Origin of the sequence: Burkholderia oklahomensis C6786 (assembly GCF_000959365.1) — a bacterium.
Taxonomy (GTDB): domain Bacteria; phylum Pseudomonadota; class Gammaproteobacteria; order Burkholderiales; family Burkholderiaceae; genus Burkholderia; species Burkholderia oklahomensis.
This window is the reverse complement of the sequence record NZ_CP009556.1, coordinates 2,128,097-2,587,846: the sequence shown is the minus strand read 5'-3', so window position 1 is coordinate 2,587,846 and position 459,750 is coordinate 2,128,097. Positions and strand designations below refer to the sequence as shown.

The window sequence follows — 459,750 nt, the reverse complement described above, 5'->3', positions numbered from 1 at the left end:
GCCGGGCTCGAGCTACCTGAAGGGCATGGGGCGCGTGCCGGGCTCGGTGCTCGTCGCGGTGCAGGCGGGCGTGAAGCTGTACGGCGGCGGCGTGCTGAGCGTGACGGTCGATACGCCCGTCACGCATACGTCACGCGGCGTGTCCGGGCACGTCGATCTCGCGGTGCCGGTGTTCAGCGCCGGGCGCCACGAAGTCGTCGTGACGGGCACCGTGCACGCGGCGTCCGGCCGCTACGCGCAGACGTTCTATGGCGTGACCGGCGCGCAGGCGGCCGCGACCCGCTTCGCGCCTTATTCGACGAAGGGCGGCATCGACAGCGCGTCGATGTCGGTCGCGTGGACCTACGCGTTCTCGAAGCACTGGTCGGTGGACACGACGCTCGGCGTCACGCGTCTGCTCGGCCGCTACGGGAACAGCCCGATCGTGCAGCAGAAGACCAACTGCTTCGGGCTGTCGTCGTTGACTTATCGTTTCTGATTCTGAAGAAGGAGGTGGCCATCGTGCTGATCTGGAAAACCGCGCTTTCGCTGACCTGGCGGGCGGGCCTCGTGTCGCCCGCGAGCGCGCCCGCCGCGGCCGCGCATGTCGACCGGGTCGTGCTGACCGGCGCGACCGGTTTCATCGGCGGCGCGGTGCTCGTGTCGCTCGTCAACGCCGGGCTGCTCGATCGCGTCGTGTGCGTCGTCCGCGCGTGCGACCGCGCGCACGCGCTCGCGCGGCTGCGCACGGCGGCGCTCAGGAGCGGCCTCGCGCCGTACTGGGCCGAGCGGCTCACCGAGGCGAACGTGATCGCGGGCGAGCTCGACGGCGCGTTCGCCGACGTCGACGCGGCGCGCCTCGCGTCGGCGTCGCACGTGATCCATTGCGCGGGCGTCGCGTCGCTTGCCGACGCGCACGTCGTCAACGAGACGAACGTCGACGCGACGCTGCGTTTCGCGCGCCGTTTCGCGGGCAGCCGGCGGCTGCAGCGTTTCGTGCACGTCGGCGCGGCGTTCGCGTGCGGGATGAAAGGGCGCAGCATGGTCCATGAGGACGACGCGCCGACGCGCGGCCGCGAAGTCGACTTCGTGCCGTACACGCGCGGCAAGCGCGACGCGGAAGCGCAGCTGCGCGCGCTCGGCCTGCCGCTCGTCGTCGTGCGGCCGTCGTGCGTCGTCGGCCATACGCTGCTCGGCACGCAGCCGTCGGCGAGCACGTTCTGGATGTTCCGGATCGTTCACGCGGCGCGTCGCTTCACCGCGCGGCCGATGGCGCGCATCGACGTGGTCGCGGTCGACGACTGCGCGCGCGCGCTGATGCTGCTCGCGCTGAAGCCGTCGCTCGCGCACGACACGTATCACGTATCGGCAGGCGACGAAGCGCCGACCGTCACGCAGATCGTCCGCGCGATGGACGAGGCGGTGGGCCTCGACGACGAGCCGCGCTACGCGATCTGCTCGTCCGCCGAGTTTCCGTCGATCGCGCGCGACGTGCTCGGCCGCCGCGACGTCGCGTGCGCGCGCGTGATCGAGCGGGCGTTGCAGTCTTACGCGGCTTTCGCCGAGCTCGACTACGTGTTCGACAACGCGCGCGTGCGCGACGAGATCGACTTCGAGCCGCTGCCGTTCGTCGACTACGTGAACGAGTGCATGCGCACGTCGCGCGGCGTCGACGTGCTCGCGCAGATGCCGCGGGCGGTCCGCTGACGGCGCGCGCGGCGGCCGCGCGTCACGAGCCGCCGACTTCGATCAGCTTGTCGAGCGCGGCGTACACTTCGCCCAGCGCTTCCGCGCCGAAGCGCTGCTCGATGAGCCGGTATTGCTCGTCGATACGCGGACTGATCTGCGTGACGAGCTGACGGCTCTGCGGCGTCAGGCTGACGATCAGCCTGCGCTGGTCCTCCTGGGCGCGCGTGCGGCGAATCAGGCCGTCGCGCTCCATCCTCTCCAGCACGCCCGTGAGGCTCGGGCTCAGGATGCAGCAGCGCCTCGCGATCTGCCCGGCTTCGAGCTCATGAGACGGTTCGCCGTCCAGCACGCGAATGATCCGCCATTGCTGCTCCGTCAGCGCAAATTCCTTCAGGATCGGGCGGAACCGGCCCATCAGCGTTTCGCGGGCCTCGAGCAGCAGCATGGCCAGATTGCGGTGATCGAACGTACGATTCATGAGGTTCCTGGAAGGGCGGTTGATCCATCAATCTTAGCAGGGCGAAAATCGTCGGGGACCGCCTTATCGGAGATATCAGGGTTATCGCGGTTGTTCTTTCCGCGCGCTGTAGTTAATATGTTAAGTAATTGGCCCGGCCGCGCGACGCGGCGGAGGATGAATCGTATGGAGCTGTCTCTTGTCGCCGATGGCGCGACGGTCGAAACGGTACGCATCGGCACGGTCTACGGCGCGTTGCTGAACGACCGCGGCGCGCTCGCGGCGCTCGGCGACGCGGTGCATGCGCCGCCGTACAACAAGCCGCCGCAGGCGCCCGTGCTGTACGTGAAGCCCGCGAACACGCACGCGGGCGACGGCGCGGCCGTCGTCGTGCCGGCGGGCGTCGATGCGCTCGAGATCGGTGCGACGGTCGGCGTGGTGTTCGCGCGGCGCACGACGCGCGTGCCGGTCGAACGGGCGTTTGATTTCGTTAAAGGTTTTACGCTTGCAAGCGACGTGTCGATCCCGCATCCCGATTATTATCGGCCGGCGGTACGCTTCAAGTGCCGCGACGGCTTCTGCCCGCTCGGGCCGGCGATCGTTGCGCGCGCAAGCATCGGCGATCCGGACGCGCTCGCCGTGACCGTGCGCGTCGACGGCGAGCGGCGCTACGAGGCGAGCACCGCGAACCTGATTCGCCCCGTCGCGCGGTTGATCGCCGACGTGTCGGCGTTCATGTCGTTCGACGCGGGCGACGTGCTGCTCGTCGGCGTCGGCCCGAACGCGCCGCGCGCGGCGGCGGGCAGCGCGATCGAGATCGAGGCGCCGGGCCTCGGCGTGCTGCGGCATACGTTGACGGCGGAGGACGCACGATGAGGACCGCACGCGTAGTGTTCAACGGCGCGCTGCACGCGGCCGAGCCGGCGGGCGAAGGGCGCGTGCGGCTCGATACCGGGCGCGTGCTCGCCGAGACGGACGTCTCGTGGCTGCCGCCCGTCGTGCCGCGCACGACGTTCGCGCTCGGCCTCAACTACGCCGATCACGCGAAGGAGCTCGCGTTCAAGGCGCCGACCGAGCCGCTCGTCTTCCTGAAGGGACCGAACACGTTCGTCGGCCATCGCGCGCAGACGGTGCGGCCCGCCGACGCGACGCACATGCACTACGAGTGCGAGCTCGCGGTCGTGATCGGCCGCGAGGCGCGCAACGTGAAGCGCGCGCATGCGCTCGACCACGTGCTCGGCTACACGATCGGCAACGATTACGCGATCCGCGATTACCTCGAAAATTATTACCGACCGAACCTGCGCGTGAAGAACCGCGACACGTGCACGCCGCTCGGGCCGTGGCTCGTGACCCGCGACGAGATCGGCGATCCGATGAATCTCGCGCTGCGCACGACGGTCAACGGCGCGGAAACGCAGCGCGGCAACACGCGCGACATGATCTTCGACGTCGCGTCGCTGATCGAGTACATCAGCGGCTTCATGACGCTCGCGCCCGGCGACCTGATCCTGACCGGCACGCCGGAAGGGCTCGCCGACACCAAGCCGGGCGACGAGGTCGTGACCGAGATCGAGGGCGTCGGCCGGCTCGTCAACACGATCGTCGGCGAAGCGGATTACTATCGCGTCGGCTGACGCCGTCGCACAAGGAGAGACGCATGAGCATCAAGCACTGGATCGGCGGCCGGGAAGTCGACAGCCGAGAGACGTTCACGACGTTCAATCCGGCGACGGGCGAGCCGATCGCCGACGTCGCGTCGGGCGGCGCGGAAGAAATCGACGCGGCGGTGCGCGCCGCGAAGGACGCGTTTCCGAAGTGGGCGAACACGCCGGCGAAGGAGCGCGCGAAGCTGATGCGCAAGCTCGGCGAGCTGATCGAGCGCAACGTGCCGGCGCTCGCCGAACTGGAGACGCAGGACACCGGCCTGCCGATCTCGCAGACGAAGAAGCAGCTGATCCCGCGCGCGTCGGAGAATTTCCATTTCTTCGCCGAGGTGTGCACGCAGATGAACGGCCGCAGCTATCCGGTCGACGACCAGATGCTGAACTACACGCTGTATCAGCCGGTCGGCGTGTGCGCGCTGGTGTCGCCGTGGAACGTGCCGTTCATGACCGCGACGTGGAAGACCGCGCCGTGCCTCGCGCTCGGCAACACCGCGGTGCTGAAGATGTCGGAGCTCTCGCCGTTGACGGCCGATCAGCTCGGCCGCCTCGCGCTCGAAGCCGGCATTCCGGCCGGCGTGCTGAATGTCGTGCAGGGCTACGGCGCGACCGCGGGCGATGCGCTCGTCCGGCATCCGGACGTGCGCGCGGTGTCGTTCACGGGCGGCACGGTGACGGGCAAGCGGATCATGGAGCGCGCCGGCCTGAAGAAATATTCGATGGAGCTGGGCGGCAAGTCGCCCGTGCTGATCTTCGACGACGCCGATTTCGACCGTGCGCTCGACGCGTCGCTCTTCACGATCTTCTCGATCAACGGCGAGCGCTGCACGGCCGGTTCGCGGATCTTCGTGCAGCGGACGATCTACGACAGGTTCGTCGCCGAGTTCGCGCGCCGCGCGAACAGCCTGATCGTCGGCGATCCGGCCGACGAGAAGACGCAGCTCGGCTCGATGATCACGCGCGCGCACTGGGAGAAGGTGACGGGCTACGTCAGGCTCGGCGTCGAGGAGGGCGCGCGGCTCGTCGCGGGCGGCGCGGACAAGCCGGCGAACCTGCCCGCGCATCTCGCGAACGGCAACTTCGTGCGGCCGACCGTGTTCGCCGACGTCGACAACCGGATGCGGATCGCACAGGAAGAGATCTTCGGGCCGGTCGCATGCCTGATTCCGTTCGACAGCGAGGAAGACGGGCTGCGCCTCGCGAACGACACGTCGTACGGCCTCGCGTCGTACCTCTGGACGCAGGACGTCGGCCGTGCGCATCGGCTCGCGCGCGGCATCGAGGCGGGGATGGTGTTCGTCAACAGCCAGAACGTGCGCGACCTGCGCCAGCCGTTCGGCGGCGTGAAGGAATCCGGCACCGGCCGCGAGGGCGGCGAATACAGCTTCGAGGTGTTCGCCGAGATCAAGAACGTCTGCATCTCGATGGGCAGCCATCACATTCCCCGCTGGGGCGTGTGACGTCCGCGGGTAACGAACGAAACGCCGCGCGCCGGCGCCGTCGGCCGGCGACGCGGCAGGAGACTCACGATGGGAAAGCTGTCACTCGCCGCGAAGATCACGCACGTGCCGTCGATGTACCTGTCCGAATTGCCGGGCAAGCATCACGGCTGCCGTGCCGAGGCGATCCGCGGTCATCAGGCGATCGGCGAGCGCTGCCGCGCGCTCGGCGTCGACACGATCGTCGTCGCCGACACGCACTGGCTCGTCAACGCCGGCTATCACGTGAACTGCAACGGGCAATTCGGCGGCGTCTACACGAGCAACGAGCTGCCGCACTTCATCCGCGACATGCGCTACGCGTATCCGGGCAATCCGGCGCTCGGGCATCTGATCGCCGCGGCCGCGAACGAGCGCGGGATCGGCACGCGCGCGCACGAGATCGACAGTCTCGAACTCGAGTACGGCACGCTCGTGCCGATGCGCTACATGAACGCCGATCAGCACTTCAAGGTCGTGTCGATCGCGGGCTGGTGCATGTGGCACTCGCTCGACGAGAGCCGGCGCTTCGGCGAGGCGCTCAAGCACGCGATCGAGGCGAGCGATTCGAACGTCGCGTTCTTCGCGAGCGGCTCGCTGTCGCATCGCTTCAACGACAACGGCAGCCCCGAAGAAGCGATCCACATGATCAGCCGCGAGTTTTTCAAGCAGGTGGATCTGCGTGTCGTCGAGCTGTGGAAGCAGGGCGACTTCGCGACGTTCTGCAAGATGCTGCCCGAGTACAACGAGCACTGCTACGGCGAGGGCGGCATGCACGACACCGCGATGCTGCTCGGCCTGCTCGGCTGGGACCGCTACGACAAGCCGATCGAGATCGTGACCGACTACTTCGCGAGCTCGGGCACCGGGCAGATCAATGCGATCTTTCCGTTGCCGTGAACGCCATGCGCGCCGTGCGCGCGTCGCGCGCCGATTCGTTTCGGACGCCGACGGAATCCTGAAGAATACGGAGAGCCGACATGCCCCACATCATCGTCGAATACACCGCGAACATCCGTGACGACGCGCGGATTCCCGTGCTGCTCAAGACGGTCAACGAGACGCTGATCGCGCAGGGCGGCGTGTTCCCGACGGGCGGCATCCGCTCGCGCGCGATCGAGCTGCAGGATTACTGCGTCGCCGACGGCACCGCCGACGACGCGTTCGTCCACGTGACGCTGAAGATCGGCTCGGGGCGCGACGACGCGACGAAGCAGGCCGCGTGCGACGCGCTGTTCGACGCGATCAAGGCGCATTTCGCGGAACTCTACGCGCGGCGCTATCTCGCGCTGTCGATGGAGCTGGCCGAGTTCAGCGAGACGGGCTCGTACAAGCACAACAACATCCACGCACGCTACAAGCGCGGCGCGTGACCCCAACCCCGACAATGACGACCATGCTAGATTCCGCCACCATCGAGTTGCTCGCGCACCGGCTGCACGTCGCCGAGCGCGAGCGCAGGCAGATTCGCCAGATCTCGCTCGACTATCCGGAGATCACGATCGACGACGCGTACGCGATCCAGCGCACGTGGGTCGACATGAAGCTCGCCGAGGGACGCGTGCTGAAAGGACACAAGATCGGCTTGACGTCGAAGGCGATGCAGTCGTCTTCGCAGATCGACGAGCCCGACTACGGCGCGCTCCTCGACGACATGTTCTTCGAGGACGGCGCGCCGATTCCGACGCGCCGCTTCATCGTGCCGCGCGTCGAGGTCGAGCTCGCGTTCGTGCTCGGCAAGCCGCTGAAGGGGCCGAACTGCACGGTGTTCGACGTCTACGACGCGGTCGACTACGTCGTGCCCGCGCTCGAGATCATCGATGCGCGCAGCCAGTCGATCGATCCGGACACGAAGCGTCCGCGCAAGGTGTTCGACACGATCGCCGACAACGCGGCGAACGCGGGCGTCGTGCTCGGCGGGCGCCCCGTGCGGCCGATGGACGTCGATCTGCGCTGGGTCGCGGCGATCATGTCCCGCAACGGCGTCGTCGAGGAGACGGGCGTCGCGGCGGGCGTGCTGAACCATCCGGCGAACGGCGTCGCGTGGCTCGCGAACCGGCTCGCGCGCTTCGACGTGTCGCTCGACGCGGGCGAGATCATTCTCGGCGGATCGTTCACGCGGCCGTGCGCGGCGAAGAGCGGCGACACGTTCAACGTCGATTACGGTCCGCTCGGCGCGATCCATTGCTACTTCGAGTGACGGCCGACGATGCGCATTCCTGAGAACACGTTCAAGGCCGCGCTCGCGCGCGGCGAAGCGCAGATCGGGCTGTGGCTCGGACTCGCGAATCCCTATAGCGCGGAAGTCGTCGCGGGCGCGGGCTTCGACTGGCTGCTGATCGACGGCGAGCACGCGCCGAACACGGTGCCGACGATCCTCGCGCAATTGCAGGCGATCGCCGCATATCCGTCGCATCCCGTCGTGCGCGTGCCGTGGAACGATGCGGTCGCCGTCAAGCAGGTGCTCGATCTCGGCGCGCAGACGCTGCTCGTGCCGATGGTGCAGAGCGCGGACGAGGCGCGCGCGGCCGTCGCGGCGACCCGCTATCCGCCGCTCGGCATCCGCGGCGTCGGCAGTGCGCTCGCGCGCGCGTCGCGCTGGAATCGCATCGACGACTACGTGCGGCAGGCGAACGACCGGATCGCGGTGCTCGTGCAGGTCGAGACGCGCGCGGGGCTCGATGCGATCGACGCGATCGCGCGCGTCGAAGGCGTCGACGGCGTGTTCATCGGGCCGGCCGATCTCGCGGCCGATCTCGGGCATCTCGGCAATCCCGCGCATCCGGACGTGCAGGCGGCGATCGACCGCGCGATCGCTTCGATCGTCGCGGCGGGCAAGGCGGCGGGGATCCTCAGCGCGGACGAGCGCGCGGCGCGGTGCTATCTCGAAGCCGGCGCGACGTTCGTCGCGGTGGGCGTCGACACGACGCTGCTCGCGCGCAGCGCGGAGCGGCTGGCCGCGCGGTTCAAGTCATCGGCGGACGACGCGGCCCGCGCGGGCGACGGCACTTACTGACCCCGCGCCCCGCACGCTTCGCTCGAACCGGAGGGGCGCGCACGCCGCACGCCGTCCCGATGCTCGTCGGGCTCCGCACTCACGTACTGCCCGGGCGTCGTGCCGAGCGCGCGGCGAAACATGTCGATGAACGCGCTGACGTTGTCGTAGCCGAGGTCGAGCGCGACCGTCGTCACCGTCACGCCGTCCGCGAGCCGTTCGAGCGCGCGCAGCAGGCGCGCCTGCTGGCGCCACTGCGCAAGCGTGAGCCCCGTTTCGGCCACGAAGCGGCGGCTCAGCGTGCGCGGCGCCATGCCGGCCCACGCCGCCCATTCATCGACGCGGCGATTGTCCGCCAGATCGCCGGCCAGCGCATCGGTGATCCGCACGAGCCGCGGATCGCGCGGGCGCGGCAGCCCCAGCGATCCCGCTTTCGCCGTTGCGATTTCATCGAGTATCACGTCCGCGATCCGCGCGCGAGCGCAATCGAGCTCGGCGCCGCGCCAGCTCGCCGCGCGGCGAACCGCCTCGCGCAGCAGCGGCGATGCGACGATCGCGCGCGGCGCGTCGGGTAGGGCCGCGCATCGGTGCTCCGCGATGAAGACGCTCCAGCCGGAAAACGGGCCGAACGAGCGCAGCGAATGCACGCGGTGCGGCGGGATCCAGATCGCGTGGATCGCGGGCACCACCCAGTCCTGGTCGTCGAGCCCGATCGACACGAGCCCGCTCGACGCGCCGACGAGTTGCCCGCGCGCGTGGCTATGCGGCGCGGTCGTGCGTGCGTCGTGCTGCGACAATTCGGCGGCGGCGACGAACGGGCCGTCGGAGGACATCACGAGTTCGACGGGAAGGAGCGGATCGAGCATGGCCTGAATACCGTATCGAATGGCCTTTATACCGGAGGCCGGCCTTGAATGCACGTCTACACTGCGTTCACGTTCATTCGATCCGGCATGCGGTGCGATGCGAGCCGAATCGACCTTCCCTGAATACACCGAGCGACTCGAAGCCGGCGGCGGCATGGCGATCCGCGGCTGCGCCGTCGCGGCATGCCTCGCGAACGCGCGCGCGGCGGCGGGCGTCGCGGTGCGCTGTCCGCGCCGCATGCGATCGATTCGTTCGACCTACTCGAGATCCGCGATGCAGCGCCGCGCGTGCGGCAACGCGCGGCGATCGCGCGATCCCGTTGCCATCCGATGAGCAAGGAGCCTTCATGAAAGCTGCTGTCGTCCAGGGCGCGGGCCAGCGCCCGAGCTATACCGAATTCGATCCGCCGCACGCATCGCCCGGCCATCGCGTGATCGACGTGAGCGCGTCCGCGTTGAGCCGGCTCGCGCAGGCGCGCGCATCGGGCGCGCATTATTCGTCGACGGGCCGTTTCCCGTTCGTGGCGGGCGTCGACGGGACCGGGCGTCTCGACGACGGCCGGCGCGTCTATTTCCTGGGGCCGCAGGCGCCGTTCGGCGCGATGGCCGAGCGCACGCTCGTGCCCGAAGCGAATTGCGTCCCGTTGCCCGATTCGCTCGACGACGTCACGGCGGCCGCGATCGCGATTCCGGGCATGTCGTCGTGGGCGGCGCTGACCGAGCGCGCGCGGCTCGTAGCCGGCGAGACGGTGCTCGTCAACGGCGCGACCGGCGCATCGGGGCGGCTCGCGGTCCGGATCGCCAAACATCTCGGCGCGGCGAAGGTGATCGCGACAGGGCGAAATGCGGACGTGCTCGAAGCGCTGAAGTCGGCGGGCGCCGACTTCACGATCTCGCTGACGCAGGATGACGAACCGGTGGCGCGCGCGTTCGAGACACATTTCCGCGCGGGCGTGGATGTCGTGCTGGATTATCTGTGGGGCGCGAGCGCGCGGTCCGCGCTGATTGCCGCGGCGAAGGCGTCGCCCGACGGGCATCCGGTGCGCTTCGTGCAGATCGGCACGATCGGCGGCGCCGACGTGTTGCTGCCGGGCGCGGTGCTGCGCGCCACGGCGATCACGCTGATGGGCAGCGGCATCGGCAGCATTTCGCTGCCGCGGCTGTTGAACGCGGCGCGTGCGGTGTTCGGTGCGGCGGATGCCGCCGGACTGCGGATCGACACCGAAACGGTGCCGATCGCGCGCGTCCACGCGCATTGGGACGACGCGGACAGCCGGGTGCGCCCGGTGTTCACGATGAATGCGTCCGGGTGACGGCGCGCCGCCGCCCGGACGCGGCGTGCGCCGTCCTGCGTCATCGCGCGTCGGCGCTCAGAACCGCTGCTGCATCCCCACCGTGACGCCGACCTGCGTATCGGCATACCCGACCGAATCGCGCGACAGGCTCACGTTCCGCCCATGCTGCGCGATCGCGAAGCCGCCCGCCGCGTACAGCACCGTGCGCTTCGACAGCGCGTATTGCGCGCGCAGCGACACGAGCGTCGGATCGGCGTCGGTGCCGCCCTTGATGTTCTGGTGATAGACCGCGCCGATCAGCGAGAACGCCGGCGTGAAGTCGTACGAGCCGCCGATCCAGTACATGTCGCTCAGCTGCGTCGCCGCCGTCGTGCGGTATGTGCGGCGATAGTTGCGGTAGCCGGCCATCGTTTTCAGGTTGCCGAAGTCGTAGCTGACGCCCGCATGAATTCCCTGCACGTAGTCGACCGGATCGGCGGGGCTCACGCTGTCGCGTGCGCCGTTCTGGCGGTCGAACGTGACGACCGCGGCGAACGGGCCGCTCTCGTAGCCGAGCGCGAAGTCGTACTTCGAGCTCGTCTTCATGCTGCCCGGCACGTTGCCGAAGCCGTACATCGCGCCGAAGCGGAAGCCGCCGTACGAGCCGTCGTAGCGCACCGCGTTCGACGAGCGCGTGAAGAGGCCGTCCTTGCGGCCGCCCGTCGCCGTCGACGACGTCGCCCACGAGTAGTTCTGCGCGTAGCCCATCGGATCGAACGGCAGCATGTAGTCGTACGTGACGGTGAAGTTGCGGCCGAGCGTCAGCTCGCCCCACTTGCCCTTGAGGCCCACCGTCGCGCGCCGCGCGAAGATCGAGTCGGGGCCGTCGTCGAAGCCGCCGTTCGCGAGGTCGATTCCGCTTTCGAGACGGAACACCGCCTTCAGGCCGCCGCCGAGATCCTCGACGCCGCGCAAGCCCCAGCGCGACGTGTTCTTGTTGCCCGACTTGAGGCGAAGCACGCCGCCGCCTTCGGGCGCCGCGTGGTTCACGTACTCGACGCCGGCATCCATGATGCCGTACAGCGTGACGCTCGATTGCGCGAGCGCGTGGCCGCCCGCCAGGCTCGCGCACGTGGCGAAGCCGGCTGAGATCGCAGTCCTGCCGGCGATGCGGCGTTGCTTTTTCTTTTTCATCTTCGTTGTCTCCGATTGAGTGGTGGTTGTTTTAGGTGGCGCGCGTACGTTCGCCGTCGGGCGGCGTGCGCGCGCCGGGTGCGCAGACGGATGCCGGCGCGGGCTTGCTGCGTGGTGCTACAGGGGTGCTACAGGGGATTTCGCCGGAGCGGCCGGGGAGGGCGTCGTCATGCTTGGCGATCCGAAACGATGGGCGGCGCCGCGTGCGTCGAGCGATTCGTCGCGGCGTTCGCATGCAGCTGATTCCGCGTGCGTGTCGCTCGACATGGCTCACTGCTTACTGCTCACATCGCGTTCGCGCACGCGCACGTCAAAAGCATTGCGTCATCCGATGCATGCGCCGCCGCCCGCCGCGCCCCGTCTCGATCAGCCCGCCTTCGCGAACGCCCAGCAGTCGTTCGCCGGGAACTCGAGCCAGTGCCGGCCCGCCGCGCGCGGCACCGTGCCGAACGCGCGCAGCCGCAGTTCGCCGCAATGGAACAGGTATTCCCAGCGGTCGCCGAGATACATCGACGTCACGAGCTCGGCGGGCAGCCGGTTATCGCCCGGGCCGTCCGCGACCTGCACGCGCTCGACGCGAATCACCGCGTGCGCGTCCTGGCCTTGCCGCAGCGCGCCGCGCGCGAGCGCCGCGAGCCGCCAGCCATCGCCCGCGAGCGTCACGCGCGCGCCTTCGACCGCGTCGACGCGCGCGTCGATCCGGTTGTTGCTGCCCATGAACTCGGCCGTATACAGCGTGCGCGGCTCGCCGTACAGCTCGGCGGGCGTGCCTTCCTGCTCGATGCGGCCGTCGCGCAGCAGCAGGATGCGGTCCGACATCGCCATCGCCTCGGCCTGGTCGTGCGTCACGCAGAGCGCGGACAGCCCGAGCGACACGATCAGCTCGCGCAGCCACGCGCGCGCTTCTTCGCGCAGCTTCGCGTCGAGGTTCGACAGCGGCTCGTCGAGCAGGATCACGGGCGGGTTGTAGACGAGCGCGCGTGCGATCGCGACGCGCTGCTGCTGGCCGCCCGACAACTGGTGCGGATAGCGTTCGGCGAGTTGACCGAGGCCGAGCTGGTCGAGCGCGGTCTGCACGCGGCGCTTGATCTCGCCCGCCGCGACGCGGCGCAGCTTGAGCCCGTAGCCGACGTTGTCGGCGACGCTCCGGTGCGGCCACAGCGCGTACGACTGGAACACGAGGCCGAGCGAGCGCGCCTCGACGGGCAGGTCGACGCGGCGCGCGCCGTCGAAGAACGTGCGCTCGTCGAGCCGGATGCGGCCGGACGACGGCGTCTCGAGCCCGGCGACCGCGCGCAGCAGCGTCGTCTTGCCGCTGCCCGACGCGCCGAGCAGGCACACGACCTCGCCCGCGTTCAATTCGAACGACACGCCCTTCAAGATCGGGTTCGCGCCGTAGCTCAGATGCAGATCGTCGACGATGAGCTTATCCATGCAGTTTCACTCCGAAGCGCAATGCGACGGCGAGTCCCACGCCGACCATTGCGATGTTGATGACGGACAGCGCGGCGACCTGATCGACCGCGCCCGTCGCCCAAAGCGACACGAGGAGCGCGCCGATCACCTCGGTGCCGGGCGACAGCAGATAGACGGCCGTCGAGTATTCGCGCTCGAAGATCATGAAGATCAGCAGCCATGCGGCGAGCAGGCCGAAGCGCACGAGCGGCAGCGTCACGTCGAGCGACACGCGCGCGCGCGTCGCGCCGACGCTGCGGCCCGCTTCCTCGAGCTCCGGGCCGACCTGCAGCAGCGCGCTCTGGATCACGCGCATCCCGTAGGCGAGCCACACGACCGTGTACGCGATCCAGATGCTCCACATCGAGCTCTTCAGCTCGCGCAGGCCGGGCACGAACAGGAAGATCCACAGGAACGCGAGGCCGGCGAGGAGGCCCGGCACCGCGCGCGGCAGCAGCACGATGTAGTCGAGCATGCGCGCGACCCAGTCGTGGCGGCGATGGCCGGCGAACGCGACGAGCGAATAGAAGCCGATCGCGAGCGCGCCGCCGATCACGCCGATGCCGAGCGTGTTGACGATCGCGCGCACGAGGTTGTCCTGCTCGAACAGCTCGACGAAGTTCGCGGCCGTCAGCACTTCGGCGAGCGCCACGCCTTCGCCCCAGTTCGTCACGAACGCGCGCAGCACGATGCCCGAGATCGGCACGATCACGGTGAGCGCGAGCCACGCGGCGACGATCGCGAGCGCGACCCAGCGCCACGCGCGCAGCGGCAGCACGGTCGGGCGGCCGGCCTTGCCCTTCACGGTCACGAAGCGGTTCGCCGACTTCAGCAAGTGGCGCTGCAGCAGCACGAGCGGGAACGTGATCGCGATGATGCACACGGCGACGGCCGCCATCAGGTGATACGACGGCACGCCGAGCTTGTTCGTCAGCTTGTACAGGTACGTCGCGAGCACGAGGTGGCCTTCGGGGTCGCCGAGCACGAGCGGCAGCCCGAACACTTCGAAGCCGAGGAAGAACACGAGCACGCCCGAGAAGAGCAGGGCGGGCATCGTCATCGGCAGGCTCACGTCGAACGCGACGCGGAACGGCCGCGCGCCCGTCACGCGCGCCGCTTCCTCGACGTCCGAGCCGAGGTTGCGCAGCGCGGCCGACGCGTACAGGTACACGTGCGGCACGTGCGTCAAGCCGACGATCAGCGTGATCGCGAAGATCGAGTAGACGTTCCAGGGCACGCTCGATACGCCGAACAGCGCCTTGAACCACACCGAATAGAAGCCGACCGGGCCGGCCGCGACGACGTAGCCGAACGCGAGCACCATCGGCGACACGAACACGGGCGTGAGCACGAGCGGCTCGAGCCAGCGGCGGCCGGGCAGGTCGGTGCGCACCATCAGGAACGCGAGGATCCCGCCGAGTGGAATCGAGATGAACAGCATCCCGCCCGCGATGATGAAAGAGTTCTTCACGGCCGACCAGAAATCGGGATCGGTGAAGATGAAGCGGAAGCCTTCGACGCCGAGCGTCCGGTTCGCGTCGAAGAACGGCGCGGACAGCAGGCTCTGGAACAGGATGAAGCCGAGCGGCAGCGCGACCGCGATCGTCAGGACTGCGACGACGATCCAGCGCAGCATGCCGGCGAGCGGCCAGAGTCCGCCCGCCGCCGGCGCGGGCAGTGCGCCGTCGCCGCGGGCGCGCGTAACGGGCGCGGACGGTCGGCCGGTGCTGGTTGTAAGCATGAGTTCGCCCTTGCGGCCCGCGGGCCGCGTCGATGGAGAAGGAAAGCGAAGGGGGGCGTTCGCGCGGCGGCGGCCGCGCGAACGGTCACGCGCGCGGGCTTAGCGCTTGAGCGATTGCTGCCACTGCTTGAGGAACGCGAGGCGCTTCGACTGGTCGAGGTAGACGAGGAGGCCCGAGCCGATCTGGATCGGCTTCAGCGAATCGCCGAGATCCTTCGCGAGGCTCGTCATCGACGTCTCGCCCGACACGTCCGCGCGGATCGAGTAGAGATTCGCCTGGTTCGCGATCAGCGTCTGGCCGCGCTTCGACAGCAGATAGTCGACCCACAGCTTCGCCGCGTTCGGATGCTGCGCCTGCTTCGAGATCGTCACGAGGCGGCTCACGACGAGCGTGTAATCCGTCGGAAACACGTAGCCGATCGATTTGTCCTTCTTCGCCTTCGCGTACGCATACGAGCCGATGATATTGTAGCCGACGAGGTTCTCGCCAGACGAGATGCGCTCCATCATCGCGCCCGTGCTCGACTGCAGCTTCGGCCCCGTCACGCCGATCGCGCGCACGAGCTCCCACGTCATCTTGTCGTTCACGTGCGCGTCCTGCGTCAGGTAATTGAAGCCGACGCCGGACTTCTCGATGTCGTAGGTCGTCACCTTGCCCTTGAACTTGTCGGGCTGCGACTGCAGCAGCTTGATCAGGTCGGCGCGCGTCTTCGGCACGTCGTTCTCGGGAATCAGGCGCTTGTTGTAGACGATCGCGAGCGGCTCGTAGGTCGTGCCGTACGCCTGCTTCTGGTACTGCGCCCATTGCGGCACGTGCGGCGTCTCGGGCGAGTCGTACGAAGCCATCAGCCCGTCGTTGACGAGCTTCACCTGCAGATCCATCGCCGAGTTCCATAGCACGTCGGCGCTCGTGCTTTTCGCGGCGCTTTCGCTGACGTAGCGGTTGTAGAGCTCGGTGCTGTTCATGTCGTTGTATTCGATCTTCACGCCATACAGGCTTTCGAAATCCTTGATGAGCGGGCGCACGAGCGCGGTGTCGGTCGTCGAGTAGATGACGAGCTTGCCTTCCTGTTTCGCGGCGTCGATCACGCGTTGGTAGTTACCCGGATAACCCGCCGGGACCTGTGCGCCGACAGTGCTTGCGGCGACGAAAAGAACGGCGGCGATGCTTGCCGATGCGTACTGCATGTCTTCCTCCAGTTGCGTTTATGTGTTGTTCGAGTGACGCGGATGGTAATTGCGAGGCACTTTCAGCCCGCTTTCATTTCGGTTCGCGATGGCGCGATTGGCGTCATGGATTTCCCGAGGTCCGGGCGGCGCCGGCCGCGCTTCAGGTTGCGCGCGGCGATGGCCGATGGGGGAGCGGAGGGTAACGGCGGCGGCCGTCGCGACGGTTATTCGGGTTGCGCCAGCAGCTTGCCGAGTATCCGGCCGCCATGCCGCGCATGCGCGGCCGTCAAGGCCGCATAGCCGACGATCACGCCCGCGTCGAGCACGGCGCTCCGGCAAAAACCGCGGATCGGCTGCAACGACACGCCGGCCGCCCGCGTGCGCGCGACGAACGTTGCGTCGTCCGTGCCGGGCGGCAGCCACAGCACGAAGTGAAAGCCCGCATGTTCGCCCGACACCGTGTAACGCCCGTCGCCGTGTTTCGCCAACTGATCGAGCACGATGTCGCGCCGCTGGCGGTACGCGTGACGGCTGGCGCGCAGGTGCTTCGCGAAATCGCCGCGTCCGATGAAGCGGGCCAGCGCGAGCTGCGGCGCGACGCTGACCGAGCGCGCGGTCGCGCGCCACACGGCCGACAGCGCTGGCCGCAGTTCCGCCGGCAAGATCATGAAGCCGATCCGCAGTCCCGAGAACAGCGTCTTGTTGAACGAACCGCAATAGATCACGCGATCGCACGCGTCGAGCGATTTCAGCGCGGGAAGCGGAGCGGTCTGGTAACTGAATTCGCCGTCGTAGTCGTCCTCGATGATCCAGGCACGGTTGCGCTGTGCCCAGTCGAGCAGTTCGAGCCGGCGCGAAACCGACATCGTGATCCCGAGCGGCGCCTGGTGCGCGGGCGTCACGTAGGCGGCGCGCGCATCGGCATGCCGGTCCAGCGCGACCGTCTCGATACCCTCCCGGTCGACCGGTATGTCGGCCACGGCCGCGCCCGCCATCGTGAAGATCTGCCACGCCGACGCGTAGCCGGGATCTTCCATCAGCACCGTCGAGCCGGGTGAGAGCACGGTGCGCGCGACGAGGTCGATCGAATGCCGGATGCCGGTCGTGATGAAGATGTCGTCCGCGTCGCACGGGATGCCGCGGTATTCCCGCAGGTACCCGGCAATTTCGCCGCGCAGGGACTCGTCGCCTTGCGACGGCGTCGAGCAGAGATCGTTGGCCGTGGCGGCAAGCAGGCTTGTCCCGAGGTGCTTCTTCCATTGCTGCAACGGCAGCAATTCGGGGTCGGCGAGCCGCGCAATGAACGGGACGCCCGGGCGCACCGCGTGTTCCGGGGCGCCCGCGCCGGCAGCGCCCGCCGGCGCCGGCGCCGCGCCGGGGCGGCGGGGGCCGCTCTCCCGCGATTGCGTGGCGGCGCGCAGATAGCTGTCCGGCACCACCGCGCACACGCGTGAGCCGGCGCCTCGCGTGCGCGCGATGTAGCCCTCGGCGCACAGCCGGTCGTACGCCGCCTCGACCGTTCCCCGCGCCACGCCCCAGCGGGCGGCAAGCGTCCGGCTGGATGGCAGCGGGCTGTCGCCCGGAAGCAGCCGTTTCAGGATCGCGTCGCGAATCGCGTCGGCAATGCATTCCTGCTTCGAATGCGGGCTGCCCGGCGACAGCCCGGGCGGGCACGGCAGATCGAGCGGAATCGCGGCTTTGCCTCGCGTCATAGTGGTCCGGTCAATATTCAATTTAATGGTCCTTCAGCTTATATCACTTTCCCCCTAAATTTCTGTGACGGCACTACTCATTCCGTCCGAGGGCACGTTGTACATAACAAAGAACACCGAGAGATTGACGCTGGCTGTCGTTGGCGGGGGCGCGGCCAGCGTCGCGTTTCTTCATCACCTGAGTAACCTGGTCACGCCGTCGGTCGCGGCGCGGCTTCAGGTCAAGGTATTCGAGCCGAGGCCGCTGGTCGGCCCGGGTCTTGCGTACCAGCCGGACGTCGATTCGGCGCTGCTGAATCGCGCGGTCGAGACGATGTCGGTCTCGGCCGCCGATTTTTCGACGTTCACGTCGTGGGTACGGTGGAAGTCGCACCATGAACCCGATCTGCACGAACTGGTCCGGCGCGACCTGTCGTCCACCTATGTGTCGCGGGCGCTGTTCGGCCGCTATCTCCACGACTTTTTCAACGAGACGATGTCGACCGCGCGCCGCAAGGGCCTGGCGATCGACGTCGTGCACCGGGAGATTCGCCGGATCACGCGGGACACCCGGTATCGCCTCGTTGCGGACGGCGAAGCGTTCGATGCCGACAGCGTCGTCATCGCAGTCGGCAATACGGGGCCGTGCGATCACTACGGTCTTGCCGGGCACGCGCGTTACATCCATCGCCCGTATCCGCTCGCGCCGGCGCTTGCGCAGCTGGCCGGCGCGAACCGGATCGCGATCCTCGGCGCGAGCCTCACGGCGGTCGACATCGCGGTCAGCCTAGACAGGATGAACAGCCGCGCCGAGATCCACATGGTGTCGAATACCGGCGTGCTGCCGCTCGTGAAGGGGCGGCAGGCCCGGCCGCAGCCGCTGCGCCACCTGACGGCGGAGCGGCTCGACGCGCTGACCTCGGATGGCCGCCGCAAGATCAGCCTGCGCCAGCTCGGACGCCTGATCCGCGCGGAATTCCGCGCAGCGGGCGCGGACTGGCGGGAACTGTTCGCCGAGCCTGGCGATGCGGTCGCGCTGCTGCGCGACGAGATCGCGCAGGCGGACCGCGAACGCGCGTGGCAGACGGTCCTGGTCGCGACCAACGACCTCGTCGAATTCGCGTGGCACGCGCTGGATCCGGTCAGCCAGGCGTTCGCGCTGAAGCGCTTCGCCCGCCACTGGCTCGCCCGCCGGGCGCCGATGCCGGTGGGGAACGCGCGCGTGCTCGCGCGCATGCTCGACGAAGGCCGCCTGAAACTCTTGAAGACGCCGATCGCGTTCGATCGGACGCATCCGCACCGGATTGCGCCGGCGATCGCGGGCCGGGCAGCCGGCGAACCCTACGACTACGTCGTCAATGCAACGGGCGCCGCCAGGGATGTCCGGGAGCCGGGCGACTCGGCGCTGGTCTGGCAGATGCTGCAGGACGGGGTGGCCAGCCGGGACTGGCGGGGCGGCATCCGCGTCGACTTCGAAACGGGCGCGCTGCTCGGCAGTGACGGCGAGCCGGACTATCAGCTCCGCGCGCTCGGCCACATCACGTCCGGGACCTACTTCTTCGTCAGCTCGCTGGAGATGGTCGCCAAACGCGCCCGCCGAATCGCGACCGACATCGCTTCCGCGTTCGCGGAAGAAGACATTGCATTGCGGCCGATCACGCGGACGTTCGGTATTGCTGGAGACGGATTCGCCGTATGAAGCCCCGGTCATTGCCCGAATGGGGCTGGTTGTTCCTGTTGATGCTCGTCGTTTGCCTGCCGCGCGTGACGATCGACGCCTACCTGCCGTCGCTGCCCGCGATGGCGGACGCGCTGCACGGCACCGACGCGCAGCTTCAGCTCACGCTGACCCTGTACATGGTCGGCTATGCGCTTTCGATGCTGGTGTCGGGACCGTTGTCGGATCGATACGGCCGCCGTCCGGTCCTTCTCGGCGGGCTGTGCCTCTACGTGGCCGCGAGCGTTGCCTGCGCGTTGTCGACGAGTATTCCGGCGATTGTCTGCGCGCGCATCTTCCAGGCGCTCGGTGGCTGCAGCGGCACGGTGATCGGCCGGGTGATCGTGCGCGAGCGCTTTCCGACCGCGATGCAGGCCACGATGCTCAGCCGCATCTCGGCGGGCATGGCCCTGTCGCCGGTGATCGCGCCGCTGGCAGGCAGCGCGGTCGCCGAATGGTTCGGGTGGCGCGGCGTGTTCGCGTGGCTCGCAGCCGGCGGCGTCGTCGCGACCGCGATGGTGCTGCGGCATCTGCCCGAGACGCGTGAAAGCGAGACGCGGCGCGAACCGGGCCCGGGGCTGCTGCGAACGTACGGCGGATTGCTCCGCGATCGCCGTTTCCTGCGCTACTCGCTGGCGATCGGTTTCGTCTACTGCACCTACTTCCCGTTCATCGCGGAATCGTCGACGCTGTTCCAGCGGAACATGGGCGTGTCCGGCTCCGTCTACGCGGCGATCTTCGGCCTGACCGTGCTCGGATATCTGATCGGATCGAGCGTGTTCAGGCGATCCGGCGGCAGGTGGAAGGCCGATTCCATCATCGCGGCGGCGGCCTGCGTGAACCTGGCCGGGGCCGCCGCGCTGTGGGCGGCCGGCGCCGTGGCGCCGGCATCCGCCGCGGCCATCGTCGTGCCGATGTTCGTCGTGATGGTGGCGGTCGGAATCGCGATTCCCGCGTGCCAGTTCGCGGTGATGCAGCCCTATACGAAGATCGCGGGCACGGCTTCCGGGCTGTTCTTCTTCATCCAGATGGCGATCACCGCACTGTGCGGCGGCGTGCTGGCGTGGCTGTCGGACGGCTCCGCCCGCCCGATGATTGCCGTGACCGTCTTCTCGAGCGCTGCATTCCTGGCCGTGGTGGTCGCGCTTCGCGCACGCAGCGAAGCCGCGGACCGTGGCGACGCGCGGGGATTCGCGACGGGAAACCAGCCCGCGGCGGAGTGACGGGCGGTGGTCGGGCAGGCGGACGGAAGGAGCGGGCGGCGCGCGAGACAGGTGTTTCCGAGGAGCGTCACGGCGGAAAGGATCGTGTAATGTAGCGGCCTGCGTTTGCCTGACCGGAATACCCATGCGTGTGCTGCTCGTCGAAGACAATCCCATCCTTGCGCAGTCGCTGAACGACGCGCTGAGCGCCGCGCGCTTCGCGGTCGATCACATGGCGGACGGGGAGGCGGCGGACCACGTGCTGCGCACGCAGGATTACGCGCTGGTGATCCTCGATCTCGGGCTGCCGAAGCTCGACGGCCTCGAGGTGCTGCGGCGGCTGCGCGCGCGCCGCAATCCGGTGCCGGTGCTGATCCTCACCGCGCACGGCTCGGTCGAGGATCGCGTCAAGGGGCTCGATCTCGGGGCCGACGATTATCTCGCGAAGCCGTTCGAGCTGACCGAGCTCGAAGCGCGCGCCCGCGCGCTGATCCGGCGCAGCCTGGGCCATGAGCATTCGCGCGTCGAATGCGGGCCGCTCGCGTACGACAGCGTCGACCGCAGCTTCCGGCTCGCGGGCGAGCCGCTGCCGCTCACGCCGCGCGAGCGCTCGGTGCTCGAGGTGCTGATCCTGCGCAACGGCCGCGCGATCAACAAGGAGACGCTGTCGGAGAAGATCTTCGGCCTCGACGAATCGGTGAACGCCGACGCGATCGAGATCTACGTGCACCGGCTGCGCAAGAAGCTCGAAGGCAGCGGCGTCGCGATCGTCACGCTGCGCGGGCTCGGCTATCTGCTCGAGGCGCAGCCGCGATGACGCGGCTCAATCTGCGCGCGCAGGTCGCGCTGTGGCTGCTGCTGCCGTTTCTCGGTCTCCTCGCGCTCGATTCGTGGCTCACGTACCAGCGCGCGATGAACGCCGCGCACGTCGCGTTCGACCGCACGCTCGCGTCGTCGCTGAAGTCGATCCGCGAGGGCGTGCGGCTCGTGGGCGGCGACGTCGAAGTCGATCTGCCGTATCTCGCGCTCGAGATGTTCGAATCGAACGACGGCGGCAAGATCTACTATCTGATCCGCGGCGACGACGGCCGTGCGATCACCGGCTACCGCGACCTGCCGCCGCCTCCGCTGAAAGCGGGCGAGCAACTGTACGCGCTGTCCTTCTACGACGCCGTCTACCGTGGCGAGCGGCTTCGGATGGCCGCGCTGCGGCTGCCCGTGCACGATGTGTCGACCGCGCAAACGCGCGTCGTCTGGGTGATGGTCGGCGAGACGATCGAGGCGCGGCAGGCGCTCGCGCGCGAGATTCTCGTCGGCTCGCTGCTGCAGGAGGGCTTGCTCGTCGTGCTCGCGCTCGGGATCGTGTGGCTCGGCGTCGGGCGCGGGCTGAGGCCGCTGAACCGGCTGTCGGCGAAGGTCGCCGCGCGCGCGGAAGACGACCCGACGCCGCTCGAGACGAGCGGCATGCCGAGCGAAGTCGCGCCGCTCGTCGAATCGATCAACCAGTACATCGGCCGCACGCAGCGGATGCAGGTCGCGCGGCGGCGCTTCTTCGCCGATGCCGCGCATCAGTTGAAGACGCCGCTCGCGGCCGCGCAGGCGGGCGTCGAGCTGGCGCTGCGGCCGGCCGAACACGAGCGCGTGAGCGTGCATCTGCGGCGCGTGAACGGCGCGGTGCGGCAGGCGGCGAAGATCGTCCAGCAATTGCTGTCGCTGTCGCGGCTCGAATCGGACGTCGCGCCGGCGATCTCGCGCAAGCCGGTCGCGCTCGCGAAGCTCGCGCGCAGCGTGACGCTCGACTGGTCGAGCGTTGCCCGCGCGCGCGGCATCGATCTCGGCTTCGAGCAGCACGCGAGCGTCGACGTGATGGGGCGCGCGGATCTGCTCGGCGAGATGATCGGCAACCTGATCGACAACGCGATCCGCTATGCGGGCGACGGCGCGGTGATCACGGTGCGGATCGTGCGCGACGGCGACTTCGCGCGGCTCGAAGTGATCGACGACGGGCCGGGGATCGCGCCTGACGAGCGCGACGCGGTGTTCGAGCGCTTCTATCGGAGCCAGGCGACGCTCGCGGTCGAAGGGACGGGGCTCGGGTTGTCGATCGTGCGCGAGATCGCGCGCGTGCATTGGGGGAAGGTCGAGCTGGACGATGCGGTCGGCGAGGGTGGCGGAAGCGGCGGGCGCCGTGAGAGCGGGGAGCGGTCGAGCGATGGTCCCGCGGACGGCCATGCGCGAGGCCGCGGGCTCGTCGTGCGGGTGACGCTGCCGGTGCATGCGGCGTGAGCGCGCCGCGCTGGAAATATTGGCCGTCGGCCGGTCGTCGGAGCGGGTGGGATGCGGTGCGTCGGATGGAGGTTCGTTCGACGCGTGACATTCGACGCGTGACATTCGACGCGTGACATTCGACGCGTGACATTCGACGCGTGACATTCGACGCGTGACATTCGACGCGTGACATTCGACGCGTGACATTCGACGCGTGACATTCGACGCGTGATGCGACCGATGCGCCGCGCGTGAGTTCTTTCGTCGCGAAGCCGATGCAAGCGACGAGATCGGTGAAATCGTCGAAATCGATCAGATCGACGGACCGGCCGAATCGGTGGAACGGGCGAGATCGTCAACGACAGGCGCCGCTCGCACATTGCCGTTGATCGCGGGCTGCGTCGTCCGCGCCCGGCGGCGCGTCAGATCGCGCCGGCGCATATGGACGCGCACGGACGAGTATCGACGCAAACGCGCTGCCGCCGCACGACGAACCGTAGCCGCACCGTCGCGCGAAGTCGCTGCTGCGCCGTATCCGGGCTTCGCGAACGCGCGCGGCGTCAATCGCCGAACGCGATCTCCGCATCGACCGATTGCCCGATTTCCAGAAACGCGCCTTCGCCGTTCACGACGATCGCGTTCTTGCCGAACGTCAGCGCGCCGTCGAACTGCGCGTTGCCGCGATAGACGCTCATCGTGTCGAGCGGCTCGTTCGGCCAGCCGGGATCCGGCGCGCCGGTGCGCTGGTCGATCGTCGGGACCGGGCAACGCGTGCAGAGCTTCACGAGGCTCAGGCGCACGCCGCCGTTGCCCGTCTGCACGTCGAGGTAGTCGACGTAGTCCTCTTCGTACGCGTCGAGGCCCGTCAGCACGACGTTCGGCCGGAAGCGGTCCATCGGCACCGCGGGCGCGCCCTTGCGGCGCAGCCGCGCGTTCAGGTCGTCGAGCGACGACTGGCCGACGACCATGATCGGAAAGCCGTCCGCGAACTGCGCGTACGACGTGAACGCGCCCGTCCACTTCGCGCCGACCACGCGCCGCGCATTGGGCGCGAAGCGCGCGAGCCGCGCAGGCGTGCCGAGGAATTCGCTGAACCAGCGCGTCGCATGCGCGCCGGTGTCGAGCGCGTTCACGGTGTCGCGCCAGACGGTCGCCGCGAGCGGCTCCGCGCCCGCGCCCGCGAGCGCCGCCGCTGCGAGCGGCGTGCGCAGCTCGGGCATGCCCGGCGCGGCGACGACGAGGTCGCGCTCGCCGATCTCCGTGCGCACGAGCGCGAGCTTCGGATGCGTGCGCTGCGTGATCATCGCGCCCGTCGGGTCGGTGACCATCCAGTTGCGGTCGTATTCGAGCCCCGTGACGAGCAATTGCGCGCGAACCGTCGCAATGCCCGCGCAGGACTTGATCGGATAGACGAAAAGATCGCTGATGACTGGCATGGCGCGCTCGAACACGGAGACCGGTACGGAGTAAGGGAAACGCAGGCGGAATCGTGATTCTGCCAGATTGCCCGCGTCCCCGAGCGTTCGTGTCCGAGCGCGTCCACTAACGCGCCGGGGCCGGCCACGCGAATCCGCGGCCCGCCTCGCGTTCGCGCGGCCGGCCGCGGGACGGCCGATCGTCGCGTCGCGCCGTTCGGGCAAGCGCGCGCCATGCCCGTTGCCGCAATCGTCGGGCCCGGTCTTTGCGCCATCGAACGCGGTCCCGCCGAGAGGATCGCCGCCGATGCGCGTCCGATATCGACGCAAGCCGCCGCTAGCTCGACGCGAGCGGAAAGCCGCGATCGAACGTCGGCCGCACGTCGAGCGCACGCTTCAGCAGGCCCGCCTGCCGATAGAAGTCGGCGCTGCGCTGCTGCTCGGCGACGATCGTACCGTCGATCGGCTGCCATTGCGTGCGGCGCCGCTCGAACTGCAGGCGCGCGGCGGCGGGCGGGATGCCGATGATCCGCGCGAGCGTCGCCGAATACGTGTCGACGTGCCGATACGACCACACCTGCGCGCGCACGACCCGCTGCAGGAAATCGCGCAGCACGTCGCGCTTCGCGGCGATCGCGGCGTCGGTCGCCGCGAGGTAGCTCAAGCCCGACCACAGCCCGCGTCCGTCGACGAGCACGCGCGCGCGGCCGCTCGTCTCCGCGAGCGCGGTGTACGGCTCCCAGGTCGCCCATGCGTCGATCGAGCCGCTCGCGAGCGCGAGCATCGTGTCGGCGGGCGGCAGGAAGCGGAATTCGACGTCGGCGGGCGCGAGGCCCGCTGCGTCGAGCGCCTTCAGCGTGACGAAATGGCCGATCGAACCGCGCGTCGTGCCGACGCGCTTGCCTTTCAGGTCGTCGGCGCGGCGCAGCGGCGCGTCGGGCGCGACGACGATCGCGGTGCCGTATGGATCCGAGCGGTTCGCGCCGATCACTTTCACGCGCGCACCGGACGCGAGCGCGAAGATCACGGGCGCGTCGCCGATCGGGCCGCAGTCGACGGCGCCCGCGTTCAGCGCCTCGGCGAGCGGCGCCGCGGCGGGGAACTCGGACCACTGGATGTCGTATGGAACGCCTGCGAGCGCGCCCGCCGCTTCGAGCAGCGCGCGCAGGCCGCCTTTCTGGTCGCCGGCGTTCAGCAACGGGCGCGCGCCGGCCTGCCCGCCGGTTTGCGCGCGGGCGGCGAACGGCGCGGCGAGTGCGGTCGCGGCGGCGTAGGCGAGGAATTGTCGTCGGCAGGCGTCGCGGGGCGATGTCATCGGGGCGTTGGACGTGCGCGTGTCGGGAGGCGGTCGGTCGAGATTCGGGCGGGCAATGTCGAACGAACTGATCGAGCGGTTCGTGGCGCTTGGGGCGGCCGTGTCCATCGGGGCGTCCGGCGTGCTCGACGGGGCGAGGTTCGTGGTCATGTGGTCGGTGATATCGGAGTTGTCCGAGAAGGTTGGTTTGTTCGATGCATTCGATACGTTCGATGCGCTCGATGTACGCGATGTTTTCGGCGAGCTCGAAACGCTCGAAACGCTCGATCCGACCGACTCCATCGTCCCGATCGATGCCCGCCATCGCGGCCCGCATCGCCCGCGACTTTCGTTCGCGTCATGCCGCGCCCGCCTGCCGTGCAAACCGAGAGCGGCGCGTCATCGCCCAGCCTTCCGCGCATCGTCCGCCGCACCGCCGCCTACCAGCTCGCGTCGAGCCCGAGATGCCGCAGCGCCTCGCGCCGCAGCCCGGCGAGGAGCGGGTCGCCGCGATGGCGCGGATAGGGCAGGTCCACGCGCAGCTCCGCGACGATGCGCGCGGGCCGCGGCCCGAACACGATCACGCGCTGCGCGAGAAAGAGCGCCTCCTCGACGTCGTGCGTGACGAGCAGCGCGGAGAACCGCGAGCGCTGCCACAGCGCGGCGAGCTCGGCCTGCATCGCGAGCCGCGTGAGCGAATCGAGCTTGCCGAGCGGCTCGTCGAGCACGAGCAGTTGCGGATCGTTGACGAGCGCCCGCGCGAGCGCGACGCGCTGCGCCATCCCGCCCGACAATTGATGCGGAAACGCGTCGGCGAACTCGGTCAGGCCGACGCGCGCGAGCGCCTCGTCGACGCGGCCGCGCTCGCGCTTCAGCACGCCGCGCGCCTGCAGCCCGAGCGCGACGTTCGCGCGCACGCGCCGCCACGGATACAGCGTCGGATCCTGGAACACGACGATCCGCGACGGATCGGGCCGCGTGATCGGCGCGCCGTTCTGCTGGAGCGTGCCCTGCGTCGCCGCATCGAGGCCCGCGACGAGCCGCAGCAGCGTCGATTTCCCGCAGCCGCTCGGCCCGAGCAGCGCGACGAACTCGCCGGGCGCGACGGACAGCGTGACGTCGTCGAGCACCTTGAGCGGCCCGCCGGGCGTGTCGAACCAGTGGCTGACGCGCCGCACGTCGATGCGCGCGCCGCTCGGCGCGGCAGCCGACGCTGCCGACGCCGCATTCGCCGGGGCCGATCCTCGGGCATCGGCCGCCCGCGCCGCAATCGCTTCGCTCACCATTTGACGGTTCCTTTCTGCCACGCGAGCGCCCGGTCGCGCACCGCGAACAGCAGTGTGATGAGTCCGGAGAACAAGAGCGCCATCACGATGAGCGCCGCGTACATGTTGACGTACGACGCCCAGCCCTGCGCCCAGCTCAGATACCAGCCGAGGCCGGACTTGACGCCCATCATCTCGGCCGTGACGAGCACCGTGAACGATGCGCTCAAGCCCATGAAGAGGCCGACGAACACCTGCGGCAGCGCGGCCGGGATCGCGACGCGCAGCACGAGGAAGCGCGCGTTCGCGCCGAGCGTGCGCGCGACGTCGTAATACGCGTTGTTCACGCTCGCGACGCCGGACCACGTGAGCACCGCGACCGGAAAGCCCGTCGCGAGCGCGATCAGGAACGCGGCGGCCGAATAGCTCGACGGGAAGAAGTAGAACGTGAGCGGCAGCAGCGCGGTCGCCGGCACGGGGCCGAGCACGCGCAGCACCGGATGCACCCAGTAGCCGATGCGCCGCGACCAGCCGATCGACACGCCGACCAGAAAGCCGACGATCGCGCCGTACAGAAAGCCGATGCCGAGCAGCCTCAGCGTGTTGCCGGCGCTGCCGGCGAGACGCGGCCAGTCGTCGGCGTACACCTCGATCAGCGCCTGCGGCGGCGCGAAGAACGGCGTCGGCAGCAGCGCGGTCTTCGCGGTCAGGATTTCCCATGCGGCGAGGCCGACCGGTAGCGCGACGAGCCACGGGCCCGCGCGCCGCAGCGTCGCGAGCGCGGCGCCGGCGCGCGCGCCGGGTGCGACGCGCACGAACGCGCTCAGCCCCGCGAGCGCCGCCAGCGCGGCGGCGACGATCCACGCGGCGATGCCGAGCGCGTCGGTGTACGCCCAGTCGGCGAAGCCGACGATCCGGTTCGGCCACTGTCGCGCGATCGCGCCGAGCGCGAGCCACGCGACGGCCGCGACGAGTCCCGCGCGCCAGCGTCCGGCTGCGTTCGCGCGGCGCGCGGCGGGCTCGCCTGCCGTGGCGCACGCGCCGCAGGCGGGCGCGTGCGCGCGTGCGGCGCGCCTCGCGGCGGCCGCCGCGCCCCGGCGCCCGCCGTCGACGGCGGCGGACGGCGCCGGGGACGATGCATCAGGTAGCGTCGCCATCGGATCACCCCAGCACGTTCGCGTAGACCTGCTGCGCGAAGCGCTGCGGGTCGGTCGATTTCTTGATCACGCCGATCCGGCGAAAGTCGTCCGCATAGAACGCGATCTCGCTCTGCAGATCGACGTTGGTCGGATGGTGCGCGTACGTGAGCGTCGCGTACAGCTTGCGCAGGTCTTCCGGATCGATCTTCGGCGAATATTTCGCGAACACCTTCGCCGATTCGTTCGGGTTCTCGTGCGTGTAGTCGGTCGCCTGCACGATCGAGCGCGCGAGCGCGGCGGCGGCCGGCCGGTCGTTGCGCACGAGCGCGCCGCGCGCGCCGATCACGCAGCACACCTTGCGCGCGTACTCGCCGGACAGGTTCGTCGCGAGCTCGACGTACGCGCCTCGGCTGCGCTTCTCGAGCAGATAGAGGTTCGGGTCGCCGTCGGCGATCGCGTGAATCTCGCCCTTGTCGGCCGCGACGCCGAGCAGGTCGGCCGGATACTGCCGCCACGTGACGTCGCGCTCCGGATCGATGCCGTGCTTCGCGAGCAGGATCGAGAAGAAGTGCTTGCCGGGCGCGGCGAGGTCGCTCACGCCGACGGTCCTGCCCTTCAGCGCCGCAAGCGACGTGACGCCCGCCGCCTTCGCGCCGACGAGGCGCACGCAGCCGCCGTGCGAGCTGCCGATGATCTTCACGTCGAAGCCGGCTTCGAGCGGCTTCAGCCAGCGGTGGATCATGCCGACCGCGGCGTCGGCCTTGCCGGTCGCGATCGATTCGAGCAGCTGGTCGGTCGAGCCGCTGTAGTTGATCAGGTCGACCGACAGGCCGTTTTTCTCGAAGAAGCCGAGCGCTTTCGCGACGACGATCGGCGTGAGGCAGAACGCGTTCTGGTTCCACGCGAACGTGAGCTTCCTGAGCGGCGGCGCGGACCAGACCCGGCCGCCGAGCGTCAGCGCCGCGGCCGCGCCCGCCGCGCGCAGCAGCTTGCGGCGGCTCGGCGCGGGCGGCGTCGGCGCCTGTGCGGTCGCGTCGCGCGCGGGCGCGGCGTCGGATGAAGCGGCGTCGGACGAAGCGGTATCGGGGACATGTGTCATGGCGAAGATCTCCGGGCGTAGCGAGTGGCGAGGCGACGCGATCGTGCGTCGATCGCGATCAATCGAGCTCAATCGAGCTCAATCGAGCAGCTCGGGCTCGGCGGCGACGAGCGTCGCGTACAGGCTCTCGAACGCGTGCAGCGCGCCTTCGGGGCCGCCGATCTGCCCGTGCGTATGGCGCGCGGTGGCGGCGTCGATCGGGCGGGGCGCGCCCGCCGCCTCGGCAAGCAGCTGCGTGTGCGCGACGTTGTCGAGCGCGATGTACCACCACGCGGCCGCCTCGACGCTCGGCCCCGCGGTCAGGATTCCGTGATTGCGCAGGATCGCGCCCTTGTGCGTGCCGCCGCCGTCCGGCTTCGCGAGCGCGCGCGCGATCCGCTCGCCTTCGCTCGTGTCGACGACCATGCCGGTGAAGTCGTCGAAGAGCGCGTGATCCTCGAAGAACGCGCACGCGTCCTGCGTCAGCGGATCGAGCGGGCGGCCGAGCGTCGACCACGCCTTGCCGTACGTCGAATGCGTGTGCGCGGCCGCGACGACATGCGGATGCGCATCGTGGATCGCCGCATGGATCGCGAACGCGGCCTTGTTGAGCGGCCGGTCGCCGATCACGGTCTCGCCGCGGCTGTTGACGAGCAGCAGGTCGGACACCTTGATCCGCGAGAAATGCACGCCGAGCGGATTGACCCAGAAGTGGTCGGTCAGCTCCGGATCGCGCGCGGTGATGTGGCCGGCGAGGCCGAGATCGAAGCCGTGCCGCGCGAACAGCCGGAACGCGCCGGCGAGCCGCTCGCGCCGATGGCGGCGCTCCGCTTCGACGCCGATGCGCGGCGCGGGCGGCTCGAACCAGAATTTCCGCTGCGGCTGCGGATTGAGCGCGAGGCCGGATGCGGGGCGAGTTTCGGCTAGCGGGACGGCGGACATGGCGCGGATGGCATTGGTTGACTGATGGGCAGGCCGGTCGATCGTTTGATCGGCCGGCTGGCGACGCGAGGGCGGATCGGGCCTTCGCGCGCTCACGCGGCCTTGCGGGCGGCGTCGCGCGCGGCGACGCGCTCGCGCACGCGTGGAATCAGCTCGCGGCCGTAGTCGATCGCGTCGTCGAGCGGGTCGAAGCCGCGGATCAGGAACGTCGTCACGCCGAGGTCGTAGTAGTCGGCGAGCGCGTCGGCGACCTGCTCGGGCGTGCCGACGAGCGCGGTCGAGTTCGAGCGCGCGCCCGTGAGCTTCGCGATTTCGGTCCACAGCCGCTTGTCGACGCGCGCGCCGCGCTCGGCCGCGGCGAGCAGCCGCCGCGCGCCCTCGCTCTGCTGCGGGCTGCCGACGCCGAGCCCCGCCGCCTCGCGCAGCCGCCGCGTCTCGTCGAGGATCCGGTGCGCGCGGGCCCACGCGGCGTCCTCGGTCGCGGCGAGGATCGGCCGGAACGACACCGAGAAGCGCAATTGCCGTCCGTGCGCGGCCGCCGCGGCGCGCACGCGCGTCGTCAGGTCGCGCACCTGGTCGAGCGATTCGCCCCACAGCGCATAGACGTCCGCGTGCCTGCCGGCGACCGCGAGCGCCGCGTCCGACGCGCCGCCGAAATACACGGGCACGTGCGGCTTCTGCGCGGGCTTCACGTCCGAATAGCCTTGCTTGAAGCGGTAGTGGACGCCCTCGTGATCGAACGGCCGGTCCTCGGTCCAGATCCGGCGCAGGATGCCGAGATACTCGTCGGTGCGCGCGTAGCGCGCGTCGTGGTCGAGGAAATCGCCGTCGCGCTGCTGCTCGTCGTCGGCGCCGCCCGAGATGAAGTGGACCGCGAGCCGGCCGCCGCTGAACTGGTCGAGCGTCGCGATCTGGCGCGCGGCGAGCGTCGGCGCGGTGAAGCCGGGACGGTGCGCGAGCATGAAGTGGATCCGCTCGGTGACGGCCGCCGCGTACGAGATCGTCAGCGTCGCCGACGGTCCCGTCGAGTGGTGCGGCACGAGAATGCGGTCGAAGCCGGCGCGCTCGTGCGCTTGCGCGAATGCGCGGACGTAGTCGCGGTCGACCGCGCTGCCGCGCGGCGGGTGGATTTCCGACTGCTTCTGGCTCTGGATCATGCCGATGATCTCGACGCTCATCTGGGTCTCCGATGCGAGGCGCCCGGGCGCGGCCGGGCGGTTCGATGCCGGCCCGGCGCGTGGCTGCGAAGCGAGCGCGCGCCGGGAATCTGGAGCGCAGGTTACCGCCGGGATCATGCAGCGGATAAATAATAAATCTCGGAATCCATATCATATTTGCATGGTTTGCCGGGCGCGGCGGCACGCTTACGCTGTGGACGATCCGTTTCGTTCGCGTGCCGGGCGGACGGTTTTCTTCTTTTGACGATCGACTGGTTTCGAGATCGGCTTCGATGACGGAACGTCCGCAGATGGCTTCTCTTTTTATCGAATCGTCTTTCGCGCGCGAACAGGGCGATGCGCGCCGAGCAGGCTTGCACGACGGCGGATTGGAGACCGGCCGCGGGCCGGGCGACGGCGCGCGGCGGCCCGATGATGCTTGCGTCGATTGCGCATCGAACGAGCGCGCGCCGTCCGCCGCCGTGTGGTCCTCGTCCGAATCGGCGGCGATCGCGGATGCGGAAGACGCGCGCATTGCCGCGAGCCTCGCCGAGCTCGCGCCGCGGATCGCCGAGCGCGCCGCGCGGCACGACGCGGAAGGCCGCTTCCCGCACGCGCATTTCGAATGGCTGCACGCGCACGGCCTCGTCGCGCAGGCCGCGCCGCGCGACTACGGCGGAGGCGGGGCGACGCTCGCCCGCGCGCGCCGGATCGTCGGCACGATCGCCCGTGCGGACGCCGCGACCGCGCTCGTGCTGACGATGACCTACCTGCAGCATCGCGCGCTCGGCCGCGCGGACAGCCGCTGGCCGGAGCGCGTGCGGCGCGCGGTGTTCGCGAGCGCCGCTGCCGACGGCGCGCTGATCAACGCGCTGCGCGTCGAGCCCGAGCTCGGCTCGCCCGCGCGCGGCGGGCTCCCCACGACCGTCGCGCGCCGCAGCGGCGACGGCTGGCGCATCAGCGGCCACAAGCTGTACGGCACCGGCATCCCGGCGCTGCGCTGGCTCGCGGTGTGGGCGCGGACCGACGAAGCGCCGCCGCGCGTCGGCGTGTTTCTCGTGCCGCGCGATGCGGCGAGCGCGCGCGCGGACGGCGACGGCATCCGCGTGATCGAAAGCTGGAATCACCTCGGACTGCGCGCATCCGGCAGCCACGAGGTCGTGTTCGACGACGCGCGGATTCCGTTCGATCATGCAGTCGATCTGCGCGCGCCCGACGCGTGGGCGCCGACGGGCGCGAGCCAGTCCGACGTCGACGCGCATGCCGACCAGCAGGCGTGGATGATCGTGCTGCTCGGCAGCCTGTACGACGCGGTCGCGCGGGCGGCGCGCGACTGGGTCGTCGGGTTCGCGAAGTCGCGCGCGCCGGCGAGCCTCGGCGCGCCGCTCGCGACGCTGCCGCGCGTGCAGGAGATCGTCGGCGAGATCGACGCGCTGCTGCAGACGAACCGCGTGCTGCTCGACGATGCGGCCGCGCGCGCCGACGCCGGCGCGCCGCCCGACGCCGACGCGAGCGGACTCGTCAAATTCACGGTGACGAACCACGCGATCCGCGTGACGGAGCTCGCATTGCAGCTATCGGGCAATCACGGGCTGAGCCGGCACAACCCGCTCGAGCGCCATCACCGCGACGTGCTGTGCAGCCGGATCCACACGCCGCAGAACGATTCGATTCTCGTCGCGGCGGGGCGCGCCGCGTTCGCCGCACACGGCGATGCGCGATGAGTCGAGCGGTGAGCCGCGCGACGCGGCTGGACGGCGCGCGAAGCGCCGCGCCGCAGCGTGCGGCGCGCGCGCAGGAACGGGCGCGGAGAGATTCGAGCTCACGCGGCATCGCGCCGCCGCTTCGCGCCGCGATCGGCTCGTCCGCGCGACGTCCGCGCATCGACTGCCGCCTGCGGCGCGTGCGCATCGCCGAGCGCGCGAAACCGCGTCCGCGCGAGCTGACCGATCGCGCCGGCCGGCGCGGCGAGCCGCGCGGCGTCCGCGCGCCGCAGCGCCCACAGATCGATCTGCGGCTTGAAATCGGCGAGCGGCACGATGTCGAGCGCGTCGCGCAGCGGGCTGATCTCGACGAGCGGCAGCGGCACGAGCCCGAGGCCGAGCCCGTTCGCGACGCTTTGCAACTGCAGCTCGCGCCCGTACGTGTCGAGCGTGACGCGCAGCGTCAGCCGCTGCGCATCGAGCGCGCGTTTCAGGCTTGCGCGGAATCCGCAGCCGTCCGGGTTCAGCACCCAGCCGGCCGCATGGCAATCGGCGAGCCGGTAGCTGCGACGGGGGAAGTCGCCCTTGCGCGCGACGACGACGAGCCGCGTGCCGAGCAGCCGCTCGCCCGCGACCTTCGGCGGCAGCGCGATCTCGCGCGCGAGGAACACGAGCGCCGCGTCGAGTTCGTCACGGCCGAGCTGATCGAGCAGCGCGCCGCCCCAGCCGGTCGCGACCTGCGGCGCGAGCGCGGGCCAGCGGTCGCGCAGCGTCGCGAGCAGATCGAGCAGCAGCAGCTCGCCGATCCCGTGCGTGACGCCGAGCCGGAACGCGCCCGCGGGCGGCAGCGGCTCGGCGACGAGCTCGCGCAGCGCACGCATCTCGCGCAGCACGGCGCGGCATTGATCGTGCACGCGCCAGCCCATCTCGGTCGGGCGGGGCGGCTTCGTGTTGCGGTCGAGCAGCTCGACGCCGAGCGCTTCCTCGAGGTTCTGCACACGGCGCGTGATCGCCGGCTGCGTGAGGCCGAGCTCGGCCGCCGCCTGGCTCAGCGACTGGCAGCGGACCACGGCCGCATAGGCGTCGATGTCGCTTATTTTCATGTTTGTCTTGCATGGAGTTTGAGGTGCATCATGTCGAACAATCATATTCGAAGAGGCCGCCGATGAGCACGCGTTCTTTGCATAACGAATCCTCTCCGGCTGCATTGCGCGCGAGCGTGCCGCTGCGCGCGTTCGTCGCCGCGTTCGAGCGGCTCGTCGACACGCGGCCGGACGAGCCGCGCATCCTCCGCGAAGGCGCGGCGCTGCTCGCGGACCTCGTCGCGCGCGACGACTGGCTGCCCGCCGCGTACGCCCGTTCCGATCCCGAGCGCTACCGGCAATTCCTGCTGCATCTCGATCCGGCCGCGCGCTTTTCGGTCGTGAGCTTCGTCTGGGGGCCGGGGCAGACGACGCCGATCCACGACCATACGGTGTGGGGGCTGATCGGCATGTTGCGCGGCGCCGAGTATTCGCAGCCTTATGCGCTCGCGCCCGATGACGGCCGGCCGCTGCCCACGGGCGACGCGGTGCGGCTCGAGCCGGGCCGCGTCGAGGCCGTGTCGCCCGCGATCGGCGACATCCACCGCGTGAGCAATGCGTTCGCCGATCGCGTGTCGATCAGCATCCATGTCTATGGCGCGGACATCGGCGCGGTCGAGCGCTCGGTCTATCGCGACGACGGCGCGCGCAAGCCGTTCGTGTCCGGGTACTCGCGTGTCGATGTCGCTTGAGCGCTTGCTTCGGGTGGCCGGGCTTCGGCGCGCGCGGCATGATTCGGCGGCGCTGCCGGCGTCGCGCGGCGAGCGGCGCGTCGTGTCGCGTTCGTCGCACGTCGCATGCCGTGCGTCGGCTTGCGCCGGCACCGCGTTGCGCGCCGGGAGTCGATGCGCTTCGGCGTCGCGCCGCACGGCATGGGTCGTCGGTGCGTGTGGAGCGCATGTCGGCATGGCCGATCGTTCGATCCGGCGCGAAGGCGGTGCGCGCGGGCCGCTCGCTTGCTTCGTTTCGCATGTCGTGCGCATATGCGCGCCGTGCCGCGAAGTTTCGCCGCTCGGCGTGTTTTGTTTCGAGCCGGCATCGCGGCGCGCGACGCATGCCGATTCGATTCGGCGACGTCGCGCATGCGTTCGATCGATCGGTTCTTTTCTCGTGCCGCGCTTCGATACGCAGCAACGTCGCGCGGCGCATCGTCCGTCGTCCATACTTTCCATTGTCCTGATCCGATGAGCATCGATTCCGTGACCGATCTTTCATCCGCTTCGCATCGCGATGCCGCTTCCACGTCCGCTTCCACGTCCGCTTCCACGTCCGCTTCCACGTCCGCTTCCACGTCCGATTCCACGTGCGATTCCACGTGCGATTCCGCTGCGGCGTCCGCGTCCGATTCCGCGCACGCGTGCCTCCCGACGCTGTCCGCCGCCGACGTGCGCGCCGCGCTGCTCGCAGGCGCCGAGATCGCATTGATCGACGTGCGCGAAGAGGATCCGTACGCGCACGGCCATCCGTTGTGGGCCGCGAACTTTCCGCTGTCGAAGCTCGAACTCGAAGCGTGGACGCGCATTCCGCGCCGCGACACGACGATCGCGATCTACGGCGAAGCGCTCGGCGAAGATCTCGCGCCGCGCGCGGCCGCCGTGCTCGCGGCGCTCGGCTATACGCGCGTGCATCGGCTCGAAGGCGGGCTCGCCGGTTGGCAGGCGGCGGGCGGCGAGCTCTTCATCGACGTCAACGTGCCGAGCAAGGCGTTCGGCGAGCTCGTCGACGCGAAGCGGCACACGCCGTCGCTGTCCGCGCACGAAGTGAAGCAGCTGATCGACGCGCGGGCCGACGTCGTGATCGTCGACGCGCGCCGCTTCGACGAATACCAGACGATGAGCATCCCGACCGCGACGAGCGTGCCGGGCGCCGAGCTCGTGCTGCGCGTGCGCGAGCTTGCGCCCGATCCGGCGACGCGCGTGATCGTGAACTGCGCGGGGCGCACGCGCAGCATCATCGGCGCGCAGTCGCTGATCAACGCGGGGTTGCCGAACCCGGTCGCCGCGCTGCGCAACGGGACGATCGGCTGGACGCTCGCCGGGCAGACGCTCGATCGCGGCGCGTCGCGGCGTTTTCCCGAGCATGTCGAAGCCGAACGGCGCGAGGCCGCACGGCGGGCGGCGCGCGACGTCGCGCGGCGAGCGGGCGTTGCGCGCATCGCGTTGCGCGATCTGCGCACGCTCGAGTCCGACGATCGCACGCTCTATCGCTTCGACGTGCGCACGCCGGACGAATACGCGGCCGGACATCTGCCGGGATTCGCGAGCGCGCCGGGCGGCCAGCTCGTGCAGGAGACCGATCATCACGCGCCGGTGCGCGGCGCGCGGATCGTGCTCGCGGACGACGACGGCGTGCGCGCCGACATGAGCGCGTCGTGGCTGGCGCAGATGGGCTGGGACGTGAGCGTCGTCGAGCCGGCCGACGCGCGCGAGCGCAGCGAGCGGGGGCAGCCGGCGGCGCGCACGCCGCAGCCGGCGGAAAGCCCGACGGTATCGGTCGACACGCTCGCGGAATGGCTCGGCGTGAAGGCGGCGGAAGGCGATGCGGCGAACCGGCTTGCCGAAGGTCATGCTTCGCGGGCCGGTGCGAGTGCGCAAGATGCGCGCGTGCGCGAAGTTGCTCGCGAAGGTGTCGACGAGAATGCGGGTCGGCGAGCCGACGAACAAGCCGACGAACAAGCCGACGAAGCGCGGCGCGAGTCGCTTGCCGAAGGTTCCGCGCGATCGGCCGACGCATCGGCCGACGTCGCGGTCATCGACGTCACCACGAGCGCGAATTACGTGAAGCGGCATATTCCCGGTGCATGGTACGCGGTGCGCGCGCAGCTTCGCGATGCGCTGACGCGCATTCCGAGCGCGCGCCGCTACGTGCTGACTTGCGGATCGGGACAATTGGCGGCGTTTGCGGCGGCCGATCTGCGCGGGCTGCTTCCGGAAGGCGCATCCGTCTACGTGCTCGACGGCGGCACGCTTGCGTGGCTCGCCGCGGGCCTGCCGGTCGAGGGCGGCGAGACGCGGCTCGCGTCGCCGCGCATCGATCGCTACCGGCGTCCGTACGAGGGCACCGGCAACGCCGCGGAGGCGATGCAGGCGTATCTCGATTGGGAATTCGGCCTCGTCGAGCAACTGGGGCGCGACGGCACGCATCGCTTCGAAGTGCTTTGAATGCGCTGGGCGCGTGTTGCGAGCGGGCGCTGCTGCGAGCTCACGACACGCACCGGGCGATGAGCGGGGAAAGACGACGAGCGTCGTAACGACGTACGGCGCACGACATCCTCGGGCGCGACATCGCGCCACGGCATGGCGCGTGACGGCGGACGAGTTCGGCGTTCGTGGGGATTCGTTCGGGCGCGCTTCGCCGGGGACGGCTCGGTGGTTGAACTTCAAGCTCTGGGCTTCGGGTTCGAGTCCGATATGCCGCGTTCTCCGTTCTCCGTTCTCCGTTCTCCGTTTCAAATCCGAAGTTCAAGTCCCAAGTCCCAAGTCCCAAGTCCCAAGTCCCAAGTCCCAAGTCCCAAGTCCCAAGTCCCAAGTCCCAAGTCGCGGCGTGTGAAGAGAAGAGAGAAGAGGCTCAAACCCCAAGTGTCAAGCCCGAAGTGTCAAGCGCCAAGCCCTTGACATCGGGCATCGTGGCCGCATGGGCCCGGGCGTCGCCAGCCGGGCACTCAAGCTTCCAGGCGCTTGAGCGGCCGAGTTCTTGACCGCATCGGCGCACGGCTCCGGAGGTCTCGAATCGTCACACGAAAGCTTTCTGGAAGGCATCTGGAAGGACTGTGTGAATGTAAATTCGGGTAAATACCGGGTCGGAGGGAACCGGTTCCAACTATTGGCGCATACGCGCGCCAAACCCTTGCCGGTGCAGCGTTAAAACTAACTAGTTAGTGAATTCCTGCGTTGCGCGGAGCCTACGAATCTTTATTCTCCGTTTTGCAACAACGACGAATCGGTGAGAATGGCGGCCGCATGGACAGACCATGCGCATGACACACCAGAAGAATTTCTTGAGGACGGAGAATCAATGAAAAAGCGCACAGCGGTCGCGATGACGGCCGCCGGATTGGCGGCTGTCGCCACGGCGCACGCTCAGAGCAGCGTGACGCTTTACGGTATCGTCGATAACGGTATCGCGTATCAGAACAGCAGCACGTCGCTCGGTTCGACGACGGGCGGCCACTCGGCAGTGAAGATGTCGACGGGCGTGTGGGCAGGCAGCCGCTTCGGCCTGAAGGGCAGCGAAGACCTGGGCGGCGGCTCGAAGGCGATCTTCCAGTTGGAGTCGGGCTTCAGCACGGCCAACGGCACGTCGCAATTTGCGGGCGGCATCTTCACGCGTCAGGCGTGGGTCGGCCTGACCAACCCGGCGTACGGTACGCTGACGGCCGGCCGTCAATACACCGCGTACTACACGCTGCTGTCGCCGTACAGCCCGACGACCTGGCTCACCGGCTACTTCGGCGCGCACCCGGGCGACATCGATTCGCTCGACACCAGCTACCGCACGAACAATTCGCTCGTCTACATGTCGCCGAAGTTCTACGGCTTCACGTTCGGCGGCTCGTACGCGTTCGGCGGCCAGCCGGGCAGCGTGAACGCCGGCTCGACATGGAGCGCGGGCATCCAGTACATGAACGGTCCGCTCGGCATCGCCGCTGCGTTCCAGCGCGTGAACAACTCGACGCCGGGCGGCGGCACCGTGTGGGGCGCGAATTCGGCGACGTCGAACGGCGGCGCGCAGACGGCCATTTCGGCGATCAACAACGGCTATACGACCGCGCAGGCGCAGCAGCGCGTCGCGGTGACGGCGGGCTATCAGTTCTCGTCGGCGTGGGACGTGTCGGTGTCGTACTCGAACGTGCAATACATCCCGGGCGTGAACTCGACGTTCCGCAACACCGCGATCTTCAATACCGCGGGCGCGGTGCTGCACTTCAAGCCGTCGGCGACGTGGGACTTCGCGGGCGGCTACGCGTACACGCGCGCGACCCAGTCGAACGGCATCACGAGCGCGGCGCAGTACCATCAGTTCACGCTGTCGCAGTACTACAGCCTGTCGAAGCGCACCGGCCTCTACGCGGTCGAAGCGTATCAGCGTGCGAACGGCAAGACGCTCGCGGGCGGCAAGATCATCGACGCGACCGCGTCGATCGGCGACGGCTTCAACGCGTCGCCGTCGTCGTCGCGCAGCCAAGTGGGTCTCGGCGTCGGCCTGATCCACCGCTTCTAAGCGCGGCATACGGCGCGGCGCTTGCGTCGCGCGGGAAGTCGAGCGAGCAGCCGGCCTTCGGGCCGGCTGTTTTTTTGGTGCGCGCGACATGTGCGTGCGCGTGTCGTTCGCTCTCGCTCATCCGTGCGGATGGCGGCGATGTCGCGGCGCGCGACGAGTGCGTTCGGTTTTCGTGTGTTGCCGATTGGCGTGCGCGGCGTGCCGTATTCGGCCGCATTCGACAGCGGAAGAACGGCGCATTTTCTTGCGTGGAGGATGTGCACGCCGCGCGCCGCGCGTCGTTCACCCGGCCGTGCGGATGGCGGCGATCACGCGATGCGAGCGGCGTTCGTTCAGCGTTCGTCTATTGGCGACGGGCGCGCATCGATGTGCTGCACCGGGCGCGGGCGGAGGATGGAGGATGCATCGATGATCGGGCCGTTTTGCGGCCCGCATGCGAGGGCGAGGCGATCGAACCGTCTTCGTCGCATCCGCGTGATCGGCTGCGCGTCGACGCGCAGCCGCGATCGACGGCCTTCAGCGCGACACTTCGACGCCGTAGCCCCGCGTGCCGACGCGCAGCACGTTGCCGTCCGGCGTGAATTGGCGGGGGATGTCGGGCGCGGCGGGCGAGGGCGGCGCAGGCGTCGCGCGCGGCATGTCGTCGTCGATCGCGCGCGGCTTCGGCGCGATCTTCACGGCAGTGGGCGGATGATGCATCCGCGCTTCCACGACGCGCGGCGCGACGCGCTTGCGCTTCGCGGCCGGCGCCGGCTTGCGGGCGGACGGATCGTGGCGCGCGCCGGTGCTCGAGCCGGTGCGCGCTTCGGGCGGATTCCAGATCTCGACGTATCGCTCGCTTGCGAACGTCGAGGAAGTGAAAGCCAATAACAGCAACCCGTATCCAACTCGTTTCACTCTGTCTTCTCCGTGGCCCGTCTCGCGATGCCCGATCGACTTCGGCCGCCTCGCCGATGGGCGAGCGGCCCGTCGGACTATCCGGCGGCACGCGATTTTCGCATGGATCGCCGGCGGCGCGAGCTGTATGAATATACAGCTTTTTCCGGCGATGTCCACCGCTCCGGCGATCTCCGGCGGGCGGTGTCGGTTTTTCGCCGCATCGGCGGATCGGCCTGCGCGCATCGCTTGACGCGACGCAGTTTGATTCGGTCGGGATACCGTATACCTTTGTCGAAAACGCGCCGGGCGAGGCCGCGGTCCGCGCCGGCCCGCGCCGGCCCGCACCGGTCCACGTGCCAATCGAGGAGGACGACATGGAACCATCCAGCCAGGCGTCGGCGCCGCCGTTGCTGCGCGACGATCGCGACGGCGTCGCGACGCTGCGCCTGAACCGGCCGTCGCAGTTCAACGCGTTGTCGGAGGCGCTGCTCGACGCGCTGCAGCGCGAGCTCGCCGCGCTCGCCGACGATCCGCACGTGCGCTGCGTCGTGCTCGCCGCCGAGGGCCGCGCGTTTTGCGCGGGCCACGACCTGCGCGAGATGCGCGGCACGCCCGATCTCGCGTACTACCGCGACTTGTTCGGCCGATGCAGCCGCGTGATGCAGGCGATTCAGGCGCTGCCCGTGCCCGTCGTCGCGCGCGTGCACGGGATCGCGACGGCGGCGGGCTGCCAGCTCGTCGCGTCGTGCGATCTCGCGATCGCCGCCGACACGGCCCGCTTCGCGGTGTCCGGCATCAACGTCGGACTGTTCTGCTCGACGCCCGCCGTCGCGCTTTCCCGCAACGTGTCGACGAAGCGCGCGTTCGACATGCTCGTCACCGGGCGCTTCGTCGATGCGGCGACGGCCGTCGACCGGGGGCTCGTCAACGAGGCGGTGCCGGAGGACGCGCTCGATGCGGCCGTCGCGCGCACGGTCGCGGCGATCGTGTCGAAGCGCCCCGCCGCGGTGCGCTACGGCAAGGCGATGTTCTACCGGCAGCGGCAGATGCCGCTCGACGACGCGTACGCTTACGCGTCCGACGTGATGGCGCGCAACATGATGGAAGCGGACGCGTGCGAGGGCATCGACGCGTTTCTCGAGAAGCGGCCGGCGCGTTGGCGGGAGTGAGTGCGCGGGGCGTTCGGGCGCATGCGCGGGCGCGCCGCCGTCCGGCCGATTCCGCTCAGCGCCCGTAGCTTCCCGTTCGCGCATGCTCCGGCTGTGCCGCCGCGGCCGAATACGGATCGACCGCGACCGGCACCCGCCGCGCGAGCGCGCACAACAGCTCGTAGCCGATCGTGCCCGCGGCCTCGGCGACGTCGTCGACGCGCACCTGCGCGCCCCACAGCTCGACCGCCGAGCCGACGCCCGCGTTCGGGCACGGCGTGAGATCGACGGTCAGCATGTCCATCGACACGCGCCCGACGACTTGCGTGCGCACGCCGTCGACCGCGATCGGCGTGCCGGTCGGCGCATGGCGCGGATAGCCGTCCGCGTAGCCGCACGCGACGACGCCGATGCGCATCTCGCGCTCGGCCGTGAAGCGGCGCCCGTAGCCGACCGTCTCGCCTGCCGCGAGCGTCTGCACGCCGATGATCTTGCTCGTGACGGTCATCGCCGGTTGCAGCGGCACGTCGGCGAGGTGGCGGGCGGCGCCTGTCGGCGACGCGCCGTACAGGATCGTGCCGGGCCGCACCCAGTCGCGATGCGCGCGCGGATGCCACAGCACGGCCGCCGAATTCGACAGCGTGCGCTCGCCGGGCAGTCCGTCGGTCGCCGCGTCGAACGCGCGCATCTGCCAGTCGATCTCGCCTTCGTCGGCGTTCGCGAAGTGCATCATCAGCGCGATGTCGCCGATCGACGGCGCGGCGGCCGCGCGCTCCCATGCGGCGCGGAACGCGCCCGGCCGATAGCCGAGCCGGTTCATCCCCGAGTTCATCTTCAACTGGATGTCGATCGGCCGCGTCGTCTTCGCGGACGCCAGCAGCGTCAATTGCTCGTCGCCGTGCACGGCGACCGTCAGCCGGTGGCGGTCGGCGATCTCGACGTCCGCCGCCTCGAAAATCCCTTCGAGCAGCAGGATCGGCTTCGTCCAGCCGAGCTCGCGCACGCGCACCGCCTCGTCGAGGTCGAGGAGTGCGATGCCGTCTGCGTCCGCGAGCGCCGGATAGATGCGCTCGATGTCGTGACCGTAGGCGTTCGCCTTGACGACCGACCAAATACGCGAGCGCGGCGCTTTTTGCCGGACGATTGCAAGGTTGCGCGCGACGGCGTCGGGATGAATTCGGGCGACGATGGGGCGGGGCATGAATCTCTCTGCGAAGTGAAGGCGGCGGGCGTTTCGGTGCGGCTCGCCGCGAGGGTCGATCAGGGGCGCTCGTTCGGTATATAACCGCCGTGCGAAACGCCATTGCCAGTGATGGCCGCTATGGTATTTGCAGAGTGATGGTTTTATTTAATGTATTTGTCGCATTTTTAGTAAAAACTTGCGGGTGCGGCATGTGCGCGATGCGCGGCGGCGCTCGTGAACGGTTCGTTGCGCGCGACGGGCCGGAAGGGAACCTCGGCGAGCGCGGCGGTCTATGCGGAAGAGGCGACGCACGTCGGCCATCGATCGAATGGCTCCGGCCACGCAGGAACGAAATCTGCGAAGACGAGCCTCGGAGCGAACCGCGCGCATCGTCGTCCGATCTCCGCGCGAGCCGCAATTAACGGCGTTCGCAACGGTGATTGTTCGTTCGCTTCAACTTCAGAATTCGCGGCTCGCGCGTCGCCCGCCGCGCCCGAGCGGCGTAGGATGTCGCCGAAGTTCGACGCGTTTCGCAACCGGAGGTGCTTTCATGACCCAGTCAAGCCATACCGTCAAGATTCCTGGCCCGGACCATCCGATCACGATCGAAGCGACGGGCGAGCGTGTCGTCGTCAAGGCGGGCGGCCATGCGCTCGCCGACTCGCGCGACGCGCTCACGCTGCGCGAGGCGTCGTATCCGCCCGTGCAGTACGTGCCGCGCAAGGACGTCGACATGTCGCGGCTCGAACGCACGACGCACACGAGCCATTGCCCGTATAAGGGCGACGCGTCGTACTACAGCGTCAAGGGGGCCGGCGAGCGCGGCGTCAATGCGGTTTGGTCGTATGAAACGCCGCACGACGCGATGAAGCAGATCGCAGGCCATCTCGCGTTCTATCCCGATCGCATCGACTCGATCACGATCGGCTGACACCGTAGCCATCCACACAAACGGGGCGAGCCGCGAAAGCGGTGCTTGTCGCGCGCGACGTCGCGATTCAGGTCGCGGCGTCGCGCGCGTGTCCTATTCTTTGTTGCATGGGTTCGCAGGCGAGGCGTGACGCGCGCGAGCGAACCATCCAGTCGGGACGGTGCACATGACGAAGAACGAAGAATCGACGCGCAGTCTCGCGTCGGACCTCGCGCGCGGCTTCACGGACGTGCGCGGTTACAGCGTCGCGCTCGCGAAGCCGCTGTCCGCGGAGGATCAGGCGTTGCAGTCGATGCCGGACGCGAGCCCGACGAAGTGGCATCTCGCGCATACGACATGGTTCTTCGAGACCGTGATCCTCGCGCGGCATGCGCGCGGCTACAAGCTGTTCGATTCGCGCTATCCATATCTCTTCAATTCGTATTACGAAGCGCTCGGCCCGCGCCATGCGCGGCCGCAGCGCGGGATGCTGTCGCGCCCGTCGCTCGACGACGTGCATCGCTATCGGCGCCACGTCGACGACGCGCTGCTCGATCTGCTGCGCACGGCCGATCTTCCTTCGCTGGTCGCGATGGAGCCGGAGATCACGCTCGGCCTGCATCACGAGCAGCAGCATCAGGAACTGATCCTCACCGACATCCTGCACGCGTTCTCGCTGAATCCGCTGCTGCCCGCCTACCGAAGCGACGCGACGCCGGCCGACGACGCGCCGCGCGCGAACGGCGCCGCGCGCTGGCTGCCGCGGCAGGGCGGCATCGTCGAGATCGGCCACGACGGCCGCGGCTTTTCGTTCGACAACGAGCGGCCGCGTCATCGGACGATCCTGCGGCCGTACGAGATCGCCGAGCGGCTCGTGACGAACGGCGAATACGCGGCGTTCATCGATGACGGCGGCTACTCGCGTCCGGAGTGCTGGCTGTCCGACGGCTGGGCGATGGTCCAGCGCGACGGATTGAAGGCGCCGCTGTACTGGATCGCGTCCGACGGCGGCGAAGGGCTCGGCTGGCGCGAGTTCGGATTCGAAGGGCTGCGGCCGCTCGTGCGCGACGCGCCCGTCTCGCACGTGAGTTTCTACGAAGCGGCCGCTTACGCGGAATGGGCGCGCGCGCGCTTGCCGACCGAAGCCGAATGGGAGGCGGCGTTCGATGCGCCGGGCATCGCGCAGATGACGGGCCGCGTGTGGCAGTGGACGCGCTCGTCGTACGATCCGTATCCGGGCTTTCGTCCGATGGCGGGCGTGGCGGCGGAATACAACGGCAAGTTCATGGTCGGGCAGCAGGTGCTGCGCGGCAGCAGCGTGGCGACGCCGCCGGGACACGCGCGCGCGACGTACCGCAACTTCTTTCCGCCGGCCGCGCGCTGGCAATTCACGGGAGTGCGTCTTGCGAGAGATATCTGAAGGGATGGAAGCCGCCGCGGGCGTGGCGATCGAAACGATGCGCGACAGCGCATTCGGCCGCGACCTGCTCGCCGGATTGCGCCGCTCGCCGCGCAGCATCGCGCCGAAGTATTTCTACGACGCGGCGGGCTCCGCGTTGTTCGATCGGATCTGCGAGCTGCCCGAGTACTATCCGACGCGCACCGAGCTCGCGATCCTGAAACGTCGCGCGTCCGAGATCGCCGCGCAGATCGGCGGCGACGCGAACCTGATCGAGTTCGGCGCGGGTTCGCTGTCGAAGATCCGCGTGCTGCTCGATGCGTGCGCGGCGTCGAATCCGCCCGCGCGCTACCTGCCCGTCGACATCTCGGCCGACCATCTCGCGCACGCGGCCGCCGCGCTGCGCGACGCGTATCCGTGGCTCGACGTGCAGCCCGTGGTCGCCGATTATCTGCAGTCCGATCAAATGCGTGCGATCGAGCGTGTGCGAGGCAGGCGCGTCGGGTGTTTTCTCGGATCGACGATCGGGAATTTCTCGCCTGACGAGGCTTCGGCGTTCCTGCGGCGCGCCGCTTCGTTGCTGAAGGGCGGCGGCCTTCTGATCGGCGTCGATCTCGTGAAGGACGTGTCGATCCTGCATCGCGCGTACAACGACGCATCGGGCGTGACGGCCGCGTTCAATCTGAATCTGCTCGCGCGCGCGAATGCCGAGCTGGGTGCCGATTTCGCGCTCGATGCATGGGCGCATCGCGCGTTCTACGACGTCGAGCGTCAGCGCATCGAAATGCATCTCGTGAGCCGGCGCGCGCAGACGGTGCGTGTGGCCGGGTATGCGTTCCGGTTCGAGGCCGGCGAGACGCTGCATACGGAGAACTCGCACAAGTTCACGGTCGACGGGTTTCGCGAGCTGGCGCGATCGGCGGGGTTTGCGCCGGGGACGGTTTGGGTCGATGACGCACGATTGTTCAGCCTGCATTGGCTCGAGAGCCGCGGGTGAGCGGATAACCGGCCGCGTCGATGCGAGGCCGGACGAATGAGCGATGACGGCGCGCATCGTCGGACGCGCGCCGTCATCGCCGCGGAATGAGCCGGCTTGCTCTTACTTCCAGAAGACGTAATGCGCGTAATACGGCGAGCTGCCGACTTGATGCTCGGCCGAGCACGGCGTCGCGGGCGCGGCGCCGCCCATCGTGTCGAGGCGCTGCACGTAGCGCACGGACGCGAGCGAGCCGTTCGCGGTCGCGCGCGTCGAGAGGAGCAGTTGAGGAATGCTGCCCGCGTTCGGACTCGGCGCGTCGGCGATTTTCTCGCCGACGATGCGGCTGCCGTCCTGCGCTTCCCACGACGGGCCGGCGCCGTGCCGGATCACGGCGACGCCGGACGCGTCGTACAGCGTGGCTTCGGGGTGCTGGAACACCCATGCGATACGGTGGTTGCCGTCGTATTCGCACGAATAGATTTGAAGGCCGGCGGCGGTCGTGGCGAAGGCTTGCTCGGCGTTCTTGGGAATCAGGTTCGATGGAGGCGGGGCCGCGTCGGCCGCGATTGCGCTCGCCAACGAAGCAAGCGCGGTCGCAAGCCGTAGCCGTAGCGTGACGCGCCTGCGGTTTCGTCCTTGGGCGAGGCCCGGCGCGGACAGGGGGGGATTGCGATCGGGTTGGGCGCTTTCGTGCACGATGACGAGCCTCGTCGGGATAGGTCGGTCGAATGAAGCATAGCGCGTCTCGCGGCATGCGAGGCGCGCATGGCGGCGCATGTCGCAAAATCGGCCTTTGTGAATATTCGACACCGTTGAGCGCCGCGGACCGCGAATGCCTGTTGGCACGCGGCGCGCGCGGCAGTCAACGTGTGGAAGCGACATGGGGCTGTCGCCCGGCCAGTTCATCGATCGACACGCTTCCACGTATGTTCGAGACCACGATCGGCAAGCATTTGGCGTGCCCCTCGTCGGCAAGCGTCGGAGTGCATGCGCTCATCGCCTACACTTGATCGTGGTATTGAGGTCCGGCCAAACGTCGCATTCGGCGAAGCAATGCGTTGAAAGCGGCATGCGACTCGGGCAATCGATCGATGGCCGGCCCGGGTTGCGTCGGCGGCGACGACGCAACGGCGCGTGAGCCGCATCATCGACGTCGTATCGGCGGAGCAAATCAGCGGGGCGAGCCATGACCGTGAGTCAGCCAGCACGGATGGAATTGCCGGGGCAAGTCGTTCTCGTATTTCAGGGCGGCGGTGCGTTGGGCGCTTACCAACTCGGCGTCTACCAGGCGCTGGATGAATCCCGAATACGGCCGGACTGGGTCGTCGGCACCTCGATCGGCGCGATCAACGCGGCGTTGATCGTCGGGAATCCGCCGGAGCGCCGCTATCGACGATTGGCGGAATTCTGGAATCGGGTCACCGACCAGACCCGCCTGGACGTGACTGCCGCATGGCTCGGCTGGGACAAGACGCTTGCGGAGCTGATGATCATCGGCGGCGGCATCACGGGGTTCTTCCTGCCCAATCCGGCTTGCTGGCTCGGGCCGCTGGCCCGATTGGGCGTGGATCGCGCGTCGTATTACCTGGCGGCGCCGCTGCGCGAAACGCTGACTTCTCTGGTCGACTTCGACCTGCTGAACGCCGGGCACCCGCGCCTGACCATCGGCGCAGTGAACGCCTGCACGGGCGCCATGCGCTATTTCGACTCGCGCGACCAGCGCCTGACCGTCGAGCACGTGATGAGTTCGGGGGCGCTGCCGCCTGCTTTCCCGGCGGTGCGGATCGATGGCGAGCCCTATTGGGATGGCGGCGTCTATTCGAACACGCCGGTCGAAGTGGTGCTGGACGATCACCCTCGCAAGAGTTCGGTCATCTTCTCGGTGCAGATGTGGAATCCGACCGGCCCCGAACCGGAAAGCCTATGGCAGATATCGGAGCGACAAAAAGACATCCAGTACGCGAGCCGCACCGATAGTCATATCGCGCGTCAGCAGCAGATACATCGTCTGCGCCACGTGATCCGCGAACTGGTCAAGCGCTTGCCCGAAGCCGAGCGGGCGACGGCCGAGGTCAGGGAGCTGGCCGCCTGGGGCTGCCAGACCCAGATGCGCCTGATCAAGCTCGCCGCGCCTCGGCTCGACGGGGACAACCAGTTGAAGGACATCGATTTCACCCCGGCCGGCATCGCTGCCCGCCAGCGTGCGGGCTATGAGGAAGCGATGCGAGCCATCGCGGCGCGTCCGTGGGAGGCGGCAATGGGTCCGATGGAAGGATTGACCGTCTACAGCGCGGACTGAGCCGTATCGGGTGAAAGATGCATTTGACGCTGCACGGCAAAAGGTGCGACGAGCGGTGATCGAACTCCGTCGTCCGTCACCTGTTTCGCTTTCGGCCCCGTTCCACACGAGCAGCGGGGACATTCAACGCGTTCTAGACGACTGGTCTAATCCCGCGCTATCATCCGCCCTCATGAACGCAGCAGCCACCACCGCCGACGTGCGGCAGCACATCCTCGACACCGCCAAGCCCATCATGCTCTGCAAGGGCTTCACGGGCGTCGGTCTGAACGAGATTCTGGCGGCGGCCGGCGTCCCGAAAGGATCGTTCTACCATTATTTCGGGTCGAAAGAGGCATTCGGCGAGTCGATCCTCGAGTCGTACTTCGCCGACTACCTCGCGCATCTCGACACATTGCTCGTGCGCGGCTCCGGCCCGGCGGCCGATCGGCTGATGCGCTATTGGAGCCAATGGCAGGACATGCAAGCGGGCAACGATCCCGAGGGCAAGTGCCTCGTCGTCAAGCTCGGCGCGGAGGTCTGCGATCTGTCGGAGGCGATGCGCGCGGCGCTCGATCGCGGCACGACGCAGATCGTCGCGCGGCTCGCCGCGTGCATCGCGGCGGCGTTCGAGGACGGTTCGCTGCAGGTCGATCTCGATCCGCAGCAGACGGCGGCGACGCTTTACGAGCTGTGGGTCGGCGCGACGCTGATCGAAAAGATCCGGCGCAACGGCGCGCCGCTCGCGACCGCGATGGCGACCACCCGCCGCATCCTCGGTCTGCCAGGGGCGCGCTGAGCACGAATTTCGATGCGCGGCGGCGCGTACGATGAACGTCGCGCCGTCGCGTTTTTTACGATCGTTTTCTAGACGACTGGTCTAATAGCAGGCGCGTGACATGTTGCATTTCGATGATCGCAACGCAGTCCGGATCCGGTTCGGCGCATGGGCCGATGCGGCGATGACGCACACCCGCGCGGGTGGCGAAGGGCTCGACGCGAAGCCGCCGCCGTTCGACGATGACATGGCGGCCGGCGCGCTCGTCCGCGATGTCATGCGGCGGGAGAGGGGTGCGACGGCGGCGCTCGATCGCCGGACGCCGCGCGTCGTTGCGACGCGACCGTCGCGAGGCGACGTGACGTCACGTGGCGTCACGGAGACCGTGACAACGACGCCCGACGTGGCGCGCCGCATGCAGGCGGCGAGCCGTGCGCAGCAAACGAATCTCCGATTGCGTCGCAAACGCGTGACCGGCGGGCCCGGGCGGGCCGCGCCGCTTGAATCCAACGCTTCAAGGAGGGCATCCAAATGAAGATTCTCGTAGTCCTGACTTCGCACGACGAACTCGGCGCGACCGGCAAGAAAACCGGTTTTTGGCTCGAGGAGCTGGCCGCGCCGTACTACGCGCTGAAGGACGCGGGCGCCGAGCTGACGCTCGCGTCGCCGCGCGGCGGGCTGCCGCCCGTCGATCCGAAGAGCAGCGATCCGGCGTCGCAGAGCGACGCGACCCGCCGCTTCGACAAGGACCCCGAAGCACAGTCCGCGCTCGCGTCGACGCGCAAGCTCGCCGACGTGTCGATCGACGATTACGACGCCGTGTTCTATCCGGGCGGCCACGGTCCGCTGTGGGATCTCGCCGAGGACCGTCATTCGATCGCGCTGATCGAGCGCGCGGTCGCGACGAACAAGCCGGTCGCGGCCGTCTGTCACGCGCCTGGCGTGCTGCGCCACGTGAAGGACGCGTCCGGCGCGCCGCTCGTCAAGGGCCGCAAGGTCACGGGCTTCACGAACAGCGAGGAAGCGGCCGTCGCGCTCACCGAGGTCGTGCCGTTCCTCGTCGAGGACATGCTGAAGACGAACGGCGGCGACTATTCGCGCGCGGCCGACTGGGCGCCGCACGTCGTCGTCGACGGGCTGCTCGTCACCGGGCAGAACCCGGCGTCGTCGGAGCCCGTCGCCGAAGCGCTGCTCGAACTGCTCGAGAAGTAACGCGCCGCGCGGGCGGCCATCCAGCGCGCCGCACGCGACGCATGCGTCGCGTCACATCGCATCACCGAATCACCTCACCGACCCGCAACACGAACATCGAAGGAGTAGTAATGGCTGCATTGTTCGAACCGCTTCAGTTGAAGGACGTCAAGCTGCGCAACCGCATCGCGGTGCCGCCGATGTGTCAGTACGTCGCCGAGGACGGCGTCGCCAACGAATGGCATCACGTGCATCTCGCGGGCGTCGCGCGCGGCGGCGCGGGGCTCGTGATCGCCGAGGCGACCGCGGTGTCGCCGGAAGGCCGCATCACGCCGGGCTGCACCGGCCTGTGGAACGACGAGCAGGCGGCCGCGTTCGAACGCTCGGTCGACGCGATCAAGGCGGCGGGCGCGGTGCCCGGCATCCAGCTCGCGCACGCCGGCCGCAAGGCGAGCGCGAACCGGCCGTGGGAAGGCGACGACCACATCGCCGACGGCGATCCGCGCGGCTGGCAGACGATCGCGCCGTCGGCGGTGCCGTACGGCGCGCATCTGCCGAAGGTGCCGCGCGAGATGACGGCCGACGACATCGCGCGCGTGAAGGCCGATTACGTCGCGGCCGCGAAGCGCGCGCTCGACGCGGGCTTCGAGTGGCTCGAGCTGCATTTCGCGCACGGCTATCTCGCGCAGAGCTTCTTCTCGGTGCATTCGAATCGCCGCACCGACGCGTACGGCGGCTCCGCGGAGAATCGCGGGCGCTTTCTCGTCGAGACGCTCGCGGCGGTGCGCGAAGTGTGGCCCGAGCGTTTGCCGCTCACCGCGCGCTTCGGCGTGATCGAGTACGACGGCCGCGACGAGGAGACGCTCGCCGAGTCGATCGAGCTCGCGAAGCGTTTCAAGCAGGAAGGGCTCGATCTGCTGAGCGTGACGGTCGGCTTCTCGACGCCCGAAGCGCAGATTCCCTGGGGGCCCGCGTTTCTCGCGCCGGTCGCCGAGCGCGTGCGTCGCGAAGCGCAGCTGCCCGTCGCGTCCGCGTGGGGGATCGATACGCCGGCGCTCGCGGAGCGCGTCGTCAAGGACGGGCAGCTCGATCTCGTGATGGTCGGCCGCGCGCATCTCGCCGATCCGCACTGGCCGTATCGCGCGGCGCTCGAGCTCGGCGTCGATCGCGCCGCTTGGACGCTGCCCGCGCCGTATGCGCACTGGCTCGCGCGCTATCGCGCGGCGTGACGGGATCGGGCGCGGACGCATCGGGCCGGGCGGCGACGATGCGTCCGCGTTGGCCGCTGCGCCTTCGATGATTCGTTCACTCGACGATTCGACGCCGCGCGCGTGCGAAACGGCTCTCGCGCTGCCGCCCGAGCGGGCTTTCACGGCGCGTCGCGTCGCATTGTGGCGGCGGCAGCATGACCCGGCGGCGGGCGGACGATGTCACGTCGTCCGCCCGTTTTCCTTGGGCGCTCGCGTGCGGCATCGTCCGACATCGTTCGCCCTCGGCGCTTGCCCGCCACGATGCCGCCATGCCCCGCATGCGGCGTTTGCATCGCGCCGCGCAGCGCCTGCTCGCGATGAAGCGGGCCGCTTTCCGCAAGCGAAACGACATCGGCCGAGCCGTGTCCCGTTGATGTCGATCAACACGCGGCCCGCATCGATCGCCGACAGTCGACGGGCGAGCGACGCGCGGCCGCGTGCTGCGCGAGCGCGGACGGCGGCACGGCATTCGTGACGGGCATGTGTCGATTCGCATCGACTCGCCGATCTTCGCCACGCGGCCCGGCCCGGCCCGGCGCGTCGCCCGCACGCCATCGAACGACCGTCGAAGGAGATCCCTATGCGTCTTCAGCAGAAGCGTGGCCTGATCATCGGCATTGCAAACGAAAGCAGCATCGCGTTCGGCTGCGCGAGGGTCATGCGCGAGCAGGGCGCCGAGCTCGCGGTCACTTACTTGAACGCGAAGGCCGAGCCTTACGTCCGGCCGCTCGCGGAGCGTCTCGAAAGCAAGCTCGTCGTGCGGTGCGACGTGCGCGAGCCCGGCCAGCTCGAAGACGTGTTCGCGCGCATCGGGCGCGAATGGGGACGGCTCGACTTCGTGCTGCACTCGATCGCGTACGCGCCGAAGGAAGACCTGCATCGCCGCGTGACGGACTGCTCGCAGGCGGGCTTCGCGATGGCGATGGACGTGTCGTGCCACTCGTTCATCCGCGTCGCGCATCTCGCCGAGCCGCTGATGGCGAGCGGCGGCTGCCTGATGACCGTCACGTTCTACGGCGCCGAGCGGGTGGTCGAGGACTACAACCTGATGGGGCCGGTGAAGGCGGCGCTCGAGAGCGCGGTGCGCTACCTCGCCGCGGAGCTCGGGCCGCGGCGCATCCGCGTGCATGCGCTGTCGCCCGGGCCGCTGAAGACGCGCGCCGCGTCCGGCATCGACCGCTTCGACGCGCTGCTCGAGCGCATCCGCGAGCGCACGCCCGGGCATCGCCTCGTCGACATCGACGACGTCGGCAACGTCGCCGCGTTTCTCGCGAGCGACGATGCGGCCGCGCTGACGGGCAACGTCGAATACGTCGACGGCGGCCATCACGTCGTCGGCTGATGCCGAAGGGCGCGGCGAAGGCGCGTGACGGAGCGGACGCGCGCGTTTGAGCGGACGGCGCGCGCACGCTAAGATGGCCGTCTCAGTTCGCATCGCCTCGATATCCGCCACGCCTCGAAGGATCGCCATGCCACCCGTCACGCTCGTCGTCACCGATCGCCCCGAACCCGCGGAGATCGAATTCATCGGCGCGGGCCTGACCGTGTACAACGTCGAGCGCGCGGGCGTCAACGACGAACGTCCGCTCGCCGTGTTCGCGAAGGATCCGGACACGGGCGCGCTGCTCGGCGGCCTGACGGGCCGCACGTCGCTCGGCCTGATGTTCGTCGACCTGTTCTATCTGACCGACGCGCTGCGCGGCGACGGCGTCGGCCGCGAGATCCTGCGGCTCGCCGAGGAGGAAGGGCGCAGGCGCGGCTGCGGGGCGGCCGTGCTGTACACGATCAGCTTCCAGGCGCCCGCGTTCTACGAGAAGTTCGGCTGGCGCCGCTTCGGCGAAGTGCCGTGCGATCCGCCCGGCACGAGCCGCGTGTTCATGACGAAAACGCTGCACTGAAGGCGGATGCGCGCAACGGTCGGCCGCCGCACCGGCGGCGGCGCGCGCGTCCTTTAAGATGGCGGTGTCGCGGCGCGTGCCGCGCTTTCCCATTTCGCCAAGAGTCCTCATGGTTCAGAACGCGTCTGTCCCGCCGGAGCCGTCCGGCCGTCCGAAGGCCCAGTCGATCGCGCTCGGCGCGCTGTATGCGGCGCTCGTCGCGCTCGCGTTGTGGGTGATCCGCGATTTCATTCCCGCGATCGCGTGGGCATGCGTCGTCGCGATCGCGCTGTGGCCGGCGCTGCGCCGCATCGACGCGCATCCCGGCTTCCACGGCCGCGCGACGCTCGTCGCCGCCGCGCTGACGACGGCGGTCGCGCTGCTCGTCGTCGTGCCCATCGCGGCGGGGCTCGTCGAGGCGGTCGATCAGAGCCACGAGCTGCTCGGCTGGCTGCATCGCGCCGAGCAGACCGGCATCCCCGCGCCCGACGCGCTCGCGCACCTGCCGTTCGGCTCGCAGCAGGCGAGCGGGTGGTGGCACGCTTATCTCGCGAAGCCGCTGCATCCGGAGGCGGCCGTCAAGGGCGTCGACGACGGAGCCGTCGTCACGTTCGGCCGGCACTTCGGCTCGCGGATCGCGCACGCGGCGGTGCTGTTCGGCTTCATGCTCGTCACGCTGTTCGTGATCTTTCAGGCGGGCCCGCGCCTGTCGGGCGCGCTGCTCACCGGCGTGCGGCGCGCGTTCGGCGACAACGGCGCCGCGCTGCTGCAGCGGATGGCGGCCGCCGTGTACGGGACGGTGACGGGGCTCGTCGTCGTCGGCTTCGGCGAAGGCGTGCTGCTCGGCGTCGCGTACGCGTTCGCCGGCCTGCCGCACGCGGCGCTGCTCGGCCTCGTCACGGCTGTCGCCGCGATGCTGCCGTTCTGCGCGCCGCTCGTGTTCTGCGGCGCCGCACTGTGGCTTTTCGTGCAAGGGGCGGTCGGCTGGGCGATCGGGCTCGCGGCGTTCGGCTTCGTCGTCGTGTTCGTCGCCGAGCACTTCGTGCGGCCGGTGCTGATCGGCAACTCGGCGCGGCTGCCGTTCCTGCTCGTGCTGTTCGGCATTCTCGGCGGTGCCGAGACGTTCGGACTGCTTGGCCTTTTCATCGGCCCGGCGCTGATGACGGTGCTGACCGTGTTGTGGGTGGAGTGGGTCGATTGATCGCGCGCGTCGAACGAACGATGCGTTGTTTTTCCGATCGTTTTTAGAAAATTCAACAAAAAGAGAGTGAAACGTCGATTAGCATGCAGTTTTCCACTGCGACGGCATCGTGCCGCACGGCTGAGCAGCATGCAATTCCAGACGACGAACCGCACCGTTCCCGTACTCGCGTTTCCGCTTGCCGCCGCGCTGCTGATGAGCGGCTGTTCGTGGTTCAGCGGCTGGTTCGATTCGTTCTCGTACGCGAGGCTGCCGCTGCCGAAGGCGGCCGCGCAGCCGGGCGCGACGCAGGCGCAGATCGTGACGGCGGGCGGCAATCCGGCGAGCGTCTGGATGGTCCGCAACGGCACGGGCGTCTGCTACAACTACGATCTGCGCCACGGTAACGACCATCGGTCGTACTACGTCGTGTTCGACCGGCGCGGCGTCGTCACGCGGCACGGCTTCGCGACCTGCGCGGAAGCCGACCGCAGCGGGCTGCTGCGCGGCAGCGCGCGCTCGACGCGCGACGAGCCGCGCGCCTGAGCGGCCGCTATGCGATCGTGTCGACGACGCCGCCGTCGACGCGCAGCGCCGCGCCCGTCGTCGCCGACGCCTGCGGCGAGCACACGTAGACGACGAGATTCGCGACTTCCTCGCAGGTCGCCGGCCGCCGGATGATCGAGCTCGAGCGGTGCGTGCGCACGAAATCGACGCCCGCCTGCTCGACGGTCTTGTGCTCGGCGTCGGCCGTCGCCTTCAACATCGCCTTCACGCCATCGGACATCGTCGGACCGGGCAGCACCGCGTTCACGGTCACGCGGCTGCCGGCCGCGAGCTTCGCGAGCCCGCGCGAGATCGATAGCTGCGCGGTCTTCGTGAAGCCGTAATGGATCATGTCGGCCGGGATGTTGAGCGCCGATTCCGACGAGATGAACACGATGCGCCCACGGTCGCGCTCGAGCATTCCCTTCAGGTAGTGGCGCGCGAGCCGCACGCCCGACATCACGTTGACCTGGAAGAAATGCGTCCATTCGGCGTCGTCGATGTCGAAGAACGGCTTTGGGCCGTAGATGCCCGCGTTGTTGACGAGGATGTCGACGGACGGTGCGGCGTCGATCAGGCGCTGCGCGCCTTCGGCGCCGGACAGGTCGGCGACCACGCCTTGCGCGCTCGTGCCGGGCGCCGCGACGCGCAGATGCGCGAGCGTGGCCTTGACGGATTCGTCGCTGCGGCCGTTGACGATCAGGTGGGCGCCGGCGCGCGCGAGCCCCTCGGCGATCGCGAGGCCGATGCCGGCGGTCGAGGCGGTCACGAGGGCGGTCTTGCCGGTCAGGTCGATGTGCATGGGCAGACTTCGCAAAATGAGAGCGGGACCCGCCGCGTGGCGGCGGGCATGAGCGGTTAGCTTAGACGAAAGCGGGATGCGCTGCGTCGGCGCGCGACGCAGCGCCGGTTTCGCGGCCATGCCGCAACGGCATCGAACTCACGCAGTCATCGCGCGCTCCGCTGCGCCGGACCGCGCCGGGTTCGTCCGTCACGCGCTGCGCCGTCCGGCCCGCGCGTCGCGCAGCGCATCGTCGATCGCGACGCCGAGCCGCCGCACGCACGCGTCGATCCGCTCGGTCGGCACCGCGCCGTAGCCGAGCACGAGGCCGTTGTACGCGGTGTGATCGGTGCCCGGCAGACAGAAGCGCGACAGCGGCCGCACCGTGATCGAGCGGGCCATCGCCGCGCGCGCGACGTCCACGTCGGCGACGCTCGCATCGAGCCGCGCGGACAGATGCATGCCGCCCGCGCCGCCCGACACCGTCAGCGCGCCGCCGAGATGGCGCGCGAGCGCGTCCTGCAGCACGTCGCGCCGCTCTTCGTAGAGCCGGCGCATCCGGCGCAGATGCCGCGAGAAATGCCCCGCTTCGATGAAATCGGCGAGCGCGAGCTGCTCGGCGAGGCGGCCGCGCGGCGTCAGCGCGCCGATCGTGCGGCGCAGCTCCGGCGCGAGCGCCGCGGACGTGACGACGAAGCCGATCCGCAGCGTCGGAAACATCGTCTTGCTGAACGTGCCGAGATAGACGACGGGCGCGTCGTCGCCGAGGCTCTGCAGCGCGGCGAGCGGCGCGCCGAAATGGCGGAACTCGCTGTCGTAGTCGTCTTCGACGATCCATGCGCCCGCCGCGCGCGCGTCCGCGACGAGCGCGACGCGCCGCTCGACGCTCATCACCGCGCCGAGCGGGTACTGGTGCGACGGCGTGATGTAGACGAGCCGGGGCGGATGCGCGCGCCAATGCCCGGCGGTCGGCGCGAGGCCGTCGGCGTCGACGGGGATCGGCACGAGCCGCAGGTCGGCCGCCTCGAATGCCGCGCGCGCGCCCGCATAGCCGGGGTTCTCGATCCAGACGGTGTCGCCCGCGTCGGCGAGCGTGCGCGCGCACAGGTCGAGGCCGTGCTGCGTGCCGTCGGTGACGAACACCTGGTCCGCGTCGCAGCCGATCCCGCGCGACACGCGCAGATATTCGGCGATCGCCTGCCGCAGCCGCAGGTTGCCGCCGAGCGGCGCGTGCCCGAGCTGCGCGGGGCCGATCCGCCGCCACGCACGCTCGACCGCGCGCCGCCAGGACGCGAGCGGAAACTGGTCGAGCGCCGGCATCCCGGGGAGGAACGGCAGCGGTTCGTGCTCGTCGTCGATGTCGGTGTCCGGCAGATCCGCGATGCGCCGCGACAGCGCGGGCCGCGCGCGAATGGGCGCCGCGGCGGCCCCCGCGGCGGGCAGGCCGACGCGCGCGACCATCGTGCCTTGCCGCCGCGCGACGACGAAGCCCTCGACGGCGAGCCGCTCGTACGCATGGAGCACCGTGTTGCGCGCGATCCGCAGCGTTTCGGCGAGCGCGCGCGACGACATCAGGTACGTGCCGGGCTCGAGCGTGCCGTTCAGGATCGCCGCGCGCAGGCATGCATAGAGCCGATGCTGCTGCGACGCGCGCGCGAGCGCATCGTGCGCGTTGTCCCGCTCGAAGTTCGACAGCAATACGCCGTAGTCCATCGTGGCTCCAAAAATCACTGATTACATGGATCTATTCATGGTGCCACAGATTTTCTATCGTGGAGCCCGTTGAAACGAACACGCCCATGCAGGAGCCACGCCGATGACCTCGACCGCAGCCGATTCTTCGCCCACCGCACCGACCGCGCGCACCCGCTTGCGCCGCGTCGCCTATCGCGGCCACTACGACCGCGCAACCCTCGAAGCGATTCTCGACGACGCCTACGTGTGTCACGTCGCGTTCGCCGACGAGTCGGGCGTGCATTGCATCCCGACCGCGTGCTGGCGCGAGGACGATCATCTGTACATCCACGGCTCGAACGGCAGCCGGATGCTGAAGCTCGCGGCAGCGGGCGCGCAGGTGTGCGTGACGGTCACGCATCTCGACGGCCTCGTGCTCGCGCGCTCGGCGTTCAATCATTCGATGAACTATCGATCGGCGGTGATCTACGGCGAGTTCGAGGTCGTGCCCGATTCGCACAAGGCGGCCGTGCTCGACACGTTCGTCGAGCGGATCGCGCCGGGCCGCAGCCGCGAAGCGCGGCCGGGCGACGCGAACGAGCTCGCGGCGACGACCGTGATGCGCATCGCGCTCGACGAAGCCGCGACGAAGATCCGCACGGGCGGCCCGAAGGACGACGAAGCGGATCTCGGCTTGCCGGTGTGGGCGGGCGTGCTGCCGATGCGCGAAGCGCACTTCGCGCCGATCACCGATGCCGCGCCCGCCGGCGTGCCCGATTACGTGCGGCGCTGGCAGGACTCGGTGCCGCTCGGCGAGACGGAGGACGAAGAGGCGAGGCGGGTCGCGGTGCGTTGAGCGGCGGGCTTTCCGTGGAGGCATGCGATGGTTTTGGGGCGAACGGAAGTCGCGATCGCGGCGCAAGCCGCCGCGTGCTGCCGCGCGCCTGACGGTTTGCGCCCGCCGTCCGCCGCTCGCCGCCTGCCGCCCGCCGCTCAAGTCGCCTTCAGCGTCGGTCGCCGCGTGGCCGTCGCACGCACGTCGCGCGCCTGCGGCTCGGCGTCGGCCGGCCGCGCGGCGACCGAGAACCCGATCGTGTTCCATCCGTCCGCGCACGTGACGAACACGGTGCCGCCGTGCATCTCGGCGACCGCCTTCACGATCGAAAGCCCCAGTCCGTGGTTCTCGTCGCTGTTCGCGCGCGCTTCCTCGATCCGGTAGAAGCGCTCGAACAGATGCGCGCGCGCGGCGGCGTCGATCGGCTCGCCCGGATTCGATACCGCGATCTCGACCGTCTCGCCGCGCGGCGCGATCGTCACGCGGATCATGTTGTCCGGCCGCGTGTGCTGGATCGCGTTGACCAGCAGGTTCGTCATCGCGCGGCCGAACAGCGACGGGTCGACGCTTGCGCGCGCATCGCCCGCGAGCGCCGGGCGCAATTGCGCGTCGTCGAACGACATCTCGAGGAACGCGAGCATGCGCGTGACCTCGGCCGCGAGCGACACGTCGGCGAGATCGGTCGCGCGCTCGCCGCGGTCGCAGCGCGCGAGGAACAGCATGTCGTTGACGATGATCCGCAGCCGTTCGAACTCCTCGAGATTCGATTCGAGCGTCTCGCGCAGCCGGTCGGCCGAGCGCTCGCGCGCGAGCGCGACCTGCGTCTGGCCGATCAGGATGCTGACGGGCGTGCGCAGCTCGTGCGCGACGTCCGCGTTGAACGATTCGAGCCGCTCGTGCGCGTGCTCGATTCGCTCGAGTGCGCCGTTGAACGACGTCGCGAGATCGTGCAGCTCGCGCGGCAGCGCGTCGGTGCGCAGCCGCTGCCGCCGGTTCGCGGGGCCGAGCGACGCCGCCTCGCGAGACAGCCGCGCGAGCGGCGCGAGCCCCAGACGCGTGACCGCGCGGCTCAGCAGCAGCGTCGCGAGCGTCGCGGCGGCGATCAGCGCGGCGAGCGTCATCATGATGTGCCGCAGCATCTTCTGCGTGCGCTCGCACGCGGTCGACACGACGAGCGTGAGCGTCGGCCGCTCGCCGCTCGCGGGCAGCACGACGGTCTTCGTCATCACGTCGTACTCGCTGCCGGGCGGGCGCAGCCGCAGGAAGCCGTCGGCGGCCGGGCCGTCGGGCTCGCCTTCGACCGGCTTGCCGAAACGGAACGCGGGATCGGCGCTGTCGACGTGATAGCGGGTCGAGCCGTCGGGCGGCTCGAGATCCGCGAGCTTGTCCTGCGTGATCTTGAAGCGCGCGGGCGACGTGCCGTGCGACACGATCATCGCGGCGATCTTCGTGCGCGTGTCGAGCGTCGCGCGCAGCTCGGCGAAAAGCTGCCGCTCCATCATCGCGAACAGGCCGACGCCGACGAGCGTGAAGACGAACAGCGACGCGGCGCCGAACAGGACCGACAGCCGCCGCGAAATCGAGCGCGTCATGATCGCTTGGCCTCCACGTCGGCGTCCGCGCGCTCCTCGAGCACATAGCCCATCCCGCGGATCGTGTGCAGCAGCTTGTCCGCGAACGGGCCGTCGAGCTTCGCGCGGAGCCGCTTGATCGCGGTCTCGACGACGTTGGCGTTGCTGTCGAAGTTTACGTCCCAGACGAGCTCGGTGATCGTCGTCTTCGACAGCACTTCGCCGCGCCGGCGCGCGAGCACGCCGAGCAGCTGGAACTCCTGCGCGGTGAGATCGAGGCGCACGCCGTTGCGCGTCGCGCGGCGGCTGATCAGGTCGACGCGCAAGTCGCCGATCGAGATCAGCGTCGATTCCTGCACGCGCGCGCGCCGCGTCAGCGCGCGCAGCCGCTCGACGAGCTCGAGGAACGAGAACGGCTTCGTCAGGTAGTCGTCGGCGCCGCCGCGCAGGCCGCGCACGCGGTCGTCGACGCGGTCGCGCGCGGTCAGCATGATGACGGGCGTGTCCCTGTGCGCGCGCAGCGCCCGCAGCACGCCGAAGCCGTCGACTTTCGGCAGCATCACGTCGAGGACGACGACGTCGTAGTCGTATTCGACCGCCATCCATGCGCCTTCCTCGCCGTCGGTCGCGGCGTCGACGACCCAGCCCTCGTCGGCGAGGCCGCTCTTCAGGTAATCGACTACTTTCGCTTCGTCTTCGACGATCAGTACTTTCATGTTCTGTCCCGTTGTGCCGGTCGCGTGCCGCTACGACGCGTCGGCCGGCCGCCGGGGCGGGGCGGCGGCCGGTGTCGCCCCGGCGTTCGCCGTAGATTGTGCGCCCATCCCGGCGGATCGTGCAGATTCGGCCGGCGTGATGGCGAGCCATGCGGATGCGGGTGATGTGGACGCGGTTGACATGGATATGGCCGACATGGATATGGCCGACGCGGATGCGGCTGACGCGGATGCGGCCGACGCGGCAGTGGCCGACGCGGCGGCTTCGCCCGTTCCCGCCTCGTTCCCGGCCCCAGCCCCGATTCCGCTCGCCGCCGCGCGCGGCGCGGCATCGCGCGGCGCATCGGCCGGCATCGGCGGCCCGCCGGCGGCCCGCTGGGCCTCCTCCGTCTCCGCCTCGCTCCACCCGCCGCCGAGCGCCTTCGCGAGATACACGACGAGCGCCGCGCGCTGCCCGCGAATCTGCACTTCCTGGCGCTCGCTCGTCAGTAACTGCTGCTGCGCGCCGATCACGTCGATGTACGCGGTCAGGCCGCCCGCATAGCGGTCCTGCGCGAGGCCGACGAGCCGCTGCGCGTCGTCGACGGCCGCCTGCGCTCGGCGCTCGGCCTCGTCGAGCACCGTGAGCCCCGTGACCGCATTCTGCACTTCCTCGAACGCGGTCAGCACCGTCTGCCGGTAATTCGCCTGCGCGGCGGCGTAGCCCGCCTGCGCGTACGCGACGCCCGCCTCGATCCGGCCGCCCTCGAACAGCGGCTGCGCGAGCGACGCGCCGACCGACCACAGCAGGCTCGGCGCCGTGAAGAGGCTTGCAAAGCGGGTCGCGTCCCAGCCGAGCGTCGGCGACAGCGTGATCCGCGGAAAATACGCGGCGCGCGCGACGCCGATCTGCGCATTGGCCGCCGCCATCGCGCGCTCGGCCGACGCGACGTCCGGCCGGCGCTGCAGCAGGTCGCTCGGCAGCCCGGCGGGCAGCGTCGGCGCGGCGAGCGTCTGCACGCGCGGCGGGATCGAGAACGTCGGCGCGGGCGTGCCGGCGAGCGTCGCGATCGCGTGCTCAAGCTGCGCGCGCTGGTTCAGCAGCAACTGCGCCTGCGTGCGCGTCGCGTCGAGCTGCGCCTTCTGCTGCATCAGATTGAGGCCGGACACCGCGCCGAGCTCGTGCTGCGCGGACACGAAATCGAGCGCCTTCTGCTGCAGCGCGACCGAGCGGTCCAGCACGTCGATCTCCGCGTCGGTCTCGCGCAGCGCGAGGTAGCTCGTCGCGAGGCTCGCCGTCATCACGAGGCGCGCGTTCGCGAGGTCGTCGCGCGCCTGGTCGGTCGACGCCTGCGCGGATTCGACCGAGCGGCGAATCCGGCCGAACAGATCCGGCTCGTAGCTGACCGTCGCGCCGATCTGCACGTCGTTCTGCACGGTCGAGTGGTTCGATTGCGCGTAGTTCGTGAGCGGCCGGTCGGCGGAGATCCGCGCGCGCGACGCGCCCGCCGTCACGCCGACGCTCGGCCATTGCGCGGACGCGACCGACGCGAGCGCCGCCTTCGCCTGGCCGTAGCGCGCGGCGATTGCCTGGACGCTCGGGTTGTTCGCGAGCGCGCGGACCTCGAGGTCGTCGAGGCGCGGATCGCCGAACGCTTTCCACCAGTCGGGCGCGAGCGACGCGCGCGCGGGCGCGGCCGGGTGCCAGTACGAGTCGGCCGGGTCGATCCGCCACGCGGCGGGCGTGTCGACGGGCGGGCGATGGTAGTCCGGGCCGACCGCGCAGCCGGCGAGCGCGACGGCGGCGAGCGCGAGCGGGAGGAGCGTGCGGCGCGGCCGGCGTGATTGCGATTCGGGCGGCTCAAGCGGCTCAAGCGGCTCAAGCGACTCAAGCGACTCAAGCGACTCAAGCGACTCAAGCGACTCAAGCGACTCAAGCGACTCAAGCGACTCAAGCGACTCAAGCGACTCAAGCGACTCAAGCGACTCAAGCGACTCAAGCGACTCAAGCGGGCGCTGCGATTCCAGTACGCCGGCTGCGCGCGACGAACCAGGCGAACCAGGCGAACCAAGCGCTCCGAAGGTATCGAACGATTCGGCCGAGGCGTGCGCGCTCGACGATCCTTGCGCCGAGATCGATCCGCGCGGCGCGATCGCGGTGGCCGCCCCGGCCGCCCCGGCCGCCCGAACCCGGCCCAACGGCCCGAACCAGCGGCGCCGGCGGCGCCCGCAGCGCCGACAAATCACGCCAAACGCAACACGCGCGCTCACGTCCGCGCCCCCGCCGCCTGCGCGGGCTTCGGCGCGGCCGGCCCGCGCTTCGGCGGTTGCGCGACGATCACCGCGTCGCCGTTCGCGAGCGAATCGCTCGGATTCAGCACGATCCGGTCGGCCGGCGCGATCCCGCTGTCGATCTCGAGCGTCTGCCCGAGCGTGCGCGCGATCGTCACGCGATGCAGCCGGATCTGCCCGTTCGCCTCGACGACCGCGACGCTCGGCCCTTCCGCGCGAAACAGCAGCGTGTTCGCCGGAATCGTCAGGCTGCCGGCGGGCGCCATCGGCAGCGTCGCCTTCACGTATGCGCCCGGCATCAGCCGGCCGTCGGCGTTCGGCAGCGTGATTTCGATCTGCAGCGTGCGCGTCGCGACGTCGATCGCCTGCGCGGTGTGCGTGATCGTCCCGTCGAACGCCTGCCCGGGCAGCTCGGGCTGCGCGACGCTCACGTGCTGGCCGGGCTGAACCTGCTGCGCATATGCCTGCGGCACTTGCACGTAGAGCCGCAGCCGGTCCGCCTGGACGACCGTGAAGAGCGCGCGGCCCGTGCCGCTGTTGCCCGCGTTGACGAGATCGCCGACGTCGATGTTGCGCTGCGTGACGATCCCGTCGATCGGCGCGACGATCTTCTGGAACGATTTCAGCTCGGACAGCCGCCGCATGTTCGCGTCGGCGGCGGCGAGGTTCGCGACGCCCTGGTTGTACGCGCCCTGGCGGTCGTCGAGCTCCTGCTGCGACACCGCATCGCGCTCGCGCAACTGCCGCGCGCGATCGAGCGACGTCTTCGCGAGCGCGAGCGTCGATTCGACCTGCTGCCGCTGCGCGACCGCCTGCGCGAGCGCCTGATCGAGTTCGGGCGTGTCGAGCTCGGCGAGCAGCTGGCCCTGCTTCACGTGCGCGCCGATGTCCGCGCGCCAGCGCAGCACGTAGCCGCTCGCGCGCGCGTAGATCGGCGCCTCGACGTAGCCGCGCAGCGTGCCCGGCAGCGTCAGGCGGCTCCCGTCCGTCGCCGGGCTCGCCTGCACGATGCTCACGTACCGGCGCGCGTTTTGCGCGGTCAGCGCATCGAGCCGGTTCGCGTTGCTCCAGTCGGCGACGAGCGTGCGGATCCCGCCCGCCGCGAGCAGCAGCCCGACGACGGCGAGCGCCCATTGCGCGCGCTTCCACACCTGCGCGCGCGCGGGCAGGTCGAGGCCCGATTCGTCTACGTGTATGCCGACGGAGCTGTGATGTTTCTCTTCCATGGATTCAACCGGTCATCAATTCGAGTCAACGGAACGGGACGCGTCGTCGGCGGCGGCGCGGCGCGCACGGTGCTTCGCGAGCCGCTGGTGGACGCCCGCGAACACGAGCGGCACGAACAGCAGCGTCGAGACCGTCGCGAACAAGAGGCCGCCGATCACCGCGCGGCCGAGCGGCGCGTTCTGCTCGGCGCCAACGCCTAAGCCGAGCGCCATCGGGATCATGCCGATGATCATCGCGAGCGCGGTCATCAGCACCGGGCGGATTCGCGTCGCGCCCGCCTCGAGCGCGGCCGTGAGCGGCGGCGCGCCGGCTTCGAGCCGCTGGCGCGCGAACGCGACGACCAGAATGCTGTTCGCGGTCGCGACGCCGACCGTCATGATCGCGCCCGTCAGCGCCGGCACGGAGAGGTGCGTGCCGGTGATGAACAGCATCCACGCGATCCCCGCGAGCGCGGCGGGCATCGCGCTCACGATGATGAGCGGATCGAGCCACGACTGGAAGTTCACGACGATCAGCAGATAGACGAGCACGATCGCCATCGCGACGCCCGCGCCGAGCCCGAGGTACGACGTGCGCATCGTTTCGACCTGGCCGCGCATCGTGATCGTCGTGCCGCGCGGCAGCTTGGCGCGCGCGTCGTCGATCACGCGGCCGATGTCGGTCGCGACCGAGCCGAGGTCGCGGCCCTCGACGCTGACGAGCAGATCGATCACGGGCCGGATGTTGTAGTGCGTGACGACCGCGGGCGACACGCCCGGCGCGATGTCGACGAGATTGCCGAGCAACTGGTACGGCGCGCCCGCGCGGCCGTTCGCCGACACGGGCGTCGACAGCAGGTCGCCGACCGAGCCGACCTGGTATTGCGGCGTCTGGATCGTCAGCGGATATTGGACGCCCGTCTTCGGATTCACCCAGAACGACGGCGTCGTCTGCGACGTGCCGGCGAGCGAGATCAGCAGGTTCTGCGCGACGTTCTGCGCGGAGAGGTCGAGCTGCTGCATCCGCGTGCGGTCCATGTCGGCCGTGAGGAGCGGCTCGTCGTTGCGCTGCAGGACGTGCGCGTCGACGGCGCCCGGAATCGTGCGCACGCGCTTCATCAGCCGGCTCGCGATCGCCATGTTCGTTGAGGGATCGGCGCCTTGCACCTGCACGTCGATCGCGGCCGGCTGGCCGAAGTTCAGGATCTGCGTGACGATGTCCGACGGCTGAAAGAAGAACTCGACGCCGGGAAAGCGCGCGGGCAGCAGGCCGCGCAATTGGTCGACGTAGCGCTGCGCGCTCGCGTGGCCGGGCTTGAGCGCGATCAGGATCTCGCCGTCGAGCGTGCCGATCGTGCCGGCGTTACTGTACGACAGGTTGATGCCGCTCACCGGCAGGCCGAGGTTGTCGACGATCGCGCCGAGCTCGGCCGCCGGCACCACTTCGCGGATCGTCTGCTCGACCTGGTCGGCGAGGCGCGCGGTCTCCTCGATCCGGTAGCCGGTCGGCGCGCGCATGTGCAGGCGGATGTTGCCCGCATCGACGGCCGGGAAGAAGTCGCGGCCGAGCGCGAACACGAGGCCCGTCGACAGCACGCAGAAGCCGACGAACAGCGATGCATAAAAGCGCCGGCGCACGAGCAGCACGCTCAGGAGCACGATGTAGCCGGCGCGCAGCCGCTCGAACGCGTGCTCGAACGCATGATGAAAGCGCGCGAAGCGCGACGGCTTCGCGGCGGACGCGGCCGCGTCGGCGTCGGGCCGGTGCTTGCTGAACAGCAGCATCGCGAGCGTCGGCACGAGCGTGCGCGACAGCACGTACGACGCGAGCATCGCGAACACGACCGCTTCGGCGAGCGGCACGAACAGGTAGCGCGCGACGCCCGTCAGGAAGAACATCGGCACGAACACGATGCAGATGCACAGCGTCGACACGAGCGCGGGCACCGCGATCTCGCCCGCGCCTTCGAGGATCGCCTCGCGCAGGCCCGTGCCGAGATGCAGATGGCGCTCGATGTTCTCGATCGTGACCGTCGCGTCGTCGACGAGGATTCCGACCGCGAGCGCGAGGCCGCCCAACGTCATGATGTTGATCGTCTCGCCGAGCGCGGACAGCGCGAGCAGCGACGTGAAGATCGACAGCGGGATCGAGATCGCGATGATCAGCGTGCTGCGCCAGTTGCCGAGGAACAGCAGGATCATCATCGCGGTCAGCACGGCGGCAATCAGCGCCTCGTGGATCACGCCCTGGATCGCGGCGTCGACGAACACCGATTGATCGAAGAGCGGCGTGATCTTCAGATCCTCGGGCAGCGTGTTCTCGATCGACGGCAGCAGCGCCTTCAGCGTGTCGACGACGGCGAGCGTCGAGGCGTCACCGCTCTTCAGCACCGACACGAGCACGCCGCGCTCGCCGTCCTTGCGCACGACGTTCGTCTGCGGCGTGAAGCCGTCGCGCACGTGCGCGACGTCGGACAGGTAGAGCGTCGCGCCGCCCGTCGTCTGCACGGGCAGCCGGTTCAGCTCGGCGACCGTGTCGGGCGATGCGTTGGTGCCGACCCGGTATTCGGTCTGGCCGATTTTCGCGGTGCCGGTGGGCAGCACGAGGTTCTGCGCGTTGACCGCGTTGACGACGTCGGCGGGCGTCAGGCCCTTCGCCATCAGCGCCTGCGTGTCGAGGTCGACCGAGATCACGCGCGTGCGGCCGCCGTACGGATAGGGCACCTGCGCGCCGGGGATCGTGATCAGCTGCGGGCGCAGGAAGTTCATCGCGACGTCGGCGAGCTGCTGCTCGCTCATCGACTGGCTGGACAGGCCGAGCTGGATCACCGGAATGCTCGACGCCGAGTAGCTGATGATGAGGGGCGGCGTCGCGCCCTGCGGCATCTGCCGGACGATCGCCTGCGCGGCCGACACGGTCTGCGCGATCGCGGTCTGCGTGCTCGCGCCCGGCTGCAGGAAGATCTTGATGATCGCGATGCCGGGCAGCGTCTGCGATTCGATGTGCTGGATGTTGCCGACGGTCGTCGTCAGCGTGCGCTCATGGACCGACGTGATCCGGTCGGTCATCTCCTGCGCGGACAGGCCGTTGTAATTCCAGATCACGCTGATGACCGGGATGTCGATCGACGGCAGCACGTCGGTCGGCGTTCGCATCAGCGCGAGGGGCGTGGCCAGCAGGATCATGATGGCCATCACGATGAACGTGTACGGGCGCTTGAGCGCGAGATTGACGATCCACATGGAAGGCGGGGCGGCGACGGGCGGGCGTTGCATCGGTGGGCGGGATCGCATGATAGAAGACCGCCCCGGACGCATGGCTGACGCGAAGATGGCGGAATTGCCAGGGAAGGGATCGTCGGAGGAATCGGGCGGGGCGGACGCGATGCCGACGCTTCGCCGCGGCGGCCGGGCGATTCGTATGCGGGTATTCGGGTATTCGGGTATTCGGCTGACGATTGGCGCGGACGCATCCGCACGGCGGCGGTTCGAGTCGTGTGCCGGCGGCAGGCGTTCGCTATCGGCTCAACGGCTTGCGCGGCGGTTTCTTCGCGCGTTGCGCTTGATGATCGACGACCGGGCGCCGATCGCGTGATGCGGATTGCAGCGCCCGCGTGAAGCGCGGATCGCGGCCGGCGCGCTGCCGCATATCGGTTGCGGGCGTCGGTTGCAGATGCCGATTGCGGGCTCGGTTGCAAGCCGAGAGCCGCGCGCTCCGAAATCAGTGCGTGGCGAGCCGGGCGGTCGAGGGCGTCTCGGAGAGCCGTCGATGCTTGCCTGACGCGCGCGACCGGGCGTCGCGGCCGGCGGCCGTCAGATCTGCTCCATCCCGAACGCCGCGAGCCTCGGCAGATCGACCACCGTGATCTGGTTGTACGCGATGCGCAGCACGCCGAGCCGTTCGAGATGCTGGAGCGCCTGATTGATCCGCTGCCGCGACACGCCGACCAGCATCCCGAGCTCCTCCTGCGAGATCGCGAGCGTCGCGCCGGTGTCCGGATACAGATCCGGATTGAAGAGCTGCGCGAGCGACTGCGCGACGCGCGCGTTCACGTCGAGCAGCCGGCTGTTCTGGATCGATGCGATGAACTCGCCCATCCGGTTGTTCAACTGGCGGATCACGAAGCCGGTGAACGGCAGGCTGCTGTCGAGGAGCGCGTGGAACGTCGCCGTCGGCACGAACAGCACGAGCGAGCGCTGGATCGCGATCACGTCGTACTTGCGCAGCTCGCGCTTGATCACGCTGCCTTCGCCGAACCAGCCGCCCGACGGCACGCCGGAGAACGTGCAGCCGCGCCCGGACGCGTTGTAGATCGCGAGCTTCACGAGCCCGCGATGCACGCCGATCCAGTATTCGGACGGCGCTTGCCGGCGCGCGACCCAGTCGCCCGCGTCGCGATACTCGGCATGCGATTGCGCGACGACGAGCGCCCGATGCTCGGGCGCGAGCGCGTTGAACCAGCCGCAGTGGGAGAAGAGCGCGTGGAGATTGGCGGTGTCGATCGGCTCGGTCGGCTCGATCGGCTCGGTCGGCAGCTCGATCGGCGGCTCGGCGGCGGTGTCGGCGAACGTCGGCGGCGGCGATGGCGTTTGCGTTTGTGTCTGCGTCGCCGTCTGCGTCAGCGTCAGCGTCAGCGGCTGGCGTTGCGTTTGCGCGGCCGCAGACGCGTTCGACGCCGCGCGCCCGGCATGCGCCTCCGGCGCGACCGCGGCGCGCACGCGCATCGGCTCGCCCGACGGCCTGGCGGCGCGTGTTGCCGGCTGCGCGGCGGCTTGCGCATCGGGCGGCGCGTCGAACCGCGGATCGGTCCGCGCGTCGCGTGTCGGCGTGCGGCGCGGGGCCTGGATGTCGTCTGGCATCACACAGGGTTTGGGAGGATAGGGAATACGCGCGGTCGTCGCGGGCGAGTCTGTCGTTTGGGCGACAGACGGCTCACAATGGCCGCGAGTAGGCTTGTGCAATTGGACCACAAACCAACGATATCGAGGCGTACGCCTTGCAGGAGACGACATCATGACGCAGAGGTTCGAGGAGGGGCTGGGCAGGCGCGATGCGAATTACGTGCCGCTCACGCCGATCGATTTCATCGCGCGCGCGGCCGAGGTGTACGGCGAGCGCCTCGCCGTCGTGCACGGCGACGTGCGCCGCACGTGGAGCGAGACCTATGCGCGCGCGCGGCGGCTCGCGAGCGCGCTCGAACGCGCGGGCGTCGGGCGCGGCGACACGGTGGCCGCGCTGCTGCCGAACATCCCGCAGATGATCGAGGCGCACTTCGGCGTGCCGATGGCGGGCGCCGTCCTCAACGCGCTGAACACGCGGCTCGACATCCCGTCGATGCTCTTCATGCTGCGTCACGGCGAGGCGAAGGTGCTGATCGTCGACACCGAATTCGCGGAGTTCGCGCACCGCGCGGCGCTCGAGGTGCCGGGGCTCACGATCGTCGGCGTCGCCGACGCGATGCCCGCCGACCCGGCGCGTTTTCACGGCGCGACCGACTACGAGGCATTCCTCGAAGGCGGCGATCCGGGGTACGCGTGGGCGCTGCCGTCCGACGAATGGGATGCGATCGCGCTGAACTACACGTCGGGGACGACGGGCGATCCGAAGGGCGTCGTCTACCACCATCGCGGCGCGTATCTGGCCGCGATCAGCAACATCCTCGAATGGGACATGCCTAAGCACGCGGTCTACCTGTGGACGCTGCCGATGTTCCACTGCAACGGCTGGTGCTTTCCGTGGGCGGTCGCGGCGCGCGCGGGCGTGAACGTGTGCCTGCGCAAGTTCGACGCGAAGCTCGTGCTCGACCTGATCCGCCGCGAGCGCGTCACGCATTACAGCGGCGCGCCGATCGTGCAGAGCGCGATCGCGAACGCGCCGGCCGAATGGCGCGCGGGGATCGCGCACGAAGTGCATGCGTTCGTCGCGGGCGCGGCGCCCGCGCCCGCGGTGATCGCGAAAATGAAGGAGATCGGCTTCGACCTCACGCACGTGTACGGGCTCACCGAAGTATACGGGCCCGCGACCGTCTGCGCGAAGCAGCCGCACTGGGATGCGCTGCCCGACGACGAAGTCGCGCAGCTGAACGCGCGGCAGGGCGTGCGCTACCACCTGCAGGCGGGCGCGACGGTGCTCGATCCCGACACGATGACGCCGGTGCCGGCCGACGGCGAGACGATCGGCGAGATCATGTTCCGCGGCAACATCTGCATGAAGGGCTACCTGAAGAACCCGCATGCGACCGACGAGGCGTTCGCGGGCGGCTGGTTCCACACGGGCGACCTGGGCGTGCTGACGCCCGACGGCTACATCCGCATCAAGGACCGCCGCAAGGACATCATCATCTCGGGCGGCGAGAACATCTCGAGCATCGAGGTCGAGGACGCGCTGTACCGGCATCCGGCCGTCGCGGTCGCGGCCGTCGTCGCGCTGCCGGATCCGAAGTGGGGCGAGGTGCCGTGCGCGTTCGTCGAGCTGCGCGACGGAATGACGGCGACCGAGGAGGAGATCATCGCGCACTGCCGGCTGCTGCTCGCCGCATACAAGATTCCGAAGGCGGTGCGGTTCGGCGAGCTGCCGAAGACGTCGACCGGGAAGATCCAGAAATTCCAGTTGCGTGCGCAGGTCGGATCGAGTTCGGCGATCGATCTGGCGGGGGCGGCGGGGAAGAAGCGCTGAGCGGCGCGGGCGGCTGGAAAGCCTCGGCCGTCCGGCGTCTTGCGACACGGCAGCGCGGCGCGCGGCGCGCGGCGGTGATCGCGTGCGCCACGCGTACGTGCTGCCGTCGGATACGCGAATTCGACGGATGCGCGCCGCGCCGGCCGCCCCGGCGGTTCCATCGGGCATTCGGCCGGCGCGGCTGCGCTTGGCGGCTTCATCCGCGCTCGTCGTGCGTGGGCTGCCCCGATCGATGCGCGGTCGGCCGTTCAGCGATCCTCCCTTCCGGTCGCTGCCGATCGATCGCGGCGCGCCGCTACCCGACGTTCATCGGCAGCAACACCATCTGCCGCCCCTGCTGGTGCAGCCGCGCCTGCAGTTCGACGGGCGTCTGGTTGTGCAGCCATGCGGTCAGGAAGTTCACGCGCCTGAAGATCAGCTTGCTCGCGAAGCAGACGCTGTTCGGAAACTCGTCCATCGTTTCCTCGGCGAGCCGCATGAATTCCACGATCGGATGCGTGCCGAACGCGATCCGGTAGTCGGCCGCGATGCCGTGGCGGCGGCAGTGCGCGACGTAGTAGTCGAGCGACGACGTGATCGTGCGCCGCAGCCGCTCGAGATGCTCTTCGCCGTCGTAGCTCTTCGCGTCGACTTCGCCGACCGCGAGAAAAATCACGTTGCGGAAATGCCCGGGGAAGAGCCGGTTCACCCACAAGAGCGCATGCATGCTCGCGCCGCGATGCTTGCCGACGAGCAGCACCGCGGTCGGCTGCGCCGGATCGGGCTTGCCGGGCGCGGCGGCGTCGTCGACGGCGGGCGGCGCGTCGCCGAACAGCGCATCCTCCTTCGCGAGCTGCGCGCGGGTGTCCGAGTAGTGCCGCCTGATCAGCAGGCACGCGGCGATCACCGCGCTCGTCACGAGCACCGTCAGCCAGCCCCCCGCCGTGAATTTCTCGACGAGCGTGATCACGAGCACGACGCTCGTCACCGACAGCCCGAGCGCCGACAGCGCGAAATGCTTGAGCCAGCCGGCGTCTTCGCGGCGGCGCCGCCACCAGTACGTGCAGAGGCCGAGCAGCGACATGCTGAACGTCAGGAACACGTTGATGCTGTACAGCACGACGAGGATGTCGACGTTGCCGTGCGTCCACCAGAGGATCAGCAAGCTCGCGACGCCCATCACGACGATCCCGTTCTGCCGGACGAGCCGCGTCGACAGATCGCGGAAGTGGCGCGGCACCCACGAATCGGACGCCATGTTCGACAGCACGGCCGGGCCGTCGAGAAAACCGGTCTGCGCGCCGACGAGCAGCAGTCCCGCCTCGAACGCGAGCACGGCCGCGAGGAGCGCATGCCGAGCGAACGACGAGCCGAGCCCGAGATGGTCGATCACGTTGCCGAACACGACCGCGTTGAGCGTCTGCCCTTCGACGGGCTTCGCGTGCCACAGCATGTAGAGCAGGATGATGCCGCCCGCGGTGAACGCGAGCGACGTCGCCATGTAGAACATCGTCACCTTGCCGCTCGGCACGCGCGGCTCGGCGAGCATGTTGACGTTGTTCGACACCGCTTCGAGGCCCGTGTACGTGCCGCCGCCGAGCGAGAACGCGCGCATCAGCAGCGCGATCATCACGATCGGGCCGAGCGTGTGCGACATCCCGTGCGCTTCGCCGAGCGCGTCGGGCACGACGGCGGCGAGGTGGTCGCCGTGCACCGCGACGCCGTAGACGATGAGGCAGAAGTGCAGCGCGACGAAGCCGACGAAGATCGGCAGCAGCACCATGATCGATTCCTTCATCCCGCGGAAGTTGAGGCCCGTCATCAGCACGATCAGCGTGAGCTCGGTCGTGAGCTTGAACGCTTGCGCGCCGACGGGCAGCAGGCTGAAGAACGCATCGACGCCGCTCGCGAGCGACGTCGCGACGGTCAGCACATAGTCGACGAGGAGCGCCGCGCCCGACACGAGCCCGGGCTTCGGACCGAGCAGCGCGGTCGCGACGCGGTAGCCTCCGCCGCCCGTCGGAAACAGCTCGATGACCTGGTTGTAGCCGAGCGCGATGATGAACACGGTGGCGGCCGTCGCAAGCGCGAGGAAGAGGGCGAGCGGCGTGTGCTGGCCGAGCGCGAGGAAGGCTTCCTCCGGGCCGTAACACGACGACGACAGCCCGTCGGCGCCGAGCCCGACCCACGCGAGGATCGGCGTGACGGCGATCGCATGCCGCGTGCGCGGGTCGAGCGGATCGAGCGGCTTGCCGAACAGGAACTGCCACAACTTGTCGAGCGCAGTCATCGATTCCCTCCGGTGCGATCGCATCTGGCCATGCATCCATGCCGCGAGCACAAGGTAAGGGAGCCGCACGCCGTCTGTCAGTCGGCGTTATCCATGAGACGGAAGGAAGTGCTTTCGGACGCCTGACGATGCGGCCGATAGCTTACGAACGGCGTACGCGCTCAGTGCGTGTCGGCGTACGCGGGCGCTCCGCGCGCCCGCTGCGCGCCTTCATCCGCCGCGAGCTTGAACACGCTGACCGCGTGCGCGAGCTGCGCGGCCTCGTCGCGCAGCGCGGCGGCCGCGCGCTCGGCATCGGCGATCAGCGTCGCGTTCTGCTGCGTCGCCGCGCCGATCTGCGTGACCGCGAGATTCACCTGCTCGATCCCGCTCGACTGCTCGCGCGACGCCGCGCTGATCTCGGCGATGATCGCGCGCACCTGATCGACGCGCGCGACGATGTCCTGCATCGCCGTGCGCGCGTCTTCGGCGATCCGGAAGCCGTGCTCGACCGTCGACGCCGATTCGTCGACGAGCGCGTCGATCTCCTTCGCCGCCGCGGCGCTGCGCTGCGCGAGCGCGCGCACCTCGGACGCGACGACCGCGAAGCCCTTGCCGTGCTCGCCCGCGCGTGCCGCCTCGACGGCCGCGTTCAGCGCGAGGATGTTGGTCTGGAATGCGATCCCCTCGATCACGCCGGTGATTTCCGCGATCTTGCGCGCGACGCCCTGGATGTCGCCCATCGTCGCGACGACGCGCTGCACGGCCGCGCCGCCCGTCGTCGCGGCGGACGACGCGCCCGTCGCGAGCGCGCTCGCCTGCGCCGCGTGGTCGGCGTTCTGCTGAACGGCCGCCGTGATCTGCTCCATGCTCGCGGCCGTCTGCTCGACGCTGCTCGCCTGCGTCGCGATCCGCGCGGCCATGTCGCTGCTGCCGGCCGCGATCGTCACGGTGCCGTGCGCGATGTCGGCCGCGCCGCGCCGCACCTGCGCGACGATCCGCGCGAGGCCGTCGCCGATGCCGTCGACCGCGCGCACGAGCCGGCCGATCTCGTCGCCGCGGCCGCTCGCGTGCGGCCCGTCTGCGCCGTCGTGCGCGCCGCGCGCGGCGATCCGCGCGCTCAGGTCGCCCGCCGCGAAGCGCTCGGACGCGTGCGCGGCCGCGTCGAGCGGCTTGCTGACGACGCGCTTGACGACCGCGACGAACAGCGCCGCGAACGCGAGCACGAACGCGCAGCCGATCGCGGCGAATCGGTTGCGGGTCGCGCGCATGTCGGCCATCACTTCGTCGTCGATCGCGATGCCGCCGACGAGCCACTGCCACTGCGGAACCGTGACGAACGACACGAACTTCGCGCGCGGCCCGCCGTCGCCCGCGGCGCTATCGGTCGACGTGTAAGACAACTGGCCTTCCTTCGCGGCAAGCATCTGCGCATACGGCGCGGCCGCGTCGTCGGCGCGCTGGCCGGCGCGCTCCGGATGGACGATCAGATTGCCGCGGGTCGGGCCGCTCGACGCGTCGAGCACGAAGTAATAGCCGCGCTCGCCGATCTTCAACTGGCGGATGCCGTTCTCGACGAGCCGCATCTCCGCGCCGACGTCGATCCCGACGAAGAGCGCGCCGACGATCGCGCCGCTCGCGTCCGTGACCGGCTTGTATTGGGTGATGTAACGTTTGCCGAACAGCGTCGCGAGACCGGTGTAAGTCCGGCCGGCCATCAGCGGCGCGTACGCGGGGCCCTTGCGGTCGAGCAGCGTGCCGATCGCGCGGCTGCCGTCCTGCTTTTTCAGCGACGTCGTCACGCGGACGAAATCGTCGCCGTTGCGCGCGAAGATCGTCGCGATCGCGCCGCTCTTCTGCAGGAACTGGTCGGGAATCGAGAAATCGAGGTTCAGCGTCTGGCCGCCGGCGGTGAGCGCGGGCGTCGCGACGCCCGCGATGTCGATCGTCCGTGCGGGATCGAGCGCGTAGCCGGGCGGCAGGAAGCTGGCGAAGAGCGTCATCGCGCGGCTCGCCTCGGCGGTCAGCGCCTCGTCGAAGAGCGCGATCATCGCGGCGATCGAGCGGTCTTTCTCGTCGATCCGCGCGTGGACCTGGTCGGCGACCTGGCCGCCGGCGGCGTGGGTCAGCGCCCAGACGAACGCGGCGAAGAGAAGGGCGAAGAGTGCGCTGGACAACGCGGCGAGGCGTGCGCCGACGCTCGCGCGCCGGAAGAGGGGCACGTTCATGATGACTCCGGAGTGCGGGGACGAGGACGTTGGCGGAACGCACGCGTCACCGCTCTCTGATGGCGTGGTTGTCGGCAGGCGCGGCGGATTCTTTAGGGGTTTGTAAGGATCGGAGGGCGGCGAAGCGGCTGAAAGGCGCGGCGCCGGCGGTCCGGCGGGTTCGCCGCGCGTTCGTCGCGTGCGCGATGCATGTTCGTTTTCCGACGGCGCAAGCCTTTGCCGGCTGTCGTGTTGGTGGTCGGACGGCATGCGCGTCGGCGTCGAGCTTCGGCTCGAAGCAGACGCTCGCGGATGAGCGGGCGACGGCGTCCGCCACCCGGATGCGAGCGACTCGGCGCCGGCCGGCGCCGCGCGTCGCTCTTCGGGCGTCGTACGTCTTCACGACGCCGCCGAACCGCGGATCGCCGCGCCGCTCGGCCGGTGCGTTTTCGGCAGGCGCTTGAGCGGCGTGAGCGGCGGGCGCAACGGATCGCGCGCCGTTTGCCTCGGCGGCGGCTCTCGCGCGAGGCAGGCGGCGGCGGGCTATCGAGCGCGCGTGCAAATCCGTAGCCCGCCTCGGCTGCGGGCGACGGCTTTGCAATTCGGCGAGGGCGAGGCGCGCGACGCGCGATATTGGATCGTGTTGTTGCGGCGTGCGGCGCGCCGTCACGTCGCCTGACGTCCGACGTTACTGCTGTATTGGCGGTTGCGTTTGCATCTGAGGTTGCGGTTGCGGCTGAGGTTGCGTTTGCGGATGCGTTTGCGGTTGCATTTGCGGTTGCGTTTGCATTTGCGGCTGCGTTTGCATCTGAGATTGCGTTTGCATTTGAGGTTGCGTCTGCATTTGCGGCTGCGACTGCATTTGCGATTGCGTCTGCACCAGCAATCGCGACGATTGCATTTGCGGTTGCGTTTGAGGTTGGGAACGCGCCTGCGTCCGCTGTTGCGGCTGCAACTGCGCCGTCGCCGGGCCCGTCGATTCGAGCCAGCCTCCGCCCAGCGCCTTGTAAAGCGTCACGCGGCTCGTCAGGCCCGCGAGCTTGTAGGTCACGAGCGACTGCTGCGCGGTAAAGAGCTGGCGCTGCGCGTCGAACACGCCGAAGTAATCGTCGACGCCGTTGCGGAACCGCATTTCGGCGAGGCGCTTGGTCTCGCTCAAATCGCGGATCATCGTCTCCTGCGCTTTCGCTTCCCGCTCGTAGGTGCCGCGCGCGGCCATGCTGTCGGAGACCTCGCGGAACGCGCCCTGGATCGTGCGTTCGTAATTGGCGACGTTGATGTCGCGGCGCACCGTCGCCAGATCGAGGTTCGCCCGGTTGCTGCCCGCGTTGAAGATCGGCAGGGTCAACTGCGGGGCGAACAGCCACGCCACGCCGCCGGAGAACAGCCCGGCCAGGCTCGCGCTCGCCACGCCCAGCGCGCCCGTGAGCGTGATTCTCGGGAAGAACGCCGCGCGCGCCGCGCCGATGTTCGCATTCGCGGCGATGAGCCGATGCTCGGCGGCCATGATGTCGGGGCGGCGCTCGAGCAGCGTCGACGGCAGGCCGGCCGGAAACTCCGCCAGCAGCGTCTGGCTGTCGAGCGGCGCCGCGCTCGACACTCCGCTCGGCAACGGTCCGCCGGTCAGCAGGATCAGCGCGTTCTCGTCCTGCGCGACCTGCCGCGTGAATTGCTCGACGGCGACCTGCGCGGTCTGCACCTGAGTGTCGGCGCGGTGTTCGTCGAGCTGCGCCATCGCGCCCGCCTGCTTGCCGCGATGGATCATCTCGGCCGCGTCCTGCTGGCTCTTGAGCGTGTCCTGCGCGAGCTTGAGCAGCGCGCGGTCGGCCAGCAAGGTCAGGTAGGTGTTCGCCACTTCGGCCACCAGGCTGATGTGGACGCTTCGCCGCGCTTCCTCCGTCGCCAGGTATTGCTCCTGCGCGGCATGGCTCAGGCTGCGCACGCGGCCGAACACGTCGAGCTCGAAATTCGTGAGGCCGACGCTCGCCGCATACGTGTTGATCAGCGCAGACTGGCCCGGCGCGCGCAGGGCGGGGCTCAAGCGCTCACTGGTGAGCCCGGCGTTGGCGTCGATCGCGGGAAACTGGGCGGCGCGCCGGATCCGATACAGCGCGCGCGCTTCGTCGATGTTGAGCGTCGCGATGCGCAGGTCGCGGTTATTGGCGAGCGCCCGCGCGATCAATTGCTGCAATTGGGCGTCGACGAAGAAATTCCGCCAGCCGAGATCGGGCGCGGCCGGGCCGCTTTGCGGCGTCGCCGGGCCGCCCGGCGCGGAATAGGCGGGGCCGCTCGGATACGCGGACGGGATGGGCGCATCGGGGCGCTTGTAGGTGGGCTCCATCGAGCAGGCGGCTATCCCGAGCGCGAGCGCGATGGGCAGCACGCGCAACGGAGGCGAGGGAAACGGTGGGCTTCGCATGGTCGGCGGCTCCAGGACGAGAAGACGGATGGGCGGGGACTGCGACGGCCGGGTTCAGCCCGACAGCGCGCGCTGCATCAGGCGCGAGAGGGCGAGCCGCGGCTGGCCCTGCGCGGCAACGTTGTGCGGCGGATCGCCGAACAGCATGCGGATCAGGCAGTGCCGCGCCGCGATGTCCGCATGGAGCGCGACGCCGACCAGCGAGCCCTGGCGGCGCGCGATGCGGCACGGTATCCAGCCGGTTTGCTCGAGCCACAGCGCGCCTTCGCTGCCGACGGGCAGGGACGGCGCGAGCGGGGTCGTCACGGCGGCGCCGTTGCACGACAGATCGTGCGTGGTGACGGAATATTCCTGTTCGCCCAAGCGCAGCAGCGCACGCACGCGATACGGGAAGCGCTCCTCCTTGCGAGGTCGCGGCAATTCCACGCACACCAGCAGCGACGCGAGGTAGAGCGCGAGCGAAACGCTGGTCCACACCGAGTTGAACACCAGTCCCGGCGACGCCGGATCGACCAGCAGCGCGCGCCCCAGCCCGAGCGCCGACAGCCCGATCAGGCTCGCGTAGAGCGCCACGAACTTGCCATGGACGACGAGCTTCGAGCGGTCCAGCCCTTTGTTCGTCACCTTGAAGGGCCGCCCGAACGGCCGGACGATCGCGCTCGCGAGCGACGCGCTGACTGCCAGCGCACAGACGATCTGCGTGACCTCGGTGAAGATCGGCAGCGCGCGCCGCCCGGTGATCCACATGCTGTAGCCCCAGTAGCCGATCAGCGCGGGCAGGCCGTACGCGAGGAACTGCATCGGCTCGCCGTACAGCGTCGGGACGTCGAAGTACCAGTACAGCAGCGGCCCGAGCAGCAGCATCAATGTGAAGGGGCGGCTCAGCCAGTGCAGCATCCCGTGCACGTAGTGCAGCCGCTCGGTGAACGTGTAGCCGCGGCCGCGCAACGGGCCGTCCCGCGTGAGGGCGACCTGGATCGTGCCGAGCCCCCAGCGGCTGCGCTGGCTGATGTACTCCGGCAGCCCTTCGGCCGACAGCCCGACCGAGAGCCGCTCGTTGAGCCAGCGCGTCACATAGCCGTGCGGCAGCAGCCGATAGGTCAGGTGGATGTCCTCGGTGACCGTGCCGGTGGGGAAGCCGCCGATCAGCTCGACCAGATCGCGCCGCACGACGAACGAGGTGCCGATGCAGAATGCCGTGCCCCACGCATCCTTGGCGGGCTGCATGACGTCGAAGAACGCGCGCTGCTCGTCGACCCAGCATTCGGTCGAGCGCAGGTTGTACTGCACGGGATCGGCGTTGTAGTAGAACTGCGGCGTTTGCACGACGCCGACTGCCGGATCGGAAAAGAGGCCGATCGTGCGCAGCAGGATCTTCCGGTGAGGCGCGAAATCGGCGTCGAGCACCATGATGTAGGGCGCGCCGCCGTCTTCGCTCTGCGCGCTCCGGCGCAGCCCGTTGTTGAGATTGCCGGCCTTCGCGTGCGTGTTGTCCGCGCGCGTGACGTAATGCGCGCCCACCTGCTCGCAGAATGCCTTGAGCCAGTCGCGGCGCGTGTCGTCGAGCACCCAGACGCGGAAGTCCGGATAGTCGATCGCGAGCGCCGAGACGACGGTCTTCTCCAGGATGTCCAGCCCTTCGTTGTACGTGGCGATGAAGATGTCGACGCGCGGCGCCTTCGCGGCGCGCCGCAGCGCGGCTTCGCCGGCATCGGCGTCGAGCGTGTGGTCGGTAGTGCGGGAAAGCACGACGACGGAGATGAGCGTGTAGGCGAGCGCCATGCACTCGAAGCCGAAGAAGACGTGCGCCCACACGCTCGGGAAGTCCATGCGAGGCTCGGGCAGCGTCTGGGTCGCGCGCCAGATCAGATAGACGACGAGCAGCACGACGGTGACGCCGCCGAACAGGATGCGGTCGACGGCGCGCTCGCGCTTGCCGAGCAGCGTCAGCAGCAGCACGACCAGCAGCACGCCGCCGTTGATGTCGAGCAATGACCGGTTTTCGAGAAAGAGATCGAACATCGTCACTCCTGAGTATCCCGGGCATTGGGGGCGGCGGAGCGCGGGCCTGGGCAGCCGCCGGGCAGGCAGCCGCCGGGGCGGAACGGGTTCCAGCCCGCCGCCGCGAGCACGGCCCACGCGGTGGCGCCCAGGTGCGGGAGGTGGAAGTAATAGAAATCCTCGGTGGTCGACGTCGGGCCGATCGGCAGGCCGGTGCGGATGCGCGGCTCGGGCGTCGCATAGAGCAGGCCGGACGGCGCGCGCTGCGCGAGCAGCAGCGCCCACAGCGGCCGGGCCTTGTCCTCGTCGCCGACCGCTTGCAGCGCGAGCGCCGCCTGGCCGGTGCCTTCCGTCCATATGCCGTCCGGATGGGCGTTGAAGCCGTAGCCGCCGTTGATGCGGTGCGCTCGCTCGACCCACGCGAGGCTGCGGCGCCAGTCGGCCGGCGCGTCCGGTATCGCGAGCAACGGCCATAGCGCCGCGTCGAGCGCCGACGGACCGATGTTGGGGCTGTGGCCGTCGTCGCGCGTGCCGATCAGGAAGCGGCCTTCGCGCGCATCCCACATGGCCGCGACGAAGCCTCGCGAACGCTCCGCGGCGGCGCGCCAGCGCGCCTCGCCCGTGCGCTGCTCGAGCCAATGGAAGACCGCGTAGGCATCGACGTTGTGCTCGGTGGATTTCCACCCCTGGCGGATCGGGCGCGGCTCGTGCCCGAACTCGCCGCCGACGTAGCCGGCCGGCGCGGTGGCATCGAGCCGGCCCGGATCGATCCAGCTCATCAGCGCGGCGGCGCCGTCGAGATAGCGCTCGTCGTGCGTCGCTTCATGCACGGCGAGCAGCGACAACGCGGCCCAGGCGACGTTGCCGGTGGCGGTGCCGGCCTGATACGCATCTTCGAACCACCGTTTGCTCGGTGCGTCCCACCAGCCGGACAGCGGCGCCGCACCGGACGGCAGCGCGCCGGCGCGGTAAGCGTTGCGCACGCGCGCGTCGTGATAGTGGCGGTCCTGCCTGCTGGCCTGCAGTATCGCGTCGGCAATGCGGCGCGCCTCGTCGGGGCGGCGACAGGCCACCAGCGCGACGCTGGCGAGCGCGTTGTCGTAGACGAAGGCCGCCTGCGTCAGCGCCGGCGCCAGCGCCGCGCCGCCGGGCGCGGGCTCGTAGCTGCCGAGAAAGACGGGCCCCGAGCCGGGCACGGCCGCGACGCGCTCGGTCAGCGTCTTGCATCCGGCAGCCAGCAGTTCGGCGCGCTGCGGCGGGCTCTCCGCGCCGTGGGCATGGCAGGGGGCGAGCATGACGGGCGCCATCGGCAACATCGCGAGCCATGCCGCCTTGCGCAAGCGGTGCATGATGTGAAGTTTCATCGGCACGTGTCCGCAGGCGCGCTCAGGCGAGCGACTTGAGGTTTTCCAGCCAGTGGCGGCCGCGATCGACGGTCGTCTTCAAGTCGTTCAGCCAGTGTCGGCCGGTCGGCCTGAAATCGTCTAGCCAGCGCCCGCCGCGATCGAGGGTCGACTTGAAGCCGTCCAGCCAGTTCGGGTCGAGGTGGCCCAGATCGGAGACGTTGCTGACGAGCCAGCTCTGGTCGAGGCTCACTTTGGCCCAGTGGCCCATTGCGCAGCGCTCGGCCGGACCGGCGCTCGCGCCGTGGGGCAGCGAAGAGAGCGGCCGGTCCAGCTTCGCGATCACGTAGATCTCGTTCTTCTCGATGGGCGGAAAGGGCACGAAGTAGCGCGCCTGCTCGCCTTCGGACGCGCGCGGCAGCACCTCGGCCACCGAGGCGGGCAGCAGGAACGGCACGCCGTCCATGCGCACGTTCAGGTGCGTGCCGGGCAGCAGGTCGTCGCTCAGGCTGCGCGGGAACACCGCCACCACGCGCGATTGCGCGCAATTGCTCGCGCGGATCAAGGTCGCGCCGGCGGCCACGCGGGTGCCGGGCGGCGCGAGCACGTCTTCCACGATGCCCGGCTCGCTCGAGCGGATTTCGAGATTGGTCAGGCGCTCGAGCCGCTCCTTCTCGGCGTCGATCAGTTTGTTCACCGATTGGCCGTAGGCCTCGAACTGCGTCATCTCGGCCTTGCGCTGCACGATGTCTGCGCTGAGCAGCCGGCTGCGCTGCGCGAGCGACGCGACCGGGCCGTCGGTGGCGGAAGCGTAGACTTTGCTCCGCGACGCGTCGCCGTTGGTGATCGCGTGTTCGAGCTCGGCGGCCGCCGCGGCCTTGGCGTTGGACAGGATCGACAACTGGTAGCGCGAGGCATTCGTGTATGCCTCGCTCACCGCGCCCGCCCACTGCATCGCCTGGTTGCGGTTGACCACGTCTTCCTGCTGGTCGACCTGCGCTTTCGCAGCCGCCAGTCGCGCCTGCAGCGCGTGGATGTCGGCCGCATGTTCCCTTTGCGACGCGGCCTGATAGCGCTGCAGATCGTGCTGAGTCGCGGCAAGCTGGCTCTCGTCGCCCGCGAGCTCGGCGCGCGCCGCGTCGTAGCGCTGCTGATTGTCGAGCGCCTTGCCGGTCAGGTCGATCAGCAGCGCGCGATCGATGTTGGGATTCTGCACCGTCATCAGCGGCTGATTGGCTTCGAACGACTTGCCGATCGCGACGTGCTGCTCGGTCACGATGCCTTCGACCGGCGACGTGACGAGCGTCACCTGGCTGTCGACCACCGCGCGTTCGGAAGAGCGCGTGAAGATGTTGGGGAACATCATGGTCAGCACCATCCAGATGACGAAGAACACCACGCCGTAACCGGCGGTGCGCGGGACCAGATGCCAGAGCGGGCGCCGCGCGCGGCGGCTGCGCGTGACCGATTCGTCGCGCGTCACGAGCGGAGCGGGGCGGGTATCGGCCGGGCGGTTCTCGAGTTGCTGGTCGGACATGCTGCTCTCCTGCATGGCAAAAATGCGAACAAAGAGACAAAGGAATTCGCACGCCCAGTGCCGCCCGTCGGCCTGTGCGCCGTGGTCGAATCGAGCCGGTTCCGCCGCGCATGAGGATGAGCGCGCCGATACCGGCTTTTCGGTCTAGTTGGTTGCCTGCAGAGCGCCGCGTCCGAGCATCGGTCGGATCGACGCACCGTATGAAATGGCCGGCGGTACCGGCCCAAGATCAGCCCCGTAACCGCGCAACGCATGCACGCGGTCTTGAACTTGCAATGACGAATCGAGCGGCCCGTGCAGATCCATGCGGCCAAGGCGCTGCGATTGGAATCAGGCTAGTGAAATCGCAGGTGAGCTACTGTAAGAGTGTGTAAAAGGTGATTTCACCAAGACCCCAAAAGGCGGATGTTCTGTAAGCGCAAAATTCGGCTCGCACGGCATTCGTCATACGTAGCCGACGAGGATGGCGCGGCGCGGGCGTGGCCGCCGATTTTCCAGGTGCGGTGCGGTTTGCGGACGGGATCGCGCTCGCCTTCGATCATCGATCGTCGTCGTCTCGCTCATCGGACGCAGATTCCTGGTATGAAACTCGCAGCGATCGATGCGCGACGGATCGGGCGTGTAGCGCGTCGCCACCGGTGCGCTCGAATGAGGGACGCGCACGCGCGCTGAGCGCCCATCGCTCGATGCCTGCCGACCCGACGCGAGCGCGGTGCCGCCGACGCGGCGCTGCGTTTCGTATTTGAGACGCTCGGCCGCGTCCCGATTGAAACGATACGTGTTACGTAACATCCGTGAATCATTTTGACGATGGCCTCGCGTTCGAATTGCCGGGACAGGGAGCGCGGCGGAGGCGGGCGTCGTCGGTCCCGCTGCGTTCGGGCCGCCCGTTGACGGGCTGGATACGGGGCTGAGCGGCCATCGCCGAGCTGTTGCCGGCTTTCTCGCGATCCCGGTTCTCGACGCTGGCACGGATTCTGCGACGTATCGAGCACGAGGCCCGCGCCGGCCGACCGGCGCGGATACGCGTTAACCGCCGGGCGCATCGACCGTATCCGCTCGCCAAACACAGGACGGAGCAAAACATGGGCGCGCTCCCGAACCAGTCCGACGCACGATTCCGAGCCTTCCTGGCCAAGCTGCTCGAGCAGCCGCAGCCCGCGTGGGGCGAGAAGCAGCAGATCGAACTCGACATGGCGCGTGCGCTGTCCAACGAGATGCTGCAGATCGCCGAGCGCATGCACGCCCATACCGCGGATCTCGAAAGCTGCCTCGTGCTGCTCAAGTACGCGAAGGTGCTCGATTTCATCTTGTCGTCGCTCGCCGCGCGCCGCGATATTCATCCCCGGACGCTCCGCACGATCTTCAAGCTCGCCAAACTCAAGGTCGACGATTCGTATCCGGAGTGAGCCGGGCTCGAACGGCATCGAAGGACGTTCGTCGGCGGCGTCGCGCAAAAGGGGCGAGCGCATCGGTCGCACGGTTCGCCGGGGCATCGGTCGCGACCGGCAAGCGCGCGCTCCCTCTTTCGGCGACGCCGCGCACGGCGTCGCACAACCTCTTCGCCGGAAACGGTCGACACGGGAAAGCACCGGATCGGCGGTGACGTTCGGGCCCTTCGTCGTCTGCGCGATCGGGCCGAACGTCGGGCCGCGATGCGCGTGACCGCAGGCGAATCGCAGAGGTGCATGACGCTTCGAAGGATCGGCGGCCGGCATCGTGCCGGTCGCGCGCGAGCGGCGGCCCGGCCACGGATCGCCGTCGACGCATTCGTCGAGCGCACGACGATCGGACCGCGCCTGGCTTGCGCTTGCGATGCGAGATCGAGCGGCGCGGCGCAGCCTGTGATGATGCGATTGATCGGGCATCCGAAATGACGCGCACCGGCGACGACGCGTGCATTCGGATCGCTAACCGAATCGGATGCGATGTGGCGCGACGCCACCGGCAACGGGCCGCGCAGATTCGCGATTTCATCGCCGACGTCGACGGACGGAATCCTCGAGCGTGCGCGTTGCATCGACGATGCGGCTCAACGGCGGCGTCGTGGAGCCGGCGGCGAACGCCGATGAATTTGTTCGTGTGCTTGGTGCGGAAGATGGAAAGCGTGGGCCGCAGGCGTGACGCACGCAATGAATCGATGCAGCCGATTGTATCGACGCCACCGATTCGGCACTCGAATCGCGCCTGTATGCGGCGGATTGCCATGTCGACGGCCTCGTGCGCCAACCGCGTCGATTCGATTTTCCGGTCGGAGGCGAGATGTCGGTTGCGTCGCCTCGTGAACGAGGCTGGCGATCATTCGTTCGGCGATCGCGCGAATCGCCACGGCGACGCTTTCCCAGGCGCGCCGGTTCGCATGCAGCCGTTGCCGCATCGATCGAGGCGTGCTGGCGCATGAAGCTGACTGTCCTCTTGCCGTCCTCTTGCGGATCGCGTCTGCTCGCGGGCGCGAGCGAGCTCCCGTTTTTTCGTGGTACCCGCCGCAGGGATGCGCGCGAATCTCGCGCGGCGAAAGTTTCGCCGGTTCACCCGTACGAAACGGCGCGATTCGGTGACGCTGCGCATCGAGGATATGGGATGCGCGCGTCCATCGGCAACGGCGAGCCGCCGCTCCGACGGTCGACAGCATCAGTGCTGCGGGGCTGCGGCGCATCGAATCTTGATTGACAGTCGCATGCCGCAGGATTTGCGCGGGCGGATTCCCGCGTACGCGTACATGCCCGTCGGCATGAGAGCCGCTTCGTCGAGCATCCCGGGGAGATCGCTCGCGTATCGCTCGTCGAGCGGCGGATATTGCTATGGACCGCAGAAGGAAAAACCGTGTCGGAGATTTCAAGCATCCTTCGGCTTTCGGTGCGCAACGTCAACTTCCACATTCAAAACGTCGTCGGCAAGCTCGGGGCGACGAACAAGACGCATGCATTGGCCAAGGCGACCCTGGCCGGCTTGATTCCGGTGTAAATGCAAGATGAGCAAAACGCGATCCGAAATCGAAATGGCCGGCGAATCCGCCATCGACAGGCAAGGAATGTTCTCGCTGAAGATCGTCGGCGGATACCGGCCCAACGTGCGGAAGCTGTCGTCGTGAATGGAGGTGTGCCTCGCCGATTGTTCGCGGGGCCGCCATCGGATCGCGTCGAGCCTCGAAACGTCGAAGCATGGCGTCGTCGCGCATATCGACGTGGCCGAAGCTGGTTTCGATGCCGAGGTCGCGGGGAGGAAGGCCGATCTGCTGGCCGCGCTCGACGTGCCGGCGATGCTCGACCATGACGCGCTGCTGGACGACAACGCGATATGCCCCGTCGCCGATACGCGGGACGACGAAGACGGGATCGAGCACGCGCTGTCGGACGAGTTGCGCGACCGGGCGCCGAAGCCGTTGCGCAGGCGGTGCGCATCGGGGTATTGGCTGCCGTTTTGCGAGGAATGTCTCGAGCTCGAAGGCCCGGCCTTCGATGGCAAGCGGATCTCGGCGCGACGCGCGACGTGCAGGGTGATGGGCATCAACAGTCTCGGCGGCGTCGCCGATTGCGACGAAATCGCCTGACGCGCCGCTCGCCGTTTTCCCGGGCCTGCGCCATCCGCGCGCCGCGCGCCCCAGGGGCCGGTGACCGGTCTCGCGCCTGTTCGCGCATGCGTCGCGGCGGACGGGCGGCGTCCGGGCGGCGCCGACGCTGCGATAGCGGACGCGCGCCGCGCGATGATCCGTGGGCGGTGTGATAGTATCGCGGCCGTGCATGGCGGCGCATTCGCGACATTCGATTATTCATTCACGCGCGCATCCCGAATGAATATCGCAAACAGCCGAAAAGCGTGGGCATTCCGACGATAATTCACGTCGAATGCCTGGGAGGCTGCATTTGCAGCCGGAGAAATACAACATGACGAACGTAACGTATCTTGACTTCGAAAAGGCGATCGGCGAGCTGGATGCGAAGATCGACGCGCTGCGTTGTTCCGAGGACGAATCGGCGATCGATCTCTCCGAGGAGATCAACCGGTTGTCGGCGCGCAGCGAAAAGCTGACGAAGGAACTGTACGAGCGGCTGACGCCATGGCAAATCGTCCAGGTGGCGCGGCATCCCGCGCGGCCGTACACGCTCGATTACGTCAATTATCTGTTCACGGATTTCCACGAGCTGCACGGCGACCGCTGCTATGCGGACGATCAGTCGATCGTCGGCGGGCTCGCGCGCTTCAACGACCGGCCGTGCGTCGTGGTCGGCCACCAGAAGGGGCGCAACACGAAAGAGCGCGCGATGCGCAATTTCGGCTATCCGCGGCCCGAGGGATATAGAAAGGCGCTGCGGCTCTTCAAGCTCGCCGAGAAATTCAAGCTGCCGATCTTCACGGTCATCGACACGCCGGGCGCCTGGCCCGGGATCGATGCCGAGGAGCACAACCAGTCCGAGGCAATCGGTCGCAATCTGATGGAAATGGCGGGCCTCCAGACGCCGATCATCACGACGGTGATCGGCGAGGGCGGCTCGGGCGGCGCGCTCGCAATCGGCGTCTGCGACGTGTCGATCATGCTTCAGTTCGCGACTTATTCCGTCATTTCGCCTGAAAGCTGCTCGTCCATTCTCTGGAAGAACCCGAACTACGCGGAGCAGGCGGCAAACGCGCTGGGCCTGACCGCGCACCGGCTCAAGGCGCTGGGCTTGATCGACAAGATCGCGAACGAGCCGGTGGGCGGCGCGCATCGCGATCCGCAACAAATGGCGCTGATGCTCCGGCGCGTCTTGCAGGAAAGCCTGCGAAACGTCGAGTCGCTCGATGCGAAGCAGCTTCTCGCCCGCCGTCACGAGCGGCTCCTGCACTACGGCAAGTTCCGCGAAACGGCGGCATGAACGCATTCGGCCGCGCCGTCGGGCGCCGCGCGCGATAGGCGGCCGGCCGTCACATGCGTGTGTTCGCCGTATCGGATCTGCACGTCGAATATCCGGAAAACGCGCGGTGGGTGGAAGCGCTCTCGCGCCACGAGCACACGCGCGACGTCCTCATCCTGGCGGGTGACGTCGCCACCGATCCCGCCCGCATCGCACGCGTCTTCGACGCGCTCGCGGCGCGATTCGAAGCGGTCGTCTTCGTGCCGGGCAATCACGACTTATGGCTGGGGCCGCACGATGCCGTCGCGACGTCGATCGACAAGTGGCACGCATTGCGCGAGCTCGCACGGGGGGGCGGCGTGCGCGTCGATCCGTTTCATGCGCGCGGCGTCTCGATCGTGCCGCTCTTCGCCTGGTACGACTACAGCTTCGGCGAACCCTCGGACGACCTGCGGCAAGTGTGGGGCGACTATCATCGGTGCGTGTGGCCGGACGACATGACGCCCGCGGACGTCGCGCGGCATTTCGAAGGCTGGAATCGTCAATATTTTGACATCCGAAACGACGTCGTGATCACCTGCTCGCACTTTCTGCCGCGCGCCGACCTGATGCCGTCGATGGCGCCGGCGTGGGTCAAGGCGCTTGCGCCCGTCATGGGCTCGTGGCGGCTCGACCGGCAGATTCGCGCGTTGGGATCGGCCATCCACGTGTTCGGCCATAGCCATCTGAATCAGGCGCGCACCATCGACGGCGTGCGGTACGTCAACAGTGCGCTCGGCACGCCCTCCGAGTCTCACATTTCCCGCAGACGGCTGTCGCTGATCTGGTCCGGTTGACGCACGGCGTCGCCGTGCGTGGCCCAGGCGCGTGCATAAGTGCCCAGCGCCTGCGCCAGCGTCCGCAGCGTCCAGCGAGGATCGGCCCAGTCGAACGACGACACGGCCGGAATCAGCCGTCGAAGCGAGTGCTTCGGAACCTGCGAAGGCATTCCGCGGCATGAGGCGCCCGCTTCCTGCCCGTGCGAATGCGGGGTGGAGGGCGTTGCGCGGATCGTCGCGACGAGGCGTTACTTGAACCAGCGGGGAAGGCAAACATCGCAAACCACGTCACCACCTATCATCACGGAGTCTCGTCTGTCGCACACGCCGACTCACTTCGACAAAGCCGGATGCCGCCGTTCACGGCTGGGCCTAAACGCGAGGCATCGGCGGCGATATGGGAGCGATATGGCTGCGGCGACGCTCCGGCCGTCTTGTTGCGGCGTCCGCTGGTCTACTCGAAGCCGGTGATGACGAACGTCGGCTACATCGAGATTGTCGACGTCGTCGTTTGAACGCTTGCCAATCAGTCCGGGACTCCCTTGAATCCCGAGCTTCAATGAAAGCGAGTGGCGCACTGCGAGCCGGTGCCAGCGCCTCCTGTTTTTCGTCTTTCCGGGATGGGTTGAAAAGAGCGCTGCACGGAGGGCGAAGTTGGCATGCCACGGCGGCACGACGCCATAGGAAAACGAGAGGCGGCCGACCGGCAATCGCCGGTCGGCCGAAAATCAAGTAAAGGAATCAATGGCGGCAGATTTCGCTGGTCGATTGGCCGCTTGGTTATCGAATGGCAAATCGGCTCGCCGGCGACCCATTCGCACATACATTAGCGTAGATATAGAAAATTCTGTTCGTGGAAAAGGATGAGTATATGAGCGAAAAAGTTGCTTTTTCGCTAAATGAGTAAGTGGCGTCGCTGATGGTTACCAGGAGGTTGCCGTCCGTATCGGTTTCGACTTTGGTGATCGGCCCTGATTTGCAGAGTGTATCTGCGGACGCGTAAGACGACGCAAACATCATGGCTGACAAAAGAATGGTCACGATTTTTCTCATGGCTTTCCTCTTGATGAATGAGTTGATGCTTGGGATTGAAGTGCTGCTGACGCTCGGTGCTATATCGCCCGGCTTTCTAAACTGTCGATGCCTGCGTATTTCGTAATGTGCCGTTGACTAATGTAATGACGAGTTTTAAATAAACTCATTCACGATTGTTGATTTGGTGTCGATGTATGGTGCAAAAATTCCGGATACTTTTATCCGTATTGCGGCGCACAACGAAGGTTATGATTTGGAATTGAGGAATTCCAATAATATTAATTTATCGATCTTATGGTTTGATAAGGATGGTGGGTAATTTTGTGATTTTAAAAATCTCGATCCTTATTGTTTAGTGTTTTGTCGATGGATTGTGGCGGTTTTGTAAATGGCGGATATTCGCGTTGAATGCGGTGATCGACGATGGTGTCGAGGAGGCGCGGAGGCGCGTGCGATCGACGCCGAAGCGAGCGAACGGCTCGGCGTGATCCCTGAGCAGATTCGCGTCATCCGGCATCCGCGGATCGAGTGCGCCTGCGCATGCTGCGATCTCGGCATCTAGGTCGCGCCGGCGCCGGCAGGCGTCGTTGCGCGTCCGTACGTTATTCAATCGGCGTCGTTTAGCGGGAAGTGCTCGATGACGGTGGCGAAATGCCGCGGGCGCTCCTGCATCGGGTAATGCCCACAGTTCGGGGCGATCTGCAATCCGGCATTCGGATGCCATGCGAGGCGCGTTTCCTTCATGGCCTCTTCGCCCAATCCCGGGCCCTTGTCGCCGACGACTTTCAGACAGCGTCTCGTCGCCGACTGCCGTCGACGGTCGCGATCAATTGCCGCAACCGGTTGCGGCAAACCGCGTCACGCGCATCAGCGCGTGACGAAAGGCGGTGCGACATCCGGCGTCGTGCGAGCGAACTTGCGTTCGCGCAGCAGCGCGACCCGGCAGTTTTCGCGCGCCGTTTCGTTGCCCGCTTCGTCGAGCAGCACGAGATCACCGCGCATCACGTTGAACGTCACGACCGCGCCCGTCTCCGACGCGATCGCCTCCGGCGTATGGTGCGAGCCCGCCGGCTCGAGCACCGTGCTGCCGGGCCGCGCGATCCAGTCGTATTCGCGATAGCGCCACTCGCCCTGCAACGTGTAGACGAACACCGTGCCGTCGTGCCGATGCCGCGGCAGCGCGAGCCCGACCGGCATCTTGAGCAGCACGGTCATCTCGTCGTCCGCGACGTTGATGCGCAGGTACTTGATCGCGAGCCCCGGCAGGCTCGCGTCCATCGGCAGCCATGGGCGGTCGTCGTCCTGCAGGCACGAGATCGGCGGCAGGGGCGGGGCGGAGGCGGACGGCAACGATGGGTTCATGGCTTGGCGCGGCGCATCATGGGCGCGGAGGAATGCGGGAAAGCGTGATTATCTCAGAGCGGGCGGCGGCGGCGCGCGACGGGCGCGCGAGATCGGCGGAGGCGTTCAAGACCGTCGCCCGGTGAACGAATCGACAATACCCTTTCGCGTCCTCAGTCACGTTTTCTTCCCTATTGACAGGAATCCCAGTATGCCGCTGGGTTTTCTCTGAACGATATCGCCGTCGGCGACGCGTTGTGCATTGCTCGGTATCGATGCGTCGTCCGGAATCTTCGCGGTCGTCACGCCGGCGGCCATCGACAATTGGGCGGGGGCGATGTGAACCTGGAGGTCGCTTGCGGATTGCTGCCGGTCGTGTTGGACATAAACGTTATAGGGCGGTTTGGAGGGCGAGAACGCCTTTTCCGTATCGACAAATCCGACCTCCGCATTCGGGGCCAACTTGTTCAGTTCCGCTGTGATGTTTTTCCGGTTGCCGTATGCCGATTCATCCGTGCGCGCCTTGATCTGCTCGATCGGGCCCGCCACCACGAACTTCGTGCAATCTTGCGCGCCGATCGCCTTGAGCAGCGTATCCATGTCGTCTTTCCTGATGCCTTCGGGGGTGGTCAGATGGCCGCCGCGAAGACTGCCGTTTCTGGACAGACCCGAGACGGTCAGGCACGAGCTGATATTGGGATAGCAGATATTGGCGGTTTCGCCTTGAGGAATCCTGCCGATGTTGTTTTCCGGAACGACGACCCCTACCTTGCCCGACTGGGGCGTACGCAGGAAAACGCGCGCGCCGCTGATTTTGAATTCCGTTCGCTGCAGTGCGTGGAGCACCGCAGGCGTCGTGCGCGGCGCGGACGTGCTGAGGGCCGGCGCCTGGGATTCGTTCGATGTCGGAATGGCGGCGGACGATTGTCCGGCTGCACCTGCTCGCGTAATGCTGGAACTCATCGGATGGTTATGAGCGTCTCCCGGACGTGCAGCGCGCTGTGCGTGACGACTGTCGGACTGTCAGGACAACGGCAATCCCGTTGTCGCCGGGCCGGGCCGTATGCGCGGCCGATCGGGGCGGAGCGATGTTCCGGCTCTGTCGCATTCCTTGTCGAACAAGAAATTTCCATGCTTTGCGCAGACGAGGGAAACTCCGGCCGCATCCGTCCTGCCGTCACACTTGGCGCCTGTGCGCCCTTTCGACGACTCATCCTGTAGTGAAAGTGATCTTCTACGCAACACGCGCCATTGCATTCGCGCTGGCCTGGTGATGACGTAGTCCTTTCGAGCGGAAATCGTCCGGAAAAGGCATGTTGGCTCGCCGGTCTTCGTGCGTGGCGGTGATGTGACGTGTCGTTGGAAAGCTCGATTACGTTTTCACCGTCAAAGCTCATCCGGTTCGAACGGTTTCCGCCCGACCGTCCGCAGTATTCGGCATGCTCCCACGCCTGTTCGCGCAAGAGGCGAAGACCTCGCCGGAAATCCGAACGAGCCATTCGAACCGGAATACGGGAAGGGGGCACCGCGAGCGGACGGTGGCCGTGCAAGCCGAGCGTAGCGTTCGGACGCCTATGGAGGAGATCGTCGGTCCTCGCGCTTTGCACGGGTCGGCCTCGGCGGCCGCATGGAAGCTGTCGGCTTCATCGACCGGGTGCCGGGCGGTTCGGTCCTCGCGCTCATGCTTTCGCCGGCGCCGCCGCATGCGCGACCTCCAGGCAATCCTGGAACAGCAGCGCCGCCCGTGAAGGCTGCGGCGACCGCCGCAGCAGGCTCACGAACCGGCACGAATAATGAAACCGCTGCGGCGCAACCGGCCGCATCAGCCCCTTCGCCTCGAAGCTCTCCGCATAGTGATCGGGCAGAAACCCGAGATACCGCCCCGACAGAATCAGCGTCGCGATCGATTCCTGATCGGACGCCGTCGCGCTGCGCGTCAGCTTCGCGCGGTGACTCAGTTCCATGTTCGGCGAGTGGTAGCCGAGCCCCGCGAACGCGTAGCCGCGCATCTGGCTCCACGTCAGCTTGCCGTGCGGCGCGTCGAACAGCGGATGGCGCTTGCCGCAGTAGAGCAGCATCCGTTCGTCGAAGAGATCCGCGTAGACGAGGCTGCCCGAGCTCCGGTGCGCGGGAATGATCCCGACCTGATAACCGCCGTCGATGATCCCGCGCTCGACCTCGTTGATCGACGCGACGTGCAGGTTCAGCGCGACGTCCGGCGCTTCGTCGTGAAAGCGCCCGATCGCGTCGCCGAGCCGCGCCTTCGGGTTCGTCGCGGTCTTGTCGAACACGGCGATGTGCAGCTCGCCGCCCATCCGGTCGTGAATTCCGTCGACGCGGCTCCTGAACGCCTCGACCGACGCCAAGAGCCGCAGCGTCTCCTCGTAGACGGTCTGGCCCTCGGGCGTCAGCGTGAAGCCCGCGCGGCCGCGCCGGCACAGCACGAGGCCGAGGCGCGTTTCGAGATCCTTCACGTGCCGGCTGATCGTCGAGATCCCGATGTTCAGCTCCAGCTCGGCCGCCGCCATTCCGCCGCACTGGACCACGCTCCTGAACACGCGCAGCAGGCGCAGATCCATGTCGGTGAGCTGGCCGAGGAGTGCGCGGCTCTTCGGTTTTCTTGCTTGCATAAATGCTCAAGTAAACATTGATATTGCGATATTCAAAAGACTATTCGTCGACTCGACAATGCGCAACATCTTCATTCATCCGCGCATTGCGACGCCGACCGACATGAACGCTCTGACCGAACCCACGACCCCCGACACGACTCTCCGCACCGACGCGGAGTGGCTCGACGCCCACTGGATGCCGTTTACCGCGAACCGCCAGTTCAAGCAGGACCCGCGGATCATCGTCGAGGGCAAGGGCGCGTACTACACGGACGCAGACGGCCGCAAGATCTTCGACGGCCTGTCCGGCCTCTGGTGCTGCGGCCTCGGCCACGGCCGCGCCGAGATCTCGGACGCGGTCGCCCGCCAGGTCGCGCGGCTCGACTATTCGCCGGCGTTCCAGTTCGGCCATCCGCAATCTTTCGAGCTGGCCAACAGGATCAAGGCGCTGACGCCCGCCGGCCTCGACTATGTGTTCTTCACGGGCTCGGGCTCGGAGGCGGCGGACACGTCGCTGAAAATGGCGCGCGCATACTGGCGCGCGAAGGGCAAGGGCGCGAAGACGCGCCTGATCGGCCGCGAGAAGGGCTACCACGGCGTGAACTTCGGCGGCATCTCGGTCGGCGGGATCGGGCCGAACCGCAAGCTGTTCGGTCAGGGCATCGACGCCGACTTCCTGCCGCACACGCAACTGCCCGAGAACAAGTTCTCGCGCGGGCTGCCCGAGCACGGCGCCGGGCTGGCCGACCGGCTGCTCGACCTGATCGCGCTGCACGACGCGTCGAACATCGCCGCGGTGATCGTCGAGCCGTTCTCCGGCTCGGCGGGCGTCGTGGTGCCGCCGAAGGGCTATCTGCAGCGGCTGCGCGAGATCTGCACCGCGCACGACATCCTGCTGATCTTCGACGAAGTCATCACGGGCTTCGGCCGCGCGGGCGCCATGACGGGCGCGGAGGCGTTCGGCGTCGTGCCGGACATCATGAACGTCGCGAAGCAGGTGACGAACGGCGCGCAGCCGCTCGGCGCGGTGATCGCGAAGCAGGACATCTACGACACGTTCATGGCGGCGGGCGGCCCCGACTACATGCTCGAGTTCCCGCACGGCTATACGTACTCGGCGCATCCGGTCGCGTGCGCGGCGGGCGTCGCGGCGCTCGACCTGCTCGAGAAGGAAGACGCGATCGGCCGCGTGCGCGCGCTCGCGCCGCACTTCGAGGCGGCCGTGCACGGCCTGAAGGGCGTGCGCCACGTCGCCGACATCCGCAACTGCGGGCTCGCCGCGGGCCTGACGATCGAGCACGCGCCGGGCGAGCCCGCGCGCCGTCCGTACGAGATCGCGATGCATTGCTGGAAGAACGGCTTCTACGTGCGCTACGGCGGCGACACGATCCAGCTCGCGCCGCCCTTCATCGCCGAGAAGCACGAGATCGACAGCCTGATCGGCGCGCTGAACGATGCGCTGCGCGCGACGGCCTGACGCGCCGGGCCGCGCGCTTCGGGCGGCGGCGGGGCGGTCGTCGGCCGCGCTCGGGCGGCGCGACGGCGTTCGCCCGATCCGGTGCGCGCCGCTCGGCGCGATTCGACCGGGTCCGGCCGGATGCGGCCCGGCTGGCGCGGCGCACGTTCGCGCGGCCTCGCGGCCGCAGATTCAACGACACACACGATTGCAGGAAACATCGCGATGAAACACGACAGCAACGTCACCTCCACCCTCGGCCACCTGATCGGCGGCAAGCGCATCGACGGCGGCGACCGCGTCCAGCCGGTGTTCGACCCGGCGACGGGCGCGTCGACGAAAAGCGTGCAGCTCGCCGACAAGCCGACCGTCGAAGCGGCGATCGCCGCCGCGCAGGCCGCGTATCCGGCGTGGCGCAACACGCCGCCGTTGAAGCGCGCGCGCGTGATGAGCCGCCTGAAGACGCTGCTCGAAGAGCATGCGGACGAGCTGTGCGCGCTGATCACGGCCGAGCACGGCAAGGTGCTCGGCGACGCGATGGGCGAGCTGCAGCGCGGGATCGAGAACGTCGAATACGCGAGCTACGCGCCCGAGCTGCTGAAGGGCGAGCACAGCAAGAACGTCGGTCCGGCGATCGATTCGTGGAGCGAGTTCCAGGCGCTCGGCGTCGTCGCGGGGATCACGCCGTTCAACTTCCCGGTGATGGTGCCGATGTGGATGTGGCCGATGGCGGTCGCGTGCGGCAACACGTTCGTGCTGAAGCCGTCGGAGCGCACGCCGTCGTCGACGCTCAGAATGGCCGAGCTCGCGCTCGAAGCGGGCCTGCCGCCCGGCGTGCTGAACGTCGTCAACGGCGACAAGGAAGCGGTCGACACGATCCTGACCGATCCGCGCGTGAAGGCGGTGAGCTTCGTCGGCTCGACGCCGATCGCCGAGGCCATCTACACGACGGGCTGCGCGCACGGCAAGCGCGTGCAGGCGCTGGGCGGCGCGAAGAACTTCGCGGTCGTGATGCCGGACGCCGACATCGATAACGCGGTCAATGCGCTGATGGGCGCCGCGTACGGCTCGTGCGGCGAGCGCTGCATGGCGATTCCGCTCGTCGTCGCGATCGGCGACGAGACGGCGGACAAGGTCGTCGAAGGCCTCACGGCCGAGATCGCGAAGATGAAGGTCGGCCCGGGCACGGGCGAGCACGTCGACATGGGCCCGCTCGTCACGCGGCAGCACTTCGAGAAGGTGACGGGCTTCGTCGACGCGGGCGTCGCCGCGGGCGCGACGCTCGTCGTCGACGGGCGCGGCGTGAAGATCGACGGCCACGACGGCGGCTACTACCTCGGCCCGTGCCTGTTCGATCACGTGAAGCCCGGCATGCCGATCTATCAGCACGAGATTTTCGGGCCGGTGCTCGGCGTCGTGCGCGTCGCGTCGCTCGCCGAGGCGATGGCGCTCGTCGACGCGCACGAGTACGGCAACGGCACGTGCCTCTTCACGCGCGACGGCGAGGCCGCGCGCTTCTTCAGCGACAACATCCAGGTCGGGATGGTCGGCATCAACGTGCCGCTGCCGGTGCCCGTCGCGTATCACTCGTTCGGCGGCTGGAAGCGGTCGCTGTTCGGCGATCTGCACGCGTACGGTCCGGACGCGGTGCGCTTCTACACGAAGCGCAAGACGATCACGCAGCGCTGGCCGTCGGCCGGCGTGCGCGAGGGAACGGTGTTCAGCTTCCCGTCGAGCCGCTGAGCCGCTTTCCAGTTGGCCCATCCAGGTCGTTCGGCGGCGCGTTCCGCCGACGGCCTGTTCGAAGCCCGCGGAAACGCGGGCTTTTTCTTGACTCATCGCAGATTACCGGGGAAGGCGGCGCGGGCGGCGTCGCGGCGCTCTTCGTTCGCGGTCGATCGTCGTGTCGACGTTCGATGATCGGCGGCACGGTGCCGGGCCGAGCGGTCGTCGTAAGAATGTGTAAGGAAAATGTATTGAATGAAGGGCGCGTGGTATCTCTTTTCGGCGTCGCGCGAGGCGCTGTCCTTCGCGCGACGTGCCTTGATCAATTGCAATAGAGAAGTCGATACCGATGATGTCGTTCACGAAGCCAACCAATCTCGCGGAGCAGTCGTTCACGTTTGCACTGCGCGCCGCCTGCGCGGCCGCCGTCGCGGTGCTGGCCGCCTGCGCGACGCAGCCGAACTCGACGCCCGCCTCGGGCCGTTTGGATGCGAAGAGCACGACGGCGCAACTTCCGGCGGCATCCGCCGCGTCGGAAGCCGCAGCGCCGAGCTTCGCCTGGCCGGTGCGCGGCCCGATCCTGAAAACCCCCGATGACGCGAAGCACCCCGGCATCAACATCGGCGGCGCCGGCGGCGAGCCTGTGAAGGCCGCGGCGGACGGCGTCGTCGCGTATGCGGGCAACAGCCTGCGCGGCTATGGCAACTTCGTGATCATCAAGCACGACGACGTGTATCTCACCGCGTATGCGCACAATCGTGCGCTGATGGTCAAGGAAGGCGACAAGGTCGCGAAGGGCCGGAAAATCGCGGAGATGGGCAGCAGCGACGCGGATCGCGTGATGTTGCATTTCGAGATTCGCCGAAAGGGCGTGCCGGTCGATCCGTTGAAGTATCTGCCCGCTCAGTGAGCGCGTAGATGATGGGCCGCGCCTTAGTGCTACAGCCGTAGATATGTTGGAGGCACCGCGCCACGCCGTCGGTAATGGCACTGCTGGGCGCGGTACTGGTGTCGGCGCCGCCACATTGACCACGACATAACATGTTCGATGGAGTGCAGTGTTCGCCATATCAGGCGACACAGTAGCCTGCGGATCTCCTGAACGCTGCACGGTAGCGAACCTTCAGGTGTTTTTTTTGCCCTGTGCCCTCAGGGCAGCAAGCACCGCGTGCGCCAACAAGGCCAGCGTGATGTGACGGTACCAGCCCTGCCAGCGACGAACCTCATATTGATCCAGACCGCATTCACCTTTGGCGGCCTCAAATCCCACCTCAATTTCCCATCGCCTGCCGGCGACGTTTACCAGAGTCCGTCGGGTAACCTTGCTGCGGGGTGCGTAGACGACGTAATAGGCGTGCTCGCGCTTCTCATCGCGACTGCGGCGCACCAGCAGGTAATGTCCGTATCGACGCTCTTCGGCGCTCAGTTTCAGGCGCCATAACGGCGTGAGTGCCCAGTCATACAGACGCTCGCCTTTTGCGCCCATGCCAGCCGAGAGGCGGCGCCAGGCCTGTGGAGGCAAGGCTTGCGCAATCCTGTCGGCGCGCACAGAAGTCGGGCCTTGCCACCACAGCGGTTCGTTCTTCTTGACCGCTAGCACGAACGGTTGCGCGCGCGACTCGAGCCACAGCCGAAGGGGACGGTCACCGCCATACACCTCATCGCCGGTGACCCAGCCGCAGGGAACGCCCGAATCCAGCGCCCGCTCAAGCATCCGGCGCGCGAGTTGGGGCTTGGTTGCGAATTCCACCGTATCGGGCACTCCTGCGGCCTGACAGCGACTGCGATCATCGATCCAGTCCTGCGGCATGTAGAGTTCCCGGTCGATAAACGCGCTGCCCCCGTTACCTGCGTAGCACAGGAACACGCCGATCTGGCTGTTCTCGATGCGGCCTGCCGTGCCGCTGTACTGGCGCTGCACACCAGCAGAGTGCTCGCCTTTTTTGAGGAATCCCGTTTCATCCACGATGAGGACTGCGTCCCTCGCGCCGAGTTGCTCAACGATATATTCGCGCAGGATGTCGCGGGCCGTATCGGCATCCCACCGCGCTCGTTCGAGAAGGTGTTGTACACCATCGGGCGTGGCTTCGCCGATCCATTCTGCGAGTTGCCAGCCGTTCTTGCGTTCGACCGTGCCCAGCAGACCCTTGAGATAAGCTAGCGAGCGCTGTCGCGGCTCGGCACGCCTGAACAGGCCAGCCAGTTTTTCATGCAATAGATCGATTTCATGTTCCCACGCTTTCGCGATCTCTTTCATAGTCCTACATACCGTAGTAATACTAACTTAGTATAGGAAAAAATAACTACGGCTGTAGTATTAAGCGGTGTGGCAAGATTCGTTCATAACGTTTTCCGAGCAACTTTGAGCATGAGAAAAGCCACCCTCTGCGGCCGTCGGCCGCTGACTCGGGCGCAGCTGCTGCCGCTGCCGATCGCCGAGTTGCGTCGGATCCAGCTGAAACACCACGTGGCGCTTGCCGCGCTGCGCGACGGGCAGGCCGGCGCCGCACAGTTGGCGACGCTGCTGAATGCGATCTACCTCGCTTACTTCCTCGATCCGGCGAATCCGGCGTCGTGCCGGCGCGCCGAGGCGGCGATCCATCATTGCGCCGACCGTGCCGAGCGCGGCGAACCGTTGGCACTGGACGACCTCGAACGCGCAGCGGTTGCGCACGTGCTCGCGCGACTGGACACGGAGCTGGCCGCGGTGCCGATGCATTACTACGTTGCCGCATTCGAGCGGCTGCAGCGCGTCACGACATCCGACGCGATCGCGTCACCTATCCCTGCAGGCTGAGCGATGGCCAACCGTCCCCAGCAAGTGGCGCAGATGCCGTTGCGTACCTACAGCCGCACCGAATTCACGGCGCTGCGCGCGCGCGTGAAGGGCCTGTCGCTCGAGACGATCGAGCGGCTGTACTTCGACTCGGACGCCGCCGAGCCGGTCAACGTCGCGCAGCTGCTGCGTATGATGCGCGATGACCTGGTCGCGGCCGCGCTGCGCGACGGCTCGCCGGTGCTGAAGTCGCACCTGCAGGCGACAATCGAGAAATACGGCGAGGCGCGCCTGACGCCCGTGTCGCTGCAGATGATCGAGCAGGTGGCCGGGCAGTGGGCGGTTGCCGCGCCGCAGGCCGACCACGCGGTCGGCCGCTGGTTTCGTCCATTGATCACGGCCCGTTTGCTCGGGGAAGGGATCCACACGCTCGGCGAGCTCGTCGCGTTCGTGAACCGGCGAGGCGGGCAGTGGTGGCGATCGGTGCCGCGCATCGGCGTCGGCCGCGCACGTGTGCTGGTCGCATGGCTGCGCACGCATGCCGCGTCGATCGGCGCGGCGGTTCAGCCCGACGTCGACGCCGGCGACGCGCCGGCGTCCGCGAGCGTGACCGTCGGTGCCGGCCAGTTGGCGCCGCTCGAGCGCCTGACGCTGCCGGTCGAGCTGTCCGGGGCGCAGGGCGCGAACCGGGCACCGACGTTCGCCTATCTGGCGGCCGCGCACGATCTGGACGCGGTGCGCGCGTATCTGCACCGCTACGACGATCGGCCGGCCACGCAGCGCGCGTACCGGTGCAGACCGGACCGGCGTGAAGCACGTATTCGTGAAAGCGGTCGGCCGCGCGAACAACCGTGCCGAAAACAGCCATCAGCCCACCCGTAGGCGCGAACGCAAGATGGGCGGGTTCCGGAATGCGCGTCGCACTCAGGCGTTTCTTTCATGCTTCGGCCCGATCCGGCAGCATTTCGCGTTGCCCAGACGTCATACGAAAGCGGCCTATCATCGGGCGATGCTCAAGGAGCGCATCGCCATATGGTATGACTGGGCTGCCGCCGAAGCGACTGGACCAGACATCCAAAAGGAGCCCATATAGGTTTCAACATTGCCCACTTCCATCGGTCAAATCGACAAAGCCGTAACGGATGATGTCGGGCGGGGAACCGGGATCCCATGAACGAAACCGTCGGCTCGACCGATTACGAGACGGAGGCGGATTTATTTTTCGTGTCCCATTCCATTCGCTTCTCCTGAAAAATCCTGCAATGCCATCCCGGTGTCATAGTCTTGCTGTATAAGCAGCCGCGGATTGCTCAGGGCCAACTAATTATCTTATTTTCTGAAATACACATTTTCATCAAATACCAGCCTCACTATAAGTGCGGCGCGTGGAATTCTGCCTATTTTTACGATAAATTGTTGGACCCAACTTCACGAAAATTATCGGTATGGCCTGCATGTTTCAATAAAATTAATGCATCTTTAATCATGAAAAATATTGGCCGATATCCGGTCAAGTCATCGATGCACAAGATGACGTTGATCATATATTGATGATGGATATCAATATCCGATCTTCTTCGCTCAGCCTATGATGTGTCTTTGCTTTTTTCATCCACCCGGACATTAATTGAGAGAACCCATGAAGACTACGATCCGACTCATACCAGCTTTTTTGGCCGCATTCGTTTCTCTCGCCGTGCAGGCCGATCCGAACATTTCCGCGTCGGCGCCGCAACCACCGGCGGGTGGTTACGACCGCATGTCGTGGGATATCACGCCCGAAGTGGTTCCGACCACGGTTAACCGAAGCTTCTACTGGGCGAACCTGTTAACGTCGGAGCACGGTGGCCATGCCATCTACACCGGCATCCAGCCCCGCACCCAGGGATCGAATCTCGTTATCTTTAGTGCGTTTGACAACGGCACAACGCCGCTCGCGACGAACTGTTCGGGTGGTGCCGACGGCGGCTCAGGAACTTCCTGCTCCCTCGCCCTCGCTTGGCAAACGGGACATACCTATCAGCTGGAGATCACGTACAGTGCGCCGGATTCCGATGGCGGCGATGCAACCCTCGAAGGTTCGATCACGGATAAGGGTACCGGTGTCAAGACGTCGACGGGCAAGATTGCGATTCCTGCATCATGGGGCGGCCTGTCGCGATCGGCCTATTTGTTCGACGAGTACTTTCCATTCAACGCCGGCCCGAAGGATCCCGCGCAGCGAGTCTGTGTTCCATACGTGCGATACACGACTGCCCTTCCGAGCTTCTACCTGAAGGGAGTGGAGTATCCGACGACCGAACAGTCGATTCGTTTGAACACAGGGCAGGATAAGTGCGCGGTTGCCGCCGGTACACCGAATGCGCGCATAACGCTTGTCAACACGGCGACCTACCGCCTCGAGAATGGTTTCCTGCCTGGCAGCAGCGGTGCGCCGAAGTAAGCGGTGCTATCGCGCAGCGCCCGCCACCGGAATGGCGGGCGTCAAGCGAGATCAGCAAAGCGTAGTTGTAGCGGCCCGCAATCATCGGCCACCGGCATCCTCCGCTCCGCCGGCTTGAGCACCGCCACGATCTGCTCCACCGAAAACCGTTTGCGTTTCATCGCCAACCTCCTTCCGAGGGGGGCTCGCGTCAAAACACCAACATCAATTTCGATCCGGTTTTCCTGAAGCAGATCAGCTAGTGTCCCGTTCCGTTGTTAACCGAACTATGTTCGCGTAGCATGTAGACGTCAACGGAACGGGAGACGTCAACATGGCGATGGGACGACCGAAGGCGGAACTGGTGCTGAGCGAAGACGAGCGCTCGCAACTGATGTCGATCGCGCGTTCTCGCTCGATTTCGGCTGCGTTGGTCACGCGGGCGCGCATCGTGCTGGCGGCTGCGGACGGCGAACCCAACAGTGCGATCGCGCAGCGCCTGCAACTCACGCGCGCCACGGTGGGCAAATGGCGCCTGCGATTTCTGGAGCAGCGCATCAACGGACTCTATGACGAAGTACGCCCCGGCAAGCCGCGCACGATTGACGATGAGCGACTGGCCCAGTTGATTCACAAGACCTTGCACACCAAACCCGCGGATGGTAAGCGGTCGATTGACCACGCCCTTGCGCGTTGACGCGAATTAGGCCGCCGTGGTGTCCGTGCGCTGGCCGAGCATCCACGGCAACAGCGCCTCGTCATCGTCGGCGCTTCGCGCGTAAGGCAGCGCTTTGAACAACTCGGTCAGGTAGCGGTAGGCGTCGACGCCGTTGGCCTTGCACGTCTCGACGAGCGAATAGAGATTGGCGCTTGCTTTCGCACCGCCGGTCGTATCCGCGAACAGCCACGCACGGCGTCCCACTACGAATGGGCGAATCGCGTTCTCGCAGGGGTTATTGTCGATTGGCCACGCCGCGTTCTCGACGTAGCGGTTCAGCTTCGGCCATTGTCCGGCGAGGTAGTTCAGGGCCTTGCCTAGCAAGCCGCTGGGGGCCGTCGTCGCCAGGTGCTCATCGAGCAGCGCCCTGATTTGTGCAAGCACCGCACGGCTATAGCGCCGGCGAAGGCGAGCCCGACGATGCGGCTTCTGATCTGCGTGCGATTCTGCTGCATACAGCTTGCCGATCAGCGTGATGAACTGCGTCGATGGCTGATGCGCACCTTGAGCCTTCTTCGGCAGGACCTTCTGCGCTTCTACAAAGTACCTGCGAGCATGCACCCAACAGCCAAGGTGGACGAGACCGTTGGCATCGGCGATCGCATTGTACGGTTCGTAGCCGTCCGTCATAAATACGGCGCCACGGCGAATGCCGGCCCACAGATCGCTGCCGTGTTGTTTGCCGCGCCCCGGCGCGTAGCCGAACAGTCGCACCGGTGGCCCGCTGCCGTTCATCTGCACCCACATGTAGCTCTTCGTCTGTGGCACTCTTCCTGGCTCCTTCAGTACCTGTACCGTCGTCTCGTCCGCGAACACGATGTGGCTATCGAGCAGGTGATCTCGCATCAGGTTGATCACCGGCTGCACGGCTTCGCCTACTCGCACTAAGCTCGCGGCCAGCGTATTGCGCGAGATGTCGCCTCCGAAGCGCTTGAGCAACGCAGCAATTCGATACAGCGGTAGACCGTCCATGTATTTGGAGACGACGAACCACGCCAGCGCCGCTTCCGTAAACAAGCCCTTCGGGATGACGCGCGAGCGTGCCGGCGTCACCTTCAGGCTCTCGTCGCAGCGCGGGCAGGCGTACTTCACACGTTCGTGGCGGATCACCCGCACCTGTTGCGGGATGATGTCGAGCTATTCGCTCACCTCCACGCCGATCTCAACGAGTACCGAGCCGTCGTGAGGGCACATGCGCTCCGATTCCGGCAGTTCATAGCGAATGACTTCGCGCGGCAAAGCCGGATCGAGCGGTTTGCGCCCGGGCTTTTTACGCGCGTGGCCGGCTACCTGCGTTTGGGCTTCGTCTTCCTCTTGTGCCGGAAGCGTTGCCGCCGTCGGCGCCAGCGCTTCGGCCTCGTTCAAGAACAAGTCCCGTTGATCGGCACTGCGGGCTTCGCTCTTGGCGCCGAACAGCCGTCGCTCATAGGCCTTCAACTGCTTCTTGAGCAAGTCGCGTTCGACCTTCGTCACGCGCAGTTCGCCGCGCAGCGCATCGCGCTCAGCAAGCATCGCGTCGCGCTCGGCAATGAGCGCGGCGAGTTCTTCCGCGGTAATCGATGCGGGTTGTGGGGCGCGAGTCATCCCGTAACCATAGCGGGTTTCGACGGGCCATGGGTTTACGTCGCCGCGCCGATCCCGATCGGTATGTTGCGCTCGTGCAACCATGCGCCTGTCCTAGTTGACGCGCGCATAATGCCGCGCTGGATGCTTGCGCATGGCGGCCAGATCGATGCCGTCAAGTAGCCAGTGCAACTGCTCGACGCTCAGTTCGAGAACGTCCGCGGCCTCGCGTGGCCATACGAAACGATCGGCTTCCAGCCGCTTCATCAAGAGCCAGAACCCGTTGCGCTCCCATAGCAGCAGCTTGATGCGATCAGCGCGCTTGTTGCGGAACACGTACACTGCTCGGGCGAACGGGGCGAGCCCCAGCGCTTGCTCGACCAACGCCGCCAAGCCGGTGATGTTCTTGCGGAAGTCGACCGCGTCGCGATGCACGTAGACCTTCAGCTCACTGTCGAGCCGGAACATGGCAGCGCACCAGCGTCTCGATCATCGTCGACATCAGCGCGACATCATGCTCGTTGCAGCCGAGCTTGAGCGTCACACCGTTAGGTAGCTGCGCGACAAGCTGGGACGGCGGCGACATGGACTCTCGCGATTGCGCAATCCCCATGCGAGTCGGTCGCCCTCGAACGTCAGTGACTGATGCCTCGATCTCGCCGATCTGAACCACGGGCACGAATGCCGGAGCTTGGCTCTCGATCGCCTTGCTTGCTGCAGCTCCGTTGCGCTCGCGCTCGTAGTCTCTGATCCACTTGCGTAGCAGGTTCGCGTTCACTGCGTGGTCCAGCGCCATCCTCGCAACTGACACTCCAGGTTGCATGCATGCCTGAACCAATTCCCGCTTGGCCTGCGGATCAAAACGCCGGCGCCGCCCGTCGCGTTCGAAGCCTGTCACCAGGCGTGACTTCAGATCGTTGCCGTGCTCTGTCATTGCGTCCACTTCCTCGTTCAAGTGGACATAAGCGTCGCCGCTCTAGCTTCCCAGGAACAGGGCGTCGATCATTGATCGCTTACGTTTCTCCCGACTTCATCAGGTCCGTCACCGACGAGGTGATGGCCGAGGCGCTGAGCTGGCAGAGCCGCCCGCTCGAGACGATGTATCCGGTGGTGTTCTTCGACGCGCTGCGAGTCAAGATCCGCGACGACGGCGTGGTCAGCAACCAGGCCGTCTATCTGGCCTTGGGCATCCAGGCCGACGGCCAGCGCGACGTGCTGGGGCTCTGGATCGAGCAGACCGAGGGTGCCAAGTTCTGGCTCAAGGTGTTCAACGAACTCAAGACGCGCGGGTGCCAGGACATCCTGATCGCCGTGGTCGACGGCCTGAAGGGGCTGACCGAGGCCATCAGCGCAGCCTATCCGCGGACAACCGTTCAGACCTGCATCGTGCATCTGATCCGCAATAGTCTGGAGTACGCCAGCTACAAGGACCGCAAGGCGCTCGCCGCGGCGCTGCGTCCGATCTACGCGGCCGCCAGCGAAGAGGCGGCGAAACAGGCACTACAGGACTTCGCTGACGGCCCCTGGGGCGAGAAATACCCCACCATCGTGCGAGCGTGGCAGCGTGCCTGGGAACACGTCGTACCGTTCTACGTGTTCCCTCCGGAGATTCGACGGGTTGTGTACACAACGCCATAGAAAGTCTGAACATGCAACTGCGCAAGATCATCAAGACGCGCGGCCACTTCCCGAATGACGAGGCGGCGATCAAGCTGCTCTGGCTGGCGCTGCGCAATGTGCTGGCCAAGACCGTTCGGGCCGCCTTCGACTGGAAATCAGCGATGAACCAGTTTGCTATCCTGTTCGGCGAGCGATTTATGCAGGCGCGTGGATAACGTGCTGTTCAACCGCCTCGCCCACAAAAATGCGGACAGGTTCTCGGCGACTGCCGCGCAAATGGAACGCGCGCGGCGCTCTCGACAGGCTCGGCGCTCGTGCGGCCGTCGCGATCGAAGCGGCGGCGAGCGACGCAACGCGAGAGAAGCGCCATGCTGCCGTGCTCGCGCTCGTTCGCACGCACGCATGCGCGTATGCACGCACGCCGCGCCGGCTACGCCGTCTCGCCTCGCCGCATCTTCCGCGTGCCTATTCCTTCACCGCGTGCCAGACGTCCTTGAAGCCGTCGCCTTTCTTGTCGCCTTTCGCGGCGTCCTTCGCGAAGAAATAGAGCGGCTTGCCCTGGTACGCCCATTGCAGCGTGCCGTCGTCGCGCTTGATGATCGTATAGCCGCCCGTCGGCTGATCGGTCGCGCTCGCCTTGTACGGCGGCCAGTTCGTCGTGCACGGGCCGTTGCACATGCTCTTGCCCGAGTTCGGGGCGTCCTTGTCGAACGTGTAAAGCGTCATGCCGTTGGCGGCGACCAGCATGCCGCCGCTCGGCATCGCGGGCGCATCGGCGAGCGCGGCGACCGGCGCGAATCCGAGCACGAGCGCGTACGCGACATAAGCGGTTCTCATGGCTGTCTCCTTGTCCTGGCGGGCGTGATGAACGCGCGGGCGGCGCCGCATGCGCTTCGAGCCCTTTCAAACCATAGGCGGTTTTTCGGCAGGAGGAAAGGCGATCGTCGCGCGCGCGGCCCGCACGCGCCGCCGCATCAACGCGGGACGTCGTGCCCGAGCGCCTGCAGGAACAGCGAGAACAACTCCGGCTGCGATGAAATTCCGAGCTTCGAATACAAGTGCCGCCGATGCACCTTGACGGTTTCGGGCGAGATCGCGAGCCGCTCGGCGATCGCCTTCGACGAGTTGCCGCGCAGCACGAGCCGCGCGATCGCCATCTCGCGCTCGGTCAGCAGCTCCGCGCCGAAGCTCGCGAGCGCGCGCTCGACGCGCGCGGCGAGATCGTCGTCGGCGCGGCCGCGCGCCGCGTCGCCTTGCAGCTTGCGCTGCTGGCGGATCGCCGCGAACAGCCACGGCGCGCACGTGGCGAGCCGGCCGATCGCATCGGCGCCGAAGCGCGTGTGCGCGCCGAGCGACAGCGACAGCGTCTCGTCGGGCCGCGTGCGCACGATGATCTGCAACTCGTCGTCGCCGACCGCGTCGCGGAAATAGCTGAGGAAATACTCACTCTGCCTGAACAGGTCGGGCGCGACTTCCTCGAGGCGATAGCAGCCGTCCGCGAGGCCGTCGTGCGCGGCCTGCAGGAACGGATCGAGCAGATAGAGCCCGTCGAGATACAGCGGCACGGGCGACGGCCCGCTCGCGCCGCCCGTGTCGTATTCGTCGAGCACGACGGGCGCGCCGTCGCGGCCGAGCGCGGTCGCGAGCGCGTTGTCGAACGGCACCATCTCGTTGAGAAACAGAATCAGAAAGCGCCAGAAGCGCGGCTCGCCGAGGTGATCGAGCGCGCGTCCGAACGCTTGATGCATCGCTACTTCGCTGAACAGTCGGTCCATGTGCGACCCGATTAGGCGTAACCCCAAGGGGGAATGGCGGCGCGCAATTTGGCTTCCTAGACTGCGCTCCATGCGTGGCCCGAGTATGGGCGTTCAAAAATCCCGCGGCAAAGGAGAGCAAGATGGCGATGATATCGGAGTCTTCGAGCGTGGCGTCCGCCGCGCCGGCTGAAGTGCGCGCACCGGATGCGCTCGTGCGCTCGCTCGGCGTGCGCGACGTCGTGATGATCACGGTGTCGGGCGTGACGCCCGCGAGCTCGATCTTCGTGATCGCGCCGTTCGCGATCCAGCAGGCGGGCAGCGGCGCGGTGATGTCGTTCGTGCTGGGCGGGCTGCTCGCGTTCGCGTTCGCGCTTTGCTACGCGGAGCTGAGCGCCGCGCACCGCAGCGCGGGCGGCGAGTACGTGATGGTCAAGCGCGTGTTCGGCGCGCTGCCCGGCTATCTGACGTTCGTCGCGGTGCTCGCCGTCAACGTGTTCATCCCGGCCGTGCTCGCGAGCGGCGCCGCGCCTTACCTGAACGCCGCGCTCGGCACGCATTTCAGCAATCAGTCGGTCGCGCTCGCGATCGTGCTCGCGAGCTATGTTCTCGGAATCCTGAACATCCGGACCAATGCGTGGATCACCGGCGCGTTCCTCGTGATCGAGATCCTCGTGCTCGGGCTGATCGCGTATCTCGGCTTCTCCGAGCCGCATCGGTCGGCGCTCGCGCTCGTGCATCCGGTCGTCGTGAACGGCTCCGCGCTCGTGCCCGCGACGCTCGCCGCGATCATGCCGGCCGTCGGCACCGCGATCTTCTGCTACAACGGCTTCGGCGCGGCGGTGTTTCTCGCCGAGGATCTCGCGGGCGGCAACCGCGACATCGCAAAGGCCGTGATCTGCTCGCTCGCGGTGATCCTCGTCGTCGAACTCGTGCCGCTGACCGCGATCGTGCTCGGCGCGCCGTCGTTCGTCGAGCTCGCGAAGAGCGCCGATCCGATCGGCTATGTGGTGCGCGCGCTCAGCAATCCGGGCGTGTCGCGCGTCGTGAGCGGCGGCATCTTCCTGTCGGTGTTCAACGCGATCATCGCGATCGTCATCATGGTCGGGCGCTTCCTGTACAGCAGCGGACGCCACGCGTTGTGGGCGCGCTCGTGCAACGGCGCGTTCACGCGCATCCATCCGCGCTTCGAGTCGCCGTGGATCGCGACGCTGACGCTCGCGGTGCCGTCGACGCTCCTCGTGTTCGTGTCGAGCCTCGACGAGCTGACCGCGTTCACCGTCGATCTGCTGCTGCTCATCTATCTCGCCGTCGGCATCGCGGCGCTCGCGAGCCGCGTGATGCGGCGCGACGTCGATCATCATTACCGGATGCCGTGGTGGCCGCTGCCGCCCGTCGTCGCGATCGTGGGCGCCGGGTATACGCTGTATACGACGATCGCCGCCGCGACGAAGCCGACCGACCTGTACATCATCGCCGGACTCGCCGTCGTCTCGCTCGCGACCTATGCGCTCTGGGCGCGCCGCAGCACGGCGTTCCGCGAACTCTGACCAACGAACCGAGAGAGAGGACCATCAGCATGCGCACACGAGATCTGGGCATCCGCATCGGCCGCGGCAAGCCGGGACGCTTCAACGCAATCACCGACGTCGCGGGCGTGCGGGTCGGGCATCGCACGTTGCACGTCGATGCGGGCGACGCGTCGGCGCACACGGGCGTGACGGTGATCGAGCCGCGCGCCGGCCGCGCGCGCGACGAGCCGTGCTTCGCGGGCGTTCACGTGCTGAACGGCAACGGCGATGCAACCGGGCTCGAATGGATCCGCGAGGCGGGGCTCTTGACGACGCCGATCGCTTATACGAACACGCATGGCGTCGGCGTCGTGCGCGACGCGCTGATCGCGATCGAGCGCGAGCAGGGCGGCGCGCGCGATCGCGAGCACGTGTACTGGTGCATGCCGGTCGTGATGGAAACCTTCGACGGACTCCTGAACGACATCTGGGGGCAGCACGTGCGAGCCGAACATGTCGCGCAGGCGCTCGCGGCCGCGCGTCCGGGGCCCGTCGAAGAGGGTTGCGTCGGCGGCGGCACCGGGATGATCTGCCACGAGTTCAAGGGCGGCATCGGCACCGCGTCGCGCGTCGTCGCCGATGCGGCGGGCGGCTGGACGGTCGGCGCGCTCGTGCAGGCGAATTACGGGCAGCGCGCCGCGCTGCGCGTCGCGGGCTACCCGGTCGGCGAAGTGCTGCGCGACGCGCATTCGCCGTTCAGCGAGCCCGCCGCGGCGGGCGAGCCCGGGATGGGCTCGATCGTCGTGACGCTCGCGACCGATGCGCCGCTGCTGCCGCATCAATGCACGCGACTCGCGCAGCGCGCGAGCGTCGGCCTTGCGCGCGTCGGCGGCGGCACCGACAACTCGAGTGGCGACATCTTCGTCGCGTTCGCGACCGGCAACGCCGGCTTGCCGGTCGCGAGCTACGGGCGCTCGGGCCCGACGACGGTCGGCGTGCGGATGGTCGCCGACGCGCACATCTCGGCGCTGTTCGACGCGGCGGCGGAAGCGGTCGAGGAGGCGATCGTCAACGCGCTCGTCGCGGCGACCGATCTTGCGGCGCGCGGCGTGCGCGTCGAGGCGCTCGGCGCGGCGCGGCTCGTCGATGCGATGCGCGAGACCGGGTGGCGGCCGCGCACGAACGACGCTCAGCTATAGCCGTGGCAGCGCTTCAGGCCCGCGTAGTCGTAGAAGCGGCTGCCGGGCGCGATTCGCGCGTCGTCGCACGCGGCCTGGAAATCGGTCTCGCGCTCGTTGTACAGCATCTTCACGATGAGCCGTGAACCGTTGCGGTACACGTCCCACTGCAGGTTCGCGGCCATCGGCGACACCGTCTCGCCGCGCCACGGGTTGTTCGCGTACGAGTAGGTCTGCGCCTGCGGCGCGGGCGCGAACACGTTCTTGAGCTTCAGGATCGACGCGAACGGAATCACGACCTCCGCGTGCGTGAAGCGCAGCTTCGCCGCGTTCGTCAGGTCGCCGCGCGCGATCGCGTCGATCTCGTTGAAGAAGTCGTCGACGAGCCCTTGCGCCATCCGGTACGTGACCGGATTCGCCTCGGCGACGCCCGGGCCTTTCTCGTAGAAATCCTCGGCGTCCTGAAGATATGCGAGGTACTCGGCCTGCGGCGCGGCGATGTAGCGCTCCATCGCGACGCCGCCCGTCTCGGCCGTCATCGCGGGCGCGACCTGCAGCAGGTTGTACAGCACGTTCGCGGCGTCGGCGGCCGACTTGATCTTCGTCTTGCCGTCGCCCTTGACCGTGTTGCCGAACTTGCCGTCCGCCGACGCGAATGCATAGGTGCCCGTGTTCGAGAACGTGTAGCCCGTCGTGCCGAGCTTCGCGACGAACTCGGGCGTCACGAGGCCGGCGAGCACCGTCTGCGCGACCTGCGCCGTCTGCGGCGACTGCGCGATCGCATCGAGTTTCGCGGCGACGACGGGGTCGCTCCCGTATGCCTGGTACGCGACGCTGTCGCGATAGGTCGCGTAATACGGATCGGTCGCCGACGTGACGAGATCGGTCGCGGGCTTCAGCGAGTGAAAGTACAGGAGGAAGCGGTTGACGCCGGCGGCTTGCGCGACGGGCGCGCCTTCCGGGTAGCCGGCCGGCGCGGGCGGCAGCGTGATCGACGGCGCGAGCGCGGGGCGCGCGGCGACGAGCGCGCCTGAGAAATACGTCGAGCTGTCGACTGCGCGATCCTGGCCGGAATTGACGACGACGATCCTGCGCGGCGCGCTGCCGGCCGCCGTGCCCGCAATCGTGTCGAACAGCGCGGGCAGCCGCTGCAGCAGCCGCGCGGCGAGCTGCTGATGCTCGCGGATGCCGGCCTGCGTGAGATTGCCGTAGCCGGGCGTCGAGATGCCCGCGACGCCGTAGCCGAGCAGCGCGTTCGCCTTGATCATCGTGAACGTGTCGGCCTTCAGCTGCCGGCCGAGCGGCGTCAGCGCGCCGTCGGCGTCGGCCTTCTGCAGCATGTCGTAAATCGCGCCGTCGTACTTGAAGCCGGACAGCCCGCGCGAGCCGTGGCGCGCGACCATCTCCGTATAGACGGGCGCGTAGCCCGCAGGCGGCGCTTCGTAGGTCGATGCGTCCTGCTGCGGACGATAAGGCGTCTTCGTCTGATAGTAGGTGGGCGTTGCCGGCGCCGGGGACGGCGTCGACGCGGGCGCGTCGGGCGCCGGGTTCGGCTGCGCGGACGGCGGCGAGCCGTCGCCGTTCACGTCATCGGCGCCGCAAGCGGCGAGCGCGGCGCACAGCAGAATTGGAGCGAGGAGGCGGGAGAGACGACGTTTCATCGACACGGGGAGCGAAGGCTGATCGGCTTGAAGGCACCGCCGCTCGTCGGGACGTTGCGCGGGCGGTGAATCGAGCGCGCAGTCTCGCAAAGGAATTTGACAGCTTGAAGTCATGAAACGGAAAGCTCTTCGCGAGCTTTCCGTGCAGGCGGGAGCGCGGCGCGCACGACGCTTAGCTGCCGAAGTAGATGTTGCAGAAGCTGACCGGGCCGACGCATTCGTTCGGGTCTTTGCGGTCTTGATGCGCGGCGGGGACGCGGCCGGCGGATTGCACGGCCTCGGTGCGGTTCGCCGGTTGCCGGCCCGCGTCGGCGGCGGCTTGCGCGTGAGCGGCGGCCATGACGGCGGACAGCGACAGCGCGACGACGGCGATTTGCAGCGACTTCATTTGAATTTCTCCTTGAGGTTTTCCGTCTTGCGTGACGGTGATGAAACTATATGACTCGGATCGGATTGGATTAATCGCCGGGCCTGGGGAGCTTCTTTCCATTTCGCACAACGATCGTTCGGCGCGTCAGCCGCGCCTTGCGCGCACGCGCTCGCGGGCGCGCGAGCCGCGATTGAACGGCGCGTCCTGATCGATCAGCGCGCAGCGGATGAAGTGCAGGCAGCTCACGATGCGCTGCATCTGCCGGTGCTCGCCGGGCACCGCGTACCACAGGTGCTGCGTGTGCTGGACCGCGCGGATCGCGAGATTGACCGACTTCAGCGCGCGCGCGAGCCGATGCGCGTCGGGCGTCTCGAAGAGAGGCGGCAGCGCCTCGCGCACCGCGTCGATCAGGACGGTCCAGCGCAGCGCCTGTGCGGGCTGCGCGGCCGTGAACGACTGCATCTCGCGGCGCAGGTCGATCACCGCGTGGCCGACTTCGAGCGTCGCGAGCATCCAGCGCAGCGCGTCGCGATGTCGTCGCGAGCGCTTCATCAGCAGGTTGCGCAGCTGCGACATCAGATCGTGCGAGCTCGACTGGAAGCGCTGGTCGAGCCCTTGCAGCGGGCCGCCGCATGCGAGCGCGACCTGGCGGCGCAAGTCGCGCGTGATCCGGCCGGTGAGCCACGGCATCTCGGCGGGGAAGATCACCGCGAACGCGAGCGATGCGGCGAGCATCGACACGACGAGCGCAAGCCCGTTGTTCAGCAGCGCATCGGGTGCGTAGGCGATCACGTTGTCGGGCCCCGCGAGCAGGCAGAAGAACACGACGAAGCCGATTCCGTAGCCGGACTTGCCGGGGCGCGTCGCGAGATACGCGCCCGACGCGAGCGTGGGGGCGAGCGCCGCGCACAGCAGCGGAAAGCCGTCGATGTTCGGATACACGTGACAGATGTACAGATAGCCCGCGATCGTCGCGAGTGCCGCGCCCGCGGCCATCTGCGCGACGAAGCGGCTCGCGCGCGGCGCGGTCGAGCTGAGCGCGCATGCGATCGCAGTGCCGATCACCGCGAGCCCGCCGCTCGACCATTCGGACGCGATCCAGAACGCGCTCATCGCGCCCATCGCGGCGAGCGTGCGCAGGAACGTGAAGCCGACGAAGTAGCGGTTGGTCTTCACCGCGTAGCGCGTGACCGAGCGCTCGAGCACGTGGCTGTCGAGCGCGAGCGACGCGTGCGTCTCCGCATAGCCGAGGAAATCGTCGACGAAGCGGTAGAGCAGCTCGATCGCGGTGTCGAAGTCGAGTACGCCGGCGGGCGCGCGCGTCTCGACCGCGCGCCGCGACGCGCGCGCGCGCTTCGGCAGCGCGGCGAGATACGCGCTCAGCTCGACGAGCGCGGGCGTGGGTGCGGGCGCTTGCGCCGCGCGCCGCCGCGCGAGATCGTCGCGCAGCGCGGACAGCGCGACCGGCAGCGCATCGACGTGCGGGCCGATCGCCGCGAGCACTTCGACCGCATGGTTCGCGCGCAGCCGCCTGAGCAACTGATGGAATGCATGGAGCCGTGCGCAAGCGTTCATGAACTCGCTGTTCAATCGCGCGAGCCGCCGGCTGCGCGCGCGGATGTGCGGATCCTCGAACGACGCGAACGCGCGCGTCGCCTCGAAGCCGACGATGCCGTCGACGAAATCGGCGAAGCGCCGCTCGAAATCGCCGCGCTCGACCGAGCCGGCCAGCGTGCTCGCGGCGAACGCGAGGAAATCGGCGTGCCGCGCGTTCAGCGAGCGCATCAGCGCGTCGCTCGATCTGAGGGGAAACACGAGCGCGCTGACCGCGCCCGAGCAGAAGATGCCGACCGCGACTTCGGCCGCGCGCGTGAGCGCGGACAGGAACAGCGTGTTCGGCGCCATCACCGCGGGCAGGCCGATCAGCGCGGCCGTGTAGCCGGCGAGCACGTAGCCGTACCAGCGGAAGTGCCGGTTGCGCACGGCGGCCGCGATGCAGCCCGCGACCCACAGCGTGATGCCCGCCATGTAGAGCTCCGGCTGCTGCGCGAACAGGCCGCCCAGCGCGAGCGCGGCGACGAGCCCGACGCCCGTGCCGACGATGCGATAGAAGCTCTTCGCGAGCACCATCCCGCTCATCGGCTGCATCAGCACGAACACGGTCGTCATCGCGATTCGCGGCTGCGACAGGTCGAGCAGCATCGCGATGCCCATCGCGAGCAGCGCGGCCGCGACCGTCTTCGCGAGATGCAGCCAGACGAGGCCGTCGCGGCCCGCCCAGTCGCGCGCGAGCCCGCCGACGCTTCGCAGCCGCTCCTGCCATCGTTGCGGGTCGATGAGGATTCGCTGTAGCGCGGGCTCGTGCTTCATGGCTTGTGGCAGTGCTTCTGGCGGACGCATGTCGAGGGTCTCCGGCCTGCGCGACGATGCCAGTCCCGACCGGAGAGGCGCCGATTGTAGGAGCCGCGCGCATGCGCATTAACGCAACCGCGGGGAAACCTGAGTTGCCGTGGCGGCAACAATGCGCGTGTTCCGCTGGAGGACAATATCGACTCTTCGGAATGTTTCGGACACGAATGGATACGTTACAGAACATGCGGGTGTTCGCTCGCGTGGTGGAAGCGGGCAGCTTCACGGCGGCCGCGCAATCGCTGAATTCGACGACGGGCGCGATGTCGCGCGCGGTGTCCGAGCTCGAGGCCCGGCTGCGCACGCGTCTGATGAACCGCTCGACGCGGCGTCTCGCGTTGACGCCCGCCGGTGAGCGCTACCTGCTGCGTTGCCGGCAGATCCTCGCGGACGTCGATCAGGCGGAAGAAGAAGCGAGCTGCGCGCACGAGCGACCCGCGGGCGTGCTGCGAATGCACAGCTTCGCGAGCATCGGCCAGCATTACGTATTGCCTGCGCTGACCGCATACCGCGGGCAGCATCCGGACGTGTCGATCGAGCTCACGCTGTCGCAGCGGATGCCGGACCTGTTCGACGGATCGAGCGACATGGCGGTCGTGACCGCGTCGTCGCTGCCCGATTCCGAGCTCGTGTCGCATCTGCTCGGCTCGACGTTCAGCATCCTGTGCGCGACGCCCGCGTATCTGCGTGCGCACGGCGCGCCGCGCACCCCGCGCGATCTCGCGCGGCACGCGTGCCTGACGCTGCGCACGCCCGCGTTTCCGACGCACGAATGGCTGCTCGAAGGACCGAACGGCACCGAGGAGATCAAGGTCGATGGCCCGGTGCAGACCAATACCGCCGAATCGCTCGCGGTCGCGATCCGCGCGGGGATCGGCATCGGCATGCTGCCGCTCTACGCGGCGATCGAAGACCTGCGCTGCGGCAACCTCGTGCGTGTGCTGCCCGCGCATCGGCTGCAGAAGATGAACGTCTATGCGCTCTATCCGTCGCGCCGCTTCATCGACGCGAAGGTGCGGACCTGGGTCGACGCGCTGCGCTTCCACATGCCGAAGATGATCGCGCGCGACGAAGCGATGCTGTCGGCGATCGGCGCCGAGGCATCCGACGCGACGCAAAGCGCGATTGCCGCGGCGCTCGACGTCGGTCTCGAATCGGCGCACGCGCTCAGTCATTGATCGAATCCTTCGGTGTCGGGGCGATGCGCCGCCGTGCTTGATGGACGGCGGCGCGTCGCATGTCGTGTCGCTTGCGGGCTGGTTTCGTTTCGGGCTCGGCGTGTTGCGCTGTCGTGTCGCGAGGGGGCGTTGCGCGTCGCGGTCGAGGGCGGGGTGGATTCGCTGCGTGTTCGCGTCGGCATTGCGTCGTCATTGCGTCAGCATTGGCCGCGCAATGAAGCGATGCGGGGGGGAGCGGTTGCGCAGCGCAACGGTGAAGCGGCAAACAGCAAACAGCAAACAGCAAACAGCAAACAGCAAAGGGACGATGCATCGCGCATCGCCCCTTCATCCGTGATGTCTCCTTGCCCGACGTCTCCCGAGCGATGCTTGCTTATTGCGCGCTCACCGCAGGCTTGCCGGCCTGCGCGGCGCCCGCGACGGCCGGACCGTACGCGGACTCGGCGGCCTTGCGCGCGGCGAGGCGCTTCGCGTCGAGACGGCGCTGCGCGGCCTGAATGTCGTCCGGATAGGTCGTCTCGTTGCCGCGCGACGGCTGATAGCCGACCGATTCCAGATCGACGAGCTCCTGGATGACTTGCGCGCGCGTGAGCGAGCCGTTCGGCGATTGGGCAAACGAGACGACCGGTGCGGCGAGCACGAGTGCGGCGGCAGCGGTGGCGACGATCGATTTCAAGATGACCTCCAGTGTGATTCGATTCGATGCAGTTCGCGATGGACGACGCGAACCGACGAAGCAAAGTCTACGCAGCGGCCGCGCGCGGAAAAACCGGCGGCGCCGGTACGCAGCCTTCCAGATCGCACAACACTGAAAAACAGAAGGGCGCGTCACGCAGCCAATCGGGGTGAGGTTTCGTGACGGAAATGTGTCCGTTCGTTCCGGCCTGCGCAAAGAAGCGCTGCGCGCCGGGCCGCTGATCCTGGACGGACGAATCCCTACACTCGATCGTCGTCGGATCGAGTCGTTTCATTCCAATCAACAAGCAGTTTCGTTGTGAAAAACATCCGGTTTGCATGCGCGACCGCAGGGGTCCTGGCCGCGACGGCCGCACACGCACAGAGCTCGGTCACGCTGTACGGGCTGATCGACGCGGGGATCATGTACACGAACAACGTCGCGAGCGGCAACTCGCACGGCGGCCTCGTGCAGGCGACGACGGGCGCCGTCAACGGCAGCCGCTTCGGCGTGCGCGGCACCGAGGATCTCGGCGGCGGCCTGAAGGCGCTGTTCGTGCTGGAGAACGGCTTCAACGCCGAAAACGGCAAGCTCGGCCAGGACGGCCGCCTGTTCGGCCGGTTCGCGTACGTCGGGCTGTCGGACAATCGTTTCGGCACCCTGACGATCGGCCGGCAATACGATTCGCTCGTCGATTTCGTCGCGCCGCTGTCGGCGACGGCGGGCACGTTCGGCGACGCGAGCTTCGCGCATCCGTTCGACAACGACAACCTGAACCACTCGCTGCGGATCAACAACGCGATCAAGTACACGAGCAACCTGTACGCGGGCTTCAAGTTCGGCGGCATGTATGCGATGTCGAACAGCACCGATTTCGCGACGAACCGCGCGTACAGCTTCGGCGCAAGCTACACGCGCGGCCCGCTGAACGTCGCGGCCGGCTACCTGCAGATCAATGGCTCGAAGGGCACGACGGCGAGCAGCCCGGGCGTGGTCGACATCGTCGAATCGGCGGCGAACGGCAGGGGCGGCTTCTCGCTCGGCGCGGACCGGATGCGCTCGTACGGCGGCGGCATCAATTACGCGCTCGGCCCGGCGACGGTCGGCTTCGCATACACGCGCGCCGAATACGAGAACACCGCATCGTTCGGCTCGACGGGCGGCACGGTCCGCTTCGACAATTACGAGCTGAACGGAAAGTATCAGGTGACGCCCGCGGTGAGCGTCGGCGCCGCGTACACGTATACGGACGGCCACGTCGACGACACCGTCAAGTACGGTTCCGATCCGAAATGGCATCAGGTCGATCTGCAGGCCGTGTACCGTTTGTCGCTGCGCACCGACGTGTATCTCGAAGGGATGTACCAGCATGCGTCGGGACGCAACTACGTCGCGATGATCAACACCGCGGGCGGCGCGTCGTCGACGGGGAATCAGGTCGTCGCGGCAGTCGGTCTTCGTACGCGCTTCTAACCGTTTGGATGCCGCGCCGCGGCACGCGCGGCCGGGGACGGAGCCTGAATTTACGGCTTGACACGACGTGCGGCGTTGACGAAAGTGATTTTCCGTCAACGCCGAAGGAGCCGTTCAAATGCACGCCGCGTTCCGTCGTCCGTCGTTCAGCAGTGCGGTGTTCTACCGCGATCCGCGCGCCGCGCTCGAATGGCTCGAGCACGCGTTCGGCTTCACGCGCAGCCTGGTCGTCAGCGATGCGCAGGGGCGCATCGCGCACGCCGAGATGTCGTTCGGCGACGGCGTCGTGATGATCGGCTCCGGCGGGTGGAGCGACTTCGCCGTCAGCCCGTCGTTGCTCGACGGCAAGAACACGCAATGCGTGCACGTGCAGCTCGAGTCCGACATCGACGCGCATTGCGAGCGGGCCCGCGCGGCGGGCGCCGTCATCGTGCAGGAGCCCGCCGATCAGTTCTACGGCGACCGCACGTACCGTGCGCGCGATCCTGAGCGGCATGTCTGGACGTTCGGCCAGACGGTGCGCCGCGTTTCGCTCGAAGAAGCCGGGCAGGGCAGCGGGCTGACGATCGAAGGCTGGAAGTGAAAACGGGCTGACGATGCGGCGCGCGGTTCGCACTGCGCATCGTCGCATCGTCATGCCGTGACGCCGTTGCGCCGCCGTGCGAACGCGGCGACGTTCATCATCTTCACGTCGATTTCCATCGCGCGGCGCAATCGGTCGCGCGCGGCGTCTGCGCGCATTCGCCCGTCGCCGCCGTTCCTTTTTTCAGCGAACTTTTCAGCAAGCGCCTCGTTAACCGATTGCGCGGGAATAGGGCCGCCAAAATCCCGACATAATCGGCCATTTTTTCAATATGGAGACGAATCGGTTTCCGCTCGATGAATTACCCCTCCTTAATCGCATTATCGCGTTGAGCGATTTGCACAGTAGAATGGCGGCCGGGCGGCGGTATGGTGCACGCCGCCTGTGCAAGGTGAATGACGAAGATTGTCCGCTTTGCAGTATTCGAGTTCGATTCGGTATTCATTGTCCGAATCGGGATGCGGCGGCTTTATTGACCGTGCATCATCCGTTCACGCTGGAATGCTGGAGACCAATAAACGATGGCGACACGGGGCGAATTTTCATTGAGCGAAGTGCCGGCGCACGAGCGCAAAGGCGTGCTGTCGATCACGATGGTGCTGCTCAGCTTCACGTTTTTCACGGGCACGATGTTCGCGGGCGGCAAGATCGGCGTCGCGTTTCGCGTCGTCGACATGCTGTGGGTCGCGGTCGTCGGCAACCTGCTGCTCGCCGTCTACGCGGCGGCGCTCGCGTTCGTCGCGTCGCGCAGCGGTCTGAATTCGGTGCTGATGGGGCGCTTCTGCTTCGGCGAGGTCGGCAGCAAGCTGTCCGACTTCCTGCTCGGCTTTGCCGAGCTCGGCTGGTATGCATGGGGCACCGCGACCGTCGCGATCGTGCTCGTCAAGCTGCTCGGCTGGCCCGCGTCGGTCACGACGCCGCTGATGGTGCTGTTCGGGTTCGGCTTCTCGATCACCGCGATCGTCGGCTATCGCGGGATGGACGCGCTGTCGCGCGTGTCGGTGCCGCTGATGTTCGTGCTGCTCGTCGTGTCGATGTGGATCGCGACGCGCGACGTCGGCGGCTGGCCCGGCCTCGCGAAGATCGTGCCGACGCAGCCGTTGAGCTTCGCCGCCGCGGTCACGATGGTGTTCGGCACGTTCGCGAGCGGCGCGACGCAGGCGACGAACTGGACGCGGCTCGCGAAGAGCGGCCGCGCGGCCGTCGCCGCGAGCATGATCGGCTTTTTCGTCGGCAACGGCCTGATGATCGTCGCGGGCGCGTATTGCGCGATCGTCTATCAGCAGCCGGACATCGTCGAAGTGATGATGCTGCAAGGGCTGTCGATCGCGGCCGTCGTGATGCTCTGCATGAACCTGTGGACGATCCAGGGGCCGACGATCTACAACGTATCGGCGGCCGCGTGCCATCTGCTGCGCACCGAGCGTCGCCGCACGCTGACGCTCGTCGGCGCGGCGGTCGGCATCGTGCTCGCGATCGGCGGCATGTACGAACTGTTGATTCCGTTCCTGATCCTGCTCGGTTCGATCATCCCGCCCGTCGGCGGCGTGATCCTCGCGGACTTCTGGTATCGCCACCGCGGCCGCTATCCGGCGATCGCGACCGCGCCGCTGCCGCGCTTCAACGTCGCGGGGCTCGCCGCGTATGCGATCGGCGCGGCACTCGCGTATGCGTCGCCGTGGATCGCGCCGCTCGTCGGCATCGCCGCGTCGTCGCTCTGCTACATCGTGTTCGTGCAGGTCGCGAGCCGCATCGCGCGTGCGCCGTCGATCCAGGGGGAATGAAGCGATGAGCCTGACCGTCAGCGAGATCCTGCAACTGCCCGGCCTCGAAGACCTCGAGCTGCGCGCGGGCGAGCGCGGCGTGCAGCGGCCGGTGCGCTGGTATTACGTCGCCGAGAACGAAGGCATCGCCGACTGGGTGATGGGCGGCGAGCTCGTGTTCGTCACCGGGATCAATCATCCGCGCGACGAGGCGAACCTGCTGCAATTGATCCGCGAAGGCGCGAAGAGCGGCATCGCCGGGATGGTGATCCTCACGGGCGAGGCGTTTATCCGCCGCATTCCCGACTCGGTCGTCGCGCTCGCCGAGCAGCTCGAGATTCCGCTGATCGAGCAGCCGTATCTGCTGAAGATGGTGATCGTCACGCAGCTGATCGGCACGGCGCTCGTGCGGCACGAGAACACGCTGCGCTCGCAGCGCGACATCGTCAACCAGCTGCTGACGGGCGATTACCCGAGCATCGACATCGCGGCCCATCGCGCGCGCAACCTGCAGCTCGCGCTCGACCGGCCGCGCCGCGTCGTCGCGCTCAGGCTCGCGGGCGTGCCCGCGCTCTTCGACGGCCGCGATCCGGCCGCGGCCGAGGCGCTGCTGCAGGACGCGCGGCGGACCGTCCAGCGCGGTCTCGACGACTGGCTGCGCGACGAGGACGACGTGTTGCCCGTCGTCGAGCAGGGCGAGCTGTTCGTGCTGCTGCTGCCGTGCGACGATCCGCGCTTTCGGAAGAGCAAGGTCGCGCTCGGCGCGCTGCGCGACGCGCTGAACCGGCAGATCGGGCCGCTCGCGCTGTTCGTCGGGATCTCGTCGACGGTCGGCGCCGCGCGCCATTACTGCCGCGGGCTCGCCGAGGCGCGGCAGGCGCTCGGCGTCGCCGAAGGGATGCGGCCGGGGCAGGGCCTGTGCGATTACAGCGAGCTCGGCGTGCTGAAGCTGCTCGCCGCGATCCCCGATCCGACGCTGATCGACAGCTTCGTGAAGGAAACGCTCGGTAATCTGCTCGACAGCAACCGCAAGCATCCGACGATGCTGATCGAGACGCTCGAAGCGCTGCTTCAGGAGAACGGCAATGCGATCAAGGCGGCCGAGCAATTGGCGATCCATCGCAACACGCTCAATCACCGGCTGCGCAGGATCGAGACGCAGTCGGGGCAATCGCTCGCCGATCCGTATTTTCGATTGAACGCATCCGTCGCGCTGCTCGCGTGGCGGATGTCGGACACGCAACGACAGGAGTTCTGATGAAACTCATCAACGCGACGCTGCGCAAGCGCAGCGGCCTTTTCAGCATCGCGCTCGACGGCGGCGCGATCGCGAGCGTCACGCCGCAGGCGGCGTGCGTCGCCGTGCAGGGCGCGGACGAGGTCGACGTCGAAGGCAGGCTCGTGATTGCGCCGCTCGTCGAGCCGCACATCCATCTCGACGCGGTGCTGACGGCGGGCGAGCCCGAATGGAACATGAGCGGCACGCTGTTCGAAGGCATCGAGCGCTGGTCGCAGCGCAAGGCGACGATCACGCGCGAGGACACGAAGACGCGCGCGCACGCGGCGATCGCGATGCTGCGCGATCACGGAATCCAGCACGTGCGCACGCACGTCGACGTCACCGATCCGACGCTCGCCGCGCTGAAGGCGATGCTCGAAGTGAAGGACGAGGCGCGCGGGCTGATCGATCTGCAGATCGTCGCGTTTCCGCAGGAAGGGATCGAATCGTTCGACGGCGGCCGCAGGCTGATGGAGCAGGCGATCGAGATCGGCGCGGACGTCGTCGGCGGCATTCCGCACTTCGAGAACACGCGCGAACAGGGCGTGAGCTCGATCCGGTTCCTGATGGATCTCGCCGAGCGCACCGGCTGCCTCGTCGACGTGCATTGCGACGAGATCGACGATCCGAACTCGCGCTTTCTCGAAGTGCTCGCCGAGGAAGCGCGCGTGCGCGGGATCGGCGCGCGCGTGACGGCGAGCCACACGACCGCGATGGGTTCGTACGACAACGCGTATTGCTCGAAGCTGTTCCGCCTGCTGAAGCGCTCGGAGATCAACTTCATCTCGTGTCCGACCGAGAGCATCCATCTGCAGGGCCGCTTCGACACGTTCCCGAAGCGCCGCGGCGTCACGCGCGTGGCCGAGCTCGACCGTGCGGGGATGAACGTGTGCTTCGGGCAGGATTCGATTCGGGATCCTTGGTATCCGCTCGGCAACGGCAACATCCTGCGCGTGCTCGACGCGGGGCTGCACATCTGCCACATGATGGGCTACCAGGATCTCGTGCGCAGCCTCGACTTCGTCACCGACCACAGCGCGCGGGCGATGCACCTCGGCGAGCGTTACGGGATCGAGCCGGGGCGGCCCGCGAACCTCGTCGTGCTCGACGCGAGCGACGACTACGAAGCGCTGCGGCGGCAGGCGAAGGCGCTACTGTCGATTCGCGGCGGCGACGTGATCATGCGCCGCGTGCCCGAGCGCATCGACTATCCGGTCGCGCGCTGACGCGCGGCGGCGGGGCGCAGGCGGCCCGCCGCCGCACGCGGTCACTCGTGCCCGTGCTTGAGCCGCAGGCTCGCGATCGCGGCGATGACGAGCGCGGCGGCGAGGAACGCGAGGCCGTTCCTCGCGTTGCCGGTCACTTGCTCGATCGTGCCGACGACGGTCGGGCCGACGAAGCCGCCGAGCAGGCCGCACGTGTTGACGAGGCCGAGCCCGCCCGCCAGTGCGCTGCCGGACAGCCGCGACGCGGGGAAGGTGAACACGATCGACTGCACGACGAAGAACATCGACGCGGCGACGCACACGCTGAAGAGCGCGGCCGCGGGCTGCGCATACGCCGCGCAGACGAGTCCCGCCGCCATCACGACGAGCCCCGCGCACAGCATCCGCCGCGACTGCGACGAGTGGCGCGCGAAGCGCGGCAGCGTCGCCGCGCCGAGCGCCGCGGCGATCCACGGCGTCGCGGCCAGCAGGCCGACGACGACCGGCGTGAAGCGCCCCGATTCGCCGATGATGCCGGGCAGGAAGAAGATCATCGTGTAGATCGTCAGCTGATGGCAGAAATACACGAAGATCGCGAGCCAGATCTGCGGATCGCGCAGCGCGATGCCGAACGTATGCGAACCATGCGCGGACGTGCCCGCCGCCTGTTCGCTCGCGAGCGTGCGTTCGAGCGCGCGGCCGACTTCGGGCGCGAGCCAGCGCGCATCGCTCGGCCGGTCCGGCAGGCGGGCCCAGACGACGAACGCGAGCACGATCGCCGGAATGCCCTCGATCATGAACAGCCATTGCCAGCCGTGCAGCCCGAGCGCGCCGTCGAGTTCGAGCAGCGCGCCCGCGAGCGGGCCGCCGACGATGTTCGCGATGCACACGCCGAGCAGAAAATAGCCGGTCGCGCGTGCGCGTTCCTCGCGGCCGAACCAGTAGGTCAGATACAGCATCACGCCGGGAAAGAGTCCGGCCTCGGCGGCGCCGAGCATGACGCGCATCGCATAGAACGACGTTTCGCCGCGCACGAGCGCCATCGCGATCGACAGCGCGCCCCACGTGATCATGATTCGCGTGATCCAGAACCGCGCGCCGACGCGATGCATGATCAGATTGCTCGGGATCTCGAAGAGTGCGTAAGTAAGGAAGAAGAGTCCCGCGCCGAGGCCGTAAGCGGCCGACGAAATGCCGAGATCGATGCCCATCGAGTGCTTCGCGAACGCGATGTTCGTGCGATCGAGGAAGCTGATCACGTATGCGGTGATCAGGAGCGGCATCAGCTTGCGGAACAGCAGGCGGTTCAGCGACGTGCGGGCGTCGCCGGCGGGCGGACAGAGGGCTTCGGCTTGGTGTGCGGACATGAATGCGACTCCGGTGGAAACGAGCCGGCGCGCACGGCAAGCACGGCGCTCCGTGTTCAGATGACGGGCAGATGCATGGGTCGCGCGCCGGCGGCGCTCGTCGGGAGCGGGGCGAAAGGCGGCCTGCCGGGCATCGGCGTGCGCCGATGCCGCGTCTCTGCGCTTGCGTGTCGAATGATCGGGCGGCGCGTCGTCAGAAGTTGACCGCGTCGCCGCCCTTGAGCGCGAGCATCGCGCGCGCGTCGGCGGGCGTCGCGATCGCGAGCGACAATCCTTCGAGCACCTGACGAATCTTGCGTACCTGTGCGGCGCTCGATTCGGCGAGCTTGCCCGGTGCGATCCACAGCGAATCCTCGAGGCCGACGCGCACGTTCGCGCCTTGCGCGGCGCCGATCGTCGCGAGCGGAATCTGGTTCTTGCCCGCGCCGAGGATCGACCACACGTAGTCGCCGCCGAACAGGCGGTCGGCCGTGCGGCGCATGTGCGCGAGATCTTCCGGATGCGCGCCGATGCCGCCGAGGAGGCCGAACACGCTCTGGATGAAGAACGGCGGCTTCGCGAGCCCGCGATCGACGAAGTGCGCGAGGTTATACAGGTGCGAGAGGTCGTAGCACTCGAATTCGAAGCGGGTGCCGTTCGCGCCGCAGCTCGTCAGGATCGTCTCGATGTCCGCGAACGTGTTCTTGAACACGAGGTCGCGGCTCTTCTCCAGATGCTCGCGTTCCCACGGATGCCTGAATTCGCGAAACCGCTCGAGCATCGGATAGAGGCCGAAGTTCATCGAGCCCATGTTCAGCGACGCGACCTCGGGCTGGAAATGATGCGCGGGGCGCAGCCGCTCGGCGACCGCCATGTGCGGGCTGCCGCCCGTCGTGATGTTGATCACCGCGTCGGTGCGCGCCTTGATGCGCGGCAGGAATTCGGCGAACACGGCGGGATTCTGCGTCGGCCGGCCGTCGGCCGGATCGCGCGCGTGCAGGTGCAGGATCGCCGCGCCGGCTTCGGCGGCGGCGACCGCCGCTTCCTCGATCTCGCGCGGCGTCACGGGCAGGTGCGGCGACATCGACGGCGTATGGATCGCGCCCGTCGGCGCGCAGGTGATGATGACTTTGCGAGTGCTGGCCACGTTAGGGCTCCTTTCGATGCTCGACCGTGAATGGCGATGGTTGACGGCGCGTCAGAGCGCCTCGACGTTGCCGCAGACGGAAATCGCCTGCCCGGAAATTCCGTGGCCGCCCGGCGAGCAGAGGAACAGCGCCGTCGCGGCGATTTCGTCCGGGTCGGTCATTCGCCGCAGCGAGATCTTCTCGAGATAGCGCGCTTCCATCTGATCGTAGTCGATGCCGAGCTGCGCGGCGCGCGCCTCGATCACACGGCCCATCCGCGGGCCGCGGACGATGCCCGGCTGGATCGCGTTCACGCGGATGCCGAGCGGGCCGAGCTCGATCGCGAGGCTCTTCACGAGGCCGACGACCGCCCATTTGGTCGCCGAGTAAGGCGTGCGGAACGCATAGCCCAGGCGTCCCGCGACCGACGACAGCGCGATGATCGCGCCGCCGTGCGGCGCGTCGCGCAGCAGCGGCACCGCGCGCCGCGCGAACTGGAACTGCGCGTTCAGGTTGATCGCGACCGTCTGCTCCCATTGCACGGGATCGATTTCGTCGATGCCGCCCGTCGGCCCGGCGATGCCGGCGTTGTTGACGAGCACGTCGAGCCCGCCAAGCGTTTGCACGACGTCGGCGAACACGCGCTCGACGGCGGCCGGATCGGCGACGTCGGCGAGCGTCGTGCCGAGCGCGGCGCGCGACGGGCGGTCCGCGAGCGCGGCGAGCGCCTTCTCGGATGCGTCGCAGACGTGAACCTTGCCGCCGCATTCGGCGAACGCGTCGGCGATCGCGAGCCCGATGCCGGACGCGCCGCCCGTCACGAGTACGCGCAGGCCGGCGTACGGCTTCAGCAGATCGAGTGCGGTCATGAGTGTCTGTCTCCTGTGACGTCTGTCGTTTTTTCTTGATGTCGCCGTGGTTTCCTCGGCGACCGGCGAACGCGCGCCGCGCGGCTTGCCTCGAAGGCTGCATCGCTTATTCGTTCGCGAGCCGGCGCGGCCCGAGCCGCTCGCGTCCGGCCGCGAGCGTCGCGGCGAGATCGTGCGCGGCGCCGCCGATGTCGAGCGCGATGCCCGCGCGCACGCCGGCGCCGTCGCGGCGCTCGAGCGCGTCGACGATCGCGCGGTGCGCGTCCATCGAGCGCCGCATGTGCGGGACGTCGAGCGCGACCATGTTCAGGAACGGACCGATCCGCATCCAGAGGTTCTGGATGATCGCGAGCGTGTTCTCGCTCGCGCCGTGCGCATAGATCGCGCTGTGGAACGCGAAGTTGCTTTGCAGGTACGCGCGGCTTCGGCCGGCTTCGACGTGCGCATTCATCGTCTCGCAGATGCGCCGCACTTCGGCGATCTGCGCGTCGGTCATCCGCGTCGCCGCGCGCTCCGCGACGCAGCCTTCGAGCGCGATCCGCACGTCGCGCAGCTCGTCGAGCATCTCGACCGTCATCGGCGGCACGACGAGCGCGCGGTTCGGGCCGTCGACGAGCGCGCGCTCCGCGCGCAGACGCGTGAGCGCGGCGCGCACCGGCATCGTCGACGAGCCGACCGCCTCGGCGACGCTGCGCAGGCTGAGCGCCTGGCCGGGGGCGAAGCGGCCGCTCATCAGCGCCTGGCGGAGTTGCTGGTAGACCTTGTCGGCCATCGTTTCCTGTTCGACGGCCTTGAGGGCGGGGGGGACGATACGCGGCGCCAAAGCGGACTCCTCGGGGTTTGATCTGTGATCCGTGATCACACTTGCGATGTCACGCAGTGTTGTCGATGCGACGCGCGGAGTCAAGCGCGCGGCGATCAGGGAAAACGCGGGGGGCGTTGGGCCGACGCATCGAGCATGACGTCGGTTCGGCGCGGTGCGGGGTGATCGTGCCGGCCGTCGCGACGTCCGACGCGATTGCTTGCGCGATGACTTTGCGCCATGACGCGAACGGCGCGCGCAACGGAAGCCGCGAGCGTGAACAGCCGCGTGCCTTGCGTCGCCGCGCGACGCGCATTGCATACTTTGGCATCCGGAATGTTTCGTGCCGACGCCGCATGGACGGCGCGGCGTCGATCGGCTTCGTATCTCGCCGGCTTGCGGGCAAGCGAGTTGCCTGCGTATTCGCCGAATCGAGCCGCACGACGGCACCGTCCTCGCCGACGGCGTGGCGAGGCGCCGCGCGTCAGGCCGAATGCCGCGTGCGGATCGCAGGCGGCAAGCGTGACCCGCGGCGCGCAGGACGGCTTCGCCTCTCGCACGTCAGGCGCGTAGCGGCAATGGATCGAAGAAGGGATGCGCCGCGCATGTGCGGCGACAGCGGGCGGCGTGCAGTGACGATCGGCGATGCCCGTTGCATCGAGCATGCGACGGGCATCGCCGAATTTCGCGCGGCGGCACGCCATGCGTCGCTTGGCGCGAGCACGGCGCGCGGTGACGCGTCAGGCGGGGATCTCGGCGATGTACGACAGTTGGAGATTCTGTCCCCAGCCGCTCGTCGTGTAGTCGGCGCCGACATAATCGGTGCGACAGATGTTGACCGTGAAATCGGTGTTGGTGACGCTGATCACGGTGACCGCGAACGTATCGGGATAGGCGGACGTGTGTTTCGGATCCTGCAACGTGCACGCGATGACGATCGGCTTGGACGTGAACGCGGCCGGGAACGGCACCTTGACGGTCAGCGGGATGTTATACCAAGGCTTGCTGGCCGGCAGTTTCTCGCGCGGACCGACCACATGCGTACCGACGATTTTTTGCGTCATGTCGAATTCTCCATGGTTTTGTTGATGTGGAGCGATGCACGGACGCGTCGAGTAACGGGCGCCGTAGGTACGTTATAGAAACCGTACGAAGCGCAGGACAACTAGGAGATCTTGTAGGTTGCGCGTGTCGACTGTCGATGAACGGAAGTCGCGAACGTGGAGCGGGGCGAGCGGGCGAAGCTGCCGTTCCGCGATCGATCGGGGGCACGAGGGCGAGTGCGATGCGCGGGCTCGAAGCCTGTCGCGTGCGGCCTTGGTTTTCGGGGCGGCCGAGACGGAAATCGCGAACGCTGCCGATCGTTCACGATTTCCGTCGCCGCGCTTCGTGTGAAGGTCAGCGCTTCTCGTCGGTCAGCGTCTTCAGAAACGCGACGATGTCGCGCATGTCCTGCTCCGTCATCGCCGGTCGATCGCCGGGCTTGCGGTCGAACGGCGCGTCGGCGACGTCGACGTTCGCGCGGTACGCGGGCGGGATGTCGTCGTATTGCAGCACGCGAGCGTCCGCATCGTGCGGATAGATCTTGCCCGGATCGGTATTGCGCACGTTGTAGAACGCGAGCACCTGGTCGAGCGAGTGATAGACGCCGTTGTGGAAGAACACGCGGCGCGTCGCGACGTTGCGCAGCGACGGCGTCGCGAACATCCCGCAGTATTGCGTCTGCGTCTTGAGGTCCTCGCGAAACGGCCCGCAGATGCCGAGATCGTAGAACGCCGGATCGCGGTTCTGCGCGAGCGCGCGGTTGCGCGGCACGCCGAGCGCCTCGTACTGATAGTCGGTGAACATCGGCGGCAGCCCGTCGACGCTCGGCTTCGACAGATGGCAGCCCGCGCAATTGGCCTTGTGCGGATCGTCGAAGAGCCGCATTCCGCGCAGCTCGGCCTGCGTGAGGCGCGCGTCGCCTTCGAGCCAGCGGTCGTACTTGCTCGAATACGGATGGAACGACCGATCCTCGACCTGGTAGCGCGCGATCGCGAACATCGCTTCGGACACCGCAAGACGCGCGTCGTCGAAGATGCGCGGGCCGAACAGTTGCCGGAGCTGCGGCGCGTACCGCGCGTTCGCGAGCTTGCGCGCGACATCGTCGATGTTCGCGTTCGCCATCTCGATGGGATTCAGCAGCGGACCGAATGCCTGCTGCTGCAGCGTATCCGCGCGGCCGTCCCAGAACATCCCGCCTTGCGGCACGCGTTGCGGCGCGGCGTCGGCGCCCGCCGTCTTCCGCGCGCGCACGACGCCCGCCGCCGACGCGGCCTGCTGCGCGACGCTCGCCGCGTCGTCGTTCTCGGACGCGTCGGGGCCGATGCTGAAGTTCGGCTGGCGGTACAGATACATCAGCGACGGCGGCGGCCGGTAGCCGGGCTGCGACAGCGCGGCGCCGCCCAGTTGCACGTCGAGGTCGTTCGGCGGCCCGTATGCGTGGCCGGGGCTGTGGCACGACGCGCACGACTGACGGCCCGACGCGGACAGCGACGGATCGAAGAACAGCGCGCGGCCGAGCTGCGCGACCGCGCTCAACGGCTCGGCGGCCGGGCGGCGCAGCACGACCGGATGCGGATTCGCGCCCGTCAGGTCTTCGACGATCGCGCCGACCGCGTCCGGCGCGTACTCGGGAAACGCGAGCGCGAACGCGGCGAGACCGAATGCGCCGAGCGCGGCGAGCGACAGCGCGTGGCGCATGGCGCGCGCATTGCGGCGACGGGCGTCGGCCGATGCGGCGGGGCGCGTCGCCGCGGCGGATTCGGAGAGCGGAGCGGACCGGGCGGATCGGGAAGAAGAGGCGGGCTGCGCGGAAAGCGGTTCGGCCATGCTGGAACGTTCGGTCGTCATCGTGCGAATGAAAAATCCGGCGCGTGCCGCGCGGGAACGACGGCCGGCCGGCGCTGCGCGCGCCGGCCGGTTGCGTGTCGGACGCGTCGCGCGGCTGCGCGCCGCGCGACGTCCGGATCGGTCAGATCGAGGGCGCCGTCGCGACCTTCGTGCCGAGCGTCGGATCGAGATACAGCGGCGTCGCGTTCACCGTGCCCGAGAAGTTGAACAGATCGCTGAGGTCGCCCGCCGTCGCATCGAACGAGCCGCCGCCGATCCGCTGGCCGCCCAGCCAGTTGTCCTCGATGAAGCGGACGATCGACGCCTGATCGATCAACGTGTGGCTCACGTAGTTCTGCTTCGCCCACGGCGACACGACGACGAACGGAATCCGCGTGCCCGGGCCGCAGCGGCCGTTGACGGCGGCGCCGCCCACGCCCGTCGTCGCCGCGCCGGAGCCGCACACGCCGTTGCCGTTCAGTTGATCGACCGCGTCGAACGATGCGCGCGTCGGCTTCGTGTACGCATGGTCGTACCAGCCGTCCGAGTCGTCGTACGTGACGATCACCGCGGTGTTCTGCCAGTCGGGCTGCTGCTGCAGGAAGTTGATGACCTTCGCCACGAACTGCTGCTCGTCGAGCGGATCCGAGTAGCCGGCGTGCGCGTCCTGCGCGGCGGGCGCCTTCAGGAAGCTGACCGACGGGAAGTTGCCCGCCTTCACGGCCGCGAAGAAGTCGTCCGAATCGTACTGGTGGTTCGCGGGCTCGGGCGTCTTGCCGTCCGTCTCGACGCTCGCGCCGATCGCGGCGACCGAGCTCGGGCGCGTGTGCTGCGGGTTGGCGGTCGACGCGTAGTACTGGAACCAGTTGTGGTGCGGGATGTAGTCGGCCGTCGCCGCGTTCACCGCGGTCGCGATCGTGCTGCGCTTGCAGCCCGTCGTGCCGTTCGCGTTCGTCGTCGACAGGTTGAAGCCGCCCATGAAGCCGCCCCACGTGATGTTCCGCGCGTTCAGCAGATCGCCGATGTTCTTGCCGGACATCATCGCCTGGTCGGTCGTGCTCGAGCACGCGTCGAAGCCCGGGTCGACGTCGTTGATCATCGTGAGGCCGCCCTGGCCGTCGTTGATGTAGTACGAGGTCTTCGCGAGCGTCGACACGGCCTTCGACGTCTTCACGATCTGCATTCCGTCGGTCTGGCCGGCGATCACGTTGAGCGCGCCCGGCGTCGACGGGCCGTAGGTCGACGTGTATGCGTTGTCGCTCATCGCGAAGCGCTGCGCGTAGTTCCACAGCGCCGTCACCGTGTTGCCGTCGAAGTAGCCCATCACCTGGCCCGTCGTGCCGAACGCGCCGGCGCCGCCGCTTGAGCCGTTGCCCGTGTATTTCGGGAAGAGATCGGCGAGGCCGTTGTCGTACGCCTGCTCTTCGGCGGTGTACGCGTGGTTCTGGTCGGCCGTCGCGGCTTGCGTGCGGTCGAGGCGGAACGGATTCGTCGCGCCCGCGCCGTTCGCCGGATTCGTCGCGTTCGGGTTCGCGGTCAGCAGCAGGCCCGACAGGCCGTTGACCGACGGCGTGCCCGGTGCGGCGTTGAACGCCGGTTCGCCCGACGGGTTCGCGGCGTTCGGATAGGTGCCGAAGTAGTGGTCGAACGACACGTTCTCGCCGTAGATCACGACGAGATGCTTGATCGGCGTCGCGGTCTGCAACGCGTTCTGCGATGTGACAGGAGCGGAGCTGTCGGTGCCGCCGCACGCAAAGAGGGCGATGGCCGATCCGACACATGCGGTGGCGATCAAGGCTCGACGAAACATCTGTTGGGACTCCAATGAATGGCTGCTCGATTGACGAGGATCCGCAGCGGATCGCGCGACGGGAACCTGCTGCGCGGGACGAGCGAGCGTCGCGGACGCGCCGTGCGCCGGATACGAAACGGCTGCATTGGACCAGTTTGGTATGAAGCTATGGAGGCGATGCGCCTTCGACAGAATTACAGGTGGATGTCGTTGGCATTACGAGCGGAAAGAGGAGCGCGGGAGCGTGGGCCGCGCGCTCGACCGGGCGCGCGCGGCTTGCGCGGTGTTGCTGCGCGCCGCGCCGTGCATGCGGCGGCGCCCGACGTGCGACGTGGCTTTACTTCGCGTCGCTTTGCGCGATCGCGCGCGGCATGTCGCGCGCCGCACGCGATCGCATCACCGCAGCAATCGATTCAGCCGCGCCCACTGCTCGAAGAGCGCCGGCCATGCATGCGCGACGCTGCCCGGCTTGCCCATTCCCCAGCCATGGCCGCCCGTCTGGAATGCGTGCAGCTCGACGGGCACCTGCGCGGCGCGCAGCGCGCTCGCCATCAACAGGCTGTTGTCGATCGGCGCGATCGGATCGTCGAACGCTTGCGCGAGAAACGTCGGCGGCGTGCGCGCGCTCACGTGCGGATTGACCGACAGCGCTTCGCCGTCAGCCTGCGTCGGATGCGCGCCGGCGACGTGCAGGCGCGTGCGCGTGCGATCGAACGGCGGCATCAGCGTCAACACCGGGTAGAGCAGCGCGGCGAGATCGGGGCGCGCGGATTCGCGGTCGGCATCGTCGACGCTCGCGTAGCGGCGCGCATCCGGCTCGACGGCGGTCATCCCGGCGAGATGCCCGCCCGCGGAAAACCCGACGATCGCGATCCGCGCCGGATCGATGCCGTCGCGCTTCGCCCGCGCGCGGATCACGCGCATCGCGCGCTGGCCGTCCTGCAGCGGCGCAAGCCGCGACCAGCCTTGCTCGGGCAGACGGTACACGAGCTCGAACGCGGTCACGCCGAGTGATTTCAGCCACGCGCACATCGGCGTGCTCTCGTTGCCGAGCTCAATGTGTTCGTAGCCGCCGCCAGCGATCACGAGCGCCGCGCCGCCGTTGCCGCGTGCGGGCCGATAGACGTTGAGCCGCGGCCGCGCGACGCGCGACACGCCGCCATGCTTGCCGGTCCGCTCGCCGTCGCCCGCGCCGGTTGCGATCGGATCGGGCGCGGGGCCGGGCCACAGCGGAATCGTCTCGTCAGGCGCGATGCGCGGCGCGTCGTCCGGCGATGGCGTCGCGCGCGCGGCGGCCTGCGCGTGCGCGGACGGCACGGCCGCGTCGAGCGCGCCGGCGAGCGTGACGCCGAGCAGGGTGCGTCGGGTGAGGTTCATGTCGAAGGCTCCGAATCAGAGAGCGACGCCGTTCGGCCTGCATCGGCGTCGCATGTAGGCGTGTCGGCTTGCCTGCCGGCTGTGCGTGGTCCCGCTCGACGATCCGCTTGGTCCGTTCGATCCGTTCGATCGGCGGCGACGCCGCGAGCTTGCCGATGCCGTCGATCGGATCGTCGTCAACGCGGGCGTCGTGTCCTTCGCGAAAGTCCGGTCGCCGCAGCCGATCACGCGCCGCCGCCGTGGCGCTGCGATTCCGCGATGGCTCGCCTTCATCAGCACGTCGAGCGCGAGGACGTCGGCACCGCGGAGGATCGCGTCGATGTTCGGCGTGCGCTCCGGCGGCGCGCCCGCACGTTCATCGTGATCGGCATCGACATTCTGATGTTCGCGTATGGCGCACGCAAGCTCGCGAGCCCATTTCTTTGGGGCGGGGGGCGCGGTGCGCTCTCGGAGCATTGCATGTCGCGCTTCGTGCGCCGAATGCCGAATGCCGAATGCCGTGCGCCGACCGTCGTGTCCGCCGCGCCAGTCGCCAGTCGCGCGTCGCGTGGAGCGCCGCGGCGGGCGATTGCGCCGCGGCGGAGCGAAGCCAGTCGCGCAGCCGAGCCGCATACACCCGCGCACTGCAGCGCACGGCCGCACCTAATCGCGCGGCTGCCGCGCGGCTTCCGATTCGACCGCGCTCACAAAGGCTCGCCGATCCGATGCGCGACCGCGTAGCGGACGAGCGCCGATTCGTTCGGCAGTTCCAGCTTGTCGAGCACGTGCGCCTTGTAGATCCGGACGGTCTTCGCGCTGATCCCGAGCGCCTGTGCGATCTCGGCGGGCGTATCGCCGGACGCCAGGTGGCGGAACACCTCGAATTCGCGCTTCGACAGCCGCTCGTGAAGCGGCGCGTCCGACTGCGAATGAAGGTTTTCCGCGAGTTGCTCGGCGACGTGCATGCTGACGTACACGCCGCCCGACGCGATCTTGTGAAGCGCGGCGATCAGTTCCTCGCAGCCGCTTTGCTTCGTGAGGTAGCCCGATGCGCCGGCCCGGAACACGTCGGCCGCGTGCCGCTGGTTCATCTGTGCGGTCATCACCAGGATGCGCATCGACGGCGCCGCCTGGCGGATGCGATGGATCAGGTCGGCGCATTCCCGTCCGACGGTGGTCTGATCGAGTATCGCGATATCGGCATGACCGTGCTTGACGAGCTCGAACGCGGATGCCGCGTCGCCCGCTTCCCCGTCGATTTCGAAATCACCCGATTTTTCGAGAATATGTCGCAAGCCGTCGCGCAGCACGACGTGACGGTCGACCATCAACAGCTTGATCATCAGTGAAGTCTCGTAGCTCCAACATGCTTATGGCCGTCGTGTCCCGGTAGTCGGCACGCGTTCGCGCCGCGTCGCGACGAGGCGCGAACGCATGCGGCGATCCGGCCGAGCTCCGGACGCTCGTTCCCCGGGCCGTTGCGTCGCGCCAGGCGGCGAGCGGGTTTCCCCGAGCGCGTCGCACGTGTCGCGACAGGTCGCCACGGCTTGAAAAGCAAAGTCGAGACCGCCGCTTCGAGCAAGCCGCGCGGCGCTGACGATACCCGTCGGCATGCGATGCGACGCATGCCGCGCAGGTTCTTGTTCATATCATCGGGATCGTCGCCCGCCGGGTGGCGGACGCGTGGCCAAAACGCGAACGCCACGTTTCGATCTTATGCCGGAATGCTTACGCAATCCTGATCGTTGCGCGCGCAATCGCATCGGTGAAATCGCGGATGGCGTGCCTGCGCACCGTCTTGCGAATTGTTCATACTGTAGGACGACAACGCCTTCGTGCAATGCGCAGACGGGCCGCGGCCGCTTTGCGTTCGACGTGATCCGTCGCGCTCGGAGAAGCATGCGATGCGCGTTGCTCGACGATCCGCGCAAGTTCCCGCATCCGCCAATCGCTTGCGAGTTTGCTTGCGTGCCGGCGACGCGGTCCACGAATGACGATGCACGGCGTCGATGCGAATGGGATGACGAAGCGTTCCGGCCGATCGAAATTCGATCCGATCGCATCTTGCGATCGTAGCGCCGCCGGCCGGTTCGGTCGTGCGGATCGAGGGCGCCGCGACGGAACGCATGCGTTCATCGTCTCGCTTCGCACGATGCGACACGTGTGCATCGACGGGTGCGGGTCGGAACGAGGAAAGCGTTTCGGAAACGTCGACGTTTGGCATCGACATGCGCATGTCGTCCATCGAACCGCAGCACAACTGCGACGCATCGCGCGATCGAATCGACTGCGGATTCGGCAAATTCCTACATGCCGGTGCAAAGCGGCTGTGTGCTTATCTCGTAATTGCTGATTTTCATTCGCCGTCCCGATCTGCACAGTGCGAGGGAACGCAGTTTCCCATCGCAGATGAAACGAGGGCGGTGCCGCCGGCGCAGGCTGACGCCGCTCGATGTCGGAGACATGACCATGTTGACGCCGCATGAATTCTCAACGTTGTTATGCATCGCTCGCTCGCCCGAAGACGTCGACGTGGCGGACCCGGAATTTGCTTCTCTCGTTGAAATGGGACTCGCGATGACGACGGTGCGCGGGCAGCCGGTCGCACCGGGGCCGCTCTTGACGTCGCGCGGCCGCGAAATGCTCGAACGGATCGTGTGCGCGAAATCGGCCGCCGTGCAGCGGATGTGACCGCCGGCGAATCGCGGCGCATGCGCGATTCGCGCATGGTCGGATGACGATTGCAGCGTGTGATGACGTCGTCGGGCGATCGACGAATGATGCCTTCATCGACCGTCACATTGTGTGGCGGGTCGATCTCGCATGCGGCACGGAGCGCATGCGTTTCCATCGCTTGTTGACGCAACGCAAGCTGTATGTCGCGCGATGGCGCACGCTCATCGTTGGCGGCGCACGCGACGCGTTGCGCGCGGACGTGCGCACCGAGCCTCATCACTCAACGGGCGACAAGCATGGAACACACGCACCGCCTATCCGACAACGCAACGCGATTGCTCGCGCTGCTCGACGCGTTGCTCGCCGAGCTGTACGGCGAGCGGAACGGCCATCGCCACGCGACGCTCGATGCGCAGTTCGAGCGCGATCTCGGCTTCGACAGCCTGACGCGCGCGGAGTTGTTCGACCGGATCGAGCGTGCGTTCGGCGTGCGCTTGCCGGTCGACGTGTTCGCGTCCGCCGCGACGTCCGCGGACGTCGTGCGCGCGCTGGCCGACGCACACGCACGCGCGCAACCGCACGCCGCTGCCGGCGACGAAGCCGTGTCGATGTCGCCCGCCGACGCCGCCGCGTGGCCCGTCGACGTCGACACGCTGATCGACGCGTTGCGCTGGCATGCCGAGCGTCATCCGGATCGCGTCCATCTGCGATTGCTCGAAGACGGCCTGACGGCGACGCCGCTCACGTATGGCGAGCTGTATCGGCGCGCGTCGGACATGGCGAGCGGCCTGCGCGAGCGCGGCATCGATCCGGGTGACACGGTCGCGCTGATGTTGCCGACGGGGTTCGACTACTTCGTGTCGTTCGCCGCGATTCTGTTCTGCGGCGCGATTCCGGTGCCGATCTATCCGCCCGCCAATCTCGCGCAGCTCGACGAGCACGTCGGGCGCCACACGCCGATCCTCGAAAATGCGCGGATCAAGGCGCTGATCGCGTTTCGCCCGGCCGTCTCGATCGCGCAGCTGCTGAAGCTGCGCGTGAGCACGCTGCAGCACGTGCTCACGCCCGAGCAGATCGCGGGCCGCGCGCATCTGCCGCCGTTTCGCGCGGCGGCCGACGACGTCGCTTTGCTTCAGTACACGTCGGGCAGCACCGGCACGCCGAAGGGCGTGATGCTCAGTCATGCGAATCTGCTCGCGAACATTCGCGCGATGGGCGACCGGATGCGCGTCGACGCGTCCGACGTGCTCGTGAGCTGGCTGCCGCTGTATCACGACATGGGACTGATCGGCGCGTGGCTCGCGCCGCTTTATTTCGGCATCCCGGCGATCGTGATGTCGCCCGTCGTGTTCCTCGCGCGGCCGGCGCTCTGGCTGCGCGCGATCTCGCGGTATCGCGGCACGATCACCGCCGCGCCGAACTTCGCGTACGAGCGCTGCGCGCGCCATCTCGCCGCGCTCGAACCGACCGAATTCGATCTGTCGTCGCTGCGCTTCGCGTTCTGCGGCGCGGAGCCCGTCAATCCGGACACGCTGCGCGCGTTCGCCGCGCGCTTCGCGTCGTGCGGCTTCGACGCGCGTGTGCTGACGCCCGTCTACGGGCTCGCGGAAAACACGCTCGGGTTGACGTTTCCGGCCCCCGCGCTGGGACTGCGGGTCGATCGCGTCGCGCGCGAGCCGCTCAGCGCGAGCGGCCGCGCGACGCCCGCGCCCGGCGACGCGAACGCGCTCGACGTGCCGAGCTGCGGCTATCCGCTCGACGGCACCGAGCTGCGGATCGTCGACGACGGCGAGCGCGAGGTCGCCGAGCGGCAGGTCGGGCGCATCGAGTTTCGCGGCACGTCGGCGACGCGCGGCTATTACCGCAATCCCACGCAGACCGCGCGCCTGTTCCACGATAGCTGGCGCGACACCGGCGATCTCGGCTACGTCGCCGACGGCGAGCTGTACATCACCGGACGCGCGAAGGACATGATCATCCGCGGCGGCCAGCATTTCTTTCCATACGAGCTGGAGGAGGCGATCGAACGGCTGCCGGGCGCCGTGACGGGCGGCGTCGCGGTGTGCGGCGGCGCCGATCCGGTGAGCGGAACCGAGCGGGTCGTGATTCTCGTCGAGAGCGACGCAACCGATGACGCCGCGTGCGAGCGTCTGCGCGCGAGCGTCAACGACGTGACGGCCGCGCTCTGGGGCATGCCGGCCGAGCAGGTGAGCATCGTCGCGCCGCACGGCATCCTGAAGACGCCGAGCGGCAAGATTCGCCACGCGGCGACGCTCGAGCAGTTCGAGCGCCACGCCGGACGGCTGCCGCAGGCGCCCGCGTCGTGGCGGCAGTTCGCCGACCTCGCGGCCGGCAGCGTCGCGCCGTTCGGCCGGCGCGCGTCGCGGCGCGCGGCGCACGTGCTCCGGGGGCTGTACTGCTGGGCGCTCGCGGCGCTGCTCGCGCCCGCGCTGTGGGCGCTCGTCGCGTACCGGAAGGATCCTCAGGACAACTGGCCTCTCGCGGCATACGCGTGCCACACGTTCCTGCGTCTCGCCGGCGTGCGCACGAACCTGATCGCCGATCCCGACGCGCTTGCGGCCGGGCCGTCGATCGTCGTCGCGAATCATACGAGCTATATGGACGTCGTTGCGCTGCTCGCGCTGCTGCCGCAACCGGTGCACTTCGTCGCGAAGCGCGAACTCGCGACGCGACCGTTCGCCGGCCGCTTCCTGCGCGCGCTCGGCACGCGGTTCGTCGAGCGGCGCGAGTACAGCCGCAGCATCGAGGACGAGGCGCGGCTCGTCGCGCAGGCGGCCGCCGACGATACGCTGCTGTTCTTCCCGGAAGGCACGTTCACGCGCGCGGCGGGGCTCGGCGCGTTCCGCCTCGGCGCGTTTCGCGCGGCGTGCGTCGCGCGGCGGCCGGTGGTGCCCGTCGTGGTGAGCGGCGCGCGCGCCGTGTTGCGCGACGGCGAATGGCTGCCGCGCCGCGGGGAGATCACCGTGACGATGCTCGCGCCGATCCGGCCCGACGGCACGGACTTCGGCGCGATGGCGCGGCTGCGCGACCGCGCGCGCGGCGCGATTCTCGCGCATTGCGGCGAGCCGGACTTGCGCGACGGCGGCGCTCAGCGCGTGGAGTTCGCGCCGGCCGCGTAATGCGCGCGGCATTCCGCCTCGCGCCCGCGCACCACGCGCCTGCCGGCCAGCGCGCCGCGCGTTTCGGTGACGACGGTGCGCTGATACTCGTCGTGCTCGTGGTCGTAAAAGTACAGGATCACCCAGTCCGCGGTGCGGCCGAGTTCGTGTGCGCGTCCGGTGTTCGAATAGAGCGCGGTGAAATGCCAGTCGTCGCGCGTCGTGTGCAACACCGGCAGCCACGGTTCGCGCCGCGGGTTCAGCCGCTTCGGCGCGATCATCGGCAACGTGCCGGCGGCGGTCTTCTCGCGATAGAGGCGGTCGACGTCGAGCAGCACGGATACGGGCGGCTCCAGCGCGGGCGTCGCGCGACGCATCAGCGCCTGCCTGCCGCGCCGGCGGCTCAGCAAGCCCTCGAGCGCCGCGCGGATGCCCGCGATGCGCCGCGGACCGAGCCCTTCGACTGTCGCGAGCCGGCCGTCGTGCACGGCGAGCTCGAGGTCTTCGAGCGTGTCGATGTGCAGCGCATCGTGGATGCGCTCGGCGAGCGCCTGGCCGACGCCCGGCACCATCCGGAACGACAGCGTCGGGCTTGCCGAGCCGCGCAGTCGGTCGAGCTGGCGCCAGCGGTCGGTGATCAGCATCTCGGCGATCGCGCGCGCGATGCCGAGGCCGATGTGCGGCAGCGCGTCGAGCGCTTCGATGCCGCCCGCGTCGAACAGCTCGCGGACGTCGCGATCGAGGCTCGCGATCGTATCGGCGGCCGAGCGGTACGCGCCGGCCCGATATGGGTTCGCGCCCTGCGCATCGAGTCGCTGCGCGGCCTCGAGCAATCGGTCCGCGATGTGCCGGTTGTCCGTCGCGGCGGTGGGTAGGGCAGTCTGCATCGTTCGAAGGCGGTTGATTGCGCGGCGAGGCCGGGGTTCGCGTCGGCGAGCGATGCGAATGCGTATTGCGTGGGGCGATCGAGCGACGTGGTTCCGGTGCGCACGACGAACGGCGCGCCGTTCGAACGGCCGAATCCGCTGCGAGCGCGGCTGCCAGCCCGGTTGCGAGCCGGGGCGTCGGGGGCGGCCCGGGCTCATGAGCGCCGGCGCGGGATTCACGTCCGCATCCGCATCGCATCGAGCCGCGATCGACCGATCCTCTTGAAAATTCTCATCGAACGAATGCGCGGGAAATTGACGCGCGTCAACGGTCTGCGATCGGGATGCGTGTGACGCGCTTGTCGATGCGCGACGTCTTCCGCGGGCGCCGCGATCATGTCGCTCCGCTCGAGCGCGCGCGCGACGAAGGGGCGCGCGGCGGTCTCGGCGACGTTCGGCGGCGGCGTCCGGCTCGCGCGCTCGAACATCGGCTCGAAGCACGCTGCCGGCGGGCGGGACGACCCACGCGGCGTGCTCTACGCCGGCGAGCGCGCGGCGCACGCTCGAGAAGCGAATGGTCCGGGCCGCACGACGGCGGTCACGCTGTTCCAGCGCGATCTTCTCCTTTCGGCGATGAACGGGCGTTTCGCTGCCGTTGTAGCGCGCACCGCCGCTGTAGCGATGCGACGCCGACTCGGAGACGGATCGTTTGCAGGCGAGAATATTCGCTCGCGGACGCTCGGCTCACGCGTTTGCGCATGGTCTTGTTAATTTCTTACAAATCAATGAATTATGTCTTGCGATCGCGTGACGATTTCTTACACAATGGCCGCCTCCGGTTCATTCAGGGACATCGGCAGGCGATAGTCCTGCCGTACCTGAGAGCCGTGTTTTTCTCGCGATTCTCGCATTGAACAGCAGCAGAGGCAGACCATGCTCCGTCCCGTTTTCGAGGCCGTACGGTTGGACGACGTCGTATTGCAACCTTCTCCGATCGACCCGGCTTGGATTCTCGAAGGGAATCCCGTCGCGCGCAGCGGGCAGTGGTCCTGCAGTCCCGACTCGACGACGTCCATGTGGGTCTGGGATTGCACCGCGGGGCGCTTCAACTGGCACTTCGACTGCGACGAAACCATTCACGTGATCGAAGGCGAAGTGATCGTCACGCCGGAAGGCCACGCGCCGCGCACGTTGCGTGCGGGCGACGCCGCGCTGTTCCACGCCGGCAGCCGCGCCGAATGGCACGTGCCCCGGTACGTCCGCAAGCACGCGATTCTGCGTCCGCATATCTCCGGGCCGGCGCTTTTCGTTCACAAGGTCGTCCGCAAGTTGAGCGGCCCGCTGAGGTGAGACGCGCGCGGAGCGTCTGCCCGGTCCGCAGAGGGCGCGAATCCCGCGGCCTACTTCGCTCGCTTTGACTTTGCTTTTCCGCCGGATGTGTTGAGCGCGATCGCGGCGTGGATGAGCGCCTTGAACGCGTTCGCGTCGGGTTCCTCGCCTTCATGGATGTCGATCGCGCGCCTTGTATTGCCGTCGAGGCTCGAGTTGAAGAGCTTGGCCGGGTCCTCCAGCGACGCACCCTTGGCGAAGGTCAACTTCACGATCGACTTGTACGACTCGCCGGTGCAGATGATTCCGCCGTGCGACCAGACGGGCGTGCCCATCCATTTCCATTCCTCCACGACGTCCGGGTCTGCCTCCCGGATGAGCTTGCGGATTCGGCTCAAGGTTTTCCCGCGCCAGTCTCCGAGCTCGGCGATTCTCTTGTCGATCAGTTCAGAGGCCGACTGGCCCTCGGCCGAACTCGGCTTTTCCATGTTTTCCTCCTGAGATTCGCAAGAAGAAGTCTGCGTCGAATGTGTCTGCTTGAGGGGGGATCTTCGCGTGCAGCGGTCCGGCCGGTCGAACGTCGGGCCGCTTCAGTCGACCGGCGGAACCGCGCCTTCCGACAAGGTCTTGACGAGCCTCGTGCGACGCCGTTCGAGATCCGCGATTTGACGATCGATGGATTCGAGGCGCCGCCGCTGGATATCGGTGATCTGGTCGCACGAACGGGCGCCTTCGATCAGCAGCATGCAGTCCGGAAAGCCGCGAATATCGTCAATGGTGAAACCGGTCGCGATCATGCGCCGGATCTGCCTGACCTGCGTGACCGTCTTGTCGGGGAACATCCGGTAGCCATTGCTCGCGCGTACCGAGGCGAGCAGACCGTGTGCGTCGTAGTGCCGGATCGATCGCACGCTTGCGCCGGTGCGTTGCGAAAGTTCTCCGATCGTCAGCAATTCCTGCGAAGGCATCTTGTTCATGAGAGGCAGGCTAGCACAATTCGCTTGACTCTCACATCAGTGTGAGGGTTGAAGCTGAGCGGACTGTCCACTCTTGAGGAATGCACCATGCACGCCCGAATGCTCACTCGCTTGCTGATTGCAGCGGTCTCGGGGGCGACGCTGTTCGCGTCCGCACCTGATGCGGTCGCGGTCTCTCTTAGCTATAGGGTTACATCGAAGGATGGAGTGAAACTGGCGGTTCAGGAAAGCGGCAACCCCAACGGCCCTCCGGTCATTTTGATTCACGGTCTGCTCGGCGGTCGCCTGAACTGGGACGCGCAGGTGCGGAGCCCCGAATTGCGCGAATACCGGATCATTACGTACGATCTGCGCGGCCACGGTCTGTCGGATAAACCATCCGGCGCCGAGCCGTATCACGACGGGCGCCGTTGGGGCGACGACCTCGCGGCGGTCATCAAGGGCTCGCACGCGAGAAAACCCGTCGTGGTCGGCTGGTCGCTTGGCGGCGTGGTGATATCCAACTACCTCGCAACGCATGGCGATCACGACATCGCCGGTGCCGTATACGTCGATGGCGTGGTCGAACTTGCGCCCGGTCAGATCGTCGATCATCCTGAGGTCCGCCAGGACATGAATTCGCCGGATCTGAAGACGCATCTCGACGGCGAGCGCGCCTTCGTCGGACTGTGCTTCAACCGTCGGCCGGATGCCGACACATTCGGCCGGCTGCTCGCCGAAGCCGCGATGGCATCGTGGGACATGCAAAAAGAAGTCCCGACGATGACGGTGTTCGCCGCTGAAGGGCTCGGCAAGGCGCGCGTGCCGCTGCTCTTCATCTACGGCGGCCGCGACGCGCTGGTCGACACGCACGCGACGCTGGCCCGCGCGATCGCGCTGAATCCGCGCATCGCCAGCAAGGTGTACGCCGAGTCGGGCCATGCGCCTTTCATCGAGGAGCCCGGCCGCTTCAATCGCGATCTGGCCGAGTTCGTCAGGTCGGCGTCCGGGCAATGAAGCGCCGTTCTACGAGGAGGTAATCATGGCATCCGAAGTCGAACGCACTGCCGCGGATGACTTCTTTCCGGGCTTCGCCGGGCTCGACATCGAAACCGGCGATGTCTCGTTTCGCGGCAGGATCGGCGGGACCGGATCGCCGGTTCTGCTGTTGCACGGCTATCCGCAAACTCACGTTGCATGGCGATTGATTGCGCCGACGCTCGCGAAGTCCCGCACCGTCATCGTGCCGGATCTGCCGGGATACGGCGGCAGCCGGACCCACAACGATCTGCCTCGATGGACCAAGCGCCGCGTGGCCGGTGCGCTCGTCGCGTTGATGGATCGGCTCGGGCACGAACGGTTCGCTGTAATCGGACATGACCGGGGCGCTCGCGCCGGATACCGGCTTGCGCTGGATCATCCTCAGCGCGTCGCCGCGTATGTATCGCTGACCGTCGTGCCCACGCTCGATACTTTCGCGGGCGTCGACATGACTTTCGCGCTTGACGCCTGGCACTGGTTTTTTCTGGCGCAGCCCGCCGACCTTCCGGAGCGGATGCTGGCGGCCGACCCTGACGCCTACATCGACGCCGCGCTGGCGAAGATGGCGGGAGGACTCGAGCGAATCGATCCTTTGGCGCTCGACGCCTATCGAACCGCATTCCGGAACCCGGACGTGCGTCATGCGATGTGCGAAGACTATCGCGCCGCCGCGTCAGAGGATCTCGAACACGACGCGAGCGACTTTGCGGCAGGCCGAAAGCTCGCCTGTCCGACGCTGGTGTTATGGAGCGAGAGAGAGCAAAAGGCAAGGAATACATCGCCCATCGACACGTGGTCCGGGTGGGCGGCGAACGCGACGGGCGGAGGATTGCCCGGCGGTCATCTGTTGCCTGAGGATGCGCCGAATGAGGTGCTGTCCGCCCTTGGTCGCTTCCTAATCGATGGGTTTTAATGTTCCTGCCGGCGAACCGGCATGAGCGAATCCGAGATTGACCGCCGTGGCCGATCCTCGGCGAATTTCAGACGTCCGGCATCGCCTGACGGATCGTCATAATCTGAAAATCCGGATATCGGCAAAAAGGTCGCGATACAGCACGGGGAGGGCATGGCTTTCAAGGGGGATTGCTGAAAGGCATCGTCGCCGCTGCTGTCGGTACCGTCGGAATACTGTCGTCTGCCATGAAGATGGCGGCGCGCACGCCGCCATCTTGATCGTTCGTCCGCCTGCCGACGCCCGGAAAGTCGCTGCGGATCGGGCTGCCTACCCCGCCTGGAATCCGTCCGCCGCCCGGTTTGACGGCGACTTATAGAAGGGCTCGACAGTTTGCGTGCGCATGGCCGCCTTCGGGAAAATCGCTCGCGAAGCGATGGCTGCGAGAAAAAGAATGGTGCCCAGGGCGGGATTTGAACCCGCACGCCTCTCGGCGCTACCCCCTCAAGATAGTGCGTCTACCAATTCCGCCACCTGGGCAAAGGGGCGCCATTGTAACGATTAAATGCGCGTTTGTGAACGCACCGCATCCGGGAAGCCGACCGCTACACCCGATCCAGCAGTTCGCGCAGCACCTTCGCCCCGTCGGCACCTTTCGCGGCATCCGCCCACAGCCTGTCGATCATCTTCCGATACATCGCAACCGCATCGGCCGACGTCGTGATCGTCGCGATGCCGGTGCGGATGTTCGGCAGCTCGCCCAGCCGGAACGGCGACACCGCGACATGCGCGCTGTCGTCGTCCTCGAAGATCTGGAAGGTTTCGTTCGGCAGGTTGTCGTTGACGATCCCGATTCGCACGCCTTTGGTATCGTCCTCGAGCATCGCGACGATCCGCATCACCTCCCGGCGCGCGGCGAGTTTCCGCTCGAGCTGCACGCCGGTCGGCAGCCCGAGGCGGCCGACCAGGCCGTGATGCAGGAACTGCTCGATCTGGCGCAGCCCGATCAGGCTCGTCACGTTCAGCGGCGCGCGCCGGAACGCGGCTTTCCGGTCCGCGAGGATCGCCATCACTTTCGACCGCGTCTGCGGCCACGCGGCGTCGGCCAGCGACGGCGGGATGCTCTCCTCGAGCATCTGGCGCAGCCAGCCTTCGTAATCGTCGGACGTCAGCAGGAACGAGAACGGATCGAAATGCGCGACGATCCGCTGCGAGCGGCTTTCGAGCTGCCGCATCCGCTCGAAATAGCTGACCGCCGAATCGTGATACTCGACCTCGACGCCCAGCAGGTTCGCGAGCGACACGCCGAACAACGCGGCGAGCCGCTCGAGCGTGTCGATCTTCACGATCTCGCCGCGTTCGAGCTTGTAGACCGCGGCGCGCGAGATGTTCAGGCGATCGGCGACGTCCTCGCTGCGCAATTCGGCGGCCATCCGGTACGCCCGCAGGCGCTCGCCGATGCTGTCGAAATCGAAACGCGCGCCGCGCGGACGCTTTTTCCGGGAACCGGCTGCGGGCATTCATGACCTCCGGGTGGCAGGTGGAAAATTCGACACGATGTTACGCGAAAGCACCGGGCGGCCGTCGTGTCGGAGCCGCCGAGATCATCGATGTTTGTCTATTTTTTTGTATCGTGTATTTTAGCGTAGACGACAGCGGATGCGGTGCGGCACGCGTTCCCGGACGAATTCCGGCAAGCGCGCGGCCGTCGCGCAGCCGCGGCTGGCGATCGTCCGATGCGCGTGAGCGGTCGATCATCCCTGTTGCGCCGGCACGCACGCGAGTCGTCTAAATATTTAGATATTCGATGATGGCATGGATGCTGTCAGCGTGGATGCGTCACGCATCGCAACCGTTCCCACACGCCGGCTCGATGCGCCGGGAGGAGAAAACATGACATCGCGGGGCAGATACTGGACAGGATTCCTGATCGCCGGCGCGGCGGGCGCCGCCTGCGTTGCGCCGGTCGCGCGCGCGCAGTCGAGCGTGATGCTGTACGGCATCGCCGACGTATTCGCCGGCTCGGTGAAGAATCCCGGCGGCCGGGCGGCGATCGTGCAGCAGGGCGGCGGGATGACGACGTCGTTCTGGGGCATTGGCGGCACCGAGGATCTCGGCGGCGGCAACAAGGCGTTCTTCGCGCTCGAAAGCTATTTCCAGCCGCAAAGCGGCGCGTATGGCCGCTACGCCGGCGACAGCCTGTTTTCGCGCAACGCGTACGTCGGGCTGCAGACGCGATTCGGTCAGCTTCGTTTCGGCCGCATCACGACGCCGCTGTATCTCGCGACGATCCAGTTCAACCCGCTGTTCAACTCGTACACGTTCTCGCCGATGATCTTCCACACGTTCAAGGGCGTGGGCGCGGAGGGCGTGGTCGGAGATTCGGCCTGGAACAACGCGGTCGCGTATACGATCCCGACGTTCGGCGGATTCAACGCGGGCCTGTTGTACGCGCTCGGCAATGCGGCCGGCCGCAACGGCGCGAAGAAATGGAGCGTCAACGCGAACTACACGCACGGGGCGTTCGCCGCCGCCGCGATATTTCAGTACGTGAACTTCAGCGCGACGCCCGGCGATCTCGGCGGCGCGCTCGCCGCGGCGCCTGGCCTGTCGAGTCAGCGCACGGTGCAGGTTGACGCGTCGTACGACTGGCGCGTCGTGAAGCTGTTCGCGCAGTACATGAACGTCGCGAACCGCGCGCCGAGCGGTAATTTCCACGGCGATACGCTGCAGGCGGGCGTGAGCGTGCCGATCGGCGTCGGTTTGCTGCTCGCGAGCTGTGCATATACGCATTCGAGCGGGGCGGCCGCCGACGGCGAGCATCGCAGCACCGGCGCGCTCGGCTATGACTATCCGCTGTCGAAGCGCACCGACATCTATGCGGCGATCAAGGTCGATCGCGTCGGCGGCCTGTCGACCGGCGTCACGTCCGGCGCGGGCCTGCGCACGCGTTTCTGACCACGGTGCGCGATGCGCGGCCACACGGTTTACCCCGACACATCGGACACTTGCATTCCATTTTTGATGCGAGTAGTCTAAATATTTAGACGAAGGAGCAGGGCATGAATCTCTTGGACGCCACGCAGTGGCTTGCACAGGACATCGTCGGCTTTTCGGACATTCACCGGTTCGCGACGCGCTGTCGCGACGCGGCGGCGCCGCTCGGGCGCGAATCGGCGGCGCTGGTGCTGCTCGCGCAGGCGGCCGCGACATTCGCCGAACGGCAGGAGGGCGTCGCGGTTTGCGCGGAGACGGTGCAGGCGTTTCTCGCCGATCTGCGCGAGCACGCGCGGCGGCTGAGCGACGCGAGTCTCCGCCCGGACGACGCGCTGCTCGCGGCGCTCAACGGCTTCGCCGCGCAGGTGTCGAAGGAGCTGGTCGTCTGATGCGCCGCGCGGGCGCCGATCCGGTCGGGGCGCGGCCTTGTGCCGCGCGAGCCCGATGATCCGGCCGTCGTCCGCTTGTATAAAAAAATCGACAGACGGACGCGATGCGGATCGTCGGCATCTACACCCTCTCTTCACGATACGGACAATCATGGAAGCGAACCTCCGATCCTCTGCGGCCGCGTCCGCCACCGAACCGCCCGAGCGGGTGTCGCGCTACGCGTGGAAAGTGCTGGCCGGCTCGGCGATCGGCTACGCGATGGACGGCTTCGACCTGCTGATCCTCGGCTTCATGCTGCCGGCGATCTCGGCGTCGCTGCAGCTCGGCGCGCAGCAGGCGGGCGCGCTCGTCACGTGGACGCTCGTCGGCGCGGTCGCGGGCGGCGTGATCTTCGGCGCGCTCAGCGATCGATACGGCCGCGTGCGCGTGCTGACCTGGACGATCCTGCTGTTCGCGGTGTTCACCGGGCTCTGCGCGTTCGCGCAGGGCTTCTGGGATCTGCTCGCGTACCGGACCATCGCCGGCATCGGCCTCGGCGGCGAATTCGGCATCGGGATGGCGCTCGCGGCCGAGGCCTGGCCGGCCAGCAAGCGCGCCCGCGTGTCGTCGTACGTCGCGCTCGGCTGGCAGAGCGGCGTGCTGGCGGCGTCGCTGCTGACGCCGCTGCTGCTGCAGCATGTCGGCTGGCGCGGGATGTTCGCGATCGGCGTGCTGCCCGCGGTCGTTGCATGGGTGCTGCGCAACAAGCTGCACGAGCCGGAAGTGTTCGTCCGGAGCAGGCAGCCGGCGCGCGCCGGCTCGCGCTTCCGGCTGCTGTTCGCCGATGCGCGCACGACGCGCACGAGCATCGGCATCGTCGTGCTTTGCGCGGTCCAGAACTTCGGCTACTACGGCATCATGATCTGGATGCCGACGTTCCTGTCGAAGCAACTGGGCTTCTCGCTGACGAAATCGGGGCTGTGGACCGCCGCGACCGTGCTCGGCATGATGGCGGGCGTCTGGCTGTTCGGGCATCTGGCGGACCGGATCGGCCGCAAGCCGACGTTCGTGCTGTATCAGATCGGCTCGGTGGCGATGGTGTTCGCTTATTCGCGGCTGACGGATCCGGCCACGATGCTGTGGGCCGGCGCGCTGATGGGCATGTTCGTGAACGGCATGGTCGGCGGCTACGGCACGCTGATGTCCGAAGCGTATCCGACCGCGGTCCGCGCGACCGCGCAGAACGTGCTCTGGAACGTCGGCCGCGCGATCGGCGGGCTCGGGCCGCTCGTCGTCGGCGCGCTTGCCGCGCGCTATTCGTTTCAGATCGCGATCGCGCTGCTCGCCGCGCTGTACGTGCTCGACATGATCGTCACGGTCGCGCTGATTCCGGAACTGAAGGACAAGGCGCTCGACTGACGCGCTTGCCGTCCGTACCGCCGGGCGGCGCGCGACGCGCCCGCCGCCCGGCCAATCGCAACGAGGAGGGAACGATGGACGTGATCGACGAAGCGCGTTCGTGTGCGACGACGTGGGCGGCCAGCGTCGCCGCGCACGCGTGCGACGTGGTCGGACATCGGGCGGTGAACCGGCGCTACCGCTATCTGCGCGTGCGCGCCGACGCGGCGCTCGCGAGCGTCACGCAGGCAGGCCAGTTCTATCAGCTGATCTGCCCCGTCACCGATCGTCACCGGCCGTTCCTGCCGCGCCCGATGAGCGTGTACGGCGTCGGGCCCGGCGCCGGCGAGATCGAGTTCCTGTACAACGTGACGGGCGAAGGCACGCGCGCGCTCGCGCAGCTCGACGCCGGCGCGCGGCTGTCGATCGTCGGGCCGCTCGGCCGGCCGTTCACGCTCGATCCCGATGCGCGGCGGTTGCTGTTCGTCGCGCGCGGCGTCGGTCTCGCGACGATGGCGCCGCTCGTGCAGCGTGCGACGCAGGCGGGCATCGCGCTGACGGTCGTGATGTCCGCGCGCACGCCGGACGATCTGATGGCCGCGGAATTCCTGCGCGGCGCGCGGGCCGACGTTCATGCGGTGTTCGACAGCGACGGCACGTCGGCGCTCGGGAACGTCGACGCGCTGCTGCGCGACGCGATCGCACGCGATCGGCCGGACGCGGTCTACACGTGCGGCTCGCAACGGCTGCTCGCATTGCTGCAGCGCGTGCTCGCCGACCATCCGTCGATGCGCGGCGAGGTCGCGCTCGAGCAGCGGATGGCGTGCGGGATGGGCGTGTGCCTGTCGTGCGTGCGGATGTTCGACGACGGCGAAATCCGCGGATTCCGGCGCGTGTGCCGCGAAGGCCCGGTGTTCGCGATTCGCGACGTGGTGGCGGAGGTGGATTTTGGCTGATCTGACCGTACGCGTGGGCGAACTGAGCCTGCGCAATCCCGTGATGCCGGCATCCGGCTGTTTCGCGATCGAGTATCGCGAGGCGCTCGACCTGACGCGGCTCGGCGCGCTCGTGATCAAGAGCGTGTCGCCCGTCAGCCGCCCGGGCAACCCGACGCCGCGCGTCGCCGACGCAGGCAACGGGATGCTGAATTCGATCGGCATTCCGAGCCACGGCATCGACTATTACCTCGAACATGTGCTGCCCGCGTATACGGGCTGCGGCACGCCGGTCGTCGCGTCGGTGTCCGCGGATACGGCGGCCGAGTTCGCACGCGCGTGCGAGGCGCTGTCGTTGCCGGAAGTCGCGGCGATCGAGGCGAACATCTCGTGCCCGAATCTCGAAGCGGACGGGATGGCGTTCGGGATGGACGCCGGCGCGACCCGGCAGGTCGTCGACGCGGTGCGCAGGCGCACCCGGCATCCGCTGTGGGTGAAGCTGACGCCGAACGCGGGCAACGTCGCGAAAATCGCGAAGGCGGCCGAGGACGCGGGCGCCGACGCGGTCGTGATGGGCAACACGGTGCTCGGGATGTCGATCGACGTGCGCACGCGCCGGCCGTCGCTCGGCAACGTGATGGGCGGCTTGTCCGGGCCGTCGATCAAGCCGATCGCGCTGCGGCTCGTTCACCAGTGCCATCGCGCGATCTCGATTCCGGTGATCGGCTGCGGCGGCATCCAGAGCGCCGACGACGCGATCGAGTTCCTGCTCGCCGGCGCGAGCGCGGTGCAGGTGGGCACCGCGTCGTTCCGCGATCCGGGCGTGATGCGGACGATCGTCGACGGGCTCGAGCGATTTTGCACGGACGAGGGAGTCGACGCGATCGCGTCGCTGACCGGGCAGATCAGACTCGACGCGGAGCTCGGCGAACGCTGGCAGCGCTTTTGCGCGATGCCGGCGCAAGCGGGCGGCGCGGTGGCGGGGGCGCGATGAACGCGAATGCCGATGTGCCGGGCGCGATCGCCGAATGCGCGTCCGCCGCGCATGCGATGCCGATGGCGACCGCCGATGCGGCCAGCCGGGCCGGCGACGCGCGCGCCGCCGTTGCGGCGCGCGAGGCAGATGACGACGGCGCGCTCACGACGCATGGCGCGGCGGCGATGCCGCTGGCCGGCCTGACGCCGCTCGCCGAGCAGTGGTTCGACGAGATCCGCACGCTGTCGTTCGACGGCGTCGGCGTCACGCGCGAGAGTTACGGCGACAGCGAAACGGCGGCCGCGCGGCGGCTCGCGGAGCATGCGGAACGCGAGGGCATCGCGGTGCGAACCGACCGCGCGGCCAACCTGATCTTCAGCCTGCCGGACGCGGATCCGCACGCGCCCGCGATCTGGGTCGGCTCGCATCTCGACTCGGTGCCGCACGGCGGCAACTACGACGGTCTCGCGGGCGTCGTCGCGGGGCTGCTGTGCCTCGTCGCGCAGCGGCGCGCCGGCCGCGCGTCGCCGCGCCCGCTGAACGTGATCGCGCTGCGCGGCGAAGAGAGCGCGTGGTTCGGCAAGGCTTACGTCGGATCGAGCGCGCTGTTCGGCCGGCTGAAGCCGGCCGATCTCGCGATGAAACACCGCAGCAACGGCCGCACGCTTGCCGACTGCATGGCGGCGGCGGGCGTCGACGTCGATGCGGTCCGTGCGCAGAAGCCGCTGTTCGACGCGCGGCGCGCGCATGCGTATCTGGAGCTGCACATCGAACAGGGGCCGGTGATGGTCGCGCGAGGGCTGCCGGTCGCGGTCGTGTCCGGCATTCGCGGCAACGTGCGGCACAACTCGATCAGTTGCATCGGCGAGGCCGGCCACTCCGGCGCGGTGCCCCGGAACCTGCGACACGACGCGATCTTCGCGGTCGCGGAGCTCATCACGCGGCTCGACGAGCACTGGCGCAGGCTGCTCGAACGCGACATCGATCTCGTCGTGACGACCGGCATCGTGTCGACCGATCAGGACGAGCATTCGATTTCGCGGATCCCCGGCCAGGTGCATTTCAGCTTCGAAGCGCGCAGCGAGAGCGCCGAGACGCTCGACGTCTTCCATGAGCTGCTGATCGCCGAATGCAATTCGATTTCGCGCGAGCGCGGCGTGCGGTTCGATTTCGACCGCCGTCTCGCGAGCGCGCCGGCGCGGATGGATCCCGCACTGCGCGCCGCGCTCGCCGACGCGTGCGCGCGGCTCGACGTGCCGTTCGCGACGCTGCCGAGCGGCGCGGGCCACGACGCGGCGCTGTTCGCGAACGCGGGCGTGCCGAGCGGGATGCTGTTCGTGCGCAATGATCACGGATCGCACAACCCGCACGAGGCGATGTCGATCGACGATTTCATGCTCGGCGCCGGCGTGCTCGCCGAGACGATCTCGCGTCTCTGACCGGCGACACGAGCGGCGACGATGGCCGGCACGCTGACGATGCGAAGTCCAGACGAAGGCGTCGTGCGGCTGCGCGGGCATCTTCAACGCGCCGTTCGCGCTTGAGGCGCATGCAACCGTGATCGCCGGGGAAGGCGCGCTCGATCGGCTCGAAGCGTTCGCGAGCGGGCACGGTGCGCGTTTCTACGGGCTTCGGCCGAATCGCGGGACGTGACGCTGACGCGGCGCGAGCAGACGGTGCCGTCACGGATCGACGTCGAGCGCGGCGACGCGCGCGTGCCTTTTCTTGCGTCGGAGACGTTGGTGATGCGATGCGAGCGGTCGCGAGAGGCGGCGGTGGCGGTGATGGCGGTGATGGCGACGCGGCGGCGAGCGCGTCGAGGCGAACCGCGTGCGGCGGCGCTCGCCGCGGTCGTTCCCGCGATTGCGTCGCGCCCGCCGGCCGTCGATCACGCGGGCGGAGATTCCGCTCCGGCGCCGGCCTTCGCGCGGCGTAATTGCGAGAGCACGAACGCGTAGACGTCGTCGAGCGCGGACACGATTCGCGTGCCGGGCGGGACGCCGTCGAACGCGCCGGCCGGCCCGATGCAGATCAGCGGCTTCGCGAAGCGCGTCGCGAGGCGGATCTCGTCGAGCGTGCCCTTGCTGCCCGGCAGCGCGACGACGACATCGCTCGTCAGCACGTTCACGTAGTTGCGGCTCAGTGCGTCGTCCGGCGCATCGGCTTCCTTGCGCGGCAGCGGCGTGACGACGGGCAGATCGATGAACGGATTCGGATAGCCGGCGATCGGCACGAAGCCGAACACAGGATGCGTTTCGCTCGGCACGATGCCGATCGAGCGGCCGCGGCGGCCCGGCGTCGTCGCATACGCGCGCGCGGTCGACAGCATCACGCCGCGGCCGGCGCCCGTCAGCAGGTCGAACCCTTGCGCGGCGATCCACGCGCCGAGCGGCGTCGCCAGCTCCGGCCATTCGTTCTTGCCCGAGCCCATCACGCCAATGATCGCCATCTCGTGTCCTCCTGGTTGGCCGGCGCACGGCACGCCGATCTCCGGGATGGCTCGTGCCGTCTGTCTTTTTAATTATACACACGGGCCGAATTTCAGTGACGCGAACTGAGAATCACGCTGAAAATTGTGGATTTTCCTGCCTTGCAATTTTTCGCGACTTTCTTTAATCTAAAAAAATAGACAAACGGCAATCGTATCGCGACCCGAGTATTCGCCGGTACGCAGACGTTTCCTGGGGCGATACAGCCCGCTACAACCTGAGAGAGGTGCATTCATGCTTGACCACGCCACCAACGAACTGCTGACCCGCGTGGGGCCGGGCACGCCGTGCGGCGAGTTGCTGCGTCGCTACTGGCATCCGGTCGGCTATTCGTCGGAACTGGCCGAGGCCGGCCAGACGAAGCGCGTGCGAATCCTCGGCGAGGACCTGGTGCTCGCGCGCACCGAGGGCGGCGACGTGCTGCTCGTGCAGGAGCGTTGCCCGCATCGCGGCGCGTCGCTGCTGTACGGCTTCGTCGAGGGCGAGACGATCCGCTGCGCGTATCACGGCTGGCTGTACAACGCGGCCGGCGAATGCGTCGAGCGGCCGTTCGAATCGGCGAAGGCGAGCCGCGCCTGCAAGAAGCTGATCGACAGCTACGCGACGCACGAATGCGGCGGGCTGATCTTCGCGTACATGGGGCCGGCCGAACAGAAGCCCGCGTTTCCGAACTGGGACATTCTCGTGCGCAACGACGGCGTCCGCCATTTCGAGGTGCAGGACGATCTCGCGTGCAACTGGTTTCAGGTGCAGGAGAACGCGGTCGACGTCACGCACACGTTCTACACGCACTCGAAATACTTCGAACGCCTCGGCATGCGCGACGCGTCCGGGTTCGGCAAGCCGTTCAAGCGGTTCGGCTTCCAGCGCTTCGACTGGGGGATCGTGAAGAGCTGGGAATACGAAGGCGAGGGCCGCGGCTGGGGCAATCTGATGGTGTTTCCGAACATGCTCCGGATCATGACCGAGATGCACTGGCGCGTGCCCGTCGACGATACGACGACGCGGATCGTCTGGGTGTCGTTCACGCCGAACGCGGACGGCGCGCCTGCGCAAACGGACGAGGCGCCGAGGATCGTCCGCCAGCCGGCGCGCACCGACGAACGCGGCCGCTATCTGATGAATACGTTCATGAGCCAGGATGCGATGGCGGTCGAGACGCAGGGGCCGATCTTCGATCGCTCGCGCGAGAACCTCGGCGCGTCCGATCGCGGGATCGTGATGTTCCGCCAGATGCTGCAGGAGCAGATCGACGCGGTTGCGCGCGGCGAGCGGCCTGTCGCGAACGTCTACGGCGGCGCGCCGGATGTGACCGACCTGCGCGAATGGATGGGCGGCTATCTGCCGATGAGCTGCGCCCCCGATCCGACGTTCCGCCAGCGGCGCGAATTCGGCGACATCTTCGACGATGCGCACGTCGAATACGAGATCCCGGCGAACTCGCCGGTGATGCGCGGTTGAGCGGCCGTGCGATTGGCGGGCCGGACCGCGGGGCGGGCATGCTGACGGGCGGGCGCGTCGCGGCCGTGCTGCTCGCGGCGGGGCTCGCGGCCGTCGCCGTGCTCGGCGCGCGCGGCACGATGTCGGCCGGCGATGCGCGGATCGTCGCGATCGTGTTCACCTGCATCGTGCTGTGGGCGACGGGAGCGGTCGCGAGCCTCTGGGTGTCGCTGCTGTTCTTCTTTCTCGCGGCGACGTGCACGTCGGTGCCGACCGCCGAGATCTTCTCCGGCTTCGGGTCGAGCGCGTTCTGGCTCGTGTTCAGCGGCGCGGCGATCGGATTCGCGCTGAAGGAGAGCGGCTTGAGCGAACGGATCGGCGTCGCGCTCGCGCGGCGGCTCGGCGGCTCGTATCTGAAGGCGCTGCTCGCGTTCGCGATGCTGAGCTTCCTGCTGTCGCTCGTGATGCCGTCGACGTTCGGGCGGATCGCGATCCTGATTCCGATCGCGATCGGCTACTGCGACGTCGTGAAGCTTGGCGCGCACGCGAACGGGCGGCGCGGAATCCTGCTGCTCGTGATCGTCGGTTCGTACGAGCTGGCCGCCGCGGTGCTGCCGGCAAACCTGCCGAACGTGATCATGGCGGGGATCCTCGAGCAGTCGCACGAGCTGCATCTGCGCTTCTCCGAGTATCTGCTGCTGTTCTTCCCGGCCGGCGTGATCGTGCGCGGCGCGGTGCTGGTGTTCGCGTCCTACTGGCTGTTCGCGGATACGGTCGGCGAGGTCGCGATACCGGCGGCGCGCGTCGCGGTCGGTCGCCGCGAATGGCATGCGATCGTGCTGCTTGCGATCACGCTTGCGCTCTGGTTCACCGATTCCGTGCATCACATCGCGCCCGGCTGGGTCGGGCTCGGCTTCACGCTCGTCTACTTCGTCACGTCGCCGCCCGCGCAGCTCGAACGCTTCACCGCGACGCTGAAAATGGATCTGCTGTGGTTCATCGCGGCGATCATCGGGCTGACCGCGCTCGTCAATCACCTCGACATGCGCGTGCCGGACACGCTCGCGCTCGATACGCTGCGCGACAGCCCGATGCTCGCGTACTTCTCGTTGACCGCGCTGTCGATCGTCGTCTGCTTCGCTGTCACGTCGAACGCGGAGCCGGCGCTGTACGTGCCGATCGTGTCGCGCGTGCTCGCGCAGGGGCTGCATCTGAAGGCCGGCCTGCTCGCGCAGGTGATGGGCTACGCGACGACGGTCCTGCCGTATCAGTCGCCGCCGATCGTATTCGGCAACACGCTCGCGCAAGTGGACCGGCGCGCGGCGCTCCGATACTGCATCGCGACTGCGCTGCTGGGCGTGGTGTTCGTGATTCCGATCAATGCGCTGTGGTGGCGGCTGATCGGGCTGCTGTAGGTTTTCCTGAACGGTGATTCCGATGATCGACAACGATCTGATTGCGGCGCGCGTGATCGCGCGCGAACGCGTCGCGTGCGACGTGATTTCGCTGCGGCTCGTCAGCGACGCGCCGGACCTTCCGCTGCCGGCGTTCGAGGCCGGCGCGCACATCGACCTGCATCTGCGCGGCGGGCTCACGCGCAAGTATTCGCTGTGCAACGACCCGTTCGAGCGCGGCGTGTACGAGATCGCGATCAAGCGCGAGCCGGCGTCGCGGGGCGGCTCCGCGCACATGCACGACGCGGTCCGCGTCGGCGACGTGCTGCGGATCGGCGCGCCGCTGAATTATTTCCCGCTGGCGCCGGACGGCAGCCCGGCCGTGCTGCTCGCCGCCGGGATCGGCGTGACGCCGCTGCTCGCGATGGCGCACAGCCTGATCCGCGCGGGGCGGCCGCTCGCGTTGCACTACTTCGTGCGCTCGGACGACGCGGCCGCGTATCGGCTGACGCTCGCGTCGCGGCTCGCGGACGTCGCGACGGTGCACACGGGGCTGACGCCGGACGCAACGGGCGACGCGATCGCGGCGATCGTCGGCGCGATGGACGCGCGCGCGCATCTGTACTTCTGCGGGCCGGCGCCGTTCATGGCGGCCGTCGACGCGATCGCGCGCCCGGCGCTCGGCGACGCGCGGCTGCATCACGAGTACTTTTCCGCGCCGATCGCGGGCGAGGCGGCCGGCGCCGGCGATGCCGCGGGCGAGGCCGGCGCGTTCCGGATCGAGCTCGCGCGCTCGCAGCGCGTGTTGCTCGTGCCGCCGGGACAATCGATCACCGACGTGCTGTTCGACCACGATATCCCGATTGCCACCTCGTGCGAGGCGGGCATCTGCGGCGCATGCCGGACGGCGGTGCTCGAGGGCACGCCCGATCATCGCGACGCGTTTCTGAGCACGGCGGAAAAAGCCCGCAACGATTGCATGATGCCGTGTGTGTCGCGATGCCGCGGCGAACGGCTGGTGCTCGATCTTTGAGAGGCGTCGAAGGCATCGCACGTAGGCTTCGACTTGGCTGTCTCGGGTGAGACGGGGCCTATCGCGACAGAACCTCGCGCGGCCCGCGGCGGACCGGGCGCGTCGGCCTGGCGATGTCGCCGCCCGGGCGGGCAAACGCGCCGGCCCGATCCGCGCAAGCGTCGTTGCGCCGTGGCTATGCAACGACCCGTCCGACCGTCACGCCGCCGTTTCCCTGAACATCGACAACCCCGCCGCCGTCGCGCTCAGACGTTCGACGACGTCGTCGAGCGACGGCGCGACATATGCGTCGATCCGGCGAATATACGGACACGTGAGCACGGCGATCGCCTGCCCGGCCGGGCCGACGATCGGATAGGTGATGTCGGTGACGCCGAACATCTGGCGGCTGTCCTGCTGCACATGCCCGGCCGCGCGGATCGCGTCGAGGCATACGTCGAGATTGCGCGCCGCGAGCGGCTGCTCGCCTTTCACCTTCGTATGCTCGGCGAGCATGTGCGCGCGCTGCTCGCTCGACTGGAACGCGAGCAGCGCCTGACCGGACGCGGTGTCGACGAGCCCGACGCGCGAGCCGAGCTTCACCGAGATGCCCCAGATGCCGGGGCCGTCGACCTGCGCGATCACGAGCAGATTGCCGCGGTCGTAGACGGACAGGTGGCACGACTGCTCGGCCTCGTCCGCGAAGCGCTGCATCGGCGGCAGCGCTTCGGCGATCAGCCGGTGCATCGGCGGGTGCCGATGCGACAGCGCGAACAGCTTCAGGCTCAGCGTGTAGCGGTCGCCGCCCGGCGAGCGGATCACGTATTGCCGCGCGACGAGCCGCTCGAGCATCCGGTAGATCTCGCTCGCGTTGCGGCCGAGCTCCTTCGTGATTTCCGTGCGCGTCAGGCCTTCCTTCTGTTCGGACAGCAGCTCGAGGATGTCGAGCCCCTTGTCGAGCGCCGGCGCGCGGTAGCGGTCGGCGTCGTCGAAATCCTGCGGCTCGTCGGCATGGCCGGCCGGTCGTGCTTTCTGGGTGCTCATGGTGGCGATCGGGTGCGTCGGATGGAGATAGGGATAGGGAAAATACGCAGTCATTCTGCGCTACGTTTCCTTGACTTCAAAAATTCCGTATATAAATAATAATTTCGCCAGTGAACAGATGGCAACGGTCCGTGCGCCGGGCCGACAAATATCAGAGGAAACAGGAGACAGGCATGACGTGGACCAATCGCGGGCGAGCACCCGCCTTGTGCGCCGCGCTGGCGGGCGCGATCGCCGCCTCGCCGGCGGGCGCGGATACGGGCAAGGTCGGGCTTGACCTGCCGCTGCTGACTTCGCCGTTCTGGCAGTCGTACAACAATTATTTGCTGCACTACGCGAAGGATATGCAGATCGACGCGCTCGCGCCCGTCAACTCGAACGGCGATCCCGCGCAGCAGATCACGGACATGAACAACCTGCTGAACCTCGGTGCGAAGGGGATCGTCGTCGGGCCGCTCGATTCGGCGGCGATCAGCCGCGCGCTCGAAGCGGCGGCCGCGCGCAAGGTGCCCGTCGTCGCGGTGGACGTCGCGCCGACGCAGGGCAAGGTCGCGATGGTCGTGCGCGCCGACAATCGCGCATACGGCGAGAAGGCGTGCAAGTACATCGGCGAGCACGTGCAGAAGGGCAAGGTCGTGCAGATCATGGGCGATCTCGCGTCGGTGAACGGCCGCGACCGCTCGGAGGCGTTCCGCGCGTGCATGAAGGGCTATCCGAGCCTGCAGGTGCTGGAGATTCCGGCCGCGTGGAAGGGTGACGTCGCCGCGACCGCGCTCGACAGCCTGCTGACCGCGAATCCGGACGTGAAGGGCATCTACATGCAGGCGGGCGGCGTCTATCTGTCGCCGACGCTGCAGACGCTGCGCCGCAAGCAGATGCTGTATCCGGCGGGCGATCCGAAACACGTCGTGATCGTCAGCAACGACGGCATCCCGCAGGAATACGAAGCGATCCGCCGCGGCGACATCGACGCGACCGTGTCGCAGCCCGCCGACCTGTACGCGCGCTACGGACTTTTCTACATCAAGGCGGCGCTCGCCGGCCAGACCTTCAAGCCGGGGCCGACCGGCCACGGCAGCGTGATCGTGCAGCGCGCGCCCGGCATTCTCGAAGACCAGTTGCCCGCGCCGCTCGTGACGAAGGCGAACGTCGACGACAAGAGCCTGTGGGGCAACACGCTCAAATGAGCGCGATTGCCGCCACCGCCACGGTTGACGCCGCCGCCGCGCCCGTCGTCGAGGCGCGGACCGTCACGAAGCGCTTCGGGCCGCATACGGCGCTCGCGGACGTCGACCTGTGCGTGCGGCCGGGCGAATCGCACGCGCTCGTCGGCCGCAACGGGGCGGGCAAGTCGACACTCGTGTCGATCTTGACCGGGCTGCGCAAGCCCGATGCGGGCGTCGTGCGCTTCGGCAACGAGGACGCGCCGCCGCTCGCCGATCGCGACGGCTGGCGCGCGCGCGTCGCGTGCGTCTATCAGCATTCGACGATCATCCGCGAGCTCACGGTCGCCGAGAATCTGTTCATCAACCGGCAGCCGACGAAGCGCGGCGCGATCGACTGGCGCGCGCTGCGGCGCGACGCACGCGCGCTGCTCGATCACTGGCGGATCGACGTCGGCGAGGACGCGCGCGCGGGCGACCTGACGGTCGAGGCGCGCCAGCTCGTCGAGATCGCGCGGGCGCTGTCGTACGGCGCGCGCTTCATCATCCTCGACGAGCCGACCGCGCAGCTCGACGGCGACGAGATCAAGCGGCTGTTCGCGCGAATCCGCGAGCTGCAGCGCGAAGGCGTGACCTTCCTGTTCATCTCGCATCACCTGCAGGAGGTGTACGACATCTGCCAGGCGGTGACGGTGCTGCGCGACGCGCGCCACATCGTCAGCGCGCCGGTGGCGGCGCTGCCGCGCGATGCGCTGATCGAAGCGATGACGGGCGAGCGCGGCGGGCTCGCGGTTGCCGACGCGGCGTGCCGGCCGCCGCTGCCGGACGACTCGCCGCCCGCGCTCGAGGTCGACCGTCTCGCGGGCGGCGACTACGAAGGCGTGTCGTTTCACGTGCGGCGCGGCGAAGTGGTCGGCCTCGCGGGCGCGACGAGCAGCGGCCGCACGAGCGTCGCGGAGGCCGTGGCCGGGCTGCGCGCGCCGCGCGCCGGCGCGATCCGCGTCGACGGCGCCGCGCTGCCGTCGGGCGACGTGCCCGCCGCGCTCGCGCGCGGCGTCGGCTGCGTGCCGAAGGACCGGCATCGCGAAGGGCTCGTGCTCGGCGAATCGGTGGCCGAGAACGCGTCGATGACGATCGCGGGCGCGCTCGGGCGCTTCGGGCTCGCGCCGCCCGCGAAGAAGCGCGCGTTCGGCGCGCGGATGATCGACGCGCTCGGCATCGTCGCGCAGGGGCCGCAGCAGCCGGTGTCGGGCCTGTCGGGCGGCAACCAGCAGAAGGTCGTGATGGCGCGCGCGCTCGCGAACGATCCGCGCGTGCTCGTGCTGATCGATCCGACCGCGGGCGTCGACGTGAAATCGAAGGAGGCGCTGCTCGCCGTCGTCGAGCGCGTGCGCGACGACGGCAAGGCGGTGCTCGTCGCGTCGGGCGAGCTCGACGACCTGCGCACCTGCGACCGCGTGCTCGTGATGTTCCGCGGCCGCATCGTCGCGGCGTTTCCGGCCGGCTGGCAGGACAACGAATTGATTGCAGCAATCGAAGGAGTCGATGCCCATGAAGTCTAGCCTGACGAGTCCCGCGCTGCCGCCGGGACCGGCGCGCACCGTCGCGCGCAGGCCGTTCGAGTTCGCGCGGCTGCGCGATCTCGCGCTGTTGCCGGCGCTCGTGCTGCTGATCGTGATCGGCGCGTTCGTGAGCCCGAGCTTCCTGACGAAGGCGAACCTGATCAGTGTGCTCGGCGCGTCGGCGGCGCTCGCGCTCGTCGTGCTCGCCGAATCGCTGATCGTGCTGACGGGCAAGTTCGACCTGTCGCTCGAATCGACCGTCGGCATCGCGCCCGCGATCGGCGCGATGCTCGTGATGCCCGCCGCGTCGGCCGGATTCGGCTTCCAGTGGCCCGCCGCGGCCGGGCTGCTCGCGATCGTCGCGGTCGGCGCGCTGATCGGCTTCGTCAACGGTTTTCTCGTCGTGAAGATGCGGCTCAACGCGTTCATCGTCACGCTCGCGATGCTGATCGTGCTGCGCGGGATGCTCGTCGGCGCGACGAAGGGCGGCACGCTGTTCGACATGCCGCCGTCGTTCTTCGCGCTCGCGACGACGATCGTCTTCGGCCTGCCGTTGTCGGTATGGCTCGCGGCGGCCGTGTTCGGCTGCGCGGCGTTCATGCTGCGCTACCACCGGCTCGGCCGCGCGCTGTACGCGATCGGCGGCAACGCTCAAGCCGCGCGCGCGGCCGGGATTCGCGTCGAGCGGATCACGTGGGGCGTGTTCGTGCTCGGCAGCGTGCTCGCGTCGATCGGCGGCCTCGTCGTCACGGGCTACGTCGGCGCGATCAATGCGAACCAGGGCAACGGGATGATCTTCACCGTGTTCGCGGCCGCGGTGATCGGCGGCATCTCGCTCGACGGCGGCAAGGGCACGATGCTCGGCGCGCTGACGGGCGTGCTGCTGCTCGGCGTCGTGCAGAACCTGCTGACGCTCGCGCAGGTGCCGTCGTTCTGGATCCAGGCGATCTACGGCGCGATCATCCTCGGCGCGCTGATGGTCGCGCGCGTCGCGGGCGGCGAGGAGCCGTCATGAGCGCCGCCGTCATCGATGCGCGGCTGCTGCTGCTGTCGCCCGACGACAACTGCCTGATCGCGGCGGCGCGCCTCGACGCCGGGCAGCGCGTGCTGATCGACGGCGAGCCGGTCGTGCTCGCTCGGACGATCGAGCTCGGCCACAAGGTCGCGCGCGCGCCGCTGTCGGCGAACGACAAGGTGCTGCGCTACGGCGCGGCGATCGGCCACGTGATCCGCGACGTCGCGCGCGGCGAGCATCTGCACACGCACAACCTCGTCAGCGACTACCTGCCGACGTACACGCACGACGCGGGCCGCGCGTTCGTCACGCATTGACGCCGTCGCGGCCGCTTATTCAGGGGAACCATTCATGTCAGTGACCGTTTCCACGCCGGGTTCCCCCGACGTCTTCTCCGACATCTCCTCCGACGGCGAGCGCGTGCCGCCCGACGGCGTGCGCAGCGCCGTGCTCGCCGGCTATTTGCGCGGCGACGGACGCAAGGGCATCCGCAACATCGTCGCGGTCGCATATCTCGTCGAATGCGCGCATCACGTCGCGCGCGAAATCGTCGCGCAGTTCCGCGCGCCGCTGCGTTTCGGCGACGATGCGCCCGCCGCCGACGAGCCGCCCGTGCATCTGATCGGCTTTCCGGGCTGCTACCCGAACGGCTATGCGGAAAAGATGATGGAGCGGCTCGCGACGCATCCGAACGTCGGCGCGGTGCTGTTCGTGTCGCTCGGCTGCGAGAGCATGAACAAGCATTTCCTCGTCGATGCGGTGCGCGCGAGCGGCCGCCCGGCCGAGGTGCTGACGATCCAGGACGCGGGCGGCACGCTCGCCACGATCGGCGCCGGCGTCGACTGGGTCCGCGGCGCGCGCGCGCAGCTCGCGAAGCACGCGAAGGTGCCGATGGGCATCGAAGAGCTGATCGTCGGCACGATCTGCGGCGGATCGGACGGCACGAGCGGCATCACCGCGAATCCGGCCGTCGGCCGCGCGTTCGACCTGCTCGTCGAGCAGGGCGCCGCGTGCCTGTTCGAGGAGACGGGCGAGCTCGTCGGCTGCGAATACCACATGCAGAGCCGCGCCGCGCGGCCCGAGCTCGGGCGCGAGATCGTCGCGTGCGTGCAGAAGGCGGAGCGCTATTACGCGATCCTCGGGCACGGCAGCTTCGCGGTCGGCAACGCGGACGGCGGCCTCACGACGCAGGAGGAGAAGTCGCTCGGCGCGTATGCGAAGAGCGGCGCGTCGCCGATCGTCGGCATCGTGAAGCCGGGCGACGTGCCGCCGACGCCCGGCCTCTATCTGCTCGACGTCGTGCCGGACGGCGAGCCGCGCTTCGGATTCCCGAACATCAGCGACAACGCGGAGATCGCCGAGCTGATCGCATGCGGCGCGCACGTGATCCTGTTTACGACCGGCCGCGGCTCGGTGGTCGGCTCCGCGCTCGCGCCCGTCGTCAAGGTGTGCGCGAATCCGGCGACGTACCGGAAGCTCGAAGGCGACATGGACGTCGATGCGGGCCGCATCCTCGAAGGCCGCGCGACGCTCGACGACGTCGGGCGCGAGATCTTCGCGAAGACGCTCGCGGTCGCGAGCGGCGCGACGTCGAAATCGGAGGCGCTCGGCCATCAGGAGTTCATCCTGACGTACAAGGCGTTCGAGCCGCTCGGGCCCGCGTGCCTGCCCGTCGCCGGGCCGCTGCGCGTCGCGCGGCCGGCATGATGGCGGAGGCTGCGCGAATGGCGGAGGCGTTGAAACGGACGTTCGCTTTCGGGCGAAGCGTGACGCGCGCACGCGTCGTCGGCGCGCGCCGACGATGGCGCGGCGCGCCCGACGTGCCCGACGCGCGGCGCGTGCGGATGTCACGAGCGGCGCATCGGATGGCCGACGCCGACCCGGCACGCAAAGCGGTTTCGGCGATGCGCCGCCCGGCTGCCTCGTTCTCGATCGGGAGCCGCGCGTGAGCGAAATCATCGACGCCCATCAGCACTACTGGGATCCCGCGCGCGGCGACTACGGCTGGCTCACGCCCGCGCTAGCGCCGCTGTACCGCCCGTTCGGCCCCGCCGACCTCGCGCCGCTGCGCGCGGCCGCGGGCGTTGCGCGCACGATCGTCGTGCAAGCGGCGCCGACCGTCGACGAGACGCGCTATCTGCTCGATCTCGCGAGGCGCGACGCGTCGATTGCGGGCGTGGTCGGCTGGGCGCCGCTCGATGCGAAGCACGCGCCCGATACGCTCGCCGCGCTCGCGCGCGACCCGTCGTTCAAGGGCGTGCGGCCGATGCTGCAGGACCTGCTCGACGCCGCATGGATCGCCGACCCGGCGCTTACCCCCGCGATCGACGCGCTCGTCGAGCTCGATCTCGCGTTCGACGCGCTCGTGACGCCGCGGCACCTCGCGCCGCTCGCGACGTTCGCGCGGCGCTTCCCGCGGCTGCGGCTCGTCGTCGATCACGGCGCGAAGCCGCCGATCCACATGGGTCGAGACGGTTGGCAGCCATGGGCCGACGGGATCGCGGCGCTCGCCGCACTGCCGAACGTGCACTGCAAGCTGTCGGGGCTCGCGACCGAGGCGGCGCACGGCTGGAATCGCGACACGCTCGCGCGTCACGTCGACCATCTGTTCGACGTGTTCGGCGCGACGCGCATGATCTGGGGCAGCGACTGGCCGGTGCTGAATCTGAACGGCGACTATGCGAGCTGGCATGCGGCCGCGCATGCGCTGACCGTCGCCCGTTTCGGCGAAAGCGCGTGCGACGCGGTGTTCGGCGCGAACGCGGCCGCGTTCTACCGGCTATGAGCGGAGCGCCGGCCGCGTGAGCTCCACCCATTTCGCGTCGCCGCTCGCGGCCTGCGCAGCCCGGCCGCGACGACACGCTTCATCCGACAGACACCACCTCATCGGGAGCTGAGCATGGGACAGAGATTGGCAGGCAAGGCGGCGCTCGTCACGGCAGCGGCGCAGGGCATCGGCCGCGCGGCGGCGGAGCGGCTCGCGCACGAAGGCGCGCGCGTGATCGCGACGGACATCCGCATCGACGGATTGCGGGACGGCCCGTTCGACGCGCGCGCGCTCGACGTGCGCGACGGCGCGGCGATCGGCGCGCTCGCCGACGAGCTCGGACCCGTCGACGTGCTGTTCAATTGCGCGGGCTTCGTCCATGCGGGCTCGGTGCTCGATGCGACCGAGGACGAATGGGATTTCGGATTCGACCTGAACGTGAAGTCGATGTATCGAACGATCCGCGCGTTCCTGCCGGGGATGCTCGTGCGCAAGCGCGGCGCGATCATCAACATGGCGTCCGCCGCGTCGAGCGTGAAGGGGGTGCCGAACCGGTTCGTCTACGGCGCGACGAAGGCGGCCGTGATCGGCCTGACGAAATCCGTCGCGGCGGACTTCGTCGCGCAAGGGATCCGCTGCAACGCGATTTGCCCGGGCACCGTCGAGTCGCCGTCGCTCGATGCGCGCATCGTCGAGCAGGCGCGCGCGCGCGGCGAATCGATCGATGCGGTGCGCGCGGCGTTCGTCGCGCGTCAGCCGATGGGGCGCATCGGCAAGCCGGAGGAGATCGCGGCGCTCGTCGCCTATCTCGCGTCCGACGAGTCGTCGTTTACGACCGGCGCGATTCACATGATCGACGGCGGATGGTCGAACTGACGCCGATTGCACGCGGCTGCCATGCGCACGATTCCTCTCTTCTCGATTTCACTCACCTCCTTGGCGAACTCATGAAATTGCTGCGATACGGGGCGAAGTCCCACGAAAAGCCCGGCCTGCTCGATGCGCAAGGGCGCATCCGCGACCTGTCCGGCGTCATCGACGACGTGGCGGGCGACGCGCTCGCGCCCGACGCGCTCGCGCGGCTGCGCGCGATCGATCCGTCGAGCCTGCCGCTCGTCGACGGCGCGCCGCGGCTCGGCGCGTGCGTCGGCGGCGTCGGCAAGTTCATCTGCATCGGGCTCAACTACTCGGACCACGCGGCGGAATCCGGCATGGACGTGCCGGGCGAGCCGGTGATCTTCAGCAAATGGACGAGCGCGATCGGCGGTCCCGACGACGACGTCGAGATCCCGCGCGGCTCGACGAAGACCGACTGGGAAGTCGAGCTCGGCGTCGTGATCGGCGCGGGCGGACGCCACATCGACGAAGCCGACGCGCTCGCGCACGTCGCCGGCTATTGCGTCGTCAACGACGTATCGGAGCGCGAGTACCAGCTCGAGCGCGGCGGCACGTGGGACAAGGGCAAGGGATGCGACACGTTCGGCCCGCTCGGCCCGTGGCTCGTGACGGCCGACGAAGTGGCCGATCCGCATCGGCTGAAGCTGTGGCTCGACGTCGACGGACATCGCTATCAGAATGGATCGACCGCGACGATGATCTTCCGCGTGCCGTTCCTGATCAGCTACCTGAGCCGCTTCATGAGCCTGCAGCCGGGCGACGTGATCTCGACCGGCACGCCGCCCGGCGTCGGGCTCGGACAGAAGCCGCCCGTCTATCTGCGCGCGGGCCAGATGATGACGCTCGGCATCGAGGGGCTCGGCGAGCAGCGGCAGCGAGTGGTGCAGGGCTGAGGCGGGATCGAGTCGCGCATCGGATCGAGCGTCGCGCATTGGCGCCGTGGGTCGTCGCTGCCGATGCGAGGACGCATCACGCCGGCGCCCGCACGCGATCCGATTCGTTGTCCGGCTCGCCCGCACGCGGCACATGGACACAAGGAGCGGACCAGTGAATCTGAACCTGAAAGACAAGGTCGTGATCGTGACGGGCGGCGGCTCGGGCATCGGCGGTGCGATCACGCTCGCGTTGGCGGACGAGGGCGCGATTCCGGTCGTGCTCGGCCGCAGCTCGCTCGACGAGGCGTTCTCCGAGCGCATGCTGCAATCGCAGCCGCGCGCGCGCTTCGTCCAGGTCGATCTCGTCGACGATGCGGGCTGCCGCGCGGCCGTCGAACAGACGGTCGCGACGTTCGGCAGGATCGACGGGCTCGTCAATAACGCGGGCGTCAACGACGGCGTGGGGCTCGACGCGGGCCGCGACGCGTTCGTCGCGTCGCTCGACAGGAACCTGATTCATTACTACGTGATGGCGCACTACTGCGTGCCGCACCTGAAGGCGAGCCGCGGCGCGATCGTGAACGTGTCGTCGAAGACCGCGGTCACGGGCCAGGGTGGCACGAGCGGCTATTGCGCGTCGAAGGGCGCGCAATTGTCGTTGACGCGCGAATGGGCGGCGTCGCTCGCCGACGACGGCGTGCGCGTCAACGCGGTGATTCCGGCCGAGGTGATGACGCCGCTCTACGCGAACTGGCTGGAGCATTTCGACGATCCGCACGCGAAGCTGCGGTCGATCACGCGGAAGATCCCGCTCGGCAAGCGGATGACGACCGCCGACGAGATCGCGTGGACGACGGTGTTCCTGCTGTCGGACCGGTCGTCGCACACGACGGGCCAGTGGCTCTTCGTCGACGGCGGCTACACGCATCTCGACCGCGCGCTGACCTGACGCGGATGCACGAACGATCGACGACGGAGCGCGCGATGCGTTACTGCCTGGCGTTGGACCTGAAGGACGACCCGGATTCGATTGCGCGTTACGACGCGTATCATGCGCGGATCTGGCCGGAGGTCGCCGCGCATCTTCGCGCGCACGGCGTCGTCGCGCTGGAGATCTACCGGCTCGGCACGCGGCTGACGATGCTGATGGAGACCGACGACGCGGTGTTCGATGCGGCGCGCTTCGATGCCGATACGCGCGCCGATGCGAAGATCGTCGAATGGGAAACATTGATGAGCACGTTCCAGCAGCCGACGCCATGGACGCCGGCCGGCTCGAAGTGGACGCCGATGACGCGGATCTTCGATCTCTCGAAGCAGTGATGCGCGGCATCGTCGGCTGAAAACGCGTCCTTCGTCGCGCCGCGCAAACGAAGTGTGTCCGATGACCGGCGAACGCGCGACGGCGGCCGTTTCGCGAGCGATGAGCAAGCGTGTCGTTCCGCTGCCGGGGCGCGGGAACGTTCGGTCGTTGCGGATCGAACGTTGCATTTCGCTGAACGTCCGTCGATTGCGGCGGCGGATTCGATGCGGTCCGCGGAGGCCGCGCGCGGCTTCCGAACTTTCCACAGCGGAGGACGACGATGAGTTTTCTGAACTACGGTACTCAGACGAACCCGCGCTGGACAGTCGACCAGCCGATCTTCACGATCGCGCGCGTTCGACAGGGCCGGCAGGCGACGTATGTTCGCGGACGCGAATTCGGCGCGTCATGCGCGTCGGCGTTGCTCGGGCCCGATCTCAAGATGCCCGGCCAGGGGCAGAGCAACCAGCCGCAAGTGGGCGGCGCGCCATGGGATGTGCTGATGGCGGGCGGTCCGCCGCTGACGTTCGTCCAGGATGTGAATCCCAGTTACCGCCCGTGGGTTCGCGGGCACCTGATCAACGGCGGCTGGGGCGGCTCGGGCCGGGACTGGCGCAACCTCACGCCGCTGACCCATTCGGCCAACATGAATCACAAGACGGTCGAGACGTACATCAACAACTTCCTGGAGCTGAGCCGCCGATACGAGGCGAGCGGAAGGCGGGACGCCTGGTATGGCGTCTACTACTGCGTGCAGTGCGCGGCGGACCCGTTCGCGCTCCAGCCCGTCGCAACCGAGCTGTACGCGTATGCGCCGAGCTTCATCAGGATCGGCTGGTGCGCGGTGTGCGTCGAGAAACCGGTCGGAGGCGGCACGGCGGGCGCCGTGGCCCAGACGGCGGTCAATGAATTGACCGCCGGCACGTTGAGTGCCGCGCCGTCGCTTCCGTTCGCCCCGCCGGCGCGCGCCTGGGGGGCGAGTCCGACGCTGCCTCGCGGCGAGCGGCCGGGCAACCCGGTGCTCGGTTCGTTTCCGGGCGACTGCCCGCCCGCGGCCGGGAACGGATTCGACGGCTGGATCGAGATCCATCAGGGCTAGGGCCCGTTCACGCGAATGACGGGCCGCCGGCCTGCGAGCGACGCCGCTTCCGCCGCGCATGCCCGGCGCATGCCGCGCGCGGCGACGGCCGCGCGGCCGGTCCCTCACTTCGAAACCGACCGCCACGCCGCGATCGCGAGCGCTTCCCGGTACTTGGCGGGCGCCGACTTGACCCGGCCGTTCAGCCACGCGCGACAGTAGTTCTCCGATTGGCCGACGATGAGCGACGGCAGCAGCTCCGCCGGCCATTGTTCCAATTCGTCGCGCCCCGACGCGTGCGCGAACCAGGCGATCACGCGGCGATTGCGCGCGCGGTTCTTCTCCGCCAGCTCGTCCGCGCGCGGCCCCGACGCGACGGCCGTGCGCGCCATGAACTGAAAGCGCGCGAACTCGGGCTGTGCGCTGACCCAATCGACATAGCTGTGGACGAGCGCGGCGACGCCTTCCCGCGCGGTCGTCGCGCGCCCGATGTAGTCGGCGAGCAGTTGCGCCTGGTCTTCGATCGCACACAGGAAGAGCGCGGCGATCAGGCCGTCCTTGTTGCCGAAGTGGTGATAGATATTGCCGACGCTGGTGTCGCAGCGCTCGCGGATCATCTCGATCGTCGTGGGCTCGAGCCCGTGATCGTTGAAGCAGGCGAGCGCGGTCGCGAGGATCGTGCGCTTCAGGTGCGCGCGGTGGCCGGGGAACTGCCGCGTCAGGATGTCGAGGGTAGGCAAGCTGGATCGCGAACGAAAAACTGGAGTCACGCAATAGTACCTTGACGCTCACCAATGAAACAGAATAATCTTCTGCAACAGAACTTTGTTCTGTTTTCATCGAAACGGGAGACAACATGAGTCAGGTTCTCGAGATGTTCAAGACGGCCGGGTCCGCGCAATTCAGCAAGATGGTCTGTCAGATGGCGCCGTTCTTCGGCACGATCGAGCCGCAGGTCGTCGAGCTGCAGCCCGGTCGGGCGGAGGCGAAAATCGGCTTCCGGCGTGAAATCACCAATCATCTCGGCACGGTTCACGCGATCGCGCTGTGCAATGCGGCCGAGCTGGTCGCGGGGCTGATGACCCAGGTGTCGATTCCGGACGGCCTGCGCTGGATTCCGAAAGGCATGACCGTCGAATACCTCGCGAAGGCGAAGACGGACGTGACGGCGGTCGCCGACGGCTCGGCCGTCGACTGGCAGAGCGAAGGCGACAAGATCGTGCCGGTCGAAGTGACCGACGCCGAAGGCAAGACGGTGTTCACCGCGCGGATCACGATGAACATCAAGGCTTGAGGCCGCCGGCGCGGGCGCCGGCCGGGGAGGCGGCGCCTGTGTCTGCGACGCGAAGGCGCGCACGCGCGGCTCGCTGCAGCGAATTTTGACCGGGTATGATCTGATCATATGATCAACGCCCGTCCAACAAGGAGACTGCAGTGAAAATGAAAATCCGCAAACTGTTGCCGATCAGCGCGGCTGCGATGCTCGCGGCCGCGGCCGTGACGAATGCGGCGGCCGACCAGGTCGTCAAGATCGGCAGCGCCGAGCCACTGACGGGCGGCATCGCCCACCTCGGCAAGGACAACGAGAACGGCGCGCGTCTCGCGGTCGAAGAGATCAATGCGAAGGGCCTCACGATCGGCGGCCAGAAGGTCACGCTCCAGCTCGACGCGCAAGACGACGCGGCCGACCCGCGCACCGCGACGCAGGTCGCGCAGAAGCTCGTCGACGGCAAGGTCGTCGCGGTCATCGGCCACCTGAACTCGGGCACGTCGATCCCGGCGTCGAAGATCTACAGCGACGCCGGCATCCTGCAGATCTCGCCGTCGGCGACGAATCCGGCCTATACGCAGCAGGGCTTCAAGACGACCTACCGGGTCGTCGCGACCGACGCGCAGCAAGGCCCGGCGCTCGCCGACTACGCGAAGCAGAAAGGGATCAAGACGGTCGCGGTCGTCGACGATTCGACCGCATACGGCCAGGGCCTCGCGAACGAATTCGAGAAAAAGGCGAAGGCGCTCGGCCTGAAGGTGCTGTCGCACGACGCGACGAACGACAAGGCGGTCGACTTCCGCGCGATCCTGACGAAGATCAAGGGCACGAATCCGGACGCGATCATGTACGGCGGCATGGACGCGACGGGCGGCCCGTTCGCGAAGCAGGCGAAGCAGCTCGGCCTGCGCGCGAAGATCTTCTCGGGCGACGGCGTGTGCACCGAGCAGCTTCCCGCGCTCGCGGGCGCGGCGGCCGACAACGTCGTGTGCTCGCAGGCGGGCGCGGCGCTCGAGAAGATGCCGGGCGGCGCGGCGTTCCAGGCGAAGTACGAGAAGCGCTTCAACCAGCCGATCCGCTTCGACGCGCCGTTCACGTACGACGCGGTGTACATCGTCGTCGATGCGATGAAGCGCGCGAACTCGACCGATCCGGCGAAGATCCTCGCGGCGATGCCGAAGACGAACTACACGGGCGTGATCGGCACGACGATCTTCGATTCGAAGGGCGACCTGAAGCACGGCGTGATTTCGCTGTACGACTTCAAGGGCGGCAAGAAGACCTTCCTCGATCAGGTCACGATGTAAGCGATGCGGCGGCGCTTGCCGCCGGATGTGCCGATTGAAAAGACGGGCGGGCGCCGGATGGCGACGTCCGCCCGTCTCGTTTTTCGTCCGGCGGGACGAAGGAAATCGCGTTGTCGAGACGCAACCATTCCGCCCGAGGCCGCCGCCGGGAGCCTCGCCGACGTTATTGCGGCAATGCCATCGCACGGAAGCCGATTGGGCCTTCGCCGCTGTAGGTCATGCTGCCATGGAACGTGTTGCCGTTGTCGCCAGAGGTGATGTAGAGCTCCACGACGTTTTGGCCTGAGCGGCAGCCGAGCAGCCAGATGCCGCCCGGATGCCACGGAGCGGACGTTCCGCCCCACTGATTTTCGACCGCGTAGTTGTTGCCCGCGACCGAATTCCCCTTGAAGCCGATCGGCCCCTCGCCGGCATAAGTCATGTTCCCGTTCAGCGTCTTGCCGCTGTCCGTGGAGCCGATGCTTACCGCGACAACGGCCTGATCGCGCGCGCCGATCACCCATACGCCGCCGTTGTGCCAGGGGGCCGACGAACCGCCCCATTGATTCTCGACCGCGTAGACGCCACCGTCGGCCTGCTGGCTCTTGAAGCCGATCGGGCCTTCACCCGCGTACGTCATCGTTCCCGCGAGCGTTGCGCCCTGGTCGCCGGATTCGATGTCGAGCGCCACTACTTGCTGATTGACGCGGCAGCCTATGACCCACGTGCCGCCCGGATGCCAGGGGGCCGAGCTTCCGCCCCATTGATTTTCGACCGCGTACGTGTTGCTTTGCGTGAGCGTCGCCCTGAAGCCGATCGGACCTTCTCCGACGTAGGTCATCGTGCCGGTCAGGGTCCTTCCACCGTCTCCGGACTTGATGTTGAGTGCCACGACGTTCTGACCGGAGCGGCATCCTAGCACCCACATGCCGCCTTCATGCCACGGTGCCGACGAGCCACCCCATTGATTCTGCACGTGCTGCAGATTGTTGAAGCCCTTGCTGGTCTTTGTCATTTTTATCTCCGGTGATAGTACGGGTAGCGTGGGAGTTCAACCCACGTACGGAGAACGGCCTTGCACTTTAATTTTCATTGCCGCGCCCGTCATCCTGTTCCAGAAAGCGAGTGCCCAAGCAACATGATCGAATTTGGACAAGGCAAAGACGTGTTTTGCGATTGCACGGCCGATCAAACGAGATGGCCGCGATTGCCTGCATGACGAGCCGATTTGTTTCTCGCAGGCGATCGACGCTGCGACTCGTTCTCAAAAAAAGTAGTTCAGATCCGAACCCATCACAACTACTAGAACCCGTAGGTAAGCGGCAGATTTTGCGATGGCGCGGCGACTGGGGAACGGGCGCTGTGCTGTTGCCGTACCGAACGCGGGGCAGGTCATCGTCCGCGGAGACACCTACTAATACTGTCAGGCTGCCGCCCTTGAGCGATCGCCTAGACTTCAATCATTTCACCGGGACCCACGCGTGATTTTTCGGGTTGGTATCGGTGCTTCTCATATCGGCGCGCTACACGACACAGCATGACCGGAGCCCCGTGAATCGACAGGGCTCCCCGTGCGAAATCGGGCAGGGCGCAGACATTCGGGGGTGGTGGAGGCTCGACGTCACGGGCTTCAACGCCTGAGCCGGGCGTCTTCGTAGCGGCGCGTCAAACTCGACACCGAACTTTTTCCGGTGTGTGCGTGCGGCCGGCAATCTGCATCATCCGCTGGAGCGACTTCCGCATACTTCAAAAACGATGAGTGGGATGCCAAATGAATTCAGCCAGTGCCGTTCGAGAGGATCCGCAAGTCGCTCCTCGGAAGACCGTTCTGTTTGGAATTTCAATGGACGGGGTGCTTGCTTCCGGCATCACGGAGGAGTTTCTAAAAGTTGCGTCGATTTTCAACGGGCATGGCTATCGAATATATCTCGATCTCGGCTATGACATCAGGAGCGATAAAGGCGATTTCTTTCGACCTTACGTGAACGAAGCCGATGCGTTGCCAGACTGGTTGACGTTGGTGCGCATTCAGGGTCTCGCCGCAGTCAGGGGATACACGCAGCGTTTGGTCACGGAAATGCTGGAGCAGCTCCGGGAGCGTGACGGCGAGCGAATACGCAGATGCCTCGACGGGAGCATCGTTCCTCGGATTGCCGCGTCGATTGTGGACACCTGGCGACGTCTGGACGTTTCAATCGTCGTCGTGGAGAACGGGTCCCTGCCGGAGAATCTGCTGTTTTCCGAGGCTTTGCGTCTCGCAATCGAGCAGTACGGACGTGAAAGGCGCAAGGGTCCGTTCGTGCTCTGGCGGGACCACGACCTGATGTGGTTCAGTGAAAGCGCCAAATACGGAGGGCCTCCGTTCGAAGGCATTCCGAAGCCGTCTGTCTCGAAGTACATTCGATACGTGACCCTCACGAACACCGCGAGGAAGCAGCTCAACCAGTGGGCTCCGCACGTGGATGCGACCGTACTGCCAAACTGCTTTCGGTTCGCGGAAGTCGCAATCGACGACGGCAATCGACATTTTCGCTCGCGCTACGGCATCCCCGCCGATGCGCTGCTGATCGCTCGGTGTACCCGAGTCATTCCGCAAAAAAGGCTTGATAGAGACGTCTTTCTTTTGCATGCGCTGCAGAAATCGATGCGTTCGTCAGGCGGTCAGCGGCCTGTCTATCTCTTCGTGACCGGGCCTACCGACGAGCACGAGGAAGAGCGTCGCCGGCTGTCCCGGATGGCGATCGAACTGGGGGTCGATGATCACGTTATCTATGGAAACGGGCTGTTGCCGTGCTCCGCGCTATGTCGCCCGTCGAATCGTGCATCGCGGGAGACCCGATATTCTGTCGGCGACCTCCTCGCGCATGCCGATTTGAGTTCGTTTCTGACCTCGTACGATTACGAAGGCTTTGGCAATCCGCCCGCCGAAGCGAGTGCTCAAAAACGCCCGTTCATCAGCAGCACCTACGAAATGTACGAAGAGGTGTATGGGGAGAAGGGTTTCAAGAGTCTTCTTTTGCGCACGCGAAAGGATTGGGACGGAATGCCCGATCACGCCTATGTGCAAGCGGTGCTCGAACTCCTTCTCGATGAACGGCGGCGGGAGCGATGGGCCCGTTTCAACTTCGAGCTCGGGAGAAATCACTTTTCCTTGGAGTTCTTGCAGCGCCGGCTTCGTGCATGCCTGCCCGGCGCACTCGAGACGGCGCCGTCCGAGGCGATGCACGGTGCAGTCAGTGTCTAGGAGGTGCCCACGATGGCCAGCTCGCCTATCCGGATGCTAGAGCGCGTGAGTTCTCGCGAGAGCCTGTTGCTCATCGACGAGGATTATCCTCGGCCGCGGGCAGCGGACGTGTTGTGCAGGCCCGAGAATGATCATCTTCTTCGATACGTCGTGCGTGACCCGTTTGGCTCGCACGTATTTCCGGGCACGAGGGAGTGTTCCCGGGAGCGGTTTATTCAGAGCCTTCAGGCTGAACTGGAAGGGCAAAATCCCTATTTTTTATGGGCGACGATTCCACTCTGCAAATACCATTGCTACTTCTGTCAATTTCCCATCGTCATGCGCAAGCACGATGCGGCGGCGTTTCGCGAGCAGGCTCGAAACTGGGTCGATCTGAACATTGCCGAGGCCAGGTTGTGGTTGGCGCTGGTGCCGGCGTTGCGGGACGCTCCGGTCGGAGAGTTTTGCCTGTTCGGCGGAACGCCCACGCTTTTGCCCGACGAATTGCTGGCCGAGCTCCTGGATTTCTACCGGTCGAATTTCGGGTTCAACGCCGACACCACCATTCGTATCGAAGGCAGTCCCGACAGTCTCTCGAGCGACAAGCTCGCGCTTCTCCATAAAAAAGGATGCCGAAAGATCACTTATGGCATTCAGTCTTTCGACGATCGTCTGGTTGCGCTCGCCGGGCGGGAGCACACGTCCGACGAAGCCCGGGCGGTAGTTCGCCATGCGTTCCTGTCGGGCTTCGAGCGGGTGGATGGCGATCTGATCTATGGATTGCTCGATCAGCGTGTCGAGGGATTTTGTCACGACGTTCGGCAGATGCTGGAACTGGATTACAGCACGGTCGTGATGACGAAGCTGCACCTGCGTCCGTTCGGCGAAACCGGGACCGCTATCGCAGGCGTTCCCGCCAGGTGGCAGAGTCCGGCGAGCAGGGCGCGCGCGTCACGAGAGGGCCATCGCTGGCCGAGCCTGGGAGAGCAGTATCAGATGCGAGAAGCGGCAGTCGCCTTGCTGGAGGACGCGGGACTCTTCGAGTATCCGACGATGTACTTCCAGAAGCCGGAAACCGGATGCGGACGTTGGAAGTCGCTCGTCCTCGACCAGGACAAGCAATTCGTCGAAGTCGGAATCGGGTTGGGAGCCAGTTCCGCGACTCGGCGTTGCTCCGCCAATGTCGCGACGCGGCCGGGAGCGTACCTCGATGCGATTGCCAGTGGGGAATTGCCGCTCGAATTGCTGGAAATGAGCCCGGACGAGGAGGTCGCGAGCTCGTTGCGCCGCGCGCTCACCACGTGTCAGCCGCTTCGCGACGACTTGCATCGCGCCAGGTTCGCCGGAGGCTCTCTCTTCGATCAGCGATGGAAGCCGGTGTTTCAAAGTCTGGAGCGGCGCGGGCTCGCGGCGATACGACCCGACGAAGGGACGGTCGAGCTCACCGGCGTCGGCAAGACGCTGGTCGAGGCCATCGTCAACACGGAAATACGCTGAGCGGTTTGCCTGGCGGCCCCGGAGGCGGCTCGGGGAGCGCAACGGCTCGACCCGACCCGATGCTCCGGCCGTCGGACGGCATTACGGGATCATCGGGCTTGGAGCCATTGCCGGCGGCCGTGCTCATAGCGCGGTCGATAGACTTCGGTGAGGAACGCGAGCGAGCTGGGAATGCTCGAATGCCGAGGCGGCGGGTGAAAGACGAATTCGCCTTCGCGCGTGAAGTATTCGGGGATCGGCATCGTCGAGTCGTCGACGCCAGCTTCCTTGAACGCCATTTTGAGCCGAGTGTTGTAGGTCGATGTCTTGTCACAGATGAACTCCGGCCACCGCCGCCAGAGGGGGATCTCGGACCAAAGAGGGGTCAGGCGGCTCGACAGGCGAAAGAGATGCTCCGCGTGCGGGTAATACGCTTCGAGCTTTCGGTAGCCTTCTTCCTTGGTCGTTGCGGCTTCGACGACGCCCTGAAGCAGGGTGCGATAGTAGCCGAATATCTCTTCGAAGCCGTCTGCGTCCTTGACGATGAACGGATCCGCGCATTCGCCCTTGACCAGCGTATCCACGCCGAAGAAAACCGACGCGAAGGCGCTTGCGTGCTTCTGCGAGATGCCGTCGCCGGGCCGGAGCGAATACCGTTTGCGCTTGATGCCGTAGTGGATCGCGCGCAACACCGAGCCGGCCTTGCGGCTCAGCAGACCGCGCCACGACGTCTTCAGGAAAATGCCGAGGAGTTCCGCCTCCGGCCGGCCGCGGATACGGTCCAGGTTCGCCAGTCCGTCCCGTCCTCGCTGCGTGAACACGAGCATGTCGGGCTGCCTGACTTCGCGGCTGCGAGTCTGCCCCACGGGCGACAGGCTGTCGAAGTATTCCAGCCGCAGGAACTCGTTGGTCCCGGGCGGGAAGATCAACTCGCGAGCGATCATGTTGACGACGAGGTCATGGTCGTGGATATCGCGCTCGAGCAGCCAGGGCCAGACGTCGTACGCGAGGACGAGATCGGCCGCTGTCCAGACGATCGCATCGTCCGCGCCGGCGGCGATAAGCGGGGCCGTGCTGCGCTTGAACGAGTCGAAGAAAGAGATGCGGCTCTTGTCCTCTTGCACCGTGATCAGATCGCATGAATCGCGGATCCAGCCAATCTGAGCAACGTAATCGCGCACGACTTCCGCCACACGGCAGACCTCGGGCGGCGCATAGAGGCAGATGCGGATTCCGGCGCGAGCGAAATTGAGCAGCGGCAGGACCACGACCGGAATGTTGTCGAGCACCGGGTAAAGGAACTTGATGTCGTCGACGCCGCTTTCGATCGATCTGTTCAAGCGCGTACTCTCGATCGCGTACGGACACCATTTGCGGCCAAGGCTGTGTTGAGTGAGGATTTCGATGCGGCGTTGAAGGCGGTCCCGGATCGTCTCGCGAAGGGCCGCCTCGGGCGAAGAGAACAGTTCGTGGCTTGCTGCAATCGCTACGTTTCGGGCCGGCCAGCGCCTTTTCGTGCTGATCGTCGAGTCGCTCATCTGGTCTATCCTCGATTTTTTGCGGTTTGGCTCGTGTGCGAATCCGCAAACCGCCGCTGAAAGTCGCGACGCTCGAACCCGGCGGGCCAAGGGCGGCCTGTCATGAGGTCCGCGGCGAGGCGTCCGAGCGTGTCTGAACACGCGGCAGCCGCACCGTTGCCTGCCGTCGCGACGAACAACCCGTCGTCCAACTCGTCGATATAGGGCTTGCCGTGCGCGCTGTAGGTGACGAGGCAGCGCTTTGCGCGAGCCGAAAGCAGGTCGAGATCGGGCAGCAGATGAAACATGGCCTCGCGCATGTCCGATCGCGGCTCGTCGGAGCCGGAGATCATCCATTGCTGAATCGCGTCGAAGCTCGGCAGGATTATGTCTGCGTCCGTGTTGGCGCCGAGCTTGAGGTAATGATTGCCGTCCGGATAAAGCATCGGCGGGACGACATAGACGTCGGAAATCGAACGCGAGTCGATCCGGTAGCTAATCGGAGGCAGTGCTCGAAGTCGCTCCGATTCGGCTCCGGAAACCTGAAGGAGGACTGTGTGCTCCGACTTGACGCGCAAATCGAGCTTGCGAGGCAGGAGATCGAAGCAGTTGGAGTACGCGCCGGCACTGACCAGCACCTTGTTCGCGGTGTAGCGTCGGCCGCAGGCCGTGTTCAACTCCCAGTGTGCGGCGCGCCTGCGGATTGCCGTGACGATGGCGCAAATGACGCTCGCGCCGTTGGCTTTGGCTATCGTCAAGTGGTTGTGCCGCAACGCGAGCGGACCGAAGATTCCGGCCGGCGCGTGCTCGAGCAGGCCGTGAAAGCCAGTGGGAAAGCGGAGCGGCGATAGTCGCCCGGCGCATGCCGCGCTTGCGAGTTCGACGTGGTCCACCTTCAGGTTGCGCGCGAGCCGGACTCGCTCTTGCATGATCGGGTCATCTAGCGGTGCCACATAGAGCATGCCGAGCGGTCGGTAGGACCGCGCTCCGCCAACCTGTTCCAGACGGGCGTACTCGTCCATCGATCGATGGACGAGTCTTGCCCAGACGTGATCGCGAGAAAGCCGCGTCGCAATCCGCCCCGCGTCGTGATGGCTGGAGAAGAGGCCTCGATGTGCGCGCCCGTCCAGGGGCTCGTCGGCGCCGATGACCGCGACGTTTTCGGACGCGACGCTGAGGTAGCACAGCGTCGCGGCTCCGATGAGCCCCTTGCCGACGACTGCGTGCTCGTAGTGGTGCATCATGATCGCGTTTCGGCGCGGCATCGCAGCCGAGCGGCAATATAGGGCGCGTCGAGGTGGAATCCTGCCACCGTTCCCGATGACTGCGTCCGAAGGCCGTGGAAGCCCAGCCAATAGAAACCGTCGACGGGGGTTTCGCAGGATGCCGGAAGTCCGCGAGAGTCCAGCGCCCGGCGCACCTCGTCGATCCGCAGCCAGCTCAAGTCGGCGCGCCAGCCCGTGGCCCACACGACGGCACGGATGCCATGCTCGCGCAGCGTCAGGCTCGTGGGTGGGGTAGACGCGAGAAGCGGGGGATACGGTTGCCACGCCGGCTCGACTGTCGGCGGCGGATACTGTGTGTGCGTGTTTGCGTCCCGGTTTGCGATCCAGTTCTCGATGCGATCGATCAGCGCCTGGTAGCCCAGCGATGCAAATGCAACGTTGGCGTGGAGATCCTCGTCGAACGTCGCAACCGCGCCGTCCGGCGAGATGCCGCTCAGGCGCCCCAGTAGTTGAACGCCGAGCCGAGCCAATGAATGGTGAGAAATCGGATGATCATGGCCGACGATGGGCATTTGATCGTGTCGCTCGGCAGGATGCGCGAATGCGCTCTTCAGGGCGGTCAGGAGCCCGATTCGGTCCAGCCAGAACATGATGTCCTCGCCGCGGTAGCTGCGCGGGGTTCCCTTGACTCTCGACGTCGCCAAGTACACGCGGCGGCCGGCCGCCGCCAATTCTTCGCTGAGCTGCACGCCCGTTTGACCGCCGCCGACCACCAGCACGGGGCCGTCCTGCACGGCCGACGGGTTCGTATATGTCCCGACGTGGAGTTGCTGCACTTCGGTGCGCAGATGCCGTGCGAAGTCGGGGATTCTCACGAACTGGTAATTGCCCGGCGCGGCGACGACGTTCAGCGCGTCGTAGCGTCGCGGGCCACCGTCGCCTTCGACGTGGACCCGGAAGCGCCCGCCTTCGATCCGCTCGACCGAGCCGACCCGGCAGCGCTCACGGATGGGAAAGCGCCTCTGCGCGATGCATGCGTCCCACATCCGCACCATTTCTTCTAGCGGGATGCTTTGCCGGGTGCCGGGAAGTCCATCGATCTGTCCCATCAACCTCGAATAGGCGAGCGGAGAATTGATTCTGAACGAATCCCATCGCGCCGATCGCCATTGTTCGAGCGCGCGCGCTTTCTCCAGCACCACGTGCTCACGTCCCTCGCGCTGCAGGACGTAACTCATGCAAAGCCCCGCATGACCGGCACCGATCACGACGGTGTCGATGCGCTTGTCTCGTTCCATGGCACTCGTCGACGGCGCCATGCCGTTACAGGATCAGCATGCTGTCGCCGAACATGTCGAATTCGTATCCTCCCATCTCGAGAATCTCCGCGTAGCCGCGCATGACGAGATCCTTGCCCGCGAAAGCCGCGGTCAGGACGATGTGGCTGGATCGCGGCCGATGGAGGTTCGTGAGCAGCCCGTTCGCGATCTTGAACTCGAATCCGGGATAGATATAGAGCTGGGTCCATCCCGCCTGGGCCCGGAGGGCGGCGCCCGGCTCGCCATGAGCCGCAAGCGACTCCAGCGTTCGCATGGCTGTCGTGCCGATCGCGATGATGCGGCGCCTTTCCGCTCGCGCCCGGTTGATTTGACCGGCGGCCTTGGCTCCGACTTCGAAGTACTCCGGCCGGACCTTGTGCTGCTCGACCTCGTCCTCGTCGATATGGCGAACCGCGAGGATCTCCGTTGCTCCGACATGCAGCGTGATGTAAGCGAATTCGACGCCCTTGTCGGCGAGCCGCCTTAACACGTCGGTGGAAAAGTGCAGGCCCGCGGACGGAATTTCCAACGAGCCGGGTTTCCTGGCGTACACGGAGCGGTATGCATCGGGCCGCGTGCGCCAGTAAACCGGATTGAGAGGAATCGTTTCGTCCGAACGCCATCCGCGGCGATCGAGGACGCCGACGAGTTTCCCGGCGGGTTCGAATCGCGCTCTCCAGAGCTGATTCGGCTCCGGCGAGAGCAAGGTGCAACTGAGCTGGCTGTCGTCCGTGGCGGTCAACGTGAGGCCGGGCCGCGGCGATTGGGAGGATCTGAGTTCCACGATGCTCGTGCCGTCGGGCTCCTGACCGTACACGATCACGTGTGCGGACTCGTTGCCATGCCGGAACGGCAACGTGTTCGACAGCATGTAGCTGTCGTTGAACACCAGGAGGTCGCCCGGTCGAAGACGGTCGGAAATGGTGGCGAAAATCGTATGCTCGATCGTTGCCGCGGCGCGATCGAGCACGATCATTCTGCCGCTGTCGCGACGCTTGCCGCGCAATTCGGCGGGGTCGGTCGGCATGGCTTTCCAATCGAGACCGAAATCGAAATCGTCGGTTTTCATCGTTTATTGTCCTTGGCAGTCCATTTTTCAGGACTGGATCCGATGACTCAGTATTCGGTAAGCCACGCGCATGACTGGTAATTAATCCGGCTCGTTGTGTCGCCTTCGGCGACATCTGGCGAATCAACAGTAAAGGTCTATTGGAAGAAAGGCGTTGAAGCTGGCCAGATGCCCCAGTGTCGAGTGCATTTACAGCCTAGGACATGCGATATCCGTTTTCAAATCGATAAAGAAATCGAAACGCGGCGGCATGGGTTTTTCTTATGCATCCGATGACGTCGCCGTCATTCGATTCGCCTCCGGCATGCAGGGACGCTCGATGCGCGCTTCCGATCGCTCGCCGATCCGGACTGACAGGTACGCTGCGACGAACCGGGAGCATGAGGCCGGTCAGAAGCTCGGATTCATGCTTGACGAAACCGAACTCGAGCGGCGGCGAAGCATGCGCTCGGAAACGCCATTGCCTTCGACGCAGCGTCCTTCTTTTACAGTCGCCGATATCCGTCTGGTGCGTTCGAGCCGATGCGCATATGTGAAATTAATCGCGTTGCAACTTCACAAATAACACCGTCGACGTGCAGAAACATCCATGAAATTCGGGATCACGATGCGAGTTGATGGATCGATTCGGCATGAGCGCTACACGCTCGTCCACGGATTTTTCTTCCATGCGAATGGGAAGCGGGCATAGGCGCGTATTCGCCGAGGCGAGCGGATTGCGCATCAGGTCGGCGGATGCGACGGCCATTCAGCATCGATCGGGAACCGAGTGCGAGAGGCAGCCTGCCGGTGCCGGTGCTCGTGCCGAGGAGCGCCCATCACGACCCGATGCCGGCATGGTTCGACAGTTCGGCGCTGACTCGGGCGGCGTGCGCGCAGTGACCATTTCCCGCAGCGGGAGGCGGCCGCAGCCCTATCGGCCGAATCGGAGCGTTTCGTCGGCTGAACCACGTCCGTTCCCGGTTCGTCGCACGTCGCGAGCGCGGCGCGTGTTCTCGCCCCTTGCCGCGCCGCTACAGCGGCATCGCACTCGTGCACTTGATTTCGTCGAGGCACACGCTCGAATGCACGCCGCTCACGCCGGGAATGCGCATCAGCGTGTCGAGCAGGAACGTCGACAGGCCCTTCAGATCCGCGGCGACCACCTTCAGCACGTAGTCGATGTCGCCCGTGACGGAAAAACACTCCTGAATCTGCGCGAGCTCGGAGACGAGCTTCTGGAACGTCGACAAGTCGCGGATGTGGCCGCGCTCCATCGTCACCTGGACGAACGCGGTGACGCCGAAGCCGAGCGTGCCGGCGTCGAGCCGGGTCTCGTAGCGCTTGATCGCGCCGATCTCCTCGAGCCGGCGATGCCGCCGCAGCGTCTGCGCGGGCGACAGCCCGACTTCCTTGGCCAGTTCCAGGTTGGAGATGCGGCCGTGTTCCTGCAGGATGTCGAGCAGATGGCGATCGATGCGATCGAGTAGCGGATCTTGCATTTTTGTTTCCTCAACTGTCTCCTGGATGCAATCTTATCTCATAATGTAGGGTTTGCATGAAGGGCTTACGAAACCCCATTTCATCCCGCCGGCGATAAACTGAGCGCCGATTTTTGCGCGAGATCAAAGAAAATCGGTGCGCGCGGGCAGGAGCGGGTCGGCGGCCTTTCCTGCTCGATGCAAGGCGACGCACGCCGCGCGAGAATTCGGCATCCCCAGCCCGGCCGTCCGTCGTGACGAATCACGACGGCGGCCGGAAAAGTACACGGCGCCCGGGCCGGCCCGAAGGCGCGCCGCCTCCAAGAAGGGCGGATGAGACGGAGAAGACATGGTTTCGGATCAGGACAACGACGGACACGGACTCAAGCGGGGGCTGAAGAACCGCCATATCCAGCTGATCGCGCTAGGCGGCGCGATCGGCACGGGGCTCTTCCTCGGCATTGCTCAGACGATTCGGATGGCGGGGCCGTCGGTGCTGCTCGGCTACGCGGTCGCGGGCATCGTCGCGTTCTTCATCATGCGGCAGCTGGGCGAGATGGTCGTCGACGAGCCCGTCGCCGGCTCGTTCAGCTATTTCGCGAACAGATACTGCGGGCACTTCACGGGCTTCCTGTCCGGCTGGAACTACTGGGTGCTGTATGTGCTCGTCAGCATGGCCGAGCTGTCCGCGGTCGGCATCTACGTTCAATACTGGTGGCCGGGCGTGCCGACCTGGATCTCCGCGCTCGTGTTCTTCGTCGCGATCAACGCGGTCAACCTCGCGAGCGTCAAGTCGTATGGCGAGACCGAATTCTGGTTCTCGATCATCAAGGTCGCCGCGATCATCGGAATGATCGGCTTCGGCGGCTATCTGCTGCTGTCGGGCCACGCGGGCCCGGACGCCGGCGTCGCGAACCTGTGGCAGCACGGCGGCTTCTTCCCGAACGGCATCGGCGGCCTCGCGATGGCAATGGCGGTCATCATGTTCTCGTTCGGCGGGCTCGAACTCGTCGGCATCACGGCCGCCGAGGCCGACGATCCGTCGCACAGCATCCCGCGCGCGACGAACCAGGTGATCTACCGCATCCTGATCTTCTACATCGGTGCGCTCGGCGTGCTGCTGTCGCTGTATCCGTGGCAGAAGGTCGTGGCGGGCGGCAGCCCGTTCGTGCTGATCTTCCACGCGCTGTCGAGCGACCTCGCCGCGAACGTGCTGAACGTCGTCGTGCTGACGGCCGCGCTGTCGGTCTACAACAGCTGCGTCTACTGCAACAGCCGGATGCTGTACGGCCTCGCGCAGCAGGGCAACGCGCCGCAGGCGCTCGCGCGCGTGAACGGGCGCGGCATCCCGATCGCGGCGCTCGGCGCGTCCGCGTTCGCGACCGCGCTGTGTGTGGTGATCAACTATTTCATGCCGGGCAAGGCGTTTGAACTGTTGATGGGACTCGTCGTATCGGCGATCATCATCAACTGGGCGATGATCAGCGTGATCCACTTGCGGTTCCGCCAGTCGAAACGCGCGGCGGGCGAGGAGACGCGCTTCAAGAGCCTCGGCTACCCGCTGACGAACTATCTCTGTCTCGCATTCATGGCGGCCATCCTCGTCGTCATGTTCCGGACGCCGGATCTGCGCCTGTCGGTCTACCTGATCCCGGTGTGGCTCGCGGTGCTCGCGATCGGTTACCGGTTCCGCCAGCGCGGCGCCGGCTATACGCTCGGCGACGGCGTCTCGGCCCGTTGACCCCGATTTTTCTTCATCCAGCAGAAACCGCCATGTTTGAACATATCGATGCATACCCCGGCGATCCGATTCTCACGCTGAACGAGAACTTTCAGAAAGACCCGCGCACGCGCAAGGTCAACCTGAGCATCGGCATCTATTTCGACGACGACGGCAGGATCCCCGTGATGGGCGCCGTGCGCGAGGCCGAGGCCGCCGTGCAGCGCGAGTCCGGTCCGAAGCCGTATCTGCCGATGACGGGGCTCGCGTCGTATCGCGACGCGGTGCAGGCGACCGTGTTCGGCGAGGACAGCGACGCGCGCGCGGACGGGCGCATCGCGACGGTGCAGACGCTCGGCGGATCGGGCGCGCTCAAGATCGGCGCGGACTTCATCAAGCGCTACTTCCCGGGCTCGCAGGTGTGGATCAGCGATCCGAGCTGGGAGAACCATCGGTTCATCTTCGAGCGCGCGGGCTTCACGGTCAACACGTACCCGTACTACGACGAGGCGACGGGCGGCCTGAAGTTCGACGCGATGCTGGCCGCGATCGACGCGCTGCCGAAGAAGAGCGTCGTGCTGCTGCACGCGTGCTGCCACAACCCGACGGGCGTCGACCTCGACGACGCGCAGTGGCTGAAGCTGATCGACGTATTGCAGGCGCGCGAGCTTCTGCCGTTCGTCGACATGGCGTACCAGGGTTTCGGCGCGGGCCTCGCGGCCGACGCGTTCGCGATCCGCGAGCTCGCGCGCCGCGGCGTGCCGGCATTCGTCGCGAACTCGTTCTCGAAGAACTTCTCGCTGTACGGCGAGCGCGTCGGCGGGCTGTCGGTGATCTGCGACGACGCGGCGGCGGCCGAGCGCGTGCTGGGCCAACTGGCGGGCGCGGTGCGCTCAAACTACAGCAATCCGCCGACCTACGGCGCGAAGATCGTCGCGCAGGTGCTGACGACGCCCGCGTTGCGCACGCAATGGGAAGAAGAGCTCGCGGCGATGTGCCGGCGCATCGCGAAGATGCGCAGCGCGATCCACGACGGCCTGCGCGCGCACGTGCAGGGCGAGGCGCTGTCGCGCTACGTGAAGCAGCGCGGGATGTTCACGTACACGGGCCTGACCGAAACGCAGGTCGAGTGCCTGCGCGAGCAGCACGGCGTGTACGTGCTGCGCTCGGGCCGGATGTGCGTCGCCGGGTTGAACGAGGCGAACGTCGGGATCGTCGCGGATGCGTTCGGCGCGGTGATCGCGAGCGGCGTCTGACGTGTGCCGGCGCGTCGGGGCTCGGCCGGGAGGCCCGGCCTCGATGTGTTCGATGTGTTCGGCATATTCGGGGCGGTGCGATGTCGCGCGCGAGCGGCCGCATGTCGGCGCCGCATCGAATGCGGTGTGAGCGGCGGCGCGATCCGCTCGCCGCGCCGCCGTTCGCATGAGGCCATGCGTCGCGCGTCGTCGGCCGTGCGTCGTGCCGCATCGTCTGGCGCCGCGATGCGTCGCGCGCGCGAGTCGATGGCTCGACGCACTTCGCGCCGACTACTCTGATCGGGAGCCCAGCATGAGCATCAGCATTGTCCAACTCGGAACGCGGCGCGCCGACGACGAGGGCGTGCGGATCGGCACCGTGCGCCGTCCGCCGCGCGGCGTGCCGAAGGAAGAATTCGCGTCGCGCGATTATTACGACGTCTGGCTGCCGACGCTGTCGCCGAGTCCGGAACTCGTCGCCGAAGCGCAGGCGGCGGAAACCGACGCCGACTGGAAGGCGTTCGCGCGCAAGTTCCGCGCGGAGATGAAGCACGGCGACGCGAGCAGGGTGCTCGACGTGTTCGCCGCGCTGTCGGCGACGTCGAATTTCGCGATCGGCTGCTACTGCGAAAACGAGGCGCGCTGCCATCGCAGCATCCTGCGCGAGCTGCTCGCGGAGCGGGGGGCGTCGATTCGGTCGTGATCGACGGCGATTTCGGCGGCGCGACGAACCGCGCGTCAAAGAGCCTTGACCGGATATTTGCGTCGCCACCGCAGCCGCAACGCGTCGAATGCACGGATCCCGACCAGCCGCAGTGCGGCGATCAAGAAAATGCCGAGCAGCGACGCGATGTTTCCGATCTGCGTGATATGGAACGGAGTCGTGAACACGCCGGTGAAGAACATCTTGATCGCTCCCCGCAGCGCGCTCGCCATGCCACGGTTCTTTTCGACTTCTCCCGTGCTCACGACGAACGCGAGCGACGCGGCTACGCCGAACCGAAACCGATCAGGAACGAGAAAGCGGCGATGCGCCAGTCGCGATGATCGACGTCGAGCCGGGGGAACAGGACGCAGACCAGTAGCAGTAGACGGTCGCGGCGATATGCGATCGCGCCGACGGAATATTGATCAATACGTCGCCCATCACCGATGAGCCTGTTATTGAACCTGTCTCTCGGAAAAGTCACGTCGCCGCGATGGCATTCACTGCCCTGACGATGTCTCCTTCATCCCAAAGGCGCCGCAACCGCAGATCTTTGATGGCGCCGGCGGCATCGATCAGCATCAGCTCGATTCGATGCCTGTTGACAGTCGTGGGCCCATAGCCCACACCCAGATGTAGCGCTTCAATGACCGCCGCGAATGATTCCGTTGTGCGAAGCAGCTGGCAACGGTCCCCGAACGGCCAGTTTCGGTCTTCGCCATAGCGACGCAATCGATCAGGAACGTCATAGTCCGGGTCATAGCTGATTGCGGCAACTGTCGTGCCGCGGTTCGCCGGAGAGTCCTCCAGGAGCCGATACAGACGCGCCAGGTTGCTGATTGTGCGCGAGCACTTGTTGGGGTTCATGCATCGCGTATAAAAGAACCCGACGACGGCCGGACGCCCCTCGAATATCTGACCGAACGTGGCGCGCATTCCGTCCTGGTTCTCAAACTCAACGTTGTATAGCATCGCGATCGAGTCGGGTTGAACGTGCGAATCGGTCGACCGGCTGTCTGTCTGTGCACAGTCCCGTGATTTCCGCTTGATCGCTTTCGAGGGCTCGGCTTGCGACGTGCCTCCACAACACTTCGATTCGGTGCCGGTTGGGTTTGCATCTTCACCGGTCGCGGCGAGCGTTTCCTGGAGCAGCACTCTGGCACGCGGGGTTGCGTGTCCATCGTTCCCGATATCGTTCAAGAGCGCGATCCGTTCCGTTCGGCTGCCGATGCACGTCATGGCCAGCGTTTCGATCAGTTCGTCGATCGCGGTCGTGCAGCCGCCGGCCGGTGGCGATGGATAGATATCAAATTGCACGAACTGGTCGACGTGCCGAATGCGGTCGATTGCATCCACGAGCAGTTTGGGCATCTCCGGAGGCAGAGGACGGATACCGCGGGCGACACGAGCGGCCGCGGCCAGGACATGCGGGCTCAAGCCCGTTTCGAGTTCCTCGAGGACGTAGGGCAACAACACGTCGGCCATGCCTGCCGCCCCGATGTGCGCCATCACATGGGCGCGGAGCAGTTCGACTTCGGTCGCGCCTCTGCCGCGGTAGATGGCTGCATCCTCTCGCATCAACGAGAGCAGGTCATCGCGACCTCCGCAGCACGCCGCGCGTGAGCCGATCCCGCGCAGGACAACTGCGACCTCGCCCTCCGACATGGCCGGCATGTTGTTCATCGGCACCTCGCCCGGTTGGTGCGCGCGCGTCGGTTCGTTCTTGAAACGTTGCGAGCGGCGCATGGCTGAACGACCGCTATCGACGTCGACGGCCCGCGCCCTTCTTGGCCGGATGTTTCGTCGGTGCGGAGGGCGGCGTAGCAGGCGTGACGTTGGCGCGCTGAAGCGCGCCGGCCACGGTCGCCTTGATGTCCTCGAAGTCGGATTCGTCTTCGAGGATGTCCTGTGCGCATTTCGCGAACATCTGCGGGTCGAGTGCGCGCAAGGCGACCGCGCTTGCGCGCCGAACTTGCCGAAACTCCGTCTTGTCCTTCATCACGGCGTCGAGCAGCGACTTCGCGGCGGGGGCCGCACCGAGTATGCGCACGGCCTGCTCACGAACATGCTGATCGGTGCTTTGCTTCAGCAAATCGCGCGCGATGTCGTGAGCAGAACCATGGTCGTCGCGCGCGAGAAAACCGAGCGCGACGGCCGGGGCCACGAGTGCGTCTTCCGGGCTGCTCAAGCCCTCCGTCAATTTTTGGCGCGCGAAGTCGTCCTTCTGGTTGCTCAACGCATCCAGCGCCATGCGGCGCAACTCGCTATCTGCATCGGTCGCCAAGCGCCGCAGCGTATCCAGGTACTCCGCGTGTAGCGATGCAAACTGCGGAGCAAGGAAGGAGGCCGCCTGCAGAATCTGGAGTGCGCCTCTTCGGTCCGCAGGGTCGAGGGTCGAGTCGACAACGTGCTCGAGCGCTTGATTCCAGATTGCTATGGGATCGCTGTCGACGGGCGCGGCAGTCGCTTCAGCCGCCGCGGACACACGGCGCGTCTGTAGTTGTGCTTCAATCTGCTGCCGGTATTCTTTGACGCTCACGGTGCCGCTCCTCAAGGATTAAGTTCGAACGGGACATCGTCGTAGTCGAAACCGAGCGGCTCGGTTCCGTGAACCCCCTGATAGTCGATCATATCCTTCACGGTCGGCTGCCCTCCCGGACGGGACGTGATCGGTGACGGCGGGAAGGGACCGCGCGGCGGCGCATACGTGGGTCTCGGCGGCTTTGTTGACCCGTTCCAGGGCCACATCGTGTCGTTCAGCCTGTGGCCGATGTTATTCGGCTTTCGCACCGGCCCGGTCAACGCGTAGGTGGCCGGGTCGCTGGGATCGGTGCGTCGGTTGAGCCACTGCCAGAACGCCCACAGGCGGTCGACGTTGGCATGAAGCAAGAAGAACAAGGGATCTTTTGCCGCGGTCGGTACGCTGCTGATCGGCCCGTCAAAACTGGTATGCGCGCTGCCGTGCGGAGCGCCTTCCAATCGGCGGAAATTTGGATAGAGGCCGCCGAGCGCTAGCGTTGCCGCCTGATCGATCACGGAAGGCTGTCCATTTATCGTTTGCGGCGGAGCGACCGCGATGTCATAGCGTGGGCGCCGCTCGATCGGGTCGTGGGTCGGGTCCGTCTTCCAGAATTCGAGCGGATGCCCATGAGGGAACTGAATGATGTCGCCCTGCGCCGGGTTCGCCGACGGCATGCCCAGGAACTCGGGGGCGAAAAGGCCGGGGGCAGGCTCATCGAACCGCCAGTACGGCAGGGCGACGGCGGGATCGATAGCCTGTAGCGATCGCTCGAGATCAAGCAGGTAGGCGCGGTGCCAGGGGGGGAAGCCCGGGTAGCCGTGCGCTTCATCTTGAGACGGACGAACGTGCGTGTCACGAAAGCTCTGGAACGGACCCGCCCCGGCATCGTTGAGTTTGCCGAGCGCCACCAGAAACCGATCGCGTTCGGCGGGTGCCAGTTTCACCGCGTTCTTGCGGATGCGGACCATCAGATCGCGTTGCCCGACCACCAGGCCTGCCGGCGAGACAGCTTCGATCGCGGCGTCGTCGAGGTCGGTGCTCGGGTGTTGGAATTCGCCGGCGACCCAAAATTCTACTTCGCTGCCATCGGCCGGCAAGCTCAGGTGAAGTTCGTCGGTGCCTGCATCGCTGCGCTTCGTATCGAATACCACGCGACCGCCATTCACTTTACCGCCGTTGCGCAGCGTGATGTCAATAGGGGCGGGCGGAGCGCCGTCACTGCTCAACCGCGCGGTCGACTTGACGGGAGCCCAGCCGATGAACGAACGCCCTTGTGGGTCCGCGGCATCCAGGTTGATCTCGACCTTCATGCCCCCTCCCTATGCGCTCGCAGTGGCATTCATGCGCAACGGACATGCAATCTACACGGTCCAGTGTGACGAATACATGCTAGTAACTGCGTTGCCAAGTGGCAAGCTCGGGTAATGGCGGATGATGCATTCCGAAAAAATCAAACTCACTCTTTCTTTTTTAGGTCATCAAAGCGATATTCGTCGTGCCGCTGGGGGCTTCGGCAACGGCCGCGCTCACGCGTATTTTGGTGACTTCATCGATTCATCGATCCTCGAGATGCGATAGATGATGAAGTAACACGAGGAATCGATCGGCGGCTTCGACGCGGCGACGCCGATTGACATATTTATCTTTTGAGCATGGAAATAAATGCGCCAACTCAATCCGAGAAAATCCGTTCCGCCGCAGCCTACGGTGACATATTTAATGCGGTTCACGCGTACGGACCAGACTTGCGCTTGTAGAGCATGGGCGAGGATTTCGATGTCGAACCCGGTTGCCTTCGCGTCACGCCCGATATCGTTCAGGGACGGTTCGCCGGGGTCGTTGCGCCGGACAGCGGCCGTTTGCGGTGTATCGGCAATGTGCGGAAGCGCGCCAGGCCTTCGGCATGGCCGCGCGGAGCGTGCGGAAGGTTGGGCTGGTCGCGAGCATGGCCTGACAGTCGACGGAATCGCTCCACGTGCGCATGAAACGTGTGCGCTTCTCATCTTTTGCTCACTTGCAAATGCCGATGCGAAGGTAGCGTAATCGGATCGCGGTTGGATGCCCAAGTATTCAAGCTGGTATGACGAAAGCGAGCGCGATGCAACGAATTCGAGTCGATGCGGCTACGGCGGCAAGGTCGTAGATAGCAGGCACCGGTTATCTGCCTACGTCGGCTGGCTCGATTCATCTGGCGGCGGGCCATCGACTTCCGCTCACGTCAGGTCGTGGGTGGGCGGATGAAAACAAAGCCGGCGCGTGAGTTCATGCTGACATGCTGCACATTGCCGGGGCGTGCCGCAAGCGGTCGCGAACCATGCTCGCGTCAAGTGTGAGCGAGCCGTGCCGCGACATGCGTCATCGGCTCATTGGCGCGGGGGCGTTTGCGGCTGTCTCTGCGGCGGCAACGGCCAGTTGTCGCTACGGCTTCCGCCCGTCGGCGAATTTCACGTGCTCATCGCGCGTGAGCATCATCACGAAATCGGCAACGCTGTTTCCGTCCGGGATGCGCCGCGCGCCGTCGGCTGCGCGTGTACGGATGGAGCGCAGCGTGGTCTGACTGCCGCGCAGCGTGTAAATCGAACATCTCGAACCGACGGTCGCAGCCGCTTACCGCGTAGTCGTGACCTTCGCTTCGCGCGGTCTTCGGTGCGTCGATGAATTCGCGTTGCCGCGCCCACGGCAACTCGTTCGCGGCGAAGTGCAGCGCGGTGCGTTGTCCGGACTTGCGCGTCGCGTTCGGATCCCCGCATGTCACGAACCACCAATAGGCACTGCCAGAAGTACGTTCAGCACGACAATCCCCACGAACGCGAGCTTCCAGAATGTCGATCCAATCACGGCCCGGCCGACGCCCGATTGGATGAAGCCCGTCGTCGGATGGATCGCGTCGTGCCGTGGCAGGCTTCCTTGCAGTCCGTCGACAATCGGATCACCAATGTCTCATCGGCTCGGCTCTACCGGATGTCCAGGCAAGCGGCTTGCCGTAAAAGTCGATATGCACTCGGGATATTTGGAAACCACCTCCAAGTTGACGCGTTGAGCATGGTGAGGGAATTTTTATGTTGTGCAGGATGATTTTATTTTGTTATAAATATAATAAGTTAATTGTTTCGATGGAAGTGTTCGATGGGTTGAATTTTAAATATATTATTGGTATATTTTTCCAATATACTCGAGTCTATATCCATGTCTGTAGACGGAGCGCAATATGACAAGATTGTAACGCGTTAATCCTAATTTTTGCCTGATGCGATAAATGTGGGTGTCGAGCGTGCGAAAGCTTGCCTCGTCGGGCGGGCGCCCCCAAACGAGGGAAACCATCTTGTCTCGCGGCACGACCTGTCCGAGATTCTGGGCAAGTAATTCGATGATCTCATATTCCTTGGGGGATAGCGGTATTTTTTCGCGATGAAGGTAGACTGTTTTTTCGATTGTTTGGATTTTATATGGGCCAATTTCCATCAATTCGGGCCGAGTGTGAATTTCGCGGGATCGTCGATATAGCGCCTTCACGCGCGCGACGAATTCTTGCTCCCTGGGGGGCTTGATCACGTAATCATCGGCGCCGGCCTCCAATGCCGTAACGACATCCGACTCGAGAACCGCATTCGTCAATATGAGGACCGGGACGGTAGCGTGGTTCTTTCGTATCCAGGCCAGAACTTCAAGTCCGTCGAGATCTGGCAATCGTCTGTCGAGAATGACTAAATCCGGAGTCATTCGATGAATCTCGCGAAATGCTCGCTCGCCATCAAGCAATATCTTCACTTTCCATCCGTGTCCCGCCAGAATTGACTGGTAGTATTGAGCTTGAATTTCGTCATCCTCGATCAAGTAAATAACCACCTGCTACCTCGTGCTGTTTGATGCTCTTGTTTCGTTGATCTCGACATCAATTTTGATTGAAATCGAATTGTCTGATATGGCCTTAATTTTTATATTAACTAAGATATTTCAGTGTTTATGGATGTGCGGATTTTTGGGCATTGGTGAGTGCTTCAATGATTTCTATGATGATGGCGTTGGTGAGGGCGCGGTAATTGCTTGGAAAGCTCGAATCCTCTCGACAATGCGTCGTCTCGATGTTCGCAATATGGCATATGTGCCCCTATTTTTTGTGTCCATGATCTGAATTGTGGACATATATCGGCGATAGATTCACAACTTTCCTGAAGCAGGCAATCAGCCGGGAGAGCTAGCCGTGATGTTCAACGGGCGACGTTCCGAGTTCGCAAGAGAATGTCGTCGATCAGTCGCAGACACGCTGTTGCATCGATCCATCCCACTATGTAGGAGATGGCTAAATCACGAAGACGCAAGAAGGATGGACAGCATCCATCGATTGGTCCATCCGTGCCGAACCCGATTACACGGAGGAATGCTGGACGATCGGTGCGCTGGCATTGTTTAGCATCGCAACTTTTTTTGACGCAATTGAGCGGGATAAGCAGGCGCTTACGCGGTGCTTTCAATTTGCATGGGTGACTCGTTCCCGGTGGGCGAGTCGGACGAGCGGAATGACGCGAACGTCGTCAGTCGGTCTGGATACGTGGAATTTTCGTCCGACTGAACTCACGGGAAAGTCAAAAGTGGTGTCGCTGTTCGTCGAAAGCCTGATTCTGCCTGTATGATTTTGCTGGGATTCTCACGACAACGGTTGAGGCGACCACCGCCACGTATCCTCGTGAGAGCTCGGCGGCGGCACGGTCGGGTCGAGCGGCGGCCTCCAGCCGTTCGGCGGTGTTGCGCCGCCGCAGTTTGCGGCGCGTCAAGCGCGCAGCCAATAATATTCGCCTGAAGCGATGCCTTCGAACATTTCGTCGCTCGCTTCGATGATGTTTTGCCTCCAGTAGCGGCCGTGTTCCGCGTAATGGGCGAGCAGGTCGGCCAGTTCGCCACCGTCGATTCCGCTACTGAACGGCAGCCTCAGAATCAGCATGATGCTGCCCGTGTTGCCGTCGATGCCAAGCTGTGCCTGATCCTGTGCGTAGATGAGCAGGTTCGCCTCGAGCATCAGCCTGAATACGGTCAGTGTCCGACCCGCCGTCACCGTGCCGAAATGGAAGTTCGCGTAAATCGCGCCTGGGTCGTTGTCGAAGTAATCGAGGCGGACATCAAAGCCTTCCACTTCGATCATGCGCGCTTCCAGCACGTTGTCGACGTTGGTGAGTCCGACGGTTGCGCACAGATCCCGGATCAACTGGATATAGCGCTCGCTGCTCATGCTGCGGAAGTCTAGGGGATGATGGGCGTGACGGAACCGGAGCCGACCAGCGTCGCGCAAGCTGGCCGGCTTCCCGGAGCCCGGGAGGGCGGGCATCCGGAGCACGCATCGGTTAGCCGGCTTGCGACGCGCTCTTCACGTTGCTGGCGCCGCTCTTTAAAATGTTGGTGAACGCGGCGGTCATGGCCTGCTGATACTGCATTTGCGCAGTGTCCCTTGCCATCCGATTCAGCTTGTTGCTCATTGTCTGCATGTCATTTTGGGTCGACGTCCCTTCCGTCATGCCCTGCATCAAGCTGTCCGTGACTCCTGCGATATTCGATATGGTGCTTGCTTTACTACCGGCCGTATCGAGCATGTCCTGGGCCCCATTGAGCACGCCGCTGATTAAATTTGCCATGGTGAATGACCTCGCTCTGATTAAAGATTCCTGCTGTCGATCAACGCCAGGTCTCCTGCGTCGGAGCGTTGCCGCCCTCGCAGCGAGACAGGCTCGTGTTGCAGACAAGCATGACGCTTGCGTGCGTGTGCGTCAGGAGACCGGCATTTTTTCCGCATCCTGCAATCCGGTTAGTACACGGGAGGTCGCGAGAAAGCCGCGATACAGCTTTGCGAGATTGCTCCGGTCGAGGTCGCTATCGGCGGAGGCGGCGCCGAGGCGTTCTGCGACCGCTTCTACGGCAACGCACAGCTCGCGGAGCCGATCCGTGCCGGCCGGATCGTCCAGCAATGTGCGGACTTCGTTGAAGTCCCGTGCAAAAGGATCAAGTGGTTCATACATTGAGGATTCCTCCAGAAAGCGGACGTAGGAACGGCGCGCGATCGGCCGCGAATGATCAGCCGGGCATATTGGGCGGAAGCGGAGGCACGTCGGACGTCATTGCCGGCGCTTCGCTATGCTTGACGGCTCCGTCGCCTGAGTCGGCCGGCGCATCAGCAGCGTAGACGTGCTTTACGCCGTCAGGCGTCTGCGCGTATTGCACGTTGCCCGCCGAGATCATTTCTGCATACGACGTCGGACCGGCGCCCACAGTCGAGGCGGCCGGCTCGGACGCGACGATGGAGACTTCCGTGACGTTAGGGTCGAGATCGGCGCGTATGCGCTCGACAGCAGATTCGAGCGCTTCGCGACTGCCTGCCGAACCCTTCACGACGAAGCGGCCACCGCCCGAATACTCGACTCGCGCGCCGGGCACGCCGAGCGATTCCTCGATGCTGCGCGAAACCTGCGGCGCGATGTCGTAACGGCTCACGATGCCGGGCGTCGTGATGCGTGTGAGCAATGTGCGTACGGCGTCGGCATCGGCCGCGCGCGCGATCATCCCGGTTACAACCACCGTGTCGCCGACCGGGCGCACGTGCAGTCCGTCGATGTGAGCGGCCGCGAGTGCTTCGACGACGCGCTGAACGCGATTTCCGGCATTCGGTGGCGGTGCGGCGCGGCTTATTTGCGAAGTCGATAGCGCGGTGAGCGCGAGCGTGATTGAGCCGAGCACAAGGCATGCTGCTACCGGGCGCGCGTAACGATGACGCCAGACCGGCCTGGTCGCACGCTGCACGAGCAGCATTGACAACAGGTCGAAGTCGGATGGCCATGCGGCCGTGTCGGGCCCAACGCAGAGGACCGTGCCGTCGAACTGCATCGGCACGAAGTCGACGAACGAGATCAACTCGGGCGAATCCTCGGCCGGCGTCGCGCTTTCGATATCCGTCGCGACGAGCCGTGCGCGCACGACGTCGTCCTCGACGTGCATCAAGAGATCGGGGGCATGCCAGTCGGTCAACCGGATGTGGGCATCGTCGTCCGAACCGATGCGATGCGTGCCGGGCGCAAGCTGCAACTGCGCACCCGCGTGTACACCTGTCAGAATCCGCAACAGCTTCATGATGCTCGTGCCAGGGCGATGAGGGAAAGTCGCGGCGATCCGTTTCGGATATGCGCCTGCTGGTCGATAGTATAGGCACGCGGATCGATTCCTTTGACGCAAACGCGAAAGCGACCAATGGTATGCGAAAGGACACGCTCGTCATTCGCTCGATGCGGTACGCGAGTCCGGTGTCGACCGAGTCGCGGCTTCGCGTCCGGCCATCGGGGCGTGCGAGAGTCCGTTGCGGATCGTGAGCAGCGTGGCGATCGCGCAATCGAGCCGAACCGCCGTCCTCGGCATGCTCGCTTGCAGCCACAGCAACGGAAAGAGCAGATTGAAGCGCTGCATATCGGCATGCGCCGTGCGTTCGGGCGGGCGAGCGGCCTCGGGAGCGGCCGGAACGGTGAGAGCGGATTCGCGCAGTCTGGCGAGCGTGCCCGCGGGAATCGGTCCGACGCATCGCTGGATGATAAGGAAATCTAACGACAGATCGATCAGCTTCGCCGTGCGCGGCGTGTCCGGCGCTCGCATGCGCAGTGCCAGCATCTCGCGTTCCCAGGCCCGACCGATTGCATCCGCGCGCGCGCCTTCTTGACCGGGTGCCGCGTGGCGCTCGGCGATTGCATTGAAGCGATCGGGCGGTGGAGCCATGATGCGTGGCTCGGCGGCCTGTATCCGGGGATACGGCGCGTGCGGTTCCCGGTCCGTATCGTCGTCATGCTGCTGCTCACGGCCCCCCCTCCCGCCGCGGTCTCGGTCGCCGCCCGATGCGAGCTCGTCGTGATGAACGGGCATGTCGTCGCCTTCGTCACCGGCGTTGCCGGCGCCATTCCGGCGCAGTCGATTCGCGATCTTGCGCTTGCGCGCGAGCGCATTTGTTTTGGCCGTGCGCAGCGGCTTGCCGCTGGGTTTCGGTTCGGTGCAATACGTGAAATTGGTCGTTCCGCGATACAGCGCAGCAGCCAGCGCGCCGCTGCGTGCGGCCGACCGATCGGCGGCTCGCTGTTGGGCGTCGGCCGACTGTTGCAGTTGGGCTGTTGACGCCTGATTCCGGGATTGGCGAGATACTTGGCTCATGCAAACCGCCTGGGACAATTTACGCGTTGGAGCGCATTCATTGCGGCGCAGCAAGCTGCATCATCTGATTCGCGAAATGCAGGATCGCCGCACAGCCTGTCGGCGCCGCGACGATGATCGTGATCGTGACGGCGATCAGCTTGGCAACTTGCGGCAAGGTTTGATCCTGCAGCGAGGTGATCGCTTGCACGAACGAAACGCCCAGCCCGACCAGGGCGGCGACGATCACGGGCGGCAGCGAGACGGTCAGGCATAGCAGCATGCCCTGCGTGGAGAAACGGATCAGCGAATCGATATCCATGGCGTTTGACGGTCGGACGCGCTCACTTGTAAGTCATGACCAAGCCATGGATCAGCGCGGACCAACCGTCCATGACGACGAACAACAAAAGCTTGAATGGGATGGCGACGTTGGTCGGCGTGACCTGATTGAGCCCCAGTGCGAGGAGCACATTGGCGATCACGAGATCGACGATGATGAACGTGATGTACAGCAGGAAACCGATCTTGAACGCGTCGGTCAGCTCCGACAGCGCGAACGCCGGTGCGAGAACGACGAGGTCGTGCTCGCTCAGGCGAGACGCTTCATCCTTCGGCCAGATGACGGTCGCGGAGCGGATGAAGAAGCGCTTTTCGCGTTCCTGGGTGTGCTTCTCCAGAAACGCGCGAAATGGCTCGCGTGCCGCGCTGAGCGCTTGGATCAGCGCTTGAGAGGATTGCGAAGCGAGTTGTTGTCCGTCGAGCGACTTCGCCGCCTGCATGCCGACGGGCGCCATCACGTAGAGAGAGGCCAGAATCGCAATGCCGTTGAGCACCATGTTGGGCGGGACCTGTTGCACGCCGAGCGCATTGCGCAGGAGTCCGAGCACGACGACGATCTTTGCGTAAGACGTAACGACCATCGCAATGAATGGCAACAGACTGATTGCGACGACAATGAGCAGCAGCCCGGTGATGTCACTGATCTGAATCATGCCGGTGTGCCATTCGGATGATACGAACGCCCAGATGCTCGCCGACCGCGACCAGCTCGCCGAAGCCGACCGTCTGGCCATGCACGACGATCCGCAGCCTTGCGTCCGCTACCGCCACAGGGAGCTCGATTACATAACCAGGCTCGAGCACCGATAGCTGATCGATCGGCAATGAGACGGTATCGATCTCGAACTGCACTGGAAGCTCGAGCTCGCCGATCCGGGCCGGCTCGTCTGCTGTGGCGACGGCGAGCCCGGCGTCCGCTTGATCTGCATCTTCCGACATCGAAAACTCCTTCAGGAGAATGAACGACTGCACGTCCAATTGCACGGCAGCGTGAAGGCGAGCATGTCCGCGCGCACCCCACGCAGCTACGGCGCACAGAGACGCGGCGGCTGGCGTGCCCGTCGTGAGCAGTGTCGCGTCGAAGCGGGGAAAGAGGCTTCGCAGCAGTACGTCGCCTGCTTTCAAGGCGCCGAGCGTGTTGACCGGCAGGGACCGCACGCCGACGATCAATGCGCCCGGTATCATCAGTGCCGGTCTGCGGACTGCGGGCAGGGCGCGCAGCAGCGCATCGACGATGTCGTAGCCGCGCAATGGCAGGCTGATCGCACAGTCGATGCGGCGCTCGTCGAGTGTCAGCGACAGTCTGAATGCCGGTTGGCCGCGCCAATCGTCGTCAGCGCGATCCGCAAGACGGCGCCGCGTGACCGAGACGACGCTTGGCGAAGGCAATCCGCAATGTACAAGACGCTCGATGAGCGGTGCGAGCAAGATGCCGGCGACGGCTTGCCGCATCGCAATTTCCCCGGATGCGAGAGAGTGCGCGCGCGAGCCGTCACATTCCGGATACGCCGAGATATTCAGTTCGGGGTGCGTATCGAGATCGATCGCGATGAACACGGAAAACGCGCTCACACCTTCGGATGGCCCGAGCGACAACTCGATGATCGCCGGATCGACGAGGAGATCTAGGTAAACAAGCAAGTCGTCAACGGGCACGCGCCCCCACGACGTGAGTCCGGTTACGGACGCGGCGAGCGCGTCGATGCGAGCGTCGAACAGGGTCTTCGAAGCGCGTGCGGCTGCCGGCGTGATCCGCGCCGGCGAGAACGGAGCAATTGCAGGCGTCGCGATGTGCGTTGCAGAAGGCTGAAGCGAGGTCGATCGATTCTCTGGCCTGTCGACCGCATGCGGCCGAGCTGCGGACATGGGCGCGGCGAGGCCGTTGGCGCAGGTGACGTCTTCGGTCGGATCGACGGCAAATGGTGAGGCCATGTGTTGAAAGGTGGTTACCACACAGACAGATGGATGTCGCGGGCGTTGCCCCACGAGCGCATCACTTTGTCGAGCTCGCGCTCGAGCTGCGCGCTATGCGCTAAGAGTAAATCACGCGTCTCGCGATCGGACACGTCGAACCGAAGTCTGATGTCGAAACGCGAAAGCGCCAGGAACAGTGTCGTGTGAGGCAGTAGTTCGGGGTCGAGAGTCAGTTGCACTTCCCAGTTGCCGGCGGACGCGATCGCGCGATCGCCGCAGAATGCGCCGATCTCGCGGGCCAGCATGCCGACGACTCGCAGGTAGCGCTGCTGCCGTTCGCAGATGACCGACACGATTGGGGCGATCGCGTGCTGAACGTGCTCGTATAGCGGATGCTCGGCGATCGAGCTTGCGGCCGGCTCCATGACGGGGTTGCCCTCGGGCAGTTCGTCGAGCGGCGTTGCCGGTGCGTTCGCCGCATCGCCGGCATGGGAATCCGCGTCCGGGAGCGAGCCGGATCGGCGCGCGAACCCCGTGCCGTTGTCCGAGTCGGAAGGGGGCGGCGTGCCGATCCGCAGGACGGGATGGCGCGGAGCTCGGCGCCGCGCGAGCATTGCATAGTCGAAGCGGCGCTCGCACGTCGCGCTCGGCGGCGCATTTGCGCCGCCCGGAATGATGCGCAACTGGCGGTAACCGATATAGGCCATCGCGCGTCGTCAGCCCTGGAGGGATACGCGGCCGACCGGGCACAGCTCGACGTGTTCGCCAAGCTCCTGATACGAATACACGGCGAGCCAGTTGAGCCGCCCCTCGATCATTCGGCGAACATAGCGGCGGATGTCCATCGACGTGACGAGCACGATGTCGGTGCGGGGCGCCGCGCCGACGAGCGACAGGATCCGCTCGATCAGCAGCGTCGCATCACTGGGAGGCAGCGCGAGAAAATTGCCTGTCGGCGTTTGCTTGATCGCTTGGCGGATGTGCTGTTCCACCTGCATATCGAACAGGACGGCGGACAGCATGCGTGCGCCTTGCGCAGCACGATGGGCGAGAAAGCGCGACAGGTCACCGCGCACGTATTCGGTCAGCATCAGCATGTCTTTTTCCTTCGCTCCCCACGTGATCAGACTTTCCATGATCGTACGGACGTTGCGGATCGATATCTGTTCTTCGAGCAGGCGACGCAGAACTTCGGCGATCCGCGTCGGCGGCAGGACCTTTTGCACTTCGGCGACGAGCCCCGGCGAATCGATCGCCAATTGATCGAGGATCCATTGCACCTCCTGGATGCCAAGAAAGAGCGGCGCATGAGCGCGTATCGCAGCAACCGACGCATGCGCGATGACCTGTTCGGCGCGCCACACGCCGTCTTTCGCCGAGGCCGCATGCTCGTCGATCCAGTGCGTCGCCTCGCCATCCGCGTGGATCGGCGGGCCGGTTTCGCTATGCTCGAACAACGTCCGGCGCCGCTCGATCTGCTCGTCCGTCGGCGTGGCGTGAGCGGACGAGGCGGGCGCTTCCTGCGACAGCATCACTTTGCCGGCCGGAAGCGTGACGGACAGATGAGGTACATCGTGAATCAACACCTCGAAGGTCGCTGCGGCGAGCGCCGGATGTATCCACATCGTGACGCCCGGAAACGGGAGCCCGAGCTCGTCCTGCAGGCGCGCACGATCGCGCTCGAGCGCTTCGTCGAGTTTCGGCATCGCAAGACCGGCGGTGAGATCCGGCGCGATCCGAACGCCGATCGGGCAAGCGAATTGCGGGGCGCGGGGCAGGATTGGAGGAACATCGGTTTTGGCGCCCGAACGCTGCATTGCTCGTAGCGTTTCCTGTTCGTGTCCGCGAGCCGCGTGAGCCGATGGCGAGTGTCTCCGAGACAGTCGATAGCCAGTGAACGCGAGCACGACAGCGAGCATCACGAACAGCGCAATCGGGAATCCCGGCACGGCGGCGAAGCCGAGCAAGAGAATCGCCGCGAAGAACAGCGCGCGAGTGCTCGCGCCGAGCTGATGGCCGATCTCGTCGCCGAGCGAGCGCTGCCTCGAGTGACGCTCGTCGGTAACGCGTGTGATCATCACGCCCGCCGCCACCGATAGCAGCAGTGACGGGATTTGCGACACCATCGCATCGCCAACCGACAGCACCGAGAACCGGCTTGCCGCGTCGCCTGCCGACATCCCGTGATAGGCGACGCCGACCGCAATACCCGCAACGATATTGATCATCGTGATGATGAGGCCGGCGATGGCGTCGCCCTTGACGAACTTCATCGCGCCGTCCATTCCGCCGTGCAACTGACTCTCGACGGCGAGCGTCGCGCGCTTCCTCCGGGCTTCCTCAGTGGTCAGTAGACCCGCCCGCAAGTCGGCGTCGATACTCATCTGTTTGCCGGGCAGCGCATCGAGCGTGAAGCGCGCGCCGACTTCCGCCACACGCTCGGAACCTTTCGCGATCACGATGAATTGCACGGTCGTGATGATCGCGAATACGACGAGGCCCACGACGAGATTGCCGCCTACGACCAGTTCTCCGAAGCTCTCGATGATGTTGCCTGCCTCGGCGTGCAGCAGGATCGACTTGGTGGACGCGATGTTGAGCGATAGACGGAACAGCGTCGTGAACAGCAGTAGAGACGGAAACGCGGATAGCTCGGTCACGTCGGGAATGTACATCGTCACCATGAGCAGCGTCACGCTGATCGTGATGTTCACGCCGAGCAGCACGTCGATCAAGACCGGTGGCAGCGGCAGGATCATCAGCGAGATGATCGCGATGACCAAGGCGACGATTCCGATTTCTCCGCCAGCGGGCAGTTTTCTCGATTTGAACATCGGCGATCTCGAAAATCAGGGCCGGTCATCCTGCCGTGCGCCGATCGCGTCGACCCAGCGCAGGATCGCCGCGATGATCTCGAATAGCTCTTCGGGTATCGGCTCTTCGACGCCGACCTCGAACAGCGCGCGCGCGACGGGTGGATTACCGACGATCGGCACGTTTGCGTTCTGCGCCGCGCGCCGCAACGCGGCGGCTGTTTCGTCGGTGCCTTTCGCGATCACTCGGGGCAGCGGATGCTCGTCGGACGCGTAGCGAACCGCGACGGCATAGTGGGTCGGATTGACGACGACGAAGTTCGCGCGCGCAACCTGACGCTGCGGCGGCGCGGCCGCAAGCTCGCGCGCGATCCGCCTGCGCTCGCCCTTGAGCAGCGGATCGCCTTCATCGTTCTTGGCTTCGCGCTTCACTTCGTCCTTCGACATCCTCATCTGTTTCATGAACATGAAGTGCTGCAGCTTCATGTCGGCTGCGCCCACCAGAGCGAAGAGACCCGCCGCCACCATGAGCAACTTCGTCAGGATTTCCCAGGATATTTGCGACAGTTCGGGCAGCGGTTGATACAGCGCGCCTGCGATGAGCGGGAACAGCCATTCGACCGTCTTCCACATCACGCAGAATACGGCAGCGGCCTTGACGAGCATCTTCACGGATTCGATCACGGTGCGCGGCGAGAAAATCCGCTTCAGGCCGTCGGCCGGACTGAGCGCACCGATATTCGGCATGACCGGCTTCATCGAAACTTGCAGCCCCACTTGCAGAATCGATCCGCCGATACCCGCGAGCGCCGCGGCGCACAGGTACGGCACGATCGCCCATAGCGCGATGCCGCCGAGCTTGTATAGCCGCGTGGTCATTTCGGCAAGCGAATGGTCGCCGGAGACGAACGTCAGCGCGCAGTCAACGAGCGAGCGCATTGCATCGTCGAGCGGGTCGGCGGCCGCCACCAGGAACAGGACCGCGGCCGTCATCGACGCGGCGTCGGAGAAGTCCGCGCTGCGGGATACCTGACCGTCCTTGCGTGCGTCCCGCAGCTTCTTCTCGGTTGGCTCCTCGGTCTTTTCGTCGCTCATGCATCGGCTCGGCTGTCATCTTTGTGATTTTTCGTTCGGTACATCGGCTCTATATAAATTAGCAGTCCCCGTCGATATCCCGTTTCGCATGAGCGAATCGAATACTGGCTATGCGAATCGGCGAGATTCGGCGTGAAATGCACGTCGATTTCGTATTCGCCGTATCCGTTTCGTGTTGACGATCGCGGGGCGACGCGATGGTTGCTAAGGTTCAGGCAGGTATCGCGGCACGCCGGGCGCGTCGCGTCGATCGATGAAGTTCAGATTCAGGAGAGTGTGCGATGACAGCCGATGTGCCGGAATACGTGCAATGCCGTCCCGAGATCGTCGGCGGGTTGGTCGAGACGGTCTCCACTGCGTTGCTGCGGACCTTTCCGAAGGTGACGGTGGATCCGTACGACATCGAATTGATTCTCGATGCGTTGCGCGTGATGCGCCCGCATGTGGCGGAAATTCAGATGCTCGACGGCGTGCTGCACATGGCCTTTGGGCGTTGGGATGATGCAATCCGCGTGCTGCGTGACGTTTGCATGGCCGCGCCGCACTTCGGTTATGCGAGGGCCCTGCTTGCGTTCTGTCTGTCGACGAAGGGTGACGAGGACTGGAAGCAACACGCGGCCGAGGCGCTCGCAACCACCCCGACCAACGACACGCTGGTGCTCGTAAAGGCACTTCATGCACGCGAGGATCTGGTGAAGGCGGTGCAGGCAAGCCGCAATGGCGGTCCGTTTGTGCCGCCGCAGTCGATCGTCGAACTGACTGCCGAACTCGAGCAGCCGACGCAGGAAACCGAGAAGCCGCTCGCCGAGCGGGTCGAGATAGCGCAATACGGCACCACGTTACGTGCGTGAACGACTGCGCAGCCGCCATTTCTTTCGGGATCGAACATGACCATCGACGTCAGTCGTGCCGCGTTGCAAATGTCGCTCAAGCAGCTCGCGGACGGGACAGCCGCGAATACGCCGGCTCATTTGTCGGAAAAGTTCAGCGCATTGATGCGGAAAGCGCCGATGGCGCCTATGCAGGCGCCGCGGAGTGCGGCGCTCGACACCGTGTCGAAGCTGGCGGCGGCGCAGGACATGGAACTGCAGCATAGCGTGAACGACATCGCGGATGCCTTGCGGCGTGCGCCTGCGCTCAATGTAAGTGAATTGAACATCGAGACGATTCGCCTGACTTACGAGATCGCGGGTACCCAGCTCGACATGGAGGCGAAGATGAGCATCGTAAACGCATCGAAGTCCGCGATCGAGACTTTGATGAAGAACCAGTGATGCCGGAGCAGGGCGACCGTGTGATGAGTGGCGAAAAGTCATGATGTCCGAGCGAAGGTCGATTCGCTGTCGCGCTGTGCAGTTGGTCTGTGTGCTCGCGCTGAGCGTCCAGCTAACGGGTTGCAAGAAGGAGCTGTATGGCGGCCTGTCCGAGCAGGATGTCAACGAGATGCTGGTCGCGCTTCTCGAAAATGGCGTCGACGCCTCGAAAGAGACCGCGGATGGAGGCAAGAACTGGACGCTCGGCGTCGAAAGCGATCAGCTCGTTCATGCGATGGGGGTGCTGCGCGCACGCGGCTTGCCCCGCAGCAAATTCGACGACCTTGGCAACTTGTTCAAAAAAGACGGCCTCGTGTCGACGCCGACCGAGGAGCGAATCCGCTTTATTTACGGGATGTCTCAGGAGTTGTCGTCGACGCTGTCGAAGATTGACGGCGTGCTGGTCGCGCGCGTGCAGATCGTGTTGCCGAACAACGACCCGCTCGCGCAAGCAGCCAAGCCGTCGTCGGCATCCGTGTTCATCAAGTATCGGCCCAGTTCCGACATCGGTGCACTGATTCCTCAGATCAAGACGCTCGTGATGCACAGTGTGGAGGGGCTGACCTATGAGCAGGTCAGCGTGACGGCAGTGGTCGCGGATTCCACGGATCTCGCGCGATTGGATCCCGGACCGCCGTCCGTGCCGCTCTGGTTGGGAGGCCTTCTGGCTTTTGGGGCGCTGTCGGTCGCGGCGGCCGCACTGTTTGTCGTGCTACGACGCCGTCCGGAGACGGAGCGCGCAGGCGACGTCGGTGGCAGGCCGCGATGGCGCGCGCGTGGCGCCGAACTTCTCGCGTGCTTGCGTCGCCGTCGGCAGACAAACTGAGTGAAGCCGCCGCGTATGGTCGTCGTCGCCAATCCATCGTCGCAGCGAGCCGCAACCTTGTTGAACGGCTATCGGCGCAATCTCGCGCAAGCCGTATGCTGGGCCGATCCGTCGTGGACGTGCGCGCTCCTCGGCATCGACGAGCCGCGCTACGCTGTCTGGCGTGCGGCGCTCGAACGGACTGGCGAGGCTGCGCGCGACACTTGCTCGCAAACGTTCGCGCGCGCTGCCGGCGTCGCACGGCCGTCATTCGATACGCTGCTCATGCCGGCCTTGCCGGAGGCAGCGCGCGGCTCGACCGGCGCCGCGCGAATCCCGAATCTCGCGCTGCTGGACGTGCTGCCATGCGAACTCGGGCTCGCGGTGCTGAGAATGCGCGCGTTGTCGTTCCGGAGCGCTGAAGTGCGACGCGTGGTCGATAAGCAGACGCGTTCGCGAATTTCGGCATGGACGGGAGTTCATCCGGATCTCTTCATGCAGGACGCGCATGCGACCGATGTGCCGGACGCCGCGTGGTTGAAGACTGCCGTCGGAATGCCGCCGCTGGCGGCCAATGATGCGCTCACGCTCGCGATCGAAGGCTGGATGCTGCTGCTGCGCGACGCCGGCATGGCCCCGTCCGCGGCCACGGTCACGTTGCTGCGGCTCGCGTTGCCGCGCAATCTGGCCGTGCCTCGCTGGCTGGCCGGATTGCCCTCGCGATTCGACGCATTCGGCGGCGAGCGTCTCTTCGCCCGCTTGCCTCGATTGCTGCCGGGGTACGCATGGCTATTTGGTTGAGACGTCCCCGCATGGCGGAAATCAGGCGGCGCGCGCCGAGCGGCGGTGCTCGGCTGGGCTTTGCCGATGATGTGGTGCCGCAAGAATGGTTCGGCGAATTGGTGTCGATCGACGCGGCCTATATGGCGCTCGACAAGGATCGTGACGCGGTGCTGGCCGCCGCGCATCGGGAAGCCGACAGCGTCGTCGCGGAGGCGGCGGCGAGGGCGGAAGAGATGATCGCGGCGGCGCGGAGCGAACGCGAGGCGGCGGTCGAGCGCGGCTATCGAGACGGCTACGACCGTGCGTTCGCCAATTGGATGGATCATCTTGCTGATGTCTCGGATGCACAGACCCGGCTGCAGCTACGCATGCGCGAGCGGCTTGCCGACATCATCGCGTCGGCGGTCGAGCAAATCGTGTGCACCGAAAGCCGTGAAGCATTGTTCGAGCGCGCGCTCGCATCCGTTGAGCGTATCGTCGATGGCACGACATATCTGCGCGTCGCCGTGCACATGGATGATCTGGATCGCGCGAAGGCGACGTTCGGCACACTCGCGGAGCGCTGGCGCGAGCTGGGTCGTCCGATTCCGTTGACGGTGGTGGCGGACAAACGGCTCACGCCTGGCAGTTGCGTATGCGAATCGGATTTCGGTGCAGTCGATGCAAGTCTGGATACGCAACTGCGAGCGATGCGCGGTGCCGTTGCCCGTGCGCTCAGGCGATCGATCGAAAAGACCCGGATGAGTGACGCCGAGGCGACGCGCGCCGGCGAACCGGCCGACGTCATGCCGGATCAGGATGCCGCCCGCGAGGATGCCGCCCGCGGCAGGCAGAAAGCCGAGCGGAGTGTGACGGAAGCGGACGCGAGCGGCGGAGCGGCGGCATGAGCGCGCACTGGCCCGCGCGCACGACCGAGTTCAATCGTCTCGCGGATGCGATAGAGCAAGAAATACTCGCGTCGTCCAGCGTTGTGCGCACGGGCAGAGTCCTCGAAGCGATCGGCACGCTGATCAAGGTGTCGGGGATCGATGTCGCGCTCGGCGAGCTGTGTGAGCTCCGCACACCCGAAGGCAGGCTGTTGCAGCGGGCGGAGGTTGTCGGCTTCACGCGCGACGTAGCGTTGCTGTCGCCGTTTTCGCAGCTCGGGCAGATTTCGCGGGCCACGCAGGTAATCGGCCTCGGACATCCGTTGTCGATCCCGGTCGGCGACGCACTGCTCGGCCGCGTGATCGATGGTCTCGGCGAGCCGCTCGACGGCGGTCCGCCAATTGCATCGGAGACGCTGCAGCCGCTGACCGCGGCACCGCCGGATCCGATGAGCCGTCGGATGATCGACGTACCGATGCCGACGGGCGTGCGCGTCGTCGATGCGATGATGACGCTCGGCGAAGGACAGCGGATGGGCATCTTCGCGCCGGCCGGCGTCGGCAAGAGCACGCTGCTAGGCATGTTCGCGCGCGGCGCCGCGTGCGACGTCAACGTGATCGCACTGATCGGCGAGCGCGGGCGCGAAGTGCGCGAGTTCGTCGAATTGATTCTTGGCCCGGATGGCATGGCGCGTTCCGTCGTCGTCTGTGCGACGTCGGATCGCTCGTCGATGGAGCGGGCGAAGGCGGCCTACGCGGCGACGGCGATCGCGGAGTACTTCCGGGACCGGGGGCGGCGCGTGCTGCTGATGATGGACTCGCTGACGCGCTTCGCGCGGGCCGGCCGCGAAATCGGTCTCGCGGCCGGCGAACCGCCCGCACGACGTGGTTTTCCTCCATCGGTCTTCGCCGAGTTGCCGCGCCTTCTCGAGCGCGCCGGAATGGGCGAGACCGGGTCGATCACGGCGCTCTATACCGTGCTCGCGGAAGACGACAGCGGCAGCGATCCCGTTGCCGAGGAGGTACGCGGTATCCTCGACGGCCATATGATTCTGTCGCGCGAGGTTGCGGCAAAAAATCAATACCCGGCAATCGATGTGCTGGCGAGCCTGTCCCGCGTGATGCCGCTCGTCGTCGACGACGGGCACATGCGCGCGACGGCGCGCATTCGAGAATTGATGGCTCAACATCGGGAAGTGGAGGTATTGCTGCAGATCGGGGAATACAAGGCGGGTGCGAATCCTCTCGCGGACGAGGCGATCGCGAAGGCGGACGCGATCCGCGCGTTCTTCTCGCAACGGACGGACGATTTTTCCGCAGCCGAGGACGTCGTCGCTCGGTTGCATGCATTGAGCAGGCCGCAATGATGGCGGGCGTCGTGACGTCACCGGCTCGTAGTCGCCGCGCAGTTGCGTTTGCGCGGGTGCGCGAACGGCGCCGCAAGCTGGACGCGGTATTGCGCGAGGAACTCGCCGCGGGGCGCGCTGCGCTGCGGCCGCTCGAGAAGGCGCTGGCAGTGAAGGTGCGGCAAGTCGAGCTCAAGACGGCAGACGTGCGACGTCACGCAGACCGGATCGACGCACTGACGAGCGGGTCGGAGTCGTTCTCGCTCGACGAACTGCTGGCTTGTCGCGCGTATCTCGACGTCGCCGGGACGCGCCTGCGCGCACTCGAAATGGAGGAAGCGCAGGCGCGCGCCGCGCTCGATGACGCTGTTGCCGCTGTCGAGCAAAAAAGCCGCGAGATTGCGCGCAACCTGGGGCGCATCGATGCCTGCAGCGAGCATATTGAGCGGGCTCGCCGCGATTGCGAACGAATGGCCGACGAGGCGCTCGACGAGGAGGTGGAAGAGGCCGCGCTCGCACGACGCATGCGAAACCGGGGGGGAACATGACTCCGGCGCTTTTCGCGTTGCCGGATCTGGCCGGCACGCTGATCGATGACGTGACGCTGCTCGGCATCTGCTCGGTTCGTCTTTTCGTCGTGATGTCCATCTTCCCGCCGACCGCCGACGGTTTGTCACAAGGCGTCGTGCGCAATGCGATCGTGCTCTTGTTGAGTTCGTACGTCGCATACGGACAGCCGGCCGGCTTCGCACAGACGTTGCACGGTGCGCCGCTTATCGTGACCGGCCTGCGCGAGAGCGTGATCGGAATCGTGCTCGGCGTCGCCGCGTCCACGGTGTTTTGGGCAGTCGAAGGCGCGGGCTGCTACATCGACGATCTGACGGGCTACAACAACGTGCAGATCACCAATCCCGCGCGCGACGAACAGTCGACGCCGACGGCGTTGCTGCTTGCTCATATCGCAACGGTCGCGTTCTGGACACTCGGCGGCATGACGTTTCTGCTCGATACGCTATACGAATCATATCGATGGTGGCCGATCGCGCTCGCGAGCCCCCGGGGCCCGGAGCTTCTCGAGGCATTCGCCGTGCACCAGACCGACAGCTTGATGCAAATGGTCGCGAAGCTGGCCGCGCCGATGATGCTCATCCTGCTGCTGATCGACTGCGCATTCGGCTTCGCCGCGAAATCGGCATCGAAGCTCGACTTCATGGGGCTGAGCCAGCCGGTCAAGGGCGCGATGACCGTGCTGATGCTTGCATTGTTCGTCGGTATGTTCGTCGATCAGGCGCGCGAGCAGGTGACGCTATCGACGCTGTCCGCGCAATTCCGCGGATGGCCGCATCCGTCGCCCACGGTTGAAAAACATTAAGGGACGCAGACTTTTCACTGGTTCGGAAGATGAATTGCAATCCTCGCAATGCATCGTCTCGTGTTCACATTAATTGAGAGTTCGGTTGTTTTTGGGTGGTTAAATTGGCGACTCGCAATGCTGAGGTGATATGCGGCGCGTTCTGTCCAGCGAGGAGTCGTTTCATGTTCTCAATGCTCTATTTCCCGGTGGTATCGGCCCTGACTTCAGTCCATTCGGACGCATCGAAGCAAGCGCGACCACAGCTCGAGTTGGTTCTCAGGGGCGAGCTTGGCGCGGCACTCCGGCAGTCCAGTGAGCGGCTCGACAAAATGGGCACGTCGGAGAGAATGTCATGCGAGCTGCAATTGCATGCCGATCTGCAATTGGTGCTCGGATTCGAAGCCGAAGCCGAAGAAAACTATCGACGTTCGCAGCGAAAAATTCAGGGCGCGAAATGGAGGATTCGTATTGCGACCTGTCGGAACACGGCATGGCAGGCACTGTTCCGCCATCGGGTCAGTACCGCGCTCGCATGTTTTTCCCGTGCGTCCGACGAACCCGACATTCAAGCCGGAGGGCTGGCCGAGGCGCGCTTCGGGATTGCCTGCGCGCTGTACGAAATGGGGCGGATGGACGAGGCGTTCGATGTGCTCGACTCGATGGAGCGCCTCGTCGAACAGGAATTCGGCGACACGCGTGTGTACTGGCGCGACTTGATTGCGGCGTTGCGCTTCGATTTCGTCGTGCAGAGCGAATTGCGCTGCGCAACGGCGTTGAGCGATCACGTGTATTGGCAGTCCGCGCTGTCATCGAGCCTCATGGCCCGCATGCGTGGGGCACCGGCGCCCGCTATGTCCGTCACGACTCCGCTGCTGTGCGATCGCGCCTCATATCTGCTGCAGTTGAGACGCACGGCGCATGGAGATCGGGACGCGGTCTCCAGCTTGGCGCGCTATCTCGATGTTGCACGGGAACACGGTTTCGTCGACCTTCAGTGGACGTTGCGTCTCGAAATCGCCATCGCCTTGCTCGCGGGCGATGCGCCATATCTGGCTCATTCGATGCTCGAGCCGATCTCCGAGGTCGTGCACGGCGGAGAATCGAGCCGCAAACACCTCGAATATTTTTATTGCGCGGCAAAGACGCGTCAGGCACTGGGCCGCGCTCAGGAGTCGCTGCAGCTCTACAGTCGTTACGCGCTCGTCGCCATGCGATGCCTGCGCGAGGATTCGCTGATGCGAAAGCCGTTTCTCAGTCGAGAGATGAAGCAGCCGCGGCAACCCGACGATGTGGCCGCGCGGCTGCCGTTGAAATATCGTCGCGCCTATCAATACGTACTCCAGAATCTCGATCGTAGCGATCTGTCGGTGCGTGAAATCGCGGCGGAGATAGGCGTCACGGAGCGCGCGCTGCAGAACGCATTCAAGATCTTCCTTGGGCTTTCGCCGCGCGAACTGATCCGTTCGAAGAGGATGGAGCGTATTCGCGCCGAGCTCGTCGATTCCACGTTGACGGGCGAGCGCAGCATAAAGGAGACAGCTCGAAAATGGGGCGTTCAGAATGGATCGACACTTGTGATCGGCTACCGCAAGGAATTCGACGAAACGCCTTCGGAAACGCTCGAGCGCTGAGCCGGTTCGATTTCGTCTTTTTCCGCATCGGACTTCCCGGAACCATGAAAACGAAAGCGTTGATATGTGCGGCATGGTGTGTCGCGGCGGTTTGCGCCGCTGGAGTCGATGCCGCGTACGCGATGCCCGTGCGCTGGAAGAGCACGGTCGTGCATGTCGCGCTGGAAGGAAAAGACCTGAAGGACGTGCTGAGAGACTTCGCCGCGAGTCAAGGCATTCCGACATCGATCGCCGGGAACGTTCAAGGCACTGTCACGGGGCGATTCGATCTGCCGCCGCAACGCTTCCTCGACACGCTCGCTGCGACTTTCGGATTTGTGTGGTTCTACGACGGCAATGTCTTGTCAATCAGCAACGCGAACGATATGACGCGGCAGATCTTGCCGATCGATCACGCTTCGATCGGCCAACTGCGTTCCGCGTTGCGCCAGATCGGCATGGACGACAAGCGTTTCCCGATCTTTTACGACGGGGTGTCCGCCACCGTGCTCGTCAGCGGCCCCGTGCAATATGTTCAGACCGTGGCCGATATCGCGCGGCGGCTCGATGTGCTTTCCGGTCGTCGGACGGGCTCGACAATCCGTGTCTTCAAGTTGAAGCATGCGTGGGCGGCGGATCGCGATGTCCAGATCGACGGAAACAAGGTCACGGTGCCCGGAGTCGCGACCGTGCTGGCGAACATGTACCGAGGGCGAGCGGAACGCGGGGCCGTTCAGCCGAGCGTCGCGCCGGGTGTACAGCGCGTGCAGTCGATGAGCGACGTTTCCGGCAGCGCATTCGGCGGCAGCCCTCAGGTGCCGCCATTGCCGCCGAACATGACTGGAGGCGGGCAGGGCGAGACGTTTGCCAACGGGGCGCGGACCGGCCGCGAGGGCGGCGGTTCGAGTGCGCCATCGGCTGATGGTTCGCCTCGGCCCGGTGACCCGTCCGCCGGCGACGACGAGTCGCCGATCATCCAGCCGGATCCGATGACCAACTCGGTGCTGATCCGCGATTCGTCCGATCGCCTGGCCGAGTATGCGTCGCTAATCGAGCAACTCGACTCTCGGCCCAGACTGATCGAGATCCAGGCGCACATCATGGAGATCGACGACGACCTGCTTCGTCAGATTGGCGTCGACTGGCGTGCACATAACAGCCATGGCGATATTCAGACCGGCATGGGCGCGGTGACACAGAACAGCTATGGCAGTACGTCGACCGGCATCGGCGCGACGGCGCAAAACAGCTATGCGAATGGCCAGATCAATCCGTTCTTCGGCACGACGACGCTTCCCGGCAATGCGATCGCCAATGCGCCCCCGGCCGGTGCGGCGATCACCGCGGTCGTCGGCGACGCGGCCCATTATTTGATGGCGCGCGTGAACGCATTGCAGTCGACGTCGAAGGTGAAGATCGACGCGTCGCCGCTCGTCGCGACGCTCGACAACTCGGAAGCGGTGATGGACAACATGACTCGCTTCTTCGTCAGAGTGTCGGGTTATACGTCGGCGGACCTTTACAGCATAGCGACGGGCGTTTCGCTGCGGGTCCTGCCATTGATCGTTCAAGACGGCAGCGAGACTCGAATCAAGCTGAATGTTCATGTGACGGACGGACAATTGACGGGTGACCTGGTCGATAGCATTCCGGTCGTCACGAGCAGCGAGATCAATACGCAGGCGTTCGTCGGGCAGGGGGAGAGCCTGCTGATTGCCGGTTACAGTACGGACAAGCGCTCGAACGGCGTGACGGGCGTGCCGTGGTTGTCGAAGATCCCCTTGATCGGCGCGCTGTTTCGATACAACAGCGACGAGCATTCGCACATGGAGCGCGTATTCCTGCTTTCGCCGCGGATCATCGATCCGGATAAGTGACGCGGGCATCGAAAGGCCGAATCAAGCTGGTGCGGCGCGGCGGTCGACCGGATGTCTTTCGTGCAAGAACAGGGTTTCCGTTGTTGTCGAGCCTCTCCGATTATCGCGTGCGGTGTCCGCCTCCGTTTGAGAGTCCGACGGTCGAACATGCCGGGGCCAATAAGATGCCTTCTGCGGACCGGCGCGTTTTGCATGCGCTTATGCAGTATGCCGCGACCGAATATTGCTCGACCGGTCATTGTTTCGATCTCCGATTCCCGGGTGGACGGCAACTATCAGCATGCCGAAACGATGCTCGTTTACGCCCACCGCGACTTCGATTTTTCATATAACGCACTGTGTCGCTTTAGCTTACGGCCGTCTCGATGAAGGCGCGGCCGAGGCGACATGGCGCTTGCCACGACGTGATTGCGCGAATCGGTTGATGTGCGATTGCGCGCGCGATGGAATTGAATTCCCGACCATCGCGACACGCGAAGCCGACGCTTCGTTTCCTATTCGTGTTTCGATGATGCGTTTCGGGTTGACGGCGTCGCCGGCGACGTATCGTGACTAGTATTGTCTTCAGTCGCGCAAACGGCATCGCGATTCGGTTTGACGATTGGTGCATTGACTTCGACGGAGGCGGCAATGAGCGTAGGCACGGTAAATCGCAATAGCATTGTTCTGGAATTGGGCGGCGGTTTGGGCGGCACGGACGCCCAGTCGCCGGTCACCGGCATGGATCAGCAGATCCTGAATCTTCTGCGGCAGCAACTGCAGCAGCGAAACGGCGTCGGCGCGGAGCATGACGCAAGCGGCGCCGGCGCGCCGATGACTGCTCAGTCCGCAGCGGGCGCACTAGGTAGTTACATGAGCCAGAACGGGCTCGGCACGGTGGATCCGGACAAGCTCTACCAGCTCGCGATGAACCCGTCTTCGGGAACCCCGGACGATGTGTCGAAGGCCGCAAAGTTCATGCTTGATCATCCGGCCATTTACCAGAAACTCGAAACGCACGACGTTGCCGGTGCCGACGGCATTTCGGGTGTCGGCAACTTCCAGTGGGCGGCGCAAGGCGGACTCGATTCGGCATCGACTGCGCCGACAGCGGACGCAAGCGCGACGGACGGAACCCATCTTGGCGTCGAAACGGAAGGTGAGGCCCCGCGGATGACGGCGCAATCGGCCGCAGGCGCGCTCGGCAGCTACATGAGCCAGAACGGGCTCAGCACGGTGGATCCGGACAAGCTCTACCAGCTCGCGATGAATCCGCCTTCCGGAACTCCGGGCGACGTGTCGAAGGCCGCAAAGTTCATGCTTGATCATCCGGACGTTTACCAGAAACTCGAAACGCATGATGTCGCCGGCGCCGACGGCATCTCGGGTGTCGGCAACTTCCAATGGGCGGCCGAGGGCGGACTGGATTCTCTCGCGGATGCCGGTGCGGCAGCGGGCTCCGAACAGGCGAGCGGAGATCTCGGGCAGACCCCGCAAATGATCGGCGCGCAGAGTCAGGCGTTCGCCACGAGTTCGATCGCGCCCGATGATTCGCAATCGTCGTCCGACGACGAAACCGTGTAACCCGGCCGTTTGCGGGCGAAGTCGAGGGCGGGCGGATGCCTGCGCTCGGCGTCGGGTTCGCATTCCCGTCGCATCAGGCTGACACGGGCCGCCGCCTCCGCGAGCCTCGTTCGCGGAGCGCGCCGCATGCAGCGCATGGTGGCGAGTCCGGCGCGTAAAGCGTGCGTCGGTGAGCATTCGAAATCCCCGCGTCACCCGGATCGACATCTGAGGAAACCTACGATTCATGACTACGTCACCGATTCTCGCGACGAACAGGCAATGCGTCGATCCGACCGGCTACGACAGCACGGACGCGCCCGGGCCGGGCACCGCGGCGCTGCAGAGCGTCGAAACGCAGCTTCATCAATTGCTGCGTGATTTGATGGCGCGTCAGTTGCAGGGTGGCGTCGCGACGGCGCAGCGACAGAACATCGATGTCCGCGCCGGTGCCGCGAACGGCGCGGCTCGGTATGTTCCGCTCGACGACTACGCCGGGCAGTATGATCGGGCAGATCTGGGCCGGTGGTCCGATCTGACTGCGCCTGGTCAAGGCGTGTCGCTCGAGCGGCCGTTCGCGGCAATGCAAATTCTGGCCGGAGTGGCGGGGCCGTCGGGTCGTAAGCCGAGCGAAGCCGAGAACGCGGCCGCGCTGCAGTTCGTCGAAGACAATCCATCGCTGAAGACCGCGATGCGGAACATCGGCGCACTGAAGGCGGATGGCGGCATCGACCCGGAGAAGGTTGGAAATTTGTTGCGAGAGGTCGAGGCGAATCTCACGCTCGCGGACGATAACGTAAAGACGTACCTGAAGAATCATCCGAACGCCAGTCGGGATGCGCTCGATACGGTTCGTGCGGCTGCATTGCTACAAGCCTATGATCCGATCGCGGGCGAATCGGCGGGACACCAGTCGAACGGAAAGAACAACAGCTATAGCGGCGGCAAGAACGGCGGCGGCCTGACGACGAAGCAGCAAGTCGCGGATCTGCAGAATAATGAAGGCTTCAGTTCGGCGCTGAAGAGCGCAGCGAAAGCATGGTCGACGAGCGGAGCATTCGATGCGCTCGATCGTAGCGGCGACGACAAGGCGATCGAAAAAGCCGACGGAATATTTTCGGCCAATAACCTGTCGCATTTCATCACGAACGACGCGCCGGCGAGCGAGGCGTCAGACCAGCAGTTCCTGAAGCGCGCGAGTCTCGAGAACATTACCGCCGGGACGGACATCGGCAAGCTCGATCAGGATATCTTCGCCCATCCGCAGCGCTATTCGCCCCAGCAGAAGGCCGCGGTAATGGTCAAGCTGATGGAGACACTGGTCGATGTGCAAGCGGGCGGCGCGGACAAACTGCGCGATGTCACCGCGACGGTGGCTGCGCTGAAGCGGGACATTCTGACGCTGGCGAACGATCCCGCGACGAGCGCCTACTTGCAGCAAACGGTGCCGCCTGCGATGCAGAGCCTCAACGCGACGTTCGAGCGGGCCGGCGGCCTCGTCGGAGGTCCTGGCGCGGAAATCGCGAGCGTCGTCGGAGGGAACTGCGCGAACCAGGTTGACGCCCGAAACGTCGTGAACCAAGTACACGACAGACTCGACGATGCGAGAAATGCCGCAAAAAGACTGGGCAAGCTTGCGGAGAGCGACGGTTCGGAGGCGGCCAGCGTGGCGGAGAGTGCAGCTGACGGTACGGAAAGCACGGTGGCGGGCGCTGCGGAGGGCGCAGGAGAGACGGCGACGTGCGCGGCCGACGGCGCTGAAGGCGCGGTAGCGGTCGTTGCCGACGGCGTGGAGGGCGCAGTCGCTGGCGCCGAAGGCGCAGTGGCGGGGGCGGAGGCCGGCGCTGGTGCGGCCGAAGGCGTGATGGGCGCCGTGGCGGGCGGGTTGGCCGCGGCGGCGCCGGTGCTGGCGGCTGGCGCCGCGATTGCCGGCATCGCGGGTATCGTGATGGCGATCGTGGAGGCGGTGAAAAAGCACCAGAATCAGAGTGCATTCGCCGCGAACGTCAATCCAACGCTCAATCAATTCGGCATTCCGTTGCCGAAATGACGAGGCATGCCGTAAGGGCAAACGATGCGCCGCGTGATGCTGGATCGCAGCGATGAAGTCATGCGCTTCGTCGCGGACAGGACAGGAGAAAGCCGTTACGACGACTATGCGACGATTGGTCTCGAGAAGGACGGTTGCATTGTCGCGGGCGTTGTCTATCAAGGACACAACGGCCCCAACGTGCTGATGCATTTCGCGCTTGATGGATCGCGCCATCTGATCACGCCCGCGTTCGTCTGCGCGGTGTTTACGTATCCGTTCCAGGTGCTGTGCTGCAATCGTGTGACGGGGCTCGTGCGGGTCGACAATCACGACGCGCAGCGGCTGGACGAACATCTCGGATTCGTTCGGGAGGGCGTGATGCGTGCGGGTGCGAACGATGGGACGGACTTCATCCTGTATGGGATGCTCAGGCGCGAGTGCCGGTTTCTGAGCGGTCGATATTTCGAGGCGCTGCGGATCGAGTTGCCCAGAATCGCCGGTGGATCTCGCGGCGCGGCTTCGCCGGCGAAAGGCGGCGCGGCCGGCGCAAGCCTATCGGCTGCGACCGGCAGCTAATCGGGCGATTCGACATTCGCATCGGAGGTCCGCATCGCGCGAATGGTTGGCATCGCCAAGCATTGGCTCGATGCCCGACTCATTGCCCGCCGGCATGGTTTTTCGGGTGGGGCGGTGATTTTCATTTTTTTGAGTATCGATAGATCATGCCCAAGATAAGCCAGCCGACAGGCCCATCCGCTAGTCCCATTGAATTGAATGCTCGCCAGTCGGATATCGACGCATCCCGGCACGGAGAAGCGGGCCCGGCATCCGAGCCGCAACGTGCGGCGGGTGGCGAATCGCAAGCTGTCTCGCAGCAGGCGCCATCCAGAAATGTCGAGGCGGAAGGAGTTGGCGCAACTCACAAGATTTCACTTGCTCCACAGTTGCTGGGACTGTACCAGGCTACCCAGGTATCTGCCCGGCGACTTCATCCAACCCACGACGGTCTTTATGAAAATCGTTCGTTGATTTCACGATTACCCGGAGTAAAACCGCAAGCATTCGTCGAAATCGACGGAACGATGTATTACGCGAAACGGACGAATGTCGGTGGTGTGCAATTGGCCAGTCCGCAGAACAGGGCCGCGAGTGGGCCGGACGTGGTACGTCTTGGTGGAAAATGGGTCGCACAGTTTCGGGTAGGGGTGACGCTGGAAGGTCGTGCCGTCACGCTCTCGCGGAGCGAGCAATATCCGAATTCATATTCTGTTAATGGAAATTCACGCTTTTTGATCCATGCAGGAAACGTGAACGTTTCGGACGGTCAAGCAGTCGTGAAGTCGAGCCAGTGTGCAGCATTCTTTGAGGCATACGACAAATGGATGAATGACGAATTGGACTTGTATCGAGGAATCGCGACGAATCACTTTTCGGTAAACGACATGAGACAGTTCGGTGTTCTGAAATCTGAGGGCGATGCCGACATTCCGACGTTCACGATGGGAAACGATGACAAGCAAAAGACTGCTTGGCTGCCGACCGATCCACGTGTCGCTATTCCCGTGGCGATCGCGGTCGGGAATCAGAGTTGGCTGAGTGGCGTGGACGAGAGTATTCCACGCGGCATTGTAATCAAGATTCGCGCTGGAGCGAATGAAACACATTTCGGTGTATCGTTCATAAATTCCGGAGAATTGGCAGTTCAGGGGCCGCTTACGAATAACGAATTTTCTATTGCCGGAATCGCGTTTGTAAATCAAAGAGAAGGAATCGTACTGAAATCTCCGACTGAGCCACTGTCGTTCAATGATTTACCGATTCCCGGCCCTTATCCGGATCCGGATGGAGCAAGATGGACGCATCAGCAGGTGATGGGTTGGCGTGAGGAGATGAGGCAATGGAACGCAGCTTTCGCCAGGAAGAACTTAACGACAGTTTGGCCGCCAGCGACGACATAAGGCGTCGAAGCTGAGTTTGCACAGTAAACGGCAAGCGTGTACGAGCGGCTTCTGTGAGTATTGGTCACAGCGTCACGGCCGAATGTACTTCGATGTCGCCGCGCGGAACATAAGTTGGAACAGCGGTAATTGGGGCGCGGTTTGGTGCCGTAGCCGAGTGCGCTCAAGACGTGGATCGTATCTCCACGACGCGCAGCGGCTGGACGAACATCTCAGATTCGTTCGGGAGGGCGTGATGCGTGCGGGTGCGAACGATGGGACGGACTTCATCCTGTATGGGATGCTCAGGCGCGAGTGCCGGTTTCTGAGCGGTCGATATTTCGAGGCGCTGCGGATCGAGTTGCCCAGAATCGCCGGTGGATCTCGCGGCGCGGCTTCGCCGGCGAAAGGCGGCGCGACCGGCGCAAGCCAATCGGCTGCGACCGGCAGCTAATCGGGCGATTCGACATTCGCATCGGAGGTCCGCATCGCGCGAATGGTTGGCATCGCCAAGCATTGGCTCGATGCCCGACTCATTGCCCGCCGGCATGGTTTTTCGGGTGGGGCGGTGATTTTCATTTTTTTGAGTATCGATAGATCATGCCCAAGATAAGCCAGCCGAAAGGCCCATCCGCTAGTCCCATTGAATTGAATGCTCGCCAGTCGGATATCGACGCATCCCGGCACGGAGAAGCGGGCCCGGCATCCGAGCCGCAACGTGCGGCGGGTGGCGAATCGCAAGCTGTCTCGCAGCAGGCGCCGAGAGGGGAAGCCGCATCGGAAGGGAAAAGCGGGAGTCACAAGACTACGGCTTCTCTGCAGTTGCTGGGGTTGTATTCGGTAACGCGAGTGCCTGCGCAGCGTATTCTCCCACCCCATACCAGCTTGCCCGACAGCACTCGTGTCAAGGAACTGCCTCGCCTCGACAGGATGCCGCAAACAACCCGGATCGAACCGAGACCGTTCGCACGCGTGTTGATTGGCGATGCCGGAGCCGGACACAACACCAGGGATGTACTTCGGAACGTAGCGGGAGAAGAAGGCGGCAAGGCGGTGGCGTGGAGTACTGGGTATGAGTATTTGTCGAAGGTGCTGTTGGCGCAACTTGCCGAGGACGGGGGGGAATCAGTCGCCGAGAGGGTGCGCGAAAATCCGGCCTGTCGGGAAAAAATCAAGGAAATGCTCGACACGGCGACGCGTCCTGATGGCCGAAGCAGCGCGGACCGAGCGAGGCTTATGGCGATCACGGTATGCGAGCTTACCGATCCTACGGAGGAGGCGATCGCTATCAGTACGCGCCTCTTGCCCAAAATCGAGAATGCCGAAGCGCAGCGCTTGGCGGGGCTCCTATTCACGAACAAGGAGGACATCGGGGCGCTGTCGGCGTGGATCGAAGGTTTCCGGCCGGGAGGAGCGGGGCGGCTTCAGGAAATGCATCAGCTCATGTATGCGGCGTCGACCGTTCTCAAGGGAGATGCCCGATCCGCAGCCAGATTGCTCGAAAGTTATTGCGCGATGCCGGGTCCGGACCCTGATGTTCAGATGAAGCGTCGGATCTTCTCGATGCAGCGCATTCTGGTGAGTGCGCGCGGGACGACGTTCGATGTCCTGGGGATTCCGCCGAGAGCAATCCGTGGCGAGCGCACCGAGACGCAAAAGGCGGTATATCGCAATGCTCTTGCTATATCGCAATATCTGTACGAGAGGCTTCCTAAGGAATATCGGCCGGACTCTTTGGAGGACATGCTGTCTGCCGCAAAGATCGTCTCGGCAGAGGCGCTCGGTGGGGAGCGGAGCGATGTCGCGCCGGATGAGTATGCTTTTGCAAAAACCGTGGATAATCTCGCCGGGATTTATGAAAAAGAGCGTCTGGCGATCGACGCGATGGCATGCGCCGCCAATCTGATTGCCAGTCATGACCCTGATGCCATCAAGAAGCTGCCAGCCGATAAACAGGGTGATGCGATAAACGGCCTCCAGTGCGCCGAAGAACTGCTTCGATTGCTGCCGCTTGAGATTCGTGGCGGCATTTCAACCATTGCCGAGCTGAACGGGAAGCTGGATGCCGATTCAAGCGAATCGGGCGCGAGCATGTCAGTTGCAAACAGTCTTCCATTGGATAAAGATGTCGTAAACAGGGCGATATCAAAACTACGGGCTGCGTTGGCGGCAGGGCCCGATATTGGAGAGATTCGCATCGGCACGGCTGCGAGAAAAGACATTCCGGTGGAGCAAAAGGTCGCATATTTTAAATGGCGGAATGACATTGCCAATGAAAAAAAAGCTCGCCTCGTTTCGGAGCGAATTTATAAACTGAATACATACGCGGACAGGGCGATTCCGAAAGGGAAGAGCCTGGAGGGCAGGCTCGCCCGCATCGGAAATGATATTGCAGGCGCTTTCGGTCATCGAAAGAACCCGGTTGGCATGCTGTCGGAAGGACTTGTTCTCGGCGGATTTCTGCGCGAGGACGCATTTAGGAGTAAGGGCTCCGGGGCCTTCGATGGATTGATTTCAAAATATAGGGAAATTGAAAACAGGAGCAATTTGGAAAAGGCCAGGATGGCGATCGTCGAGCGAGTTTATGAAAAAATCAAGATCGACGGATTTTCATCTAAAATTTCAGTCAAGCCGGGCGACTTGAAAAAATGGGTGGCTCTTGCGATAGCGAATGGAAGAAATGACGCGATTGAAAGAAGCGAGGAATTTAGATCGATCGCCGAGGACCTGAAAGACGGCTTTGGCGCAGGCGTGTTGACGAGATGGGCCGCCGATACTGGCCTGAGCGAAGACAGTTACCATCGTCAATTGGTTGACCTACAGTCTCTTTCGAATGCCGGCTACGGGAAAAAACCTGAAGTAACGGATCGGAATTCGATATTCAGTGCCTTTTCCGAGGTCGCGGCCCGTTACCGGCCGTCAAAGTCCTTGAAGCTGACCAGCGGCGGGGTAGGGGGAGTCACTTTCGGCGGAGGGCAGTCTTTGGGTTCGCTTGTCAGCCTTTCGCCTACAGTCGGAGTGGGAGGGGGGCGGGTCGCCACTGTCGAGATAGGTGGGGACGGCAGAGACGGAGGAGGCTTGATCGCCGTGACGAGAGGGAACATCGGGAAATTAAAAATAGGAGCGTCGCTATTCGTCGGACCTAAATTCGCCAATGTCATGCGTGCCGGCGGTTCCGTGAATTTGGAGCTCATCAATGGGGAGGAATCCTGGGAAAAAGGGGCGGTCATCAGATTCTTGCCGATGAACGGAGTTTTGGGGAAGGCAGCGGAATCATGGCGAATCTGGGCGCAAGATTGCTTTTCGATCATCAGTGACGCAGCCAATGCCGAAGAGATGTTGAAAAAGTTTGCGCAAGAGTATGTCGATTCCGCAGAGATCGGCATTGGCGTTACCGAGAAGGACGAGTATGTCATTGGCTCTTCGGCGAGCGTCGGCGCAGGGGTGAACTTTATCGGCTCCGGCGGCAGCGATTTCGGCGGCGGCCTGGGATTGAACGCAGGCATCGGCGTGACTCGGGAATGGCGGCGAAGCCTAGCGTCTAGCGAGCTGGGCAATCGAGCGGGCCGCAAGCAATTTGCTCAATCGTCTTCGACCATCGCGACATGGAGAGCCGGGTTGAATGCGAGCGAATCCTACAAGATCAGCGATGCGCCGAATTTCAACTCGGCTGTCAACTCCGGCCAGCCGATACTCAGTGTCGGGGGCAATATTGTCTCCGAGAAAGAGGGCTCTACCGTGAGCGTTCGCTTGCGCGATGGCATTGTTGATCCGGATCGGACCGTTCTGGAGCGAACGCGCAGAAGAGATCGGCCAGCAGCGGACCTGATTGCACGCGATTATCGGCAATGGGTCAAGGCAATGGGCGCAACCGACGCCGAGGGGGAGGCGGCTTTGCATAAGTTTTTTGCTTCCGAGTTCGGCCGGCATGCGAACAGCTCACCGAGGGCCTCCGAGGCGCCGGATACCTATGTCGCCAGATATCAGATGACGAAGGAGGCTGCGGCCGCGTTCAATCACTATCGTGCGCAAATCGATCTAGGACGGACGCTCGGTAAGGACGAGAGCCATGCCGGCGAGCTACAGCGACGCTGCGCGGAAATCATCGAGAATCCAGTGAGTTGGCGGCCCAGCTTCATACAGCATTACGTGGAGACGTCTTCCAAAAATTCGGCTGGCCTGCACAACATATTCGGCTTGGAGGCGATCAAGTCGTCCAGCGCTTCCACGCATCAAGTTCTGGCTCACCAGGTGGCATCGCGGCAGATCGATCCTGTCGCATTGGCAAGAGAGTCCGCATCGATCCAATCGGTTCGGCCCACGGGCGGCGAGCAATCTGCCGGTCCCGTTGCTCCCCCGCGCAAGCATTCCGAAAAAAGAGAGTCCGTATCGATCCAATCGGTTCGGCCCGCGGGCGGCGAGCAATCTGCCGGTCCCGTTGCTCCCCAGCGCAAGCGTTCCGAAAAAAGAGAGTCCGCATCGATCCAATCGGTTCGGCCCACGAGCGGCAAGCAATCTCCCAGTCCCGTTGTTCCCCCGCGCAAGAAGCGTTCCGGAAAGCTCGGACGTTGATCTTTGTGCGATTGGAAATGCAGGTTTTGTCACGTAGGAGGGGCAAAAGGGCAAAGTGGCAGCGGCCGTTCAGAACGCAGATGGATTTTGGATGAGGCAGGTGAAAAGCCGCCATGCCTTGAACTGGGTGGCGAGTTGTTTGCGATAGCGAACGGTACGCAGCAGGTGTCGCTTGATCGCGAAGTGCTGTCGGATCGGGCCGAGGTTCGGCCGGAACACCTGAGTGCATTTGGGATCGCGGAAACCTTGCATTCGGCGTTCGCGTTCTCGAGTCGGGCAGTGACTGTTTTCGGTCCGGTTGTTGACGCGGACGCGAGCCTTGCCACGCAGACCGAGAGGGAACTGGAAATACCAGCGTACCGCGTGGCTGATAACCGCCGCCGGGAAACGATGACCATGGTAAAGAGATTTCGTCTCATTGATCGCACCACATCTTACGCAACCTCGCCAACGTGATGGAGCCGGAACGTGAAAGTCATGCGTAATCGCGGCATGATCGCAGATGCATTTCCGCCCGAATCCGTTTCCCGCGATGACACCGCAAGCGTAGCGCAGCAAGTCGCCAACTCCGACCGGGGCGCGAGTCCGCTGGCCGGACTGAGCGCGCTCAACGCTGATCTGGTCCAGCGCGTGCCGATTCGGCCGCCCGTCCTCTTGGCCACGAAAGCACGGGCAGTGACGGGCCGCGCGCGCCTCGGCGCAAGCCGCGAACTGACATCCGTCGAAGCCGAGATTGCAAGAACGTTTGTCAGGCCAGAGCATCTTCGCGCCATATCGGCAGCCGCACGATCGGGCGCTTTTGCGGTCAGCTTCCGGGCAAGCGGCGAGTTGACCCTGAAGCGCCTGGCTGCCGGTGCGCCTGCCAAAGGCCACGACATTCTCGAAAAGACGATCAAGCCCGCTTCCATGCAAGAAGTCTACGGCACGGATGCCCCACGCAGGCTGGCGCAGATTGAACGAGCGGACATTGATGGCTATGTCGGACATTGGGCCAACGACAAGCTGCTCGGTCTTTATATGGACCCGGCTGTGAATGAACGCGACACTCCCGCGTTGTTCCATGCACTGAGATCGACACCTTCGGGCCAGCGCTACTATCCCGTCAATCACGACGATCTCGAGGGCAGCCTGGCATTGCTCAAGAATACGCGAGGTCCATTGGGGGAGACGGGGAATTTCTGGAAGTGCCTTCCTTACACCGGCGACTACGACATGCACGACATGCTCAATATGGCGGGGCATCGCGCTCCTGTGCCGAGCGGCAGTCGCGACGAACATCGCATCATGCAAGCGCTCAATGTCGCCATCGGCGCGATCGATCCGGTGCGTACGGCATCGTCAGGCTCACATAGGCTGATACAGCACGGCCCGCAGCACAATTACGTCGCGCATATGCGGGTGAACGAGCAAGGTGCCGTGATCTGCGAAGCCGTTGCGAAAGCATCGTTTCCACTCGCAATGTGCGATCGCGGGACATGGAGCGTGATTGAAACGCCCGAGGCACTCGATGCGTTCTACCGGCAGCGCGGCGTCGTGCTGAAGGAGAAATGGCGGCCGGAGTTGAATGCGTTCAGCGCGTAGCTTGGGACTGCGCTCGGCTCAACCAGCGTCCGCCAGCGATGCCATCAGATTGATTCAAACCAGGCGCAGCCCACTGAGTCACAGCGTCAAGGGCGCTGTCATGTTGGAGCGTTGAAGACGCAAAATTGCGAAGGACGGGGCGTTGCTCGGAAAGCAGACGGATTGTGGGTGAGGCTGGTAAAAGGACGCCATTCGGTGCGGCGCACCAGCCGGGGAGCGAGTCGCCGGTTGATTTGAAGGCGTTGCACGCGAACCGTGGCGCTCGCGGATCATTCGAACGACCCGTTCACGACTTCCGGCGAATACCTTGGTGACTTCTTCTTGACGTTTTCCATGGCTCCATTTTCTCGAGATTGGGAGCCTCTGGAAAACCCGGGGTGCTCGAACGTTGATCTTCGCGCGCTTGGAAATGTGTCCGCGCAGCAGCCATCGGAGCCCGCTTGAGCCTGAGTATGAGGCGAGTTGCACGCGCTGCTGCCGGCGCAAGTCGCGCGCAGCAAACCAGATCGATTTCGCGCGTGTGGCGATCGACTCCTCGTCGATTCGTGCGCTTGGCGCGAGCGAAGAACCGGCCCGAGCCCACCGGTTGCGTGCCCCGGCTCCAAGCACCACGTCGCCACCGATTCCGGAGGCGCGCCGGTCGCGGCGATCCTGACGGACGCCAACCGGAATGACGTCGCGCAGCCGACTCCTGTGGTCGATGCGTTCGTGCCGATCGGGGGGAGCGCGCGGCCGGCTGCCGAGTCGTCCCAAGCACGTTCATGCGGACTGTGGCTATGACGACGACACGTAACGACGCATCCTGCGCACGAGCGTGGCCCCCACCCGCGTCGCCCAGCGCGACGAGCGGCGCGGCAGCGGCCTCGGAGAGGCTTGCCGGGTTGTCGAGCGTACGCAGGTCTGGTCGCACTATTTCCGACGTCTCTGTATTCGTTTCGAACGTCGCGCCGACATGCACGAGGCCGTCCTCAAATCCGGCTGTCGCCTCATTTGCTGGAACGCCTTGCAAGCGAGCATGGTAGTCTTCACGAGGCCGTTTCTCGGTGCCGCTAGCAGCACCGGAAGGCAGATTGGGCCGATGGCGGCCCGGTTCATGGCGAGAAATCCATCCGAATCAGTTCCACAGCCACACGGCTGCCGATCTCGACGAACTCCCCGTATCCGATCGTGACGCCATGCGCTTCGATCGACACCTGACCATGGGGATTTCTTCCGAGTTCCAGGACGTCGCCGGGCGTCATCGAACGTAATTCTCCGAGCGTGGTGCGAAGCCGGCCGACGACGAACATCAGCGAGATCGGAATGTCATCGAGCAGCGAAGGATCCGCCTTTCCATTGCGCGAAGGTTCTTGTTCGAAACGGGGTTCGTCGGATTGAGATTGCGCGGAGTCGAAGTTGTTATTCATTGCGTGGGACGGTCGTAATGGACGTGTTGGCGAAAGGCCGTTCGCGTCGGTTCCGGCGGCGTGGAGAAGGCCGCCCCATTGCTTGTCCTCGTGCCTCCTGAGTTCGGGAAGGGCGAGAATGCAGTAGACATAGGGGGCGCCGCGTTGACGCTTCGATCACGTTGATCCTGGAAATTGTCGAGCCATATGGACAGAAGGCCTCCCGATTCATCGACTCGATCTCGAAGGCGCGAAGCGCGCGCCTCGGATTCGATCGCAGCCGCCGCGTCGCCACGTACCGTGTGCTCCGGGCGGCGCAGCGTCCATGCGCACGCAACTGCATCCCGTCGTCCACGCCAGCATGGCGATACCGTTCCATTGCGCGTCGTCTTCAGTCATGTGCGGAAAAATCCGTTTCCTTTTCCTGGCGAGACCCGCTGAATCGACGTCACTCGAAGCGTGGGTGCTATCGAGCATAGCCTAGTGAAGGGCTCGAAAATTGAACCTTTGTCAAGGGCTCCCGACTCAGCTCGTGCGCGAGCCAACGACAGAATAGGCCGGTGCGATGGCAAAGCGCCTCGGGCCTCGCTTCTTTGGCGTTCGACACGGATTCGAGGAAAATCAGCGCGCTATTCGGCACGCGAGTCCGTCTTTGTGCTTTGAGGCAAGGTGAATTCCGTGATGAAGCGCTTCATCGACGAACAGCGCGGCTGGATATTGGGCGAACAATCCGAATGGACCGGTGGCGGTTGGTCGCGGACAGGTGTCCTCTGCACCACCGGGCGGCGGCATGTTCGCGAGATCCCGTGCAGCCGGCGGCACGTCCGGCAGCATGACTTGATCCTTGCGGCCGCCCAACTCGCGGCGCGCTTCGTGCCGACATCGTTCGAGACGAGTACTGCGATACGGCGGACGGAACACGCGACGCCGGCTCGCAAGCGGCGGCCCTGGGGAATCAGTACACCGGCGCCCAATGCCCCGGCACCCATCCCCAGTGATTGCCTTCCCACCGGTAGTGTCCTCTCACCCAGCGGTAGCCGGGCGCGGGCGCAGGCGGCACGACCTCCACGACGGGCGCGGGCTGCGGCGGCCTCACGGGTTCGACGACGCACGCGGAAAGCAGCGCCGCGTACGCGACGGCGGCGAGTCGCGCGGCGAATGGCGTGGATTGGGTGTGCATCTTCAGTTCTCCTTGTGTTATCGGGCTATCGGGTGATTGGCTTGTCGGGATGTCGATATCGATGGCGGCGCACGGTCGCGTGTCGCGTCACGCCTCGGTGCGAATGAGATCGGTCATCGGCCGCGTCGCGTCCGTCAGCGGGAACAGTGCGGACACGGTGCGGCTCGGGTCGAGCCGCAGACTCTCGGCCGCGGCGCCCGCAATCAGCGCGTCGAGCGACGCGGTCGGCTTCAGGTCGCGTCCTTCGTACAGATCGCCCGGCCGAAGCCCCGGCCAGTCCGCGACGACGCGCCCGCCCGCGACCGCGCCGCCGATGAGCATCGCGACCGACGCCTGGCCGTGATCGGTGCCCCCCGTGCCGTTCGCCGCGGCGGTGCGGCCGAACTCGGTCGCGACGAGCACGGTCGTCTGGCGCCACAGCGGCCCGAGGCCGTCGCGCAGCGCGGCGAGCATCGTGTCGAGCGCCTTGAGCTGGTTCGCAAGCCGCGCGTTCTGCGCGCTGTGCGTGTCCCAGCCGGCCGTCTCGATCATCGCGATCCGCGGGCCGTCGTCGCGCGCGAGAAACGTCGCGGCGAGCCGGCCGACGCCCGCCGGGTCCTGCCGCGCACCGGCGTCGCCGGCGAGGCCGCGCGCGGTCATCGCGGCCTGCCACAACGGGCCGAGCTGCGGGTCCGCTTCGTAGAGCGACGACACGCGCGCGAGCAGGTCGTCCGGCGCGGCGGGCAGCCCGGACGGCGCATACGACGTCACCCGCGCCGTCCCGCGCAGCGCGGGCGGCACCGTCGGCGCGAGTGCGATCGCGTTGTCGCGCGTCTTCGGCAGCATCGCCGCGAGCCGGTTGAGCCAGCCGTCCTTGACCTGATACGGCGCGCGGCCGCCCGTCTCGAGCACGTTCTGGCCGTCGAAGTGCGAGCGGTCGCGGTACGGCGACGCGATCGCATGGATGAACCGCGCCTGACCGTCTCGGTACATCTGCGCGGTCTGCGCGAGCGACGAATGCAGCGCGAACGTGCCGTCGAGCCGCGTCGCGGCCGATGCGTCGATCGCGAGCGCGCCGCGCAGGCCCGCATACGCGGGCTCCGCGTACGGGACGACGATGTTCAGGCCGTCGGCCGCGCCGCGCTGGATCACGAATACGAAGCGCCGGTCGGTCTCGACGTTCGCGAACACGAGTTGCGGCGCGACGAGGATCGCGCCCGCGCCGGCAGCGGCGACGCGCAGGAATCGGCGGCGAGACAGGGCCATGTTCATCTCCGTTGGAAGTCGGGCGACACGAGCAGCAGCGCGAGCGCGGTCGTCGCGCTTTCGGCGCGCGACACGGCGGTCGCGGTCGATGCGCTCATCGAGCCGGCGAGCAGCGTGTCGCCGAGCGTGCGCGGGTCGAGCCGGTCGCCCGTGCGCGCGGCGAGGCGCTGTGCGATCTCGACGCGCCGCACGAGCGCATCGGGCGCGGCCCAGCTGGCCGCGATGTCGTCGTAGCCGGCGGGCGAGCCCGGACGCCAGACGGGCTGGCCGAGCTGCACGAGGAGCGGGGCGGCCTTCAGGTCGCCGAGGTCGCGCCAGCCGAGCCCGCGCAGCGACGACACGGTCCATTCCCACGGCGTCTTGAATTTTGCGTTGGCGGGCGACCACGCTTCCGGCGCATCGACGAGCGCGCGATAGACGCTCGGCAGATCGCCGCCGCTCGTCTCGAACGCGCGGGCGATCCGCTCGGTGAGCGCGGGCGGCGGATTGTCCGCGACGAAATGGCGGGCGAGCTGGAATGCGATATGCCGGCTCGTCGCGCGCGCGGTCGCGAGATCGCGCAGGATCGCGCGCGCCTGCGCTTCGCCGGGCTGGTCGTACGTGCGGCCCAGCACGGTGCGCACGCCGGGCTCGTGCAGCGCCGGCCGGAACACGAACGTGCCGGGTGCCGCGTCGCCCGGCTGCGGGCCGCGGCCGCCGGCGATGCTCCAGCCGGTCAGCGCGCGCGCGAACTCGGTGACGTCGTTTTGCGTGTAGCCGGTGCGCACGCCGAGCGTGTGCAGCTCCATGATCTCGCGGGCGAGGTTCTCGTTGAGTCCGCGCCGGTTCGCGGGATGGCGCGCTTCGGCGCGCCGCGCGGCCCGGCTGTCGGGGCCGGCCGAGCGCACCTGGTCGAGAAACAGTTGCATCGCCGGATGCCGCTCGACGGCGACCAGCATGTCCTCGAAGCGGCCGAGCACGTGCGGGCGGATCGCCTCCATTTCGAACGCGCCGGCATATGCGGAAACGGGGCCCTTGTCGATCGACACCGCGAAGTGGTTCGCCCAGAAATGCACGAGCCGCTCGACGAACGGCGCGGGTGTGTTCAGCGCGCTAGCGAGCCGCGCGGCGACCGCGCTGCGGTATGCGTCGTAGCCGTCGCGCCGGATCGCCTGCGCGGTCGCGCGCTTCGCGGCCGGGTCGTCGCCCGTCGTTTTGTTGCGCGCGTCGGCGAAGCGGGCCGCGAGCGCGTCCGAGCGCGGTTCGTTCGCCCAGGCGGCCGGCAGCGTTTCGTAACGGGAGAATTGCGCGAGCAGCGATGCTCTCGGATCGTCGGGCGGCGCGTCGTCGGCGCGCGCGCCGAGACCGAAGCGGTTCAGCGCGACGGCGGCCGGGGTGGCGCGTTGAGGTGGGTTCATGCCGGAGTCCTCTGGCGATGCATACCTTCGTTAAACGCAGGTCGCCGAGGAATCCGTCGCCCGTTCGGCAAAAATGTTCGAATCGTCGTGTGTGCCGCGCCTGCCGCCTGCTGCACGGGCGCGTCACCGGCTCCCCGGCGCGGCCGGCGTGTTCGGCCGCTGCTGCGGCGGCAGCCGCCAGTTGCCGCTGCGCTTCAGGCCGTCGACGAATTTCAGGCGCTCTTCGGGCGTGAGCGTCGCCGCGAAATCGACGACGTTGCTTTCAACCCGCGCACGCAGCGCGTTGTCGGCGGCGCGCGTGCGGGCGAGCGCCGCGTCGATCGCCGGGCGGTCGAGCTGCGGCGCGGCGAGCAGATCGAGCACCTCGAACCGGCCGTCGCGCCCGTTGACCGCGTAGTCGTGGCCTTCGCGGCGCGCGGCCTTCAGCGCGTCGATGAACTCGCGCTGTCGCGCCCACGACAGCTCGTTCGCGGCGAAGCGCAGCGCGGTGCGCTGCCCCGGCGCGCCGGCCGCGTTCAGGTCGCGATGCGTCGCGAACCATTGATACGCGCCGCCGCCGATCGCGCCGAGCAGGAACACGTTGAGGACGGCCGAGCCGACGAAGGCGAGCCGCCACGAGCGTTCTTTCATTGGCCGCTCCAGTCGGCGCCCGATCCGCCGAAGCTCGTCGTCATGGAGGTTGCGTCGTGCGGCGGCGGGCTGCCCAGCATCAGCATCGACACGGCAATCGCGCCCGCGACCGCGCCCGCGAGGCCGACGCCCGCGAACGCGGCGCCGGACCACCAGAATCGCCCGCGTCGCCAGAACAGCCGCCGCACGGGGGCCGTCGCGACGATTTGCTCGACGAGCGCGGGAGCGGGCGGCGCGACCGCGTCGCCCGCGAGCCAGGCGTCGAGGACGGCGGCGCCGGCGAGCGCCGCGGCCGCCTCGTCGCGATGCGCGCGCGCCCACGCGTCGGCGGCCGCGCGCTCGCCGTCCGGCCAGCGCCGCGCATCCGCGCCGTATGCGGCGACGATGCGGCGAAATCGTTCAGGTGTCATCGCTTGTCCTCACTAGGGTGGTCGTCGGCCAACTGCGCGCGCAGGTTGCGCCGGGCGCGCGCGAGCAGGCTCTCCAGTGCGTCGACGGTGATGCCCATCAGGTTGGCCGCCTCGACGTTCGACAGCTCTTGATAGTAATTGAGCACGAGCGCTTCGCGCTGCCGCGCGGGCAGCGCGGCGAGCGCCTGCCGCACGAGTTCGCCGCACGCGCGGTGTTCGAGGCGGGCGTCGGGCGCCGGGTGCGGATCGATCGCATCGGGCAGTTCGTCGACGGGTTCCTCGCGGCGGCCGCGCAGCCGGTCGTAGCAGAGGTTCAGCACGACGCGGTGCAGCCACGTGTCGAAACGCGCTTCGCCTTCGCGCCAGCGCGGCGCGTGCTTCCAGATCCGCACGAACGCGTCCTGCGCGACGTCCTCGGCTTCCATCCGGTCGCCGAGCATCCGCGTCGCGAGCGCGAGCAGCCGCGGCAGCTTGCGCGCGACGAGCGTGCGCACGGCCGCCGGGTCGCGCGCGCCGACCCGGGCCACGAGTTCCGCGTCGGGGTCGCGATCGTTCAACGCGCGGTGTCCCGGAGCGTTGAACGAATCGGGTGCCGCATCGGTCGGACGGGCCGGGCAGCCGGCCGGATGTTGCTCATCGTCGTGCTCTCCGTGCTGTCCGGCGACGGGCGCGACGCGGGACGGCGCGTCAGCGCAGGGCGCGGCGGGGCGGCGCGCGTCGTGCGTCGGGTCGTGCATCGGGTCGTGGGCGGTCGCGTCATCGGTGCGTTGCCGGGGGGGCGTATCGATCATGCGGGGAACGCGTCGGCCGCCGGAACGTGCGCCGAGTGTGGCGCGCGTCTCCTGCGGCCGGCGCAATCAAATCAATATACGACGACGGGCGCCGGCCGGTAATAGACGGGCCGCGCGGGCACGACGACGCACCCGGCGAGCGTGGCGGCCGCGAGCGCGAGGATCACGAGGGTTCGAAGGTTCATCGGTCGGTCCGTGAGTTCGGGGCGGGCGCCGCCGGCTGCGAGCGCATCGGCGGCGGGAGCGCGTCAGGCCCAGTGGCCCGGCGCCCAGTGCCAGTTCGGGCCGTGCGCGACCCAGTGGCCGGGCACCCAGCGGTAGCCGACGCGCACGGGCTGCCAGTGGCCAGGAATCCAGGCGTAGCGGCCGTGACGCCATTGCCAGTGGCCCTGGTCCCAGGCGAAGCCGGCGCGCGGTGCGGGCACGACCTCGACGCGCGGCGCGGGCGGCGCGTACGGGGCGACGATCACGGCCTGCGCGAACGCGGCGGACGCCGCGCAGGTGGCCAGGAGGGCGGCGGCGAGCCGCAGTGGGGTGGCGAGTTTCAATTGTGTGCTCCGAAGTTGTACGGGCCGGCCGGGAACAGCCGGTTTTGCGTTAAACGGCGGAGCGGTGAAAATCCGTCGCGGGCGCGACGAGGAATTTGCGGGCCGCATCGTTTGAGCCGTTGGACGAAGCGCTCGGCCCACCGCGTCGTCGCCGCGGTTCCCGCCGCGACTCGTACTCGGCGTGAGCCCAGGCTCCTTCAGGAAATCCCGTTCGTCGCAGCTTGAAAACTGGCTACCCGGCCGTAGCGCACGAGCGCCTCGCCGGTCGGGCGGCGGCGCCGTGCCGCGATGAGCCGTGCGTCGATCGCCGGCGCCCGATCGACACGGGGCTGCGTCGACCCGGCCACTGCTTGGCGTCGGAACACGTCAAGGTCCTGTTGACGGATAAAGCCGGCCGTCATGGATTCGGATAGGGGGGATGTCCGTCACCCGGGCATGGTGGGGCTGTCGATCTCGAAACGACGATGCGGGTAGATTGACCGCAATCGCTGCCGGTTTGCCATCACATGACCCGGGGCGGCGCCCATGGCCGCGTTGCGCATGCCAAGCCATCGACACACATCAGGCGTGCGATGCGATCGATCCGGCAACGCGCTCGCTGTTCCCGCATGCCGCCATGAATCTGGCGATATCCGTAGGCGCAGCCGCTTTCCAGCCACGCCTGCCCGACATGCGCAGGCAGGCCTCCGTCATCGATCGCTCGAACGAAATTCATGCGGGGCGAGCCGCCCGCATCCCGCACGGCAAGGTGCGGCTGCCAGCTCGTCCGCTTCGGCGCCTTCCGCACGTCTCGCATCGAGCGATCGAATCCGCCGTGATCACATGTTTTCCCGCACGCCGGCTTGGTGAACGGCTTGCCGCCGAACCGGCTCCGCCGATCGATATCGACGATGCACGGTCTCCGTGGCGGGCCGCGTGCGCGGGCTCGCCGGCGGCAATCCCGGGGGCGGTCCGGTGTCCGCCAGATTGAACGCCGGCATCGAGCCGGGACACTGGAAAGTCTTCAGCACGTTGCTGGTCAGCGGGTTGGCGACGCTGCCGGTACTCGCGATGTCGAGCACGGCCTTGCGGCCGTCGAAGTCAAGTGCGACGCGCGAGCGCCCGGGCGTCGCCGTTTCGATCAGATGCCCTTTCTGCAACAGGCGCAGCAGCGCCCATGGCCCGTCCGTCGAGACCGTCGACGTGTCGGGCCGGATGCGCGGGCTCGCCGTGATCTCCACATGGACGCCGCCGCGCGGTCCCGGCCAGCTCACCGTAAACGGGGCAACGGGACCGTGCTGATAGAGCGTCGTTTGTCCGTCGACGTCGATCATCAGGCTCGTGATCGTAGGGTCCAGCTCGGGCGTCCGGATGTCGGCCTTCCAGGCGAGCTGTTTCTCGCCCGGATCGCCGAAAAAGATCTCGCGGATCGCCTTCGCATGCTGGAACGGTTCGAGATCGGGGCCCTGCACCGGTTCGGTCGCGCCGGGCAGCGTCTTGTAGCGCCACGGCCTCGTCGACGTATCGACGAACGGGGCGAGCGTCTTCGTGAAAAAGTCGTCGATGACGCCGCCCCGCGCGAACACCCGCGTGAAGTCGTCGATGCGGACGTCGCGCTTGCTGTCGGCTGCAAACGGATAGTTGCCCTCGATCGTGAGCCGGCAGGTGTCGCCGACCATCGCCTCCATCTGCCGCGACAGCAGTTGGCCGATCCCGCGGTTCACCTCTCGCGAGCCCTGTGCCGAAAGCTCGAGCAGCACCGCGCGAAAGGGCGCGGGCATCGTGTTCGCGGCCATCTTCAGTTTCGCCGCGGCGTCGCTCGCGGGCGGCATGCTGTTGTTGGAAAGGGCGTCGTCCGCGACGGTCAGCGCGGTGTAATAGTCGTTCAGCAGATTCGACACGCCGTCGAGGCCGGTCTTGCCCGCCTGCGCGGCGGCGGGTTGTGCTTCCGTCCGCGCTTCCGCGCTGCCCGTCACCATTTCGCGCAAGCCCGCGAAACGACTGTCGACGAGCTCGCGCTCGACGCGCTCCTCGGCGCGAATGCCGAGCGCCTTGTCCGCTTTCTGGCTCAGCGAGTCGGTTGCCTTTTGCAGGACGGAACGGTCCGCCGAGGCGATGGGCTGCGTGAGCGTCGTTTCATGGGCCGCCGCGCGTGCGAGACGTGCGAGCGGCGAATCCGGCGCGGCGAAGCTGCGCAGGACCAGCAGGTCGAATGCGAGACTCGTGCCGCTCACCGTGCGGATGTCGCCGAGAAAGGCGTCCCATTGCTGCGCGTATTCGATCAGGTATTGCCGGCGGATGGCTTCGGTCAGGGGATCGTCCGTATCCGCCGCCGCACGCCCGAATGCAGCCGTTTTTTTTTGAGCGTCGCCCAGATAGGCGCGGCCCATTACCCACGCGTCGTCGTCGCGCGCGACCTGCACGAACTCGGGCAGACGCTTGTCGAACACGCGCCGATAGCCGTCGAACGTGAAGAGGCCCGGCACGCCGCGCGAAAGCGGCGCGTCGCTCGCGCGTGCGAAGACCGTCCCGGCCTGCGGGCCGACGGCCCGCAGCAGCGTGAACTCGTCCGGCGCTTCCTTCTGCATCGCCGCCTTCGCGCGTTCGTAGAGCCGCTGCGTCGCGTTGCTGCCGTCGAGGAACGCACGCGCCTGCTGGATCAGCAAGTCGTTACGGATCAGCGGGGACTGCACGGCGCGCTCGCCGGAGAAGAGCTGCTCGACGTGGGCGATCATCGACGCGCGACCGCCGAAGACCGCCGCGCTGTCGGTCTTGGCCCAGTCGTCGAGCACCCACGCCTCGACCTGGGCGGCGTCGAACTTCGCCTTGTCGTACAGCATCAAGTAGACGCGCAGCGCATCGTACGCGGTCTTCGGGTCCCTGCTGGCGATCGCCTGGGCGAGGACCGCTTCGATGCGCTTGACGATCTGCGGCAGCAGCAGGTTGTCCTCCAGCGCATCGTAGGTGCGATGGCTTTCGGCGACGATGCCGGGCGGTGCGTACAGGCCGAAGCGCCAGGCGCTCGCCGGGGCCGACAGGTCGAGACCCGGGTACGCGGGCAGGTAGCGCGCTTCGTTCAGCGCGTCAGGCACGGCCTCGGGCTTGGGCGCCTTGTAAAGCTGGCCGACCCGGGATGCGAGCGCCGCCGTCTTGTGTCCGATCGCGTCGAGATAATCGCCGTTGTTGGCCATGCTGACGCGCAGGCCGATTGCGAGCCACCCGAACAGCAGCAGCGCGAGCGCGTGGCCGATGAGACATAGCGTGCGGGAGCGGTATTCCCAGCGCAGATTGGGGTGCACCAGATGCGCGTCCGGGAACACGATCTTCGTCAACAGATCGTGGAGGAAGAAGCTCTGGCCGCCTTCGTGCCGCGGCGCGAGCGCGGATGTGGCCGGCGTGCGTCCGATGGCGGCCGCGAGACGCTGCATCACGGTGCGCGGTTCCGCCGCGATCTCGTTGCCGGTTTGGGCGGCGCTCGTGAAATACACGCCGCGCAGCGTCGAGTGGCGCTGCGTGTCGTCATAGCGGGAATCGAGGAACACGCGGTTGATCAGTTCGCCGAGCGTGCGCGTCAGTACGAGGAACTCTTCGGCAAAGGCGGCGAGCCGGCGGCGCCTTTGCGTTTCGTGTTCCTCCAGCAGGCGCGCATTGACGCCGGCGGCGAGCCTCGCGGCCAGCTCGCCCAGCTCCTCGGCGCAGCGGGCGTGGACGCCCTCGTTCGCAATGGTCTCCTTGCCGTACGGGAGCGTGAAGCCCCAGGTCTGGGCACGGCCTTCCGTGGTCAGCGAGCTGAAGTACTCGCCGAAGCCCGGCAACCGGTCCATCTTCGTGATCAGCAGATAGACGGGAAAGCGGATGCCCAGCTCCGTGCGCAGATCGGCGAGCCGTGCGCGCAATGCGGCGGCTTCGGCATGGCGCGCGTTCTCGTCGACGCTCGTCAGCTCGGCCACGTCGACGGTGAGCAGCGCGCCGTTGATCGGCGCGCGAGGGCGGTGCTTGCGCAGCATGCGCAGAAAACCGAGCCACTCCGCCTGGTCGACGATCTGCCGCCACGTGCCTTCCTCGCCGTGCGGGAAGCCGGCGCTTGCCGTGCTTGCCGAGGCCGCGGCTTCGCCGGTCGCCTGTCCGTCCGAATGGCGGGCGTGGGGCTTGTCCTCGGATTCGGCGCCCTCCGGATGCCCGGACGAAGCCGGGGCGGGCGGTTGCGGCAACGCGTGCCGCGAGGTGCCGTGGCGCGTGTAATGGCCCGCCGTGTCGATCAGTACCGCGTCATTGGTCAGCCACCAGTCCACGGACCCGCCCTGGTTCGCCAGCCTGGCCGTCGCCCGCTGCATCTGCGCGGCCAGCGGGAACGACAGCCCGGCGTTGAGCAGCGCGCTGGTCTTGCCCGATGCTCCTGAACCGAGCGTGATGTACCACGGCAGTTCGTACAGGTAGCGCTTGCCCTGGAAGAGGCGCCCGAGTCCGCGGGCGCCGGTGCGCATCGCCTTCAGCCGCGCGAGCGCGCCGGCGATCACGGCATTGACCTTGGCCAGTTGGCCGGCTGCGGGCGACGCCTGCTTCTTGCTGCCGAACTCGATCAGGTTCTTGAGAAAGTCCGCGTCCGTGCGCATCTTCTGCAAGAGCAGGAACGCCAGGTGGATCAGATATATCGTGAGTACGGCCGCGATCGCGATCACCCGCGCAGACTCCGGTACAAAGGGCGTCGCGTGTCCGAACGCAAGAAGCGGCGACGCATGCCAGATCAGCACGCACAGCAGCGCCACGAACACGACGCTGGTCGACCAGCCCGCGAGCCACAGCAGCACGCCGGCCAGCAGCAGCGCGATCACGAGGATTCGCATGCCGGCGCCCGCGAGCGGCGCGAGGCCGCCGAACGCGACGAACGGACCGACGAACCAGATCAGCAGCGCGACGAGCAGCAGCGCGACGAACGAGAGGAACTGGCGCGACACCAGAAAGGACAGGAACTTGTTCATGTCGGGGTTCCGAATGGTCTGGCGGGGAGTTAGTACGCCACCGTGATGTCGACGCGGCGGTTCAGCGCGCGGCCTTGCACGGTTCCGTTGTCGCCGATCGGGTCCGCGTCGCCCTTGCCGACCGACTCGAGTCGGCTGGCCGGCACGCCGGCGCTCTGGAGCATCTGCATGACCTGCGTCGCGCGCTCCTCGGACAGCGCCTCGTTCGATGCGAACTGTCGGCTGTTGATCGGCACGTTGTCGGTGTAGCCCGTCACCGTCACCTTGCCCGGCACCTTGACGATCTCGCCTGCGATCTTCGCGATCAGCGGTCCCATCGTCGAATTCACGGCTGCCGCGCCCGGCGAGAACATCGCGTCGCTGCGGAAGGTTACCGAGCCGTGGCGGCTGTCTTCGTCGACGCTGACCGTGCCCGCGGCAATCTCGTTGCCGAGCAATGCCTTGAGACGCAGCGCGGGCGCAGCGGGGGGCGGCGTCATGCGGGCGATGTCGGCGATCTGCTGTTGCACGTCGGCGCCGCGGGTCAAAAGCACGTATTTGAAATAGCCGAACAGGCCGAGCAGGATCAGCGACAGCACGACCGCCGTGATCCAGACGGGGAAGTCGTAGAACGAGACGCGCCCGCCCCTGGCGTCGGACTGCCAATGCGGCGAAAGGGCGACGGACACCGGGCCGCGTTGAGACGCAATCTCGTTGTGGATCCGCTGGCGGACGGTCTCGTGCTTGCGCTGGCCGTCGGCTTCGTACCGGTAGCGGCCTTCGAAGCCGAGGCTCAGGATCCGGTACACGACTTCGAGCAGATCGAGGTGTTCCTGCGGCGAGCTCATGAGTCGTCCGATCAGCAGATACACCTTGTCGCCGCCCTGCCGGTCCTCGTGAAACGAAGTGGCGAGCCCTTCGCTGATCCAGGTGCCGAGGTTGCTTTCGCCCGACCTGGCCCACGAGGTTTGCATGGCCGCTTCGTCGAGCGCCGTGCAAAGGCAGTAGCGCGCGCCGAGCATGTGATCGCGGCGGATGTTCGCCTGATCGCAGAGCCGCTGGAATAGGCGCACCTCCTGTTCGAGCAGCAGGCGCAACTGCTGGATGCCTTCGCGATCGAGCCGGTCGGGCATGTCGGCCAACGCCCGCAGCAGCGGCCGGGCCGCTTCCAGCAGCGGGTTCGGAGCGGCCTTGATCGCGGCGAGGCGGGCAGCGGGCGACTCCGCGGCCGGAGGGCTCGTGGCGCCGCCGCGCGGCGCAAACGGCATCGCGGCGAATTCGATCGGTTCCGGACCGGCCTTATCCGGACGATGCACGGCTTCTGAGGTCACTGATATTCCCCGGTTCGTTTCATTCATCTGGGCGGCCGGCGCACGCAGTCCGGCCGCGCCCCGTCCATGCCGCTATCCCCGAATGCCCCACAGCTCCAGCTTCAACGACGGAAATTCGCCCGCGATGTGCAACGCGAGCCCGCCGTGACGCGAGACTTCTTCCCACAGCGCGCCGGTTCGCGCGAGTTCGTAATAAACGTAGCCCGCGTTGAACGGAATCTGCCGCGGCGGCACGGGCAGCGCCTGCAGCGCGATGCCGGACAGATGGCTGCGCACCAGGTCCGGGAGACGCTCGGACGGCCCCGCCTTCGCCTGCGCGGCGAACTGCTGCTGCAGAATGTCGGGCGGCATCTGCGCGTGCACCGCGAGCACGACCGCGGTGAAGCCCTGCATGTCGGCCGGATCGACCACGGCGTTGAGCATTCCGTGTCCCTGATCGGTGAGCGCGATGCTCTGCGCGCTGCGCACGAGCACGGCGTTGAGCAGCCGATGCGCATCGTCGACGACGGGCTTCAGGCACAGGTGCGGCGCGACGTGCTGATACGGCGGATGCGTGTCGAGCGGCCGGCGCGTGTCGGTCCGCACATAGGTCGACAGCTCGCCCGCCATGCAGACGAGCAGCGCATACAGCTCGGCAGGCGAGGTGGTCGGCACCCGCTGCAGATGCCGCAGAAGCGGCTCGTAGCGGTTGAGCGTTTGCAGCAGCAGGTAGTCGGACACTTCGGCCGTCGAGCCGGCCTTGCCGTCCGCGCCCGTCAGGCGTTCGGCGAGTGCGTTCGCGCGCAGGTGCGTGAGGTCATGGATCTTCGCGAGCCAGCTCGCGAGCGTATCGCTCGCGCCGTAGCCGACCACGGGCGGTATCAGCGTGTCGTCGAGCTCGATGCTGGCGTCGGCGCGGATCGTCTTCACGCGCGTCAGCGCAAGGCCGATCCACGCGTCCGTCAGCTCCTTCTCCGGAACCAGCCGCAGACGCAGGTTCGATAGCTGGACGGTCTTCGGCCCTTGTCCGATCGAGTTCGTGTCGCGCAGATCGGTATCGAACACGACGTAGCGGGCGAGCGACTCGGCGGCATCGTCGAACGCGGTTTCCTCTCCGTTCGGCACGCGGATCGGCACCGCGAGATAGATCAACTGGTCCAGGTGCTCGGGCCGGATCGTGAGCGGCGCGGGTGGGGGCGTGCTGCCCGGCGCGTCGAACGGCGTGCCGTCGGCGAATACGCCGCTTGCCGATTTGACGACTATCTTGCCGAGCGCGGGCGCCTCGGTATCGAGGCTGTAGTGACTGAAACCGAAGAAGAACGGCGAGAGCGGCGCCGCGCGCTTGTGCGCATAGTGTTCGAGGTAGCGCTCCTGCTGCTGGAACAGCTGCGGGCGCATGAACAGTCCCTCGCTCCAGACGACCTTGTTATGCCAGCTCATGGTTTCGTTCCGCCGTTCATGTCATTTTCCGGTTTCGGTGACCTGGATCGCGTGGGTGTCGAGATCGATGGTCAGTTTCAGCTTCGGCGGCGAGAAGCGGTACCAGGCCGCATCCGGCGCGGGCGGCAGCCGGTAGACCGCGCGCCAGACCGAGTTCGGCAGATCGCGGTAGGCCGCGACGATGCCGAGTGCGGTCGTCGCCGGATCGGCGTTGCGCCGGACCGTCCGGCGCTCGCCCGGGCGAAGCAGGAACCGGTCGCGCGTCACGAGATCGTCGGCCAGCACGGTCTTCTCCGTGTCCTGCAGCGTGAAGAAGTCGGCGGCGTTGAATGCGCCGTCGGTCTTCAGTTCGTAGATGCTGACGACGATCGGCGCCGCCCGGTTCCGATCGTCCGGATTGACGGTCGGCGCGGCGTTCACGATCAGGTCGAGACGGATCGGCTCCTTCGGCTTGGGGCTGCCGCTCGCACAGGCGGCGAGCATCAGCGCGGACGCAACGACGGTAACGGGAGTGGGCGGGCGCATTCGGGTACGCGGTGCAGAGGGATTCGATCAAAGGCGGGCGCGGCCCGGCGGGCGTCGTCGACGTTCGCCGGGCTCGCGAGCCCGCCGCTCAAGCTTCCTTGTTGCCCTTGATGTCGAAGCTGGTCGTGACGGCGCCGCCGCTGCCGCCCTGCGCGTTCTGCACGACATACTCCTGCTTGACCTTCGCGAACGACAGCGACACCGTTTCGCGGCTGCGCTCCGCATCGGCCCTGCTGCCGGACGGCTTCACCCGCGTGACGATCACGTCGCTCATCGTGAGCTTCAGGTACTCGAGCGGATTGCCGCCCGCCTTGCGCATGACGAGCACGGCCTGGTCGACGTGCTTGCCGGTCAGCGCGTACTTCATCAGATTCGGGCTGGCGCGGTCGATCGCGTGTTCGAACGTGAGGTCCTTGACGCTCGCCTTGCCGGCGCCGCCGCCGCTGCCGGTATGCATCGTGGATGCCTGCTGGATTTCCCAGTCCCAGTTCAGGACTTCGATTTCGTCCTTGTGACTGTCGTCGAGCGATTCGCCGTTGATGCCGTCGATCTTCAAAAAAATATCCTGAGCCATGTCGTTGCTCTCTCGTGGTGATGATAAAAACAGCCGGTCTCGCGAGGCGCCGCGTGCGGTAAATTCGCGATTCCGGCCAGTCGGGGACGCCGGCCTGCGATGGTTCAGGCGGCTTCCTTGATCGACGGCAGCTTCGCGACCAGCCGCAGCGACACGGTCAGGCCTTCGAGCTGGAAGTGCGGCCGCAGGAAGAATTTCGCCTTGTAGTAGCCGGGGTTGCCTTCGGCTTCCTCGACGAGCACTTCGGCGGCCGCGAGCGGTCGGCGGGCCTTCGTGTCCTGCGACGAGTTGGCCGGATCCGCGTCGACGTAGTTCATGATCCATTCGTTCAGCCAGCGCTGCATGTCCTCGCGCTCCTTGAACGCGCCGACCTTGTCGCGCACGATGCACTTCAGATAGTGCGCGAAGCGCGAGCAGGCGAAGAGATAGGGCAGGCGCGCCGACAGGTTTGCGTTGGCGGTTGCGTCGGAATCGTCGTATTCGGCCGGCTTGTGCAGCGACTGCGCGCCGATGAAGGTCGCGTGGCCGGTGTTCTTGCGGTGAACGAGCGGGATGAAGCCGTTCTTCGAGAGCTCGGCCTCGCGCCGGTCGGAAATCGCGATCTCGGTCGGGCATTTCATGTCGACGCCGCCGTCGTCGGTCGGGAAGGTGTGGCACGGCAGGTTCTCGACCGTGCCGCCGGACTCGACGCCGCGGATCAGCGAGCACCAGCCGTACTGCCTGAACGACCGGTTGATGTTCACGCCCATCGCATAGGCGGCGTTCGTCCACGCATAGCGGCGGTGATCGGCGCCGTTCGTGTCTTCCTCGAAGTCGAACTCGTCGACCGGGTTGGTCTGCACGCCGTATGGCAGGCGCGACAGGAAGCGCGGCATCGCGAGGCCGATATAGCGCGCGTCGTCCGTGTTGCGCAGCGAGTTCCAGGACGCGTATTCGAGGTTCTGCGTGAAGATTTTCGTGAGATCGCGCGGGTTCGCGAGCTCCTGCCACGATTCCATCTGCAGCACCGACGGCGACGCGCCGGAAATGAACGGCGTGTGCGCGGCCGCGGCCACCTTCGCGATCGAGCCGAGCAGGTCGACGTCCGGCGGCGTATGGTCGAAGTAGTAGTCGGCCATGAGGCAGCCGTACGGTTCGCCGCCGAGCTGGCCGTATTCCTCTTCGTAGATCTGCTTGAAGAGCGGGCTCTGGTCCCACGCCAGGCCCTTGTAGCGCCGCATCGCGCGGCGCAGCTCTTCCTTCGAGATGTCCATGAAGCGGATCTTCAGGCGCTCGTCGGTTTCGGTGTTCGACACCATGTGGTGCAATCCGCGCCACGCCGATTCGATCTTCTGAAAATCCTCGTGATGGAGGATCAGATTGATCTGCTCGGAGAGCTTGTGATCGATCTGCGCGATGATGGCGGCGATGCTCTTGTAGGCATCGTCGCTGATCTTGGCGGACTGCTGCAGCGCCTGTTCGGCGAGCGTGCGGACCGCGTATTCGACGGCTTCGCGGGCCTGCTCGGTCTTCGGCTTGAACTCGTGCGTGAGCAGGCGCGCGAAGTCCGATGCCGGTTGTGCTTCGGCGACAGGCGTCTGCGTTTGCTGTTTTTTCATGATTCGTTCCTCGGGGTTGACCTGTTCGGCCGATCAGATTGCGTCGTCCTCGCGGCCCGCGGCGTCCTCGGTGTCCGGTTCGCTCGTGAGCTGGGGTTTCGGCGCGGACGCGAGCGACTGGAGCAGCGCCTGGTCCTGCAGCAACTGGTTCACGAGCGTTTCGGCGCCCGACTTGCCGTCCATGTAGGTCTGCAGGTTCGCGAGCTGCGTGCGCGCCTCGAGCAGCTGCCGCAGCGGCCCCACCTTGCGCGCGATCGCGGCCGGCGAGAAGTCCTCGATGCTCTCGAAGGTCATGTCGACCATCAGTTGCCCGTCGTCCGTCAGCGTGTTCTGGACGGCGAACGCGACGCGCGGCTTGATGGCCTTCATGCGCTCGTCGAAGTTGTCGATGTCGATATCGAGAAAGCGCCGGTCGGCCACGGCCGGCAGCGGCGTCACCGGCTTGCCGGACAGATCGGCGAGCACGCCCATGACGAACGGCAGCTCGACCTTCTTTTCCGAACCGTAGACTTCGACGTCGTACTCGATCTGCACGCGTGGCGCGCGATTGCGCGCGATGAATTTTTGAGAGCTGCTGGATGCGGACATGCCTGACTCCATGGACGAGGGAAGGGATAGCAGGGTTAGTTCGCCTGCTCGACGAAAAGGGGCGCCGCCGGGGGCGTCGCGCGGTTCGCGTAACCGGGACGGAAGACGAGTGCGTCCAGAGCCGGCGCGGCCGGGTCTGCCACGCCGACGTCGATGCGCGCGAGCGCTTCTTTCGCCCCGAACGCGTCGAGCCACAGCGCGGAGAGGCGCGGCAGCACGTGCTGCTCGATGAAGCCGATCAGCAGCCGCGCGCCGGTTTCCTGCACGAGGCATCGTCCGACGATGTAGTCGACGACCGCGTCGTCATACGCCAGGGCGATCCGATGGCTGTCGGCCATGCGCCTGACGACGCGATCCAGATGCAGGCGCACGATGCGCGAGAGCGCGCCCTGCGCGAGCGGGCGGTAGGGCACGACGGTGACGCGCCCCAGAAACGCGGCGGGGAAGACTTTCAGCAGTTCGGGCGTGAGCGCGTCGCGAAGGCCGGCGGCGTCCGGCGCGAGCGACGCGTCGGCGCACAGGCTCGCGCTCAGCTCCGAACCGACGTTGCTCGTGAGCAGGATCGTCGTGTTGCGGAAATCGATGTAGCGGCCGTCGCCGTCTTCCATGTAGCCCTTGTCGAACACCTGGAAGAACATTTCGTGCACGTCGCGATGCCCTTTCTCGATCTCGTCGAGCAGCACGACCGAGTACGGACGGCGCCGGACCGCCTCGGTCAGCACGCCGCCCTCGCCATAGCCGACGTAGCCGGGCGGGGCGCCTTTCAGGCCGGATACGGTGTGGGCCTCCTGATACTCGCTCATGTTGATCGTGATCAGGTTCTGTTCGCCGCCGTACAGCGCTTCGGCAAGGGCGAGCGCGGTCTCGGTCTTGCCCACGCCCGACGGCCCTGCGAGGAGGAACACGCCGAGCGGTTTTTTCGGATCGATCAGGCCCGCGCGCGCGGTCTGCACGCGCTCGCCGATCTGGCGCAGCGCATCGGGCTGGCCGATCACGCGTGCCTCGAGGGTGGCGGGCAGCGTTCGCACGGCGGTGACTTCGTCGGTCACCATCCGGCCGACCGGAATGCCGGTCCAGTCGGCGACGATTTCCGCGACGATCGCCTCGTTGACTTCCGGGAACACGAGCGGCGCGTCGCCTTGCAACGCGGCGAGCACGCGCTCGAGTTCGCGCAGCGCCGGAGTGGACAATGCGTCCGGCGTCTCCGTCTCCGTCTCCGTCTCCGTCTCCGTCTCCGTCTCCGGCGCGCCGGCCAGCGCCGCTTCGCGCGCGGCAAGCAGGGCCTGCGCCGCGTCGACCTGCGCCTTCCAGCGTGCGTCGACGGCCGCTTCCTCGGCCGATAGCGTCTCGATGCGCTCGCGTGCGGCGGCGACGGACTGGTCGGCCGCGACGCCGATGCGCGCCTCCTGCCGGAGCAGATCGAGTTCGGTGCGCGCCGCTTGCAGACGCTGGCGTACGTCCTGCAGTTCGCGCGGCGCGGCGTGCTGCGAGAGCGCCACGCGCGCGCAGGCGGTGTCGAGCAGGCTGATCGCCTTGTCCGGCAACTGGCGCGACGGGATATAGCGATGCGAGAGCTTCACCGCGGCGCGGATCGCTTCGTCGCGCACCGCGACACCATGATGCTGCGAGAACCTCTGCGCGAGGCCGCGCACCATATGGACCGCCGCCGGTTCCTCCGGCTCCGGCACCTGCAGCACCTGAAACCGGCGGGTCAACGCGGGGTCCTTCTCGATGTGCCGTTTGTACTCGGACCACGTGGTCGCGCCGATCGTGCGGATCGTGCCGCGCGCGAGCGCGGGTTTGAGCAGGTTCGCCGCGTCTCCGGTGCCGGCCTGGCCGCCGGCGCCGATCAGCGTGTGGACCTCGTCGACGAACAGGATGACTGGCGCGGCGGATTTCGCGGCGGCCTCGAGCACCCCTTTCAGGCGCGCCTCGAATTCGCCCTTCATGCTCGCGCCGGCGAGCAGCGCGCCGACATCGAGGCTCATCAGCCGCACCTCGGCGAGCTTCGGCGGCACGTCGCCCGTTGCGATCGCCAGCGCCAGGCCTTCGACGACGGCCGTCTTGCCTACGCCCGCTTCGCCCGTGAGCAGCGGATTGTTCTGCCGGCGCCGCAGCAGGACGTCGATCATCGTGCGGATTTCCAGCTCCCGGCCGACGACGGGGTCGATGCCGCCGTCGCGCGCGCGTGCGGTCAGGTCCGCGCAGTACTGCTCGAGGGGCGAGCCCTTCGATGCCGAAGGCATCGCATTGGATACCTCGCCGGGCGTGGCGGGCGAGAAATCACTGTTGTCATAGGGCGCGTCGCCGGCTTCCGGGGAGCCGGCGATCCACGCGGGCAGCGCGTCGTCGATTCCGTCCGGATGAATCCCGCCGAACGCCGGAGAAATGGACAGCAGCACGCGCCGCAGGTCCGGCGTGTGCACGAGCGCGGCCACGAGCCACGCGCCGCGGATGCGACGGTCGTCGAAGCGCAGCGTCGCCAGCACCCATGCGCGCTCGATCGCCGTTTCGATGTGATGCGAAAAATCGCTGATCGAGCTCGCGCCGACGGGCAGCGCCGCGAGCGCGCGCGCCATGTCGCGATCCAGTGTGTCGCGATCGATTCCGGCGCACCTGACGATGCGATGGAGATCCGAATCGGCTTGCTGCAGCAACTGATGCAGCCAGTGGACCAGCTCGACATACGGGTTGCCGCGCAGCTTGCAAAAAGCCGTAGCCGACTCGATTCCCCTGAAGAGTGTGCCCCCGAGCTTGCCAAACAGCGCCTGACGCGAAATCGTCATGGACAGATCCTTTCTTTTGCTTGCCTTGTCATTTTTTTATTGCAGAGGAGCGCAAGTCGTTTCGCATGTTGTCTAAATGTTTTATGCGCGATATGCGCGACTCGTTTGATTGCATTGAATCGAATACCGTTGGTCGAATTATTTTTGTCGAGTCGATCATTCGTCAACTACCATAAACCGGTAACCTTTTTTATGAAATGAAACGGTGGTCCGTTATATGAGTTGAACGGAAACTGTTAAAAATTGCAAACTCGGTTCTATTGGTTATGGACAGCGGCAATCGTCCCGGCGCACACTGTTTTTACGCTAGCGTCGGGCAGTGCGCGGCTCATGGTGAAAGTGTAGTTGCAGCCATGCGTTTTTTTGAGATGGAATTGATTAATTGACCGGCGGCTTGCGTGCGGCATGTTTGATTTGTGATAATCGGCTGGCGTATTAAATCCGGCCCGGCGGATGGATCGATGAAAATGGATGCCGGCCGATTTTTAATTGAGCATTGCAATTGATCAGGTTCCCTATGCGCACTTTCAAACTGTTTCGTCGCGGCGAGCCGGGCATGAAATACGCCGAAGCGATGCCGCGGCGCGCCGACGCTTCGCCCGCGGCTACCCGCGACGCGGACGCGCCGCTCATGGAAACGCTGCTGACCGGCTCGCCGGAAGCCGGCTTGCGTGACGCGATGCGCGACGGCAACGCGGTGCTCGGCCTCATCGGCACGGCGATATCGGCGGAAACGTTCGCTCGCCGGCAGGGCGACCCCGCAGCGGATATCGCGACGGCGGCCGGCAGTCCGGTCCAGGCGCGGGACCTGATGCATTCGCTGTACGAGCAGTACTGCGGAGCACTTGAAGATCCGCAGGCGTCGCTCGCGAGTGACTGGCCGGCCCAAATGACGCTCGTGCGCAGGCCGCCGCCCGATCAGCGAAGCGATCGGCGCAAGGAGGCCGAGGAGGCCGGGGAAGCGGATTCGATCGACGCACTCGTGTCCGGCTCGCCCGTCTTCGACGATGTCTTCGGCTTGCTCGGACCGGGCGACACGCCCGATCCGGCGGCGATGGAGCCGATTCCGGAGGTCCTGCGGCTTTTTGCTCCGGCCGAATATCATGCGGCGATGGCGCGCCGGGCGGGTAGCCTGCCGCCCGCGCTTGCCCGGCGGGAACACCAGACGCTCGCCATCGATAGTCCGCTGCCGGCGTCGGGCTCGGCCTCGAACCACGACACGCCATGACGATGCCGATTCCCTCCGATTCGCTCTCCGCCGCCGAGGCCGGTTCGTCGCGCGATCTGCCGCTCGAAGCGAGGCTGGCGAGCATGGAGACGACCGTCCGCGCGCAGCCTGCGGTCGCGGAGCACCGCTGGTCGCTCTTTCAGCTGCTGTGTGTGACGGGGCAATGGGCGCGCGCGGTTCAGCAGTTGCAGGTCCATGCGCAGCTCGCTCCGCAGCAGGCGCAGGCGGCCCAGGCATATCGCGATCTGGTTCGCGCCGAGCGTTGGCGCGCCAGGGTGGTGGCCGGACAGGCGCGGCCCGGATTCGTGTTCGAGGCCCCGCAGTGGATCGACGATTTGCTGGAGGCGTTGCGCGTCGCGTCGATCGGCAGGCACGACGAGGCCGACCGCGTGCGGGAGCGCGCGCTCGATCAGGCGCCACTCGTCGCGGGGCGCATGCCGCCTGCGCTGTTTGACTGGATCGCCGACAGCGATTCGCGGTTCGGACCGGTTTGCGAGATCGTGACCGCCGGGCATTATCGCTGGCTGCCGTTTTCGGAGATCTCCGCGTGGCACGTCGCGCGTCCGGCCAAACTGCTCGATCTCGTATGGGCGCCCTGCGCGCTGAAGCTCGTCGACGGCAGCCTGGTGCGGGGTTTCATGCCGGCGCGCTATCCGGGTTCGGAAGCAGGGCAGGCGGGCGTCGAGCCATGCGCGCCCCAGGCGGTTGACGCGCTGCGTCTGGGCCGCAGGACGGTATGGCGCGAGGTCGGTCGCACCGGCGTGATCGCGCTTGGCCGGAAGACCTGGTCGACGAGCGCGGGCGACTTCGGCCTGTTCGAACTGGAAGCCTGCGAGTTCGGGGAGCGAGCGCTTGCGCCCGACGCGAGCGGCACGGCAACGCATGAACCGGCGCGCGAGGGGGACACCGATGAGCGTGCATGAGAAGGGCGTGCCGCTGCCGGACAGGGGCAACGACAGGCGCACGGGCGACGATGGCGCGGCGACGCCGCGCCGCGCGAACACGCACCTGCTGCCCACGCTGCTCGACCGCCTGCGCGACGATGCGCCCCAGCGCCAGACGGAGGCGCCCGGCGAATACGCGGTGACGCGCATGCAGATGCGCGGCATCGTCCAGCGGGACCTTGCGTTTCTGCTCAACACGATGAGCATCGACGAGCACATCGACCGGGAACGATATCCGGAAGCGGCGGCATCGACCGTCAACTTCGGCATGCCGCCGCTCGCCGGCGCGTTCATGGCCTCACGCAAGTGGGCCGAGATCGAGCGGATCATCCGTCGGGTGATTCGCGACTTCGAGCCGAGGCTGATCGCGGAAACGCTCGTCGTCGCTCCGTCGAAGGACGTCGAGGCCGCCGAACGCTCCAACGTGCTGTCGTTCGAGGTGCGAGGGATGATCCGCATGGACCCCTATCCGCTCGAATTCATGGTCCAGAGCTCGCTCGATCTGGAAACGAGCCAGGTGAACATCACCGGCATGCGCGCGAGCTGACGCGCGGGCCGACAAACGGGAATGCACAGTGGACCCGCGACTGCTCGACTACTACAACCAGGAACTGATCTACATGCGCGAGCTCGCCGCCGAGTTCGCGCAGGCGCACCCGAAGATCGCGCGGCGCCTTGGCATGCAGGCGGGCGAAGTGGCCGATCCGTACGTCGAACGGCTGATCGAGTCGTTCTGCTTCATGGCCGCGCGCATGCAGATCAAGCTCGACGCGGAGTTCCCGCGCTTCACGGGCCGGCTGCTGGAAGTGCTTTATCCGAACTACGTGGCGCCCACGCCGTCGATGGCGGTCGCGCGCTTTTACCCGAGCCGCACGGAAGGCAATCTCGCGGACGGGTTTCGCATCGCGCGCGGCACCGCCTTTACCGCACGCGTGCCGGCCGGCGAGAAGACCGCCTGCCAGTTCCGCAGCGGCCAGGACGTGACGCTCTATCCGCTGGAGATCGCCGAGGCGAGGCTGACGGGCATTCCGCCCGACATCCCCGCGCTCGACCGCTATGTGCCGGCCGGCACGCAGGTGCGCGGCGCGCTGCGCCTGCGGCTGCGTACGACCGGCAACGCGCGCGTGGCCGATCTGAAGGGGCTGGACCGGCTGCCGCTGTATCTGGCGGGCGACGACCAGGTCGCCTCGCACCTCTTCGAGCTGCTGCACGCAGCCGGCGTCGCGACGATTACGGGTGCGCCCGGTGAATTCGCCACGCCCGGCCAGCCGCTCTCGGCCGTCACGGTCGATGCGGTCGTCCACGAAGGGCTCGGCGCAGACCAGAGCCTGCTGCCGCTCACGTGGTCGAAGTTCCACGGGCACAACCTGCTGCATGAATATTTCGCCTGTCCAGGGCGGTTCTACTTCTTCGCATTGACCGGACTCGAGGCGGGGTTGCGCCGCGTGACCGGCCAGGAGGTCGAGATCGTCGTGCTGCTCGACCAGTCGCCGGAGCGGCTCGCGAACGTCGTCGATGCATCGCGCTTCGCGCTGTTCTGCACGCCGGTGATCAACCTGTTTGCGCGCCACATGGACCGGATCGAACTGTCGTCGGGACAAACGGAGTTCCGCCTGGTGCCGGCTCGCCTGGCGCCGCTCGATTACGAGGTGTTTTCGGTGGAGGCGATGTACGGGCAGGTCGCGGCCACCTCCGCCGAACTCGAGTTCCGGCCGCTGTACCAGACGCTGAACAACGACGAGCACAATCATGGCCGATATTTCTCGACACGGCGCGAGCGCAGGCTCGTGTCGGAATCGGCGCGCCGCTACGGCACGCGTACGCCCTATGTCGGCACGGAGATGTTCGTGTCGCTCGTCGACCAGAACGAGGCGCCTTATAGCGAGGAAATTCGCTACCTGTCGGTCGATGCGCTGGTGACGAACCGCGATCTGCCGAGCCTCGTGCCGCGCGACGGCGTGCGCGACCTGACGGTGGCCGAATCCGCGCCTCTCGAAAGCGTCGGACTGATCCGCGCGCCGAGCGTGCCGAAGGCGCCGTATGCGGAGCGCGAGATGGCCTGGCGGCTGATTCGCCAGCTGAACTTCAATTACCTGCCGCTCGACGAACTCGATCACCGCGCCGGCGGCCAGGGATTGCGCGATCTGCTGCGGCTGTTCCTGACGGGCGACGAGGCCGACAACCGGCGGCAGATCGAAAGTCTCGTCGGCGTGAAGACGCGGCCGGTGACGCGCAAGCTGCCCGGCGCGGGCCCGCTCGTCTTCGGGCGCGGCGTCGAATGCTCGCTGACGGTCGACGAGCCGGGGTTTTCCGGCGTGAGCCCCTACCTGTTCGGCGTGGTTCTCGAACACTATCTGGCGCGGCACGTATCGATCAACGTCTTCACGCAGACCGAGCTGCATTCGATACAGCGCGGCCGCATCGCGCGCTGGCCGGTGCGCATGGGCGCGCGGGGGGGAGCCTGATGGCGCACGTCATGCTCGAGACCGTCGTGCGCGATACGGCGCTTTCGTCGCAGCTGCTCGCGCGGCTGCGCGCCGAGCCGTGGCGCTACAGCTTCCTGACGCTTCTGCGGCGCATCGGCGCGGATCCCCGCATCGATCCGGTCGGCACCGCCAGGCGCCCGCAGGCGGAGCCGTTTCGACTCGGACAGCAGCCGAGCCTCGCATTCGCGCCGCGCGAGATCGCGAGCGTCGGCGAGGCGAGCGGGCGGGTCAAGGTGCGCCTGTTCGGTCTGGGCATGCTGGGGCCGAACGGGCCGCTGCCCATCCACGTGACGGAGATCGCGCGCGATCGCGAGGAGAGCCGGCGCGACGCGACGCTCGGCAATTTCCTCGACATTTTTCATCATCGCTATCTGACGCTGCTGTATCGCGCATGGGCATCGGCGCAGGCGGCCGCGGGTCTCGACAGGCCGGGCGACGAGCGGTTTTCGTTCTATATCGCGAGTCTCACCGGTCAGGACACCGACGAGATCGGTCGCCGTCCGCTGCCCGCGCATGCGCGTCTGTCGGCGTCTCCGCATCTGGTGCGCGAGGCGCGCAACCCGGATGGCCTGCGCATGACGCTCGCGCGGTACTTCGGCGTGCCGGTGACGATCGAGGAAAACGTGTTTCACTGGATTCAGGTGGATCCGCTCGAGCACAGCTATCTCGGCAAGCCGGGCGCTTCGTCGACCATGGCCGAAGGTGCGATGCTCGGCGAGCTGGTGCCGGACCGGCAGCACAAATTCCGCATCGTCGTCGGGCCGCTCGATATCGACGAATACCTGCGCTTCACGCCCCAGGGCGAAGACTTGCCGCGGCTCGTTGAGTGGGTGAGGGCATTTGTCGGCTACGAGTTCGAATGGGAGCTGGAGCTGCGCATCAAGCCGAACGGCGCGCCGCCGGCGGTGATGGGCGGGACGCAGCAGCTCGGCTGGTCAGGGTGGCTCGGCCGTTCGCCTTCGGGCGAGCCGGTGACGGGCATGCGTTTCGAACCCGAGCGGTATGCGGACCGATTCGATCGCGATGCCGACCGATCCGCCCAGCCGCTTCGCGCGTGAGGGGAGACGATGAGCGACAACAAGAAACACGCCGGCAAATCCGCGTCGGCCCGGACGCCCAAGGCGCACGACTGGATGGCGCCGGTCGATCCGGCCGCGCCGTGCGGGGCGGATCTTGAATACGATCCCGAATTCGTCGTGCTGTCGGCGAAGGTCGCCCCCCGGGCGGAAGCCCAGTATGGCGACTTCGTCGGATCGCCGGAGCCCGTGAACTGGAGCGACGTCGATCGCGACTGCCGGCGGCTGATGATGCGCAGCAAGGACATGCGCCTCGCGGTGCTGTTCACCCGGTGCCGCACCCGGCTCGCCGGGGCGGCGGGGCTCGCGGAAGGCGCCGGCCTGCTTGCCGTATGGCTCGCGACGTTTCCGGACGCGATTCACCCGCAGCCCGACGTCGACGCGGACCGCGATGCGGCGCTGGAGATCCGCAAGAATGCGCTGCAGGCGCTCACCGACGCCGACGGGCTGCTGGCGGACGTGCGGGAGATCGCATTGACCCGGTCGACCGCGATTCGCCTGCAGGTGCGCGACGTGGAGCGTGCGTTTGCGCAGCCGCGCCCCGGCGACGCGCTTGCGCCGGAGTCGGTCGTGCGCCAGCTCGACGAGCTGCAAGCGCAGCAGCCGGCCGTCCTCGCGGGCTTCGACGAAGCGCTCGCGAGCGTCGGCGCGATCGACGCATGGAGTCGCGAGCACCTCGGTGCGTATGCGCCCGACTTGTCGGCGCTCGCTGCGCTGCTTCGGCCTGTCGCGGGTCGGAGCGTGCGCTCGGGCGGCGCGGATTCGGCGGCCGCGCCCGCCGACGTGTCCGCTGATGCGTCCGCTGACGCGCCGTCGATGCGAAAGGGGGGGCGCACGCAGGCGGACGAATCGCCGCCGGCGCATGGCGAAGGCGTTGCGGCGCTAATCGCCGGCTCGGTCGGACGCGGTGCGATCGCGACGCCGGCGGATCGTCACGCCGCACGCGAGTTGATCCGGCAGGCGCGCGAGTGGTTCGAGCAGCATGAGCCGAGCAGCCCGATTCCGGTGCTGCTCAGGCGTGCCGAGTATTTCGTGGGAAAGCGCTATGCGGAAGTGGTGCACGCGATCCCGGGCGAACTGCTTGCGCAGTGGGGCGGCGACGAGTCCTGATCGCGCACGGGCGCGACGAACGCAGGACACGGCGATTCAACGATCGATAGCGTTTCCGGAGGGGGTCAGTCATGCCGAATTTTCCCGCCGCTCGTACCGTCACGGTCAGCGGCCCCGCATTGCCGGTGTCGCCCGTCGGCGACCCTGCGCTTCAACTGAGTGCCGTCCACGGCAACGAGACATTGTCGGAGATCTACGCGTACACGCTGGACTGCTTGACGCCGCCGGACCTGACGCTGCCGGACGAACAGGCCGCGAACCTCGACCTGAAGGCGATGATCGGCAAGGCGCTGACCGTGACCGTCCAGCTCGAGGGGATGGGCGCGTTCGTGCCCGGCATGCCGGGGCTGTCCGGCGCCGCCAATATCGGCCAGGGCAAGCGCGAGATCAGCGGCATCGTGACCGGTGCGAGCTTCGAAGGCCAGTTGAACCGGCAGTGCCGATACCGGCTCACGATGCAGCCATGGATCTATCTGGTCGACCAGCGCTCGGACTATCGGATTTTCCAGAACAGGACCGTGGAAGAGATCGTCGACGAAGTGCTGAACGCGTACTCGTACTCGTACGACAAGCGGCTGAGCGGCCGGTATCCGAAGCTGGCCTACCAGGTGCAGTACGGAGAGACGGATTTCGCGTTCATCCAGCGGCTGATGCAGGAGCATGGCATCTACTGGTTCTTCGAGCACTCGAACAAGGTGCACCGGATGGTGCTCGTGGATCATCTGGGGGCGCACAAGCCGGTGGAAAGCGCCGCGTACCGCACGCTGCGGTACTACCCGCCCGGACACAAGATCGATATGGAATATATCGACGCGTTCAATACGGCCGAGCGCATCCAGCCCGGCCGCTGGACCACGAGCGACTTCGATTTCGAGCATCCGAAGGCGCGTCTCGGCGTCGAGAACGCGCTGCCGCAGGACACCGCGCACAACGGGCTCGAACGATACGAATGGCCGGGCGACTACACGGATCCGGCGCTCGGCGAGCACTTTGCCCGGGTGCGGATGGAGGAAGTGCGCGCGCAAGGCGAGCGCGCGTCGGGCGGCGGCAATGTGCGCGACGTCGTGTGCGGCACGACGTTCACGCTGGAAGGCTATCCGCACGCCAGCGCGAACCGGGAGTACCTGGTGCTCGGCGCGTCGTTCACGGCCACGGAAACGGAGGGGGCGGCGGGCCCGGGCGAATACCGGATCGGCACGTCGTTTGTCGTGCAGCCCGCCACCACCGTGTTCCGGCCGCCGCGCACGGTGCGCAGGCCGCGCACGCGCGGGCCGCAGACGGCGGTCGTGACCGGTCCGCCCGGGCAGGAAATCTGGACGGATCAGTACGGGCGGGTCAAGCTGAAATTTCACTGGGACCGCTCACCCGTTCGCGACCAGAATTCGTCGTGCTGGGTACGGGTGTCGTATGCATGGGCGGGGAACAGCTACGGCGGCATCAACATTCCGCGGGTGGGTTCGGAAGTGATCGTCGATTTCGAGAACGGCGATCCGGACCGGCCCATCGTGACGGGGCAGGTGTACAACGCGTTGCACATGCCGCCGTGGGCGCTGCCGGACAATGCGACGCAAAGCGGGATGCTGAGTCGCACGCCGGCCGGCAGCGGCGAGAACGCCAACATGCTGCGCTTCGAAGACAAGGCCGGCGAAGAGCAGATCAAGCTGCACGCGGAGCGCAATTACGACGTGTCGGTGGAGCGGGATTCGACGATCACGGTCGGGCGCAAGCATCTGACGCTGGTGGGACTGGATTTGCCGCCGGTCCCATCTACACGGTCGCCGCTGGATCGGCTGATCGAATTGTTGCGGCTTGGAGGCGCGCCGCGTCCGGCTTCTCCCGGGCAACGCCCGATGCATCGGCAGCAACAGCAACAACCGCAGCAGCAACAGCAGCAACAGCGACAACAGCAACAACAACAGCAGCAATATCAGCAGCAATATCAGCAGTTGAAGCCGCAGCGTCAGATGCAACGCGTGGGCGGGCTTCAGGCGCTCGCCGCGAACGTCGCGAAAGCGCTGCAGGATATCGTGGCCGTGCTCACGGACAGTTCCGCCACCGCATCGGTTAGTACCGTGCAGGGCGCGTCCGCGTCCGTGGTGTTCGGCGACACGAAGGGCGTGAACGTCGGACACACCGTAACGATCACCAGTGGAAACGCACGTACGGAAGTCAACGGGACGAATTTTTCGCAACACGCGGCCAGCGTCTCGTTGACCGGTATGTCGACGGGCCTTACCGGATTCAGCACCAGTGAAACCGGGTCGAGTGTCGACACGAAGGGATGCAGCATTTCGACGACAGGCGCGAGTATCTCGACGACCGGAATGAAGTACGAAAAAACCGTCAAGGATTTCTCCGAAAAAAAACAATGCGTGTGCTTTGTAGACGGAATTCACATCACTTTGTGATCGACGCTTGCTTGCAAGCATCAGGTTGTCAAATGAAGATCATCAAACCATTCAGGATCAGTCCATTGACCCGCCTCTATCGGATGCATGGAGAGGAACACCTTGGCGTTGCAGCGCTCATGGTCGCGACCTTGGGCGACGATCCGCGACTGCTGACGGACTCGGAGCTCTGGAATCTGGCCGGCGACGAACTGGGCGGATACACGCTGGACATGGCGCTGCCGAAGGCGTGTCCGGAATTTCTCGTCTCCGGACACGCGTACGGAAAATATGCGGATGCGCCGGGCGGCGGGACGTGCGAGGTCGGCATCGGCGTCGCCGGCATCGAAAAACGGCTGCGGGTATCCGGCGACCGGCAATGGGACGGCATGCGCGCCACCGCGCCGCGGCCTTTCGAGCGATTGGCGCTCGACTGGGCGTTCGCATACGGCGGGGCGGGTTGCGAGGACAACCCGAGAGGCCGGGGCGCCGAGAGGCGGCAGGGCGCCGTGCGTTATCTGCCGAACATCGAATATGCGCACAGCCCGATGCGTTTTCCGGATCAGCGCCCCGTGCCGGCGGGCTTCTGCCCGATCGATGCGGCCTGGCCGCAGCGCGCCGGCCTGTACGGCGAGCACGACCAGCAATGGCTGGAGGAAGATTGTCCGGGTTTCCCGCGTACGCTCGATCCGCGCTATTTCAACATCGCGCCGGCGGATCAACAGTTGATCGCGCTTTCCGAATTTCCGGACGGCGCCGCCTACGAACTGATGCACCTGCATCCCGAACATGCATTGCTGACTGGACGCCTGCCGGCGCTGCGCGCCAGAACGTTCGTCGTGCGTACCGGCAGCGAGACGCCCGAAGAGATTCCGATGCGGCTGACGACCGCGTGGTTCGTTCCGCACCGTGAACGCGTGGTGATGATCTACCACGGCGTCACGACGATCCGGGCGTTCGATGCGAGCGATGTGCAGACGTTGCTGTTCGGCGCGGATGCGAGCGCGCAGGCGAGGCCGGCCGAATGGTATCGCCAGGTGATCGAGTGGCGCACGCGGCATGAGAAGGCGGCGTTATATGCGCTGCGCGACCAGGATTTATTGCCCGACAGGTATCTTTCGCCCGATTTTCCGGCAATGTCCGGCGCTGTGCCGCAGGATGCGAGGCAACGGCTCCTGCGGGACAAGCTGAGCGCTTTTCCGGATGCCGGCCAGATCGAGACGCCCCGTCCGGATCAACTGGTCGAGTTCGTCGAGCGCCAGGAAGCGGCGGCCGAAGAGCAGCGCACCCGTCTGGAGGAAATGCGGCGGGATCTTTCGTCCAACGAAGCGTTCGCGAACGCAGCGCGGCGCGGTCCGCCGGCCAGTGTCGCTATCGCGGGCGACGACGCCGCGCAGGGCGCCGCGGCTCCGGCCGATCGATCAGACATCCGGCACATGCAACGCGATGCGGACGAGAGTCTTCGCAAGCTGTACCTGCAGTCGGCGCAGCATCAGGACGCGCCGGAGCGGTTGGATGAGGCGGCGTCGAGGCCGCACCGCGAACGCGTCGCCGCGGCCATCGCTGCGGGACTATCGCTGGAGGGCGCCGATCTCACCGGCGTCGATCTTGCCGGGATGGATCTGCGCGGCGCGCGGCTCTCGGGCGCGATGCTCGAAAACGCCGATCTGAGCGGCGCCGATCTTTCGGATGCGGCGTTGAGCCATGCCGTGCTGGCGCGCGCCAACCTGAGACAGACGGGCTTCCGCAACGCGGACCTGACAGGCGCAAACCTCTCTCTGGCGAATTGCGATCAAACGGATTTCTCCGGCGCCAACCTCAGCGATTGCATACTCGAGCGCGTGCACCTGCGAAATTGCAGATTGAATGGCGGCATCGTGGCGAACACGCGATTCAGCGATTGCCGATTCCATGCGGTCGATTTCAGGCAGGCCACGCTGTGCAACTTGATCTTCATCGACCAATCCTTCGAGGATGCGGACTTCTCGGAAACGACGATCCGCAAGATGCTGCTGATGAACTGCACTCTCGCCAACGTACGGTTCTCGGCAGCCAGCATCGAGGGATTCGGGATCATCGACGCACGGGCACCGGGGCAGCTTCGTTTTGACCGGGCAAGCGTGATCAAGGCGTGCTTCGTTCAGCAATGCGACATCGGGCGCGCCGATTTTTCGTCGGCGACGCTGAAGGAAGTGAATTTCCGCGAAACGAATCTGAGAGCGGCCGATTTCGGCGAAGCGCGTATCGGCAGCTGCGATTTCACCGATGCCTGCCTGCAGGGCTCCAATTTTCGCGGCGCGAAGGCGGAGGGGAGCTACTTCGTGCGGGCCGACTTCGCCGGAGCCGATCTCCGGGACACCGACCTCATCGCTGCCTACCTGCGGGGCGCGACACTCGACGGCGCCGATCTTCGACGAGCCAACCTGTTTCGCGCGAACCTCTCGCAAATTCTGGCTGACGTCGATACCCGATGGGAAGAGGCTTATCTCCACAAGGCGATGCGGTTTCCGCGGGCGGAGGCGCGCGCATGAGAACGAACGCGGAGCAGTTGCGCGAGGCGATCCGTCATGGCCGCGTCGTCAAGGACAGGGTGATCGATTCGGAAAACCTGGACGGGCAGGATTTCTCCGGCGGCGTGTTCGAACACGTCCAGTTCATCGATGCAAGCATGAAGCGCGTGCAGCTCGGGGATGCCGTTTTCAACGGATGCCTGTTTCGCGGGGTCGACATGCAGCATGCGGATTTATCGAAATGCACGTTCGACAAGTGCAGTCTCGACGATGTCCGCCTCTCGGGAAGCCGCCTTCACGGGTGCACGATGAGCTCGACTCGCGCGGCCGGCGCGGATTTTTGCGGCGCGCACGCGAACGGCTTCAACTGCGTGACGAGCGACCTGAGCGATTGCAGGTTCCATGACGGGCGCATCGAATCCTCGCTGTTCTGCGAGACGCGGCTGGAGCGTGCCGATTTCACGCGGGCCGTCGTCCGCAAGACGGTCTTCTACCAGCTCGATCTGAAGCAGACGATTCTCGTCGACGCGACGTTCAATGACGCCGTCTTTGCCGAATCCAGTCTCGTCGGCCAGCGTTTGCGCGGCCAACGGATGCATCGCTGCCAGTTCGCCCGCGCGGATCTTCGCAACGTCGATTTCACCGCCGCGAACCTGGCTTACTGCAATTTCCAGGGGGCGAAGCTGTCGGGGGCGCGATTGGAGGAAGCCGATGCGCGGTACGCCATCTTCGTCGAGTCCGAGATGCAGGACGCCGTCTGCCGCAACGCCGCGTTGCAGGACAGCATATGGGTTCAGGCCGACATCCGGAATGTCGACTTCACCGGCTCAAGACTGGATCGGGCCGTGCTTCAACACGCGCGATGCAATGGCACGCGTTTTTCACGGGCGAGTCTGGCGGGCGCGGATTTTTCATGCGCGGACCTGACCGGCGCCGAATTCGACGGAGCCGGCTTCGCCCGGACCGGGTTTCATGGTGCGATTGCTCCCGACATTGCGTGGCACGAGCATCCTGGCGCAATGGATCGCGATCCGGAATTGGCGGATGCACAGGCCTGGTCGCGACAGAGGGACGAAAGAGGCGATCGCGACCGTCACTGAGCGCGGCGTGAACGCGGCGTCGAGCCGATGATCGCTTTCGCATTCGCTTCGCTCGCCCCGCCAGCATGAGCGAAGCCTGGTTGGTTCAAGTTGGCCGCTCGTCCGATGTGCCGGGACGGCCTGCATCGATCCGCCTTCATCGAGCGGTCTCAAATCGAGGGAAAGAAGATGAACTCAACGGTAGCAGCGCTGCACACGCGTTTTTCGCCGACGACGCGAGAGAACGCGGCGACGATTCTGGCCGTCCTGCCCGACGGGGTGTTTCTCGTGGCATCCGAAGGGGCGACGATGCATTGCCGGCGCGCCTTCAGCTGTCTCGTCGAACCTCGAACCGGCGACCGCGTCGCGATTTCCCGGGCAGACAGGCGGTGCGGCTATGTGACCTCGATCCTGGAGCGCCCGGACGCGGACGGCGTGCACATTCGCGTCCATGGCGACCTCGTGCTGGAATCGACGCAAAGCGTGCATTTGAAGGGCGGCGACGCGCTTTGCCTGACGAGTCGCGAGCAAGTGTCGATCAAGACGGAGCAGCTTGCGATGTCGGCACGGGAGGCGTCGTTGTGCTCCGATAGCACGACGCTGACCAGTGCGGAATTCCATGGCCGGCTCGGGAAGGTTCGACTGATCGGCAAGATACTGGAGATGGTGATGGACCACGTCGCGCAATCCTGCCGAAGCAGCTTCCGCACGGTGGAAACCGTCGAGCATCTGCGGGCCTCGCATATCGATCACGCCGCGACCGGGAACATGCGTCTGCACGCGAAGAATACGCTGCTCACGGCGGAGAAGCTGTCGAAGATCGATGCCGGACAGATACATCTGGGTTAGGAGGAAGCGTCCATGAGCTGGGTGAATTCAAGCGCGGGCGGCGATAACACGGCCACGAGCGTCAACCGCACGCCTCCGGTGGGCGTGCCTGTCGGGTATCCCAACCGGGCGCAGCGTGCGAGCGCCATACCGAACGTCACCAACGTCTATGTGGGCGGCGGGCCCGTTCACAACGCCGCGACGATCATCCCGATATCGAGCGGCGACAGTGCGGGGGCGATGGGTGGAGCGGCATCCGGGACCGTGTCGGCGGTCTCCCGCAACCCGCAAGGGGCAACCAAGACGTTGGTCTCCGGCATGCCGATCACCCGCATGACCGACCCGACGCAGCAGAACAGCAACAATACGATCGGCTCGGGCAGTTCGCCCAGCCAGACGATTGTCCTGAATCTGAGTTGAGGAGGCGCGACGGGCGGCATGGTGTCAGGCGCCTTCCGTCATCCCGAGCGCGCAGCGAAAGCGGCGGTTGCCGGCGCGTCGGCAACCCGGACGACTGATCCGGCGCGGCGACCTGCCGGCGGTGGCGTCCGCCGGGGCGGCCCGCCCAGTTTTACGCTTGACCAGAGGAGCGCGGTTCCGTCGGCCCGCCTCGCGAGCAGGCGCGGTCGTCGACGCGCATTCTCCGACGCATGACGCGCCAACGACGCGCCGGCAAGGCGGTCACTGCCGCGGATTCGCCGCCGTCTTCGCAAACGCGCCGCGCACCTCGAAGCCGATCGCATCCGCGACGTTGCCGCGCGCGTCGACGAGCTCGAGCCGGTGCGGTCCCGGCCACGGCATCCACGCCATCCGGTCGCCGTGTCCGATCACTTTGCCGTCGAGCCGCCATGAGAACCGCGCCGCGCGTCCCGCCGCGCGCTCGAACCAGATGCGCTGATGTTTCGGCGGGATGTCCGGGTCGATCGCGAAGATCGTTCCGTCGGTCGGCGCGCCGATCGTGAGCGGCGCGCGCGGCCCGTCCTTGCCGGGCGTCATGGGCGCGGCGAGCCGCACCGTATCGAGCGCGGTGCCGGCGAGAAACCACTCGCTGCGCGCCGGCTCGACGTCGCGCTCGAACGCGATGCGCCGCTGCTCGACGCCCGCGGGCGGGCGCGGCGCGCGGCTGGCGAGATCGCGGTGCAGGTAGCCGACGACTGCGGCCCATACGGGCGCCGCGCCCGTCACGCCCGACACGTCCCACATCGGCGAGCCGTCCGCGTTGCCGACCCACACGCCGACCGTGTAGCGCGACGTGTAGCCGACGGCCCAGTTGTCGCGCATGTCCTTGCTGGTGCCGGTCTTGACGGCGGAGAAGAAGCGCGTCGCGAGCGGGCTGTCGAAGCCGAACGTGCGCACGCGCGCGTTGTTGTCGGCGAGGATGTCGGTGACGACGTAGCTCGCCGCTTCGCTGAACACGCGCGTGCCGGTCGCGACGCGGGCGGGCGGCGCGGCCGGCTTGGAAGCCGCCGACGTGGAAACGGCCGATGTGGATATGGTCAGCTTGGAATCAGCCATCGTGGAAACAGCCGACCTGGAAACGGCCGGCTTGGAAGCCGCCGACGTGGATACGGCCGACGTGGATACGGCCGACGTGGATACGGATGCGGCAGGCACGTCGACGGTCGCGCGCGCGACGCCGCCGTTCGCGAGCGCGCGATACGCGTTGGCGAGCGACAGCAGCGTGACGTCGGCGCTGCCGAGCGCGAGGCTGAAGCCGTAGTAATCGCCTTCCTCGGCGAGCGGTAGCCCGAGCGCGGCGAGCGTGCGCGCGAAGCGGTGCGGCGTCACGAGCACGAGCGTGCGCACGGCCGGCACGTTGAGCGAGCCGCCGAGCGCGGTGCGCACGCTGACCCAGCCCTTGAAGTGCTTGTCGTAGTTCTGCGGGATGTACAGGCCGCCGCCGGCGGCGAGGTCGATCGGCGCGTCGTCGAGCAGCGACGCGGCGGTCAGCCGCTTCTCGTCGATCGCCTGCGCGTAGAGGAACGGCTTGAGCGTCGAGCCGGCCTGGCGCGGCGCGAGCACCGCGTCGACGTCGCGCGCGCTCGACAGCGCGCCGGACGAGCCGACCCATGCGCGGATCTCGCCGCTTGCGTTGTCGATCACGACGACTGCGCCGTCCTGCACGTTGCGCCGATGGGCGGGCGCGTCGAGTTCGGTCAGCGCGCGCGTGAGCGCGTCGCGCGCGAAGCGCTGCAGCGGCGCGTCGAGCGTCGAACGCACGCGTGCGCCCGCGCCCGGCTTGACCTCGGCGGCGACGCGCCGCGCGAAATGCGGCGCGAGCGCGTCGCCGTCGTCGCGCGCGGCGTTCGACGGGCCCGAGGTCACGAACCGCACGTATCCGTCGAGCGACGCGCACGGCTGCGCGGCGCGCATGTCGCGCAGGATCCGGCAGGCGCGCTCGGCGACCTTCGCCGCGGAGGCGTTGGGCGCGCGCACGAGCGCGGCGGCGACCGCCGACTCGCGGACGTCGAGCCCGGACGGCGCCTTGCCGAAGAGCGCATGCGACATCGCGTCGAGCCCGACCGTCTCGCCGCGGAACGGCACGAGGTTCAGGTACGCCTCGAGGATCTGGTCCTTGCGCCAGCCGCGTTCGAGCCGCAGCGCGTTCATCGCCTGCGCGGCCTTCTGCGGCAGCGAGCGCTGGCCCGAGCGGCGCGGCGCGTCGCTCAGGAGACCGGCGAGCTGCATCGTCACGGTCGATGCGCCGCGGGTGCGCTCGTTCCACAGGTTGCCCCACGCGGCGCCCGCGATGCCGCGCCAGTCGACGCCGCTATGCGCATAGAAGCGCTTGTCCTCGGACACGACGATCGCTTCGCGAAACGCGGGCGATACGTCGGCGAGCGCGATCCAGTCGCCGCGCCGCTCGGCGAGGTCGACGCGCGTGCGCTGCAGCGGCGTGCCGTCGCGCGCGAGCAGCACCCAGTCGGAGCCGCGCCAGTCGCGCCGCACGTCGTCGTAGCTCGGCAGCGCGTGCGCGACGAGCGGCGCCGTGAGGATCATGGCGGCGAGCGCGCGGCGTGCGGCCGCCGGCACGCGCGGTCGCGGTGCGCACCGCGATCCGGATCGCGGCGCGGATGGCGCTGCGAACCCGTTCATCGCCCGCTCACGGCTTGCCCGCATCGGCCGGCTTGACCGTGACGGGCGGATTCGGCCACAGCCCGTACACGGACGGCGCATACAGCGCCTCGACGCGCGTCGGCGGCAGCCCGAACGTGCCGGCGTTGTTCAGGCGCACCGTGTACTCGACCGTGAATTTGCCCTTCGGCAGGTAGTCGTAGTACGCGCGATAGCCGTCGAAATCGCGCTCGACGAACGCGGGCCATGCGCCGTCGGGCGACTTCCCGCCTTGCGTCGCGGCTTCGGAGTCGCGGCCGAGGCCGGAGCCGAGAATCGTCGCGCCGGACGGGATCGGATCGTTGACGACGACCCACGTCATGTCGCTTTGCGCATCGATGTCGAGACGCACGCGCAGCACGTCGCCGCGCGTGAGCGCGCCCTTGATCGCGAGCGAGACCGGCGTGACGGTCTTCGCGATCCGGTAGCCGGCGGCGAACGGTGCGCGCAGCGGCACGGCGGCGAGGCTCTCGATCGTCGCCCATGGGCGGCCGCTGCCTTCCTGCACGACGGAGAGCGTGCCCGGCGCGCGTGCGGCGCGCGGCCACGGCAGCATCACGCTGCGCGCGGCGGCGGCCCGCGTCGCGGCGGTCGCCGATGCCGCGGCTGTCGACCCCGCGGCGGTCGATGCCGCGGCGGTCGCCACCGCGCCAGTCGATGCCGGGGCGGCCCTTGCCTCGGCGGCTACCGGCTGCGACCACGCGATCGAGCGCGCGTCGGCGCCGAGCGTCACCTTCGTCGTGCCGGCCACGGGCGCGCGCTCGTAGGCGCGCGAGAAGCGTTCGACCGCAAGCAGGCCGAGCGCGTTCGCGGTCGTCGTCTGCCATGCGCCGCTGCGTTGCAGCGCGAGCAGACCGGCCGCCACGCGCGGCATCTCGTCCTTCCAGCCCGCGTCGCCGGCGAACTCGAGCGCGAGCCGCGCGGCGTTGGTCTCGTTGCTCGTCATCAGCCACCACAGATCGTCGTCGCGCGCGGTCGAGAACACGAGCTGCGTGCCCTGATACGCGAGCCGCGCGCGCAGGATCTGCTCGACCTGCGCACGCTTCTCGTCGCGCTGCGGGATGTCCTTCACGCGCGAGAGGATCGCGTGATAGTCGATGACGGCCGACGTCGGCCACTGATTCGGCGCGATCTCGATCGAGCCGAGCATCCGGCCTTGCGCGGCGCCGTGGCGCGACAGCGCCTCGATCGCCGCGAGCTTGCGCAGGTCGCGGTCCTGGCGCGGCGCCCATGTGTCGCGTTCGATCCGGCCTTCGACGAAGCGCGCGAGTCCGGATTCGAGCTGCGTGCGCACGTCCTCGGGCAGCGCGAAGCGCGCATCGAGGCGGCCCGCCTCGTCGGCGAGGACGAGCAGGTACGCGGACAGCGAAGGGCTGCCGTTATGCGCGTCGTCGGACGACGGCGGGAAGTAGCTCGCGAGTCCGTCGCGATCGAGGTAGACCGGCATCCGCGCGGTCAGCGCCTGCCATTGCGCCGGATCGCGCAGGCCGATCGCGCGCGACGCCTGCTGTTCGAGACAGCGGTACGGATAGCGCTCGAACCAGCGGCGCACGCCCGGCAGGCCGTCGGCGAGCTTCGATTGCAGCGACACGGCGATGCCGCCGCGCGGCGCGCCCTGCGCGTTGGCCGCCGCGTCGGCGGGCGGCGCGACGGGCAGGGTCAGCGTGCCGTCGACTTGCGCGAGCGTCGCCTGCTGGACCGTCACGGGCAGCGCGGGCACGACCTTCTGCGTGACCGCGAGCGCATCGGCCGCGCGCTTGCCGCCTTGCTCGGCCGCTTCGATGCGCCAGCTCAACGCGCCCGCCGCGTCGATCGCCTGCTCCGGCACGGTGACGGTCCACGCGATTTCCTGCGCGGCATCGGGCGCGAGCGAGACGGTTCGCGGCGCGACGTCGACGCCCGGCACGCGCGGCGTCACGACGACGTCCATCTTGCGATCCGTCGTATTGCGCACCGTGACCTGCGCGCGGAACGCGTCGCCTTCGCGGACGAGCGGCGGCAGGCCGGAGATCAGCTGCAGGTCCTGCGCGCTGCGGATCGTCGCGCTGCCGGTGCCGAAGCGGTCGGCGCCCGTCGCCGCGATCGCGACGATCCGAAAGCGCGTCAGCGCATCGTTGAGCGGCACGTCGACGCCCGCGCTGCCGTTCGCGTCGAGCGTGACGCGCGGGTTCCACAGCAGCAGCGTGTCGAACAGCTCGCGCGTCGGCGCCATCCCGCCGCCGCCGCCCGCCGGCACCGCCTTGCGGCCGAAGTGGCGGCGGCCGACGATCTCCATCTGCGCGGTCGCGGTCTCGACGCCGTATGCGCGACGCTGCAGCATCGCGTCGAGCAGGTCCCAGCTCCGGTTCGGCATCAGCTCGAGCAGCGCCTCGTCGACCGCGGCGAGCGCGATCTGCGTGCCGGCCGGCGCGGGCCGTCCGTCCGGCTGCGTGACCTTCACGCGCACGTGCGCGTTGCCGCGCACCGGGTAGCGGGCCGCGTCGGTCGTCACCGCGACGCCGAGCCTGTGCGCGCCCGTGCCGACCTTGATCTCGCCGAGTCCGTAGCGGAACGCCGGCTTCGACAGGTCGACGAGCGCGGTCGGCGCTTCGTAGTGGCGTCCTTCGCGCCAGAACGCGCGCGCCCATTCGATCGGCGCCTTCCAGCCCCACGTGAAGAACGAGTACCACGGCACCTCGCGCAGCCGGCCGCGCAGCGCGAGCACCGACACGTAGACGTTCGGCCCCCACGTATCGCCGACCTTCAGGTCGACGGTCGGATTCTTGCCGTTCAGCTCGACGACGCGCGTCTCCATCACGCCGCCGCGCTCGACGGCGACGAGCGCCGTTGCGTAGCGGAACGGCATCCGCACCTGGAAGCGGGCGGTCTCGCCCGGCTCGTAGGCGGTCTTTTCCGGGATCACGTCGATCCGGTCGGTGTTGCCGCCGCCGAACCAGAGCTCGTCCTCGCGCGTGACCCACACGGACGTCGACGCGTTCGACGCGCGGCCGTCGCCGTCCTTCGCGACGGCGATCAACTGCACGTTGCCGGCCTGCGCGAGCGTCGCGTCGCACGATACGCGGCCGTGCGCGTCGGTCTTGCCGGAGCACAGCACGCCGAGGTCGCGCGTGTCGCTCTTGTTGTCGTACGCGTAGAAGCCGCCGACCATCCGCTTGCGCGACGACGTCGTCACGCGCGCGACGCCCTTGATCTCGACGGACGCCGACGCGCGCGGCTTGCCCTGCAGATCGACGACGAGTGCCTGCACCGGCACGCGCTGGCCGACCGACACCCAGTGGCCGGCCTTGATGCCGGCGACGACCGCGGCCGGCCACAGCATCGCATCGCCGCGAATGGTCTGGACCTCGCCGTTCGGATCGGCGAAGGTCGCTTCGAGCGCGGCGCGCTTCGGCGCGTCGACGGCGGGCAGCGCCTTGAGCGTCAGCGAGCCCGAGCCGGTGCGGTCGAGCGTCAGCGGGATCTTGTCGGCGATCAGCTTCGTCGCGTCGGGATCGCTGCCGCGCGGCGCGCTGTCGTCGTCCTGCATGTCGTCGTCGGCCATGCCGCCGTCGGTCTCGGGACGGTACGGCGCGAAGCTGAAATCGGCGTACTGCTCGGCGAACGGCGGTGCCGCGCTTTGCAGCAGCGCCGACACCTGCACCGGCAGGTTCGACGCGCCGCCGCCCGACACGTAGTCGATCTGCACCGCGAGCGGCGCTTCCTTCGCGCCGACGAGCGGGTTCGTCTTCGCGTCGCGCGCGCCGATCGAGCCTTTGAAGACGGGCAGCCGGAACGCCTCGACGCGGAAGCTGCCGCCGTAGTAGCTGGCGCTCGGCGCGTCCTCGTCGCCGTCTTCGAGCTCCACGCCGTATTCGCCGAGCTTCGCGGCGGCGGGCAGCGTGAAGCGCGTGTCCGCGCTGTGATCGGCGGCCCACGCGAGCGGCACGCGATACGTCTGGCCGCTGCCGAGATGGCGGATCGTCGCGCGCGCCGGGTAGTGCGCGGGGAACGCGAGGCCCCGCAGCGTCTCTTCGCGCACGAAGTGCTTCATCGATATCGTCTCGCCCGCGCGCACGAGCGTGCGGTCGAACACGGTGTGCGCGCGCACGGTCGGCGTGCGGCTCATGTCGGTCGGCACGTCGAAGCGCCACGATTCGATGCCGCGATTCCAGCTCGAGCGCACGAACGCCATGTCCGGGCCGGTCTTCGGATCGTCGACGCGGGCCGACACGAAGTAGTCGCCGTCGCCCTTCGAATAGTCGCATTCGCGCTTCGGCTCGAACGGCGTGTCGATCGCGAGCAGCCCCTGCGCGTCGGTCCTGCCGGCCGCGATCTCGTCGCCGTTGCAGTCGGACACGCGCACCTGCGCGTTCGGCACGGGCTTGCCCTTGTCGAGCGTCGTCACCCACACGACGCTGTTCTCGCGGCCCTGCTTCAGGTGCACGCCGAGATTGGTGACGAGCACCGCGGTGCGCACGTACATCTTCGACGGCTTCGCGAGCAGCGAGCGGCCGAGCGCCGGCGACGCGAGCTCGAGCACGTAGAAGCCGGGCTTGTCGATCGGCACGCCGACGACCTCGAACGGACGCAGCGCCTTCGGGTCGGCCTTCGGCAGCGTCAGCGTTTGCACGCCGGGCTCGCCCGCGAGCAGCGACAGCGAGCGGATGTCGATCTGCCGATGTTGCGGCTTCGGCTGCCGCTCGCCCGCCGCGAGCGGCACGTAGACGGGATGCTGCCCGCGCGCGAGCAGGCCCGGGCGAAGCTTGTCGATCGATTCGACGGTCATCGCGCGGCCGTCGAAGCGCTCGACGAGCCGCATCCACGCGCGGATCGCCGCGTCGTTCTCGACTTTGAGGTTCGAGAACGACGCGCCGCCCGCGTTCAGCCCCTCGACGTGCAGATCGGCTTCGACGTTGCGCAGCGTGACGGGCACGAGCGCGGGGGCGCCCGGCTCGGCGAAGCGCTCGACGATGCCGAACGCGCCCGACGAGAATTTCGCGAGCGGCGGCATCGGTGCGGTGCGCGTCGCGAGCGGAAACAGGTCGGCGTTGGACAGCGTGCGCCCGGTGACGTCGCGCAGGCCGGACGGCAGCTCGAGCGTCAACGCGGCCTGCGCGGGCAGCGGCGCGGCGAACTGGACGTTCGTGACTTCCTCCGACCGGTCGTCGGGCTTGAAGAACGGCTCGATTGCGCCGTCCGGGCCGCGCAGCCGGATCTTTTCGGCGGACCGGCGCGCGATCGGCGCGTTGAACGACAGGGTCAGCGGGCGCAGCGGCGTGCACGGCGCCTTCGCGTTCTCGCGTTCGCACGAGAAGCTCGCGGCGAACGGCGCGCGGACCGTGTAGTCGAAGCGCCGCTCGGTGTCGTTCGCGATGCCGCTCGGGCTCGCGACGCCCTTGCCGTAGACGAGCTGCATCTTCGCGCTCGCGGGCAGCGCCTGCGCGCACGACAGCGTCAGCACGCGCGCGGCGTCCTTTTTCCAGCGGAAATGATCGAGCAGCGCGGCGCGCGTCGACGCTTCGGCGGGCTCGACCGGAATGCGGTTGCCGATGCCGGCCGCCTCGCACCAGATGTTCGCGAGCGCCGAGCGTACGTCGGCCGGGCCGTTCAGCTTGACGACGAAGACCTGCCGCTCCTCGATCTCGCGCGAGCCCGGCCGCACGGACACGGGGAACGGGCCGCCCGTCTCGAACGTGAAGCGGCGCGGGCCGGTCGCGGCGTGGCCGGCGACCGAGCGCAGCGCGTCGTTGAGCGAGACCGTGCAGCGCACGCCGGGCGGCAGGTCGTTCTCGAAGTCATAGGCCCACGTCTTGCCGTCGAGCCAGTGTCCCTGGCCGCGGCCGGCCGCCGAATCGGTACAGGAGACGCGCGCCGGGTCCGGCGCGGACGCCGAGCCGAACGCGACCATCGCTTCGTCGAACTTGACGACGGTCTGCCGCACTTCGGCGACGGTGCCTTGCGGCGACACGCTCGTCGTGCGCGCCGCGTCGGCCCGCAGCGACAGCGCGGCGGCGGCGCCGAGCGCCGCGACGGCGCCGATGCGCCAGAGCAGCCGAGCGGTCGTTCGGTTCGGTGTGTTGTGCTTGTCGTCGTGCTTCATCGCTCGATTGCCCTCGGAGGGAAGCTTTCGGATTGATTGCACGCGATTCTAACCGACCGGCACGAGCGGAAATGGCCGGCGGCGAACGGCTTGGGGTTTGGGGAAGGCTCGAATGACCGCGTGCGCGGGACGATCGACGGAATGGGGCGAGAGGCTCGTTGACGCGGTCGATGAAGCCGTCGAGGCAGCCGGTGGAAGGCAAGGCAGTGCGCGACGCATGAGGCGTTCGAGGACCGGTCCGTCGCGCGGGCGCGATCGCGCGCGAATGCCGAATCGCGATGCGCGACGGCATCGCGTTCGACGAGGCGGGCGAGGGAGATCGATTCGCGTGACGTCGCGAGCGATGTCGCGGCCGGCGACTGCATCGATCGATGGGCGGGCCGTTTCGATAAACGATAGATAAATCAATAACCAAGCGCGATTTCGATGTCATTTTTTTCGAATCGCAATGGCGAAATATAGGTGACGGCGCTTCTCGATTTGTATGAACATTCTAGATTTCAAAGTGTAATTTTCTATAGAATCGCCATCTTTCGTTTTAAAAATAAATAGACATGACTGAATCGACCGTGGTCAGAATGGCCCATTCCGGGGATTACCTGAACATCCTGTCATTGCAAAAGGCGAATCAGATCGCCAATCTCACCGAGGCGGAACGCAAGAACGGCTTCCTTTCCGCGGAAATTCCCGAGCAGAAGGTCGACGCGATCGCGTCGGACATCGGCATCGTCGTCGCCTACGAACAGACGGAATTCGCCGGATTTTTCTGCATTTCCCGCCTCGATCCATGGCGCGGCAATACGATCATCGATGCACTCGTCGCATCGTTCGAAAAGCGCGGCGAATATGCGTCGGAAGACTTATCCGATACCGTATGTCTATTCGGTCCGATGTGCCTGAGTCAGGTGGCGCGTGGAAAAGGAATTCTAGAAAAAATGATCGATTTCGCGATCGCTTCCGCCAAAACGCATTTCAAGAACGCAATCAGCTTCATTGCCGTCGATAACGGGCGATCAGCCAATGCGGTTGCGAAGCTCGGATATCGGCCCGTTCACCGCTTCGTGTCCGGTGAGCGCGAATATCACGCGCTGGTCGCCGATCTCGATTGACGATGAAGCATGCAGTGCGGCCGGCCGCCGAAGACGCGCCTCGTGTGTGCCGCTGGCCGCGCGTCCGTCGGCGCGCGCCGTCGGCCGAACGCATCGCGCACGTAAAGGCCGCGCAAAACCGGACAGACGGCGCGCGGGACGCCGCTTCGCAACACGACGGTCCGGATCGAAGCCGCCGGTCGGCTTCCGTTCATTCGCATGTCGAATTGAAAGTGCCGCTGCCTTGCAAGCGATCGGTGAGACATGGGCGACGGAGAACATGCCGTATACGGGCGCTGCGGGCGCTCCGCCGCCCGATCGGATTGTTTTGAAAATGGAGTTGCGGATGCCAATAATTCAATCAAATAAAATATATTGATAATTCGTCTGTTAAATTGACTTGTTAATCCTTGGTGTTATATCGTTTGCGGTCCAAAATAACCGAGGGCAAGTCAAATGCTAATAACGGAGGTGTCTCGCAAGACCCGTCGCTGGTCCGCCGTCGTCGCGGTGTCGATAATCACGGGTTTGGTCGGCACGGCGTGGGCCAGTACGCAGCCGACGCAGGAAAAGCAGGCGCGCATGCCTCGCTTGCCGCAGAACCTGCCGCTGTCGCCCGAGCAGGCCGAATATAATCTGCCGCTCAGCAAGCAGGATCGCGCGACGCTCGTCGAGCCGTCGCGGCAGAAGCAGCCGGCGAAGCGCAGCAAGCGCAGCGCGCCGGGCGCCGATTGCCGCGACATGTCGGTGATGACCCAATATCACGGCGCCGCGCTTGCCGATTACATCGCGAATCTTCCGGATTACGAATGCCATTACGGCCTGTTTTCGGTCGATAAACCGTTGGCCGCGCAGATTTTCAATGCCGAAAATGTTCATGCGGTCGCGAGTCGTTTCGTGCAGGACATATATCGATACGACGCGAGCAATTTGATTTTGGTCAATTTGCTGATTTATCTGCGTTCCGCTTATTACCAATATGAGGTATCGGGTCTGGCCGATCCGATTCCGGATCTCGCCGTATGGCTGCGTCCGTATATCCTGCAGAGTCTCAAGGGTGACGGTCTCCATCGTGATGCGCTATATCGTGAGAATGCGCGTGCGCCGAGCACCGCGAACGAGCTGATGAAGCTCATCACGAACATGAAGGACGAGGCGTACTACCTGCCGACGCTGAAGGACCGCATCGCGCTCTACACCGCGAGCGCGGCGAATCCGCAAGCCGCGGCGCCGCTGCTGCAGCCGAGCGCGGCGGGCGGCTTCACCGGCCTGCTGACCGTGTTCTTCTATGCGCATCAGCGCAGCGCCGCGCAGCAGATGCTCGGCAGCGACGCGACGCTGCCGGAGACGCTCGATCGCTTCGTCACCGCGAACCGCGCGAGCCTGTCGAACACGAGCGCCGCCTATCAACTGGCGGATGCGGCGCGCGAAACGTATCGCTTTCTGCGCTATCCGGCGCAGAAGCCGCGCGTGAAGAAGATGATCCAGGACATGCTCGCGTCGACGAGCATGACGGGCGCCGGCAGCGACCTGTGGCTCGCGGCGGCGGAAGCGGTCGACTATGGCGATTCGGGCAACTGCGCGGACTACGGCACGTGCGACTACAAGAAGCGGCTGACCGACGCGGTGCTCACGCACCGTCACGCGTGCAGCGCGAGCGTGCGCATTCTCGCGCAGGATATGACGGCGCCTCAGCTTCAGTCGGTGTGCGCGGCGGTCGCGCGGCAGGACGACTACTTCCACCGGATGATGAAGACCGGGCGCAAGCCGGTCGCGGGCGATCGCAACGACACGATCGAGCTCGTCGTGTTCGACGATTACGAGAACTATCGCAAGTACGCTTCGGTGATCTACGGAATCAGCACCGACAACGGCGGCATGTATCTCGAAGGCGATCCGTCGGCGCCCGGCAATCAGGCGCGCTTCATCGCGCACGAAGCCTCGTGGCTGCGGCCGGAGTTCAAGGTCTGGAATCTCGAGCACGAGTTCACGCACTACCTCGACGGCCGCTACGACATGGCGGGCGATTTCGCGGCGAGCACCGCGAAGCCGACCGTCTGGTGGATCGAAGGCGTCGCCGAGTATCTGTCGAGAAAGAACGACAACCAGGAATCGATCGACGCCGCGCGCACGGGCACGTACCGGTTCTCGGACGTGCTCGGGACGCGCTACTCGTCGAGCGACTATGTCGCGCGGGCGTACCGGTGGGGCTACATGGCGACGCGCTTCATGTTCGAGCGCCATCGCGCCGACGTCGACACGATCGTGTCGCGCTTCCGCACCGGCGATTACGACGGCTACGAGAACTACGTCGCGTACATCGGCCGCCGTTACGACAACGAGTTTGTCGATTGGGCGCGCGATGCGACGACGGCGGGCGAGCCGCCGCTGCCGGCGAAGAACTGACGCGCGATCGAACGTTCGCGAGCGCGGGACGGCGGCGAAGCGAACGGCGCGGACTCGGCGTCTCGCGATCGTTCGCTACTCGCCGTCGTCCCGCACCGCGGATCGTCGATGCATCGCACGGGCGGCGGGCGATGGAAGGCGCGGATGCCGCCCGGGTCGGGTTCGTGCGGCGCGCGTCGGGCGTGGCGCGCGTCGCCGTTCTCGGCGCGTCGATCGATCGCTTTCAATGCAGGGCGGCATGCGCGATCGATCCGGCCGATGCGCGCATCGCATCGATCAGTGATGACGGTACGACGCGTCCCAGCCGCCCGACGTCGGCGAGACGCGCTGACCGGATTGCATCGCGCCGCCGGCGGTGCCGCCGTAGCCGGCGGTGCCGCCGTAGCCGGCGCTGCCGCTTGCCGATGCGATGCGGGCTTCGGTCGCCTGGATGTTCGCCGGGTACTGGTTCTTCGACGGCTGATAGCCGGCTTTTTGGAGCTGGATCAGTTCGTCGCGCACTTGCGCACGCGTCAGCGGCCCATTGGACGACGGTTGCGCAAACGACAGGGCCGGAACGGCGAGTGCGAGTGCAAGCGCGATCGTTTTCAGAGCGGACTTCATGATGCGTACCTCCATTTGTCCCCGCCGCGGGCGAGCATGCTCGCGGTCGGCCATTACAGCTTGGCAAATCTGTCTTAAGACAGGGTTAACGGCACCGTATCGGATGTTGCCGAATGTGTTGCGATACGGGGCGTCATCGGAGGGTGAAGAGGGCCGCGCAATGGCGGCGGCCGTGAAAACGGACGCGCGCATTCGGTGTGCGATCGGGCGCTGTCAAGAGCGGGATCGTGGCGCTTTCCGACGCGCCAACGCGGCGTCGGCGTGCATCGGGACGTTCATCCGGCCGGGCTCCGGGCCAGTCGGACAGGGCGACTTCCGGTTCCCCGGGGCTCGATCCGGACGAATCATCGATACAACTTGTTGCGGTTTTATCGCTGGACACCCGCACGGCATCGCTTCGCGCCGATCGCGCCGCACCGCCAGCCGTTGCCCGCCGGCTTCCGGTGACGGGACGGCGCGATTGCGCAGAACATAAGACCGTTCTCCGGGTCACGCTTCGCTGGCGGTTCCCAGCAGGGCCGAGTCTCGCCCGCTCGTCTGCAATTGGGAGCGGAAGTTGGCGAGGAGTGCGGAGCGATCGTGATAGGTCGTCGCCAGCGAGTGGCCGTAGGAAATCACGGCCTCGTTGACGGGGTGCCGCGCGCGCTCGAACGCGTCCAGCGCTTCGGCCAGCGCGACCTGTCCGTTCAAATGCCGATCGAGGCAATGGCCGAGCTCGCCGGCGTCCTCGATCGCGAGGTTCATCCCTTGACCGGTGATCGGGTGGATGCTGTGGGCCGCATCGCCGAGCAGCACGACATTCTGCTTGTGGTAGCTGCTCAGATTCATCCGGCCGAGCGGTATCAACGGAAATTCGGTGCCCGCGCCTATCGTCGCCATCGCATCGGCGCTCTCGCGACTGACGAATTCGCTCAGACGCGCGACCAGCTTCGCACGCGTGGCGTCGGCAAGATAGCCTTGCATTTCGTCCGCGGGAAAGCTGACGACGAGACGCGTCGCTTCGTTGCCGATCGGATAGAAGTAGGCGAGTCCCTTGTTCGAATCGACGTATAGCCTGTTGCATTCCCGGACGCTGTCGGTCAGCGGAATCGTGCCGAACGCCATCGGCGTCGCATACGGAACGCGCTCGGCGTGCATCTGCAGGATGTCGGCGCGAATCATCGAGCGCGCTCCGTCGGCGCCGATGAGCACCTTGGGCGCGACGGTCCCGCCATCGCTCAACACGAGCGACGTCACCGCGCCGCCGGCGTCCTGCTCGACCTGCTCGATGGACGTCTCGAACCGCAAATCCACATTGGGCAGGCCGTCGAGCTTGCCGATCAGCAAGCGGCGCAACTGCTCGCAAGGAATCAGGATGAAGAAGCCGAGCGTGCTGGAAACCCGATAGTCCAGCGACGCGATCAGCTCCCCGTCGTGGAACAGCTTCATCGCGTCGCGCTCGAGCCCGCCGGCCGCGAAGACATCGTCGAGCAGATCCATCCTGCGAATGATGTCGATGCCGGAAGGCTTCAGCAAATCGGCGCCGTTTTGCGCCCGATTCCGCGCCAGTTGCTCGACGACCGTGACGTCGTAGCCGCGTCTTCCAAGCAGGTACGCGAGCGCGACACCTGCGATACCGCTGCCATTGATCAGTACATCGACGTGCTTGCTTTTCATAGTGGGTTCGTTTTATTCCGATGATCGCCATTGACGATTTTCCCGACCCCGGACGGATTCGGTCAGGCGAATCGTGACGCAGGCCTATGAACAAGATTTGTGTGCCGCTTCAGTCTCTTCGATTTCGTATTCGCGGGCTATCGAATACGAAAATTTCGGAGCGCCGCAAACTCGCCGGCCTTTTGCGGTTGATTCGTCAGGGAATTTGCGTTGGCTCGGGAGGAACAGCTTCCCCCCCAGCCGACCGGCGCGCATATGCAGCGAAGTGAACCTATCGTGCGGACCGCTCGCTGACCGCGACCGCGACCGCAATCGTATTAAAGATGCAAAAAATACGCAAATATTTATGGCGGAGAGAAATGGGAATCGACGTGCGGGATGTGCTGATGAAGGGCGGCTGGTTTATTTCATTTTTTTGAAAAAGTCGAAAAGTCTATTTCGTCCGATGCCGGATAAATGACTCAAATATGTCAATTCGATCGACAAAAACTGACGCCGCGAATCGCGATGACACAACGAATGCGCCGCACGACGGCGGCGCGCTCGCCGACAGTCGCAAGCCGATCGTGACGCAATGTCCAGCGGGCGCGCGTCCAGCGGGCGCGCGTCGCGCACGAGCCGCGCGCGCGAGCCGCACGCGCGTGCGCGACGCGATGTCGCGTGCCTTCGCATCGTCCGATCGAACCTCCGACGCGGCGAAAGCGGCGCGGACGAGCCCGCCGGCATCGCTTCCGCGCAACTCAGCGCGCGGTCTTTTTCGCGACGCGCCGTGGGACGCCGCTCGTCGCGATCGCGTGTGCGGCGGGCGCACGCTTCGGCCGTTCGGCCTTCTGCGCCGAAGGCGCTTTCACGGGCGGCGGCTCGGCCGTCTTGCGCGCCGTGCGCGCGCGCAGCGGCTTCTGCTCGCCCGGCAGCGACGGGAACGCCGGCTGCCCGTCGCCGAAGAGCGGCAGCGTGCCGACCGCGATCAGCTCGACGGGCTCGTTGCCGACGTTCACGACGCGGTGCCGCTCGTGCGCATCGAAGTGCAGCGAATCGCCCGGGCCGAGCGGAAAGTCCTGCTTGCCGACCGTGTAGCGGACGCGCCCCGACAGGACGAACACGAATTCGTCGCCGGCATGCGCGACCCATTCGGAACAATAGCCTTCCATCATCGACACCTTGACCGCATTGAGCTGGCTGCCCGTGAAGGTGGTCGACAGGCGCTCGTAGCGCTGCTGCGTCGGGCGGATCGAATACGATTCGCGGCTGCCTTGATGCGAATCCGGCTGATCCTGACGGGGCTGGTCGATGAGCGCGCTGAGCGGCGCGCGCAGCGCTCTCGCGACGTTGACGAGCGAAGAAATCGAAATGCCGGTCAGGTTGCGTTCGACTTGCGACAGGAATCCGACCGACAGGTTTGCCTCGGTGGCGACCTCGAGCAGCGTTTTCTTCAGCTCGCGGCGCAGGCGGCGGATGCGTCCGCCGATGTGCATGATGTCCGAATCCATGAATCTCCCACGAGGCTGCGATTGCCGTTCGACGCAAGCGCGCGGCGCGCCGGCGGTTGCGTCGGCCGCGCCCGTTGCGCGGGCGCGGCGCGGCGATGATGCCCGTGCATTGTACAGCGACGCTTTTGGCTTTTTGCGCGTGTGGAGGCGTGTGTCTAAGCGCGTCGCCGACGCTGCGCCGGGTGCGTTTGCGACGACGGGCGGCGCTTGACTCAGGTCAAGGCCGCCGTCGCGCGACGGGCGATCATACAGGCTGGCTGGGTGGGACGCACGAGCGTCGATCGCGCGTGACGACGCCGGCGCGCGGGCCGCGCAATCGGGCGGCCGCACACACGAGGCCAGGAGACCGTCATGGTGCGTAAATATCGGGTCATTCTCGCGACCATCGCCGTGTTCATATCGCTCGCGGGGATGATGGAAGCCGTTCGCGGCCTGCTGTTCGACAGCAATGCCGAATTTCTGTATGGCGTGGTGGCGCTGTCGCTCGGCGTCGCCGCGTTCGTCGTGCTGCTGAATCCGACGCCGAAGGATGAGCTCTGACCGTGTCGCGACGCGCATCCCCGCGTCGGACGGTTCATGCGTCGGACGGTTCATTCGCGTGGAAGCACACGAAATCACGCCGTCTGCGCGACGCAGGCGCGCGGGGCTGGCTGGTCGTCGAACGGTTGGCGCGGCCGTCTCGGCCGGGACGGCAGCCGGTTGTCCATCGCCGGCCAATTCCGATTCCCGGCTTCATCCGCTCATCATCCGCCCGACGCCACTGCCGAGTGCGCGCGCGTGTCCGCGAGCGGCAATTCTCCCCAGCCGAGCGGGATGAACACCGTGCCGCCCGCTTTCTCGATCGTTTCGACGAACGCGCCGAGCGTCGCGCCCGCGGCGATCGACAGCGGCTCGCCGCCGAAGTAGCTTTCTGTCCGCAGCCACGGCGCGAGCCCTTCGTTGATGTCGACGACGCTGCAGGTGACGGCGCTGCGCCCGGCCTCGGGCGGCAGCAGCGGGCCGTCGAACGCGACGCGCAGGAGCTGGTCCGGACTGTCCCCGTAGGGCGGCCCCGCGTACAGCTCGTAAGGCGCCTCGCTCCAGCGGTCGCCGCATTGGCGGTCGAGCGGCAGGCACGTGAAGTAGGCCCACGGATTGCGCACGAAGCACAGGCGATAGGTGTCGCGCACGCCTTCGAGATTCGCTTTCAGTGTCATGGCTCGCCTCTTGGTTCGACGCTCGCGGGGCCGGCACACCGGATGTGACGGGGCGTGCGATGCGACGATCATCGTTCCGCCGCCGCCCGGCGCGTTGACGCAGATCAACCGTGCACCGCGCGCGGCCGGTTGACGTGGGTCAAGCGCGTGCGGCGGCGCGGTTCTATGCTGAAGCATCGATGGCTCCGTTGCCCGTCCCGGCAGCGGCTACAGGAGGTTGTCATGCCCGTCATGAAGATTTCGTTTCCTCAAGATCCGCCGCCCGAATATTGTGCGCGCGATCTCGTCGTTGCGTTCCCCGCGCTCGTCGACGGCGAGTACGTGCAATGCGCGATCACGGCCGAGGCGCTCGAGGATCATTTCGGCGCGGCATCGCTGAAGGAAGACGATCTGCTCACGGCGTTCGACCTGCACCGCGGCAAGATCGAGCATGCCGCGCGCCGGATGCTCACCGAGATCGGCGGCAAGCCGGTCTTGCTGCACAGCGGGTTCTTTCGATTCCTTTACGAGTAGCGCCCGCGCGCCGCACGGCTTCGCGTTGCGCCGCGGCGGCTGATTCGGCAGGAGAGCGACATGACGTTGTCAGGGAACATTCAGGAAGGCGACTGGACGGTCGAAGTGACGACGTCGCCGGCGCAGGGCGGTTATGTGTGCGACATCAAGGTGATGCACGGCGCGCCGGGCGGCGCGTTCAAGCACGCATTCCGGCACAGCAGGACGTTTCCGACCGAGCGCGACGCGATGCTCGAGGGGCTGCGCGCCGGCATGACCTGGATCGAGCTGAAGATGTCGAAGGCGTTCAATCTGTAGGGCGGGCGCGCGCTGGCCGCACCGCACCGCGCTTCGCCGCCGCGTGCGGGCCCGCCGCCCGCGCGCGTCAATCCTCGTCCGGGTCGTCGATCAGCTTGTGCCGCAGCGCGTAGCGCACGAGCGCCGCTTCGTGCGGCATCTGCATCTTCTCGAGAATCCGCGTCTTGTACGTGCTGACCGTCTTCGCACTGACGCACAGCTCGTCGGCGATCTGCGTGAGCGTCTGTCCGGACGCGATCCGGCGGAACACGTCGAACTCGCGGTCGGAGAGCCGGTGGTGCGGCAGCGTCTCGGCCGGCTCGTTCAGGCTCTGCGCGAAGCGCTCGGCCATCGCGAGGCTCACGTACACGCCGCCCGACGCGACCTTCGTCACCGCGCCGACGAGCTCCGAGCTCGCACTTTCCTTCGTCAGATAGCCGGACGCGCCGGCACGGAATGCGCGCACCGCGTACTGCTGCTCCGCATGCATCGTCAGCACGAGGATCCGCAGCGCGGGCTTCTCGTCCTTGATCTGCTTGATGAGCTCGACGCCGTTGCGTCCCGGCATCGACAGGTCGAGCACGAGCACCTGCGCGGGCGTCGAGCGGATGAGCGAGATGGTCGTCGCGCTGTCGGACGCCTCGCCCGCGACCTCGAAGCCGGACGCATTCTGCAGGATGTGGCGCAAACCGTCGCGCACGAGCGCGTGGTCGTCGGCAATCAAGACCTTGATCATGGGTGGAAATTTTCCTGTCGAATCGATTGCGTCGGGGAGGCCGGCCGGTGCGCGCGGGCGGCGGCCGCGAATGCGGCGGCGCGGGCCCGCGCGGGCGAACCGGCGCAGGGCGCGGCGTGCACGCGTTCGTTTCGTACCGTCGCACGAGCGGTCGTCAAAGTTTTACTCCCGAGGCCGGCTGCGATGCGGCGCCCTGAACGCACGGACGCCACTCGCAAGTGGGCCACGGCCTCTTATCATGAATATTGAGATGAATTGTGCTCGATTTGACTGTTTTTGGCTAATGGGATGGCGCAGGAGGCGTGGCGAACGAGGCGGCGCCGCCTGCCCGACGCGCGTCGAGCGGGCCTTGCGCGCACCCCGAACGCACACTTGATCCTCGTCAACGGCGGGCCCTGCGCGGCGCGCGAGACTCTCGGCAGGGCGTGCTCGCACGCGATCGAATGGTGTTTTCCCGGAGGTGTCGACCATGTATAAACGTATCTTCGCGGCGCTCGACGGCAGCCGCAGCGCAAGCGTCACGCTGGACGAAGCGATCAAGATCGCCGAGACGTTCGGCGCAACGGTGACGGCCGTGTGCGTCGTCGAGCACAAGCCGCAACTCGTCGACGTCAATGCCGCGTACATCGAGCCGCAGGAGGAAGACGGCTCGGCGAGCGAGATCGCGACCCGCGTGCTCGCCGACGCGAAGGCGCGGCTCGCGCAGCATCACGTCGAAGGCACGGTGCGCGCGATCGATTCGTATGGCGAGGACGTCGCGGTGGTGCTGATGCGCACGGCCGCCGAATGCGACGCCGACCTGATCGTGATGGGCACGAGCGGACGCCATGGCATTCGCCGGCTGCTGCTCGGCAGCGTCGCGGAATCGCTGCTGCGGATCGCGGATCGGCCGGTGCTGCTGCGCCGCTACGACGAGTCCGCGCATTGATACGGGCCGCCGCGCCCGGTTGTTGCATTGCGGCATCGGGCGCGCGCCGGCTGACGCGGCGAAACGGCGTCGGTCGTCGGAATCGTCGGTTGAAAGCGCTGCGAAAGCCGCGCGGGCCGTACGGCTCGCGCGAGATGTAAAAAAACGAAAGGCGTCCGGAAGCGGGCGCCTTTCGCGCATATCGGCCCGGGCCGAGCCGACGGGCAAGCGCCGGGCCGGCGCCCCGGTATCCGTTCCGGCACCGGCTCGCAGACGCCGCGCCGCTCAGTGCGACAGCAGCACCGGCACCGTCATCGATTCGAGCATCGTCCGGGTGACGCCGCCGAGCACGCGCTCGTGCGTCCGCGTGTGGCCGTACGCGCCGAGCACGAGCAGGTCCGCATGCAGGTCGGCTGCGCGGTTCAGCAGCGCCGCGCCCGTTTCGACGCCGGGCACGTGCGCCGACGTCGAGAACGACGCCTGGATGCCGTGCCTGCCGAGGTACGCGGCGACGTCGATGCCGGCTGGCGCGAGATCGGCGCCCGTCTTGCGGCGGCGCAGGATGCTTTCCACCGTCACGAAGCGCGCGCGCCTGAGGATCGGCAGCGCGTCCGTGACCGCACGCGCAGCCTCGCGGCCGCCGTCCCACGCGACCAGCACGTTCTCGCCGAACGTGCGCATCGCGCCCGTGAACGGCAGCACGATCGCCGGCACGCCGCAGCTCATCACGACGTCGTCGATGAAATGCTGCTCGATGTATGCCGTGTCGTCGCCCGGATCGGGCTGGCCGAGCACGACGAGGTCCGCGTGGCGCGCATGCAGCGTCGCGACGTCGGTGGGCGGGCCGGCCGGCGCGCGCCATTCGAAGTTGACGCCCGCGCGTTCGCCCGCTGCCGTGAAGCGCGCCTGCGCGTCGTCGCGCCGTGCGGCGTGCTGAGCCTCGTTCGCCGCGAGACGCAGGCTTTCGTCGCTGCGAAAGAGCGGCCGCATCAGATCCTGGCACACGACGTACAGGCCGATCACATGTGCGTCCCAGCGCCGCGCGAGGTCGAGCGCGAACTCGGTGCGCGCGTCGCTCTGGCGGCTGTCGTCGACATGGACGAGCAAAGTCTTGAATTTCATCACGCAGTCTCCGTCGGATGAGTGGCGTTCGCGTCGTCGGCCGGCACGCTGCGGGCCGGGATCATCATTACCGGGCAGCGGGCATGGCGCAGCAGCCGCTCGGCGACGCTGCCGAGCATCAGCCGGCGCACGCCGCGCCGGCCGTGCGTGCCCATCACGATCAGGCTCGCGCCGATCTCGCGGGCCGCGCGTTCGAGGCGCTCGGCGATGTCCTCGCCCGGCGGCTCGACTTCGATGAGCCGCGGCGCGCCGGCGACGCCGCGCCGCGTCATCCGGCTCTGCGCGTCGTCGAGCACGCGCCGGCCTTCCTCGCGAAACGCGTCGATGAGGATCGACGGGTCGTAGCCCGGCGTGTCGAATGCGAACACCGGCATGTCGACGACGTAGACGGGCACGAGCCGCGCGCCCGTGTCGACGGCGAGCTGCAGCGCCGCGTCGAGCGCGTGCGACGCGGTCTCGCTGCCGTCGAGCGCGACAAGAATGATCGAATACATGTTTGTCTCCCAACACCCCTTTCGTTCGGTCATCGTCGGCCGCGCAACGCGCCGCCCGACTGACCCGGATCGGGCGCGCGGGGCCGCGAGCGGCGGCCTGCGCGCCCGCGCGGCTTGCCGTCCGCGCGCCTCTTCGGGCGGCTGCGGAGGCGCGCGCCGTTGCGCGGCTCAGTGCGACATCAGCACCGGCACCGTCATCGATGCGAGGATCGTGCGCGTCACGCCGCCGAGAATCAGCTCCTTCCAGCGCGCGTGGCCGTACGCGCCCATCACGAGCAGGTCGGTGCCGGATTCGTACGCGTGCGACAGCAGCACGTCGCCGATCGACGAGTCGCGCGAGCGCTCCAGGTCGCGCACGTCGATGTTCGCGTGATGGCGCGCGAGCGTGAGCGCGATGTCGGCGCCCGGAATCCGCCCGCCGGGCGGCTCCTGCGTGGCGCCGTTCACGGTGACGATCGTCGTTTTCGTCGCGAGCGCGAGGAACGGCGCCGCGTCGTGGACGGCCCGCGTCGCCTCGCGGCTGCCGTCCCACGCGACGAGCACGCGCGTGCCGAGCGCGGACGGCATGCCCGCGTACGGCAGCAGCAGCACCGGGCGGCCCGCCGACAGCACGAGCGTGTCGGGGAAGCTGTCGTCTACGTAGGTTTCGGGGTCGTCCGGATCGGTCTGGCCGGCGATCACGAGGTCCGCGTAGCGTGCGTAATGCGGCACCGATTCGTTCGCGCGCGCATCGGCGACGAGCCACTGGCCCTGCACGTTCGCGCGCGTCAACTCCGCGTGGAACAGCCGCTCGAGCGCCGCGCGCTTCTCGCCGCGCCGCTTCTCCTGATCGGAGAAGTAGTCGGCGGTGCCCGCCATCACGTAGAACGACGTCGGCTCCGGCGTGTAGATCGCGAAGATCGCCGTCAGGTAGGCGCCGAACTGGCGCGCGAGCGTCAGCGCGGTTTCGAGCCGCGCGCGCGCGCGGTCGCTCGTGTCGAGATGGACCAGGATGCTCTTGTAGCTCATCGCTCGTTCTCCTTGGTTCCGGCGCCCCGTGCGCCGTCTGTGCGTATGCCCCCAGTCTATGAAGCGCGCGGGCGGGGCGCTTGACTCAGATCAAAGCCCGTCCGGCCGTCCGGCCGTCCGGCCGCGGGCGGACGCTGCGCGCGGGCGCCGCACGCGGACGGGCCGCGGCGCTTGATTCGCGTCAACCGGCGCGCGCGGCAAGCGCCTAGAGTGGGGCGCGAGGGGCATCCCACGCCCCGCGAGCGGAGAGACGACATGAAAGCGCTGGTGTATCACGGGCCCGGCGGCAAATCGCTGGACGAGCGCCCGATGCCGGAATTGGCGGCGCCGACGGACGTCATCGTGCGCGTCACGCGCACGACGATCTGCGGCACCGACCTGCACATCCTGAAAGGCGACGTGCCGAGCTGCGAGCCGGGGCGCATTCTCGGCCACGAGGGCGTCGGCGTCGTGCATCGCGTGGGCGCCGCGGTGAGCACGCTGAAGGAGGGCGATCGTGTGCTGATCTCGTGCATCTCGTCGTGCGGCCAGTGCGAATACTGCCGGCGCGGGATGTATTCGCACTGCGCGACGGGCGGCTGGATCCTCGGCAACCGGATCGACGGCACGCAGGCCGAATACGTGCGGATCCCGCACGCGCAGACGAGCTTGTACCGGATTCCGCCGGGCGCGGACGAGGAGGCGCTCGTGATGCTGTCCGACATCCTGCCGACGGGCTTCGAGTGCGGCGTGCTGAACGGCCGTGTGCAGCCGGGCTGCACGGTCGCGATCGTCGGGGCGGGGCCGATCGGGCTCGCCGCGCTGTTGACCGCGCAGTTCTATTCGCCCGCGCAGATCGTGATGATCGATCCGGACTCGAACCGGCTCGCGGTCGCGAAGCGCTTCGGCGCGACCGCGTGCGTCGACAACGGCCAGGTCGACGCGGTCGCCGAGGTGAAGGCGCTGACGGGCGCCGGCGTCGACTGCGCGATCGAGGCGGTCGGCATTCCCGCGTCGTTCGAGCTGTGCCAGCAGATCATCGCGCCGGGCGGCGTGATCGCGAACGTCGGCGTGCACGGCGTGAAGGCGGACCTGCATCTCGAGACGCTGTGGGACCGCAACATCACGATCACGACGCGGCTCGTCGACACGTCGAGCACGCCGATGCTGCTGAAGACCGTCGGCGCGGGGCGGCTCGATCCGAAGCAGCTGATCACGCACCGTTTTCGGCTCGCCGACATCGGACAGGCGTACGAAACCTTCGGCCACGCGGCGAACACGCGCGCGCTGAAGGTCGTCATCGAAGTGTCCGAGTAGGCGCGGGCCGCGCGCTGCCGCGGTTCGCCGTCGTTCCCGATTCCGCCCGGTTTCTCGAAGCCGGGCGGACGCACGCGCTCGCGCGCTTGCACGAGCGGGTCATGAAACGCGTTTAGAATGCGGGTTGCCGATCTACGCCGCGCACGCGCCGCGGCCGGCGCCGCGGCGGTCCGCGGGCGCCGACGCCACCCGGCTCGGCATTCGTCGCGTTCGAGGTGCGCCCGTGTGGCATTTTCCCCAGGCTATTCCCGCGTCGCTCGGCCCGTGGGCCGTGTTCGCCAGCGTGCTCGTCACGCAACTCGGCATGCCCGTTCCGGCCGTGCCGATGCTGATCGTCGGCGGCACGATGGCGGCGATGGGCCAGGCGTCCTATGCGAGCATGCTCGGCGCGGCGGTCGCCGCGACGGTGCTCGCCGATTCGATGTGGTTTTTCGCCGGCCGCGCGCGCGGCCGGCGGCTCCTGAACGCGCTCGTGCGCTTCTCGCTGTCGCTCGACACGACGCTGCGCGTCGCGCGCAAGGTGTTCGAGAAGCATGGTGCGCCGCTCCTCGTGCTCGCGAAATTCCTGCCGGGCCTCGGACTCGTGTCCGCGCCGCTTCTCGGCACGACGGCCGTCGCCGTCTGGGTGTTCCTGCTGTGGGACGTCGCCGGCGCGTCGCTGTGGGCGAGCGTGTGGCTCTTCGGCGGCGCGGCGCTGCACGACGAGATCGCGCGGCTGATGCAGTGGGTGAGCGCGAGCGGCGGCACGCTGTTCGACGCGTTCGCGGCGATCTTCGTCACGTTCGTGCTGTACCGCTGGGTGATGCGCGTCCGCTTCCGCCACTGGCTCGCGAAGATCCGCATCAGCCCGCAGCAGCTCGACGCGATGCTGAAGTCGGCCGCGCCGCCCGTCGTTTTCGACGCGCGGCCGCGCGCGGTGCGCGACAAGGAGGCGTACCGGATCGCGGGCGCCTATCCGCTCGATCTCGATTCGCCCGATCCGCTGCATCCCGACCTGATGACGCGGCCGATCGTCGTCTACTGCGTGTGCCCGAACGAGGCGACCGCGAAGCGCATCGTCAGCCAGTTGCAGCGCAAGCGCATCCGCCACGCGCTCGCGCTGAAGGGCGGCCTCGATGCGTGGGAAAAGCTCGGCTATCCGGTCGAGCCGCTGCCCGCCGACTTTGACGCCGCGCGCTATGTCGCGTCGCCCGTCGAGCCGGGCGACGGCGGCGGCTATCCGGTGCGCGCCGGGTTGGCGGACTAGCCGCGCACCGATCGCGGCGGCGGCGCGCCGAGCGGATGTCGGCCGCGCCGCTGCGGCGCGCTGTTGCTTCGACGCTTCGCACACGAAACCCATCCCGACCGGTCAAGAACCCGCCCATGCCAGCGCGTCCCGCTTCCTCCGTCCGTCCGCCGATTCCGCGCACCGTCTGGGCGCTCGGCTTCGTCAGCCTGTGCATGGACCTGTCGTCCGAGCTGATCCATGCGCTGCTGCCGATCTATCTCGTCACGACGATGGGGATGAGCGTCGCGGCGCTCGGCGTGCTCGAAGGCGCGGCCGAGGCGACCGCGATGATCGTCAAGATCTTCTCCGGCGCGCTGAGCGACTGGCTCGGCCGGCGCAAGGCGCTGCTCCTGTTCGGCTACGGGCTCGCCGCGCTGACGAAGCCGCTGTTCCCGCTCGCGGGCGGGCCGTCGACGGTCGCCGCCGCGCGGCTGCTCGACCGCGTCGGCAAGGGCATCCGCGGCGCGCCGCGCGACGCGCTCGTCGCTGACATCGCGCCGCCCGAGATCCGCGGCGCGTGCTTCGGGCTGCGCCAGTCGATGGATACGGTCGGCGCGTTCGCGGGCCCGCTGCTCGCGATCGCGCTGATGCTCGCGTTCGCCGATCACATCCGAATCGTGCTGTGGTTCGCGGTGGCGCCCGCCTTCCTGGCGGTCGCGCTGATCCTGATCGGCGTCGACGAGCCGGCGCACGCGCCCGCCGCCGCGCGCGCGTTTCGCTCGCCGCTGCGCTGGCGCGCGCTGCGCGAGTTTTCGGGGCGCTATTGGTTCGTCGTGGTGATCGGCACCGCGTTCACGCTCGCGCGCTTCAGCGAGGCGTTCCTCGTGCTGCGCGCGCAGCAGGCGGGTCTCGACATCGCGTGGATTCCGGCCGTCATGGTCGTGATGAGCGTCGCGTATGCGGCGTCCGCGTATCCGGTCGGCATCGTGTCGGACCGCTTCGGCGCGCGCGCGCCGCTCGCGGCCGGCATGCTGCTCCTGATCGCGGCCGATCTGCTGCTGGGCGCGAGCGCGTCGCCGACGGCGCTCTTCGCGGGCGTCGCCGTGTGGGGGCTGCACATGGGCTTCACGCAGGGGATGCTGGCGGCGCTCGTCGCGGAAACCGCGCCGTCGGACCTGCGCGGCACCGCGTTCGGCGTGTTCAATCTCGCGGGCGGGGTCGCGATGCTGGCGGCGAGCGCGCTCGCCGGCTGGCTGTGGGAGCACCACGGCGCGCCGACGACGTTCTTCACCGGCGCGGCGCTCGCCGCCGTCGCGCTCGCGATGTGCGGCTTCGTGCGGCGAGGGGCGGGGCAGGCGGCGTGATGGCGGGCGGCTGACGGGCGACGGCATGTGCTCGCGGCGGCCCTCGGGCGAGCGCGAAGCGTGAGCGTTCGGGCGGAGCTCGGTCGACTCGATTGTCCTCCGCTGTTTTCCGGGGCCGTCGTCGCGGCCGGTCGCGCAGGGCGCTCGAACGGCGTCCATGCATCGTGGCGCGTCGGCGGGGTGGCGTCGTTCGGATCGCGTTCGACGTCTCGACGACCATCGTGACGATGCTGCGGGTGATGATCGACGGTCGGCGGTCGCTGCGAGCGGGCGCAACGCCGGCTCGTCCGGATGCGCACGTTCGAGCCATTCGCGTTCCGCGATTCATGCGATGACGGCTGTTTCGGCACCGGTCCCGATCCCGATCTCGAATTTCCCGTTGGAGGCGACCGTGTGATCGCGCCGTTTCAACGGATCGCTTTGCGCATCGCCATCGAAATTTCATCGACTCGTTCGACGACGGAAGCGATCGTCCGCGCACGACGATCGCCTGCGACACCGCTCCGCCGCACATCGATCGACACATGCCGCGAACACCCGCTCGAACGTCCCGCCGGCCGCTCGCCGCCGCTCGCCGCCGCTCGCTCGCTCACGTTGCGCGCCCACAAGACTGCGCGGCCTACAGGGTTTTAAAAACGCTCTATGCTCAACGCTCCTTCAACGCGCGCGTTCGCAGCCCTCCTGATAAACATATCTCGTTTTCTTCGTTTCACGCGCGCGACAGACGATATAGGGTTCGCCGATATGACGATCGATACAGAGTCATCTTCTTCCATTCCGCTCGCATGGATCGCGGGCGTCGGCGCGAGCGCCGGGCTCGGCGCGGCCGTCGGCCGGCGCTTCGCGCGCAGCGGCTTCGCGGTCGTGCTGACGGGGCGCACGCACGAGCGCGTCGCAGCGGTCGCGGACGAGATTCGCGCGCAAGGCGGCATCGCGCACGTCGCGAGCGGCGACATCGCGAGCGAAGCCGATGTCGAGCGCCTTGCCGTCGAAGTGCGCACCCTCGGCACGCTGCGGGCCGCGGTGTTCAACGCGGGCAACGCGGTGCGCGCGCCGACGCTCGAGCTGAGCGCCGCGCAATTCGAGAACGCGTGGCGCACGAACGTGATCGGCGGCTTCCTGTTCGCGAAGGCGACGCTCGCGCAGCTGCTCGACGCGAGCGATGACGCGCCCCGCAGCCTGCTGTTCACGGGCGCGACGGCGTCGCTGCGCGGCCGCCCGCCGTTTGCCGCGTTCGCGTCGGCGAAGGCCGGCCTGCGTTCGCTCGCGCAGACGCTCGCGCGCGAGTTCGGGCCGCGCGGCATTCACGTCGCGCACGCGGTGATCGACGGCGGCATCGACGGCGAGCGCCTGCGCGGCGCGGCGCCCGACCGGGCCGCGCAAGCGGGCGCGGACGGGCTGCTGTCGCCCGACGCGATTGCCGAGAGTTACTGGCAGCTGCATGTGCAGCACCGCAGCGCGTGGACGCAGGAGCTCGATCTGCGTCCGTACAACGAAGCGTTCTGACGAGGAGTAGCCGCGATGAGCACGGTCATCGAAGAGCGGCCGCCTGCGCGGGAAGGCGGCGAGATCGAAGCGGAGGTCAACTACCTGGCGAAGGGCGTCGCGCGCCCGGTGTCGTACATGTTCGAGCCGCCGCCCGGCACGCCGTGGGCGACGGGCGAGCTGGAGCCGCGTCGCGTGACGATTCGCGACGCGCGGCCGCTCGCGGCCGCGGGCGCGCTCGGGCTCGATGCAAGCGGCTTCGAGCTCGTCGCGCATCGCACCGCGCTCGCGGATTTTGCCGACGACGCGGCGATCCGCTCGATCTACTACGCGGAAGTCGACGCGCTGCTGCGCGCGGCGACGGGCGCCGAGAAGGTCGTCATCTTCGATCACACGCTGCGCGACAGCGCGCACGGCTCGCGCGCGACGTCGGCGTTGCGCGAGCCGGTGCGGCGCGTGCACAACGACCAGACGTTCGTGTCGGCGCCGCGCCGCGTGCGCGACCATCTGCCCGCCGACGAGGCCGAAGCGCGTCTGAGGCAGCGCTTCGCGATCATCAATGTCTGGCGTCCGCTCGACGTCGTCGAACGGCTGCCGCTCGCGTTGTGCGATGCGCGCACGATCGCGCCCGACGATCTGGTGCCGGGCGATCTCGTCTATCGCGACAAGATCGGCGAGACCTATTCGGTCGTCGCGAATCCCGCGCACCGCTGGTTCTACTTTCCGCGGCTGCGCGCCGACGAGACGCTGCTGCTGAAGATCTACGATTCGCTCGACGACGGCCGCGCTCGCCTCACCGCGCACACCGCGTTCGACGATCCGACGACGCGCGCGGCTGCCGCGCCGCGCCGGAGCATCGAGGTGCGTGCGCTCGTGTTCTGGCCGGCGGCTGCGTGAGCGTCGGCGGCGGCAGGCGGCGATGGCGGTGCGGCGAATAGCGTAGCGCGTCGGTCGATCGGCCGGGACGGGTTTCGTTCGCATCGCGCGCCGGCGATGCGCGCGGCGCGATGCGGCGACGCGTGATGAGGCGAGGCGTGGCAGGGCGTGATGAAGCGAACCAAGAAAGGGCTCGCCATGTCTCGTCGCGCTGCATGCCTTCGCCGCTTCTGCGGCGGCACCGGTTTCATCCGCGGCGCGTGAGCGGCACGGCGTTCGCGCCGCCACAGTGCCGCCCGAACGCGACAGAAACGGCTGGCGATGCGCGCCGTATTCTTCATATAATTGCCGCTGCATTTCGACCGAGCGTGCAATGCCGATCCGGGCGCCGGCACAGGTTGCGAGGCTCGCCCGCTCGTCGTCGACTTCCCGAGCAACGCGAAACGGATGCGCGCCTGCGGCACGCGCGGCTTGTTCATGCTTGTCGGGCGGCGACGATGCGCGCGTGCTTCGGCACGATCGGACGCGCGTCGCGCGATGCGTCGCGCACCCGGACGAATCTGACCGCCGCGCCGCATCGTCGAGATTGACGGAATGAAGCGGGTCGATCGCGATTCGTTTTCGGTCGGGCGGACGGTGATCGGATTTGCCGCCGGGCGTCGCGCCGTCTTCGCGAAGCGGTCGGCAGCGGCGGAGCACGCGGCCGGGGCCGCAGGCCGTGACGTCGTCCGCCGCGCGTGATACGCCACGGTCTTTCCTTGACACGACATCACAGCGGCGCATGCCCGCGCGCCGACAGGAGACATGGGTGACTTCACAAGACGAACGGCTGCACCCGCGGCCTGGAGGAGCAGCACATCAACCTGATGGCGCTCGGCGCGACGATCGGCGTCGGCCTCTTTCTCGGCTCCGCCACCGCGATTCGCTCCGCCGGCCCGGCGATCCTGCTGACCTATATCCTCGGCGGCATCGCGATCTTCCTCATCATGCGCGCGCTCGGCGAAATGGCGATCGACAATCCGGTCGCGGGCGCGTTCAGCCGCTACGCGCAGGACTACATCGGGCCGCTCGCCGGCTATCTGACGGGCTGGACCTACTGGTTCATGTGGATCGTCACGTGCATGGCGGAAATCACCGCGGTCGGCGTCTACATGCACATGTGGTTTCCCGACGTGCCGAACTGGATCTGGACGTTCGCCGCGCTGATCGTGATGGGCGCGGTGAACTTCATTGCGGTCAAGCTGTACGGCGAGTTCGAATTCTGGTTTGCGCTGATCAAGATCGTGACGATCGTGCTGATGATCGCGAGCGGCGGACTGATGATCGTCGCGGGCGTCGGCAACGGCGGCGTGCCGACCGGCATCTCGAATCTGTGGGCGCACGGCGGCTTCATGCCGAACGGCTTGTCGGGCGTCGTCGACGCGCTGCCGATCGTGATGTTCGCGTATCTCGGCGTCGAGATGCTCGGGCTCACGGCGGGCGAGGCGCGCAATCCCGAGAAGTCGCTCGCGAAGGCGGTGAACTCGGTGTTCTGGCGCGTCGTGATTTTCTATGTCGGCGCGCTGTTCGTGATCATGTCGATCTACCCGTGGAACCAGATCGGCACGCAAGGCAGCCCGTTCGTGATGACGTTCTCGCGGCTCGGCATTCCGGCCGCCGCCGGCATCATCAACTTCGTCGTGCTGACGGCGGCGCTGTCGTCGTGCAACAGCGGGATCTTCAGCACCGCGCGGATGCTGTTCAATCTCGCCGAGCAGGGGCAGGCGCCCGGGCGGCTCGCATCGGTGAGCCGGCGCGGCGTGCCGGTGTACGGCGTGCTGATCTCGGCGGCGCTGCTGTTCGTCGGCGTCGTGCTCAACTACTTCGCGCCTCAGAAGGTGTTCGTGTGGCTCACGTCGGTATCGACGTTCGGCGCGATCTGGACCTGGTGCGTGATCCTGATCGCGCAGTTGCGCTTTCGCCGCCGCGTGTCGGCCGAGCGTCTTGCGCGATTGCCGCTGCGCGTGCCGTTCCATCCGGTATCGTCGTTCGTCGCGCTCGCGTTTCTCGCCTTCGTCGTCGTGCTGATGGCGTTTTCGCCCGACACGCGCGTCGCGCTCGTCATCGGGCCGCTGTGGATCGCCGTGCTGACCGCGTACTACTACGTGTATCAGGCGGGGCGGCGCGCGCCGCTCACGTCGCCGACGGACGGGTGAGCGTGGCGCAGCGCCAGGCGAAGGCGATCGGGCGGCGGCCGGCATGCATTTTCGCGCCCGTTGTCGATTGCGCTGGCGGGCGCGCTGTCGCGTCGCTGCGCGACGGATGCGCTGGTGCGCTCGACGGCCGTTTCATCGTTCGAATCGCATGGGAACAGTGCGCTGCGGCGTTGCGGGCGCGCTCGATGTCGGCGCGCGATGCGGCTTTCGATTGTGCGGGAGTTGCAGGCATGATCGCAGCGCGGCGCGCCGCGTTGGCTCACGCGATCGATTCGACCACGCTACGGAAAACGTCCGCAAGGCGATTCGCATCGCACGTACCCTACGCATCGCATGCCGCGAACCTGCGCATCGCGTATCAGGTATCACACGCATATTCGTATGCGCCGTGCGCGGCATGACGGACGACATGCGAACGAACGCACAGACAAGCGAGGCGGCGGGCGCTGCCCGCGCTTCAAATCGTTTCTAATGGCGAGATGAAGCCGCACTCGTCTTTCAGACGCCCGCGTCGATTAATTCCGATACGGCCTGGTTTGGCTCGACGCCGCAATGACGACACCAGTCGAGATAAAGGAGAATATCGACATAGCGTTCTCCTCGTTCGATCTTGGAGAGATAGGACTGGTCGATGCGCAGACGCTCAGCCAATTGAGTCTGGGTGAGGCCTGCCGCTCTTCTCAGCGCCCGCAAATGCGTGCGCAGAATGACATAACGAGGGTGATGAATGGAAGGGAGCATGGGCGAATGCTCCCTGCTGAATCGAAATAGTCCACCTTGGCCTAATTGGGCTATGATAGCCGAAAACTGACTTCGACACTATTCAACACAACAACGCGGTTATCGATTGTCGGTCGAAAAGAGGCAGTGGAATCTACGGGGAAATGGTAATGGCAACATACAAGGAATTGCTTGCCCAATTAGATGTTCTGAAGCAGCAGGCGAAGACCGCGCGCGCGGCCGAACTGCCCGACGTGCTCGTCGAACTCCGCAGAAAGATCGTCAAGTACGGTCTCACGCAGAAAGACCTGTTTCCGCCGCGGCTCGGACGCCCGAAGAAAGCCGACTCGCTGCCGAAGCCGCGCTATCGCGATCCGGAAACGGGCGCGACCTGGACAGGGCGCGGCCGCGCCCCCGCATGGATCGCGGGGCAAGATCGCGAGCGGTTCCTGATCGAATAGCGCGCTGACTGCGATCGCACGTGATGCGTTTCGTGCGCGTTTGACTGCCGGGCGCTATCGAATGGAGCGTCGCTTGTGTGCGTTCGTACGTTCGTACATTCGCACGTTTGCGAATGAGGAATTTGTGAATGACGATAGTGCGCGTTCGCGCATGCAGCCCGCGCATCCCGTGCGGTTTCGATCGTCATGATCGGATGCGTGGCGGTTGCCGTCGGCATCGGCGACATTCGCCGTTCGTGCGGTTCGAAGCATCCGAAGCATCGATCCGATTCCGATTCCGACGTCACGCCGCGTCGCCGCGCCCGCGCGACGACGCGGCAGTCAACGCACGGCGTCCGTCCGCGCGGTCCCGATCCGCTCGCCGAAGCGCTCGTTGTGACCGACGCCGTTCAGATAGTAGTTGCCGATCACCGCTTCGCGGACGATCGCCGGATTGTGTGACGCGAGCACGCGCGCGTTGCGCCAGTGGCGGTCGAAGCGGCGCGTCTCGCTCGTCGCCGATGCGCCGCCCACTTCGAACAGCAGCGTCGCGGCCTCGAGCGTCTGCGCGAGGACGATCTGCTGCGCCTGGAACGCCTGGATGTCGACGCGCACGTAAGCATCGTCGGTCGCGTCGCCGGCCGCGCGCGCGGCGGATATCGCGTCGAGCGTTTGCGCGATCGCCGCGACGACGCTCTGCGTCGAGTAGGCGAGGCTCGCGAGCCGCCCGATCACGCGCTGCACGAGCGGATCGTGACGCGGGTTCGACGCGCCCGGCACGCCGAACGTGCGCGTGCGGTCGCGCGTGAACTCGACCGCGTCGCGCAGCACCGCGCGCGAGATGCCCGCGAGGTTCGCGAGATGCAGCGTCTGGAAGTACGCGGTCAGCAGGCTGCTGCCGCGCGGCTGCGATGCGTCGAAGCGGCGATAGATGTTGTCCGGCTCCACCTCGACGCGCGTGAAGCGCGTCGTCCCGCTGCCCGTCAAGCGCTGGCCGAAGCCGTCCCAATCGTCGATGCGCTCGACGCCGTGCGTATCGGCCGGCACGAGCACGCGCAGGTCGGCGTCGCCGTCGTTCGCGGTCACGTCGACCCAGTCCGCATACAGCGTGCCCGTCGTGTAGTACTTCTCGCCGTCGAGATACAGCTTGCCGTTCTCGCGCGACAGCCGCACGGTATTGCTCGTGACGGCGGTTCGCTCGGCCGTCGCGCCGCCGACGATCGTCCCTTGCGCAATGCGCGCGAACCAGCGATCGCGCAGCGCGCCGTCGTCGCTTTCGTGCAGCATCTCGACGAAGCCGCTGTGCACGCGCAGGATCTGCGGCAGGTTCGAATCCGCTTCGCCGAGCCGTGCGATCAGCGCAAAGAACTGCGCGAGACCGACGCCGTCGCCGCCCGCGAGGCGCGGTACGCGCAGCTTCGTGAAGCCGGCGTCGCGCAGCCACTCGACGGGCTCGTACGGCAGGTCGCGATGCTGGTCGCGCGCGGCCGCGCCTTGCGCGATGCGATCGAACACCGGCGCGAAGCGGCGGATCAGCGGATCGTCGTCGAACAGGAGCGCGGCATCGGCGATTGCGCGTTCGTGCGCGGCGGCGCCCGGCGCATCGGCGCGGGGCGCGGCAGCGGCAGCGGCGGGCGTCGCGGCTCGCCGCTGCGTGAAATCGGGCGTGGAGATGGCCATTGGAGGTCCTGGCGGGGCATGGGCGCGAAAAGAGACAACCTTAAACGGCGCGGGCCCGCCCGGACAACGAACGATTCGTGCGACTCTTATGCGGCTGCGTGGGTTCGCGCGACGGCGCAACTTGCTTGCCGTCGGCGATCGATGCGCGGCGAACATGTTCGACGATCGTCTCGTCTCGCCTCACCTCATCTCGTCGCGATGCGACGCGCCTCATCTCGTCGCGACGCGCGTCACGCAACGCAGCATCGCGCAGCGTCGGGCCCGCCGCCACGGCGCGATCGGCAATCGCGGCGCGGCGGCGGGCACGGCAACCGCTCATGCGCATGCGGGAGTCGAATCAGCGGCCGGAATTCGAGATCTGCAGCCTTGCCGCCTTGCTCCGGGCCGGAATCCACGTGGCGGCGAACAGCGCGAGCGCGAACCAGCCGAGCGCGACGTCGCCCACCAGATGGATGCGCTCGCCCGGCATCATCAGACCCTGCACGAACATCAGGCCGAAATGGGCGACGTTCGCGACGACCGTGAAGTCGAGAAACAGCTTGTGCTCGAACGGATCGTTGGCGGCCTCCCACAGGAAGACGCCCCACACGACGTAGATCGCCGAGATCATCAATTCGTAGTGCTCGCCGCCGCCGTGCACGCCGCCCCAGCGCACGAGGCGCAATACCAGAAGGCCGACGGGATCGTCCGCGATCTGATGGTCGATGCCGAGCAGGATCGTGACGATCGCCGTGCCGAAGAACAGCAGGAACGACACGCCGAGCAGGCGCGTGATCAGCGATAGCCACGGCGAGGCTTGCGGCTGGTCGCGCCGCTGTGTCGAAGTCGAAGACATGGAATACACCGTTTGCGTGAGATTGGATGAGCCGAGCGTTTCGACGCGAGGCCGTCGCGCTCGTGCCTGCGAACAGCGCGGCGCTCGCCGACGCATCGCGTGTCGGTGAGCGCGCTGCGTTCAGTTCACTTGCGCCGTCATCGGATGCAGCGGAATGCGCCGCGGCGCCGCATTCGCTGCATATCGCGCGTTGCTCGCGTCGATGTTCGCGAGCAGCCGGCCGAGCGTCGCGAAGTGCTTGCGGTTGTCGTGATCCCAAGGATGGAAGCCAGGCTTGAAGTAGGCGAGCGTTCGCGGCACCAACTTCACGAACCCCTTCAAGAAGAATCGCATGAACGCCCACTTGCCGGGGACCCTGCCGTGCATGCGCCGGTGTGCGTTCATGAGCACCATGTGGAAATAGAAGTTCGTTCCCCAGAACACGGCGCTCGTCAGCACCATCGATCCGACGCGCATCAGATAGCGCATCGGCCCCGGCTTCATCACCGCGTTCCACACGTCGAACGCGACCGCCTTGTGCTCGGTCTCCTCCATCGAGTGCCAGAGCCACATGTTCGCGTACGCGTCGACCGAGTCGTGGAAATGCTCGAAATTGCTGAGCAGCATGTCGGTCATGATCGCCGTGTAGTGCTCGAACGCGATCGTCTGCGCGAGCCGAAGCGGCGGCGGCAACACCTTCTGCATCAGGCCCGTGAATTTCCAGAAGCCTCGGTCGAGCCGGTGAGCCGGATAGCCGGCCGCTTCGGCGACGTCGTTGAATTCGACGTGTTCGCGGCTGTGCATCGCCTCCTGCCCGATGAAGCCCTGAACCTGCTTCTGTAGTTCGGGATCCTGAATGCGGTCCCGGTAATGGCGGACCGAATCGATGAAAAAGCGCTCGCCTGCCGGGAACATCAGCGACAGCGCGTTGAAGTAATGCGTGTTGGCCACGCCGTTCACGTGCCAATCGCTGATGCGATCGGGCGGGAGGGCGAAGCGGACATCGCGGCGGACAATAGCGGACATCGGGTCTCTCCATATCTTGCGAATTTGTAGTGCGTCCGCATCGAACTGGCGCATCGAGGGCGGACACGGAAGGTCGAGCCGTCCTGGTTCCGTGCACGGAATCCGGCGACTCTTTTTAATAACGATCGTTATGCAATGAACGCTACGCCGTGATTTGATCTCTGTCAACTGAGTCAGTGTTCGATGTATTGGTTGGGCGGCGCGGGGCGGAGCGATTCGGTCGATGGGATGTCGTTTGCGCGGGGCCGTGTGGCCGGCGCGCTGAACCCCGGCGCTTCGGGCGGGGCGGCGCGCGCCCGATGTGTTGTGCGGTGCAGCAGTGCGCCGAGTCGCGCCGCGCGACGCGCCTTGCCATGACGCGTCGATCACGTCGCCGCCGCCCGCTTAGCGCCGCCGCGCATATCGATCTGCGGATAAATTCGTGGCGGCGCGCATCCGATCGGCCCAGAATCGCCGGCATTCCCAACGACACGCTTCGCAAGCGAGGCCGACCGCCGATGAGCCGAGATCTGCTGCTCCTGCTGGAACCCGGATTCACCGATCCCCAACATCCGGGCGAGCGTTTCGTCTGCCCCGGCAGCGTGCCGATCGAAGGCTTGCTCGCGAGCGATCCGTCGAAGCAGGCGCGTCTCGACATTCGACGGCTGCCGTTCGCGCGGCCGCGCGAAGCGGCGATCGCCGCGCTCGACGCCGATCACCAGGGGCTGCCCGTGCTCGTCTTCGGCGACGGCGCGCCGCCGCCCGACGATGCGCTGACGCTCGGCGACAGGCGCTTCGTCACCGATTCGCGCCGCATCCTCGAACTGCTCGCCGAGCGGCATGGCTTTCCGAAGCTGCATTGAGTGAGCGGCGACGCGGCCCGATAGCGGCGCGGCCGCGCAGTGCGAGTCGAAGCACGCATCGACGCGCGCCGTCGCCGGTTCGCCGGTTCCGCGCCGCTTTCCACGATCATCGATGACCCGCTTCCTGAAACGGCTGTCGCCCCGGCAACTGCATCTGAACGTCAACATCCTGCATTCGGGCTTCGTGCCGTCCGCATGGCGGGTCGACGAAGCCGATCCGCGCGCGTTCGTCGACGTCAGGCACTACGTGCGGGTCGCGCGGATCGCCGAGGCGGCGAAGTTCGACGCGGTGTTTCTCGCGGATAACGCGTCGATCGTCGATCAGATCGATTTTCGTCCGATCACCGCGCTCGAACCGACGATCCTGCTCGCGACGATCGCCGCCGCGACGACCCATATCGGCCTCATCGGCACGGCGTCGACGAGCTACAACGAGCCGTTCAATCTCGCACGCCGCTTCGCGTCGCTCGATCACGCGAGCGACGGACGCGCCGGCTGGAACGTCGTGACGACGGCCGATCCCGGCTCCGCGCGCAACTTCGGCCTCGATGCAGTGCCCGACCATGTGGAGCGCTATGCGCGCGCGGCTGAATTCGTCGAAATCGTGAAGGCGCTGTGGGACAGCTGGGACGACGACGCGCTCATCGGGGACAAGGCGAACGGCCGCTTCGTCGACACGCGCAAGGTGCGGCCGATCGCGCATCGCGGCGCGCATTTTCGCGTGCACGGGCCGCTGAACCTGCCGCGTCCGCCGCAAGGGCATCCGGTGCTCGTGCAGGCGGGCGGCTCGGCCGACGGGCGCGCGTTCGCCGCGCGGCACGCGGAGGCGGTGTTCTCCGCATCGCAATCGTTCGACGAGGCGCTCGGCTACGCACGCGAGCTGAAGGCCGCGGCGGCCGCGTTCGGCCGCGGCGACATCAAGGTGCTGCCGGGCCTCACGACGATCGTCGGCGCGACCGAAGCCGACGCGCTGCGCCGCCGCGACGCGCTCGTCGACCTGATCCCGCTGCGCTACAGCCTGAACCGGCTCGCGGGCACGCTCGGCGTGCCGGTCGAGCGGCTCGCGCCCGACGCGCCGCTGCCCGACGATCTCGCGCTGCCGGACCGCGGCAACGGCAATCACACGTTCTTCCGGGCGACGCTCGCGAGCGCGCGGCGGCACCGCTACACGGTGCGCGAGCTGATGCGCGCGATGGCGGGCGGCACGGGACATCGGGTGATCGTCGGCACGCCTGAACAGATCGCCGACGACATCGCGCACTGGTTCGAAGCCGGCGCGGCCGACGGCTTCAACCTGATGCCGGACGTGCTGCCGGGCGGCCTGCAGGATTTTGTCGATGGCGTCGTGCCGATCCTGCAGCGGCGCGGAATCTTCCGGACCGAATACGAAGGGACGACGCTGCGCGATCATCTCGGCCTCGTGCGGCCGGGGAACTCGGGCGAACACGCGCGCGCATGAGCCGCGACCCGTCCAGTCGGGCCGACTCGGCAGCGCGCGGGCCTGCTCGATCTGCGCGGCGAGCCGACGCGCGGCGATGCGCTTTTTCATCGCCTGCCGCTTGATTTGCCGATAAGCTGTTTCTTCTCTGATCCCGTGATCCCGTGCGTTCGCATCGGCAGCATCTTCGCGTCGTCGAGCGCGCGCTGCGTCTCATCCGCTCCTCGAGCCGCGCGATCCGTCGTCGATATTCGTCTTCGCGCCGGCTCCGGCGACATGCGAGCGCCATCGCGCTCAGGAGCACGAACGACCCGACGGGCATCGACGGCGTGCAATCGGCGTCGATTCGCGGCAACATGTCGAGAATCGCCGGATTCTCGTAGCCGCGATCGCGATGACGGGCAGGCGTCCATCGTCGTCGAGCCACGGAATCGACAGATCGGGCCGCACCGCGAGCACGGCGAGCACGACGAGATCGGCTCGCTCGGTGAGCGCGGCAGGCGACGGCCATCGCCATTGCAGCGGCGGGAGCGATCGATGCATCGCAGCGGTGATCACGCGAATCGCGGCGCGAGCGCGAACGACGCCTCACGCGATGCAAGACCGGCGCGCAGCGAAGCGGCGGCGCGGGTATCATTCGACGCTTCCGAGCCATCGCGCGGCGGCTTCGTGCCGCGCCCACCACGGGATACCCATGAGCCTGCACAAGATCATCTATGACACGGACCCGGGCGTCGACGATTCGATGGCGCTCGTGTTCCAGGTGCTTCATCCGGACATCGAACTGATCGGCGTGACGAGCGTGTTCGGCAACGCGACGATCGACACGACGACCCGCAACGCGCTCTATCTCGCGGGCCGCTTCGCACCCGGCGTGCCCGTCGCGCGCGGCGCGGCGGCGCCGCTGCGGCGGCCGGCGCCCGAGCCGCTCGGCGGCATCCACGGCGACGACGGCCTCGGCAACACGGGCCTCAGCCTGTCCGTCGACGTCGCGCACGCGCCGAACCTCGATGCGCGGCCCGCGCATCGCTTCATCATCGACACGGTGCGCGCACATCCGCACGAAGTCACGCTGCTCGCGGTCGGTCCGCTGACGAATCTCGCCCACGTGCTTGCCGAGGATCCCGAGGTCGCAACGCTCGTCAAGCAGGTCGTCATCATGGGCGGTGCGTTCGGCACCGCGGGCGTGCTCGGCAACGTGTCGCCCGCCGCCGAGGCGAACATCGCAGGCGATCCCGACGCGGCGGACATCGTGATGTCGGCGTCGTGGCCGCTCGCGATCGTCGGGCTCGACGTCACGCAGAACACGATCATGACGACCGAGTATCTTGCCGCGCTGCGCGACGATGCGGGCGACGCAGGCCGCTTCGTGTGGGACGTGTCGCGCCATTACGAAGCGTTTCATCGCGCGAGCGCCGGGCTCGCGGGCATCTACGTGCACGATTCGTCGGCGGTCGCATACGTGGTCGCGCCGCATCTGTACAAGACGCGCACGGGCCCGGTGCGCGTGCTGACGAGCGGCATCGCGGCCGGCGAGACGATCCAGAAGCCGGCGGCGATGAGCGTGCCCGCGCCGGACTGGGACGGGCGGCCGCCGCGCGACGTGTGCGTCGGCGTCGATGCGGACGCGATGCTCGCGCTTTATCGGAAGACGCTCATCGGCTGACGGGCGGCTTGCGGCTCGCGGATGATGCCGTGCTCGACGCCGCGTCGAAGCCGACCGTTTGCAGGAAGCGCTCGAACGTCGCCGCGTCCGCGTACGATTTCTGCGTGCCGAAGCCCGTCACCGAATGCGCGGCATAGGCGGATGCGAGCCGCATCGCGGCGGGCACGTCGCCCGTCGCGACGTAGTGGCGCGCGAAGCAGCCGATGTACGCGTCGCCCGCGCCCGTCGTGTCGCGCGCATCGACCGCGATGGACGGCACGCGCACGATTCCCGCACGCGACACGAGCAGCGAGCCTTTGTCGCCCAGCGTGACGAGCACGTTCTTCAACCCGCGCTTGACGAGCGAGCTCGCCGCACGCGTGACCGCATCGAGCGTGTCGGTCGACATGCCCGACACGAGCGCGAGCTCGGTCTCGTTCGGCACGAGGAATTCGAGCTTGGCGAGCCGCGCGAAGTCGAGGCCGGGGACGCCGGGCGCGGGATTCAGCAGCACCGGGATGCCGCGCGCGGCGGCGAAATCGATCGCATAGTTGACAGTGTCGATGTCGATCTCGAGTTGCAGCACGACGAGGCGGCTCGCTTCGATCTTCGCGGCCGCCGCGTCGATGTCGGCCGGCCTCAGATGCAGGTTCGCGCCCTTGACGATCAGGATTCGGTTGCGCGAATCGGGGCTCACGAAAATCGGCGCGACGCCGCTCGATACGCCGGGCACGCGGCGCACGTGCTCGGTATCGATGCCGACGCGCTCGAAGTTGCGCAACGTGTTGTCGGCGAACAGATCGTCGCCGACCTTCGACACCATCACGACACGTGCGCCGAGCTTCGACGCGGCGACCGCCTGGTTCGCGCCCTTGCCGCCGCAGCCAATCTCGAAGTTCGGCGCTTCGAGCGTTTCTCCGTCGGCCGGCATTCGCGTGATATAGGTCACGAGATCGACCATGTTGCTGCCGATTACGGCGATCGTCTCCATCTGGGGTGTCCTCGGAATGATTGTCGTGATTGTCGGGCGGGCGCGTCGACGCTCGCCTCCGAATGGAATCACATCGGCGGCGCGCACTCAATCGTTTTTGCGGGCGCGGCGCAATCGATGCGGGCAGACGAAATCGATCGCCTGTTCATTGCCTGTTTGATCGCGTGCGCTTGAAAGACGTTTTGGCGTCCGACATTTTTACGTTGGTGCAGCGAGGGCAGGGGCAATCGCGGAATCCGGCGAATCGGCTGGTATAGTGGCGCGCTTTGTTGCCGATGTCGTTGTCAGTGAATGAATAAGTTGTCGCTCGTGTTCAATTGGTCTTTCGCATCGCTGATCGTCGTTCAGGCGACGGCGAGCTGGGCCGGCGGACGGAACCCGTTCGACGTGGCCGACGTGTCGCCGCACACGTTCGCCGCGAAAGAGATCAATCGCTCGGCCGCCGATGCGTCGAGCTACCGGTCGCCCGTGACGTCGGTGTTCGGCGATGCGAAAGGCGCGCCGCCATCGTTCGAAGCGAAGCGGCGGAGCGGGGCGGGCGCCGTCAATTTCGCCGACGAGCTCGGGGCGGCCGAGCGACGCCAACGGCTCGCGGAAGAAGACCGCGCCGCGCAGCGTTTGCTCGATTCGCCCCACGATCCGCGCGGCAAGTGGCCGGGTCGGGCCAGCTCGCCGGGCGTGCCGGGCCGCCCGGAAATCGTGATCGAAAAGCCCGTGCCCGGCGTCACGTGCGCGAGCGGGGCGGGCAATGCCGTCGGGTGCAGCACGGGCTTTTGAGCGTGCCGTGCGGGGTGTTCCGCGGCGTGGCGTCGGCGGCGGGTTTTCGCCAATCCGGAGCAGGGCGGCGCTCGCGGCGCGCGACCGATGAGCGCGGATGGCGAGGGCCGATAGGCGCGCGCTGTGACATGCTCGCTGCGATTGTTTCGATGGAAGAATGCATGCGGTTTGTCGCTTGAAGGAAGGCGATCACGCCAGCGCTCGCGCGACACGGAAGCGGAAATACAGCTTGCCGTGATTGCACGCGAGCGTCGCGATCGTCGCGATTGTCGAGTGTCGTCGTGCCGAATTCCGACGCATGCCGAATCGCGCATGCGATACGCGAACACACGCGGGCCGCGGCAATCGCAGTGCGACCGGCATCGGACCACGAAGCGCGCCGCCCACCACACGTGAGCGCGGCTATGACGGTTCACGCCACGCGCGAACGTGCCGGCCACCGTCGCAAAGCGACCGGCCAACCGTGCGCTATCATTTGCGGATGACTCGTCTGGTCACGGTTTGCCGCCCCCGTAATTGGGGATGCACCATCGACCGCCCGTAACCGCCGAATCCCGTGCCGCCCGATCCGTCGTCTCCTTCCGCGTTCTATTACCTGTCGAATTTCGAGCGAGCGCTCGCGTGGCTCGTCGAGCGTTACGACGACGTGCTCGACGCCGGCGAGCACGCGTTCGTCGCCGCGTTCCGCCGGCTGCCGCGCGCGTCGCGCGCGCTGCTCGTGCGGATGCTGATGCGCAAGGGGCCGATCTTTCGCGCGAGCAAGCTCGTCTACGACGAGATCGGCTGCCCGCTCGCGGCCGCGGCGCCGCTCGTCGAACTTGGCTGGGTCGATCCGGAGCCGGCGCTCGCGCTCGACGAACTGTTCGCGCTCGCGACGAAGCCCGAGCTGCGCGACGCGTTTCCCGACACGCCCGCGAGCGGCGCGCCCCGCAAGGCCGACTGGCTCGACGCGCTGCGCGCGGTCCACGACGGCGAGCGAACCTGGGCGCGCTGGCTGCCGTCGATCGACGATCGCGTGCTGCGCGTGACGGTCGATGCGCTCTGCAACCGGCTGCGGCTGATGTTCTTCGGCAATCTGCATCAGGACTGGTCGGAGTTCGTGCTCGCCGATCTCGGGCTGCTGCAGTACGAGACGGTCCCGCTCGTACCGTCGTCGCGTGTGTTCCAGCGGCGCGGCGACGTCGATGCCTATCTGCAATTGCACGCGTGCCGCGAGCAACTCGAGCGCTGGCCGAAAGACGCGCCGCTCGCGCCCCTCGTCGCGGTCGCGGCCGCGATCGACTGCGGGAATGCGTGGCTCGCGTCGCGGCGCGCGAAGCTGTCGTTCGCGATCGGGCAGGCATGCGAGCGCCGCGCGGATTGGGACGGCGCGCTCGCCGCATACGAATCGAGCGCATGGCCCGGCAGCCGGCGGCGGCGCGTGCGCGTGCTCGAACGCTGCGAGCGCGTCGACGCGGCGCTCGCGCTCGCCGACGAAGCGATGCGCGCGCCCGAAAACGAAGCGGAGGCGCAGCAGATCGCACGGATGCTGCCGCGGCTGCGGCGGCGCGTCGGCTTGCCGGCGACGCGCGCGGCGATTGCGGCGAGTGCGCGGGCGATTCCGCGCGACTGCGTCGAGCTCGCGCGTCCGGGCGCGCCGTACCCGGTCGAATATGTCGCGCGCGATCACCTGAGCCGCGCGGATGCGCCCGTCTTCTACGTCGAGAACGCGCTGATCAACTCGCTGTTCGGGCTCCTGTGCTGGGAGCCCGTGTTCGCCGCGGTGCCGGGCGCGTTCTTCCACCCGTTCCAGCGCGGCCCGGCCGATCTGCATGCACCCGACTTCCGCGCGCGCCGCGCCGCGCAGTTCGACGCGTGCCTCGCGCAACTCGACGGCCCGCAATACCGTGACACGATCCGTCGCCACTACGCGCAGAAGATGGGCGTGCAGTCGCCGTTCGTGTTCTGGGGCGCGCTCGACGACGCACTGCTCGAGCATGCGCTCGCGTGCCTGCCCGCCGAGCATTTGCGGCTGTGGTTCGAGCGGCTGCTCGACGACGTGCGCGGCAACCGCTCGGGACTGCCGGACCTCGTGCGCTTCTGGCCCGATGCGCGCCGCTACGAGCTGATCGAAGTGAAAGGCCCGGGCGACCGGCTGCAGGACAACCAGATCCGCTGGCTCGACTATTGCATGCGGCACCGGATGCCCGTGCGTGTGCTCGACGTGCGCTGGGCCGGCGACGCGCACGCGCCGCACGACGAGGAGGCGCTCGCGTGAGCTATGCCGTCGCGGTGCGCGCGATGTGCGAGTTCACCGCGCGCGAAGGCGATCTCGATCTGCGCTTCACACCCGCGCCGAGCGCGCTCGAAGGGATTGCCGGGCATGCGACGGTCGCGTCGCGGCGCGGCGCCGGCTACGAGAAGGAGATCGCGCTCGCGGGCGAGCATCGCGGTCTGACGGTGCGCGGCCGCGCGGACGGCTACGATCCGGTGCTGAACCGTCTCGAAGAGGTCAAGACGCATCGCGGCGATCTCGGCAAGATGCCGGCGAACCAGCGCGCGCTGCATTGGGCGCAGGCGCGCGTGTACGGGCATCTGCTGTGCGAATCGCGCGGGCTCGCGGAACTGACGGTCGCGCTCGTCTATTTCGACGTGGGAACGCTGCGCGAGACGGTGCTGACCGAAACGCACACGGCCGCGGCGCTCGAGGCATGCTTCGTCGGGCAGTGCGAGCGCTTCGTCGACTGGGCGGCGCGCGAGGACGCGCATCGCGCCGCGCGCAATGCGGCGCTGCGCGCGCTCGCGTTTCCGCACGCGCGGTTTCGGAGCGGGCAGCGCGAGCTCGCCGTCGCCACGTATCGCGCCGCGCGCGACGGCCGCGCGCTGCTCGCGCAGGCGCCGACCGGCATCGGCAAGACGCTCGGCACGCTGTTTCCGCTGCTGAAGGCGTGCGCGGAGGATCATCTCGACCGGCTGTTCTTCCTGACCGCGAAGACGCCCGGCCGCGCGCTCGCGCTCGACGCGGCGGATGCGCTGCGCGCGGCGGCGGGCGGCGCGCTGCCGTTGCGCGTGCTCGAACTCGTCGCGCGCGACAAGGCGTGCGAGCATCCGGACGCCGCATGTCACGGCGAATCGTGTCCGCTCGCGCGCGGCTTCTACGACCGGCTCGCCGCCGCGCGCGCCGCCGCGCTCGAACACGGCCGGCTCGATCGCGCGACGGTGCGCGCCGCGGCGCTCGCGCACGACGTGTGCCCGTACTATCTCGCGCAGGAGCTCGCACGCTGGTGCGACGTCGTCGTCGGCGACTACAACTATTACTACGACGGCAGCGCGCTGCTGCACGGCCTCGCGCAGCAGAACCAGTGGCGCGTCGGCGTGCTCGTCGACGAGGCGCACAATCTGCTCGACCGCGCCCGCGGGATGTACAGCGCGGCGCTCGATCAGCGCGAGCTCGCCGGGATCCGCAAGCTCGCGCCCGCGCCGCTCGCGAAGGCGCTCGAGCAATTGAACCGCGAATGGAATGCGCTCGATCGCGAGCAGGAGGCCGCGTACGTGGTGCATGCGGACGTGCCGCCGCGCGTGCTGTCGGCCGCGCAGAACCTGATCGGCCGGTTTTCGGAGCTCGCGGCGGAAGCGCCGCTCGTGCTCGAAGACGCCGTGCTGCGCTTCTGCTTCGATGCGATCCGCTTCGTCGCGCTCGCCGAGCAGTTCGACACGCATTCGATCTTCGATGCGACGCTCGTGCGCACGATTGCACCTCGCCGCGGCAAGAAGGCGTCGATCCTGTGCGTGCGCAACGTGATTCCGGCCGACTTCCTCGCGCCGCGCCACGACGCCGCGCGCGCGACCGTGATGTTCTCGGGCACGCTGAGCCCGTTCGATTTCTACCGCGACACGCTCGGCCTGCCGGACGACACCGGCTCGCTCGACGTCGAAGGGCCGTTCCGTGCGGAGCAACTGACGGTGAAGGTCGCCGCGCACGTGTCGACGCGCTGGCGCGACCGCGAGCGCTCGCTCGAGCCGATCGTCGAGCTGATCGCCGCGCAGTACGCGGCGCGGCCGGGCAACTACCTGGGTTTCCTGAGCAGCTTCGAGTACTTGCAGCAAGTCGTCGCGCGGCTGCGCGAGCGCCATCCCGAGCTGCCCGTCTGGGAGCAGGCGCCCGGCATGGACGAGGCCGCGCGCGACGCGTTTCTCGCGCGCTTCGAGCCGAACGGGCGGGGCATCGGCTTCGCGGTGCTGGGCGGCGCGTTCTCGGAGGGCGTCGACCTCGCGGGCGACCGGCTGATCGGCGCGTTCGTCGCGACGCTCGGGCTGCCGCAGGTCAACGACGTCAACGAGGAGATGCGTCGCGCGATGGACGCGCGCTTCGGCCGCGGCTACGACTATATTTATCTGTTTCCGGGATTGCGCAAGGTCGTGCAGGCGGCGGGACGGGTGATCCGCACCGAGCACGACGAAGGCGTCGTGCATCTGATCGACGACCGGTTCCGGCGCGGCGAGGTGCGGCGGCTGTTGCCGCGGTGGTGGCGGCTGAGCTGACGGATTGCGGAGCTGCGAGCACGGCGCGCGGCCGGAAGGCTCAGGCGCTCGTCCGATGTGGTGCCGGCCGGCGACATCAGGCGCCGGCCGAGCTGGCCGAAGCGATCAGCGGACCCGATGGCACGCGCGGTGGTGGTGATGATGATCGAAGTGGCACACGCGATGCGGATGCGCTTCGGCCGACGGCGCGAGCGCCGCGAAGGCAACGGCGGCGGCGAACGCCGACATCAGCAGGCTCTTCATGTTTCAGTCCTTTTCTCGGGCGAATGAGGGTGTGGCGGAGCGGTCGCGAAGCGACGCGCCGCGCGACCGCAGGAGGCCATCATACGAACGTGCACGATTTCACGCGTAATGAGTTGCTGCGGCCAATGACGGATCGCACGAGCGGTAATCGGCGGAAATGAAGTGACGCCCCGTGGCCGCCTTGGGACCGACAGGTTCGGTGAGTCCGATCGGCGGCCGGGCCGGTCAACGGAGTCTCGACGACATCGAGCGGCTTTGCGATCCACTGCCTTCGCCGATGCCGCCGTCGCCCACGTCGCTCGCTTCATTTTCACCGCTCACATCGCCTTGCGCGCGCCCATCGTTTTCCTCAGCCAGTCGGCGAGCCGCTGCGCGCCGTCCGGCAAGTCGGCGTCCGCGCGGCTGCACAGGTAGTAGTCGCGCCCGTCGTCGAGCGCGTGATCGAACAGCTTGACGAGCTCGCCGTTCATCAGCTCCCGCTCGATCAGCGGCGCGCGCAGCAGCGCCGCGCCGAGTCCCGCGCGCGTCGCGGCGAGCGTCAGTTGACCGTCCTCGAAGAGCGGCCCGACCGCGTGCGTGACGTGCTTCACGCCCGCGTCCTGAAACCAGTTGACCCAGGTATTGCGATTCTCGTCGTGCACGAGCGGCGCGGCCGCGAGATCGGCGGGCCGCCTGAACGGCCCGTGGCGGCGCGCGAACGCCGGGCTGCACACGGGGACGACCGCGCCCGACAGCAGCCGCTCGCAGCGATAGCCGCGCCAATCGCCGACGCCGAAGCGAATCGACAGATCCGATGCGTCGCTCAGGTAGTTGCGGTGATGCGCGTACAGCACCGTCACGTCGACGTCCTGGTTGTCCGCGAGGAACGCGTGCAGGCGCGGGATGAAGCAGCCGATGCCGAACAGCGGAATCAGGCTGATCGTGATCTGCCGCAGCGACGAGCGGTCGCGAACGAACCCCGTCGCGCTGCGCAGCACCGAGAACGCCGCGCTGATCGACCGGTAGTAGTCGCGCCCTTCGTCGGTGAGCGCGAGCGTGCGGCCTTCGCGGATCGTGAGCGGCGTCTGCACGAAGGTCTCCAGCAACTGCAGCTGATGGCTGACCGCGGACGGCGTGATGTCGAGCTCGACAGCGGCCGCCGTGACCGAGCCGACGCGGGCGAACGCTTCGAACGCGCGCACCGCGCGCAATGGCGGATCGTTGATCAATCGTTCGATATTTTTCATGAATCGAATTTTATCGAAACGTCCTTCGTTGCGGAAACGAAAAAAATTGACTTGAATACAATGCGCTAGGACCTAGATGTGGTACCGGCATAAGCATCGAACAATTGAATATTTGCGGCCATTGAATACATATATTTAATATTTTTCATGTTTGGCGCGCGCTTTCATTCTCCCTCGATCCCCAGGTTCCGCTCTCAGATGAAATTCCCTGCCACGCTGTCGCTCGGCGCCGCACTGTCGGTCGCCGCCGTGTTCGCCGCGCCCGCTGCACAAGCGCAGACGCCCGCTCGAACCGCCGCATTCGCTCAGTCCGCTCAATTCGAGCAGTCCGCGCAGTCCGCGCCTCGAACCGTGCTGATCGGCCTCGCCGCGCCGCTGACCGGCCCATCCGCGCGGATCGGCAAGGATCTGCAGAACGGCGCGCAGCTCGCGCTCGACGACGCGAACAGCCGTCATCCGGCGCTGGGCGGCAAGCCGGTCGTCTACAAGCTCGTCGCCGTCGACGACCAGTCCGATCCCCGCACCGCCGTGACGGTCGCGCAGCAGCTCGTCGAGCGGCGCGTGATCGGCGTCGTCGGTCATTGGAATACCGGCTGCAGCGTGCCCGCGTCGCGGATCTATCGCGACGCCGGCATCGCGCAGATCGCGCCGGCGTCGACCGGACGCCAGTACACGCGGCAGGGCTACGCAACCGCATTCCGGATCGTGGGCCACGACGATGCGGGCGGTGCGTACGCGGGCGCGTACGTCGTGAAGACGCTGCACGCGAAGCGGATCGCGGTGATCGACGACCGCACCGCGTTCGGCGCGGGTCTCGCCGATCAATTCGTGAAAGGCGTCGAGGCGAACGGCGGCGCGATCGTCGATCGTCAGTACGTGAACGACAAGGCGACCGACTTCAGCGCCGTGCTGACGGCCGTCAAGGCGAGGCGCGCGGACGTCGTGTTCTTCGGCGGCCTGGACGCGCAGGCGGCGCCGCTCGCGCGACGGATGCGCCAATTGAAGCTGAGCGCGACGCTCGTCGGTGCGGGCGGCTTCGTCACGCAGACGTTCCTGTCGCTCGCGGGGCCGGACGGCGACGGCGTGACCGCGCTCGAGCCGGGACTGCCGCTTGCGGGGATGCCGGGAGGCGCGGCGTTCGACGCCCGCTATCGTGCGCGCTATCGCGCGCCGATCGAGCTGCACGCGCCGTTCGCATACGACGCCACGGCGACATTGATCGCCGCCGCCGAGCGCGCGAATTCGACGGACCCGGCGCGTCTGCCGGCGGTGCTGCATACGCTGAAGCGGCAAGGCGTGACGGGCGCGATCGCGTTCGACGCCGAAGGCAATCTGCAAGACCCGGCGTTCACGATCTACCGCGCGGGCGGCGGCAAATGGACCGCTGTCGACGTGCTCGGCGGCGGCGCCGCGGCCGGCACCCGGGTCGAGTCGCATACGTCGAACGCATCGACCGGATTGATCACATCGACCGCATCGACCGCATCGAAATGACGACAAACCAGGAGATACGCTGATGACGATCATTCCCATTCATCCGGCCGAAGGCGGCGCGGCGGAGGGCGAGCCGCTCGGCATCCTCGCGCGGCGGCGCATCGAGGCGGAGATCATCAAGCCGATCTACGAGATCATGAAGCGCGAGTTCGGCATCGAGCGCGCGCAGGCGGTGATCGCGGAGGCGGTGCGCGGCGCCGCGCGCGACGCGGGGCGCGCGTTCGCGGCGAAGGAGCCGGGCGGCACGAGCATCGCGTCGTTCGTCGCGCTGCAGGTGCTGTGGGAGAAGGACGATGCGCTCGACGTCGACGTGCGTCGCGCGGACGACGCGCACTACGATTACGACGTGCGCCGCTGCGCGTATGCGCAGATGTATCGCGAGATGGGCCTGGGCGAGATAGGACATCTGCTGAGCTGCGCGCGCGACAGCGTGTTCATCGAGGGCTATGACCCGCGCATCGCGCTGACGCGCACGCGCACGTTGATGCAGGGCGGCACGCACTGCGATTTCCGCTATCGGCTGGCGGAGCCGCCGGAAGACGGAGCGCGCGAAGAGGCGGGCGGCGCGCGGCAGACCGCCGGCGCGCAGCGCGCGATGCCGGTCGGGCCGCGAGAGCCCGGCTTGCACGGCGACGCGTCCGCCGCGCTGCCGGAGGCGCGTGCGCGCGGCGGAGAAACGAGTGCGCCGCAAGGGGCGCCAGCATGTGAAGACGCCCGGAGCGCGTCGCGCGAGGCGCGTTCGCATTGCGGCGCGCCGGACGAAGCGGGGAAACCGCAAGCGGATGGCGAGGTGCGCGCCGCGCCGCGGCAGGCGCATGTGCACGACAGCGCATTCGATGCGCCGCAGCCCGCCGATTCGCGCCCGAAACCGGAGGCGAGCGATGCGGCGTGATCAGGCGCTGCGCGTCGACGGCGCGCGCCTGTGGGCGTCGCTCGGGCGGATGGCGCGCGTCGGCGCGACGCCGAAAGGCGGCGTATGCCGCCTCGCGCTGACGGACGAAGACCGGCGCGCGCGCGACCTGTTCGTCGAATGGGCGCAGGCGGCGGGCTGCACGGTTCGCGTCGACCGGATCGGCAACATCTTCGCGCGCCGCGCCGGCCGCGATCCGCAAGCGGCGCCCGTGCTGACGGGCTCGCATGCGGATACGCAGCCGACGGGCGGACGCTACGACGGCATCTACGGCGTGCTCGGCGGGCTCGAAGTCGTGCGCGCGCTGAACGACGCGGGCGTCGAGACGGGACGGCCGATCGACGTCGTCGTCTGGACCAACGAGGAAGGCTCGCGCTTCGCGCCGCCGATGATCGCGTCCGGCGTGTTCGCGGGCGTCTATCCGCTCGGCTACGGGCTGTCGCGCGCGGACGCGGCCGGCGTGACGCTCGGCGATGCGCTCGCGCGAATCGGCTACGCGGGCGACGCGCCCGTCGGCGGCGTGCCGGTGCATGCGGCGTACGAGCTGCACATCGAGCAGGGCGCGATGCTCGAGCGCGGCGGCCATGCGATCGGCGTCGTGACGGCGGGGCAGGGACAGCGCTGGTACGAGGCGACGCTCACGGGCGTCGACGCGCATGCGGGCACGACGCCGATGGAGCTGCGGCGCGACGCGCTCGTCGGCGCCGCGCGGATGATCGGCTTCGTCGACGCGCTCGGCCGCCGCCATGCGCCGCACGGCCGCGCGACGGTCGGGATGATCGACGCGCGTCCGAACTCGCGCAACACGGTGCCGGGCGCATGCTTTTTCACGATCGAGTGCCGGCATCCGGATGCCGCGACGCTCGCCGACATGGACGCGGCGCTGCGCGCGGAGCTCGCGCGAATCGCCGAATCGGCCGGGCTGTCCGCTCGGATCGAGCAGATCGCCGATTACGCGCCGGTGCCGTTCGCGCCCGCGTGCGTGGCGGCGGTGCGCGACGCGGCGGCCGCGCTCGGCCTGCCGCATGCGGACATCGTGTCGGGTGCGGGGCACGACGCATGCCATCTCGCGCGGATCGCGCCGACCGGGATGATTTTCGTGCCGTGCGTCGATGGCCTGAGCCACAACGAGGCGGAAGCGATCACGCCGGAATGGGCGGAGGCGGGCGCGAACGTGCTGCTGCATGCGGTGCTCGCGAGCGCGCGCGATGCCTAGGCGGCGGGCCGCGCGCCGCGCCGATCGATCCGGGATCGCGGATGCGCCGTGCCCGGCGCCGCCGCCGACATGCGAGTCGGCGGCGGCAGGCGGGGCCGGATGCGCCGGCTTTCGCGCCGCGGGTCCCGATGGTCGTCCGGGTTGAATCAAGACTTACAACAATCTTCACAAACCGATTCCAATAATTGCGATATGCTTTCATATTACGAATGACCATGAAATAAACCAACCACACAAAACGGGGGTAATTCGATGGCGATCACTCAAACGGGGGCTAATTCGCTTCTCGCGGCCAACTCGCAGAGCGACGCGTGGGCGCAAGTGCAAGACGCTGCGCAGTCGCTCATCAACGGTTCCACGGGCAAGTCGGCGATGGACGTGAACGGGCTCGTCGCGGCGCTCGTCAATGCGAAGACGGCAGGCCAGGGCGCGGAGATCAAGGGCCAGATGTCCTGGAACAACACGCAGATCTCGGCGCTCGGCGCGTTGAAGCTGGCGCTCAGCAATCTGCAGACGGGCGTCGAGTCGCTGTCCGACGGCACGCTCATGCAGAAATTCACGTCGAAGGCGAGCGGCAAGGGGCTCGCCGCGACGACGGACAAGGGCACCGTCGCCGGCACCTATCAGGTCGAAGTCAAGCAGGTCGCGCGCTCGCAGACGCTCGTGTCGGCCGGCTTCGATCCGAAGCAGAAGCTCGGCTCCGGCACGCTGACGCTCAAGGTCGGCGACCGCTCGACGTCGGTCGACATCGACGCCGAGAACAACACGCCGGCCGGCATCGCGGCCGCGATCAACTCGGCGAAGAACAATCCCGGCGTGACCGCGACGGTCGTGACGGGCACCGACGGCGCGCATCTCGTGCTGCGCTCGACCGCGTCCGGCAGCGCGAACGTGATCGACGTGAGCGTATCGAACGTGAAGGACGATGCCGGCCTGTCGGGCCTCGCGGTCAAGTCGACCGCCGACGACAAGGGCGGCAAGTCGATGATCGCGTCGGCGGGCGATGCGTGGAAGCAGAGCGATTTCGCGCAGGATGCGATCGTCACGGTGGGCGGCGTGATCACCGCGCGCAGCGCGGACAACAAGGTCACGGGCGTGATCGCCGGCGTGACGATCAACGTGACCGAAGAAGCGATCGGCGCGCCGCAGACGCTGACGATCGCCCGCGACATCGACGGCCAGGCGAGCGCGGTGACGAACTTCGTGGACCTGTACAACTCGATGATCGGGACGATGGCGCAGCTCACGTCGTTCGACAAGACGGCGAAGCCGGGGCAGCAAGGTGGCCCGATGATCGGCGATTCGATGCTCAACGGCATTCGCAACTCGCTCGCGCATATCGTCGGCGGCGGCGTGCCGCACGGCGACAACAAGCGCGCGTCGCTCGCGGCGCTCGGCATCACGTTCGTGCGTCCCGGCGACAAGCTGCCGGAGGGCTCGCTGGTCGTCGACAAGAAGAAGCTGAACGAGGCGCTGCAGAACGATCCGCAGGCGGTCGAGGCACTGTTCAACAAGACGAACGGCGTCGGCGCGCAGATCACGAAGGAAGTCGGCGTCCACCTGCGCAAGGGCGGCACGTTCGACATCCGCTCGGATGCGATCGACCGCGACATGAAGAGCATCGCGCAGCGGCAGGCGCGGCTCGAGACTTATACGTCGCAACTGACCGCGCAATTCAAGGCGCAGTTCACCGCGCTCGACGCACTGATGGCGCGGATGCAGCAGAACACCAACTATCTGACGCAATTGTTCGGCGGCGCGAACAGCTCCGGCGCGCTCGCGAACAACAAGTAGCGCGAACGGGGGCGCGGCGGGCGACGCTCGTCGTGTCTTCGCTCACGCGGCGGTTCGCATCGCGCGAACGGCCGCTTCTCTCGACGGCGGCGGCATGCGTGGCGGCAACGCGCGTACCGCCGCCGTTTTTCGTCGCCGTTTCGTCACTGCTTCGTTGCCGCTTCGTCCTCCTCGGGCGACGAAGCGCGGCTAGGCATCCCACGCGGGCGTATCGCCGAAACGCTCGGCAAGGAAATCGATCATCGTGCGCATCGCGAGCGGCATCTGCTTGCGCGACGCATAGACCGCGTAGATGCCTAGCTCGGGCGCCGTGCAATCGGCCAGCACGCGCACGAGCGCGCCCGCGCGGATCGGTTCGGCCGCCGCGAACGTCGGCAGCAGCGCGACGCCGCCGCCCGCGATCGCCGCGCGCAGCAGCACGAGTGCGTCGTTCGCGCTCAGATTGCCTTGCACGGGCACCGTCGCCGGTTCGCCGTCGCGCGTCAGGTGCCACAGGCTCTGCCCGAAATACGCATACGTCAGGCAGTTGTGCCGCGCGAGGTCGTGCGGCCGCGTCGGCGCGCCGTACTCGGCCAGATAGCCGGGCGACGCGCACAGCACCGAGCGGCACGTGCCGAGCCGGCGCGCGATCAGGCTCGGATCGACTGCGTTCGTGATGCGGATCGCGAGATCGATCCGCTCGTCGACGAGATCGGCGGTGCGGTCCGTGACGAGCAGATCCACCGACACGGCCGGGTAGCGGGCCAGATAGTCGAGGACCGCGTCGGTCACGTGCGTCTGCGCGAAGATCGCGCTCGCGGTGATCCGCAGCGCGCCGCGCGGCGCGTCGCCGGGATCGGCGACGACCGTGGCGACGTGATCGGCGAGCCCGAGCATGTCGCGGCAAAGCGGCAGCATCTGCGCGCCGGCCGCGGTCAGCGTCAGGCGCCGGGTGGTCCGATGCAGCAGGCGCGCGCCCGACCATTGCTCCATGAACGCGACGTAGCGCGACGCCATCGCGCGCGACATGTCCAGATGTTGCGCGGCCGCCGACACGCTGCCGCGCTCGGCCGTCTCGACGAATACCTGCATCGCGGTGATTCGATCCATATTCGCTCAATTAATGCAACAAATTGTCGATCGAGGCATTGTATTTGATCGAATGGATATCGAATAGACTCGCTTCACTTTCTTCACGAACGAGTTTCCGCACGATGAACCGCTTCCAACTTCAGTACTTTTTCGATCCGCTTTGCGGCTGGTGCTATGCGAGCGCGCCGGCGCTCGCCGGGCTCGACGGCGCTTATCCGGGCGTGCTCGAGCTGATGCCGTCGGGCCTGTTCGCCGATGAGGGCGCACGCGATCTGACGCCCGAATGGGGCGAGTACGCGTGGCGCAACGATCAGCGCATCGAACAGATGACAGGGCAGCGCTTCACGCATGCGTATCGCGAGCAGGTGCTGCAGCGCGGCGGCGTGCGCTTCGATTCGGGGCCCGCGAACCGTGTGCTGATCGCGCTGCGCGGCGTCGATGCACGGCTCGAGCGGCCGCTTCTCGACGCGATCCAGCTCGCGCGTTACGTCGACGGCCTCGACACCGCGCGCGCGGACGTGCTCGCGCGCGTCGCGGCGGACGTCGCCGCGAAGACCGGCGTGGCGATCGACGCGGACGAGCTCGCGCACCGGATCGATGGCGACGCGGCGCTTGCGAGCGCGACGGCCGCACGCATCGCCGGCACGCAGCGGGCGATGCGGCAGCTCGGCGCGTCGGGCGTGCCGCAACTGCTGCTGACGGTCGGCGAGCGCGGCCACGTGCTGCACGGCGCGAGCCTGTATGGCGGCGCGCAGGCGGCGGTCGCGGCGGTCGAGCGGGTGCTGCGAGAGGCGGCGTAACGCCGATGGAGGGCGCGGCGATCCGGCGCGTGGTGTTCCGCGCCGGATCGAGCCGAATCGAGCCGCATCGCGTCGGAACGTCTTTCTCGTTTTTCCAGCGATGGACGGCGGCTCGTCCGCTGATGGCGACGGCGGCCCCGTCGAGCGGCTCGCGCCTCCGATCCTTTGTCAGCGCACGGTCTTTGAAAATCAGGTTTAATCGGTTTGAACCGAGCCGGCCACACATTAGCATCGACCATCGAGTCCCTGCTGTCGCGCCACGCGACGCGTGCCGCGCGCGTCGGCCGGATCATCCTCATCGAACGGAGAGAAAAGATGGCACTACGCTCACTCGGCACTTCGACGATTCAGGTTTCGCCGCTCGTGTTCGGCGGCAACGTGTTCGGCTGGACCGCCGACGAGAACACGTCGTTCTCGCTGCTCGACGCGCTCGCCGACACCGGCATCAACTTCATCGACACCGCCGACGCCTATTCGGCCTGGGTGCCCGGCAATCGCGGCGGCGAATCGGAGACGATCATCGGCAAGTGGCTCAAGCGCTCGGGCAAGCGCGAGCAGGTCGTGATCGCGACGAAGGTCGGGCTGCTCGAAGCGCGTGCGGGCCTGTCGCGCGAGAACATCCTGAAGGCCGCCGAGGATTCGCTGCGGCGTCTGCAGACCGACTACATCGATCTCTATTTCTCGCACCGCGACCTCGCCGACACCGCGCCGCTCGAAGAGACGCTCGGCGCGTACCAGACGCTGATCGAGCAGGGCAAGGTCCGGATCATCGGCGCGTCGAATTACAGCGGCGCGCGGCTGCGCGAGGCGGCCGAGCTGAGCCGCCGCACCGGCCTGCCCGCGTATCAGGTGATCCAGCCCGAATACAACCTGTACGACCGCGCCGAGTACGAGCGCGATCTCGAGCCGGTCGCGACCGAGCTGAAGCTCGGCGTCGTCACCTATTACGCGCTCGCGAGCGGCTTTCTGTCGGGCAAGTACCGGTCCGAGGCGGACCTGAAGAAGAGCGCGCGCGGCGGGCGCGTCGAGCAGTATCTGAATCCGCGCGGCTTGCGGATTCTCGCGGCGCTCGATGCGGTCGCGGCGAAGCACGACTCGACGCCGACGTCGGTTGCGCTTGCGTGGCAGATCGCGCGGCCGAGCGTCACCGCGCCGATCGCAAGCGCGACGTCGCTCGAGCAATTGAACGCGCTCGGGGCGGCGATCCGGCTGCCGCTCGACGCGGAGGACATCGAGCAGCTCGACGACGCGAGCGCGCCGTAAGCGGGCGACATCGTCGGTCCGATGCGGGCCGAACGCGACGCGCGATCGCGGCGGCCTGGGCCGCTTTCGCTCGGCCGCCGCGCCGTTGCGCCGTCGCGTGCCGCTTTCCACGGCTCGTTCGCGCCGGGTCCACGGCACGGAACGTTTGCCGCGCATACCCTCGCCGCCGACGCCGTTCATCCTTTCGGTTGATACCGCACGGCCCGGCACGCGGGCACCATGATCTCCTGTTTCGCGACCGCGCCTGACGGCGCGGCGCTCAATCGGAGAAAAGCATGGGAGCAGACCCGTTATTCATTCAAGTCGGCGCGCTGGCCGAAGGCTTCGCACCCGAAAGTCACATCCTCGAACCCGTCGACGACCTCGCGGGTCGCACGCTCGCGCTCGCCGCGACGGACGGCGCGACATTCGAATACACGTTCGCCGATCGATCGACGCTGCGCTGGCGTGAGCGCCTCACGGCGCGCGGCGCACGTGGCGCAAGCGATGCGACCGGCGCGAGCGGCGAGGCCGCGTACCGCGCGACGCAACTGCGCGACGGCATCTGCTTCGTCGACTACATCGACCCGACCCGGCGCGCGACGTCGGTCAGCATCGTGCTCGATCTGACCCGCAGCGTCTGGACGTCGATCGAAGGCGTGCTGCCGGCCGAGGATGACGTGCGCGTCGACGCGTTTTCGCGCGTCGCGCGCGGCCTGCCGCTGACGGGCGTCGAGGCGACGTTCCGCCACGGCGCGATCGTAGGCGCGGCCGCGCCCGGCCCGCTGCACGCGCCGACGCGCGAACTGCTCGGCAAGCGGACGATGTACCGCTACAGCCCGACCGAGTGCTACGAGCACATCTATCTGAACGACGCCTTCTACGCATGGCATTGCCTCGAAGGCGTCGAGCGCGGGCTCGCGGACGTCGACCGCTGCCATTACTTCAAGCTCGCCGACGCGCTGTATCTGTTCGTCTGGCGCGAGAAGATCGTGCCGACGCTCGGCGTCGTGCTGATCGATCTAGACCAGTGCAGGACGGACGGCAAGATATTCGGCTACCGCGAAGGCGACTTCGGCGCGCTGTCGAATTTCCCGGTCGGCGCCCACGCGCAGGTACTGAACGAAACCGTGCATCCGCTCGCACGATGAGCGGGGCCGACTCGAAGCGCGCGGCGGCGCCGCGCGGGCGGCTCGTCGCCGATTTTCGCGGCCGCACCGTGCTCGTCACGGGCGGTGCGCAGGGGATCGGCGCGGCGATCGCCGATGCGTTCGCCGCTGCCGGCGCGACCGTCGCGATCGCCGATTTGCAGGGCGACGCGGCGGCCGCGCTTGCCGCGCGGCTCGCGGCGCGCGGGCTCGACGACGGGCAGACCGTGCGCGCGTATCGGGTCGACGCCGCACGGCGCGACGAGCTGTTCGGGCTCGTCGCGCAGCTCGAGGCGGACAGCGGCCGGCTCGACGTCGTCGTCCACAACGCCGCGTATTTTCCGCTGACGCCGTTCGATGGGATCGCCCCCGATGTGCTCGAGCGTACGCTCGCCGTCAACCTGTCCGCGCTGTTCTGGCTCACGCAGGCGGCGCTGCCCGCGTTCGGGCGCGCGGGGCAGGGGCGGGTGCTCGCAACGTCGTCGGTGACGGGGCCGCGCGTCGCGTATCCGGGGCTCGCGCATTACGCGGCGTCGAAGGCCGGCGTGAACGGCTTCATCCGAGCGGCAGCGCTCGAGCTCGCTCGCCGGAACGTGACCGTCAACGGCGTCGAGCCGGGGATGATCCGCACGCCGGCCGCAGGCAATCTCGGCGACGCGGCGCACAGCGAGCGGATCGCGCGCGGCGTGCCGCTCGGCCGTCTGGGCGAGCCGGAGGACATCGCGGCCGCGATGCTGTTCCTCGCGTCGGACGCGGCGAGTTATGTCACCGGACAGACGATCGTCGTCGACGGCGGCGCGACGCTGCCGGAGGCCGGTGCGACGCTCGCGTAGCGCGGCCGAGTCCGTGCCCGCCTGCGCATGCGATCGGCGCGTCGATCGGGCCGAAGCGCGGGCGGATCCGTTCGACTTGCCTGGCCCGGCCTTGCGCTCGCGGCGTCGCCGGCGAGCGCAAGGCCGCGGGTGTGGGCGGCAACCGCGTCGAGCGGCGCCTGCCGACGGCCGAGCGGCACGACGTGGCCGCCTTGCGCGGCGAAACGCACGGCGCACGCGGCGCCGATCCCGGTTTCAGCGCCCGTCATGACAACGATGCGCGGCGAAGCGGTTCCCATGCGAGATCCTCCTTGAATCAATGGCGGTGATTGCAGAACGAGTGTACGGACCGGGCGCGAGTCCCGGTATCGACCGTTCGGCCGAATGGACACCCGCACGATTTGCCGATTCGTGCTCATTGCGACGGCGGCGGCGCAATTAGGCTGCCGAAGCCGCTCGCCCGCGATCGAGGTGCCCGCCGCCATGACGCACGACCCAGCCGGACCCGACGCCGATTCCGCGTCGTACGCGCACGCGCTGCGAACCTGCGTGGCTTCGCTGCAGGCGCTCGCGCGTCCGACGGCGGTCGTGTTCTACCGGATCGACACCGCCGGCGAGCCCGCCGATTTCGAGCTGTTCGGGATGAGCGCATCGATGCATCGCGCATACGTGAGCCGCTACCGGCCGCTCGATCCGCTGCATCCGTCGCGCTGCGCGGCGCAGCCGGGCGCGATCGTCACGCTCGCCTCGCAATTGCCGGACGAGCGGCGCGCCGCGTCGTCTTACTGGACGGGTTTTCTGCGGCGGCACGGCGTCGCCGACGTCGTCGAAATGCTGCTGCGCGACGGCGGCGCGGCGGTCGCCGCGTTCTCGCTGCTGCGTCTGGCAGGCGACGGCCGCTACTCGGCGGACGAGCTTGCCGCGCTGCGCGCAGTCCAGCCGGTCGTCGAGGTTGCGCTGCTGCCGCCGTTGCGCGCGGTGCGGGGGATTCGCCGGATCGCTTGCGACGCGCGGCTCACGCATCGCGAAGAGCAGATCGCGCGGCTCGTGCGCGACGGACGGTCGAACAAGGAGATCGCACGCGATCTCTCCCTCGGCCAGCCGACCGTCAAGACGCATCTGCTGCGGATGTTCCGCAAGCTCGGCGTGTCGAACCGGACCGAGCTCGTCGGCACGCTGTTTTTTTGATTCGCCGGGCGACCGGTGCGGGCGATTCGACGGCGCGGACCGCGTGCGGTTTCGTCTGCTTGCCCCCGCATCGCCCTCCCTTCGACCTGCCAATTTGCGCTAACCGGCCGCGAAACGGCGTCGCTACAGTGGTGCGCAACCGCCCGCGCCGTCGTTCCGCGCGGACGTCAAACCACCATCGCGAGACGCCCATGACACAGACGGACTTCGTCACCGTGACCGACACGGTGCGCGCGTTCACCGAGCGCGAATTCGGAATCTTCATCGACGGCGCGATGCGCGCCGCCCATTCGCCGCGCCGGCTCGACGTGTTCGACCCGGCGACGGGCGAACGGCTCGCGCGCGTGCCCGACGCCGATGCGCACGACGTCGACGCCGCTGTCGCGAGCGCGAAGCGCGCGTTCGACGCGCGCGCGTGGAGCGGGCTGCGGCCCGCCGATCGCGAGCGCATCCTGCTCAAGCTCGCCGACGCGCTCGAAGCGCATGCGGAGGAGCTCGCGCAGCTCGAGACGCTGAACCAGGGCAAGTCGATCCTCGTGTCGCGCGGCGTCGAGGTCGGTGCGACGATCGAGTACGTCCGCTACATGGCGGGCTGGGCGACGAAGATCACCGGACAGACGCTCGACGTGTCGATTCCGTTTCCGCCCGGCGCGCGCTACACCGCGTACACGCGCAAGGAGCCGGTCGGCGTCGTCGCCGCGATCGTGCCGTGGAATTTCCCGCTGATGATCGCCGTCTGGAAGCTCGTGCCGGCGCTCGCGGCGGGTTGCACGGTCGTGCTGAAGCCGTCGCCCGAGACGCCGCTCACGGCGCTGAGGCTCGCCGAGCTCGCGCTCGAAGCCGGCGTGCCGGCGGGCGTGTTCAACGTCGTGACGGGCGGGCGCGAATGCGGCGCCGCGCTCGCGAGCCATCCGTCGATCCGCAAGATCTCGTTCACCGGCTCGACCGCGACGGGCAAGCTCGTCGGCGCCGCCGCGGTGCAGAACATGACGCGCTTCTCGCTCGAGCTGGGCGGCAAGAATCCGATCGTGATGCTCGAGGACGTCGACGTCGCGCAGGCGCTCGAAGGCGTCGCGGCGGGCGCATTCTTCAATCAGGGGCAAGTGTGCGCGGCCGCATCGCGGATCTACGTGCATCGCAGCCGGTTTCGCCGGCTCGCGGACGGCCTCGCCGGCGTCGCCGCGTCGATGCGGCTCGGTCCGGGCCTCGATCCGGCCGCGCAGATCAACCCGCTCGTGTCCGCGCACCATCGCGACAAGGTCGTCGAGCATGTCGAGCGCGCGCGCCGCGACGGCCTCACGTTTCTCGCGGGCGGCGCGCCGGCCGACGACCTGCCCGGCTACTTCGTGCGCCCGGCCGTGATCGCCGACGCGACGCACGACAGCGCGATCGTCCGCGACGAGGTGTTCGGCCCGGTCGTCGTCGTGCTGCCGTTCGACGATCCGGCCGAAGCGGTGCGGCTCGCGAACGCGTCGCCGTACGGGCTCGCGGCGAGCCTGTGGAGCAACGACCTGAAGGCCGTGATGGATCTCGTGACGCAGATCGAGGCGGGCACGGTCTGGGTCAATTGCCACATTCCGCTCGATCCGTCGATGCCGTTCGGCGGCTACAAGCAATCGGGCATCGGCCGCGAGTTCGGCCAATACGCGATCGATGGCTTCACCGAAACCAAATCCGTCTGCATCGCGCACTGAACGCGCGGGCCGTTCGTTTTTTCCCCGGAGCAATGCAATGAGCTACAACGATTCCCGTTTCTGGCATCCGATGCTGCACCCGAACGACATGAAGCGCCGCGAGCCGATCCGCATCGTGCGCGGCGAGGGCTGCTACGTGTACGACGAGCGCGGACGCCAGCTCGTCGACGGCGTCGCGGGCCTGTGGAACGTCAACGTCGGCCACAACCGCGCCGAGGTCAAGCAGGCGATCGTGCGCCAGCTCGACGAGCTCGAGTACTTCCAGCTGTTCGACGGCGTCACGCATCCGCGCGCCGAGGAGCTGTCGAAGCGGCTGATCGACATGATGGAGCCCGAAGGGATGCGCCGCGTGCTGTACAGCTCGGGCGGCTCGGACTCGGTCGAGACCGCGCTCAAGATCGCGCGCCAGTACTGGAAGGTGCGCGGGCAGGCGGACCGCACGAAGTTCATCTCGCTGAAGCAGGGCTATCACGGCACGCACTTCGGCAGCGCGTCGGTGAACGGCAACACGGTGTTCCGGCGCAATTACGAACCGAACCTGCCCGGATGCTTCCACGTCGAAACGCCGTGGATCTACCGCAATCCGTTCACGCAGGATCCCGAAGCACTCGGCCGCATCTGCGCGGAGCTGCTCGAGCGCGAAATCCTGTTCCAGAGCCCGGACACGGTCGCCGCGTTCATCGCCGAGCCGATCCAGGGCGCGGGCGGCGTGATCGTGCCGCCCGCGAACTACTGGCCGCTCGTGCGCGAAGTCTGCGACCGCTACGGCGTGCTGCTGATCGCCGACGAAGTCGTGACGGGCTTCGGGCGCAGCGGCAGCCTGTTCGGCAGCCGCGGCTGGGGCGTGAAGCCCGACATCATGTGTCTCGCGAAGGGCATCTCGTCCGGCTACGTGCCGCTCGGCGCGACCGCGGTGAACGCACGGATCGAGGAGGCGTTCGCGGCGAACGCGGATTTCAGCGGCGCGATCATGCACGGCTACACGTACTCGGGGCACCCGGTCGCGTGCGCGGCGGCGCTCGCGAGCCTCGACATCGTGCTGCGCGAGGACCTGCCCGCGAACGCGGCGAAGCAGGGCGCGCATCTGCTCGAAGCGCTGCGGCCGTTCGTCGAGCGCTTCGACGCGGTCGGCGAGGTGCGCGGCAAGGGGCTGATGGTCGCGCTCGACCTCGTCGCCGACAAGGCGACGCGCGCGCCGATCGATCCGACGTCGGGCTACGCGAATGCGGTCGCCGAGGTCGCGCGCGAAAACGGCGTGCTCGTGCGGCCGGTCGGCACGAAGATCATCCTGTCGCCGCCGCTCGTGATCCAGCGCGAGCAGATCGACCGGATCGTCGCCGGCCTCGAGGCCGGCTTCGAGAAGACGCCGTTCGCCGGCGGCTGATCGCGCGCCGATTACGGACGGCTGACGGCCGGGGCGGCGTTCGCGCGGCCCCGGCCGTTTTGCCAATTTGCGCTACATGCGGGAATTTTGGCCTCCGTATTTTCTCGACATTGACGCATCGCAAAGGAGACGAGGATGTCGGATTTGTCAGGTTATTCGAATGCGGAGGCCCGGGCGGCGTCCGGCGGGCCGAACGGGCAGCCCGCGCTGGCGGCGGGGGCGGTGGGTTTTCCGACCGCGCTCGCGAGCGCCGTCGGTCTCATCATGGCGAGCCCGGTGATCCTGACCGCGACGTCCGGTTTCGGAATGGGCGGCTGGGCGTTCGCGGTCGCGATGATCATCGCGTTCGTGATGATGCAGGCGCAGGCGACGACGTTCTCCGAGGCGGCGGCGATGCTGCCGACGGCGGGCTCGGTCTACGACTACCTGTCGTGCGGGCTCGGCCGCTTCTGGGCGATCACCGGCACGATCTCCGCGTACTTCCTCGTCCACGTGTTCGCCGGCACGGCGGAAACGATCCTGAGCGGCATCATGGCGCTCGTCAACTTCGAGTCGCTGAACGCCGCGGTCGAGCGGCACAACAGTGCGTGGCTCGTCGGCGTCGGCCTCGTCATGACGTTCGCGATCACCAACATCATCGGCATCAAGGTGTTCAGCAAGCTCGAGGTCGTGCTGACGATCGGCATGTGGCTGTCGCTGACGATCTTCGGCGTGCTCGGGCTCGCGGCCGCGCCCGCCGTTTCTCTTGACGGCTGGTTCGGGCGCTCGGAGGTCGGCGCGTCGGCGCCGGCCGTGCTGTCGCTCGTCGGGATGGCGATGTTCATGTTCGTCGGCTGCGAGTTCGTCACGCCGCTCGCGCCCGAGATGAAGACGCCCGGCAAGACGATTCCGCGCGCGATGGCGCTCGGGCTCGCCGGCGTCGCGGTCTGCATGTTTCTCTACGGCGCGGCGATCAAGCGCCAGGTGCCGAACGTCGCGGTGACGCCGGACGGCCTCACGCATCTGCTCGACACGCCGGGCGCGATTCCCGCGTTCGCGCTGCAGGTGCTCGGCCCGTTCGGACGCGTGTGGTTCGGCGTCGCGTTCCTGTTCGCCGGCGCGGCGACGATCAACACGCTGATGGCGGGCCTGCCGCGGATCCTGTACGGAATGGCGGTCGACGGCGCGCTGCCGAAGTGCTTCGCCTACCTGCATCCGCGCTTCAGGACGCCCGTCGTCGGCATCGTCGCGGCGGCCGCCGTGCCGATCGCGCATGCGTGGATCATCCACGGCGATCTCGATAGCATCATGCACCTCGTGCTCGCCGCGACCTGCGCATGGGGCACCGCGTATCTGCTCGTCACACTGTCGGTCGTGATGCTGCGGATTCGCCGCCCGGATCTGCCGCGGCCGTACCGGTCGCCGTGGTTTCCGCTGCCGCAGATCGTGTCGAGCGTCGGCATCGTGCTCGCGATCTGGTACATCGCGCCGCCGGGGATGAACAGCCGCGACATCTACGTGCCGTTCGGCACGATGCTCGGGCTCACCGCGCTCTACGCGCTGTTCTGGACGCTCGTCGTGCAGCGCAAGCATCCGTTCAAGCCGGTGCCCGTCGAAGAAGTGTTGCGCAACGAGCACGTCCGATGAGCGGGCGAGCGACGACGATCGGCGGCGTCGCGTCCGCGGCCGGATGGCGGCGCTGGCTCGCGCCGGGCCCCGTGCCCGGATATCGGCGCGGCGCGACGCTCGCGCGCGTGGCAGCGGATCTGGAGGCGACGCTCGCAATGCCCGACGACGGCGACGCCGCGCGGATGACGCTGAGCGACGGCATTGCGCTGCGCGCGGACGAGCGCGTCGATCGGCAGTTTCTGCTGCATACGGTCAGCGTGCAGTTGGAGCGGACGCTTGCGGGACCCGATGCGAACGGCTCGGCGTCGATCGCCGCGAGCGGCTGGGTGCGTCACGGGCCGGTCGCGGCGACGCTCGCGCGCGGCGCCGATGCGCATTTCGCTGCGGGCGTCGCGACGCTGCTCGCGACGCCCGCGCTCGACGCGCCGCTCGCGGCGCTCGATCTGACATACTGTGAGCTCGTCGCGAGCGGCCCGCGCTGGACGCTGCGCATCGTGCCGTTCGGCGGCAGCGAAGTGGTCGGCCGGATGCCGTCGTTCCGGCGCTACGTGCGTCTCGCCGACGCGCAGCGCGATGCGCTGCGCGCGGCGTTCGCGGGCTTCGAAGCCGCGCTTGCGCGCGTGCAGGACGATTGATGCCGGCCCGCCGGGCGACGGGCACACCGCGCTGCCGCGCGGGCGCATGCAGGCGCCGTTCGTCACGCCGCATCGGAATTCTCTGGAGGCATCCATGTTGTTCCAGTCGCGTTCGCTCGAAGACGTCCACGATCACGGGCTCGCCATCGCCGGCTGGCGCCAGGTCTACCGGCAGATGACGCCCGGCCGCTTCAAGGGCACGGTCACGCAGGTTTTGTACGACGATTTCCACTTCTTCCGCGAAACGACGAACCGCCGCGTCGCTCAGACGGGCATGTCGCCGGAGGGACGCACGTCGCTCGCGGTGCCGGTGCTCGCGCCGCTGTCGGGGACGTTCCAGCGGCAGCATGTCGACGGCTATGCGCTCCTCGCGCTGCGCCCCGGCGAGGATTTCGAGTTCCATACGCCCGAGGGGATGCGGCTCGTCGGCATCAGCGCCGCGCCAGACATGATCGACGAGCTGTGCGAAGCCGAGTTCGGAACGCGCGAGAGCCGTGCGCCGCGGCACGTGATCCGCCTGACGGACGAGCAGGGCGCGGCGCTCGGCGCGCGCCTGTCGTCGTATATCGACGATGCGCAGCGCAACCCGGCGTGGCTCGAATACGACGCGACCCGCAAGATGTTTCGCGACGCGATGCTCGGCGTGTTCCTCGACGCGCTCGCGGACGCGGTCGGCGAAGCACGGCGCGACATCACGCATGCGACGTACAGCGACATCGTCAGGCGCTGCGAGCGCTATCTTCGGGCGCGGCCCGAAGAGCCCGTGACGGTGCTCGAGCTGTGCCGCGCGCTGCGCTGCAGCCGACGCACGCTGCAGACGAGCTTCCAGCGCGTCGCCGACGTGACGCCCGTCACGTACTTGCGCACGATCCGCCTGAACGCGGTGCGCCGTCTGCTGCGCACGACGTCCGCCGACGCGCTGTGCGTCGGCGAGGCGGCGGCGCGGTGGGGCTTCACGCATCTCGGCTATTTCGCGCGCGAGTATCGCGATCTGTTCGGCGAGCTGCCGTCGCAGACGCGGCGTTTGTCCTGAGCGCCGGCATCGCACGCACCGCACGCCGCATGCATCGCATGCGTCGCGTGCGCTAAGCGGCGATACGCGCGTTCGCCGCGCCATGCCTGTCCCGTGCGTCGCTGACGCATTTGCCAATTTGGGATACAGGCCCAAAATTTTCGCTGGATAGAGTTCCTCCACCGCCGCCGATCGAGTCGATCGATTGGCAATCCAAATCAATGACGGGAGGTGGGTGGAACATGAGGATCAGGACCTGGATCGCGGCCGGCGTCGCCGGCGCAGCCGTCGCGCCCGCTTGCGCGCAAAGCAGCGTAACGCTGTACGGCACGGTGGATACCGGCATCATCTATTCGACGAACCAGCAGTTCACGCGCGCGGACGGCAGCGTGAGCGGCGGCCATGCGTGGCAGATGGGCGGCGGGAATCTGGTGCCGTCGCGCTGGGGACTGCAGGGTGCGGAGGCGCTCGGCGGCGGATTGAAGGCCGTGTTCGCGCTCGAGCAGCAGTTCCTGTCGGCGAACGGTCAGGCGCTGCAGGGCGGTGCGGCGTTCAGCCGGCAGGCATGGGTCGGCTTGCGCCATGACGCGTACGGCACGCTCGGCCTCGGACGCCAATACGATTCGTACACCGATACGCTCGGCGCATACGTGTCGAGCAACAGTTGGGCGACGCCGTACGGCTCGCACCTCGGTGACGTCGACAATTTGAATGCGGCGTTCAACTTCAACAACGCGGTCAAGTTCACGAGCGCCGATTTCCACGGACTGACGTTCGGCGGGACGTTCAGCTTCGGCGGCCAAGCGGGGGATTTCTCGGCGCGTCGCGGCTATTCGGTCGCCGTCGCATACAATCGCGCGCCGGTCTCGTTCGGCATCGGCTATTTGAATCTGCGGCAGCCGCTCGATGCGGCGCTCGGCGGCGCGAGCGGATACATCGGCGATTTCGCGTGCAGCAATGCGGGCGCGATGTACTGCCTGCTGCAGGATGCGGCGTCAATGAAGGCGTTCGGCGTCGGCGGCTCGATCGCGTTCGGCGACGCGACCGTCGCGCTGACCTACACGCACACCCGTCTCGACGACAGCGCATATTTCGCGACTTCGGCGCATCCGCAGCGGGCGTCGATCGCATTCGACATCGCCGAGCTGAACGCGACGTACGCGTTCACGCCGATGCTGCGCGCGGGCGTCGCGTATATCTTCAACAACGCGAAGACGGATAGCCGAGGGACGACGCGCTTTCACCAACTGAACGTCGGTGCGAATTACAGTCTGTCGAAGCGGACCGCGCTCTATGCGGTCGCGATCGGTCAGATCGCATCGGGGCGAGGGCTCGGCACCGATGCGAACGGCGCTCCCGCGAACTACGCGCAGATTCCCGTGCTCGCGAACAGCAATTCGAATCGGCAACTCGCGGTGATGGCGGGGATGAAGGTCGATTTCTGACGGGACAAGTACTCGGGGAGCCGTGTTTCAGGAGCGAAGACGCTCTCTGTTCCGACGCGAACCGGATGACGAGCGTCGCGTGGCGCTACCTTGGGGTTTGGTGCGGCAACAAGCGATTGCGCGTCGTCAGCCGGGGCCGTCAATGAACGGGACGACTCGCATGCCGAGACAAGTTGGTCCTCGCGACGTGCAGGCGATTCGCACGCCGACGCGGGCGGCATGGGCGAAATGGGTGCCGGTAATCGGCCGCGAGCCCAAGCTGACGGCGGTGCGCCATGTGGGCGCGGTGCGGGAATCACCTCGCCTACGTCATGGACGTCGACGAGATTCCTGCCGCGCTGACCGAACCGGCACTCAACGACGACTATGCGCTGATAGAGAGAGTGGCGGTTCGGCCAGCGCATCAAAGGCGGGGCCTGGCTCGCCGATTGCTGGATCAAGCGGAACTGGTGGCATCGTCAAGCGGCCGGCGGAGATCCGGCAGATCCGGCTATACACGAACGGGCGGTTCACGCGGGACGTCGAGATGCACGTCAGGCTCGGCTATCGGATGGATTGCGAAAGAGCATTCAAAGGCGGAGCATTCCGTGCACTTCTCCAAGCGGGTCTGATGCCGATGCGCCGCGCCGAGATGCCGTCGCCGCGGACTGCCGCGCAACTGCGCGGCCTTTGCCGTGAAGCTAGCGCGCCGCGATCGCGACCGCGGCGCCCGCCATCGCGGCCGCGCTCGTGCGATTGGCCGCCTTCGCCGCTCGACGGCTCGTCGACAGTTTGCGGGCGCGCGTCGCGAGCAATGCCCATGCGCAATCGATCGCGATCAATACGGTCAGCAAAGTCAGCGTCAACTCGAGCCACGCGACGGCGCCGACATGTGACAGGTCGACCATCGTCGGCAGCAGCGCGACGTAGAAAATCATGATTTTCGGGTTGCCCAGCGTGACCGCGAGACCGGCCAGAAACATGCGCAACGGCGATTGTCCACTCGGAAGCGCGTCGGTTTGCACGTCGGACGGCGCGAACCACATCTTCCACGCGAGGAACAACAAATAAGCGATGCCGATGAACTTCAGCACGAGAAAGCCGACCGCGAACGTGCGCGCGACCACGGCAAGCCCGGCCACCGCGCACGTGAGCCAGATCACTTCGCCGAGCCACATCGCCGCCAGGAACGGCAAGACGTCGCGAAACCCGTTCGTCAGCACGCGGGCAACCAGTGCGGCGATGCTCGGGCCAGGCGAGCCGGCTGCGATCAGCAGTGCGGCGGCGAATACGGCCAGGCTGGACAGCGACATATCGAATCTCCCGGTGCAATGCGCGATGGCGATAGGTGCGAGGAATTGACTATAGTGACGCGACTCGAATCCGATCGACTCCTTAGCCATTCGACAATGATCAAGCCCCACTCCGCCACGCAACGAACTCCGATCCGCATCCGTGCCGCGCGCGCGGACGAAGCCCCGCTGATGGCCGGCATCGAAGCCGCCGCCGCGCGGCGTTTCGATGATGTCGGCATGCCGCACATCGCGTCGAGTCCGCCGACCGGCCTCGCCGATCTGCGCGCGCGCATCGACGCCGGCCGCGCGCTCGTCGCCGTCGATGCCGGCGAGCGCGTCGTCGGCTTTGCGATATACCGGGTGCTCGACGCGTCGCGTCTCTATCTTGAGGAGGTGGACGTGGCGCCCGAGCATGCGGGACGGCGAATCGGCTCCGCGCTGATCGACGCCGTCGCGGGGCGCGCTCGCACGGCGGGCGCGCGGCAGATCGTGCTCTCGACCTTCCGGCATGTGCCGTGGAACGCGCCGTATTACCGCAGCCTCGGCTTCGTCGATCTCGACGACGACACGCTCGATCTCGCTCTGACCGCGGTACGCGCGGCGCACGTCGCGCACGGGCTCGACGAATCGCAGCGCGTGTTCATGAGTCGCTCGCTCGACAACTAGCCGATCGGCGTCGCCGTTGGCGGCGAATGCGCGACATTCATCGGGCTGACGACGCTTGATGGCTGAACTCAGAACTCAGAACTCAGAACTCAGAACTCAGAACTCAGAACTCAGAACTCAGAACTCAGAACTCAGAACTCAGAACTCAGAACTCAGAACTCAGAACTCAGAACTCAGAACTCAGAGCCCCGAACCCCGAACCCCGAACCCCGAACCCCGAACCCCGAACCGCCCACGACCAGGCGGCCCGTTCCCGAGACAGTCTCACGCCGCGCTTTCCAGCGCCGGATAGTCCGTATATCCCGTTTCGCCTTCGGAGTAAAAAGTCGCGGAGTTCGGCTGGTTGAGCGGCGCATTCAGCTCGAAGCGGCGCGGCAGATCCGGATTCGCAATGAAGAGCTTGCCCCACGCGACCGCGTCCGCGCGTCCGGTTTCGAGCGCCGCCTGCGCACTTTCGAGCGTGAAGTTCTCGTTCGCGATGAACGGTCCGCCGAACGCTGCCTTCAACTGCGGGCTGAGGGAATCGCCGCCGAACGATTCGCGCGCGAACAGGAATGCGATGTTGCGGCGTCCGAGCGCTTGCGCGACGTAGCCGAACGTCGCGGCGGGGGTTGAATCGCCCATCGTGTGCGAATCGCCGCGCGGCGCCAGATGCACGCCGACGCGCGCCGCGCCCCAGACGTCGATCGCCTCGTCGACCACTTCGAGCAGCAGGCGCGCGCGATTCTCGATCGAGCCGCCGTACGCATCGGTGCGGCGGTTCGAGCCGTCCTGCAGGAACTGATCGAGCAGATAGCCGTTCGCGCCATGCACTTCGACGCCGTCGAAACCGGCTGCGCGCGCGTTCTCGGCGCCACGGCGGAACGCGGCGACGACGCCCGGGATCTCGTCGAGCTCGAGCGCGCGCGGCGTCACGTAGGGCCGCTGCGGGCGCACGAGGCTCACGTGGCCGCCGGGCGCGATCGCGCTCGGGGCGACGGGCAGCGCGCCGTCGAGGAAGACCGGGTCGGACACGCGGCCGACGTGCCAGAGCTGCAGGAAGATGCGGCCGCCGGCCGCATGGACGGCATCCGTCACGAGCCGCCAGCCCGCGACCTGTTCCGGCGACCAGATGCCGGGCGTGCTCGCGTAGCCGACGCCCTGCGGCGTGACCGACGTCGCCTCGCTGATGATGAGCCCCGCCGACGCGCGCGCCGCGTAATAGCGCGCCATCAGCGCGTTGGGAATGCGCGTGTCGCCGGCGCGGGCGCGGGTCAGCGGCGCCATGATGATGCGGTTCGGGAGCGTCAGGTCGCCGATGGTCAGCGGATCGAACAGAGAAGGCATGAGGAGACCTCTTCGAGTGTGGCTAAGCCCTTGCGGCGAATGGGCGGATGTCAAAGGCCGCGATGCAGCGAATCGAGAAACGCTTGAATCACCGCGTCGTTGCGCTTGAAGAACGCCCATTGGCCGACGCGGGTCGACGTGACGAGTCCGGCGCGCTCGAGCGTCGCGAGATGCGCGGACACGGTCGATTGCGACAGTCCGCACAGCGCGTCGATCTGGCCCGCGCAGACGCCGTGCGAAAACGACCCCGCGTGCGATGCGCAGAAGTGCTTGTCCGGCTCCTTCAGCCACGCGAGGATTGCGCGGCGGACGGGGCTGGCGAGCGCTTTGTGGATTGCGTCGACGTCGATGTTCATGGACAAGGCGGTGAAATCGTGCGAATCAAATCGTGCGAATCGTCAGTTTCCGAAGCTTATATCGGCCAATTGCGATATAAACAGCAACACTCTATTGACTAGGGGCGATGGAAACTTGCAATCGACGCGATAGCGGCCGGGGCCGCGTGGCGACGGGCGGCGGGCTGCCTTCCGCGGGCGCGCTCGTACGATCGCCGGATGAACCGGAACCGTGCGCCGGGCGGCGAGCACGCGCGCGGCTCGTCGAAAATCTCGGGTTGGCGTCTGCCGCGCGCAACACGCTTCGCGGAAGGCAGCCGTGCGCTCCGGACCGCGCTCAATTCCAGCGCCCATCGATATAGATCCACGTTCCTCCCCGCTGCTGCCAATAGCCCGGCACCCAGCGATGGCCGGGGCGCTGCGCGACCCAGCGGCCCGGGATCCACACGTACCGGCCGCCGCGCCAGCCCCAGTAGCCGTTTGTCCACACATAGCCGCGCGGGCGCGGGGGCGCGGGACGACGTTCGTGTCGAAGCGGCGGGGGCGGCTGGTTCGGACGGCCGGGATACGGCGGCCGGGCGGGCCGCGGCTGCATCGGCGGGCGGTAATCGGGCGGCCGATAGCCGGGCGGCGACTGCGGCGGTCCGGGCGGCTGCTGAGCGGTCGCGGCGGCGCCGAAGCCGAGGCCGCCGGCAAGCGCGGTGCCGGCGAGCGAGAGCGTGCGAAGAAAATGGCGTCGATTCATGGTAGCTCCGTTAGTGAACCGGATGCGGCGCGAGCCAAAGCGGCGCCGCAGATTCGACCCTAACGCGTCGCGCGCCGTCTATCGTTACGAATCCTGTAACGGCTGTTACGGTGCTCGATGGCCGCGCGGAACGGAAAATCATCCGAACCTATTGATGTCTGCTTGTCGATAGCCTTTCTTTCCGCTGACGGCGATTGCGTTAAAACGAGTAAAAAATACCGATCTCGTTAATTCGGCGCGTAGACGTTTGTTGTTTATACGCAACCGTCAAGACGCTGACACAGAAGAATGCTCGTACCGACCCCGCCAAAAAGACGGTGTCAAGAGGTCAAAAACGGCATACAAAACAAATACTTATAAGAGAATGGCATTTCTATTATTTCTAGTTCTGGAAAAGCTTATTTCTTTATTCGCGAATGGCGGCCCTAGGGTACACCCCTAAACTCACGGTTCCCATAACGGGCAACCATCCGGGCGCGGCCATGCAGGTAGTTTCGCAAGCCGATGTGGCGCTTCCGGGCGGTTGCAGACCGTTTATCGAAACGAGGTCGCAAGGCCTACCTTTTTAAAAAGGGAGCTCCACGCATGAACAAGACTCTGATTGTTGCAGCAGTTGCTGCATCGTTCGCCACCGTCGCACACGCACAAAGCAGCGTCACGCTGTACGGCGTGCTCGACGCAGGCATCACGTACCAAAGCAACGTCGCGACGCCGTCGGGCTCGGGCAAGTCGCTGTGGTCGGTTGGCTCGGGCGTCGACCAAAGCCGCTTCGGTCTGCGCGGTTCGGAAGACCTCGGTGGCGGCCTGAAGGCGATCTTCACGTTGGAAAGCGGCTTCAACATCGGTAACGGCCGCTTCAACAACGGTGGCGGCATGTTCAACCGTCAAGCGTTCGTCGGCCTGTCGAGCAACTACGGCACCGTCACGCTGGGCCGTCAGTACGACGCAACCCAAGACTACCTGTCGCCGCTGTCGGCAACGGGCACCTGGGGCGGCACGTACTTCGCGCACCCGCTCAACAACGACCGCCTGAACACGAACGGCGACGTTGCGGTGAACAACACGATCAAGTTCACGAGCGCGAACTACGCCGGCCTGCAATTCGGCGGCACGTACTCGTTCTCGAACAACTCGCAGTTCGCGAACAACCGTGCTTACAGCGCGGGCGCTTCGTATCAGTTCCAAGGCCTGAAGATCGGTGCTGCGTACTCGCAAGCTAACAATGCGGGCGCGAACAACGTCGGCGCAACGGATCCGCTGACCGGCTTCAACATCGGCGGCTCGAACGTGGCGAGCATCCAAGGCCGTTCGCGCGTGTACGGCGCCGGCGCAAGCTACGCATACGGCCCGCTGCAAGGTGGCCTGCTGTGGACGCAATCGCGTCTCGACAACCTGGCAAACGGCGCGGCAACCGTGCGTGCGGACAACTACGAAGCCAACGTGAAGTACAACCTGACGCCGGCTCTGGGTCTGGGTGCTGCATACACGTACACGAACGCCAAGGTGAATGGCGAAAGCGCGCACTGGAACCAAATCGGCGTTCAAGCCGACTACGCTCTGTCGAAGCGCACCGACGTGTACGCACAGGCTGTGTACCAGCGTTCGTCGAAGAACGCGAACGCGTCGATCTACAACGGCGATCTCAACACGCCGTTCAGCACGTCGATCAACCAAACCGCTGCAACGGTTGGTCTGCGTCACCGCTTCTAAGGGTGACGGCTGGCTTGTCCAGTCTCGAAAAGGCGCCTTCGGGCGCCTTTTTTCATGCGCTGCGTCGATGTCGAGCGTGTTACGTGGAAACAAAAAAGCGAGGATTGCGTACGCATCCTCGCTTTTTTCTTGATCATCCGGTGTCGGGGGCGGCACGGGTTCACCGGCGTTCGCCTACAAGGCCGGCGGCGCTCCGGCAACCGTGGGGCGCCCGGGGGCTGCCGGTTCAGTGCGTGTAATCGCCGCTCGCTTCGGGCTGGTAGACGATCTCGGCGATTTTCAGCGTCGCGTCCGCGCCGCCCGGCAGGGTGACCTTCACCTGCTCGCCGCAGCGCGCGCCGAGGAGCGCCATGCCGACCGGCGAAAATACGTTCAACCGGCCTTGCTCGAAATTGGCCGCGTCCGGATAGACGATGGTCCAGGCCATGTCCTGGCCGGCGGTCTCGTCGATCAGCTTGATCTGCGAGTTCATCGTGACGACGTTCGCCTGAATCTTGTTAGGTTCGACAATATCCGCGCGCTCGAGCAGCGTATCGAGCATTTCCTGGTAGCGCGGGTTGCGTTCCGCGTGCCTTTCGAGGCGCGCAACGTCGAGTTCGGTGAGCTGGTAAATCCTGTTTTTCATGACAGTCTCCAAATGATCGGCTTGGGTGGCATGGCCAACCTGCGGGATCGCCCGGAGCCTGGTTGACGCGGCTCCGGGATTGGGGCTGCTGTCAGGTCAAGCGCCGGGCCGCGGCGAGCGGCGCCGCAAGCGTGCTTCGAAGGAGGGAGCGCATCGCGACGGCGGCCACGGCCGTGCGCGAACCGCGTGGGCGGCGCGCAAAGCAAGCGTGGAAGATCGGTGTGCGCATGATCGGGGGCGATGAAGCAACGGATGAGGCAAACTTTACAAATATACAACAAAACGACAGATCAGACAGCCTGCAGGCCGTTCCGCCGGGCTGCTGCCTATTGTTGCCGATATGATGCTTTTAACGACCTTTCGATCGTGATACAGCCGGCAATTCTTGTCATTGGCGCAACGCTGTATGTCCGAACTAGGGGTTTCCCCGCGTTGTGCCGGTGACTAGACTGGAATCAATCGCTTACGGCAACGGTGCCTGGAGCGACGCAAATACAACATTCCGGAGGTTAATCATGAAATCGTTCGTTTATGCAGCCGTCGCCGCTTCGATCCTCGCCGCGCCGCTCGTTTCGTTCGCGCAAGCCGACCAGCAGCAGCCGCTGACCCGCGAGCAAGTGAAGTCCGAACTCGTCCAGCTCGAGCAGAACGGCTACAAGCCCGAATCCGGCGAAACCCAGTACCCGACGAACGTCCAGGCTGCGTCGCAACGCATGCAACCTGCACAGCAGACGCTTACGCACGCTGACACGAGCGGCTATGGCGTACAGCCGACCGGCGCGTCGGAATCCGGCGGCCGTGCGAGCATGTCGCCGACGTCGCCGTCGTTCGGCCATTCGGTCTACTTCGGCAACTGAGGCGATCGGGCCGAATTCGCGCACGGCGGTGCCGGGCGCCCGTCAGCAAACGTGAAGAGGTCGATTCTATAAACCGCGAGCCGGCATGATGCCGCCGGGTTCGCGATACAGGAGCCGAACCTCCGTCGCCGCATTCCGGCGGCTTTGCCCAGACGCGCAGCGTTTGGGCATTTTTTGATGGACGCCGCGGCGGCGCGTGCTTACTGCGAATGCACGGCGGCAGGAATCCCGTGAATGTAATGCTCCAATTGATCGATCGTGAACTGCTGGTCGGCAATCACGCTCTTCACGAGATCGCCGATCGACACGAGACCGATGAGCCTGCCGTCGTCGAGGACGGGCAAGTGGCGCATCCGGTGCTCCGTCATCAGCGCCATGCATTCGTCGCTCGTTTGCGTCGGTTCGACGTAGCGCACCTTCGACGTCATGATTTCCTCGACGCGCGTCGCTTTCGACGAGCGGTCGAGGAGTACCACCTTGCGTGCGTAGTCGCGTTCCGTCACGATGCCGGCAATGTCCGCGCCGTCCATCACGAGCAGGGCGCCGATGCTCTTTTCAGCCATCAGCTTGATCGCGTTGTAGACGGAATCGGACTTTTCGATCGTGTGAATCGTGCGTCCCGAATCGGGCTTGGACCTGAGAATATGTGCGACCGTGAGGCTCATACGCTGTCTCCCTTGGCTGGGCGATTCGCGGAAGGCGGCGCGCGGCCGCCGCGTCGGGTGAAGCGTTCAGTATAAATCCGTGTCCGCGGGCGGGTGCGTCCAGTTTGCAGATTAGCGGTAAACTCCGTGCACTCGCCATCCAGAACATTCCTTAATTCTTTCGTTTGATGCATTCCATGATGTCTTCGCGTCCTGAATCGCCGCATCCTGACGACGGCGCCGCGCCCGAGTGCGTGACGCTCGTCGCCACGGCGACGCTTCCCACCCGCTACGGCATTTTCACGTCGTATGCGTTTCGCGTCGCGGGCGGCGATGCCGAGCACCTCGCGCTCGTGATGGGCGACGTCGCCGAGCAGCGGTCGGTGCTGACGCGGCTTCATTCCGAATGCCTGACGGGCGACGTGTTCGGCTCGTATCGATGCGATTGCGGCGAGCAGCTCGATCTCGCGTTGCGCTACATCGCCGCCGAGGGGCGCGGCGTGCTGCTGTATCTACGCGGGCACGAAGGCCGCGGAATCGGCCTGAGCAACAAGATCCGCGCGTACGCGCTGCAGGAGCAGGGGCGCGACACCGTCGAGGCGAACCTCGACCTCGGCCTGCCGGACGACGCGCGCGAGTACGATTCCGCCGCCGCGATCCTGAGGATCCTGAAGGTCACGTCGGTCCGGTTGATGAGCAACAATCCGAAGAAGTTCGACACCCTCGTGCGGCATGGCATCCCGGTCTGCGAGCGCGTCGCGCTCGCGGTGCCGGTGCGTGAGGAGAACGAGCGCTACATCCGCACGAAGCAGCTCAAGTTCGGCCACTATTACTTCGACGAAAACGAGTAGACCGCGCCGCACGGCGCGGCTTGCGCGCGCCGAAGCGCTGCTCGGCGATCGGCAGATCGAAGCGGAGGCGCACTTCGGCTGCGATCCAGTCGCATGTCTGCCGTGCGCAGTCGGTGAGCATTCGGCGGTCCGCGTGGCCGTCGATGTCGTAGACGAAGCGCACGTCGACCTCGTCGCCCGTCAGATGCCGCTCGAGCTCGTTCAGATGCAGCCGGGGCGACAGGCCTTGCGCGAGCGCGCGCAATTCGTCGAAGTGGTATTCGAGCCAATCGGCGAAAAAGAGCGCGTCGCCGCGGTCCGTGAGGCGGAACGCGGCGCTTCGCGTCACACGCATGCAGGCTCCGACCCCAATCGCGGGCTGGGCGCACGATTCATCGAGCTTCGCGGCGCCGTTCCGGTGTGCCGGCGCCGCCGCGCGGCGGTCGGGCGCGCGTTGCGCGAGCGGTGCGTCCGCACGCCGGCAGCGCTTGCGCAGCGCATGCCAGAGAAGCGCGTCGCCGTTCGCGGCCGACGGCTGCATCGTCAGGTCGTGCGCGCCGCCGTCGCATGGCGCGACTTCGCGGATCACGAGCCGCAGCGTGCACAGCGGCTCGTTGTCGAGGTACAGCGTCGCCGAGCGAGGCAGTCCGCAGACGGGCGGCATCGCGCCCCGCGCGCGGAACACGAGCCCTTGTCGGTCGAGCCGCACGAGCGGCAGACGCTCGGCGAACGACGGGTACGCGACGGCAATGCGGGTTTCGCCGGCATCGAACGTGGGGAGCATCGCGCGAAATACCGATGAATGGTCCACGGGGTACTTACCTCCTTGAATGATGAACGGCACGGTTCCGAGGACCGTCGATCGGGCGCGCTCAAGCCGCTTCGGCGCGCGGCGCGCACAGCTCCGGGTCGAGGCCGAGCGCGGCGAGCGTCTGGCTGTCGAGATCGATCCAGCATGCGACCACCATGCGCCCGTCGATCTGCTGCGCAGGCCCCGCCCGGTGCGCGTGCACGCCGATCCGGCGGAACAGGCGCTCCATGCTGAGGAACGTCACGCCGATCAACTGCTTCGCGCCGAGCCGCACCGCGCACTCGACGACGGCCGCGAGCATCGGCCGCACCGCCCAGGCCGGATTGCCGCCGCCGGTCGGATCTTCGGCGTTCGCGGCGAAGCGCGACAGCTCCCAGACGGTGGCCGACTGCGGCAGCGGCATGTCGTCCGCGACCAGGGTCGGGAACAGCTCCTCCAGCAGGTACGGGCGGGTCGTCGGCAGCAGCCGGGCACAACCGCAGATTTCCCCGTCGTCGTCGCGGGCGACCACGTAGACGGTATCGTCGCGATCGTACTGATCCCGCTCGAACCCTTCGCTTGCCGACGGCAACTTCCAGCCGAGCTGCTCGACGAAAACGCGGTGCCGATAAAGGCCCAGATCAGCCGCCAAGTCGCTCGGCAGGCGCCCATCGCCATGAACGAAAGTTCGCATGGTGTCGTCCTCGTGCGTGTGCTTTGGAATGGGCGCATTACATCGCGCGCTCCGAGGACAGGTAACTGTTAACCCTTACAGGGTCGGGAAAGCGGGGCGGGCTGGGGGAGGCGGGGCGGATTCGTCAGTGTCGGACTGCAAAGATTCGATAATTCGCTTGTCAATCCGCAACGTTCGAGGAAAATTGGACAATATGCACTGACGCGAATCACTGCAGGGTGGGACCTGCGTAAGAAAAATCGCCGCGACGAAGCATCGCAGCGGCGACGGCCGCCGGCCAGTTCAACCGGGCGAGCCGGCGCGACAGCGCGGCTGACGTCGGGTCCATCCCGATGTCGACGCCGTCGCTGTCGATGCCCATCACGTTGCTGCGCACGTCGCCCCATGCGATGACGAATGCGCCCGTGACGCCGTCGATGTACCAGTCCCAGCCGATCGTGAGGTGCACTGCGCCTGCGCTCGACGGCCGCTCCCATTCGGTGTAGCCGGCGAGGCGGGCGTCGACCTCGCTCGCGCGCAGTTCGACGAGCAATCCGGAATCGATTCCGGACGATACGTGGACGAGCTGCAGTTCGGCGAGCGCGTGCAAGGGCAGGCGCACATAGCCGTCGGTGGATGGGCCGCGAAAGCGGTGGAGCAATGGTGAATTCATGCCGCGGAATGTATCAGTCCGCGCGCGTGCTGAAACCTAGCAAGTATGACAGCGTGAAGCTGCTGGAGAACGAATGGAACTGCGCTGGCAAGATGCCTATCTTCAATTTAGCGCCGCAGAGAACGAGCAGCAGCTCTTCCGACAAATCGCCGCGTATTCGAAGCGGCTCGGCTTCGAATATTGCTGCTATGGCATACGCGTGCCGCTGCCGATTTCAAAGCCGGCCGTCGCGATCTTCGATACCTATCCGAACGGCTGGATGGAGCGCTATCAGGAGATGAACTACCTGGAGGTCGATCCGACCGTGCGCGACGGCGCGCTCAGCACGAACATGATCGTCTGGCCCGAAGCAAGCCGCAGCGACGGGACGACGCTGTGGAACGACGCGCGCGATCACGGGCTCGCCGTCGGGGTCGCGCAGTCGAGCTGGGCGCCGCGCGGGGTGTTCGGGCTCCTGACGATCGCACGGCACACGGATCGGCTGACGTCCGCCGAGATCAATCAGCTGACGCTGCAGGCGAACTGGCTCGCGAACATGTCGCATTCGCTGATGAGCCGCTTCCTCGTGCCGAAGCTCGCGCCCGAGTCGGGTGTGGCGCTCACGCATCGCGAGCGCGAAGTGCTGTGCTGGACGGGCGAAGGCAAGACGGCGTGCGAAATCGGCCAGATCCTGAGCATCTCCGAGCGCACCGTGAACTTCCACGTGAACAACATCCTCGACAAGCTCGGCGCGACGAACAAGGTGCAGGCCGTCGTGAAGGCGATCGCGATGGGGCTGATCGAGACGCCGTGAGCGCGCGGCGGCGGTCACTCCATCAACGGTTCGGCCTCCTTCGCAGTCCAGCTCACGCTCGAGATGCTCTTTTCCATGCTCATCCGGCTCGCGATCTGCTCGAGCTTCTGCTGATCCTTCGGATGCAGCTTGAGGGTCGCCGTCACCTTGATGCGCTCGGGCGCGTCGGACTCGCGCGGCACGTCCTCGCTCGTCAGGCTCTGGAAAGACAGCGGCTTCGCATACATCGAGTTCGACAGCAGCGTCCGGATGTGCACTTCGTCCGATGCGAGGCAGATCGCCGTGATCTGGTATTCGCGCACGAGATCGGCGTTCGACACCGGCGTCGCGTTGATCGCCTGGCTCACGCCGCGCAGCAGCGTGTTCGTCAGAAGCACGACGCCCGTGCCCGCGAGCGCGGGCAGGAAGTGGCCGGCGCCCGACAGCACGCCGACCGCGGCGGAGCACCAGAGGGTCGCCGCGGTGTTGATGCCCTGGATCGAGCCTTTGTCGCGCATGATGACGCCGCCGCCGAGAAAGCCGACGCCGGAGACGACGTACGCGGCGATTTGCGTGACGCCGGGAATTCCGTTGCCCGTCAGGACGCCGAGCGTGACGAAAAGACACGCGCCGCTCGCGACGAGCGTGATCGTGCGCAGGCCGGCCGTGCGCTGGCGGATCTGCCGTTCTAGGCCGATGGCGACCCCGCAGGCGAACGCGGTGAAAAGGCGAAGTGCGAATTCGAAAGTCATTGGTGTTTTGCCATGCCTTGTGCGCCGGGCGCGATGCGGCGCGGCGGCGCGAGCGGCCCTCGTGGGCGCGCGTGCGTTACTGCGTCGCCCGCCACTTTAGCGCGCGAATGAATGCGATTGTGTGAAACGGGGAATCGCACGCGTTCCGGTGAACGCGCGCGGCGCGCGGATCGGCGCGGCAGGCAGGCGTTCAGACGGAGCGGCGTGCGGACGTTGTGCTGCTACTGTCCACGACGGTTCCTGAAAGAATGGATGGCCGGCATTCTAGGCGCGACCCGTCGAGAGAGTCAACCCGAGGGGACGGCGGTGCGGGGCGCGGCGAGGCTGCGGCGGGCATCTGGCGGCGTTTCGCGATGGCTGCGCCGACGCGGGAATGCGGATGGGTTGGCGACGTCGCGGCGAAAATCGTCGATATTTCGCACGAGTTCATGTGGCCAGTGGGGGCGCGCCTGGATGTGCACGTACTCGCTTTGGGCCGGAGTTCAGCGTTCGGCGTTCAGCGTTCAGCGTTCGGCGTTCAGCGTTCAGCGTTCAGCGCCGCCATAAAAGGCAGCGCGCTCGCTTAGTTCCCGCCGTCGCGCACGAGCCGCACGCGCGTGATTTCCGACGGCGCGCCGAGCCGCTTCGGCGGTCCCCAGTAGCCGGTGCCGCGGCTCGTATAGACCCACAGCCCGTTGAGCCGCGCGAGCCCCGCGGTAAACGGCTGCTGCAGCCGCACGAAGAAATTCCACGGGAAGAACTGGCCGCCGTGCGTGTGGCCGGACAATTGCAGCGTGAAGCCCGCGTCGGCCGCGGCGGTTGCGCTGCGCGGCTGGTGCGCGAGCAGCACGCGGATGCGCACGTCGACGGGCGCGCCCGCGAGCGCCGCGCTCGGGTCGCTTCGATGCGCGGGATCGAAATGACCCGCCGAGTAGTCGGTGACGCCCGCGATCACGAGCCGGCCGTCGCCGTGCTCGAGCGTGCGGTGCTCGTTGAGCAGTACTTCGAGGCCGAGGCGGCGGAACTCGGCGATCCATTCGTCGGCGCCCGAGTAGTACTCGTGGTTGCCCGTCACGACGTACGCGCCGTGCTGCGCGCGCAGCCGGCCGAGCGGCGCCGCGTGGCCCGCGAGCTGCGCGACCGTGCCGTCGACGACGTCGCCCGTCACCGCGACGAGATCCGGCTCCAGCCGGTTGACCGCATCGACGATCGCCTCGACATAGCCGCGCTTGATCGTCGGGCCGACGTGGATGTCGCTGATCTGGACGATCGTGAAGCCGTCGAGCGCGGCGGGCAGGTCGTCGATCGGCACGTCGACGTCGACGACACGCGCGCGGCGTCGCGCATTGACGAAGCCGACGACGCTCACCGCAAGCGCCGCGAGCGGCACGCCGGCTGCCGTCAGCGTGCGCCAGTGCGCGAGCGACACCGCGCCGGGAGCGAGCGCGTCGACGGTGACGAGCGACGCGAGCAGCACGTCGCGCGCGAGCGTCAGCACGAGCAGCGACGAGAAGAAGCCCATCGCCATGAGCCCGACCCATGCGACGCGATCGCCGAGCGGCTGCCGCTCGAACACGCGCGACAGCATTCCGAGCGGAATCAGGAAGCACGATGCGACGAGCCACAGCGCGCCCGCATAGCGCGCGGCGGGCGACGCGAGGTCCGGAAGAAGACGAAAGCCGACGTATACGTGCAGCAGCACGCCGATGATCGTGAGGCGCAGCAGAAACGATGAGACGCGTCGCATGGGGCGGGGAGCGGAGAAACGGGGGAGGCGGCGGCGCGCGAACGCGCCGCCCGTTGCGCGATTACTCGATGCGTGCGATTTCGTCGAACGAGAAGCGCGGGCTGCGCGGGAACAGGCCGGCGGGGTCGCCGTAGCCGAGGTTCACGAGAAAGTTCGACTTGATCGGCGTGCCGGCGAAGAACGCGGCGTCGACGGCCGCTTGATCGAAGCCGGACATCGGACCGGCGTCGAGGCCGAGCGCGCGCGCGGCGATGATCAGGTACGCGCCTTGCAGCGACGAATTGCGGAACGCGGTCGCCTCGATCAGCGCTTCGTTGCCCGCGAACCAGCTGCGCGCGTCCGCGTGCGGGAAGAGTTTCGGCAGGTGATCGTAGAACGCGAGATCCATGCCGACGATCACGGTGACGGGCGCGGCCATCGTTTTCGCGAGATTGCCTTCGGACAGCGCGGGCTTGAGCTTCGCCTTCGCTTCAGGCGACTTCACGAACACGAAGCGCGCGGGGCTCGAGTTCGCCGACGTCGGGCCGAACTTGACGAGATCGATCAGCTGATGGAGCAGCGCGTCGTCGACCGGTTTCGGCTGCCAGGCGTTGTGCGTGCGCGCGGTGCGCAAGATTTGATCGAGAGCGGCGTCGGAAAGGGTCATGTCGGGATCCGGATGAGCGCGCAAACGGCTTCGCGTTCGCGCGGCTAGAATTTGAGCAGGGCGGCGCGGCGCCGCAAGGTGCGGTCCGCGCCATTCCGCGATGATAGCCGGATGCGGAGATTTTCACCGACCATGTTCGATTTGTTCGACGACTTGCCGAAACCCGATGTCGACTGGCATCCCGATTGGCTCGCGCCCGCCGACGCAGACCGGTTCCATGCGCGCCTCGTCGACGAGGTCGCCTGGCGGCAGGACACGATGCGCACGCCGCGCGGCTTGCTGCCGCTGCCGCGCCTGACCGCGTGGCAGGGCGAGGCGGATGCGGTCTACGTGTATTCGGGCATCCGCAACGAGCCGGCGCCGTGGACGCCCGCCGTGCTCGAACTGAAGCGGATGGTCGAGGCGACGAGCCGCGCGCGCTTCAACAGCGTGCTGCTGAACCGCTATCGCAACGGCTTCGACAGCATGGGCTGGCACGCGGACGACGAGCCGGAGCTCGGCGCCGAGCCGGTGATCGCGTCGCTGAGCCTCGGCGCGACACGTGTCTTCGATCTGCGGCACAACGAGAAGGGCGTCGCGCATGCGTATCGTCTGACGAGCGGCAGCCTGCTCGTGATGCGCGGGCGCACGCAGCAGGAATGGCGGCACCGTGTGCCGAAGGAGCCCGCCGTGCGGGGCGAGCGGATCAACCTGACGTTCCGCTGGGTGATCGCGCCGCCCGCCGCCGCGCGCCGCGCCCGCTCGCGGGTGAGCGGTTGATGGCCGGGACACCGGCGCGTCAAAACCGTGCAGCCTTCGCGTTATGATTCGGTTTCTTTCCGTCCACTGCAGCCGACATGGCCAAAACCACTACGACAGCCGCGGCGAAGCATGCCGCCGACGCCGCATCGGGCAATCCGCGCAATTCCGCGGCCGCCCCGGGCGCCGCGCCTGAAGCGGCCGACGATGAAGCCGCGGGCGGCGCGTCGTCCTATCTCGTCCCGGGGCTCGAGCGCGGGTTGCGCATCCTGTCCGAATTCTCCGCGCGCGAGCCGGTGCTGAGCGCGCCGGAGCTGTCGAAGCGGATCGGCATTCCGCGCACGACGACGTTTCGCCTGCTGCAGACGCTCGAAGCGCTCGGCTTCATCGAGCGCGCGAACGGCGACCGTCATTTCCGGCTCGGCGTCGGCGTGTTGCGCCTCGGCTTCGAATATCTGAACTCGCTCGAATTGACCGACCTCGGCACGCCGGTGCTCGAACGCCTGCGCGATACGACCGGTCTGTCGACGCATCTGCTGATCCGCGACCGGCGCGACGTCGTGTTCGTCGCGAAGGCGCAGAGCAATGCGCCGATGTTCGGCTCGGTGAAGGTGCACGTCGGCACGCGGCTGCCCGCGCACGCGACCGTCCACGGCCACGTGCTGATGGGCGACCTGACGCGCGATGCGATGCGCCAGCTCTATCCGGAAAAGCGGCTCGAGGCGTTCACCGAGCATACGCCCGCGACCGTCGACGAACTGTACGAGCGCGTGCGTCACTATGCGCGTCTCGGCTACGCGGTCAGCGAGGGCGCGTTCGAGAGCGGGATCTCGGCGGTGACGGCGCCCGTGCGCGATCACTCGGGCTCGATCGTCGCGGCGATCACGGCGACGGTGCCGCGCTCGGAGATCGGCGCCGCCGAAGAAAAGGAGCGGCTCGTCGAGACGGTGTGCGGCGCAGCCGTCGATCTGTCGCAGCGCCTCAACTACCGGCCGCTGGACAGCGATCCGACCGTCGCGCACGCGCGGCACAAGGTCGCGTTGTTTTAATCGCATGCTTGGATGCGGGCGGCGCGGGATGTGCGCCGCGATGGTCGGCGAACGGACCGGCAGCCGTGCCGCCGGGGCGAATCGATCGATGCTCGTTCCATTCGCCGACTGCAAGAAGACGAAACCCTCGCGCGAAGCGGGGGTTTTTTGCATCCGCGCGCGACGCCGCGACGCCGCGTTGCCGCGATGCGAAGCCGCACTGCGCGCATGCCACGACGCACGCACGCAAGCGCAGCACCGCACCGCGCTCAGAACGAGTGGTGAATCCCTGTCAGCAGGATCACCTGGTTCGCCGTGCTCGACGCACCCGCCGTGAAGAACGCCGCCTTTGCGTTGCCGCCCGCGTGCTCGTACAGCACGTTCGCATAGAGCTGCGTGCGCTTCGACAGCGAGTAGATGTCGCCGAGTTCGAGCTGCGTCCAGCGGCGGCCGGCGAGCGTCGACGTCGCCGCGCCGCCCGCGATCACGTTGAACGGCGACGTCTGGTAGTTCGCGCCCGCGTCGTAGCTCTGGAACGTGTCCGAGCGGCCGTTCGCCTGCAGCTTCACGCGCGTGTAGAGGCCGTGGACGAGCAGCGGGCCGAACTGGTACGACAGCCCCGCGCCCATGTTCTCCGCCTTCTGCGCGACGTAGCTCGCGACGGGCATCCCCTGGAACGTGCCGCCCGGTCCGGCGATGCCGCCCACGGTCGCCATCGAGAACGCCTGATCGTGCTCGTTCGAATACACGGCCGCCGCCTTGAACGGGCCGTTCGCGTAATTGACGCCGAAGCTCATCGTCCGGCCGGTCGAAAAGTTCGTCGTGTTGCCGAAGCCGAGCATCGCCCCCGCGGTGAAGCCCGCGTAAGTGGGCGAACGGTACTTGACCGAGTTGTTGAACGGCACCGTGCTCGTGTCCGCGAGCTGGTCGAGGTTGCCTGGATGGAACGCGTACCAGCTCTGCGCGAGGAACGCGGTCGACAGCGGATCGAGCCAGTCGAAGTTGAACGGCGTCTGATGGCCGAGCGTCAGCGTGCCGAGCTTGTCCGAATTCAGGCCGACGAACGCCTGGCGGTTCCACATCGTCCCCGCTGCCGCCATCTGGCCGTTGTTCGTATAGAAGCCGTTTTCGAGCTGAAAGATCGCCTTCAGGCCGCCGCCCAGATCCTCGACGCCTTTCAGGCCCCATCGATCGGGTTGCGTGTTGCCCTGAATCATCGACCACTTCGCGCCGCCGCCGACGTTGTTCACGTAGGCGACGCCGGCGTCGAGGCTGCCGTACAGCGTGACGTTGCTCTGCGCCCACGCGCCGGCGACGGCGCCCGCCCCGAGTAATGCTGCTACCGCATGCTTGACCATCTGATCTCCTGACCTTTGCTCCGAATGACGCGGGCGGTGGCCGCGCGCGAAAGAGTCGGCCACGCGCGTTCCCACGACTGAATTTCGGCCTTCTAATGTTCCATGTATGGAACCGCGTGCCTTTGGTGGAATGGAGTATAGGGGCGGAAATCGGCCGGATCAAAATAAATTTTCGAATCGGGGCGATGCGCGCGATTCGTCCGACGACATCTCGCTAACGTTATGAAAAATCAATGGAAAACCCGAAATTGCCGCGTCGCGCCGGCGGGGCCTGGGTTACCGCGCATCGTGCCGAATCCGAGTCTCGGTGTTTTCCCTAGGAGCTGCAGCTTTTTATTTTGATCTTCAAGGCACGCTCCTATAATCACCATCCATAAACTAACGTTCCGTATTTGGAACAAATGAATGGGTCGATTTGAAGGAAGGGTGTGAGATGTCTGAACAATGGGTTTGCGCCGGACACGCCGGCGCGTTGTCCGAGGATTCGCCGATCGAGTTCAAGCGCACCGATGGCGTCGAGATCGGGATCTATCAAGTCGGCGACGAGGTGTACGCGCTCGAAAACGTCTGCCCGCACGCCTACGCGCTTCTCACACAAGGCTTCGTCGACGACGGCACGGTCGAGTGCCCGCTGCACGAGGCGGTGTTCGACATCAAGACCGGCCAGTGCCTGAAGGGGCCGGGCGGCCGCGCGCTGAAGATGTACGCGGTGCGGCTCGCCGGCGAGGAAATCCAGATCAAGGTGGAATGACATGAACGAGACGACCGTGAACTTCAACCCGCTTCTGAAGCCGTGGCGCGCGCCGCAGCCGAACCACGTCGCGGGCAAGGGGCAGATCGAGATCCCCGGGCAGATGCCGAATCTCGTGTGGCAGACGCGCAAGGCCGAGCCGACGCAGTACGAGAACGATCTCGGCGACGCGCTCGAGCGCGTGTTCGAGAGCGGCGCGACCGAGCTGGTCGACGTCGTCGAAGGCTTGAACCGCATCGGTTTCCGCGCGCCCGACGGCGCCGAGTGGACCGCCGATCGCTTCTGCGCGGAACTCGCCGCGCTCGCCGAATGACGCAGCCGACCTCAAACGCTTCCGGAGCAAACAGATGACGTCTTCCGCCCAAACGAATCCCGGCGCCGATCCGATCCGCGACTATCTCGACCGCGGCATCCGCAACTACTGGTATCCCGTCGCGCCGAGCTGGCAGGTGTCGAGCGCGCCCGTCGGCATGACTCGGCTGTCCGAACAGATCGTGCTGTGGCGCGATCAGCAAGGCCAGGTGCATGCGCTCGAGGACCGCTGCCCGCACCGCGGCGCGCGGCTCTCGCTCGGCTGGAATCTCGGCGATCACGTCGCGTGCTGGTATCACGGCGTCGAGGTGAACGGCGGCGGCACGGTGACGAAGGTGCCGGCCGTGTCGAACTGTCCGCTCGAAGGGCAGGCGTGCGTGAAATCGTATCCGGTCGAAGAGCGCGCGGGCGCGATCTTCCTGTGGTTCGGCGACGACGCGCATCGCGAGCCCGCGCCGCTCGTGCTGCCGGACGAGCTCGTCGCGCCCGAGTATGCGCAGTTCGTGTGCGTGTCGAACTGGACCTGCAATTATCAATACGCGATCGACAACGTGATGGACCCGATGCACGGCGCGTATCTGCACGCGACGTCGCATTCGATGGCGGAAGGCGACAAGCAGGCCGACATGCGCGTGCGCAAGACCGAGACGGGCCTGATGTTCGAGAAGGCCAACCAGCGCGACGTGAACTTCGACTGGGTCGAGCTCGGCGAGACGGGCTGCATCTGGCTGCGCCTCGCGATTCCGTATCAGCGCAAGTTCGGCCCGGGCGGCAACTTCGGAATCATCGGCTTCGCGACGCCGATCGACAACGATCACTGCCAGGTCTATTTCTGGCGCACCCGCAAGGTCGAGGGCTGGCAGCGCGACGTATGGCGCTTCATGTACCGGAACCGCCTCGAAGGTCTGCATTGGGCGGTGCTCGAGCAGGACCGCTACGTGCTCGAGAGCATGGCGCCGAACGCGCGCGATCACGAATACCTGTATCAGCACGACGTCGGCATCACACGCGCCCGCCGGATGCTGCGGCAGCGCGCGCAGGAGCACCTCGCCGCGCTCGATGCGCAGCGCGCGGCGCAGGGCGAAGCGGCGGAGCGCGCATGAGCGCGCCCGTGCAAGCGATCGCGCTCGCCGGCCGTCGCGTGCTCGTCACGGGCGGCGCGCGCGGGCTCGGCGCGGCGTTCGTCGAGGCGCTCGTCGCGGCGGGCGCGAAGGTCGCGTTCGGCGACGTGCTCGAATCGGAAGGCCGCGCGCTCGAACAGCGCCTGCGCGACGCGGGCCGCGACGCGCGTTTCATTGCGCTCGATCTCGCGAATCCGCCGAGCGTCGCCGCGTTCGTCGACGAAGGCGCACGCGCACTCGGCGGCATCGACGGCCTGGTCAACAACGCGGCGATCACGAATTCCGGCGGCAGGCTCGCGACCGAGCTGTCGATCGACACGTGGGACGCGGTGATGGACGTCAACGTGCGCGGCGTGTGGCTCGCGTGCAACGCGGCGCTGCCGCATCTCGCGCGCTCGGGCCGCGGCGCGATCGTGAATCTCGCGTCGGACACCGCGCTGTGGGGCGCGCCGAAGCTGCTCGCGTACGTCGCGAGCAAGGGGGCGGTGATCGCGATGACGCACGCGCTCGCGCGCGAGTTCGGCGAGCACGGCGTGACGGTCAACACGATCGCGCCGGGCCTGACCGAAGTCGAGGCGACGGCCTACGTGCCCGCCGAGCGCCATGAGTATTACCTGCAGGGCCGCGCGCTGCCGCGCGCGCAGGTGCCGGCCGACGTGACGGGGCCGGTGCTGTTCCTTCTGTCCGACGCCGCGCGTTTCGTGACGGGCCAGTTGCTGCCCGTGAACGGCGGCTTCGTGATGCATTGATCGATTGTTAGCACTCTTGAAGGAGATGACGATGGCCGACGCCGATATCGAGCGTAAATCGTGGGACCAGCCGGCGAGCGAGAGCTTCGCCGAATGGATGGACGGGCGCGTCGCGCGCTTCGCGACGCGTCGCTACGACTGGGACGCACTGAAGTTCCAGGCCGATTTCGATCCGAAATACCGCCGCGCGCAGATGCGCTACGTGGGCACGGGCGGCACGGGCGTCGCGAAGGACGTGAACACGGTGCCGGCCGGCGGCTTCACGTTTTCGACGATGGTGATTCCGGCCGGCAACATCGGCCCGAGCCACATCCATATGGACGTCGAGGAAATCTTCTTCGTGCTGCGCGGCAAGATGAAGGTGATCTGCGAGCGCGACGGCGAGACCTGGGAAGCGGTGCTCGGCGAGCGCGACCTGATCTCGGTGCCGCCCGGCGTCTATCGGACCGAAATCAACATCGGCGAGGAGGACGCGCTGATGTGCGTGATGCTCGGCTCGCCGAAGCCGATCACGCCGACGTATCCGCCGGATTCGCCGCTCGCGAAGATCAAGCGCTGATGCACGGACGACGACGATGAGCGCGATTTCCGTGACGACGAACGACATCGGCGCGACGCCGTTCGCCGAACTGCTCGAACGCTTTCCCGAGCGGCGCGCGGCGGCGGGCGCAGCGGGCGCGATCGGTTACCGTGAGGCCGGCGACGCGCGCGGCGAGCGCTGTCCCGTCGTGCTGTTGCACGGGATCGGGTCGGGCGCGGCGTCGTGGGTGCGGCAGCTCGATACGCTCGGCGCGACGCGCCGTGCGCTCGCGTGGGACGCGCCCGGCTACGGCGCGTCGTCGCGCGTCGCCGCCGAGTCGCCCGTCGCGGCCGATTACGCGGCGTCGCTCGGCGCATGGCTCGACGCGCTGCGGATCGAGCGCTGCGTGCTCGTCGGCCACTCGCTCGGCGCGATCGTCGCCGGTGCGTTCGCGCGCGCCGCGGGCGAGCGTCTTTCAGGATTGCTGTTGATTTCGCCCGCGGGCGGCTATGGCGGCGCGCCCGCCGACGTGCGGGCCGAGCGGCGCGACAGCCGTCTCGCGCTGCTCGCGTCGCTCGGCCCGCAAGGGCTCGCCGAGCAGCGCAGCGCGAACATGCTGTCCGCGCATGCGAGCGACGCGGCGCGCGCATGGGTGCGCTGGAACATGGCGCGGATCGTGCCCGCCGGCTACGCACAGGCGACGCACCTGCTCGCGAACGCCGATCTCGCGACCGATCTCGTGCATTACCGCGGCCGCGTCGCGGTCGCGGTCGGCGCGGACGACGCGATCACGCCGCCCGCCGCATGCGAGCGGATCGCGCAAGCGGCGCGCGTCGGGCTGCAGGTGATCCCGCGCGCGGGGCACGCGGGCTACGTAGAAGCGCCCGATACGTATGGCGCGCTGATCGACGCGTTTTGCCGTCAGTGCGACGGACTGCGAGGTGCGGCATGAGCGAACCGCTGCTGAAAGACGCCGACGACGCGAAAAACGATTCGAACTACGTAGTACCGGGGCTCGAGCGCGGTCTGCGGATTCTCGCGGAGTTCTCGCCGCGCGAGCCGGTGCTCGGCGCGCCGGAGCTGTCGAAGCGGCTCGGCATTCCGCGCACGACGGTGTTCCGTCTGCTGCAAACGCTCGAATCGCTCGGTTTTCTCGAGCGCGCGGACAAGGACCGCAATTATCGATTGGGCGTCGCGGTGCTGCGCCTCGGCTTCGAATACCTGAGCTCGCTCGAGCTGACCGATCTCGGCTTGCCGGTGATCGAAGGCCTGCGCGACGCGACGGGCTTCACGACGCACATCGTGATCCGCGACGGCCGCGACGTCGTGTTCGTCGCGAAGGCGCAGAACGCGGGGCACGCGTTCGGCTCGGTGCGGGTGAACGTCGGCACGCGCTTGCCCGCGCATGCGACGACGCACGGCCACGTGCTGATGGGCGACCTGTCGCTCGCTCAGTTGTGCGCGCTGTATCCGGAGCCGGCGCTCGAGCGCGTGACGAAGGCGACGCCCGAGACCGTCGACGCGCTCTTCGGCGTGATCCGCGACGACGCGCGGCGCGGCTACGGGATCGGCAACTCGGCGTTCGAGCGCGACATCTCGGTCGTTACGGCGCCGGTGCGCAACGACGCGAGCAAGATCGTCGCCGTCGTCACGGTGACGGTGCCGCGGCCGGAGATCGACGCGTCGCTCGTCGCAGACGGGCTGATCGACAAGGTGCTGCGCGCGGCGGCGGAGCTGTCGCGGCGGCTGAACTACCGGCCCGACGACGAAAACACCTATTTGAAGGCATTGGGATTGCGATGATCCAGATCGATTTGAGCGGGCAGGTCGCCGTGGTGACGGGCGGCTCGTCCGGCATCGGCTACGCGACGGCCGAGCTTTTCCTGCGCGCGGGCGCGTCGGTCGCGATATGCGGCCGCGACGACGAGCGGCTCGCGAATGCGCAGGCGCGGCTCGCGCAGCAGTTCCCGCGCGAGCGCGTGCTCGCCGCGCGCTGCGACGTGCTCGACGAGGCCGATGTGAACGCGTTCGCGCAGGCGGTCGCCGAACGTTTCGGCGGCGCCGACATGCTCGTCAACAACGCGGGCCAGGGCCGCGTGTCGACGTTCGCCGACACGACCGACGATGCGTGGCGCGACGAGCTCGAACTGAAGTACTTCAGCGTCATCCGCCCGACGCGCGCGTTTTTGCCGCTGCTGCGCGCGTCGGCCGCGCCGACGATCACCTGCGTGAACTCGCTGCTCGCCTTGCAGCCGGAGCCGCACATGGTCGCGACGTCGTCGGCGCGCGCGGGCGTGATGAGCCTCGTCAAGTCGCTCGCGACCGAGCTCGCGCCCGAGCGCATCCGCGTCAACTCGATCCTGATCGGCATCGTCGAATCGGGGCAGTGGCGGCGGCGCTACGAAACGCAGGCCGATCCGGCTGAATCGTGGGAAGCGTGGACGGCCGCGCTCGCCGCGAAGAAGAACATTCCGCTTGCGCGCTTCGGCCGGCCCGGCGAGGCCGCGTGGGCGCTCTTTTATCTCGCAACGAATCTGTCGTCGTACACGACGGGCAGCCATATCGACGTATCAGGAGGCTTTGCACGCCATGTCTAACAAAACCACCACCACGGTAGGCGAGCTGATTGCCGCCTTCCTCGAACAATGCGGCGTGAAGACCGCCTTCGGCGTGATCTCCATTCACAACATGCCGATCCTCGACGCGATCCATACGCGCGGCAAGATCCGCTACGTCGGCGCGCGCGGCGAAGCAGGCGCCGTCAACATGGCCGACGGCCTCGCGCGCGTGTCGGGCGGGCTCGGCGTCGCGTTCACGAGCACGGGCACCGCGGCGGGCAACGCGGCGGGCGCGATGGTCGAGGCGCTGACGGCCGGCACCGCGCTCCTGCACATCACGGGGCAGATCGAGACGCCTTACCTCGACCAGGATCTCGCGTACATCCACGAAGCGCCGGATCAGCTGTCGATGCTGAACGCGATCTCGAAGGCCGCGTATCGCGTGCGCACGGTCGAGACCGTGCTGCCGACGATCCGCGAGGCGGTGCGCGTCGCGATGACCGCGCCGAGCGGCCCGGTGTCGGTCGAGATTCCGATCGACATCCAGGCGGCCGAAATCGAATGGCCGGACGACCTCGCGCCTGCGCACGTCGCGGTGCGCGAGCACGACGGCGCGCGCGTCGCGCAGCTCGCCGAGCGTCTCGCGGGCGCGCGCCGGCCGCTCCTGTGGCTCGGCGGCGGCGCGCGGCACGCGCGTGCGGAGGTCGAGCGGCTCGTTGCGCTCGGCTTCGGCGTCGTCACGAGCGTGCAAGGGCGCGGCGTGCTGCCCGAGGATCATCCGGCGACGCTCGGCGCGTTCAACGTCCACGCGGCCGTCGAGAGCTTCTACAAGACGTGCGACGCGGTCGTCGTCGTCGGTTCGCGGCTGCGCGGCAACGAGACGCTGAAGTACAAGCTCGCGCTGCCGCGACCGCTCTTCCGCGTCGACGCCGACGCGCTCGCCGACAACCGCGGCTATCGCAACGACCTGTTCGTGCACGGCGACGCGAAGCGCGTGCTCGCCGAGCTTGCCGACCGGCTCGAAGGCAGGCTCGCCGTCGATCCGCGCTTCGCCGGCGATCTCGCGGCCGCGCGCGAAGCGGCGGTCGCCGACGTCGGCAAGGGGCTCGGCCCGTACAAGCGTTTCGTCGACACACTGCAGCAGGCGGTCGGCCGCGACTACAACTGGGTGCGCGACGTGACGATCTCGAACAGCACGTGGGGCAACCGCCTGTTGCAGATCTTCGCGCCGCGCGCGGGCGTGCATGCGCTGGGCGGCGGGATCGGCCAGGGGATGCAGATGGCGATCGGCGCGGCGCTCGCCGGTGCGGCCGCGAAGACCGTGTGCCTCGTCGGCGACGGCGGCCTGATGGTGAACGTCGGCGAGCTCGCGACCGCCGTGCAGGAAAACGCGAACGTGATGATCGTGCTGATGAACGACCAGTGCTACGGCGTGATCCGCAACATCCAGGATGCGCAATACGGCGGCCGCCGCTGCTACGTCGAGCTGCATCAGCCGGACTTCGCGCAGTTCTGCGCGAGCCTGAACCTCGCGCACCACCGGATCACGTCGCTCGACGACGCGGAGCGCATCGTCCACGAAGGGCTCGCGCACGACGGCCCGGTGCTGGTCGAGGTCGACATGCTGTCGGTCGGCTCGTTCGCGACCGCGTTCGCCGGCCCGCCCGTCAAGAAGGACACGCCCGCGGAGCGCCAATATGCGTAACGCCCACGCTCCCGTCGACGTCGCGATGATCGGCTTCGGCGCGATCGGCGCGGCCGTCTACCGCGCGGTCGAGCACGACGCCGCGCTGCGCGTCGCGCACGTGATCGTGCCCGAGCATCAATGCGACGCGGTGCGCGGCGCGCTCGGCGGGCGCATCGACGTCGTGTCGTCGGTCGATGCGCTCGCGTGCCGCCCGCAGTTCGCGCTCGAATGCGCGGGGCACGGCGCGCTCGTCGACCACGTCGTGCCGCTGCTGAAGGCGGGCACCGATTGCGCGGTCGCGTCGATCGGCGCGCTGTCCGATCTCGCGCTTCTCGACGCGCTGTCGGAAGCGGCCGACGAAGGCGGCGCGACGCTGACGCTCTTGTCGGGCGCGATCGGCGGGATCGACGCGCTCGCGGCAGCGAAGCAGGGCGGCCTCGACGACGTGCTGTACGTCGGCCGCAAGCCGCCGCTCGGCTGGCTCGGCACGCCGGCGGAAACGCTGTGCGACCTGCGCGCGCTGACGGCCGAGCAGACGATCTTCGAAGGCAGCGCGCGCGACGCGGCGCGGCTCTATCCGAAGAATGCGAACGTCGCGGCGACGGTCGCGCTGGCGGGCATCGGCCTCGACGCGACGAAGGTGCGCCTGATCGCGGACCCGGCGGTGACGCGCAACGTGCACCGGATCACGGCGCGCGGCGCGTTCGGCGAGATGTCGATCGAGATGAGCGGCAAGCCGCTGCCCGACAACCCGAAGACGTCAGCGCTCACGGCGTTCAGCGCGATCCGCGCGCTGCGCAACCGCGCGTCGCACTGCGTGATCTGAATGATCTGAACCGGCTGGGACACCCATCATCATGACTGCATTCGATTCTTCCCTCGTGCCGTCGGGCGAGATCCTGATCGGCGGCGAGTGGCGCCGCGGCCGCGGCGCGACGACGCCGAACTTCTATCCGGCCGACGGCTCGCGCAACACCGAGATTCACATGGCCGACGCGGCCGACGCGCATGAAGCGGTTGAGGCCGCCGACGCCGCGTGGCGCCGCGCGAATTGGGCCGGCCTCAAGCCGCATCAGCGCGCGGCCGTGCTGTACCGGATCGCCGATCTGATCCACGCGAATCACGAGGCGCTCGCGCAGTTGCAGCGGCGCGACAACGGCAAGCCGATCAACGAGACGCGCGCGCTCGTCGCGAGCGCGGCGAGCACGTTCCGCTACTTCGCCGCGTGCGCGGAGACGCTCGACGAGGCACTGACGCCGTCGCGCGGCGATTACATGACGATGAGCGTGCACGAGCCGCTCGGCGTCGTCGCGGCGATCACGCCGTGGAATTCGCCGATCGCGTCCGACGCGCAGAAGCTCGGCCCCGCGCTCGCGGCCGGCAACGCGGTCGTGCTGAAGCCCGCCGAGGTGACGCCGCTCGCGTCGCTCGCGCTCGCGCGTCTCTGCGAGCAGGCGGGCGTGCCGCCCGGCGTGATCTCGGTGCTGCCGGGCAAGGGCTCGGTGATTGGCGACGCGCTCGTGCGCCATCCGCGCGTGAAGAAGGTGTCGTTTACGGGCGGCACCGAAGTCGGACGCGGGATCGCGCGGCTCGCCGCGGAGAAGCTGATGCCGCTGTCGCTCGAGCTGGGCGGCAAGTCGCCGACGATCGTGTTCGACGACGCCGATCTCGATCACGCGGTCAACGGCGTGCTGTACGGCATTTTCAGCTCGTCAGGCGAATCGTGCATCGCCGGTTCGCGCCTCTTCGTGCAGCGGTCGATCTACGACGCGTTCGTCGCGCGCCTCGTCGACGCGGCGCGCAAGCTGCGCGTCGGCGATCCGGCGAGCGAGCGCACGCAGATGGGCCCGCTCGTCACCGCGCAGCATCGCGACACGATCGAGCGCTACGTGGCGCTCGGCCGCGACGAAGGCGGCCGCGTGCTGTGCGGCGGCGAGCGGCCGACGGGCGAAGGCCGCGACGCGGGCTTCTTCTATCTGCCGACGATCCTCGACGGCCTGTCGAACCACGCGCGCATCTGCCAGGAAGAGATCTTCGGGCCGGTGCTCGTCGCGCTGCCGTTCGACGACGAGGCGTCGCTCGTCGCCGCAGCGAACGACAGCGTGTTCGGCCTCGCCGCCGGCATCTGGACGCGCGACTACAAGCGCGCGTGGCGCGTCGCGCGCGCGCTCGACGCGGGCACCGTGTGGATCAACACATACAAGCAGTTCTCGATCTCGACGCCGTTTTCCGGCTGGAAGGAAAGCGGGATGGGCCGCGAGAAGGGCAGCCTCGGGATTCGCGAGTACATGCAGCAGAAGAGCCTCTACTGGGGCTTGAACGATTCGCCGCTGCCGTGGGCGAACTGACGGAAAGGACCATCGAATGAGCATTCTCGGCATCGAACAGATTACCTACGGCGTGACCGATCTCGCGACGTGCCGCCGCTTCTTCGCGGACTGGGGCCTCACGGAGGTCGCGCGCGACGCGACGCACGTGCGCTTCGAGACGATGAACGGCTGCACGGTGCTCGTCGTCGACGCGAGCGATCCGTCGCTGCCGCCCGCGTTCGAGGCAGGCCCGACGCTGCGCGAGGTGACATGGGGCGTCGGCACGCGGGCGGAGCTCGACGCGCTGCGCGGCAGGCTCGCCGGCCAGCCGGGCCACTACGAGATCGACGACGCGATCGGCTGCATCGATCCGAACGGCATGGCGATCCGCATCGAAGTGACGCGCAAGCGCGCCGTCGACGTGAAGGGTTCGCTGCCGAACGTGTGGGGCGAGACGCTGCGCGTCGATCAGCCGGCCGCGATCTACGAGCGCGCGGAGCCGATCGAAGTCGGGCACGTCGTGTTCTTCACGAACCGGCTCGCCGAGCAGGAAGCGTTCTACCACACGCTGCTCGGCTTCGAGACGTCGGACCGCTATCCGGGCCGCGGCGCGTTCATGCGCTGCGCGCCGCACGGCGGCCATCATGACCTGTTCCTGCTCGCGCTCCCGAACGGCAAGCGCGGCCTGAACCACGTCGCGTTCACGGTGCGCGACATCCACGAAGTGTTCGGCGGCGGGATGCACATCAGCCGCTGCGGCTGGGAGACGCAACTCGGGCCGGGACGCCATCCGGTGTCGTCCGCGTACTTCTGGTACTTCCGCAATCCGGCGGGCGGCCTCATCGAATACTACGCGGACGAGGACATGCTGACGCCCGCGTGGCAGCCGCGCGAGTTCGAACCGGGCCCGACCGTGTTCGCCGAGTGGGCGATCGACGGCGGCCTCGACGGCGACACGCGCCGGCAGAAGCACGCGCAGGCGCCGGAAGGCAAGTTCATGACGGAGCGCAAAGATGACTGAGCAAGCGAATGCCGCAGGGGAGGCCGCGCCGCGGGCCGTCGTCGTGATCGGCGGCGGGCAGGCGGCAGGCTGGGTGGTGAAGACGCTGCGCGGCGAAGGCTTCGCCGGGCGCATCGTGATGATCGCGGACGAAGTGCATTTGCCGTACGAGCGGCCGCCGCTGTCGAAGGCCGTGCTCGCGGGCGACGCGGATATCTCGACCGTGCGCGTCGTGCAGCCCGACGAATTCGGCGCGCTCGCGGTCGAGACGTGGCAGCCGGAGCGGGCGGCGTCGATCGATCGCGCGCGGCGCGTCGTGCGCACCGAGTCGGGCCGCGAGGTCGAATACGACCGGCTCGTGATCGCGACGGGCGGCGCGCCGCGCCGCTTGCCGGATGCGATCGTCAAGATGCCTAACCTTCATTACCTGCGCACGCTCGACGAGGCCGTCGCGCTCGGCGAGAAGCTGCGCGCGAGCCGTCGCGTGCTCGTGATCGGCGGCGGCTGGATCGGGCTCGAAGTCGCGGCGACCGCGCGCAAGCTCGGCGTCGACGCGGTCGTCGTCGAGGGTGCGCCGCGGCTGTGCGCGCGCTCGGTGCCGGACGCGGTGTCCGATTTCCTGCTCGAGCTGCATCGCGCGAACGGCGTCGACGTGCGCCTGAACGCGTCGCTCGCGTCGCTCGATGCGCACCCGGACGACGCGAGCCGCGTGCGCGCGACGCTCGCCGACGGCACGACCGTCGACGCGGATATCGCGGTCGCGGGCATCGGCCTCGCGCTCAACACGTCGCTTGCCGCGGACGCCGGGCTGCACGTCGACGACGGCGTCGTCGTCGACGAATACGGGGCGACGAGCGATCCGGCGATCTTCGCGTGCGGCGACGTCGCGAACCATCCGAACGCATGGCTGAAGCGCCGGGTGCGGCTCGAATCGTGGGCGAACGCGCAAAACCAGGCGATCGCCGCGGCGAAGGCGGTGCTCGGCGTGCGCGCGCCGTACGCGGAGATTCCGTGGTTCTGGTCCGATCAATACGACGTGAACCTGCAGATTCTCGGCGACCTGCCTGCCGACGCGCAGCTCGTGATTCGCGGCGACGTCGCGGCAAAGCGCGCGACGCTGTTTTTTCTGACGGACGGCGCGCTGCGCGGCGTGATCGCGATCAATTCGGCGCGCGACCTGAAGCTCGCGCGCAAATGGATGAGCCAGGGACGCGCGATCGACGTCGCCGCGCTGGCCGACACGACGAAGGCGCTCGCCTGATCGACGAGAACGACAACATGGAGGAGAACACACGCATGAGCACACTGGAAAGCGCCGTCGCGGGCGGGTCCGCGGCCGAAGCGGCGGCGAGCGCCGCGACCCCCGGCGCGATCATCGCGCGCCTCGAGCGGCTGCCCGCGAACGCGATGCAGATCCGCGCGCGCGTGCTGATCGGCACCGCGACGTTCTTCGACGGCTTCGACGTGATCACGATCGCGGCGACGCTGCCGCTCCTGATCCACAAGTGGGGGCTCTCGCCGAATCAGGTCGGGATGCTGATCGCGTCGGGCGCGATCGGTCAACTGCTCGGCGCGTTCCTGTTCCCGGCGCTCGCGGAGAAGTACGGCCGCGTGCGCGCGATCGCATGGAGCTCGGCCGTGATCGGCGTGACGAGCATCGCATGCGGATTCGCTTCGACGTTCGAAGCATTCGTGCTGCTGCGGATCATGCAGGGGATCGGCCTCGGCGGCGAGCTGCCGGTCGCCGCGACCTACATCAACGAGATCACGCGCGCGCACGGCCGCGGCCGCTTCGTGCTGCTGTACGAGATCGTGTTCCCGATCGGGCTGCTCGCGTCGATGGCGCTCGGCGCGTGGCTCGTGCCGCGCTTCGGCTGGGAGGTGATGTACTTCATCGGCGGGATGCCGCTCGTGCTCGCGCTCGTGCTGACGCGGCTCGTGCCGGAGTCGCCGCGCTGGCTCGCCGCGCGCGGTCGGCTCGACGAAGCGGGGCGGGCGCTGCATGTGTTCGAATCGTCGGTGAAGGGGCCGCTGCCTCCCGTGGCGCACGCAGGCGAGTTCGACACGCTCATGCGTAGTCATCCGAAACGCCGGATGGTCGATCTGTTCGGGCCCGCCTATCTGAAGCGCACGCTGGCGGTCGCGACGCTGTGGGCGACCTGCGGATTCATCCAGTATGGGCTCTCGACCTGGCTGCCGACGATCTACAAGAACTTCTATCACGCGCCGCTGCAGCTCGCGTTGAACCTCGCCGTGATCGGCTCGGTGATGGGCGTGGTCGGCTCGCTCGTGTCGGCGCTCACCGTCGACGTGGTCGGCCGCAAGCCGGTGATCGTCTGGTCGTTCGTGCTGTGCGCGCTGTCGCTCGTGTTCGCGGGGATCTATCACGCGTCGTCGGTGTACGTCGTCGCCGCGTTCTGCTCGCTCGCGCTCGGCCTGATGGCGTCGGGGTTCATCACGTCCTATGTGTACACGCCCGAGCAGTATCCGACGAGCATCCGCGCCGCCGGCTGCGGGCTCGGCAGCGCGTGGCTGAAGATCGCGTCGTTCGTCGCGCCGATGGTGGTGCCGCGCGCGATCGTCGGCGGCGATCTGAGCCCGGCGTTCTACCTGCTCGCGGCGGTGCCGCTCGTCGCCGCGCTGACCGTGCATTTCGTCGGCATCGAGACGAAAGGGCAGGTGCTCGAGAAACTCGAGGCGTAGCGCGGCGCTTCCGTCACGCTCGGCAAGGCAAAGAGGACGGCCCGGGAAATTCTCGGGCCGTTTTTCTTTTCGTGCGCTTGCCGCAAAAAGCGGTCGAAAAGATGCATCGAATGAGACGGCCGGCGTGTCCGCGCGATTCGCATCGCTCCGGCGGGCGGCGCGCGCCGGTTCTGAAGTTCGATAAATCGCGTTTCATTGATTTATTTATTGAACGTTTAAAACTCTTATCGAATGGCAGGAATTTTCTTATGTTGAATCTTTGGTAATGTTGGCTGGATTACATTTTTCGAATTCTTTCTCCAGTGTTCGATGGATTACTGTTTTTGATTATTTGGGAAGTGGCGAGGTGGAAAGTTATTAATATCCCTGCCTGCGAGGCGTGATCGGGGTTCGAGATTGATGCACCGGGAATCATATAAATGATTTTTGCATTTTAATCGCAATGCGTGATTCCGTTTTCGATGGCGCCAGTCCGGCGGACTGGGCGATCGGATACCTACCCTGCTGACGACCCGTGCGAATTGAATTCTCAGGGGATATTGAGTGAACAAAATCTACAATGTTGTCTGGAGCCGGGTGCGAGGCCAATTGATTGCGGTATCTGAATTTGCCGGGTCGAATGGAAGCAGGGGCTCGACGGCGGCTCGCGTCGACGCAGGCGCTGCGGCTTCCCGAGCGTCGCGCATTTCGTCGGCGAAGCTCGGCCTGATGTCGCTGTCGGTGGCCGCGGCGTTGGGCGCGATGGCCACCGACGCCGCCGCGCAGGTCAGCTATGCGGCGGGCTATAACGCGTACGCCGGCCCCGGCGGCAATACCGGCCCATGGGCGTTTTATAACCCGGCTTTCAGTCCGGGCTCGCTGCTGTACGGCACGGCGGTCGGCAACTACGCCTACGCGAACGGCGAGGGCGGCTCGGCCCACGGCGATCACGCCGCGGCGACCGGCCGCCTCGGCACCGCGCTCGGCGTCTATTCGGAAGCGGCGGGCGACGGCGGAACCGCGATCGGCGCCAGCGCGAGAGCGCTGCCGGACTTCAGCCTGGCGATCGGCACGAACGCGCAGGCGCTGAAGGACACGGGGCAGTCGATACCCGGCCGCGAAGACATCGGCACGATCGCGATCGGCTCCGGCGCGTTCGCACAGGGCGACAACAGCGACCCGCTGCACGTGTCCGCGCCGAACGCATTCGGCGGCTACTCGTCGGCCACGGCGAGCGGCGCCGTGGCGCTGGGCGAGGGCGCTGCGTCGTCCGCCTATTATGCGAACGCGCTCGGTGCCTATTCGAAGGCATCGGGGGCGGGCGCGGTCGCGGTGGGCGGCGGCGCCGAGGCGACGGCTCAAGGATCGGTCGCGATCGGCGGCGCGACGAGCGTCAACAATGCGACCGCGCTGTCCGGCTATGCGAGCGCAAGCGGCGTCAACGCGATTGCGATCGGCTCCGGCGCCCAGGCGACCGGCAGTCAGTCGATCAGCATCGGCACGGGCAACGTCGTGTCGGGCGCGAACGCGGGCGCGTTCGGCGATCCGTCGACGGTCACGGGCACGGGCTCGTATTCGTTCGGCAACAACAACACGATCAACGCGAACAACGCATTCGTGCTCGGCAACAACGTGACGATCGGCTCGGGTCTCGACGGCTCCGTGGCGCTCGGCAACGGCACGACGGTGGCGGCGGCCAACCCGACCAGCAGCGCGACGATCACCACGACGTCCGGCGGCCAGCTGACGCTGTCCGGCTTCGCCGGCGCGAATCCGACGAGCGTCGTGAGCGTCGGCGCGCCGGGCGCCGAGCGCCAGATCACGAACGTGGCGGCGGGGCGCATCACGTCGACCTCGACGGATGCCGTCAACGGCAGCCAGCTGTATGCGGTCGCGAGCACCATCGACAACGCGGTGAACGGCGGCGGGATCAAGTACTTCCACGCGAATTCGGCCGCGCCCGATTCCACGGCGGCGGGCGCCGATAGCGTCGCGGTCGGGCCGGCTGCCGTCGCCTACGGTCAGGACTCGATCGCCGAGGGCGCGAACGCATCGGCGGGCGTGAGCGGCAATCCCGCGATTGCCGGCGACGTCGCGCTCGGCAGCGGCGCGCAGGCGGCGGGCGGACGATCGCTCGCACTCGGCGCGAACGCGTCCGTCAACACGGCGGGCGGCGTGGCGCTCGGCGCCGGTTCGGTCGCGAATCGCGCGGCCGGCACCTACACGGATCCGATCACGGGCAGCAGCTTCACGACCGCGCTCGGCGCGGTATCGGTCGGCCTTGAAGGATCGCTGCGTCAGATCACCAACGTCGCGGCGGGCACGCAGGCGACGGACGCGGTGAACGTCGGCCAGTTGCAAGGCGCGATTGCGCAGCTGAACCAGTCGATCCGGAACATCACGAACGGGTCGAACTCGGGCAACAACGGGAACAACGGCAATAACACCGGGCAAACCGTGTCGGGCCAGTGGATCACGGGCAATCCGTCGACCTATACGGCGCCCGTCGCGAGCGGCATCGGTTCGACCGCCGCGGGCAGCGGCAGTGTCGCGTCCGGCACGAACAGCGTCGCGCTCGGCGACGGCGCGTCGGCTGCCGGCAACAACTCGGTGGCACTCGGCGCCCATTCGGTCGCGACCGCGCCGAACACGGTGTCGGTCGGCTCGGTCGGCAACGAGCGGACGATCTCCAATGTCGCGCCGGGCGTCAACGGCACCGATGCGGTGAACGTGAACCAGTTGAACAACGGCATCGGCAATGCGGTCGGTCAGGCGAATCAGTACACGGATCAGAAGGTCGATCATCTGCGGCGCGAGATGAACGGCGGCGTGGCCGCGGCGATGGCCGTGGCCGGATTGCCGCAGCCTACCGCGCCGGGCAAGAGCATGGTGGCGATCGCGGGCTCGACGTGGCAGGGGCAGCAAGGCTTCGCGCTCGGCGTATCGACGATCTCCGAGAACGGCAAGTGGCTGTACAAGGGCTCGCTCACGACCAGCACGCGCGGCGGTACCGGCGCGGTGCTCGGGGCGGGCTATCAGTGGTGAGGCGAGTCGCGCATGACGGCCGGTCTCGTGCCGGCCGTCCGGACGATAAGGAATCCAATATGAAAATGAACAGGATATCGAAATATGTGGCGGCGGCCGGATTTTGCGGGGCGCTGCTGGCGGGATGCGGAATGGCGCCGACCACCGCGCCGGACGGGTCGGTCGGGTTCCCGGCGCGCGACAGCGCATGGCTGAAGGAGGGCGCGTTCGTGAATGTCGAGAATCTGCGGCAGATCGGTCCCGGTCTCGACAAGAACCAGGTCTATGCGCTGATCGGCGAGCCGCATTTCAGCGAGGGGATCTTCGGCGTGCACGTGTGGAACTACGTGTTCAATTTCCGCACGGGTCCGGGGCCGAGCGGCGTCGTGACGTGCCAATACCAGATCCAGTATGACGATCACTATCGCGTGAAATCGACGTACTGGAAGGAGCCGGCGTGCAAGGCGCTCGCCGACGGCCCGAAGCCGGCGCCCACGGTGCAGACGGCGCCGAGCGACAATGTGAAGCAGTTCACGCTCGATTACCACCTGCTGTTTCCGTTCGACAAATCGGCGCTGCGCGATCTGCTGCCGAGCGGGCGCGCGGAGCTGGACCGGATCGCGGCCACGCTGCAGCAGCAATACCAGCACATCCGCTCGGTTCGGGTCACCGGCTATACCGATCGGCTCGGCACGGATGAATACAACCGCCAACTGTCGCTCGCCCGGGCTGAAACGATTCGCTCTTACCTGACGACGCGCGGCTTGCCGGGCGATCTGATCGTCGCGCAAGGGCTCGGCAAGGCCGATCCGGTGAGCGCCGGGTGTCCCGCCGGCCGTTCGTCCGAAGCGATCGCGTGTCTCGCGCCGGATCGACGCGTCAGGATCGACGTCGCAGGCGAGCGGCGCTAGGCCCGCCGCGACGGGGTGCGATGCCGGCGTGCGTCGGTACGCTGGCGGCGCCGAAAGCTCGCCGCGTGCGGCCGATCGGCGCCACGGCCGATTCGTGCGCGAATCGGCGCGCCGACTAGCTAGCGCACGGCGGTAACAGGCACGTTCGCGATGCGTACGAGGCGGTCGAGGATGCTGCGGTGGAAAAAATGGGCGAGCGCGTGGAGCGGATCGCGGCGCGGCGCGACGACGACGATCTCGTCGCAGCCGTTCTCCGCCGCGCAGGCGGCGATCGTGTCGGCGATCGGGCCGACTTTCATCGCGACCGAATATTTGACGTGAGCGTCTTTGAGGATGCCGATGGCTTGGGCGAGTTCGCCTTCCGAGAAATCATGCTCGATCTGGCGGAGCTTCGCGAGCGAATGGAAGGCTTCGAGGCGGGTGGATTCGAGAGGGGGCTGCACGTTGATCAGCACGACTTCGGACGCACATCGCTCGTGATACAGAAAGGCGGCGTGCCGCACGGCCTGCAGCGAACGCTGCGAGTGACCGACGGGGACCAGGAGTTTGAGCATGAGAAAACCTGTTCGGTAACGCGGTGACAGTAGGCTAGTCCTGTCGCCGTCGGCATGGCCTAAAGAAATTTGGGGGCGGCGTAAAAATGTTGTAAACGTCCGGCACGTCGTCGCGCTATAAAAAATACAAGAAATATAAATTTATGCGCATAAAGGGACAGGGTTCGGCCGGGACGGATTCGCGCCTTCGACAGTGTTCCGCTTCGGAGCGAGCCGGGCTTCCGGAGCCCCGTGTTGAACGCGACAGCGCGAGGCGGGACTTCTCGCTTCGTCCGCCTATCGTAGCGCCGGCGCGCGGATTCGGCGCATCGTCAATTGGATCGTTATCCGAATCGTCCGGAGGAATTGCCGCGATGCAGCGGGTCGCACCCGGAGCCGGGTCGCCGCGCAGCGGGATCCGAGGCGTTTATATAATCGTCCGCATCCGGCGAAGGCGGCGCTGTCGCGACGCCGTCGCACGCATTGCCGCCGACGTATCCACCGACCCACACGGAGACCCGTATGTCCGCAGGCATTTCCCCGTCTTCCCGCCCGCCCGCCGCGCCCCTCGATCCTCTCGATCCTCTCGATCCGCTCGTCGACATGCCCGCGCATGCGCTCGCCGCGGCGATCCGGCGCAAGGACGTGTCGTGCGTCGAGACAATGCGCGCGTATCTCGCTCACATCGAGCGCGTGAACGGCGACGTCAACGCGATCGTCGCGCTGCGCGAACCCGATGCGCTGCTCGCCGAAGCCGCGCAGAAAGACGCGGCGCTCGCGCGCGGCGAATATGCAGGCTGGCTGCATGGCATCCCGCAGGCGCCGAAGGATCTCGCGATGACGAAGGACATCGTGACGACGCTCGGCTCGCCGATCTTCCGCACGATGAGGCCGTCGGCCGACGCGCTCGTCGTCGAGCGGATGCGCGCGGCGGGAGCGGTGTTCGTCGGGAAGACGAACACGCCGGCGTTCGGGCTGGGCTCGCATACGTTCAACGAGGTCTATGGTGCGACGCACAATCCGTACGACCTGTCGAAAAGCGCGGGCGGCAGCAGCGGCGGCGCGGCGGCGGCGCTCGCCGCGCGGATGCTGCCCGTCGCCGACGGCAGCGATTTCGGCGGCTCGCTGCGCAATCCGGCCGCGTTCTGCAACGTGTACGGCTTTCGACCGTCGCAAGGGCGCGTGCCGCGTTGGCCGAGCGTCGACGTGTTCGTCCAGCAACTCGGCACCGAAGGGCCGATGGGGCGCACGGTCGTCGACGTCGCGCTGCTGCTCGCGATCCAGGCGGGCTACGACCGGCGCGATCCGCTGTCGCTCGCCGAAGATCCGCAGCGCTTCGCGCAATCGCTCGATGCCGATCTGCGCGGCAAGCGGATCGCGTGGGTCGGCGACTGGAACGGCTATCTCGCGATGGAGCCCGGCGTGCTGGCGCTGTGCGAGGCGAGCTTCGACGCGCTGCGCGCGATCGGCTGCGATGTCGATGCGGCGCTGCCGTCGTTTTCTCCGGAGCGGATCTGGCAGACCTGGCTCGTGCACCGGCATCTGCTGTCGGGCGGAAATCTGCTGATGCATTACCGCGACCCGTCGCGGCGCGCATTGCTGCAGCCGGAAGCGATCTACGAGGTGGAGGGCTTGTTCAAGCTCGGCGCGTCCGACGTCTACGACGCGAGCGCCGCGCGCAGCGCGTGGTACCACGCGCTGACGACGTTCTTCGAGCGCTACGACTACATTGCCGCGCCGACCGCACAGGTCTTTCCGTTCGACGTCGGCCTCCGCTGGCCGCAAGCGATCGCGGGACGCACGATGGATACTTATCACCGCTGGATGGAGACGGTCGTGCCGTGGACGCTCGCCGGCTGTCCGGTGATCAGCGTGCCGGTCGGATTCAACGCGGCGGGGCTGCCGATGGGCATGCAGCTGATCGGCCGGCCGCGCGACGATTTCGCGGTGCTGCAACTCGCGCGTGCGTACGAAATGGAGCGGGACTGGGTGAATGCGCGCCGGCCCGCGTTACCCGGCGCTCGAATCGAGTAGACGCGGCGGCGCATGACGGGCGCGGCTGATCGGCCATACGCGGGTCGCTCCGATCGACCGCCGAGATGCTCGAGGCGGTCGGCGCGCCGAAGTCGCGTGGATGCGCATTGGAACTATGCCGTCAATTCTTTTGGCATGCTGAACTATCGAGCCGGCTCACTTCGCGATCCTCAATTCACTCGCCGGCAGCCGGCTCGTCGATTTCAATTCGCGCATCGAAATCGTGCTGAGCAGTTCCTTGACGCCCGGCAGCGACCGGAGCCGATTCAATACGAAGCTCGAGAACGTATCGAAATTCTTCGCGACGATTTGCACGAGATAGTCGTGCTGCCCGGTCGTGTTATGGCACGCGACCACTTCCGGCATTGCCATCACGCCTGCTTCGAACGCTCGGCAGGTTTTTTCGGTATGGCTGTCGAGCGAAATGTTGACGAATGCGACGATCTCGTAGCCGAGCGCACGCCGATCGAGGATCGCCTGATAACCTGAGATGAAGCCGTCTGCTTCGAGCCGGCGCAGACGCTTCCAGCACGGCGCCGCGGACAGCGCCACGCGATCGGCCAGCTCCGCGTTGCTGAGGCGTCCGTTCTCCTGCAGGATCTTCAGAATCTTCAGATCTGTTTCGTCCAGCTTCATGCCGATCGCCATTTTTTTTATGAGGGAAATGAAGGAAGAAATATTCTTTTCATTATAGGGGCGTGCACGAATGAAATGGAAAGCATATTTCCTGCTAGCTTTCTTACACTGAGCCGATTGGCGATCGACGCGGCGCACGGCTTACCGCGCGCCGGCGAATCGAATCGCATCCATCGTAAACAGGAGCCACCGCATGACGTATTCGAGCTATCACAAGAAGGACATCGACGGCCGTCCGTTGCATCCGGAAACGCAGATGATGTCGTACGGATTCGATCCGTTCCTGTCCGAGGGTGCGGTGAAGCCGCCGGTGTTCCTGACATCGACGTTCGCGTTCCGCTCGGCGGAGGACGGCGCCGATTTCTTCGACGTCGTGTCGGGCCGCAAGCCGCTTCCGCAGGGCGAGGCGGCGGGCCTCGTCTACAGCCGCTTCAATCATCCGAATCTCGAGATCGTCGAGGACCGCCTCGCGCTGCTCGACGGCTCCGAGGCGGCCGTCGTCACATCGAGCGGGATGTCGGCGATCAGCGCGATCTTTCTCGCGTTCCTGCGGCCCGGCGATCAACTGGTGCAATCGGTGCCGCTGTACGGCGGCACCGAAACGCTGATCGCGAAGTTCTTCCGCGAATGGGGCGTGACCGCGCATCCGATCGAGGACGGCCTGTCGCCGCAGTCGATCGGCGCGGCGCTCGAAGCCGCCGCGCAGCAGGGACCGGTGCGGCTTTGCTACGTCGAGACGCCGGCGAACCCGACCAACGCGCTGATCGATCTCGACGGGATGCGACGCGAGCTCGACGCATTCGAGGCGCGTCACGGCTATCGCCCGATTTCGGTGTGCGACAACACGCTGCTCGGGCCGATCTTCCAGAAGCCGAGCGAGCACGGCGTCGACATGTCGGTGTACTCGCTGACCAAGTACGTCGGCGGCCATAGCGACCTCGTCGCCGGCGGCGTGACGGGCCGCAGGGATCTCGTCGCGAAAGTGCGTGCGGTGCGCAGCGCATTCGGTTCGCAACTCGATCCGCATTCGTCGTGGATGCTGATTCGCTCGATGGAGACGGTCGTGCTGCGAATGAAGCAGGCGGCGCGCACGGCATCGGCGGTCGCGAAGTGGCTGGCGACGAATCCGTATCAGAAGGTCGACGTGTATCACCCGGAGCTGATCGTCGACGATGCCTATCAGGCCGTCTACAAGCGGCAATGCGAGGGCGCAGGCTCGACGTTCGCGTTCGTGCTGAACGGCGGCCGCGCCGAAGCGTTCCGCTTCATCAACGCGCTGCATCTATTCAAGTCGGCGGTGAGCCTGGGTGGCACCGAGTCGCTGATCTGCCATCCGGCGTCGACGACGCATTCGGGTGTTCCGCAAGAGGCGCGCAGGGCGGCGGGCGTGTCGGAAGGGTTGATTCGCGTGTCGATCGGCCTCGAGCACGAGGAGGATCTGATCGCGGATCTCGACAACGCGTTTCGCCGATCCGGCCTCGCTGCGAGCGAATAACGCGCGAGCGGCGACGGAGCCGCGAACGATCGGCCCGGTGCAGTCAGCATTCCTGAGCGAGCGCTGCGCCGGGCCTGACGGCGTTTGTAGATATGGGCGTCATGCTCGGCGCCTGTCCGGAACCGGCGGCCGGCGGCGCTGCGTCACCGGCCGCCGGTCATGACGAGTCGCGTTCAATTTCAATGCGGATCAATCGGAATGGGATTGATACGTTGCCAATGCGGCAATGATCGCTTTTCTCGATTCGAGAAAGTCTTTTTGCGTTTTCTTGATTTCCTCCCCTGTCTTCGCGAAGCCGATTTTCGGGACGAGCGTCGCCGCGTACAGATCGATCATCCATAGGGGCGGGTGGTGAGAGACCTCGTTGTAGAGCTTTGCTGCGATGATTCCGGCATCGATTGTTGAGGGATGCATAATAAAATTTTCAAGAAATTGACATGGTTAACCTAGGTAATTTTTAGAGGATGGTCAATTAATCTATCGACGTTTTTTATAGTGCCTGATTCGAGTGATTTGAGGCATAAGTAGATGAAGAATTGAATAGGATATCCGGTGGTATTGAAAATTAATTAAGTGTTGAAGAGCGTTGGCGTTGTCGCGCGCGATGCCGTGCTCGAGACAAAGCCGCCGTCACCTCGCGCGGTGCGCCGATTCCGCCCGCCGATTCCGCTGCCGGTTGCAACCGCAACGCCGGCGAGCGTCGGCCCGTCACGCCACGCGGCGTGTTCGGCCGAATCCCTGTCTCGCCGCACGGGTACCCGCCGCGAAGCCTGTCAATACGTTTCGATATGTATCCGTGATTGCATTCGTCGCACGCTCGCCTCGACAATTCTGCTCGGCAGGATTCACAGGGAGATTCGATGAAAACGATCAATCGCTTCGCGAAGCGCGTGGCGCTCGTCTGTTGCGCGGGCGGTGCGCTCGCGAGCGGCGCCGCGTTCGCGCAGGTCGATCTGCAAAGCCTCGGTGCGTCGCTGCTCGGCGGCGGCGCGTCACAGCAGGCGAGCGCGTCCGGCGCATCCGGCATGTCGCAAATGCTGCAGTCGTACGTCGGCGCGAACCAGCAGGTGCTCGCGGGACAGGCGAGCCTCGCGTCGGCGATGGGGCTCACGGGCGCGGCCGGGCAGGCGCAGCACGCGGCAGGCCTGTTGACGAACGGAGGCGCGAGTGCGCTGACGCCCGGTGCGTTGTCGCAAGTCGGCGGCGCGCAGCAGTCGGTTGCGCAGGCGTTGACGCAGGCGTTCGCATCGGGCGGCGCGAACGGCGCCGCGCCGGGCGCGGGCGTCGACAAGGCGGCGTTCACCCGGGGCCTGACGTCGCTCGGCGAAGGCGTCACGCAGTATTCGCAACTGCAATCGGGGCTCGGGAGCCTGGGTGCGTCGAATCCCGCGTCGTTGCTGCAGGCGGGTCTGGACCCGAACAACCTGAAGGCGGCGTCGTACATCGCACAGAACGCGCCGAACCAGCTCCAGTCGATCGGCGGCACGCTCAGCGCGGCCGTGCAGTTCGCGGCGAGCCATGGGATCTCGGTGCCGTCCGTCGCCTCCGCGGCACTCAAGCTGCTGCCGTAACGCGCTTCGCCGACGCGCCGCCGCGACGGCCGGCGCGCTTGTCCTTGCGTCGAGTGGGGTTATCCGCGTGATGCTATGGTGACGCGTTTCGTTACCATCGGATTGCCCACATGCGCGACGCAGTCGATCTTTCCCGTTATTTCGCCCGCATCGGTTATCACGGAACGGCGGCGCCGACGCTCGACGTCCTTCGCCGGCTGCAGGCGCTGCATCCGCAGTCGATTCCGTTCGAGAACCTCAATCCGTACACCGGCGCGCGCGTCGCGCTCGACCTCGAGTCGGTGGTCGACAAGCTGGTCGAGCGGCGGCGCGGCGGTTATTGCTTCGAGCAGAACAAGCTCTTCTACACGGTGCTCGTGCAGCTCGGCTTTCGCGTGACGCCGCTGATCGCGCGCGTGCGCTGGCAGCGTCCGCCCGAAGAGTCGACCCCGCAGACGCACATGCTGCTGCGCATCGACCTGGACGGCGCGACGTGGTTTGCCGACGTCGGCTTCGGCTCGACGACGCTGACCGCGCCGCTGCGCTACGACCTGAACGACGCGCAGTCGACGCCGCACGGCATGTATCGCGTCGTCGACGCGCCCGTCGCGGGCGAGCTGGAAATCGAGTGCGAGACGCCGAACGGCTGGCATCCGCTGTATCGCTTTTCGCTGAAGCCCGTCGAGTGGATCGATTACGAGGTCGCGAACTGGTATACGTCGAGTCATCCCGACTCGTTCTTCACGCATGATCTCGTCGTGTGCCGGATCCTGCCCGACGCACGCGCGCTGCTTTTCAACGATGCGCTGACGTTGCGCACCACGGAGGGTGCGGCGCAAACGACCCGGCTGTCGGACGTCGACGCATGGGCGGCGTGCCTGCGCGAGCGCTTCGGGCTCGATTTGAGCGGATTCGATGCGGCGGCGCTGTACGCGCGGGCGGTGGCGCGCGCCGACGAAACGGCGGCTGACGCCGAACGGCGCGACGGCGGCGCGACGACCTAAAGTGGCATCGGTGCGCGCGTTGTGGAGGGCGGCCCCCGGTGCGGTCGGCGCAGTGAGGACGCCGGCTGAGCCGGTGCGCGCGGCAATGCCGCGAGACTGCGTGATGCGGTAGCGCCCCGCGAACCGCTCGCGGCTGGCTCCGCCGAGCGGCACGAGGTTCTCGTGATGACGGCCGCATGCGTGCATCGACGATGCTCGCGTGCATGACGATCGGAATCGAACGGAGACGACGGCGGAGCGGAATGATGCGAGAAGTGCGCTGGGCGTCGCTCGAACACGACGGAATCGAGTATCTGGCGTTCGAGCGGCACGCGCGCGGCAGTGTCGCCGAGAGCGTGGTCGTCGGACGGAACGGTGGGCTCGCTTACGGTCTTGCCTATCGCGTCGCTTGCGACGAGCGCTGGCGCGCGAAGCACTTGATCGTCAAGGTGATGGGCGGCGCCACGTTCGAGTTGCGCGGCGACGGCGAAGGCCGCTGGCGCAACGCGGCGGACGAGCCGCTGGCGGCGCTCGACGGATGCATCGACGTCGACATCGCCGCGACCCCATACACGAACACGCTGCCGATCCGCCGCCTCGGGCTTGCGCGCGATGAGCGGCGACCGATCGACGTCGTTTATCTATCGATCCCGGATCTGACCGTCAGCCGCATGCAGCAGGCGTATCGATGCATCGAGCCGGATCGCATCTATCGCTACGAAAGCGTCGCGAGCGGCTTCACCGCGCAACTGGAAGTCGATCGCGACGGACTCGTCATCGATTACGAAGCGCTTTTCAGGCGTTTGCCGGTCGACGCGCGCTGAGCGCAGCGGCCCGGGCGCGGCCCGTCTGCGCAGGAGGGCCGCGCCGAACTCGGCGACCTTCGGCCAACGTGAGATGGTTCAAACCATTCGGCTGTTCGAACGCCGGCGTGCGACGCTGCTACGCCGCAGCGCAATTCCCCCGTTTCCCGGCCTGGTGATTGGCGAGCCTCTTTTCGAAGTCCCTTGTCAGATCGCCGACGGTGATGGCTCCAAAACGAGCCAGCAGCAAGGTTTCGGCTTCGTCCAGCGCTTCGGCCATACGCGCATCGACGGCTTTCTCGACGAGACAATCGGGCTGATCGGCATGGGGGCCGATGCTGAACAGCGGCGGTTGGCCGATGGCGCGGTACACGTCGAGCAGCGTAATCGCATCCAGGTCGCAAACGAGCTCCCAGCCGCCGCCGTGGCCTTTTTCCGATCTGACGTAGCCCTGGTCCCGCAGTCCGGCCATCATCCGGCGCACGACGACGGGGTTCGTGCCGAGCATCTTCGCGATCGCGTCGGATGTGGCGCGCTCGACGTGCCGATCCATGTGGATCAGCACGTGGAGCATGCGGGACAGGCGGTTGTCGCGTGGCATCGTTTGAATTCCTTTCGAATCACACCGAAATCTACCACCCCGTCGCTCACGCAACAATGCGAGTGCTTTGATTTGACAAACGTCGTGATGTCTCGTAACTTTAAAAAGTACATTAAGGAGACAACGCTCATGATTTTCGATGTCGTCATCGTCGGAGGCGGCTTCGCCGGGCAGGCGGCGGCCCTGCAACTGGCCCGCGCCAGACGCAATGTCTTGCTCATCGACGCGAAGCGGCCTCGCAATCGCTTTGCGCGGGCGTCCCACGGTTTTCTCGGGCAGGACGGGCAGGCGCCGTTCGCGATGATCGCCGCCGCGGCCCGGCAGCTCGCCGCGTATCCGACGGTCCAATTCGATGAAGGCGATGCGGCCGACGCCGCGGCCGCCGGTGACGGGTTTCGCGTTTCGCTGGCTGACGGCCGGCAGGCGCTGGGCAAGCGCCTGATCCTGGCGACGGGCGTTCGGGACATCCTGCCTGCGCTGCCCGGTCTGCAAGAGCGCTGGGGCATCAGCGTCCTGCATTGTCCGTATTGCCACGGCTACGAACTGGATCGGCGTCCGATGGGCGTGCTGGCGAGCAGCGAGCAGGCCGTGCATCAGGCGATGCTGGTATCGGATTGGGGGCCGACCACGCTGTTTACTCAGCGCGCGTTCGTCCCCACGCGAGACCAGTTGGCGATGCTGTCGGCTCGCGGCGTGACGGTCGAGCAAACGCCGGTCGCGGCGCTCGTCGGCGCCGCGCCCGCGCTCGAAGCGGTCCGCCTCGCCGACGGCAGGACGGCGGAACTCTCCGGCCTGTTCATTGCGCCCCGAACCGTGCCGGCGTGCGATCTGCCCGAGCGGCTCGCCTGCCTCTTCAACGACGGTCCGACAGGGCCTTATCTCGCCGTCGACGAGCGACAGCAGACGTCGGTGCCCGGCGTGTTCGCCGCAGGGGATGTCGCGCGGCCGATGGCGAATGCGACGTTGGCGGCCGCCGCGGGCGTGATGGCGGCAGCGGGCGCGCATCACTCGCTGATCTATGGCGTCGACGAGCGCGGCTGACGAACGACGGGGGCGGTGCCGGCCGCATCGGGTCAGGCGGTGTAGGAGGCCGACCTCGAGGCCGGCCGGTTGCGGCGGGTATTGCGCGACTGGAGCGAACCGGCGCAGAACTTCAATGCGCTGTTTCCGCGCGGGCGGGTGGCGTCGCCGAAGGTTCGGGCGTTCGTCGGCTACTTGCGCGATCGGCGGATGTCGCACGGTGCGCAATCGCTCGAATGGCAGCGAACGAGGAGGGCGCAGATACGCGCAGTGCATCGGACGTCACGCGAATGCGAAGCGGCAGCGCCGATCGCAGTCGACCCTGCCCCGATCCGCGATCCGGCGACTCGGCGCGCGCGAGGACGGCGTAGCGGCGCATCGAGCCGGATCCGTGTCGTTGCGAAAACCTCGGCGGCGACCTCGCCGGGCGGCGCGAAGACGATCGGATCAGGACGGACTCGCGATCGGCTACGAAACGCTTCTCAAACGCTTGCCGCCCGATGCATGCTGATTCGCGCGCTGTCTCGTCCGTTGCTGGCCGCCGGATTTCGCGCCGGCCGCGATCGCCTGCCGCCTCGGCTCGTGCGCGGCCGCGAACCGGCCGATCCGCGCGGCGATCAGCGCCGCGTCGCGGATCACCGTCCAGTGCGACGCGGCGATCTCGTCGCGCCGGTGGGCGCCGAGCCAGCGGTCGAGGTTGCGGGTGAGGGCGGGCGTCACGTACCGGTCGTAGCGCGGCACGATGATCTGCACCGGCGCCTGCGCGTAGCGTTCGCGCGGCCGACGGGCGCGCTCGATGAAATTCGCACGGTAGAGCTTGAGGCCGTTCAGTCCGTTGCGCAATTGATCCGGATCGGCGTCGACGACGATCCGCTCGGTCTTGCGCAGCCACAGCGGCCACAGCTTCGCGCCGCCCAGGCGCCACGCGAGCTCGGGGACGAGCGGCAGATGGAAGAACGCGACGTACCACGATTTCAGCGTCTGCTTCAGATTGAGCGGCGCGCGAAACACGTGGTCGAGGCACGGCCCCGAAATCGACGTGTATGACGCGAGCCGGCCCGCGATCGACGGATCGGTCGCCGCTTCCCAGCATTGAATCGAACCCCAGTCGTGGCCGACGAGGTGAAACGGCCGGTTGCCGCACGTCGCATCGGCGACGGCGAGCAGATCCCGCGCGAGCACGGGCAGCTTGTAGTCGGCGCGGCGCTTCGGCGCGTCCGATGCGCCCGCGCCGCGCACGTCGTACGCGATCACGCGAAAGCGCTTGTCGAGATGCTCGCGCACGCGCTCCCACACGCGCGCCGAATCCGGATAGCCGTGCACGAGGATCACGGGCGGGGCGTTGCGCGGCCCGCTCAGGTAGACGGCAAGGCGCACGTCGCCCGAGCGGACCGTCAGCGTGTCGCGGACGGACGCCATCGCTTGTTCGCTTACGCGTGCTGCTGCGCGGGCGACGAATGAAGCGGCACGCGGCGCGGCGCGGCCTGGTCGGCATAGCGCTCGTTCGCGGCTTCGATGTTCGCGAGCAGCGTGTCGATGCCCTGCAGGTACTGCCGGTTGTCGTGATCCCACGGATGGAAGCCCGGCCGGAAATAGTCGAGCCATTCGAGCGCGATGCTCGGGAACACGCCGTTCTTCGGGCTGTACAGGTACTTGACGAGCCGCCACATCCCCTTCAGCTTGCCGTGGCGCATCCGGTGCGCGAACATCAGGCGCACGTGGAAGTCGAACACGACTGTCCAGAAGATCAGCGTCGTCAGCAGCATCGTGCCGGTGCGCAGCAGATAGGTCTTCACACCCGGCTTCATCACGGTGTTCCACACGTCGTACGAGACCGCCTTGTGCTCGGTCTCTTCCATCGCGTGCCACATCCATACCTGCTTGTAGCCCTCGACCGAGCCGTCGATCCGATGCTCGTGGCCCGTCAGCAGCAGATTCGCGAGGATCGCCGTGTAGTGCTCGAGCGCGATCGTGATCGCGAGCTGCATCGAATTCGGCAGCACCTTCTTGCCCCAGCCGAGCAGCGCCCACAAGCGCTTGTCGAGCTTGTGCGCGGGCAGGCCGGCCGATTGCAGCAGATCGTTGTACTCGATGTGCTCGCGCGTATGCATCGCTTCCTGGCCGATGAAGCCCGCGACCTGCTTCTTCAGCTCGGGATCGTGGATCTCGTCGCGATAGTTGCGCACCGAGTCCATGAAGAAGCGCTCGCCCGCCGGGAACAGCAGCGACAGCGCGTTCATGAAGTGCGTGACGGGCGTGCCCTGGACGTGCCAGTCGTGCACGCGATCGGGGGGCAGCGCGAAGCGGATGTCGCGCCGGACCGGCAACAAATGCGGTGTCGTCATGATTGCTCTCCTCCCTGGTTGCCTGCGTTGTTGTACGTTGCGGGCACTGGCACCGGCGCCGGCGTCGCGCGGCCCGCGCGGCGGCGCGCGCGGGCGCTCTGCAGCTTCGTCGCGAGCACGACGAGCGACTGATACGCGGCGGGCAGCGTGCGCGCGAGCCAGTCGGCGCCGTGCGCGTCGCGGCCGATCAGCACGCGGCGCTTGTTCTTGCGCACGCCCAGCAGGATCGCGTGCGCCGCTTCGTCGGCCGTCGTGATGAAGAACTTCTCGAAGTCCGCCTTGCCCTGCTGCTCGCTCTCGACCATGAAGCCGACCATGTTCTGCGCGAGCCGCGCCGATTGCGCGATGTTCGTGCGGATGCCGCCCGGATGCACGCAGGTCGCCGACACGCCGCACTTCATCAGGTCGAGCTCCTGGCGCAGCGACTCGGTGAAGCCGCGCACCGCGTACTTCGTCGCGTTGTAGCCGCTCATGCCCGGCTGCGCGAAGATCCCGAAGATGCTCGACGTGTTGACGATGTGGCCTTCGCCGGATGCCTTCAGGTACGGCAGGAACGCTTTCGTCCCGTGGACGACGCCCCAGAAGTTGATGTTCACGATCCACTCGAGATCGCTGTATTCCATCCCGTCGATCGTGCTCGACAGCGCGACGCCCGCGTTGTTGAAGACGAGGTTCACGCGGCCGTGCGCGGCGGCCGTTTCGTCGGCCCATGCATGCATCGCGGCGCGGTCGCCGACGTCGAGCACGCAGGTCGTCACGCGCACCGACGGCGCGAGCGCGCGGACGATCCGCTCGGTCTCGGCGAGGCCGACCGCGTTCTTGTCGGCGAGCGCGACGTGACAATGCTGTTGCGAGAGCTGCACCGCGAGCGAGCGGCCCATGCCCGAACCGGCGCCCGTGATTGCAGCGACTTTGTTGGAAAAGGATTTCATGTCGTAGGCTCGTGTAGTGTCTGGGCTCAGGCGGTCGTCTCGGCGGAGCTCGCCGCGACGACGGCGCTCGGCAGCGCCGGCGCCGGCTGCGTGTTTTGACGCGGGTTCGCGTAGTACGCGTGGTAGTCCGCCATCGAGAAGAACGCGGTTTCCTGCCGGAAGCGCCATGTGAAGGTCGGCCACAGCGTCGTGTTCTTGCCGGTGCGCGGATCGAGATACCAGCTGTTGCAGCCGCCCGTCGACCAGACCGCGCTCTTCAGCTTGTTCTGGATGCGGTTGTTGTATTCGAGCTCGACGAGCGGACGCACTTCGATCGCCTCCGCGCGCTCGGTGCGCATCGCCTTCAATGCGCCGAGCACGTATTCGATCTGCGACTCGATCATGTAGACCATCGAGTTGTGGCCGAGACCCGTGTTCGGTCCCATCAGGATGAACCAGTTCGGATAGCCGGGGACGGTCGCGCCGAGGTACGCGTGCAGGCCGTCGCGCCATGCGTCGACGACGTCGACGCCGCCGCGGCCGACGATCGTGCCGCGCGGGAACGGGTTGTTGATCTGGAAGCCCGTGCCGTAGATCAGGCAGTCGACTTCATGGCGCTTGCCGTCCGTCGTGATCACCGCGTCTTCCTCGATCCGCTCGATGCCCGTCGTGACGACGTCGACGTTCTTGCGCGTGAGCGCGGGGTAATAGTCGTTCGACATCAGGATCCGCTTGCAGCCGATCGTGTAGTCGGGCGTCACCGCGGCGCGCAGCTCCGGCTCGGAGATCTGCTTGCCGATGTGGCGCAGCGCGAGCTTCTGCACGAGCTTCATCGTCGACGGATGGATCGCGAAGCCGAGCACGCGCGATTCGAGCATCCAGTACAGGCCGCCGCGCATCAGCTTCTGCGTGAACGGCAGATTGCGGAACAGCCATTGCTCGAAGCCGCTGACCGGGCGGTCCGGCTTCGGCATGATCCACGGCGGCGTGCGCTGGAAGAGCGCAAGGTTCGCGACGCGCGGCGCAATCTGCGGGACGAACTGGATCGCGCTCGCGCCCGTGCCGATCACGGCGACGCGCTTGCCCTCGAGCGGATAGTCGTGATTCCAGTTCTGCGAGTGGAACGCTTCGCCCTTGAACGTCTCGACGCCGGGGATGTTCGGATACGCGGCGCGCGACAGCCCGCCCATGCCGGATACGAGCACACGCGCGCACACGCGCTTGCCGTTCGCGAACGTCAGGCGCCAGCGATGCGCGGTCTCGTCGTAAGTCGCGTTGGAGAGCTCGTGGTTGAAGCGCAGATGCGAGCCGACGTTGAAGCGCTGCACGCAGTCTTCCATGTACGCGCGGATTTCCGGCTGTGGCGCGAACATGCGCGTCCAGCGCGGATTCGGCGCGAACGAGAACGAATAGACATGCGACTGGACGTCGCACGCGCAACCGGGGTAGTGGTTGTCGCGCCAGGTGCCGCCGACCGAGTTCGCCTTCTCGAACACCGCGAAGTCCTGGTTGCCGGTTTGCCGGAGGCGAATCGCCATGCCGAGCCCGGAAAAACCGGTGCCGATGATGGCGATGTCGATGGTTTCTTCGTGGTTTGTGTTGCCGAGCGGACCGAAAGACATATTGCGCGCGTTCATCCAAGCGTCTCCATTTGGGCTCATTTTTTACTGTTACATTGATTGATGTAACCATAGATCGAGAGCGCCGAAACCGCAAGCCGGGTAGACACAGCCCTCTAAGCGCGGGATTCAACGGATGCCGACGCCCGTAGAATGGGCTTGCGCGGGAGAAAGCGCGATGGCGCGGGGAATCGTCATGCTGCATCGCAAAATCGCATGTAATCCCCAACAGATTAAGGATTGCGACGCGGATTCGATTAATTTGATTTGCGACGCAGCACGCCGAACGCAATGATCAATTGCGCGATGGCATAAAAACCCCAGATGAAATAATCGACGCCTGAAAACGCGCCGAGAAAACGATCGATGCCGATCAGCGCGTCGGACGTGACGAACACGAGCGCGCCGAGCGCGACCTGCGGGCCGGGCGTGCGGGCGCACAGTGCGAGGCTTGCCATCGCGACGAGCACGGCGATGTAGACGGCGACCGGCGCGGCGAGCGCGGCGAGATGGGGAAAGAACGCGGCGTAGAGCGCGGGGGCGGCGAGCCACAGTGCGACGAGCGCGACGGCGCGCAGTCCGCGCGGCGCGGCGCGCCACGGCGCGAACAGCGCGCAGTACGCGAGGTGCGCGAGCAGGAACGCGCCGAGGCCGGCGACGAACGACGGCGGCCATTCGGAAAGCGCGAGCAGCACGTCGCCGAGCACCGACGCGGCGAGTGCGGCGCCGAGCCACGCGCGCTCGCGCGCGTTCGGATGCTGCAATGCGGCAAGGAACAGCAGCGCGCCGAGCGCGGCTTTCGCGGCAGGCTGGCCGGAATAGGGCGCTTGGCCGAGCGACAGCCCGTACAGCAGCGCGGCAAGCGCGGCGGCAAGCCAGAAGCCGCGCGCGCGCGGGGGCAGGTTGGACAACACGGTCGGGCGGTCTCCTCGCACGCAGCTCGTTATCGGGCGCGCGGTCGGCGTCGCGGGCGACGCACGGCATCCGCACGGTCGTCCATTATCGGCAAGAAGACGTTATCGGGGACGGACGAATTCTTCTAACCGGGCCTGCGGGCGAGGCGCCGCGCCTATTTTGCCGCGAGCGCGGCGGCGGCGTTCCGGTCGGTCCAGACGTTGTCGCTGACGGTCAGCTTCTGCGGGATCAGCTTCGCTGCGTGAAACGCGTCGGCGACGCCCTGTTGCGACGCGACGATCTTTCCGTCGAGCGGCGTCGCGCCGTACGGCACGCGCTTCACCCAGGTTTCGACGAGCGGCTGATCGAGGCCGATCTTCGGCGCGATCAATGCGGCGGTTTCGGCGGGATGCGCGTTGACCCACTGGCCGGTTTCGCGCAACTGCTGGAGCACCGCGCCGACGACGTCCGGATGCCGGGTCGCGAAGTCGCGCGTCGCTTCGTAGAAGTTGTATGCGGAAGGCAGGCCCGTGTAGTCGGCGAGCGTGCGCGCCTTCAGCGCCTGCTGCGCGGCCGCGTAGTACGGATCCCAGACGACCCACGCGTCGACGTTGCCGCTCTCGAACGCGGCGCGCGCGTCGGCGGGCGGCAGATAGATCGGGCGAATCTCGTCGTAGCGCACGCCGGCCTTCTGCAGCGCCTTCAGCAACAGGTAATTCGCGCTCGATCCCTTCTGCAGCGCGACTTTCTTGCCTCTCAGGTCGGCGACGGTCTTGAGCGGCGAATCGGCCTTCACGACGATCGCCTCGTTGTGCGGCGACGGCGGCTCCGCGCCGACGTAGACGAAGCGCACGCCGCTCGCCTGCGCGAACACGGCGGGCGGCGCGCCCGTGTAGCCGATGTCGATGCTGTCCGCGTTGAGCGCTTCGAGCAGTTGCGGGCCGGCCGGGAACTCGAACCATTTGACCGTGTAGCCGAGCCGCTTCACGCGCGTCTCGAGCGAGCCCTGCGCCTTGACGACCGCGAGCAGCCCCGCTTTCTGATAGCCAACGCGCAGCACCCTGCCGCCCGCGTCGTCTTGCGCGAAGGCGGCGACGGCGGCGAGCGACGCGAGCGCGGCGGCTACGGTTCGGGGAATCCAGCGGGCAGGGCGAATCATCGGCAATCTCCACGACGTTGAACGAAACGAGCGGCGCGCACGCCGCTCGGGTCGGGAAATCGTCGCACGGGCGGTTGCCGGTGCGAACCAAGCATTGCCGATATCAATATGACGCGTGCGCGCCTAAGGTTTCTTCGGGGCGTCCTTCGCCGCGGTTCGTTCGAGCTCGGATTCGGCGTCGCGCGCCGCCTGGGAGCTCAGCTTCTTGTCGAGGATCGTCGCGACACGGCCGCCCAAATATGCGCTCGACGCGGCTTCGAGCGCCCGGTTCATCTCGCCCTCGACGAACACCGACGAGAGCGGACGCAGCCGCCAGATCGCGTCGACGAGCGCCGGCACGTCGGTCGGCGGCGGCAGCGAGCCTTCGTCGTAGCGATCGAGGCGGTGCACGACGAGTTCGACGAGCACGCGTGCGATCGCATCGAAATACGGCCGCGTGATGCTGATCGCGTCGAGCAGTTCGCGCGCCGGGATGCCTTCGCGCACCATCGCGGCCGCGGCTTCGATGAGCGCCGGGCTCTTCGCGATGAACGACACACCGCGCCGCTCGAGTAGACCGAGCTCGGCGACGCGCCCGAGCGACGCGGGCGTTTGCGGGCCGAACATCTGGATCAACTGAGCGAGCGAGAAGGTTTGCGGACGCTCGCTCGACCAGCGGCCGCCGATCGCGTTTTCGAGGCCGAGGATCGAGCGCAGATCGTGGCCGTCGTCGATCGCCTTGATCAGGTCCTGGATGTTCGACAGCGTGTAGCCGCGCGCGAGCAGATGATTGATGACCTTCAGGCGGGCGACGTGCGTGTCGTCGTAGATGCCGACGCGGCCGCGTTTGCGCGGCGGTGCAAGCAGGCCGCGATCCTGATATGCGCGTACGTTGCGCACCGTCGTGTCCGACACGCGCGCGAGCTCGTCGACCGTGTATTCGTTCAACGTCGACGCGTCCGGGGCAGCGTCGGCGGGAGTGGTTGGGTTCGATTTCGGCATGCAACGATTTTAGCGCGACCGAGCGCTTCAGTGCGAGGCGTTGGCGTCGGAGGGCGGCATTTGTGCGCCGTCTCCGAGCACACGCTGCATCAGCGCGGTGTCGATCCAGCGGCCGTGCTTGAAGCCTACGGCGCGCAGCGTGCCGACCGGCTCGAAGCCGAGCGCGCGATGCAGCGACGTCGAGCCGCCGCTGCCGCCGTCCGCGACGACCGCGATCATCTGCCGCCACGGCCCCGCTTCGCAACGCTCGATCAGCGCGGCGAGCAGCACGCGGCCGATGCCGCGGCCGCGGTACGCGTCGTTCACGTAGATCGAATCCTCGATTGCGTAGCGATAGGCGCTGCGCGGCCGGTACGGCGTCGCGTACGCGTAGCCCGCGACGGCGCCGTCCAGTTCGGCGACGAGATACGGCAGGCCGTGCCGCAGCACCGCTTCGCGTCGCGCGCGCAGATCGGCGACGGACGGCGGCGTTTCCTCGAACGACGCGACGCCGGTCAGCACGTGATGCGCGTAGATCGCCTGGATCGCTTCGAGGTCGCGCTCGGCGGCGTCGCGGACGATGGCGGTGGAAAGGGCGGGCGCGTTGGAGGTCTTCATCGCAAAACGGGGCGGGAATGATGGAATCGATACTATGCGCGTCTTCAAAAATGTCCGCAAAGCAAGGGAGGCGATCGCCGGGATTCGGACTCACGGATACCGTGCGCGCGACGAGCGGCCCTTCGCATTTCGATTTTCCCGCAGCGGCGTCGAAGACAAATATCGATTCGATCGAGGATGCCATGCGATTGCGCTCGACGCCGTCGGCAGCCTTATAATCCGCGGCCGTTCCGAGATGCGCGACGTGCGGCGGGAAACAGGCGCTGTCGTTCGACTTGAGCGCGTCGCGAAAAAATGTCAGCGATGACTTGAACGAAATGCATAAACAAAACAGCAAACCGGCCGAATTTCAAAAGAAGAACGATGCGCTTCGCAAGCCCGGCGCGCGCGAATCCAAACACGCTTCGCAAGCCGTCACATCGAAGCGCGATGCAAAGCATTTGCACGATGGGGTTGCAACCGCGCCGGTTGCAAAGAGGGCGGCGCCCGTCGATCGAGTGCAACTCGAGCGGACTTGTGCGTCGCAACCTCGACCGGCGATCGCAACCGCATCGATGTCGGCCGGCACGGCGGGCACGCCGGATCCGGCAACGTCGACCGCGACGCCGCCCGCACCCGCACCCGCGCAAGCGCAAGCGCAAGCGGCCGCCCCGGCCGACGTGCGAATGCCCCGCCTGCACAAGGCCTTCACGGCGCTGCAACGCATTTACAAGCAGCTCGACACGGGACAGAAGCTCTACCTGAATTGCGTGCTCGCCGTGCTGCTGTTCTTCGCGACGTATCCGCTTCACCATGCGTGGAATTTCATCGGTCTGCTGATGCTCGCGCTCGTCTTCTGGTTCGGCGGGATGGTCTATGACGCGTTGACGCTGTACAAGCGGATCTATGCGACGCACATCGGAAAGGGGCTGTTGCTGCTCGCGTTCACGGGCCTCACCAATTTCGCGATCGCGCTCGCGAATCAGCGGATCAACGACGTCGCGGGCGTCGATCCGTCGAAATTCCCTCATACCGAAATCTTCGTCGCGATCCTGTCGATCCCGTTCATCGCGCTGCTGATTCTGATGACGCTGTATGCGGCGTCCGTACTGTTCCTGCCGATTTACGGATTGTTCTTTTTCGTGATGGACGCGGGGGCCAAGGCGTTCTTTTCGGCCGGGCTGCTGAAGCGGGACGAGAGTGCGTATCCGTGGATCACGGGTATTTTCCGGCTGGTCGGCTTTTCGATTTTTGCCGGCGTCGTGATGTTCTGCGCGAAACGGATGCTCGGCGATTACGACCGTTTCATGACGGACACCGCCGAGAAGTCGGTCTACCACCTCGAAATGTACGAGAAATCGCCGTGCGACGTGCCGACGGGCGCGCGGGTCGCGTTCCTCGACAACGACAACATCGTGTACGCGCTGCGCGTCGGCCACGAACTGAAGTTCTTCCCGCAGCCGTGCAAGCGGGACGCGAAGTGATCGACCGGGCCGCCGCATGCGCCGGCGGCTCGGGTCACGCTCTCTTTCTGAACGGCACGTCTTCGACGAACCACGCGAGCGCGAACGCGATCGCGATCACTGCCGCGGCCCATAGATAGACCGTGTGCAGCGAGCTCGCGAACGCGTGCAGATACGCGCCGCGCACCGTGTCGGGCAACTGGCGCACGGCCGACGGGCCGAGCGACGGCGGCAGCTCCGTGTCGGGCGGCAGCGCGGCCGCGAGCCGCGCGTGCAGCCCGTTCGAGAACAGCGCGCCGAACGCGGCGACGCCGAGCGAGCCGCCGATCGAGCGAAACAGCGTTGCGCCGGACGTCGCGACGCCCAGATGCCGAAACTCGACCGTGTTCTGCACCGCGAGCACGATGACGGGCATCACCATCCCGAGCCCGCCGCCCAGCAGCGCCATGTACAGATACATCGCGCGCAGCGGCGTATCGAGCGACAGCGTCGCGAGGAGCAGCATCGCCGCGCCGGCCACGAACGTGCCCGCGATCGGGAACAGCCGGTATTTGCCGAGCTTCGTGATCAGCCGCCCGCTCGCGATCGACGTCGCGAGCATGCCGCCCATCAGCGGCAGTAGCTGCATGCCGGCTTCCGACGGCGTCGAGCCCTTGACGACCTGCAGATAGAGCGGCAGGAACGTGACCGAGCCGAACAGCGACAGACCGACGACGAAGCCGATCAGGCTGCACAGCACGAAGGTCCGGTGGCGGAACAGCGCGAGCGGCATGATCGGCTCGGCGGCGAGGCGTTCCTCGTAGACGAAGCCCGCTGTCGAGACGATGCCGAGCGCGAGCGTGAACCATAGTTGCGGCGACGACCACGGCAGGATCGTGCCGCCCTGGCTCGTGAACAGCACGGCGCAGGTGAGCGCGGTCGCGAGGAACGCGGCGCCCGCGTAGTCGATCCGGTGCCGCACGTGCGCGGTGTGCGGCTTGAACGCCGCGCCGATCACCGCGAACGCGAGCACGCCGAGCGGCAGATTGATGTAGAAGATCCAGCGCCACGACAGGTGCTGAACGAGAAACCCGCCGAGGAGCGGCCCGATTACCGTCGCGATTCCGTACACGCCGCCGAACATCCCCTGATAGCGGCCGCGCTCGTCGGGCGGAATCAGATCGGCGATCGCCGCCATCGTGACGACCATCAGCCCGCCGCCGCCGAGCCCCTGCAGCGCGCGCAACACGATCAGCTGCGTCATGTCCTGCGCGAGCCCGCACAGCGCCGAGCCGACGACGAACAGCACGATCGCCGCCTGCAGCACGATCTTGCGCCCGTACAGGTCGCCGAGCTTGCCGTACAGCGGCAGCACGACGGTCGACGACAGCAGGTACGCGGTGACGACCCACGACAGCTGCTCGAGGCCGCCGAGCTCGCCGACGATCGTCGGCAGCGCGGTCGACACGATCGTCTGATCGAGTGCGGACAGCAGCAGCACGAGCAGCAGCGCGGCGATCGTGAGCTGCACGGACGCGCCCGGGCGGCCGGCGTCGGCCGGGGCGGACGGCGCGGAGGATTCGGTAGGCATGGGGAGTCGTGTTGTCGTTGGGGGCGACACGGAATGTAGGAACAATCGATTGACTAGTCAATATCTGCTTCGTCACAAAGCGTTCCAGCGGTTACGAGCCGTGACAGTGGCCCGCCAGGCGGCGCGCCGCGGCAAGTCGCCGCACCGCCTGATGCATCTCAAGTTTTCGGGCGCGGGGCCGTAATACCGGCGACTGTCCCCCAAACCGGCGGCTACCATTTACGACTCTTCCTGGTCATGAACGCTTTTTTTTCCCGCTTTTCGATTCGCACCCGGATCTTCTCGACGCTCGGGCTCGTCGCCGTGCTGCTGACGATCACGGGCGTGATCGGCTTCTTCAGCATGCAGAACTCGAACGCCGCGCTCGACGACGCGTACACGCGGCAGCTCGCGGCGAAGACGGCGCTCGCGTCGGCGAGCCTCAATCTCGCGATCACGCGCACGACGCTCGATCGCGTGATCCTGCATCCGGAGGCGCCCGACACCGCGAATACGATCGCGAAGGCGGAGCAGTACCTGGCCGCGTCGGACCGCGGCTGGCGCGATTATGACGCGCTGCCCCGCAGCGACGACGAGAAGGCGCTTGCCGGTCAGGCGAACGCCGCGCGCCGCGCCCTCGTCGACGATGCGCTCAAGCCGATGATCGACGCGCTGAAGGCGGGCCGGCGCGACGACGCCGATCGTCTGATGATGACGGTCGCGCCGCCGCTGTCGGTCGCGTGGACGAAGGCGACGACCGCGCTCGACGACGCGCGCGCCGCGTACGGCAAGGCGGCCTACGACGACGCCGAGCGGATGTACGCGTGGCTGCGGCTCGCGCTCGGCGGGGGGATCGTGTTCGGTCTCGCCGCGTGCCTCGGCTGCGCGATCGGCCTGCACTTCGCGATCTCACAGCCGCTCGTGCGGATCCTCACGCACCTGCGCCGCCTGTCGGACGGCGATCTGACGACCGAGCTGCGCTGGACGTCGCACGACGAAATGGCCGAGCTCGTGAGCGGCCTGACGACGATGCAGCGCAGCCTGTCCGACACGGTGCGCAAGGTGACGGACGGCTCCGAGTCGATCGCGACCGCGACGCGCCAGATCGCGGCCGGCAACACGGATCTGTCGCAGCGCACCGAGGAGCAGGCGGCCGCGCTGCAGCAGACCGCGGCGAGCATGGAGCAACTGACCGCGACGGTGAAGCAGAACGCGGACAACGCACGCGAAGCGCAGAATTGCGCCGACAGCGCGACGAACATCGCGACGAAGGGCGCGACGGTCGTCGGCGAGGTGGTCGGCACGATGGCCGAGATCGATCAGAGCTCGCAGAAGGTCGCCGACATCATCGGCACGATTGAAGGGATCGCGTTCCAGACCAACATCCTCGCGCTGAACGCGGCGGTCGAGGCGGCGCGCGCGGGCGAGCAGGGCCGTGGCTTCGCGGTCGTCGCGGGCGAGGTGCGCACGCTCGCGCAGCGCTCCGCATCGGCGGCGAAGGAGATCAAGGCGCTGATCGGCGAATCGGTCGAGCGGGTGGCGACGGGCTCGCGCCTCGTCGGCTCGGCGGGCGACACGATGCAGGAGATCCAGCGCGCGATCGCGCGCGTGACGGGCATCATGACCGAGATCTCGGCCGCGTCGAACGAGCAGCGCGACGGCATCGAGCAGGTGAACCGCGCGGTGTCGCAGATGGATCAGGTGTCGCAGCAGAACGCGGCGCTCGTCGAGCAGGCGGCGGCCGCCGCCGCGTCGCTCGAAGAGCAGGCGGACGGGCTGCGCCGCACGGTCGGCGCGTTCCGCGTCGCCTGACGTTTGCGCCGCTTGACTTTTCCATGAGCCGGCGCGCGGGATAATCGATCTGCGCCGCGCGTCAGGCATCATCTGGCGCAGTTCGGCGTCACCCGGCGTTGTTTCTCCTTTACACGGAAGGCGCGATCCGTTCCGCCGCCCGTCGCGACGCGACGACGATCAGCTTCATCGTCGCGCGCGTCGCGCCGACGAACAGCTTGCGCGCCGCGCGCGCGTCGAACGTGTCGAAGTCGACTTCGGTCAGGATCACGCACGGGGCCGCCTGCCCCTTGAAGCGATAGATCGAATCGAGCAGCACGTCGCCTTCCCGGTATTCCGGATTTCCGAACAGGTCGTACTTGCCGGTGAAGCTTTTCACGCGGTGCGGGCCGAGCTGGTCGAGCGCCGTGAACGCCGAGCCCTCCCGTCCCCTGAACGACAGCACCGCGATGTCCTGCTTGCGAAAGCCGAGCGCCAGCGCATGCGTGATCGCGCGCTTCGTCGCGTCGATGCAGGCTTGCGCGGCGGAATCGGCGTCCGCCGCATCGTACGCGGAGATCGAGATCTCCGATCCTCCGAACGGGCTGCCCGACGCGAGCCCGGCCGCGAGCGGCTCGACGCCGCCGACGACATCGCGCACGTAGTCGAGGATGTCGCGCGGGCTGCGATAGTTGGTCGTTTCCTTGAGCGTCACCCAGCCGGGCAGCGGCACGCTGTCGCGCATGTACAGGTTCTGCAGCGGATCTTCGAGCCACCACCACGCGCCGCCCGGCGCGACGAGCCGCTCGAGCGCGTCCGCCCATGGCGGCTGGAAGTCCTGGCCTTCGTCGACGATCAGCGTATCGAATCGCCAGCGCTCGGCGATCGGCGTTTGCGCGAAGCGCGCCTCCAGTTGCGCGAACGCGTCGCGCGCGCCGAAGTCGGGCACGTGGCCGCCGTCGCGCGCGACCCAGTCGCAGAGCTGGTGGTAGTTCGCGATCTTCGCGCCTTCGGGCGCGATCCGCGCGACATGATCGGCGAGCGGCCGGTTGAAGCACACGTACAGCACGCGCTTGCCCGCCGAGATCGCGTCGCGCATCGCCTGCACCGCGAGCTGCGTCTTGCCGGAGCCCGCGGTCGCGATCACGCGCAGCCGGAACGGCGCGAACTCGAGCCGGCGCGCCCACGCGGCGAGGCCGCCCGACAGCCGCGTGACGAGCGTGTCCGCCTGGCCGACGAGCACGCTCGTGTCCGGCGTCAGCGACAGCTCGTCCGCGAGGAAATGGTGGATCTTCGCGGCGCTCGGGAAGGGCGGCTCGTCGGCGGGCAGCGCGTCGACGATGCGCGCGGCGAGTTCGTGCCTGCGGGGCGCGTCGACGATCCGCGCGGGCGCGACGCCCGCGATCGCCGGATTCTTCACCGTGTAGTCCGGGCAGTACAGCAGTTCCTCGACGCCGTACGCGCCCGCGCCGAACGCGGCGGTGAGCCGCCGATGCAGGTTCTCGAGCGTGCGCGCGAGCTGGATCGACACGTTGCGTTCGGTCTGCAGATAGACCTTGACGAGCCCCTTCGGCGTCTCGCGCAGGAAGCCCGCCTTCTGCTCGATCACCAGCACGCGTCCGGCCGGGCTCACGATCACGAAGCCCGCTTCGCCGAACACCGAGAAATTCTGATCGGCGCGCGTCCAGTGCACGCCGTGATAGACGGTGTAGGCGTCGGGCAGCGTCCGTTCCAGCGTCGCGAGCGTCTCGCGCTCGCGCTCCGCCGCGCCCGTGGCGGCGAGGTTCTTCCAGTCGTCGGGAATGATGCAGGCCATGTCGGGTCCTGACAGTGCGTGCGATGGGCAAGGATCGCCGGCTATTGTACGCAGCCGCGCGTGGCGTGGCGCGCGTGTGGCGCGGTTCGCAGGACGCGCGGCGATTGGCGCCGGGCCAGTTAGTCCGGCGACGCAGGGTGGGAAGGCGGCATTGACGAATCGGTGCGGACGCGTTGTGCATGCATCATGCATCGACGTGCGCCCGGCGGTGTGCCTTTGCGGGGCGTGACAGTGCGCGACGAAGTCGGCGCTCGATGGGGTGCGGGCGCATGCGGCGAATCACGCAGAAGAGATGGTGGAAGCAAAGCCGCGGACGCCTATCCGCGTCGATCGATGCGAGCGTGTTGAGCGTGTCACACGCACGACGTCACGTCGATGTACGCGTTCGGCATGCGGAGCGGCCTGGCGCGCTCGCCGGTCGACGCGACGAACGACCGGCGGGAGAGACGCGACGCACGTGGAAGAGGGGTGGAGAACGCGCAAATGCCGCAAATGTACATGCGTCGTCACCTGCAATTCGTCGGCGACGAATCGTCGCGATTTCGCGAGAGGGAGGGCTATCTCAAAATTGGTCGCGGCCAACGCGGCTGCGGCATGCCCGACACCCGCGGACCGGCGCGCATGCCGCGCGCCGCCGCCGTCACGCGCGCGACAGGCGCTTCGCGAGATCGGCGCTCAGGATCGCCATGCGGGCGGGCTTCTCGTAGCAGACGACGTCGTACACGCGGATCACCTCGCTGATCTCGGTCTCGCTTGCGCGGCCCGTCAGCAGGTCGCCCGTCAGCACGAAGATCGGCGCGCCCGGATTGTCGGACGCGCGCACGGCCTGGATCGCATCGGCGGCGGTGCGGCCGTCGAACATCCACTCGGTGACGACCGCGTCGAACGCCTGGCCCTGCAGCGCGTCGACGAAGGCATCGACGCCGCCGAAGCGGGCCGTCACGAAACCTTGCTCGTCGAGATAGCGGCAGACTTCGCCGGCGCTCACGCTGTCGGCGTCGATCACGGCGACGAGCAGCCTGTCGCTTTCGGCGCGACGCGGATAGATCTCGATCTTGTGAACGTCGTACGCGTTTTGATAGAGGACACCCGTGTGGCGCAGCACGCGCCAGCGGCCCTGCTGCTCGTACGCGACGAACTCGGGGCGCGCGCCCGCGTCGAGCAGCCCGCCGATCCATGCGGTGCATGGAATCTCGGCGATGCCCGCATACAGCACCGCGTCGCGCGCGCATGCGCCGACCATGCCGGGATCGAGGGCCTGCGCGCCGAACAGCTGCGCGGCGGGCTCGCCATAGGCTTCGGCGACTTTCTTGATTTGCGCGAGCGTCCAGGGACTGCTGCCGCGCAGCTTGCGATGCCCTTGGGAAAAGCTCAGGTCGAGAATTCGACAGAGCTCGGTCGTCTGCTGACGCTTGCCGATGCCGTGACGGGTCATCAGTTCGCGTACGCGCTCGGCGACGGCAAGGGAATCCGTGGTGATTGCTTCGTTGGCCATACTACGGGAACGGATCGGATCGAGTGATTCAGAACGGAGCGCCTCGAGGCGCACGGTACGGCATCGTTGGATGCCGCCGGATGAAGCGAGCCGACCGGCCACGCATGGAAAAGATAACTTTACCGCAAAACAAAGTTCGTTCTGCGCACTAGTGTGCGTTTTTCTGTGAAAGGTGTTTCCTCAGGTTACTGTGACGGGTTTTCGCCGATGGCGTTTTCGTCAGAACTTCCGATATGACCACGACCTATCCGCTTCACAAGACGCTCGCGCGCGCCGACGAACCGTTTCCCACGCAAGCCGACGTCGTGATCGCGGGCGCCGGCATCATGGGCTGCGCGGCCGCCTATTATCTCGGTTTGCGCGGGATAAAGGCGGTCGTCTTCGACAAATCCCGCATCGCGGGACAGCAATCGACGCGCGCATGGGGCTTCGTGCGCCAGCAGGGCCGCGAGGCGGCCGAGGTGCCGCTGATGATGGCCGGCATGCGCCAGTGGGCAGGCCTCGAGCGCGAGCTCGGCGCCGATCTCGAATGGCGGCAGGGCGGCTGTCTCTATATTGCCGACAACGACGAAGACTGGGCGTCGTTCGTGCAATGGATCGACGTCGCTCGCGCGCACGGGCTCGACACGCGCACGCTCACGCGCGCGGAGATCGACGCGCACGTGAGCGGCCTCGCCGCGCCCGCGCTCGGCGGCCTCTACACGGCGAGCGACGGGCAGGCCGAGCCGCGCCGCGCCGCCGCGGCGTTCGCCGCCCGCGCGGTCGATGCCGGCGCGCGCTTCTTCGAAGGCTGCGGCGTGACCGCGATCGACACGTCGGGCGGTGCGGTGACGGGCGTCGTCACCGAGCGCGGCGCCGTGAAGGCGCGGCGCGTGATCTGCGCGGCCGGCGCGACGAGCTTTCGCCTGCTCGACGGCGTCGGCATCCGGCTGCCGCAGCAGGCGGTGCGCGGCACCTGCATGCGCACGAACGCGCTGCCCGCCGTGTCCGCGTCGACGATCTGGGGACACGGCCTCGGCATCCGGCAGCGCGCGAACGGCGCGATCAATCTCGCCGACGACATGCAGGTCGACGTCGACGTCACGCTCGGCCACCTGCGCGGACTGAGCGTCTTCTTGCCCGAACTGTGGACGCAGCGCGAGAAATTCCGCTTTCATCTGAACGGTGCGGCGTGGCGTGATCTGAAGACGCGGCTCGCGGGCGGTGCGCCCGCGATCGAGCCGCGCGATCCGAATCCGCAGCCGAATCCCGCGCATGCGCCGCGTGCGCTCGCGAAGCTGAAGACGATTTTTCCGGCGCTGCGCGACGCGCAGATCGTCGAGGCGTGGGCGGGCCTCATCGACGTGCTGCCCGACGGCATTCCCGTCATCGACGCGCCGCGCGCGCCGGACGGGCTCGCGATCGCGACCGGGTTCTGCGGGCACGGCTTCGCGATGGGGCCGATCGTCGGCCGCTTGCTCGCCGAGTGGGTCGATACCGGCGCGACGTCGCTCGATCTGTCCGCGTTTCGCGCGGCGCGCTTCGTCGACGGGACGATGCGGCGGCCGAGAAGCATGCTGTAGCGCCGATGACCGTTGCGCCGATGACGGTTCGCGACGGGGAGCATGATAGCCCCGCCGCTGCCGGCGATGCGGCGGGCGTCAAACATCGTCAAATGGCGCGCGTTCGAGCATGACGCGCGGCGCGCGACGGCGGTTTCCGCCGCGCGCCGCACCGCCCGGCAGCGTAAAATCGCGACGCCCGGTTCTGGAGAAAATCATTGGCGTCGCCTTCCGATTACCGCAAATCGCTGCGCTTTCGCCTGCGCAAGGCGCGCACGCCGTGGACGGCGCCGCGTCCGCGCACGCTGTTCACGCGGCCCGCCGCGTCGCCGCTGCGCACGCTGGTGTTTCGCCTCGCGCTCGTGATCGGCCTGTGCATGCTCGCGTTCCTCGTGCTGTATCTCGATCGCGACGGCCTGCGCGACTCGACGAAGAGCGCGCCGATGAGCATCGCGGACCTCGTCTATTTCACGATGGTCACGGTCGCGACGGTCGGCTACGGCGACATCGTGCCCGTCACCGAACGTGCGCGCCTCATCGATGCGTTCTTCATCGTGCCGATCCGCATCGGCATCTGGTTCATCTTTCTTGGCACCGCTTATCAATTTGTGATTCAACGAGTCATCGAGGACTTCCGCATGAAGCGCCTGCAAAAAAATCTGCGCGATCACGTCGTGATCTGCGGCTATGGGCTGAGCGGCTCGATCGCCGTGCGCGAGCTGCTCGAAAGCGGCGTCGATCCGGCCACGCTGATCGTCATCGACTCGCAGGAGCAGGCGCTCGAGGCGGCCGCGGCGCTCGGCGTGACGGGCCTCTGCGGCGATCCCGCGCAGGAGGATCTGCTGCAGCAGGCGCAGGTGCGCAGCGCGAAGGCGGTCATCATCTCGGTCACCGACGATCCGACTGCGATCCTGCTCACGCTGTCGGTGCGCAGCATCGCGCCCGATACGAAGATCGTCGTGCGGATCCAGGAGAACCTGTACCAGCGGCAATTGCGGCAGGCGGGCGCCGACGTGATCGTGTCGTCGACGAAGATCGGCGCGCTGCTGCTCGCCGATGCGGTCGAGAGCCGCTACATCGTGCCGTTCGTCAACGACATGCTGTCGACGCGCGGCCGCGCGACGCTCGTCGAGCGGCCGGCCGCCGCGCACGAGATCGGCTGCATGTCGAATGCGGTGACGGGTGCGCTCGTCGTCGGGCTCGATCGCGCGGGCAAGATCCTGTCGTTCTACGAAGACTCGCCGTGCCGGATCGAGGCGGGCGATACGCTCGTCGTGATCCAGTCGACGCGGGCGATGGAGCGGGCGGGCATCGACGCGGCGGACTGAGCGGGCGCGGCGGGCGGACCTCCGGCACGGCGCGCGTGCGCGGTCGGCGGCACGCGAGGCTCGTGATGTCTCGTGATGTCTCGATGCGCCGGATCGCGGATGCTTCGTCGGTTCGTTCGCCAGCGGAACGGTTCGCCGACCGACGGCCGAAGCGCCGGCGCGGTAGCGGTAGCGGTAGCGGTAGCGGTAGCGGTAGCGGTAGCGGCGATGCGCGCCGCATCGCGGACGCGCGCCGAAGCGTCGCGCGCCGATCGACTCGCCGCCGCGCCTCAAGTGATCAGATGCGCGCCGTTTCAGGCTCGGCGCGAATCGGCCGATCCGACATCGACGGTCAGTTCGCCGGCGCGGCGGCGAGATCGCCGGGCGCTGCGTCAGGCCGCATCGCGATCGATTCGCGTATGAGCGCGGCGAGCCTGTCGGCGTCGTGTTCGGGGATCCAGTGGGTCGCGTGCGGCAGCACCTCGAGCCGGTACGGGCCGCTCACGAAGTGCCGCGCCAGCTCGGCGCCGCGCCGCGACAACGCCGCGTCGCGCTCGCCCCATATGTGGAGCACGGGCACCGACACCTTGCGGGACAGATAGCCGGGCGGCGTCAGCGCCATCGCGCGGTACCAGTTGAGCGACGTCGTCAGCGCCCCCGCGTCGACGATGTCGGTGTAGACGGCGTCCATTTCGTCGCGCGTCATTCCGGTGCGCGCCAGCATTTTCTCGAACAGCTTGCGACCGCGCGTGACGAACAGCTCCGGCAGCTTCGGCAACTGGAAGAGGCCCATGTAGTACGAGCGGAACAACTGGTCGCTGCTCAGCATCGAGCGCATGAACGCGCCCGAGTGCGGCACCGACACGGTCGTCAGCGTGCGCACCGCGGCGGGGTGCTGGGCCGCGAGCGCCCAGGCGACGGCCGCTCCCCAGTCATGGCCGACGACGTGGACCGGACCGCCGCCGAGCCGCTCGATCAGCGCGACGACGTCGCCGACGAGGTGCGGCATCCGGTACGCGGCGACCCGGTGCGGGCGTGCACCCGGCGAGTAGCCGCGCTGGTTCGGCGCGACGGTCCGGTAGCCGTCGGCGTTCAGCGCGGCGGCGACGCGCGCCCAGCACTTCGCCGTCTGCGGCCAGCCGTGCAGCAGCACGATGATTTTGCCGTCGATCGGGCCCGTATCGACGACATCGAAAGTCAATCCTTCGTGACTGAACGAAGTCACGCGGCGCGCATCGGCATCATCCAAGGTCGGATCTCCTGATTTATGTCTTCGATATCCTGTCTTCGGCACTCGTGCGACGTGCGACGCAATGCCGACGCGTCGTCGTCGGCACCTTGCGGTACGCGTATTCACGGGCGTTCAGCCGTCGTCGCACGGGGGCGCGGCGATGGGCGCAGGGCGCGGCGCGCGCGGTATCGAATGAGTCTAGGCTGCGGCTGTCGATTTGCCTACTGGATATTCGTGATGTGAATCATTGACCATCCGGAATTTGCTCGTACGACATCCGGCGGCGCGCCGAACGGAAGCGCGCCGCCGGATGTCGCCGCAATGGGGGAAGACCTCGACCGCGAAGCGCGGGCGCCGGGATCGAAGCCGTGTAGCATCTGAGCCGACCCGGAATCCATTACGAGCATCCCTTTCGAGAAAGGAGAGCAGCATGAGCGAAGCAGACCGCGAGCGGGGCAAGGCGCGCCGGGCGCAGGTGATGGGCGACGCCTTCGTCGAGCGTGCGATGAGCGACCTGGACGGCTTTTCGCGGCCGTTGCAGGATTGGCTGAACGAGCATGCGTGGGGCAGCACGTGGCAGCGCGGCGGCATCGATCTGAAGACGCGCAGCCTGTGCACGTGCGCGATGCTGGCGGCGCTCGGCCGCGGCCACGAGCTCAAGGGGCACGTCCGCGGCGCGTTGAACAACGGCGCGAGCCTCGTCGAGATCCGCGAGGTGCTGCTGCACAGCGCGCTGTACGCGGGCGCGCCCGCGGCCGTCGAGGCGTTCCGCAATGCGCGCGAAGTGATCGATGCGCTGGGGCTCGGCGTGCCCGATGACGGTGAGTGACGGTCAATGACGGCGTCGTGCGCCGCGCCGCCCGGATCGTGCATCGGGCTCGCGGCGACGCGACGGCAGCGCCGACCCATCGCGAACGCGGTGGCGATCGTCCGCTTGCGAACCATCGCTGATCGGCGATACTGGAGCCGCCGAGCCGCCGAGCCGCCGAGCCGCCGAGCCGCCGAGCCGCCGAGCCGCCGAGCCGCCGAATCGATACCGCCAAGAACACGAAGCCGAAGCGCGACGCCGAACGACCTGAAAGCCCACGAACAGATTCACGAACCCGAAGCCGATGCTCTCTTCAAGAGGACAAACGATGACGACAGCGGTTTTCGACGCGGCGCAGACGGCGCGACTGACGCCGTTCGCCGAGCTGGTGGATGCACTGCGTACGGCCGCGCTCGACGCAGCCGACGGCCGGATCGCGAGCCCGGCGCGGCTCGTCGTGCCGCTCAACGAAGGCGGCGTGATGCTGTCGATGCCCGCGTCGGCGTCCGATCTCGCGATCCACAAGCTCGTGACCGTGTGCCCGCGCAATCGCGGCGGCGATTTGCCGACGATCCAGGGGCAGGTGAGCGTTGTCGATCCGACGACGGGCGAGCCGCTCTTCGCGCTCGACGGCCCGACCGTCACCGGCCGCCGGACGGCCGCGGTCACGCTGCTCGCGATCCGCACGTTCCTGCCCGCCGCGCCGCGCGACGTGCTGCTGATCGGCACCGGCGCGCAGGCCGCGCATCACGTCGACGCGCTCGCCGCGCTGTTTCCCGGCTCGCGGGTGCGCGTGAAGGCGCGTACGGCCGCGCAAGCGGCGGCGTTCTGCGAGCGTCTGCGCGCGGCGCTGCCGACGCTCGAGCCGCTCGACGGCGACGCGCTGCCCGATTCGCTCGACGCGATCATCACGTCGACGACGAGCGCGACGCCCGTCTACGACGAGGCGGCGCGGACGGGGCGGCTCGTCGTCGGCGTCGGTGCGTTTACGCCCGGCGCGGCCGAGGTCGGCGCGCGGACGATCGCGGGAAGCGCGCTCTACGTCGACGATCCGGCGGGCGCGCGCCACGAGGCGGGCGATCTGATCGCCGCGGGCGTCGACTGGATGCGCGTGCATTCGCTTGCCGACGCGCTGCGCGCGAAAGAAGCGGCTGCGCTCGCATCCGGCGAAGCCGCGCCGGGCGCGCCGGTGTTCTTCAAGAGCGTCGGCTGCGCGGCCTGGGATCTCGCCGCGTGCCGCGTCGCGCTCACTTCACGCACTCGAGCGTGTACTTGAGCGCCGGGCCGATCAGGCGCCGCCATACGTCCCACGTGTGCGCGCCGTCGACGATCCGCAGCGCGGCCGGATTCTGCGCGCGCCGCAGGCTCGTGTAGAGCACGCTCGACTCGGCCTGGATCGACAGATCGTCGTCGCCTGCCGCGATGAACATCCGCAGCCGCAGCGGCTGCGCGAAATAGCTGCGCCACAGCGCCGGATAGTTGAGCTCGTGCCAGACCTTCGGATCGAACTGCCTGTCGCCGAACACGCCGACATAGCGCGCGGCCGAGCTCGCGGGCGGCTCGTTCGCGTAGATCGCGGGGCTCAGCAGCATCGCGCCGCAGAAGCGCTCGGGCTCGAGAAACGCGAAGCGCAGCGCGCCGTAGCCGCCCATCGACACGCCGCCGATCGCCCGTCCCGCGCGCTGGTTCGACACCGCGTAGTGCGCCTCGACGTCGGGAATCAGGTCGTCGAGGAATGCGCTTTGCATCTTCTCCTTGCGGTCGACGTACCAGTCGGTGCCGCCTTGCGGCATCACGATCACGACGGGCGGAATGTCCCGGTGCTCGATCAGCGCGTCGGCGGTGAGCTGCAGGCGGCCCTGCGTGACCCAGTCGTTCGCGTTGCCGGCGTTGCCGTGCAGCAGGTACAGCACCGGATAGCGCGCGCCCTCCGGGTTGTAGCCGGCCGGCAGGTAGACGGTGTACGACCAGTCGCGGTGCAGCGCTGGCGAGCGGAACGTGCGGGTGACGATGCTGCTGACGGGCGCCGCGTGCGCGGCGAGATGGAGCGCGGCGGCGAGCAGCGCGGCGAGAGGCAAAACGAATCGGCGCATGACGGCGTAATTGGTATGGGCGCCGATATGCTAGCAGCAGCGGATGACAGCCGTGTGCGGGTTTTCGGCGTCAGCGTCTCGGCCGGCGCAGCGGCAGCCGCAATGGCGGCCTGAGCGGCTGCAACAGCCGCGATTGCCGCACGAAGTCCGACGTCCGGGCGACGAGCGGCGCGTACAGCTTCGCGACGACGTACAGCAGGCCGACCGCCGCCGCATCGGCGACGAGTCCGAGCGGCCAATCCAGGTAGCCGCCCGTCGCCGCGTACAGCAGCGAATCGACCGACAGCGAGATGCCCGTGCCAGCGACGAAGCAGAGCAGCCCCTGCCGGCCGATCGTGCCGATCCACGGCATTGCTTGCGCGATTCGATGCATCCAGCCGAGGTGGACGAGCTTCGCGGCGAGCCAGGCGATCGCGATGAAGTTCGCGAGCCGCAGCGGGCCGAGGTTCTGCTTGATCGACGGATCGGTCGGGAACGGCTCGATGCGCAGCCGGTAATACGCGCCCGCCGCGACGACGACGATCGCGGCCGCGGTCGCGAACCAGCCGACCGGCCGCCGCGCGAGCACCTGATAGATCGGCTGGCAGCGCGCGACGATGCCGAGCACGAACAGGAACTGCCATGCGAACGGGTTGAAGTCCCACGGCACGCCGTCGGCGGTCGGCAGATAGCCGGCGATTTTGCGCGCGGCGAGCCACAGCGCCGCGCTTCCGGCGGCGAGCAGCCACCACCAGCGGCTGCGCGCGACGGGCAGCGCGAGCGGCACGAGAAGCGCGAAGAACGCGTACATCGGCAGCACTGACGCGAGATACGGCTGTCGCCTGAGCAGCAGGATGTCGCGCAGCGCGGCGAGCGGCGCGTGCAGCAGCCCTTCGAGATCGTTGGTCGGCATGTTCGGCGCGTCGATCGCGAATGCGTTCAGCACCGCGGTGATGAAGAGCATCAGGCCGGCCGTGAACAGGAACGCGCGGTAGATTTCAAACGCACGTTTGACGAAGCGCTGGCGCGCGGCGGCCTCGGTGTGGCGCGCGGCGAGCGAGTTGTACGCGATCGCGGTCGCGAAGCCGCCGAGGAAGACGAACACCTCGGCCGCGTCGCAGAGCGCGTATGCGTGCAGCGTGACGCGCGACAGGATGCTGCCGCCGATGTGGTCGACGACGATGACGAGCAGCACGAGACCGCGGAAGAAGTCGAGCTCGGCGTAGCGTTGGGCTGGCGCGGCGTTCATGCGGCGTCGCGTGCGCGCGACGCGCGACGGACGCGGTGCGAGGTTGGAGCGGCGAAAACGGGGACGGACACGGGACGCATGATGGGGAGCGGCATCGCTACATGATCGGATTCAGACGACGATGGTCGCGCATTGTGCCATCGAAGGCCAGGGTTTCGGGTTTACGCGAAGTTACAGACGATTCTGACGAAATCCCGACACGGAAGTTGGCAATGCGCAACGAAATGTAAAAAAAGTGATGCACCAACATGGACGTTGCACTTTTTGCATGACAGTATTTCTTCCATTGCAGCAATCCCGCGACGTGGGCCGTAGAGACGGGATGCACCCGAAATGCTCCGAAATGGGGCGCCGAAATTTCAAATGCGTCATGGCAGCCTGGCTTGTGCGGGGCTGTCGAAACAAGGTCTGGAGATTCCGATAATGAACAAGCAAGTCGTTTCCGCAGCCGCTTTCCTCGCATTCGCCGCGCCGGTTTTCGCCCAAAGCAGCGTGACGCTGTACGGCGTGATCGACGAAGGCTTCAACTACACGAGCAACGTGAACGTCAACGGCGTCGGCAAGAGCAACTACCAGCTCGCGAGCGGCTTCGCGCAAGGCAGCCGCTGGGGCCTGCGCGGCTCGGAAGACCTGGGCGGCGGCCTGAAGGCGATCTTCACGCTGGAAAACGGCTTCGATCTGAACAACGGCAAGCTCGGCCAGGGTCAACGGATGTTCGGCCGTCAGGCGTTCGTCGGCCTGTCGCACACGCAATTCGGTTCGCTGACGCTCGGCCGTCAGTACGACTCGGTCGTCGACTACCTCGCGCCGCTGACCGCGAACGGCAACTGGGCCGGCACGCTGTTCTCGCACCCGTTCGACAACGACAACACGGATAATTCGTTCCGTGTGAACAACACGGTCAAGTATGCGAGCCCGGACTGGAACGGCCTGCAAGTCGGCGGCACGTACAGCTTCAGCAACGCGACCGGCTTCTCGAACAACCGTCAGTACAGCATCGGCGCCGCATACACGCTGGGCGGCTTGCAACTCGCCGCCGCATACCTGCAGGCGAACAACCCGGGCAAGACCGCGAGCGGCGCGATCGCGGACAACGACGCGAACTTCACGGCCGACCGCCTGCGCATCTTCGGCGGCGGCATCAACTACACGTTCGGCCCGGCGACGGTCGGCTTCGTGTACACGAAGGCCGACATCAAGAATCCGGTTTCGACGGTCTATCTGCCGTCGTCGACGTTCACGGGCCTCGGCCTGACCGCGACGAAGTTCCAGAACTTCGAAATCAACGGCAAGTACCAGCTGACGCCGGCGCTCTTCATCGGCGCGCAATACGTGTATACGGACGGCAAGTTCGACGCGGCCGCGGGCAGCGTGAAGCCGAAGTACCACACGATCGGACTGATGGCGGACTACAACCTGTCGAAGCGCACCGACGTCTACCTGCAGGGCGCATGGCAGAAGGTCGCGGGCGACAAGACGGGCACGATCGCGGACGGCGGCTATGTCGTCGGTACGGACGGCCCGTCGGCGTCGGCGAACCAGTTCGCGGTCCGCGCGGCGATCCGCCACAAGTTCTGATCGGGGCGGCCACGCGGCGGCGCGCGATCGAGCGTGCCGTCGGCGGCCGGTTCGCTTCGGCTCGGCTTCAGCCGGCTCGTTTGAGCCGGCTGAACGGCTTTGTAGCTTTGTAGTTCAGTCAAGCGAAGTTGGCTCATCCGGCGAAGCTTGTCGGACCCGCCGGTGCGTCGTCGGCGCAGACCGTGCCGGCGTGCACCGCCGCTGCGAGTGCGTTTCGATCGGTCTTTGGGGCGCAGTAAACGCTTGGGCATCGCCAAGCGGCGCTTGAATCTTCTCTATTGTTTCCTCTCGGCGGCAAGCGAATACGCGTGCGAATCAACTGTTCGCCGGCGCGATGCCGTGCATCTTCGCTAACCGCTAACCGCTAACCGCATTTGCTGTTCGTCCGCCGGGCGGTTCGGATCGAGCGTGCGGGAATCCACGTCTTTCCGTGCTGCTTGCTGCGCAGATCAGCCGACAAAATTCGCTCGACTCGAGCGAGCCCCGGCAGATCGTTCATCAAGCGACGCTTGCCGTGTCGCATGGCGGTGGGCGCGACGCATAGTCGATTCGCGGCGATGCCCCGAGCCGAAGCGCCGCGCCGAGCGAACGCCGACCGGCGACCGGCGACCGGCGAGCAACCGATCAAGCCGCGAACGACTCGTCTTTGCCCGGATCGTGCGCGAGAAACGCGATGAAATCGCGCGTGTATTTCGGCAATTCGTCGAAGCTGCGCGCGCAGATCGTCAGCCGGCGGTGCGCCCACGGATCGGCGAGCTCGATCAGGCGGATCTGCATCGTCTGCTGCGCGCGCAGCGCCGCATGGCGCGACACGATGCCGATCCCGACGCCGCGCTCGATCAGCCGGCAAATCGCGTCGAAGCTCTTCAACTGCACGCGGTAGTCGATCCGCTTGCCGAGCGCCTTCGCCTGTTCGGCGAGGTGGACCTGCAGCGCGCTGCCGTCCGTCATCCCGATGAAGTCGGCGTCGACGAGTTCCGAGAACGCGACCCGCTCGCGTGCGGCGAACGGATGGTCGAGCGCCGCGACGGCGATCAGCCAGTCCTCGCGAAACGGCATCTGCTCGAGTCCGTCGAGACCGACCGAATCGGCGACGATTCCGAAATCCGCCGTCTTGCCGCGGATCGCATGGACGATCTCCTGGCTCGAGCGCTCCTCGACGCTCACCGACAGCTTCGGATGGCGCGGCAGATATTCGGCGAGCGCGTCGGGCAGGTATTCGCTGAGCGCCGCGGTGTTGCTGAGGAGGCGAATGTGGCCGCGCAGTCCGGCGCCGAACTGCTGGAGTTCGCCGCGCATGTGATCGATCTGCTGCAGCACGACGCGCGCGTGGTGTTCGAGCGCACGGCCGGCTTCGGTCGCGCGCGTGCCGCGCTTCGCGCGCTGCAGCAGCGGCACGCCGAGTTCTTCTTCCATGCCGCGAATCCGCTCGCTCGCGGATTGCAGCGTCATGTGCGCGCGCTCGGCGCCTCCCGTGATGCTGCCGGCTTCGCAGACGTGCAGGAAAAGTCGCAGATCGGTCAGATCGAATCGCATGGGGCTTGCGTTGTCGTTGTAATGGCCGATACGGTAACAGGATTGCGGCGCGTCGCGTTCAGGCCGTGCCTGAGCTCCGCTTCGTCGGTTCCGCATTTTCGTGCGACGAATTGCCGCGCATCATGTCCGCTCGTTCGTCGATCCGGAGGCGCGCATGCGAAGCAACCCGTCTTGGCTCCTGGCGTTGAAGATCGCGCTGCACATCTTCTTTCTCTGCTGCGGCGTCGCTTTCGCGTATTCGACGCTGGTCGCGCCGCAGCCGTGACGTGAACGGTCGCAGAGGGTTCGGCGCACGAATCCGCCGCTGCAAGAGCGGGGCGCCGCGCGTGCGGATCGCCGGACGCCGTACGCGGAAAAACGCGTCCGATCGACTGAAATAGGCTCGGATCGGCATTTTTGACGGGGCGAACGCGTGTTTTGCACCGGGCGTCGAGGTCGCGATTATTCGTGCCGCATCGGTGAATTATTTCGTTTTTCATAGGACTTGGCTGGCTTAATTTCCGATTCCACAATGCTCGCTGCGATTTTGTCATCATTCTTGCATCCGGTTACACGCGCTCCCGGCGATTTTTGAGATGCTCGAAAAATTCAATGACCGGAGTCGTCCCGAGCATGAGCAAGAGCGAGATCGACCGCAGCGTCGCGTGGCTGTCCGGCATGGCGGCCGCGCTCGTCGTCGCGGGCTGCGCAACCACGTCGCCCGTCACGCCTACCGATACGCTCGCCGGTGCGGCGGCTGCCGCTTCGTCGGCGAGCGCCGCGCAGGCGGCCGCCGCGCCGCCGGCCGGCGATGCGGCGCAGCATCAGGACAAGCCCGCCGCGCCGGCGCCCGTTGTGACGCGCTACGTCGTGAAGCGCGGCGACACGCTGTCGGCGATCGCCGACGCGAACGGCTGCACGGTGCGCGACCTGCAGGCGTGGAATCACATGGGCCGCCGGACCCGAATCGCCATCGGGCAGGTGCTGCGGATTGCGCCGCCCGGCGCGGAAAGCGCGGCCGCCTCGCAGGCGGCGCACGGCGCCAATTCCGCACGCGCGCCCGGCAATGCCGACGCGACCCGCACGAACGATTCGGCAAACGGGGCGAGCGCGGCGCCGGCCGGCGGCACGAATCCGTCGTCGTCGGTTGCCGATGCGTCGCAGCCGGCTTCGACGCCCGAAAGCGCCGCCGATCGCGCGGCGGACCGCCGCGTCGTGCGGGAAACGAAGCGGCATGCGCAGTCGATCGCGCTCGCGTGGCCGGCGAAGGGCGCGATCGCCGAAACGTTCCAGCCCGGCCGCAACCGCGGCATCCGGATCGTCGGACACGCGGGCGATCCGGTGCGCGCGGCGGCGTCGGGCCGCGTGATGTATGCGGGCACGGGCCTGAACGGCTACGGCACGCTGATCCTCGTCCAGCACAACGCGGATTTCCTGACCGCGTATGCGCACAATCGCAAGGTGCTCGTGAAGACGGGCGACGTTGTTCAGCAGGGCGAACAGATCGCCGAGATGGGAATCGGCGACAGCGCGCGCGCCGGGATGCTGTTCGAAGTGCGGCGCGACGGCAAGCCGGTCAATCCGATGCAGTACCTGCCGGGCCGGCAGCAGGGATAGCGGTCGCGCACGCACGCGTGCCGTGCGAACGAGAGGCGGGCGATGCGCGGCGAATCTGATGCATCGTCCGATTCGAGCTGCCGCGCGCGTGCGCGGCTACAAATTCACACGGTTTCGAGCAGCGGGAGCTGATACGCTCCTGGGCCGCGATATCGGGGGCGCGCGTGCCGCGCGGCCCGGTTCGCCACCGTTCACCATCCCGCTATTCGCTTATGAACCATTCTCCGTTGCGCCGTTCGCTACTTGCCGCGGCCGTTTTCGCGCCGCTGATCGGCGCATGTGCACCGCTGATCGGCAACTCGAACGGCGTCGCCGCCGCCGAGCGGCAATTGAGCGAACTCGAGTCGTCGTTCGGCGGCCGCCTCGGCTTCGTCGCGCTCGACACGGCGACGGGCGCGCGCATCGCGCATCGCGCCGCCGAGCGCTTCCCGTTCTGCAGCACGTTCAAGACGATGCTGTCGGCCGCGATCCTCGCGCGCAGCGCGGGTGACGCCACGTTGCTGCAGCGACGGATCCCGTATGCGAAGCGCGACCTCGTCAGCTATTCGCCGGTCACCGAAAAGCACGTCGGCGACGGGATGACCGTCGCCGAACTTTGCGCGGCGGCGCTCCAGTACAGCGACAACACCGCGGCGAACCTGCTGATCGCGCTGCTCGGCGGTCCGCAGGCCGTCACCGCGTACGCGCGCTCGATCGGCGACACGACGTTCCGCCTCGACCGCCGGGAGACCGAGCTGAACACCGCGATTCCCGGCGACGAGCGCGATACGACGACGCCCGCCGCGATGGCGGCGAGCTTGCGCCGCCTGCTCGTCGGCGATGCGCTCGGCGCAGCGCAGCGCGCGCAACTCGATACGTGGATGCTCGGCAACACGACAGGCGCCGCGCGGATCCGCGCGGGCGTGCCGGCCGACTGGCGCGTCGCCGACAAGACGGGCACGGGCGACTTCGGGACGGGGAACGACATCGGCGTCGCGTATCCGCCGAGCCGCGCGCCGATCGTGATCGTCATCTACACGACGATGCGCGACAAGAATGCGCAGGCGCGCAACGACGTGCTCGCGTCGGCGGCGCGGATCGCCGCGCGGACATTCGGCTGACGATGCGCCGGAGGGCACGCCGTTCGAGCGTGTCCGATGCGTGGGCGGGCGGATGGCTTGACGCGTCGTGCGAGCGGTGCCGCGCGCCATGCCGATGCGTCGGGCATCGGCGTTTCGGTTAGGCGGTTCGGCACACGATCGGCTTCGGTGCTCGCCGGCATGCATGCAAGCGATGTCGGTCGGTCCGCTTGGCCGTGTTCGTTGCGACGCGGGCCGTCCTGAGGCACGCAACGTGCGTCGCGAACGGGCGCGGGCAGCGTGCCCCCGTTCGGCGACGGCGATTCGAACGTCCGCTGCCGCGATCGGGCGGCGCGGCGTTCTTGCACAGCGCGAAATGCTGTGTACCGCAGAGTCTTCCGTCCACCGTTGGCGACGGCGATTCGAACGCCGCCGCTGCGATCAGGCGGCGCCGCGCTCGCGCGCAGCGCGAGCCGCCCTGTACCGCCGAGCGTCCTGTCCGCCCTCGGCGGACGGCGATTCGGACCTCCATCGCGATAATGAGGCCGCGCCGCTTTCCCTTTTCGCACGATCCGAATCGTGTCGCCGACGCCGGCAATCGTCCGTCATGACGTTATATACCGGCGACGCCCGCATCGCTCGCACGAGCCACGCGACGGCGGCGGTTGTCGCCGCGCGTCGCATGCTTCCCGTCTCGCCTCGTCGAGCGCTGCGCGCCCCGAACGCTCGCGCAACGCCCGCATTTCGCTTATCGTGACGGCTTGCCCGCAGGCATCGCCCGTCGCATCGCCTGCGCGTCCCCGTGTTGTCTCCGCTCCGCCGTCGACCGCCATGCGCCGCCTCCCGCCCTTGAACGCCCTGCAGATTTTCGCGACGGTCGCGCGCCATCGCAGCTTCACGCGCGCCGCCGACGCGCTGTGCGTGACGCAAGGAGCGATCAGCCGCCAGATTCAATCGCTCGAAGCGCATTACGGCTTTCCGCTCTTCATGCGCCACGCGCGCGGCCTCACGCTGACGGCGGAGGGCGAGCAACTGCTGCCCGTCGTCGTCGAGAGCTTCGCGCGGATCGAGGACATTTCACGGAAGCTCACGCGCCAACGTACCGATCTCGCGCTGAAGGTGCCGACCTGCATGATGCGCTGGGTGTTGCCGCGGATCATGCGGTTCCAGCGCGAGCATCCGGACCTGCACGTGCAGATGACGACCACCTGGCGGCACGACGTCGATTTCCAGAGCGAGCCGTTCGATGCGGCGATCGTCTACGGGACGTCGCCCGGCGCGGACATGAAGGCCGTGCCGCTCTTCGACGAGCGTCTCACGCCCGTGTGTTCGCCGGACCTGCTGAAGGACAAGCCGCTCGCGCGCGTCGACGATCTCGCGCACCACACGCTGCTGCATCCGACGCGCGATCATCGCGACTGGCGCCGCTGGCTCGAGTACGCGGGCGCGGCCGGCGTCGACCCGGATCGCGGGCCGAGCTTCGACACGCTCGACCTCGCGACGAGCGCCGCGACGCAAGGCTTCGGCGTCGCGCTGGGCGACCTGACGTTGAGCGACGAGGATCTCGCCGCACGGCGGCTCGCGACGCCGCTCGACATCGTGCTGAAAACGGGCGCGCGCTATTACTTCGTCTATCCGGACAGCGTCGCGCAACAGCAGAAGATCCGGCGCTTCAGCGCGTGGCTCGATGCAAATCGCGACTGACCGGACGGCTCGTCCGGTTCGACCACGACGAGAATCGCGCCGGGCGCCGCGGAACGGCGGACGTGCTTCGCGCGGCTGCCTCTACAGATACGACACGACGGCGACGATGCGCCGCGCGTCGCCGGGCTGCGCCGCGGGCAGCGGAATCGTGCGTGACTGCTCGGTGAATTTGACCGTGCGCAATGCCGCGCCGCTTTGCGGATCGACGAACGTGACGGAGCCTTTCGCCGGACGAGGGCAGGCGGGCCGCAGCTGCGCACGCGCGCCGGCGTCGCCTGCGACCGAGAACGAGCACGGCGGCTCGACGATCATGCCGGTGAAACGGATGATGCCGGTCTGCTGGGCGTGGGCCACGGAGGAAAGCGCAAACATCGACACGGCCAACAGGCTGGACGCAATGAGCGATGAACGTTGCATAGAGTGCTCCACGCGAATGAGCGCCCCGCAACGTTCCGAACGGCAGGCTGCGGATACGCTGCGAAGCTAAATGCGTAAACGGCAGTGCATGCGAAAACTTGATGCGAACGGGTTAGAAGGTTGCGTCAACAACGAACAGATCGATGTCTGTCGAACGATGCCGACGCTATTCAAGATAGAAGCGGCGCACGACGAATGCAAGGCGGCGCGGCCGCGCGTGCGGTTGCGGTGTTCGGGCTGCGTCGCCGACGAGCGCGAAGCGAAGGCGCACGGCGGCGCTGCGTCGAACGGACGCATGCGCGCGCGCCGTTCGCGCGGCGAGATGCTCGCGCCGCAAGCGGCCATGTGCCGTGGCCGACGCATTCGCTCATGACGGCTGCCGCCGGAACGACGCGATGGCGGCGCGGCACGCCGGGCATCGGGCGTCGCGACGCCCGCGAGCCTGCCGTTCGGCGCGAGCGATTGGGTGCGGCTCGCCGAGCGCTATCTCGCGTGATGCGCGCACCGCATGCGACGACCTATACGAGGAGAAGCCACGACATGAGGAAGACCGTCGCGACGTGGCTGTTCGCGTTCGGCGCCGCGACGGGCGCCGCGCATGCCGCCGACGGGGCCGGCAAGGAGATCCGGCTCGCCGTCGATCCGACCTATCGCCGCTCGAATACAAGATGCCCGACGGCAAGCTCGCGGGCTTCGGCGTCGACATCGCAAACGTGCGTTGCGCGGAATTGCGCGCGCGCTGCGTGTGGGGCGAGACGAGCTTCGACGGGATGACTCCCGGGCTGCTCGCGCGTCAGCCCGCTCGCCGATAGCCTTCCGTCGCGCGCAGCAGCGTCCGCGTGTACTCGGTGCCGACGTGCGCCGCGCGCACGTCCTCGATCCCGAGCTGCTCGACCATCGCGCCGTCGCGCATCACCGCGACGCGGCTGCACAGGAACCCGACGACCGCGAGATTGTGGCTGACGAGGATCATCGTCAGCCCGCGCTCGCGATGCAGCCGCTTGAGCAGATTCAGGATCTCCGCCTGCACCGAGACGTCGAGCGCCGACGTCGGCTCGTCGAGCAGCAGCACGCGCGGCTCGACGATCAGCGCGCGCGCGATCGCGACGCGCTGCCGCTGCCCGCCCGACAGCTGATGCGGATAGCGAAAGCGGAACGCGGGGCCGAGCCCCACTTCGGCGAGCGCGCGCGCGATCCGTTCGTCCGCGTCCGGCAGCCGGTGGATCGCGAGCGGCTCGCGCAGCGTCTCGTCGACGGTGAAGCGCGGATGCAGCGATGCGTAGGGATCCTGAAACACCATCTGCACGTCGCGGCGAAATGCGCGATCGAGCTTGCCTTCGATCGGGCGCGCGGCGATCGACAGCGTGCCGCCCGCGAGCGGCACGAGGCCCGTGAGCGCGCGCAGCAGCGTCGACTTGCCGGAGCCGGACTCGCCGACGAGCCCGAACGCCTCGCCCGCGCCGACGGAGAGATTCGCGCCGCGCACCGCGTCGACGTGGCCGGTGCGGGTCGGAAAGCGGATCGAGACGTCGCGGACTTCGATCATCGGTGCGCTTCTCATCGTGCGGCCTCCGTCAACCACGCCGGATCGCGCTCGAGCACGGGCAGCGCGTCGGGCGGGTCCGCCAGCGGCGGCGTCGCGGCGAGCAGGCCGCGCGTATAGGGATGCGTCGCGTGGACGAGATCGCGCGCCGCGCACGTCTCGACGACGCGCCCCGCGTACATCACGGCGACGCGGTCGCAGAACGACATCACGAGCGGCAGGTCGTGGCTGATGAACACGAGGCCCGTGCGATGGCGCGCGATCATGTCGTCGAGCACCGCGAGCACCTGCATCGACACCGCGACGTCGAGCGCGGACGTCGGCTCGTCGGCGACCAAGAGGCGCGGGCCCGTCGACACCATCATCGCGATCATCACGCGCTGGCCCATCCCGCCCGACAGCTCGTGCGGATAGGCGTCGGCGACGCGCGCCGGATCGCGGATCTCGACCGCGGCGAGCGCATCGACGATCCGCTCGCGCAGCGCGCGGCCGCGCAGTCCGGGCTCGCGCAGCCGGAATGCCTCGGCCATCTGCTTGCCGACCGTCATCACCGGGTTCAGCGAATACTTCGGATCCTGAAGAATCATGCCCATCGCGCTGCCGCACAGCTTGCGCCGCTCGCGCGTGGAGAGCGCGAGCAGATCGCGGCCGTCGAAACGCAGCGCCCGCGCGCGCCATTGCGCGGCGGCGGGCAGCAGGCCGAGCAGCGCGCGCCCCGTCAGCGACTTGCCGGAGCCGGATTCGCCGACGATGCCGAGCCGCTCGCCCGGCGCGAGCGTGAGCGACAGGTCGCGCACCGCTTCGACGAGCGTGCCGTCGTGCGTGCGAAAGCCGATCTGCAGTCCTTCGATCTCGCAGAGCGGCGGCGTGCCCGGGGAAACGGCGGAAGCGGTCATGTCAGGCTCCATGACGCGGATCGAAGACGTCGCGCAGACCGTCGCCGAGCAGGTTGAACGCGATGCTGACGACGAGGATCGCCGCGCCCGGCAGCGTCGCGACCCACCACGCGTCGAGCAGCACGTTGCGGCCCGACGCGACCATGAAGCCCCATTCGGGGCTCGGCGGCTGCGCGCCGAGCCCGAGAAAGCCGAGCCCCGCGACGGTCAGGATGATGCCCGCCATGTCGAGCGTCGCGCGCACGATCACCGACGACAGGCAGAGGGGCACCACGTAGCGCAGCACGATCCGCAGGTCGGACGCGCCTTGCAGCCGCGCCGCGTGGATGAAGTCCGCGTTCGCGATGCGCAGCGTCTCCGCGCGCGCGAGCCGCGCATACGCGGGCCACGCGGTGATCGAGATCGCGACGACCGCGTTGACGACACCCGGCCCGAGCGCCGCCGCGAACGCGAGCGCGAGCACGATCTTCGGGAACGCGAGCGCGACGTCGGTGATCCGCATCAGCGCGCTGTCGACGAGGCCGCCGCAGTAGCCGGCCGTCGTGCCGATCGCGAGCCCGATCGGCACGACGATCGCGACGACGAGGATCGCGATGCCGAGCGTGAGGCGCGAGCCGGCGATCAGGCGCGAGAGGATGTCGCGGCCGAGCTGGTCGGTGCCGAGCCAGTGCGACGGCGATCCGGGCGGCAGCAGCCGGTCGGCGAGCACCTGGCGCAGCGGATCGTGCGGCATGGCGAGCGGCGCGACGATCGCGACCGCGACGAGCGCGGCGAGGATCGCGAGCCCGAGCAGGTTCAGCGGATTGCCGGCGAAGCGCCGCCAGCGGCGGTACGCGAGGCCGAGCGTCGCCTGCCGGCGCGATGCGGGCGCGTCGCAGAGCAGCCACGCGCGCAGCGTCGGCGCGGCGGGGTTCGGGGTGGAGCGGTCGGATGAAGCGTTCATGGCGAAATCGGTCGGTCGGGCGGGGGGCGCACCGCGTCAGCGGGCGCGCGGGTCGAACACGCGATAGAGCGCATCCGTCAGCAGATTGATCGTGATGAACATGATCCCGATCACGAGCGTGCAGCCGAGCACCGCGTTCATGTCGGCGTTCAGGAGCGCGCCCGTCAGATACGAACCGATGCCGGGCCACGCGAACACGATCTCGGTCAGCACCGAGCCTTCGAGCAGGTTGCTGTACGTGAGCGCGATCACGGTCAGAAGCGGCACCGCGATGTTGCCGAACGCGTGCCGCCAGATCACGCGGCGCTCGGCGAGCCCCTTCGCGCGCGCGGTGACGATGTATTCCTGGCTGAGCTGATCGAGCATGAACGAGCGCGTCATCCGGCTCAGGTATGCGACCGAGTAGTAGCCGAGGATCGCGGCGGGCAGCGCGATATGCGCGAACGCGTTGCGGAACGCATCCCATTCGCCGGCGAGCGCCGAATCGATCAGGAGGCTGCCCGTGCGCGTGTCGACCATCCCGTCGTAGACGGGATCGAGCCGTCCCGGCCCCGCGACCCAGTGCAGCCGCGCATAGAACAGCAGGAGCCCCATCAGTCCGAGCCAGAACACCGGCACCGAGTTGCCGATCAGGCCGACGAAGCGCGCGACGTGATCGATCGGCCGGTTGTGCTTCACGGCCGCCGCGACGCCGAGCGGCACGCCGAGCCCGATGCCGATCAGCGTCGCGAGCGTCGCGAGCTCGAGCGTCGCGGGGAACACGCGCATGATGTCGTCGAGCACCGGGTTCGACGTGAGCAGCGACATCCCGAGATTGCCGTGCAGCACGTCGCGCGCGTAGATCACGAATTGCGTCGCGAGCGGCTTGTCGAGCCCGAGCGCGATGCGCTCGGCCGCATAGGCTTCGGCCGACGCGCGATCGCCGAGCACGGCGAGCACCGGGTCGATCGGCACCTTGCGGCCGATCACGAACGTGAGTGCGAGGAGCCCGGCGAACGTCACGGCGAGCGTGAGCGCCCAGCGCAGGATGCGCAGCGCCCAGCGCACGCCGGGCCGTCGCGCGGGCAGCGTGCGGAGCGCTTCGAGGGTGGTGGCGGGTGTCGACATGTCGCTTATCCGGTTGCCGCGTCACTGCTTCTTCAAATTGCGATACGACACGAGGTCGTTGATCGGGCCGACTTCGAGGCCGCTCACGCCGGGCCGCGTCGCGACCTGCGCGACTTTCTCGAACAGGATCACGAACGGCGACTTCGCGAGCACGTCCTTCTGCATCGCCTGGTAGCGCTGCGCGCGCTTCGCCGCCGACGGTTCCGCGAGCGCCGCGTCGGTTTGCGCGGTCAGCTGCGGGATGTTCCAGGCGTTGCGCCACGCGAGCATCTTGTAGATCGACTGATCGGAATTATCGGGGTTCCACGCGAAGCCTTGCGCATTGCTGTGCGGATCGATGTAATCCGCAGACCATTCGCCGATGTAGATGTCGTGCTGGCGTGCGCGGTACTTCGCGAGCGTCTGCTTGTTGTCGCCCGGAATCAGCTGCACCTTGACGCCCGCCTGCGCGAAGTTCGCCTGCACCGCCTGTGCGATTTCGGTGTACGGATAATCGTTGCGCACGTCCATCGTGACCGTGAAGCCGTTCGGCACGCCCGCCTTCGCGAGCAGCGCCTTCGCCTTCGCGACGTCGAGCCTGTACGGATTTGCGTTCAGCGTGCCGAGGAAGCCTTCCGGCATGAACGTCTGATGAACCTTGTAGGTCGTCTTCACGACGTGGCTCTGGATTCCGCTGTAGTCGACGAGCCATTTCAGCGCTTCCTGGACTTCGGGCTTCGCGAGCGTCGGGTTCTTCGTGTCGAGGCCGAGGTACAGCAGCGTCGCCTGCGGCGACGGCGCGACCTTCGCCTTGCCGCTCTTCACGACGGCCGCGAGATCGTCGGGGCTCAGGTCGCGCGCCGCGTCGACGTCGCCGCTCTCGAGCAGCAGGCGCTGGCTCGCCGCCTCCGGCACGTGCCGCAGCACGATCCGCTTCATCGCGAGCGGCAGCCGGTAGCCGTCGTTGCGCTGCAGCACGATGCTGTCGCCCGCCGTCCACTTGACGAGCCGGTACGCGCCCGAGCCCGCCTCGTGGGTCTTCAGCCAGCCGTTGCCGAAGTCGTTGCCTTGCTGGTGCGACAGCAGCAGCTTCTTGTCGACGACCGACGCCGGCCACGAGCCGAGCACGTTCAGCACGAAGGTCGGCGCGTACTTGCGGTCGGTCGTCACCGAGACCGTGAGATCGTCGATCTTCGTCACGTTCGCGAGCGCGTTCGCCTTCGTGAGGCCGATGCCCGCGAGCACCGCGGCCGGCCCCTTGTCGAGCAGCGCCGCGCGCTGGATCGACCATGCGACGTCGTCGGCCGTGAGCGGGTTGCCCGAATGGAACTTGAGGCCCGCGCGCAGCTTGAACGTGAACGTGAGGCCGTCGGGGCTCACGGTCCACGACTGCGCGACGTCGCCGTTGAACTTCGACGGATCGGCGAGATCGACGCGCACGAGCCGGTCGTATGTGTTCGCGACGTATTCCTCGGGCACCAGCTCGTAGATTTCGCCCGGATCGAGCGAAGTGAATTCGTCGAGCAGCGTGGCCATCACGAACATGTCCTTCGGCGTCGCCGCGTGGGCATCGAGGGCCGGGGCGGCCGCGATCACGGAAGCGGCGGCAAGCGCCGAGACGAGCTTGGGCATCGAGAGTTTCATACGCGCTCCATGGGGCAGGGATTCGGAGTGAAGGCGGCGGCCTGGGCTTCGACCCGGTTGCGGGCGGGCGCGGCAGGCTTGTCGCGTGCGGCGCGGGCGGCGCGGGCGGGCGTCACATCAGCCGCCACGATCCGCTCGCCGCGTTGTCGATCGGTGGGAACGCGCGCGAGCCGGGCAGCTCGTAATGCCACCATTCTTCAGGAATGTGCGCGAAGCCCGCCGCGTGCATCACGCCGAGCAGCAGCAGCCGGTTGCGCTGCACGGACTCGGGCAGGCCGTCGTGAAAATGGCGCGACGCCGTCACCATCTCGTCGAAGCCCGTGCCCATGTCGAGCGCGTCGCCGTGCGCGTCGACGAGCGTCAGGTCGAGCGCGGTGCCGCGGCTGTGATTCGAGCCGAGGCCGAGGTCGGCGACGAAGTTCCGGTCCGGCAGGAACGACCACAACACCTGCTGCGCCTGCGGCGGCCGGTAAGCGTCGTAGATGCGCAGGCGCATGCCGATCTGCGCGGCGATCGCCGTCGCGCGGCGCAGCGCCGCTTCCGCGGGCTCGAGCAGCAGGCAGTGCGCGCGGGCGTAGATCGGCCGGCCGGTGAAGTTGCGGCCGGTCGCGTAGACGAGGTCGATGTCGACGTCGTGCGTGCGAGGCGTGATTTCGACGAGGTGTGGACGTGTCATCGGATGCGGCATCACGGTTCGAATTGATCGAGCTCGCGCTGCAGCTCGCGGTTGCGGGCGACGCGCGCGTCGATCGCATCGCCGAGCCGGTCGACGACCGCGCTGATCAGCAGGTTGAACAGGCACGTGAGCGGCGCGAGCGAATCCCAGAATTGGCCGATGTCGGTCTTCACCTGCAGCAGGTCGCACGGCAGCTCGCGCGCCCACGGGCAGTAGACGTCGGTGACGAGCGCGAAGCGCACGCCGCGCGCGACGGCCGCCTCGCAATAGCGGCGCGCGATCCGCGAATACGCGCGCGTGTCGGTGACGATGCAGTACGGATCGGCGAATTCGGCGTTCAGCGAATCGACATACGAGCCCGACATCCCGTCCGAATAGAACACGCGCGGCCGCAGATATTCGAGGTAGCTGTGGAACGCGTTGCTGATCCCGCGCGTCGACTGGATACCGAGGATGAACACCGCATCCGCCTGCGCGACGCGGTCCGCGACTTGCGCGAACGCCGGCGTGCGCGCGAGCCGGTACACGTGGCGGATCGCGTCGAGCTCGCGCGCGAGCGCATCGTCGAGCGGGCCGGGCGCGCCGACCGGCGCAGCCTCGTCGCTTGCCGGCGCGAATGTGCTCGTCACGCGGCGGTATTCGTCGAGGCGGTCGGTGATCATCCATGGCCGCTCGGTCGTGCCGCGCAGTTCGCGCTTCAGGTCGTCGAGATTGCGGTAGCCGACGCTGCGCAGGAAGCGTCCGACCGAGATGCCGCTCGTGCCGGTCTGCCGGGCGATCTGATCCGCGGTTTCGAGGCCGAGCCGGTCGAGATTCGCGAGCATGTAGCTCGCGATGCGCTTTGCCGTGGGCGTCAGTTCGGCAAAGCGGGCTTCGACGGTCCGGGCGAAGGCGGGGGGCATGGATGCGCGTGTTAATTGATTGTCGGAATCGATGGAATTGTCATCTATCTAACAAAGACAAAATACGGCGCGCCACATTAAAAAATCTATTGAGTTTCGCTATTCATAGCGTCCAATTATTGGCGACGTAAATCCATTGAGTAACGAATTGCGGCTGAAGTATTGCGCGGATGTTTTTGTTCGTGTCTCATTTCGATCGCATTACATAACATTACATTTTAATGTAAATCGCCGTCCGTTTAACCGCCTGTTCCAAGCAGAGCAAGCGAGCGGACGGTGCCGGTTCGGCGACGCGCGCCATTGGCCGTGGGCGCGCGCCAAGCCGGGACTGAGCTGCCGCGGCGACGAGGCCGGTCGCCGGGAGGCGGACATGCGTACGAAGAGAGTGAGGCAAGGCAATTGAGCCGCCAATAATAAAAGGAGAAAAATCAATGATCCGTATTGGAAGGACGAATAAATCGGAAAACGAGGAGAACCTCAATGGCCCGGCGTAAATATCCGAGAACGATGAAGCGCGCAGGGTCGAAGCTGCTGGTTCCCGTGGTCGTCGCCGCCGCCGCCGCGGCCGTGGCCCGCCCCGGATGGACGCAGGCCGCGCCCGTCGCGCCATACCAGGACCCGGGCCGGCGAGGCGATCCGGCGAGCTGGCGCACGCCGGAGTTCACGAAGGAGTGGGGGCTCGGCGCGATGCACGCCGAGTATGCGTATGCGGCCGGCTACACCGGCGCGAACGTCTCGATCGGCGTGCTGGACTCCGGCTACTACGCGCAGCATCCGGAACTGTCCGACAGCCGGTTCGTTCCGGTGACGGCGGCGGGCGTATCGGGCGTGCTGAACGCGAGCAACAACAATCACGGCACGCTCGTGAGCGGCGTCGTCGGCGGGGCGCGCGACGGCGCCGGCATGCACGGCGTCGCGCCGGACGCGAAGGTGTTCGTCGGCAACACGAACGCGACGGACGGCTTCCGGTTCGGCGTGTCGGATCCGAAGTTTCCCGCGTCGGACGCGAAGTATTTCGCCGAGGTCTACGACGCGCTCGCCGCGAAAGGCGTGCGGATCATCAGCAATAGCTGGGGCTCGCAGCCGGTCGACGAAAACTACAGCACGCCGAAGCACGTCGCCGACGCGTACAAGCTGCACGAGGCGGTTCGCATCCGCACCGGCCAGGGCACATGGCTCGACGCGGCCGCCAAGGTGTCGCGCGACGGCGTGATCAACAACTTCAGCGCGGGCAACACCGGCTACGACAACGCCAGCCTGCGCGGCGCGTACGCGTACTTCCATCCGGAGCTCGAAGGACACTGGATGACGACGACGGGCTACGACCAGTTGAGCGGCCAGGTCTACAACAAGTGCGGGATCGCGAAGTGGTGGTGCGTGATGGCGCCGACCGGCGTGCCGTCCACGTCGTACTCGGGCAGCCCGGCGGCGCCGACGGGCGCGACCTATGCGAACTTCAACGGTACGTCGGCGGCCGCGCCGCACGCGTCGGCCGCGCTCGCGCTGATCATGGAGCGTTTCCCGTACATGACGAGCGAGCAGGCGCTGTCCGTGATGTTCACGACGGCGCAGAACATGGAGCCGGACCCGAGCCGGCCGGACTACACCAACAACGGGCTGTTCTCGACCGTGCATCCGGCGAAGCCGGGCGCGTCGAACGTGCCGAACACGTTCGGCGGCTGGGGGCTCGTCGATCTGAGAAAGGCGATGAACGGTCCTGGCCAGTTGCTCGGCACGTTCGACGCGGCGCTGCCGTCGGGCGTCGCGGACGTGTGGTCGAACGACATCTCCGACGTCGCGCTCGCCGCGCGCAAGCTGGAGGACGACGCCGAGCACCGGGCGTGGCTCGATACGCTGAGGACGAAGGGCTGGGAGCGCGGGCTGCCCGCCGGCGCGAGCGACGGCGACAGGATCGACTATGCGGTCGGCGCCGCGCGCGAGGCGGCCTATCAGGCGCGCGCGTATCAGGGCAGCCTCGTGAAGTCGGGCGGCGGCACGTTGACGCTTGCCGGCGCGAACACCTATCGCGGGCTGACGACGGTCGACGGCGGCGAGCTGAGGATCGACGGATCGATCGCGGCGGGCGCCGTGGTCAATCCGGCGGGGCGGCTCACGGTGAACGGCCGTGCGGCCGACATTGCCGTCAACGGCGGCGTCGCGACGATCGCGGGGACGAGCGCGAACCTGTCGGTGGACCGGCAGGGCTCGGCGGCCGTCACCGGCACGACGGCGGACGTGCGGGTGGCGAGCGGCTTTGCGTCGCTCGGCGGAACGAGCGGCAACGTCGCGGTCGGTGCGCTCGGCGTCGCGGCGATCACGGGCCGGACCGCCGACGTGACGGTCGACGGCGGCCGGGCGTCGCTCGACGGCGCGAGCGGCGGCGTGTCGGTCGGCAACGGCGGCGTCGTGAACGGCAACGGCACGATGCGCACGCTCACCGCGGCGGCCAACGGCACCGTCGCGCCCGGGCATTCGGTCGGCGCGCTGACGGTATCGGGCGACGTGCGCTTCGCGCAGGGTTCGACCTATGCGGTCGAGGTGTCGCCGAGCGGTGCGAGCGACCGGATCGATGCCGGCGGCCAGGCGCGGATCGAGGGCGGCGCGGTGACGCTCGCGCTCGAGAACGCGCCGCCTCCGCTCACGCCCGGCCAGTCGCGCTCGGTGCTGGGCCGGCGCTTCGAGATCCTGAGCGCGGCGGGCGGCGTCGAAGGCAGGTTCGATGCGCCGGGCGGCTATCTGTTCGTCGACCCGGTGCTGGCCTACGGCCCGACGAACGTGAGCCTGACGATCGATCGCAATGCGACGCCGTTCGCGAGCGTCGCGCGCACCGACAACGAGCGCAGCGTCGCCGATGCGCTGGAAACTCTGAATCCGGGCAGCGCGGTCTACAACAGCGTGCTGTTCGCGGCGTCGGCGCAGGCGCCGCAGGCGACGCTCGCGCAGCTGACGGGCGAGATCTACCCGGCGGCCTACGCGGCGCTCATCAACGAGAGCCGGCAGGTGCGCGACGCGGCGCTCGACCGCTTGTGGACGGTGCGCGGCGCGCCGGGCCGGCCCGGCGTATGGGCGAGGCTGCTCGGTTCGTGGGGCGGCGCTAGCGGAGGCGGCGGCGTCAACGGCTACACGAACTCGACGGGCGGCTTTCTCGCCGGCGCGGACGCGGCCGTGCGCGACGGCCTCCGGGCGGGCGGTTTCGCCGGCTACAGCCACACCGGCGTGAATCTGAAGGATCAGCCGTCGTCCGCATCGTTCGACAGCTTCCACCTCGGCGCGTATGCGGGCTGGCAGCCCGGCGCGCTCGGCGTGCGCGTCGGCGCCGCGCACGCATGGCATCGCGGCGGAGTCGACCGCGCGGTGCAATACGGTGCGGCCGCCGAAAACGAGACGACCACGCTGAACGCGGAAACGACGCAGGTATTCGGCGAGACCGGCTACCAGTTCGCGCTCGGCGCCGCGACGGTCGAGCCGTTCGGCCGGATCGCGTACGTGCATCTGAAGAACCACGGGACGACCGAAACCGGCGGCGCGGCGGCGCTGCGCGTGCAGGAAGGCAATCATGACGTGACGTTCTCGACGCTCGGCGTGCGCGGCGAGACGCGGCTGGGCCTCACGTCCCGGCTGCAACTGACGCTGCAAGGCAGCGCGGGCTGGCAGCACGCGCTGACGGGCGGGCAGCCGGTCGGCTCGCTCGCGTTCGCGACGGGGAGCAGCGTGTTTTCCGTGTCGAGCGTGCCGGTGGCGAAGGATGCGGCGGTGCTGAACCTGAGCGCCGCGCTCGAGCTCGGCAGGAACGGGCTGCTGAGCGTCGGCTACTCGGGATCGCTGGCAAGCCGACAGTCGGATCATGCGGTGCAAGGCAGCCTGCACTGGAAGTTCTGACGGGCGCTCGGGGCGCGGGCCTCGCGCGTCGCGTGCGTGGCCGTTTCGGCCGCGCGGGCGGCGCATCGGGCCGTCATCGACATTCACGGAGACACGATGGACATTTCATCCCGGCCGGGCGCGTCCGGCGCCTGGCAGGACATCACGATCGTCGACGATCTGCTGCCGCCGCGCGAGCACGCGGAGATCCACCGATTCCTGTCGACGGGCCAATGGAGCCACGGCTGGCGCTCGCATGACGGCGCGGGGACGCAGCCATTCTGGAATCGGCATTTCGCGGGCGCGACGGATCCTGCTCAATCCGGCGTCGGGCCGGGCGCAGGCGACGAACTGGCGCGTGCCGCGCCGCTGTTGCATGCATGCTGGCAACGACTGGCGAAAACCTATCTGAAGCGGCACGAACTGCGCAGCTGCTACGCGAACGGCCTTCCTTACGGCACCGATGGCTCGGTGCATACGGATTCGCTCGCGACGGGCGCGTGCACGGCGGTGTATTACCCGCACGAGCACTGGGATCCCGATTGGGGCGGCGAGACGATACTCTTCAACAAGGATCGCAGCGACATCCTGTCCGCGGTGTATCCGAAGCCGAACCGGCTGCTGATTTTTCCGGGCTTCGTCTACCACGTCGCGCGCGGCGTGTCGCGCGCATGCCCGACGATGCGGATCACGCTGATGTTCAAGACGCAATGGCTGCCGTGACGGGTGGGCGTCGGCGCGCATGGGGTTCGCAAGATTGCTGAGGCCGGCGTATATGCCGGCCTCGGCGATATGCGCCGGCCGCGATTTCGGATGCGACTCCGAACGACGAGCCGGCCGACGATCACGGCGTCGAGACGAATCGCGGCGACGTGATCGCGCGAGCCCAAGCCCAAGCCCAAGCCCAAGCCCAAGCGCGAGCGCACGCCGGCGTCGTCACTTCTTCAGCGTTTGGTACGACACGAGATCGTTGATCGGCCCGATCTCCGGGCCTGTCACGCCCGGCCGCGTCGCGACCTGCACGACCTTCTCGAACATGATCACGAACGGCGAATTCGCGAGCACCGCCTTCTGCAGCGCCTGATACTGCTGCGCGCGCTTCGCGGTCGACGGCTCGGCGAGCGCCGCGTCGGTCTGCGCGGTGAGCTGCGGCACGTCCCAGCCGTTGCGCCACGCAAGCAGCTTGTGCTTCGCGTTGTCCGAATTGTCAGGATTCCATGCGAAGCCGCGCGCATTGCTGTTCGGGTCCATGTAGTCGGGCGACCATTCGCCGATGAAGATATCGTGCTGGCGCGCGCGGTACTTGCCGATCGCCTGCTTCGCGTCGCCCGGAATCAGCTTCACGGTGATCCCGCCTTGCGCGAAGTTCGCCTGCAGCGCCTGCGCGATCTCGACGTACGGATAGTCGTTCGGCATGTCCATCGACACCGCGAAGCCGTTCGGCAGCCCGGCTTTCGCGAGCAGCGCCTTCGCCTTCGCGACGTTCTGCCGGTACGGATTCGCGTTCAGCGCGCCGAGGAAGCCGTCCGGCAGGAAGGTCTGATGGACCTTGTACGTCGTCCTGACGATGTTGCGCTGGATGCCGTCGTAGTCGACGAGCCACTTCATCGCCTCCTGCACCTCGGGCTTCGCGAGATTCGGATTCTTCGTGTTCAAGCTCAGGTACAGCAGCGCGGACACGGGCCATGACGCAACCTTGATCTTGCCCGCCTTCGACAGCGCATCGAGGCTGTCGGGGCTCAGGTTGCGGGCGGCGTCGACGTCGCCGTTCTCCAGCAGGAGGCGCTGCGCGGACGCTTCGGGCACGTGCCGCAGCACGATGCGCTTCATCGGATACGGCGTGCGGTAGCCGTCGAAGCGCTGCAGCACGAGGCTCTCGTTCGGCGTCCACTTGACGAGCTGGTACGGGCCGGAGCCCGCGTCGGCGTTCTTCAGCCAGCCGTTGCCGAAGTCGCCGTTCTTCTCGTGCGACAGCAGCAGCTTCTTGTCGACGATCGACGCCGGATCGGCGCTCAGCACGTTCAGCACGAAGCTCGGCGCGTACTTGCGGTCGGTTTCGATCGATACGGTCATATCGTCGATCTTCCTCACCTTCCGCGCGACGTTGTCCTTCGTGAGGCCCAGGTCCGCGAGCACGCCGGCCGGTCCCTTGTCGAGCCGCACCGTGCGCTGCAGCGACCATGCGACGTCGTCGGCCGTCACCGGATTGCCCGAATGGAACTTGAGGCCGGGGCGCAGCTTGAACGTGTAGGTCGCGCCGTCGGCGCCGACGCTCCACGACTGCGCGATCCTGCCTTCGAACTTCGACGGATCGCGCAGATCGACGCGCACGAGCCGCTCGTACGCGTTCGCGACGTATTCGGACGGGACAAGTTCGTAGATCTCGCTCGGATCGAGCGTCGTGAATTCGCCGAGCTGCGTCGCGATCACGAAGATGCCGGGCGGGGTGGCGGCATGCGCGGGGAACGCGGGCGCCAGCGCGACGAGCGCGGCGCTCGCCGCGAGCTTGGACAGCAAGTGCTTCATCGAGACTCCGTCGAAAAAGGGTGTCGAGCCCGATTCTCTCATTGCCGGGCGCGTTTCAGAAACCTCGGCCGCCGCGCCGCGCCGCGGCAAAACGCGCCGCGCCGGCCCCCGAATATTACAAACCTAAAGGGAATCAGATTAATTCATCGATTCATCTTAACAAGTCATTTAATTTTTTTGATTACTTGTATTTAACTTGCGTGGCGGGATGATCGATTCATTGAAAATCGAATCGATATTTCTCGAAAGTCATCTTTTTTAGAAACGATAGAAGAGGCAAACATGACGAACCTGTCCCGACGCAAGATGCTAGCCAATACGGCCGGCGCGCTCGCCGCCGCCGGCATCGCCGTTTCCGCGAAGGCCGCTTCGTTCGGCAATCCGGATAGTCCGCCCGAGGGCGCGGTGAATGCGCGCAATCCGCAGAGCCTGACCGACCCCGGCCCGAAAAACCGGGCGTTGATGAGTGAATTCCCGTCTTTTCAGGATCCGCCAGCGACCGATATTAACGGCATGCCGATTTTCTGGGCGTCGTTCAATAATGCGCACAAGCGAATTCAGGACGGCGGCTGGGCGCGCGAAGTCACCCAGGACGATTTCGCGATTTCCGAAACGATTTCCGGCGTCAACATGCGCCTGACGCGCGGCGGCATTCGCGAGATGCATTGGCACCAGCAGGCCGAATGGGCGTTCATGCTCGACGGCCGCTGCCGGATCACCGTGCTCGACGAGGAAGGGCGGCCGTCCGTGCAGGACGTGAAGGCGGGCGACTTGTGGTATTTCCCGCCCGGGCTGCCGCATTCGCTGCAGGGGCTCGGCGTCGACGGCGCCGAATTCCTGCTCGCGTTCGACAACGGCCGCGCGTCCGAATTCAACACGCTGCTGGTGACGGACTGGATCGCCCACACGCCGCCCGACGTGCTCGCGCTGAACTTCGGCGTGCCCGCCGACGCGTTCAGGAACATTCCGCTCGACAACCGGTGGATCTTCCAGGGCGACGATCCGGGGCCGCTCGCGGATGCGCAGCGGGCGTCGGCGTCGTCGCGCGGCGCGCCGAAGCATCCGTTCATCTTCTCGATGGGCGACATGAAGCCGAACATGAAGACGCGCGGCGGCGAAGTGCGGATCGTCGACAGCACGACTTTCGACGTGTCGAAGACGGTCGCGGCCGCGCTCGTCACGGTGAAGCCGGGCGGCATGCGCGAGCTGCACTGGCACCCGAACGCGGACGAATGGCAGTACTACATCCGGGGCCAGGCGCGGATGACGGTGTTCGACACCGGCCCGAAGGCGCAGACGGCGGATTTCCGCGCGGGCGATGTCGGCTACGTGAAGAAGAGCCTCGGCCACTACGTGCAGAACACGGGCAAAACCGATCTCGTGTTCCTCGAGATCTTCAAGGCCGACCGCTACGCTGAGGTGTCGCTGTCCGACTGGCTCGCGCATACGCCGCCGAAGCTCGTCGAGGCGCACCTGAACGTCGCGCCCGACGTGATCGCGCGCTTTCCGCGCAACCGGCCGGACGTGGTGCCGGCGTAAGCGCGCGGCGGAAACGGCCGCGGCGGCCGCCGCCCGGTCGCGCGGCCGGCGGGCTTCCCGGCTTGCCGCGCCGCGCGTTCCGAACCACTCGGAACCACTCGGAACCACTCGGAACCACTCGGAACCACTCGGAACCATTCAGAACTCGAACGGACACACACCATGCTTTCCTCCACCACGATGAGCAAATCCGCCGGCGATTTCGCGCTGGCCGGCGAGGCGACGTCGCGCACCGTCCGCGCGGCGCGCGACGCGCTCGACGGACGCCGCAAGGGCGTCGCGGCCGCGCTGCCGTTCGTCGGACCGGCCGTGATCGCGTCGATCGGCTACATGGATCCCGGCAACTTCGCGACCAACATCCAGGCGGGCGCCGCGTACGGCTACGCGCTGCTGTGGGTCGTGCTGGCCGCGAACGTGATCGCGATGGTGTTCCAGGCGATGTCGGCGAAGCTCGGCATCGTGACGGGCCGCAACCTCGCCGAGCTGTGCCGCGAGCATTTTCCGCTACCCGTCGTCTGGGGGATGTGGGCGGCGTCGGAGATCGCCGCGATGGCGACCGACCTCGCCGAATTCCTGGGCGGCGCGCTCGCGTTCGGACTGCTGTTCCATTTGCCGCTCATCGTCGGGATGGGCGCGACGGCCGTGCTGACCTGCGCGATCCTCACGCTGGAAAAGCGCGGCTTCCGGCCGCTCGAAGCGGCGATCGCGGCGTTGGTCGGCGTGATCGGCGCGAGCTATCTCGGCGAGCTGCTGATCGCGCCGCAGGACTGGCATGCGGCCGCCTACCATCTCGTCGTGCCGCAGTTGCGCGACCGCACGGCGCTCACGCTCGCGGTCGGCATCATCGGCGCGACGATCATGCCGCACACGCTCTATCTGCACTCGGGCCTCACGCAGCGGCGCACGACGCCGCGCGACGACCGCGAGCGCCGGCTGCTGCTGCGCTTCTCGAACCGCGAGGTGACGGTCGCGCTCGGCGTCGCCGGCTTCGTGAACATCGCGATGGTGATGATGGCGTCGTCGGCGTTCCACGAGACGATGCCGGGCATGGCCGACATCGGCGATGCGTATCACACGCTGATTCCGCTGCTCGGACCGGCGGCGGGCGCGCTCTTTCTCGTCGCGCTGCTCGCGTCGGGCGTGTCGAGCTCGGTCGTCGGCACGCTCGCCGGGCAGGTCGTGATGCAGGGCTTTCTGCGCCGCCGCGTGCCGATCTGGGTGCGGCGGCTCGTGACGATCGCGCCCGCGTTCGCGATCGTCGCGCTCGGCTGCGACGTCACGCGCGCGATGGTGCTGAGCCAGGTCGTGCTGAGCCTCGTGCTGCCGCTGCCGATGGTCGCGCTGCTGCTGTTGTCGAGCCGTCGGGCGGTGCTCGGCGACTATGCGCTGCGCGGGCCGATGGTCGTCGCGGCCAGCGCGGCGGCGGCCGCGATCGTCGCGCTGAACGTCTATCTGATCTGGGCGGCGTTCAATTGAGCGAACGCGCGACCGATCGCGAGCGCCCGTTATGTCGCGATGACTGCGGCAACCTGGAAAAAGGAACGGCTCCGAATCTTCGTCCGAACGATCGCGCGGGTGAGGCGCGCCGCATGCGAAGCACGCTTTCGCTGGCGTGCGCACTCGCACGCCGCGCCGGCGTCGCCGCCGTCACGACAGCCGATAGCTCGGCCCGGCGGGCACTTCATCGGGCAGCGGCGCGCCGGCCAATTCGAGCAGCGAGCGCTCGATCTGCCGCGCCAGCGCATCGAGCGCGAGATGGTTCGGCCCGGCGCCGAACGGATCGGCGATTTCGTCGGCGATCGCGTCGAGCGCGATCAGCGTGTACGACACGAACACCGCGACGAACGGCGTCGCGATGCCGATCGAATCGACGAGCCCGAACGGCAGCATCATGCAGTACGCGTAGACGGTCCGATGCAGCAGCACGTGATACGGAAACGGAATCGGCGTCGATGCGATCCGCTCGCAGCCCGCGAGCTTCGCGCCGAGCGCGTTGATCTGCGCGTCGAGCATCCAGAGCTGCGTGTCGGTCAGCGCGCCGCCGCGATGCCGCTCGGCGAGCCCGCCGCGCAGCGCGTGCAGGATCGCGACCGGCCGATGTTGCGCGGCCGCGATGGGCGCGATCCAGTCAGCGGGCAGGCAGCGGCGCAGGTCGTCGGCCGGATCGGTGCCGCGCAACTGGTGCTTGAGCGCGTACACGAAGCCCGCCGTCGCGCGCGCGAACGCGGCGCCGTCGGACGTCGCGTCGTAGCTGAGCGCCTGCGACGTCAGCGCGCGCGCCGCGGTCAGCACGCCGCCCCACAGCTTGCGCGCCTCCCAGTAGCGGTCGTAGCTCGCGTTGTTGCGGAACGCGGCGAAGATCGCGAGCGCAAGGCCCGCGAGCGTGAACGGCGTCGGGTTGAGCGGCACCTTCTCGCCGAGAATGCGGCCGTCGGTCAGCAGCGCGACGACGCTCACGGCGCTCATCAGCGCGAGCTGCGGCAGAATCGATTGGAGCACCGAACCATCCCAGACGAACAGCATCCGGAACCAGTGCTCGCGCGGCCTGACGATCATGCGGCCACCGTGTCACGCCGCCTGCTGCGCGTCGGCCGCGGACCGATGCATCAGCACGGGAATCGACTTCGACGTCGGCGTGTTGCAGATGTCGCCGACGCTGTCGAGCGGCACGAGAGGATTCGTCTCCGGGTAGTACGCGCCGAGGCAGCCGCGCGGAATGTCGTATGCGACGATCAGGAATCCTTCGACGCGCCGCTCGATTCCGTCGTCCCACACCGTTTCCAGATCGACGCGCTCGCCCGCGTCGAAGCCGAGCATCGCGAGGTCGGCCGGGTTCGCGAACACGACGCGCCGCTGGCCGAACACGCCGCGATAGCGGTCGTCGAGCGCGTAGATCGTCGTGTTGTACTGATCGTGCGAGCGCGTCGTCATCAACGTCATCAGCCGCTCGCCGTAGCGCGCGCGGGCGCGCCGGATCGGCGAATCGACGGGCAGCGCATGGACGATGAAGTTCGCCTTGCCGGTCGGCGTGAGCCATTCGCGCTCGCGCGACGCGATGCGCATGTGGAAGCCGCCCGGCTGCGCGATCCGCGCGTTGTAGCCGTCGAAGCCTTCGATGCCTGCCTCGATCGCATCGCGGATCTTCGCGTAGTCGTTCATGTAGCCGAGCCAGTCGATTTCGCCGCCGCCGAAGAGCGCATGCCCGAGCCGCGCGACGATCGCGGTTTCCGACAGCAGATTCGGCGACGCCGGCTTGTTCATCCCGTACGACACGTGAACCATGCACATCGAATCCTCGACCGTCACGCCCTGCGCGACGCCGTTCTGCAGATCGATCTCGGTGCGGCCGAGCGTCGGCAGGATCAGCGCTTCGCGGCCGTGCACGAGATGGCTGCGGTTCAGCTTCGTCGTGATGTGGACGGTCAGGCCGCAATTGCGCAGGCCTTGCCACGTGCGCGGCGTATCGGGCGTCGCCATCGCGAAGTTGCCGCCGAGGCCGATGAACACGCCGATGCGGCCGTCGAGCATCGCTTCGATCGTCTCGACGACGTCGTAGCCGTGGCCGCGCGGCGGCGCGAAGCCGAACGCGTGGCCGAGCCGGTCGAGGAACGCATCGGACGGCTTCTCCTCGATGCCGACCGTGCGGTTGCCCTGCACGTTCGAATGCCCGCGCACGGGGCAGAGGCCCGCGCCGGGGCGGCCGATGTTGCCGCGCATCATCATCAGGTTCGACAGCATCTGCACGGTCGCGACCGAGTTCTTGTGCTGCGTGATGCCCATTCCCCACGTCGCGATCACGCGCTCGCCGCGCACGTAGACTTGCGCGAGCGCGTCGATCCGCTCGTACGGCACGCCGCTTTCCGCCGTCAGCGCGGCCCAGCTTTCCGCGCGCAGATCGGACGCGAACGCGTCGAAGCCGGCCGTGTGCTGCGCGAGGAAGTCGACGTCGAGCACGCGCGCGTCGCCGCGCTCGCGCGCCGCGTCGTCGAGCTCGACCACGCGCTTCGCGACGCCCTTGATCAGCGCGAAATCGCCGCCGACGGCCGGCTGCACGAACATCGACGCGATCGGCGTGCTCGACATCGTCAGCATCTCGGCCGGGTGCTGCGGGCTCGCGAAGCGTTCGAGCCCGCGCTCCTTCAGCGGATTGATCGACACGATCGTCGCGCCGCGCTTCGCGCAATCGCGCAGCTCGCCCATCATCCGCGGATGGTTCGTCGCGGGATTCTGGCCGAAGATCAGCAGCGTGTCGGCCTGCTCGAAATCGTCGAGCGTGACGGTGCCCTTGCCGACCCCGACCGTGGCCGGCAGCCCGCGGCTCGTCGCCTCGTGGCACATGTTCGAGCAGTCGGGGAAGTTGTTCGTGCCGTAGTAGCGCACCAGCAACTGGTACAGGAACGCCGCCTCGTTGCTCGCGCGGCCCGACGTGTAGAACGCCGCGCGGTCCGGATCGCCGAGCGCGCGCAGATGCCGCGCGATCAGCTCGAACGCGGCATCCCACGCGATCGGCGCGTAGCGGTCGGTTGCCGCGTCGTAGACCATCGGATCGGTGAGGCGCCCGTGCTGCTCGAGCGCGTAGTCGGACTGCTCGAGGAGCGACGCGACCGTGTGCTCGGCGAAGAACGTGGGCGTCACGCGCTTCGCGGTCGCCTCGGCGGCGACGGCTTTCACGCCGTTCTCGCAGAATTCGAACGTCGACGCATGCTGGCGGTCGGGCCACGCGCAGCCGGGACAGTCGAAGCCGTCCGGCTGGTTCTGCCGCAGCAGCGCGCGGTAGTTGCCGCCCGATACCTTTTCCTTGAACAGGTTGATCGCGACGTACTTGAGCGCGCCCCAGCCGCCCGCCGGATGGGCGTACGGTTCGATGCGCGCGTCGGGTTCCTTGGTTTTCATGTCTTGAAGTGTCTGAGCGCCGGTTGGGGACGGCGACGGAACGAAGCGTACGCGCACGGCGGCGCGGGCCGGGAGCACACCTCGCCGGAAACAAAAAGAGTACAGCTCGCAATTCTGGTGCGTTGCATCAAGAAACTGTACTCTTACATATCGACAAACGGACAATCGAGGCACGCGGTGAAGCGTTACGAACAGCTCGCGGACGACATCGAGGCGATGATCCGGCGCGGCGTCTACCGGCCGGGCGAGCGGATTCCGTCGGTGCGGCAGGCGAGCCGCCAGCACCGGCTCAGCGTCACGACCGTCGTGCGCGCGTACCTGGTGCTCGAGAGCCGCGGCGCGATCGAGAGCCGGCCGCAGTCCGGCTATTTCGTGCGCGCGCGGCACGACGCGCCGGAGCCCGAGCTGCATGCGTCGACGCCCGTCGCGGTGTCGTCGGCCGTCGACGTGAGCCGGCTCGTGCTGTCGACGCTGCGCTCGATCGCGCGCGACGACGCGGTGCCGCTCGGCTCGCCGTATCCGGACGCGACGCCGTTCCCCGCGCAGCGGATCGCGCGGCACGCGCAGGCGATCGCGCGGCGGCGCACGCGCTGGGGCGTGATCGACGACCTGCCGCCCGGCAATCCGGAGCTGATCCGGCAGATCGCGCGCCGCTACCTGGAGGGCGGCGTCGCGGTCGATCCGGACGAGATCGTCGTGACGATCGGCGCGACCGAGGCGATCAATCTGTGCCTGCAGGCGGTCGCGAAGCCGGGCGATACGATCGCGGTCGAATCGCCGACGTTCTATGCGATGCTGCACGCGATCGAGCGGCTCGGGATGCGCGCGATCGAGGTCGCGACGCATCCGGGCGAGGGAATCGACATCGACGCGCTCGCGCGGATCCTCGCGAGCGAGCGCATTACCGCGTGCATGGCGATGCCGAACTTCCAGAACCCGCTCGGCTTCCTGATGCCGGACGAGCGCAAGCGCGCGCTCGTCGAGCTGCTCGCGCGGCATGACGTGCCGGTGATCGAGAACGACGTCTATCACGAGCTGTACTACGGCGCCGCGCGGCCGAGCACGCTGAAGGCGTTCGATTCGCGTGGGCTCGTGCTGCGTTGCGCGTCGTTCTCGAAGAGCCTGTCGCCCGCGTACCGGATCGGCTGGGCGATGCCGGGGCGCTACCGCGATCAGGTCGAAAAGCTCAAGTTTCTGAACACGCTCGCGACGCCCGCGATCGACCAGCTCGCGATCGCCGAGTATCTGAAGCACGACGGCTACGACCACCATCTGCGGCGGATTCGCAAGCTCTATGCGCAGCAGGCGAGCATGATGGCGGCGATGGTGCGGCGCTTCTTTCCGGACGGCACGCGGCTGTCGCAGCCGCGCGGCGGCTACGTGCTGTGGGTCGAGCTGCCGGGCGGCGTCGACGCGATGGAGCTGTACCGGCTCGCGCTCGCGCAGCGGATCACGCTCGGGCCGGGGCACATGTTCTCGACGACGGACGCATATCGGCGCTTCATCCGGCTCAATTACAGCTACCCGTGGTCGCCGCAGATCGAGGAGGCGGTGAAGACGCTCGGCCGGTTGGCGGCGGTGTGCGCAAAGGGATGACGGATGGGGCGATGCGCGGCGCGCGCCCGGTCGGCGACGGAACGGGACGACGATGATGGAAGCGGATCACGGCGAACGGGATGAGCGGAACGAGTGGAGCGGTCCGGCGGAGGTCGGCGGACGGGATGCGATCTCGCATGACGATGGCGGGCTCGATCCGGCGATCGTCGCGGTGCTGCTGCGATTGCGCGATGCGGCCGACGAAGCGCGCGGCGCGCCGTGGTCGCTCGCGAAGCTCGGCAAGCGTGCGCGCGTGCCGATGAGCACGCTGCGACGCACGTTGACGCAGCTCGATGCGGCCGGCTTGACCGAGACGATCCTGCGCGACGACGGCACGGGCCGCGCGATGCTGACGGCGCAGGGGCTGGAATTGTGCGATGCGCTTTTCGGCGGCGCCGCTGCGGCGCGTGGCGGCGCCTGACGCAACGGCGCGCTTGCGGATCGACGACGCGCATGCGGGTGAGATTCGACGGGCGGCGCAAACAGGAGCGGGGCGGTCCGCGGACCGCCCCGCCGTCATGCCGCGACGCCCCGGCTCACCACCGCGCCGTGATCCCCGCCATCAACGAATGATCGTAGATCTGATCGTTGAGCCCGCGCCGATAGCCGATGTCGAGATCGAGCCAGTCGCGCGGCGTGTAGATCGCGCCCGCGATCACGTACGCCGGATTCGCGCCGGCGCCGCGCTCGGAATTGCGCGCGATCCCGACGTCGATGCCGAGCCGCAGCTTGTCCGTCGCGCGGTAGATCACCGCGCCGGATGCCTGCCAGATCGACGTGAGGCCGTCCTGGCGGTTCGCCTGGTACATCAGGCCCGCATTGGCGAGCAGTTGCACGCGTGCGATGTCGTACTGCGCGAGCAGCATCGCGCCTGCGTTCACGCGGCCGTTGCCGAGGCCGCGCGCGTCGTTGCCGGTCGGCATCGTGAAGCGCGGCTTCACCGCGATGCTGAACGGTCCGCGTTCGAGCACGCGCCATTTCGCGCCGATTTCGACGTCGCCGAAGCCCGAGCCCTGTTCGTCGGAGCGTGTCTGCACGTGCGTGTACGGCGCCTGCACGTACAGATCGACGCGCTCGCCGAAGCCGCGCGTGAGCGTCGTGTTCCAGAGCTGCTGGCGGCCGATGTCGGGCTGCTTCGACGTGCGCTCGACGTTCAGTTCGTACTGCCAGCTACCGTCGCCTTGCGTGTTGGTGTCGTCGGACGTGAACGGGTGGTCGGCTTGCGCGCCGGTGGGCGCGAAAAGGGCGCCCGCGGCCGCGAGCGGAAGCATTCTTTTCATATCGTCACCTTCGATGAAACGAGCGGCCGGCGCGCGCGCCGCGCGCGGCCGGATGCGAAAGGGATGCGTCGCGTCAGAACCACTGTTTGTAGCGACGGACGTAGAGCGTCTTCACGATCTGCGCGAGCATGATGTAGCCCGCCATCGTCGCGATGAGCCACAGCCAGTAGCTGCCGGGCAGACGGATGAAGCCGAGCGCTTCGGAGAACGGCGAGAACGGCAGCCAGCAGCCGATCGCGATCGCGATCGTCGTCGACATCAACACGGGCAGCGACGCGGTGCTCTGCAGGAACGGGATCTTCCGCGTGCGCAGCAGATGGACGACGATCGTCTGCGACACGAGGCTCTCGACGAACCAGCCGGAGTTCATCACGAGCTGGCCGCCTGCGCCGCCTTGCGCGTGGTACAGCGCGCCCGCGCCGAACACGGTCCACATCAGCACATATGTCGTGATGTCGAACACCGACGACGTCGGCCCGACCCACAGCATGAAGCGGCCGATGTTCTTCGCTTCCCACTTGCGCGGCTTCTTCAGGAACTCGGGATCCATCTTGTCCCACGGCAGCAGCATCTGCGACGTGTCGTAGACGAGGTTCAGCACGAGCATCTGCACGGCGAGCATCGGCTCCCACGGCAGGAACGCGCTCGCGACGAGCACCGAGAACACGTTGCCGAAGTTCGAGCTCGCGGTCATGTTCAGGTACTTGAGGATGTTGCCGAACGTCTCGCGGCCCTTGATCACGCCTTCTTCGAGCACCATCAGGCTTTTCTCGAGCAGGATGATGTCGGCCGTCTCCTTCGCGATGTCCGCGCCGCTGTCGACCGAGATGCCGACGTCGGCATCGCGTAGCGCGGGCGCATCGTTGATCCCGTCGCCGAGGAAGCCGACCGTATGGCCGTTCGCCTGCAGCGCCTTCACGATCCGCGCCTTCTGCAGCGGCGTGAGCTTCGCGAATACGGTCGTGCGCTCGACCGCCTTTTCGAGCGCCGCATCGTCGAGCGCTTCGATTTCGGTCCCGAGGAGCGGCTTGCCGGGCTCGAGGCCGACTTGCCGGCACACGTTCAGCGTGACGGTCGGGTTGTCGCCCGTCAGCACCTTGACCGCGACGCCGTTCTCGCGCAGCGCGGCGAGCGCCGGCGCGGCGGATTCCTTCGGCGGATCGAGGAAAGTCAGGAAGCCGCGCACGACGAGGTCGCGCTCGTCGGCCGTCCGGTATTGCCCGCGTTCGTCGCCGCGCGGGATCGAACGCGTCGCGACGATCAGCACGCGAAAGCCGTCTTCGTTGTAGGCATTCGCCTGCGTGAGAAGCCGCTTGCGCTCGACGAAATCGAGCGGGCGCACGCCTTCGTCGTCCTGAACGTGCGTCGATACCGCGAGCATCTCCTCGACCGCCCCCTTGCAGACGAGCAGATGCACGCCGCGCGGATCCTCGACGACGACGGACAGGCGCCGCCGCACGAAATCGAACGGCAGCTCGTCGATCTTGCGATAGCCCTGCGGCTTGATCCGCTCGCCGAACTGATTCGCACGATTGACGATCGCGATGTCGATCAGATTCTTCTGGCCGCTCTGGTGAAAGCTGTTCAGCCAGCCGAGGCGCAGCACGTCCTCGTTCTTGCGGCCGGACACGTCGAGGTGATGCTCGAGGATGATCTTGTCCTGCGTGAGCGTGCCCGTCTTGTCGGTGCAGAGCACGTCCATCGCGCCGAAGTTCTGGACCGAGTTCAGCCGCTTGACGACGACCTTGCGCCGCGCCATCGCGACCGCGCCGCGCGCGAGGTTCGCGCTGACGATCATCGGCAGCATCTCGGGCGTCAGGCCGACCGCGACGGCGAGTGCGAACGTCAGCGCGCTCAGCCAGTCGCCTTTCATGAAGCCGTTGATCATGAAGACGACCGGCACCATCACGAGCATGAAGCGGATCAGCAGCCAGCTGACGCTCGACACGCCGCGATCGAAGCTCGTCTCGACCCGCTTGTGGCTGACGACGTTCTTCGCGAGCGCGCCGAAATACGTGTCGGCGCCCGTCGCGACGACGACCGCGGTCGCCGTGCCGCTCACGACGTTGGTGCCCATGAAGCACGCATTCGCGAGATCGAGCAGCGAACCGTCGCGGCCGGCGTCGCCGCCGCCATTGCTATTGCCGTTGCCGTTCGCCGGCTCGGCGGACTTCTGCGCGACGGCGCCGAGCGTGTCGTACTTCTCGACGGGCAGCGCTTCGCCCGTCAGCACCGCCTGGCTGATGAAGAGATCGCGCGACGAAATCAGCCGCACGTCCGCGGGGATCATGTCGCCCGCGGACAGATGCACGATGTCGCCGACGACGACGTCGCGCATCGGCACGTCGTGCTTGACCGGCGCGCTCGCGTCGTCGTTGCGGCGCTGCACGGTCGACGTCGTGCGCACCATCGCCTTCAGCTTCTCGGCGGCGCGCAGCGAGCGGAATTCCTGCACGAAGCGCAGCAGCACGCTGATCGTGATCATCGCGAGCAGGATCGTGATCTTGACGTAGTCGCGATCGTCCGGCGCGGCGAAGTAGACGTCGGTGAGGAAGCTGATCGAGGCGAGCACGAGCAGCACGTAGACGAACGGGTTGTTGAACGACGTCAGCAGCTGCCGGCTCCAGTGCGGCGGCTTGTCGTGCGCGATTTCGTTCGGGCCGTCGCGCAGCAGGCGATCCTCGGCGTCGGATGTCGTGAGGCCGCGCTCGCTCGTGCGGAGATTGTTGAGGGTGTCGGCGAGCGGTTGCGCGGATTCGTATTCGATGCGCATCGGATGGCGATCGTCGCCGTCGCCCCGTGCGCCGTAATGGAGGAACCCGCGTTGCTTGTTCTTTGAAGGAGTGCGTTGTGTCATCGGACGCTCCGTGTGTCGCGCGCGGCGAGCGGGGAGCGTCGTCTTTATCGATGGACGAGCGTCTCCCGCCGCTTCGCGTCGCGCGCGTTCGGCTGAATGAATGGAAAATCGGAATCGCTCGCCGGCCCAGCCGACGCGGCGCACGCGCCGCCCGGCATGACGCCGGCGAGCGGTAATCGGCTACTGTCGTCTGCTTCCATCTGGACTCCTGTCGATCGTCGGCCGGACGCGGCAAGGCATCCGGAATGAAGGGCGCGAATCACGGGTCGATGCGAAAACGATGCATGCGCGAGCGCATGCGCACGCACGGCGCAGGCCGTGATGGCGAGAACGGACGAGCGCGACGCGCGCATAGCGGCGCATGCATCGTTCATTCGAGAAAGTCGTGGCGGGAAGATCGGGCCGGAATGGCCGGAAAGACGCCGCATCCTGCTGGCCGGGATGCGGCAGAAGCGTGGGGCTCTGCGCGAATGCCTCAGTCAGCAGTCAAGCCGGTGCAGGACCGACTACAACTCGCATCGGTGTTCACGGAACACTCCAAGTATCAAGACGGGGCGATGGTAAAGGGTCGGCGTGCGAAGCGTCAAGCTTTTTACGGCAGGTTTACACGGTTCACGCATTCGTTCGTGCGGCGCATGCGCGTCGTCGCGCGGCGGCGAAGCAAGCGGCCGCCCGCATGGGCGGCCGCTGCGTGATCGCGTGCGGCTCGCGCGGCTATTTCGTTGCGGACGCAACCACTGCGCCAGCGTCGACGATCCCCGCGCCCGGCGCGCGTGCGAGACAGGACGTCGTCGACGGCGACGGCCGCGCGGTGCTTGCGAGCTTCTGCGCGATCTGTGCGGGCGTCAGGTTCGGATTCGCCGCGAGCATCAGCGACGCGACGCCCGCCACTTGCGGCGCGGCGAGGCTCGTGCCGCTGTGCGTGCCGTACGCGTCGAACGTCGGCACCGTCGTGCCCGCGTTGGTCGTCGACAGGATGTTCGAGCCCGGCGCGCTCAGCGTGATGTCTGAGCCGAAGTTGCTGTACCACGCGCGCTGGCCCGTGCTGTCGGTCGCGCCGACCGCGATCACGCCCTTGCAGTTCGCGGGGCGATCCTGGGTCGTCGCCTGGCCGTCGTTGCCGGCCGCGACGACGACGGTCGCGCCTTGTGCGATGACGTCGTTGATTGCCTGCTGAAACGTGTCGCCGCACGGGCCGTTGCCGCCCAGGCTCAGGTTGATGACTTTCGCGGGCGTCAGATTCGTCGGCACGCCGGTGACGGGGAGGCCCGCCGCCCAGCGCATCGCGTCGGCGATGTCGCTCGTCGTGCCGCCGCATTTGCCGAGCACGCGCACGGGCAGCATCTTGCCGTACCAATTGACGCCCGCGATGCCGATGCCGTTGTTCGCGGCGGCGCCGATGATGCCGGCGACCTGCGTGCCGTGCCAGCTGCTGTTCGACGGCCCGCTCGCGCAGTTGTAGAACGGGCTCGACGGATCGGTCAGCTCCTGCTGCGTGACCCAGTCGCCCGGATCGGTCGCGTCCGGGCCGCGACCGTGCCCGTTGTTGCCGGTGTTGATGTCGGAAATGAAGTCGTAGCCGGGCAGCAGGTTCGCGATGATGTCCGGATGTGGGCGATAGCCGGTGTCGAGCACCGCGGTGACGACGGTCGGCAAGCCGGTCGTCACGTTCCATGCGTTCGGCAGATCGATGCCGGCCGTCGGATCGAAGTAGTTCCACTGCTGCGCGTAGTTCGGATCGGTCGCCATGGTGCGGGCGAAGACGCGCCGGTCGGGCTCCGCGTACGCGACGTCCGGATCGGCCGCGAACGTTTGCGCGAGCGCGCTGGCGGCATCCGCGTTCATCTTTAGTCCGAGCGCGAGCAGCGCCGCGCCGCCCGACATCGTCCGCTCGACCTGCACGGCACTCGTCTGCGCGATGCTTTGCGCATACGAGCGCACGGCGCCGCTCTTCACGCTCCATTGCGACATCACGCGCTGGATCACTGCGTCGAGACGCGCCGCGTCGTCCGTCGCGGCCATGATCCGCGCACCCGACGCCGTCGTCGCCGATGCGTTTTGCAGCTTGACGATCAGATGGTCGACGGGCGCGTCCTGTTGAACGGTGCTGGAAAACAGGGAAGCGCTTGCGGCGGCCGATGCGGTTTGCGTGACGGGGCAGGCCGTCGTCGAAGTCGAAGAAGTCGCGGATTGCGACGAGCCCGATGTCGGGGCCGGCGTCGGAGCAGGTGCCGGAGTCGGCTGTGCGGCTGCCGATGGGGTGCTGCCTCCGTCCCCGCCGCCGCCTCCGCCGCAACCGGCGAGCGGAACGAGGAGGGACATGGAGAGAATTCCGGCGAGGGCGCGGGCTTGGCCAAACCGCGTCTGATCAGGATTGCTACGTTTGTTGTTCATGGTGCCTCTCCACCCTTGGTTTCGAAACCGCGTGCGCGGTCAATGCGGTCAAGGCCCGTGGCGTGAGAAGTCCGTGAGCATCCTCGTCCTTCGATTTGCATCCCGATACATCGCCAGGTCTTGTCCGGATTCCGATGGGCTCGTGCGCGCCTGATCGGAGGTACTGGTGTGAGTAACGGCTGCGCTTAACAATTCTTGATGGTCTTTCCGAAAATATAGTCGCTTGCCGCACAAATACATGAGCACTTTTGATGTAATGCGCGGCCTGATTTGAGTGGAATTTTGAGATAGGCGGGGTAAACGGAGAACGGCCGTATCAAACGGGTGAGCGAATGCGTTTTCGGTGCATCGCCGGAATACGGCGGCGTCATGCGGCCGGCAGGTTGCCGCAACGCACGGCCCGCCGTAGATTTTTTGAACGGATTACGCTTGCTTTTCGTTTGACTTTCGCAGAAAGGCATGCGCGTTCGTTTCAATTGGCTCGTTGCCGCGTTCGTCCGCATGGCTGCAGGCGCCGTCCGTGCGCAGGAACTTACCGGTTCGCTCAAGAAAATCGAGGGGACGGCCGTCGTCGGATTCGGCATTCGCGAATCGTCGGTGCCGTTCTCGTATTTCGACAATCAGCAGCAGACATCGGCCATTCGCGCGACATCGCGGCGAAGATCGTCGACGAGATCAAGCGGCAATTGAAGTCGCCCGGGCACGTCGTCAAGGGCATGCCGATCCCGTCGCGAAGCCGCGTGCCGCTCGTGCAGAACGGCGCGAGCGATTTCGAATGCGGGCCGACGACGAACACGCTCGAACGGCAGCGGCAGGCGGCGTTCTCGAACGGCATCTTCCTAAACGGCATCCTCGCTTCGGCGCGCGCAAAGGCTCGGGCATCAAGGACTTCGGCGATTTCGCGGGCACGTCGGTCGTCCACGGGAACTACGCGTGCATGTTGCGCAGGGACGATCCCGAGCTCAAGAAACTCGTCGATTCGACGATCGCGCAGATGCGGACGTCGGGCGAAGCGGAGAAGCTTGACGAGAAGTAGTTCATGCAGCCGATTTCGCCGCGCGGGCTGAACCTGAGTCATCCGTTGTCGGCGGAGAAGCGCGCGCGCTTCAGGAATCCCGGCGATCGCGTGCAGTACTGAATACGATGCCCGCTCGCAGGAGGCCGGCGCGACACGCTTCGCCGCGCCGGCCGCTTGCTCGGTCGCTTGCCGCTCGACCGCCGTCGGCGCTGCCGCGCCCGGGTTCGCGGCCGGCTCCGCGTATCGCTCGCCTCGCCGCGCGCGTGTCGAAGCAATCGGCACGCAGCTTCACGATCCCGTCACATCGCATTGCTGTCTATTCCGGATAGTCCGGATGCCGCAACTCCATATTGCGAAACAGTTTTTTGCCGAAACTGAAAAAACAGCCGGAACCCGCATTACAAGGGAGTGCAAAACGAATCGATGAACTATAAAGGGATTGTTCAATTGACGATGAACGCGTACATTTCGGGTCCGCGCCGTAGTTTGAGAAATATCAAGACTCGTTTTCCCGAGCCCGGCGCCTGAGAGAAGGAACGATGAATAACGACACCAATCCCCACGCGCGTCGCTCGGGCGACGCGGCCGAGCCCATGGGTGGGGGGCTCACCCGACGCCAATGGCTGCAGCGCTCGCTCGCGCTGACCGCATTGGGCCTCGCCGGCTCGCTCACGCTGCGCGCGCTCGCCGATGCGCCGAGCGCCGCGCCGCTCGATGCGTTCATGACGCTGTCCGAAGCGTTGACCGGCAAGACCGGCCTGAACCGCGCGGTCGGCGAACGGCTGCTGCGCGCGCTGCAAAAAGGCTCGTTCGAGCTCGGCGACGGGCTGCCGAAGCTCGCGGGCGCGCTCGCCGCGAACACGCTCACGCCCGATCAGGAAGCCCTCGCGCTGCGCATTCTCGAAGCGTGGTATCTCGGCATCGTCGACAACGTCGTGATCACCTATGAAGAAGCGCTGATGTTCGGCGTCGTGTCGGACACGCTCGTGATCCGCTCGTACTGCCCCAACAAACCCGGCTTCTGGGCCGACAAACCGACCGAGAGGCAAGCCTGATGGCCGATACACAACAAGCGGACGTCGTTGTCGTGGGCTCGGGCGTCGCGGGCGCGATCGTCGCGCATCAGCTCGCGACGGCGGGCAAGTCGGTGATCCTGCTGGAAGCCGGCCCGCGGATGCCGCGCTGGGAGATCGTCGAGCGCTTCCGCAACCAGCCGGACAAGATGGACTTCATGGCGCCGTATCCGTCGAGCCCGTGGGCGCCGCATCCGGAGTACGGCCCGCCGAACGACTACCTGGTCCTGAAGGGCGAGCACAAGTTCAACTCGCAGTACATTCGCGCGGTGGGCGGCACGACGTGGCACTGGGCCGCGTCCGCGTGGCGCTTCATCCCGAACGATTTCAAGATGAAGACCGTCTACGGCGTCGGCCGCGACTGGCCGATCCAGTACGACGATCTCGAGCATTACTACCAGCGCGCGGAGGAAGAACTGGGCGTCTGGGGGCCGGGCGCCGAAGAGGATCTGCTGTCGCCGCGCAAGCAGCCGTATCCGATGCCGCCGCTGCCGCTGTCTTACAACGAGCAGACGATCAAGACCGCGCTCAACAACCACGACCCGAAGTACCACGTGGTGACCGAGCCCGTCGCGCGCAACAGCCGTCCGTACGACGGCCGTCCGACCTGCTGCGGGAACAACAACTGCATGCCGATCTGCCCGATCGGCGCGATGTACAACGGCATCGTCCACGTCGAGAAGGCCGAGCAGGCGGGCGCGAAGCTGATCGAGAACGCGGTCGTCCACAAGCTCGAAGTCGGCCCGCAGAAGAAGATCGTCGCGGCGCTCTACAAGGACCCGAAGGGCGTCGAGCATCGTGTCGAGGGCAAGTATTTCGTGCTCGCCGCGAACGGCATCGAGACGCCGAAGCTGATGCTGATGTCGACGAGCCACGATTTCCCGAACGGCGTCGGCAACCGCTCCGACATGGTCGGCCGCAACCTGATGGACCACCCGGGCACGGGCGTGTCGTTCTACGCGAGCGAGAAGCTGTGGCCGGGCCGCGGCCCGCAGGAGATGACGTCGCTGATCGGCTTTCGCGACGGCGCGTTCCGCGCGACCGAAGCGGCGAAGAAGATCCACCTGTCGAACCTGTCGCGCATCGACCAGGAGACGCAGAAGATCTTCAAGGCGGGCAAGCTCATGAAGCCCGCCGAGCTCGATGCGCAGATCCGCGACCGCTCCGCGCGCTACGTGCAGTTCGACTGCTTCCACGAGATCCTGCCGCAGCCGGAGAACCGCATCGTGCCGAGCAAGACGGCGACCGACGCGATCGGCATCCCGCGCCCGGAGATCACCTACGCGATCGACGACTACGTCAAGCGGGGCGCGGTGCATACGCGCGAGGTCTATGCGACCGCCGCGAAGGTGCTCGGCGGCACCGATGTCGCGTTCAACGACGAGTTCGCGCCGAACAACCACATCACCGGCGCGACGATCATGGGCGCCGATCCGCGCGATTCGGTCGTCGACAAGGACTGCCGCACGTTCGACCATCCGAACCTGTTCGTCTCGAGCAGCGCGACGATGCCGACGGTCGGCACGGTGAACGTGACGCTGACGATCGCGGCGCTCGCGCTGCGGATCTCGGACCAGTTGAAGAAGGAAATCTGATGCTGAAACGAACGCTTTCCTTCGTGCTGGCCGGCTGCCTTGCGTTGCCCGGCCTGGCGAGTGCGGCGGACGCCGCCGCTTCCGGCACGCGCGCCGCCGCGGCTTCGTCCGCACTCGGGGCTTCGTCTGCGCCTGCCGCATCCACCGCACCTGCGGCGGCCGTGCGTGCCGCCGATGCGGCGCTCGTCGAGCGAGGCCGCTATCTGGCCGTCGCGGGCGACTGCATGGCGTGCCACACGGCGAAGGGCGGCAAGCCGTTCGCGGGCGGCTTGCCGATGCGCGCGCCCGTCCTCGGCACGATCTACACGACCAACATCACGCCCGACAAGGAAACGGGCATCGGCGACTGGACGTTCGCGGACTTCGAGCGCGCGGTGCGTCACGGCGTCGCGAAGAACGGCGACAACCTGTATCCGGCGATGCCGTACGTGTCGTACGCGAAAGTCACCGACGACGACGTGAAGGCGCTCTACGCGTACTTCATGCACGGCGTCGAACCAGTGAAGCAGCCGGCGCGCAAGAACGAGATCCCGTGGTATCTGAGCATGCGCTGGCCGCTCAAGATCTGGAACTTCCTGTTCCTGAAGGACGGCGCGTATCAGCCGAAGCCGGAGCGCAGCGTCGAATGGAACCGCGGCGCGTATCTCGTGCAGGGCCTCGCGCACTGCGGCACGTGCCATACGCCGCGCGGCGTCGCGCTGCAGGAGAAGTCGCTCGACGAAACGGGCGGCAGCTTCCTCGCGGGCTCGGTGCTGTCGGGCTGGGACGGCTACAACATCACGTCGGACACGAACGCGGGGATCGGCGGCTGGTCGCAGCCGCAGCTCGTCCAGTATCTGCGCACGGGCAGCGTGCCGGGTCTCGCGCAGGCGGCGGGGCCGATGGCCGAAGCGGTCGAGCACAGCTTCTCGCAGATGACCGATGCCGACATCGGCGCGATCGCGACGTACATCCGCACGGTGCCCGCCGTCGCCGACGGCAGCACGAAGGCGCGCGCCGCATGGGGCAAGCCGGCCGAGGACGGGATCCGGCTGCGCGGCGTCGCGCTCGCGTCGACGGGCATCGATCCCGCGCGCCTGTATCTCGGCAACTGTGCGAGCTGCCACCAGATGCAAGGCAAGGGCACGCCGGACGGCTACTACCCGCCGCTCTTCCACAACTCGACGGTCGGCGCGCCGAATCCGACGAACCTCGTGCAGGTGATCCTGAACGGCGTCGCGCGCAAGGCGGGCAAGGAGGACGTCGGGATGCCGGCGTTCCGCCACGAGCTGTCGGATGCGCAGATCGCCGCGCTGACGAACTACCTGGCCGTCCAGTTCGGCAATCCGGCGGCGAAGGTGACCGAGCAGGACGTTGCGAAGCTGCGCGCCACGCAGTAACGTACGAGTCGTTATCCGGCGATCGGGGGAGGACGGCATCGCACCGGGCGGCTGTCCGGTGGCAGGTCGCAGTCGACAGGGAGGCGGCTCACGGCGCGCGCCGTGAGCCGCCTCGGTTCGCAACCGGCACGTGCGTGACGCCTCGCGCGCGGCGCCCGCTTCCCGCTTCAGACGACAATGAGACAAACCTTCCTTGCGCCTCAAAAAGACCTTCTGCTGTTGCTTTCCCGCATTCTGCTCGTCATCCTGTTCGTGATCTTTGGCTGGGAGAAGCTGCTGAACTTCTCGGGCGCGGTCCAGTTCATGGCGGCCGAGGGTGCGCCGTTGCCGTCGATCGCGGCGGTCGTCGCGGTCGTGATGGAGTTCTTCGTCGGCATCGCGATCCTGATCGGCTTCTACACGCGGCCGCTCGCGCTGCTGCTCGGCCTCTACACGATCGGCACCGCGATCATCGGCCATCACTATTGGTCGATGCCTGCCGCCGAGCAGATGAACATGATGATCCACTTCTACAAGAACATCGCGATCACGGGCGGCCTGTTCGCCCTGTGCGCGGCTGGCCCCGGGCGCTATTCGCTCGATCGCGGTTGAGCGGCGTGCCGGACGTGTTTGGAACCTGAGAGAAGACAATAGGCGGAGAACAATGGGTTTTCATTCGAAGAAAATGATGGCTGCGATCGTCGCAGCCGGGCCGGCGCTCGCTTGCGCGCAAACGAGCGTCACGCTGTACGGGCGGGTCGACGGTGGCATCGAATATCTGAATCACATCGCGAATCCATCGGGCGGCAGTTCGTCGCGCTGGAGCGCCGAGAGCGGCGACTGGGGCACCAGCATGTTCGGCCTGAAAGGCGTCGAGGATCTGGGCGGCGGCACGTCGGCGATCTTCAACCTGGAGACCGCGTTCCAGGTGATGAACGGCACGACGGGCGGCGGCCGGATGTGGTCGCGGCGCGCGTACGTCGGCCTGAAGAACGACACGTGGGGCACGCTGCAGGCGGGCCGCAACCTCTTCATCGACAGCGACGGCGTGTGGGAATTCGATCCGTTCGTCCAGCAGGCGTTCTCGTCGGCGTCGCTCGTGCGCGGGCGCAACTGGCAGCAGACGAGCAACAACGTCGAATATCACAGCCCGGTGTTCGGCGGCTTCGACGTGCAGGCGCAGTACGCATTCGGCAACCAGTCGCGCGGCTTCAACTACGGCGCGCCCGGCGACTTCGGCCGCTCGGACGGCGTGATGCTCTCGTATCACTCGCCGATGCTCGACGTGCGCGGCATGTACGATGAATTGCGCGACAGCAACGGCCGGATGAGCAACATCTTCTCGAGCTCGCGCGAGTATTTCATCGGCGCGAACGTGAAGGTGCAGAAGTTCAAGATCCAGGGGGCGTACACGCATTACTCGGCGCCCGATACGCCGGCGGGCCTTGCCGATCGCGCCGATCACTTCTGGCTCGGCGCGACGTATCAGGCCAATCCGCAATGGGCGGTGACGGGCGGCGGCTACTACGTGCGCGTGCGCGGCGGCGACGGCAGCGACGCGTCGCACGATCCGTCCGGCCACGCGATCATGTATGCGCTCGGGACGACTTACAACCTGTCGAAGCGGACCTTCCTGTACGGCACGGTCGCCTATGCGCGCAACGGCGGGAATTCGAACTTCTCGCTGCTCGCGACGCCGCGCGACGCGACGCCTAACACGAGCCCGCTTGCGGGCGAATCGCAAACGGGCGCGTATGTCGGGATGATGCATACGTTCTGACGCGCGCGACGCGTGTCGCGCGATGCGGGATAGGGAGGGCTTCGGCGTTTCGGCCGAAGCCCTTTTTTCATGGGCCGGCGGCGTGGCGAGCGCGCCGGATCGTTCACGTGCGGCGGATTCGTTTCGCGATCCGGACGAATGCGAGCCGCGGCCCGCGCATCGCGCTCGAGCACGATGCGTCCGATTGGACATTAGATAGAAATACTGATTGCCGCCCATAACTGGACGGCGCAAAGTTGTACATACAACTTCGGCGCGGCTGAAATCGCCGCCAGAAGCCGTTCGTAAGCTCCCGGAAATCCGACGGACAGGTTGCGCGCCCGCTTCGCGGCGGCGGCGTGCCGCGCCCGTGCACATCGAGGAAATCGCAGATGCTCTTTCAAGGCTTCGGTCCGCTGCTCTGGGCCGGCACGGTCGAAACGGTCAAGCTTGCCGTCCTTTCGCTCGCCGCGTCGCTCGTGCTCGGGCTCGCGGGCGCGGCGGCCAAGCTGTCGCCGAATCGCGTGCTGGCCGGCGTCGGCACGTTCTACACGACGCTGATCCGCGCGGTGCCGGATCTCGTGCTGATGCTGCTGCTGTTCTACGGGATCCAGATCCTGCTGAACGACGCGACCGACATGCTCGGCGTCGATCAGATCGACATCGACCCGTTTGTCGCGGGCATCGTCACGCTGGGCTTCATTTATGGCGCGTACTTCACCGAGACGTTCCGCGGCGCGTTTCTCGCGGTGCCGCGCGGTCAGCTCGAAGCGGGCTTTGCGTACGGGATGAGCTCGTGGCGCGTGTTCGCACGAATCATGTTCCCGCAGATGATGCGCTTCGCGCTGCCCGGCATCGGCAACAACTGGCAGGTGCTCGTGAAGGCGACCGCGCTCGTGTCGATCATCGGCTTGGCCGATGTCGTGAAGGCGTCGCAGGACGCGGGCAAGAGCACGCTGAACTTCTTTTTCTTCACGCTCGCGGCGGGCGCGATCTATCTCGCGATCACGACGCTGTCGAACCTCGTGTTGATGTACCTCGAAAAACGCTATTCGGCGGGTGTGCGGAGGCTGGCGCTGTGATTCAGATCATCGGTCAATATTGGCAGAACTACCTGTTCAGCGACGGCTACCGGTTGAGCGGCCTCGCGATCACGCTGTGGCTGCTCGTCGTGTCGATCGGGCTCGGCTTTTGCCTCGCGGTGCCGCTCGCGATCGCGCGCGCGTCGCGCAACCGCTTGCTGTCGCGCGCGGTCTGGCTCTATACGTACGTGTTCCGCGGCACGCCGCTCTACGTGCAACTGCTGCTCTGCTACACGGGCATCTACAGCCTGAGCGTCGTGCACGATCATGCGTGGCTCGACAGCTTCTTCAGAAGCGCGATGAACTGCACGCTGCTCGCTTTCACGCTGAACGAATGCGCGTATGCGACCGAGATCTTCGCGGGCGCGATCAAGTCGACGTCGCCGGGCGAGATCGAGGCGGGGCTCGCATACGGGATGTCGCGGTTCAAGCTGTACACGCGCGTGATTCTGCCATCGGCGCTGCGCCGCGCGCTGCCGAGCTACAGCAACGAAGTGATCCTGATGCTGCACGCGACGACGCTCGCGTTCACGGCGACCGTGCCCGACATCCTCAAAGTCACGCGCGACGTCAATTCGGCGACCTACGCATCATTTCAGGCGTACGGGATCGCGGCCGTGCTGTATGCGGTCGTCGTGTTCGGCCTCATCTGGCTGTTCCGCCGGATGGAGGCGCGCTGGCTCGCGTTCCTGAGACCGCAGGGACGCTGACGCGCACGGCGGCATCGATACGAAGCTCAACGACGATCAAGGACGACGGCGAATGTACAAGCTCAGTGTGGACGACCTGCACAAGAAGTTCGGCGACAACGAGGTGCTGAAGGGCATCTCGATGAAGGCGAAGGCGGGCGACGTGATCAGCATCATCGGCTCGAGCGGCTCGGGAAAGAGCACGTTCCTGCGCTGCATCAACTTTCTCGAGCAGCCTTGCGCGGGCACGATCACGCTCGGCGACGAATCGATCCGCGTGGCGCGCGACAGGCGCGGCGCGCCGAAGATCGGCGATCCGAAGCAGTTGCAGCGGATGCGCGTGAAGCTCGCGATGGTGTTCCAGCACTTCAATCTGTGGGCGCACATGACGGTGCTAGAGAACGTGATCGAGGCGCCCGTCAGCGTGCTCGGCCTATCGCGCGCCGAGGCGCAGGCGCGGGCGCGCGGGTACCTGCGGAAAGTCGGGCTCGCGCCGAACGTCGAGGCGAAGTATCCGTCGCACCTGTCGGGTGGCCAGCAGCAGCGCGTCGCGATCGCGCGCGCGCTCGCGATGGAGCCCGATGTGATGCTGTTCGACGAGCCGACGTCGGCGCTCGATCCCGAGCTCGTCGGCGAAGTGCTGAAGGTGATGCAGGCGCTCGCGGAAGAGGGGCGCACGATGATCGTCGTCACGCACGAAATGGGCTTCGCGCGCAACGTGTCGAATCACGTGATCTTCCTGCACCAGGGGCGGATCGAGGAGGAGGGGCATCCGCAGGACGTGCTCGTCAACCCGAAGAGCGAGCGCCTGTCGCAGTTCCTGTCCGGCCGGCTCAAGTAGGCGGCCGGCGAGCGTCGGCGAGGGCGGCGCGCGATCTTGCGTGCGCCCGCGCCGACGCCGCCCATCGATTTACTCGCCGCTCGTCCACTCGACGTTCGCGCCGACCGAGCGCAGGTTCTCGACGAAGTGCGGATGCGCGCGCCGGATCGGCTGCGCGTTCAGGATTTCCGAGCGTCCGTCGATGCTCGCGGCGACCATCAAGAGCGCGATCGCGACGCGAATGATGTACGGGCTCTCGACGCGCGCCGGGCTGAGCGGCAGCCCGCCGAACGTGATCAGCCGATGCGGATCGGACAGGAACACGTGCGCGCCGAACTTCGACAGCTCGCCCGTCCAGCCCATCGCGCCGTCGTAGACCTTGTTCCAGAACATCACGCTGCCTTGCGCCTGCACGCCGAGCGCGATGAAGATCGGCAGCAGATCGACGGGCAGGTACGGCCACGGTGCGGCCTCGACCTTCGTCAGGATGTTGCGCGTGAACGGCTGCTTGACCTTCAGCGGGCCGTCGCGCAGCGCGTGCGACCAGCCGTTCTCGTGCGTGACCTGCACGCCGAATTTCGCGAAGGTCCGGTCGATCAGCGGAAACTGCTCGGGCGAGCCGTTGCGCACCGCGATGTCGCCGCCCGTGATCGCGCCGAGCGCGAGGAACGTCGCGATCTCGTGGAAGTCTTCGTTGAAGCGGTACTCGCCGCCCGCGAGCGCGCGGCCGCCCTGGATGCTCAGATGCGACGTGCCGATGCCTTCGATCGGCACGCCGAGCATCGCGAGGAATCGGCAGAACTCCTGCACGTGCGGCTCCGAAGCGGCGTTGACGAGCGTCGACGTGCCGTGCGCCGACGCCGCGCACAGCGCGAAGTTCTCGGTCGTCGTGACCGACGCGTAGTCGAGCCAGTGGTGGTTCGGCGTGAGCGGCCCGTCGGCGCGCACGATCAGCGAATCGGACGTGCGCTCGATCCGCGCGCCGAAGCGCTCGAACACCTCGACGTGCGGGTCGATCTCGCGCACGCCGAGCGTGCAGCCCTTCACGTCGTTCTCGAGCCGCGCGACGCCGAAGCGCGCGAGAAGCGGCGGCACCAGCATGATCGACGAGCGCATTTCCTCCGGCAGCCGGTGGACGGCCGGATCGAACGCCGTCGCGCGGTGGTGCAGGTCGAGCACGCCCGTCGCGTAGTCGATCGACACGTCGCTGCCGAGCGTGCGGAAGATCTCGAGGATCTTGCGGACGTCGGTGATGTCCGGCACGCCGACGAGCCGCAGCGGCCGGTCGGTGAGGAGCGTCGCGCACAGGATGGGCAGGACGGCGTTCTTGTTGGCGGACGGCGTGATTTCTCCGCGAAGCGGGGCGCCGCCGTGGACGATCAGGTTCGACATGTTCGGATGCAGGTGGATGTAATGACGCGCAAGGTCGATATCATGCCATCGTTCGCGAGGATTTCGCAGATTCGCCGTGCGGCGCGGCGGACGTGCGTGGACGGGCGGCGGCGAGGCGAGCGCTTCACACGAAGCGCGCGAAGGAGGATCATCGGACTGCGCGCGGCATAGGCGATCGTACCCTTTCAAGCGAGGCGACCCATGCAAACCGACGATTCCCCGATCTACGAAGGCGGCTGCACGTGCGGCGCGGTGCGCTACCGGATGACGTCCAGGCCGCTCGTCGTGCACTGCTGCCATTGCCGCTGGTGTCAGCGGGAAACCGGCACGGCGTTCGCGCTGAACGCGCTGATCGAATCGGACCGCTTGCTGCTGCTGCGCGGCGAAGTCGACATCGTCGATACGCCGTCGAACAGCGGCAAAGGCCAGAAGATCGCGCGCTGCCCGCGTTGTCGTGTCGCGGTGTGGAGCCACTATGCGGGCGGCGGCGGCGCGGTGAGCTTCGTTCGCGTCGGCACGCTGGACAACCCCGATCGCCTGCCGCCCGACATCCACATCTTCACGTCGTCGAAGCAGCCGTGGGTGATCCTGCCGCCCGATGCACGCGCCGTGCCCGAATACTACTCGTCCGACGAGGTCTGGTCGGACGAGAGCCTCAAGCGGCGCGCGGTGCTGCGTGCGAAGCGGGAGCGGGATCGTTAGCCGTCTCGATGGCCGTTCCGCCGGCGCTCGGCAATCGAGCCGTTGCGCGAGGCGTGCGACAGTCGACGCGCGAGATGACCGGCATCGACGTGAAGGGGCTGCGGCTGATGGAGAACGCGTCGAGTCGTCGACGGCGCGGCACGCTCGCATCGATCCATGCGCGCACGCCCTGCAAACGAAACGCCGGCGCGACTTTCGCCGTGCCGGCGTGCTTGGGATCATGCGGCTCATGCCGGCGTGGCCGGCACGTCAGGCTTTACAGGCAGCTATTGATGTCGCCTGCGGCCGCACTGTCCGCCGAGCCGCTGCCCGCGCGGAAGCCGACCCACGTCTTCGCGTTGCCGGCGCGCGCCGGGCGCACGACCGCGGCCGCGCCGTTCGGCGGTTGCTGGCCCGGCACATAGACATCCGCCGCAAGACCGTTCGCGAGCACTTCCTGCGTGACGACCTGCTGTTGCGCCTTGTCGGCCCAGGTCTTCGCGATGCAGGTTGCGACGTCCTGCGCAGGCTTCTGGCTCTGTCCCACGTTCTGGACGTCGGTGCCCGCGGCGCTGGCCGAAGTTGCCACAATCAATGCGATGAACGGTAAATATTTCACGTTATCTCCCTCTGGTCGTGATTCGTGAATCGGATTTCAACGGGTACTACGATCCAATCTGAGTGCGCATCGTCGGCGATGTTCCGACGAATCGGAAACAAGATGTTAAGGAGCTTGCCAAGCGAGGCGGAGTGCGCCGTGCGCGCGATGGCCGCGCCGCACGCGGATGTGCGACGACCCGGCGTTGCCGAGGCGTCGCGCGTGCTTGCGGATGAATTGATTGATTGGCGCTGCGAAGGAGTGAAGAAGGCAAGGCGGTGCGCGAATCGCTGTCCGTCATACCGGATTCGGCGCGATCGAAACCGCCAGCCTACGCCGCGCGGTTCTCCGACCGCTTGGCGTAGGGTGCATGCTGACGGTGGCCCCGTCGCGTTCGTATTCGTTGAGTTAATGATGGCAAAGACCGCGCGCGACGACTGTTAAGCACGTTCAAATCGACGGGCAAAGATTGTCATAGATTGTTTGGCGCGCGGCGCGCGTCTGACGGTGCGTGGAGTCTTTATTAGACTGATGCAGCTTTCAAGTCACGAGGCTCACGCTTCGGACAGCGAAAGTCGATCTTCGAACAGTCTTCCCGCCCGAGAGGCGGAACGTCTTCCGGCCCTTCCGATTCTCTCCGCCGTCGTTTCGCCATCGGGCGAGCGATGCGCGTCGCAGTCATTTCGCTACCGCACAGCGCGCTTGCCCGTGTCGCCGCGCGATGTCGAGCGGACACGCGTGTTAGCGAGGCATGGAGATTGCGTCGATGCGGAAACGCTCGCGCACTGCGCTTTGCGTTGCGCTCGATCGGACGAACGCTTGCATCGCCGTCGCGCCGACGCCGCGCGATCGAACAAGCGGCGCTGCATTCGTGGCTGGTATCCGCCGACCGAATCAATAGAGCCGCGTGCGGTTGCGTTCCTCGAGTTCGCGCTCGTATTGCTCGGCGTCGAACCCGGCGGGCGCGAGCTTCTTCAGGATCGCGCCGGGCGACGGCAGCTCCGTGCGCGGCACGTGCTTCGAGGCATCCCACAGCTGCGAGCGCAGGAACGCCTTCGAGCAATGGAAATAGACGGCTTCGATGTCGACGACGATCGCCGCCTTCGCCGGCTTGCCGTCGACCGCGAACGACGCGAGCAGCTCGGGATCGATCGACACCTTCGCGCGGCCGTTCACGCGCAGCGTCTCGCCGACGCCCGGCACGACGAACAGCACGCCGACGCGTCCGTTCGCAACGATGTTGCGCAGCGTGTCGATGCGGTTGTTGCCGGGACGGTCGGGGATCGCGAGCGTGTGCGGGTCGAGCACGCGGACGAAGCCGGGGCGGTCGCCGCGCGGCGAGCAGTCGAGGCCGCCCGCGCCCGACGACGCGAGCACGATGAACGGCGACTTCGCGACGAATGCGCGGTAGTCGTCGCTCATGTACGGGATTTCCTTCCACAGCGAGCGATCGCTCGGCTTGCCGTAGTGCGCTTCGAGTTGTTCGGGTGTCGTGAGAAACATCGGTGATCCTGCGAGATCCGGCGGGCGGGGCAGTCATTATGCGGGCTGCGCGGTATTCCTGCCGCGGGCGGTCCGCGGCTCTTCGCGATCCGGCTCGATCGCGGCGAACCAGCGGTTCAGCGCGGCTCGACGGGCTCGTGCAGCGTCCCGACGAGCGCCGCGCCTCAATTTTTTGCTCGTCACTCCCGTTTTGACGATCCGGTTTCGGAGCGTCCCGATTTCCCGTTCGAGTGTCTTTTTCATCGTGCGTAGACCGAATTCGCATGGCGGACGATTATCCTCCCATGCGGGTGCGGGTGCGGGTGCTCGTCGCCTTCGGCGCGACGCTCAGCCTGCCTTGCGCGTCGGCGCGAAGCGGCGCTTCACGAATGCCGCCGGATGCGCGCGGCGGAAGCGCTCGCGCTTGTGCTCATCGTCGAAGTGCCGCAGCGCCGGCTTCACGAGATCGCTGCGCGAGACGATGCCGGCGAGCCGCATCGTCTCGGGATCGGCAACGACCGGCAGGCGCTCGATCTGATGGACGGCGAGCCGCGTCGCGACGAGGCGGCACGTCTCGTCGGCCAGCGCGAAGAGGGGGGCGCGGCGCGGAAGCACGTCGGATACCCGCACGTCGGATACCCGCACGTCGGCTACCCGCATGTCGGCTACCTGCATGTCGCCGTCGCTCGCATCGCCTGCCCGCGCATCGCCGCCAACGTCGAGCGTCGCACGATCGAGCAAGCCGATCAGCACCCCGTCGCGCACGACCGGGTACGCGCGGTGCGCCTGAGTCGCGCCGAAGTACCGCGCCCGCGCGATGCCGATGCTCAAGTCCGCATCGACGGTAACGACGTCGCGCGTCATCACTTCGTCGACGTAATGACGCTCAAGCGGATCGACGCCGTACTCGCGATAGATGTGATGGCCGCGCCGCGCGATCTTCTCGGTCATGATCGAGCGCTTCATCGCGACGGTCGCGAAGCCGTGCGCGACGAGCGTCGCGGTGAGCAGCGGCAGCAGCGCGTTCGCGTCGTGCGTGAGGCCGAACGCGAACACGATCGCGGTGAGCGGCGCGCCGAGCGTGGCGCCGAGCGTCGCCGCCATGCACACGAGCGGCCATAGCGCGGGCTCGCCGCCCGGCAGCACGGGCCCGAGCAGCGTGCCGAGCCCCGCGCCCAGCATCAGCAGCGGCGCGAGCACGCCGCCCGACGTGCCCGAGCCGAGCGCGATCACCCAGATCACCGCCTTGACGACGAGAATCGCGAGCGCGATCTGCAGCGCGATGTGGCCGTGCAGCAGATCGCCGATCACGTCGTAGCCGACGCCGAGCGCGCGCGGCTCGATCAGCCCGCCGATCCCGACCGCGAGGCCGCCGATCGCGGGCCACCACATCCAGTGGACGGGCAGCTTGCCGAACCCGTCCTCGATCTTGTAGAGCGCGACGGACAGCCCGCACGCGAGCGCGCCCGACAGCAGGCCGGCGAGCGCGCACGAGCCGAGCGCGGCGGCCGACGGCGGCGCGGTCACGAGCGGAAACAGCGGGCCGACGCCGAAGCACGCGGCGCGCGCGAAGCCCGCGACCGCGCACGCGAGCGCGACGGGCAGGAAGCTGCGCGGCCGCCATTCGAACAGCAGCAGCTCGACGGCGAGCAGCACCGCGGCCACCGGCGTGCCGAACACCGCGGTCATCCCGGCCGTCGCGCCCGCGACGAGCAGCGTCTTGCGCTCGGCCGCCGTCACCTTCACGAACTGCGCGATCAGCGAGCCGATCGCGCCGCCCGTCATGATGATCGGGCCTTCCGCGCCGAACGGCCCGCCGCTGCCGATCACGATGCCCGACGCGAGCGGCTTCAATACCGCGACCTTCGGCGACATCCGGCTCTTGCCGAACAGGATCGCCTCGATCGCCTCGGGAATCCCGTGGCCGCGGATCTTGTCGGAGCCGAAGCGCGCGATCAGCCCGACGACGACGCCGCCCGCGACCGGCACCGCGACCGCCCACGGCCCGAGCGTGTTGAGCGCGGGCGAGCGGTCGGCGAACGAGAACCGCTGGAAGAAGAACAGGTTCGTGAACAGGTGGATGAGGCTCAGCAGCGCGAATGCGGCGAACGTGCTGAGCACGCCGATCGCGAGCGCGAGCAGCGCGATGCGCGGCAATCGTGCGTTCGACGCGAAATCGCGTTTGTGTGGGGCGGCGATGCTCATGATGTCGGGGGAAACGTTCGTGGTCTTATCGGTTCAGTAATCGATCTGCGGCACCTGGAACGCACCGCGCAGCGACTTCAACTCCGCGCGGTGCAGCTCGGCGAGCCGCGCGAGCAAACGCACGCCGGCCGGCTCCAGATGCACTTCGACTTGCCGGCGATCGGTCTCGCTCGGCTTGCGCCGGACGAGTCCGACGGCTTCACAGCGCGTCACCAGCGCAACGACGCCGTGATGCTGCGCCTGCAGCCGCTCGGCGAGCTCGCCGACCGTCGCCCAGTCGCGCGCCGGATAGCCCTTGATGTGGAGCAGCAGCAGGTATTGCAGCGGCGTGATGCCCTCGCTTTGCGCGGCCCGCTCGGAGAAGCGCTCGAAGCGCCGCATCTGATAGCGGAATTCGGAAAGCTGTTCGAAGTCTGCCTTGCGCAGCTCGCGTGCCGGTTTCGTCATCGACGCTCCAACGTGATCGAAAAGTGCGCAAATATATCATAATATGATGTATTTCCATGGTGTCCGGCGTGCTCGAATTCATCGTGCCGATTCCTTTCGCGATGCCTCGCGCTTACGCGGCGAGACGCATTTGCGACTGCCGATAGAGCCCGGCGATCAGGTCCGCCTGCGTGACGATGCCGGCGAGCCTCTGGTCCGCGTCGACGACCGGGATGTGATGGTGGCCGTGATCGGCGAAGAGCGGCACGAGCTCGGCGATCGGTGTCGTCGTGCGCACCGTGTGCACGCGCGCGCTCATCACCGCCCGCGCGACGAACGCCGGGCCGACGAGCGAGCGCGGCAGCCGCGCGGACAGGCTGCGCAAGAGGCCCGGCGTCGCGTACGGCGCCGCCCTCGACAAGTCCGCGCGCGTGACGATGCCGACGACGCGCGCGTTGGCGTCGACGACGGGCAGCGCCTTGATCCGATGCCGGTCGAGCAGCGTCATCGCGGCGGGCAGCGGCGTGTCGGGCGCGATGCTGATCGCCGGTCGCGTCATGATGTCCGCGCACGACAGCTCGTCGAACGTGCGAGCGTACGCGCGCAGCTCGGTCTCGCGCAGCAGTGATTCGAGATCTTCCGGCGCGACGTCGAGCCATTCGCTGCGGCTTTTCAGCGCCGCTTCGAGATCGGCGCGCACGAAGCGCGCGTGCAGCGGCGTCACGGCCGCATCCGTCTTCGATTCCGTCTGCGGCCGCGCGCCGCCGTGCGGATAGCGGTGGCCGGTGAGCGCGTGATAGACGAGCGCCGCGCCGAGGAGGGCCGCCGATTGCAGTGCGATCGGCTCGACGACGAAGCGAAAGCCGAGCGCGTGCACGGCCGGGCCGCCGACGACCGCCGTCAACGCGACCGCGCCCGACGGCGGATGCACGCAGCGCAGCGCGAACATCGCGCCGATCGCGCACGCGATCGCGAGCGACGCGGCGAGCACGGGATCGGCGATCCACTGCGCGCACGCGACGCCGACCGTCGCCGCGACGAGGTTGCCGCCGATCAGCGACCACGGCTGCGCGAGCGGGCTCGCCGGCACCGCGAACAGCAGCACGGCCGATGCGCCCATCGGCGCGACGAGGAGCGGCACGTCGCCCGGGACGCCCGGCAGCACGCGCATCGTCACGCCGACGCAGCCGATGCCGGCGAGCGCGCCCGCGCATGAACGCAGGCGTTCGCGCCAGCCGAGCGTCACCGGGATCGGGACGAAACGCAGGAGCCAATGAACGAGGCGGTGGGCGAGGCGATGACGAAACACGAGAGACGAAGACAAGGTCGGACTGCCGTAACGTAAAAGGAAGGTGCGCCGATCGGTCGCGCGCCGAGCGCGAAATTATATGTCATTGTGATATAAATTGCCGACCCCGCCGATCGCGGAGCCGGCTGTCGGCGTTTCAGGATGCGGAAAACGTGCGCGGGCGAGCGCGCCGGCGCGCATCGGCGTACAATTCGCCCGATCTGATCCCGACGAATCACATAATTTGCCGCCCGCGATGCCCGCCTTCCGCCTTCCCATGGCCGCGCATCCGGTCGATCAGCCGCCTTCCGGCCGCGTTCAGCGGCGCTTGCCGCATCTCGCCGGCCACCGTTCCCCATCCCTACCCGAAGCCCATCCCATGGACATGCTCGATAACATGCGCCTGTTCGTGCGCGTCGTCGAAGCCGGCAGTTTCACCGCAGTCGCGAAGGAAATCGATGCGACCACCGCTCAGGTGTCGCGCGCCGTCTCGAACCTCGAAGCGCACGTGCAGACGCGTCTGTTGCACCGGACGACCCGTCATCTCGGTTTGACCGAAAGCGGCCAGCGCTACTTCGAACGCGCGAAGTCGATCCTCGCCGAGATCGACTACGCGAACGCCGAGGCGCGCAACGCGCTGCTGCGGCCGAGCGGCAAGCTGCGGATCCATGCGATGACGGGGCTCGGGCAGAGTCACGTGGTGTCGTCGATCGTGCGCTATCAGGAAGACAATCCGGACGTGTCAGTCGAGCTGACGCTCGCGCAGCGGATGCCGAACCTCGTCGAGGAAGGCTACGACGTGTCGATCGTGTCGGCGTCGCATCTGCCCGATTCGGGCTACGTCGCGCAGACCTGCGGGACGAGCTGCAGCGTGCTCGTCGCGTCGCGCGAGTATCTCGCGCGGCACGGCGCGCCGACGACGCCGGAGGATCTCGCGAAGCACGTGTGCCTGCGGCTCGACACGCCGGCGTCGCCGGGCGGCGAATGGCGGCTCGAGCGCGATGACGGCGACGAGACCGTGTACGAGCTGCCGCCCGCGCCGTTCCAGGCGAACGTGCCGGATGCGCTGTCGGTCGCGGTGCGCGCGGGGCGCGGGATCGGCTCGATCGCGCTGTACACGGCGCTCGACGACATCCGCGAAGGGCGGCTCGTGCGCGTGCTGCCGAACTATCGGCTCGATACGCTGAGCGTCTACGCGGTCTATGCGACGCGCCGCTACCTCGACGCGAAGATCCGCACGTTCCTCGACCATCTGCGCACGACGTTGACGCCCGCGCTCGCCGAGGACGTCGTGGAGCTCGACCGGCTCACGCGCGCCGACGCACTGCCGGCACGCAAGCGCGCATGAGCGCGCGCGGCCGCGGATGCGGTCGCCGCGTTCCGCGCGAGGAATAATCGCGACGCGAACGCGAACGCGAACGGCGCAGGCCCGGCAGCCTGTCGCCGAATTGGAAAGAGGGGCGCGTGGAGCGAAGCCGCGCGCGCCGAACGAGGCCGGCGCGGGCGAGCGGCGTCAGTGCGTGACCGACAGGAACAGGTAGGCGGCGAACAGCGACAGGTGCACGACGCCGTGCAGCACGGTCGTGCGTCCCATGCTCAGCGTGAGCGTGCTGACGAGCAGCGTCAGCGACAGCAGCACCGTCTCCATCCCGCCGATGCCGAGCGTGAGCGGGGTGCCCGTCGAGATGAACACGGCGGCGACGGTCGGGATCGTGAGGCCGATGCTCGCGAGCGCGGAGCCGAGCGCGAGATTCATGCTCGTCTGCAGCCGGTTCGCGCGCGCCGCGCCGACCGCGGCGAGCCCTTCCGGCAACAGCACCAGCGCGGCGATCACGATGCCGACGGCCGCTTCGGGCGCGCCAAGCCTGAGCACCGTGCGCTCGACCGCGGGCGACAGCAGCTTCGCGAGCAGCACGACCGCGACGAGGCTCACGAACAGGAACACGATGCTCATGAGCGCGGTGCGGCCGCTCGGCGGCACCGCGTGAACGGATTCGTCGGCGGCGCTGCCGTCGATCAGGAAGTAGTCGCGGTGGCGCACCGTCTGCACGAATACGAACATGCCGTACAGCACGAGCGACGACACGCCCGCGAACGCGAGCTGCGACGTCGACAGATGCGGGCCGGGCGCGGCGCTCAGGTAGTTCGGCATCACGAGCGACAGCACCGACAGCGACGCGAGCACCGCGAGCGCCTTCGTCGCGCCGCGTCCCTGGAAGTCCTGCTCGCCGTGCTTCCAGCCGCCGACGAGCAGGCACAGCCCGACGATCCCGTTGCAGACGATCATCACCGCCGCGAACACGGTATCGCGCGCGAGCCCGGATTTCTCGGGGCCGCCCGTCAGCATCACCGACACGATCAGCGCGACCTCGATCACGGTGACGGCGATCGCGAGCACGAGCGTGCCGAACGGCTCGCCGACGCGGTGCGCGACGACTTCGGCGTGATGGACGGCGGCGAACACCGCGCCCGCGAGCGCGGCGGCGACGATTGCGATGACGAAGCCTTCGGCCGGCACGACGCGCGACAGCGCGAGCACCAGCCAGGCGGCGAGCGGGGCGGCGAGCGTCCAGCGCGGGAGGGCGGGCGAAGAGATCGGCATGGAGTGTCCTTGGTCGAGGCGGGGCGCGAGCGGAGATTCTAACAGGCGGTCCGGCACCGATATCCGGCGGACGGCCGCGCGATGCCGCGCGGGCCGGCCGACGACGACGCCGAAAAACGCCGCGATCGCGCCGCCGATGGTTGCGGAGCGCGCATGCCGTCGGCCGGCCGTTCGGCGCGCCGCGCATGCTCTACAATGGCGCGGCCGCGCGCGCGGCGTCTCTCAACCTTTCGTCTTCCCGGCCTCTCGATGATCGTCGACCGCCTGATCTCCGAAATCCTGTTCGGCTTCACCGGCCTCATGGGCATCATCAATCCGTTCGGCATCGCGTTCCTGTTCCTCGAACGCACCGAGTCGCTCAGCGAATCGCAGCGCGCGGCGCTCGCGCGCAAGGTCGCGGTCAACGCGTTCATCGTGCTGCTCGCCGCGTTCTTCGTCGGCACGCCGATCCTGCATTTCTTCGGTATCTCGCTCGAGGCGCTGCGGATCGGCGGCGGCCTCGCGGTGGCCGTCGCCGGCTGGCAGATGCTCAACCAGCCCGACGTGCCGAGCGGCGGCGACACCGCGGCGCAGCCCGTCGAGCCGCGCAACGCGATGGCGCGCGCGTTCTTCCCGCTGACGATTCCGTTGACGACGGGCCCCGGCTCGATCGCGACCGCGATCGCGCTGAACGCGAACCGCACGCACAAGCTGTCGGAGTTCGTGCTGTCGAGCATCGTGTCGGTCGCGGTGTCGGCGCTCGCCGCACTCGTGATCTGGCTGACGTACAGCCGCGCGGCGTTCCTCGCGCGCTACCTCGGCAGCGAAGGGACGAAGGTCGCGATGCGGGTGTCGGCCTTCCTGCTGCTGTGCGTCGGCGTGCAGATCATGCTGACGGGCTTTTCCGAGTTCCTCCAGCCGCTCGCCGACCAGATCAAGTGAGCGACGCGACGCGCGGCCGGACCGGCCGCGCGCGAAAGGACGCTCAGCGTGCGGCCGCGAGCATCGGATAGGTGAACAGGCCGAAGTGCGCGAGATTCAGGCCGACGTGTGCGAGCACCGCGGCCTGCAGTCCGCCGGCGCGATACGCGAGCCCGTAGCCGATGCCCGCGACGGTCGCGAGCGCGACCCATTGCCAGCCGCCCGCGACGTGCGCGGCGCCGAACAGCAGCGCGGCGGCGACGAGCGCGACCGCGCCCGCGGCGGGCACGCGGTTCGCGAGCAGCCGGCTCAGCCCGCCTTGCAGATAGCCGCGGAACAGCGCTTCTTCGGCGAAGCAGACGAACAGCAGATTGTTCGCGAGCCACAGCCATGCGGAGTCGGGCCACTTCGGCGTCCAGCCGACGAGGCCGATGCCGAGCGCGAACACGAGGCAGACCGCGGAGGTCGCGACGGCCGCGACGATCCCCGTGCGCCATGCACGCGCGCGGTCGTCGATCGGCTGGAGCCACGGCAGCACCCACAGCAGCCAGAAGCCGACGAGCGGCTTGTCGAGATTCAGGTACATCGAAAACGGCGCGGCGTCGGGCGTGTAGCGCACGGGGCCGATCACGCGCGGGTTGTGAAAGCCCGGCAGCCAGTGGAGCATCAGCGCGATCGCGAGCGCGGCGAACACGACGTGCCCCGCAACGCGGACGGCCGCGGGGCGCTGCGGCGCGACTGCGTATGCGGCGGCCGCGAGGAGCGCGATCGGCGCGAGCGCGACGGGCGCCATCAGGCCGGTCGCGAACGCGCCCGCATAGCCGAGCGCGCCGAGGCCGATGCTCGCCGCGCGCAGCTTCGGAAACCAGACGGCCGCGAGCGCGGCGACGAAGAGCGCGGCCCATGGAGCCGCGAGCCAGAGGGTATTGCCAGACATGAATAGCACCACGAATGATCTGATGAAAGGCCGCACATCATATCGCGTTCGTGGTCGCGGGCCGGATGCGCGTGGCGCGGGACTCGCGTCGGAGACGGTGCGGCGCGCGTCGGATCGTCTGTTTTTCGGGCGATGCGGTGCGCGCCGGGCGGCGTCGGGCGGCGTCGGTTTCGCCGCCGTCCGACGTTGCTCCGCCCGCACGCGCCGGGAGGGCCGAGCGCCGGTATCCGGCGCGTCTCGGCTCGAGGCTAGGGCGCCACCCACGCGAACAGCCGCTGGCCATACCGGGCGCCGGCAACCGACGCGAGCACCGCGACGCCGATATTCCAGACGAGGATCATCGCCGTCGCGTCGATCGGATGGAACAGCGACAGCGCGACCGCGGACAGCGCGGATACCGCGAGCCCGCCTGCCGCCGCCACCGGCATCGGCGCGAGTCGCGCGGCATGGCGCGACATCAGCAGCAGCGCGAGCGATAGCGGCACGCCGACGAGCGTCAGCGTCGCGAAGCAGCGCAGCGTTTCGCCGGCCGATATGCCGTTCGGCCCGATCTCGACCCAGTCCGTCAGGCAGCCGTACCCGATCGTCGATATCCAGGCCAGCAGCGCGGGCGTCGGCAGCAGCAGCCATCGCAGCGAGCGTCCCGGGATGCCGACGACGAACGCCGAGACGGCCGACAGCACGCCGGTCAGCGCGGCGGCGGCCACGCGCGTCGCGAACATCGGCTCGTGCAGCTTGAGCGGCAGGTCGGGCCGCGTCCGGTGCGCGACCGCCACGCACGCGAGCAGCACCGCCGCGAACAGCAGCCAGCCGGTCGCCCGCCACGCCGGCGCATGCAGGCGCCGGACCGGCGCGGCATCGGTCACGAGCGATTCGATCAGTGCGTCGGTCGACCTCATCGGCCATTCTCCCGTTGTCGCAGCAGCTTGCGCAGCGTCGCGATGCCGCGATGCACGGCGACCTTCAATGCGGCGACGGTCATCCCGCTCGCCAATGCGGCTTCCTTCAACGACATCTCCTCGAACTTCAGCAAACGGATCGCCTCGCGCTGTCCGGCCGGCAGCCGGGCCAGCATCTCGCGCAGCACCCTGGCATCGGCGGCTTCCTCCATGAGATTCGCTCCGACACCGGGCAAGGTTTCATGCTCCGGATCGAGCGGGATTTCGCGAGCGGCCGTGCGTCCCGAGCGGCGCAGCGCGTCGACCACGCGCCGGCCGGCGATCGCCACGAGCCACGGGCCGAACGGCCGCTCGGGCTCGTACGTGTGACGTATCCGATGAAGGGTGATCAGGATGTCCTGCACGACATCCTCGACCGCGTCCGGATGGACGCCGTGGCGGGCCGCGAAGCATCGAAGGTACGGCGCGACGCCGTCGAGCAGGCGTCGGTACGCGTCCCGGTCGCCCGTCTGCGCGCGCGCCATCAGCGTCGACCAGTCGGGCGAGCCGTCGGCTCGGACCGCGGTACGCGCGCAAGCGTCGTCTCGCGCGCTGGGGGCGGGGGGCGGCTCGTTCGCCCGGGGCCGCGTCCCGTCATGATGCAATTCGTCGGTCATGGTCGTCCACGCTCTGCGTCGGTGGCGCGGCGCAAAAAAATCGTCGTTGCGCCGCGTAACCTTTTGTCGCGCCGGCGCGAAATTTCTGACAAGGTCGCATCCCCGCGATCGCAATGCCCCCTTTCAGGAGAAGACACCATGAGCAGATCCGCTTTGACGATTTCGTCGCTGTCCGCCGCGATCGGCGTCGCGCTCGCGATGCAGGCCGTGCCCGGACAGGCGCAAGGCATGAAGGACATGAGCGGCATGCCGCAGGTCGTGAAGGACAATATGGCAAGGATGGCGCAAAACAAGCTCGAGAAGTGCTACGGCATCAACGCGGTCGCGAAGAACGACTGCGCGGAAGGTGCGCATTCGTGCGCCGGCCAGGCGAGCCAGGCGCGCGACCCGAAGTCGTTCGTGCTGCTGCCGGCGGGCGATTGCAGCAAGATCTCGGGCGGCATGCCGAAGGCCGGCTGACGCGCGCCCGATCATGAGCGCGATCCCGGCGCGGATGCGCCCGATGCCCGACGACGCATCGCCCGACGCGATTGCCGGGCGAGCGGGCATCGGCCTGCGTTTTCGCCATCATCGGGCGGTGCTCGACGAGCGGCCCGCCGTCGCCTGGTTCGAAGTGCATACCGAGAACTACATGGGCGGCGGCGCCGCGCCGCGCGTGCTGGACGCGATTCGGCGCGACTATCCGGTGTCGCTGCACGGCGTCGGGCTGTCCGTCGGCAGCGCCGACGGGATCGACGCCGCGCATCTGGCCCGCGTGCGCGACGCGGTCGCGCGCTACGAGCCGGCGCTCGTGTCCGAGCATCTGTCGTGGAGCACGGTGGGCGGCGCGTATCTCGCCGATCTGCTGCCGCTGCCGATGACCGAGGAGGCGCTCGGCGTTGTGAGCCGGCACGTGGATCAGGTGCAGACGGCGCTCGGCCGGCGGCTGCTCGTCGAGAATCCGTCGACCTATCTTCGCTTCGCGCATTCGACGATACCCGAATGGGAATTTCTGGCGGAACTCGCGCGGCGCACCGGCTGCGGCATCCTTTGCGACGTCAACAACGTCTATGTCAGCGCGTGCAATCACGGCTGGAATCCGCTGACTTATCTGGCGGCGCTGCCGCCCGCCGCGATCGGCGAAATCCATCTTGCCGGCCATCGCGCGATGCGGCTCGACGGCGGCCGCGTGCTGCGCATCGACGATCACGGCTCGCGCGTCGCGCCCGCGGTCTGGGCGCTGTATCGCGTCGCGCTGCGCCGCTTCGGCGCGGTGCCGACGCTGATCGAATGGGACACCGACGTGCCGCCCGTCGACACGCTGATGCAGGAAGCGGCGATCGCCGAGTCGGCGCTGGAGGAGGTTCGACATGAATCCGCGAACGCCGACGCTGGCTGAATTGCAGCGGGCCGTTCGACGCAGTCTGTCCGATGGCGTCGGCGTCGGCGCCGACGCGGCGGACTGGGTGCTGCCGGACGGGCTGACGCCGGACGCGCGTCTGCGCGTCTATCGGAACACGTCCGCGAGCGTGCTGCGGGACGCGCTGCGGCTTGCGTTCCCCGCGACGCAGCGGCTGGTGGGCGCAGCGTTCTTCGACGGCGCGGCCGGTCTTTTCGCTCGTGCATCGCTGCCGGCGAGCGCGTGGCTCGACGAGTACGGCGCCGAGTTTCCCGGATTTCTCGCGCGGATGCCGGAGGCTGCTTGCGTGCCGTATCTGGCGGATGTCGCGCGTCTCGAGTGGCAGGTCGATCTCGCGCTGCACGCGCCGGACGTGGCGGCGCTCGATCTCGCGCGCCTTGCGCGACTCGACGAGCCGGCGCTTCGCACGCTCCGGCTGCGGCCGCATCCCGCTGCGCGGCTGTTGCGCTGCGCGTATCCGGTCGACGCGATCTGGCGCGCGGTGCTCGAGCAGGACGATCGCGCGCTGCGCCGGATCCGGCTCGACGACGGCCCCGTGCATCTGCTCGCGCAGCGCACCGACGACGGCGTCGACGTGCTGCGGCTCGGCGAGGCGGATTGGCGCGTCGCGTGCGCGCTCTTCGCGGGCGAGCCGATCGACGCCGCGTTCGCGAACGCGCCGCAGGCGGGCGCGCATGCGCTCTTCGCCACGCTTTTGTCGCGCGGATGCTTCGCCGATACGGCGGCGCAGGACGGCGGCATCGACTCGACGAATGGAGGATCGCGATCATGACACGCCCGATTCGAGCCGGCGGCATCTGGCGCGCCGGTTGCAAAGCGGGGTTGTTGCGCGCCGCGCAGCGGCTCGAACGCGTGCCTTACTGGCTGCTCGCGATTCCGCTGCGGCTGGCAGTGGCGACGATCTTCTGGAATTCGGCGATGACGAAGCTCGCGAACTGGGATGCGGCGCTCGCGTTGTTCCGCGACGAGTACCGGCTGCCGTTGCTGCCGCCGGCGCTGGCCGCGTACGCGGCCGTGTCGATCGAGCTCAGCGCGCCCGTGCTGCTCGTGCTCGGCCTGGCCACGCGGCCTGTGGCGCTGGCGCTGCTCGGCATGACCTCCGTCATCGAGATCTTCGTGTATCCGCAGGCGTGGCCGACGCACATCCAGTGGGCGGCGATGCTGCTCGTGCTGCTGTGTCGCGGCGCGGGCACGCTGTCGGTCGATCATTGGCTGTGGCGGCGCTGGCTGCGCCCGGACGTGTCGGCGACGGTCGGCGGGGCGTAGGCGGCGCGAATCAGGTCTAGCTGGCGCCGGCCGCGCCAAGCGGAACCTTGCTCCGGGGAGGAAGCGATGAACGAAATCGTGCGGGAATCCGTGCTGACCTGTCCGTTCTGCGGTTTCGCGCGGCAGGAGACGATGCCGGAGAACGCATGTCTGTTCCATTACGAATGCAGGGCCTGCGGAGCGCTGCTGCGTCCGCATCCGGGTGATTGCTGCGTGTTTTGCTCGTACGGTTCGGTGCGTTGTCCGTCGAGGCAGCGGGCATCGGAGTCCGACGATCCGGGCGGTTCGTGACGACAGGCCAGCCGGCCGGCGTCGAGCACTGCGGCGTGCCCGCGGTCCCGGCCCGGCGCGCGACGTCGCGCTCGACGGCGCCGCGCGAACGTCGGCTCGGCGCGCGCGCCGCGCTTGCAGGCAAGGCTCCCGCCGATACGTCCGATGTCGCCGCGCAACCGGCGACATCGCTCACGCCGCCGGCTTCTCCCCGACGACGAATTCGAACGACGCGACGCCGTCGACGCCGCCCGTCACGCGGTCGCCCGGCTGCAGCGCGGCGACGCCCGCCGGCGTGCCGGTGAAGATCAGGTCGCCCGCGCGCAGCTCGACCGCGCGCGACGCGTAGCTGACGATGTCGGGGATGGGCCAGATCATGTCGGCGAGGTCGCCTTGCTGGCGCGCGTCGCCGTTGACCGCGAGCCAGATCCGACCGCGCTGCGGATGGCCGATCGACGCGGCCGGATAGAGCGCCGTCAGCGGACCCGACGCGTCGAAGCCCTTCGCCCAATCCCACGGCCGGCCCGCTTTCTTCGCTTCAGCCTGCAGATCGCGTCGCGTCAGGTCGACGCCGACGCCGTAGCCCCACACGTGGCCGAGCGCCGAATCGGCGGCGATCGCGCGGCCGCCGCGGCCGATCGCGATCACGAGCTCGATCTCGTGATGCAGGTCGGACGTGAGCGTCGGATACGGCACCGTGCCGCTCGCGGGCACGATCGCGTCGGCCGGCTTCGAGAAGAAGAACGGCGGCTCGCGGTTCGGATCGGCGCCCATCTCGCGTGCGTGGTCCGC

The 459,750-nt window shown here is 67.2% G+C and carries 399 protein-coding genes, 1 tRNA gene and 17 pseudogenes (2 of these 417 only partly in view); 223 read left to right on the top strand and 194 right to left on the bottom strand.

Features of this window, described 5'->3' with window-relative positions; genetic code table 11:
- A protein-coding gene (locus tag BG90_RS29155) for a MipA/OmpV family protein (RefSeq protein WP_010118216.1) crosses the window boundary here: on the top strand, window positions 1–478 show its 3' portion. It extends 269 nt beyond the left edge of the window; 478 of the gene's 747 nt are visible here — the last part of the coding sequence; its start codon lies off the left edge, out of view; its stop codon occupies window positions 476–478.
- Window positions 479–501: 23 nt separating this feature from the next.
- Complete coding sequence (locus BG90_RS29150) at window positions 502–1,686, top strand: SDR family oxidoreductase (protein ID WP_010118217.1); 1,185 nt, start codon at window positions 502–504, stop codon at window positions 1,684–1,686.
- A gap of 22 nt (window positions 1,687–1,708) precedes the next feature.
- On the opposite strand, the gene hpaR is transcribed toward BG90_RS29150, so the two are convergent.
- Entirely contained in the window at window positions 1,709–2,146 is a 438-nt protein-coding gene (gene hpaR, locus BG90_RS29145; RefSeq protein WP_010118218.1) for a homoprotocatechuate degradation operon regulator HpaR, read from the bottom strand.
- 165 nt (window positions 2,147–2,311) lie between these two features.
- Here hpaR and BG90_RS29140 point away from each other — a divergent pair, with 165 nt between their 5' ends.
- The 7 genes from BG90_RS29140 to hpaI all read left to right on the top strand — a co-directional run bounded on the left by BG90_RS29140 (window position 2,312) and on the right by hpaI (window position 8,283).
- On the top strand, window positions 2,312–3,001 hold the full coding sequence (locus BG90_RS29140; RefSeq protein ID WP_010118219.1) for a fumarylacetoacetate hydrolase family protein: 690 nt from the start codon (window positions 2,312–2,314) through the stop codon (window positions 2,999–3,001).
- Window positions 2,998–3,762: a fumarylacetoacetate hydrolase family protein gene (locus tag BG90_RS29135; RefSeq protein ID WP_010108453.1), complete on the top strand. Its 765-nt coding sequence runs from the start codon at window positions 2,998–3,000 to the stop codon at window positions 3,760–3,762. Before BG90_RS29140 ends, BG90_RS29135 begins: the two co-directional genes overlap by 4 nt.
- A gap of 23 nt (window positions 3,763–3,785) precedes the next feature.
- Window positions 3,786–5,249, top strand: coding sequence for a 5-carboxymethyl-2-hydroxymuconate semialdehyde dehydrogenase (gene hpaE / locus BG90_RS29130; RefSeq protein ID WP_010118220.1), 1,464 nt, complete (start codon window positions 3,786–3,788; stop codon window positions 5,247–5,249).
- Between the two features lie 69 nt (window positions 5,250–5,318).
- Window positions 5,319–6,167, top strand: coding sequence for a 3,4-dihydroxyphenylacetate 2,3-dioxygenase (gene hpaD / locus BG90_RS29125; protein WP_010118221.1), 849 nt, complete (start codon window positions 5,319–5,321; stop codon window positions 6,165–6,167).
- Between the two features lie 80 nt (window positions 6,168–6,247).
- Window positions 6,248–6,640 (top strand): 5-carboxymethyl-2-hydroxymuconate Delta-isomerase, encoded by a 393-nt coding sequence (locus BG90_RS29120; RefSeq protein WP_010108461.1) that lies wholly within the window; start codon window positions 6,248–6,250, stop codon window positions 6,638–6,640.
- Between the two features lie 23 nt (window positions 6,641–6,663).
- On the top strand, window positions 6,664–7,467 hold the full coding sequence (hpaH, locus tag BG90_RS29115) for a 2-oxo-hept-4-ene-1,7-dioate hydratase (protein WP_010108462.1): 804 nt from the start codon (window positions 6,664–6,666) through the stop codon (window positions 7,465–7,467).
- Window positions 7,468–7,476: 9 nt separating this feature from the next.
- Complete coding sequence (hpaI, locus tag BG90_RS29110) at window positions 7,477–8,283, top strand: 4-hydroxy-2-oxoheptanedioate aldolase (protein ID WP_010118222.1); 807 nt, start codon at window positions 7,477–7,479, stop codon at window positions 8,281–8,283.
- Here hpaI and BG90_RS29105 read toward each other — a convergent pair.
- Window positions 8,277–9,128 (bottom strand): AraC family transcriptional regulator, encoded by an 852-nt coding sequence (locus tag BG90_RS29105; RefSeq protein WP_010108464.1) that lies wholly within the window; start codon window positions 9,126–9,128, stop codon window positions 8,277–8,279. The genes hpaI and BG90_RS29105 overlap by 7 nt on opposite strands.
- Window positions 9,129–9,475: 347 nt before the next feature.
- Between BG90_RS29105 and BG90_RS29095 the strand changes: the two genes are divergently transcribed.
- Complete coding sequence (locus BG90_RS29095; RefSeq protein WP_010118225.1) at window positions 9,476–10,441, top strand: quinone oxidoreductase family protein; 966 nt, start codon at window positions 9,476–9,478, stop codon at window positions 10,439–10,441.
- A 57-nt stretch (window positions 10,442–10,498) separates the two neighbouring features.
- On the opposite strand, the gene BG90_RS29090 is transcribed toward BG90_RS29095, so the two are convergent.
- From BG90_RS29090 to pdxR (BG90_RS29070), 5 genes are all read right to left on the bottom strand, one after another.
- On the bottom strand, window positions 10,499–11,596 hold the full coding sequence (locus BG90_RS29090) for a porin (RefSeq protein ID WP_010118226.1): 1,098 nt from the start codon (window positions 11,594–11,596) through the stop codon (window positions 10,499–10,501).
- A gap of 366 nt (window positions 11,597–11,962) precedes the next feature.
- On the bottom strand, window positions 11,963–13,030 hold the full coding sequence (locus BG90_RS29085) for an ABC transporter ATP-binding protein (RefSeq protein ID WP_010108468.1): 1,068 nt from the start codon (window positions 13,028–13,030) through the stop codon (window positions 11,963–11,965).
- On the bottom strand, window positions 13,023–14,792 hold the full coding sequence (locus tag BG90_RS29080) for an ABC transporter permease (protein ID WP_010108470.1): 1,770 nt from the start codon (window positions 14,790–14,792) through the stop codon (window positions 13,023–13,025). Before BG90_RS29080 ends, BG90_RS29085 begins: the two co-directional genes overlap by 8 nt.
- 99 nt (window positions 14,793–14,891) lie before the next feature.
- Complete coding sequence (locus BG90_RS29075) at window positions 14,892–15,980, bottom strand: ABC transporter substrate-binding protein (protein WP_010118227.1); 1,089 nt, start codon at window positions 15,978–15,980, stop codon at window positions 14,892–14,894.
- Window positions 15,981–16,186: 206 nt separating this feature from the next.
- Entirely contained in the window at window positions 16,187–17,674 is a 1,488-nt protein-coding gene (gene pdxR, locus BG90_RS29070) for a MocR-like pyridoxine biosynthesis transcription factor PdxR (RefSeq protein ID WP_045568504.1), read from the bottom strand.
- Between the two features lie 124 nt (window positions 17,675–17,798).
- Here pdxR (BG90_RS29070) and BG90_RS29065 point away from each other — a divergent pair, with 124 nt between their 5' ends.
- The 4 genes from BG90_RS29065 (at window position 17,799) to BG90_RS29050 (ending at window position 22,858) form a co-directional block, all read left to right on the top strand.
- Window positions 17,799–19,352 carry an FAD/NAD(P)-binding protein gene (locus BG90_RS29065; protein WP_010118231.1) on the top strand — a complete coding sequence of 518 codons (1,554 nt, stop codon included), beginning with the start codon at window positions 17,799–17,801 and terminating at the stop codon, window positions 19,350–19,352.
- Window positions 19,349–20,593: a multidrug effflux MFS transporter gene (locus BG90_RS29060; RefSeq protein ID WP_025990176.1), complete on the top strand. Its 1,245-nt coding sequence runs from the start codon at window positions 19,349–19,351 to the stop codon at window positions 20,591–20,593. The genes BG90_RS29065 and BG90_RS29060 overlap by 4 nt, the downstream gene beginning before the upstream one ends.
- A gap of 124 nt (window positions 20,594–20,717) precedes the next feature.
- A complete protein-coding gene (locus tag BG90_RS29055; RefSeq protein WP_010108477.1) occupies window positions 20,718–21,389 on the top strand; it encodes a response regulator in 672 nt (223 codons plus the stop codon).
- Entirely contained in the window at window positions 21,386–22,858 is a 1,473-nt protein-coding gene (locus tag BG90_RS29050; RefSeq protein ID WP_010118234.1) for a sensor histidine kinase, read from the top strand. The genes BG90_RS29055 and BG90_RS29050 overlap by 4 nt, the downstream gene beginning before the upstream one ends.
- A 542-nt stretch (window positions 22,859–23,400) precedes the next feature.
- Here the strand turns inward: BG90_RS29050 and BG90_RS29045 are convergent.
- The 7 genes from BG90_RS29045 to BG90_RS29015 form a co-directional block, all read right to left on the bottom strand.
- Window positions 23,401–24,276, bottom strand: coding sequence for an MOSC domain-containing protein (locus tag BG90_RS29045; RefSeq protein WP_045568503.1), 876 nt, complete (start codon window positions 24,274–24,276; stop codon window positions 23,401–23,403).
- A gap of 316 nt (window positions 24,277–24,592) precedes the next feature.
- Window positions 24,593–25,570: an ABC transporter substrate-binding protein gene (locus BG90_RS29040; RefSeq protein ID WP_025990500.1), complete on the bottom strand. Its 978-nt coding sequence runs from the start codon at window positions 25,568–25,570 to the stop codon at window positions 24,593–24,595.
- A gap of 419 nt (window positions 25,571–25,989) precedes the next feature.
- On the bottom strand, window positions 25,990–26,835 hold the full coding sequence (locus BG90_RS29035; RefSeq protein WP_010121915.1) for an ABC transporter ATP-binding protein: 846 nt from the start codon (window positions 26,833–26,835) through the stop codon (window positions 25,990–25,992).
- Window positions 26,829–27,971, bottom strand: coding sequence for an ABC transporter permease (locus BG90_RS29030; RefSeq protein WP_045568502.1), 1,143 nt, complete (start codon window positions 27,969–27,971; stop codon window positions 26,829–26,831). Before BG90_RS29030 ends, BG90_RS29035 begins: the two co-directional genes overlap by 7 nt.
- Before the next feature lie 4 nt (window positions 27,972–27,975).
- Window positions 27,976–29,052 (bottom strand): ABC transporter substrate-binding protein, encoded by a 1,077-nt coding sequence (locus BG90_RS29025; protein ID WP_232355213.1) that lies wholly within the window; start codon window positions 29,050–29,052, stop codon window positions 27,976–27,978.
- Between the two features lie 78 nt (window positions 29,053–29,130).
- On the bottom strand, window positions 29,131–29,973 hold the full coding sequence (locus tag BG90_RS29020) for a class II aldolase/adducin family protein (RefSeq protein WP_010112066.1): 843 nt from the start codon (window positions 29,971–29,973) through the stop codon (window positions 29,131–29,133).
- Window positions 29,974–30,065: 92 nt separating this feature from the next.
- Window positions 30,066–31,151 (bottom strand): LLM class flavin-dependent oxidoreductase, encoded by a 1,086-nt coding sequence (locus BG90_RS29015; RefSeq protein WP_010112065.1) that lies wholly within the window; start codon window positions 31,149–31,151, stop codon window positions 30,066–30,068.
- Between the two features lie 290 nt (window positions 31,152–31,441).
- Here BG90_RS29015 and BG90_RS29010 point away from each other — a divergent pair, with 290 nt between their 5' ends.
- Window positions 31,442–32,854 carry an acyl-CoA dehydrogenase family protein gene (locus BG90_RS29010; RefSeq protein ID WP_082094647.1) on the top strand — a complete coding sequence of 471 codons (1,413 nt, stop codon included), beginning with the start codon at window positions 31,442–31,444 and terminating at the stop codon, window positions 32,852–32,854.
- Between the two features lie 98 nt (window positions 32,855–32,952).
- Here BG90_RS29010 and BG90_RS29005 read toward each other — a convergent pair whose 3' ends face one another.
- Window positions 32,953–33,936 (bottom strand): LysR family transcriptional regulator, encoded by a 984-nt coding sequence (locus BG90_RS29005; RefSeq protein ID WP_041281981.1) that lies wholly within the window; start codon window positions 33,934–33,936, stop codon window positions 32,953–32,955.
- Window positions 33,937–33,998: 62 nt separating this feature from the next.
- Between BG90_RS29005 and BG90_RS29000 the strand changes: the two genes are divergently transcribed.
- The 3 genes from BG90_RS29000 to BG90_RS28985 all read left to right on the top strand — a co-directional run bounded on the left by BG90_RS29000 (window position 33,999) and on the right by BG90_RS28985 (window position 39,135).
- Window positions 33,999–34,607, top strand: a complete 609-nt coding sequence (locus BG90_RS29000) for a cysteine dioxygenase family protein (protein ID WP_025990177.1) — start codon at window positions 33,999–34,001, stop codon at window positions 34,605–34,607.
- Between the two features lie 492 nt (window positions 34,608–35,099).
- The gene (locus BG90_RS28990) at window positions 35,100–37,076 is read left to right on the top strand and encodes a rhodanese-related sulfurtransferase (RefSeq protein WP_107950984.1); all 1,977 of its coding nucleotides are present in this window, start codon (window positions 35,100–35,102) and stop codon (window positions 37,074–37,076) included.
- Between the two features lie 853 nt (window positions 37,077–37,929).
- Window positions 37,930–39,135 carry a porin gene (locus BG90_RS28985; RefSeq protein WP_010108492.1) on the top strand — a complete coding sequence of 402 codons (1,206 nt, stop codon included), beginning with the start codon at window positions 37,930–37,932 and terminating at the stop codon, window positions 39,133–39,135.
- A 516-nt stretch (window positions 39,136–39,651) separates the two neighbouring features.
- On the opposite strand, the gene BG90_RS28980 is transcribed toward BG90_RS28985, so the two are convergent.
- A complete protein-coding gene (locus BG90_RS28980; protein WP_010108493.1) occupies window positions 39,652–40,002 on the bottom strand; it encodes a hypothetical protein in 351 nt (116 codons plus the stop codon).
- Between the two features lie 386 nt (window positions 40,003–40,388).
- Here BG90_RS28980 and BG90_RS28975 point away from each other — a divergent pair, with 386 nt between their 5' ends.
- Window positions 40,389–41,183: an enoyl-CoA hydratase gene (locus BG90_RS28975; RefSeq protein ID WP_010118243.1), complete on the top strand. Its 795-nt coding sequence runs from the start codon at window positions 40,389–40,391 to the stop codon at window positions 41,181–41,183.
- Window positions 41,184–41,238: 55 nt separating this feature from the next.
- On the opposite strand, the gene alr is transcribed toward BG90_RS28975, so the two are convergent.
- Window positions 41,239–42,363, bottom strand: a complete 1,125-nt coding sequence (gene alr / locus BG90_RS28970; protein WP_010118244.1) for an alanine racemase — start codon at window positions 42,361–42,363, stop codon at window positions 41,239–41,241.
- Between the two features lie 532 nt (window positions 42,364–42,895).
- On the opposite strand from alr, the gene BG90_RS28965 reads away from it, so the two are divergent.
- From BG90_RS28965 to egtD, 3 genes are all read left to right on the top strand, one after another.
- On the top strand, window positions 42,896–43,276 hold the full coding sequence (locus BG90_RS28965) for a DUF427 domain-containing protein (RefSeq protein WP_010108496.1): 381 nt from the start codon (window positions 42,896–42,898) through the stop codon (window positions 43,274–43,276).
- A gap of 166 nt (window positions 43,277–43,442) precedes the next feature.
- Complete coding sequence (gene egtB, locus BG90_RS28960; RefSeq protein WP_010108497.1) at window positions 43,443–44,675, top strand: ergothioneine biosynthesis protein EgtB; 1,233 nt, start codon at window positions 43,443–43,445, stop codon at window positions 44,673–44,675.
- Between the two features lie 4 nt (window positions 44,676–44,679).
- Window positions 44,680–45,651 (top strand): L-histidine N(alpha)-methyltransferase, encoded by a 972-nt coding sequence (gene egtD / locus BG90_RS28955; protein ID WP_010108498.1) that lies wholly within the window; start codon window positions 44,680–44,682, stop codon window positions 45,649–45,651.
- A gap of 102 nt (window positions 45,652–45,753) precedes the next feature.
- On the opposite strand, the gene BG90_RS28950 is transcribed toward egtD, so the two are convergent.
- On the bottom strand, window positions 45,754–46,212 hold the full coding sequence (locus tag BG90_RS28950) for a DUF3455 domain-containing protein (RefSeq protein ID WP_010108500.1): 459 nt from the start codon (window positions 46,210–46,212) through the stop codon (window positions 45,754–45,756).
- Between the two features lie 607 nt (window positions 46,213–46,819).
- Here BG90_RS28950 and BG90_RS28945 point away from each other — a divergent pair.
- From BG90_RS28945 to bamE, 9 genes are all read left to right on the top strand, one after another.
- Complete coding sequence (locus BG90_RS28945) at window positions 46,820–47,932, top strand: patatin-like phospholipase family protein (protein ID WP_025990179.1); 1,113 nt, start codon at window positions 46,820–46,822, stop codon at window positions 47,930–47,932.
- Window positions 47,933–48,104: 172 nt separating this feature from the next.
- The gene (locus tag BG90_RS28940; RefSeq protein WP_010108503.1) at window positions 48,105–48,710 is read left to right on the top strand and encodes a TetR/AcrR family transcriptional regulator; all 606 of its coding nucleotides are present in this window, start codon (window positions 48,105–48,107) and stop codon (window positions 48,708–48,710) included.
- 100 nt (window positions 48,711–48,810) lie between these two features.
- Window positions 48,811–49,224 carry a hypothetical protein gene (locus BG90_RS28935; RefSeq protein WP_010118246.1) on the top strand — a complete coding sequence of 138 codons (414 nt, stop codon included), beginning with the start codon at window positions 48,811–48,813 and terminating at the stop codon, window positions 49,222–49,224.
- Complete coding sequence (locus tag BG90_RS28930) at window positions 49,221–49,901, top strand: type 1 glutamine amidotransferase domain-containing protein (RefSeq protein ID WP_010118247.1); 681 nt, start codon at window positions 49,221–49,223, stop codon at window positions 49,899–49,901. The genes BG90_RS28935 and BG90_RS28930 overlap by 4 nt, the downstream gene beginning before the upstream one ends.
- Before the next feature lie 110 nt (window positions 49,902–50,011).
- Window positions 50,012–51,109 (top strand): NADH:flavin oxidoreductase/NADH oxidase, encoded by a 1,098-nt coding sequence (locus BG90_RS28925; RefSeq protein ID WP_010108506.1) that lies wholly within the window; start codon window positions 50,012–50,014, stop codon window positions 51,107–51,109.
- Window positions 51,110–51,710: 601 nt separating this feature from the next.
- Window positions 51,711–52,472: an enoyl-ACP reductase FabI gene (gene fabI, locus BG90_RS28920; protein WP_010118251.1), complete on the top strand. Its 762-nt coding sequence runs from the start codon at window positions 51,711–51,713 to the stop codon at window positions 52,470–52,472.
- Window positions 52,473–52,599: 127 nt separating this feature from the next.
- The gene (locus BG90_RS28915) at window positions 52,600–53,028 is read left to right on the top strand and encodes a GNAT family N-acetyltransferase (RefSeq protein ID WP_010108510.1); all 429 of its coding nucleotides are present in this window, start codon (window positions 52,600–52,602) and stop codon (window positions 53,026–53,028) included.
- A gap of 109 nt (window positions 53,029–53,137) precedes the next feature.
- On the top strand, window positions 53,138–54,208 hold the full coding sequence (locus BG90_RS28910; protein ID WP_045568501.1) for an AI-2E family transporter: 1,071 nt from the start codon (window positions 53,138–53,140) through the stop codon (window positions 54,206–54,208).
- Window positions 54,209–54,337: 129 nt separating this feature from the next.
- A complete protein-coding gene (bamE, locus tag BG90_RS28905; protein ID WP_010118255.1) occupies window positions 54,338–54,733 on the top strand; it encodes an outer membrane protein assembly factor BamE domain-containing protein in 396 nt (131 codons plus the stop codon).
- 7 nt (window positions 54,734–54,740) lie between these two features.
- Here the strand turns inward: bamE and BG90_RS28900 are convergent, their stop codons facing one another.
- Both BG90_RS28900 and pdxR (BG90_RS28895) read right to left on the bottom strand, forming a co-directional pair.
- The gene (locus BG90_RS28900; protein WP_010118256.1) at window positions 54,741–55,535 is read right to left on the bottom strand and encodes an SDR family NAD(P)-dependent oxidoreductase; all 795 of its coding nucleotides are present in this window, start codon (window positions 55,533–55,535) and stop codon (window positions 54,741–54,743) included.
- A gap of 189 nt (window positions 55,536–55,724) precedes the next feature.
- Window positions 55,725–57,227 carry a MocR-like pyridoxine biosynthesis transcription factor PdxR gene (pdxR, locus tag BG90_RS28895; protein ID WP_045568500.1) on the bottom strand — a complete coding sequence of 501 codons (1,503 nt, stop codon included), beginning with the start codon at window positions 57,225–57,227 and terminating at the stop codon, window positions 55,725–55,727.
- Between the two features lie 103 nt (window positions 57,228–57,330).
- Here pdxR (BG90_RS28895) and BG90_RS28890 point away from each other — a divergent pair, with 103 nt between their 5' ends.
- Complete coding sequence (locus BG90_RS28890; RefSeq protein ID WP_010108517.1) at window positions 57,331–58,044, top strand: pyridoxamine 5'-phosphate oxidase family protein; 714 nt, start codon at window positions 57,331–57,333, stop codon at window positions 58,042–58,044.
- Window positions 58,045–58,181: 137 nt separating this feature from the next.
- On the opposite strand, the gene BG90_RS28885 is transcribed toward BG90_RS28890, so the two are convergent.
- The 5 genes from BG90_RS28885 to BG90_RS28865 all read right to left on the bottom strand — a co-directional run bounded on the left by BG90_RS28885 (window position 58,182) and on the right by BG90_RS28865 (window position 67,029).
- Complete coding sequence (locus BG90_RS28885; RefSeq protein WP_045568499.1) at window positions 58,182–59,615, bottom strand: heavy metal sensor histidine kinase; 1,434 nt, start codon at window positions 59,613–59,615, stop codon at window positions 58,182–58,184.
- Window positions 59,612–60,310, bottom strand: a complete 699-nt coding sequence (locus BG90_RS28880) for a heavy metal response regulator transcription factor (RefSeq protein WP_010108519.1) — start codon at window positions 60,308–60,310, stop codon at window positions 59,612–59,614. Before BG90_RS28880 ends, BG90_RS28885 begins: the two co-directional genes overlap by 4 nt.
- A 30-nt stretch (window positions 60,311–60,340) precedes the next feature.
- Window positions 60,341–62,488: an efflux transporter outer membrane subunit gene (locus BG90_RS28875; RefSeq protein ID WP_232355214.1), complete on the bottom strand. Its 2,148-nt coding sequence runs from the start codon at window positions 62,486–62,488 to the stop codon at window positions 60,341–60,343.
- A 68-nt stretch (window positions 62,489–62,556) separates the two neighbouring features.
- On the bottom strand, window positions 62,557–63,807 hold the full coding sequence (locus BG90_RS28870) for an efflux RND transporter periplasmic adaptor subunit (protein ID WP_010122284.1): 1,251 nt from the start codon (window positions 63,805–63,807) through the stop codon (window positions 62,557–62,559).
- A 15-nt stretch (window positions 63,808–63,822) separates the two neighbouring features.
- Window positions 63,823–67,029: an efflux RND transporter permease subunit gene (locus BG90_RS28865; protein ID WP_010122286.1), complete on the bottom strand. Its 3,207-nt coding sequence runs from the start codon at window positions 67,027–67,029 to the stop codon at window positions 63,823–63,825.
- A 73-nt stretch (window positions 67,030–67,102) separates the two neighbouring features.
- Between BG90_RS28865 and BG90_RS35905 the strand changes: the two genes are divergently transcribed.
- Window positions 67,103–67,381, top strand: coding sequence for a hypothetical protein (locus tag BG90_RS35905; RefSeq protein WP_124072327.1), 279 nt, complete (start codon window positions 67,103–67,105; stop codon window positions 67,379–67,381).
- Between the two features lie 218 nt (window positions 67,382–67,599).
- Here the strand turns inward: BG90_RS35905 and BG90_RS34240 are convergent, their stop codons facing one another.
- Window positions 67,600–68,409, bottom strand: a complete 810-nt coding sequence (locus BG90_RS34240; RefSeq protein ID WP_025990542.1) for a Crp/Fnr family transcriptional regulator — start codon at window positions 68,407–68,409, stop codon at window positions 67,600–67,602.
- A 391-nt stretch (window positions 68,410–68,800) separates the two neighbouring features.
- Between BG90_RS34240 and BG90_RS28855 the strand changes: the two genes are divergently transcribed.
- Window positions 68,801–70,462 carry an acyl-CoA synthetase gene (locus BG90_RS28855; RefSeq protein WP_010112117.1) on the top strand — a complete coding sequence of 554 codons (1,662 nt, stop codon included), beginning with the start codon at window positions 68,801–68,803 and terminating at the stop codon, window positions 70,460–70,462.
- A 295-nt stretch (window positions 70,463–70,757) separates the two neighbouring features.
- Here BG90_RS28855 and BG90_RS28850 read toward each other — a convergent pair whose 3' ends face one another.
- From BG90_RS28850 to BG90_RS28815, 7 genes are all read right to left on the bottom strand, one after another.
- Window positions 70,758–72,731, bottom strand: a complete 1,974-nt coding sequence (locus BG90_RS28850; RefSeq protein ID WP_010118267.1) for an APC family permease — start codon at window positions 72,729–72,731, stop codon at window positions 70,758–70,760.
- A 161-nt stretch (window positions 72,732–72,892) separates the two neighbouring features.
- Window positions 72,893–74,938, bottom strand: a complete 2,046-nt coding sequence (locus BG90_RS28845) for a methyl-accepting chemotaxis protein (RefSeq protein ID WP_045568498.1) — start codon at window positions 74,936–74,938, stop codon at window positions 72,893–72,895.
- A gap of 667 nt (window positions 74,939–75,605) precedes the next feature.
- Entirely contained in the window at window positions 75,606–77,336 is a 1,731-nt protein-coding gene (locus BG90_RS28835) for an efflux transporter outer membrane subunit (RefSeq protein WP_045568497.1), read from the bottom strand.
- Between the two features lie 54 nt (window positions 77,337–77,390).
- Entirely contained in the window at window positions 77,391–79,358 is a 1,968-nt protein-coding gene (locus BG90_RS28830; protein WP_025990180.1) for a glycosyltransferase, read from the bottom strand.
- Window positions 79,359–79,360: 2 nt separating this feature from the next.
- Window positions 79,361–80,686 carry a glycoside hydrolase family 88 protein gene (locus BG90_RS28825; RefSeq protein ID WP_010118274.1) on the bottom strand — a complete coding sequence of 442 codons (1,326 nt, stop codon included), beginning with the start codon at window positions 80,684–80,686 and terminating at the stop codon, window positions 79,361–79,363.
- Between the two features lie 37 nt (window positions 80,687–80,723).
- Complete coding sequence (locus tag BG90_RS28820) at window positions 80,724–82,232, bottom strand: HlyD family secretion protein (protein WP_010118276.1); 1,509 nt, start codon at window positions 82,230–82,232, stop codon at window positions 80,724–80,726.
- Between the two features lie 429 nt (window positions 82,233–82,661).
- Window positions 82,662–83,009: a hypothetical protein gene (locus tag BG90_RS28815; protein WP_010118277.1), complete on the bottom strand. Its 348-nt coding sequence runs from the start codon at window positions 83,007–83,009 to the stop codon at window positions 82,662–82,664.
- 293 nt (window positions 83,010–83,302) lie between these two features.
- On the opposite strand from BG90_RS28815, the gene BG90_RS28810 reads away from it, so the two are divergent.
- From BG90_RS28810 to BG90_RS36335, 6 genes are all read left to right on the top strand, one after another.
- A complete protein-coding gene (locus tag BG90_RS28810) occupies window positions 83,303–83,626 on the top strand; it encodes a hypothetical protein (RefSeq protein ID WP_010118278.1) in 324 nt (107 codons plus the stop codon).
- Between the two features lie 1,387 nt (window positions 83,627–85,013).
- Window positions 85,014–85,181: a LuxR C-terminal-related transcriptional regulator gene (locus BG90_RS28800; RefSeq protein ID WP_081469911.1), complete on the top strand. Its 168-nt coding sequence runs from the start codon at window positions 85,014–85,016 to the stop codon at window positions 85,179–85,181.
- 220 nt (window positions 85,182–85,401) lie between these two features.
- Window positions 85,402–85,767, top strand: a complete 366-nt coding sequence (locus BG90_RS28795) for a hypothetical protein (protein ID WP_232288925.1) — start codon at window positions 85,402–85,404, stop codon at window positions 85,765–85,767.
- 334 nt (window positions 85,768–86,101) lie between these two features.
- Window positions 86,102–87,070, top strand: coding sequence for an acetyl-CoA carboxylase carboxyltransferase subunit alpha (locus BG90_RS28790; RefSeq protein WP_010118284.1), 969 nt, complete (start codon window positions 86,102–86,104; stop codon window positions 87,068–87,070).
- Between the two features lie 53 nt (window positions 87,071–87,123).
- Entirely contained in the window at window positions 87,124–87,885 is a 762-nt protein-coding gene (locus BG90_RS28785) for a metallophosphoesterase family protein (RefSeq protein ID WP_010118285.1), read from the top strand.
- Window positions 87,886–88,217: 332 nt separating this feature from the next.
- Complete coding sequence (locus BG90_RS36335; RefSeq protein ID WP_157135644.1) at window positions 88,218–88,382, top strand: hypothetical protein; 165 nt, start codon at window positions 88,218–88,220, stop codon at window positions 88,380–88,382.
- An 872-nt stretch (window positions 88,383–89,254) separates the two neighbouring features.
- On the opposite strand, the gene BG90_RS38160 is transcribed toward BG90_RS36335, so the two are convergent.
- The 5 genes from BG90_RS38160 to BG90_RS28760 all read right to left on the bottom strand — a co-directional run bounded on the left by BG90_RS38160 (window position 89,255) and on the right by BG90_RS28760 (window position 92,873).
- The gene (locus tag BG90_RS38160) at window positions 89,255–89,512 is read right to left on the bottom strand and encodes a hypothetical protein (protein WP_157135646.1); all 258 of its coding nucleotides are present in this window, start codon (window positions 89,510–89,512) and stop codon (window positions 89,255–89,257) included.
- Window positions 89,509–89,646, bottom strand: coding sequence for an alpha/beta fold hydrolase (locus tag BG90_RS28775; protein ID WP_010108549.1), 138 nt, complete (start codon window positions 89,644–89,646; stop codon window positions 89,509–89,511). The genes BG90_RS38160 and BG90_RS28775 overlap by 4 nt, the downstream gene beginning before the upstream one ends.
- 123 nt (window positions 89,647–89,769) lie before the next feature.
- Window positions 89,770–90,264 (bottom strand): 2,4'-dihydroxyacetophenone dioxygenase family protein, encoded by a 495-nt coding sequence (locus BG90_RS28770; RefSeq protein ID WP_010118287.1) that lies wholly within the window; start codon window positions 90,262–90,264, stop codon window positions 89,770–89,772.
- A 156-nt stretch (window positions 90,265–90,420) separates the two neighbouring features.
- The gene (locus BG90_RS28765; protein WP_025990182.1) at window positions 90,421–91,206 is read right to left on the bottom strand and encodes a hypothetical protein; all 786 of its coding nucleotides are present in this window, start codon (window positions 91,204–91,206) and stop codon (window positions 90,421–90,423) included.
- Between the two features lie 716 nt (window positions 91,207–91,922).
- Window positions 91,923–92,873 carry a LysR family transcriptional regulator gene (locus BG90_RS28760; RefSeq protein WP_010118289.1) on the bottom strand — a complete coding sequence of 317 codons (951 nt, stop codon included), beginning with the start codon at window positions 92,871–92,873 and terminating at the stop codon, window positions 91,923–91,925.
- A gap of 58 nt (window positions 92,874–92,931) precedes the next feature.
- Between BG90_RS28760 and aptA the strand changes: the two genes are divergently transcribed.
- Both aptA and BG90_RS28750 read left to right on the top strand, forming a co-directional pair.
- Window positions 92,932–94,332: an omega-aminotransferase AptA gene (gene aptA, locus BG90_RS28755; protein WP_010118290.1), complete on the top strand. Its 1,401-nt coding sequence runs from the start codon at window positions 92,932–92,934 to the stop codon at window positions 94,330–94,332.
- 204 nt (window positions 94,333–94,536) lie between these two features.
- Window positions 94,537–96,054, top strand: a complete 1,518-nt coding sequence (locus tag BG90_RS28750) for a CoA-acylating methylmalonate-semialdehyde dehydrogenase (RefSeq protein WP_010121098.1) — start codon at window positions 94,537–94,539, stop codon at window positions 96,052–96,054.
- 92 nt (window positions 96,055–96,146) lie between these two features.
- On the opposite strand, the gene BG90_RS35890 is transcribed toward BG90_RS28750, so the two are convergent.
- The gene (locus BG90_RS35890) at window positions 96,147–96,368 is read right to left on the bottom strand and encodes a hypothetical protein (protein WP_124072328.1); all 222 of its coding nucleotides are present in this window, start codon (window positions 96,366–96,368) and stop codon (window positions 96,147–96,149) included.
- Between the two features lie 203 nt (window positions 96,369–96,571).
- On the opposite strand from BG90_RS35890, the pseudogene BG90_RS28745 reads away from it, so the two are divergent.
- Window positions 96,572–96,946 (top strand): annotated as a pseudogene (locus BG90_RS28745) (murein hydrolase activator EnvC family protein); the annotation flags it as partial.
- 213 nt (window positions 96,947–97,159) lie between these two features.
- Here BG90_RS28745 and BG90_RS28740 read toward each other — a convergent pair.
- On the bottom strand, window positions 97,160–98,293 hold the full coding sequence (locus tag BG90_RS28740; protein ID WP_010121093.1) for an IS701 family transposase: 1,134 nt from the start codon (window positions 98,291–98,293) through the stop codon (window positions 97,160–97,162).
- Between the two features lie 69 nt (window positions 98,294–98,362).
- Between BG90_RS28740 and BG90_RS28735 the strand changes: the two genes are divergently transcribed.
- The 5 genes and pseudogenes from BG90_RS28735 to BG90_RS28720 form a co-directional block, all read left to right on the top strand.
- The gene (locus BG90_RS28735) at window positions 98,363–98,833 is read left to right on the top strand and encodes a hypothetical protein (protein WP_232288978.1); all 471 of its coding nucleotides are present in this window, start codon (window positions 98,363–98,365) and stop codon (window positions 98,831–98,833) included.
- Between the two features lie 3 nt (window positions 98,834–98,836).
- Window positions 98,837–99,619, top strand: a pseudogene (locus tag BG90_RS28730) (phage integrase family protein); the annotation flags it as partial.
- Window positions 99,618–99,905: pseudogene (locus tag BG90_RS34230) on the top strand (IS6 family transposase); the annotation flags it as partial. The pseudogenes BG90_RS28730 and BG90_RS34230, both read left to right, overlap by 2 nt.
- Window positions 99,906–100,451: 546 nt before the next feature.
- Window positions 100,452–101,255: a DUF3472 domain-containing protein gene (locus BG90_RS28725; RefSeq protein ID WP_025990430.1), complete on the top strand. Its 804-nt coding sequence runs from the start codon at window positions 100,452–100,454 to the stop codon at window positions 101,253–101,255.
- 313 nt (window positions 101,256–101,568) lie between these two features.
- Window positions 101,569–101,898, top strand: a pseudogene (locus BG90_RS28720) (helix-turn-helix domain-containing protein); the annotation flags it as partial.
- A gap of 39 nt (window positions 101,899–101,937) precedes the next feature.
- On the opposite strand, the pseudogene tnpC reads toward BG90_RS28720, so the two are convergent.
- The 3 genes and pseudogenes from tnpC to tnpA all read right to left on the bottom strand — a co-directional run bounded on the left by tnpC (window position 101,938) and on the right by tnpA (window position 104,449).
- Window positions 101,938–103,536: pseudogene (tnpC, locus tag BG90_RS28715) on the bottom strand (IS66 family transposase).
- Window positions 103,537–103,629: 93 nt separating this feature from the next.
- Window positions 103,630–103,983, bottom strand: a complete 354-nt coding sequence (gene tnpB, locus BG90_RS28710) for an IS66 family insertion sequence element accessory protein TnpB (RefSeq protein ID WP_010112058.1) — start codon at window positions 103,981–103,983, stop codon at window positions 103,630–103,632.
- Entirely contained in the window at window positions 103,964–104,449 is a 486-nt protein-coding gene (gene tnpA, locus BG90_RS28705) for an IS66-like element accessory protein TnpA (protein WP_010112057.1), read from the bottom strand. The genes tnpB and tnpA overlap by 20 nt, the downstream gene beginning before the upstream one ends.
- A gap of 83 nt (window positions 104,450–104,532) precedes the next feature.
- Between tnpA and BG90_RS28700 the strand changes: the two are divergent.
- Window positions 104,533–105,350 (top strand): annotated as a pseudogene (locus tag BG90_RS28700) (IS256 family transposase); the annotation flags it as partial.
- A gap of 250 nt (window positions 105,351–105,600) precedes the next feature.
- Here the strand turns inward: BG90_RS28700 and BG90_RS28690 are convergent.
- Window positions 105,601–105,972 carry a COG4315 family predicted lipoprotein gene (locus BG90_RS28690; protein WP_010118292.1) on the bottom strand — a complete coding sequence of 124 codons (372 nt, stop codon included), beginning with the start codon at window positions 105,970–105,972 and terminating at the stop codon, window positions 105,601–105,603.
- Window positions 105,973–106,109: 137 nt separating this feature from the next.
- Window positions 106,110–106,883 carry a helix-turn-helix transcriptional regulator gene (locus BG90_RS28685; RefSeq protein ID WP_232239111.1) on the bottom strand — a complete coding sequence of 258 codons (774 nt, stop codon included), beginning with the start codon at window positions 106,881–106,883 and terminating at the stop codon, window positions 106,110–106,112.
- Window positions 106,884–107,032: 149 nt separating this feature from the next.
- Here BG90_RS28685 and BG90_RS28680 point away from each other — a divergent pair, with 149 nt between their 5' ends.
- On the top strand, window positions 107,033–108,439 hold the full coding sequence (locus tag BG90_RS28680) for an APC family permease (protein ID WP_010118293.1): 1,407 nt from the start codon (window positions 107,033–107,035) through the stop codon (window positions 108,437–108,439).
- A gap of 29 nt (window positions 108,440–108,468) precedes the next feature.
- Window positions 108,469–109,599, top strand: a complete 1,131-nt coding sequence (locus tag BG90_RS28675) for a DmpA family aminopeptidase (protein WP_010118294.1) — start codon at window positions 108,469–108,471, stop codon at window positions 109,597–109,599.
- Here BG90_RS28675 and BG90_RS28670 read toward each other — a convergent pair.
- From BG90_RS28670 to BG90_RS28660, 3 genes are all read right to left on the bottom strand, one after another.
- Window positions 109,590–111,239, bottom strand: a complete 1,650-nt coding sequence (locus tag BG90_RS28670) for a histidine-type phosphatase (RefSeq protein ID WP_010118295.1) — start codon at window positions 111,237–111,239, stop codon at window positions 109,590–109,592. The genes BG90_RS28675 and BG90_RS28670 overlap by 10 nt on opposite strands.
- A 172-nt stretch (window positions 111,240–111,411) precedes the next feature.
- Entirely contained in the window at window positions 111,412–111,627 is a 216-nt protein-coding gene (locus BG90_RS28665) for a hypothetical protein (RefSeq protein WP_010108564.1), read from the bottom strand.
- A gap of 126 nt (window positions 111,628–111,753) precedes the next feature.
- Window positions 111,754–113,979: an FUSC family protein gene (locus BG90_RS28660; protein ID WP_010118296.1), complete on the bottom strand. Its 2,226-nt coding sequence runs from the start codon at window positions 113,977–113,979 to the stop codon at window positions 111,754–111,756.
- Between the two features lie 206 nt (window positions 113,980–114,185).
- Here BG90_RS28660 and BG90_RS28655 point away from each other — a divergent pair, with 206 nt between their 5' ends.
- The gene (locus BG90_RS28655) at window positions 114,186–115,196 is read left to right on the top strand and encodes a LysR family transcriptional regulator (RefSeq protein ID WP_010118298.1); all 1,011 of its coding nucleotides are present in this window, start codon (window positions 114,186–114,188) and stop codon (window positions 115,194–115,196) included.
- Between the two features lie 373 nt (window positions 115,197–115,569).
- On the opposite strand, the gene BG90_RS28650 is transcribed toward BG90_RS28655, so the two are convergent.
- Both BG90_RS28650 and BG90_RS34225 read right to left on the bottom strand, forming a co-directional pair.
- Window positions 115,570–115,872: a DUF4148 domain-containing protein gene (locus BG90_RS28650; RefSeq protein ID WP_010118299.1), complete on the bottom strand. Its 303-nt coding sequence runs from the start codon at window positions 115,870–115,872 to the stop codon at window positions 115,570–115,572.
- A gap of 67 nt (window positions 115,873–115,939) precedes the next feature.
- Window positions 115,940–116,173, bottom strand: a complete 234-nt coding sequence (locus tag BG90_RS34225; RefSeq protein WP_167344697.1) for a hypothetical protein — start codon at window positions 116,171–116,173, stop codon at window positions 115,940–115,942.
- A gap of 17 nt (window positions 116,174–116,190) precedes the next feature.
- Here BG90_RS34225 and BG90_RS28645 point away from each other — a divergent pair, with 17 nt between their 5' ends.
- From BG90_RS28645 to codA, 5 genes are all read left to right on the top strand, one after another.
- Complete coding sequence (locus BG90_RS28645) at window positions 116,191–117,345, top strand: porin (protein WP_010118302.1); 1,155 nt, start codon at window positions 116,191–116,193, stop codon at window positions 117,343–117,345.
- Between the two features lie 118 nt (window positions 117,346–117,463).
- On the top strand, window positions 117,464–117,928 hold the full coding sequence (locus BG90_RS28640; RefSeq protein WP_010118303.1) for a VOC family protein: 465 nt from the start codon (window positions 117,464–117,466) through the stop codon (window positions 117,926–117,928).
- Window positions 117,929–118,449: 521 nt separating this feature from the next.
- Window positions 118,450–119,712 (top strand): cytosine permease, encoded by a 1,263-nt coding sequence (gene codB / locus BG90_RS28630; protein ID WP_025990184.1) that lies wholly within the window; start codon window positions 118,450–118,452, stop codon window positions 119,710–119,712.
- 4 nt (window positions 119,713–119,716) lie between these two features.
- Window positions 119,717–120,949 (top strand): PucR family transcriptional regulator, encoded by a 1,233-nt coding sequence (locus BG90_RS28625; protein WP_010118306.1) that lies wholly within the window; start codon window positions 119,717–119,719, stop codon window positions 120,947–120,949.
- Window positions 120,949–122,196, top strand: a complete 1,248-nt coding sequence (codA, locus tag BG90_RS28620) for a cytosine deaminase (RefSeq protein WP_010118307.1) — start codon at window positions 120,949–120,951, stop codon at window positions 122,194–122,196. Before BG90_RS28625 ends, codA begins: the two co-directional genes overlap by 1 nt.
- Before the next feature lie 41 nt (window positions 122,197–122,237).
- On the opposite strand, the gene BG90_RS28615 is transcribed toward codA, so the two are convergent.
- The 11 genes from BG90_RS28615 to BG90_RS28560 form a co-directional block, all read right to left on the bottom strand.
- Window positions 122,238–123,542, bottom strand: a complete 1,305-nt coding sequence (locus tag BG90_RS28615) for an MFS transporter (RefSeq protein WP_010118308.1) — start codon at window positions 123,540–123,542, stop codon at window positions 122,238–122,240.
- 193 nt (window positions 123,543–123,735) lie between these two features.
- Window positions 123,736–124,668, bottom strand: coding sequence for a 3,5-dioxohexanoate:acetyl-CoA acetone transferase (gene kce / locus BG90_RS28610; protein ID WP_010118309.1), 933 nt, complete (start codon window positions 124,666–124,668; stop codon window positions 123,736–123,738).
- Between the two features lie 51 nt (window positions 124,669–124,719).
- Entirely contained in the window at window positions 124,720–125,517 is a 798-nt protein-coding gene (locus BG90_RS28605; RefSeq protein WP_010118310.1) for an SDR family oxidoreductase, read from the bottom strand.
- Window positions 125,518–125,623: 106 nt separating this feature from the next.
- Complete coding sequence (locus tag BG90_RS28600; RefSeq protein ID WP_010118311.1) at window positions 125,624–126,340, bottom strand: GntR family transcriptional regulator; 717 nt, start codon at window positions 126,338–126,340, stop codon at window positions 125,624–125,626.
- A 95-nt stretch (window positions 126,341–126,435) separates the two neighbouring features.
- Window positions 126,436–126,984, bottom strand: coding sequence for a hypothetical protein (locus BG90_RS36325; RefSeq protein WP_158335926.1), 549 nt, complete (start codon window positions 126,982–126,984; stop codon window positions 126,436–126,438).
- Between the two features lie 75 nt (window positions 126,985–127,059).
- Window positions 127,060–127,383: a hypothetical protein gene (locus tag BG90_RS28590; RefSeq protein WP_010118313.1), complete on the bottom strand. Its 324-nt coding sequence runs from the start codon at window positions 127,381–127,383 to the stop codon at window positions 127,060–127,062.
- 334 nt (window positions 127,384–127,717) lie between these two features.
- Window positions 127,718–129,061 (bottom strand): cytochrome-c peroxidase, encoded by a 1,344-nt coding sequence (locus BG90_RS28585; RefSeq protein ID WP_010118314.1) that lies wholly within the window; start codon window positions 129,059–129,061, stop codon window positions 127,718–127,720.
- A 271-nt stretch (window positions 129,062–129,332) separates the two neighbouring features.
- Window positions 129,333–131,000 (bottom strand): phospholipase C, encoded by a 1,668-nt coding sequence (locus tag BG90_RS28580; RefSeq protein ID WP_010118316.1) that lies wholly within the window; start codon window positions 130,998–131,000, stop codon window positions 129,333–129,335.
- A gap of 378 nt (window positions 131,001–131,378) precedes the next feature.
- Entirely contained in the window at window positions 131,379–132,359 is a 981-nt protein-coding gene (locus BG90_RS28575) for an alpha/beta hydrolase (protein WP_010118317.1), read from the bottom strand.
- A gap of 15 nt (window positions 132,360–132,374) precedes the next feature.
- Window positions 132,375–132,815, bottom strand: coding sequence for a substrate-binding domain-containing protein (locus BG90_RS34215; RefSeq protein ID WP_232288927.1), 441 nt, complete (start codon window positions 132,813–132,815; stop codon window positions 132,375–132,377).
- A gap of 227 nt (window positions 132,816–133,042) precedes the next feature.
- Window positions 133,043–133,681: a response regulator gene (locus tag BG90_RS28560; RefSeq protein ID WP_010111018.1), complete on the bottom strand. Its 639-nt coding sequence runs from the start codon at window positions 133,679–133,681 to the stop codon at window positions 133,043–133,045.
- A 1,126-nt stretch (window positions 133,682–134,807) separates the two neighbouring features.
- Between BG90_RS28560 and BG90_RS28555 the strand changes: the two genes are divergently transcribed.
- Both BG90_RS28555 and BG90_RS28550 read left to right on the top strand, forming a co-directional pair.
- Window positions 134,808–135,029, top strand: a complete 222-nt coding sequence (locus tag BG90_RS28555; RefSeq protein ID WP_025990188.1) for a hypothetical protein — start codon at window positions 134,808–134,810, stop codon at window positions 135,027–135,029.
- A 281-nt stretch (window positions 135,030–135,310) separates the two neighbouring features.
- Window positions 135,311–138,154 carry an AMP-binding protein gene (locus BG90_RS28550; protein ID WP_038802068.1) on the top strand — a complete coding sequence of 948 codons (2,844 nt, stop codon included), beginning with the start codon at window positions 135,311–135,313 and terminating at the stop codon, window positions 138,152–138,154.
- Here the strand turns inward: BG90_RS28550 and BG90_RS28545 are convergent.
- Both BG90_RS28545 and BG90_RS38135 read right to left on the bottom strand, forming a co-directional pair.
- A complete protein-coding gene (locus BG90_RS28545) occupies window positions 138,124–139,020 on the bottom strand; it encodes a helix-hairpin-helix domain-containing protein (protein WP_010118320.1) in 897 nt (298 codons plus the stop codon). The two genes, BG90_RS28550 and BG90_RS28545, sit on opposite strands and share 31 nt — an antisense overlap.
- 329 nt (window positions 139,021–139,349) lie before the next feature.
- A pseudogene (locus tag BG90_RS38135) lies at window positions 139,350–139,601 on the bottom strand (type 2 periplasmic-binding domain-containing protein); the annotation flags it as partial.
- Window positions 139,602–139,932: 331 nt separating this feature from the next.
- Between BG90_RS38135 and BG90_RS28535 the strand changes: the two are divergent.
- The gene (locus tag BG90_RS28535; protein ID WP_025990189.1) at window positions 139,933–140,349 is read left to right on the top strand and encodes a cupin domain-containing protein; all 417 of its coding nucleotides are present in this window, start codon (window positions 139,933–139,935) and stop codon (window positions 140,347–140,349) included.
- 50 nt (window positions 140,350–140,399) lie between these two features.
- On the opposite strand, the gene BG90_RS28530 is transcribed toward BG90_RS28535, so the two are convergent.
- Entirely contained in the window at window positions 140,400–140,816 is a 417-nt protein-coding gene (locus BG90_RS28530) for a DUF1801 domain-containing protein (protein ID WP_010118324.1), read from the bottom strand.
- A 102-nt stretch (window positions 140,817–140,918) separates the two neighbouring features.
- Window positions 140,919–141,305 carry a MerR family transcriptional regulator gene (locus tag BG90_RS28525; protein ID WP_010111881.1) on the bottom strand — a complete coding sequence of 129 codons (387 nt, stop codon included), beginning with the start codon at window positions 141,303–141,305 and terminating at the stop codon, window positions 140,919–140,921.
- Window positions 141,306–141,392: 87 nt separating this feature from the next.
- Here BG90_RS28525 and BG90_RS28520 point away from each other — a divergent pair, with 87 nt between their 5' ends.
- Both BG90_RS28520 and BG90_RS28515 read left to right on the top strand, forming a co-directional pair.
- Window positions 141,393–142,301 carry an alpha/beta fold hydrolase gene (locus BG90_RS28520; protein ID WP_025990190.1) on the top strand — a complete coding sequence of 303 codons (909 nt, stop codon included), beginning with the start codon at window positions 141,393–141,395 and terminating at the stop codon, window positions 142,299–142,301.
- Between the two features lie 25 nt (window positions 142,302–142,326).
- Window positions 142,327–143,238 (top strand): alpha/beta hydrolase, encoded by a 912-nt coding sequence (locus tag BG90_RS28515; protein WP_010118326.1) that lies wholly within the window; start codon window positions 142,327–142,329, stop codon window positions 143,236–143,238.
- A 434-nt stretch (window positions 143,239–143,672) separates the two neighbouring features.
- On the opposite strand, the gene BG90_RS28510 is transcribed toward BG90_RS28515, so the two are convergent.
- A tRNA-Leu gene (locus tag BG90_RS28510) sits at window positions 143,673–143,757 on the bottom strand.
- A gap of 65 nt (window positions 143,758–143,822) precedes the next feature.
- Window positions 143,823–144,737: a helix-turn-helix domain-containing protein gene (locus tag BG90_RS28505; RefSeq protein WP_010111873.1), complete on the bottom strand. Its 915-nt coding sequence runs from the start codon at window positions 144,735–144,737 to the stop codon at window positions 143,823–143,825.
- 373 nt (window positions 144,738–145,110) lie between these two features.
- Here BG90_RS28505 and BG90_RS28500 point away from each other — a divergent pair, with 373 nt between their 5' ends.
- From BG90_RS28500 to BG90_RS28475, 6 genes are all read left to right on the top strand, one after another.
- The gene (locus BG90_RS28500; RefSeq protein ID WP_010121968.1) at window positions 145,111–146,175 is read left to right on the top strand and encodes a porin; all 1,065 of its coding nucleotides are present in this window, start codon (window positions 145,111–145,113) and stop codon (window positions 146,173–146,175) included.
- A gap of 104 nt (window positions 146,176–146,279) precedes the next feature.
- Window positions 146,280–146,603 (top strand): hypothetical protein, encoded by a 324-nt coding sequence (locus BG90_RS28495; RefSeq protein ID WP_010121966.1) that lies wholly within the window; start codon window positions 146,280–146,282, stop codon window positions 146,601–146,603.
- A 151-nt stretch (window positions 146,604–146,754) separates the two neighbouring features.
- Window positions 146,755–148,002: an MFS transporter gene (locus BG90_RS28490; RefSeq protein WP_010111867.1), complete on the top strand. Its 1,248-nt coding sequence runs from the start codon at window positions 146,755–146,757 to the stop codon at window positions 148,000–148,002.
- A gap of 74 nt (window positions 148,003–148,076) precedes the next feature.
- Entirely contained in the window at window positions 148,077–148,937 is an 861-nt protein-coding gene (locus BG90_RS28485) for a dihydroorotate dehydrogenase electron transfer subunit (protein ID WP_010121964.1), read from the top strand.
- Entirely contained in the window at window positions 148,930–149,910 is a 981-nt protein-coding gene (locus BG90_RS28480; RefSeq protein WP_025990512.1) for a dihydroorotate dehydrogenase, read from the top strand. The genes BG90_RS28485 and BG90_RS28480 overlap by 8 nt, the downstream gene beginning before the upstream one ends.
- Window positions 149,911–150,077: 167 nt before the next feature.
- Entirely contained in the window at window positions 150,078–151,331 is a 1,254-nt protein-coding gene (locus tag BG90_RS28475) for a hydantoinase/carbamoylase family amidase (protein WP_025990439.1), read from the top strand.
- 449 nt (window positions 151,332–151,780) lie between these two features.
- Here the strand turns inward: BG90_RS28475 and BG90_RS28465 are convergent, their stop codons facing one another.
- Complete coding sequence (locus tag BG90_RS28465; protein WP_010111856.1) at window positions 151,781–152,341, bottom strand: SLOG cluster 4 domain-containing protein; 561 nt, start codon at window positions 152,339–152,341, stop codon at window positions 151,781–151,783.
- 274 nt (window positions 152,342–152,615) lie between these two features.
- On the opposite strand from BG90_RS28465, the gene BG90_RS28460 reads away from it, so the two are divergent.
- Genes BG90_RS28460 through BG90_RS28450 form a run of 3 tightly spaced genes read left to right on the top strand, consistent with a single transcriptional unit; the run spans window position 152,616 to window position 156,248 of the window.
- The gene (locus BG90_RS28460; RefSeq protein WP_025990438.1) at window positions 152,616–153,842 is read left to right on the top strand and encodes an aromatic ring-hydroxylating dioxygenase subunit alpha; all 1,227 of its coding nucleotides are present in this window, start codon (window positions 152,616–152,618) and stop codon (window positions 153,840–153,842) included.
- A 38-nt stretch (window positions 153,843–153,880) separates the two neighbouring features.
- Window positions 153,881–155,236: an SLC13 family permease gene (locus BG90_RS28455; protein ID WP_045568493.1), complete on the top strand. Its 1,356-nt coding sequence runs from the start codon at window positions 153,881–153,883 to the stop codon at window positions 155,234–155,236.
- A gap of 22 nt (window positions 155,237–155,258) precedes the next feature.
- Window positions 155,259–156,248 (top strand): PDR/VanB family oxidoreductase, encoded by a 990-nt coding sequence (locus tag BG90_RS28450; protein ID WP_010118329.1) that lies wholly within the window; start codon window positions 155,259–155,261, stop codon window positions 156,246–156,248.
- Between the two features lie 198 nt (window positions 156,249–156,446).
- On the opposite strand, the gene BG90_RS28445 is transcribed toward BG90_RS28450, so the two are convergent.
- Window positions 156,447–157,271, bottom strand: coding sequence for an IclR family transcriptional regulator (locus BG90_RS28445; protein WP_010118330.1), 825 nt, complete (start codon window positions 157,269–157,271; stop codon window positions 156,447–156,449).
- Between the two features lie 173 nt (window positions 157,272–157,444).
- On the opposite strand from BG90_RS28445, the gene BG90_RS28440 reads away from it, so the two are divergent.
- The 11 genes from BG90_RS28440 to BG90_RS28385 all read left to right on the top strand — a co-directional run bounded on the left by BG90_RS28440 (window position 157,445) and on the right by BG90_RS28385 (window position 167,952).
- Window positions 157,445–158,458: a sugar ABC transporter substrate-binding protein gene (locus BG90_RS28440; protein WP_025990191.1), complete on the top strand. Its 1,014-nt coding sequence runs from the start codon at window positions 157,445–157,447 to the stop codon at window positions 158,456–158,458.
- Window positions 158,455–159,996: a sugar ABC transporter ATP-binding protein gene (locus BG90_RS28435; RefSeq protein ID WP_045568492.1), complete on the top strand. Its 1,542-nt coding sequence runs from the start codon at window positions 158,455–158,457 to the stop codon at window positions 159,994–159,996. Before BG90_RS28440 ends, BG90_RS28435 begins: the two co-directional genes overlap by 4 nt.
- A complete protein-coding gene (locus tag BG90_RS28430; RefSeq protein ID WP_010119385.1) occupies window positions 159,986–161,011 on the top strand; it encodes an ABC transporter permease in 1,026 nt (341 codons plus the stop codon). The genes BG90_RS28435 and BG90_RS28430 overlap by 11 nt, the downstream gene beginning before the upstream one ends.
- A complete protein-coding gene (locus BG90_RS28425) occupies window positions 161,008–161,328 on the top strand; it encodes a UxaA family hydrolase (RefSeq protein ID WP_010119382.1) in 321 nt (106 codons plus the stop codon). The genes BG90_RS28430 and BG90_RS28425 overlap by 4 nt, the downstream gene beginning before the upstream one ends.
- A 34-nt stretch (window positions 161,329–161,362) precedes the next feature.
- Entirely contained in the window at window positions 161,363–162,718 is a 1,356-nt protein-coding gene (locus BG90_RS28420; RefSeq protein WP_025990280.1) for a UxaA family hydrolase, read from the top strand.
- 238 nt (window positions 162,719–162,956) lie between these two features.
- Window positions 162,957–163,796 (top strand): amidohydrolase family protein, encoded by an 840-nt coding sequence (locus tag BG90_RS28410; RefSeq protein WP_010119377.1) that lies wholly within the window; start codon window positions 162,957–162,959, stop codon window positions 163,794–163,796.
- A 114-nt stretch (window positions 163,797–163,910) separates the two neighbouring features.
- Window positions 163,911–164,654 (top strand): SDR family oxidoreductase, encoded by a 744-nt coding sequence (locus BG90_RS28405; protein WP_025990279.1) that lies wholly within the window; start codon window positions 163,911–163,913, stop codon window positions 164,652–164,654.
- A 71-nt stretch (window positions 164,655–164,725) separates the two neighbouring features.
- Window positions 164,726–165,568: an ureidoglycolate lyase gene (locus BG90_RS28400; protein ID WP_010108607.1), complete on the top strand. Its 843-nt coding sequence runs from the start codon at window positions 164,726–164,728 to the stop codon at window positions 165,566–165,568.
- Window positions 165,569–165,722: 154 nt separating this feature from the next.
- Window positions 165,723–166,499, top strand: coding sequence for an SDR family oxidoreductase (locus tag BG90_RS28395; RefSeq protein ID WP_010119376.1), 777 nt, complete (start codon window positions 165,723–165,725; stop codon window positions 166,497–166,499).
- 35 nt (window positions 166,500–166,534) lie between these two features.
- Window positions 166,535–166,873, top strand: coding sequence for an L-rhamnose mutarotase (locus BG90_RS28390; protein WP_025990278.1), 339 nt, complete (start codon window positions 166,535–166,537; stop codon window positions 166,871–166,873).
- A 260-nt stretch (window positions 166,874–167,133) separates the two neighbouring features.
- A complete protein-coding gene (locus BG90_RS28385; protein ID WP_010119374.1) occupies window positions 167,134–167,952 on the top strand; it encodes a hypothetical protein in 819 nt (272 codons plus the stop codon).
- Between the two features lie 104 nt (window positions 167,953–168,056).
- Here BG90_RS28385 and BG90_RS28380 read toward each other — a convergent pair whose 3' ends face one another.
- A complete protein-coding gene (locus BG90_RS28380; protein WP_010108611.1) occupies window positions 168,057–168,671 on the bottom strand; it encodes a TetR/AcrR family transcriptional regulator in 615 nt (204 codons plus the stop codon).
- 116 nt (window positions 168,672–168,787) lie between these two features.
- Between BG90_RS28380 and BG90_RS28375 the strand changes: the two genes are divergently transcribed.
- Both BG90_RS28375 and BG90_RS28370 read left to right on the top strand, forming a co-directional pair.
- A complete protein-coding gene (locus tag BG90_RS28375) occupies window positions 168,788–169,225 on the top strand; it encodes a hotdog fold domain-containing protein (protein ID WP_010108612.1) in 438 nt (145 codons plus the stop codon).
- A gap of 146 nt (window positions 169,226–169,371) precedes the next feature.
- Window positions 169,372–170,508 carry a branched-chain amino acid ABC transporter substrate-binding protein gene (locus BG90_RS28370; RefSeq protein WP_232355218.1) on the top strand — a complete coding sequence of 379 codons (1,137 nt, stop codon included), beginning with the start codon at window positions 169,372–169,374 and terminating at the stop codon, window positions 170,506–170,508.
- Window positions 170,509–170,671: 163 nt separating this feature from the next.
- Here BG90_RS28370 and BG90_RS28365 read toward each other — a convergent pair whose 3' ends face one another.
- Entirely contained in the window at window positions 170,672–171,502 is an 831-nt protein-coding gene (locus tag BG90_RS28365; protein ID WP_010112459.1) for a lectin OAA family protein, read from the bottom strand.
- 828 nt (window positions 171,503–172,330) lie between these two features.
- Here BG90_RS28365 and BG90_RS28360 point away from each other — a divergent pair.
- Window positions 172,331–173,731 (top strand): glycosyltransferase family protein, encoded by a 1,401-nt coding sequence (locus BG90_RS28360; RefSeq protein WP_010112461.1) that lies wholly within the window; start codon window positions 172,331–172,333, stop codon window positions 173,729–173,731.
- A gap of 12 nt (window positions 173,732–173,743) precedes the next feature.
- Complete coding sequence (locus tag BG90_RS28355; protein ID WP_232239113.1) at window positions 173,744–175,207, top strand: radical SAM protein; 1,464 nt, start codon at window positions 173,744–173,746, stop codon at window positions 175,205–175,207.
- 89 nt (window positions 175,208–175,296) lie between these two features.
- Here BG90_RS28355 and BG90_RS28350 read toward each other — a convergent pair whose 3' ends face one another.
- Genes BG90_RS28350 through BG90_RS28335 form a run of 4 tightly spaced genes read right to left on the bottom strand, consistent with a single transcriptional unit; the run spans window position 175,297 to window position 180,317 of the window.
- Window positions 175,297–176,724 carry a hypothetical protein gene (locus BG90_RS28350; protein ID WP_232239114.1) on the bottom strand — a complete coding sequence of 476 codons (1,428 nt, stop codon included), beginning with the start codon at window positions 176,722–176,724 and terminating at the stop codon, window positions 175,297–175,299.
- Between the two features lie 5 nt (window positions 176,725–176,729).
- Entirely contained in the window at window positions 176,730–177,947 is a 1,218-nt protein-coding gene (locus BG90_RS28345; RefSeq protein ID WP_010112466.1) for an NAD(P)/FAD-dependent oxidoreductase, read from the bottom strand.
- Window positions 177,944–179,227, bottom strand: a complete 1,284-nt coding sequence (locus tag BG90_RS28340; RefSeq protein WP_010112468.1) for a flavin-containing monooxygenase — start codon at window positions 179,225–179,227, stop codon at window positions 177,944–177,946. The genes BG90_RS28345 and BG90_RS28340 overlap by 4 nt, the downstream gene beginning before the upstream one ends.
- Before the next feature lie 25 nt (window positions 179,228–179,252).
- The gene (locus tag BG90_RS28335; protein ID WP_010119369.1) at window positions 179,253–180,317 is read right to left on the bottom strand and encodes an S-adenosylmethionine:tRNA ribosyltransferase-isomerase; all 1,065 of its coding nucleotides are present in this window, start codon (window positions 180,315–180,317) and stop codon (window positions 179,253–179,255) included.
- 250 nt (window positions 180,318–180,567) lie between these two features.
- Here BG90_RS28335 and BG90_RS35875 point away from each other — a divergent pair, with 250 nt between their 5' ends.
- The gene (locus BG90_RS35875) at window positions 180,568–180,882 is read left to right on the top strand and encodes a hypothetical protein (RefSeq protein WP_144411709.1); all 315 of its coding nucleotides are present in this window, start codon (window positions 180,568–180,570) and stop codon (window positions 180,880–180,882) included.
- A 448-nt stretch (window positions 180,883–181,330) separates the two neighbouring features.
- On the opposite strand, the gene BG90_RS28330 is transcribed toward BG90_RS35875, so the two are convergent.
- On the bottom strand, window positions 181,331–181,798 hold the full coding sequence (locus BG90_RS28330; protein WP_010112472.1) for an Lrp/AsnC family transcriptional regulator: 468 nt from the start codon (window positions 181,796–181,798) through the stop codon (window positions 181,331–181,333).
- Between the two features lie 328 nt (window positions 181,799–182,126).
- Here BG90_RS28330 and BG90_RS28325 point away from each other — a divergent pair, with 328 nt between their 5' ends.
- From BG90_RS28325 to BG90_RS28315, 3 genes are all read left to right on the top strand, one after another.
- On the top strand, window positions 182,127–183,518 hold the full coding sequence (locus BG90_RS28325; protein ID WP_010119367.1) for an amino acid permease: 1,392 nt from the start codon (window positions 182,127–182,129) through the stop codon (window positions 183,516–183,518).
- Window positions 183,519–183,550: 32 nt separating this feature from the next.
- Window positions 183,551–184,753, top strand: coding sequence for an amino acid aminotransferase (locus tag BG90_RS28320; RefSeq protein ID WP_010119365.1), 1,203 nt, complete (start codon window positions 183,551–183,553; stop codon window positions 184,751–184,753).
- Between the two features lie 292 nt (window positions 184,754–185,045).
- Window positions 185,046–185,435 (top strand): DUF488 domain-containing protein, encoded by a 390-nt coding sequence (locus tag BG90_RS28315; protein ID WP_010119363.1) that lies wholly within the window; start codon window positions 185,046–185,048, stop codon window positions 185,433–185,435.
- 35 nt (window positions 185,436–185,470) lie between these two features.
- On the opposite strand, the gene BG90_RS28310 is transcribed toward BG90_RS28315, so the two are convergent.
- The 18 genes from BG90_RS28310 to sctU form a co-directional block, all read right to left on the bottom strand.
- The gene (locus tag BG90_RS28310) at window positions 185,471–185,668 is read right to left on the bottom strand and encodes a hypothetical protein (protein ID WP_010119361.1); all 198 of its coding nucleotides are present in this window, start codon (window positions 185,666–185,668) and stop codon (window positions 185,471–185,473) included.
- A gap of 53 nt (window positions 185,669–185,721) precedes the next feature.
- The gene (locus BG90_RS28305; protein WP_025990276.1) at window positions 185,722–185,922 is read right to left on the bottom strand and encodes a hypothetical protein; all 201 of its coding nucleotides are present in this window, start codon (window positions 185,920–185,922) and stop codon (window positions 185,722–185,724) included.
- Window positions 185,919–187,184 carry an SCO family protein gene (locus tag BG90_RS28300; protein ID WP_010119359.1) on the bottom strand — a complete coding sequence of 422 codons (1,266 nt, stop codon included), beginning with the start codon at window positions 187,182–187,184 and terminating at the stop codon, window positions 185,919–185,921. Before BG90_RS28300 ends, BG90_RS28305 begins: the two co-directional genes overlap by 4 nt.
- Before the next feature lie 13 nt (window positions 187,185–187,197).
- Entirely contained in the window at window positions 187,198–187,977 is a 780-nt protein-coding gene (locus BG90_RS28295) for a HEAT repeat domain-containing protein (protein ID WP_232288948.1), read from the bottom strand.
- An 11-nt stretch (window positions 187,978–187,988) separates the two neighbouring features.
- Window positions 187,989–189,269 (bottom strand): tyrosinase family protein, encoded by a 1,281-nt coding sequence (locus tag BG90_RS31295; protein ID WP_041282003.1) that lies wholly within the window; start codon window positions 189,267–189,269, stop codon window positions 187,989–187,991.
- A gap of 216 nt (window positions 189,270–189,485) precedes the next feature.
- Entirely contained in the window at window positions 189,486–189,962 is a 477-nt protein-coding gene (locus tag BG90_RS35870; protein ID WP_124072330.1) for a hypothetical protein, read from the bottom strand.
- A 1,144-nt stretch (window positions 189,963–191,106) separates the two neighbouring features.
- Entirely contained in the window at window positions 191,107–191,805 is a 699-nt protein-coding gene (locus tag BG90_RS28285; RefSeq protein ID WP_045568491.1) for a response regulator transcription factor, read from the bottom strand.
- Window positions 191,806–192,727: 922 nt separating this feature from the next.
- Window positions 192,728–193,183, bottom strand: a complete 456-nt coding sequence (locus tag BG90_RS28280) for a CesT family type III secretion system chaperone (protein WP_010112502.1) — start codon at window positions 193,181–193,183, stop codon at window positions 192,728–192,730.
- Window positions 193,184–193,295: 112 nt separating this feature from the next.
- Window positions 193,296–193,583 (bottom strand): hypothetical protein, encoded by a 288-nt coding sequence (locus tag BG90_RS28275; RefSeq protein WP_010119353.1) that lies wholly within the window; start codon window positions 193,581–193,583, stop codon window positions 193,296–193,298.
- A 132-nt stretch (window positions 193,584–193,715) separates the two neighbouring features.
- Window positions 193,716–193,964 carry a hypothetical protein gene (locus BG90_RS28270; RefSeq protein ID WP_025990274.1) on the bottom strand — a complete coding sequence of 83 codons (249 nt, stop codon included), beginning with the start codon at window positions 193,962–193,964 and terminating at the stop codon, window positions 193,716–193,718.
- A 55-nt stretch (window positions 193,965–194,019) separates the two neighbouring features.
- Window positions 194,020–195,069, bottom strand: coding sequence for a hypothetical protein (locus BG90_RS28265; RefSeq protein ID WP_010119350.1), 1,050 nt, complete (start codon window positions 195,067–195,069; stop codon window positions 194,020–194,022).
- A 141-nt stretch (window positions 195,070–195,210) separates the two neighbouring features.
- Window positions 195,211–196,128, bottom strand: coding sequence for a hypothetical protein (locus BG90_RS37075; RefSeq protein WP_010112510.1), 918 nt, complete (start codon window positions 196,126–196,128; stop codon window positions 195,211–195,213).
- A gap of 37 nt (window positions 196,129–196,165) precedes the next feature.
- Window positions 196,166–196,429, bottom strand: a complete 264-nt coding sequence (gene sctS / locus BG90_RS28255) for a type III secretion system export apparatus subunit SctS (protein WP_010112512.1) — start codon at window positions 196,427–196,429, stop codon at window positions 196,166–196,168.
- Between the two features lie 22 nt (window positions 196,430–196,451).
- Entirely contained in the window at window positions 196,452–197,102 is a 651-nt protein-coding gene (gene sctR / locus BG90_RS28250; protein WP_010112514.1) for a type III secretion system export apparatus subunit SctR, read from the bottom strand.
- Window positions 197,086–198,168 (bottom strand): type III secretion system cytoplasmic ring protein SctQ, encoded by a 1,083-nt coding sequence (sctQ, locus tag BG90_RS28245; protein WP_025990273.1) that lies wholly within the window; start codon window positions 198,166–198,168, stop codon window positions 197,086–197,088. Before sctQ ends, sctR begins: the two co-directional genes overlap by 17 nt.
- Window positions 198,169–198,395: 227 nt before the next feature.
- Complete coding sequence (gene sctP, locus BG90_RS34195) at window positions 198,396–199,070, bottom strand: type III secretion system protein SctP (RefSeq protein ID WP_010112518.1); 675 nt, start codon at window positions 199,068–199,070, stop codon at window positions 198,396–198,398.
- A gap of 9 nt (window positions 199,071–199,079) precedes the next feature.
- Entirely contained in the window at window positions 199,080–201,197 is a 2,118-nt protein-coding gene (gene sctV / locus BG90_RS28235; RefSeq protein WP_025990271.1) for a type III secretion system export apparatus subunit SctV, read from the bottom strand.
- 15 nt (window positions 201,198–201,212) lie between these two features.
- On the bottom strand, window positions 201,213–202,271 hold the full coding sequence (gene sctU / locus BG90_RS28230) for a type III secretion system export apparatus subunit SctU (RefSeq protein ID WP_010112523.1): 1,059 nt from the start codon (window positions 202,269–202,271) through the stop codon (window positions 201,213–201,215).
- A 281-nt stretch (window positions 202,272–202,552) separates the two neighbouring features.
- On the opposite strand from sctU, the gene BG90_RS28225 reads away from it, so the two are divergent.
- The 16 genes and pseudogenes from BG90_RS28225 (at window position 202,553) to BG90_RS28155 (ending at window position 222,308) form a co-directional block, all read left to right on the top strand.
- On the top strand, window positions 202,553–203,122 hold the full coding sequence (locus tag BG90_RS28225) for an HrpB1 family type III secretion system apparatus protein (protein WP_010112525.1): 570 nt from the start codon (window positions 202,553–202,555) through the stop codon (window positions 203,120–203,122).
- A 36-nt stretch (window positions 203,123–203,158) separates the two neighbouring features.
- Complete coding sequence (locus BG90_RS28220; protein ID WP_010112527.1) at window positions 203,159–203,545, top strand: type III secretion protein HrpB2; 387 nt, start codon at window positions 203,159–203,161, stop codon at window positions 203,543–203,545.
- Window positions 203,546–203,588: 43 nt separating this feature from the next.
- On the top strand, window positions 203,589–204,410 hold the full coding sequence (gene sctJ, locus BG90_RS28215) for a type III secretion system inner membrane ring lipoprotein SctJ (protein ID WP_025990270.1): 822 nt from the start codon (window positions 203,589–203,591) through the stop codon (window positions 204,408–204,410).
- Window positions 204,411–204,425: 15 nt separating this feature from the next.
- Window positions 204,426–205,190 (top strand): type III secretion protein HrpB4, encoded by a 765-nt coding sequence (locus BG90_RS28210; protein ID WP_010119340.1) that lies wholly within the window; start codon window positions 204,426–204,428, stop codon window positions 205,188–205,190.
- Window positions 205,175–206,059 (top strand): type III secretion system stator protein SctL, encoded by an 885-nt coding sequence (gene sctL, locus BG90_RS28205; protein WP_081464455.1) that lies wholly within the window; start codon window positions 205,175–205,177, stop codon window positions 206,057–206,059. Before BG90_RS28210 ends, sctL begins: the two co-directional genes overlap by 16 nt.
- Complete coding sequence (sctN, locus tag BG90_RS28200; RefSeq protein ID WP_010112531.1) at window positions 206,056–207,405, top strand: type III secretion system ATPase SctN; 1,350 nt, start codon at window positions 206,056–206,058, stop codon at window positions 207,403–207,405. Before sctL ends, sctN begins: the two co-directional genes overlap by 4 nt.
- On the top strand, window positions 207,405–207,932 hold the full coding sequence (locus BG90_RS31285) for a type III secretion protein HrpB7 (protein WP_038802093.1): 528 nt from the start codon (window positions 207,405–207,407) through the stop codon (window positions 207,930–207,932). Before sctN ends, BG90_RS31285 begins: the two co-directional genes overlap by 1 nt.
- A complete protein-coding gene (gene sctT / locus BG90_RS28190; RefSeq protein WP_010112535.1) occupies window positions 207,929–208,756 on the top strand; it encodes a type III secretion system export apparatus subunit SctT in 828 nt (275 codons plus the stop codon). Before BG90_RS31285 ends, sctT begins: the two co-directional genes overlap by 4 nt.
- 164 nt (window positions 208,757–208,920) lie before the next feature.
- On the top strand, window positions 208,921–210,369 hold the full coding sequence (locus BG90_RS28185; RefSeq protein WP_025990268.1) for a helix-turn-helix transcriptional regulator: 1,449 nt from the start codon (window positions 208,921–208,923) through the stop codon (window positions 210,367–210,369).
- 44 nt (window positions 210,370–210,413) lie between these two features.
- Window positions 210,414–212,225, top strand: coding sequence for a type III secretion system outer membrane ring subunit SctC (gene sctC / locus BG90_RS28180; RefSeq protein ID WP_025990267.1), 1,812 nt, complete (start codon window positions 210,414–210,416; stop codon window positions 212,223–212,225).
- 630 nt (window positions 212,226–212,855) lie between these two features.
- A pseudogene (locus BG90_RS28175) lies at window positions 212,856–213,725 on the top strand (hypothetical protein); the annotation flags it as partial.
- Between the two features lie 289 nt (window positions 213,726–214,014).
- Entirely contained in the window at window positions 214,015–215,817 is a 1,803-nt protein-coding gene (locus BG90_RS28170; RefSeq protein WP_010112543.1) for a type III effector HrpK domain-containing protein, read from the top strand.
- Window positions 215,818–215,841: 24 nt separating this feature from the next.
- Window positions 215,842–216,375 carry a GNAT family N-acetyltransferase gene (locus BG90_RS28165; protein WP_232355219.1) on the top strand — a complete coding sequence of 178 codons (534 nt, stop codon included), beginning with the start codon at window positions 215,842–215,844 and terminating at the stop codon, window positions 216,373–216,375.
- A gap of 146 nt (window positions 216,376–216,521) precedes the next feature.
- The gene (locus BG90_RS35860) at window positions 216,522–217,757 is read left to right on the top strand and encodes a hypothetical protein (protein ID WP_124072331.1); all 1,236 of its coding nucleotides are present in this window, start codon (window positions 216,522–216,524) and stop codon (window positions 217,755–217,757) included.
- 184 nt (window positions 217,758–217,941) lie between these two features.
- Window positions 217,942–218,190: pseudogene (locus BG90_RS37630) on the top strand (hypothetical protein); the annotation flags it as partial.
- Window positions 218,191–218,336: 146 nt separating this feature from the next.
- Complete coding sequence (locus BG90_RS28155; RefSeq protein WP_045568488.1) at window positions 218,337–222,308, top strand: hypothetical protein; 3,972 nt, start codon at window positions 218,337–218,339, stop codon at window positions 222,306–222,308.
- A 69-nt stretch (window positions 222,309–222,377) separates the two neighbouring features.
- On the opposite strand, the pseudogene BG90_RS37625 reads toward BG90_RS28155, so the two are convergent.
- A pseudogene (locus BG90_RS37625) lies at window positions 222,378–222,629 on the bottom strand (transposase); the annotation flags it as partial.
- Between the two features lie 3 nt (window positions 222,630–222,632).
- Window positions 222,633–222,731, bottom strand: a pseudogene (locus BG90_RS38185) (transposase); the annotation flags it as partial.
- A 54-nt stretch (window positions 222,732–222,785) separates the two neighbouring features.
- Between BG90_RS38185 and BG90_RS37065 the strand changes: the two are divergent.
- Entirely contained in the window at window positions 222,786–223,889 is a 1,104-nt protein-coding gene (locus BG90_RS37065) for a hypothetical protein (protein ID WP_232239182.1), read from the top strand.
- A gap of 847 nt (window positions 223,890–224,736) precedes the next feature.
- A pseudogene (locus BG90_RS38180) lies at window positions 224,737–224,889 on the top strand (IS5/IS1182 family transposase); the annotation flags it as partial.
- A 91-nt stretch (window positions 224,890–224,980) separates the two neighbouring features.
- Here the strand turns inward: BG90_RS38180 and BG90_RS28145 are convergent.
- The 18 genes from BG90_RS28145 to tssH all read right to left on the bottom strand — a co-directional run bounded on the left by BG90_RS28145 (window position 224,981) and on the right by tssH (window position 245,233).
- Window positions 224,981–225,295, bottom strand: a complete 315-nt coding sequence (locus tag BG90_RS28145; protein WP_010122328.1) for a FliM/FliN family flagellar motor switch protein — start codon at window positions 225,293–225,295, stop codon at window positions 224,981–224,983.
- 600 nt (window positions 225,296–225,895) lie between these two features.
- Window positions 225,896–226,108 (bottom strand): hypothetical protein, encoded by a 213-nt coding sequence (locus BG90_RS35855; RefSeq protein ID WP_124072332.1) that lies wholly within the window; start codon window positions 226,106–226,108, stop codon window positions 225,896–225,898.
- Window positions 226,109–226,229: 121 nt separating this feature from the next.
- On the bottom strand, window positions 226,230–226,454 hold the full coding sequence (locus BG90_RS28140; protein ID WP_010111058.1) for a YXWGXW repeat-containing protein: 225 nt from the start codon (window positions 226,452–226,454) through the stop codon (window positions 226,230–226,232).
- Between the two features lie 87 nt (window positions 226,455–226,541).
- Complete coding sequence (locus BG90_RS28135) at window positions 226,542–227,699, bottom strand: DUF1501 domain-containing protein (RefSeq protein ID WP_038802178.1); 1,158 nt, start codon at window positions 227,697–227,699, stop codon at window positions 226,542–226,544.
- Between the two features lie 2 nt (window positions 227,700–227,701).
- Window positions 227,702–229,096 carry a DUF1800 domain-containing protein gene (locus tag BG90_RS28130; RefSeq protein ID WP_010122332.1) on the bottom strand — a complete coding sequence of 465 codons (1,395 nt, stop codon included), beginning with the start codon at window positions 229,094–229,096 and terminating at the stop codon, window positions 227,702–227,704.
- A gap of 123 nt (window positions 229,097–229,219) precedes the next feature.
- The gene (locus BG90_RS28125; protein WP_010122334.1) at window positions 229,220–229,726 is read right to left on the bottom strand and encodes a periplasmic heavy metal sensor; all 507 of its coding nucleotides are present in this window, start codon (window positions 229,724–229,726) and stop codon (window positions 229,220–229,222) included.
- Window positions 229,723–230,136, bottom strand: a complete 414-nt coding sequence (locus BG90_RS28120; protein ID WP_045568486.1) for a hypothetical protein — start codon at window positions 230,134–230,136, stop codon at window positions 229,723–229,725. Before BG90_RS28120 ends, BG90_RS28125 begins: the two co-directional genes overlap by 4 nt.
- Window positions 230,133–230,927 (bottom strand): RNA polymerase sigma factor, encoded by a 795-nt coding sequence (locus BG90_RS28115; protein ID WP_374189770.1) that lies wholly within the window; start codon window positions 230,925–230,927, stop codon window positions 230,133–230,135. Before BG90_RS28115 ends, BG90_RS28120 begins: the two co-directional genes overlap by 4 nt.
- A gap of 248 nt (window positions 230,928–231,175) precedes the next feature.
- Window positions 231,176–231,475, bottom strand: a complete 300-nt coding sequence (locus tag BG90_RS28110; RefSeq protein WP_010121453.1) for a YXWGXW repeat-containing protein — start codon at window positions 231,473–231,475, stop codon at window positions 231,176–231,178.
- A gap of 502 nt (window positions 231,476–231,977) precedes the next feature.
- Window positions 231,978–232,190 (bottom strand): IS3 family transposase, encoded by a 213-nt coding sequence (locus BG90_RS38130; protein ID WP_414629728.1) that lies wholly within the window; start codon window positions 232,188–232,190, stop codon window positions 231,978–231,980.
- A gap of 103 nt (window positions 232,191–232,293) precedes the next feature.
- Window positions 232,294–236,433, bottom strand: a complete 4,140-nt coding sequence (gene tssM, locus BG90_RS28105; RefSeq protein ID WP_010121450.1) for a type VI secretion system membrane subunit TssM — start codon at window positions 236,431–236,433, stop codon at window positions 232,294–232,296.
- 29 nt (window positions 236,434–236,462) lie between these two features.
- Window positions 236,463–237,728 (bottom strand): type VI secretion system protein TssL, long form, encoded by a 1,266-nt coding sequence (tssL, locus tag BG90_RS28100; protein ID WP_010121449.1) that lies wholly within the window; start codon window positions 237,726–237,728, stop codon window positions 236,463–236,465.
- An 87-nt stretch (window positions 237,729–237,815) separates the two neighbouring features.
- Window positions 237,816–239,162, bottom strand: a complete 1,347-nt coding sequence (gene tssK / locus BG90_RS28095; RefSeq protein ID WP_010112386.1) for a type VI secretion system baseplate subunit TssK — start codon at window positions 239,160–239,162, stop codon at window positions 237,816–237,818.
- A 21-nt stretch (window positions 239,163–239,183) separates the two neighbouring features.
- Window positions 239,184–239,687 (bottom strand): type VI secretion system lipoprotein TssJ, encoded by a 504-nt coding sequence (gene tssJ, locus BG90_RS28090; RefSeq protein WP_010121446.1) that lies wholly within the window; start codon window positions 239,685–239,687, stop codon window positions 239,184–239,186.
- Between the two features lie 88 nt (window positions 239,688–239,775).
- Complete coding sequence (locus BG90_RS28085) at window positions 239,776–240,261, bottom strand: Hcp family type VI secretion system effector (RefSeq protein WP_010112388.1); 486 nt, start codon at window positions 240,259–240,261, stop codon at window positions 239,776–239,778.
- Window positions 240,262–240,365: 104 nt separating this feature from the next.
- Window positions 240,366–241,859 (bottom strand): type VI secretion system contractile sheath large subunit, encoded by a 1,494-nt coding sequence (gene tssC, locus BG90_RS28080; RefSeq protein WP_010112389.1) that lies wholly within the window; start codon window positions 241,857–241,859, stop codon window positions 240,366–240,368.
- Between the two features lie 33 nt (window positions 241,860–241,892).
- Window positions 241,893–242,447 carry a type VI secretion system contractile sheath small subunit gene (gene tssB, locus BG90_RS28075; RefSeq protein ID WP_025990469.1) on the bottom strand — a complete coding sequence of 185 codons (555 nt, stop codon included), beginning with the start codon at window positions 242,445–242,447 and terminating at the stop codon, window positions 241,893–241,895.
- Window positions 242,448–242,482: 35 nt separating this feature from the next.
- Window positions 242,483–245,233 (bottom strand): type VI secretion system ATPase TssH, encoded by a 2,751-nt coding sequence (gene tssH / locus BG90_RS28070; RefSeq protein ID WP_010121442.1) that lies wholly within the window; start codon window positions 245,231–245,233, stop codon window positions 242,483–242,485.
- 556 nt (window positions 245,234–245,789) lie between these two features.
- Between tssH and BG90_RS28065 the strand changes: the two genes are divergently transcribed.
- From BG90_RS28065 to BG90_RS31275, 11 genes are all read left to right on the top strand, one after another.
- Window positions 245,790–246,461 (top strand): TagK domain-containing protein, encoded by a 672-nt coding sequence (locus BG90_RS28065; protein WP_107951017.1) that lies wholly within the window; start codon window positions 245,790–245,792, stop codon window positions 246,459–246,461.
- Window positions 246,458–247,384: a type VI secretion system accessory protein TagJ gene (locus tag BG90_RS28060; RefSeq protein ID WP_010121438.1), complete on the top strand. Its 927-nt coding sequence runs from the start codon at window positions 246,458–246,460 to the stop codon at window positions 247,382–247,384. The genes BG90_RS28065 and BG90_RS28060 overlap by 4 nt, the downstream gene beginning before the upstream one ends.
- A complete protein-coding gene (gene tssE / locus BG90_RS28055; protein WP_010112394.1) occupies window positions 247,371–247,952 on the top strand; it encodes a type VI secretion system baseplate subunit TssE in 582 nt (193 codons plus the stop codon). The genes BG90_RS28060 and tssE overlap by 14 nt, the downstream gene beginning before the upstream one ends.
- 28 nt (window positions 247,953–247,980) lie before the next feature.
- Window positions 247,981–249,870 (top strand): type VI secretion system baseplate subunit TssF, encoded by a 1,890-nt coding sequence (tssF, locus tag BG90_RS28050; RefSeq protein WP_010121436.1) that lies wholly within the window; start codon window positions 247,981–247,983, stop codon window positions 249,868–249,870.
- The gene (tssG, locus tag BG90_RS28045) at window positions 249,870–250,949 is read left to right on the top strand and encodes a type VI secretion system baseplate subunit TssG (RefSeq protein WP_010112396.1); all 1,080 of its coding nucleotides are present in this window, start codon (window positions 249,870–249,872) and stop codon (window positions 250,947–250,949) included. Before tssF ends, tssG begins: the two co-directional genes overlap by 1 nt.
- Window positions 250,950–250,958: 9 nt before the next feature.
- Complete coding sequence (locus BG90_RS28040; protein ID WP_010112398.1) at window positions 250,959–252,077, top strand: type VI secretion system protein TssA; 1,119 nt, start codon at window positions 250,959–250,961, stop codon at window positions 252,075–252,077.
- 71 nt (window positions 252,078–252,148) lie between these two features.
- On the top strand, window positions 252,149–254,485 hold the full coding sequence (locus tag BG90_RS28035; protein ID WP_025990468.1) for a type VI secretion system Vgr family protein: 2,337 nt from the start codon (window positions 252,149–252,151) through the stop codon (window positions 254,483–254,485).
- A gap of 32 nt (window positions 254,486–254,517) precedes the next feature.
- Window positions 254,518–256,995, top strand: coding sequence for a DUF2169 family type VI secretion system accessory protein (locus BG90_RS28030; protein WP_010121430.1), 2,478 nt, complete (start codon window positions 254,518–254,520; stop codon window positions 256,993–256,995).
- Window positions 256,992–258,074 carry a pentapeptide repeat-containing protein gene (locus BG90_RS28025; RefSeq protein ID WP_025990467.1) on the top strand — a complete coding sequence of 361 codons (1,083 nt, stop codon included), beginning with the start codon at window positions 256,992–256,994 and terminating at the stop codon, window positions 258,072–258,074. Before BG90_RS28030 ends, BG90_RS28025 begins: the two co-directional genes overlap by 4 nt.
- A 168-nt stretch (window positions 258,075–258,242) precedes the next feature.
- Window positions 258,243–258,902 carry a DUF3540 domain-containing protein gene (locus tag BG90_RS28020; RefSeq protein ID WP_010121426.1) on the top strand — a complete coding sequence of 220 codons (660 nt, stop codon included), beginning with the start codon at window positions 258,243–258,245 and terminating at the stop codon, window positions 258,900–258,902.
- A 12-nt stretch (window positions 258,903–258,914) separates the two neighbouring features.
- Window positions 258,915–259,301 carry a PAAR-like domain-containing protein gene (locus tag BG90_RS31275; protein WP_010112406.1) on the top strand — a complete coding sequence of 129 codons (387 nt, stop codon included), beginning with the start codon at window positions 258,915–258,917 and terminating at the stop codon, window positions 259,299–259,301.
- A gap of 261 nt (window positions 259,302–259,562) precedes the next feature.
- On the opposite strand, the gene BG90_RS28010 is transcribed toward BG90_RS31275, so the two are convergent.
- Together BG90_RS28010 and BG90_RS28005 are read right to left on the bottom strand one after the other, a co-directional pair.
- Window positions 259,563–261,977, bottom strand: a complete 2,415-nt coding sequence (locus BG90_RS28010) for a transglycosylase domain-containing protein (RefSeq protein ID WP_374189772.1) — start codon at window positions 261,975–261,977, stop codon at window positions 259,563–259,565.
- Window positions 261,978–261,984: 7 nt separating this feature from the next.
- On the bottom strand, window positions 261,985–268,074 hold the full coding sequence (locus BG90_RS28005; RefSeq protein ID WP_045568485.1) for an alpha-2-macroglobulin family protein: 6,090 nt from the start codon (window positions 268,072–268,074) through the stop codon (window positions 261,985–261,987).
- A gap of 554 nt (window positions 268,075–268,628) precedes the next feature.
- Here BG90_RS28005 and BG90_RS28000 point away from each other — a divergent pair.
- Window positions 268,629–269,183: a GNAT family N-acetyltransferase gene (locus tag BG90_RS28000; RefSeq protein WP_081469917.1), complete on the top strand. Its 555-nt coding sequence runs from the start codon at window positions 268,629–268,631 to the stop codon at window positions 269,181–269,183.
- Between the two features lie 435 nt (window positions 269,184–269,618).
- The gene (locus tag BG90_RS27995) at window positions 269,619–271,568 is read left to right on the top strand and encodes a collagenase (RefSeq protein WP_025990193.1); all 1,950 of its coding nucleotides are present in this window, start codon (window positions 269,619–269,621) and stop codon (window positions 271,566–271,568) included.
- Window positions 271,569–271,844: 276 nt separating this feature from the next.
- On the opposite strand, the gene BG90_RS27985 is transcribed toward BG90_RS27995, so the two are convergent.
- On the bottom strand, window positions 271,845–272,171 hold the full coding sequence (locus BG90_RS27985; protein ID WP_010118343.1) for a DUF4148 domain-containing protein: 327 nt from the start codon (window positions 272,169–272,171) through the stop codon (window positions 271,845–271,847).
- 489 nt (window positions 272,172–272,660) lie between these two features.
- Window positions 272,661–273,827 (bottom strand): FAD-dependent monooxygenase, encoded by a 1,167-nt coding sequence (locus BG90_RS27980; RefSeq protein ID WP_010118345.1) that lies wholly within the window; start codon window positions 273,825–273,827, stop codon window positions 272,661–272,663.
- Window positions 273,828–273,900: 73 nt separating this feature from the next.
- Here BG90_RS27980 and BG90_RS35850 point away from each other — a divergent pair, with 73 nt between their 5' ends.
- Entirely contained in the window at window positions 273,901–274,287 is a 387-nt protein-coding gene (locus BG90_RS35850) for a hypothetical protein (protein WP_124072333.1), read from the top strand.
- A gap of 280 nt (window positions 274,288–274,567) precedes the next feature.
- Here BG90_RS35850 and BG90_RS27975 read toward each other — a convergent pair whose 3' ends face one another.
- Window positions 274,568–275,317 (bottom strand): helix-turn-helix domain-containing protein, encoded by a 750-nt coding sequence (locus BG90_RS27975; RefSeq protein ID WP_010108633.1) that lies wholly within the window; start codon window positions 275,315–275,317, stop codon window positions 274,568–274,570.
- A 351-nt stretch (window positions 275,318–275,668) separates the two neighbouring features.
- On the opposite strand from BG90_RS27975, the gene BG90_RS27970 reads away from it, so the two are divergent.
- Entirely contained in the window at window positions 275,669–275,857 is a 189-nt protein-coding gene (locus tag BG90_RS27970; RefSeq protein WP_010108634.1) for a DUF2964 family protein, read from the top strand.
- 203 nt (window positions 275,858–276,060) lie between these two features.
- Here the strand turns inward: BG90_RS27970 and BG90_RS27965 are convergent, their stop codons facing one another.
- The gene (locus BG90_RS27965; protein ID WP_010108635.1) at window positions 276,061–276,513 is read right to left on the bottom strand and encodes a hypothetical protein; all 453 of its coding nucleotides are present in this window, start codon (window positions 276,511–276,513) and stop codon (window positions 276,061–276,063) included.
- A 222-nt stretch (window positions 276,514–276,735) separates the two neighbouring features.
- On the opposite strand from BG90_RS27965, the gene BG90_RS27960 reads away from it, so the two are divergent.
- Together BG90_RS27960 and BG90_RS27955 are read left to right on the top strand one after the other, a co-directional pair.
- Complete coding sequence (locus tag BG90_RS27960) at window positions 276,736–277,026, top strand: DUF1488 family protein (protein WP_010108636.1); 291 nt, start codon at window positions 276,736–276,738, stop codon at window positions 277,024–277,026.
- Between the two features lie 60 nt (window positions 277,027–277,086).
- A complete protein-coding gene (locus tag BG90_RS27955) occupies window positions 277,087–277,323 on the top strand; it encodes a hypothetical protein (RefSeq protein ID WP_010108637.1) in 237 nt (78 codons plus the stop codon).
- Between the two features lie 67 nt (window positions 277,324–277,390).
- Here BG90_RS27955 and BG90_RS27950 read toward each other — a convergent pair whose 3' ends face one another.
- Window positions 277,391–278,038, bottom strand: coding sequence for a response regulator (locus BG90_RS27950; protein ID WP_010108638.1), 648 nt, complete (start codon window positions 278,036–278,038; stop codon window positions 277,391–277,393).
- 469 nt (window positions 278,039–278,507) lie between these two features.
- On the opposite strand from BG90_RS27950, the gene BG90_RS27945 reads away from it, so the two are divergent.
- The gene (locus BG90_RS27945; protein WP_010118355.1) at window positions 278,508–278,966 is read left to right on the top strand and encodes a universal stress protein; all 459 of its coding nucleotides are present in this window, start codon (window positions 278,508–278,510) and stop codon (window positions 278,964–278,966) included.
- A 264-nt stretch (window positions 278,967–279,230) separates the two neighbouring features.
- Here BG90_RS27945 and BG90_RS27940 read toward each other — a convergent pair whose 3' ends face one another.
- The 3 genes from BG90_RS27940 to BG90_RS27930 all read right to left on the bottom strand — a co-directional run bounded on the left by BG90_RS27940 (window position 279,231) and on the right by BG90_RS27930 (window position 281,569).
- On the bottom strand, window positions 279,231–280,067 hold the full coding sequence (locus BG90_RS27940; protein ID WP_010108641.1) for a universal stress protein: 837 nt from the start codon (window positions 280,065–280,067) through the stop codon (window positions 279,231–279,233).
- Window positions 280,067–280,561, bottom strand: a complete 495-nt coding sequence (locus tag BG90_RS27935) for a universal stress protein (RefSeq protein WP_010108642.1) — start codon at window positions 280,559–280,561, stop codon at window positions 280,067–280,069. Before BG90_RS27935 ends, BG90_RS27940 begins: the two co-directional genes overlap by 1 nt.
- A gap of 168 nt (window positions 280,562–280,729) precedes the next feature.
- A complete protein-coding gene (locus BG90_RS27930) occupies window positions 280,730–281,569 on the bottom strand; it encodes a universal stress protein (RefSeq protein ID WP_010118357.1) in 840 nt (279 codons plus the stop codon).
- Between the two features lie 255 nt (window positions 281,570–281,824).
- On the opposite strand from BG90_RS27930, the gene BG90_RS27925 reads away from it, so the two are divergent.
- The 9 genes from BG90_RS27925 (at window position 281,825) to BG90_RS36310 (ending at window position 290,393) form a co-directional block, all read left to right on the top strand.
- Window positions 281,825–282,865, top strand: a complete 1,041-nt coding sequence (locus BG90_RS27925) for a zinc-dependent alcohol dehydrogenase family protein (protein WP_010108645.1) — start codon at window positions 281,825–281,827, stop codon at window positions 282,863–282,865.
- Window positions 282,866–283,088: 223 nt separating this feature from the next.
- Window positions 283,089–284,111 carry a VTT domain-containing protein gene (locus tag BG90_RS27920; protein WP_025990194.1) on the top strand — a complete coding sequence of 341 codons (1,023 nt, stop codon included), beginning with the start codon at window positions 283,089–283,091 and terminating at the stop codon, window positions 284,109–284,111.
- A 116-nt stretch (window positions 284,112–284,227) separates the two neighbouring features.
- A complete protein-coding gene (locus BG90_RS27915) occupies window positions 284,228–285,436 on the top strand; it encodes an MFS transporter (RefSeq protein WP_010118361.1) in 1,209 nt (402 codons plus the stop codon).
- 291 nt (window positions 285,437–285,727) lie between these two features.
- Window positions 285,728–286,069: a protein kinase family protein gene (locus BG90_RS27910; RefSeq protein ID WP_010118363.1), complete on the top strand. Its 342-nt coding sequence runs from the start codon at window positions 285,728–285,730 to the stop codon at window positions 286,067–286,069.
- A gap of 111 nt (window positions 286,070–286,180) precedes the next feature.
- Window positions 286,181–286,942: an SDR family NAD(P)-dependent oxidoreductase gene (locus tag BG90_RS27905; RefSeq protein WP_010118365.1), complete on the top strand. Its 762-nt coding sequence runs from the start codon at window positions 286,181–286,183 to the stop codon at window positions 286,940–286,942.
- 15 nt (window positions 286,943–286,957) lie between these two features.
- Window positions 286,958–287,818, top strand: a complete 861-nt coding sequence (locus BG90_RS27900; protein ID WP_010118367.1) for a CmcJ/NvfI family oxidoreductase — start codon at window positions 286,958–286,960, stop codon at window positions 287,816–287,818.
- Between the two features lie 573 nt (window positions 287,819–288,391).
- The gene (locus BG90_RS36895) at window positions 288,392–288,538 is read left to right on the top strand and encodes a hypothetical protein (protein ID WP_010118371.1); all 147 of its coding nucleotides are present in this window, start codon (window positions 288,392–288,394) and stop codon (window positions 288,536–288,538) included.
- A gap of 125 nt (window positions 288,539–288,663) precedes the next feature.
- On the top strand, window positions 288,664–289,992 hold the full coding sequence (locus BG90_RS27895) for an amino acid permease (protein WP_010118373.1): 1,329 nt from the start codon (window positions 288,664–288,666) through the stop codon (window positions 289,990–289,992).
- Window positions 289,993–289,994: 2 nt separating this feature from the next.
- Entirely contained in the window at window positions 289,995–290,393 is a 399-nt protein-coding gene (locus tag BG90_RS36310; RefSeq protein WP_158335924.1) for a hypothetical protein, read from the top strand.
- A gap of 97 nt (window positions 290,394–290,490) precedes the next feature.
- Here BG90_RS36310 and BG90_RS27885 read toward each other — a convergent pair whose 3' ends face one another.
- Window positions 290,491–290,733: a helix-turn-helix domain-containing protein gene (locus BG90_RS27885; RefSeq protein WP_010108657.1), complete on the bottom strand. Its 243-nt coding sequence runs from the start codon at window positions 290,731–290,733 to the stop codon at window positions 290,491–290,493.
- Between the two features lie 149 nt (window positions 290,734–290,882).
- Between BG90_RS27885 and BG90_RS27880 the strand changes: the two genes are divergently transcribed.
- On the top strand, window positions 290,883–291,173 hold the full coding sequence (locus BG90_RS27880) for an H-NS histone family protein (RefSeq protein ID WP_010108659.1): 291 nt from the start codon (window positions 290,883–290,885) through the stop codon (window positions 291,171–291,173).
- A 321-nt stretch (window positions 291,174–291,494) separates the two neighbouring features.
- On the opposite strand, the gene BG90_RS27875 is transcribed toward BG90_RS27880, so the two are convergent.
- From BG90_RS27875 to BG90_RS27860, 4 genes are all read right to left on the bottom strand, one after another.
- Complete coding sequence (locus BG90_RS27875) at window positions 291,495–292,832, bottom strand: acyl-CoA dehydrogenase family protein (RefSeq protein ID WP_045568483.1); 1,338 nt, start codon at window positions 292,830–292,832, stop codon at window positions 291,495–291,497.
- A gap of 40 nt (window positions 292,833–292,872) precedes the next feature.
- Window positions 292,873–293,157 (bottom strand): hypothetical protein, encoded by a 285-nt coding sequence (locus tag BG90_RS27870; protein WP_010108661.1) that lies wholly within the window; start codon window positions 293,155–293,157, stop codon window positions 292,873–292,875.
- 12 nt (window positions 293,158–293,169) lie between these two features.
- Window positions 293,170–293,667, bottom strand: coding sequence for a DUF6632 domain-containing protein (locus tag BG90_RS27865; RefSeq protein ID WP_010108662.1), 498 nt, complete (start codon window positions 293,665–293,667; stop codon window positions 293,170–293,172).
- A gap of 120 nt (window positions 293,668–293,787) precedes the next feature.
- Entirely contained in the window at window positions 293,788–294,672 is an 885-nt protein-coding gene (locus tag BG90_RS27860; protein WP_010108663.1) for a metal-dependent hydrolase, read from the bottom strand.
- A gap of 497 nt (window positions 294,673–295,169) precedes the next feature.
- Here BG90_RS27860 and BG90_RS27855 point away from each other — a divergent pair, with 497 nt between their 5' ends.
- From BG90_RS27855 to BG90_RS27840, 3 genes are all read left to right on the top strand, one after another.
- Window positions 295,170–295,514 (top strand): DUF3088 domain-containing protein, encoded by a 345-nt coding sequence (locus BG90_RS27855; protein ID WP_010108664.1) that lies wholly within the window; start codon window positions 295,170–295,172, stop codon window positions 295,512–295,514.
- Between the two features lie 112 nt (window positions 295,515–295,626).
- Window positions 295,627–296,973 (top strand): LLM class flavin-dependent oxidoreductase, encoded by a 1,347-nt coding sequence (locus BG90_RS27850; RefSeq protein ID WP_010108667.1) that lies wholly within the window; start codon window positions 295,627–295,629, stop codon window positions 296,971–296,973.
- A gap of 673 nt (window positions 296,974–297,646) precedes the next feature.
- Window positions 297,647–298,618, top strand: a complete 972-nt coding sequence (locus BG90_RS27840) for a nucleoside hydrolase (RefSeq protein WP_041282017.1) — start codon at window positions 297,647–297,649, stop codon at window positions 298,616–298,618.
- On the opposite strand, the gene rbsK is transcribed toward BG90_RS27840, so the two are convergent.
- Complete coding sequence (rbsK, locus tag BG90_RS27835; RefSeq protein WP_010108674.1) at window positions 298,608–299,588, bottom strand: ribokinase; 981 nt, start codon at window positions 299,586–299,588, stop codon at window positions 298,608–298,610. The genes BG90_RS27840 and rbsK overlap by 11 nt on opposite strands.
- Window positions 299,589–299,879: 291 nt before the next feature.
- Here rbsK and BG90_RS27830 point away from each other — a divergent pair, with 291 nt between their 5' ends.
- The 3 genes from BG90_RS27830 (at window position 299,880) to BG90_RS27820 (ending at window position 304,886) form a co-directional block, all read left to right on the top strand.
- A complete protein-coding gene (locus BG90_RS27830) occupies window positions 299,880–300,365 on the top strand; it encodes a hypothetical protein (RefSeq protein ID WP_010118393.1) in 486 nt (161 codons plus the stop codon).
- 556 nt (window positions 300,366–300,921) lie between these two features.
- Window positions 300,922–302,622 (top strand): VRR-NUC domain-containing protein, encoded by a 1,701-nt coding sequence (locus tag BG90_RS27825; RefSeq protein ID WP_010118397.1) that lies wholly within the window; start codon window positions 300,922–300,924, stop codon window positions 302,620–302,622.
- A complete protein-coding gene (locus tag BG90_RS27820) occupies window positions 302,619–304,886 on the top strand; it encodes an ATP-dependent DNA helicase (protein ID WP_010118398.1) in 2,268 nt (755 codons plus the stop codon). The genes BG90_RS27825 and BG90_RS27820 overlap by 4 nt, the downstream gene beginning before the upstream one ends.
- A gap of 105 nt (window positions 304,887–304,991) precedes the next feature.
- Here the strand turns inward: BG90_RS27820 and BG90_RS36890 are convergent, their stop codons facing one another.
- Both BG90_RS36890 and BG90_RS27815 read right to left on the bottom strand, forming a co-directional pair.
- On the bottom strand, window positions 304,992–305,129 hold the full coding sequence (locus BG90_RS36890; RefSeq protein WP_010118399.1) for an HHHH-motif protein: 138 nt from the start codon (window positions 305,127–305,129) through the stop codon (window positions 304,992–304,994).
- Window positions 305,130–305,446: 317 nt separating this feature from the next.
- Entirely contained in the window at window positions 305,447–306,355 is a 909-nt protein-coding gene (locus tag BG90_RS27815) for a LysR substrate-binding domain-containing protein (protein WP_010118400.1), read from the bottom strand.
- A 198-nt stretch (window positions 306,356–306,553) separates the two neighbouring features.
- Between BG90_RS27815 and BG90_RS27810 the strand changes: the two genes are divergently transcribed.
- The 4 genes from BG90_RS27810 to fliD all read left to right on the top strand — a co-directional run bounded on the left by BG90_RS27810 (window position 306,554) and on the right by fliD (window position 311,769).
- The gene (locus BG90_RS27810) at window positions 306,554–307,849 is read left to right on the top strand and encodes a branched-chain amino acid ABC transporter substrate-binding protein (protein WP_010118401.1); all 1,296 of its coding nucleotides are present in this window, start codon (window positions 306,554–306,556) and stop codon (window positions 307,847–307,849) included.
- Window positions 307,850–307,871: 22 nt separating this feature from the next.
- Complete coding sequence (locus BG90_RS37620; RefSeq protein ID WP_010118402.1) at window positions 307,872–308,741, top strand: L-2-amino-thiazoline-4-carboxylic acid hydrolase; 870 nt, start codon at window positions 307,872–307,874, stop codon at window positions 308,739–308,741.
- Window positions 308,731–309,975: a Zn-dependent hydrolase gene (locus BG90_RS27800; protein WP_010118403.1), complete on the top strand. Its 1,245-nt coding sequence runs from the start codon at window positions 308,731–308,733 to the stop codon at window positions 309,973–309,975. Before BG90_RS37620 ends, BG90_RS27800 begins: the two co-directional genes overlap by 11 nt.
- Before the next feature lie 252 nt (window positions 309,976–310,227).
- Window positions 310,228–311,769 carry a flagellar filament capping protein FliD gene (gene fliD, locus BG90_RS27795; RefSeq protein ID WP_010118407.1) on the top strand — a complete coding sequence of 514 codons (1,542 nt, stop codon included), beginning with the start codon at window positions 310,228–310,230 and terminating at the stop codon, window positions 311,767–311,769.
- Between the two features lie 189 nt (window positions 311,770–311,958).
- Here the strand turns inward: fliD and BG90_RS27790 are convergent, their stop codons facing one another.
- Window positions 311,959–312,858, bottom strand: a complete 900-nt coding sequence (locus tag BG90_RS27790) for a LysR family transcriptional regulator (RefSeq protein ID WP_010118409.1) — start codon at window positions 312,856–312,858, stop codon at window positions 311,959–311,961.
- A gap of 104 nt (window positions 312,859–312,962) precedes the next feature.
- On the opposite strand from BG90_RS27790, the gene BG90_RS27785 reads away from it, so the two are divergent.
- The 4 genes from BG90_RS27785 to BG90_RS27770 all read left to right on the top strand — a co-directional run bounded on the left by BG90_RS27785 (window position 312,963) and on the right by BG90_RS27770 (window position 316,863).
- A complete protein-coding gene (locus BG90_RS27785; RefSeq protein WP_010118411.1) occupies window positions 312,963–313,640 on the top strand; it encodes a DsbA family protein in 678 nt (225 codons plus the stop codon).
- A gap of 315 nt (window positions 313,641–313,955) precedes the next feature.
- Window positions 313,956–314,903, top strand: a complete 948-nt coding sequence (locus BG90_RS27780) for an aldo/keto reductase (protein WP_010108699.1) — start codon at window positions 313,956–313,958, stop codon at window positions 314,901–314,903.
- 275 nt (window positions 314,904–315,178) lie between these two features.
- The gene (locus BG90_RS27775; protein ID WP_010118414.1) at window positions 315,179–316,033 is read left to right on the top strand and encodes a molybdenum cofactor biosynthesis F family protein; all 855 of its coding nucleotides are present in this window, start codon (window positions 315,179–315,181) and stop codon (window positions 316,031–316,033) included.
- Entirely contained in the window at window positions 316,030–316,863 is an 834-nt protein-coding gene (locus BG90_RS27770) for an SDR family oxidoreductase (protein WP_045568482.1), read from the top strand. Before BG90_RS27775 ends, BG90_RS27770 begins: the two co-directional genes overlap by 4 nt.
- Here BG90_RS27770 and BG90_RS27765 read toward each other — a convergent pair.
- Window positions 316,862–317,141, bottom strand: a pseudogene (locus tag BG90_RS27765) (SDR family NAD(P)-dependent oxidoreductase); the annotation flags it as partial. The gene BG90_RS27770 and the pseudogene BG90_RS27765 overlap by 2 nt on opposite strands.
- Window positions 317,142–317,325: 184 nt before the next feature.
- Between BG90_RS27765 and BG90_RS27760 the strand changes: the two are divergent.
- The 8 genes from BG90_RS27760 (at window position 317,326) to BG90_RS38125 (ending at window position 326,419) form a co-directional block, all read left to right on the top strand.
- On the top strand, window positions 317,326–318,030 hold the full coding sequence (locus BG90_RS27760) for a response regulator transcription factor (protein ID WP_081469919.1): 705 nt from the start codon (window positions 317,326–317,328) through the stop codon (window positions 318,028–318,030).
- Between the two features lie 191 nt (window positions 318,031–318,221).
- A complete protein-coding gene (locus BG90_RS27755) occupies window positions 318,222–319,724 on the top strand; it encodes an aldehyde dehydrogenase family protein (RefSeq protein ID WP_010118425.1) in 1,503 nt (500 codons plus the stop codon).
- A gap of 37 nt (window positions 319,725–319,761) precedes the next feature.
- Window positions 319,762–321,108, top strand: coding sequence for an aspartate aminotransferase family protein (locus BG90_RS27750; RefSeq protein WP_010108705.1), 1,347 nt, complete (start codon window positions 319,762–319,764; stop codon window positions 321,106–321,108).
- A gap of 135 nt (window positions 321,109–321,243) precedes the next feature.
- Window positions 321,244–322,734 (top strand): APC family permease, encoded by a 1,491-nt coding sequence (locus BG90_RS27745; RefSeq protein ID WP_010118427.1) that lies wholly within the window; start codon window positions 321,244–321,246, stop codon window positions 322,732–322,734.
- Window positions 322,731–323,351 (top strand): DUF3156 family protein, encoded by a 621-nt coding sequence (locus tag BG90_RS27740; RefSeq protein ID WP_010118429.1) that lies wholly within the window; start codon window positions 322,731–322,733, stop codon window positions 323,349–323,351. Before BG90_RS27745 ends, BG90_RS27740 begins: the two co-directional genes overlap by 4 nt.
- Window positions 323,352–323,445: 94 nt before the next feature.
- A complete protein-coding gene (locus BG90_RS27735; protein ID WP_010118430.1) occupies window positions 323,446–324,384 on the top strand; it encodes a helix-turn-helix domain-containing protein in 939 nt (312 codons plus the stop codon).
- 221 nt (window positions 324,385–324,605) lie between these two features.
- Window positions 324,606–325,808 (top strand): porin, encoded by a 1,203-nt coding sequence (locus BG90_RS27730; RefSeq protein WP_010118431.1) that lies wholly within the window; start codon window positions 324,606–324,608, stop codon window positions 325,806–325,808.
- 275 nt (window positions 325,809–326,083) lie between these two features.
- Window positions 326,084–326,419 (top strand): GNAT family N-acetyltransferase, encoded by a 336-nt coding sequence (locus BG90_RS38125; protein WP_081464259.1) that lies wholly within the window; start codon window positions 326,084–326,086, stop codon window positions 326,417–326,419.
- Between the two features lie 69 nt (window positions 326,420–326,488).
- On the opposite strand, the gene BG90_RS27725 is transcribed toward BG90_RS38125, so the two are convergent.
- Entirely contained in the window at window positions 326,489–327,100 is a 612-nt protein-coding gene (locus tag BG90_RS27725; RefSeq protein WP_010118432.1) for a LysE family translocator, read from the bottom strand.
- A 171-nt stretch (window positions 327,101–327,271) separates the two neighbouring features.
- Between BG90_RS27725 and BG90_RS27720 the strand changes: the two genes are divergently transcribed.
- Entirely contained in the window at window positions 327,272–327,748 is a 477-nt protein-coding gene (locus BG90_RS27720; protein WP_010118433.1) for a GNAT family N-acetyltransferase, read from the top strand.
- Between the two features lie 264 nt (window positions 327,749–328,012).
- On the opposite strand, the gene BG90_RS27715 is transcribed toward BG90_RS27720, so the two are convergent.
- The 3 genes from BG90_RS27715 to BG90_RS27705 all read right to left on the bottom strand — a co-directional run bounded on the left by BG90_RS27715 (window position 328,013) and on the right by BG90_RS27705 (window position 330,154).
- Window positions 328,013–329,074: an alkene reductase gene (locus BG90_RS27715; RefSeq protein ID WP_010108715.1), complete on the bottom strand. Its 1,062-nt coding sequence runs from the start codon at window positions 329,072–329,074 to the stop codon at window positions 328,013–328,015.
- Between the two features lie 50 nt (window positions 329,075–329,124).
- Window positions 329,125–329,430, bottom strand: a complete 306-nt coding sequence (locus BG90_RS27710; RefSeq protein WP_010118434.1) for an ArsR/SmtB family transcription factor — start codon at window positions 329,428–329,430, stop codon at window positions 329,125–329,127.
- Between the two features lie 316 nt (window positions 329,431–329,746).
- On the bottom strand, window positions 329,747–330,154 hold the full coding sequence (locus tag BG90_RS27705; RefSeq protein ID WP_045568479.1) for a YXWGXW repeat-containing protein: 408 nt from the start codon (window positions 330,152–330,154) through the stop codon (window positions 329,747–329,749).
- A gap of 585 nt (window positions 330,155–330,739) precedes the next feature.
- On the opposite strand from BG90_RS27705, the gene omp38 reads away from it, so the two are divergent.
- Window positions 330,740–331,864, top strand: coding sequence for a porin Omp38 (gene omp38, locus BG90_RS27700; RefSeq protein ID WP_010118436.1), 1,125 nt, complete (start codon window positions 330,740–330,742; stop codon window positions 331,862–331,864).
- 226 nt (window positions 331,865–332,090) lie between these two features.
- On the opposite strand, the gene BG90_RS27695 is transcribed toward omp38, so the two are convergent.
- Entirely contained in the window at window positions 332,091–332,489 is a 399-nt protein-coding gene (locus BG90_RS27695; protein WP_010118437.1) for a GreA/GreB family elongation factor, read from the bottom strand.
- A gap of 515 nt (window positions 332,490–333,004) precedes the next feature.
- On the opposite strand from BG90_RS27695, the gene BG90_RS27690 reads away from it, so the two are divergent.
- Entirely contained in the window at window positions 333,005–333,346 is a 342-nt protein-coding gene (locus tag BG90_RS27690; RefSeq protein WP_010118438.1) for a DUF4148 domain-containing protein, read from the top strand.
- Between the two features lie 200 nt (window positions 333,347–333,546).
- On the opposite strand, the gene BG90_RS27685 is transcribed toward BG90_RS27690, so the two are convergent.
- Window positions 333,547–334,011, bottom strand: coding sequence for a CBS domain-containing protein (locus tag BG90_RS27685; RefSeq protein ID WP_010118439.1), 465 nt, complete (start codon window positions 334,009–334,011; stop codon window positions 333,547–333,549).
- Between the two features lie 176 nt (window positions 334,012–334,187).
- On the opposite strand from BG90_RS27685, the gene ribA reads away from it, so the two are divergent.
- On the top strand, window positions 334,188–334,841 hold the full coding sequence (ribA, locus tag BG90_RS27680; protein WP_010108726.1) for a GTP cyclohydrolase II: 654 nt from the start codon (window positions 334,188–334,190) through the stop codon (window positions 334,839–334,841).
- On the opposite strand, the gene BG90_RS27675 is transcribed toward ribA, so the two are convergent.
- From BG90_RS27675 to BG90_RS27665, 3 genes are all read right to left on the bottom strand, one after another.
- Window positions 334,804–335,604: a hypothetical protein gene (locus BG90_RS27675; protein ID WP_010118440.1), complete on the bottom strand. Its 801-nt coding sequence runs from the start codon at window positions 335,602–335,604 to the stop codon at window positions 334,804–334,806. The genes ribA and BG90_RS27675 overlap by 38 nt on opposite strands.
- An 88-nt stretch (window positions 335,605–335,692) precedes the next feature.
- On the bottom strand, window positions 335,693–336,304 hold the full coding sequence (gene bspI1, locus BG90_RS27670) for an N-acylhomoserine lactone synthase BspI1 (protein ID WP_010118441.1): 612 nt from the start codon (window positions 336,302–336,304) through the stop codon (window positions 335,693–335,695).
- 208 nt (window positions 336,305–336,512) lie between these two features.
- Entirely contained in the window at window positions 336,513–336,956 is a 444-nt protein-coding gene (locus tag BG90_RS27665) for a DUF4902 domain-containing protein (protein ID WP_010118442.1), read from the bottom strand.
- Window positions 336,957–337,029: 73 nt separating this feature from the next.
- Here BG90_RS27665 and bpsR point away from each other — a divergent pair, with 73 nt between their 5' ends.
- Window positions 337,030–337,749: an autoinducer-binding transcriptional regulator BpsR gene (gene bpsR, locus BG90_RS27660; protein ID WP_010118443.1), complete on the top strand. Its 720-nt coding sequence runs from the start codon at window positions 337,030–337,032 to the stop codon at window positions 337,747–337,749.
- 14 nt (window positions 337,750–337,763) lie between these two features.
- Here the strand turns inward: bpsR and BG90_RS27655 are convergent, their stop codons facing one another.
- From BG90_RS27655 to BG90_RS27645, 3 genes are all read right to left on the bottom strand, one after another.
- The gene (locus BG90_RS27655; protein ID WP_010108732.1) at window positions 337,764–338,480 is read right to left on the bottom strand and encodes an MgtC/SapB family protein; all 717 of its coding nucleotides are present in this window, start codon (window positions 338,478–338,480) and stop codon (window positions 337,764–337,766) included.
- Window positions 338,481–339,042: 562 nt separating this feature from the next.
- Window positions 339,043–340,206 carry a metallophosphoesterase gene (locus BG90_RS27650; protein ID WP_010118444.1) on the bottom strand — a complete coding sequence of 388 codons (1,164 nt, stop codon included), beginning with the start codon at window positions 340,204–340,206 and terminating at the stop codon, window positions 339,043–339,045.
- A gap of 61 nt (window positions 340,207–340,267) precedes the next feature.
- Window positions 340,268–340,852, bottom strand: coding sequence for a malonic semialdehyde reductase (locus BG90_RS27645; RefSeq protein WP_010108737.1), 585 nt, complete (start codon window positions 340,850–340,852; stop codon window positions 340,268–340,270).
- A gap of 132 nt (window positions 340,853–340,984) precedes the next feature.
- Between BG90_RS27645 and BG90_RS27640 the strand changes: the two genes are divergently transcribed.
- Both BG90_RS27640 and BG90_RS27635 read left to right on the top strand, forming a co-directional pair.
- Window positions 340,985–341,611 carry an alpha-ketoglutarate-dependent dioxygenase AlkB family protein gene (locus BG90_RS27640; protein ID WP_010118445.1) on the top strand — a complete coding sequence of 209 codons (627 nt, stop codon included), beginning with the start codon at window positions 340,985–340,987 and terminating at the stop codon, window positions 341,609–341,611.
- A gap of 77 nt (window positions 341,612–341,688) precedes the next feature.
- Window positions 341,689–342,639, top strand: coding sequence for an IclR family transcriptional regulator (locus BG90_RS27635; protein WP_010118447.1), 951 nt, complete (start codon window positions 341,689–341,691; stop codon window positions 342,637–342,639).
- Window positions 342,640–342,887: 248 nt separating this feature from the next.
- Here the strand turns inward: BG90_RS27635 and BG90_RS27630 are convergent, their stop codons facing one another.
- The gene (locus tag BG90_RS27630) at window positions 342,888–343,976 is read right to left on the bottom strand and encodes a porin (RefSeq protein WP_010118448.1); all 1,089 of its coding nucleotides are present in this window, start codon (window positions 343,974–343,976) and stop codon (window positions 342,888–342,890) included.
- Window positions 343,977–344,409: 433 nt separating this feature from the next.
- Between BG90_RS27630 and BG90_RS27625 the strand changes: the two genes are divergently transcribed.
- From BG90_RS27625 to BG90_RS27550, 16 genes are all read left to right on the top strand, one after another.
- On the top strand, window positions 344,410–344,727 hold the full coding sequence (locus BG90_RS27625; protein ID WP_010108742.1) for a non-heme iron oxygenase ferredoxin subunit: 318 nt from the start codon (window positions 344,410–344,412) through the stop codon (window positions 344,725–344,727).
- Between the two features lies 1 nt (window position 344,728).
- Window positions 344,729–345,040: a recombinase-like helix-turn-helix domain-containing protein gene (locus BG90_RS27620; protein WP_010108743.1), complete on the top strand. Its 312-nt coding sequence runs from the start codon at window positions 344,729–344,731 to the stop codon at window positions 345,038–345,040.
- Between the two features lie 34 nt (window positions 345,041–345,074).
- Entirely contained in the window at window positions 345,075–346,142 is a 1,068-nt protein-coding gene (locus tag BG90_RS27615; RefSeq protein WP_045568478.1) for an aromatic ring-hydroxylating dioxygenase subunit alpha, read from the top strand.
- Entirely contained in the window at window positions 346,139–346,909 is a 771-nt protein-coding gene (locus BG90_RS27610) for an SDR family oxidoreductase (protein WP_010118458.1), read from the top strand. Before BG90_RS27615 ends, BG90_RS27610 begins: the two co-directional genes overlap by 4 nt.
- Window positions 346,910–346,940: 31 nt before the next feature.
- Complete coding sequence (locus tag BG90_RS27605) at window positions 346,941–347,468, top strand: cupin domain-containing protein (RefSeq protein ID WP_010108747.1); 528 nt, start codon at window positions 346,941–346,943, stop codon at window positions 347,466–347,468.
- A 16-nt stretch (window positions 347,469–347,484) separates the two neighbouring features.
- Window positions 347,485–348,381, top strand: coding sequence for an alpha/beta fold hydrolase (locus BG90_RS27600; protein ID WP_010118460.1), 897 nt, complete (start codon window positions 347,485–347,487; stop codon window positions 348,379–348,381).
- Entirely contained in the window at window positions 348,378–349,232 is an 855-nt protein-coding gene (locus tag BG90_RS27595; RefSeq protein WP_010118463.1) for an IclR family transcriptional regulator, read from the top strand. The genes BG90_RS27600 and BG90_RS27595 overlap by 4 nt, the downstream gene beginning before the upstream one ends.
- Window positions 349,229–350,026 (top strand): SDR family oxidoreductase, encoded by a 798-nt coding sequence (locus BG90_RS27590; protein ID WP_010118465.1) that lies wholly within the window; start codon window positions 349,229–349,231, stop codon window positions 350,024–350,026. Before BG90_RS27595 ends, BG90_RS27590 begins: the two co-directional genes overlap by 4 nt.
- Window positions 350,019–351,692, top strand: coding sequence for a thiamine pyrophosphate-binding protein (locus BG90_RS27585; RefSeq protein ID WP_045568477.1), 1,674 nt, complete (start codon window positions 350,019–350,021; stop codon window positions 351,690–351,692). The genes BG90_RS27590 and BG90_RS27585 overlap by 8 nt, the downstream gene beginning before the upstream one ends.
- Window positions 351,685–352,500 (top strand): aspartate dehydrogenase, encoded by an 816-nt coding sequence (locus tag BG90_RS27580; protein ID WP_010118475.1) that lies wholly within the window; start codon window positions 351,685–351,687, stop codon window positions 352,498–352,500. Before BG90_RS27585 ends, BG90_RS27580 begins: the two co-directional genes overlap by 8 nt.
- Window positions 352,501–352,531: 31 nt before the next feature.
- On the top strand, window positions 352,532–354,022 hold the full coding sequence (locus tag BG90_RS27575) for an aldehyde dehydrogenase (protein WP_010118477.1): 1,491 nt from the start codon (window positions 352,532–352,534) through the stop codon (window positions 354,020–354,022).
- Window positions 354,023–354,038: 16 nt separating this feature from the next.
- A complete protein-coding gene (locus BG90_RS27570; RefSeq protein WP_010118479.1) occupies window positions 354,039–355,004 on the top strand; it encodes a VOC family protein in 966 nt (321 codons plus the stop codon).
- A complete protein-coding gene (locus BG90_RS27565) occupies window positions 354,997–356,244 on the top strand; it encodes an NAD(P)/FAD-dependent oxidoreductase (protein ID WP_010118481.1) in 1,248 nt (415 codons plus the stop codon). The genes BG90_RS27570 and BG90_RS27565 overlap by 8 nt, the downstream gene beginning before the upstream one ends.
- A 35-nt stretch (window positions 356,245–356,279) precedes the next feature.
- On the top strand, window positions 356,280–357,686 hold the full coding sequence (locus BG90_RS27560) for an MFS transporter (RefSeq protein WP_010118482.1): 1,407 nt from the start codon (window positions 356,280–356,282) through the stop codon (window positions 357,684–357,686).
- A 576-nt stretch (window positions 357,687–358,262) separates the two neighbouring features.
- Window positions 358,263–360,710 (top strand): YadA family autotransporter adhesin, encoded by a 2,448-nt coding sequence (locus tag BG90_RS27555; RefSeq protein WP_025990198.1) that lies wholly within the window; start codon window positions 358,263–358,265, stop codon window positions 360,708–360,710.
- A gap of 59 nt (window positions 360,711–360,769) precedes the next feature.
- Entirely contained in the window at window positions 360,770–361,600 is an 831-nt protein-coding gene (locus BG90_RS27550) for an OmpA family protein (RefSeq protein WP_010118487.1), read from the top strand.
- A gap of 119 nt (window positions 361,601–361,719) precedes the next feature.
- Here BG90_RS27550 and BG90_RS27545 read toward each other — a convergent pair whose 3' ends face one another.
- A complete protein-coding gene (locus BG90_RS27545) occupies window positions 361,720–362,154 on the bottom strand; it encodes a universal stress protein (RefSeq protein WP_010108764.1) in 435 nt (144 codons plus the stop codon).
- A gap of 501 nt (window positions 362,155–362,655) precedes the next feature.
- Here BG90_RS27545 and BG90_RS27540 point away from each other — a divergent pair.
- The gene (locus tag BG90_RS27540; RefSeq protein ID WP_045568476.1) at window positions 362,656–364,167 is read left to right on the top strand and encodes an amidase; all 1,512 of its coding nucleotides are present in this window, start codon (window positions 362,656–362,658) and stop codon (window positions 364,165–364,167) included.
- Between the two features lie 156 nt (window positions 364,168–364,323).
- On the opposite strand, the gene BG90_RS27535 is transcribed toward BG90_RS27540, so the two are convergent.
- Both BG90_RS27535 and BG90_RS37945 read right to left on the bottom strand, forming a co-directional pair.
- The gene (locus BG90_RS27535) at window positions 364,324–364,803 is read right to left on the bottom strand and encodes an Lrp/AsnC family transcriptional regulator (protein ID WP_010118493.1); all 480 of its coding nucleotides are present in this window, start codon (window positions 364,801–364,803) and stop codon (window positions 364,324–364,326) included.
- 17 nt (window positions 364,804–364,820) lie between these two features.
- Window positions 364,821–365,017, bottom strand: a pseudogene (locus tag BG90_RS37945) (hypothetical protein).
- Between BG90_RS37945 and BG90_RS27530 the strand changes: the two are divergent.
- On the top strand, window positions 364,997–366,298 hold the full coding sequence (locus BG90_RS27530) for a cystathionine gamma-synthase family protein (RefSeq protein ID WP_010108767.1): 1,302 nt from the start codon (window positions 364,997–364,999) through the stop codon (window positions 366,296–366,298). The pseudogene BG90_RS37945 and the gene BG90_RS27530 overlap by 21 nt on opposite strands.
- Before the next feature lie 189 nt (window positions 366,299–366,487).
- Here BG90_RS27530 and BG90_RS27525 read toward each other — a convergent pair whose 3' ends face one another.
- The gene (locus BG90_RS27525) at window positions 366,488–366,712 is read right to left on the bottom strand and encodes a hypothetical protein (RefSeq protein ID WP_010108768.1); all 225 of its coding nucleotides are present in this window, start codon (window positions 366,710–366,712) and stop codon (window positions 366,488–366,490) included.
- 446 nt (window positions 366,713–367,158) lie between these two features.
- Between BG90_RS27525 and BG90_RS27520 the strand changes: the two genes are divergently transcribed.
- From BG90_RS27520 to BG90_RS27510, 3 genes are all read left to right on the top strand, one after another.
- Window positions 367,159–367,869, top strand: coding sequence for a hypothetical protein (locus tag BG90_RS27520; RefSeq protein WP_010118496.1), 711 nt, complete (start codon window positions 367,159–367,161; stop codon window positions 367,867–367,869).
- A 110-nt stretch (window positions 367,870–367,979) separates the two neighbouring features.
- Complete coding sequence (locus BG90_RS27515; protein ID WP_010118497.1) at window positions 367,980–368,852, top strand: arylamine N-acetyltransferase family protein; 873 nt, start codon at window positions 367,980–367,982, stop codon at window positions 368,850–368,852.
- Between the two features lie 245 nt (window positions 368,853–369,097).
- Window positions 369,098–369,655, top strand: coding sequence for a putative glycolipid-binding domain-containing protein (locus BG90_RS27510; RefSeq protein ID WP_025990199.1), 558 nt, complete (start codon window positions 369,098–369,100; stop codon window positions 369,653–369,655).
- Between the two features lie 118 nt (window positions 369,656–369,773).
- Here BG90_RS27510 and BG90_RS27505 read toward each other — a convergent pair whose 3' ends face one another.
- The gene (locus BG90_RS27505) at window positions 369,774–370,235 is read right to left on the bottom strand and encodes an Rrf2 family transcriptional regulator (protein ID WP_010118501.1); all 462 of its coding nucleotides are present in this window, start codon (window positions 370,233–370,235) and stop codon (window positions 369,774–369,776) included.
- Between the two features lie 129 nt (window positions 370,236–370,364).
- Here BG90_RS27505 and BG90_RS27500 point away from each other — a divergent pair, with 129 nt between their 5' ends.
- Window positions 370,365–371,276, top strand: a complete 912-nt coding sequence (locus BG90_RS27500) for an NAD(P)/FAD-dependent oxidoreductase (RefSeq protein ID WP_010118503.1) — start codon at window positions 370,365–370,367, stop codon at window positions 371,274–371,276.
- A gap of 447 nt (window positions 371,277–371,723) precedes the next feature.
- Here BG90_RS27500 and BG90_RS27495 read toward each other — a convergent pair whose 3' ends face one another.
- The 8 genes from BG90_RS27495 to BG90_RS27460 form a co-directional block, all read right to left on the bottom strand.
- Window positions 371,724–372,674, bottom strand: coding sequence for an alpha/beta fold hydrolase (locus BG90_RS27495; protein WP_010118505.1), 951 nt, complete (start codon window positions 372,672–372,674; stop codon window positions 371,724–371,726).
- Window positions 372,675–372,685: 11 nt separating this feature from the next.
- On the bottom strand, window positions 372,686–373,600 hold the full coding sequence (locus BG90_RS27490; protein ID WP_010108777.1) for a metal-dependent hydrolase: 915 nt from the start codon (window positions 373,598–373,600) through the stop codon (window positions 372,686–372,688).
- Window positions 373,597–374,532 carry an SDR family NAD(P)-dependent oxidoreductase gene (locus BG90_RS27485; protein WP_010118507.1) on the bottom strand — a complete coding sequence of 312 codons (936 nt, stop codon included), beginning with the start codon at window positions 374,530–374,532 and terminating at the stop codon, window positions 373,597–373,599. Before BG90_RS27485 ends, BG90_RS27490 begins: the two co-directional genes overlap by 4 nt.
- 26 nt (window positions 374,533–374,558) lie before the next feature.
- Window positions 374,559–376,148, bottom strand: coding sequence for a flavin-containing monooxygenase (locus BG90_RS27480; RefSeq protein ID WP_010118510.1), 1,590 nt, complete (start codon window positions 376,146–376,148; stop codon window positions 374,559–374,561).
- 239 nt (window positions 376,149–376,387) lie between these two features.
- On the bottom strand, window positions 376,388–377,044 hold the full coding sequence (locus tag BG90_RS27475) for a lysoplasmalogenase (protein WP_025990200.1): 657 nt from the start codon (window positions 377,042–377,044) through the stop codon (window positions 376,388–376,390).
- Between the two features lie 155 nt (window positions 377,045–377,199).
- A complete protein-coding gene (locus BG90_RS27470; RefSeq protein ID WP_010118513.1) occupies window positions 377,200–378,183 on the bottom strand; it encodes a sulfonate ABC transporter substrate-binding protein in 984 nt (327 codons plus the stop codon).
- Between the two features lie 123 nt (window positions 378,184–378,306).
- Window positions 378,307–379,164, bottom strand: a complete 858-nt coding sequence (locus BG90_RS27465; protein ID WP_025990201.1) for a MerR family transcriptional regulator — start codon at window positions 379,162–379,164, stop codon at window positions 378,307–378,309.
- 27 nt (window positions 379,165–379,191) lie between these two features.
- A complete protein-coding gene (locus BG90_RS27460; RefSeq protein ID WP_010118517.1) occupies window positions 379,192–379,761 on the bottom strand; it encodes a GNAT family N-acetyltransferase in 570 nt (189 codons plus the stop codon).
- 34 nt (window positions 379,762–379,795) lie between these two features.
- On the opposite strand from BG90_RS27460, the gene BG90_RS35805 reads away from it, so the two are divergent.
- A complete protein-coding gene (locus BG90_RS35805; protein WP_124072334.1) occupies window positions 379,796–380,068 on the top strand; it encodes a hypothetical protein in 273 nt (90 codons plus the stop codon).
- A gap of 10 nt (window positions 380,069–380,078) precedes the next feature.
- Window positions 380,079–381,224, top strand: coding sequence for a hypothetical protein (locus BG90_RS27455; protein ID WP_232288930.1), 1,146 nt, complete (start codon window positions 380,079–380,081; stop codon window positions 381,222–381,224).
- A 34-nt stretch (window positions 381,225–381,258) separates the two neighbouring features.
- On the opposite strand, the gene BG90_RS27450 is transcribed toward BG90_RS27455, so the two are convergent.
- A complete protein-coding gene (locus tag BG90_RS27450; protein ID WP_010118522.1) occupies window positions 381,259–382,773 on the bottom strand; it encodes an MDR family MFS transporter in 1,515 nt (504 codons plus the stop codon).
- A gap of 237 nt (window positions 382,774–383,010) precedes the next feature.
- Here BG90_RS27450 and BG90_RS27445 point away from each other — a divergent pair, with 237 nt between their 5' ends.
- Window positions 383,011–384,564 carry a methyl-accepting chemotaxis protein gene (locus BG90_RS27445; protein WP_010118524.1) on the top strand — a complete coding sequence of 518 codons (1,554 nt, stop codon included), beginning with the start codon at window positions 383,011–383,013 and terminating at the stop codon, window positions 384,562–384,564.
- 109 nt (window positions 384,565–384,673) lie between these two features.
- On the opposite strand, the gene BG90_RS27440 is transcribed toward BG90_RS27445, so the two are convergent.
- Both BG90_RS27440 and BG90_RS27435 read right to left on the bottom strand, forming a co-directional pair.
- Window positions 384,674–386,338 (bottom strand): ATP-binding domain-containing protein, encoded by a 1,665-nt coding sequence (locus BG90_RS27440; RefSeq protein WP_010118526.1) that lies wholly within the window; start codon window positions 386,336–386,338, stop codon window positions 384,674–384,676.
- A gap of 640 nt (window positions 386,339–386,978) precedes the next feature.
- A complete protein-coding gene (locus BG90_RS27435) occupies window positions 386,979–387,833 on the bottom strand; it encodes a helix-turn-helix domain-containing protein (protein WP_010118530.1) in 855 nt (284 codons plus the stop codon).
- Between the two features lie 233 nt (window positions 387,834–388,066).
- Here BG90_RS27435 and BG90_RS27430 point away from each other — a divergent pair, with 233 nt between their 5' ends.
- Window positions 388,067–389,395, top strand: coding sequence for an NAD(P)/FAD-dependent oxidoreductase (locus tag BG90_RS27430; protein WP_045568475.1), 1,329 nt, complete (start codon window positions 388,067–388,069; stop codon window positions 389,393–389,395).
- A gap of 197 nt (window positions 389,396–389,592) precedes the next feature.
- Window positions 389,593–390,702, top strand: a complete 1,110-nt coding sequence (locus BG90_RS27425; protein ID WP_041282043.1) for a potassium channel family protein — start codon at window positions 389,593–389,595, stop codon at window positions 390,700–390,702.
- A gap of 331 nt (window positions 390,703–391,033) precedes the next feature.
- On the opposite strand, the gene BG90_RS27420 is transcribed toward BG90_RS27425, so the two are convergent.
- A complete protein-coding gene (locus BG90_RS27420; RefSeq protein WP_025990203.1) occupies window positions 391,034–391,930 on the bottom strand; it encodes an alpha/beta fold hydrolase in 897 nt (298 codons plus the stop codon).
- A 412-nt stretch (window positions 391,931–392,342) separates the two neighbouring features.
- On the opposite strand from BG90_RS27420, the gene BG90_RS27415 reads away from it, so the two are divergent.
- Window positions 392,343–392,741 (top strand): carboxymuconolactone decarboxylase family protein, encoded by a 399-nt coding sequence (locus BG90_RS27415; RefSeq protein WP_010108807.1) that lies wholly within the window; start codon window positions 392,343–392,345, stop codon window positions 392,739–392,741.
- A 307-nt stretch (window positions 392,742–393,048) separates the two neighbouring features.
- Entirely contained in the window at window positions 393,049–393,996 is a 948-nt protein-coding gene (locus BG90_RS27410) for a delta(1)-pyrroline-2-carboxylate reductase family protein (RefSeq protein WP_010118546.1), read from the top strand.
- On the opposite strand, the gene BG90_RS27405 is transcribed toward BG90_RS27410, so the two are convergent.
- Window positions 393,968–394,813, bottom strand: a complete 846-nt coding sequence (locus BG90_RS27405) for an alpha/beta hydrolase (protein WP_025990204.1) — start codon at window positions 394,811–394,813, stop codon at window positions 393,968–393,970. The two genes, BG90_RS27410 and BG90_RS27405, sit on opposite strands and share 29 nt — an antisense overlap.
- Before the next feature lie 70 nt (window positions 394,814–394,883).
- Window positions 394,884–396,041, bottom strand: a complete 1,158-nt coding sequence (locus BG90_RS27400; protein ID WP_010108810.1) for an OpgC domain-containing protein — start codon at window positions 396,039–396,041, stop codon at window positions 394,884–394,886.
- A 423-nt stretch (window positions 396,042–396,464) separates the two neighbouring features.
- Between BG90_RS27400 and BG90_RS27395 the strand changes: the two genes are divergently transcribed.
- Window positions 396,465–397,619 (top strand): porin, encoded by a 1,155-nt coding sequence (locus BG90_RS27395; protein ID WP_010108811.1) that lies wholly within the window; start codon window positions 396,465–396,467, stop codon window positions 397,617–397,619.
- Window positions 397,620–398,243: 624 nt separating this feature from the next.
- Here BG90_RS27395 and BG90_RS27390 read toward each other — a convergent pair.
- A complete protein-coding gene (locus tag BG90_RS27390; RefSeq protein WP_010108812.1) occupies window positions 398,244–399,155 on the bottom strand; it encodes a LysR substrate-binding domain-containing protein in 912 nt (303 codons plus the stop codon).
- 591 nt (window positions 399,156–399,746) lie between these two features.
- Between BG90_RS27390 and BG90_RS27385 the strand changes: the two genes are divergently transcribed.
- The 3 genes from BG90_RS27385 (at window position 399,747) to BG90_RS27375 (ending at window position 403,513) form a co-directional block, all read left to right on the top strand.
- The gene (locus BG90_RS27385; protein WP_010118553.1) at window positions 399,747–400,751 is read left to right on the top strand and encodes a peptidoglycan DD-metalloendopeptidase family protein; all 1,005 of its coding nucleotides are present in this window, start codon (window positions 399,747–399,749) and stop codon (window positions 400,749–400,751) included.
- 212 nt (window positions 400,752–400,963) lie between these two features.
- The gene (gene blaPEN-bpc, locus BG90_RS27380) at window positions 400,964–401,851 is read left to right on the top strand and encodes a PEN family class A beta-lactamase, Bpc-type (protein WP_010118555.1); all 888 of its coding nucleotides are present in this window, start codon (window positions 400,964–400,966) and stop codon (window positions 401,849–401,851) included.
- Between the two features lie 789 nt (window positions 401,852–402,640).
- Window positions 402,641–403,513, top strand: a complete 873-nt coding sequence (locus tag BG90_RS27375; protein ID WP_010108818.1) for a LysR substrate-binding domain-containing protein — start codon at window positions 402,641–402,643, stop codon at window positions 403,511–403,513.
- Between the two features lie 81 nt (window positions 403,514–403,594).
- Here the strand turns inward: BG90_RS27375 and BG90_RS27370 are convergent, their stop codons facing one another.
- On the bottom strand, window positions 403,595–403,930 hold the full coding sequence (locus BG90_RS27370) for a hypothetical protein (RefSeq protein ID WP_025990206.1): 336 nt from the start codon (window positions 403,928–403,930) through the stop codon (window positions 403,595–403,597).
- Between the two features lie 70 nt (window positions 403,931–404,000).
- Between BG90_RS27370 and BG90_RS35795 the strand changes: the two genes are divergently transcribed.
- The gene (locus BG90_RS35795) at window positions 404,001–404,303 is read left to right on the top strand and encodes a hypothetical protein (protein WP_124072335.1); all 303 of its coding nucleotides are present in this window, start codon (window positions 404,001–404,003) and stop codon (window positions 404,301–404,303) included.
- Between the two features lie 167 nt (window positions 404,304–404,470).
- A pseudogene (locus BG90_RS37940) lies at window positions 404,471–404,727 on the top strand (transporter substrate-binding domain-containing protein); the annotation flags it as partial.
- Here BG90_RS37940 and BG90_RS27355 read toward each other — a convergent pair.
- The 7 genes from BG90_RS27355 to sapR all read right to left on the bottom strand — a co-directional run bounded on the left by BG90_RS27355 (window position 404,724) and on the right by sapR (window position 411,620).
- Window positions 404,724–405,491: an ABC transporter ATP-binding protein gene (locus BG90_RS27355; RefSeq protein WP_025990207.1), complete on the bottom strand. Its 768-nt coding sequence runs from the start codon at window positions 405,489–405,491 to the stop codon at window positions 404,724–404,726. The pseudogene BG90_RS37940 and the gene BG90_RS27355 overlap by 4 nt on opposite strands.
- Window positions 405,488–406,369 carry an ABC transporter ATP-binding protein gene (locus tag BG90_RS27350; protein ID WP_010118566.1) on the bottom strand — a complete coding sequence of 294 codons (882 nt, stop codon included), beginning with the start codon at window positions 406,367–406,369 and terminating at the stop codon, window positions 405,488–405,490. Before BG90_RS27350 ends, BG90_RS27355 begins: the two co-directional genes overlap by 4 nt.
- Window position 406,370: 1 nt before the next feature.
- Window positions 406,371–407,312, bottom strand: coding sequence for a nickel transporter permease (gene nikC, locus BG90_RS27345; protein WP_010108825.1), 942 nt, complete (start codon window positions 407,310–407,312; stop codon window positions 406,371–406,373).
- A 36-nt stretch (window positions 407,313–407,348) separates the two neighbouring features.
- The gene (locus BG90_RS27340; RefSeq protein ID WP_010108827.1) at window positions 407,349–408,419 is read right to left on the bottom strand and encodes an ABC transporter permease; all 1,071 of its coding nucleotides are present in this window, start codon (window positions 408,417–408,419) and stop codon (window positions 407,349–407,351) included.
- 21 nt (window positions 408,420–408,440) lie between these two features.
- Entirely contained in the window at window positions 408,441–410,042 is a 1,602-nt protein-coding gene (locus BG90_RS27335; protein WP_010118569.1) for an ABC transporter substrate-binding protein, read from the bottom strand.
- 112 nt (window positions 410,043–410,154) lie between these two features.
- Window positions 410,155–410,718 carry a D-alanyl-D-alanine dipeptidase gene (ddpX, locus tag BG90_RS27330; protein ID WP_025990208.1) on the bottom strand — a complete coding sequence of 188 codons (564 nt, stop codon included), beginning with the start codon at window positions 410,716–410,718 and terminating at the stop codon, window positions 410,155–410,157.
- 11 nt (window positions 410,719–410,729) lie between these two features.
- Window positions 410,730–411,620: a sap1 transcriptional regulator SapR gene (sapR, locus tag BG90_RS27325; RefSeq protein ID WP_025990209.1), complete on the bottom strand. Its 891-nt coding sequence runs from the start codon at window positions 411,618–411,620 to the stop codon at window positions 410,730–410,732.
- A 480-nt stretch (window positions 411,621–412,100) separates the two neighbouring features.
- Here sapR and BG90_RS27320 point away from each other — a divergent pair, with 480 nt between their 5' ends.
- Together BG90_RS27320 and BG90_RS27315 are read left to right on the top strand one after the other, a co-directional pair.
- On the top strand, window positions 412,101–415,499 hold the full coding sequence (locus BG90_RS27320; RefSeq protein ID WP_025990210.1) for an autotransporter domain-containing protein: 3,399 nt from the start codon (window positions 412,101–412,103) through the stop codon (window positions 415,497–415,499).
- A 96-nt stretch (window positions 415,500–415,595) separates the two neighbouring features.
- The gene (locus tag BG90_RS27315; protein WP_010108832.1) at window positions 415,596–416,201 is read left to right on the top strand and encodes a 2OG-Fe(II) oxygenase; all 606 of its coding nucleotides are present in this window, start codon (window positions 415,596–415,598) and stop codon (window positions 416,199–416,201) included.
- 213 nt (window positions 416,202–416,414) lie between these two features.
- Here BG90_RS27315 and BG90_RS27310 read toward each other — a convergent pair whose 3' ends face one another.
- A complete protein-coding gene (locus BG90_RS27310) occupies window positions 416,415–418,004 on the bottom strand; it encodes an ABC transporter substrate-binding protein (protein WP_010108836.1) in 1,590 nt (529 codons plus the stop codon).
- 282 nt (window positions 418,005–418,286) lie between these two features.
- Here BG90_RS27310 and BG90_RS27305 point away from each other — a divergent pair, with 282 nt between their 5' ends.
- Window positions 418,287–419,543 carry an oxalate decarboxylase family bicupin gene (locus BG90_RS27305; protein ID WP_010108837.1) on the top strand — a complete coding sequence of 419 codons (1,257 nt, stop codon included), beginning with the start codon at window positions 418,287–418,289 and terminating at the stop codon, window positions 419,541–419,543.
- A gap of 162 nt (window positions 419,544–419,705) precedes the next feature.
- Complete coding sequence (locus BG90_RS27300) at window positions 419,706–421,019, top strand: Nramp family divalent metal transporter (protein WP_175658637.1); 1,314 nt, start codon at window positions 419,706–419,708, stop codon at window positions 421,017–421,019.
- A 171-nt stretch (window positions 421,020–421,190) separates the two neighbouring features.
- Here the strand turns inward: BG90_RS27300 and BG90_RS27295 are convergent, their stop codons facing one another.
- Complete coding sequence (locus tag BG90_RS27295; RefSeq protein ID WP_010118584.1) at window positions 421,191–422,099, bottom strand: bestrophin family protein; 909 nt, start codon at window positions 422,097–422,099, stop codon at window positions 421,191–421,193.
- Window positions 422,100–422,111: 12 nt separating this feature from the next.
- Window positions 422,112–424,436 carry an FdhF/YdeP family oxidoreductase gene (locus BG90_RS27290; protein ID WP_010118586.1) on the bottom strand — a complete coding sequence of 775 codons (2,325 nt, stop codon included), beginning with the start codon at window positions 424,434–424,436 and terminating at the stop codon, window positions 422,112–422,114.
- Window positions 424,437–424,613: 177 nt separating this feature from the next.
- On the opposite strand from BG90_RS27290, the gene BG90_RS27285 reads away from it, so the two are divergent.
- Window positions 424,614–426,032: an aminotransferase-like domain-containing protein gene (locus BG90_RS27285; RefSeq protein WP_010118588.1), complete on the top strand. Its 1,419-nt coding sequence runs from the start codon at window positions 424,614–424,616 to the stop codon at window positions 426,030–426,032.
- A 55-nt stretch (window positions 426,033–426,087) separates the two neighbouring features.
- On the top strand, window positions 426,088–426,453 hold the full coding sequence (locus BG90_RS27280) for a hypothetical protein (protein ID WP_010108844.1): 366 nt from the start codon (window positions 426,088–426,090) through the stop codon (window positions 426,451–426,453).
- A gap of 115 nt (window positions 426,454–426,568) precedes the next feature.
- Here the strand turns inward: BG90_RS27280 and BG90_RS27275 are convergent, their stop codons facing one another.
- The 4 genes from BG90_RS27275 to BG90_RS37615 all read right to left on the bottom strand — a co-directional run bounded on the left by BG90_RS27275 (window position 426,569) and on the right by BG90_RS37615 (window position 433,024).
- A complete protein-coding gene (locus BG90_RS27275; RefSeq protein ID WP_025990211.1) occupies window positions 426,569–427,312 on the bottom strand; it encodes a transporter in 744 nt (247 codons plus the stop codon).
- A gap of 73 nt (window positions 427,313–427,385) precedes the next feature.
- Window positions 427,386–430,169, bottom strand: a complete 2,784-nt coding sequence (mgtA, locus tag BG90_RS27270; RefSeq protein ID WP_010118591.1) for a magnesium-translocating P-type ATPase — start codon at window positions 430,167–430,169, stop codon at window positions 427,386–427,388.
- Between the two features lie 714 nt (window positions 430,170–430,883).
- The gene (locus BG90_RS27265; protein WP_081469924.1) at window positions 430,884–432,491 is read right to left on the bottom strand and encodes a S8 family peptidase; all 1,608 of its coding nucleotides are present in this window, start codon (window positions 432,489–432,491) and stop codon (window positions 430,884–430,886) included.
- Between the two features lie 257 nt (window positions 432,492–432,748).
- Window positions 432,749–433,024, bottom strand: a complete 276-nt coding sequence (locus tag BG90_RS37615; protein WP_232288931.1) for a histidine kinase — start codon at window positions 433,022–433,024, stop codon at window positions 432,749–432,751.
- Between BG90_RS37615 and BG90_RS35785 the strand changes: the two are divergent.
- The 9 genes and pseudogenes from BG90_RS35785 (at window position 433,023) to BG90_RS27215 (ending at window position 441,978) form a co-directional block, all read left to right on the top strand.
- Window positions 433,023–433,701 (top strand): annotated as a pseudogene (locus BG90_RS35785) (transporter substrate-binding domain-containing protein). The gene BG90_RS37615 and the pseudogene BG90_RS35785 sit on opposite strands and share 2 nt — an antisense overlap.
- Window positions 433,702–434,120: 419 nt before the next feature.
- A complete protein-coding gene (locus tag BG90_RS27250) occupies window positions 434,121–434,636 on the top strand; it encodes a sugar dehydrogenase complex small subunit (protein WP_010108852.1) in 516 nt (171 codons plus the stop codon).
- Window positions 434,636–436,249: a GMC family oxidoreductase gene (locus BG90_RS27245; protein ID WP_010118596.1), complete on the top strand. Its 1,614-nt coding sequence runs from the start codon at window positions 434,636–434,638 to the stop codon at window positions 436,247–436,249. The genes BG90_RS27250 and BG90_RS27245 overlap by 1 nt, the downstream gene beginning before the upstream one ends.
- Window positions 436,249–437,628: a cytochrome c gene (locus BG90_RS27240; protein WP_010118598.1), complete on the top strand. Its 1,380-nt coding sequence runs from the start codon at window positions 436,249–436,251 to the stop codon at window positions 437,626–437,628. Before BG90_RS27245 ends, BG90_RS27240 begins: the two co-directional genes overlap by 1 nt.
- Window positions 437,629–437,805: 177 nt before the next feature.
- Window positions 437,806–438,219 carry a DoxX family protein gene (locus BG90_RS27235; protein WP_025990216.1) on the top strand — a complete coding sequence of 138 codons (414 nt, stop codon included), beginning with the start codon at window positions 437,806–437,808 and terminating at the stop codon, window positions 438,217–438,219.
- A gap of 52 nt (window positions 438,220–438,271) precedes the next feature.
- A complete protein-coding gene (locus tag BG90_RS27230) occupies window positions 438,272–439,387 on the top strand; it encodes a porin (protein WP_010108857.1) in 1,116 nt (371 codons plus the stop codon).
- Window positions 439,388–439,758: 371 nt separating this feature from the next.
- The gene (locus BG90_RS27225) at window positions 439,759–440,448 is read left to right on the top strand and encodes an ABC transporter permease (RefSeq protein WP_010108858.1); all 690 of its coding nucleotides are present in this window, start codon (window positions 439,759–439,761) and stop codon (window positions 440,446–440,448) included.
- Complete coding sequence (locus BG90_RS27220; protein WP_010118611.1) at window positions 440,445–441,158, top strand: ABC transporter permease; 714 nt, start codon at window positions 440,445–440,447, stop codon at window positions 441,156–441,158. Before BG90_RS27225 ends, BG90_RS27220 begins: the two co-directional genes overlap by 4 nt.
- 52 nt (window positions 441,159–441,210) lie before the next feature.
- Complete coding sequence (locus BG90_RS27215; RefSeq protein WP_010118613.1) at window positions 441,211–441,978, top strand: ABC transporter ATP-binding protein; 768 nt, start codon at window positions 441,211–441,213, stop codon at window positions 441,976–441,978.
- 69 nt (window positions 441,979–442,047) lie between these two features.
- On the opposite strand, the gene BG90_RS27210 is transcribed toward BG90_RS27215, so the two are convergent.
- Window positions 442,048–443,349: a UDP-N-acetylglucosamine 1-carboxyvinyltransferase gene (locus BG90_RS27210; RefSeq protein WP_010108861.1), complete on the bottom strand. Its 1,302-nt coding sequence runs from the start codon at window positions 443,347–443,349 to the stop codon at window positions 442,048–442,050.
- 201 nt (window positions 443,350–443,550) lie between these two features.
- On the opposite strand from BG90_RS27210, the gene BG90_RS27205 reads away from it, so the two are divergent.
- Window positions 443,551–444,051: a GFA family protein gene (locus BG90_RS27205; protein ID WP_010108862.1), complete on the top strand. Its 501-nt coding sequence runs from the start codon at window positions 443,551–443,553 to the stop codon at window positions 444,049–444,051.
- A gap of 256 nt (window positions 444,052–444,307) precedes the next feature.
- Here BG90_RS27205 and BG90_RS27200 read toward each other — a convergent pair whose 3' ends face one another.
- The 6 genes and pseudogenes from BG90_RS27200 to BG90_RS37935 all read right to left on the bottom strand — a co-directional run bounded on the left by BG90_RS27200 (window position 444,308) and on the right by BG90_RS37935 (window position 450,388).
- Window positions 444,308–444,577 (bottom strand): hypothetical protein, encoded by a 270-nt coding sequence (locus tag BG90_RS27200; protein WP_232239119.1) that lies wholly within the window; start codon window positions 444,575–444,577, stop codon window positions 444,308–444,310.
- Window positions 444,578–445,522: 945 nt separating this feature from the next.
- Window positions 445,523–446,131, bottom strand: a complete 609-nt coding sequence (locus BG90_RS27195) for a pyridoxamine 5'-phosphate oxidase family protein (RefSeq protein ID WP_010118615.1) — start codon at window positions 446,129–446,131, stop codon at window positions 445,523–445,525.
- Between the two features lie 327 nt (window positions 446,132–446,458).
- The gene (locus BG90_RS27190) at window positions 446,459–448,315 is read right to left on the bottom strand and encodes a chloride channel protein (protein ID WP_045568474.1); all 1,857 of its coding nucleotides are present in this window, start codon (window positions 448,313–448,315) and stop codon (window positions 446,459–446,461) included.
- 33 nt (window positions 448,316–448,348) lie between these two features.
- Entirely contained in the window at window positions 448,349–448,762 is a 414-nt protein-coding gene (locus BG90_RS27185) for a MarR family winged helix-turn-helix transcriptional regulator (RefSeq protein ID WP_010118626.1), read from the bottom strand.
- 112 nt (window positions 448,763–448,874) lie between these two features.
- Window positions 448,875–450,065 (bottom strand): HPP family protein, encoded by a 1,191-nt coding sequence (locus BG90_RS27180; RefSeq protein WP_025990218.1) that lies wholly within the window; start codon window positions 450,063–450,065, stop codon window positions 448,875–448,877.
- Between the two features lie 60 nt (window positions 450,066–450,125).
- Window positions 450,126–450,388, bottom strand: a pseudogene (locus tag BG90_RS37935) (hypothetical protein).
- 20 nt (window positions 450,389–450,408) lie between these two features.
- Here BG90_RS37935 and BG90_RS27175 point away from each other — a divergent pair.
- Complete coding sequence (locus BG90_RS27175; protein WP_010118629.1) at window positions 450,409–451,377, top strand: LysR family transcriptional regulator; 969 nt, start codon at window positions 450,409–450,411, stop codon at window positions 451,375–451,377.
- Between the two features lie 165 nt (window positions 451,378–451,542).
- Here the strand turns inward: BG90_RS27175 and BG90_RS27170 are convergent, their stop codons facing one another.
- The gene (locus tag BG90_RS27170; protein WP_010108874.1) at window positions 451,543–452,631 is read right to left on the bottom strand and encodes a calcium:cation antiporter; all 1,089 of its coding nucleotides are present in this window, start codon (window positions 452,629–452,631) and stop codon (window positions 451,543–451,545) included.
- A 249-nt stretch (window positions 452,632–452,880) separates the two neighbouring features.
- On the opposite strand from BG90_RS27170, the gene BG90_RS27165 reads away from it, so the two are divergent.
- On the top strand, window positions 452,881–453,552 hold the full coding sequence (locus BG90_RS27165) for a MarC family protein (protein WP_045568473.1): 672 nt from the start codon (window positions 452,881–452,883) through the stop codon (window positions 453,550–453,552).
- Window positions 453,553–453,595: 43 nt separating this feature from the next.
- Here BG90_RS27165 and BG90_RS27160 read toward each other — a convergent pair whose 3' ends face one another.
- The 3 genes from BG90_RS27160 to BG90_RS27150 all read right to left on the bottom strand — a co-directional run bounded on the left by BG90_RS27160 (window position 453,596) and on the right by BG90_RS27150 (window position 456,023).
- Window positions 453,596–454,504 (bottom strand): CPBP family glutamic-type intramembrane protease, encoded by a 909-nt coding sequence (locus BG90_RS27160; RefSeq protein WP_010122083.1) that lies wholly within the window; start codon window positions 454,502–454,504, stop codon window positions 453,596–453,598.
- Between the two features lie 212 nt (window positions 454,505–454,716).
- Complete coding sequence (locus BG90_RS27155) at window positions 454,717–455,367, bottom strand: NrsF family protein (RefSeq protein WP_010122081.1); 651 nt, start codon at window positions 455,365–455,367, stop codon at window positions 454,717–454,719.
- Window positions 455,364–456,023 carry a sigma-70 family RNA polymerase sigma factor gene (locus BG90_RS27150; protein ID WP_025990524.1) on the bottom strand — a complete coding sequence of 220 codons (660 nt, stop codon included), beginning with the start codon at window positions 456,021–456,023 and terminating at the stop codon, window positions 455,364–455,366. The genes BG90_RS27155 and BG90_RS27150 overlap by 4 nt, the downstream gene beginning before the upstream one ends.
- 138 nt (window positions 456,024–456,161) lie before the next feature.
- Between BG90_RS27150 and bufA1 the strand changes: the two genes are divergently transcribed.
- The 5 genes from bufA1 to BG90_RS37610 all read left to right on the top strand — a co-directional run bounded on the left by bufA1 (window position 456,162) and on the right by BG90_RS37610 (window position 458,979).
- Window positions 456,162–456,482: a BufA1 family periplasmic bufferin-type metallophore gene (gene bufA1, locus BG90_RS27145; protein WP_025990523.1), complete on the top strand. Its 321-nt coding sequence runs from the start codon at window positions 456,162–456,164 to the stop codon at window positions 456,480–456,482.
- 13 nt (window positions 456,483–456,495) lie between these two features.
- Complete coding sequence (gene bufB / locus BG90_RS27140; RefSeq protein ID WP_374189773.1) at window positions 456,496–457,401, top strand: MNIO family bufferin maturase; 906 nt, start codon at window positions 456,496–456,498, stop codon at window positions 457,399–457,401.
- Window positions 457,373–458,194 carry an HvfC/BufC N-terminal domain-containing protein gene (locus BG90_RS27135; protein ID WP_010122073.1) on the top strand — a complete coding sequence of 274 codons (822 nt, stop codon included), beginning with the start codon at window positions 457,373–457,375 and terminating at the stop codon, window positions 458,192–458,194. Before bufB ends, BG90_RS27135 begins: the two co-directional genes overlap by 29 nt.
- The gene (locus BG90_RS27130) at window positions 458,191–458,688 is read left to right on the top strand and encodes a DoxX family protein (RefSeq protein ID WP_010122071.1); all 498 of its coding nucleotides are present in this window, start codon (window positions 458,191–458,193) and stop codon (window positions 458,686–458,688) included. The genes BG90_RS27135 and BG90_RS27130 overlap by 4 nt, the downstream gene beginning before the upstream one ends.
- 66 nt (window positions 458,689–458,754) lie before the next feature.
- Entirely contained in the window at window positions 458,755–458,979 is a 225-nt protein-coding gene (locus BG90_RS37610) for a GDCCVxC domain-containing (seleno)protein (RefSeq protein WP_010108886.1), read from the top strand.
- Between the two features lie 171 nt (window positions 458,980–459,150).
- On the opposite strand, the gene BG90_RS27125 is transcribed toward BG90_RS37610, so the two are convergent.
- Window positions 459,151–459,750 carry the 3' portion of a fumarylacetoacetate hydrolase family protein gene (locus BG90_RS27125; RefSeq protein WP_010118640.1) on the bottom strand. The gene runs 105 nt beyond the window's last position, so only the last 600 of its 705 coding nucleotides appear in the window; the start codon falls outside the window, past its right edge; it ends in the stop codon at window positions 459,151–459,153.

Bases quoted from the DNA above. Each gene is read 5' to 3' on its own strand.
- BG90_RS29000 (WP_025990177.1), top strand. From the start codon at position 33,999: ATGAGCACGCGTTCTTTGCATAACGAATCCTCTCCGGCTGCATTGCGC.
- BG90_RS27775 (WP_010118414.1), top strand. From the start codon at position 315,179: ATGGGAGCAGACCCGTTATTCATTCAAGTCGGCGCGCTGGCCGAAGGC.
- BG90_RS27245 (WP_010118596.1), top strand. From the start codon at position 434,636: ATGGCCGATACACAACAAGCGGACGTCGTTGTCGTGGGCTCGGGCGTC.
- BG90_RS27300 (WP_175658637.1), top strand. From the start codon at position 419,706: ATGCTTTCCTCCACCACGATGAGCAAATCCGCCGGCGATTTCGCGCTG.
- BG90_RS27450 (WP_010118522.1), bottom strand. From the start codon at position 382,773: ATGCCTACCGAATCCTCCGCGCCGTCCGCCCCGGCCGACGCCGGCCGC.
- BG90_RS28445 (WP_010118330.1), bottom strand. From the start codon at position 157,271: ATGAGCACCCAGAAAGCACGACCGGCCGGCCATGCCGACGAGCCGCAG.
- BG90_RS27950 (WP_010108638.1), bottom strand. From the start codon at position 278,038: ATGATCAAGGTCTTGATTGCCGACGACCACGCGCTCGTGCGCGACGGT.
- BG90_RS28405 (WP_025990279.1), top strand. From the start codon at position 163,911: ATGGGACAGAGATTGGCAGGCAAGGCGGCGCTCGTCACGGCAGCGGCG.
- BG90_RS28210 (WP_010119340.1), top strand. From the start codon at position 204,426: ATGGTCGTCGTCGCCAATCCATCGTCGCAGCGAGCCGCAACCTTGTTG.
- BG90_RS27585 (WP_045568477.1), top strand. From the start codon at position 350,019: ATGTCTAACAAAACCACCACCACGGTAGGCGAGCTGATTGCCGCCTTC.
- BG90_RS29120 (WP_010108461.1), top strand. From the start codon at position 6,248: ATGCCCCACATCATCGTCGAATACACCGCGAACATCCGTGACGACGCG.
- BG90_RS27165 (WP_045568473.1), top strand. From the start codon at position 452,881: ATGATCGTCGACCGCCTGATCTCCGAAATCCTGTTCGGCTTCACCGGC.
- BG90_RS28300 (WP_010119359.1), bottom strand. From the start codon at position 187,184: ATGCGCCGCTCGCAACGTTTCAAGAACGAACCGACGCGCGCGCACCAA.
- BG90_RS28035 (WP_025990468.1), top strand. From the start codon at position 252,149: ATGCCGAATTTTCCCGCCGCTCGTACCGTCACGGTCAGCGGCCCCGCA.
- BG90_RS28945 (WP_025990179.1), top strand. From the start codon at position 46,820: ATGACCGTGAGTCAGCCAGCACGGATGGAATTGCCGGGGCAAGTCGTT.
- BG90_RS27755 (WP_010118425.1), top strand. From the start codon at position 318,222: ATGACACAGACGGACTTCGTCACCGTGACCGACACGGTGCGCGCGTTC.
- BG90_RS27295 (WP_010118584.1), bottom strand. From the start codon at position 422,099: ATGATCGTCAGGCCGCGCGAGCACTGGTTCCGGATGCTGTTCGTCTGG.
- fabI (WP_010118251.1), top strand. From the start codon at position 51,711: ATGCGTCTTCAGCAGAAGCGTGGCCTGATCATCGGCATTGCAAACGAA.
- BG90_RS28625 (WP_010118306.1), top strand. From the start codon at position 119,717: ATGAGCCTGACCGTCAGCGAGATCCTGCAACTGCCCGGCCTCGAAGAC.
- BG90_RS27470 (WP_010118513.1), bottom strand. From the start codon at position 378,183: ATGATTCGCCCTGCCCGCTGGATTCCCCGAACCGTAGCCGCCGCGCTC.
- BG90_RS28660 (WP_010118296.1), bottom strand. From the start codon at position 113,979: ATGAAGCACGAGCCCGCGCTACAGCGAATCCTCATCGACCCGCAACGA.
- BG90_RS28325 (WP_010119367.1), top strand. From the start codon at position 182,127: ATGGTTTCGGATCAGGACAACGACGGACACGGACTCAAGCGGGGGCTG.
- BG90_RS27305 (WP_010108837.1), top strand. From the start codon at position 418,287: ATGACGAACCTGTCCCGACGCAAGATGCTAGCCAATACGGCCGGCGCG.
- BG90_RS27865 (WP_010108662.1), bottom strand. From the start codon at position 293,667: ATGTCTTCGACTTCGACACAGCGGCGCGACCAGCCGCAAGCCTCGCCG.
- BG90_RS27275 (WP_025990211.1), bottom strand. From the start codon at position 427,312: ATGAAAAGAATGCTTCCGCTCGCGGCCGCGGGCGCCCTTTTCGCGCCC.
- BG90_RS27240 (WP_010118598.1), top strand. From the start codon at position 436,249: ATGCTGAAACGAACGCTTTCCTTCGTGCTGGCCGGCTGCCTTGCGTTG.
- mgtA (WP_010118591.1), bottom strand. From the start codon at position 430,169: ATGACACAACGCACTCCTTCAAAGAACAAGCAACGCGGGTTCCTCCAT.
- BG90_RS36890 (WP_010118399.1), bottom strand. From the start codon at position 305,129: ATGAAGAGCCTGCTGATGTCGGCGTTCGCCGCCGCCGTTGCCTTCGCG.
- BG90_RS27900 (WP_010118367.1), top strand. From the start codon at position 286,958: ATGAGCACGGTCATCGAAGAGCGGCCGCCTGCGCGGGAAGGCGGCGAG.
- codA (WP_010118307.1), top strand. From the start codon at position 120,949: ATGAAACTCATCAACGCGACGCTGCGCAAGCGCAGCGGCCTTTTCAGC.
- BG90_RS27130 (WP_010122071.1), top strand. From the start codon at position 458,191: ATGACACGCCCGATTCGAGCCGGCGGCATCTGGCGCGCCGGTTGCAAA.
- BG90_RS29055 (WP_010108477.1), top strand. From the start codon at position 20,718: ATGCGTGTGCTGCTCGTCGAAGACAATCCCATCCTTGCGCAGTCGCTG.
- BG90_RS28465 (WP_010111856.1), bottom strand. From the start codon at position 152,341: ATGGCGATCATTGGCGTGATGGGCTCGGGCAAGAACGAATGGCCGGAG.
- BG90_RS28060 (WP_010121438.1), top strand. From the start codon at position 246,458: ATGACGATGCCGATTCCCTCCGATTCGCTCTCCGCCGCCGAGGCCGGT.
- BG90_RS29050 (WP_010118234.1), top strand. From the start codon at position 21,386: ATGACGCGGCTCAATCTGCGCGCGCAGGTCGCGCTGTGGCTGCTGCTG.
- BG90_RS27415 (WP_010108807.1), top strand. From the start codon at position 392,343: ATGAGCGAAGCAGACCGCGAGCGGGGCAAGGCGCGCCGGGCGCAGGTG.
- BG90_RS37610 (WP_010108886.1), top strand. From the start codon at position 458,755: ATGAACGAAATCGTGCGGGAATCCGTGCTGACCTGTCCGTTCTGCGGT.
- BG90_RS28420 (WP_025990280.1), top strand. From the start codon at position 161,363: ATGTCAGTGACCGTTTCCACGCCGGGTTCCCCCGACGTCTTCTCCGAC.
- BG90_RS29010 (WP_082094647.1), top strand. From the start codon at position 31,442: ATGGCTTCTCTTTTTATCGAATCGTCTTTCGCGCGCGAACAGGGCGAT.
- BG90_RS28685 (WP_232239111.1), bottom strand. From the start codon at position 106,883: ATGCATCAAGCGTTCGGACGCGCGCTCGATCACCTCGGCGAGCCGCGC.
- BG90_RS27530 (WP_010108767.1), top strand. From the start codon at position 364,997: ATGACGTATTCGAGCTATCACAAGAAGGACATCGACGGCCGTCCGTTG.
- BG90_RS28030 (WP_010121430.1), top strand. From the start codon at position 254,518: ATGAAGATCATCAAACCATTCAGGATCAGTCCATTGACCCGCCTCTAT.
- BG90_RS27520 (WP_010118496.1), top strand. From the start codon at position 367,159: ATGAAAACGATCAATCGCTTCGCGAAGCGCGTGGCGCTCGTCTGTTGC.
- BG90_RS28915 (WP_010108510.1), top strand. From the start codon at position 52,600: ATGCCACCCGTCACGCTCGTCGTCACCGATCGCCCCGAACCCGCGGAG.
- BG90_RS27250 (WP_010108852.1), top strand. From the start codon at position 434,121: ATGAATAACGACACCAATCCCCACGCGCGTCGCTCGGGCGACGCGGCC.
- BG90_RS28880 (WP_010108519.1), bottom strand. From the start codon at position 60,310: ATGAAAGTACTGATCGTCGAAGACGAAGCGAAAGTAGTCGATTACCTG.
- BG90_RS28320 (WP_010119365.1), top strand. From the start codon at position 183,551: ATGTTTGAACATATCGATGCATACCCCGGCGATCCGATTCTCACGCTG.
- aptA (WP_010118290.1), top strand. From the start codon at position 92,932: ATGCGCAACATCTTCATTCATCCGCGCATTGCGACGCCGACCGACATG.
- BG90_RS27335 (WP_010118569.1), bottom strand. From the start codon at position 410,042: ATGAAACTCTCGATGCCCAAGCTCGTCTCGGCGCTTGCCGCCGCTTCC.
- BG90_RS27630 (WP_010118448.1), bottom strand. From the start codon at position 343,976: ATGGTCAAGCATGCGGTAGCAGCATTACTCGGGGCGGGCGCCGTCGCC.
- BG90_RS27460 (WP_010118517.1), bottom strand. From the start codon at position 379,761: ATGAAGACCTCCAACGCGCCCGCCCTTTCCACCGCCATCGTCCGCGAC.
- BG90_RS27430 (WP_045568475.1), top strand. From the start codon at position 388,067: ATGACCACGACCTATCCGCTTCACAAGACGCTCGCGCGCGCCGACGAA.
- BG90_RS28725 (WP_025990430.1), top strand. From the start codon at position 100,452: ATGAAGACTACGATCCGACTCATACCAGCTTTTTTGGCCGCATTCGTT.
- BG90_RS28345 (WP_010112466.1), bottom strand. From the start codon at position 177,947: ATGATGCACCACTACGAGCACGCAGTCGTCGGCAAGGGGCTCATCGGA.
- BG90_RS28975 (WP_010118243.1), top strand. From the start codon at position 40,389: ATGGAACCATCCAGCCAGGCGTCGGCGCCGCCGTTGCTGCGCGACGAT.
- BG90_RS27750 (WP_010108705.1), top strand. From the start codon at position 319,762: ATGAGCTACAACGATTCCCGTTTCTGGCATCCGATGCTGCACCCGAAC.
- hpaH (WP_010108462.1), top strand. From the start codon at position 6,664: ATGCTAGATTCCGCCACCATCGAGTTGCTCGCGCACCGGCTGCACGTC.
- BG90_RS27525 (WP_010108768.1), bottom strand. From the start codon at position 366,712: ATGCATCCCTCAACAATCGATGCCGGAATCATCGCAGCAAAGCTCTAC.
- BG90_RS27975 (WP_010108633.1), bottom strand. From the start codon at position 275,317: ATGGATTCGGACATCATGCACATCGGCGGACGCATCCGCCGCCTGCGC.
- BG90_RS28900 (WP_010118256.1), bottom strand. From the start codon at position 55,535: ATGCACATCGACCTGACCGGCAAGACCGCCCTCGTGACCGCCTCGACC.
- BG90_RS27960 (WP_010108636.1), top strand. From the start codon at position 276,736: ATGCCCGTCATGAAGATTTCGTTTCCTCAAGATCCGCCGCCCGAATAT.
- BG90_RS27815 (WP_010118400.1), bottom strand. From the start codon at position 306,355: ATGAAAAATATCGAACGATTGATCAACGATCCGCCATTGCGCGCGGTG.
- BG90_RS29040 (WP_025990500.1), bottom strand. From the start codon at position 25,570: ATGACATCGCCCCGCGACGCCTGCCGACGACAATTCCTCGCCTACGCC.
- BG90_RS28555 (WP_025990188.1), top strand. From the start codon at position 134,808: ATGTTGACGCCGCATGAATTCTCAACGTTGTTATGCATCGCTCGCTCG.
- BG90_RS28830 (WP_025990180.1), bottom strand. From the start codon at position 79,358: ATGTTCGATCTCTTTCTCGAAAACCGGTCATTGCTCGACATCAACGGC.
- BG90_RS28270 (WP_025990274.1), bottom strand. From the start codon at position 193,964: ATGTATGAACCACTTGATCCTTTTGCACGGGACTTCAACGAAGTCCGC.
- BG90_RS28010 (WP_374189772.1), bottom strand. From the start codon at position 261,977: ATGAACGGGTTCGCAGCGCCATCCGCGCCGCGATCCGGATCGCGGTGC.
- BG90_RS28890 (WP_010108517.1), top strand. From the start codon at position 57,331: ATGACCTCGACCGCAGCCGATTCTTCGCCCACCGCACCGACCGCGCGC.
- BG90_RS28535 (WP_025990189.1), top strand. From the start codon at position 139,933: ATGCTCCGTCCCGTTTTCGAGGCCGTACGGTTGGACGACGTCGTATTG.
- BG90_RS28790 (WP_010118284.1), top strand. From the start codon at position 86,102: ATGACGAACGTAACGTATCTTGACTTCGAAAAGGCGATCGGCGAGCTG.
- BG90_RS28440 (WP_025990191.1), top strand. From the start codon at position 157,445: ATGACGTGGACCAATCGCGGGCGAGCACCCGCCTTGTGCGCCGCGCTG.
- BG90_RS27485 (WP_010118507.1), bottom strand. From the start codon at position 374,532: ATGAAATCCTTTTCCAACAAAGTCGCTGCAATCACGGGCGCCGGTTCG.
- BG90_RS29005 (WP_041281981.1), bottom strand. From the start codon at position 33,936: ATGAAAATAAGCGACATCGACGCCTATGCGGCCGTGGTCCGCTGCCAG.
- BG90_RS28390 (WP_025990278.1), top strand. From the start codon at position 166,535: ATGCGTTACTGCCTGGCGTTGGACCTGAAGGACGACCCGGATTCGATT.
- BG90_RS27550 (WP_010118487.1), top strand. From the start codon at position 360,770: ATGAAAATGAACAGGATATCGAAATATGTGGCGGCGGCCGGATTTTGC.
- BG90_RS27440 (WP_010118526.1), bottom strand. From the start codon at position 386,338: ATGGCCTGCATCATTCCCGACGACTGGAAGAACCTCGCCGCCACGGGC.
- BG90_RS27405 (WP_025990204.1), bottom strand. From the start codon at position 394,813: ATGCGCCGATTCGTTTTGCCTCTCGCCGCGCTGCTCGCCGCCGCGCTC.
- BG90_RS27455 (WP_232288930.1), top strand. From the start codon at position 380,079: ATGCATAAACAAAACAGCAAACCGGCCGAATTTCAAAAGAAGAACGAT.
- BG90_RS28085 (WP_010112388.1), bottom strand. From the start codon at position 240,261: ATGGCTCAGGATATTTTTTTGAAGATCGACGGCATCAACGGCGAATCG.
- BG90_RS27595 (WP_010118463.1), top strand. From the start codon at position 348,378: ATGAGCGAACCGCTGCTGAAAGACGCCGACGACGCGAAAAACGATTCG.
- BG90_RS29135 (WP_010108453.1), top strand. From the start codon at position 2,998: ATGAGGACCGCACGCGTAGTGTTCAACGGCGCGCTGCACGCGGCCGAG.
- BG90_RS27710 (WP_010118434.1), bottom strand. From the start codon at position 329,430: ATGAACATCGACGTCGACGCAATCCACAAAGCGCTCGCCAGCCCCGTC.
- BG90_RS37620 (WP_010118402.1), top strand. From the start codon at position 307,872: ATGACGATCATTCCCATTCATCCGGCCGAAGGCGGCGCGGCGGAGGGC.
- BG90_RS28560 (WP_010111018.1), bottom strand. From the start codon at position 133,681: ATGATCAAGCTGTTGATGGTCGACCGTCACGTCGTGCTGCGCGACGGC.
- BG90_RS27505 (WP_010118501.1), bottom strand. From the start codon at position 370,235: ATGCCACGCGACAACCGCCTGTCCCGCATGCTCCACGTGCTGATCCAC.
- BG90_RS35855 (WP_124072332.1), bottom strand. From the start codon at position 226,108: ATGCTGCCGGACGTGCCGCCGGCTGCACGGGATCTCGCGAACATGCCG.
- BG90_RS36335 (WP_157135644.1), top strand. From the start codon at position 88,218: ATGCCGCCGTTCACGGCTGGGCCTAAACGCGAGGCATCGGCGGCGATA.
- BG90_RS28965 (WP_010108496.1), top strand. From the start codon at position 42,896: ATGACCCAGTCAAGCCATACCGTCAAGATTCCTGGCCCGGACCATCCG.
- BG90_RS28665 (WP_010108564.1), bottom strand. From the start codon at position 111,627: ATGAAGTCGCTGCAAATCGCCGTCGTCGCGCTGTCGCTGTCCGCCGTC.
- omp38 (WP_010118436.1), top strand. From the start codon at position 330,740: ATGAACAAGACTCTGATTGTTGCAGCAGTTGCTGCATCGTTCGCCACC.
- BG90_RS27395 (WP_010108811.1), top strand. From the start codon at position 396,465: ATGAACAAGCAAGTCGTTTCCGCAGCCGCTTTCCTCGCATTCGCCGCG.
- BG90_RS27175 (WP_010118629.1), top strand. From the start codon at position 450,409: ATGGACATGCTCGATAACATGCGCCTGTTCGTGCGCGTCGTCGAAGCC.
- BG90_RS27155 (WP_010122081.1), bottom strand. From the start codon at position 455,367: ATGAGGTCGACCGACGCACTGATCGAATCGCTCGTGACCGATGCCGCG.
- BG90_RS35870 (WP_124072330.1), bottom strand. From the start codon at position 189,962: ATGAGAAGCGCACACGTTTCATGCGCACGTGGAGCGATTCCGTCGACT.
- tssH (WP_010121442.1), bottom strand. From the start codon at position 245,233: ATGACGATTTCGCGTCAGGCGCTGTTTGGCAAGCTCGGGGGCACACTC.
- BG90_RS27215 (WP_010118613.1), top strand. From the start codon at position 441,211: ATGTACAAGCTCAGTGTGGACGACCTGCACAAGAAGTTCGGCGACAAC.
- BG90_RS27210 (WP_010108861.1), bottom strand. From the start codon at position 443,349: ATGTCGAACCTGATCGTCCACGGCGGCGCCCCGCTTCGCGGAGAAATC.
- hpaD (WP_010118221.1), top strand. From the start codon at position 5,319: ATGGGAAAGCTGTCACTCGCCGCGAAGATCACGCACGTGCCGTCGATG.
- BG90_RS28865 (WP_010122286.1), bottom strand. From the start codon at position 67,029: ATGTGGATCGTCAATCTCGCGCTCAAGCGCCCGTACACGTTCATCGTG.
- bufB (WP_374189773.1), top strand. From the start codon at position 456,496: ATGAGCGCGATCCCGGCGCGGATGCGCCCGATGCCCGACGACGCATCG.
- BG90_RS27910 (WP_010118363.1), top strand. From the start codon at position 285,728: ATGCGCACGTTCGAGCCATTCGCGTTCCGCGATTCATGCGATGACGGC.
- tssK (WP_010112386.1), bottom strand. From the start codon at position 239,162: ATGAGCTGGCATAACAAGGTCGTCTGGAGCGAGGGACTGTTCATGCGC.
- BG90_RS28775 (WP_010108549.1), bottom strand. From the start codon at position 89,646: ATGAAGGAAACGCGCCTCGCATGGCATCCGAATGCCGGATTGCAGATC.
- BG90_RS28760 (WP_010118289.1), bottom strand. From the start codon at position 92,873: ATGCAAGCAAGAAAACCGAAGAGCCGCGCACTCCTCGGCCAGCTCACC.
- BG90_RS28115 (WP_374189770.1), bottom strand. From the start codon at position 230,927: ATGATCGATACGCCCCCCCGGCAACGCACCGATGACGCGACCGCCCAC.
- BG90_RS28870 (WP_010122284.1), bottom strand. From the start codon at position 63,807: ATGGAAGAGAAACATCACAGCTCCGTCGGCATACACGTAGACGAATCG.
- BG90_RS29090 (WP_010118226.1), bottom strand. From the start codon at position 11,596: ATGAAAAAGAAAAAGCAACGCCGCATCGCCGGCAGGACTGCGATCTCA.
- BG90_RS29060 (WP_025990176.1), top strand. From the start codon at position 19,349: ATGAAGCCCCGGTCATTGCCCGAATGGGGCTGGTTGTTCCTGTTGATG.
- BG90_RS28985 (WP_010108492.1), top strand. From the start codon at position 37,930: ATGAAAAAGCGCACAGCGGTCGCGATGACGGCCGCCGGATTGGCGGCT.
- rbsK (WP_010108674.1), bottom strand. From the start codon at position 299,588: ATGGAGACGATCGCCGTAATCGGCAGCAACATGGTCGATCTCGTGACC.
- BG90_RS27650 (WP_010118444.1), bottom strand. From the start codon at position 340,206: ATGCGACGCGTCTCATCGTTTCTGCTGCGCCTCACGATCATCGGCGTG.
- BG90_RS36325 (WP_158335926.1), bottom strand. From the start codon at position 126,984: ATGCTCGATGCAACGGGCATCGCCGATCGTCACTGCACGCCGCCCGCT.
- BG90_RS27695 (WP_010118437.1), bottom strand. From the start codon at position 332,489: ATGAAAAACAGGATTTACCAGCTCACCGAACTCGACGTTGCGCGCCTC.
- BG90_RS27515 (WP_010118497.1), top strand. From the start codon at position 367,980: ATGCGCGACGCAGTCGATCTTTCCCGTTATTTCGCCCGCATCGGTTAT.
- BG90_RS28925 (WP_010108506.1), top strand. From the start codon at position 50,012: ATGGCTGCATTGTTCGAACCGCTTCAGTTGAAGGACGTCAAGCTGCGC.
- BG90_RS35860 (WP_124072331.1), top strand. From the start codon at position 216,522: ATGCCCAAGATAAGCCAGCCGACAGGCCCATCCGCTAGTCCCATTGAA.
- BG90_RS28125 (WP_010122334.1), bottom strand. From the start codon at position 229,726: ATGAAAGAACGCTCGTGGCGGCTCGCCTTCGTCGGCTCGGCCGTCCTC.
- BG90_RS27620 (WP_010108743.1), top strand. From the start codon at position 344,729: ATGAACGAGACGACCGTGAACTTCAACCCGCTTCTGAAGCCGTGGCGC.
- BG90_RS27225 (WP_010108858.1), top strand. From the start codon at position 439,759: ATGCTCTTTCAAGGCTTCGGTCCGCTGCTCTGGGCCGGCACGGTCGAA.
- BG90_RS28450 (WP_010118329.1), top strand. From the start codon at position 155,259: ATGATCGACAACGATCTGATTGCGGCGCGCGTGATCGCGCGCGAACGC.
- BG90_RS28500 (WP_010121968.1), top strand. From the start codon at position 145,111: ATGACATCGCGGGGCAGATACTGGACAGGATTCCTGATCGCCGGCGCG.
- BG90_RS28460 (WP_025990438.1), top strand. From the start codon at position 152,616: ATGCTTGACCACGCCACCAACGAACTGCTGACCCGCGTGGGGCCGGGC.
- BG90_RS28130 (WP_010122332.1), bottom strand. From the start codon at position 229,096: ATGAACCCACCTCAACGCGCCACCCCGGCCGCCGTCGCGCTGAACCGC.
- BG90_RS27570 (WP_010118479.1), top strand. From the start codon at position 354,039: ATGAGCATTCTCGGCATCGAACAGATTACCTACGGCGTGACCGATCTC.
- sctL (WP_081464455.1), top strand. From the start codon at position 205,175: ATGGCTATTTGGTTGAGACGTCCCCGCATGGCGGAAATCAGGCGGCGC.
- BG90_RS27580 (WP_010118475.1), top strand. From the start codon at position 351,685: ATGCGTAACGCCCACGCTCCCGTCGACGTCGCGATGATCGGCTTCGGC.
- BG90_RS27800 (WP_010118403.1), top strand. From the start codon at position 308,731: ATGCGGCGTGATCAGGCGCTGCGCGTCGACGGCGCGCGCCTGTGGGCG.
- BG90_RS31285 (WP_038802093.1), top strand. From the start codon at position 207,405: ATGGCGGGCGTCGTGACGTCACCGGCTCGTAGTCGCCGCGCAGTTGCG.
- BG90_RS28455 (WP_045568493.1), top strand. From the start codon at position 153,881: ATGCTGACGGGCGGGCGCGTCGCGGCCGTGCTGCTCGCGGCGGGGCTC.
- BG90_RS27235 (WP_025990216.1), top strand. From the start codon at position 437,806: ATGAGACAAACCTTCCTTGCGCCTCAAAAAGACCTTCTGCTGTTGCTT.
- sctR (WP_010112514.1), bottom strand. From the start codon at position 197,102: ATGATTCAGATCAGTGACATCACCGGGCTGCTGCTCATTGTCGTCGCA.
- egtB (WP_010108497.1), top strand. From the start codon at position 43,443: ATGACGAAGAACGAAGAATCGACGCGCAGTCTCGCGTCGGACCTCGCG.
- BG90_RS28850 (WP_010118267.1), bottom strand. From the start codon at position 72,731: ATGACTGCGCTCGACAAGTTGTGGCAGTTCCTGTTCGGCAAGCCGCTC.
- BG90_RS31275 (WP_010112406.1), top strand. From the start codon at position 258,915: ATGAGCTGGGTGAATTCAAGCGCGGGCGGCGATAACACGGCCACGAGC.
- BG90_RS27955 (WP_010108637.1), top strand. From the start codon at position 277,087: ATGACGTTGTCAGGGAACATTCAGGAAGGCGACTGGACGGTCGAAGTG.
- BG90_RS27190 (WP_045568474.1), bottom strand. From the start codon at position 448,315: ATGAGCATCGCCGCCCCACACAAACGCGATTTCGCGTCGAACGCACGA.
- BG90_RS27640 (WP_010118445.1), top strand. From the start codon at position 340,985: ATGTTCGATTTGTTCGACGACTTGCCGAAACCCGATGTCGACTGGCAT.
- tnpA (WP_010112057.1), bottom strand. From the start codon at position 104,449: ATGACAGAGCACGGCAACGATCTGAAGTCACGCCTGGTGACAGGCTTC.
- sctS (WP_010112512.1), bottom strand. From the start codon at position 196,429: ATGGATATCGATTCGCTGATCCGTTTCTCCACGCAGGGCATGCTGCTA.
- BG90_RS27745 (WP_010118427.1), top strand. From the start codon at position 321,244: ATGTCGGATTTGTCAGGTTATTCGAATGCGGAGGCCCGGGCGGCGTCC.
- BG90_RS28910 (WP_045568501.1), top strand. From the start codon at position 53,138: ATGGTTCAGAACGCGTCTGTCCCGCCGGAGCCGTCCGGCCGTCCGAAG.
- BG90_RS28675 (WP_010118294.1), top strand. From the start codon at position 108,469: ATGCGCACACGAGATCTGGGCATCCGCATCGGCCGCGGCAAGCCGGGA.
- BG90_RS27315 (WP_010108832.1), top strand. From the start codon at position 415,596: ATGGACATTTCATCCCGGCCGGGCGCGTCCGGCGCCTGGCAGGACATC.
- BG90_RS27565 (WP_010118481.1), top strand. From the start codon at position 354,997: ATGACTGAGCAAGCGAATGCCGCAGGGGAGGCCGCGCCGCGGGCCGTC.
- BG90_RS28375 (WP_010108612.1), top strand. From the start codon at position 168,788: ATGAGTCAGGTTCTCGAGATGTTCAAGACGGCCGGGTCCGCGCAATTC.
- BG90_RS28360 (WP_010112461.1), top strand. From the start codon at position 172,331: ATGGACGGGGTGCTTGCTTCCGGCATCACGGAGGAGTTTCTAAAAGTT.
- BG90_RS27265 (WP_081469924.1), bottom strand. From the start codon at position 432,491: ATGTCCCTCCTCGTTCCGCTCGCCGGTTGCGGCGGAGGCGGCGGCGGG.
- BG90_RS27510 (WP_025990199.1), top strand. From the start codon at position 369,098: ATGCGAGAAGTGCGCTGGGCGTCGCTCGAACACGACGGAATCGAGTAT.
- BG90_RS28475 (WP_025990439.1), top strand. From the start codon at position 150,078: ATGCCGCTGGCCGGCCTGACGCCGCTCGCCGAGCAGTGGTTCGACGAG.
- BG90_RS27195 (WP_010118615.1), bottom strand. From the start codon at position 446,131: ATGTTTCTCACGACACCCGAACAACTCGAAGCGCACTACGGCAAGCCG.
- BG90_RS35805 (WP_124072334.1), top strand. From the start codon at position 379,796: ATGCGCGTCTTCAAAAATGTCCGCAAAGCAAGGGAGGCGATCGCCGGG.
- BG90_RS27385 (WP_010118553.1), top strand. From the start codon at position 399,747: ATGACCGGAGTCGTCCCGAGCATGAGCAAGAGCGAGATCGACCGCAGC.
- BG90_RS28365 (WP_010112459.1), bottom strand. From the start codon at position 171,502: ATGACAAAGACCAGCAAGGGCTTCAACAATCTGCAGCACGTGCAGAAT.
- BG90_RS28000 (WP_081469917.1), top strand. From the start codon at position 268,629: ATGACTGAATCGACCGTGGTCAGAATGGCCCATTCCGGGGATTACCTG.
- BG90_RS28170 (WP_010112543.1), top strand. From the start codon at position 214,015: ATGACTACGTCACCGATTCTCGCGACGAACAGGCAATGCGTCGATCCG.
- BG90_RS38130 (WP_414629728.1), bottom strand. From the start codon at position 232,190: ATGAATTTCGTTCGAGCGATCGATGACGGAGGCCTGCCTGCGCATGTC.
- BG90_RS28155 (WP_045568488.1), top strand. From the start codon at position 218,337: ATGCCCAAGATAAGCCAGCCGAAAGGCCCATCCGCTAGTCCCATTGAA.
- tssC (WP_010112389.1), bottom strand. From the start codon at position 241,859: ATGAAAAAACAGCAAACGCAGACGCCTGTCGCCGAAGCACAACCGGCA.
- BG90_RS27855 (WP_010108664.1), top strand. From the start codon at position 295,170: ATGAGCCGAGATCTGCTGCTCCTGCTGGAACCCGGATTCACCGATCCC.
- BG90_RS27355 (WP_025990207.1), bottom strand. From the start codon at position 405,491: ATGAGAAGCGCACCGATGATCGAAGTCCGCGACGTCTCGATCCGCTTT.
- bamE (WP_010118255.1), top strand. From the start codon at position 54,338: ATGCAATTCCAGACGACGAACCGCACCGTTCCCGTACTCGCGTTTCCG.
- BG90_RS28335 (WP_010119369.1), bottom strand. From the start codon at position 180,317: ATGAAAACCGACGATTTCGATTTCGGTCTCGATTGGAAAGCCATGCCG.
- BG90_RS28990 (WP_107950984.1), top strand. From the start codon at position 35,100: ATGAGCATCGATTCCGTGACCGATCTTTCATCCGCTTCGCATCGCGAT.
- BG90_RS28765 (WP_025990182.1), bottom strand. From the start codon at position 91,206: ATGAGTTCCAGCATTACGCGAGCAGGTGCAGCCGGACAATCGTCCGCC.
- BG90_RS27495 (WP_010118505.1), bottom strand. From the start codon at position 372,674: ATGGCGTCCGTCCGCGACACGCTGACGGTCCGCTCGGGCGACGTGCGC.
- BG90_RS28220 (WP_010112527.1), top strand. From the start codon at position 203,159: ATGACCATCGACGTCAGTCGTGCCGCGTTGCAAATGTCGCTCAAGCAG.
- BG90_RS27205 (WP_010108862.1), top strand. From the start codon at position 443,551: ATGCAAACCGACGATTCCCCGATCTACGAAGGCGGCTGCACGTGCGGC.
- BG90_RS29080 (WP_010108470.1), bottom strand. From the start codon at position 14,792: ATGCTTACAACCAGCACCGGCCGACCGTCCGCGCCCGTTACGCGCGCC.
- BG90_RS34215 (WP_232288927.1), bottom strand. From the start codon at position 132,815: ATGCTCCGAGAGCGCACCGCGCCCCCCGCCCCAAAGAAATGGGCTCGC.
- tnpB (WP_010112058.1), bottom strand. From the start codon at position 103,983: ATGTTCCGGCTCGACAGTGAGCTGAAGGTCTACGTGCATCGCGACGCG.
- BG90_RS27575 (WP_010118477.1), top strand. From the start codon at position 352,532: ATGACTGCATTCGATTCTTCCCTCGTGCCGTCGGGCGAGATCCTGATC.
- BG90_RS28120 (WP_045568486.1), bottom strand. From the start codon at position 230,136: ATGACACCTGAACGATTTCGCCGCATCGTCGCCGCATACGGCGCGGAT.
- BG90_RS28040 (WP_010112398.1), top strand. From the start codon at position 250,959: ATGAGCGACAACAAGAAACACGCCGGCAAATCCGCGTCGGCCCGGACG.
- BG90_RS27945 (WP_010118355.1), top strand. From the start codon at position 278,508: ATGTATAAACGTATCTTCGCGGCGCTCGACGGCAGCCGCAGCGCAAGC.
- BG90_RS27625 (WP_010108742.1), top strand. From the start codon at position 344,410: ATGTCTGAACAATGGGTTTGCGCCGGACACGCCGGCGCGTTGTCCGAG.
- BG90_RS27590 (WP_010118465.1), top strand. From the start codon at position 349,229: ATGATCCAGATCGATTTGAGCGGGCAGGTCGCCGTGGTGACGGGCGGC.
- BG90_RS27675 (WP_010118440.1), bottom strand. From the start codon at position 335,604: ATGCTCCCCACGTTCGATGCCGGCGAAACCCGCATTGCCGTCGCGTAC.
- BG90_RS28680 (WP_010118293.1), top strand. From the start codon at position 107,033: ATGGCGATGATATCGGAGTCTTCGAGCGTGGCGTCCGCCGCGCCGGCT.
- BG90_RS27915 (WP_010118361.1), top strand. From the start codon at position 284,228: ATGCCAGCGCGTCCCGCTTCCTCCGTCCGTCCGCCGATTCCGCGCACC.
- pdxR (WP_045568500.1), bottom strand. From the start codon at position 57,227: ATGGACTACGGCGTATTGCTGTCGAACTTCGAGCGGGACAACGCGCAC.
- BG90_RS28640 (WP_010118303.1), top strand. From the start codon at position 117,464: ATGCACGCCGCGTTCCGTCGTCCGTCGTTCAGCAGTGCGGTGTTCTAC.
- BG90_RS29030 (WP_045568502.1), bottom strand. From the start codon at position 27,971: ATGGCGACGCTACCTGATGCATCGTCCCCGGCGCCGTCCGCCGCCGTC.
- tssJ (WP_010121446.1), bottom strand. From the start codon at position 239,687: ATGCGCCCGCCCACTCCCGTTACCGTCGTTGCGTCCGCGCTGATGCTC.
- BG90_RS27545 (WP_010108764.1), bottom strand. From the start codon at position 362,154: ATGCTCAAACTCCTGGTCCCCGTCGGTCACTCGCAGCGTTCGCTGCAG.
- BG90_RS28575 (WP_010118317.1), bottom strand. From the start codon at position 132,359: ATGAACCTCACCCGACGCACCCTGCTCGGCGTCACGCTCGCCGGCGCG.
- BG90_RS31295 (WP_041282003.1), bottom strand. From the start codon at position 189,269: ATGAAGGTCGAGATCAACCTGGATGCCGCGGACCCACAAGGGCGTTCG.
- BG90_RS28930 (WP_010118247.1), top strand. From the start codon at position 49,221: ATGAAGATTCTCGTAGTCCTGACTTCGCACGACGAACTCGGCGCGACC.
- BG90_RS28430 (WP_010119385.1), top strand. From the start codon at position 159,986: ATGAAGTCTAGCCTGACGAGTCCCGCGCTGCCGCCGGGACCGGCGCGC.
- BG90_RS27645 (WP_010108737.1), bottom strand. From the start codon at position 340,852: ATGACCCTTTCCGACGCCGCTCTCGATCAAATCTTGCGCACCGCGCGC.
- BG90_RS27370 (WP_025990206.1), bottom strand. From the start codon at position 403,930: ATGCAACGTTCATCGCTCATTGCGTCCAGCCTGTTGGCCGTGTCGATG.
- BG90_RS27665 (WP_010118442.1), bottom strand. From the start codon at position 336,956: ATGAATTCACCATTGCTCCACCGCTTTCGCGGCCCATCCACCGACGGC.
- BG90_RS29020 (WP_010112066.1), bottom strand. From the start codon at position 29,973: ATGTCCGCCGTCCCGCTAGCCGAAACTCGCCCCGCATCCGGCCTCGCG.
- BG90_RS29095 (WP_010118225.1), top strand. From the start codon at position 9,476: ATGAAAGCTGCTGTCGTCCAGGGCGCGGGCCAGCGCCCGAGCTATACC.
- BG90_RS29025 (WP_232355213.1), bottom strand. From the start codon at position 29,052: ATGACACATGTCCCCGATACCGCTTCGTCCGACGCCGCTTCATCCGAC.
- BG90_RS28140 (WP_010111058.1), bottom strand. From the start codon at position 226,454: ATGCACACCCAATCCACGCCATTCGCCGCGCGACTCGCCGCCGTCGCG.
- BG90_RS27540 (WP_045568476.1), top strand. From the start codon at position 362,656: ATGTCCGCAGGCATTTCCCCGTCTTCCCGCCCGCCCGCCGCGCCCCTC.
- BG90_RS27850 (WP_010108667.1), top strand. From the start codon at position 295,627: ATGACCCGCTTCCTGAAACGGCTGTCGCCCCGGCAACTGCATCTGAAC.
- sctV (WP_025990271.1), bottom strand. From the start codon at position 201,197: ATGTTCAAATCGAGAAAACTGCCCGCTGGCGGAGAAATCGGAATCGTC.
- BG90_RS27705 (WP_045568479.1), bottom strand. From the start codon at position 330,154: ATGAATCGACGCCATTTTCTTCGCACGCTCTCGCTCGCCGGCACCGCG.
- BG90_RS28400 (WP_010108607.1), top strand. From the start codon at position 164,726: ATGAAATTGCTGCGATACGGGGCGAAGTCCCACGAAAAGCCCGGCCTG.
- BG90_RS28785 (WP_010118285.1), top strand. From the start codon at position 87,124: ATGCGTGTGTTCGCCGTATCGGATCTGCACGTCGAATATCCGGAAAAC.
- BG90_RS27610 (WP_010118458.1), top strand. From the start codon at position 346,139: ATGAGCGCGCCCGTGCAAGCGATCGCGCTCGCCGGCCGTCGCGTGCTC.
- BG90_RS27290 (WP_010118586.1), bottom strand. From the start codon at position 424,436: ATGAAAACCAAGGAACCCGACGCGCGCATCGAACCGTACGCCCATCCG.
- BG90_RS29075 (WP_010118227.1), bottom strand. From the start codon at position 15,980: ATGCAGTACGCATCGGCAAGCATCGCCGCCGTTCTTTTCGTCGCCGCA.
- BG90_RS27780 (WP_010108699.1), top strand. From the start codon at position 313,956: ATGGCACTACGCTCACTCGGCACTTCGACGATTCAGGTTTCGCCGCTC.
- BG90_RS28530 (WP_010118324.1), bottom strand. From the start codon at position 140,816: ATGGAAAAGCCGAGTTCGGCCGAGGGCCAGTCGGCCTCTGAACTGATC.
- BG90_RS27655 (WP_010108732.1), bottom strand. From the start codon at position 338,480: ATGACTTTCGAATTCGCACTTCGCCTTTTCACCGCGTTCGCCTGCGGG.
- BG90_RS27930 (WP_010118357.1), bottom strand. From the start codon at position 281,569: ATGAGCTACAAGAGCATCCTGGTCCATCTCGACACGAGCGACCGCGCG.
- BG90_RS27615 (WP_045568478.1), top strand. From the start codon at position 345,075: ATGACGTCTTCCGCCCAAACGAATCCCGGCGCCGATCCGATCCGCGAC.
- BG90_RS28185 (WP_025990268.1), top strand. From the start codon at position 208,921: ATGTTCTCAATGCTCTATTTCCCGGTGGTATCGGCCCTGACTTCAGTC.
- BG90_RS28020 (WP_010121426.1), top strand. From the start codon at position 258,243: ATGAACTCAACGGTAGCAGCGCTGCACACGCGTTTTTCGCCGACGACG.
- BG90_RS37075 (WP_010112510.1), bottom strand. From the start codon at position 196,128: ATGAGCCAAGTATCTCGCCAATCCCGGAATCAGGCGTCAACAGCCCAA.
- BG90_RS28385 (WP_010119374.1), top strand. From the start codon at position 167,134: ATGAGTTTTCTGAACTACGGTACTCAGACGAACCCGCGCTGGACAGTC.
- BG90_RS27785 (WP_010118411.1), top strand. From the start codon at position 312,963: ATGAACCGCTTCCAACTTCAGTACTTTTTCGATCCGCTTTGCGGCTGG.
- hpaI (WP_010118222.1), top strand. From the start codon at position 7,477: ATGCGCATTCCTGAGAACACGTTCAAGGCCGCGCTCGCGCGCGGCGAA.
- BG90_RS28770 (WP_010118287.1), bottom strand. From the start codon at position 90,264: ATGAACCCATCGTTGCCGTCCGCCTCCGCCCCGCCCCTGCCGCCGATC.
- BG90_RS27730 (WP_010118431.1), top strand. From the start codon at position 324,606: ATGAGGATCAGGACCTGGATCGCGGCCGGCGTCGCCGGCGCAGCCGTC.
- BG90_RS28670 (WP_010118295.1), bottom strand. From the start codon at position 111,239: ATGAAACGTCGTCTCTCCCGCCTCCTCGCTCCAATTCTGCTGTGCGCC.
- BG90_RS27870 (WP_010108661.1), bottom strand. From the start codon at position 293,157: ATGCGCATGAGCGGTTGCCGTGCCCGCCGCCGCGCCGCGATTGCCGAT.
- BG90_RS28810 (WP_010118278.1), top strand. From the start codon at position 83,303: ATGGGCGCGCTCCCGAACCAGTCCGACGCACGATTCCGAGCCTTCCTG.
- tssE (WP_010112394.1), top strand. From the start codon at position 247,371: ATGAGCGTGCATGAGAAGGGCGTGCCGCTGCCGGACAGGGGCAACGAC.
- BG90_RS29105 (WP_010108464.1), bottom strand. From the start codon at position 9,128: ATGCTCGATCCGCTCCTTCCCGTCGAACTCGTGATGTCCTCCGACGGC.
- BG90_RS28835 (WP_045568497.1), bottom strand. From the start codon at position 77,336: ATGCGAAGCCCACCGTTTCCCTCGCCTCCGTTGCGCGTGCTGCCCATC.
- BG90_RS27880 (WP_010108659.1), top strand. From the start codon at position 290,883: ATGGCAACATACAAGGAATTGCTTGCCCAATTAGATGTTCTGAAGCAG.
- BG90_RS28265 (WP_010119350.1), bottom strand. From the start codon at position 195,069: ATGAAGCTGTTGCGGATTCTGACAGGTGTACACGCGGGTGCGCAGTTG.
- sctN (WP_010112531.1), top strand. From the start codon at position 206,056: ATGAGCGCGCACTGGCCCGCGCGCACGACCGAGTTCAATCGTCTCGCG.
- BG90_RS37615 (WP_232288931.1), bottom strand. From the start codon at position 433,024: ATGCCTTTCTGCGAAAGTCAAACGAAAAGCAAGCGTAATCCGTTCAAA.
- BG90_RS36895 (WP_010118371.1), top strand. From the start codon at position 288,392: ATGAAGCGGGTCGATCGCGATTCGTTTTCGGTCGGGCGGACGGTGATC.
- BG90_RS28690 (WP_010118292.1), bottom strand. From the start codon at position 105,972: ATGAGAACCGCTTATGTCGCGTACGCGCTCGTGCTCGGATTCGCGCCG.
- BG90_RS27150 (WP_025990524.1), bottom strand. From the start codon at position 456,023: ATGACCGACGAATTGCATCATGACGGGACGCGGCCCCGGGCGAACGAG.
- BG90_RS27535 (WP_010118493.1), bottom strand. From the start codon at position 364,803: ATGAAGCTGGACGAAACAGATCTGAAGATTCTGAAGATCCTGCAGGAG.
- bspI1 (WP_010118441.1), bottom strand. From the start codon at position 336,304: ATGCGAACTTTCGTTCATGGCGATGGGCGCCTGCCGAGCGACTTGGCG.
- BG90_RS27135 (WP_010122073.1), top strand. From the start codon at position 457,373: ATGAATCCGCGAACGCCGACGCTGGCTGAATTGCAGCGGGCCGTTCGA.
- BG90_RS28605 (WP_010118310.1), bottom strand. From the start codon at position 125,517: ATGACCGCACTCGATCTGCTGAAGCCGTACGCCGGCCTGCGCGTACTC.
- BG90_RS27885 (WP_010108657.1), bottom strand. From the start codon at position 290,733: ATGCTCCCTTCCATTCATCACCCTCGTTATGTCATTCTGCGCACGCAT.
- BG90_RS27970 (WP_010108634.1), top strand. From the start codon at position 275,669: ATGGTGCGTAAATATCGGGTCATTCTCGCGACCATCGCCGTGTTCATA.
- BG90_RS35905 (WP_124072327.1), top strand. From the start codon at position 67,103: ATGGCTGACGCGAAGATGGCGGAATTGCCAGGGAAGGGATCGTCGGAG.
- pdxR (WP_045568504.1), bottom strand. From the start codon at position 17,674: ATGACGCGAGGCAAAGCCGCGATTCCGCTCGATCTGCCGTGCCCGCCC.
- BG90_RS27605 (WP_010108747.1), top strand. From the start codon at position 346,941: ATGGCCGACGCCGATATCGAGCGTAAATCGTGGGACCAGCCGGCGAGC.
- BG90_RS29015 (WP_010112065.1), bottom strand. From the start codon at position 31,151: ATGAGCGTCGAGATCATCGGCATGATCCAGAGCCAGAAGCAGTCGGAA.
- BG90_RS28590 (WP_010118313.1), bottom strand. From the start codon at position 127,383: ATGACGCAAAAAATCGTCGGTACGCATGTGGTCGGTCCGCGCGAGAAA.
- BG90_RS27635 (WP_010118447.1), top strand. From the start codon at position 341,689: ATGGCCAAAACCACTACGACAGCCGCGGCGAAGCATGCCGCCGACGCC.
- BG90_RS27860 (WP_010108663.1), bottom strand. From the start codon at position 294,672: ATGTCCGCTATTGTCCGCCGCGATGTCCGCTTCGCCCTCCCGCCCGAT.
- BG90_RS28350 (WP_232239114.1), bottom strand. From the start codon at position 176,724: ATGAGCGACTCGACGATCAGCACGAAAAGGCGCTGGCCGGCCCGAAAC.
- fliD (WP_010118407.1), top strand. From the start codon at position 310,228: ATGGCGATCACTCAAACGGGGGCTAATTCGCTTCTCGCGGCCAACTCG.
- BG90_RS28065 (WP_107951017.1), top strand. From the start codon at position 245,790: ATGAAATACGCCGAAGCGATGCCGCGGCGCGCCGACGCTTCGCCCGCG.
- BG90_RS28135 (WP_038802178.1), bottom strand. From the start codon at position 227,699: ATGGCCCTGTCTCGCCGCCGATTCCTGCGCGTCGCCGCTGCCGGCGCG.
- BG90_RS27500 (WP_010118503.1), top strand. From the start codon at position 370,365: ATGATTTTCGATGTCGTCATCGTCGGAGGCGGCTTCGCCGGGCAGGCG.
- BG90_RS27980 (WP_010118345.1), bottom strand. From the start codon at position 273,827: ATGAAAAGCAAGCACGTCGATGTACTGATCAATGGCAGCGGTATCGCA.
- BG90_RS28520 (WP_025990190.1), top strand. From the start codon at position 141,393: ATGCACGCCCGAATGCTCACTCGCTTGCTGATTGCAGCGGTCTCGGGG.
- BG90_RS28370 (WP_232355218.1), top strand. From the start codon at position 169,372: ATGAAAATCCGCAAACTGTTGCCGATCAGCGCGGCTGCGATGCTCGCG.
- BG90_RS28275 (WP_010119353.1), bottom strand. From the start codon at position 193,583: ATGGCAAATTTAATCAGCGGCGTGCTCAATGGGGCCCAGGACATGCTC.
- BG90_RS27445 (WP_010118524.1), top strand. From the start codon at position 383,011: ATGAACGCTTTTTTTTCCCGCTTTTCGATTCGCACCCGGATCTTCTCG.
- BG90_RS27435 (WP_010118530.1), bottom strand. From the start codon at position 387,833: ATGGCCAACGAAGCAATCACCACGGATTCCCTTGCCGTCGCCGAGCGC.
- BG90_RS27940 (WP_010108641.1), bottom strand. From the start codon at position 280,067: ATGAAATTCAAGACTTTGCTCGTCCATGTCGACGACAGCCGCCAGAGC.
- BG90_RS27875 (WP_045568483.1), bottom strand. From the start codon at position 292,832: ATGGCCATCTCCACGCCCGATTTCACGCAGCGGCGAGCCGCGACGCCC.
- BG90_RS27280 (WP_010108844.1), top strand. From the start codon at position 426,088: ATGGAAGCGGATCACGGCGAACGGGATGAGCGGAACGAGTGGAGCGGT.
- BG90_RS28550 (WP_038802068.1), top strand. From the start codon at position 135,311: ATGGAACACACGCACCGCCTATCCGACAACGCAACGCGATTGCTCGCG.
- nikC (WP_010108825.1), bottom strand. From the start codon at position 407,312: ATGAACGCTTCATCCGACCGCTCCACCCCGAACCCCGCCGCGCCGACG.
- BG90_RS27725 (WP_010118432.1), bottom strand. From the start codon at position 327,100: ATGTCGCTGTCCAGCCTGGCCGTATTCGCCGCCGCACTGCTGATCGCA.
- BG90_RS28435 (WP_045568492.1), top strand. From the start codon at position 158,455: ATGAGCGCGATTGCCGCCACCGCCACGGTTGACGCCGCCGCCGCGCCC.
- BG90_RS28485 (WP_010121964.1), top strand. From the start codon at position 148,077: ATGGACGTGATCGACGAAGCGCGTTCGTGTGCGACGACGTGGGCGGCC.
- codB (WP_025990184.1), top strand. From the start codon at position 118,450: ATGGCGACACGGGGCGAATTTTCATTGAGCGAAGTGCCGGCGCACGAG.
- BG90_RS27965 (WP_010108635.1), bottom strand. From the start codon at position 276,513: ATGACACTGAAAGCGAATCTCGAAGGCGTGCGCGACACCTATCGCCTG.
- BG90_RS27170 (WP_010108874.1), bottom strand. From the start codon at position 452,631: ATGCCGATCTCTTCGCCCGCCCTCCCGCGCTGGACGCTCGCCGCCCCG.
- BG90_RS28425 (WP_010119382.1), top strand. From the start codon at position 161,008: ATGAGCGCCGCCGTCATCGATGCGCGGCTGCTGCTGCTGTCGCCCGAC.
- sctU (WP_010112523.1), bottom strand. From the start codon at position 202,271: ATGAGCGACGAAAAGACCGAGGAGCCAACCGAGAAGAAGCTGCGGGAC.
- BG90_RS28855 (WP_010112117.1), top strand. From the start codon at position 68,801: ATGACGCAGAGGTTCGAGGAGGGGCTGGGCAGGCGCGATGCGAATTAC.
- BG90_RS28545 (WP_010118320.1), bottom strand. From the start codon at position 139,020: ATGCAGACTGCCCTACCCACCGCCGCGACGGACAACCGGCACATCGCG.
- bufA1 (WP_025990523.1), top strand. From the start codon at position 456,162: ATGAGCAGATCCGCTTTGACGATTTCGTCGCTGTCCGCCGCGATCGGC.
- BG90_RS28165 (WP_232355219.1), top strand. From the start codon at position 215,842: ATGCGCCGCGTGATGCTGGATCGCAGCGATGAAGTCATGCGCTTCGTC.
- BG90_RS27830 (WP_010118393.1), top strand. From the start codon at position 299,880: ATGAATAAGTTGTCGCTCGTGTTCAATTGGTCTTTCGCATCGCTGATC.
- BG90_RS27310 (WP_010108836.1), bottom strand. From the start codon at position 418,004: ATGAAGCACTTGCTGTCCAAGCTCGCGGCGAGCGCCGCGCTCGTCGCG.
- BG90_RS27340 (WP_010108827.1), bottom strand. From the start codon at position 408,419: ATGTCGACACCCGCCACCACCCTCGAAGCGCTCCGCACGCTGCCCGCG.
- BG90_RS35795 (WP_124072335.1), top strand. From the start codon at position 404,001: ATGCGTAAACGGCAGTGCATGCGAAAACTTGATGCGAACGGGTTAGAA.
- sctT (WP_010112535.1), top strand. From the start codon at position 207,929: ATGACTCCGGCGCTTTTCGCGTTGCCGGATCTGGCCGGCACGCTGATC.
- BG90_RS27600 (WP_010118460.1), top strand. From the start codon at position 347,485: ATGAGCGCGATTTCCGTGACGACGAACGACATCGGCGCGACGCCGTTC.
- BG90_RS28495 (WP_010121966.1), top strand. From the start codon at position 146,280: ATGAATCTCTTGGACGCCACGCAGTGGCTTGCACAGGACATCGTCGGC.
- BG90_RS27400 (WP_010108810.1), bottom strand. From the start codon at position 396,041: ATGAACGCCGCGCCAGCCCAACGCTACGCCGAGCTCGACTTCTTCCGC.
- BG90_RS28310 (WP_010119361.1), bottom strand. From the start codon at position 185,668: ATGGCGAGCGCGCTGCGGGGAGCGATCAAGATGTTCTTCACCGGCGTG.
- BG90_RS27350 (WP_010118566.1), bottom strand. From the start codon at position 406,369: ATGACCGCTTCCGCCGTTTCCCCGGGCACGCCGCCGCTCTGCGAGATC.
- BG90_RS27925 (WP_010108645.1), top strand. From the start codon at position 281,825: ATGAAAGCGCTGGTGTATCACGGGCCCGGCGGCAAATCGCTGGACGAG.
- BG90_RS28490 (WP_010111867.1), top strand. From the start codon at position 146,755: ATGGAAGCGAACCTCCGATCCTCTGCGGCCGCGTCCGCCACCGAACCG.
- BG90_RS27985 (WP_010118343.1), bottom strand. From the start codon at position 272,171: ATGAAGTCCGCTCTGAAAACGATCGCGCTTGCACTCGCACTCGCCGTT.
- BG90_RS28280 (WP_010112502.1), bottom strand. From the start codon at position 193,183: ATGAGCAGCGAGCGCTATATCCAGTTGATCCGGGATCTGTGCGCAACC.
- BG90_RS28340 (WP_010112468.1), bottom strand. From the start codon at position 179,227: ATGGAACGAGACAAGCGCATCGACACCGTCGTGATCGGTGCCGGTCAT.
- BG90_RS27840 (WP_041282017.1), top strand. From the start codon at position 297,647: ATGAGCCTGCACAAGATCATCTATGACACGGACCCGGGCGTCGACGAT.
- BG90_RS28845 (WP_045568498.1), bottom strand. From the start codon at position 74,938: ATGAACGTGCCCCTCTTCCGGCGCGCGAGCGTCGGCGCACGCCTCGCC.
- BG90_RS28515 (WP_010118326.1), top strand. From the start codon at position 142,327: ATGGCATCCGAAGTCGAACGCACTGCCGCGGATGACTTCTTTCCGGGC.
- BG90_RS29085 (WP_010108468.1), bottom strand. From the start codon at position 13,030: ATGGATAAGCTCATCGTCGACGATCTGCATCTGAGCTACGGCGCGAAC.
- BG90_RS29045 (WP_045568503.1), bottom strand. From the start codon at position 24,276: ATGCCAGTCATCAGCGATCTTTTCGTCTATCCGATCAAGTCCTGCGCG.
- tssG (WP_010112396.1), top strand. From the start codon at position 249,870: ATGGCGCACGTCATGCTCGAGACCGTCGTGCGCGATACGGCGCTTTCG.
- BG90_RS29140 (WP_010118219.1), top strand. From the start codon at position 2,312: ATGGAGCTGTCTCTTGTCGCCGATGGCGCGACGGTCGAAACGGTACGC.
- BG90_RS28655 (WP_010118298.1), top strand. From the start codon at position 114,186: ATGGATACGTTACAGAACATGCGGGTGTTCGCTCGCGTGGTGGAAGCG.
- bpsR (WP_010118443.1), top strand. From the start codon at position 337,030: ATGGAACTGCGCTGGCAAGATGCCTATCTTCAATTTAGCGCCGCAGAG.
- BG90_RS28315 (WP_010119363.1), top strand. From the start codon at position 185,046: ATGAGCATCAGCATTGTCCAACTCGGAACGCGGCGCGCCGACGACGAG.
- BG90_RS28940 (WP_010108503.1), top strand. From the start codon at position 48,105: ATGAACGCAGCAGCCACCACCGCCGACGTGCGGCAGCACATCCTCGAC.
- sctC (WP_025990267.1), top strand. From the start codon at position 210,414: ATGAAAACGAAAGCGTTGATATGTGCGGCATGGTGTGTCGCGGCGGTT.
- BG90_RS28355 (WP_232239113.1), top strand. From the start codon at position 173,744: ATGGCCAGCTCGCCTATCCGGATGCTAGAGCGCGTGAGTTCTCGCGAG.
- BG90_RS27390 (WP_010108812.1), bottom strand. From the start codon at position 399,155: ATGCGATTCGATCTGACCGATCTGCGACTTTTCCTGCACGTCTGCGAA.
- BG90_RS27810 (WP_010118401.1), top strand. From the start codon at position 306,554: ATGAAATTCCCTGCCACGCTGTCGCTCGGCGCCGCACTGTCGGTCGCC.
- BG90_RS27410 (WP_010118546.1), top strand. From the start codon at position 393,049: ATGACGACAGCGGTTTTCGACGCGGCGCAGACGGCGCGACTGACGCCG.
- BG90_RS27185 (WP_010118626.1), bottom strand. From the start codon at position 448,762: ATGACGAAACCGGCACGCGAGCTGCGCAAGGCAGACTTCGAACAGCTT.
- BG90_RS28225 (WP_010112525.1), top strand. From the start codon at position 202,553: ATGACAGCCGATGTGCCGGAATACGTGCAATGCCGTCCCGAGATCGTC.
- tssB (WP_025990469.1), bottom strand. From the start codon at position 242,447: ATGTCCGCATCCAGCAGCTCTCAAAAATTCATCGCGCGCAATCGCGCG.
- ddpX (WP_025990208.1), bottom strand. From the start codon at position 410,718: ATGACACGTCCACACCTCGTCGAAATCACGCCTCGCACGCACGACGTC.
- BG90_RS37065 (WP_232239182.1), top strand. From the start codon at position 222,786: ATGCGTAATCGCGGCATGATCGCAGATGCATTTCCGCCCGAATCCGTT.
- BG90_RS28820 (WP_010118276.1), bottom strand. From the start codon at position 82,232: ATGCAGGAGAGCAGCATGTCCGACCAGCAACTCGAGAACCGCCCGGCC.
- BG90_RS27560 (WP_010118482.1), top strand. From the start codon at position 356,280: ATGAGCACACTGGAAAGCGCCGTCGCGGGCGGGTCCGCGGCCGAAGCG.
- BG90_RS27995 (WP_025990193.1), top strand. From the start codon at position 269,619: ATGCTAATAACGGAGGTGTCTCGCAAGACCCGTCGCTGGTCCGCCGTC.
- BG90_RS27690 (WP_010118438.1), top strand. From the start codon at position 333,005: ATGAAATCGTTCGTTTATGCAGCCGTCGCCGCTTCGATCCTCGCCGCG.
- BG90_RS27735 (WP_010118430.1), top strand. From the start codon at position 323,446: ATGTTGTTCCAGTCGCGTTCGCTCGAAGACGTCCACGATCACGGGCTC.
- sctJ (WP_025990270.1), top strand. From the start codon at position 203,589: ATGTCCGAGCGAAGGTCGATTCGCTGTCGCGCTGTGCAGTTGGTCTGT.
- BG90_RS27770 (WP_045568482.1), top strand. From the start codon at position 316,030: ATGAGCGGGGCCGACTCGAAGCGCGCGGCGGCGCCGCGCGGGCGGCTC.
- BG90_RS27720 (WP_010118433.1), top strand. From the start codon at position 327,272: ATGGCCGGCATCGAAGCCGCCGCCGCGCGGCGTTTCGATGATGTCGGC.
- BG90_RS27375 (WP_010108818.1), top strand. From the start codon at position 402,641: ATGCGCCGCCTCCCGCCCTTGAACGCCCTGCAGATTTTCGCGACGGTC.
- alr (WP_010118244.1), bottom strand. From the start codon at position 42,363: ATGCCCCGCCCCATCGTCGCCCGAATTCATCCCGACGCCGTCGCGCGC.
- BG90_RS29035 (WP_010121915.1), bottom strand. From the start codon at position 26,835: ATGGTGAGCGAAGCGATTGCGGCGCGGGCGGCCGATGCCCGAGGATCG.
- BG90_RS27230 (WP_010108857.1), top strand. From the start codon at position 438,272: ATGGGTTTTCATTCGAAGAAAATGATGGCTGCGATCGTCGCAGCCGGG.
- egtD (WP_010108498.1), top strand. From the start codon at position 44,680: ATGGAAGCCGCCGCGGGCGTGGCGATCGAAACGATGCGCGACAGCGCA.
- BG90_RS27790 (WP_010118409.1), bottom strand. From the start codon at position 312,858: ATGGATCGAATCACCGCGATGCAGGTATTCGTCGAGACGGCCGAGCGC.
- ribA (WP_010108726.1), top strand. From the start codon at position 334,188: ATGATGTCTTCGCGTCCTGAATCGCCGCATCCTGACGACGGCGCCGCG.
- BG90_RS35875 (WP_144411709.1), top strand. From the start codon at position 180,568: ATGGGTTTTTCTTATGCATCCGATGACGTCGCCGTCATTCGATTCGCC.
- BG90_RS27715 (WP_010108715.1), bottom strand. From the start codon at position 329,074: ATGCCTTCTCTGTTCGATCCGCTGACCATCGGCGACCTGACGCTCCCG.
- BG90_RS28145 (WP_010122328.1), bottom strand. From the start codon at position 225,295: ATGAATAACAACTTCGACTCCGCGCAATCTCAATCCGACGAACCCCGT.
- BG90_RS28615 (WP_010118308.1), bottom strand. From the start codon at position 123,542: ATGTCCGCACACCAAGCCGAAGCCCTCTGTCCGCCCGCCGGCGACGCC.
- BG90_RS28525 (WP_010111881.1), bottom strand. From the start codon at position 141,305: ATGAACAAGATGCCTTCGCAGGAATTGCTGACGATCGGAGAACTTTCG.
- BG90_RS27905 (WP_010118365.1), top strand. From the start codon at position 286,181: ATGACGATCGATACAGAGTCATCTTCTTCCATTCCGCTCGCATGGATC.
- hpaR (WP_010118218.1), bottom strand. From the start codon at position 2,146: ATGAATCGTACGTTCGATCACCGCAATCTGGCCATGCTGCTGCTCGAG.
- BG90_RS28885 (WP_045568499.1), bottom strand. From the start codon at position 59,615: ATGACGCGCTCGATTTCGCGGCGGCTGTCGGTCCTGTTCGGCGCCGCG.
- BG90_RS28740 (WP_010121093.1), bottom strand. From the start codon at position 98,293: ATGAAAGAGATCGCGAAAGCGTGGGAACATGAAATCGATCTATTGCAT.
- BG90_RS27490 (WP_010108777.1), bottom strand. From the start codon at position 373,600: ATGACGACACCGCATTTGTTGCCGGTCCGGCGCGACATCCGCTTCGCG.
- BG90_RS27895 (WP_010118373.1), top strand. From the start codon at position 288,664: ATGGCGCTCGGCGCGACGATCGGCGTCGGCCTCTTTCTCGGCTCCGCC.
- BG90_RS28330 (WP_010112472.1), bottom strand. From the start codon at position 181,798: ATGCAAGATCCGCTACTCGATCGCATCGATCGCCATCTGCTCGACATC.
- BG90_RS28825 (WP_010118274.1), bottom strand. From the start codon at position 80,686: ATGCACCGCTTGCGCAAGGCGGCATGGCTCGCGATGTTGCCGATGGCG.
- BG90_RS28005 (WP_045568485.1), bottom strand. From the start codon at position 268,074: ATGAAGCACGACGACAAGCACAACACACCGAACCGAACGACCGCTCGG.
- BG90_RS27760 (WP_081469919.1), top strand. From the start codon at position 317,326: ATGACGCACGACCCAGCCGGACCCGACGCCGATTCCGCGTCGTACGCG.
- BG90_RS28025 (WP_025990467.1), top strand. From the start codon at position 256,992: ATGAGAACGAACGCGGAGCAGTTGCGCGAGGCGATCCGTCATGGCCGC.
- blaPEN-bpc (WP_010118555.1), top strand. From the start codon at position 400,964: ATGAACCATTCTCCGTTGCGCCGTTCGCTACTTGCCGCGGCCGTTTTC.
- BG90_RS27935 (WP_010108642.1), bottom strand. From the start codon at position 280,561: ATGTATTCGATCATTCTTGTCGCGCTCGACGGCAGCGAGACCGCGTCG.
- BG90_RS27465 (WP_025990201.1), bottom strand. From the start codon at position 379,164: ATGCCGAAATCGAACCCAACCACTCCCGCCGACGCTGCCCCGGACGCG.
- tssM (WP_010121450.1), bottom strand. From the start codon at position 236,433: ATGAACAAGTTCCTGTCCTTTCTGGTGTCGCGCCAGTTCCTCTCGTTC.
- BG90_RS27685 (WP_010118439.1), bottom strand. From the start codon at position 334,011: ATGAGCCTCACGGTCGCACATATTCTCAGGTCCAAGCCCGATTCGGGA.
- BG90_RS28935 (WP_010118246.1), top strand. From the start codon at position 48,811: ATGTTGCATTTCGATGATCGCAACGCAGTCCGGATCCGGTTCGGCGCA.
- BG90_RS27320 (WP_025990210.1), top strand. From the start codon at position 412,101: ATGGCCCGGCGTAAATATCCGAGAACGATGAAGCGCGCAGGGTCGAAG.
- hpaE (WP_010118220.1), top strand. From the start codon at position 3,786: ATGAGCATCAAGCACTGGATCGGCGGCCGGGAAGTCGACAGCCGAGAG.
- BG90_RS27740 (WP_010118429.1), top strand. From the start codon at position 322,731: ATGAGCGGGCGAGCGACGACGATCGGCGGCGTCGCGTCCGCGGCCGGA.
- BG90_RS28750 (WP_010121098.1), top strand. From the start codon at position 94,537: ATGAAACACGACAGCAACGTCACCTCCACCCTCGGCCACCTGATCGGC.
- BG90_RS28815 (WP_010118277.1), bottom strand. From the start codon at position 83,009: ATGTTACGTAACACGTATCGTTTCAATCGGGACGCGGCCGAGCGTCTC.
- BG90_RS27480 (WP_010118510.1), bottom strand. From the start codon at position 376,148: ATGAACGCGCGCAATATGTCTTTCGGTCCGCTCGGCAACACAAACCAC.
- BG90_RS28585 (WP_010118314.1), bottom strand. From the start codon at position 129,061: ATGCGCCACGCGCTGTCGCTCGCCGCGCTCGGCGCATTCGGTCTCGCC.
- BG90_RS28505 (WP_010111873.1), bottom strand. From the start codon at position 144,737: ATGCCCGCAGCCGGTTCCCGGAAAAAGCGTCCGCGCGGCGCGCGTTTC.
- BG90_RS28580 (WP_010118316.1), bottom strand. From the start codon at position 131,000: ATGTTTCGTCGAGCCTTGATCGCCACCGCATGTGTCGGATCGGCCATC.
- sctP (WP_010112518.1), bottom strand. From the start codon at position 199,070: ATGGCCTATATCGGTTACCGCCAGTTGCGCATCATTCCGGGCGGCGCA.
- BG90_RS38125 (WP_081464259.1), top strand. From the start codon at position 326,084: ATGTGGGCGCGGTGCGGGAATCACCTCGCCTACGTCATGGACGTCGAC.
- sapR (WP_025990209.1), bottom strand. From the start codon at position 411,620: ATGCCCCCCGCCTTCGCCCGGACCGTCGAAGCCCGCTTTGCCGAACTG.